The sequence below is a fragment of the Vibrio sp. GJ43-1 genome, assembly GCF_055808835.1.
Genome location: NZ_CM147884.1, coordinates 1,845,487 through 2,306,859 on the forward strand (window position 1 = coordinate 1,845,487; position 461,373 = coordinate 2,306,859).

The following is a 461,373-nucleotide window of genomic DNA, read 5'->3' on the forward strand; positions in this document are numbered from 1 at the left end:
AAAGCTCCATTTCTCGGATGTTGATGTCAAAATTGAATCTGTCGGCAATCAAGTTGCCGTTAGTGGCATTGTTCACTCAGAACAGCAACGAGATGATATTTACAGAATGGTAGCGACTTTATTGGGCCGAGAAAAAACGGATCGTTGGGAGGAGACTCAAAAGCTCGAATTTAGAAAAGACTATGTCACATTAGAAGAACCGCAAAGCATGATTTTTGCGCGAAATATGACATGGGATGGCATTCTCGAACAGCTAGAAGTCGCAACGGTTCAACAAGTCAATGTAAAAATATCTGTCGCTCAGGTAACCGAGCGTTTCGCTGAAACCGTAGGGGTCGACTGGTCTTCCTTAGGGGCTAACGTTGGGCAGTTCTTATTTCAACAATTTGAGGCAGCCGATCTCACCACGCTCATTACTGCGTTAGGTAATGAAAATGTTGCCCAGGTTCTAGCTGAGCCTAATCTCACGGTTATATCGGGCGAGTCTGCCAGCTTTCTAGTGGGTGGAGAAATCCCCGTCATTGTCTCTACTAATAATAATGTCAACATTACGTTTAAAGAATTCGGCATTAAATTGGATTTGACCGCAAAAGTTCTGTCAGAAGAAAAAATTCGCATGCAATTATTTCCTGAAGTGAGCGAAGTCGAACGATATGTTCGTGCCGCGGGCATTGAAGTGCCACAACTTGCCACACGAAGAGCGATGACGACCATTGAGCTGGGAGACGGCGATAGTTTTGTTCTTGGAGGGCTAATGAGTAGTACCGATTTGGAAGAGATTCAAAAAACACCGCTACTCGGTGATATTCCAGTGCTTGGGGCGGCTTTTAGAAAGTCGTCAACAGATAGACGAAGAACTGAATTGCTTATTGTTGCCACGGTTAACCTGGTTAAACCAATGAAGAAAAGGGACATTCAACTCCCATACATCAGTAAAACCAATACATTACGACGTTGGTTGAATATCTCTGAACCTGAAGCGACAAATAGTGGAGATAACCCAACCATAGAACTGCTATCTAAAGGAGGGTTTATCCAATGAAGCTATGGCAAGGAATGCTAATCATACTAGCGCTTAGCGGTTGTAGTGAACGTTATTACAACGGCAAAGGTGCAGAGCTACTCGTATATCCAGAACAGCATGTCTATGAATTTACAGCAAAGACCCAGCTAGAAGCAACGAATAAGTTATCGAAGATTTTTGATTCAGTCGATGAAATTGATTCGGGGGCGGCTTATAGCATTGAGTACAAAAATGCGAAGTCTAAGAAACTACTCGACGCTTCATTAGCCGATAAGAAGCTATTACCTTATCAAGCAGAAGTGTTCACGATGACACGTAATGCAAGTTTGGCCAGTGACCTTAAAGTCACGATTACATTTCACGCTCTGCTCACGAAGCCATGTCAACCGTCAAGAATTGAATCTACTGAAATAAGCCGAAATTGTTTCTCCGAAGCAGCGCGTAGTCAACAAGTTGCACACAAAGAACGTTTAGTGGAGGGAATCTAATGTTCGATCTTACTAAGAAGCTTCCTGAAGTTGAAGCGTCAAAGCCAGTGCAACCAGCAAGTTCAGGACCTACTGGTTGCGCACTCATCTATCAGACGCAAGAGTGTCGCTCTTTGGTTGAAGAGTTGTTTGAATTTGAAGGTTGGGACGCACCGAATAGTATTGATAACCGCAACGTAGATAGCCAATTTTATGCGAAGCAAGATAGCAATTTAATCATTGTGGAATTAAACGAGTCTCAAAGTGTTGTTGAAGACGCACAAGCCATTGCTGCGACATTACCCACGCATAAAGGGGTTGTCATTATTGGTCAAGAAGATGCTATTTCGACATTACGCTCGCTTAAAGGTATGGGTTTTTACTACGTATTTTGGCCGATCAATAAATACGAATTTGCTGAATTCGTCATGCATGTAAATAATGACTTAAAGTCCTATTCAGGTGTGAGTAAAGAGCGTCGTGCCAAACGGGTCGCTGTGGTGGGCAGTAAAGGAGGTATTGGCACCTCCTATATTGCTACCGAGCTGAGTAGCAAGATGGCAGATGACGGTGTGGATACCATCTTAGTGGATCACCAATATCATGACAGCAATATAGATGTTCTTTTGGGGTTAACAAATCATGCCCCACGGGCGCTAGATGAGTTCTCTGTGCCGCTTCATGAGCTCGATCTTGAAGGGGCAATGAATTACCTACATCCGGTTTCTAGAGATTTACGATTGCTTTCTCTTCAAGGGGACGCTTTGGAGGCTGATCTGCTGGCCTACAACCAAGCACTGTGTGAGCTGTTGAGCAGGAATACGAATTTTATCGTAGAGGACTTTTCTGGCAGTGTTGATTTTCAGGTCGATTGTAAGATGCTCATCGACCATTACGACGTTGTTGCCATTGTTGTGGAGCCTTCTGTTGCCGCAGTTAGGAAGGCGAAAGCGTTGATTTCTAGTTTAGATGCTTTTCGAGAATCCACGCATAAACGTACACGCATTATTACCGTTGTTAACCACCATCGCCCTGACAAGAGTTTTGTTATAGAGCGTGATGAGATAGAAAAATATTTAGGCTCCAGTGTGGACCTCGACTTTGACTATTGCAAAAATTTACCCCATCTTCATGTCGATGGAAAGCGCGCCTATAAGCATGATAGACATGTTAGCCAAGCGATCAATAAGTTGGTTCACTTGGTCAATGGACGATCGGCTAATAAGTCCAAAGGACTGCTACAAAGGTTAGGTATACGATGAGCACGAATAAAGAAATATATGTTGCTTTTCGATCTCAAATCTTTGAGGCGTTAGATCCTGAAGCTATTCAGGCGCTCTCTCAAAAGGAAATTGAGACACAGATTCGTAGTGCAGTTGATGTATTGGCAAACAGTTTTGAACGCCCCATCACGGCGATGATGAAAAGCGGATTAGTCAAAAGTATGATGGATGAACTTTTTGGTCTTGGGCCGATTCAGCCGCTTGTTGAAGACCAAACAATCACCGATATTATGATTAACGGCCCGTCTGACGTGTTCTACGAAAGAGACGGAAAAATTCAGCGGTCTGAAATTTCATTTGTTAACGAAGAACAAGTTCTAGCGATTGCAAAACAAATTGCCGCAAGGGTAGGACGACGAGTTGATGAATTATCTCCAACCGTTGACGCTCGTCTTGAAGATGGTAGTCGGGTTAATATTGTCATTCCACCGATAGCTTTAGATGGCACATCTATTTCTATTCGTAAGTTTAGAGATCAAAACATTGGCGTCGAAGACCTCGTCGATTTTGGTTCTATGAATATCGACATGGCGCGTGTGCTATCGATAGCTTCTCGGTGTCGAATGAATGTACTGATATCGGGAGGAACTGGCTCGGGTAAGACGACGTTATTGAATGCACTGTCTCAGTATATTGAGGAAGATGAGCGAATCGTAACGATAGAAGATGCAGCTGAATTGCGTCTACAACAGCCGAACCTTGTGCGGTTAGAAACTCGAGCTGCGAGCATCGAACACACAGGAGTAGTCAGTCAGCGAGATCTTGTGATTAATGCCCTTCGAATGCGTCCCGACAGAATCATTCTTGGGGAGTGTCGGGGGCCAGAAGCTTTTGAAATGCTTCAGGCAATGAATACAGGTCATGATGGCTCTATGTCCACCCTGCATGCGAATACCCCACGAGATGCGATTAGTCGTGTCGAGTCGATGATTATGATGGCGAATCTGAATCAACCCCTGGACGCCATTCGTCGATCAATAGTAAGCGCCGTCCAAATTATCGTACAAATCTCGCGTTTAAGAGACGGTACGCGAAAAATCACCAGTATTTCTGAAATCGTCGGACTTGAGGGTGAAAGTGTCGTAATGGAAGAGTTGTATCGCTTTGAATACCAAGAGTCTGGATACGGAGAATCCGTGAAAGGGAAGTTTGTCACGCAAGGGATTATGCAGCGTTCAGAATTAGTGAAGAAGGCACAGTTTTTCGGCCTATACGAAGAATTAATGAGTTCATTCCAAGGAGCGAGTTTATGATGATTTGGTTTTCTCTTGTCCTGTTTGGTGTCGTCGCGTTAATGTTGATCACGGGGAAGAAACACAAAATCAGTCACTATTTCCCTGAAACAGAGGTGGGAGAGGAATCTGCTTCTGCAATTAATGTAGGCTCATTGGTGCCCAAAAAGGGTATAAAAAGAGCCCAAGAGTCATATCGATTTTCAGCCCAAAGTCTCGGACCAAGAGCGAATCTCCTTGTCATAACGTATTTAGTTATTTGTGGTTTTATTGCTTGGTATATTGGTTTTCAATTTTTAAAGAATAACGCTCTAATTGTTTCAATATCGGTAATGATAGGTTTAGTATTTATTGGTTATCAATGGCTTCAAGGACGTCGGTACAGACAATTCCAACAAAGCTTTCCGGACGCACTCAATATATTGATGAGTGCAATAACTGCGGGTGAAAGCCTGATGCAAGCGATAGGGTTCGTTGGCCAAAACTTGGACAATGAAATAGGGCGAGAATTCAAGAATATGGGTGATCGCTTAAAGCTTGGTGAAACGCCTGAAAAAGTACTGTTACGAGCCGCTAAACGCTTTCCTTATCCTGAGTTTATTTTCTTTACTATTACCCTTCGAGCCAATATTAGTCGCGGTGGTCAACTACGAGGTGTTCTAGCGCGTTTAATTCGAGTTTTGGTGGACTCAAGAACGATGGAAACTAAGAAAATGGCCATGACGTCTGAGGCCCGCATTTCGGCAAAAGTCGTAGCAGCCATACCGTTAATCTTTGCGATTATCCTATATCAAGTGAATCCAGATAATATTGATTTCATTTTGCATGACCCTGACGGCGTGTACGTATTTTATTATGTGGTGGGAAGTGAACTACTGGGTTTGTTCTTTGTGTGGCTGCTCGTTAAGGCGGTGAAGCTATGATATTGCCGCTCAGTATATTTTTTGTGATTGTTGCTATTGCCTTTATCATAAATGAAGGGTATCGCTCCCGTGCTCGAAGTAAGCGCTTATCTACATTAATGATAAAAAATCAGCCATTAATGCCGATTAAAACGAACCGGATTATTATCGGGTTTGCAAAAGAACAGAGAAAAGATCTAGAGCAAAAATTACTGGATGCGGGATACTATAATAAAAATCTCGCTAAATACTACCTTCCGAGTAAGGTGGTTGTCGCGATATTAGCTAGCGTGTTTGTTTTCTTTATTGATATTCCTCTACTGCACCAGTTGGCTGTGCTTATGATTGTGGTTGTCTCAATAATCATTGTCCCAGATATTTTGTTGGAAGCACGTCGACGTTATATGGTAAGGAAAATATCACGAAGCCTTCCATACTTGTTAGATATGATGTCCGTCTGTGTGCAAACCGGTATGACTATTGAAGCGGCATTAGATTATTTACATGCAGAACTCAAGGCGTTTGATAGAGATTTAAGTTATCAAATAAAGAAAACGTCTGACTCAAGTAAGATACATGGGATTGAAAAAGCGTTAAATGACTTAAATTATCGGTTACCGAGCACCTGAAGTACAGAGCTTTGTGTTAACTATTGTGCAGAATTTGCATTATGGTACCTCGGTTGCAAATATATTGAGCGACTTGGCTGAAGATATGCGTCGTATTCAGTTGCTTAGGGTCGAAGAGAAGGTTGGTAAATTGGCGGCTAAAATGAGCGTGCCATTGATTCTACTGATTATGTTTCCCATCGTCATTTTGATTCTTGCACCAGGTGTGATGCAAGTGGACTTAAATTTAGGACAGTAATTATGAACATTACATGGATTGTTACTACGTTCATGGCGCTTTCAGTGGTTGGGTGCACATCAAGTAATGCTCCAACTCAGCAAGAAATGGTGTCCAGCATGGAAAGAGTGGAAAACCACGAAGGGTTGATTAAGCATTATAAAGGTCACTTACAGCAAAATCCGCAAGATCTTTTGGTGACTCAAGAGCTTGCAGAAGTGTATTTTGGGAAGGGAGATATCGAATCTGCTCGGTTTTACTCGGATCATTTACTTGATAAAGGCGTAAAAAATGCGCAGTTATACCAACTAAGCGGACAGATTCATGATAAACAAGGAGAGAGCGACGAAGCTGTAAAGCGTTATGTGCGTTCAACCGAACTAGGGAACAACACCAGTGAAATACATGTGTTACTCGGAATTTCATATAGTAAGTTGGATAGATTTGAACAAGCAGAAAAGGAATTTAACCAAGCAAGGCTGAAAGGGCACGATGATATTACGGTAAAAAATAATTTAGCTGTTGTTTATTTAGCTCAGGGCTATTATTCACGAGTGACTGAATTATTGGCACTAAGTGTTCAAAGAAAATCCAAATAATGAGGTGGTCAAGGCGAATTTAGCAATTGCTTTTTTCAAACTTGGTCAATTTGGACAGGCAAGAGAGCTATTAAACGGAGATTATACCGATGCACAAGTATCCTTGATATCCAGTCAGCTCTACAAATTTGATGGTTAATTATTATGTATGCTAATAAGTTACGTCAAACAGGGGTTACGACTATTGAGTTTTCAATTGGCGCAATAGTATTAATTTTAACAACCTTGATGATATTTGAGGCGAGTTATCATATCTATGTCAATAATCTGGTTGATTATGCTTTAAGGGAAACCGTAAGAAATACACAGTTTTTTGCTGGTGAGAGTACCCATACTAATTATCAAAGTCGAATCAATAACCTCGTGACTAACGATGGGCATCTGTGGAGCTTTATGGCACCACACGAGAATTTCACGTTAACGGGAAGATACTTTAATTCATATTCTGAATTTGTCAATAACACTGGTTTGTCTGAAACCCATGACGACTTTACTGGGCAGTATACATTAGCAGAGTTAACACTGTCTTATGAATATACACCGATTATTAATTTGTTTGGCAATGAACCGCATACTATTTCAAGAACAACTGTGTTGAACTTGGAACATGAGGGTTGGGGAGAATAATGATGAAGTATTCAACTCAGACTCAACAAGGGGCGTTTGTCATTGAATTGGTGATTGTATTGATCATTTTTGTCGGTATCTACTTATTCATGACCGATATCAGCCATAAGTTGTTAGTGCGTGCTCAACTGGATCGTACCAGTTTTGCACTTGTGAATATATTAAAAGAACGCACGCGTTTTTATGGCGGTGTAACGTCATTATCGGCGTCTGATCAAAGTGATATGACTGCACTGGCTAACCGAATGCTGAATAAGAACGCATCGAACCTTGCGATTAAAATTGAAGCGTTACATAACAAAGAAACGGTAGAAACCTTTACAAGTGCGCCTTATGACAGTTTAGGGTGTCAAGCGGTAGCAATATCTGAAAAAAGCGCGTTAGCTCCCGTTGAAGACGGTACGATTTACTCCTTGTATCAAGTAAGTTTATGCGACCAAAAGGATTCATGGTTTGCGAATTTTTGGGGAAACTCTGGAACACCTACTTTCACGATCACGTCAAGTTCAGTAGTGGCGGGGAGGTAATATGAAGTACCTAAATGCACTAAAGACAAACAGAATGAAGAGGCAGCAAGGCATCGCTGCAGTATGGATGGCATTCACACTCGTGCCTATACTCGGTGTGACCTTTTGGGCCGTAGAAGGCACACGTTATATTCAGGAAACTAACCGATTAAGGGATGCGGCAAAGGCGGCGTCGATAGCAGAAACTATTGAAGATAAACGTGATAGCTATGGCGTTGATGAACAAAGGATATCAGATGCTTATATCCATGATTATGTAAGGAATATTCAAGTATCGAATGTTGCAGTGGAGTGGGTTCACCAGCCACAAACTGATACTCAAGATGAGTACATAGAGTACTCTGTGAATGCGACGACGACTCATAACTCTTGGTTTGCCAGTAATTTAATTCCTTCTTTTGATACAACCGAAGATTTAAACGGGATTGGCGTGGCAAAAAAATACCCCATTATCTTGGGAGACAAAAATATTGATATCGTTTTTGTCTCTGATTTTTCTGGGTCAATGAGCTGGCAATGGGGGAGTAATTCTTCTTGTACGAGTTCAAACTGCAAGATTGCTGATTTAAAGGTTGCGGTTAAAGCTATTGCTGACAAGTTACTCTGTTCTGATGTTAGCGTTGATGCGGTAACGGGGGAGGACGTTTGTAACGATGATGATCAAGGTGGGTTGTCGAGTAAGTTAGATAATCGTATAGCGATTGTCCCTTTTAATATTCGGACCCGTGAGACGAATAATTCAGGCACTGAGTTTGCTGTCAGTCAGTTACGATATAGAGATGACGTTAGTACCTCTGATTCAGAACGAAGCTATGAACAAGTGAACTGGAATAAATGGAGAAAATACAGTTCAGAGGATATTTATGATTGTGCAGACGATCAGAGTGATTGTCCGAATCAGAGATCTGGAGAAAGAAAACAAGCACAGCGACTAGTGAGTATTTTTGATATCGACGATGATGATGACCGCTCCTATCATGCTGATGTCTATGACTATGTGAATTTTTCGTTAACAGTGAATGAAATGTTTGACAGTACTTTCCCATCCTTAAAAACTAAGTATCGAGTCAGTGAAAACGAGCTTTATCGAGGCTACGGGAGCTCGAGTGACGGGCAGTTTTTTAATATCGATTTGACGAGCAATCGGGACGACATCGACCAAATTGACGATATGTTTGCTAGTGGTAGTACCGCCGCGTTTCAAGGAATGCTCAGAGGATTTCAACATTTAGCTGCAGGTAAACCGGATACGACAGATGAAAATGAACTCGCCACTTATGATGAAAAAATCAAAATGGTTATCGTCTTAAGTGATGGAGTGGAAAGCCCAAATAATGGAATATTGAGTGCGTTAGTAACCGAAGGAATGTGTGATAAGGCACGAGAAGAGATACCGGGTTTGTATATAGCCGTTATAGGCATTGATTTCCAAGCATCTGAGCAAAGTGGTTTCCAAGACTGCGTGATTGATGTGGATGAAGATATTATCGATGTAACGGATACAGATGATTTTATTGAAGTACTGGAAGAGTTAATTAAAAAAGGGTCTCGTGGTACAGGCGTAACGAGACTGTATGGGTGATTAGGAATGTCAAAATTACATGCATTGATTGCAACCAGCGTATTCGTGTCTTCTTTTGCAGTTGCAGAAGACCCTAGTTCTTTCATTAGTGAGTACTGTGGAACCAAACACTATGAGTACTCACATAAGATCACCATTGGTGAGGTGACCGGAATAGGTTCTCATCGAAATGGTTTTCTTCAGGTTACGGAAACGAGTAATGACGATGAATTGAAAATGCTCTTGTTAAAACGCTCGTCTCTATTAACGGATAAGAGCGATTGCTTAACGTATATTTCCAATCTAGGCATTGCCTCGTTTGGAGAGGCGACCGATAAGGGCTACTTGGTCGCTCGAGTTCACTTTGCATTTGATAAGTACAATCTTACCCCACTGGCTAAAGACGTGTTATCAGGCGTTGCACGACAACTCGCCGAGAATAACTATCAAGTCACGGTAGAAGGCCACACGGATTGGATCGGCAGCAAATCTTACAACCAAGCCTTAGGGTTGAATCGAGCGCAAAGCACCGCAAGTGAGTTGTACGGATATGGTATTGAAAAGCAAAATACGACGCTGAAATCTTTTGGTGAGTCCGAGCCTATCGCTTCGAATAAATCTAAAGATGGGCGTTCTCAAAATCGCCGTTCAGATGTGTATATACCTGTGGAAGAGTCTGTAAGTAGCGATTCTAATTAAGCGACATAGTTAAGACTCATATAAGAGCCAGCGATGCTGACTTTTATATGAGGTAGATAGGCGGATGTACTGATACGTCTGCTTACTCAAACCACTTCAATTTATTGTGCAATTGCGTCACGCTCCCAACCACAATTAGTGCCGGGCTTTGCGCTTCGTTCGCCATTTGTGGCAGCGTGTGCAGTTCGCCTTGAAAGACTCGTTGCTCTCTACGAGTTCCGTTTTCAATAATGGCGCAAGGCGTGTTGGCATCAAGTCCATGTTCGATCAGTTGCGTCGTGATGTGTCCGCTTTGTTTAAGGCCCATATAAAAGACAAGGGTGTTGTTCGATTGTGCTAACGCGCTCCACTCAATTTCGCGCCCGTCTTTTTGCACGTGACCAGTAATAAATTGCACACTTTGTGCATGATCTCGGTGGGTTAGGGGAATACCAGCGTAGGCGGTCGCACCAGCCGCCGCAGTTATACCTGGAACCACTTCAAAGTTAATGTTGTTTTCTGCAAGTGTTTCGAGTTCTTCACCGCCGCGACCAAAGATAAATGAGTCGCCGCCTTTTAGCCGGATAACTTTTTTACCCGCTAACGCTTTATCCACTAAGATTTGATTGATTTGATCTTGAGGAACGCAGTGAAAATCGAGTTTTTTCCCGACATAGATAAGTTCAGCATTGGGTTTCGCTAGCGCGAGAATTTCGGTTGAAACGAGTCGATCATAAACCACAACATCTGCGGCTTGAATGACGCGATAGCCTTTTACGGTTAATAAGTCAGGGTCACCGGGACCTGCACCAACCAATGAAACAAAGCCGCGCGTTAATGGGTTAGGAGTGGTGGTCATTATAATGCCTATCCGTCAAATTTGATTATAAAGAGTAACACTCACAATATGGTATGAAGTCGTTACTTTTTATCGCCAAATCTATCTAAGTGCAGTCTCACATAAGCATGAAACTGCACTTAACCTGTTAATTACTAAGTATGTTAATTAGAACGTATCAATTACTTAGTGCTTAGCACAGGTTCAACGTTTGCAGCGGTGTTTGTCTCTGCATTGATTGCTGGTGCTGTTTTAGCGTGCGTTAAGTATAGAGGAATACACGTCATCACTAAACCACCAACGATGTTACCTAAAATAGTTGGGATTAAGTTGAAGTTTAGCCACGTTGCAATACCAAAGTCAGCACCTAAAATCATACCCAGTGGGAATAGGAACATGTTAACAACCGTGTGCTCAAACACTAATGCGAAGAAGATGAAGATAGGGAACCACATCATTGCTACGCGTCCTGATACAGAGCGTGCTGTCATGTTACCGATTACGCCTAGGCAAACCATAAGGTTACAAAAGATGCCACGTACAAAACAGGTAATCCAGCCGTCCATACCCATGTTTTCAAAACCTAAGCTGCGAGCCGTAGACACGGCGATGAATTTTTTTGCTACCGCGTTAAGCTCAAGAGAGAAGTTACCTGTCAGTGATACCGCAACAAGATAAGCGACGATTAAAGAACCAATTAGGTTACCTAAGCCCACAATACCCCAGCAACGGAAAATACGATTCCAAGTAATACCCGGGCGATTAGCGAATTTTGCGAGAGGTGCAAGACCAAACACACTGCGGTTACAAGGTCATAGCCCATTACACTTAAGATAACAAAGCCCACAGGGAAGACGAGTGCGCCAACAACGCCCATGCCCGTTTGAACGATAGTGGTGATAGCGACCACAACCGCAAGAGAAAGGATGATACCTGCCATCGTACTGCGGATGAGTAGATCACGCGTGCTGGTGTTTGTTTTGCTTCGCCAACGTTGATCATGGTTTGCACGAACTGTGCAGGTTTAAAATCATCAGACATAAAATTGTCCCTATAAAAGTTTAAGTTAAAAGTTAAGATTGAATAGTGATAGGGGCTGAAACGTGTTCTTAGTTGCTAGAACGGACAACCCCTATAGGCTATTTAATCTTTGAAATTAGGCTGAGATTTCTACTTTGCCTTTCGTCACTCGTGTCTTGTACGCTTTTACGCTAAAACGTTCGTCTTCCAGACATAGACCTGTGCTTAGATTAAAGCGTTGCTTCTTTAGTGGGCTTGCTACCCAAAGTTCCCCTTGGTGTTCACAAGTCAAACCACGAGAGAGCACGTTTGAGCGAGCAAATGGGTCCATATTGCTGATAGCAAAGACTTCTTCGTTATCTCTTGGACGGAAAATTGCTACTTGTTGTCCATCAATTAATGCACAAACGCCCGTTCCAGGAATGATGTCTTGGATATCGCATACTTTTTGAAATGCCATGATTATTTCTCCAGCTCTACGTGTAGGATGTCGCCCTTAGCATCAGGGTGCTTCTCTGTGTAAGTGGCTGGACGGTGTTGTTCACGCTCTTGTACGAAAACAACATTGTCATCACGTAAATCACTGTTAATGAAGTGAGCAAAACGTTTATGTTGAGATTCGTCTTCAACCGCATTGGTCCATTCACAACTGAAGTTACCGATAAGCTTCGCGACATCTGCTTCAAGCTGCTCATTAATGCCAAGCTTATTGTCGACAATCACTTCACGAAGGTAGTCAACGCCGCCTTCCATGTTATCCATCCATACAGAGGTGCGTTGTAGTGGTGCAGCGGTACGAATGTAAAACATCATGAAACGGTCGATGTATTGGATCAATGTAGCTTCGTCTAAGTCAGAAGCCAGTAGGTCGGCATGACGAGGTTTCATACCGCCATTCCCACACACGTACATGTTCCAACCTGCATCAGTTGCGATGATACCTAAATCTTTACCTTGCGCTTCCGCACACTCACGAGTACAGCCAGAGACACCAAACTTCATCTTATGAGGAGTACGAATGCCTTTGTAGCGATTCTCAATACGAGAGCCTAAGCCTACAGAATCCTGCACACCATAACGACACCATGTTGAACCGACACAAGTTTTCGCCATGCGTAACGCTTTCGCGTACGCTTGTCCTGTTTCGTAACCCGCGGCAATTAATTTTTTCCAAATAGTTGGAAGGTCATCTTTTTGCGCACCAAATAGACCAATACGCTGTGCGCCAGTCACTTTGGTATAAAGGTTATATTCAGCAGCCACTTCCGCCAAAACTTTAAGCGCTTGTGGTGTCACTTCACCACCCGCCATACGAGGAATGACCGAGTAGGTACCATCTTTCTGGATGTTACCAAGGAAGTTATCGTTGGTATCATGAAGCTTAACCAGCTCAGGCTTGAGGATATGCTCACCCCAGCAAGATGCCAAAATGGAGCCTGCTAGCGGCTTACATACTTCACAGCCGTAGCCTTTACCGTGTTTTTCTAACAGTTCTTCGAACGTTTTGATTTCTTCGATACGGATCAGGTGGAACAGTTCTTGGCGAGAATAGGCAAAGTGTTCACATACGTCGTTTTTAACTTCAATACCAGATTTTGCAAGTTCTGCATTAAGCACTGAAGTTACAAGCGGAATACAACCGCCACAACCTGTACTTCAGCACCTGTTACGGCTTTGATATCACCAATGGTGTGGTGACCGTCAGCAACCGCTTGAGCAATTTTGCCTTTTGTTACGTCGAAACAAGAACAAATAACCGCTGTTTCAGGCAGTGAATCTGCGCCTAATGATGGTTTTTCTGCACCCGCGTGAGCAGGAAGAATTAGGGTGTCTGGGTGTTCTGGAAGCTCGATGTTGTTGAGTTTCAGTTGTAATAAGTCACCATAATCCGACGTGTCACCGACCATGACTGCGCCAAGTAATTGCTTACCGTCTTCAGATACAATGATGCGCTTGTACACTTCTTGTTCTTCGTTTTGGTAAACATAGCTTTTACAGCCTGGTGTGCGACCGTTTGCATCACCAATTGAACCAACTTTTACGCCAAGAAGTTTTAACTTCGCGCTCATGTCAGCACCTTCGAACTGACTGTCGTTGCCAACGAGGTGATCGACAGCCACGGTTGCCATCTTATAACCTGGAGCAACGAGGCCGTAGAATGTACGGTTCCAAGAAGCACACTCACCAATTGCGTAGACGTCGGCATCGGTGGTTTGGCAGTGGTTATTGATTTCAATACCACCACGCGGTGCGATACCTAAGCCCATCTGACGAGCAAGTTTGTCTTGTGGACGAATACCCGCCGAAAATACGATGAAATCAACTTCGAGATCGGTGCCGTCCGCAAATACCATGGTGTTACGTGCTGTCTCACCTTCAGGTTTGATTTCTAACGTATTCTTGCTGGTATGGACTTGAACGCCCATGCGTTCAATCTTGTTGCGAAGTTGCATGCCACCTTGAAGATCAAGTTGCTCGGCCATCAGTACTGGTGCAAATTCGATAACGTGAGTGGTAACACCCAGCGCTTTCAATGCGCCAGCCGCTTCTAAGCCCAGTAAACCGCCACCGATAACGACGCCGCTTTTACTTTTCTTAGCTGTTGCTTCTATCGACTTTAGATCTTCGATAGTGCGGTAGACAAAGCAGTCTTTACTTTCATTGCCTTTGATCGGCGGTACAAACGGGTAAGAAGCCGGTTGCTAGGATGAGCTTGTCGTACTTGATTTCACGACCAGTACTGGAGTAAACGATTTTATTCTCACGGTTAATGTTGATCGCACGTTCGCCGATTAACACATTGATGCCGTGTTTTTCATAAAAGCCTTCTTTAACTAAAGAAAGTTCGTCAGCCGTATGGTGAGAGAAATAAGAGGAGAGGTGGACACGGTCGTAAGCGACGCGCGGTTCTTCGCAAAAAACGGTAATGTCTAAGTTGGTCACATCGGTCTTGTCGACTAAGTCTTCAAGATACCGATGACCTACCATGCCGTTACCGATCACGACAAGCTTCATCTTGCTCATATTAATACCTAAGGGTTATTCTTCAAGTCTACGCGCATTGTTAATTGTGAAAGAAAATTAATATATGATGTAAATCAATTACAGAATTAAACTACTCTAAAGGGGTAGATGAATTGGGTAACTAATCACCATGATGGTGGTATGTGAGGCTATGTATAGTGGTTTCGAATGGCAGACGGTTTAATTCAATGGCTTGTTAATGATGTTGCCGCTATGAGCCGTCATTTTTAGTGATGTATTTACTCATGTTGTAACTTACTTACATAAACCTTTCACTTTGTGTGGTTTATAAGGAAAAGCCATAACTATATGGAATTTTATTCTATAAACCTTGGCTCACAGTATCCTAGCTTATTGGTGACAACATTATAAACAAGGTCAGTTGGTCCGGCTCTTAATCGTGACATGAATTACAAGGAGGGAATATGAATATATTTCATATCCAAGCAGTAATCATTACCTTTATCCTCTCTTTATTGGTTGGCTGTAATGGCAGTGGAGGAGACTCAAGTTCTGACACACAGAATCAAGCGATTCCCACGTCTCAGTTAACGCTGCCTGAACAGCTGGAGGTGGTGACCAATGAAAACGACTAATCTAATTCCTATTTTATTTATGGTTTCGCCACTTTGTCTTTATGGCGCTTATGACGATACGGAGACTGACTATACGTTAGCGGAACAACGAACTCATGTTTGGAATGAAGCGCTAGAGCCGATTGAACTCGTGAACAGCATTTTATGTTTCACTGCTCAGTTTAACAGTGTTGAGTTTGCTAATCAGGGGGCTTATCTCGTGTTGGCTGATGAAGCGCTTTGTTTTGAGGAGGAAAAATCGGCAGCGACGGGCCAGTCATCGGCAGGTGGTAATCAAACCCAATTAATGAAAGCCGTCAGTACTGTTGAGCGTTTGTCAGATGAAGACCCATTGCTTGTGAGTGTTTGGCTGCCTGATATGGGCAAGGGTGACGAAGGCGAACAAGCCATTAAGTTCAAAGCACAAATACGAGATGGAGCAACGGACGCCAACCCATTTGGTGACTTTACTTTCAATTTTGATTTCTATGATAACTTTACCCAGAACAATCAAGCTGGTGGCGGTGAAGTTAAAACGATATCAGATTTAGAAGGGAAGATTGGGTTTACGTTATTTGAGCAAGGCAATCATGGCGGTAGCGAAAGCTATAAACAATGTGCGAGCGTTGTCATGTCTGAAGATAGAACGAATGGCGTGGCGCTAACAGGAAGCTCCAATGGCAGTGGTGGACAAACTTTTGCCTTAGCTTTTAATGAAAATAGGGTGTTAGTACAAAGCACCAATGGTGGGTTTGATGATTTACCCTATAAATCGGGAGATCATGCGACGGCTACCCAATGCCTCAGTCGAACTGAGTTGACAGCGTATGTCCATCGTTATGATTTGTTTGACTCGACTACGGGTGAAATGGTGGAAATCAATAGTGGTTTTCCAATTCGTTATGATTCGACAGGTGGCAGCAACCCCGATAGTTATGGGTTTGTAGGGTATTGGGGGGTTTGGACTGAGAGTGGCCATCAGTTCAGTAACGGTGATGCTGTGATCAGAGAGAGTGATAACCAGCAAGAGTCACTCTCGATTATCACAGCGCCGGGGCGCCTTATCAAAAATAGTGTCAAGTCCTTGGCGCTAACTGAGCTTACGGGCATTGAATTCCAATATTGGGATGATGAGGTATATCAAAATGGTTCATTTGATCAATGGGTCGTGAATTATAGTAATCAACAATTTGTGAAAATAGGTAAGCTATCTTGGCAAGAGAATGGTCCAAGCATTGAGCAACTTGATACACCGATTGCTATTTCGTTAAATGCCTACGACAGCCTTCATATGTATTCGGAACAACTTGGTGGAGAAGTGAAGTATTTAAGTGGTGAAGACAACATTACTTTTTATGTGCAAACGTTTATCGACGGTTCCCAAAACGGTGATGCGCAAATACCAAACAACGGCACTATCACACTCACTTGTTATGATAATTGCCCAACGGGTAACATTGATGCGCAACATATTGCCGAGTATTGGGGGGAAAGTAGCCCATTTGAAACAGGTAATGATGCGCCGTACAATTATACCTACTCAATTAGTGGCGATAATGCGTTAACACTGGTTAGTGTCGCAAGTGGCGAGCGTGTGGCATTTGACTCTGCGGTTAGCACAACAATGCTAGAGTCGACGCCTCACCATTGGGGGTAAGAACGGGTCCTATGGTGCTTTCAAGTCAATCGGTAACGGAATCTTGGAAAATGTATGACCCCCAAATCGTTCAAGAGTTTTATGTTTGGGAAACCGGAGTCAACGAGTGGAATCATTTGACGACCGTACAAGACAGTAATGGCGATATTGTTAGTTTTGATCGACCCATTCAATTTAGTTATATCCACAGTTCACTCAATGACCGTAGTGGTGATGCTGGCGATTATGCTAGTCAAACTTTTATGATTAATTACGGTGGGAATGGAGACTTATGGGGGATTCCAAGTATCAAAAGTGGTGAGAGTAGCCATTATCGTGCGGCATTCTCTATCAATGATGGTGTGTTAATGGGAGGCGCTCAGCAATATGTGATTAAAGCACGAGAAATCGAAGAATTGATGACGCCACTATCCAGTTCTGAGTGCAGTACACTAACTCTGCAAGATCCAGCTGTTGATGTGCCGACGTCAGTTACGGGTGGCGCTGATATTGGCAGTATGCCTTTGGTAGAGGGGGAGCCAGCGGTGATTGCCGGGGTGACTCAATAAAAGGGTAAGGCTCCTAATATAGGAGCCTTTATTTTAACCTAAGAAGAGCCATATCCCGACGCCACACATTAATGTGCCAGCGATACGATTCATGGTCTGTACGTTGTTTGCGTTCCCAAGTGTACGTTTTAACCCTTTGCCGCCAGTGGCATAGATCGTCATACAGACGAACTCACTTAGAAGGATGATTCCAAGCATGATAGACACTTGTCCAGCCATAGGTTGGGATTGGTCGATAAACGGTGGTAATAGCGAGATCATGAAAGCCCAGCCTTTCGGGTTAGCAATGGCAGTGACAAAACCCTGCATGACTAAGTCCCAGTCGTTGTGTGCTTTTTCATTGGTTGAATCGGTTGAAATAGCAAGCTTGCCTTTTGAGCGCCACATTTGAATGCCAAGATAAAATAGATAACTCGCACCGACGGTTTTAAATACCACAAATATATCCGGGTACCTTAGCATAACAGCAGCGACACCCAGTATGGCTGCTAGTGCGACCAGCGCGACGCCAACAAGCTCGCCAATCATCATCCATAAAGTTCGTCGGTATCCAATACTCATTCCCATCGTCAGTGCAAGCGTCATACACATCCCGGGCGTTATAGAGACAAAGAAAAAAGTCGGAATAAAAATAGTTAGCGTAGACCAAGTCATAAAGCGATATCGTTAAGAAAATAGGAATGGTTCTTTTTAACAGACCTAACGTTTAAACACTATAGCAATAATGATAAAGCCGATAATTAGTATTATATGCAAGGTTTATTGGGGGATAAATAATCATTGGCTGTGCTTTAAATATGAGTGTAGTTCAATAATAAAAGTGTTGAGTATGAGGATTGTTTGCCGTGCTTGTTTAGAGCTTATATTTACGAATAAATCAACTGAGGGTGCCCAATCCCTATGGGCGGGTGCCTAGCCAAAGGTGTATTATGTTGTCTTTTTTAGGTCTATCGTCATCGGGGTCGATAAGTAACACCTAATGTGATCTATAAATGTTATTACTGCCAGCGATAGACATAGATGACTTGGTTAGCATAGAGGTATTTCTTTTTCGCAAATATTCGTTCGATGAAGCTTCTTCGTCGTCTTTCCACAGTTGTTTACCTTGTTTGATGAATTTATCTACCTAATTTAGCGACCTTGTTGAATGGAGCGTGATAGAGGCATCAATTTTTCATATGAAGGTTGCTTAGAAACCGCCATAGGTTCAGATGAGAAAGGTAACGATAAGTGGATTTCTAGTTAATTCCTTTGGAAGTCGATATGTCTATAGGTAAATCCTCCTTCAAGGTGCAACTTTTTGGCGTTCCATAACACTTTGACATACATAGCGTTAACAAGCATGGTGGTGTAGCTATTCAATAATGATAAAGGAACATTAGAAATGGAATTCAAAAAAACCATTCGACGAATGAGTGCGCTAGTGGTGGCGGGGTGCGTATCGCTAGGTATCGCATCAGTGCAGGCCGACGACAAAGTGTACCGCTTAAAACTCGCTGAAACTTGGGGACCTAATACTCCTATCCTTGGCGACGCGAGTAAAAACATGGCGAAGCTTGCCAAAGAAATGTCAAATGGTCGCCTGATCATTCGTATTGACTCTGCGAACAAACATAAAGCGCCTCTTGGTGTCTTTGATATGGTCAAATCAGGTCAGTATGATTTAGGGCATTCCAGCTCTTATTATTGGAAAGGTAAGGTTCCCAATACACTGTACTTTTCGTCGATGCCGTTTGGTATGACAACCATGGAGCAATATTCGTGGTTCTATCATGGTGGTGGTATCGAGTTAATGCAGCAGGTGTATGCTCCTCACAATCTATTGTCTTTCCCTGGTGGTAACTCAGACATTCAAATGGGAGGCTGGTTTAAAAAGGAAATAAATTCTATTGAAGATCTGCAAGGTCTGAAAATGCGTATTCCCGGTTTTGCTGGCGAAGTGTTAGCCAAGGTTGGCGCAAAGCCTACCAATATCGCTCCCGGTGAATTATATACTTCTCTCGAGCGTGGCACTATTGATGCTCTTGAATGGGTGGGGCCTGCATTCGATCTAAGAATGGGTTTCCAAAAAATAGCCCCTTACTATTACACCGCATGGCATGAACCTGGGTCAGAAACACAGTTTTTAGTGAATAAAAAGGTGTGGGCTGAACTACCAGAAGATTTAAGAATAATCTTAGAAACGTCATTCCGTGTCGCGGCGTTTGATATGTACACTCAAGCGTTACACGAAAACGCACAAAGTTGGTCGAAGATGAGTACGGAGTATCCCAATATTAAAGTACGCAGCTTTCCACCTGAAGTCATTAATGAGCTTAAACAGGCAAATGGAACGTTGCTTAAAGAACAAGCTGATAATGATGAGCTAGCGAAAGAAATACTGGACTCGCAGGCGAATTATTTAGCCAAAATGCGTGAGTGGACCAATATGTCACTTCAAGCGTATCTAAACGATCAAAATTAGTACGTTTGTGGCGTGAAGTGCTGATTCCGTTTTGAGCCAAGCTGTGAATAGTGATGCTTCCATCGTTACGTATAAATGCGAGCAAACCTCAATAACCTAAGAACTCTGTGGCTATTGAGGTTCTTGGTGTGTTCTTGATGGACGTAGGTGGTGGTTGCGGTATCACCTTATCTTCTTTGGCATGATGTACAGCCTCGGCACGCGGAGCGGGTGTGTTTATCTAAGAGACTACGCTGGACTTTACAGTACGCATTTTTCAACGCTCGTCGTGCAGAGAACCAATCGTCAGGTTTGTCTAGTAATAAATAACCATTAAAGCGTTTGACCAGTTGGAGACGGTTTGCGTTTATAAAACGACTATCAAAGCCAATTTCAAAGTAGTCGAGAGCTTGTTCAATGGATGTGAAATTTTCGATTGTCCGCTGAATCTGTGATTTTTGCATGGTGATTGAAATACCCTCTTAACAAGCAAAAAATATAGCGTGTTTAAGTAAGCCGAGTATTGATGCAGGTGCTAATTTTGATAATTACCGTTGTTACTTTTAATTTGTGCTGAGTCAAGCCTAATGACGATACGCTGGGGTGAGTATAGTAAAAGCGCCGATTCGCTAATGTAGCCAACCGGCACGTCGTCTTCTATTGGATTAGAGGGATCTGATTGACAGCATTGGTCACGTTATCGAATTAATTTTGAGCTCGTGAGGTCGTAATCATTAATGGCTTGCTGGAGTTGAGATAACTCCGAACTACACAAATAGGATCTGAGAGCCGTAAATTTTTCTTCCGACCAGCTGTAGATATTTAGCGATAGCAATGTTGCAACGGTATCGCTATCAAAACGATACTTAACGTGTTTTGCAGGTGAGCCAGCAACAACGCTATACGGTTCAACATCTTTGGTGACCACGCTGTTGGCGGCGACTATGGCACCTTCACCAATAGTGACTCCGGGCATGATCATGCAGCGCATTCCCAACCAAACGGCATCGTGTATTGTTGTTGGCCCTTTACTTTGGTATGACTGCTCTATGTCTTCCATAAATGGGTAGAGGCAAAACCAGTCTGATCTGTGGTTATGATTCCCGCCCATAAGAATGATTGCTTCTGCTGCAATACAGACATAGTCACCGATGTAAAGCTTGTCTATCGCCCAACGCGGATCCCACTTCTTACTGACTGCATCACCGTGTAAGTATCGAATTACGGATTCTTCGAAGCCGTTATCCCAACAATCGCTGTAGTAGCTGTGTTTCCCTTTAATCTGAATGTTTTCGTTTTGCACGACATCATGCAAAAGCTGGAACTTCGACCAATGTTTATTCGTCATCATCTTTCCTATTTTTCTATCTAACTGCGTTAAACAACGAGTGAGTTGCCACGCCCCATTTGATGAGAAAGGACGTCAATGAATACGAGGTTGATTCAGTAATGGGTTAAACAACATAGTGATGGATACCGTTAGGAAATGCCGCGGACTTCATCTACACGAAGATGAGTTACGTATTTATTTAAATGCTTAACTGGCTTAACGCGATGTGTTCACGGTGACCGCACAAGTGGGAAGTATGCCATATTTTTAACCGATCGCAGTATCGTAAATTAAGCTTTTGAAAATGAAAAGGCATATGATGAAGTGACGCTGTCACTCTAGTGGTAATGCGCACCATGGCATTACAAGTGCGGAGAGGTATTCGCGTTATATTTGGAAGAGGCTGCTCGGGTTCGTCGATTACGCAGCATCGGCTCGTGTATTGCGATAAGTTCGTGTAGTTTCTGCTTATCTACCACTACACTCTGCTTGTTCGGGTCATTTTTAGCTTCGTACATCGCGAAATCGGTGTAGATGAGTAATTGTTTGATGCTTAGGCTACTGGTGTCGGGTAGAAATACACCTACAGATGTGGATAAGGGAAGTGTGGTATTCTTGCCACGCAATAAAAAGTCAAAGGACTCTAAGCTTGGTAAAATATCATCAAGTCGTTTACCAGACAGATTGCTGATGATAACAAACTCATCTCCACCAATTCGATAGATATCGCCCTTAATGATCTGATTAAGATGTTTGGTATAGCAACGTAGCACTTGATCGCCCACGTTATGCCCATAGGTGTCGTTAATGTGTTTAAACTTGTTTAGATCAATATAAATGAGATAGTTCCCTTTGCCTAAAGCTTGCTTTCGAATGCGATTTAGCGCGTGACGGTTTTTAAGTTTGGTCAAGGCATCTCGATTTGCTCGATGATGGGTAACTAACCAGAAAAAGACACACACCAATACCAACAACACAAGTAATGCAATGATCACATCTAAACGCTGTCTTTCTTGTTCTTTTTCGTGAAGTTCTCGCCAGTTAGCTGGTGGTAGGTAGCGTTTGTTGATGCTGTCGGCATCAATGAAGTCAAGTGTACGATTAAATAAACGTGCGAGTGCTTCCCCTCGTTCAGTTTTAGGGAAGCCAAAGCTAAGCTTAGAGCTATAGAAAGGATAAAAATATCGGTCTTCAATGATATTGGATATGTGCTTATCAAATAACATTTTATTTAGCGTCACTCTATTTGTAATCGCATAATTGATTTCGTTATTCGCTAATCCAGCTAACATGGTAGGCGTATCAGGGTAATAAGTGAGGCGCTTATTTGGAAGTAGGCGCTGAGTGACGATTGCAAATATATCATTGTCGACGACGCCTATCTTTTCAGCAAACAGTTCTGAGATGTGCTTGTGGACCTTTTCTTTGTAGCCAATTCGTTTAGCGATGACGCCATCGATTGAGTCAAATGGTCGGCTAAAGTAAGCGAAAGACTGTCGTTCTCTTGACGAGGCAATAGGGGTCGTTACATCTCGCTCACCGAGTTTGAGTTTTTCTATACTCGCCGACCATGGCTCATCAGGAGTATAATCAAATGTGCAGGTAAGAGTATTAAGCCCGCATATTTCTTTTGCAAAGTCTACGGCGATACCTTTCGGTTGTCCTTCCGGCCCAGAAAATACGTAAGGTTGGCGTGGGTTTAGGTATATAGTAATAGGTCTGCTTAGATCTAGGTTAGCGGCTTTAATTTTTTGTTTAAGCTGGTTAATTGCGATGTCACTGATGTAATCTTCAACATATTGCCTTAATTGCTTTTGTACGTGCTCTTGTAAAATAATGTCGCTAAATAGGCTGAGCAACGAATTATTTTCAACTTTGTTGGTGATAATGGACACTGGCGGAATGCTAACTTGATCATTAATTAGCACGGGTTTAAAGCCCGCATTTAAAAAATTTTCTAATTGTAAGAACGTACCTATATAGCCATCGATATATCCAGCATTCATTGCGTCAAACGCAACGTCGTTATCGTTGAAGTCTAAGACTCTTTTATCTGGGTAGTATTTTTGAATGATATCGGTGAATGCCGTGCCCATTGTAGTGCCAATGGTGTTCAGCGCATCAAAAGATTTGCCGTCAACGCTGAATACGTAAGTCGGCTCTATATTGGTTGGCGGAGAAAATGAAAACCGATTTACTCTACTTTGGGTATACGTAATGTTAGCGACAAAATCTAGTTCTCCGTTCTCTACAGCAGTAAGCCTTTCACTAAAGACGGGGTAGTCTAGGTATTTGAAGGTGGCGTCGCTATGTTGTTCGATTGTGGAAAAAATAAAGCGAGCTAAAAAATCGTGTTCATGGGCGGCGACCAAATAAACCTTCTTGGCTTCACTTGCCTTGACCAATGGGGTTTGAAGTATTATTCCCAAACTGAACATCAGCATCACAAGTACGGTTAATAAATGGCGACGCACAGTGTTCAATTTCAATACCCCCTTATATGCCGTTAAATGTGATAGGTAAATGATTTTAACTTTAATAATAGATAATGCAATGTTAACTTGCTGAATTGTAATCTAATTCGATATTTTGCGGAGTATCGTTATTTAATCGGCGTATAAATAAGAATAAATGACAATTTTTGCATGGTAAGCACTGATGATGTCATTGGTTGGTCTATAGCGTTAGGCAAGCTAGTGACTGATGTGGCCACTTTTTGAGAAAAATTAAGCCATTAACGTTATATATTCAATGGTTTAGACTATATTTGATGGGCTCTAACTAGAGCCTTGTCCGTTTATTTATCCTGTATTGCCAGCATTTCCTCAAGGCCGCCCGCGTTATGAAGCTGTGTAAACCCTTGTGATTGTAAATAACGATAGGCTTGCCCAGAGCGGTTACCACTACGGCAATATAAAACGATCGATGTTGACTTATCAACGTGACTAAAGTGCTTTTCAATCTCAGATAAAGGGTAGTTGACCGACTTGTCTAAATGGCTGTCGGCGAATTCTTGTGGGGTTCTGACGTCCACAAGCATCGCGCCTTGCTCTACGAGCTGCCAGCCTTGTTGGGCACGTTCAGTTGCCGCGCCATTATAACTGACGCTTGCCAAGCAAAGTGCGGTAAGCAGTATAGATAAGGTACGCTTCATAATCGGTTCCTATTGGTACTTTTCTCAATCATAGTCGATTGACTACTCGCTGTTTGTGAGATCATGATGATTGTTGATGATCTCACAAAACATAATCTAAGCCTTCGGCTGCGTGAGTGTCCGTTCGAGCTGCTTCACCGAGTGACTGTAAGTCAACCATGCGCTAAGCCCAGCTAAAATGTTACCAATAAACGCTCCGTAAAAGAGTCCTTGGATGCCGCCGAGTTGAGCGCCTACCCATAAACAAGGTAAGAAGAAGGCAAAAAGTCGCAGTGTCGAGATAGTGAGTGCGGTTTTTGCTTTACCCAGTGCGTTTGAAATTGACACCATTAGCATACAGACGCCAAGCGGACCTAGACTAAAAGGGACAAGCAGTAAGTGATAATGCAGAACTCGATATACATTATCTTCGCTTGTCATTAACTGAGCTAGAGGTTGCGCAAAAACAAAAGTCACGATAGCAACCAGAAATTGAAAGGCCAAAATATAGATAACGGCGATGTTGACAAGCTTTTTGATGTCTTGCAGGTTCTTACTGCCTAATAATTTACCAACCATTGGCGGCATCGACATGGTTAATGCAAGCACAGTGACAATAGCGAAGAACTCGTAACGCGACCCAACCGCCCATGCCGCAACGGCGGCGGTACCAAAGGTCGCCAATAATTTAGTGGCAAGCATGGATGACAGCGGTGGCAGTAGTTGGCTGACCATCGCTGGTGCCATGATGTCCCAAATAGACTTAAGACTGGTGACAATGTTGAGGTCACTCCAATCAAATGTAGCCCATTGCTTTGTCATGACTTTCGGTGCGACGACAAGAATCCCAATACCAAAAGAGACGATAGTTGCGATTGCGGCACCGTTGATGCCCATGTCAAAGGTAAAAATGAACAGTGGGTCAAGCGCCAAATTGATTAGGCTCGTGATCATCATCATCATGCCGGGTAAGACGGTATTACCGTTTGAGCGACAAACGCTGTAATAGAAATACAGTATTGCACCAACCCACGAGCTCAATAGCCAAAATGGCCAGTAGCTGTCTATTACAGGATACACAGATTCAGGGGCACTCAGCATGGCCAAAATAGGGTAGCGTAAAAGCCAGATTAGGACGCCAATAACACTGACGCCAAGGCTACCAAACAGCAAAATAAGCCCACCAAGCTGTTTAGCATAGCGTGGGTTGTTTGCTCCTAAGGCACGAGAAATAATGGCGGTGGTAGCGATGCCTAAACCGACCTGAATACCAATAATAACCATCTGCATGGGTAAGGTAAAACCTTGTGCAGCAAGCGGTAAAACACCGAGTTGACCGATAAAAGCACTATCCACAAGTTGAAAGCTCATTAAGGATAGCACGCCCAGAACCATTGGGAGCGTCATGTTGAAGAGTTGTCGAGCGAGGTTTTTGGTGTCTGTATTCACGTTATCTTCTTTTATTTATGTGAACAACTAAGCGGGCATTGCTGCCCGCTTAGTTGTGGAATCAGGTGTCTTCTGAGTCCTTAAAATCATCGGCATAACCTTTAGGAGGGGGAGTCCATCCGCGTTCTCGTGAATGCTTGTCGTTCCGATCAACCTTCATCGCCTCTTTTATTAGGTCTTCTAGCTCCATGAAAAGCTGACGATAGTTGTTGTCATAGCGTTCGCCTTCGGTGACATTTTTCCAACCCGTATATAAGGTGTCTGACTGCTTGTTTTCTATCGTTTTATAGATGGTTTTTTGTTGTTCGACGAAAAACGGGTGAAAACCAAGGCAGCGCATCGCCTTTGAACCGAGTTCAAGCGCCGAGTGGTAGGTTTCTGATTCTATATAATCCGCACCCGCTTGTCTTAACTGATAAATATGACCTCTATCGTAAGCTCGCACGAGAACCTTGACGTGAGGGTACGTATGTTTCACGTACTTTACAAGCTCAACGCTGGCCTCATAGTTATCAATGGCAATCACAAACAGTTTTGCCTCTTCAAGCTTCGCAGTATGCAACATGTCAGGTTTAGTGGCATCGCCAAAGAATGACTTGGTCTCAATTTGGCGCATTAAATCGACTTGTTCGGCGCGAATATCTAACACAACGGTGTTAACATTATTCGCAACCAGTAATCGATTAATAATTTGCCCAAAGCGGCCAATGCCGAGCGATAACGACGCTCCCTTTTTCATCTACTGTATCTTCTTCCCGATCATTGGTGTCCTTTTCAAATTTCGGCAAAATAACTTTGTCGAACAAAATAAACAGGGCAGGAGTGAGAAACATAGAAAGAGCGACGACCAGTGAGAGAATTTGAGAAATATCCGTTGGTAGGACATGATTTTGTACAGAGAAGCTTAATAATACAAATCCAAATTCCCCCGCTTGAGCAAGACTAAGAGTGAATAACCAACGGTCACTGCCTTTAATTTTAAAAATGAGTGCCAAACAGTAAAGAACGATTGCTTTGATGACCATGACACCGACGGTCAGCGCGAGTATCAGTGCGATGTCGTCAAACAAAATACCAAAGTTAATCCCAGCACCAACGGTGATAAAAAATAGCCCTAATAGAAGCCCCTTAAATGGATCAATATTGGATTCAAGCTCGTGTCTGAACTCACTGTTTGCCAATACTACGCTATAGCTAGAAAGGTGCCTAATGCTGGTGATAGACCCACTAAACTCATTAACGCTGCGATGCCAATAACTAGCATTAATGCGGTTGCAGTAAAGATTTCACGAAGCCCAGATGAGGCGACAAAGCGAAACAGTGGTCGGCTGAGGTAATGCCCACCAACGACAACAATGGCGATAGATACAGTAATGACCAACCCATACGCCCACCCGGGCAAACCCGATACGAGACTGAACTCTTCGTGGTGTTGAGCCGCGTCTGCGACCGCACTTTGCGCTTGCGCGACAAGCTCAGGTAAGGCGAGCAGCGGTATAAAGGCCAGCATAGGGATAACCGCGATATCTTGAAATAACAACACCGAAAACGCATTCTTGCCGCCTTCTGTTTTTGTCAGCCCTTTCTCGTTGAACGTTTGAAGTACGATGGCGGTGGATGAGAGGGAAAATATCAATCCGATAGTGAGTGAAATTGACCACGATAAACCTGTGAGCAGCGCAATTGCCATGACGATTGCTGTTGACCCACCAACTTGTAAGCCTCCTAACCCTATTAAACGGTGTCGCATTGCCCAAAGCATTTTGGGTTCAAGCTCTAAACCAACAAGAAACAACATCATGACTACGCCAAATTCAGCAAAGTGCTGAATAGTTGTTGTTTCTTCCCCAACCAAGCCAATAATTGGGCCGATAACTACCCCGGCGATTAGGTATCCTAGCACGGAGCCGAGCCCCAGACGTTTAGCAATTGGAACGGCAATGACGGCGGCAAACAGATAGATAAAGGCTTGTAAAAAATATCCGGTCATAAGGGCTGCTCCGAGTCGTTTAACCAATAATGGTTAAGTTTTTCCAACGGTCTTGCGGCTTGAACATCAAATTCGTCATTCACCAATGCACGTAGTAGCGATTGCCATTGTCGGCGATGCTCACCAATTCGGTCTTCTTCCTTTGCGGTTCTAGAGCCAAATAAAACCAGCGGGGGAAGGTAGATGAGACCCGTTAGATTTGCCATTTGTTCAAGGGGCTGCAATAGTTCGCGAATAGTAAAGTGGTTATAACCGTCCGTTTGATAGGCTTCTGCTTTCCCTCCAGCAGAGATGGCGCATAAAAACGGTTTTCCGACTAGTGCTGTGCCTTCCTGGCCATAAGCAAAGCCATATTCTAATACCAAGTCTTGCCATTCTTTTAAAATAGACGGGGTAGAATACCAATACAGTGGAAATTGAAAAATAATGACATCGTGTTCAAGTAGACGTTGTTGTTCAATGTCTATATCAATATGGTAGGTTGGGTATTCAGCATATAGGTCAATGATCGTTACGCCTTCAATATCACACGCATCTTGATACATTGGTGTATTGACTTCTGAACGTCGCGGTGACGGATGAGCATAGAGGACTAAGACTTTATTTTTATGATTAACCATGAATTATCGACTCATTTAGGGTGAAAGGTTAATTGTTAGTGATTTAATATTTAGTACACAATCTACGATATTTCAATTAGTTAAGCTTCCCGCTTGCTTATGATAGAGTAGCGAGATCAATCGAATAATGATTTAAGGGTGCTTGACGATGACCACGGGTATTCAGCACCAATATATGTTGCGGTTTGCATGGTTAGCTGAGACAGAGAAATAGGTGAGAGAATCCATGGGTAAAATGTATACAGAATTTGCGACTCAGTATGACGAAGCCATTCAGAATAATGCGTATAATGCTTTGTACGAGCGTCCAACCACCTTAACACTGGTTGGGGATGTGAATGGTAAAACAGTGCTAGACCTTGGCTGTGGCCCCGGAATTTATGCAAAGATATTTATTGAGCAAGGTGCAAACGTAACCGCAGTTGATGCCTCCGAAGATATGGTTAGCATTACTAAAAATAAACTGCAGGATACCGTTGATGCATATAGGCAAGATTTGTCTCACGGTTTGCCCAAAGAACGTGATGGAACGTTCGATGTCGTTGTTTGTCCGTTGATGATTCATTATCTAGAAGACCTGACGCTTTTATTTTCTGATATCTCACGCGTCTTGAAAAGCAATGGTATTTTTGTATTTTCAACGCATCACCCGATTATCGATTTTGATCCGTCAGATCTAAATAGTAATTACTTTGCTGTTGAGAATATCACTGAAGACTGGGATACAACGGGAGAACCCGTTGAAGTGAGTTTTTTTCGTCGTTCACTGACTTCTATTTTTTCGACGCTGAGTGAATGTGGTTTTACCATGGAGCGTTTTTCTGAAGGTGTTCCAGATATCAAAATGAAATCTGTTGCTCCAGAGACGTATGAAAGGCTATCACGTCGCCCTAATTTTGTGTTTATTCGCGCGAGAAAAGCACAGTAAGTGACATTGGCGATGAAGAAAGTTAACGAAATAAATCGTGATTTGCTATTGAATTAGTAAAAAACGGTCTTTTTTCGCGCAGTAACCCGTTCAAATTACAAATCAATTTGGCTTTGCTGGCGTGTTTGATTACTATGTACAGCTATCAAAAAACACCGTTATGAACACTACCAGTAGGTAGATGAGGATACGATGCAACATCTAGAAGAGATTATTGCTAACGCAACGGCTGCGATTGAAGCTGCCGAGTCGCTAGTCGCACTAGACGAAGTGCGCGTTCAGTATTTAGGTAAGAAGGGTGAACTCACTCTTCAACTACAAAGCCTAGGTAAACTTCCACCTGAAGAGCGTCGCACTGCTGGTCAAGAGATCAACAAAGCGAAAGGTGCGGTTCAACAAGCGATCGTCGCGCGTAAAGACGAACTGCAACGCGCCGAGCTTGAAGCGAAACTAGCTGAAGAAACTATCGATGTGAGCCTACCAGGTCGTCGCATTGAGAACGGTGGTCTTCACCCAGTGACTCGCACTGTTGAGCGTATCGAACAGTTCTTTGGTGAGCTTGGCTTTAGTACTGAGTCTGGCCCTGAGATCGAAGATGCATTCCACAACTTTGATGCACTAAACATCGCAGACGATCACCCAGCTCGTACTGATCACGATACTTTCTTCTTCAACCCTGATCTAATGTTACGTACGCACACTTCTGGTGTTCAAATCCGTACGATGGAAAACGGCAAACCGCCTTTCCGCTTCATTGCTCCGGGTCGTGTTTACCGTAACGACTACGATCAAACTCACACGCCAATGTTCCACCAAGTGGAAGGTATGTTAGTTGATGAGAACGTAAACTTCGCACAACTTAAAGGGATTCTTAATGATTTCCTTTGTAACTTCTTTGAAGAAGAAGTTGAAGTGCGTTTCCGTCCTTCATTCTTCCCGTTCACAGAGCCTTCAGCTGAAGTTGACGTGAAACGTAAAGATGGCAAATGGCTAGAAGTTCTAGGTTGTGGCATGGTTCACCCTAACGTACTTCGCTCTGTTGGCATCGACCCTGAGAAATACTCTGGTTTTGCATTCGGTATGGGTGTAGAGCGTCTAACGATGCTTCGTTACGGCGTAAATGACCTTCGTGCGTTCTTCGAGAACGACCTTCGTTTCCTTAAACAATTCAAGTAATCCGGGGCAGTCAAAATTATGAAATTCAGTGAATCTTGGCTACGCGAGTGGGTTAAACCTGCAATTAACAGCGAAGAGCTAGCTCACCAAATCACTATGGCTGGTTTGGAAGTTGACGATGTAGAACCTGTTGCAGGTGTTTTCACCTACGTTAAAGTAGGTAAAGTGGTTGAGTGCGGTCAGCACCCAGACGCAGACAAACTACAAGTGACAAAAATTGATATCGGCGAAGCCGATCTTGATGGAAATAAACAGCTTTTAGACATCGTTTGTGGTGCCTCTAACTGTCGTCTTGGCCTAACGGTAGCAGTAGCAACCGTTGGCGCAGTACTTCCTGGTGACTTCAAAATCAAGAAAGCAAAACTGCGTGGCGTTCCATCGCACGGCATGCTTTGTTCTTTCTCTGAGCTAGGTATCGACGTAGAGTCTGACGGCATCCTTGAGCTGCCAGAAGGCACAACGCTAGGGTTGGACGTACGTGAGCTTCTAGAGCTTAACGATGTCACTATCGACGTAGACCTAACAGCAAACCGCGCAGACTGCTTCAGCATCCGTGGCCTTGCTCGTGAAGTTGGCGTACTAAACCGCGCAGACGTGACAGAGCCAACAGTTGACGCTGTTGCAACAAGCATTGAAGACACAGTATCTGTTGAAATCAAAGCAACGGATGCTTGTCCACGTTACCTTGGCCGTGTGGTTAAGAACGTAAACGTGAAAGCGGAATCTCCAATCTGGATGCAAGAAAAACTGCGCCGTTGTGGTATCCGTTCAATCGACCCAGTGGTAGACATCACAAACTACGTGATGCTAGAGCAAGGCCAACCAATGCACGCATTTGATCTTGCTAAGATCGAAGGCGGTATCGTGGTTCGTCTAGCAGAGCAGGGCGAAAAGCTAACACTTCTAGATGGCAACGAAGCTGAACTAAACAGCAACACACTTGTTATCGCTGACCACAACAAAGCACTAGCCATCGCTGGTATCTTTGGCGGTCAAGATTCAGGTGTTACGACTGAAACGACAGACGTACTTCTTGAAGCTGCATTCTTCGCACCGGATCACATCCGTGGTCGCGCACGTGCTTACGGCCTTCACACAGATTCTTCTCTACGTTTTGAACGTGGTGTTGATTCAACACTACAGCTAGCGGCAATGGAGCGAGCAACACAGCTTCTTGTTGAAATCTGTGGTGGCGAAGTTGCGCCAGTAAACGGCAGCGAATCTGAAGCTGATCTTCCTAAAGCAAACGTCGTTGCTCTACGTCGCGCTAAGCTAGACAGCCTACTAGGTCACGAAATCCCATCGACAGACGTAGTGGAAATTCTTACTCGCCTAGGTTGTACTGTTTCTGTTGTAGAAGATACGGAGACTACAGACGCAGGTTGGACGGCAACGTCTCCATCTTGGCGTTTTGATATCGCAATCGAGCAAGACCTAATTGAAGAAGTAGGTCGTATCTACGGTTACGATAACATTCCAAACCAAGCGCCTAAAGCGGCACTTAAAATGAATGACCACAAAGAAGCTGACCAACCGCTTAAGCGCGTTCGTGACCTTCTTGTAGACCGTGGCTACCACGAAGCCATCACATACAGCTTCGTAGAACCAGAACAGCAAAAATTGGTTGTACCTGGTGTTGAGCCGCTAATCCTGCCATTCCCAATCTCTGCGGACATGTCAGCAATGCGTCTTGGCCTAATTCAAGGTCTACTAAACACAGTGGTTCACAACCAGAAGCGTCAACAGTCTCGCGTTCGTTTATTCGAATCAGGCCTACGTTTCATCCCTGAAGCAACAGCTGAAAACGGCATGCGCCAAGAAATGATGCTTGCGGGCGTTATCTCTGGTACGCGTGGCGAAGAGCACTGGGACATGGCAACGAATACGGTTGATTTCTTCGATCTTAAAGGTGACCTAGAAGCCGTTCTTGAGCTTTCAGCGAACGAAATCGCATACAGCTTTAAAGCCGCTAAGCACCCAGCCCTTCACCCAGGTCAAACGGCGGCTATCGTTGTAGACGCGGGTCTCGAAACTGAGAGAGAAGTGGGTATCATTGGTACTGTTCACCCAGAACTAGAGCGTAAGTTTGGTCTTAACGGCCGCACTATCGTATTCGAAATCGAATGGGCAGCTATCAACACTCGCGTGCTTCCAGAAGCTGTAGCAGTATCTAAGTTCCCTGCAAACCGTCGTGATATCGCCGTTGTTGTTGATGAAGCTGTGGCTTCTGGCGACATCGTTGACGCGTGTATCGCAGCGGGTGGCGAATTCTTAACAGACGCTAAACTGTTCGATGTTTACGTAGGTAAAGGCGTAGAAGAAGGCAAGAAAAGCCTAGCTATTGCACTGAGCCTACAGTCTGTAGAGCGCACACTTGAAGATGCGGATATTGCTGGTTCAGTAGATGCCATTGTCGCTTCAATCTCAGATAAATTTGGTGCTTCTTTAAGAGATTAATGAGCACTAACTGAAAATAAATCTGAAAAGACGAACCCTTTTGGGTTCGTCTTTTTTACATCAATACAAAAATCAATTTAAAATTCTAGTTGGGTTTAAGACATTTTGCGTAAAATTTAACAGGGGATTAAACGTGTTTCATATTGTGTATTTAGGCGCAACTGACTGTTTTTACTTGTAATTTATCGTAAAAGTGTGCCCTATCTTAAGGTTTTTGCAATTAGTGTTACTTTGCTATTATTCTTTTTTAATTTGCATTTTGGGGGTATGTTCTTTGATTACGGTTATATCGCTGGCATATTAGTGTTATATTCCGAAATTGTGGTAACTCATTGGTTGAAGGTGATAAAATCCTGACATTTCCATGAAATAAAAAAGTTGGCGAAAATCATAAGGTTGACTTACACTTTTCAAAGTAAGGCCGTTATGTTGTTGATTGGTCGAACTAAATATGTGGTGTTGCTATCGTAGCAGCTAAGTATGAAATAGCTTTGAGGGGAGTTTTATGGCGCTCACAAAAGCCGATTTGGCTGAGAACCTTTTTGAGAAACTCGGGTTTAGTAAACGGGATGCCAAGGAAACGGTAGAAGTATTTTTTGAAGAAGTCAGAAAATCACTCGAAAATGGCGAGCAGGTAAAGCTGTCTGGTTTCGGTAATTTTGACCTTCGAGACAAAAATGAACGTCCGGGTCGTAACCCTAAGACTGGAGAAGATATACCTATCTCTGCGCGACGTGTCGTGACGTTTCGTCCAGGCCAAAAACTGAAGGCTCGTGTTGAAAACATCAAACTAGATTAGTATTTGATTGTTACAAAAAGACCACGCAATGCGTGGTCTTTTTGTTTTATGCGAGGTGATAACTTAATAAGGTTAAGCGGCTTGAATATGCGTGGTGATATAAGGCTGCCATGCATTTTGATAGAGCTCCATCGATTGTCGTCGCAGACTAGTGATTTGAGCGGTTTCAATGTCATTGAGTGAGCGCCCATGTGATGCAGCGTTGCGCTCAATACCTTGTATAATCTGATATAAGTCGTGTTCGGGACCGCTTTTTACTTCAGCAATCGCTTTTAAGTGGAGTTGAACTTCAGCGATGATGCGAGTTTTTGGAAGCTCGACGAGGATATTCAGATCGCGATAACCTGATGGGTTAGGAGATTTGAATCGGTTCTTAACTCGTACCACTTTAGCTTCTCTACTCAGGGCTTCAAATGCACTAACCAACGATGACACATCATTGGCAACAATCGTTGCTCGAGCGAGATCGGTAATTTGGTCGACTTGACCGTTGAGTTCAGTGTTGATTTTTTTCAAGGCGCGGTCAGAGGATTTAACACCTGCGAATTGTGATTCTGTTTGAGTTAACAGCGCGGTCGTTTTGCACAGAGACTCTAGCTCATGCTGAGCTTGATGAGACTTGCTGTATAACACGTCAAAATCGTCATGCGGCTGCGCGATGTGGCTGTCGATTGGGTCTATACCGTAAAGGCCACTGAGACTATGTTTAAAGTTCGATGGGCTTACTTGGTTCTGTTCTTGGTTCCCTTTCGTTTGGTTAGAGTTGGATTCATCAAGCGGTGCCGCAAATGCTGGTGCGCGGCTGAGTACCAACAGCGTTAGTGCTGCGGCACGGAAAAACATGCTCATGCTCTCTCCTGGTTACGTTACAAAAACGGTGTAAAAAAGGGTGCTATAACGTGTGGAGCAGTGCTACCTATGATATGGGGTTTTAAATGGCATTACCAAGTCCATATTCTGTAGCGTTGAGTAAACTGTGAAGCCTGTCTCATAGAAATATTACCCTATGGAGACATGACTTTTTGTCCTCAATCTGTAAACTCTACGTTAATCATTATGCAGATCTAAAATGAATATAAAATGAACGATTATGAACTTTGGCACGATAAATGGGCAGCGAACAACATTGGTTTTCATCTTGATGATGTTAACCCCTTACTCATCGATTACTGGAGTAAGCTAACGCCAACTCGAGAGCAACGTGTATTTGTCCCTTTGTGCGGCAAATCAGAGGATTTAGTGTGGCTTGCTGCGCGACATGACAATGTGCAAGGTGTCGAGCTAAGCCAAATTGCGGTTCGTTCATTTTTTGCGGAACATTTTTATACCCCTTTAGTGACGACCTTAAATAGCCAGTTTGAGCTGTACCAGTTTGATGAACTAAGTATTTATGTAGGAGACTATTTTTCAGCTCCCGTTGAAAGTGTCGATTTGATTTATGACAGAGCAGCGCTAATAGCTATCCCCCATGAACTACGAGCGATGTATGTAGAAAAGCTTAAGCAGGTGCTGAAGCCCGGAGGCAAAATATTATTGGTAACATTGGACTATATCCAAGATCAGCTAGCAGGACCGCCTTATAGTGTCCCAGAAGCTGAAGTTGCCGCGTATTTTGATGAAGGCTATCGAATTACTCGTTTAGCGCGAGACGAAGCAGACAGTGAGCATCGTCGCATTAAGCAAGGGCTGACTCGTTTTGCTGAGGAAGTTTGGCTAATTGAGGCTCTGGTTTAGTAAGCGTGCTCGCTTCGCTACCGTTACCTTAATTGATTTTAGCCTAGTTACTTTTGGTGTTGAGTTACCTCTAGTGTTGAGTTATCTCTAGTGTTTAGTGCCCTCTGGTGTTCAGTGTCTTTTAGCGAAAATAATGCCAGCTCAACCCGTTGCAATCCGCACAAAGCCAGAACCGTACTCGCTGAAATAATGTCAGCAAATCAGTATTTCAACTAAACGGCGAGAGGGGATCACTCTTCTTTCGCCGCCATTTTGAAGCCAACAAAACACAACGCCAGCATTGTAATTGGTATTAAGGCGAGCGTTATTTCAGTCAAAGGTAAATCAATGAACATTTTGGTGCAGAGTAGGTGTGCGCCAATATTGAGTACGACCAAGGCAGCAGCAATGGTACATAAAAGTAGTTCTTTCTTAACGCTATTATTAGTTATGCTATTTTCCATCGCAGGCACTTCCTATCGGTGATTAAGTTGCGGCTAACACCATTGGATTATACGTTTACGTGTGGTGGCTATAATAGATACAGATTTCTAATAAATATGTATAACAGTTCACCTTTGAGGTAGGATTGACATTACATTTTTCGGACAGAGTAGACCTATTGGCTAAATATGTTGAGCTTGCAGATCAGATTAAAGAGCAAATTCAGAATAATGTTTGGCAAATAGGGACCAAACTTCCGTCGCTACGAAAGCAAACCGAGTTGTCTGGGCTGAGCTTAATGACGGTCATGAACGCGTACCAGTTATTAGAGAGCCAAGGCTGGGTGGTTTCTCACTCTCGATCTGGTTATGTTGTTGCTCCTCCGGTTCACGATGTTGCTGAGCTGCTTCCAAAACAGCACCTGCACGAAACGGAATCGGTTGATATTAATGATTTTGTCTTCGATATTTTGCAAGCGAGTCGAAAAAGCACAGTAACAAATTTTGGGTTTGCCTATCCTGAGGCCAATTTATATCCACACAATCAAGTGAATAAATCTCTGGTTCAAGCAGCGCGTAACATAACGACCTCTCATGCCCTCGATAATCTCCCGCCTGGAAATGAAACGTTACGGCATATCATAGCCAAGCGATATGCTGCACAAGGTGTGAATATTCATCCGGATGAAATTGTTATTACCGCAGGTGCGTTAGAGGCGCTTAATTTAAGCCTGCAGTCGGTGACGAAAGCCGGAGATTGGGTGATTGTAGAGTCGCCTTGTTTTTATGGCGCATTACAATCACTTGAACGTCTAAATTTACGCGCGCTTTCCGTTAACACACACCCAACGGAAGGGATTGATCTTGCTGATCTAGAGCATGCCCTCCAAACACATCAAGTGAAAGCGTGTTGGTTAATGACCAATTTTCAAAATCCGCTCGGTTTTAGCCTTTCAGATGAAAAGAAACGTTGTCTTGTTAAGCTACTTCAGCAATACAACGTCTATTTGATCGAAGATGACGTTTATAACGAATTGTATTATGGCGCGGCGAAGCCTTTACCTGCGAAAGCGTTTGATGATAGTGGCATCGTGTTGCATTGTGCTTCTTTTTCAAAATCTTTGGTTGCTGGGTTTCGAATTGGTTGGGTCGCCGCTGGTAGTCGAGCTTTACAGATTCAAAAGATCCAATTGATGAGCACACTGTCAACCAGTGCGTTGGTTCAATTAACGCTCGCCGACTATTTGTCGACTCGGCATTATGAACGTCATTTACGGCTATTAAGAAGAAAGCTAGAACAGCGCAAATTTCAGATTTGGCAATTGTTACGCTCACATCTACCTAAAGACGTGCAAGTAAACTACTCATCGGGGGGTATTTTATTTGGGTCGCTTTGCCTGCTCATGTCAACGCAACAGAGCTCTATAAAATGGCGATTGGCGATGATATTAGTATCGCACCTGGGGAAATGTTTGCAACGACACAACAGTTTCAGCATTGCTTTAGAATGAATGCTTCCCTGGAAGCCACAGACTCTGTCGTAAGCGCTATAGAGCGTTTGGGATTGCTAATTAGGCAATTATTGTAACGGGTCTTACTCGCAATATCTTCCTGATAATAATTAAAGGCTGTCGAGAGACTCGACAGCCTTTATGCTTAGTAAATAACGTTTACTTGTTTTGCGCTATCGATAGCATCGTCAATGGCAGACTCGATAGACTTACGACGCGTCAGGCTGACACCTAAGCGGCGTCGGCCATCGATGTCTGGCTTACCAAATAAGCGAACTTGTGTTTGTGGCGCAGACACGGCTTCACAGATGCCAGAGAAACGAATGTTTTCTGACGTACCTTGACCCAAGATAACCGCGGATGCGGACGGTCCGTACTGTGCAATAGCGTTAATCGGCATGCCAGTAAATGCACGGACATGAAGAGCAAACTCAGACATTTCTTGCGAAATTAGCGTAACAAGACCGAGTATCGTGCGGGCGAGGGGAGACTTCGTTAAAGATGACTTTGTCACCCTTAACGAACAGTTCTACACCAAATAGACCATAGCCACCTAGTGCGTTCACCACTTGCTCTGCACTGTACTCGGCTGCTTTTCTAGCATTTTCTGACATGATTTGGGGCTGCCAAGATTCTCTATAGTCGCCGTCTTCTTGGCGATGCCCAATTGGTGCACAAAAGTGGACACCATCGACAGCTCTTACAGTCAGTAACGTGATTTCATAGTCGAAATCAATAAAGCCCTCAACGATGACACGCCCTGCGCCAGTACGACCGCCTTCTTGAGCATATTTCCATGCGTTATCAATATCTTCTGTCGTTTTGATAACACTTTGCCCTTTACCTGATGAACTCATGACGGGTTTCACAACGCATGGCATGCCTACAAATTCAACGGCACTAACGAAATCGTTATAGTTATCTGCAAAACGATAGGGTGAAGTATTCAAACCTAGCTCTTCAGCGGCAAGGCGACGGATCCCCTCACGATTCATTGTCAGTTTGGTTGCATTTGCTGTTGGTACGACGTTTAGGCCTTGGGTTTCGAGCTCTACAAGCTTCTCTGTTGCAATGGCTTCAATTTCTGGTACGACGTAATCAGGTTGTTCTTTGTGAATCAGTGCCTCGAGTGCATCACCGTCAAGCATGTCTAGTACGTAGCTACGGTGAGCAACCTGCATGGCTGGCGCATCAGGGTATCGGTCACATGCGATGACTTCCAAGCCTAAGCGTTGGCATTCTATGGCGACTTCTTTGCCAAGCTCGCCAGAACCTAGTAATAACACACGGGTAGCACTTTCACGAGTTGCGGTACCAAACATATAAGATCCTTGCACATTCTTCAGGAAAATTTGGGTGAATCATACTGGATTTCACAAAGAAAGCAAACGTTTGCGCTGATGAATTATTTAGTTAATGTATGGTGGATTTTTTCGTAGGGAAAGAGGTGTGGCCGCGGCTAAGCCTATGGACACACCAAGATAAGCAGTGACAGAATTATTGAATGTTTATTTGACGATAGGTACGCACTAAATAGACGCGTATTCAACCTGAATATCAGGGTTAATCGCTTCCAATGTGGCTTGAGTGTCGGCAAGGTGGCTAATCTTTCCGGTAGCCAGCTCTACCAATGCCGCAGATTTGATGTTATCGAGCGATTGACCTGCCAATAACAGTTGTCCAAGTGCGACTTGCAGAGGCGGCAGGCTAGGGTTGAAAGCGGCATTCTCCGCATAAGCACCTTGAAAAGTACGGCCATCGTTAAGCTCTATCGAAACACCGCTGAGGTTCTTGGTATATGGGGCATGACTACGATTGAGTGCGGACACTGCTTTTTCCATTAAGGAACCGACATCATTAATGGTATTGCTGTGTGTCACTGGAGTCATCAATCCTTCGGTGATCCCAAGATCTTTAGGGCCAAACGATTCAGGTAGGTATTCCTGTAATGTCTTTGCGTCACGTTCAGGCAATTGGATAACAAGATCTTGAGCGGTGGTAAGCTCGTTCATAAATTGACGACAGTGACCGCAAGGACTGAAGTTAATGGTAATGTCTTTAACGCCAGTTTCCCCTTTCATCCATGCATGACTAATTGCAGATTGCTCCGCATGAACCGTTTGACCAAGCTGAGCGCCAAGAAATTCCATGTTTGCGCCAAAGTAGAGTTTGCCTGACAAGCCTCTCACGATTGCGCCAACATAAAAGTCGGATATTGGTGCATATGAATACGCCGCAGCGAAAGGTAATAATGCTACGCGTAATTCGTTATCGGCGAGCCCAGACACAGACAACAATTCATCAAACTGTGCTGGCGTTAATGTCGCGTCGAAGTTTTTATGAGTGACGATAGGTTTTAGGTATCGGCTAATAGCTTCTGGTGCTTCGGCTAACATTGAATCGAAACGATCCGTCATGCTTGTACCTCTAATTTGGCTAATGTGTTTTTATTCATTCTATGTAACTTAGCAGACAAATAGAGTGATGTTGATCACTCTATTTGATGTAACGTAGGTTAACATTTCACAATTAGAGTGATATCACACCATTTTAGGTTTGGGGTTTACGAACCGAGCAAGGAATGTCACGTAAATCCGAGGGTGTCACATTATTTGTCCTAGCCAAAGCGAAAATGCGAAAAATGAAGGCGCTAACACTGAGGTAATGACACCGCAAATGACCAACGCGAGCGAGCTGAATGCGGCATCTTTTGAATCTTTCTCTGCGCACGTGGCTGTTCCCAGTGCGTGAGAGACCGTGCCCATTGTTAACCCTTTAGCAATTGGGTGAGTCACACCGAGTAATTGATAGAGTGGGTAAGCTAAGATGGCACCAAACAGCCCAACGAGTAAGACGAGGATAGCGGCAATGGCAGGTTCCCCACCTAAATGGCTGGACACTTCCATTGCTATTGGGGTGGTGACAGATTTACCCAGCAGGCTTGCAACTAATGTCATGTCGGCGCCTAACCATACTGCGATTAATGAGGCGGTGAACATTGACCCGATACTACCAACGCTGCAGGCTAAAAGAATAATACGCCAATTGGCTCGAATTTGAGGTATTTGTTCATAGAGTGGATAAGCAAGCGCGACAACCGCTTACTGCAAGAGGAAACTTATCCATTCGTTGTCTTGATAATAGGTGTCAAAAGGGACGTTAAAAATGACCAGTACTGGAATCAAAATGGCGATGCTAATGAGTAGTGGGTTGAACAAAGGGTTCTTCACTCTCTGGGCGATAAAGCGAGCGAAAAAAAACACAATAATGGTCGCAAAAATCCACATTATTTATTCCCCTTCTTTAGAAAACGGTCAAGGAAGACAGAGAGTCCAATGAGGACGATCATCGTGCCACCAATCGCGCTGGCCAATATAGGCAGAGCGTTGTTAATCAACGTGTCGAAGTGGTTCATTAATCCAACACTGACGGGCACAAAAAGCAAAATCATATAGCGAATAAATGCATGGGCACCAGGCTGTACGACTTTGACTGGAATAACCCCGGCCGCCATTAATAAAAACAGTAATAGCATACCAAAGACACTACCTGGGATAGATACATCGAGCAGGGTTTGAATGGTATTTCCCGCAAACAGTGCAGCAAAAATCACAGTGAATGACACTATATAATGAAGCGCAGTTTTGATCATGGCACCCTCATTTTGGTTTGGAACTAGTGAAAGGTCAGTACTAGTTATCAGTAAAGTTAGCGATTGAATGACATTCAGTCACAGATAAAGCACGTATGGATGCCTTATGAAAAGCCATCCATACGTGACGGTCGGGGTAAATTCTACGAGACTAGCTTTTCAACATAGCGGTAGACGGATTTTAATACGGTCATTTTTTGTTCATCAGATTCGTTATTGAGTACCAGATTTTCAAGATCAAGCATGTAGTTTTCAATTTTGTTTTCAAATCGCTCTCTACAATGGTTTGCCCACTTCAACTGTTCATGTTCGTCGAGTGTCCAAGGATAGTGGCGAGCACGGTATCTGAACAGTAACGGCTCAATTCTTGAGTCACTAAAAGAAATGTCTAGCGCGGCCAAATTATTTGGTTCGGTTTCTAGAATGATATCCATTGCCGCGCGGTCAGACGGTGAGAAGAAAGCACTATAGAGTTGGGTGTCTACATCGTTGTTGTTATCAAACTCACGTTCGATGTTGTATAGCCCGATAAGTTTTTCACGAATTTCAGGGTGCTGCTTAAGAAGTGCGAGATTCGTAAGGCATTGCTGACGGTCTATCCCTATCACTTCAGCGTTTTCAGCCGTAAGTGTTTTGGCTGGCGCTAAAATAGGACACTTGTTTAAATGAATGAGCTTCAGTGGCACGGGGAGTTCATTCGGCGCTAAGTTTTCGCGCTTGGTGTAGAGTCGATCATGTAACTCTTCAACCGATAAATCCAAAATAGGTTGAGGGTCTTTCGCAAGGTCTGCAACGATGACGGCATTTTGATTGGTCGGATGCCAAGCAATCGGCACTACCCAACTGGTATATTGACATTCTCTTCCGAGCATACCCGACACATGCATAAGGGGCGTCATGTTTACGATGTCGACGAGTTCATTTAATTTACGCTTATTCCGCATCGAATAAAAGTAATCAAAGAGTTTGGGTTGTGCATTCTTAACGATTTTTGCCAATTCAATCGTGGCGATAACATCGGCCATTGCGTCATGCGCATTGCTATGTTCAATACCATTTGCAACGGATAAGTGCTCAAGCTTGAAGCTGGTAAAACCATCGTCGTTCTCTGGCCACTTAATCCCATCTGGACGTAAAGCATGGCAGGTACGCATTAAGTCCAATAAATCCCAACGAGAGTTACCATTTTTCCAACTCCAAGCATAAGGGTCGATAAAGTTTCGGTAACACGTATAGCGTGTCACTTCATCGTCAAATCGTATACTGTTGTAGCCTAAGTTAGTGGTGTTAGGTGTCGCTAATTCATGGTGTATTTTTGCAATAAATTCTGGCTCTGGCAGCCCTTTTTCTATACACAACTGCGGGGTGATGCCCGTAATTAGAGCCGCTTCCGGAGAGGGTAAGTAGTCAGAGGGCGGTTGGCAGTAGATGACGAGGGGTTCGCCAATAATATTGAAATCCATATCTGTTCTAACACCAGCAAATTGACAGGGCCGATCGTTTGCTGGGCTGATTCCCCAAGTTTCATAATCAAAAAAGAAATAACTGGGTTCTTGTTGCTGGGACATGGTCTTTCCTTAGTTCCTATCAGAGAGTGGCTGATGGAGGTCATAACTGAAGTTCACGCATCCAATCTGAGTGGTGGTTGGGTATTCTCCAATCTGTTGACGATGAGTGTCAGTGCGATGGAGTCTTACTCACGGTTTGCGCTCTCTAGCAGTTTGGTACAGAGATAATATCTATTAGACCACTGAGCTATGTTCATGGCAAACGAGATCACCGTTTATATCTAAGGCAAAAACGAAGATTCGATGGTGACGAATGTTTATTTGCTCGAATGTTGAGCAGTTTCTATTGCGTTGCCAGTTCATGGTCGTTTTGCTATACAGCATATAACTCGCGGCGATGTTTATGCTAACGCACATTTATGGTCACTAAAGGTAGGAAAGGTCATAGGGTATGCCTATGACCTTTCGTTAACCATGCCGCTATTCAACAAAGGAAAAACAAAAAATTGTCTTTAGGTGTGCGCTAAGATGTTAACTTGCTTGTCGAGTTTTTCAATTAGTACGTCACGCTTGAATGGTTTGGGCAGGTAGTCATCCATGCCACAGTCAAAGCACTTTTGTATATCGTCATCAAGAACCGAAGCGGTGAGCGCGATAATATGTTTTTTGGCAAGATTATGTGATCGCTCATAGGCTCGAATAGCTTCTGTGGCGTCAAAACCATCCATTACTAGGCATCATACAGTCCATGAGAATCAGTCCTATGTGCTGGTGCTGTTGTTGATAAATAGTCAGTGCTTCTTGTCCATCATTAGCAAGCAGGTAACTGATACCCAGTTTGTTTAAATTGATCGTCACAATTTGTTGGTTTACCTTATTGTCTTCAACAATCAGAATCTTAGAACCAGAACTAATGTTAGTTGTAGTTTTGCTTGTTATAGGCTCGGAAGTAGCTTCTTGCTCTAATACAGATTTAATTGTATTACTTAGCCTTGCCCCTAAAAGCGGATAAGTAATAAACGCCGATACCGCGAAGTCATGGTAGTGGTCGTGCGTTTGGTTGTCTTTTAAGAAGATGACACGATGCTGAGCAATTATCTTTTCGTACTGGTGGTAGGTGTCAGCATCGTCAATAATGATCACTGTCTGCTTAGAAATGGCTATGGATGACAGAGAATCAGGCGTTATTTGTTGTGATGGGAAGCCGTAACGATTCAACTCTTCAATTAAAAGTGGCTTTTCTTTCATTGATACATAGACAACCGTTGTTTCCGTTTGTTGGGTTAATTGTTGGTCATCTGTGTCAAACGATAAGATAAATGAGAATTCACTGCCTCGTCCTTTAAGTGAGTTGAGCGCAATTTCGCCACCCATCATAGTGATCATTTTAGATGAGATGGCCAAACCAAGTCCGGTTCCTCCGTATTGTTGAGATGTGGAAGTATCCTCTTGTTGAAATTCTTCAAAAATGTGCGCTTGTTTATTCGTGTCAATGCCAATCCCAGTATCTTTTACCGCTAGAAACACCGTTACGGAGTTTGCCTGTTGTTTAACAAGTGAGGCGATAAATGTGATTGTGCCAGCTTCAGTAAATTTGATGGCATTGGAGGCAAGGTTCATTAATACTTGCCTGACTTTTTGTTCATCGGCTTTAACATAATTGGGCAGAGTAGAATCAATCTCCATCGCCAACTCAATCCCTTTCTGCTGAGCTTTAGGGGCGATGAGTGCCGCTGTATCAAAGAATACTTCTTTAATAGCACAGGTATGTGGGCAAATCTCTAGATGGCCAGACTCTATTTTGGAGAGATCTAATATATCATTGATGAGCATAAGCAAGGTTTGGGAAGAGGAGCTAATGGTCGACAAATAGTCTTTTTGAAGCGCACTCAGCTTTGAGTCAGACAAAATTTCGGTCATGCCCAATATACCATTGAGTGGGGTTCTTATCTCATGGGACATGTTGGCCAAAAATGCGCTTTTTGCTCTATTCGCTTGCCTTTCATGCTCTCTGGCGGTGATGAGTTCAGTTTCCAATATTGAAGTTTGTCGAATGACATACAGCAAGGTCAGGATAATCGCGACGATTAGCGCGATAGTGGCGAACATTCTGTAATTGTCGTAAATCGAAATCTTATTGGCAATTTGATTGGGGAGTACATCGAACAAAGCATTGAGCTTAGTTTCTAATTGATGAACTGTTGCCCTAAGAGCGCCGTGGCGGCCTTCATTGTGTGTATAACCAAATTCTTCATACGCAGACTGCAGGGCATAGAAGGCAAACTTGAACTCTAAAAAGGCCCTAAATAGTGCAAAGGATTGAGGCTGTTTAGAAATGTCGCTTTCCATTTGTTTGAGAATGCGTTCAAGCCGAGGTAGGGTCTCAATGTCAAAATCAGAGAAAAACTGATACATCAGGTCCTGCATTGTCAACGCTGTGTAGTCTAATGTTGTGTTATTGGCCTTGATTAATTCATGGCCAAACTTTAACGACTGCTCTCTTAAATTATCAATGAGCCCGTTCTGGTGTTCATTCCCATGAATCATGACAACTAAGTCAGCCAGCGAGAAAAAGGACTGCACATAGTCGTCAATATACGCCAACGCATATTGATTTGAATAATCCGTCTCAATGCCAGATTGAATGATTTTGACATTGACGTCACCGAGTTGCCCAATCATCGCGTTATAGCTCGTTTGCATTTTTTCAATATATTCAGGATCAACTCGCGCGATAAAATCCTTTTCATGACGTCTCATCAATAACATGCCATTTGAAGCAGTAAGGATGTCGGACTTTAGCGTTGTTAACTGACTTTTTGCCTGCTCAACTTTGTATTCTGTATAAAAAACAGGGTAAGGAAGAATAAAACGATGGCAGACCCTGCAATCAATGTTTTACGAATGTTATGAGCGTGATAATGGTTAGCCATCCACATGAGATCCAGGTCCTTTTGGTCGTACCGAAACGGTGAGTTCATGTACCGTCTGTTAAGAGTAACAAAAATGTCACAATCATGGAAAAGAGTCTGGCGTTACGCGAACATTTTGTGAGTATTTTATAGAATATTGGGATTTGCGTAGGAAAAAGTACCAATAAAACAAGGATATTGAGAACTATGTCGATAAAGATACATTTGGCGTTAAGCAAAGCCGTAGCATGTCGATACAGTACGGATGTTAGTTTATATATTGGAGATATACACAATGTGGTTTAATAATTTAAGCCTCAGAATCAAGGTAATGATACTCGGATTATGTTGATGGCAATAATATTTGGTGGTTTGGTGATCTACAACGCGCTGCTTTTTAGCAAGCAGGCGGCGATTAATGACCGTCTCAACGATGAAATACAACCAGTGATGAATTCTCTGGAAGATGCGTACCGAGATTTCTACCAAGTATCGACAGCAGGTTATGCGTTTATTATTGCAACAGCTGATCCCCAAGAGGTAGAAAAGCAGCGTTTTGAATTTGAAGATAACGCTTATAATGCCGTACCACGTGTAAGTAAGGTGCAAGAGTTGATTGACTCTGGTGTATTAGATCGCCGTTTTTACCCGTATTTAAAACAGTTGATCTCTGATACTAAAGTGTTTGTTAATGAGTATGAAAAGCTGTTTGCTTCTCCGAGTAATGCGTATCAGACGTTTACTCAGAACGAAAAAATGATCACTGGTCTCTTTGTGGATATACGCAGTAACTTAAAGGTGATTCTTGACGAGATTGAGCGATTGCAAGAGCAAGCACGATTAGATAGTGATCAGGCAGTCAAAGAAGCTGAAATCGCCATTGAAGTGGGTACGGTTATTGCGATATTACTTGCACTGACAGTTGCAGCCTTTGTATCGAAACTGATTGTTGCTCCGGTGATCGTACTTGAAAAGTCGATGGCAGAAATCGCTTCTGGCGATGGTGATTTGACTCAGAGAGTGCAGGTTGAATCAACGGATGAAATCGGTCATTTAGCCGAATCATTCAACCAGTTTGTTGAACGGATTCAGGGCACCGTTTCTGAAGTCGTTGACTCAACGTCGGAAGTGAGAGAGCACACGTCGGTGTTGATCCAGTTAGCGGGACAAATTACTCATGCTTCCTTGTCCCAACAGCAAGAAAGCGAAATGGTTGCTACGGCCATTAATGAAATGAGAGCGACGAGCGACAACGTTAGTCAAAATGCACATGAAGCGGCTCAGGCGACGGACCGAAGTGCCGATGAAGCTCGTCACGCTAATGAGGGGATTGGTCTTACGGTATCTTCAATAGAAGGCTTGGCGCAAGAGCTGATTACCTCTGAGGAAAGTGTCCATAGATTAACCAGTGACGTGACGAATATCGCTTCTGTACTGGATGTGATACGCGGAATAGCAGAGCAAACCAACTTACTTGCCCTGAATGCCGCTATTGAGGCAGCTAGAGCCGGTGAGCAAGGACGGGGCTTTGCTGTCGTTGCGGATGAAGTTCGCTCTCTAGCGAGTAAGACTCAAGAAAGTACGGGTGATATTCAAACCATGATCGAGCGCTTACAGCAAGGGGCATCGGTTATGGTACAAGCGATGGAATCCAGTCGTGCTACCAGTAACGAAACCATCAGCTTAGTGCAAACAGCTTCAACCTCGCTGGCTGAAATTACTCATTCAATTACCATTATTAATGAAATGAATGCGCACATTGCTACTGCGGCAACGGAACAAACCGCGGTCAGTGAAGAGTTAAATGGCAGTATTCAAAAAATAGCGTCGGACAGCCATAAAATGTCCGATATTATCAAACAGGCAGAGCACGCATGCATCACTCTTGAGGCAAGATGTGAAAATCTTGATAGAGCGGTGGGTCAGTTTAAGGTCTGATCAATTCGTCCAAATTAGCGCTTACAAGACGCATTTAAAAATACGAGGTTAGAATAGAGTCGCATACCCCTTATGGGTTATGTGACTTTGATCGTATTTACGAATGCTCTATTGCACGGCAAAACATCTCCCTAAAACAGTGCAGAAAAATTAAAGAATGTAACAGAGTGCATCCTTTCGTAAACCAAATAAAATGCTTAGTCGTAATTCTCATATTATTCACATACTTACATTGTTAGATCTAATAGATGTAATAATTGAAACCGTTACTGTCAGATGTGCTATTTCTGACATGAAAATAACACTTTAAGTGCGACGTAATAACACATGGGTAAATGTTTATTCTTATCAATGGCTTAGTAGGTGTGTGATTTTGTGATTTAAATTGAAAATATGAGACTTGTCAATTTCATTCTGATGTGTGATGGCTAGCCACTAATTGTCTATCGACCACAATTAATTGCTGTATATATATTAAGTTTTTATTAACATTAATTTGATTAGAAAAACTGTAATGTTTGCAATGTAAATTAAACGATAAATATAAATGGCATCCTGAATTATAGAGGAACTTAAGTTTAGGTAGCTATTAGGTTAGGTAAATTATTAGTTGGTTGTTAGGAATGGAGTCAGGAATGAAAAAGCTTGCGTTAATTACTGGGTCAAAGGGTGGTATAGGTTCAGCAATATCCTCCCGTCTGGTAGAAAACGATTATCGGTTGATCGCTACATATTATACAGGGAATTATGAGTGTGCTAAGGAATGGTTCGAATCTAAGGGATTTACCGATGATCAAGTACGTTTATTTGAACTGGATGTAACCAATACAAATGAATGTCAAAAAAAGCTTGAAGAAATTCAAGAAGAGGAAGGCACATTTGATTTAGTGGTTAATAATGCTGGCATTACTCGAGACGGACAATTCAAAAAAATGTCTGCTGAGGCGTGGTTTGACGTGATTAACACCAATTTAAATAGCGTCTTCAATGTGACCCAGCCTCTATTTGCTGCAATGTGCGAAAAGGGTGGCGGACGTGTCATCAATATATCCTCAGTAAACGGTCAAAAAGGTCAGTTCGGTCAAGCTAACTATTCTGCCGCAAAAGCAGGCATGATTGGTTTTACCAAAGCGTTAGCAGCAGAAGGTGCTCGCTCAGGTGTGACCGTCAATGTCATTGCTCCGGGTTACACTGGAACGCCAATGGTAGAGGCGATGCGTGAAGACGTACTTGATTCCATTAAAAGTACTATCCCACTCAAACGACTCGCTAAGCCTGAAGAAATAGCGGCAGCTGTTGCGTATTTAGCAAGTGATGAAGCTGCATACATTACTGGTGAAACACTGTCAGTCAATGGCGGCTTGTACATGGCATAAGGGAGAACACCGATAATGAAAAAAGTATACATCGTCGCAGCGAAACGCACACCAATTGGCAGTTTTGGTGGTAGTTTGAAAAATTGCTCGGCAGGTGACTTAGCCGCGCAAGCCATAAAAGGGGCGCTTGCATCTTGCGCTGTTAATGAAACAGACATTGATGAAGTCATTGTTGGAAATGTGATTAGCGCCAACCAAGGAATGGGTGTAGGACGACAGGCTGCAATTTTTGCGAATATCCCTGACTATGTTCCCGCATATTCTATCAATATGGTGTGTGGCAGCGGGATGAAATCAATTATGGACTCCGTCTCGCATATTAGAGCGGGGGAAGCTGATGTCGTCGTTGCTGCGGGCGTTGAAGTCATGTCGCAGATTCCTTTTGCTTTGCCAGCCAACGTTCGTTCCGGCAATAAAATGGGAGACATGTCAGCGAAAGATCTCCTTGTTTCTGATGGTTTAACGGACGTGTTTAATGGCTATCACATGGGAGTGACGGCTGAAAATGTCGCTCGTGAAGTCAACATTTCTCGTGAAGACCAAGATGCCTATGCACTGGAAAGTCAAATGAAGGCGGTTGCCGCGATTGAAGCAGGAAGATTCAGTGATGAAATCGTACCAGTCGATATTAAGATTAAGCGCCAACCTGCTCAGTTTACTACTGATGAGTATCCTAAATCTGATGCAACGCTAGTAGGGTTGGGTAAATTAAGACCTGCGTTTGACAAAGAAGGCACGGTGACGGTCAAGCAATGCTTCAGGCATTAATGATGGAGCAAGCGCAGTCGTCATCGCTTCTGAAGATGCCGTTGAGCGCTTAGGATTAACCCCTCTTTGTGAAATAGTTTCAACGGCGCAAACAGGTCTAGATCCTAAAGTTATGGGGTTAGGACCAGTAAAGGCGGTACAAAAAGCGTTAGAGAAAGCGGAGCTTTCTGTAACAGATGTTGATACGTTTGAGTTTAATGAAGCATTTGCAGCCCAAGCGTTAGGCGTGATTAGACGTTTGGCTGATGAGTGTTCAGTATCGTCTGAATCCATTATTGAAAAATCCAACCCAAACGGTGGCGCGATTGCCCTTGGGCATCCGCTAGGTGCTTCAGGAAATCGTATTGTAGTCACATTAATTCATGAAATGATACGCGAACTTCACACTTATGGGGCAGCGACATTATGTGTGGGTGGTGGCATGGGTACAGCAGTTATTCTAAAACGCTGTTAACCTAGTTTATATATTACCAACATATAGTTTTATGACGTTATTAATTAAATGCTTAACTTATATTTTTTAGGAGAACGACTATGTACACGGATATTTTTAAATTAATCAATGAACAGTCAGAAAAAACATTGGAACCATATGCGAAATTTAGCAAGTTAATGACAAAGAATGTGGAAACACTGACTGAGTTGCAACTTAATGCCATGAAAACTTATAGTGAATTAGGTTTGTCTCAAATGAAAGCGGTCGCGGAAGTAAAAGATATTTCTTCTTTGACGGTATTTAATACTCAGCAAGTGACGTCACTTACTCGCTTGTCTCAACAAATGATGGATGACAGCAACAAACTTCAACAGGTTGCTAAAGAATTTAAAGACGATATTGAAACATTGACTACCGAGACAATGAAAACTAATACGCCAGCTTAATCTGGCAGTAAGTATATGTTAGGGGTTTCGGGGTACATCGTATCTCGTGCCCCTTTTTTAATTTTTAGAAAAGGGTTTGAATTATGTTTCAAAACTTCTTTTCGGACTACCTTGTGACATTGCAGGAAAGTAACCAGCGATGGTGGAAAGATTTCGAGCAGGGCAAGGCAGCCGTTAATAATCCGCTTTCAAAAGCGATGCAAGAACTCAATATAGAGGATTCAGCAGAATTCATGGATAAAGCATCTAAGCAGCCTGCAGCGATGCTAGATGTTCAAATGAAATGGTGGATGCAACAGTTAGAAATTTGGCAGCGTGCTGCCCTTCATAATGATAAAACAGATGTAGTATCGGTGGAGAAAGGTGACCGTCGTTTTGAAGACGCAGCATGGAAAGATGAAGCCTTCTATAGCGTAATCAAGCAGTCTTACGTACTGTTTAGCCAAACTTACCTTGAGACCATAAATGCTGTTGAAGGTGTCGATGAGAAAGCGAAAGAAAGGTTGGCTTTCTTTTCTAGACAAACCTTGAACGCGTTGTCTCCAAGTAACTTCATCGCGACTAATCCTGAGTTACTTCAGTTAACCTTGGAGCAAAACGGAGAGAATTTACTCGCGGGCATGCAGCAACTTCAAGAAGATATGGAAGCCAGTGCTGATGTGCTTAAGATCAGAATGACCAATACGAAGTCGTTTGATATTGGTAAGCACGTAGCCAATACAAAGGGTGATGTCGTTTTTAAGAACGAGCTCTTTGAGTTGATTCAGTATCGCCCGTTAACTGAAGCGGTTAATTCGACGCCGCTACTCATTGTTCCGCCTTTTATTAACAAATACTACATCCTCGATCTTCGAGAAAAAAATTCGATGGTGAAGTGGCTCTTAGAACAAGGTCATCCTGTTTTTATGATGTCGTGGCGTAACCCTGGCGCAGAGCAAGCAACAACAGAATTTGGTGACTATGTTACTGAAGGCGTTGTAAAAGCCGTGTCAGCCATTGAGGCGATCACAGGGCAAGAGCAAGTGAATGCTGCGGGTTATTGCATTGGCGGCACTGTGCTAGCGTCAACTGTTGCGTATTATGCGGCAAAACGAATGAAAAAACGCATAGCGTCGGCGTCATTTTTCACGACGCTTTTAGATTTTGAACAACCTGGTGAGGTGGGCGCGTACATCAATGACACTATCGTTAGTGCTATCGAGGCACAGAATAATGAACAGGGTTATATGGATGGTCGTTCTTTAAGTGTGACCTTTAGCTTGTTACGCGAGAACAGTTTGTATTGGAACTACTATATAGACAACTATCTAAAGGGAAACAGCCCGGTTGATTTTGATTTACTGTATTGGAACAGTGACAGCACCAACGTAGCGGCAGCAACACATAATTTCTTGCTACGGAAATTATATTTAGAAAACCAATTAGTCCAGAATAAAGGCGTCAAGGTGGGAGGCGTGTGGATTGATTTGAATAAAATCCGTATTCCAAGTTATTTCGTCTCTACTAAAGAAGATCATATTGCTTTGTGGCAGGGGACCTATCGAGGTGCATTACAGGTAGGTGGAAACAAGACCTTTGTTCTGGGCGAGTCTGGTCATATTGCTGGCATCGTTAACCACCCAGCAAAGGAGAAGTACGGTTTTTGGACTAACTCTACGCTAGAAGAATCTGCCGATGATTGGATGAACAACGCAGAGCATCAAAAAGGGTCTTGGTGGATTCATTGGGATCAATGGTTAAGCCAATTTAATGCGGATGAAAAGGTAGCCCCTTATCCTGTAGGTAATGACGCGTTTCCAGTGCTGTGTGATGCGCCGGGTCAATATGTGCTGCAAACGCTACCCGTTGAAAGCTCAATACCAAACTCGGATGACAATCATTCAAGAGTTGAAGTTTCAGAAAGCACATGAAGCGGAACTCAAGCGTTGGTACCTATTGCCTCAAAAAATGAAATGAAGAGTTTTCAAAACAAGCAAGGTAAATGAAGTGAGTGTAGAAGTCCAAATATGGCTTCTACACTGCTACTACTACTACTACTACTGCTTACAGCCAAACTTCTCTAAGCCCAAATTCATGGCTTAGGGCTTCTTACGTCTTCTATTTTTGTCTTCCTAGATTCATCTGCAATGAGTAATGTTCAATACGTAACGCCTTAGCATGTATCCGTAAAATACTTTAAATGTTTTGATAATGGCATAAAATACGGACTGTATTTTCAAGTATTGAGGTTGTCATGGATATTGAAACGTTAGAACAAAAAGTCAGCTATATTTTGGGGCGAGAAGTGGCCGCAGAGTTAGCGAAAAAATCGTTTCCTAAAATGAACATCAAAATTATCCAAGAAGCTATTATGGACACGTTTTTGCAAAAAGAATGGCCTTTTGATCCTAACGGTGCGGAATCGTTGAAAGCAGAACTTGAAGAACAAAGAAAGCAGGCGGAAACGACACTAGAACAACAAAAAGCCAATTATGAGCGTGAGTTTTTCACTAAAAATGGCCAGCGTGACACGGTATTGAGCCATAGCTCTGGGATTCAATATGAAATCCTAAATGAAGGAAGTCACCCCGCAGAAGTAACACCAAAGAGTCGTTTATCTGTGCGTCATAAAACTTGGTTATTGAATGGGCAGTTAGTGGATGGCTCTGCACATTTACCTGAACCAATGACCGTACAGCTACAGCAAGTACCATTAGCATGGATGGTGGCGTTGAAAGAAATGAATGTTGGTGCAACGTGGCGTTTGTATGTACCTAGTCATCTAGCTTACAAAGAGAATACTCATCAAACAGTTCCTGCTGATACTGCGGTCATCTTTGATTTGCACATAGAGCAAGTAACCTAATAGAGAGCAAGTTACTTAATAGAATGCGAATGGTTAAATCAAAATACCCAGTGTTTAGCACTGGGTATTTTTGTTTTTAGTAGCATGATTTTTAAAAAACAGAATGATATTAATTTTTCTAATGTCATTATCAAAAGATAGTAATATATCAAATGTGATGATATGTGAAATTTTACGCTGAATTTTTATTATTGTTCGGGTGATTGTGTTAATGGCTTGTTGGTTGCGGGTCGTTTTTGTGTGAGCACGGTCACGATGCGGATTAGCGAAACAAATTTGTCATTCTAATTTGACGGGTCTTGCTGCTAATCTGCAGGCGCTTTTGATGACGCCATCAGTAAGCACTATAAAAATAAGGAGTAATTATGACTAATGCAAAGAAACCAATGTCACTCACGACACGAGTGATTATCGGTATGGTTGCTGGTATTTTAACGGGCTTCGCAATTCGAGGCTTATTTGCTGAAAATGGATTTGTCGACGCATACATTGTAAATGGTCTTTTTGAAGTTGGCGGTCAAATCTTTATTGCCAGCCTGAAAATGCTTGTTGTGCCACTGGTCTTTGTTTCTCTTGTTTGTGGTACTAGTTCACTAAAAGATGTGACAACACTCGGTCGATTGGGCGGAAAAACAGTTTTGTTTTATGTAGCGACAACCGCGGTTGCTATCACATTAGCCTTGACCATGGGAACATTATTCCAGCCAGGACAAGGCGCTGATTTAACCGCAGCCAGTACTTTTGCTTCCGCAGAGGCTCCGTCGCTAGGTCAAGTGATCATCGACATGTTCCCAACTAACCCGATCAGCGCAATGGCTGAAGGGAAAACACTTCAAGTTATCGTGTTTGCAGTACTGTTTGGTATTGCTATCAGTGCGGCTGGTGAGCCAGGTGAACGCATTGCAGCTATGTTTAGAGATTTGAACGATGTCATAATGAAGCTTGTTGCTTTACTGATGAACATCGCACCTTTTGGTGTCTTCTTCCTAATGGCTAAGTTATTTACTCTAGTTTGGGGCTGAGTGCCATCTTTAACTTGGCTGAATATTTCCTAGTATTGACTGCTACATTATTGCTACACGGCCTTGTTACTTATAGCGTGTTGTTAAAGTCATTCACGGGCCTGAGTCCACTGACATTTTTGAAAAAAATGGAAGATGCGATTATGTTTGCATTTTCAACGGCATCATCCAACGCAACCATTCCGGTTACAATGGAAACGGCGCAAAACCGTCTAGGGGTAGACAATAGAGTGTCGTCATTTACCATTCCGTTAGGGGCAACCATCAATATGGATGGTACTGCAATCATGCAAGGTGTCGCGACAGCATTTATTGCTCAAGCGTTTAACATCGACCTGACGATGGGAGACTACTTGACAGTGATTCTAACGGCGACCATTGCCTCAATCGGTACTGCTGGCGTTCCTGGTGTAGGTTTGATTATGCTAGCGATGGTTCTTAACCAAGTTGGCTTACCTCTTGAAGGCATTGCTTTAATTATGGGTGTCGATCGTCTGCTTGATATGATCCGTACGGCGGTCAATATTACACGGTGATAGTGCAGTAACATGTATTGTAGCCAAATCTGAGGGTTCGTTAGATATTGAGAAATTTAATGACCCGGCAGCAGGACAAAAAGAAGAAACCGTCGAACTAGTTCGAACGTAAAGTAGCATAATAACAGCGTTATTTTTCATAACGTTCGAATAGAGATAAAAACCAGTGAATAGACATTCACTGGTTTTTTTGTTTACATTAAACGGTTTTTAAATAAAAGTGGGCAACTCGTTGGGAGTACCAACGTTATGGCCAGTGGCAAGACGCGAAAGGTGATTGTAGTGTCTGCCAGTGGTTCACCATCTAAATTCGTTGGCATGATACTGTCTGACTCCCACTCAATGGTTTTAACTTGGTTACGTTTTACAAACTGACCAGAAAAGTGGTCTTCTTGCATCAACTCATCGAGAACGGTTGGAATATCAGAAGGCGCAAACTCTTCTAAAGAAACAACATCTAAATATCCATCATCAATATACGCCGTAGGGGCAAGAGCTTGTCCGCCCCCGGCCATACGACCATTGCACACAGCCCCAATAACAATATGACTCTCGACAGTGTGACCGTCATATTTCACGGTGCCCTGAAAGGGTTGAAAGTTGATCGCTTGAACGAGTCCGGCTAGTGTGTAGGCGCCACCACCCAGAAAGTTCTTTAAAGGAATAGGGGTGTTTGCGGTCACTTGTGCACCAAAACCCGCCGTCGCGATATTAATAAAGTGTCGCTGATTCGCTTGAGCGGCGTCCACAGCGAACGCTTTTCCGGTGAGTGCGAGTTTTAACGCGTCATAGGGGTTGTCGGTTGGAATAGTGCAGGCGCTTGCAAAGTCATTAGCGGTTCCCAGCGGCAAAATCGCTAATTCTATGTTAGCGGCCTTGTTTCTCAGTAAAGCGTCGACCACTTCGTTGACGGTGCCGTCACCACCGCCCGCAATAATACGCTGAACCCCTTGTTCGTAAGCTTCTGTGACTAATCGGTTAATGTCACCAGCTTCCCAAGTCACGCGCACTTCAATACCATAACCTTCAGCACGAAGTTGGGTCACCGCTTGTCTAATATCATCTTGTGCGGCTTTTTTACCGTTCAGAAGTAGGCGTATCGTCATGATGGCTCCATCGTATTGTGTGATTGTGAAGTAGATGACAGTGCTGTATTGATGATAGCGTTATCCATTACAGCACTATTCTTGTTACGACAATTTAACTACCAGAATCTTTGTTACTAGAGTACAAAAGTTTCAATGGCTTTGGCGACACCGTCGTTGTCGTTACTATCGGTAATATAATCGGCTAAGGCTTTGGTTGCCTCCATAGCATTTGCCATTGCCACGCCTTTTCCAGCAAACTTAATCATATGGTGGTCGTTTTCAGCATCACCGAAACACATCACTTGATCGGCGGAAATACCCAGTTGTTTTGCGACAACACTAACGCCTTCTCCTTTATTGCTTAAAGGATTAAGAAACTCTAAGAAGAATGGCGCGCTTTGCACAATAGTATAGGTGTCTTTAAACGAACTCGGAATATGAGCAATGCCTTCAGTTAGTTGACTAGGTTCGCCTACAATCATTGCTTTGATGATGTGGTGGTCATCTTCTAATTGGTCAAAATCGTACACTGTGATATCGAGCTTGTTGATCTCGGCTTCATGATCGGTATAGGGATTTGACTCAGTTGTGATAAGGCCTAGCTTTTGGCTAAATGCATGGCAATATAAACCAAGTTGTTTGGCAAGAGAGGCGATCTCTTTTGCGCTGCGTCCATCGATGATTTGTTGGTGAAGAACCTCACCACTATGCGTTCTTTGCACAAATGCACCATTGAAGTGAATGATGTAGTCATCGGGTGAATTTAGCCCTAACTCATTGACTGAATCAAGCATCCCATTGATTGGACGACCGGATGCCAGTACGACAGTAACGCCTTTTTCTTTCGCAGATTGAATAGCGCGCTTAGTGCGCTCGGAGATTTTTTTATCAGACGTGAGGAGGGTGCCATCCATGTCAATGGCGATGAGTTTATACACAATAACTTACCTTAAAATAAAACAATGCCGCTAGAATAAAAAAACTCTAAGAGAACTACCAGACATTTAGCTGATGACTTTGTATTGAATTTCTAATACGCATACTTTAAGGTCTGCACATCGGTTATCAATAGTCATGATTAGCAGCGTTTAATGAATAATATGCAATACAAAATCAACGAAATGTTTGAAACCATTCAAGGTGAGGGTGTTTATACTGGTGTCCCTGCGGTGTTTGTTCGTTTACAGGGATGCAGTGTCGGTTGTGCTTGGTGCGATACTAAGCAGACCTGGCTGGCGGAGAAGGATGATGAGCGAACATTTGGAGAAGTCATTGTAAAGCAAGGCGATGATCCTACTTGGTACTCTGCTTCCGCGAGCGATGTGATTGCTCAGTACAAAGCATTGGGTTACAACGCTAAACATATTGTTATCACCTCTATGGCGAGCCATGTGAATTTGATCTTCTTCCGTTAACTCAGGCCTTTGAGTCGATCGGCTGTCATTGTCAGATTGAAACCAGTGGTACATCCCCAGTTAGCGTTACCGAAAATACATGGGTGACAGTGTCACCAAAGATAGCGATGAAAGGCAAGTTACCAGTCCTACCATCAGCGCTAGAAAGAGCAAATGAAATCAAGCACCCAGTGGCAACGCAGAAAAATATAGACCAGCTTGATGAACTACTCGTAGGTGTGGCATTAAAGCCTAACGTTGAGATTGCCTTACAACCCATCAGCCAAAAATTACGGGCGACTGAGCTGTGTATTGAAACGTGTATTAAGCGTAATTGGCGTCTCTCAGTTCAAACACATAAATATCTCAGTATCGCGTAATAGGATTAGGAATAACGAGAATGAAAAAAGCCGTCGTCGTATTTAGTGGGGGGCAAGACTCCACTACGTGTTTAGTGAAAGCGTTGCAGGAGTACGATGAAGTACATGCCATTACGTTTGACTATGGGCAGCGTCATAAGTTAGAAATTGAAGTCGCACAAGCATTAGCCAAAAAGCTGGGTGTTGCCGCGCATGAAGGTTATGGATGTAGGTTTGCTAAATGAACTCGCGATAAGCTCACTTACCCGCGATGATATTCCTGTGTCACATGAACTTGGTGAAAATGGCTTACCAAATTCATTTGTGCCAGGCCGTAACATTTTGTTTTTAACGCTTGCTGGAATATATGCATACCAAATTGGCGCACAGAGTGTGATTACAGGGGTCTGTGAAACGGATTTTTCTGGCTACCCTGACTGTCGTGATGAGTTTGTAAAGTCGATGAATACGGCTTTAATTCAAGGGATGGATAGAGCGTTTACTATTGAAACACCACTTATGTGGTTGGACAAAGCCGAAACGTGGGCGCTTGCTGACCAGTATCAAGCGTTAGCGTTAGTACGTGAAGAAACGCTCACTTGCTATAATGGCGTGATTGGAGATGGGTGTGGGGATTGTCCTGCGTGTGATCTTCGGAAAAATGGGCTACAGCACTACTTGGATAACAAACAAGCTGTGTCAGACTCTCTAACGAAAAAGCAAGCGGGATAAACGGTATTGTTTACAAAAGGTATTGTTTATAAACGGTATTGTTTAATAGGTATGTAATTTAGTATTGACATAAAAATAGAGGCAAAAGCCTCTATTTTTATATGTGTTATGAGTTACGCGTTCTATTTCAGGTACAGCTTAGCGAGATCAGATGGTTCTAATTCTTTACCATCTAACTGTGTGTTCCAGTTTGCACCAATTAAAACCCCATCTTCAGCAAGAGTTAGTAACCAATCTTCCACAAAGATATCTAACGGAATGTGTAACACTTCAAAATCGGCCCACTCTTCGACATTATGTAATTTTGCTTCTTCTTCTGAAGACCAAAATGGCATTACTTCAGAATTTTCGAATTCCGTTGAGTCACATGCCAGCCAACCTTCTTCGTTTCGTAAACCCCAAACTAGCTCAGTAGCTTTGGTTTCACGAATGAAAAGTTCTAGGTTTTGCGCGACATCTGAAGTCAATTTGCTCATGATTTTTATACTCTTAGTAATAACTGCGTTAAGAGTAGCACGAGTTGTAAAAGAACTAAATGAACGGCATTAAAAAGGGCAGTCGATTTGACTGCCTTTAAAGAAAATAGCGCCAAAATGGACGGCTACTTGTCAATTTTGGTGAATATGGTCCATTGTTTTTCTACTTCACCCTTGTAGCCGACGACAGATGCGACAACTTTTCGGTTCATTGCATGAGAGAACTCATTCGAACCAAGCTCTTCTGGCTTGGTGTCACCGAATCCGACAATAGTGAGCCTGTTAGGCGAGATACCATTATTGATGATCGCTTGCCTCACCGCATCGGCGCGGTTTTGAGATAACACTAAATTCTTTTCTGGATTACCAACAATGCTGGCATAGCCTTGAATTTCAATGGTGGTATCTGGGTAAGTTTTGAGGAAATCGGCCATTTGGCGAATTTGATTTTGAAAAACAGATTTGATTGTTGTCGAGTTATTGTCGAATAACACTCTAATCGCCATCGATTGGGTTGTATCTATGTGTTTCTCGCAGCCGTCGTTATCGATTACTGAACCATTAGGGGTAACGACACATAAGTCTCTGGCGTTAATCACACCATCACTATCATCGTCAATTAAATCTGCTTTTTGATCTGCTAAAGGGGTGGGGATGTAGTCGTACTCATCCTGAGCATGAGTGGTCGCGGTTGAGGTGGCAGAAAATGCCACTAGGCTACAAAGTAACAGTAAGTTTTGTAGTTTCATGATTTAGTACTCCACCTTTTCATTCCACTCTTGCGGGGTATCAATACGTAGCCCTTGTAATAAGTTACCAGTCGCATTCATGACGCGATATTTAGCCAATTGTTCGGCATACTTCGCGTCCAGATACCCTTTTCTCGCTTCGAATAGTTCATTTTCGGTATTGAGAACATCAAGAAGGGTTCGTTTACCTATTTTGTATTGTTTTTGATAGGCCACAACGGTATCGGATGCAGAATCGACGTGATCAGCTAAAAATTCCTTTTGTTGCACCGTGAATTCTAGTCCGGTCCATGACAGATTTAACCCTTCTTCAACCATACGAAACGTACGGTCACGGAAATCTTTGGCCTTGTTTAATTGATAAGCTGCGGCTTCTGTACGGTCGGAATCAGATCCTCCGTTATACAGATTGTAACGCATTCGAACCATGGCTCTGGTTTCGTTATCAGTGCCGATGTTACCGCCAGCGTCATCACGCCAGTTGTGACCCGCATCAATGTAGAAAGTCGGGTAGTTGACACCTTTGGTTTGTTGATATTGAAAGCGAGCTGAGTCGACATCGACCTGCGAAATTCGAATGACAGGGTGTTGCTCTATGGCGATTTTAAGGGCTTGATCGACGGTTGGTGGAATAGCGTTAAGGTCCGCTTGTGGATATTTCAGGCCAAGTGGGATTTGTCCAACGATGCGCTTAAATTGTGTATGGGTGTCAAATAAGTTATTTTGCGCGGCAAGCAAATTCCCGTGAGCTTTTGCAATACGTGCTTCAACTTGCGATAAATCGGCAGTAGACCCTATTCCGGAATCCACGCGTTTTTTAATGTCGGCAAAGATCTTTTTGTGTACTTCTAAGTTAGCTTCAGACAGCGAGAGTATTTCATAAGCTTTGGTTGCCTCTAGATAAATTTTAGAGACCTCTAGCGCGATATCAGACGCGTCAGCTAAAAGTTGATAGCGCACAGACTCGGCTTCCGCAGCCGTTCTGTCCATATCGTTTAACGTTTCGTTACCATCCCATAGTAACTGAGTAAGGCTAATGCCTACTTCCTTTCTGGTCAGGCTCTCATTTCTATTATTGAGCGAATCCGCACGATCAAAGTCAGTTCGCTCATAACCAATACCACCATCCAAGTCTACTTTGGGCCTGTAGGCGCCTACGGAGGCTTCGGCGTCATATCGCTTACTTACATACTCATTGTATGCGGCTTTGATCTCAGGGTTGGTCGCTAACGTGGTGGCAACGGCTTGCTCCAGCGTTTGGCTAGCCGCAGGTAAACTCGTCGCGATAAAACAAGCGATAGTCGAAATGGTTAACTTGTTCAATGTAATTCTCCTTAGCCCTTAAACAAAGTGTTTGCTTTGATAGGGTTCTTATAATGAACATGCATTAGTTAATCCCACAGTTTGATAATGTAAGTTAAGTCATTAGGTTACGGTATCTATAGATAAACTATAGTGACCAATGACATAATTTCAAATAGGAACTGCAATGTTAGTGTATCCAAATTAAGACTTTGAGTGTCTTTTTTGAATGCAGCATGAAAATACAAACATATTATTGAAAATAGTAGAGAAATTCGGTTGTTCAATGGTAAGTCTGCAAAAAAGTCTCAAAAATGAGACGGATAGGGCATAAAAAAACCACTCATGTGACAATGAGTGGTTTAATGGTTGTTCCAGAGTGTCGCGGTAGCAAGTTTTTCACTACAGTACTTTGCAGGCAAATCCTTTTAGGTAGAAGCCTTCTGGGTAAGCTGTGTCTGTAGGGTGATCCGCAGCTTGCTCAAATCGTTCAACGAATTTCACTGAACGGCTGCAGCGTCTAGTGCTGCGTCGGCGATGATTTTTTGGAATAGATTTTGATCCATTAAACCGGAGCAGGAATAAGTTAATAGCGTACCACCGGGTTTTAGAATTTGCATGGCGAGCATGTTGATATCTTTATAGCCTCGACAAGCTCCATTGAGTTGTGCTTTGGACTCTGCAAATTTAGGTGGGTCCATGATAACGACATCAAATTTGGTGCCTTGGTCACGGTACTCTCTTAGCAGTTTAAAGACATCGGCATTTAAGAATACGGCCTTTTTCTTTTCCGTGAAACCGTTGAGTTCCGCGTTGTGTTTGGCCGTGTCTAATGCGAGCTGTGACACATCCGCATTAATGACGCGAGTCGCACCACTTTTCAGCGCGTAAAGACCAAAGCCACCCGTATAGCTAAAGCAGTTTAGTACTTCTTTACCTTTAGTGTACTTCTGTGCTTGATAGCGGCTATCGCGTTGATCAAGATAAAACCCAGTTTTATGCCCTTTAATGATATCGACACTAATCTTTACCCCGTTTTCTTCGATTACGACAGGCTCCAGAGGCTCGTCTCCAAGCAAAACGCCAGTGCGCTCTTTAAGGCCTTCTTTTACGTACAGATACGTCTGAACGTTCGTAAATCGAACACTCTGGAAAGCAGATATGCAAAGCTTCAACAAGGGCGTCTTTTTGATATTCTGCGCCTGCACTGAGTAATTGACAGACGAGGTACTGGTTGTACTTATCAATGGTGATACCTGGTAAACCATCTGACTCAGCCGCGATGAGGCGATAGCCAGTTAAGCCATCACGCTCAATAATGTCTTCTCTGAGTAGCTGAGCAGTTCGGATGCGAGATACGAAAAAGTCTACATCGATCGCTTGTTTTTCAAAGCTCCAAACGCGCGCGCGAATTTGTGAATTTGGTGAAAATGCCGCTTTAGCGAGCCATTCTCCGTTGTCCGCAAAGACATCAACCGTTTCACCAAGAGAAGGTTGCCCATCGACGCGGGAGATACCGCGTGAAAAAATCCAAGGGTGTTTACGTCTTAGTGATTTGTCGCGACCTTTTACGAGATGTATTGCAGGAGCCATGAGATGCCTTACGTGTTAGTACAATAGAAAGGGTGGGCTATTTTGTGTGATGTCGCAGACAAATGCAATGATGTGGCCATAATGACTGTGTTTAAATACGGTTTAAGTTCAGATTAGGCCAATATATTCGCTATATTCTAAGAGTGGTAACATTAGGGATAATCTTATGCCGGATATTTGTAAGAAGTTTATTGTTGAGGGACACGTGCAAGGTGTGGGTTTTCGGTATCACACTTGCCATGAAGGACTGAAATTAAATACAACGGGATATGCAAAGAACCAACCTGATGGCACTGTGGAAGTGATGGTATGCGGTCGACCGACAGATGTTGATGCATTAGAGCGATGGTTGATGACAGGCCCAAGAACCGCACATGTTCAACGTGTGGTGCGAGAGCCATGCGAATATCAGCTATATCGAAGTTTCAAGATCCTCTAGCCGCATCTGAGGCTCGAGTGTGAACTCAGGAGCTGAATTTGCTGAATTTCTACCGCCTGAACGAACGTTAGTTGGGCATTATTGGTGAGTTAGATACATAGCTTAGCTAAACACATAGTCTAGCTAAATGCATAGTCTGGCTAAATACATAGTCTAGCTAGACATTCTCAGGTTAGTTGAAAATTATAGGCACTTCGCTGGCTTTGGTAGTCCGGCCAATTTCGTTGCTTGTTTTGTAGGTCCCTTTTTAAAGAGTTTAAATAAGTACTTGCTGTTACCTTTTTCCGGACCGTGCGCTTTTTCCATTGCTTTTACCAACATTCGAACCGCAGGGGAAGTATTGAACTCTTGGTAAAATTGACGAACAAACATCACGACTTCAATATGCGCGTCGGTGAGTTCAATGTTTTCTTCTTTAGCAAGAATAGCAATCATGCCTTCTTCCCACTCTTCAAAGTTCAGTAGGTAGCCTTCCGCATCTGTTTCAATGCTTTTATCTTGGTATTGGATCATAGTATTAATCAGTATGTTGGACTCGCTAGGATGTTAGCTCAAATTAAAACACAATTTCAAGCCAGTAATGAGTGTTGCCTAACGATTGAATGGGTGTTGCCGCTAGGCGGTAGGAAAAGTGAAGAGGTAAATAAAATGATAAGTAATAAAAAACCCGAGATAAACTCGGGCTTTACAATCAACGCATCGTCAACAAACTAGTCGTCGTTCATGATGCCAAGAATACTTAGCAGGCTGATGAAGATGTTGTAAATAGAGACAAAAAGCGTAACGGTTGCAGAGATGTAGTTAGTCTCGCCGCCACGGATAATGCCTTGTGTTGTCATCAAAATCGCCATCGTTGAGAACACGATAAACAAGCTACTAAGTGCTAAATGCATGATAGTGGATTGAATAAAGATGCTGGCAATCATACCTACAATTAGTACAACAAATAGTGACAACATTAAGCCGCCAAGCATTGACAGGTCGCGTTTAGTTGTCAGCGCATACGCAGATGCCGCTAAGAACGACAAGGCTGTACCACCGAGAGCGGTGACAATCACATCGCCCATGCCCGCGCCTATATACATATTTAGCAATGGACCAATGGTGTAGCCCATAAAGCCTGTAAATAGGAATGTGAACACCAACCCCATTGAGTTATCACGGTTTTTCTCAGTCAAGAAAAGTAGTCCGTAAAAGCCAACCAGAGTGATAATAATACCAGGGCGAGGTAATCCCATCGCCATAGAAACACCAGCGACTACCGCAGACCAAAGTAAAGTCATAGATAGTAGGGCATAGGTGTTGCGTAATACTTTGTTCGTTTGCAGAACGCTCGCTTCTGACGAAGTGCGAGATACCATAGGACCGTTCATAATCTTCCTCGTAGATGATTAACTTTCTTATATGACTAGTTATGGGGCCGATTGTTCAAAAAATCAAGCTTTACCATTATAAGTCACTTTACAAAATCATAATAAAAATAGTTGCTTAAGTATGTAGTAAGATGTAACACAATATGTCTGCATTGCAAATGCTTGAATCCACAAAAAAAGGCGACGTTTCCGTCGCCTTTTCGTTAATGAGGCTTTAATGGTGCAAAATTTGGCTCAAGAAGTTTTGCGTTCGGTCTGATTGCGGGTTTTCGAAGAAATCGATAGGGTTGTTCTCTTCGATAATTTCACCCGCGTCCATGAAGATAACTCTGTCGGCGACTTCTTTTGCAAACCCCATTTCGTGAGTAACACACAGCATGGTCATGCCCTCATCTGCAAGCTCCACCATGACGTCGAGTACTTCTCGAACCATTTCAGGATCGAGTGCTGAAGTGGGTTCGTCGAACAGCATAACCTGAGGACTCATGCATAGTGAGCGTGCAATGGCAACGCGCTGTTGTTGTCCGCCGGAGAGTTGACCAGGGTATTTGTCTGCTTGATCAGGGATCTTTACACGCTCTAAATACTTCATTGCTATTGACTCAGCTTCTTCTTTAGGCATTTTTTTAACCCAAATTGGCGCGAGTGTGCAGTTTTCTAACACAGTTAAGTGCGGAAAGAGGTTAAAGTGTTGGAAACACATGCCGACTTCTCGTCTTACTGCTTCGATATTTTTTAGATCTTCCGTCAATTCAGTGCCAGATACAAAAATGTTACCGGCTTGATGCTCTTCTAGGCGGTTAATGCAGCGAATCATGGTCGACTTACCAGAGCCAGAAGGGCCACAAATAACGATTTTCTCGCCTTTTTTTACTTCTAGGTTAATATTTTTCAGTACGTGAAACTCACCGTACCATTTGTTCATGTCCTTCAGTTGGATCATGTAATCTTCTTGTTGCGTCATAATACGTCCTTGAATTTCCGTTTTATCGTTTGTGATCGGTATGCAGTTTATTCTCTAGCCATATCGAATATCTCGACATGCCAAAGCAGAATACCCAGAACACTAACGCGACAAATACATAACTTTCGGTAGAAAAACCTAACCACTCAGGGTCGGTGTTTGCTGCCTGACCAATACCCAATACATCAAACATACCGATGATGAGTACCAAACTGGTGTCTTTGAAAAGACCGATAAACGTGTTCACAATTGAAGGGATAGTGATCTTCAATGCTTGGGGTAGTACGATTAACCCCATTTTTTTCCAATAGCTAAGACCTAGTGCGTCAGCGGCCTCGTATTGCCCTTTGGAAATCGCTTGTAACCCTCCTCGGACAACTTCGGCCATGTAGGCTGCACTAAATAGAACTACACCTATTAATGCACGAATCAGCTTATCTGTTTCGGTTCCTTCTGCTAAAAACAGCGGAAGCATAACGGAAGCCATAAATAGGACGGTGATGAGCGGTACACCACGCCAAACTTCGATATACACTGTACAGATACTGCGGATAATCGGCATTTCTGAGCGTCGCCCGAGAGCCAAAGCCACACCAATAGGTAGGGAGACGATAATCCCGACCAGTGCGATGATTAGCGTGACAAGTAGGCCTCCCCATTTATGGGTATCAACGACCTCTAGGCCAAATACGCCGCCATACAGTAGGGCGCCTGCGATAAACGGATAAATGTTTACAAAAAACAACCAAATCCACAAGCGCTTAGGCGTACCTTCGTAGGCAAGCAATGCGACGAAAATCGCGAGTGTTGCGTAAAAAAGCTGTGGTCTCCATAGCTCAGCTTCTGGGTAGAAACCGTACATGAACTGGTCCCAGCGTACACTGATGAATACCCAACAAGCCCCTTCTCGTGAGCATGCATCTCGAGTAGTGCCTACCCAATCGGCATTAATAAATGCCCAGTTAGCAACCTGCCAAAGCAATGTAATGCAGATGTAACTCACAATGATGGTCAGTATGGAATTGACTGGCCCATCAAACAAGTTTTTCCGGAGCCATCCGACAAGACCTACCGTATTGGCTGGTGGCGGAAGGTCGGGCTGAAATTGATGCTGCGACATATTATCTCTCCACCAAAGCGACTTTACGGTTATACAAATTCATCAACGCAGAAGTGACTAAACTTAAGGTCAGATAGACTGCCATCGTCATCGCGATAACTTCAATCGCTTGCCCCACTTGGTTCAGTGTCGTGCCAGCGAAAACAGACACCAGGTCTGGATAACCGATAGCCATCGCTAAAGATGAGTTTTTGGTTAAGTTAAGGTATTGACTCGTTAAAGGCGGAATGATGATTCTCATTGCTTGCGGGATCACGACGAGCTTCAATGTGCGAGTGCGAGGTAAACCAAGAGACATCGCAGCCTCAGTTTGACCATGATTGACAGCATTGATACCGGAACGAACGATCTCAGCGATGAAAGACGCAGTGTAGATACTAAGCGCAATGGTTAATGCCGCTAACTCTGGGATGATGCTAATTCCGCCACGGAAGTTAAACCCTTTTAATACGGGATATTCTGCAGAAATTGGCATGCCCATAATAAAGTAGGCGATGAGTGGTAATCCAACGAGTAACCCTAAGGCGATACGTAACATTGGAGTTTGTTGCCCAGTTAATCTTTGTTTGTTTTTGGCCCATATACTTACGCCAATTGTAGCGATTAGACCAATGATGAAAACACCAATGACAATACTACTTCCAGCTTCCATAACAGGGGCAGGGAAGTACAACCCACGAACGTTAAGGAAAATAGCTTCCCCTAGGCTCATACTTTGTCTTGGCGAAGGAAGCGCCTGAAGAACGGCAAAATACCAAAAGAAGATCTGCAGCAGTAGTGGGATATTTCGGAATATCTCAATGTAGACGGCGGCGAATCGGCTCACAAGCCAGTTAGAAGAAAGACGAGCAATACCAATTACAAAGCCCAATACTGTCGCGAAGAGTATACCAAGGACAGAGACAAGAGCCGTGTTCAGTAGCCCAACAAAAAAGGTGCGACCATAAGAAAACGTTTCATCGTATTCAATGAGTGTTAACCCAATACCAAAACCCGCTTCTTCAGAAAGAAAATCAAAACCAGTGGCGATGCCTCGAGCCGCAAGGTTGTCGAGAGCATTAGTGACAATAGTATAGAAAAAGGCTCCAAGCGCTACAATTGCAATAGCTTGGAAAACGACGGAACGAAAGGTAGGGTTGTACAGGAGATTTGCGCTTTTCGCAGGTTTTGCCTGCGTTGCGACTTGAGTATTAGTAGGTTTCATACAGCTATAACCTCAAATCCTTTGAGAAAGGGCGGATAAACCGCCCTTGTTTTGGAGCATTATGTATTTCAAAGCACTAATTGTAGTGCAAACAACTGACGGCGACGTTTGCTTTCAGCTATTTGATACGTTTAGCGGATTGGTGGCGCATACATGAAGCCACCAGCATTCCAAAGTGCGTTGACACCACGGTCAATTGCCAGTGGAGAGCCTGTACCGACAGTTCGCTCGAAGCTTTCACCGTAGTTACCTACTTGTTTGATAACTTGGTAACCCCAATCATCATTAATGCCTAGACCTTTACCTTTCGGCCCATCAACGCCAAGAATACGCTTGATGTTTGGATCGGTCGATTTCAGCATTTCATCCGCATTTTTCGAGGTAATACCATATTCTTCAGCATTGATCATGGCGTTTAGTGTCCATTTAGCAATGTTGAACCATTGGTCATCGCCTTGGCGAACAACAGGACCTAGAGGCTCTTTAGAAATGATTTCTGGAAGTACGACGGCTGCGCTAGGATCTTTTAGGTTAAGTCTTAGAGCATATAGACCGGATTGGTCAGTCGTCAGTACGTCACAACGTCCGGCGTCAAAGCCTTTTGATGTTTGTGCCGCAGTATCAAATACCACTGGCTTGTATGACATACCGCTGTTACGGAAGTAATCGGCTAGGTTGAGTTCAGTCGTTGTACCTGATTGAACACAAACAGAAGCGCCATCGAGATCTTTAGCACTGGTCACACCCAGATCTTTCATGACCATGAAGCCTTGACCATCATAATAGTTAACGCCGACAAAGTTTAGACCCAGAGCAGTATCACGGTGTAGAGTCCACGTAGTATTACGTGACAGTACATCAATTTCCCCAGACTGAAGGGCAGTAAAACGCTCTTTTGCGGTTAGTGGGACATATTTTACTTTAGATTTATCACCAAGTACTGCCGCTGCAACAGCTTGACAGTATTCAACATCAATACCTTCCCATTCACCTTTTGAGTTAGGGTTGGAGAAGCCGGGAAGACCCGTACTCACACCACAAGTTAAAACGCCTGCTTTCGTGACCTTTTCTAGCGTGCTGTCAGCCGCGGAAGCTGACGTGCTTACCATAGCAGCTGAAGCAGCTACCAAAGATGCAATTAGAGTGAGGTTCTTTGCCATTGTGTATCCTTCCTGTAAGTTCCGTGTAAATCAGGTCCATCCTGAATACAATGTGCTAATCATTGTTTTGTGCTGGTCATGATTTTGGTGCATCCTAAGTTCTTAATATTCGAACTAATTTTCTACCAGTTGTAACAACCGTTTAAAGCGTAGATAATGTTTTATGATTTCTCAAATTATTAATTTAAAAGATGTTTTGAGTTGTCACACGACCTTAAACCATTGTTAGAATGACGAAGTGTAATAGTTTTGTAAATAGTGCAACTAAACACCAATCTAGTGCGATAGAAGTAGATTTGTTAAAAAAACGTTAATTTAAAATACTAGCTTGTTTTTTAGGTCAAACACTGGATATTGCGCTAATTATTGCTGAAAATTCAGTGAAAAATTGTTTTGTGACGAATGTCTCGGTGACAAAGCTGCACCATTCTGGTGAGTTTGAATGAATAGTTATTTCGTTTTGAAAGGGAAATTTATGCGTTACTTTCCACTGTTTATGGATCTACTTGAAAAGCCTGTACTCGTGATAGGCGGAGGGGAGGTTGCTTGTCGTAAAATTGATATGTTGTTACGTGCGGGTGCGCAGGTAACGGTTGTGTCGCCTAAGATAGAGCCTTATCTGGCTCAATTAGTAGGTAATGATAAGTGTCATTGGATACAGCGGTTTTATGAGCCAGAATTGATGACAAGCGATTACGTACAAGTTTGGGCGACAACCGATAATCCTAGCTTGAATCATCAAGTGCATAAAGATGCAAAAAAGTTACGTATTCTTGTTAATGTTGTCGATGATACGCCTTATTGTGACTTTATTACGCCCTCGATAATAAACCGAGGACGCATTCAAATAGCGATTTCGAGTGGTGGATCTTCTCCTGTTCTCATTCGAGGAATACGTGAAAAAATAGAAACCGTTTTGCCCATGAATACTGCGCAACTCGCAGATTTTGCCGCCAGTAAGCGAGCTGACATTAAGCAGCGTTTTCCTTCAGTTGATGAGCGCCGCAAGTTCTGGGAGCTGTTTTTTAGAAAACCAGACGTGATGTGCTGTGTTAATAATCAAGATATTGAACAGGTTTATCAGCGAATGGTTGAGCAACCTAGGTGACATTTTCCGAGTCATGTACGTGGATTGAGTTTGGTGATGACCCTGAACTTCTGCCGCTAAGAGCATTACGCTTGATGCAAGAGGCAGAAATCGTATTTTATGATAGAGCCTGCCCATTTGGTTTTGTTGATTTGGTAAGACGTGATGCAGAAAGGGTGTCTTTTCACGATATTACTGAGGCGGCAGAGCATATTCGCCAATGTAAAGTCGATGGACAGAGGGTGGTGGTATTTATCGACCCGGCTTCGTCAGCTTATCGTTTGCTTAAAGAAAGTGATAATGTGATTGAGTTGGGGCGCATAAAATAAAAAAGGGCACCTGCCCTTTTTTATTTTGCCTGTTTGTCGCTCTAGAAAGGAGCAACAAACGGTGGTGGTCTACAGATTAGTCTCTGAAGTTATCGAACTGGAAAGGCTGTCCGAGCTCACCCGTTTTAACGAGTTGCATTGTCGCTTGTAAGTCATCACGTTTTTTACCCGTTACGCGAACTTTCTCGCCCTGGATCGAAACTTGTACTTTGATTTTTGCGTCTTTCACCGCTTTTACGATCTTTTTAGCAACGGCAGTTTCAATACCTTGTTTAAATTCAATGTTTTGGTGCCAAAGCTTACCAGACTGCTCTGCTGTTTTAGACTCCATTGAACCCACATCGACACCACGTTTGGTAAGATTGCCACGTAAGATGTCACGCATTTGTTTTAGTTGAAAGTCACTTTCGCAAGACAGTTTAACTACTTCACCGTTTAGTGTGAATGATGCTTCAACATTACGGAAGTCAAAGCGGGTAGTGATCTCTCTATTTGCGTTATCGACAGCATTACGCAATTCAACCGTCTCTATCTCAGAGATAATATCAAATGATGGCATGTTAAATTTCCTTACTATTACGTTGTTTTACCGCATCGGCGAGAATGTTAAGCATATCAACAGTGTCGCTCCAACTTAGACATGGGTCAGTGATTGACTTCCCATATTCGAGGTTATTGATGTCGCTCATGCTCTGATTACCTTCTTCAATGAAGCTTTCGGCCATGATACCCGCAACTTTGTGAGAGCCTGCGATGATTTGACGACCGATTTCTTCTGCAACATCAAGTTGCTTGCGGTGCTGCTTTTCACAGTTCGCGTGGCTGAAGTCAACAACTAGGCGCTGAGGTAGGTCAAATGAAGCAAGCTGTTCACAAGCTAATGCGATAGCGCCCTCATCAAAGTTTGGACCTGTATCTCCACCACGTAAAATGATATGCCCATGCGGGTTACCGCTCGTGCGGTAGACCGTCATTCGACCATTTTTATCGGGTGAATAGAAATAATGTGAAGCACGTGCCGCTCGGATCGCGTCCATAGCTATTTTGACGCTGCCATTGGTGCCATTCTTAAACCCGACTGGGCAAGATAGAGCAGAGGCCATCTCTCTATGGATTTGAGATTCTGTTGTACGAGCACCGATCGCTCCCCAAGTGATAAGGTCAGCAATGTATTGCCCTGTTATCATGTCGAGAAATTCAGTTGCCGTCGCTAAACCCAATTTGTTGATGTCAAGTAATAGGCCACGTGCTTTGTTTAAGCCAGCTTCAAGGGCGTAAGAGCCATCTAGGTTTGGATCGGTAATCAAGCCTTTCCAACCAACAACCGTACGTGGTTTTTCAAAGTAGGTACGCATCACAATGAAAAGCTCATCGCGGTATTGGTCTTGAATCGCACTTAGGCGTTTAGCGTAATCAAGCGCAGCCTCTGTATCGTGGACAGAGCATGGACCAACAATGCAAAGAAGACGGCTATCTTCTCCGGATAGAATGTTTTCAATCTGACGGCGAGAATCGGCAATTCTTGTCGCGACATCATCTGTAATGGGATGAGTCGTACTCAATTCCAACGGAGTGGGCATTGGGCCTAGTGCCTGAGTTCTTAGTTCGTCTGTTTTTAATGGCATGGGGCAGCCTACGTATTAATTTCGAAGCGGTAAAGATAGCGGAAATGCCGAGTCAAATAAACTATTAATGGTAATCTCCTTAGCTGACGAGGGATTAGCGCTAAATATGGCCACATAATTGATTAAAAATAACACAATTGTCGGAATGTATGGACTGAGGCATAAATAGTTCATGATTATTGTTAATCATGCCTTGTATTCATATGGTTGAGTCGGTATTTTGCTTTTAGTTAGAGTTAAGAAAGCACGGAGCAGTCATGAGTTACGAAAGCGAGAAAGAAAGTCAAAACATTCCCTTAGCATCACTGAGTCTTGGTCATGTTTTTCCAAGTTATTCAGACACCGCTGAGGCAGATCATTTGTATGTATCAATTGCTGAACTTATTATGGAAAAAATATTTTTCCATCCTGACTATGCTCAACTTGGTAGTGAGCTCGATAACGTCGAATTGGATGCTATCAATGCATTGCTGGGCGGACGTGAAGCACCGGACTTTTTTGTTGAAACTCTTGTCGCCGAAATTGTCTCGGCAGTTCAACCTTGCCATAAAGTCGTTCGTATAGAGTTGAATGACGCGGATAGCTATGGCATGAGCGCCTTGCTTGGTGGCAAAGTTGAGTCTGAAGAAGTTAACCCAGCGCTTGGCGTGCGTGGTGTCTCTCGTTTCGCCTCAGCAGCCTATAGCGCAACGTTCGCGTTAGAGTGCCGAGTTCTAAAAGTGTTGCGAGAGCAGGGAATTAATGTCGAGATTATCGTGCCTTGCGTCAGAGCGTTGAGTGATGCAGCCAAAATCATTGATCAACTTGCCGAGCAAGGTTTACCACGTGGGCTTAACGGCTTAAAGATTTTGTTTGCTTGTGATACGCCATCTGCCGTTTTGTTATCGGAGCGTCTATTGCAGTATTTTGACGGATTAGTGTTAAAAATAGACAACTTGACTCAGTTAACACTTGGCGTAGATCGCCACCAAGACGAGCTTGCTCACTTGTATGACCCACAGAGTGAGGCCGTATTAAAGCTGGTTAGAGATGCGGTGGTTACGGCAAAAGACGTAAAAAAACCTGCTATTGTGGTTATCGGTTCACTTAATGATTACCCCAATCTCGCCCTACAATTAGAAGAGTTAGGCCATATAGACGTCTATGTGACCGCGTAACCAATGACCGAGTCTGCTTCCCTAATATTCTTATTTCTTAGTATTAATTTGGGACTCTTGAATATAACAAGGCTAATGGCTCGTATGCCTTAGCCTTTAACTTTCTAGGCGTTTCACCTTAACTTTCTAGACGTTTCACCTTAACTTTCTAGACGTTTCACTTTAGCGTTCAGCTTTCACCTCAGTGTTTATAAAAGCGGTCATGTCACTTCTGTTATCTTCTGTTATATAGTGATATCGTATTTTAACCCCTTCATTTCCTTAACATTTCTTTGACATCTTTGGTGGTTTTTAGTTTACTGGTCGGATGAGCTTTCTCGTAAAGGACTAGGACATGTTATCACCGCTTCGTAAAGCTAACTTATATCTCACTACTTTCGGTTTATTAAAAGTGCCTTTTATTTGGTTATGCCGCCCTAAAATTATTCATTTAGACCAAAGTAAGGTAGAGATTAAAATTCCTTTAAAGCGACGGACAAAAAATCACTTGAATAGCATGTACTTTGGCGTGCTCGCCGTTGGCGCAGATGTTGCTGGTGGGTACATGGCAATGAACAAAGCACAGCAGAGAGGTGAAAGGGTGTCTCTTGCCTTTAAAGAGGTGGAAGGTAAGTTTTTTAAACGCCCAGAAGCAGACGTTCATTTCATTTGTGATGATGGGGTGTTGATTGATAGCATGCTAGACGAGACATTAGCAACTGGGGAGCGGGTGAATCAGCCAGTAAAAATTACCGCCATTTGTCCATCACTACACGGTGATGAACCTATGGCTGAATTCTCACTGGTGTTATCGTTGAAAAAAATCGTTAAGAAAACCGTCCATTAAAAGGGTAGATGAACGCTAGTTGCCTCGTGGCTAAAGTGGTATCTGTTCGATATCGACAATCTTTGAACGATTGAGAATAATCTTCCACCGATAATACAGGGGTTCCGTATCGTAATTATTCTCCTTAATGATTAAATTAAGGAGATGGCGCTTTTCTAACGACTCTTTGACCACTTGGCCTTCTTGTAAGCGGAAGAAACGGTTATTACTTTTGTCCATAAGGCGAGTTAGCGTCCGAAAATTAATGTTAATCACTTCACGGGTTTGATCATAACCACTAGTAAACTTCGACGTTGCCATGGTGGTATGAGTACGATAGTGAAGAATCTTTTCCTCTCTCTGGACCACTCGTTTTTTTCGTATTGTTTTGATGCGATCAGGCAATCGGTCAAACGACACAAAATCCAACCATTCAATTTTTCGGCCCACTTCTTTTTTGGTTGTCGGGTCTATATAGCGTCTACGCCACTTTGGCTTACCTCGCTGGATCCAACGCCACAAAATGTCTCTTAAATCGTCCTTAAACACTTCACGAAGTGCGTAGATGACCGATAGGACTAAGATAAAGGAGGCGGTAATTTCACCAAGGTAATCCCTTGCCAAAATAACAGCAGTGGTGACGAATAGCATCACGAGCCCTGTTGCTGAGCCCTTGATGAAACGCTTAGTGTTGTTACCCATTGAGGTCAGCTTTTCTTGCAATACGATAGGGTGTTCGATCAAACGCCGTAGTAGTCGCATTTTATTACTTAGGCGAGTCGAGTCTTTACGAACTTGCTCGGAGTTATAATTATTGAGGTTTCGGTGTGCTTGTTCTTTCTCAACAATGGTGATGAGGCGCTCTTTGAGTGGTGTATAAGACTTACTGTTGGGTAAGGCAACAACAAGCGACAAAAATTTTTGACCAGTATACCAAGAAAGATAGTTGTCGATATTGGCATAATAGCGCTTAAGACTCTCTTCATAAGGGACTGCCCGACGCATTTTTCGTAAAATATCGATGGCTAATTCGATGACTTCATCAATTTCGTCTGCGGTGACTTCTTCTTTTGAAGAGTTGATAAGTGTAGATACCGCATTATCTAACGCGAACACATACTGATAGGCGAACAGGCTCAAACTCACTCGGTATTGAGTGTTGGATAAACGGCCACGCTTAGCGAGTCGAGAGTGAATAAGCGGTAGCAAGGTTTCTGTACTGAAATATGTGCGCTTTTGCGTGAACGAGTTGTGATAAAAGTCTGACTCGGAAACTTGGTGAGACTCTAAATCGAGCTCTCCAGGAATAAATAGAAAAACATCTAAGTCTAGGGTTTTAGTATTCGCCATCGCATGAGCGATTTTTAGCGTGATGGCATCTTGTTTATCGACAGAAATCAAACAACTTCTCCGTTTGTATTGATACGGTTAAGCATATCAGAACACGCAGAAACTAGCATCTTAAAGCGAGTCAGGTATAATCGCCCGAATAATCCCAATAGAGATAAAATAATGATAAATGTAGGTCAAATGAACCAGCTTGAAGTGATGAAAGAAGCAGACTTCGGGTGGTTTTTAGACGGCAAAGATTATGGATCAATTTTGCTAACCAAAAAATACGCTCCTGAAGGAGTTAAAGTTGGCGATAGCATTGATGTTTTTCTCTATTTTGATTCAGATAACCAGATCGCAGCAACCACGAGTAAGCCAGTAGCACAAGTTGGTGAGTGGGGAATGATGACAATCGAAGGCGTTAACAGCATTGGTGCGTTCGCAAGTTGGGGCATCAAAGAAAAAGATCTTCTGATTCCATTCAGTGAACAGCGTGGGCGCTTAGTCGTTGGTCAAAATATTTTGGTTTATGTTTATACCGACAAAGCGTCTGGTCGTATTGTTGGTACGACTAAATTTAACAAATGGTTAGATAACGTACCTGCAGTTTACACTACGAACCAGCAAGTCGATTTAATCATCGCCGAGCGCAGTGAACTTGGCTATAAAGCCATTGTTAACGGTGAGCATTGGGGAATGATCTTCCAATCGGATGTATTTGGTAAGCTATTTGTCGGTAAACGTCTTAAAGGCTTTGTTAAACAAGTTCGTGAAGATGGAAAAATCGATCTTAGATTGCAGAAGATTGGTACGGCTAAGATGGACGATTTAAGCGAAAGCATTCTGAGTTTGCTTGAGAAGAAGGGCGGATTCTTACCTTTAAGTGATAAATCGACGCCAGAAGCGATCTTTACGGCGTTTAAAACCAGTAAAGGTACGTTCAAAAAAACCATTGGTGGTTTATTCAAACAAGGTAAAATCACGATTGATAAAGATGGCATTCGCTTGGTAAGCGAAGACGCATAAGTCATTCTCGGAGACAAAAAAGAGGCCCAAAACTGATCCTGATTTGGGCCTAGGGGAATGGCTCATGGAGAGCCTACGCTAACTGTTTCAGTCGAACTAATTAACTCGTTGTTAGTTCTTCTCGTTGCTAGTTACTGGTAGTTGGTTAGTCAGTACGTGTTACATACCATGAGTAACGCGCTACTTTACCTTTTCAGCCTATAACGTAATGTATAGTTTGAACGTTGTTCGCTTTACGGATGCCAAGTGTCCTAAGCAAGCGGTGAGTATGGTAACGATGTTGTTACGGAAAGCTAGCATACCGTTGCCAAAATATCATTGCTTAGGTCTATGTTGATAACCCCTAAAGTGTAGTACAAAACGGTAAAAAAGCGATATGCACAGCGGCTTTAACAGCATAAAACCGCTATGCCTCTGGCTTAGAACAGATTTTTATCTCTTACTAACTCTCGAGGTAAGCCATTTTTAATCCGATTCCCTACCCATTTCCCCAATCCAATGACGATATCGTTATAGCTAACAAAGACCTCGCCAGTTCCAGATAACCCTTCAGGGCGAATATCTCTGCCCATATACCATTCTCTGGCATCAGATTGACTCACCGCAACCGTATCGGCTTGGCTATTCGCGAGTGATGTCGCAACTTGATGTTGCCAGCGATACCCTTTTTTGTGCTGTTCCGCCACTTTAATACCCATGCGAGAAAAGCGAAATTCCCCAAGTAATGGCTCGAGCGCGGTCGGAAATAGCCATATGTCGTTATCACGTTTCAGAGTTGACTCTGTCCCGGGAAGTCGATGGAGAATGCGGACTTAAGTGACAACGTAGCGTCTTGAGTTTCTTTAGTCGATAGCTTCTGGAATGGAAATTTACCCAGTCGTTTCTTCACTACAGGCGGCGTTGTAGATGCTAGTTTTTTGACTTTGGCGATAAAAAAACCTTCACTATCAAATAATTGAGGGTAGACATGTAAGAAGCCTTCCGTCGTTGTCGCAAGTTTAGCATCTGGAAATAAGTGCTCAAGTGACTCAAACTCAACCGCGTGATCAAACGTATCTCGAAGGTGTTGCATGACTTGTTGGTTTTCTTCGCAGCTCAAAGCGCAGGTAGAGTAGACCAGTGTACCGCCCACTTTTAACGCGTGAAATGCACTTTCGATGAGATCTTTTTGTGTTTCTGCGATGTCATTGGTGGACTCTAGGCTCCAGTTTTTCATCGCATCGGCATCTTTGCGAATCGTGCCTTCGCCGGAACATGGCGCGTCCAACAAAATGGCATCGAAACGCTCTGGGAGCCAACCACCAAACACTCGAGCATCATAATTACTTAACGCAACATTTCTAACGCCACAGCGTTCAATATTGGCGTGTAGCACTTTGACTCGACTAGAGGCAAACTCGTTCGCCACTAAAATGCCGTTATTATCCATGAGTGCGGCAATTTGCGTTGTCTTTGACCCGGGTGCCGCCGCCATGTCGAGTACTGCATCAAAGTTGGTTTTATTATTGAAGAGGGCGCTTGGAGGCAGCATAGAGCTCGCTTCTTGAATATAAAACAAGCCTGCCATGTGTTCTGCGGTATTCCCTAGCGGTACTTGGCTTTCATCAGCATCAATCCAAAAACCTTCATCACACCAAGGGATGGCGGAAAGCGACCAGTTATTTTCCTGCGCTCTCGCTAAGAAGTCATCGACGGTCAGCTTGAGGGTATTGACACGAATACTCTTTCGTAACGGTCTTTGGCATGCGGCCACAAAGTCATCCATGTTTAGATGCTCTGGCAGTTGAGATGCGATGTGTGTGAGAAAGTCGTCAGGGATATAGACGTTAGAGTGCAAAATAGAGCCTGCTAGTTGGAAAGTATTTTTTGAATTATAACCTGAACTCTGCTCAACAGAAAATGAAAGCCCGCGTTAGCGGGCTTATCTGTGTAATTTAACAGCGTTGGGCTTTGAATGTTATTTAAGGGGCAGGGATTGCAGTTCGCCATTCCTTCCACTTAGGATCGCCGGATTGATTTAGGTAAAAGCTTTGACCCTCACTTGCTCTGGGCTGAAGTTCAGTACCTTCTGGCGTTGAAAATGTCACACCACCGCGAATTAGACTATCCATCGTACCGCTTTAATACTGGCACCAGAAAGACCGATTTGTACATCGACCCCAGATACATTCCAAAACACGCTGTTGGCACGAACTAAGTAGGCGAACTCTGGCTTAATTTGAAAGGTTGATATCACTCTATCAGCAAATGGACCGAGTTCGACGTCAGTGACGCGCCCAATTTCGATATCACGATATAAAATTGGGGTACCTTCTTTGACGGAACCTCGGTTTTCACTTTGCAGCGTAAACTCAATGCCATTCTCTACTTTAGGGAAATCAAATAGCTTAAATTGCTTTTGCGTTTTCCCATTACCAGGTTCGACGGCGATATATTGCGAAACGAGTGCATTCAAATTTTTCACACCACTCAAACCAAATTCAGGTTTAACAAGCCAAAAATAGGCGTCTGAATTGGCGATTTGCTCTACGTATTCGGGCAGAATTCGAGCCGTAATCTCAACTCGTTCATGGGTAAAGTCGGGGAGTGTTAACATGACTTCCCCCACTTTTACACCTTGATACTTGATGGGCATGCCTTTTGTTACTTGTTGGTCTGTCGTTGTGGTGACTAATTGAACCGAAGCACCAAACTTTCTTGCGTCGTTAAAGTCTTGATACAACTTCCATTTTTTACCCGTTTTATTTTCTATTCCTGGCATGGAGTCAAAAGCAATACCACCGTCTATCAGTGTTTTTAGTGGTGCGGCTTTCACGCTAACACCAGATAACGACGCTTCAACTTCCACTCCAGAGCGATTCCAAAAAACAGTTTGTGGCATAATTAAATGTTTGTAGCGATTGTCAATGGAGGTATTGATGTAGACGCCGCCATCGACTAATGAAAAATCCGTTACACTGCCGACCTGCATGTTGCGATAAAGAATGGGGCTGCCTTCTTGAATCGGAGGTAACTCGTTAGCAAACAGAACAAGCTTCATGGACCCTGACTGGTTGTGCTTGGCGAGTTCCGCCAGTGATTTAGTTTGGAATAGCGGGAACTCAACACGCTCGGTGGTTTTTCCCTCACTCACAAAGCTAATCGAACCGATAAGCAATTGCTTAGCGGGTGGAACGGTTACATTAAGCCCTGCTTTAGTTAGCTCTGCAGTGGCACTCCCTGTCACATAGAATCGATTTTGGGTTCTAATTAGGTTTCGGTACTCAATATCAATGGCAATGTCCATCGCTACGTTATCATCAACGAGCTCAACAGACGTGAGGGAGCCCACCGGAATGCCGCGATATAATACGCTACTCCCTGGCTCTAAACCGAAAGAGTTCTCAGACAGCAAGCGAATAGAAATGGATTTGGCTTTTACTCGATCAAATTCGTCTTGTTTAATCGCATCGAATTGACGGGCTTTGCCACCAGTCCCCGGGACTAATGTTAAAAAATTACCCGTGATTAAATTCGATAGATTCTCAACACCAGACAAAGACACTTTCGCTTCTTCAAGCAAGAATAGCGTGCCTTCGTTTAACATATCACTAAAGGCGGGTTCAATAGACGCAGAAGCGATGATGGAATCCCGGTCATCATTGAGTGCGAGATTGTTTATTTGCCCAATTTCTAATCCTCGGTAAACGATAGGAGAACCGTTGGCTTTCAAATTGCTATTGTCTGGCAGTGTTATGGATATAGGGATACCACGACCAGCCGTTTTTAAATCGCGGTAGAGCTTAAAGGAAGTGCCTTTCTCGACAGGAGCACCACTATCTGGTGAGTCAACGGCAATGGCGCCTGCCAGTATTGCGCTTAAGCTTTCTAAACGAATATCGACGCCTTGAAACCCTACATTGGCACCGATGCCACTGACGTTCCAGAATCGGCTCTTGTCAGTAATAATATGACTAAATTGTTGTTCAATCGAGGCTTTAATGAGTACGCTTTCTGCGTCTTCATTTAGCTTAAAGCTATACACTTCACCTATAGGTATCTTCTTATAGACGATTTTTGAACCGACGGATATGCCACCGAGATCACGAGCTTTGAGTGTGACGGTTAGGCCGTCATTGGCTGCCAGCTCAGATACGGTGCAGTATCCAATGCTTGGAACTTTGTTTTGCTATTGCTGGTCTCTGTTGCCGGATAAATGGAAACATAGTTACCCGACACGAGCGCATCTAGACCAGAAATCCCTGATAACGAGGCTGAGGGTTTCACTAACCAAAACTTAGTGTCTTCGCCGAGTAACTTGGTCGCCTCAGGATAGATGTCCGCATCAACATAGATATTACTCAGGTCTTTAGACAGGTTGATGTCACGAATCATCCCAACTTCTAAACCTTGATACCTGATGGTCGTGCGTCCTGCGATAAGACCTTGGGCGTCGGAGAAATAAATTTGAACACGCTGACCTGCATCATGCACGGCTTTTGCCAATAACCAGCCAGCCAGTATGAGTGTCAAAATTGGCAGAATCCAAAGCGGTGAAATCCGACGATCTTTCTTCACTTCAGGGTTGAACGACATAGGTTGCTTAGTCTCGTTACTCATTACCGCTAATACTCGTCTTAGTGTCTAATACAGAAGAGGATGCTGTCTTTTTATCCCACAGTAACCGAGGGTCGAGGCTCTCGGCTGCAAACATGGTGAATATAACAACAATACCAAACGCTACCGCGCCGAAGCCCGGTGTAAAATTAAGAATTTGCCCTCGGTCTACCAAGGTCAACATAATGGATATCACAAAGAGATCGGTCATTGACCATTTACCGATCCATTTTATGATCCGAAAGATGGTCATCTCAAAACGGTGATTGTTCACTTTATCAAACTGTATACAAAAAAGCAGATACCCCAGCCCTAATATCTTCGCGACAGGAACCACGATACTGGCAACAAAAATAATGATGGCAATACCGATCATGTCATTATTGATTAACGAGGCTACGCCGGAGAAGATGGTGTCTTCTAATCGTTGACCATTGGTGATGAGGATTGATATCGGAATTAAGTTTGCTTAGCAGAATCGCCACCGATGCGGCAATGAGGTAAGCCCAAGTTTTCTGCAATGAATAGGGTTTTCTATGATGAAGCTTCGCCTCACAACGTACGCAACGGTCTGCCTCTTTCTGAGAAAGGTGGCAACTGTGGCAATGAATCTCTTTCACTGAAGAACGATAAGCATTTTCCGGTTTCCATGCCTCCCAGTAGCGCCTAACACTGATGCGGCACACGAGTAACACGCTCAGCCCTTGCAGCAGCACTAAGCTATAGAGCGCATGGCCAATGTAGATGTCGGAATAGTCTTGCAGTTTGAAACATGAGATTGCAATACTAATAAGAAAGACATCTAACATCATCCAATGCTTACTGTGTGTCAGTATGCTTAAAGACCACTTGAGTGTTTTAAACCAGTGGTACCGAAGTGCGAGGTGGGTGGTAAGTACCGCAGTGCACATAGCGAGCCATGCGCTATGGTGTGACAAAAAAGAGTCAGCAACGCGAGACCCGGGTAGCCTTCTTGACTTAACGCTAACACGCCTTCAAATAGTGTGCCTTGAATCATCACGCCCACCAACCTGATGGTGATGAAATCAAAATAGTGAGAAGGAATAAAAAGCAAGAGGCAAGTAATGGCGATTGCCAAATTACCATTGATCGAGTGATGCTCACTGCGATAGAGCTGAGTCCCACAACGAGGGCAGTCGGCACTATACCCTTTATCCAATCCTACCACGGCTACTCAAGCAACTCACAGCACTGGCATAGCCGCACATTTTGGTTCTGGGGCAGGTCATTTGTTTGTGGAACTTGTGAATTAGAAACAACGCGCATCGTAAACTCCAAAATACGTGTACGACGCGTTCATTTCGTCACGATTAACTTGCGGATTGCACCGAACCATACAGGGTTTGATAAAGCCCCTGTTGTTCAACCAGTTCGATGTGAGTACTCGGTTTGGGTAACTTGTCCATCTTCCAACACATAAATTAAATCCGCCTGTTTGACCGCAGACAACCTATGCGCAACGATTAGGGTTGTCCGGTTTTCCAAAAAGCACTTAAAGCAATGTGCAAAGCTGCCTCTGTCGAGGTGTCGAGTGCCGATGTTGCTTCATCTAGGATGACAAACTGTGGATTGCTTAATATCATTCTAGCAATCGCGAGCCGTTGCCGCTGTCCTCCGGAAAGACGAATCCCATTTCGACCGATTTCGGTATCAAGGCCATCGACTAATTTGCTCGTGACATCTTGAAGTTGGGCAACGTCTAAAGCATTCCATATTTCACGGTCATCATAGTGACGTCCGAGCGTCAGATTATGCCTTATGCTGTCATTGAATAGTATAGGTTGCTGTAAAACAACAGCAATTTTATCTCGAATTATGTCAAAACCAATGTCACGGCTATCAGAACCATTATAATTGATGATGCCTCGTTGTTGTGTATAAACGCCAATCAGTAACTGTATGAGTGTGGACTTGCCACCACCACTCGCTCCAACCAGTGCCACTTTCTTTCCTGCGGGTATGTTGAGGGTTAAATTACGAAGCACGTCTTTGTCATCGTCATAACAAAAACTCACGTTTTGGATCGAGACATCCACCTGTTTTCCATCCTGGAATGGATTAATCTTACTGACGGTCTTTGCTTCTTCTTCCAGACCCAACAATGAGTTAATTCTTACCAAGGCAGCCTTGGCGCTGTACCACGAAAATTGAATGCCTAACAGTTCTTGCACAGGGCCTAGCATGAACCATAGGTAGCCAAATACCGCAAAAATCTGCCCAATGGTTAAGTCACTAAATAAGACCATTACCATAGCAACCGCGCGAAACAATTCAAATCCGATGAGAAAGAGAAGAAACGAGACACGGCTGGCCGCTTCTGATTGCCAAGCGTATTTATCGGCATTGACACGGATTTGGTCGGCTTGAATTTTTAGTTGTTGTAAAAACTCTCGCTCGCGATTCGCCGCCCTTAGCTGATAGATACCATCAAGTGTTTCAACCAAGCGATTTTGAAAACCTTCAAAGGCTTGGTTTTCTTTCTTCTTAAGGTGCTTAACCATGCCGCCTAATTTACGAGAGAAATAGATAACGACTGGGTTGACCAATAAAATGAAGAGCCCAAGTCTCCAGTCAAGCCATAGTAGGACAATCGCGGTGCCAAAGACGGTAAGAAAGCTGACGATGAATTTACTAAGCGTTGAACCGATAAACTGGTCAATGGTTTCAATGTCAGTAATTAAATGCGCATTAATGCCACCACTGCCGCGTGTTTCGTACTGACGGATACTAATTCGACCTAGTTTATCAATCATTTTGCAACGGATTTGATAAGTGATGGTTTTCGACACCAGCGTGAACTGACGACTTTGCAAAATATTGAATGCTTGGCTGATCGCACGCATTAGAACAACAAGAATGAGCGTAAGACCGATGTAACCAATTGGTGTTTCGAAAGACTGAGGGAGAAGTGCATTCATGTAACTCAGCCCCAACCCCGGTTGATTCAACAATACCTCATCTACCATAAGCGGCATCAATAGTGGAATAGGGACGCTAATTAATGTGGCAATAATGGCGATTAAATTTGCGCCAATAAGTCGAGACTTGTGAGTTTTTACTTGTGTTATCAACCAAGAGCGGCTAATAGTGTCATTCGTACTGGTCATATTTATGATAATGAGTCCTATTTAGATTGTGGCATTGTACGTGGATTAGAACAAAATCAAAGCACTATATTAATGGAAATATCATGAATTTAGACAATTACGATCGCCTAGCTAAACAAGCAGTTGCACTGACTGAATCAGAAACGGATTTTATCGCTAACCTTTCTAATATTAGTGCACTTCTTAATATGGAGTTAGACGATCTTAACTGGGTCGGCTTTTACCTTATGAAAGAGGGTGAATTAGTATTAGGTCCTTTTCAGGGCAAACCTGCTTGTGTTCGAATTCCGATAGGCAGAGGTGTGTGCGGTACAGCGATTGCTTCGAATACGGTTCAGAGAATTTCAGACGTTCACGAATTTGAAGGGCACATTGCTTGCGATGCTGCGAGTAATTCTGAGATTGTGATTCCGTTTTCTGTGAATGGCGAAGTGGTCGGGGTATTGGACATAGATAGCCCAAGTATTAATCGATTTTCCGAAATTGACGAAATTGGACTGACAAACTTCATGAGATCTGTAGAAAAGGTGCTCAATTCCCATGCAAACGTGGTCTAAAATCACATTTGCTGGTGGTTTTTCTATAGCAGGTCACTATAATACCAAGAATATTTTTCTTAATGCTTCGCGGAAAACCGCATTAACCAGGAACCCACATGGAAAACACTGAGAAGTTGAAGAACAGCAAAGAAATTATCGCGTATGTTGCTGAATGTTTCCCTAAATGCTTTACTGTAGAAGGTGAAGCGAAACCGCTTAAAATTGGTATATTTCAAGATCTTGCTGAACGCTTGAAAGATGATGAGAAAGTAAGTAAAACTCAGCTACGTGCAGCGTTAAGACAATACACTTCTTCTTGGCGTTACCTGCACGGTGTTAAACCGGGCGCAGTACGAGTAGATTTAGATGGTAATGCTTGCGGAGAACTTGAAGCTGAACATGTAGAGCATGCTCAAGCGACACTAGCTGAAAGCAAAGCAAAAGTAGCGAATCGCCGCAAAGAGCAAGCTCAAAAAGCGCGTGAAGAAGCGAAAGCGAAACAGCCTAAAGCTAAAAAGCCGCAAGCTCGTAAACCACAAAGTAGTGCAAGCAAAAACGCAAAAGTAAGCAAGCCTGTTGAAACGCGTGCTTTGAACAACGATGAATTGATCGTAGGCAAAGACGTTAACGTAAACATGGGTAAAGGAAACATGGCTGCGACCATTGTTGAAATCAATAAGGAAGATGTGCGTGTTCAGCTAGTCAATGGCCTACAAATGGTTGTTAAAGCGGAGCATTTGCGCGCTTAAAGGAGAAACTCCTACGCATGAAGTGCCGTTCAAAAGTATCTTTGATTGCTGCTAGCCTTTGGCTAGCAGCATCTTCAGCTCACGCTTTAGAAGCTAAATATCAGAAAACTGATATTCCGACATTAGCTCCAGAAGCACAACATGAAACCGCGAGTAAACGAGTAACGTCTCGTTTTACACGATCTCACTATAAGCATTTCACTCTAGATGATGAGTTTTCCAAAGCGATGTTCAATCGTTATTTGGAAATGCTCGACTACAACCGTAATATTTTTACTCAGTCGGATATTGATGGCTTTAACGCTTGGTCGACAGTGCTCGATGATCAATTGAAAGCGGGTAATAACCAGGTTGCGTTTGATGTCTATAACCTCTCAATGCAAAAGCGATATGATCGTTTTGTATACGCATTATCGTTACTCGATTCTGAGATGAAGTTTGATGTCGATGAAGGTATAGAGCTTGATCGTTCGGAAGCCAATTGGGCTAAAGACGAAGCTGAACTTAATGAGTTGTGGCGTAAACGCGTTAAATATGACGCGCTGAACCTGAAACTTGCAGGTAAAGACTGGGACGAGATAAAGGAAACGTTAGGCAAGCGTTACAACAACGCGATCAAGCGAATCACTCAATCTCATAACGAAGATGCTTTTCAGATTTACATGAACGCGTTTGCGCGTGAAGTTGATCCGCATACCAGTTATTTGTCGCCACGTTCTGCTGAGCAATTCCAGTCAGAGATGAATTTATCTCTTGAAGGGATTGGTGCGGTACTTCAAATGACCGATGATTACACCATTATTCGTTCTCTAGTTGCGGGTGGCCCTGCGTCAAAAAGTAAGCAATTAGGCGAAGGCGATAAAATCATTGGTGTTGGTCAAGACGGCAAAGAAATCGTTGATGTAATTGGATGGCGACTCGATGACGTCGTACAACTTATAAAAGGACCAAAAGGGACCAAAGTTAAGTTGCAAATTTTATCTGATAGTAAAGATGCCAAAGCGCAAGTGGTTGAAATTACAAGAGATAAAATTAGGTTAGAGGACCGGGCCGTTAAGTCTGGAAATCTTTGAGAAGGATGGTAAGAAAATTGGTGTTCTCGAAGTTCCTAGCTATTACGTAGGACTTTCTAAAGATACCGACAAACTTATTACCGAACTTAAAGAGAAAGGCGTTGACGGTATTATTGTCGATTTGCGTAATAACGGTGGTGGTGCGTTAACAGAAGCAACCGCAATGACCGGATTGTTTATTGACAGTGGTCCAGCGGTACAAGTTCGTGACAGCTATGGTCGTGTTAACGTTAATAACGATACCGACGGAAAAGTGAGTTACGAAGGTCCGTTAACCATACTGGTAAATCGATATAGCGCCTCGGCATCTGAGATCTTTGCTGCTGCATTGCAAGATTATGGTCGTGCCATAGTTTTAGGTGAGAATTCATTTGGTAAGGGCACGGTACAACAGCACCGTTCACTAAATCACATCTATGACTTATTTGATAAAGAACTGGGTTACGTGCAATACACGATTCAGAAGTTTTATCGAATTAATGGCGGTAGTACGCAAAATAAAGGGGTAGTACCTGACATTGCGTTCCCAACACCAATCGATCCTGCGGAAACCGGGGAGAGCGTAGAAGACAACGCCCTACCTTGGGATAGCATTGACCCTGCAAAATATCAAGTGTTACAGCGTAACGATGAGATGATTGCAGCATTAACCGAAGCATGAAGCACGAATTGGCTCTGACATGGAGTTTGGATTTATCGCTGAAGACATTGCTAAGTACAACGCTGAAAAAGACGACAAAACATTGTCGTTAAATGAAGCAACAAGGCAAGCTGAAAGTGATAATCATGACGTGCGACGACTTGACCGTATCAATGCTCGTCAAAAAGCGGCGGGAGAAGATCTTTTTGCTACGCTAGATGACGTACCAAAAGATTACGAAGTGCCTGATGCGTATCTCGACGAATCTGTTGCCATTATGGTCGATATGATTAAGCAGTAGAAACAAAGTTGAATTTTAAAAGCGAGCGTGAGCTCGCTTTTTTTTGTCTAAAATTTGTGTTCTCAAAGCTGATACTAATAAAGGGGAAATTTGTGATTTAGATCAAAAAATTTAGCATTCTCGTAGTGAGCGCCTAAGCTTAAGTAAACAGCAAAGGGGAAGCATATGAGATGGATTACCGTGATTTTATGTGTGGTATCGTTTGGCGTATTATCTGATACACGTAAAGACAATAATGATTTGACCCAGTTTGATCAGCCTTTTTTACTGGGTGACTGGTATTTGATAAACCCGACTCCCGAAGAATCGCCTGATGCGTTTTTGGCGATTAAACTTTCCCTCGACTCGAACTACTCGTTCAATATCGATATTCAAAAACAAGACTACAGTATTGAACATTGGGAAGGTTTGTTTACCGCTAATGAAGATACCATAATTTTGGGACTCAACAGTGACGAACCGCAGGTCTATAATTACAGCGGTAATCACCATATGTTAAATCTAAATGGAGTGGTGTTTACTAAAGCGCTTCCCAATGCGCTTGCGGGAATTTGGTCATCGACTACAGTGACAGGTGATGACAAGCATGCCAATGACATCGCCAGAATGGATTTAGTGTTGCAACCCGATTTCGTTTTTACATTTCGCGTAAGTTCAAACGAAGGAAATGAAGCGATTCATAGTGGGGTGTATTACACAGAAGACGATCACATTGTTCTGCTTTATCCAGATGGTGAGCACGATGCCACTTACACTTTGAATCAAGATGAATTGACGCTAGAAGTCGAAGATGGGGATATGTTTGCGGTACTTAACCGGATCAGGTAATGCTAACTTATGCTCACAAAAAAAACGCCAATATTAATTGGCGTTTTTTGCGTTAGAGGATCTGCAATCGGTTGATACATGGGGTTATAATTGTTTGGTATTTACAGCGACAATGCTAATTATAACAAATAAGGACTAAAGGATGACTGAGTCAGCACCTAAAGCCAAATACCGTAGCGATTATCAATCGCCTTCTCATTTTATCTCAGATGTAAACTTAACTTTCGATCTTCATGAACGTGAAACTCACGTGACGGCCATCTCTACTGTTAAGCAAAATACCGACTCAACGACTTTACTTTTAGATGGTGAAGGTATTGAACTGGTTGCCGTGCATATCGACGGTCAAGTGTGGTCTGATTATAAGCAGTTAAAATCAGGTCTTGAGTTATCAAACTTACCTGCTGAGTTTGAGCTCAAAATTGAAAACAAGATTTCGCCAATTACCAATAGCGCACTTGAAGGCTTGTACTTATCTGACGGTGCGTACTGTACACAATGTGAAGCCGAAGGTTTTAGACGCATTACTTATTTTTCTAGACCGACCTGACGTACTCGCTACCTACACGACGAAAGTCATTGCCGATAAAGTGGCGTTCCCACACCTACTTAGTAATGGTAACAAAGTTGAAGAAGGTGAGGTGGATACGCAAAGACATTATGTCATTTGGCAAGATCCCCATCCTAAACCATGTTACCTATTTGCTTTAGTCGCAGGCGACTTTGATGTGCTGCGTGACCAGTATACAACACGATCTGGTCGTAGAGTGGCATTAGAAATTTTCGTTGATAAGGGCAATCTAGACCGAGCAAATCATGCCATGGTGTCATTGATTAATTCGATGAAGTGGGATGAAGAACGTTTTGGATTAGAATACGATCTCGATATTTATATGATTGTTGCCGTCGACTTTTTCAATATGGGGGCGATGGAGAATAAAGGCTTAAATGTTTTCAACTCCAAGTTCGTTCTAGCCAATGAAAAGACGGCGACAGACACTGACTATTTAGGGATTGAGGCGGTTATCGGTCATGAGTATTTTCATAACTGGATCCCAGTAACCGAGTCACTTGTCGAGACTGGTTCCAACTCAGTTTAAAAGAAGGGCTAACGGTATTTCGTGACCAGGAGTTTTCTTCAGACCTTGGCTCTCGTGCCGTCAACCGCATTAACAATGTTCGAATCATTCGTGGCCCTCAGTTTGCGGAAGACGCAAGCCCAATGTCTCATCCTATTCGCCCAGAAAAAGTTATTGAGATGAATAACTTTTATACTTTAACGGTATATGAGAAGGGTAGTGAAGTGATCCGAATGATGCATACTTTGCTAGGTGAGGGCAAATTCCAAGCGGGAATGAAGCTTTACTTTGATCGCCATGATGGAACTGCTGCTACGTGTGAAGATTTTGTCTGTGCCATGGAAGATGCATCTGGAATTGATCTTACGCAATTCCGTCGTTGGTATAGTCAATCAGGAACGCCAACGGTCAGTGTGAAAGCGAACTATGACGAAAACACGAAAACGTACGCGTTAACGCTTACTCAACGAACTAAACCGACACAAGATCAACAGGAAAAACAAGCACTACACATTCCATTTGACGTAGAACTGTATGATAGTGAAGGAAATATTTTAGAGTTACAGTGTAACGGTGGTGCGGTCGGGAATGTCTTAAGTTTCACTCAACAAGAGCAAACATTCGTCTTTGAAAATGTTGATACCGAACCAACGCCATCAATGCTGAGAGAGTTTTCAGCACCAGTAAAACTGGAGTTTGACTACTCAGATGAACAGCTCGCATTTTTAATGATTCATGCTCGAAATGAATTTGCCAAATGGGATGCTGGGCAAATGTTGCTGGCAAAGTATGTTAAATCAAACGTTGAAGCAGTATTAAACCAACAAGCGATTACATTGCCCGAGCTTGTTATTGATGCGTTTAGAGGGGTGATCTTAAACGATCAGCTTGATCCTGCGTTTATTGCTGAAGTGCTTTCTTTGCCAAGCTTTAATGAGGTTGCAGGTTGGTATGATATTGTCTCAGTTGATGCGGTTTGTGATGTGCTTAAAGGCGTAAAACACATTATTGCCACTGAACTAAAAGATGAGTTATCAGCGACGTACCATTCTCTGGGTCAGCAAGATTATAGCGTTAACCATAGTGCGATAGCGAAACGAGCGCTACGGAACCTTTGCTTACAATACTTGGCGACAATGGAAGAATATGCATCTCTAGTGTCTAATCAGTTTGATGTTGCAAATAATATGACGGATACGATTGCCGCGATGGTTGCTGCTAACAGTAGTTCTTTGCCTATTCGACAAAACCTTATGGATCGCTATAGTGATGATTGGAGCCACGATGGCTTGGTTATGGATAAATGGTTTGCGTTACAGGGATCAAATCCAAGTGACAATGCACTTGAAAATGTTAAAGCGTGTATGTCACATACAGCGTTTAGCTTGAGTAACCCAAACCGAGTGAGAAGCTTGATAGGTTCATTTCTTAATATGAATCCGCGCCGTTTTCATGATAAGTCGGGCAGTGGTTACCAGTTTGCTGGTGAAATTCTGCGAAGTCTTAATGAATCGAACCCGCAAGTTGCATCACGATTGATCGATCCTCTACTCAAATTCAAGAAATACGATGCCAAGCGCCAAGCGCTGATCATTGTTGAGTTAGAAAAATTGAAAGCGATGGATAATCTCGCCAATGATCTGTATGAGAAAGTGACGAAGGCGTTAGACGCTTAGGTTGTAATACTTAAATCTTAATAAATAGGTCTTAAATATCTAAATCATTGAAATTTAAGACCTTGAATTATAGCCACTTGACCACAGCGGATACGCAAAAATTAGGTAAACCATCACTACTGTATATTTAAACAGTAGTGATGGTTTTTATCAGATAACAGCGTGTATTTGTCTAATGTTGGTGCATGTTTATACGGTTTACGTAGTAGAGAGTAGTGAAGGGTAGTCATTCACTTTTAATCGCGACAAATCGACGAATTAACAATGACTGTGTTTATATACAGTGTTTTTGGTAGGGCAAGTTTTCACATGACTCATTATCATTTTTCCGTGAATATTCGTTATCAGGCATTTATAGAGCATTACACTGGGCATGCTGCGAACATTTTGGTCGTTACAGAAAGTGGACTAAAGCTACAATTACCCGCGGCTCGTTTCCGGCCATATTTAACACAAATAGGTATAAAAGGTCGCTTCAGATTGACAACTGACCACAACAATAAATTTCTACGGTTAGATTCACTGTAATTTGTCGCTTTGCTAGCAAGATAAATAAGTACATTAGTCACACTATCAAACTTTTCTCTCCAACTTATTCCAAATTTCATTAACTCTTTATCAATAAAGCTTTTACAATAAAAGCAGCCTTATCCCCCAATAAAAATAGAAAGTGGAGCGTTACTATGACCACGCGCGAACCCGTTGTCCCGGTTCTTCTGGAGAAAGTTTACAAATTGATTGAGTCGAAGCTTGAGGGCTCGGCTCAGCCATTAGTAACCAAACTCGCCAAACATATCTTTAGCAATGTGTCCCCAGACGACTTGCTACAACGAAATGAATCTGATTTGTATGGTGCCGTTATCAGCCTATGGCACCATCTTAACGAAAAGAAACACGACGAAATCTCAGTCAGAGTCTTTAATCCTGCGGTGAGTAAGCATGGTTGGCAGTCGACACACACTATTGTAGAGATTGCGGTGCCAGATTCACCATTTCTTGTTGACTCCGTCAAGATGGCATTAAATCGACTAGATTTAACTTGTCATATTACGTTGCATGGTCCTACTCAGTTTGAACGAGATGAGAAAGGCCAAATCACTTCAGTTAATGAGAAGAAAGGGCATCTACAGTCTATTTTCCACATTGAAGTTGATCGCTTAAGCGATAAGCAAGAAATGACAGCATTAAAAGAAGAGTTAGTCACTATATTCGAAGATACGAGTTTAGTGGTTAACGGCTGGGAGCCAATGTCGAAGAAGCTTAAGGCGATCACTAAAGATCTTCTTAAAAATAAAGCGATGTTGCCTACAGAAGATGATCGTTTTGATGAAACTATGGCGTTTCTGCAGTGGCTTGGTGATCACAATTTCACCTTTATGGGCTATAAAGAGTTTGATTTAGTTCAGCTAGACGGTGATTCGATACTTAAACCGACCGAAGAAAAAGGTTTAGGACTGTTTTCAAGTGAACAACGTGTTCGTGCGGTTAAAATTTCTGACTTCTCAGATTCAGCCAGGTTAGAAGCGAAAAAGCCTTTCTTGTTGATTCTCACTAAAGGAAACAAAGCAAGCCGCATACACCGTCCAGCGTATACCGATTACATAGGTATTAAAAAGTTCGATAAACATGGCAAAGTCATTGGTGAGCATCGCTTCACTGGCCTATATACCTCAGCAGTCTATAACCAAAGCGTGTCAACGATTCCACTTATCCGTGAGAAGATGGAACGTATTCTGGCTTTAAGTGGCTATCGTAATGGATCGTACTCTTATAAGGCATTAAGAAATATTCTTGAAAACTACCCGCGAGACGAATTGCTTCAGGCGAAAGAAGAAGAATTGCTTGAAACAGGGATGGGTGTTGTACAAATGCAAGATCGTGATTTGATCCGTTTGTTTGTGCGTAGAGATCCATTTGGTCGCTTCTTTAGTTGCATGGTGTATGTGAGTAAAGATCGCTATAACACTCAACTTCGCAAGGATACGCAACGGATCTTAAAAAGCTACTTTGGCTGCGAGCAAGAAGTCGAATTCACCACCTATTTTTCTGAAAGTCCGTTAGCTCGAACGCACTATATAGTAAGGGTTGATAACAACAACATGGATGTCGATGTAAAAGCGATCGAACAAAACTTAATGGAAGTATCTGCCTCTTGGGATGATCGTTTATCAGAAGCGATTGTCGCTAACTTTGGTGAAAGTAAGGGACTACCGCTATCGAAAGTCTATTCACGTGCATTCCCTCGCTCGTATAAGGAAGACATGATGCCAACGTCTGCTGTTGCAGATATAGAGCGTCTAGAAGCGTTAAGTGAGAGTAATAAGTTAGGGATGTTGTTCTATCGCCCACAAGAAGCGGCGGCGGATTCTAAAGAAGTTAAATTGAAGCTTTATCATCGTGATGAGCCGATTCATCTTTCCGATGTTATGCCTATGCTAGAGAATCTTGGGCTTCGTGTTATTGGTGAATCACCTTATGAGGTGATTAAGAGCGATGGCGGCAGCTATTGGATTCTTGACTTTGCCATGCTTCATAAGAGTGAGACAGTAGTCGATCTTCGCGAAGCTCGTGACCGTTTCCAGCAAGCATTCGCTTCTATTTGGGCGGGTGACTTAGAAAGTGATGGCTTTAACCGTTTAGTCTTGGGTTCTGGACTAACAGGTCGAGAAGTTTCGATTCTGCGTGCCTATGCGCGTTATATGAGACAGGTAGGTTTTCCGTTTAGCCAACACTACATTGAAGATACGCTGAATCACTACCCAGAAATTGCAAGGGACTTAGTCGAGCTTTTCTCTCAACGATTTATGCCGTCGTTGAAAGGCAGTAAGAAAGGTCAACAGCGAATCATCGCTAAAATCGACGTGCAATTGGATAAGGTTGAAAGCCTGGATGATGACCGTATCATTCGTCGTTATGTAGAGATGATTTCTGCGACATTAAGAACCAACTATTATCAAAAAGATGAGCAAGGTCTTCATAAACCTTGGTTGTCTCTAAAACTACAGCCTTCAAAGATTCCAGATATTCCGGCACCAGTGCCCGCATTTGAAATATTCGTTTATGCCTCTGATATTGAAGGCGTGCACCTACGTGGCGGTAAAGTTGCCCGTGGTGGTTTACGCTGGTCAGACAGGCAGGAAGATTTTAGAACCGAGATCTTGGGCTTGGTTAAAGCGCAACAAGTTAAAAATACGGTGATTGTTCCAGTGGGCGCTAAAGGCGGTTTTGTTTGCAAGCGTCAACATCAACTCACATCTCGTGATGAAATCTTTGCTGAAGGGCAACGCTGTTATAAGCAGTTTATTCGCGCGTTGCTTGATGTTTCCGATAACATCATTGAAGGCGAGGTGGCTCCGCCTAAGAGTGTGGTACGTCACGATGAAGATGATCCATACTTGGTTGTTGCCGCGGATAAAGGCACGGCGACATTCTCTGATTTAGCGAATTCTGTCTCTGCCGAATATAACTTCTGGTTAGGCGATGCGTTTGCGTCGGGTGGCTCAAATGGCTACGACCACAAAGCGATGGGTATTACGGCAAAAGGTGGCTGGGAATCGGTTAAGCGTCATTTCCGTGAAATGGGCATCGATTGTCAAAGCGAAGACTTCACTGCTATCGGTGTAGGTGACATGGCTGGAGATGTATTTGGTAACGGTATGCTGTTATCGAAACATATTCGTATGCAAGCTGCGTTTAACCATATGCATATCTTCATTGATCCGAATCCAGATTCTGCAGCAAGTTGGATCGAGCGCAAGCGCCTGTTTGATCTGCCTCGTTCAAGTTGGGAAGATTACGATCCTAAATTGATCTCGGCGGGTGGTGGGATATTCCCTAGAAAAGCAAAATCGATCACGTTGACGCCAGAAATCCAAAAGATGATTGGCACCAAGAAGAGCTCTGTGACACCAAATGATCTCATTAAGATGCTGCTGTCTATGCAAGTGGATCTTTTGTGGAATGGTGGTATCGGCACGTACGTCAAGTCATCTTCAGAAACGCATACCGATGTTGGCGACCGTGCTAATGACGTATTACGTATTAATGGCAGTGATTTACGAGCAAAAGTGGTTGGCGAAGGCGGAAACCTTGGTATGACACAACTAGGTCGTGTGGAGTACGCATTAGCTGGTGGCCGTGTTAATACCGATTTTGTAGATAATGTCGGTGGAGTAGATTGTTCAGATAATGAAGTGAACATTAAAATCTTCCTGAATAGCTTAGTGTCAAGTGGCGATCTAACGATCAAACAGCGTAATGAAACACTTGAAGCGATGGAAGACGAAGTAGGTGAGATTGTTCTCGATGATGCTTATTGCCAAGCGGAATCTATCTCCGTGACAGAATACCAAGGTGTTCCATTGATGAAAGAGCAGATTCGCTTTATTCATACATTGGAGAAAGTAGGTTATCTAGATCGAGGGCTTGAATATATTCCTGCTGATGACGATTTACTGGAAAGAGAAAAGCAGGGTATCGGTATGACTCGCCCTGAACTTTCAGTATTAGTTGCGTACGGCAAGATGGTATTGAAAGAGCAGCTGGTGGTGGATGAAATTGCGAGTGATCCTTATCATAATCAACAGCTTACTCAGTATTTCCCATCACTGTTACGCCGTAACTACATCGATAGTATGCCGAATCATCCGCTCAAAGCAGAGATTATCGCTACTGGTCTAGCCAACCAAATGGTGAATGAAATGGGCTGCAATTTTGTGACTCGTTTGCAAGAAGAAACGGGAGCGACCGTTGTTGATATTGCGAATGCGTACGCCGCATCAAGAGAAATTTATGGTTTTGCGTTTACGTTTGAGCAAATACGTAAACTGGATAATGTTGCGACTTCTGAGGCGCAATACGAATTGCTCTTTATCGTGAGGCGTACGTTACGTCGCTTGGCGAGATGGATTTTACGTAATCGCCCTGGAAAACAGTCGGTTGAGCAATTAGTCGCACGTTATCGAGATAACGTCATTAAGATTGAACAGAAACTTGAATCATGTCTCGTCGATGAAGAAGTTGCAGAGCACAATGTTCAGGCTCAAGGTTGGATAGAAAGCGGAGTTGATAAAGATCTCGCGAACTATGTCTCAAGGTTATCGAGTCTATTATCTGCGGTGGATATCTCAGAGATAGCGGCAGAAGCCAACTATGATGTCGAACAAGCCTCGAAGTTGTATTTCCACCTCGGAGACCGTTTATCGTTGCATTGGTTCCTTAACCAAATTAATGGTCAGGCGGTAGACAATAACTGGCAAGCGCTCGCAAGAGCCGCATTTAGAGAAGACCTAGATTGGCAACAGCGTCAATTGACGGCGCAAGTTTTGAGATGTGGCTGTGGTGGGGAGGGTCAAGACGTGATCCTGTCACTTGATAACTGGATGGAGACAAACGAGGTTAGCTTGCAACGTTGGGACAATATTCTTAATGAGTTTAAAGTGGGTAGCGTTCATGAGTTTGCCAAGTTCTCTGTTGCGTTACGAGAGTTGAGTTTGCTTAACCTTAATTGTGCCACAAGCCTCTAGATACAAATAGACGTGCTACTTTGTGTTTAAGCGCCCAAATAGGGCGCTTTTTTTATGCCGACGTTCATTTCGTGACGTGGTCACCTAATAATTGCTTACTTATTCCGCTATACACTTGCTTTTGGTAAATAAAAGCGATTTCTCAATTGCAAGTTCAAACGTTTGCGTCAATAATACCTCCCCGTTTACACGGGTTATCTATCGGAGGCACAATGCTTTACCGTCTTGCCAGAACTGGCTTTTTTCAACTTGATGCCGAAAAGGCTCATGATCTCGCTATTCAAAATTTTAAGCGCTTTACCGGCACTCCTCTTGATTTAGCTTATCGTCAACATCTCCCAAATCGACCTGTCGAATGTATGGGCTTAACGTTTAAGAATCCAGTTGGCCTTGCTGCTGGCTTGGATAAGAACGGTGAGTGTATTGAAGCATTTGGTGCGATGGGGTTTGGTTTTGTCGAAGTAGGGACGGTAACACCTCGTCCACAATCTGGTAATGATAAACCGCGACTGTTCCGTCTTGTAGAAGCGGAAGGCATTATTAACCGAATGGGTTTCAACAATTTAGGTGTTGATAACTTAGTCGAGAACGTTAAGAAGGCAAAGTATGACGGCATTATCGGCATTAATATTGGTAAGAACAAAGACACGCCAATAGAAAAAGGTGCAGAAGACTACGTTATTTGTATGGAAAAAGTGTATGAGCACGCGGGTTACATCGCAGTGAACATCTCTTCGCCTAATACTCCAGGGCTACGTTCCCTACAATATGGCGAAGCACTTGATGATCTTCTTTGTGAATTAAAAGCGAAGCAAGCTGAGCTGGCTGAGAAGCACAGCAAGTACGTACCGCTGGCGTTAAAAATTGCCCCGGATCTTAGCGATGATGAATTGCAGCAAATCTGTGACTCATTGATTAAGAATAAGATTGATGGTGTTATTGCAACGAACACCACACTAGATCGCTCTATTGTTGAAGGTATGAAGCATGCGAATGAGGCTGGTGGCTTAAGTGGTCGTCCAGTGCAATCTCGTAGTACCGAAGTGGTTCGTTTGTTAGCTAAGTATCTTGACGGTCAATTGCCGATCATCGGTGTTGGTGGTATTGACTCTTATGTTTCCGCAAAAGAAAAGTTAATGGCTGGCGCTGAATTGGTTCAAGTATATTCTGGTTTTATTTACCATGGACCAAAGCTTGTCAAAGAGATCGTAAAAAACCTGTAGGGTAAATACTGACGATATCGTTTAGATATCCATCAATATGTTCATATATTGATAGTTCTGTCCAAGTTGCAACCATTGAGAGGGGAAATAGTTTTCCCCTTTTTTTTGTTCAATCGTTTGTAGAATTAGAGTCAACTGACCAAAAAGGTAATTAAGCGTTTTACCTAACAGTCTGATTATTCTTTAATTATAAGAGACGGAACGATGCTTAAACCCAGCGATACATGGATCTGGTATATGGATGAGAATGAAAATTCTCTGATGCTGGATTTGGGAGATGAGATGGTTTTTAAAACCAATCTTTCCCGTAAACTCTTAGTTGAGTGCGCGATGGGTCAGAATAACTTCACAGTTGATGACGCGTCCGCGTTTCAAATCTATAAAGACCAAATTGCGACCCTAGATCTCTCAGAGCCGCGACAAGCAGAGCTAGCGCTATACTGCGTTGCTGCTAAGCGCTTCCATAAGCCAGTACAGCCTAAGAGTTGGTTCTTTGACCATCAAGATGTTTCCTTTCAACCTGAAGAAGGTGAATTGGTCAGATTAACCAACCAATACTCTTCTGGTTTCTTTATTGTATTGGAAGTAGGGGAAAGCGCGAGTTTATGCGCCTTAGTTGATTTGGACCCCTTTAGTCTGACGTCAAATAAGGATGTTCAGTTCGGGCAAAGCATTAAGGTGATGCATGATAGAATGGCTTCGGCTCATTCCTACATGACGTCACTACAACCAATCGCACTGGTTGGTTAGACGGCGTAATAACGCCATAAGAGAAAGCAGTGGTGCTTGTCTCAAGAACATGACAGTGTTCAAGCGATAAAAGTCGGCCTACGGGTCGATTTTTTTTGCCTACTTTTCCTCAGTATCAGCGTAATCTACATTATTCCCACTCGCTTTCTCCTATCTCTTAGAGCGTTGCTCTTACAAGATTTTGACTATCCACAAAAATTAACCAGAAATTTACGAAAAAAAATGGGCAAATACTAACCTAAAAAACGCCACTTAGTCAGCATAAGTTCCTCGTTTTTGGCTATTTGTAAGTAACTTTCATCAATAAATTCCCGTTGGTATAGTCCAGATTGGCGGTGCATAAGTAGTCACTACCGCTGGGGCGGCGGTAATCAGGCTTGATTTGAGTTCTTCTGTATTAAGTGCTGTTAAACGTATGGTGTTGGTTTTCATTGACTAAAGCTTGCGCAAATGAGCGATTATCCTGATGAAAGCCGCGAGTTTGGTTAGTGGGACGCCGCATTATCAGGTATAATTAGCACCATTTTTCCGCAGTCAGACATACACTATGAATCAATATCTTGCCGTTACTTCAAATGGGCTAGAAAACCTACTCGCTCGTGAACTTGAACAACTTGGGATTGAAAACGTTAATCCTGTTCAAGCTGGAGTGAAATTTAAAGCGACCAATGAGCAGATCTATCGTGTTTGCCTGTGGAGCCGATATGCTTCCCGCTTCGTCAAAGTCCTTGCAGAATTTACCTGCCAAGATGACATGGATTTGTACTTGTCTGCGTCTGCTGTGAATTGGGTTAATCATTTCCATAGTTCGAAGAAATTTATTGTTGACTTCAACGGGACTAACCAAGAAATTCGTAATAGCCAATATGGTGCGATGAAGGTGAAGGATGCGGTAGTGGACTGCTTTAATAAAAGAAGCCTTCCGCGCCCTAACATCAGCAAAGAAAGTCCTGATATTCGTGTCCACGTACGTCTGCATAAAGACAAAGCTATTCTCGGCCTTGATATGGTAGGGTCTGGATTACATCAGCGTGGTTACCGTACTGAAGCGGGTCGCGCACCTTTACGTGAAACCTTGGCCTCAGCAATCGTTGCTCGAAGTGGTTGGACCCAAGGTGATAACATGCTTGACCCTATGTGTGGTTCAGGTACGTTGCTTATTGAAGCGGCGATGTTAGCGGCGAATATGGCACCGAGTGTAAAGAGAAAAAGCTGGTGCTTTGAATCGCACGAAGACTTCGAACCAGAACTGTGGGCTGAGATAAAATCAGAAGCCAGTGTACAAGGTCGACGCGGTGTCAAAAAGACTGACAGCAGGTTTTGGGGCTTCGATAATGACCCTCGAGTACTACAGACAGCAAAAGATAACGCCCGTCGAGCCGGTGTCGATAGTTTGATTACGTTTGAGCTAGGCGACGCGAGCAAATTGACCAAACCTGAGGGTTTCGGAGAAGGCGTTGTTATTTGTAACCCACCTTATGGTGAGCGTCTTGGTACTGAGCCTGGTCTTATTGCCCTTTACACTGAATTCGGTAACCAACTAAAAATCGAGTTTGGTGGAAGTAAAGCGTCTATCTTCTCTAGCTCGGATGATTTGTTAAGCTGCTTACGCATGCGTGCTGATAAGCAGTTTAAGTTAAATAACGGTGCGTTACCGTGTCACCAAAAAAACTACTCAATTTCGGGTCGTTCAGCGGAGCAGCTTGCAGAGAAGCGTACCGACCAAGTTGTCGCGCCAGACTTTACCAACCGATTGAAAAAGAACTTGGCAAAAATCGCCAAATGGGCCAAACGTGAAGAACTAGATTGTTATCGTATCTATGATGCGGATCTTCCGGAGTACAACGTAGCTATCGATGTCTATCAAGACCATCTTGTTATTCAAGAATACGCTGCGCCAAAAGATATCCCTGAAGAAAAGACTAAGCGTCGTTTGACGGACATTATTCGTGCAAGCATTAACGTGACGGGTATTGAAACCAACAACGTTGTGATTAAAGTGCGAGAGAAGAAGAAGGGTTCTTCACAATATAACAAGTTGGCGGCGAAATCTGATCGCATGGAAGTGAATGAATACGGTGTGAAATTAATCGTTAATCTTCATGACTATTTAGATACGGGTTTGTTCTTAGATCATAAAATCACTCGTCGTAAGCTTGGTCAAATAGCAGCGGGCAAGGATTTCCTAAACTTGTTTGCGTACACGGGCTCTGCTTCTGTTCACGCAGCAGTAGGTGGTGCGAAGTCCACAACGACAGTCGATATGTCTAATACCTACCTTGAGTGGGCAAAAGAGAACATGCAATTGAATAAACAGGTGGGGAATCAACATCAGTTCATCCAAGCCGATTGTCTACAGTGGCTAGAAAATGCCAATAGCGATTATGATTTAATTTTCATCGATCCACCGACATTCTCGAATTCAAAACGAATGGCGCAATCATTTGATGTACAGCGTGACCACGTTATGTTGATGGAAAACTTAAAGCGTTTGCTTAGAACGGATGGCACTATAGTCTTTTCCAACAACAAGCGTTTGTTCAAGATGGATCACGATGCATTGGCAGAAATCGGCTTAGAGGCGAAGAACATCTCAGACAAGACGTTGCCACTTGATTTCTCGCGTAACAAACACATTCATAACTGCTGGCTTATTACTCACCAGAATTAAGAGAAATAATGACAAAGGAATTGATCTTATACAGCACGTGAAGGGTGCCATCTTTGTGAGATGGCATCCGAATTACTTCATCGCGTCGGGCTTTCTCAACAATTCGATATTATTGATATAGCATTTAACGATGAGCTCTTTAGCCGTTACGGGGTCACTATCCCAGTGATCTCAACTGGTTCTTCAGAACTCAATTGGCCCTTCGATATTCATCAATTAACACAATGGTTGAACCTTAATGGCATTACTTACCATTCATAATGGACAACTAGCATTCGGGGACCACCCGTTGCTAGACAAATCAGATTTTGCACTTCAAGAAAATGAACGTGTATGTTTAGTTGGCCGTAATGGTGCTTGTAAGTCGACGTTGATGAAAGTCATCGCTGGCGAAATCGTTATGGATGACGGAAAACTTCAAATCACTCAAGATGTCGTTGTTTCGCGTTTGGAGCAAGATCCACCGCGTAACCAAGAAGGAACAGTTGAAGATTATGTGGCTGAAGGGCTCGCAGAAGTGGGTCAGCAACTGAAAGCGTACCATGCATTATTGGATCTTGTCGCTCATGATCCAAGTGAAAAGAACATTAATAAGCTCGCGAAGATTCAAGACACGCTAGATGTATTAGGGGCGTGGCGTTTTGAAGACCGCATCAAAAATATTCTCGCGGCGCTAAAGCTCGATGGTGCAACATTGCTAACAGATTTATCTGGTGGCTGGCAGCGTAAAGCTGCACTTGCGCGTGCATTGGTCTGCGATCCAGATGTATTACTTCTTGATGAACCGACCAACCACCTTGATGTTGCGACGATTGAGTGGCTTGAAACATTCTTAAAAGATTTCCGTGGTTCTATCATCTTCATTTCTCACGACCGAGCGTTTATTAGCTCTATGGCGACGCGCATTGTCGATTTAGATCGCGGTCAGTTGGTCTCTTATCCTGGACGCTATGATCAGTACTTAATTGAGAAAGAAGAAGCACTGCGTGTAGAGGAAATGCAAAATGCTGAGTTTGACAAGAAGCTCGCACAAGAAGAAGTGTGGATTCGTCAGGGGATAAAGGCGCGTCGTACACGTAATGAAGGTCGAGTCCGAGCTCTGAAGAAACTTCGCGAAGAAAGAAGCGACCGACGTGAAGTACAGGGCAAGGTTAACCTGAAAGTCGACGATGGTGTTCGTTCAGGTAAGATTGTCTTCGAAGCCGAAAATCTCAGCTATGATATCGAAGGTAAGACAATCGTTAAGGACTTCTCGTTTAATATCATGAGAGGTGACCGTATCGCGTTGATTGGCCCCAATGGCTGCGGTAAGAGTACATTAATTAAGTTGTTGCTTGATAAGCTGCAACCATCTTCAGGTAAATTGAAGTGTGGTACTAAACTGGAAGTGGCGTACTTTGACCAATACCGAGAATTGCTTGATCCAGAAAAAACAGTAATCGACAACTTAGCCGATGGTAAGCAAGAAGTAACAGTGGGTGGTCGAGAACGACATGCCCTGAGCTATTTGCAAGATTTCTTGTTTGCCCCTAAGCGTGCTCGCACTCCGGTAAAAGCCTTATCTGGTGGTGAGAAAAACCGTTTGTTATTAGCGCGTATTTTCTTAAAACCCAATAACCTGTTGATTCTGGATGAGCCAACTAACGATCTTGATATCGAAACGTTAGAGTTACTCGAAGATTTACTTGGTAACTACCAAGGTACGTTGCTTCTAGTGAGTCACGATCGTCAATTTGTTGATAATACTGTGACCACGAGCTGGATTTTTGAAGGTGAAGGGGTTATTGAAGAGTTTGTTGGCGGTTATCATGATGCACAACAGCAGCGTTTACAGGTTAAAAATGCCAGACGTGAGTTAGAACCCGTAAAGACGGTCGAAAAAGCAGCGGTTGAACCTAAAAAGAGTACGAGTGCTGTGAACTCTAAACCGAAAAAGCTGTCGTATAAACTGCAAAGAGAGCTTGAAGCGCTACCAGCGCTGCTCGAGCAGTTAGAAGAAGAGTTGGGTTCATTACAAGAAGTTGTGAATAGTGCCGAATTTTTCTCAAAACCCGTTGATGAGACTCAACCAATATTAGATAAACTCTCTGCTAAAGAGCAAGAGTTGGACGTTGCTTTCGAGCGATGGGAAGAGCTAGAAGCAATGCAACAGGAAAGTTAGCCTAAATGAGTTGTACAAAATTTAAAATTTCAATGGTGGCCGCAAGCGTATTCGCTGCGACCACTGCAAATGCTGCTTTGTATCAGATTGTCGAAATAGACCCGACAGCGAGCATTAGCAGTAGTGGTATTTATGATGCGCAGTACACAGAGTTCTATGGTTCTGCGGTTCAAAAGACATCTCGAGATCTTACTGCGATGTCAATGGGGTGCTTTACCGAAAGTGACACATGCCCAGATTACATGCTTTACGGTGACTCTAGGAATGGTTCAGAAGGCTTCTCTTATCGTGATGAAGTACCGTTCAATATGGACGTCAGTTTTTATTACACAGATTGGGGACGAAATCGCGATTACTGTCGCTCTGAATTAGGATACCAAACGTGCGACCCAGCTTGGACGGACAAAATGTGGCGTAGTTTTAGTTCTTATGGTGGGCTAAGACGTGAACGTGACGCATTCCTTACCCCATCTGAGCGCGGTTGGGATGACATACCCGGTGAAGAGCATTATTACTCCAATGCTCAAGTTTTCAAAGGAACGTCAATCGCTAACAAGATCGACGTTCAACCAAAATCCGATTATAAGCCTGGGGGCATTTCTAGCCCTGAAATAAACTCAGAAAATACGGTGGTTAATTCCACAGATGGTCAAAGAACAATCGGAACTACTAGCTCTGGATACTATAAGCTTGGATCGGGTAATTTAGCTACGGCCTATCGTCAACGTGGCTACGTTTACGATGGTACAAATACCACTATGCTAAAGCCACTTGCTGATAATGGTAGTGATCAAGAGAAGCAAATTACCACTCAGATGGGTCGCACTATGGCGTGGGACTCGTTTACTGACAATACTGGTACCTACTACGTGGGTAGCGCTGCAGTAGGTCCATTTGATTACAATGATGACAATAAAAATTGGGGTGGCGACCTAAATAATTGCTTGTCAGGCGATGATCCTGCGGCAAAGCGTGAATGTCAGAACTTTGCTTTTGCGTCAAAAGCGGCTGTTTGGTCTGCTGATGGAGCTACCGTTAGCCCTATATCTGGTTGGAATAACGGTACTTCTCGTAATGTTGATAAAAAAGCGATGCAAGGTAGTGCAAGAGCGGCCGTAATCAGTGCGAACGCAACGGCATTTACCGGAAAGCCCGTTCTTGTCGGTATGAATAGCTATCAAGACGGCAGTAATGTATTTGTCGAAGCGACAGTATTTAGCCCTAACGGAAACGCGATATCCGCCGGAAATGCGTGGTCACCATCAATAGTGAGCCGCTCGCGGATTAAAGACGGCGATGATTATGTCTACACTAACTCTGTAGCGACTGATATCAATGAACAACTTGTGTTGATTGGCGAAGCAAAGCGACGCGGCGACAAACGTGAAAATGGTGCGGCTGCGAACCGAATGTTTTTGGCACAAGTTAACGATGGTGGTGGTGCATCGGCTTCATATTTTGATGAGCTGAACGGTAACAGCGGTATTTTCTTCCGTGGTGTAGGTGGTAAGACGGGCGCAATTAACAATTTCAATGAAATTGTTGGTGCAGTTGATGCTGAGCAAGCTACCGAGTTCTATGGTAAAAAGCGTCGCCAGCGCGGGTTCATATACCCGTACACCGTTGTTGATGCTAATAACCCTGATATGGTTAAGAGAAGAGACGTTTTTCAAAATAAACCTTGGTTACTGGATGATTTAACCAATGGAGGCACATTTAGTGCCGAAAACAACAAATATCGTATTATCGATGCCGCTGATATTAACGATGATGGTGTCATCGCTGCCACCGCGATTAAGTGTCCTACGGCCCAAGGTTATGACACGACCGGACACAACTCATATTGTGGTAATGGGCAGACTACTGAAAAAGTCGTCGCAGTTAAGTTGATCCCGATCTCAAATGCAAACGAACGTTCAATTACTCCGCGTGCCATTGAAGCGCCACCTAGGTAGAACGTAAGGGCGGTAGCTTAGGTTGGATGGCTATGATTTTCTTAGGCTTCTTAGGGTTACGCCGTAACAAATAGTTCGCTATAAAGAAAAGCCCGAATTTATTAGCATGTATTCGGGCTTTTTTACGTCTTGAGTTCTGCTACAAATTGAGCAATTATTATTGAGGAGTCATAAAAACTCCATCAATCTTTAATATTAGAAGGCTGGCTAGCCGCCAGTTTTGTATAGCGAGGACCGCACTATGAAGAGACAAAAGCGTGACCGTTTAGATCGAGCTCAATCGCAAGGCTATAAAGCCGGATTGAACGGTAAATCTATGGAAACTTGCCCATACCAACAAATGGATGCTAAGTCCTATTGGCTTGGTGGTTGGCGTGATGCGAGAGATGACAGACAGTCAGGGCTTTTCAAGTAGTCGGGAGCAGTTAAGTAAGTTAAAAGAAGGATCTCACATGAGGTCCTTCTTTTAACTTACTTAACGCACTATAACTAATTAGTTTGATGAAAAATAAAACGGCAATGATGCCGTTTTAAATAAACTCTGACTTAAAAAGACGAAGTGTCTTTAAACAATCCAACTTTAAGGTCTTTTGCTACGTAAATCTCTTTACCGTCCACAAGTACGCGGCCATCTGCGATACCCATGACGAGTTTACGGTTCACAACACGTTTTAGGTGCAGTTCGTACGTAACTTTTTTGGCAGTAGGAAGTACTTGGCCCTGAAATTTAAGTTCGCCAACACCTAAAGCACGGCCTTTGCCTTCGCCGCCGATCCAACCTAGGTAAAATCCAACTAGTTGCCACATTGCGTCTAAGCCTAGACAGCCAGGCATAACAGGGTCACCGATAAAGTGACAATCGAAAAACCAAAGATCTGGTGTGATATCTAGCTCAGCGACAACAAGACCTTTACCGAAATCACCTTCTGTTTCTGACATTCTGGTAACACGATCCATCATTAACATATTTGGAGCGGGTAGCTGAGGGTAGCCTTCACCAAATAGTTCACCACGGCTCGAAGCTAAAAGATCTTCACGAGTATACGAATCACGTCTGTTTTGCATTTTTAAAATCACTCCAATATTTGATATGAGCATATTAGTGAACACGTGTACGCCAAACAACTCCGACCACGACTAAACAAACCAGTTTCTTACCTTTTCTAACAAGGTTTCTGGTAGTTCAAGTTTTTCAAAGTTTTCAATGCGTTCTGCTATCTTACTTAACACGCTTTCTTCTGATTCACTTTTAAATGGTTTACCTAGCAGTAAAGGGATCACTTCCACGACATGAGACACTGCCCAGATGTGAAATTGGCCATTTTTAATGCTATTGACAACTTCTTTGCTCAACGCCAGGTGCTGAACATTTGTTTTTGGTAGAATAACGCCTTGCTTACCTGTAAAACCTTGATGTTTACAAACATTGTAAAATCCTTCGACCTTTTCATTCAGGCCGCCGACCGCCTGAACTCGGCCAAATTGATCGACCGCACTCGGTGACGGCAATCTGTTGGTCAATTGGGTATCCAGAAAGGGCGCTGACTAAAGAACACAGCTCAGCTAATGAAGCACTGTCACCGTCTACTTCACAATATGATTGTTCAAAAACAATAGAAGCAGAATAGGGCAACGGAGCATCTAAATTGAGTTCTGTGCTGACGAACGCTTGCATGATCATCATACCTTTGGCGTGAATGTTACCCCCAAGTTCGACCTTTCGTTCGACATCAGAAATATCACCATCACCAAAGTGAACCACACAGGAGATACGCGCTGGCTCGCCATAAGAGAGTGGATGGCCTGGCATATCGATAACCGTTAAGCCGTTAACTTGTCCAATTTGCTTGCCTTGAGTTTCGATGACCACTTGGCCTTCTAAAATATCATCGACAGCTCGCAGCCAGTAAATACGCCTCTCTATAGCGTTTTGCCATTATCGCAGACTCGATATGGTCTTCGTTAATAACACCAGTATCACTATAAGAAGATGCTTCTCCTAGCAAAGCCAGGTGCCAATCTAATGATAATGGCACATACTGCTTATCTTCGGTTTCTCTCGCTCCAGCTTGTAGCAAGCGCAGGTAACCCGATGAGTCAAGTGTATGGTTTGGTAAATTATCCACCATCAGTTGCTTAACAAAGCTTAGATACGGCGCAACTGATTCAATATTTAATTTATAGTCACTTTCTAGCTCAGTGTATTGCATGAATCCTGATCTAAACTCAGCTTCTAGATAATCAAACTCTGCGAGTTGCTCTCTATCACCGATAATAATCAGTTTGAATTCTGAGCTGTAGCTAGGTTGCTCAATATTGGCATTGACCTGACTCACTGGTGTCGCTTCTAATTGAGCTCCCTGTAGTAGGGCTTTGGTATTGGTCCAGCTCACTAACGTAGACAATACGGTGTTCGTTGATGTGATCAGAACACCAGAGTCAGCCTGATGAATGAGGCCCTTTTTGGACTCCACATTACCAGTGGTGACTTGATATTGGTCAAACAATGTTTCTGAGCGAACATCTGCACTAACCACAACATGCTTTCCAAGGCGGCGCAACTCGTTAGCGACAAGCTCGCGATAGGTAAGGCTGCCACCATCTTTGATCACTAGTACTTTAGAAAAACAAGCCGGAGAGACAAAGTACTGAAGCGTTTGTCGCAAACGAGGTTGTAAATCGAACAGGGATTTCCCTTCGCTGGTTGCAACGTTATCTAGAGTAGATTGAAAATCGGTGTAGAGCGGGCAGGCATCTTGCCAAAGGACTGGATTCATTATTTGAGAGCTTAGTTTAGATTTGCATGGAGTATACAACGATTTCACGACTAAAGTTAGTCAATAGCACGTAAATCAACGAGATTTGATTCTCACTTTGAATGGACAATTGTTGAGATTGTAAAGAAGGTGGGTTACGCTGTCACTCTAACCAATGTAGAGGCAATTTTTAATGAAATACCAACAACTTGAAAATCTAGAGTGTGGTTGGAAGTGGCAATACTTGTCAAAAAAACACCGAGATGGAGAAAACATCACTCGGTATGTCGATACGAGTGAGATAGAGCAGGCTATTTCACAACTAAAAGCCATTGAATACGAGCCTACATTGGTCTTAGATTGGATCAGTGAACATATGTCATTGGAAGTCGACAATAAACTCAAGCAAGCCATCCGCGCAAAAAGAAAACGTCATTATAACGCAGAACAGGTGCACACGAAGAAAAAGTCGATTGATTTGGACTATCGAGTCTGGGAGAAACTGTCATATCGAGCAAATGAATTGGGATGCACGCTATCAGAGGCGATTGAATATCTACTGAGTGAAGCGTCACGAAGTGAAAAAGCGACTAAAACGGTCAGTAGCTTAAAACAAGATTTGAGTAAACTGCTCGGTGATGATTAACAAGGAAGGAGACGTAAATGCTATATGTAATTTTGATCGGCGCTGTATTAGTATTTTGGTTAGTCGCGATTGATCGCCCAGTACTTACCGTGCAAGTTACTGATGGTAAAATCACGAATATTAAAGGGCATATTCCACCTTCATTTAGCCATAACCTTAAAGATATCGCTGAAAGGGATAATATTTCTGGTACTTTGAAGGTATATCAAACTCGTTCTGGAATGACGCTAAAATTCTCTAAAGAGATTAATAAGAAAAGCCAGCAAAAAATACGTAATGTATTCCCGTTCCAAAGTTTTAAATCTAAAGGGCGTAAGAAGTCTAGGTAGCAGCTAGGCTGCTACCATCTTTATTTCTGCATTAGCCTTGTGCTGCAATTTCTCTTTCATCCCATATCTTCATTAGGGTGCGGCGCGCATCTGAATCAAGCATTTGTATCCTTCTGCATGTCCAGTTTTCAGCTACATAGTCCGCCATTTCAAGCGAAATAGGGTTGTTTTCAGTTAGGTAGGTATCTAGCGCTGTCTCTGCTTCTAAGAGAGAAAGCCCCTCAGTATCCCATTTTTTAATACGGGTGTAACTTGTTTCAAACCACATTAAAGGCAGTGTCATAGAATGCTCCATTTCTATTTATTTAAATAGTGTTATTTCCTGTTAGTTAGAGTAATGAATTTTTAATTTGTGTAAAGGGGTAAGGTTAAAAATAGCGAATAAAAATTTATAAATAACAATCACCATTCTCACATTTAATTTATTTCTTCTAAGGTATTTGTATAGTCTATTGAATTATCATTGGTTCGCCACTCTTACATTTATTTGATTTATATTGATCGCTTTAGCCTTATTTATCGGGCGTGTAAATAGTATTGATCTAGCTTCTTAATGGCATCTGTGTTTTAGTTGTATCTTATATTTACCTTGCAGATATAGTACGAGTGAAGCTAGAGGTCATTAATTAAATCGTTGGAATGTTGATTAGATAACGACCATCTGAGTAGATAAGTCTACCACAAAGGACAACACCCTAATGCACTATAACTATTTGTCTTTGGATAAAATAGTCCATCCGAATAAGGACTTTATATGAGAGCAATCACAACGTGGTAATCTTCAAACTCTTTCAATGAATAGCTGCTTGCCAAGATGTTGCCACACCATGTCGATTATGGACGTTGGTCGTTATTACTCAGAAAGTGATGTTCTTAAAGGGGGCCTACTGGTATGAGCAAACCTGGAACTCATTGAAACGAAAGTGAAGTTGGACAGCAAAGCAACAAAGTAGGATAGGGCGCGAGTCACTTCAAACCCTGACTGTTAACGGTTTTCACACCAAGCATGACCGTTTAAGCTAAATACATCCTTTGGCAACTTTTGCTTGCTGCCTATGGGATAAAAGCCGAACTCTTTGATAGGGTTCGGCTTTTTTGTACCCCCCATTATGAGATCAACATCAGTTAGACTGAATTATTATTGCACGCCAACTACCGAAAATTGATCTATATCAATACTTTCACTTCGCACTTCACATTTAATCATTCAATATATTGATGTGCAATTGCATGATTAGCACTATATGTGGCATCTATACTTAAAGAAGGGAGCGATATGCAAGATTACGCATGGTTGATTGGCATGATAATCGGGGCGACATCGGGTTACGTTATGGCTTACGTAAATCAAAAAGGTAAGAATCGGGCTTTACGTCAAGATATACAAGACATAGAACAACAAAAGCAAAAAATAATCTCAGAGTCGCTAAAGATTTAGAGGCACTAAAAAGGGACCACACCTTAGAGATAGAGCATCGTAGGTTTCAATATCAAGACATGCGAGATATGTACGCTAAATTTTGTAGCGAATTAGATACATATCAACTGAGAGAGAAAAAGCTACTCGACGAAAAAATTCAACCTGCAATATTTACATACTTCAAAAATGTAAGTGATGGAAACGATCTTGTGGATGCTTCAGCGTGTCTATTCAAAGAAATAATGTTGATAACTACAGACTTAACTGATGCTTTTACGCAATTAAAAAATCAGTCTAATCAATTGCGGTTAAGCTCTTCAAGTGAGACAGAGTCTCTTATAGATGAACTCTTGAACAACATGAAAACTACAAATGAACGCACGAGTTCATTAGTCCATGCTTTAACAAGTGCCAGTGGCAATTTATCGACTAAAGCAGAGAAAGACTATTCACAGCAGTTTAATCAACTGAATCATGAAAATATCACTATAAGAAATAAGCTAATAGTTCAAATGAAACGTGATTTACAAACATTTTAGGAATCAAGTATGACCATAGAAAGAATAATATTGTCATTTATTGTTGGAGCTTTGCTCTTGGTTATAAGTGCCTCATATAAAAAAGCATTACGACAACGAGAAATTGCAGTTAGGTTAAAGGCATATCTTTACTATTACTATCGACTAGTTCATGAAAATTATGAATATTGTCATATCTTCGAGAAGGGAGTTCAATGGAATAAAGAGGCTAATGACCTAGTCAGAAAAGGGTGTACAGGTGCAGAACTTATTGAACTAGAAAACCGTGTAAAAAAAGATGTAACTAGCATTAAAGACTCTATACTATCTGGTGATTCTGACATTCCCTTTGAAAAGGATAAATTTATCCGACAACTTGGACGAAGACCAGAAGAGTTAGTCGACCACATTTTAGACTCTGTTCGTCAATCTTCCCAAAATGTTATTGATGCTAAGACATATATTAGTGATGAAGATGCTAGTGTCTTAGGAAGATACAAAGCCCAAACGATTATTGAGCTAAAGTTGGAAATTGTTAGCTTGATGCAAGGGTTCGGCTACTTGGTATCATGTGCGTGTGCAAATATCGACGAGTTTGATGCTCAATCAGAGGAGAACTTAGAGAGAATAACTAAACTAATCTGGTTATGCGTCAAAATTTCAAAGAAAATTGATATGCTAAATTATCAAGCAGACGAACGTATTAATAGAAAACTAATAGTAGCAACACGAGATAATTTCTTTGGGAAAGAAACCTAGTAATGTTGGTAATAATAGAATATGCGGGGAAACCTACTTATATTTAGTAGGAACCCAAGGCGCCGCGTTCATGCGGCGCCCACCTCGAAACGGCAGCACATTCTCTTTAGCCGGATAGAACGTTACACTGTCTATGTGACAGTGTAACTCAATCAATTGCTGATACTCATCACGCCAATGCCCAAAAGACTCCAATTCCTTGGGACTGAATTCACGTCCGGTGGGCGTAATCAACACAGCCCGAGATTCATCAACCCGAAAACCACGCCAACGCATGTCATTGGGTAAATAGCCAAGTGATTTTACGATGAGCAGCTTTTCAGCCATGGGATTGATCGCAACAGTGCCATCAAGCCAGCGACGAACGGTGGCAACATTAACGTGAAAAAACTCAGCGCCTTGACGAACGGATGAAAACTCACGCCAGTAAAGCGTTTTGAATGACTCATAAAACATGAAGTGCCTCACAAATTTGAAGGGAGACGAAATTATTTTTTTCGCCCAATTTGCGGCTGTTAGAAGTGTATGTACCGAACGCTGCATAATGTGCAGCAGTGATGGAAGTAAGCCACTGGGATTGTATGAGTCGCCAAGGGTGTGAAAAGATAAATGTGGAATTTTTTCGAGAGCATATCAACAACTTATAATCAGAGGTTGATAAGAATTCACGCTAGGAATGCAGATGTTAAATTTAGATACAGTAGTGCGTATTATCCGACCTTAAGTTAAATAGTGTTGACTAAGTACATAATTAGGAAGTTTGGTGGTTTTATGCGGTTTACTTACAATAAGTTAGGTACTTACCAAAAACATAAAACTCTGCGGATTTTTGAAGATTTGACCGTGGAAAGTGTAGCAAAAATTTGTTTTAAATCTGTGACTACGGTCGAGAAATGGAAAAGCAGTGGTTGTATCCCTCCAGAGTATAAAAGACTCGTCAGATTGTACCGTAAGAGGGAACTTTCGGATGAAGAAAAGTGGGATGGATTTTACATGGTAGGAGACCGCCTGTGCTTGCCTACAGGCCAGTTGGTGCAACCTCAGCAAATCATATTAGCGATGGCGTTACTTGAGCTAGGAGCGCATCCTGACATTAAAGTTAGCAGCAAGATAGCGAGGATTGCGAGGAAGTTGAACGAACTCCGTTCCAAGCCTTAAAGACATAATCGAAAGAGTGGGTGGTGAGTGCAACTATCATTGGCGATATTGATAGTTGCATAAACTGACAGGTATCTAACGTGACAGTGTCGCGTATTAATGTGCTTTTCAATAAAGAAAGGTATAAAGATGAGATACTTAAGTATTACGGATAACTACATTTTTAGGCAAATGAAGTGTGGGGTTTCGCCTGAGATGACGGCAAAATTATGCTTCAAAACCTTAAAGGATGTTCAAGCGTGGGATAAGGGGGAACCGATACCACCTGAGTGTAGACGCTTAATCAGGATGTACGCAAATCGAGAACTTGGGATTGGTGATTCATGGGAAGGTTTTGAAATGGTCGGGGAGAAGTTGCACTTACCAACTGGCCAGATGGTAAGTGCACAGCAAATTTTAACTGGTATAGCGTTAATCGAGATAGGTTCGGAACTTGAAATTAAAACTACAAACAAGCTTCTTAAACTGTCGAGAGCGATTGCTAAAATAAAAGATTACTAATCTTGGAACGCTTGCTGCAACCTAACGATTATGTGTTGTTACCTTCAATGTTTTGTTTTCATCACTATAAAAATCTCCAACGCAGTATGAACTGTTATTTAGAGAGTTATCAATCATAGATGTAGTGAAGATCACCTGATGCGGAACAGATATGTTAGATGACACCCTAATTATTTCATGTTGAAATGTGTGACTTCTTTCTGGCTCCATCCCTTTATCTTCTATGTTATCCATTAACAAAAATCGTGGGTATAAGAATGTCTCATCAGAACAAGAAGCTTCGAATAATGCCAATCTAAACGCATTTTTCAAATAGACCATCGAACTAGCAGAAAAAAGCACTCGGTCGTCGACTGAAACGCGGTCCTCTCCAAAGTCAAATTCGATGCTTTCTGCTTCCTTAAACGCTTCTTCGTGGTTCAAATCAGCATGAATGATAGCCATCGCGTTATCGGATATCATTTGTTTCTTACGTCTCATGCCCCAAGAGAGTTTAGCCTCAAGACGCTGAACTTTGTCCTTTAGCTCATTGTATTCAGTTTGAATTGAGTCGCGTTGCTCATACAACTCATACAAATTACTAAACTTAAGCTTAGAGCTTGCTAGCTGTTGTATTTCTTTGGAGAGTTCACCTATTTGAATTAGCGTTTCCCTAGTCGCTTGATTGATCTCCCGCATAGGTTCTTCCATCACTCTCAAAAGCGACTTTTGCTGAATCAATGTCGTGTTGTGCATCTCAAGCTCACTTTCGATTTCAACCAAATCTTTTTGTCTAGATTCAATCATGAAATTGGACTCAGCGAGTTGAAACTCGATTTCCTTTCTTATTTTGAACGTTGGGTCAAATGCCTCTTCGTTTGCTAACTCATCGACTCCGCAAAGTCCGCAATGAGACGCAAGTGCAGGTTTAGTAGGGGAGAAACATGAAGGGCAATATTTGAAACCTATATTAGATAACGCGTCAATCGTACGAGATGAGTCAGCCAATGCTGTCAATCGACCCAATAACGATTTTACGAATCTTTCGGAATCAGTGAGCTCGAAACTTGTAGCCAGGCGTCTACTCTCAAGCTCTTTAATTTTGGTTCTTAAGGAAGTAATAGTACGCCGGAGGTCATTTGTTCTATTACTATCTTCAATTTCATCTTTATAGGTCGATGCCTTAAGTTGTTGCTCTAGAAGTTCAAGTTCTACGTTTTTTTGGAATATCTGACCTTCAAATTCTTGTGCTGTATGTATTTCTTGGCCGAAAAATCGGTGTAGTGTTTTTATATCATCTACAATTTTTGTAAGGTCTTTGTCCAACTTATGCAACCGAACACGAAACTCATAAAGACTGATGTCGGACAAACCGATCAAAAGCTCTCCAATTGCTTTACGCTTGTTGGCAGTATCAAAACGATCAAATTTGAAGAGTCTATCTAAAGATGTCATCTGATCAACGTACATTAGTCGGAGTAATTGATGGAGCGTTAAGCTGTTAGAAGGGTCAGACTTCGTGTAAGGAATACCGAGTTCTTTGAAAAGAATTTGGTAAAAACTGCTCTTTTTCTCAGTCGCTGAGTAAGGGTATCGTAACCAATTAATTATAGGAGCTAACTTTGAATCTTCGTAGGTGCCAGCAATGATATCCATTCCTGTTTTTGACGACTCACGTATCTCGCGTCTTAATGTAAAGACGCTTCCACTTAGGGAAACTTCAACATATGTGTGACTGCAAGAAGCTGCTTCTTCCTTCCACTTCGTTAGCTCCCCACCCAGAGAATAAAAAATAAAATCAGCGATAGTAGACTTACCAGAACTGTTCTTACCTCTAATTATATTGACGCCATGATGGAATTTTTCATCGTAGGCAACACTACTACCACTGGTGACTACCAATCTATTTATTATTATATAAGGTTTATACTGCGTCATATCGATATTCCATAAGTCCTGTTTTGTACTTTAACCCTTTGTCTCCATAAAGTTCACACTTCATAAATATACTTACTAACGCTTTATAGTAACTTTTGGATGTGAACGTATTATTGTTCATTAACTCACTTATAGCGCTATCATCTAAACCTGATGAGCCGGATATCAGACCTTCTTTGTCGATATTAACTATTTCTTTTGAACGGAGTATGTCCAGCGCTTGGGATTGAAAGTCACCCATCTCAGAAAATAGTATTCTTTTACTTGGTAACGATTCATACGGGATTTCGAAGGTTTGTGCGTCTTTCTTTAATTTTGCTATCCCCGCCATTCTGGGCATGGTTGTATTGGCCATTAAATGAGGAAATGAAAAATAAAAATCTATCATTTTCATTCTTTCAATCTCTATTGATTTACCATCAAGAATCTTAAGAATCGACAACAATCTGAACATACAATGAAAAATGTCATTTTTGTGGTGATAAGTAATCATGTTAATCCCAATCTATATGACAGTTTCCTGTCAATAGGTATAGTAGCCCATATAATTCGTCTATATCTATATATAAGCTAGAGCCCTGGACGTTGTGAAAAAATGGGTCAATGATATGCTCTGTCACAAGGTCATCGATTTCATAATTTTCGAACTTGCCAGATTTAATTCGTCCTTCTATTCGATGCTTAAAAGTGGTTCGTATATTTGCAAGAAGGTACGTATAAACATCTTGAGCTGACTTATACAGAGCAAACTGATTGATTTTTTTAGTGACTTTTTCTTTAGACGCAATGGCGGTTTTTATGAGGTATTCTCTATCACCATCGTTAAGTTTTTCTCTTAAGTCTCGCAAGTTTTCTACATGCTTAGTTCTGAAAAAATTATTCAACTCTTCGGTGAAGCAGTCGTAGTTTGGGTCAGACTTTTTTCTTCTTCATGTTCTTGAAGCAAACGCCGTAGAACAAGATCCTCACGATAAATTACAGCGCTATTGTAAAAATGATTGTGAGTACTTTTATCATCACGGCCTATGACCTTATCCGCCGTGATTTGTTTTTGTACAACTCGGTTTTTTTCAAACATTTTGATTACTTTTTATCTCTACCAATTACATCACCACCTGCAATTATGTCTTTTTGAGTCACCTTGTTTGAAGATGAAAGTTTCTTCTTGAACATCACGCCTACTACAGCTATCCCTAGACCAGAAAATAACCATTGGTAGTTAGCTTCTATAAACTGCATTACCATATCAAACATAAATTTAACCTCATCTATCGAGTTTCACAAAATGCCGTCGCAAAGTGAAAAAGCCTTTAATTCCAAGTATATAATCTGGAGCTTATGATGAACTGATTGCATAGAGACTTCAACAAATTCTATTTGGATTTAAGACAATCAGCAAAATAGTTATGTATTTTTTTTCAAAATTTGTCTTGAACGATGATAAATAGTCGAATTTACCCCCGTAATACAGGTACGGGGGTTTGACGCTTCCGCGCTCGCTTCAATCGCAATCAAAAGCCTTTTCTCTATCGTTGCTCCTTCTTTGGGTTGCTGTTGCTTAACTCGCCGTTTTCGTTTCAGCTCTCTGCAAGGCTGGCTTTGCAGGAAGGTAGGGGTTTTGCGTCTTCTTCATGGGGAGCTTTGGTTTCGGGCGGGTTGGGGCAGTCATGCCCAATTTTTTGATCGGTGGGCGCCCTTATCCCTGTCGGGCCACTCACGTTAGTTTAGGAACTTAAGCTTGTTGAGCTGGCGCTTGTTGTGAGTTTGTCATTTTTTGACGTACTGGTATGTCATCACATGACATACTCCAATTCTTCGTCTCACATCACTCGGCCTCCGCTCAGCGTCGCTCCGTTCGAGTGCTGTTCAACTCGTAATTGTGGCATTGGTTCAAATGATACGTTTTGTGTCTGATAATAGAGTTGGATGGTTTGCGAGTTTCTTCAAACGTGCGCTTTTAACATTTCACACACCAGATAGTGCAAGGTTATGCTGATTACATCCTTTGGCAACTTTTGCTTGCTGCCCTTGGAAGTGAGAAAGCCGGACTCTGTATAGAGTTCGGCTTTTTTGCGTTTGCTGACGCGCGGATTTGGTTTGGTGCTGATGGTTGGCTGTTGTTCCGCTTGTCGGCTCATTCTGGAATGCAGCAATGCTTTGCTTCAATCCAGAACGAGCTTGATTTCAGAACAAGCTCACAACGGTATTCTTGCCTTCTAGCTCTACGTTGTGGTCGATGAAGTGTTGTGGCTCTCCGTTCTTGAGTAGAATGAATAGCCGTTGCTCTAAATACGTACCGACCACAAAGTGGTCTTTGGGAATGTTGTACGTGGGCTTGTCTGCTTCGAGGTCTTCGCATAGCGCTGCTATGTTCGCGAGCTTGACCTTAGGCAATCCTATTAAGTTTCCTGCTTCAATAAAGCCGCCAAAAGGGGCGCTGTGTGTACTGCCACTTTTGAGCAAGGCGTTGATGTTGCCGTCTTCTCGTTTGCTTGAATCTAGCGCACCGTGTTCGTTGATGCGGTCAATCCGGTAGTTTGACCGTACCTGTATAGACCTAAACATACGTCACCTTAAAATACTGTATGTATATACAGTTTATTTCAATCCCCGTGTTTTTGTCCACTTTTGTCGTTACAACTTGAGATTCTCCAGTGCGTTGTTGAAGGTGGTTATCTTGGATTTTAGTTGCCTCAGCTCTGCGTAGAGTGTCTGTATTTCTTTGCTTTGGCGCTCACTCAGTTCGTTGTATTTGATTGCAGCGTATCCCGCTTTAATCAATGCGCCTGACATGGTGGTTTGCTTGGTGAGTGTCTTTATTTGGTCGAGCATGTCTTGGTGTTGCTCGGTGTCTCTTATGGTAATTGCCATCATTCTTCCTTAATACTCGATGCGTGCCAGGGACAGTTTTGATTGCAGATTTGTCTCGAGTGTTCCTGGCTAAATGGATGCTTTGCTATCTATATGGTGCTGATAGGTAATAGGCTCTGTGCTTCATCAAGTTGGTTGGGTTGCGGCTCTGGTGTCGGCTCAGCTTGAGCGGTTTCTATGTTGTGTTGGGTAGGCCGACTATCACAGGCGACGAGTTTGGTATGGGACTGATAAGTGATGTTCACTAGGCAGTAGTCGAGCACGTCGAACGTGTAGCCGATTTGTTCAAGCAGGGCATCATTCACATAGCCTTCAGTCCCATCGGGATAGACTTGTTTGAACAGCACTGTGGTGTAGACGTTGGGCGCATCCACTCGGACAACAACGGATGAGACGTAGAGGTGTTGCACTGGATACGGCCAAACATTGGCTGGCGATTCTATGTCGCCATGATTAAACCTCGGCTTATCATTCGGAGCGTTATCGATATCGCTATGAACAGGCTGATACGTATCATTAGGTATCGAATCAGACTCGTTAGCTTGGGAACTAGGCGACGCATTAACTTGAGTAGTGGTTTGAGTGGTGTCAGTAGTATCAGGCAGGGCTTGAGTAGTTTGCTCAGTCGATAAGCTATCGTTATCACCACGAGTGAGAATGTCATAAACGGATACTCCTAATCCTATGAATGAGGCAATTGTGATAAGCAAGATGCCAATGATTTTGATGGAGAGAAATGGGTTACTGGCCGCGCCGGATTTGGTGGTTTTTCCGGTGACGGTTGACTTGTAAAGCAGGTGAACGGCAATGGGTACTTTTTGGGTTGTGGTGTAGTCGTCTTTTGCAGGTTTAACGCTGGTTGATTTTGGATCATGTTCAAACAGTCTTGGCTTACGTTTAGTGAAGAATACCGAGTCTTTGCTTTTGTGGTGTATCGCCAGCTCAGCACAGCCGCGAACGTCCATTGGAATGTTCTTAATCTCAGGCGTAACAAAGGTGATGTCCCAATTGAAGTGACGATGACGAGACATACTTTCTTCAAAGGTAGGTGGTAGACGTATCAGGCCGTTGTCATCTAACAGTGTTTCGCCTAAATCATCGGTATCGATGTCGTCTTCATTGGGACGATAGCTTTCAAGGTTACGTCGGTAGAAATCGGGATACCATGCAGGAAGATGATCCAAAAAAGGATCAATACCTTGGAATTGGTTCTTGGCCATGTCAAAGCCAACGGTTTTATTGAAGATGTTCTGCATTTCATCAATGAGGATGAACGCGCCCATTGGCATCCAGTTATAGAAGTTTTGCCACATGTTGCGGCCTTTCTCGGTGAGCGAGTAAACCTTGATGATTTGTGCTGATGGGGGGAAGCGTTCACCGAGTCTGGATTCAATTTCGTTAACCGTGGCAATGCCTTGAATGTTGGTCACGACAATGCGACCAGAGCGAAGCGCAGGTAGTAAGTCATACCAGACCGCTGTTGCGGTTTTGTAGGAGCCGTTGCCACCGTGACGAATAATGATAGCCATGATTACATCCCCATAAAATCCATGACAAAGCGTGTCGTCATGGCTTCAACAATGCGCGTGATGCCTGCCCCAATCCCGTAAGCGCCAATGATGTTTCGATGCTCAGCGCTTAGGTTGGCAAAAGCATCGTTAAGTAGAGAATCAAAGCTTAAGTTCTGTAGCATGGAGACGGCGACACCATAAGAAAATTCTAAGGCTTCGAGCTTTAACTTGAGTGAAATCATGACGCAGTATTCAATGACGTAAGCAAAGAAGCTTTCTAGCATGGTGGGTGCATGGTGAAAGAACTCGCTAACGTAATCGAAGGTATCGAACACGTAAGTGAGCATGCCGTTTTCTTCTTCAGGCGTGGCGGCCAGTGAGAAAGTAGAGTAGGTGAGCACCATTAAAACAAGCGCGATTTTCATGAGTTATTTCCTCCTTAAAACAATAGAAAAGGCGATTAAGGCTGACATGGCTAAAATCGCCCCTGATATCAGTCCAGCGTTATCATTCCAATAGGTGTTTTTCACCTGAACGCTCCGGCCTGCTTGGGTTAATGAGAGTTCTGGGTTGTTGATTTGCCCTGACGATGGGAGTGACGTGGTCACGGATAACTCACTTGAGAACTGTTTAAACTTGGCTTTGATTTGATCGCGTAGGTCTTGGGAATCTGTTTTCAATTGTGTAATCGCCTCCGGTGATAGCACATCCGCTAACGGGCTTTTATCATCAATGGTTGGTAACTTTCCAAAGGGCTGTTTAGCCTGGCAATCGATGTGATTTGAGTTGAGTTCACAAAACTCTGTCCCCAATAAATCATTCGCAGTGCCAAGGCCGCTATTAATGGCATCGAGTATCAATCCAGTATTATCGGCTGTGGTTTCATTTGCACCTAAGATTCCGGTGTTGTAGTTGTCATTGCTCTCATTACCTTGGTCGATAAGATCTCCAAGGTGGTTAAGCTGTTCAAGCGTTTGCTGATTAGTTTTGTTTAAATCCCGAATGGCCTGAGTGGTTTCGTTTTGGGCTTCGACTTGTACGCCGCTGTTATCAGGGTTGGGGTTTACGCCGCCCGGTGTTTCCGGTTTGGCATCGGGTGTGTCACAGAGCCAAGGCGCTTCCGGTGGCGCTTTACATCCGTGGTCTTTGTCGTCAGGCTCCGGTGATTCGCAGAGTTCTGGTTGGCGGTCACAAAGGGATTCATTTGGCGTTCCTGAGCCACCGCCATTACCGCCAGAGCCATTGTTGTTGCCATCGCCGTTATCTGTTGGTGGTTCTGTTGGCGGAGGTAATTGGCAGTTTTCAGTTGCAGGATTACAAATAGGCGTTTCGTCGGTGTTATCACCGCAGTTTACGAAGCAACCGTTTGATGGGTAGTCGCAGTTGTTAGTGTAATCAAATCCTGTGTCGGTATTAGTGCAGGAATAAGAGAAATTGGTGTCAAAATAATTGGTGTCAGGATTACCTGTTTGGCAAGCATATTGATCAGCTTGAATCGCTTTTTGTGTCTCTTCATCGGAACATGATGGAGTGGCATTATCAGTGCAACGACCGTCAGAAGTTTCAATAGGGTGAGTAACAGGACAGCCGTACTCAATTGCATTCTCTATCCTGACTTCTTTGTTGTTATATTTATTGTTGCCGTTTTTAACAAAATAGAATCTGCACAGCAAATGTCTGTATGGGGGCGTATGATAACGGATTAGAGCGTCGTAAAACATCCATCCTGAGTCCGGTTGAAATTGGTCATCAAAGTATGAGCAGTTCTTAGCAAAAGCTGTTTGATCGGCAGATATGTCAAATGGATGACCACCGATATTATTAGATTTATCTACAACACCAGAAAAAGCAGAAAAAGCAGAAAATAAAAGGGCGAAGATTAATATCAATCTCATAGTGAAACAAAAGACGCTATTAAGCGCCTTTTCTCCTAAGTTCAGTTTGGTTTAGTGTGACTGTATCCCCGATACAAACCCGTAAATAAAGGCCATCGAGGAGGAGATTCCAAAGATGATTTCGGGCTGTATCGAGTACACGTTATCGACCGAGCCACTTCACCAATAGACCCGCACCAAAGCCAACAGCCGCAACGGAAATCACACCAAGCACCACGGCAGTAACGTTGGTTTGTGATTCGCTCACGGCTGTGCCAATTTCTGCTGTGTAATCGACGGCGAACGCGTTAACCGATACGAACGCAGAAGTAGCAAGGGCAAGTAGTTGTTTTTTCATAATCAATTTCCTTATAGAGTGTGTTTTTGAGGTTTAGACTTTTCCCATCCATCGAACGACACGGCCTGTACCGTGACCAATGAGGAATGAGAGAAGTAGGTATCCCGATACTTCGAGATAGAGTTCTTGGTCAAAAGATTGCACCGCCATCACGTCAACAGGCTCAAGTAAGACGTGACCTTTACAAGTCATGATGGTGTCTTGGGTGAGTTGTCCGTTAACTAGGCACTGCATGACTAAGCCTTAAGGGACTGTTGGAAATGCTTTTTGATTTCCTCATCCACTGGAATCAGTTCGGTCACAATGGCACCAGCCAAAGGATCAAGTGGGTTGATTTCAAGTCGCAGTTCATACTCACGACGAGGAACCAACGCGCCCGTTTTTTCGAGTTTGAGCGCGTATTGGTAGTCAACGGCTAACACTTGATCCCATTTTTCGTTGACGTCACCAGACTCACCAATGGTGCGACGCTTGTACTTGTCGGTGTTAATTTCACGCAGTGGACGCGAGATATTCAGTTGAGCGCTGTCACCGCGAAATGAGTTCCAAACGATGTCCATGCCTAATACAAAAACTGTAGCCATTGTTAATTCTCCAATATGTGTTCGACTAACTTCCCGTAGGTATCGGGAAAGGTGTATTTTTTGCCGTCTCGAATGAGCTGACCAATGGCAGTTTCAATGTCACCATCATGGAATTCGATAAAGCTGTTTAGGATTTTTCCGTACTGTCTGCGCATCCAAAAAGCAGAAGTGAGTAGGTCACATGCGGCTTTTTTCGATGGCACAGGTTTGGTATTGAACGGCTCTGATACCGCAATGGACGCTGCAAACGCATTGATAGCCGCGAACGCGCCCGATGGATTGAGTAGAACGTCAATGTTCCACTTTTTCAGTTCAACCTCTGAGCGATACCAACTTAGGCCAGTGTTCGCCAAGTTCTGCTCAAGGGCTTTGTTATAGATTCGCCAGTACACGCGAGACGTTCGCGAGCCAATGGAATATTGCTCTTTGCTGTAAACGGGGTTGCCGTTTTCATCCATTTTTTCAATGTCGTGACCGATAGAGAGCTTCGGGCCACGACCGCGAGCTGCGGTGCGAAATGCATCGTCATGCCATGCTTTACGAGCGTATTCGCAATCAAAAAGACCGTCGTAATCGTCATACGCTAAGTCAACACGCGCTAAGGTTTGAACACCAAGCACGTTAGATAACCAATCATGAATCGCCCAAGGTTGGCGACGGTCGAAAACGTGCTTACAACCAGTGCCGTTAATCTGGAAATGTACGGTATCGTTATTTCCGCCGATACCAATGAAGCCGCAGAAGTCTTCACCGTCTTTGCACGTGAGCTTCATGGAGTCGCTATAGTATTGAAAACCCAGACCACGAGGCGCAGACATTGAAAGCCCAAGCACTTGATTGGTGAAGATGACCAAACAACGCTCAAGATACTCGCGATAGATAACTTGGAATGCAGCGGTATAGCTCTCAATGTCTTGTGTGGTCTTGGCTAGCGTCGGATTGAACTCAGGTGGAGCAGGGAACTTAGGTGCTCTAGCGTGACGCTGTAACAGTGATTTTTCACGTAACTTTAGCTGTGGTAATACGGTTCCGTGCTTAGGTGCGTTGGCTAAATTGCTGTAAGCCGTGTGGCAATGACGCAAGTCTTTAACCGAGAACGTGAAGCACAGAAAGTCGATGTGAACTTGTTCTGGTTTAGCTATGTTCGAATTTCTCGATGATTTTTTTAGCCGTGTTCATTCGAATACTCCCATGTCGAAGCGTTCTTGATAGGTCGTATTGGTAATGGACACGAGTTCGTATTGACCAAACTCAGAGACAGCCCAAGCTTCAAGGTTTGAGAAAGATTTAAAGAGATCCCAATCTTCAAAACCTTTTACGAGCACAGACACCGTGTAGTCAGGCATAAGGTCGTAGTAAATAACTTGGGGTTCAGTCATGATTAATGGGTCTCAGTTGTTGTTTTGGATGAAAGCGAACAGCCAACATTCAAAACGGTTAGTACGCGAATTTGCGGAGTACACACATAGTAAATACGCGAATTTGCGTTTTGTAAATACGCAAAAATGCGGCTTGATGAGCTAAACTAGGATTTCGGAGGATTGTGAAAATGCAAATAAATGAACTATTAGATGCGTATAAACACGCAAACAAGTACACACAAGACAAGCAGATAGCGCATGATTTGCAGATAAGCACCCAAAAGTTATCTGATATCAGACAAGGAAGACGCTATCTAACTGAAAAAGAAGCGCTTTTGTTAGCTGACCATGTAGGCGCGGATAAAGAAATCGTGTTAATTCAGTTAGCTGCTGATAAATGCAAAACTGTCGAAGGACAAGCGACTTGGGCAGCAATAGCAAAAAAGTTTGAGAGCCTTGGAATCTCTAGGATTTCCATGGCTTTAGGTGGTTTAACTGTGGCGTATTCTAGCACTCAAGAACTGGTATCTCAGTGCGTATTATCTATCTTATGTTAAATTGGTCCCGAGATAGTAAGATTAACCTAGTGCTCAGTTGTTCCCTGCTACATTGGGTGCTGTGCTTTCTTTGTGTATTTAACAATAACGCTATTTACCATAAAATACCTAATAATCACATTAACTTAATCTACGTTTAAGTTAATGTGATTATTAGAAATCAAGAGATTCAAGCAATGGCTTAGTTCGAATTAAGCCATTGCTTTTGGATGACTAAACTAAATTGTCATCCACATCTGATTGTGTGCTTGTGCCTGAATTATCATCAGTGCCAAAGCTACCAGTATCATCGGTAAAGTCTACATCCACCTGTGTATTGTCACTCTGTGTCCAATCACCACCATTCGCTTGCTGTAATGATGACGTGTCTTGGTTTTGCTGACTTGAAGCTTGCATCGAATATTGTTCATCAATATCAAGGTCGAGCGTTGCTGTTGCACCTTCTACCGGAGCATCTAAATCATCAAACCCTTGGAACGAAAGATTCGCAGAGCCCTCATATTGATCGTCGAGTGCTAGTGTGACAGATTGACTTAAGTCACCTGATATTGTGTAACCACCTTCACCATCACTTAATGCGCCATTGATTTCTGCACCTTCGGGTAGATTTGTCACCGTGATGTAATCGACGCCATCGACGGATGTAACCTCGTCTGGAGCGCTAATTTCCACTTCATCACCAGGTGCTGCCGTTATATCAACAGAGCTTTCAATGCCTGAATCTACTTCGTCACTTACGCTCGCACTCTGTGTATCAACTGGCTGCACTTGCGCTTCCTCAGTCTCTACCGTCAAGCTTGTTGTATACGCTTGTTCCGCTCCAGCGCTATCTACAACTCCAGCACTAAGATCGATATTCCCTTCAAATCCGTCATCTGGCCAGAACGTCCACATATCGTTTCCATTTGAAATTAGGGCTCCTTGATCTCCAGTATAATCTAGATCAATTAATGTCGAGTCGTCTAAGCCTAAGTTAGCTAAAACGTTAGCTCCACTAATTTCAATTGATCCATCATCAGCTTGAGCAAGTGTTTGGCTCACGGCAACTTCATTATCAACACCAATATTAAAGTGACTTTGAACACTATTTTCTCCATCGCTAGCAACAAATCCAACCTGAGCTTGACCTGTGTAACCTTCTGCTGGAGTAAATTGATAATTACCCTGCCCGTTTGATTCAATCAGTCCTTCTCCCGCGAGTAAAGAAACGGATTCGATACTTAGATCGTGATTATCCTCAGAGCTAATCGTCGCAAGCATATCGTCGTCAGTAAACGTTAGGGGTTCACTTTCATTGATATCGGTATTAGCGATAGCGTCTATAGTTGGAGAGCTAGTAAGTGACTCACTAGAATCAAAGACACCGATATCACTTTGTTCATCGTATAGAATGCCCTCTTTTTCAATGACATAAGCCAAGTCAACGTTACCAGAAAAACCGGGTGCAGGGCTGAAGGTCCAAGTACCATCGTCATTGTCAATTAAGCTTCCTTGAGATGGGTCGACTAAGTGTACGAGTTGAACGTCATCACCCTGCTCTGCTTCGACATTTTGTGCAATGGCAATAAGGTCGTCATGACTAATAACCAGTTCTTCACCAGATACGACATTGAAGTCACCACCTACTGGCTGCTCAGGCTGGTCGTTAGATTCATCGCCATAATCGACGGTGGTTGCTGTCACGGTGACGAAGAAATTGCCATGAAAATCATCGGGAGGCGTCATTTGTAGATTATCAATATCCCAATTGGTAATATTGATTAATTGTCCTTCCTCAGTAATGTCAATGACGTTACTGCCGTCACTGAGCGTAAAGCCGACCGGATAACCCGTCATGACGAGGTTGCTCAGTTGCTCTGAATCATCAATAAGATTAACATCTAAGTTTAAGTAACCGGTTGTGTCTTCATCAAACACTAGTGGTCCATCATGTGCTGTTGTGATGACCGCGCCATCGGCTAACCGGTCTTACATAAACAGGCACGTCTAAGGCGGTTTCAAACTCGCCGTCTGATGCGATCACTTGTAATTCCGATAATCCCGCAAAATCACTAGTAGGAGTAAATGTCCATGTCCCGTCGCCATTGTCAGTGACGCTACCGCCATCTTCATTATCCGCTACAATGACTCGAGAAATAACCAGCTCTGTTGTGTCGATATCTCCGAAGAGATCGAGCATATCAGAGGTGTCAAAGGTAAAGGCGTCGTCTTCATTGGTCGTCAAGAAGGCATTACCCACGGTAAATGGTTCATCATTTACTGGAATAACGTCCACATTCACGGAGCCTTGTGCACTCAGTTCTCCATCTGAAACAATGTAATCTAGCTCAACGAGTCCATTAAAATCTTGACTGGTCACTAAATGGTAAAGTCCGTCAGGCTGCTGTTGCAACGTTGCATTTTCCGGAGATCGCACAGTTAAGCTTTCTAGGGAAAGCGAGTCATTATCAATATCAGAAGCTTGAGAGAGGATAAATGCAGGATCGACCACCAATACTTGGTCTTCATCTGTCGAGTATGTGACCGTTGGAGCGTCAGGTGCATCATTTACCTCTGCTAGGTTAATGTTCCCCGAGACTTGAGTACCATCAACGCCATCGTCTACTTTAAAGGTAAATGGAACATCACCATTTAAGTTTTCTGCTGGCGTGAATGTCCACGTGCCGTTTTGATTATCAATTAAATCACCAAATGAAGGATCAATTTGAAGATCATTCGCAGTCAGGTCGTCATCCTCGATATCGACAGCGTGAACAAGCAAGTCCTCTTGCGATATTAGAATACTTTCGTCTTCAGTACCTACAAGCTCAACATTTTCTGATGTTGGTGCGTCATTGACGGCATTCACACTGAGGTTGAGGGTATTCTCCGTTGAAAATTCGCCATCACTGATGCTATAGGTCAGCGCGAGATCACCGTTAAAGTTGTCACTTGGAGTGATGGTATATGTGCCGTCATTATTATCAACAACTGAGGCATTAGGGTCGTTGCTTTGTACATTGCTCGCGGTCAATATATCGCCGTTAAGATCCGTGGCATTTTCTAACAGCATTTCTTGTGTTACTACCACACTTCCATCTTCATCAACCGATGAGAAAATTGGCGTAGACTCTGGAGCGTGCTCACGGGCATCAACATGGATTGATTGTGACGTTGTTTCTGCGTCGTTATTCGATAATTCTGTTGAGGTCGCGTCTATTTGGATATCAAATTCGCCGCTATAGTCAACCTAGTAAGTCGATGGATATAGGTTCTAGCAAAGCGACAGTGGGCAGAATAATAGCTTCGGATGTATCAACCGTCACTTCACCTTGATAGATGCTACTGTTTACTTCACCCAAATCAATGGTGAACAAGAAATCATCATAATCACGATCTCCCCCGTTATACATATCCTCGATACCATAAACCAATTCATCATTTTCGTTGAAGTAGGTTCTAGTATGATCAATACCATCTTGGTTAAGGTTAGGGCTCGTACCACCGTGGAACACGGCATCACCATTTTGGCTTTGAATCACGGTTTCATCGCCATTGGCGTTAACAAACACCAATTGAGGATCAGTTGAACTGGTGGTAGCTTGATTTCCGTCTGTATCCCTGAATTCAAACTGCCCCTCACCCAGTGCGTTAAAATCATTGTGGTTAAATCCATTTGGTATCACAAAGAGATTGAAGCTTTCGCCTTGTTCCAGGTCGAAACTAAACGATGACTGGCCTGGAATCAGCTCACCACCACCTCCAAGTTGTGAGGCATTTTCATACACGACTTCTACATCTTGTATCTGCCCATTTTCATCTACTTTATAGTAGCCGACCGTATTGAGGTATCCTGCTCCCTCTCCTTCAAATGTCACAGTTATTTCACTATCTACATAACTTGTGAGACCATTACTTTGGTCGTTTAGAACCGTATCACTGTCATATCGAATCACTGATCCTTCAGGAATACCAGATGCCGATACGGATAGCATTTCAGAACCATCGAGATCAGTGACGGCCCCTGAAATATTGAGCTCTATCGTATCATCTGGGTCAATAACTATTCCGTCAGCTCCAATAGCTTGCCCATCGCCGTCGGTAATGGTCAACGTTGGTGCGTCCGCAACGGCATCAACGGTTAACGCTATATCTGAGGCTACAATAGTCTGCCCATCAGACACATTCATGTTGAACGTTATCTCACCGGAAAAATCGGCATCGGGCGTGAGCGTATATGAGCCATTTTCATTAGCGGTGACGGTAGCGTTGAGTGCAGAATCGACACTCGCAGTGAGTGCGTCTCCATCGACATCGGTGGAATTGGCTAACAATTGTGCTTGTGACAATGTGATGGCCCCATCTTCATCGACGCTGTAAGACAGCGGGCCACTTACAATTGGAGCATCATCGACCGCTGTCACGGCAATATCAATATTGCCAGTGGAGAGTTCGGTTCCATCTGTCACATCAAAGCTAAGATTGAGCGCACCATTAAAGTTTTCATTTGGCGTAAAGGTATGGGTCCCATCACCATGAGAGGTTAGCACGCCATCCGTGCCCTCATAATGAACACTTCGGCAACACTTAATATATCGCCATCGATATCGGTCGCGCCCACCAAGAGTTCGGCATCTGTAATGGTGAGCGTACCATCTTCATCCATGCTGTAACTTTGGTCATAAATTACGGCCGCATCATTAACGGCGGTGACGGTGACATCCAATTGTGCAGGCGATACCCCACCATTACCATCATCAACGGTGTAGTTAATTTCAAATTCACCATTAAAGTTTTCATCCGGTGTGATGGTATATGTGCCATCGCCATTATCGGTGATGACACCATTTGGCATATTAATATCGCCAATAGTGACGTTGTCACCACCATCAGTGCCACCGCCTCCATCTGTCCCTTCATCGACGTCAAACAGCGCCGCAATATCAACACCATTTTCAGCATTGGCCGCCTCTTCACTGGTCGGTAAGGTAAACGCGGTTTGCCCCCCAACCTCTTGACTTGGTACCACAATGCCATCTACGACGTCAAACACATGCCAGTGATCGCCACTGATGTTTTCTGGAAGCTCTGGAGCGAAGGTTTGAACCAATGTATCACCGACAAATACTTGTACTTGCACATCTTCTACACCATCCACATCCCAACTACGATTGGTGTAGTTGTGTACCGAGTAATGCATATTGGCATCTTGATAGTTCGGAATTGTGATGGTTTCAGGACCATGACCATTGGTGTCATCAACGTCTTGTTGAACCGTCCCCCCGCTCAAGTTATGGCTCATATCTTGATAGAAAATATGGTCTAGTTCGGCGCCTGTATCCGTATCATAAAGCCATAAGTGGTTGTCCATATCACGTGGCGACGCCCCCCATGTCACTACAATACGCATGTCTGTAGAATCGAGTACCTCCGACAGTGAAATCACGCCACTATCGGTGGTTTCACCTAGCAGGCACCAGGAAGCTATTGGTGATAGCGCCTTCTTGTTCAATAGTAATGCTGCCTTGTTCAAAGACAGAGCCACTGACAGTATATTGACCTTGCGCGTCGGTTTGCACGGTTTGCGAATTACCCACAGCATCGCTTAACGTCACATCCGCCCCAACAACAGGCTGACCATCTTCTGCGTTAAGCACCGTACCTGATACGGTTGTCGCTTCACCTTGCTCACCAATGATGGCGGTCATGTCGTCATCTTCAATGTCAGTGGCAAATTGCAACAACTCTTGTTGAGTGACGGTATACGAGCCATCTTCTTCAATCGTAATCGGTACATCGGCTGAAATGATTGGCGCGTCGTTCACTGGGTCGACGGTGAGCGCCAAATTGCCCGCGACAGGTGTGCTGCCATCGCTGATGTCGTAAGACACATCAATTAGGCCGTTAAAGTTAGCATCCGGGGTGATGGTAAAGGTGCCATCGCCATTATCGGCAATGGTGGCGTTCGTCGCGGATAAGTTGTCCGCGGTTAGTGCATCCCCTTCAATATCAGCCGCATTGGCGAGTAACTGTGCTTGGTTGACGATGATACTGTTGTCTTCATCGACGCTCGCAGTGACCGTGTCAGTGGTCGGTAAGTCATTAACAGGGTTAACGGTTAATCCACCCGTTGCTTGAACGGTGGCATCGCCATCAGAGATATCAAACGAGACATCAATATTGCCGTTAAAGTCGGCATCAGGGGTGATGGTAAACGAACCATCTTGGTTATCCAGTACCGTTGCATTGCTTAAGCAACCGTGACGTTGCTGGCGGTTAAATCATCCCCGTCTACATCACTGGCTTGAGACAAAAGTTGGTTTTGTGACAGGGTAATGTTGCCATCTTCATCTAAGGTGTAAGCAATGTCCCCGCTCACGGGCGCATCGTTGACGGCCAACACATTGACATCAAAAGTAGCGGCGACCTGAGCGCCATCTTCATCCTCAATAACAATGTCCAGCGTCACTGTGCCATTGAAGTTTTCATTAGGAGCAAAGCTGCATGTGCCATCGTTATTAACGGTGAAAATCCCGTCGGTACCGTCATAGCTCACGCCAACCAATGATACATCGCCTTCAACATCTGAGGCGCTCGACAACAGTTGGTCTTCATTGAAGATCAACGTGTTATCTTCGTCAACGGTATAGGACGCAGTCCCAAACACAGGCAGATCGTTGACGGATTCTACAGTTACGCCAATATTCGCTTGGCTCGATTCGGCGCCATCCGTGACAGAATAACTAAGGGTCAACTCTCCATGGAAGTTTTCATTGGGAACGAAGGTATAGTTGCCTTCCCCATTGTGAGTAAATACCCCTTCCGTACCTTCATAACCCACGCTCTCGACTGTCAGTTCATCACCATCAATATCAGATGTCGCTAACAGAATATCTGCGTTACTAAACAACAACGATCCATCTTCCTGAATAGTGAACGGTAAATCATTGGCGGTCGGTGCATCATTTACAGGTGTGACGTTAACAAAAACAGTGGCGGTATCGAATGAACCATTTCCATCAGTTACGGTATAGTCAAAAGACGTTTGCCCGTTAAAATCCGCTTCAGGAGTGAATTGAATTTGACCATTTTCATCTAAGGACACACTGCCATGAGTATCATCGCTGACCTCTACACTCACTAACGTGAGCTCGTCACCATCAATATCAGAGTCATTGACTAAAAGATCACTGGCTTGAAGTGTGAGCACGCCATCTTCTTCCACATCGATTGCTCTTGAGGTGATGGTGCCGTCAATTTCTACCAGTTGTTCAGTGACGTTTAAGGTATCGTTGGCAGTACTGTGGTTAAGATCAAGTTGCAGCGAATTTGTCACCTCACTGCCATCACCTTGGATGGTCGTCAGATGAATCTCTTCTGACATGGTTCTGGAAACCGTCATATTTTGGACCACATAGGTGCCATGACCACCAGTTGTCCCTAATTCAAACTGGTGAACCGGTACATCCGTGGTGAAGGAGTATGTGTCTTCATATTCGCCCGAATCCCGATAGCCTCCTTGTGTACTAATCAAGTTACCTTCAACGTCGAACGCGCGGATATTAACTTGGGTTGCCTGAGAGCTGCTTTCGTCAAAATACCCCCTAATCCGTCGAGCTGGAAAGTAATTTGGTTAACGTCTTCACCTTCAACCGTTACCGTTAAAGTTTCATCTTCACTCAAACCACTGCTGGATTGGTTGCCAATTCCAGCCCCAATATGACTGTTAGGACCATTCCATGCTGCGAGAGAACCTTCGCTAACAACTGTGGTAATGACAACACCGTCTTCCGTGTAGATTGCAGTGTCACCTTGAACGTCACCCCAATCGCTCGTTGCTGCCGTACCATCAAAACCAGGGCTATTTTCATCACTATCAAAGCTACCGACACGAATATCCCTAGTGTCGGCTTGAATTTCTGTCGTATTTGGTACAAATTGAACTTCAGTGTCGGCTGGGTATTCCAAGCCAATCACCATATCAGCCCACTCCCCATTGTCATCTAGATATTGAACTGCGCCGTGTTCTGGCGCCACATCGAGGCGAATCATTGGGTCGGCACTGGATAAGTTAATATCATCTCGTGCTACAACCGGATCATTAACAGGATCAACAGTAAGGTTTATGGCCGTGGCGATCGTTTCGCTACCATCAGAGACATCAAAACTTAGTGATAGCGGTCCATTAAAGTTATCAGCAGGAGTGATGGTAAACGTACCATCTTCGTTGTCAGTGACACTGCCAAATGCTTCAATATACAAATTGTCCGCGATTAACTGATCGCCATCGATATCTGAAGCATGGATTAAGAGCTGCTGCTGTGACAGAGTGATTGAATTGTCTTCGTTAACTTGGTACGAGACAGGCCCTGTTACAACTAGGTGTATCGTTAACAGCAATCACATCAATATTTGCAGTTGTCGTGGCAGTTGTACCAGATTCATCGATAACCACGACTTGCAGCTCTACCTCACCATCAAAGTTTTCATTTGGCGCAAAGTAATAAGTACCATTTTCGTGCACCGCAAAAATACCGTCACTGCCAGAATATGTGACTGATTCTAGCGATACTTGCTCGCCATCGACATCACTTGAATTGGCAAGAAGCTGCTCAGCAGTAATATCAATGATGCCTTCTTCGTTAACAGAATAGGAGGTGGACCCGGCGATCGGTGCATCATTTACTGCGGCAACGGCAATCTCAATACTTGCACTAGAGAGTTCGGTTCCATCTGTCACATCAAAGCTAAGATTGAGCGCACCATTAAAGTTTTCATTTGGCGTAAAGGTATGGGTCCCATCACCATGAGAGGTTAGCACGCCATCCGTGCCCTCATAATGAACACCTAAGCAACACTTAATATATCGCCATCGATATCAGTCGCGCCCACCAAGAGTTCGGCATCTGTAATGGTGAGCGTACCATCTTCATCCATGCTGTAACTTTGGTCATAAATTACGGCCGCATCATTAACGGCGGTGACGGTGACATCCAATTGTGCTGGCGATACCCCACCATTACCATCATCAACGGTGTAGTTAATTTCAAACTCACCATTAAAGTTTTCATCCGGTGTGATGGTATATGTGCCATCGCCATTATCGGTGATGACACCATTTGGCATATTAATATCGCCAATGGTGACGTTGTCACCACTATCAGTGCCACCGCCTCCGTCTGTCCCTTCATCGACGTCAAACAGCGCAGCAATATCAACACCATTTTCAGCATTGGCCGCCTCTTCACTGGTCGGTAAGGTAAACGCGGTTTGCCCCCCAACCTCTTGACTTGGTACCACAATGCCATCTACGACGTCAAACACATGCCAGTGATCGCCACTGATGTTTTCTGGAAGCTCTGGAGCGAAGGTTTGAACCAATGTATCACCGACAAATACTTGTACTTGCACATCTTCTACACCATCCACATCCCAACTACGATTGGTGTAGTTGTGTACCGAGTAATGCATATTGGCATCTTGATAGTTCGGAATTGTGATGGTTTCAGGACCATGACCATTGGTGTCATCAACGTCTTGTTGAACCGTCCCCCCGCTCAAGTTATGGCTCATATCTTGATAGAAAATATGGTCTAGTTCGGCGCCTGTATCCGTATCATAAAGCCATAAGTGGTTGTCCATATCACGTGGCGACGCCCCCCATGTCACTACAATACGCATGTCTGTAGAATCGAGTACCTCCGACAATGAAATCACGCCACTATCGGTAGTTTCACCTAAGCAGGCACAAGGAAGCTATTGGTGATAGCGCCTTCTTGTTCAATAGTAATGCTGCCTTGTTCAAAGACAGAGCCACTGACAGTATATTGACCTTGCGCGTCGGTTTGCACGGTTTGCGAATTACCCACAGCATCGCTTAACGTCACATCCGCCCCAACAACAGGCTGACCATCTTCTGCGTTAAGCACCGTACCAGATACGGTTGTCGCTTCACCTTGCTCACCAATGATGGCGGTCATGTCGTCATCTTCAATGTCAGTGGCAAATTGCAACAACTCTTGTTGAGTGACGGTATACGAGCCATCTTCTTCAATCGTAATCGGTACATCGGCTGAAATGATTGGCGCGTCGTTCACTGGGTCGACGGTGAGCGCCAAATTGCCCGCGACAGGTGTGCTGCCATCGCTGATGTCGTAAGACACATCAATTAGGCCGTTAAAGTTAGCCTCCGGGGTGATGGTAAAGGTGCCATCGCCATTATCGGCAATGGTGGCGTTCGTCGCGGATAAGTTGTCCGCGGTTAGTGCATCCCCTTCAATATCGGCCGCATTGGCGAGTAACTGTGCTTGGTTGACGATGATACTGTTGTCTTCATCGACGCTCGCAGTGACAGTGTCAGTGGTCGGTAAGTCATTAACAGGGTTAACGGTTAATCCACCCGTTGCTTGAACGGTGGCATCGCCATCAGAGATATCAAACGAGACATCAATATTGCCGTTAAAGTCGGCATCAGGGGTGATGGTAAACGAACCATCTTGGTTATCCAGTACCGTTGCATTGCTCGGCAACCGTGACGTTGCTGGCGGTTAAATCATCCCCGTCTATATCACTGGCTTGAGACAAAAGTTGGTTTTGTGACAGGGTAATGTTGCCATCTTCGTCTAAGGTGTAAGCAATGTCCCCGCTCACGGGCGCATCGTTGACCGCCAACACATTGACATCAAAAGTAGCGGCGACCTGAGCGCCATCTTCATCCTCAATAACAATGTCCAGCGTCACTGTGCCATTGAAGTTTTCATTAGGAGCAAAGCTACATGTGCCATCGTTATTAACGGTGAAAATCCCGTCGGTACCGTCATAGCTCACGCCAACCAATGATACATCGCCTTCAACATCTGAGGCGCTCGACAACAGTTGGTCTTCATTGAAGATCAGCGTGTTATCTTCGTCAACGGTATAGGACGCAGTCCCAAACACAGGCAGATCGTTGACGGATTCAACAACGACGTCGATGGTACTATCAGTAACAACAGTACCATCTGAGACGCCGTAGCTTAATGAAATGCTGCCGTTAAAGTTTTCATTCGGGGCAAAGGTATAGGTACCACCACCTAAGTTGGTTAAGACACCGTCTGTTCCTCCGTAGCTAACATCAGATATTGAAAGTGAATCACCATCAATATCTGAAGCGCTCGCTAATAGATCGGCGGCTGTAAAACTTAATAGCCCGTCTTCTAATACGGTGTATTCCATACCTTCGACGACCGCTGCATCATTCACGTTGTCAATTTGAACCTCGAATGTGCTTTCTGTCGTTCTTGAATCAAAAGAGTCATCTTGCTGTGACTGTGCGAGAGACTGTTGATCTAAAACATTAACTTCAAATTCTTCACTGGACGTTTGAGTACTTGGTTCTGCTTGAGTGGAAGCGGATGGTGCTGCGCCATTAGTTTGGTTAAGAGGCTCCGTTTGGCCCTGAGCACTTTGACCACCAGCGGAGCCTGATTGCGTCGTATCTCCTCCGACTGACTGTGCACCTGGCACCTACGGAATTAGACTCTGGAGCTTCTGTACCCTGGCTCGGTGTATTCGCTGCATCGCCTTCAATGACATTTGATGATTCCGGTTGTGTCGCGGTATTCGTGCTCTCACTCCCTTCACCTTGTACAGCTTGCTGCTCTGATTCTTGTTCATTACCACCAGCGGCTGACGGATTCGCATTAAGCGCTTCATTTATTTCATCGGCGGCATCAGCGGTTTCAGCTCCGGTCGCGATGGTAGTAGCGATGGTACTTTGTTGGTTTTGTTGCCCTTGTTGTTGACCGACGTTTTCATCGCTAGTGTTAACTTGTTCTACCGCATCATTGAGTGGATTATTCTCGTTGCTATCTACCATCACAGCCTCCAAAGCATCACTATCTATTGCATATCAATTACTTCACTAAGACTAGTAAATGAAATTATGATTAGTAGAAAAGTTTACGAGTCATCGACTCTACGTTTGATATTTTTTTAAACAACAGCTTGTTTTTGTGACAAATGTAGGGAACCTCCCGAAATTATCTTTGAAAATTATCCAGTTATATCCTTAGCTAGTTATTAATAGTCGATGTGAAAACGGTACGTCACTTTGCGTATTTGCATAGCCTTTAGTTTATTGCTGATTCAAGGTAGATAATGTGAGCAAAAATAGCATAGAAAAACATATCCGCAGCGCTTTGATTCAAAACGCCTCCGTATCTGATAATGCCTACGTAGACGAAATTAAGATCAAAAGTGCCATGACGTCTGTTCATAAGACACTGCTGTTAACGTTCTTAATTGCTATCGTATTGTTGCTAATTGCATCTCAAGCGCGTATCGACATTGTTGTGTCATCTCGAGGGGAGCTGCTTTTAGATTCTGATATTGAAAGAGTTCAACATCTAGAAGGAGGAATCCTTGACGAATTACTCGTTAAACCCGGGGATGTGGTTTATGAAGGTCAGCCTATCGCCAAATTGAAGTCGTTGGACAGAAACTCCCTGCTCTCAACAACCGATTCTGAAATTACTCAATTGGAAATGGATCGACTTCGCTATCAAGGTCTAATCACCAATATTCAACCTGACTTTTCAAGTTACTCCAGCTTTCCGAAGTTAGTCTCGTTAAATCAACAAGCTTGGCAGCAAGAAAGCAGTAAGAACCGCTCGAGTGAAACCTTGATCAAGCACGATATTGAGCATAAACAAAACCTAGTGCAGTCGATGAAGCGCCGTAAGCAAAGTTCTCTCAATCAACTTAAGCTCATTCGTAAGCAACTAACGATTAAACAAACGCTTTACAAAGAAGAGATGGGGTCATATGTCGACGTGCTAAATATGCAAGTGCAAGAGTCGAATATGGTCCGGGAAATAGAAAATCTCGACGAATCCATCATGACTGAAAGTTTTCAGTTAACGCGTTTAGACAAACAACTAAATGATTTAATCGTCAACCGAAATTCAGAATACCAAGCTCAGATTATTCAAGCCGAAAAAGAGCTAAGTATTAAACAGATCCAACGACCGCAACTTTCAGATAAGGTTGATCGATTGATCGTGTACGCCCCCGTTGATGGTGTGGTAGACAAAATTCACTTCAACTTTCGTTCTGCCGTGATTCCCCCAGGTGAAAGTATCGCTGATATATCGCCACTTGATAACCAATTGCACGGTGAAGCAAAAATTCCGAGAAAAGAAATGGGATTCGTCGAGGTTGGTCAGCAAGTGAAGCTAAAGTTTGATACCTACAACTTTTCTAAATATGGCTTCATTTCTGGAAAAATTGCCTCTATCAGTCGCTCTTCTTATGAAGAAGAAGATGCGGAGTATTATCTTGCCAAAATCATTATTGATGATGATTTCCTAGAAAAGTCAGGCACTAAATACAGCTTATCCCCTTACATGGAGTTCACTGCAGACATTAAAACGGGTGATCGTCGAGTCATTGAGTACGCAGCAAAACCGGTTATGTCTGCCATTGACGATGCATTTGATGAAAGATAATACGGATGATGAATAAACTATGAAGCCGAAATATCAAATTTATACTTTTCCCGTTATTAAGTTAGGGATCTTAGCTCTGATGATACTGACATCGGTCGGTGTATGGCTAGGTGCCCGCTTCTATCTTTCCGCTCCCAACAAACAAGATTTTGAAACGCCACTTATTCAACAAAGTAAAGTATTAACACAGCAGTTAGAAGCAACCGTGATTTCACTCGATGTTTGTATTCAAGGGTCAAACTGCGATGAAGCTAAAAGCAGCCTTAATGGATTAATGAGTGCGCTAAATGAGTTTAAGTCACTTGCTTCCTCTGATAAATCTCAGCTGAGTTTAGTCGGCGCAGTCGAGTACAGTCAATTAGAACTGGCAGTATTACGATTTTTGGCGAAAGAGGACCATTTGCCAAACGACTATCAACAACTACGAGAAGCATTAAGCCGAGATTACGTCGAAATTCGTAATCGTTTTGATGATTTGTTTTATGTTGAACATGAACGTGTCGTCAATGAACTTCGCTCTAGTATTGATACGATGTTTCTCTTATCCCCTTTCATCGCTTTGATCGCCATTTTCGTTGTATTAGGTGGTTGGTATAGGCTCAAGAAAACGGCACGAAATAGACGTTCAATCAATGATAGCTTTCTGTCGTTATCAAACCGTCTTGATACACTAGACTCGAATCAAGTTGACAGCATTTTAAATAACGTGTCCCTAGACCCTATTGAGCGCAACATTTACTCCAAATTGCGCACGGTATTTGAAAAGGTTGATCGACAACAGCAAGATGCAGATTTAAATCAACAACTATATGGTTTAATCGGTTATGAAATACGCGGTATCACGAGCACGATAAAAGGCGGTATTCAATATCTTGTGCAAGATTCAGAAGACAGCCGTGCCGTATTAGCAAAAGACATTACTTCCGCGGCGGATACTCTCTCTGACCTTGCAGAGAACTATAATAGATTGTTATCGCAGGGACGTGATAAAAGCAGTAGTAGCTTTTCTTTTCTTGACGTTTTATCTGAATTGACCGTTCATCTTAAAAGTAAGCTGCACCGTGAAAGCCGATTGATCGAATGTGACTTTAACTCGAACCTACCGCTCCATGTAGTGGGTCATCAAACAAGCCTATTTTGGATATTGTTTCTAAAACTATCTAGTGCGATGCAAATTCAAAACGACAAGCACGTCTTGTTTCGAGTGACATCAGAAAGCGCTGAAAATGTAGATAAAACACGTATCACCTTATCCATTACCTTTTTAACTCATCTGAATGTAGATCAGAGAAAAATTGATTCTCTACATTGGTCTGAACGCAATGAAACCACCACGTCAAATGATGAGTGGACCCTCTCGATACTCAATAACATTAGTTATTTTGATTCTCATTGGTATGAATCAGGCCAACAGCGTCGGTATGAATTAGAGCTTGATATCGAGGCTCAAGATTTCCAAACATCCAAATCCCAGCAACTTAAACAGCGACATATCGTGGTTTGTAGCCAAGGGAAGCTGGCACTTGATCTATTGAGTACGCAGCTAACGAGCCATGGTGCCCAAGTAACCCTTTGCAACGACCCCAATGAGTTGTTTCGCATCACATCTGATTCATCGGATGTCGACGCGATCATTATCTCTGATCTAATAGAAGGCATTCAAATAGAATCCTTTAGTAAAACGTTAGGCGCTAGACTCAAGGCTGCTAAAACAAAGCTCTTTTTACTGGCAACGCATGCTGAAGATGTACATGGTGCGTTTGAATACGTAGATAAAGTATTCTTCACGCTTAGCACTGCCTCATGAATTCATTCCTAACCTTACCGAAGCACTGGAAGCTGAATCTGTAGAAGAGACGCTTGAAAATAGCTCATTCTTAATTGTTGAGGACGATAAAGTTCAACAGTTCCTCTTAAAGCGAATTCTAATGAAACAAGAGTATCAAGCCGATACGGTTGGCGATGGGTCTGACGCTGTAGATTGGGTTAGAAATCAACGGGCAGACATCATTTTCATGGACTGTATTATGCCGGGTATGGGCGGTATTGAAGCAACAAAACTTATTCGTAAGCATGAAAGTGACAGTAATTTAACGACCCCTTCTACTATTATTGGCGCGACAGCTTTAACCAGTGTGGCCGAGCATAAAGCGTGTATAGAGGCGGGTATGGATTACGTCATTAGCAAACCCTATAAAAGCGATGAAATTATCAAGGTGATCAAGAAGTATGTGGCATTTCAAAAGCTTAATTAGCGTGATTTGTGGGTTGATATACTCATTCCCGGCGGCTTCTTCAACCGTGTTAGAAGCGGTGCAAGTGGGTTTGAACAATAATGTCTCGCTGATCGCCAGTCGCAAAGGGGTTGAAGAGAGCGCGTACAATATTGATGTGAGCCGCTCTAATTTTCTCCCCACAATATCAGCGGACGTCAAGACAACATGGAACTCGTCGTCCACACGCTTGAGCGGCATTAGTGATAACGAGAGCGCTTATAATGATCATGGCTATGGTATTTCCTTGAGCCAAACCCTCTTCAATCTTTCTGATATTTATGCTTATGGTACAAGTAAACTAGACCTCTCCATTGAAGAGGTAAAGAATGAAGCCAAAACCCAGGAGATAATCGAGCAAATCACGGCCCAGTACTTTGAATACTTAAAAAATGGTGCGAAAACGAGAGCAACAAAAGCAGAGCTGGAGTCTTCTATGAGCTTAGTTAACACAAATGAATCGAAATGTGTCGTTGGGTAACGTTGCAGCAAGTGAATTGTATGAAGTGGTTGCTCAAAAAGAAGGTATCGCCAACCGATTAAGAAGCTTACACAAAGACAAAGAAGTCATTTTAAACCGCCTGTCTTTACTCACACAATACCCATTAATTCCATCTCAAGACCTGAAGAGCCAAGTCCTCTTAACCGAGATACCATTCGACAAACAAACCGATTTACTTGGTCAGGCAATGAAGTTCAACAACGACATTATCTTGTCTCAAAAAACGCTGGAGCGAAGCTTTCGTACATTAAAAGAAACGGGGTCAAACTTTACCCCTAACTTGTCAGCTAACGCTAGTTATCGACATGAAGACACAAATAACTTTGACCTTTCATCGAATCCAAATGCTACGGCATCAGTGATGACCGCTCATTAGGGTTGGTGCTTACCGTGCCGATCACAACGGGCGGTTCAGACTATTACGCCTATCAAAAAAATAAGAAAACTATCGAACGTAACGATTTGCTGTTAACCGATAGCCAAAATACCGTTAAGAACGATGTTGAGACCTCCATTCTTAACATCAATGACTTTTCTCAATCTGTGTTTACCTACGAGACCATCATTAAAGCAAACTACTCTTCCTACAAAGGCATTAAGCGTGCACACAGCTTGGGAACACGGACTATCACTGACTTACTCTCCGCTGAGAGTAAGTTGTTTAACAGTATTCGCGATTATGAAAGTGCTAAGTATGACTATGTCATCGAATCCATCAAACTTGATCGGCTTGTTGGCAATCTATCACCACTTAGCGTGGAGAAAATCATGTTAATGATGGATAACGAGTCGACGATTCGTCACCAGGACATTATCCCTGAGCACCTTAAGAACTAAAGAAATCCCAGCCGGAAAATCGGCATGTTTTTAATGATGAGTAATTGAATCGTTCAAGATAGCAAAATGAACGAGGTGATTTGCTTTGGGGTATGAATGAATAGGAAAGAGCAATGAAGACAGAGTATTTTTCACAGCAAATTACATGGATAGATAAGCTTTATCTCGTGTTTTCTACGATTATGTCGACCTTGTTTGCACTTGTCCTTCCTTTTTCGATTCTTATTATTTTTGACCGAGTGCTGCCCAATCAAGCCAAGGACACATTATTTGTTTTGTTTGCGATTATCCTTATCGCTATCTATCTCGATTACTTATTAAAAAACCAAGAAGAAGTGATTACGACTTCTTTGATGAAAAACTTCGAGAGCTAGTTAACGAACAAAGTCTTTCAAGCCATTTGCCTCGCGCAGATCCCACAGTTTAACAAACTAGAACCAGGGCAATATTTGGAGCGTGTAGCGACTATTCCCGAGTTAAAAAGCTTTTTTGGCGGTGAAGTGGTTCGAGCATCGATAAATGCAATGGTCAGCGTTATTACTATCGTCATCATTAGCCTAATCAATGCGGGAGCTGGGTTAACACTTATTGCGGCGTCAATACTATTGTGGGGCGCATCATTGTCCATCTCTTCACGAAAAGTCACCGCGCTTAGAGAAAAGTCAGAAATTGAAGGGTTAACCAACTCTAAAATCATCGAAATTGTGTCTCGTCCATTAGACAATAAGAGCCGCACGATGGAGTACCGTTTAGAGAGTTTGATGACGGAGATGATTCGGACGCGTGAAAACAAAAATATTGCATACGAAAACTTAGAATCCCAATTCAACTTAACACTTACACTCATTCAGCAGTTATCTATCGCGGTTGTCGTTGTGCTCCTTGCTATTTCCGTCATTGAGCTCGAAGCAAGTCAGGGTGTGATGGCGGCGATTATTATGCTGACCAATCGATATTTTGGTCCTTATCAGCAGATGATGCGCACGCTAGGTCGCTGGAAGACCAATAAAATGCAGATTACCGACATTGCCGAAATTTTATCGCTTCAACATCATAGTAGTGATAATAGCAAGAACGTTGACGTATCCCCCCATACCGTTCAAAACAATGCACGTATGACGGATGGAGATAATCCTAATGAACTTAATAGTGAACAACACCAACCTGGTCACATTAGTCAGTCTCTTAACCTTCCCAATAACCCTGATCCTAAAAGCATTGAAGTTGAACTTGGCAGCAACCAGAGAATTATTTTCCAAAAAGGACAGCCAATCATCTTAAAAGGACGATCGGGTACTGGGAAAAGTCATCTAACGCGCTGTTTAACGCGCGATACTCAGTGCGAACATACGGTCATCCGAGTTGGGACGAAAGAGATAAACGCGTTACATTACCAATCTTGGCGAGATAGCGTACACCGAATAGATAAAAACAGCAGTTTTGTGGAAGGTTCTATTATTGACAACTTAACCTGCTTCCGTCCTATGCTAAATGGGGCAGCGTTTACCTTATGCAAAGGTCTTTCCGTCAAAAATGAAATCGATGCATTGGAGTCCGGGTTTTATACCCAGCTAAAAGGAAGTAATACCATCCCCCTATCAAGACAAGTGCAATATGCGCTACTTATCATTCGTGCCATGCTATGCCAGAAAAAAGTGTTAGTCCTTGATGATATTGATAGTGTTTACGACCAAGAGTTTGCCACTCGTGTTGTATCAATGCTCGTCCCTAAAGCAACATCACAGTTCCTCATTATTATCAGTAACAAAATCAATCATGAAGCCCATGGCGTGAAGTCCATTAAGTTGACAAAGGAGTTTGCAAGCTAATGACTATCCTTATCGATTTTAATAATGTCGGCCAACGCCTCAAAGACTTCGAATCTGAAGAGTTTGAGCATCGTTATGCAGAGTCTCCTCTGTTGCGTGGTCTTGCTTACACACTGATCTCTTTAGAGTGGGAGGGAACGCCAGAAATTTTATCCGATGCTTTTACACCTGGTGAAGTCGATCAAAACGGGTTCGAACTCACTCTTTCGAGGCTTGGGTATCAATGTCGGACAACTCATTATTCAAGTGCGTCAGATTTAGCCGATAAAGATATTCATTTTCCATGTTTTATTGAGTTAGAGAAATTCTCCGCTGTACTTATGTCTATAGACAATGGTGAAGGTGTACTCTTCGACTATCGAAACAATAATACCGTTACCGTATCACTTGTTGATGTACCGTTTGCGATCACCGTAGTATCGGAATACTCCAAGCTTTTTCGAGAGCCTCCGCCAGAGTCACAAGATAAATCCAACTGGATAAAATACGCTTTTTATCGTTATAACAATGAGTTTAAGAGCTTAGTCTTCCTGTCTCTTGTGATTAATATACTGAGCGCATTACAGCCGTTCTTCATCATGGGGGTTTATAATTTCGCCCTATCTTCTAGCTCCATCCCCACCCTATACTGGCTCACATCGTTTGCGCTGTTTTTGGCATTTTCTGAATATATCTTCCGAAGAGTGAGAATGAAGGTACTCGCAACTTCAGGTCAAGACCTCGCGGTTCATATATCACGTAATGTTATCGCTAAACTACTTTGGCTCCCTTATTCAATGACATCATCAGCCGTGTGTATCCTCACAGATGGCACGACTCAAAGATATAGATCAATTTCGCAAGCTTGTAACCGCAGAATCCACACTTAGTTATTTTGACCTTCCGTTTGTCGTGCTATTTATTGTCGCAATTACCATTTTGTCTGGCTATGCCGCGTTGACGGTTTTAGTGGGCATTCTATTGATGATTGTATTTTGTCTCTACTCTCGATATCTCTATACTCAAGCGACATCGAAAAGCTCCAGAGCCAATGCCATGGTTTCTTATCAATGGAATGAGTTATTAAGGGGCATAACAACGCTACAAGGTTTGCCGTTACTTAGAATCATCCAATCTCGATTTAAAGCCGCCCACGAACAAAGCTCTTCTGATGCCGCCTTTGTTTCTACGACAAATAGCAAAATACAAGCGATGGGGGTGGGCTCATTCAAGCTATCGGAACCGCCGCGATTGTGACAGCTGTTATCAGCGTAATGGATGGGACGACAAACGCAGGGGCGATGTTGGCGACCGTAATTCTAGTCTGGAAAGCGTTGGGGCCGATCATGGGGATCTATAACTCGTTAGCTAAATTTAAAACCATCCAATCTTCTACAGCTCAGATCAATGCACTCATGTCGCTAGACGATGATAAATCATCCATTGAGAAGAGCCCACCTATCCGGCAGTTTGATGGTCAGATATCAGTTAACGGGCTAGTACATCGCTACCCGGGTGCTGCGACTGGGTTGACTAATCTTAGTTTTAAGATAGCACCTGGGAGTAAGGTGGCTATATCTGGTCCAGCGGGAAGTGGTAAAACGACATTATTGATGTTGCTCACAGGGCTAGAACCTCGCTATCAAGGGTCCATCCTTCTTGATGGTCACAACATAAAGCAATTTAATAGCTTTAGATATCGCAAAGGGATCAACTACATCCCTTTTGATCTTCACCTTTATGAAGGGTCTATTGAATCGAACTACATTTTGCACAATGGTGTCATTTCAAGAGAGCAAATGTCTCAGTCCTTTGCACTTCTTGGTTTAGACAAGGTTTTTCCTGAAGGTTTGGGGACGATGATTAGCGCTGACTTTTTAGCCAACCTTCCCTCTGGTTTAATGCAACGGTTACGCCTTGCGATTGGGCTCGCTGATACCAGTCAAAACATCATCGTGATTGATGAGCCTTTAGTGGGCGTGGAGAGTGAACATGTGACATACATTAATCAACTATTTGCGGGAACACTGCGCCATAAGACAGTCATTTTTACAACGGTCGATCCTGCTCTTATTTCTAGCTCTACGTTCTGCTTGCTACTGGAAAAAGACGGATCACAGAAGTATTTCGGTGCGCCTGACAAAGTGATGAATGCCATGGGACAGCATTGACATTAAAAATAGAGTTCCAATTATAAGAAAAATGCAGTTGCAAGCTTAGTTAACATGAATAACACAGCGGAAGCTAGCAGCATAATTGGAGCGAATGACGTTAACTAGGGGTAAGTAAAAGTAAGATTCGGCTAGTCTAATACACCGTTATTTAGGCGATGTCGTTTGTTTTCCCGCTTGATATTGCGAGCTATTGTAGCTGTATTTTAACGGTATGTTCATCTTGGTCGGTGATAATAATATCCATTGGGATTTGTGTTTCGGCTATTTCACTTTTATCGGTTAGTAATACATCGTTTTTACCAACAATTGAGGCTTTAACTGTTAATTCTTCTGGTTTTGTGAGCATTAACGTATTTGTTGAATCTTGATACATAAAAACAACCAGTTTCTCTTGTAATTTCACCTCACATCCGGAAGAAAATTCGCAGACCTGCGTATTCGACACTTCGTACGTGACCGTTCTGTACGTAAATGCGGCAATTAACACCATCATCATGATGATAATTTGACCAAGCCTGCCTTTTGTTAATTTTTCAGCTGCCATTATGGGCGTTCTCCGTGTAACAAACTTCAAAGTTTTGAAATAAATGGACATAAACCAGACCAAGAGTAAGGTTACTGCCCTGTTCTTAAATTGTTAATTGCAGTATTATTGTCGCTTGAAAATGCTACTTTTTGTTAAAACCTACAAGGGAAGTAACGTTTTGAAAAAGCGTTAGTTCTATTGCGCGTTTGGGTAGCATTACGACATGAGTCGTGTTGGAAGTAAAGTATAGTTAATTATAAATTGGAAGCATGTTAATGAGCCAGGAAAAGCAGCTTGAACAAGTTTACAACTATACCGTAGTACGCCAGTTCACTTTAGTGACCATTCTCTGGGGTATTGTTGGTATGGCAGTAGGCGTTTTAATTGCCGCTCAATTAGTTTGGCCACAGCTCAACTTTGATACGCCGTGGTTGACGTATAGCCGTTTACGTCCGTTACATACTAATGCGGTAATTTTTGCATTTGGTACCAGTGCTCTGTTTGCAACGTCTTATTACGTTGTGCAGCGTACCTGTCAAACTAGATTATTTGGAGGACCTCTTGTCCCATTCACTTTTTGGGGATGGCAAGCAATCATTTTAGCTGCGGCTATTACTCTGCCTTTGGGTTACACCTCTGGTAAAGAATACGCAGAATTAGAGTGGCCTATCGATATCGCCATCGCTATTGTGTGGGTGTCTTACGCTATCGTCTTCTTTGGAACACTTATAAAGCGCAAAACTTCACATATTTACGTCGCTAACTGGTTCTTCGGTGCATTTATTATCACCGTTGCCGTCCTGCACATTGTGAATAGTTTGGCTGTACCCGTCTCATTAGGTAAGTCTTATTCCGCTTATTCCGGAGCCGTCGATGCCATGGTGCAATGGTGGTATGGACATAACGCAGTAGGTTTCCTTCTTACCGCTGGTTTCTTGGGAATGATGTACTACTTCGTCCCTAAGCAAGCAGAGCGTCCGGTTTACTCTTACCGTCTATCGATTGTTCACTTTTGGGCATTGGTTTCGTTGTATATCTGGGCTGGTCCTCACCACCTTCATTACACGGCGCTTCCAGACTGGACACAATCACTAGGTATGGTGATGTCATTGGTTCTATTCGCTCCATCTTGGGGTGGTATGATCAACGGTATTATGACGCTATCTGGTGCTTGGCATAAACTACGTTATGACCCAATTCTACGCTTCTTGGTTGTCTCACTATCATTTTATGGTATGTCGACATTCGAAGGCCCAATGATGGCAATCAAAACGGTTAACGCCCTATCGCATTACACAGACTGGACCATTGGTCACGTACACTCTGGCGCATTAGGTTGGGTTGCGATGGTTTCTATTGGTGCGGTATACCACTTGATTCCAAAGTTATTTGGTCAAGAACGTATGTACTCTGTAGGCCTTATTAACACTCACTTCTGGTTGGCAACAATCGGTACGGTTCTTTATATCGTTGCGATGTGGATTTCAGGTGTTATGCAAGGCCTAATGTGGCGTGCAGTTAACTCAGACGGCACATTGACGTACAGCTTCGTGGAATCTGTTCAAGCCTCTTACCCGTTCTACACAGTTCGTTTCATTGGCGGTTTGATTTTCCTTTCGGGTATGTTCTTGTTGGCTTACAACGCATACAAAACGATTACTGCAGAGAAAGGTAGCCTTAAAGCTATCCCTCAATCAGCATAAGGAGATTAGAGAATGAGCTCAAATTCGAAAAATCGCCATGAAATCGTTGAACGCAACGTAGGCTTACTGGCTATTTTGATTGTTTTCGCTATTAGTTTAGGGGCTCTCGTAGAGATTGTTCCGCTAATGTTCCAAAAGCAAACAACAGAACCTGTGAAGAACTTACGTGTTTACAGCGCATTAGAGATGGAAGGTCGCGATATTTACATCCGTGAAGGTTGTAATGTATGCCACAGTCAAATGATTCGCCCGTTCCGTTCAGAAACAGAGCGCTACGGTCACTACTCTGTTGCTGGTGAAAGCGTTTGGGAACACCCTTTCCTTTGGGGTTCAAAACGTACTGGACCTGATCTCGCTCGTGTTGGCGATCGTTATTCTGATGAATGGCATCGTGTTCACTTGATTGATCCACGTGAATTGGTTCCAGAATCCAATATGCCAGGCTTCCCTTGGTTGGCGGAAAACGAGTTGGACGGTAAATTGACACAGAAGAAACTTGAAATCTTCCGTAATCAATTTGGTGTTCCGTACACGGATGAGCAAATTGCGAGCGCTGAGAGCGATGTTAAAGGTAAGACAGAGATGGATGCCATCATTGCTTATCTTCAGTCTCTTGGCCACGCAATGAAATAAGGAGGAAATTATGGATATCGGTACTATTCACAGTATTTGGACCGTAGTTTTGTTTGGTTGTTTTATTGGTATTGTTTGGTGGGCTTACGGTAAAAATCGTAAAAGTCGGTTTGATGAAGCAGCAAACCTAGTATTTGCTGATGAACAACCAACTACCTCCGAAAAAGAAGGAGTGATTAAATAATGACTACATTTTGGAGTCTATTCATTATTGTCATCACTATCGGTACGTTGCTTGGTTGCGCCGCCCTACTCATTTGGTGTCTACGTGACAAAATGGGCGTAGAAGAAGGTGCAGACATGGGTCACGAATACGATGGTATTCGTGAGCTAAACAACCCGCTACCGAAATGGTGGACATACCTGTTCATTGGTACATTTGTTTTTTCTGCGATTTACTTGGCACTCTACCCAGGTCTAGGTAACTTCAAAGGTCTTTTAGGCTGGACAAGTTCAGACCAAACTGTGCAGTCAATTGAAGAATCGAGATCATCGGTTGCCGCATCAACAGCAAATAAGCAGTTGGATCAGTATGCGAAAGAGCTTGGTGATGCAGAAACCTACTTCGGTGAAGCATTTAACCGTTTAGCAAAAACATCTGATGGTGGTCTACGCCCTATTCCGGAGATTGCAGCAGATAGCGAAGCGATTAAGGTTGGTCAGCGTTTATACTTGCAAAACTGTTCTCAGTGTCATGGTTCTTCGGCTCGTGGTCAGAAAGGTTTCCCTAACCTAACCGACAACGCGTGGTTGTATGGCGGAGAGCCGCAGGCTATCGTTACCACCATAATGCATGGTCGTATTGGTCAGATGCCGGGCTGGAAAGACGCATTAGGCGAAGACGGTGTTCGCGAAGTAGTTAGCTATACTCTCAGCTTATCTGGGCGTAAAGTAAATGCTCGTGAAGCGGAAGCGGGTAAATCACGCTTTGTCGTCTGTGCAGCGTGTCATGGTACTGATGGTAAGGGTAACCCTGCTGTTGGTGCACCAGACTTAACCGACCAAGATTGGTTATTTGGTGACTCACGTGCAGACGTAACTGAAACTGTTATGAACGGTCGTTCAGGCGTAATGCCAGCGTGGAAAGACATTTTAGGTGAAGAAAAAGTTCAACTTGTTTCTGCCTATGTCTGGAGCCTAAGCAATTCTGAAAAATAAGTAACATTTCAATAACAGCCCCTTGTAAGGGGCTGTCTTTTCTAGATAATTTATAACCTCTTTCTTAGTCAGCTGTTGAGAACTTTTTTATGGTAAAGCCTTGGTATAAACAATTCTGGCCGTGGTTTCTAATCGCGCTGCCACTCTCTGTTGTTGTTGGTACGCTATACGTGGTACTGATTTTTCCCAAAACTCTGTAGACCTAGTCGCTGAGGATTACTATAAGAAAGGCAAAGGGATAAATGTCGATATTACTAAAGTCAATGTCGCCCGCGACCTCAAACTAAACGCTTCAATCTCTTCTGATAAAAACGTCGTTATTATCGCTTTCGAAAAGGGGGAGTTGGACCACTTTCCTGCTTTAACCACCACGTTTACACATCGCACTTTACCCGACCAAGACTTTGAAAAACTATTAACGGCAGATGCTAAAGGTATCTACCGATTAACCTTAGATCATGATATGCAGGGCCCTTGGTTTGTTGAACTACAGCCACACGATAAAGCGTGGATGATTCAAGGCCGTGTTACCTTCCCTTCCTCTGAACCAGTATTAATAGACTAACTATGTGTAAATCGTGTTATCACTGCGGTGAAGAAGTACCAGTCAACACGAATTTTTGCGTACACATTCTCGAAGAAGACCGAGACATGTGCTGCCCCGGCTGTGAGAGTGTGGCGCAAACCATCGTTGATAGTGGCTTGGTGTCGTATTACCAATACCGTACCGCACCAGCGGAAAAAGCCGACTTGGTACCTGAACAATTAAAAGCGCTCATTCATTACGACAATGAAGACATACAGGGCGAGTTTGTTCGTAGCCAAGAAAATGAAAAAGAAGTCACCCTCTCTATCGAAGGTGTTTCATGTGCCGCGTGCGCGTGGCTTATAGAAAAACGAATGGCGACTGAACCTGGCATGATGTCCATTCGTGTCAACACCACCACCAATCGTGCACTTTTGAAATGGGATAGTACCCAATCCAAACTCAGTACGCTTTTATCTGCAATCCATGAATTAGGCTACAAAGCCGCGCCATTCGAGGCGGATAAACAAGAAGCCGCGTATCACCAAACAATGAAGCAGTACCTCTATCGCCTTGGCATCGCCGGATTAGCGACCATGCAAGTCATGATGTTGGCAGTGGCACTGTATTTAGAAGTATTCGGTAGTTTAGAGCCAGAGTTTAAAAGTTACTTCCGATGGGTGAGCTTAATATTTGCGACACCTGTTTTACTGTATTCAGCGTTACCTTTTTATTTGAATGCTTGGCGAAGCATAAAAGGAAGAACGCTGGGAATGGATGTTCCCGTTTCCATTGCGCTTATTTTTGCTTATGTCGCAAGTTTAGTCGCAACAGTAACCGAACAAGGCGAAGTGTTTTTTGAATCCATTTCAATGTTCACTTTCTTTTTGCTGGTTGGTCGATACCTCGAGATGCGCGCACGACGCAAAGCCGCAGCAGCCAGTGGCAACCTTCTCAAACTCATTCCCGCTATTGCAATAAAGCTCGATGGCGAGCAAATCCCAGTTAAATCATTGCAAGTCGGTGACCAAGTCCGTGTTTTGCCAGGAGAGCATATTCCAGCCGATGGTCTTGTTTTGAAAGGTCGAATCCACGTCGATGAATCGATGCTTACAGGTGAATCTTTACCTGTTGTCAAACATCAGCACGATACGGTGTATGCAGGCACTTTAAACGGTGACGAAGCGTTTGATCTTGAAGTTCGCAGCAGCAAAGCAGATTCAATGATTTCAAGTATTGTGCGATTACAAGATGAAGCGCAGCTAAGCAAACCTAAAATTGCTGAAATAGCGGACATCGTCGCAAGATACTTTGTCGCGATTATTCTTGTTATTGCCGCGCTCACTTGGTTTTACTGGCATCAAAGTAAGCCTGACGATGCGTTCTGGATAATGTTGTCCGTCCTTGTCGCAACCTGCCCTTGTGCATTATCTCTTGCTACACCCACGGCAATTACGTGTTCAAGTTCTAGGATGGGCTCGCTAGGTATCTTGTCTCGCCGTGGCCATGTTTTTGAAACCTTGTGTAAAGTGAATCACCTGATTGTTGATAAAACAGGAACGCTTACGCATGGCGATATTGAAATTTCAAAGACCATCTTATTTGCAGACTATTCTGAAGCCGTTGTCCTTTCATTAGCGGCATCGTTGGAGAGCCATGCTAATCACCCCATTGCCCGCGCCTTTAAGGTTTATAACGACAAAGTACCTTCTTGTGGGACAGATACACAAGTAAGCCAAGTCGAAAATGTCATTGGATCAGGGCTGACGGGACAGTGGAATAACACGCAGATAAAAATCGGTAACGCTCAGTTTGTTTTAGGGCAAGCAGACGACGCCCAAAATACCGTTTACTTGTCGATAGATGGTCAACATATTGCCAGCTTTAATTACCGGGATCCGATCCGAAAAGAAGCCAAAGATTTCATTGAGAAAATGCATGTGGCGGGTATAAAAACCACGCTTCTTATCGGTGATACGTTAACTAATGCAGAGCCTGTTGCAGAAGAAATTGGTATCACTTCTATTGTGGCGAGTGCGTCCCCGAGTGACAAACTAGCGTTCTTAAATTCTGTGGATGCTAATGATGTTACCTTAATGATTGGTGATGGCATTAACGATGCCCCTACTCTTGCAGGTGCCCACCTCTCTGTTGCTATGGGTGGTGGTACCGATGTCGCTAAAGCGTCTGCTGATTTAGTGTTATTAAGCGATCGTTTAGACCGATTGTTAGCCGCGCGTAAGCTGGCGATTCAAACAAGAAAAATTATTAGAGAGAATTTGGCGTGGTCTTTGGGATATAATCTATTGATCCTTCCTCTTGCCGTAGCTGGACTGGTCGCGCCATATATTGCTGTTGTCGGTATGTCAGCAAGTTCGATTATCGTTGTCTCTAATTCGCTACGCTTACTAAAAGAAGACCAATAGTATGGAAAGTCTGTATATATTAATCCCTATCGCTATCGTACTTGTCTGTGTGGCGGTAGGCATTTTTCTTTGGGCAGTCAAAAGCGAACAGTTTGAAGACCTGGAGCGTCAAGGGCATAACATTCTGTTTGATGAAGACGTCACAACAGAAAAACAACCGAACAAAAAAGAAGAAGACCAGCGTGACACTTGATCTTTTAGGGGCTTTTACTATTGGGCTATTAGGTGCAGGCCACTGTATGGGAATGTGCGGTGGTATAGCGTCATTGTTATCTATTGGGCAACCGCATAAAACCCCTACCTTACTCATCATAAACTACAATCTTGGTCGATTGATTAGCTACGTAATGATAGGTAGTGTGGTTGGTGGAATGATTGCAGGGATTGCAACGTTATCTCAATTTAACCACGCGCTTTCATTTTTACGAATTCTCGCGGCACTATTCATGATCTTACTCGCGCTCTATGTTGGGCGTTGGTGGAATGGCTTGTTGAAAGTGGAAAAATTGGGACAACTATTATGGAAGAGTATTTCACCTCTAGCGAACAAGCTCCTTCCTCTTAAACATTCAAGCTACGCGATCCCGTTTGGTTTTCTTTGGGGATGGCTTCCATGTGGACTCGTTTATTCAACGCTTACCTGGGCTGCTGTCTCTGGAAGTGCCTTTGGGGGCGGTATGACTATGCTTGCATTTGGTTTGGGCACTCTGCCCGCCATGCTGCTAGTTGGCAGTAGCGCCGCTAAACTACAATCCCTGCAAAATTCAGTTAAATTTCGCAATATAGCCGCACTTTCTATACTGATATATGGTTTATATACAGGTTACGATGCGGTGACTATTTTTAACGCAAACTAATAGATGATTGTTTTATCATTGATTTTTTAGCTACCCTTTAGAGGTAAGGAATGATAAAATATTGATGTACATCAAATAGTGATAGGTTGTTATGATTTCTGAAAAACCTGCAGCAAAACGAATTCAGTCAGGTGGCTGTGCCATCCATTGTCAAGATTGTAGTATTAGTCAACTGTGCATCCCGTTCACTTTGAACGAAGCAGAGCTGGATCAACTTGATCAAATTATTGAACGTAAAAAACCCATCCAAAAGGGTCAAGAGCTGTTTAAAGCTGGCGATGAACTAAAGTCTCTTTACGCGATTCGCTCTGGAACCATTAAAAGTTACACCATTACAGAGCAAGGTGATGAACAGATTACTGCGTTTCATCTAGCAGGCGACCTCGTCGGATTTGATGCGATCACTGACGATGAGCATCCAAGTTTTGCTCAAGCACTAGAAACATCAATGGTATGTGAAATACCGTATGAAATCTTAGACGACCTTTCAGGCAAAATGCCGAAGTTGCGTCAACAAATCATGCGTTTGATGTCGAATGAAATTAAAGGTGACCAAGAGATGATTCTCTTGTTGTCAAAGAAAAATGCGGAAGAACGTCTAGCCGCGTTTCTTTATAATTTATCCACTCGCTTTTCTCAGCGCGGCTTCAGCCCACGAGAATTTCGCCTGACTATGACTCGTGGCGACATTGGTAATTATCTGGGATTAACAGTAGAAACGATCAGTCGTCTACTTGGTCGCTTTCAGAAATCAGAAGTCCTGAGTGTGAAAGGTAAGTACATCACCATTATCGACCATGATGCGTTGATGGAAATGGTAGAGTGTATCTAAAGAGTAGTCTTTGGCTTACTTTATTGCTTACTTAGTGGCTCTTTGATGAGCCACTTCAAATTTCTCCCCCTAACCCCTTACTTTCTCTAAAAAGATTCTCCTAAGTGCGCTAAAGTTAAGTGAACGAAGTTACCATTTTGGTAAGGAGACTCTATGAGCATATACAATAACATTCTCGTCGTTGCTAATTTAAATAGCGAAGAGCAACCTGCTCTTGTTCGTGCTGTACAGCTTGCAAAGAAAAGCCGCTCAAGAAGTCGGATATCATTTTTCTCTCCATTTATGATTTCTCTTATGACATGACATCAATGCTTTCTCATGATGAAAGAGACGCCATGCGCCGTGGTGTTATTCAACAGCGTGAAGAATGGATGAAAACACTTGCTGAACCGTTTACTGATGACAGTTTCGATTTGGAAATCAAAGTCGTTTGGCACAATCGCCCTTACGTCGCTATCATCGAAAAAGTATTTGAAGATAGCCACGACATTGTTATCAAGGCGACGCGTAAACATGACATATTAGAATCCGTCATTTTCACCCCTACCGATTGGCACCTTATTAGAAAATGCCCAGCCCCGGTGCTATTAGTGAAAAACTCAGATTGGCCAGCCAACGCTAATATTGTGGCTTCCGTTCATGTTGGTTCTGAAAATCCAACACACATTGATCTTAATGATTGCATGATTCAACAACTTGACAGCTTGACGGAGCGTTTAGGCGCAACAGGTTACCTTGTTAATTCCTATCCGGTAACACCCGCAAATATCACGATAGAATTGCCAGAGTTTGACCCTGCAACTTACACAGATGCAGTAAGAGGTCACCACCTCACTGCGATGAAAGCGCTGCGTCAGAAACATGGATATGCCGAAGAGCAAACCATTGTGGAGCAAGGGTTACCTGAAGATATCATTCCTGAAGTGGCAAAAAAACTCGACGCGGCAATGGTTATCTTGGGTACAACGGGGCGTACAGGGCTGTCTGCTGTTTTTATCGGCAATACTGCGGAACATGTCATCGATAAAATTAATAGTGACGTGCTCGCACTTAAACCTGATGGCTATATCAGTCCATTAGCACCAAATGAAGAGTAAGTAAGCTATTGGGTTAAGGACCATCAATCCAGCAGGCCGTTAGCAAAAAGCCCCACTCGTGGGGCTTTTTTAATACTTTGTAAAGGGCGGTTCGCAAGCGAATGAGTTTGAGATCACGTGTTAGATATTCGCCACGTTGATAAACATCGACTCATCAATGTTTGACGATGAAATTTCAGCTTCGTTAAATCCGTATTGAGCTCGCTCTCCTTCCCTATCAATTGGCAGGTTTTCGAAATCAAATAAATCTTTATCCGCTAATTGGCTTGGGCTGACATTCTGAATCGACTTGAAAATCTTTTCTACTCGACCCGGTGTTTTCTTATCCCAATCAATCAGCATTGCTTTAATGCTCTGGCGTTGCAAATTTTCTTGCGAGCCACAAAGATTACATGGAATAATTGGGAATTCTTTATGTTCAGCATACTGAATTAAGTCAGTCTCACGACAATAGGTCAGCGGACGAATGACCACATTGCGACCGTCATCAGAACGAAGTTTAGGCGGCATAGCCTTTAAACGTGCTCCGTGGAACATATTTAAAAACATCGTTTCCACAATATCGTCTAGGTGATGACCAAGTGCAATTTTAGTCGCGCCAATTTTTTCTGCAAACGAATACAGAGTGCCACGACGCAAGCGTGAGCATAAACCGCAGGTTGTTTTACCTTCTGGAATTTTCTCTTTCACGACGGAGTAGGTATCTTTATCAACGATGTAATAAGGAATATTTAGCGTTTCAAAGTACTCAGGCAAAATGTGCTCTGGAAAGCCAGGTTGTTTTTGGTCTAGATTCACCGCCACAACATCAAAGTGAATCGGGGCCGCTTCTTTCAATCGTAGTAAGATATCAAGCATCGCAAATGAGTCTTTACCACCACTGATACATGCCATTACCACATCATTCTCTTCAATCATGTTGTAATCTATGATGGCATTACCAACATTTCTCCTAAGACGTTTTTGGAGTTTGTTGAATTCAAGTGTGTCTTTTCTGGTATCTTTTTGATTCATTGCAATTTCTCATACTACCGACTAGTTCGACGGTCATTGGCCGCCGGATGCGTTATAGGGCGCGGATTATACTTTGTTTTACAGAGTGTGAAAACAAGCAAAGCAATAGTAAATCTATCACTCGCCTGTTTTATCGGTTAATTAGCGACATCGGTGAGTTTCTGGCTCACCAATGCGGTTAATTTGCACTAGGAATGTAGGGTAATACTCGACTGGTTTTAGAAGGAAGCTGCATGAATCCGTTTTTGCCTATTTCTTCAAGCAAGACCTGAGCTTTACCGTTAGAAATTTCAATAAAATCGCCACCGGATAGCTCAATACGTCCATTTTCCTGTTCAGCAAACTCTAACGTGAGCCCAGTGACATCAGCGGTAAACCACCCAGAAAACATGCCACCAAGGTCTGCAAGCATCGTCTGCATTTGCGGCAGAAGGTTCGCAACATCTTGATAAGACACCTTTCCGGATAGCGGTTCTTTAGTCATCACGACCATAGAAAAGTCACATTGTTTCATGGGCGGTGTGTGTATGTAGACTAACGGGTTCGCCTGCTTTAAGTTACCATCTAATGGAACCAGCAACTCGTTATATTCACTGGTTTTTAATTCTTCGTACTTTTCCTCTTTCTCCATCCAAGCTTTTTCAATATTACACAATTGTTGGCTTTGGGCGTCGACAAAGAAGAATCCGACTTTAACGTCCTCATGCCCTTCTTTGATATTGTTCTTCATTTGAGAATAGAGTTTAGAATAAGTAAAACGATATTCTTGCGCTGTTGCTGGCATGGCTAATACGCCCGCGAACAGACCAAGTAAGGCTAAATTGGCTACTTTTTTCATAGTGTTATTTTGATGTCCAGAATTCTTCATTATGGCGAATCATCGCTTGTAAGTCTTTGACGTATGCCTCACCGCGCTCAGAGTAGCGAAGCAAGCCATTTGTCATCGCCAATGCGGACACTTCCGTTAATGGTGATGCTCCGCTCTCTCGTAATTGTTTGCGTATCGCTCGCAGATCACTGTAAGCATTGTTTCTATTCACATTCATAAAGTAACCATGAATAGATTGCTGAGGAGAAGAAAACTTCGCAACCTCATGAGTTTTTCCTTCTCCGCGCTGAAGGGGCACGAGACCACACCCGTTGCTATAACACCATTGACCAAAGTAGTTGTTGGCTTCTTTTGCAAAGCGAGATGTTCCCCATGCAGATTCGTTTGCCGCTTGGGTTAACACCAGTGATTCTGGTAACACGTCGACGCGTTGTAGAATTTGCTCTACCCACTCGTAGGTCACCTCTTTCGGCTCTAAATTGTATAATCGCCCTATTCGCTTTGCGGTTTCGATTTGTTCATACGTAAGCGACTGCTCGTCAAGTGCCTGTTGCAATTGCAAAATTCGCTTACGTTCTTTGACTATCCGGGCATTTTCAATAGCTACACCCGGTCTTAAGTAATCGAAAAACGTTTGTTTCTTTTCTGTAATATCCGTAATGGCGCCGATGTCAGGTGGTGAGTCAGAGATTGGCGTGAGTGCAGTGTCTGAAACATCATTGCCGTCGTAACTTTCATTTTCTTGATTAAGATACCAAAAAGTACTACCCGACAGCAGCACAGCCGCTGCCACTAACTTATGCGACTTACGCATCGAAAACCTCTGGATTTTTGTTAGGTTTATCGTTGTCATTGCTATGATCGTTGTCGCGTGGTGGTCGCCCCTGACCGCCATCGCTATCATCGTCTTGATTCGCTGTTATTTGAAGTTTAATACCAAACATTTCTCGATATATAATACCTTTCACGTGGAAGAAAAACGGCAAAACAAAAATTAACCCTACGCCGTAGAACATGGCGCCGACGATAAACATCAACATCATTAACGTATAGATACCCGCGAGAACAAAAATTTTCTTATTTACTGCACGCAACGAGAGCAAAAGCGATTGCATTGGTGGAATGCGTTTTTCACAAATAAGTAAAATTGACTGACTAAACGCAAGTGACAAATACATAGAGATAAACGGCAACATCATCCCAACCACACCCTGCAATACAAGGCTTGCTAACGTTGCAATAATGACTGGTACGGTAAATTGCAAACCCTTTGCGATATGACGAGACTTCGTGGTTAACCCACAGGCGTGGCTCATCGCCATTAACGATACACTAGCGTAAAACGGGGCACTGACGACTTCGTAACTGAAGTTGGCAACGAAAATAGCTTGAAAAATTCGCTCATCAAGCAACGATGGATCCTGGAAGGCTTGTAAGATAAGCCCGGGGTCACCAAGCTGAAGTTTTAACGCGACATAAAAGATACCTAGCTGAACAAAAATAAGCGCAATGATCGCCGGAGAAAACGACATGAAGTGCTTCATGGTTTGCTTCCATGCCTCTTGAAATATGTCGTAAGCTTTCAGTTCATACTGACCCGATACCGCTCGCTCAATACTGCCACCTAAATTGAAGTCTCTTTCAAAATCATTTTTCATAGTTTTTCCATGTCACACTTAAGAGTGCGAACGTCTATTTTTCCGTTAAAAAGGCTGCGCCATTATAGCGGCATCACGCAATGATTATCACGCTAATAAGCTTGATTTATTATCTTTTTGGATAATAATTAACCACTTGATAAGGTGAAATTTTCATCTTGAAGCTTTCTGAAACAAGTATGGTAAATAATGTTTAGTTTTACCTGCGAAATTTTTTTTGTTTCAAGATAAAAAGTGCTTTGATTTCACCCCATTGGTGATTATGATGCGCGCCTTAATCGTGTATCGCAACAGGCCATGAAAAACCAAACGGCCAAGGTGGAGATAAGCAGACATTGAACGCTAAACAATCAGTAGGAACACCAGTCGTACAGCTATCTGGTGTAAGTAAAAGTTTCGATGGTAAGGAAATCATCGCAAATCTAGACTTAAACGTTAATCATGGTGAGTTTCTCACTATCTTAGGTCCTTCAGGTTGCGGTAAAACAACCGTACTTCGAATGATTGCAGGCTTTGAAACTGTAGATAGCGGTTCTATTAGTCTTGCAGACCAAGATGTCACCGAAGTTCCTGCTGAGCAAAGGCATGTCAATACCGTCTTCCAAAGCTACGCCCTATTCCCACACATGACGGTATTTGAGAACGTCGCGTTTGGCCTGCGGATGCAAAAAGTTCCGAGTGCAGAGATTGAACCACGAGTAACAGAAGCGCTCAAAATGGTTCGATTGGAAAAAATGGCGCAGCGTAAGCCTCATCAACTTTCAGGTGGTCAGCAACAACGTATCGCGATTGCGCGAGCTGTGGTGAACAAGCCTAAAGTATTACTACTCGACGAATCGTTATCAGCGCTTGATTACAAACTACGCAAGCAAATGCAAATTGAGCTTAAACAATTACAACGTCAGCTAGGGATTACCTTTATCTTCGTTACACACGACCAAGAAGAAGCGCTATCCATGTCTGACCGTATCATTGTTATGCGCGACGGTGTGATAGAGCAAGACGGGTCACCACGCGAAATTTACGAAGAGCCTAAAAACTTGTTCGTTGCGCGCTTTATCGGTGAGATTAATGTCTTTAATGCGACCGTCAATCAACGTATTGATGACAAACGCATTCAAGCAATAATTGAAGGCCAAGAATGCATTGTTTATCACGATCAGCCTTGTGTAGACGGTGAGAAATTACAAGTATTACTTCGCCCAGAAGACTTAAGAATTGAAGAAATTAAAGAGTCTGAAACCAAAGGTATTGTTGGCCACGTTGCTGAACGTACCTACAAAGGTATGACGCTTGATTCAGTAGTAGAACTTGAATCTGGAATGCGCGTAATGGTTAGTGAATTCTTCAATGAAGATGATCCTGATGTTGACCATTCTTTGGGTCAAAAAGTTGCCGTTACTTGGGTTGAAAGCTGGGAAGTGGTATTAAAAGATGAGCAAGAAATTTAATTTACAAAATGCCATCATCACATTAATCGTTGGCTGGTTAGTACTGTTTGTATTGATCCCAAATGTGATGATCATTGGCACAAGCTTTTTAACTCGAGACGAAGCTAATCTCATTGAGATGACGTTTACGCTTAACAACTACGCCCGTCTGTTGGACCCTTTGTACGCCAAAGTGGTACTGCATTCGTTCTATATGGCGATCGTTGCGACCTTAATTTGCCTTGTTATTGGCTATCCGTTTGCCTATATCGTTGCAAAGATGCCAGAAAAGTGGCGCCCTTTTATGCTGTTCCTCGTCATTGTACCGTTTTGGACTAACTCTCTAATTCGAACTTATGGCTTGAAAATTGTCCTAGGAACTCAGGGCATATTGAATAAAGGGCTACTGGCACTCGATATTATTGATAAGCCACTCCGTATTATGTATACGGAAACAGCCGTCATGATCGGCTTAGTCTATATTTTGCTGCCTTTTATGATTCTCCCACTCTACTCTGCACTAGAGAAGTTGGATCATACTTACATAGAAGCGGCGAAAGATTTAGGTGCGAGTAAATGGCAAACTATTACCAAAGTAATTTTGCCGCTAACGATGCCAGGTATTATTGGTGGGTGTTTGTTGGTGCTATTGCCAGCACTAGGCATGTTCTATATTGCCGATTTGCTTGGTGGAGCGAAAAACCTACTCATTGGTAACGTGATTAAGAGCCAGATTCTCAACGCAAGGGATTGGCCATTTGGTGCCGCAACCAGTATTGCTTTAACAACCGCTATGGCTGTGATGCTCTATGCCTACTATCGAGCAGGTAAATTATTAAACCGTAAAGTGGAGCTCGAATAATGGGTCGCACTGCTAAATTTGGTTTCATGACATTAGTTTATGCATTTTTGTACTTACCAATCATTGTCTTGATTGCTAACTCCTTTAATGCCAATAAATTCGGTATGAAATGGGGTGGTCTCACCACGAAGTGGTATCACGCACTATTCAATAACGACAGCCTTATGCAAGCGGCTTGGCATTCGATTAATGTCGCCGTGTTTTCCGCGACGGCAGCAACGTTAATTGGCAGTTTGACTGCAGTGGCGTTGTTTCGCTACCAATTTAAAGGTAAGCAAGCGGTTAGCGGACTATTGTTTATTGTTATGATGTCTCCTGACATTGTGATGGCTATTTCATTGCTCGCTATTTTCTTGGTAATGGGTGTTCAACTTGGTTTCTTGACCCTGCTGGTTGCGCATATTACGTTTTGTTTGCCGTTTGTTGTTGTCACCGTTTATAGCCGCTTAAAAGGCTTCGATGTCAAAATGTTAGAAGCGGCAAAAGATCTTGGTGCAAGTGAATGGACAATCCTAAAGCAGATTATTCTCCCACTGGCTAAGCCTGCAGTGGCTGGCGGTTGGTTGCTAAGTTTTACATTATCTCTTGACGATGTCATTGTGAGCTCGTTTGTTACTGGGCCGACTTACGAAATTTTACCGCTGAAGATCTACTCTATGGTTAAGGTGGGTATTTCTCCGGAGGTCAATGCCCTAGCAACTATCATGTTGATTGTGTCACTGGCTTTAGTCATGACTTCGCAGTTTCTCGCACGCGAAAAAATTAAGTAACGGTCGTCAAATTTAAAAGTGAGAGCAGAGTGACGCCGTCACTCTGCTTTTTTATCTATGCCATTATGGCAGCGTTTGTTTGGAGCTTACGTCAATGAAAAAATGGGCTACTTTATTAGCTGGTAGTGCATGTGCACTTTCTCTTGCATCAGGCATGGTTAGTGCAAAAGAGCAACAATTAGTCTTCATGAACTGGGGACCGTACATCAACAGTAACATCCTCGAGCAGTTCACTGAAGAAACCGAGTATAAAGGTCATCTATTCGACTTATGAGTCTAATGAGACACTTTATGCTAAGTTGAAGACACATAATAAAGGTTATGATCTTGTCGTTCCGTCTACTTACTTCGTCGCGAAAATGCGCGATGAAGGGATGCTACAAAAAATCGATAAGAGCAAACTTAGTAACTTCGGTAACCTTGATAGCAATTATCTAGATAAACCGTATGACCCAAATAACGATTATTCGATTCCTCATGTTGTCGCGATTACTCAGCCTTGCCGTAAATACCGATATGTATGATCCCAATGACTTTACTAGCTGGGCAGATTTATGGAAACCAGAACTAGAAGGTCAGTTAATGATGATGGATGATACCCGCGAGGTGTTCCATATCGCTTTGCGTAAACTGGGTTACTCGGGCAACACAACGGATCAAGCCCAGATTGATGAGGCATACGCTGAACTTCAAAAACTAATGCCAAATGTACTGGTATTTAACTCTGACAATCCTGGGTCACCGTATATGTCTGGCGAAGTCGGCTTGGGCATGTTATGGAACGGGTCTGCAGCCGCGGCTCAGAAAGAAGGCGTGCCTTTACAGCTTGTTTTCCCGAAAGAAGGCGGTATTGGTTGGGTTGACAACTTTGCTATCAGTTCAGGTGCAACTAACATAGAAGCGGCTCACAAGATGATTGATTTCTTACTGCGCCCTGATATTGCAGAACAAATCTCCAATGACACCGGTTACTTAACGGCAGTCAAGGCGTCAAACGACAAGTTCAAGCATGAACCAGCCCTATTCCCTTCTCAGGAAGATTTAGACCGAGTTGAGTGGCAAGATTCAGTTGGTGATAAAACGGTCGCTTACGAAGATTATTTCATGAAGCTAAAAGCTGGGCAGTAGTTTACCTACATCCTTAACTAAAGGTGGCATCAGCCACCTTTTTTATTAATAGATCCCTTATAACCTTCCAAACGTTTGTTTTTTGTAAACAGCCACATAGAGATATCTTTCAATCACTGATATAATCTTGTGACTTGCGTCAAATTATTTATGACGTCCAAAGTAATTTGATGTTGCTTGCTAAGACATCATCAAATTGTCATGCCTTCTATGGCTCTTTGTTAATAAAATACAAACGGAAAAGTAATGAAAAGCAAACTGTATGCTAGCGCCCTTTGTGCGGCGACTCTCTTCACTACCCCGGCGTTTGCTGCCAACGAAGAACTCTATTTCTACAACTGGTCTGAGTACATTCCAAGTGAAGTATTAGAGGACTTTACTAAAGAAACAGGGATTAAAGTCATCTATTCAACCTACGAGTCTAACGAAAGCATGTATGCTAAGTTAAAAACTCAAGGCTCAGGTTATGATTTAGTGGTTCCTTCAACGTATTTCGTTTCAAAGATGCGTAAAGAAGGCATGCTGCAACAAATAGATAAAGAACAGCTATCGCACTTTCAAGATCTTGATGCCAACTACTTAGACAAACCTTTTGACCCTGATAATAACTTTTCTATCCCTTACATTTGGGGCGCAACAGGCATTGGCGTCAATACTGACATGCTTGATAAGTCGGCCGTTAAAAGCTGGGACGATTTGTGGGACCAGAAATGGGAAGGTCAGTTGATGATGATGGATGACTCTCGTGAAGTCTTCCATATTGCGTTAACAAAGCTGGGTTATTCTCCAAACACGACAAATCCAGAAGAAATCAAAGCCGCTTACGAAGAACTGCGTAAGCTTGTTCCGAATGTGTTGGTATTTAACTCTGACTTCCCTGCTAACCCATATTTAGCTGGTGAGGTATCACTGGGTATGCTTTGGAATGGCTCCGCTTATATGGCTCGCCAAGAAGGGGCATCGATTGAAATCGTTTGGCCTGAAAAAGGCACGATTTTTTGGATGGATAGCCTAGCAATTCCATCAGGCGCGAAGAATATTGAAGCCGCTCATAAGATGATAGACTTCCTACTTCGCCCAGAAAATGCGGCGAAAATCGCATTAGAAATTGGTTACCCTACACTCTAGTTAAAACCGCTTACCCACTGCTACCAAAAGAGTTCGCCGAAGACAAAAATGTCTTCCCACCACAAGAGGTGATGGATTCAGGTACGTGGCAAGATGAAGTCGGTGAAGCAGGTGCGCTTTACGAAGAATACTTCCAAAAGCTTAAAGTTGATAATTAAGCTTAGATAACACGAATAAGGGAAATAAGCCTGCTTATTTCCCTTATTACTTCTAATTAAAAGCTCTCGAAAGTGAGCGCTTTTTCTATCTGTTCCCACCGCTTCAATAATGTATCGGAATCCTATTGCAGGGGTTTACGATGACGTCTCGTGATCTTGAGTTTGCAAGGCAAGAAGCTCCCTAACGAGTTTTGGTACCTCTTGACTGGCTTTACCATACCGCTTTTCTTCAAATTCACTTTGAACGGCACTTGGTTCAAGATTAATTTCAATAGTATGAGCGCCGTGCATTTTTGCATCGTGCACAAACCCGGCGGCTGGGTATACGACACCGGAAGTACCAATAGAAATGAACAGGTCAGCGGCCTCTAATGCTGAATAGATATCGCCCATTTTTAAAGGCATCTCGCCAAACCAAACAATATGTGGGCGAATCTGGCTGGGTAATTGACAGCAATGGCACAAATCTCCAGTCATCACATCGTCTTTCATGTCTATTACTTGCCCTGATTCTGAACAGCGCGCCTTCAGAAGTTCACCATGCATATGAATAACATTATCACTTCCACCACGCTCGTGAAGATTATCGATATTTTGAGTAATGACGGTAACGGAACCATGAAGATCGCGTTCAAGTTGGCCTAAAGCTATGTGAGCAGCATTGGGAAGGATGCTAGGTAACTGAAGTTTTTTACGCCTTTGGTTATAGAAGGTTTGAACTAAATCCGGGTCGCGAGCAAAGCCTTCCGGCGTAGCCACATCTTCTATTCTGTGGTTTTCCCATAGTCCATCCTGCGTCCGAAATGTTTGTATTCCCGATTCAGCTGAGATGCCTGCACCCGTTAATATCACAATATTTTTATAGGGGAAGTTCATAACCATCCTTGTTCTGACGTAATCTATACCACAAGAATAACATGGATTACTTCAGTCCCCCTAGTTTTGCCCCTTAGACCATAGTCTAATGCCATTGATTTAAAAGCATTATTTATGAGTTTTACGCAGAAAATTCTAACGCACATGTACACTGGGCGGGAGATCGCAAAAGAGGCATCTATCGACACCTCTTTTTATAGTAATTGCCTGTGTAACTCAGTTATCTAATCGTCACTGGTTGACGAAATCTTATGAATAGCCAAGTCTGCGCCGTTAAACTCATCTTCTTCAGATAGCCTTAAACCCGTAAGCTTGTCTAATACACCATAAACAATCAACGCACCGACAAGTGCAATAGCAATTCCAGCAAACGTACCAACCAATTGCGAGACAAAGCTCACGCCCCCTAGTCCACCTAGCGCACTTTGACCAAAGATACCTGCAGCAATCCCCCCCAAGCACCACATAAACCATGTAATGGCCATACACCCAATACATCGTCAATTTTTGTTTTATTCTGTAGATAGGTAAATACCCAAACAAACAGAGCACCAGCAATTGAACCGGTTGATCAGAGCACCGATTGGGTGCATAAGATCCGAGCCAGCACAAATTGCAACAAGACCCGCTAACGGACCATTATGAATAAAACCAGGATCGTTTTTACCGACGATAAGTGCAGCCAAAATTCCTCCAACCATCGCCATTAAAGAGTTCATGGCCACAAGCCCACTGATGCCTTCTAACGCTTGTGCTGACATAACATTGAAGCCAAACCACCCTACGCTGAGTATCCACGCACCTAAGGCTAAGAACGGAATATTAGAAGGAGCAAAGTTAGTGTGTTTCCCCGCTCTAATACGCCCTCTCCTCATACCTAGAAAGATAACCGCAACTAACGCTATCCAACCACCAACACCGTGCACCACAACCGAGCCAGCGAAGTCATGGAACCCAGCGCCAAATGTTGCTTCAAGCCACCCTTGAAACCCAAAATTTCCGTTCCAAATCATACCTTCAAAAAATGGGTACACTAAACCAACGGTAAAAAATGTCGCTAAAAGTATTGGATAAAATCGAGCGCGTTCCGCGATGCCTCCGGAAACTATTGCTGGTATCGCCGCTGCAAATGTTAATAAGAAGAAGAACTTAACTAACTCATAGCCATTTCCTTGCGATAGCGTTTCCGCATCAGCGAAAAATGTACCGCCATAAGCAACCCAATACCCTATAAAGAAATAAGCAATGGCTGAAACACCAAAATCAGCAAGTATTTTCACTAACGCATTAACTTGGTTCTTATTCCTCACGGTTCCTACTTCAAGAAAAGCAAAGCCTGCGTGCATTAAAAACACCATAATCGCTCCTAGTAATAAGAAGAGCGTATCAGAGCTTTGTGTGAGCGTTTGTACTGCGCCATGTACCTGTTCTACCGAAGGGGTCATGTATCTATTACTCCTTTAAACCATATTCCCATGTAAAGCATCATTACTGTGCTTCATAACATTTTCATCACACCATATTGGTGCTTAAAATTTACATGGTGTGATATCAGCAAGAACCGTTCCAAAAGTCACCCTCAAACCAATGCAATATAACCTTATGATTTAAATGATCATTAAAAGAAACTTATTTTTTAAGCCACTCATCAAATGATAATAATTTGCACCATATTAGTGATAAGCACCAAATTCGTGCGCACTACAATGTAGCAAATCAGTTAATTAATTGGTTGATTGATCGGTTAGTTGATTGGTGACGCGTTGTCTTAGAGGCATGCTAAACACATTGGCAGGTATAGGTATGGATAGAGAAAAAATCCCATGTTGCTTTCGAAACATGGGATTTGTTCTTTTCTAATCTAGAGTCGCTGCGTTTATTGCGTTGTATCGATCAGTTGAGGACCTTTATCAAACGTCATGGGAATATTACGCTTTAGCATATCCATTCCTTTAAACATTCGAACTATCCACACTAGAATAGCAATCGCGGCAAACACCATTCCAATATATGGAATCACGTTGGCTATTTGATCAAGCCACGTCGCTTTATACCAATAATGAGTCACGCCTTTCAGCAATCCATTCGAGGTGGCAACGGTGACAATTAATACGACAAAGAAGGTTAAGTTTAGAAAAAACGTTCTTATTAATCCGTAATAATGTGAGTTGACGACATCAGTGTCTTCCCCTTTATCCAACCTATACCCTGCGTAAACAATGGCAATAACGCCAGAAATAAGCAAAGTAAAAGGCGTAAAGAGGCTTAAGATGTACGCAACCCAAATGCCTTTATGTTGTTGCTGCATAATAGTCGATACTCCCTTAAGTCAGCTTACTGTCAGATTGAGTTGTCGCAGAGCTCGCATGAGAATTCGTCGCCGACTCTTCTGGGTCACTCTCTGAGTTTTTCACTTCCTCAAACCACAAATCGTGATGCTCTTTTGCCCATGTTTCATCGACTTCGCCAGTGACCATTCCTTCTAACGCGCCTTCCATGCCAAAGAGGCCAATATAGATATGGAACACAAAACCACAAATTAAAATAAGCGCAGAGAACATGTGCACTAAATTTGATAGTTCCATATCACGTCGAGTTTGCCCGAAAATTGGGAAGTCTAAGATCAATCCACTCACAGCGGCAATGGCGCCAAAACAGATAAGCAGCCAATAAATCGCCTTTTCACCACCATTAGAGAAGCCCGCAGATGGGTGCGTTCCTTTATGCTTGCCAACCATACCACCAAGCTTCATAAACCACTGTACGTCCGTCTTATTAAAGATAGACTTTCTCCACCACTTAAATAAAACAGCGAAAAGTAGAATGAAAAACAATGGACCCATATAGTTATGGTATTGCTTGGCAATATAAATCGTCCAACCCCATAGCTCTGTCGGCACATACGGTTTCATAAAGTGCTTACCGTACACCAGCATTAAGCCACTAAATGCAAGAGTGAGAAAAGTAAACGCCATGCTCCAGTGGAGCGCACGGTCCATTCTCGACCAGCGCTTGACCTTTTTCCCCGTTCGCGCCGCACTCAATTTCAGTGGCCCAACGATAAAGTACATCAGTACTACCATCGAGATACTGCCAAAGATTGCAACTGCAGCAGCAGGTGACATCCACTTTTCTTTCAAAACAAACCAGGTTTCACCTGGTGTGCTTATCAGTACGCCATGCTCAGGAGATGCCGACGTGGTGGTGCCTTCCACCCCATCTTTAACGGCACGCCAATAATCAGCACCTAGCTAACTGGACCATTTCACTTTGCACTACTTTGTCATTTTTGCTCTCTTCTGCTCTTACTCCAAACGACAACATTAGCAGCAATGCTGCCAATACTGGCAGCATTGCAAGAGCTTGGTTTCTAAGCGTACTTAGCATACGAGTCTCCATTAGCTCTTAGTTGCATCGTAAGACAGATCGTGCCCGTCGCTCCAACCCGCATTTTTTGCGCCACGCTCAACTACGCGTTGACGGAATATGTCAGAGACTTTTTCCGCATCTCCAGCCAGCAGTGCTTTGGTTGAACATAGTGAAGCACACATAGGCAGTTTGCCTTCTGCAATACGGTTGGCACCGTACTTAGCTCGTTCTTCTTCGGAATTGTCTTCCGTTTCAGGCCCGCCAGCACAGAACGTACACTTATCCATTTTGCCACGTTCACCAAATGAAGCTTGCTTGGGAAACTGTGGCGCACCAAACGGACAGGCAAACAGACAGTAACCGCAGCCAATACAGAGATCTTTATTGTGAAGCACGATGCCGTCTTCTGTATGCTCGAAGCAGTCTGCAGGGCACACCGCCATACAAGGTGCATCGGTACAGTGCATACAAGCCACCGAAATGGAGTTTTCACCCGGTTCACCATCATTTAACGTGACCACTCGACGACGTTGAATACCCCATTCGAGCGCCTCATCATTTTCATTTTTACATGCCGTGACACAGCCGTTACAGTCAATACAACGCTTGGTGTCACAAAGGAATTTCATTCTAGCCATGTTATGACTCCTTACGCTTTCTTGATATTACAGAGAGTGACTTTTGTTTCTTGCATTTGCGTCACCGGATCATAGCCATAAGTGGTGGCAGTATTCGCGGCCTCACCTATGACATAGGGATCGCTTCCCTTAGGGTATTTAGAACGAAGATCTTCACCCTGGAACTTACCGCCAAAGTGGAAAGGAAGAAACGCTAAACCCGGTTTAACACGTCGCGTCACCATGGCTTTAACCTTAATTCTCCCTTTTTCCGCGCCTTCAACCCATACCATGTCACCATCTTTGAATCCGATGTCATTGGCGTCTTTCGGGTTCACTTCAACAAACATTTCACGCTGCAGCTCAGCAAGCCACGGGTTAGAACGCGTCTCTTCACCCCCACCTTCATATTCAACCAAGCGTCCAGACGTCAACACAATCGGATACTCTCCCGATTTGTCTTGGTCTTGGATAGACTTATACAAGGTTGGTAAACGGTAGATAGACTCACTGTCATCCCACGTTGGGTAGTCAGCCACTAAATCTCGACGAGGCGTATACAGAGGTTCTCGGTGCAGAGGAACTCGATCTGGGAACGTCCACACAATCGCACGGGCTTTGGCATTACCAAATGGCATACATCCGTGAAGTACCGCAACACGCTGGATACCACCCGATAAGTCAGTTTTCCAGTTTTTACCTTCGGCAGCGGCTTGCTCTTCCGGCGTTAAATCACCCCACCAACCAAGCTGTTTAATCAGCTTATCGGTAAACTCTGGGTAACCATCTTCAATTTCACAACCCAAAGAATAACTGTCTTCAGCCAGCAAGCTATCACCTTCAAACTCCACACCAAATCGAGCACGGAAGTTACCCCCACCCAATGCGACCGGTTTTGATGTGTCGTAAAGGATATGAGTACCTGGGTGCTTCATTTCTGGCGTACCCCAACACGGCCATGGCAAGCCATAGGTTTCGCCGTTGGCGACACCGCCCTCGGCTTCCAATGTTGTTTTATTGAAAATATGCCAGTTTTGTTGGTGGGCTTTTAATCGCTCAGGGCTTTGTCCTGTGTAGCCAATCGTCCACATACCTTTATTAAACTCGCGAGTGATGTCTTCAATCATCGAGCTGGTTATTTTCAACTTTAACGTTTTTAAATAACTGATCCGCAAACCCTAATTTTTTAGTCAGCAGATACATGATTTCGTGATCAGGTTTCGAGTCAAACAGTGGCTCAATAACTTGATCGCGCCATTGAAGCGAGCGATTTGAAGCCGTAACGGAACCGTAGGTTTCAAACTGAGTGGTTGCTGGTAATAAATACACACCGTCTGTTCGGTCATTCATTACTGCAGCATGCGTTGGATATGGGTCGACAATCACCATCATGTCGAGTTTTGACATCGCTTTTCTCATTTCGACGCCACGGGTTTGCGAGTTAACCGCATGCCCCCAATAGAACATGGCGCGAATGTTATCGTTCTGTTCAATGTTTTCTTTATTTTCAAGTACGCCATCAATCCAACGCGACACAGGAATGCCCATGTTATTCATTGGCTTTTTACCGCGATACTCGTTTGGATCAAATCGTCCTTTGATCCACTCGTAATCCACATCCCAGACTTTCGCCCAGTGCTTCCATGATCCATCCGCTAAGCCATAGTAACCAGGAAGCGTATGAGAAAGGACGCCAAGGTCAGTCGCGCCTTGTACGTTGTCGTGACCACGGAAAATATTCGCCCCGCCACCAGACTTACCTATATTACCTAGTGCAAGTTCAAGTACACAGTAAGCACGCGTATTGTTGTTACCGGTAGTGTGCTGAGTACCGCCCATACACCAAATAATACTACCCGGACGATTGTCAGACAGTAGTTTGGCGGCTTTGTATACGTCGGCTTCGCTTACACCAGTCACGCGCTCAACCTCTTCTGGTGTCCACTTGGCAACCTCTTGTCGAATCTCATCCATGCCATACACACGTTGGCGAATAAATTCCTGGTCTTCCCATTTATTCGCAAAAATGTGCCATAGCAAGCCCCAGATAAACGCAACATCCGTACCGGGTCTTAATGAGCAATAATGATCTGACTTCGCTGCTGTACGCGTACGTCTTGGATCCGCAACAACAATTTTACAACCGTTTTTCTCTTTGGCTATCAGGATATGCTGCATGGCAACAGGGTGTGCTTCGGCAGGGTTTGAGCCAATGAATAGCATAGACTTACAGTTATGCATGTCATTGAAAGAATTGGTCATCGCGCCATAACCCCAAGTGTTTGCTACACCTGATACAGTGGTGGAGTGACAAATACGCGCTTGGTGATCGACGTTGTTTGTGCCCCATAGAGACGCCATTTTTCTGAACATATACGCTTGTTCATTGTTGTGCTTAGCACTGCCCAGCCAATACACAGAATCAGGGCCTGATTCTTCGCGGATTTCTAAGACTTTGCTGCCAATCTCTTCGATGGCTTCATCCCAAGTCAGCTTCTTCCATTTTCCGCCTTCAAGCTTCATCGGGTATTTTAGACGTCGCTCACCATGGCCATGCTCACGTAAAGCTGCGCCCTTAGCACAGTGCCCACCAGCATTAAATGGGTGGTCGAATGCTCGGTTCTTGACCCGTCCACACACCATTTTGAACTTCAGCGTACACACCACACCCGACCGAGCAGTGTGAACATATTGTACGTTTTATCTCGGTTTTCGCTTCAGGATCAACCGATTGAGCTTGCGCTTTTTTAATCATCCCTGGCGCGAAGACATACGCTCCGGCGACGGCACCACCTGCCGCAAGCGTAGAGCTACGCATAAACGTTCGGCGACTGATGCCAAGCTTGTTTTCATTTTTGCTCACAGTATTGGAGCGTTTTGTCAGTTTCATTGGTTCGCTCCTTAAAGTGTGTCGTAGTAATCTTTCACGTGTTGCGTTTCACGATATCCCGTTTTCTTGGTACTTTCGTCCAACGGTGTATCAGTGACGTCACTGCTTGCTGCATGGGCAGTGCCAGTAATAACGGCACCCGCAACTGCCGCCGTCGTCAATCCTTTTAATAGATTACGTCGGCTTTCATTGCACGTGCTCTGTTCATCTTGCTTGTTTTGCTTGCTCATAGTTTGCTCCCTGAGTGGATGCCTTGTACTTAATAAGTACAGATATCTCTAGTAAGCTGAATAGTTAAGTTAAGTTAAGTCTCACGCCTAACTGACTAACGATTAAACGGTCATTACTTAGTGGTAATGTTCTTTACATCAATTTTCATTTTTGCTTTGGTAGACACCGGACTGGTTGCATACCTCACCTGCTCTACGTCGAAAAACGCCGCCATCAATACCGCGACAGCCTTATAAAACTGAGCACTGGATGCTGATTCCATTTGGCGACAAAGCGCGCCATACCACGTAGCAAGGTGTTGGTTAAAAAATGCCTTTGCTTCAGGTTCACTCTGTTGTTCAATTAACGCCGCCATCACTTCACTTATCGCGGCAATATGATCTTCCGGCTCCTTGACACCTTCCTCTCGTTCTAACCCTAATTGCGTTAGTGATTGCCTTACGGCCGCGAGTGGCTTCTCCATTAACGAGCCTGTTAGATGCCAAGACGCAAACGGCACAATTTCACCCTTACCAATACCAATAAACAAATCTTGATACTCATCTTCAAGTGCGCTGACCTGTGCTACTTTGGCAGCGGCAGATAAGTCCTGCCATGCCGACGTCATTTGATTGATGCCACTTTCAATTTCAAGGTGAGCTAAAAATTCCAATAGGTCTCTATCTGGCGCTTGGCGACACAGCGTCGAAATCAAGAGATAAATGTCGCTGCGCATTTCATCATGTTGCTCTTCCATCAACATCGACTCCTAAATTTTTAATTGTTGTTCTGGGTTTTCAGCCATTGATTCAAATACATCCACGACTCGGCAGTCTTCGCACATAGCGATACGGCGCAAGGACATGTCGTCAGAAAAATGAGAGTGACCGCGTAACTTATTTTGCAGCATAGTAATCATAGATTGCGGTGCAAATGGCTTCCCACAACGTAAACATTCAGCGGCCTTTTCTTCATGCAGGGCAACAACATTTTGACGAGATTCTTGATCCCAGTTGACCTGTTGAGAGAGAGATAAAGCCGATTCAGGACAAGCCTTTTCGCACATTCCGCATTGCACACAGTCTTGCTCAATAAAATCAAGAGCAGGTCTATCGCCAGTATTATGTAGCGCTTTCGTTGGGCAAACCGCAACACACGCCATACACAATGTGCATTTATCCGTCTCACAATTCACCGTGCCAAATGGCGCAGTAGAAGGAAGCACTTGGATGGTTTCAATGACGGAACGTTGAGAGGCCAACGCGTCAAGAGAGGTGTAAAGGCGTTGTCGTTTATCACCTTGCACATCGCCAACATTCACACCAAGTGACGTGGTCACTAATGTTGGCAATCCTTCGCGCAGCGATTCTAGATATAAGACATCAATGGTTTCTCGAGCGAGCCCTAGATTCTCGAGTAATAACTGTGCCATACCCACTTCACGATTAAGCACGGTTTGAATGGTTTCGGGCATATGACGACTGGCTGCAAACAACACTTGCGTCGCGCCGTTAACCAGTGCAGCGAACCAAGTGTCAATTCCCACCGAAGGTAACTCTTCCACAACGACGGGGATAACATTGTCGGGTAACGCTCTCAGTGCCATGACGTTATAAGTCTCGTGTCTGGAACTACAAACAAGAATAATGGCGTCTTTACCACCTTTATTGTGATAATTCGCTAACGTTCGCTCTATGAACTTTTGCGTTTCTTTCGGTGTTGGGAGTGCGTAATGAATCGCTTCTGTTGGACAAGCCGTGGCACACGTTCCTACGCCTTGACACAGATACGGATTGATCTCAATTTTATGACCAATCTTATCGTTGCCTTCACTTGATAACGCACCAGCAGGACACGCATCGACACAGCGTTCACACCCTTTAACACCGCGCGAACTGTGTGCGCACAAGTCGGTATCCAAACGGAAGTACTTCGGCTTATCAAAGGTTCCCATTAGTGTTGGGATAACCTCTAAAGCCTCAGCTAGAGAAGGATAGCCTCTTCCAACCGGATAGAAACCGGGAACAGGGACTTGCTCAGACATGCAGCCGTTAAGGGTATGGTCCAACACAACATCAAAACAATCTCGCCCTACTGATACTTCCGCAAGGTTGATAGTTTGCGCATGATTTTGAACGTTAACGGTAAATGTGCCCAGGAAACCGGAAATCTCAACGCTGTCCGCAAAATATAAATTTGGGTACTTGTCACTTGTTACGCCGTCGGTCGACAGCAGCGTAAGTGAATGCATCGCCGTGAGCTGCTCTGCTGTGCTGGTTATAATCGCCGTCGGTCCGACAATCAACGTATCGCCTTGGCTTTCATAGCTAACAGTAGGAGGAATGAGATTGGCAAGTTCTACGGTATTTTCAAACGCATAAAGGCGAGCCAGCCCGTTTTCAGTTGTCGATTCTTCTAATAATTTTTTTATCATTGCATCTTCCAGTGCAGAGGTCTTTGCCTCATCGCTTTGACGTTAAATCGTCACTGTTGATACAAATTGCAATTATTGTTCCAACTAAAACTACTCACTATTTTAAAGCCGATTTGCCGGAAAATGGACAAATATGGCTAAATGACTCAGTATTTCGCTCCAGTGAGCAGGATAAATCGATTCATTTAGTACTGTTTATTGGTTCGATTTATCAGAGTGAGACAATTTGTCTTAGTTATATGATGTTATCACTAAGACAAAATGTACCTATTTTTTGTGTGGTAAATATTGTCTCAATCAAGCGGTTAGTCTTTAGCCGCGCACCCACCGTCACGAGTTTCAACCTTTATTTCACATTAACATTAGAAGCACATGAGCTCGTATCAACATCTGTTACGTTTTCTGATTTCGTTTGCTGAAGCTCATCCTCTGCGTCGTTATCGTGTTCCGCTTCAAGGGCATCCTCTCGTCTTGCCCCTTGTTCGTCACTGACATTTTCATCATCGAGCGCGACCACATTACCGTCTTTATTCTCCCCTGCGCTTTCAGGGTTAGTGGGGTCACTCTCAAGCTCTTCTACCTTATTCACCCATTCTCTCAGCGTTTCAGCAACACCCGCGGCAAGCGGCTTAACTGCAGCATAGTCATGATCATAATCATTAAGTCGATCGACAACATTAAATTCAGGGCTAAGAAACATCTTACGCAGCGCGGCTTTTTTTGCTGCTTTGTCGAGACCGGTTTTGGTCATTAATTCCGACATGGTAAGTGACTCAACCGGCATGTCCTCGACCTCCCCTTCAGATTCATCACTTGTCTGACTAGCATCTTGATTTTCAGTGTCGAGTGCGTCGGTATTTTCCACCATCGCCTGACTAGGTTTTGGGTCGTTGTCATCTTGTAGATGCGCAGGCGCTGTGTTTGCATCTATGGAACGATCATTTTCAAAACTATTACGTTCAGACCCATTACGTTCAGAGTCATCTCTGACTAATTGTTTATCAGCAAGTATTTGATCGTCATCGTTTTGTTGTTCTAAATGGGTTGGCGTAGATGTGATATCTTTATCTGCGTCTAACTTTCGTTGAGACCAACGGGAAAGGAAACTATTTTTCACTTGAACGCCCCGCACCTTTACGCTTTTTACGGCGCACTTCTAGTAATTCCCCGTGCCGACCTATAAACGCTTCCATCCAAGCTTGTATTGGTAACGGCATATCATTGGACAGGACTAAGTAATCTCCATCCATGAACGATCCTGCCACCCCTTGAGAGGCAGTAACCAGAATAGGCGTCACATCCGACTCGTCATGATTATCGAAGACAACAAACAATTTTGGTGATTGAGAACTTAGGTTAAAACGATAGTCAGTGCGTTCATCTTTATACAGCTCTAACAAGGAATAAGGTCGGCTGACATCAATATCAGAAAGACCAAATCCATTAAGTTCTCGTTGGGTGGTCATCCAGCGACCGACTTGTTTTTCTGTGGCAACAACATCAATTTGTAGTGGCCATTGATCGTCATTTTTTTTCGGTAACATCGAAATCTCTTCTTGGATTGGTATACATACAACGGTGAAGACTGGTGATTTACTATACCTTATGACCATTCAATAACTTATTATGTCATCGTGTCAGTCATTGGCATTTAATTTGCTTTTATCATTAACTGAGTTGCTAATTACTGATTACGAAGCAATAATCAAGCCAATAGGTTGAGTTGGTTGCTCTTCTTAACCGCTACTACAGTCGAACAAAAGGACATATTGCGTGGTAAAGCCAAATATTATTAGAACAAGCGAAAATCCTTTGCAAACCATGGAAGTTGAAGTCGTTGACGAATATGGTGAAAAGCTGGTCAAGCAAATCGCCTGCGAACGTCCGCTTACCGTGATGCTTAATTGGAAAGAAATCGTCACGTTAATGACTCTAGGTTCTAGACCCGACTCTTTAGTACTAGGTTACCTGAAAAATCAGGGCTTCTTGTCTGATCCTAACGCCATCGAGTCACTCATTATCGATTGGGAAACCCATTCTGCAGCAGTGATTACTAAAGAAAATACCGACTTTCTCGATGAAGCACTAAAGAAAAAAACCGTTACCTCTGGTTGTGGGCAAGGCACGATGTATGGCAACGTCATGAAGCAACTTGATGGTTATCAGGTTCCGCAAACGCCATTAAAACAATCACAAATTTATGCCACACTCGAAGCGCTCACCCACTTTAATGATACGTATAAAAAGGCGGGCGCTGTGCATGGATGTGCTATTTGTCAAAATAACCAAGTTCTGTCATTCGTCGAAGATGTGGGCCGTCACAATGCGGTTGATACGTTAGCGGGCGAAATGTGGCTTAACGAAGAAACCGAGCGATGATAAAATTTTTTACACCACAGGACGACTCACATCAGAAATGGTCATTAAAGTCGCACAAATGGGGATCTCGGTGCTTTTATCTCGCTCTGGTGTGACACAGATGGGATTAGACCTAGCCAAACAGTTTGGCATTACCACCATTGCAAGAGCCAAAGGACTGCGTTTCCAAGTATTCACTGGTAGCGACAAGATCGATTTTGATGTGAAGGGTGCAAAGTAACTGATACCTTAAAAATGATACCTTACAGCTTAGACGTTAGAACTTATGCGTCGGAACTTAGGCGTTCGATTATAAGATCTTTGCTAACGCGATCCGAATCTTCATACCGCACTAAACTGCCGAAGTAGCCCCTCTGGTTAAACCTAACGTTGTAAAAAAGGCAGCCCATATATATATGGGCTGCCTTTTTGCTTTTGATTGGTCGACGGTACTCAGTGTTTTTAAACGTCTAAGTATCGATAAACACTCTCAAGTTTACGCATCACCACGCATTTTCAAAAATTCTTCATACGTTCCTTTAAAATCATTGATCTTGTTATCTTTGATTTCAAGGATACGCGTCGCCAAAGACGATACGAACTGTCTGTCGTGCGATACGAATAACAATGTACCTTTATAGTTCTCAAGCGCCAAGTTTAGTGACTCAATCGATTCCATATCCATGTGGTTTGTTGGTTCATCCATCAACAACATGTTTGGTTTATGCATCATTAATTTGCCTAGAAGCATACGACCTTGCTCACCACCAGACAGAACTTTCACTGATTTTTTAATGTCATCTTGGCTAAATAGCATACGACCTAAGAAGCTACGAACCACTTGCTCGTCATCGCCTTCTTGACGCCATTGCCCCATCCAATCGGTTAGATTGAGATCTTCAGCAAAATCGTGGGCGTGATCTTGAGCGTAGTAACCAATGTTAGAGTTTTCCGACCATTTGTACGTGCCTGATTTTTGCTCTAATGCGCCAGCAAGCGTGTTAAGTAATGTTGTTTTACCCACACCATTCTCGCCAATAATCGCAACGCGCTCACCGACTTCAAAAATCGCATTGAAGTCAGACCAAAGCATACCGTCATCAAAGCCGTTAGACAGTTCTTCAACAATCAGCGCGTTACGGAATAGTTCTTTCTCTTGTTCAAAGCGAATGAATGGGTTTTGACGGCTAGACGCTTTCACTTCATCCAGCTGAATCTTGTCAATTTGCTTAGCACGAGACGTCGCTTGTTTTGCTTTTGAAGCGTTAGCAGAAAATCGAGAAACGAACGTTTGAAGCTCCGCAATTTGCGCTTTTTTCTTTGCGTTATCCGACAATAGACGCTCACGAGCTTGAGTCGCAGCAAACATGTACTCATCGTAATTACCAGGGTAAAGGCGTAACTCACCGTAATCTAGATCAGCCATGTGCGTACAGACACTGTTTAAGAAGTGACGGTCGTGCGAGATAATGATCATGGTACAGTTGCGCTGGTTTAGCGTTTGCTCCAACCAACGGATAGTATCCATATCCAAGTTGTTCGTTGGTTCGTCAAGTAGCATGATATGCGGGTCAGCAAATAAAACTTGAGCCAATAGTACACGAAGTTTCCAGCCTGGAGCGACTTCGCTCATTAGGCCATAGTGTTGATCCAGAGGGATACCAACAGCCAGTAATAATTCACCTGCTTTAGATTCCGCCATGTAGCCATCAAGTTCTGCAAACTCAACCTCAAGATCGGCCACTTTCATACCATCTTCTTCGCTCATCTCTGCTAAAGAGTAGATGCGGTCACGTTCTTTCTTTATTTCCCATAGCTCTTTATGACCCATGATAACGGTATCAATAACAGAGAATGCTTCATAAGCAAATTGGTCTTGGTTCAGCTTTGCCACTCGTTCGTTAGGATCGCAAGATACCGTCCCGCCAGATTGCTCAAGCTCACCGCTTAGAATTTTCATAAATGTGGATTTACCACAGCCGTTTGCACCAATTAGGCCATAACGGTTACCGTCACCAAATTTGACAGAAATATTTTCAAACAGTGGTTTAGCGCCGAACTGTTGAGTGATGTTAGCGGTTGAAAGCACAAGCAATACCTTTGAAAGTGAACAAAACTGCGCAACCGTACAGGGAGTTTGCCTAGGTTGCAAGTAACAAAGTGGCGTCGCCCTTAGCTTTTTTCGGTAAAGTTAAAGCTTTTACTGACAAAGTGGCCACGAACTATTCATTTCTAATACATATTCTCGGCATTTTCAATTTTCTACTGCCAAAATGGGCGAAGTGCGATTACGGTAACTACACTATATAACTATGACAATACCTATTTATACAGTCAGTTACAGGCAGTGTGCAGAATCATGAAAAAGCTCATCATTACACTATCGTTACTTATGTCTCTTTTTTGTTCTCACGCAATAGCTAAGTGGGAATTTCAAGATGAGACTCTCCCTGCTCTATCTCAAACCGCGGTTGATATGGAGAAGGAAGTCGCTGCATTTTCTAACCCATTATTCTTAACACCCTCTGAGCAAGCTAAAGTTCGACGGTTGTTGTCAGTAACATTAGAACTGCAAGATGATGAAATTCGTGCGTTTGAATCATCTTTGAAGGACTACCGCCACGCGTCGACAGAAAAAGACGAACGCTGGTTAAGCGTTCAGAATCACTATTTGACGCTGGGAAGTTTGAGTCTTAGTAAGCAACGCTTACTCGACTTAGCATCCTCTCGTACTAGAGAACAACTGACTGGGTTCGGTCCTGATGGCGTGACTCAATTTAAGCAAGAGCTCAAGCTCACTACGTTAAACGCAGAGTACTTTGTTTTTTTGCAATTCATCAGCATTAAAACACTCGTAAAAGAAATTTTTATATCGCCAATTCCTGTTATCTGGGCAGCACTCAAAGTCTTTTTTATCTACTCATTATTAATGTGGTGGCTAGCCAATCAGAAACGTTTGTTTGAGCAGTTTAAGCAGCACGTTGCATCCAACATGTCTAAGCCCCCTATTTGGGTTCGCATCATTTGGTACATCGGTCGAGCGAGTCGTGCAATTGCTTGGTTAATTGCGCTCACACTCTCTCTACGAGTGTTAAGTAGCATAGATGCGCTCGAGCATCTCATTTATCTGGAGATTTTTACGTGGTGGGTACTCGGTGGATCCATTGCCATTAGCTTTATTTTGGAGTTTGCTCATCGCAATAGTATGGCTTCCAGCCCGGTTATCGTTGCATTACGGCTCTCAACCATACGCCGTTATGTCTGGAGTTTTATTTTGGCTAGGCGTGGTACTGCAAATTTCTTCTGAGACACTAGGTAAAGGCACCATTTATTACTGGATATACAGCTTATTTTCATTTTGGTTTGCATTTATTACCGTGACCGTCTTGATGATGTGGAAGCCCACCGTCTTTCAATCATTAGAACGTGTTACAGAGAAACCACTCATTGTCGTTTGGGCATCAAGAAAAAAAGACACGTTCTTCTTGGGTATTATTGCCACTACTATTGCGACGATTTGGCTAACTTTTCACCACTTAAAGAATCGTTCCATTGGGTTACTATCAAGAAATACCTTTTTTAATCAAGCATTGACCTATCTATTCAAAATTGAAGTGGCCAAACAAACAGGCAGTAAAGGCGACCATAGTTTAGTTCGAGTCCGCGGTGACGACGCTTTTAAGTATATTCTTCCAGGTAATGAAGAAAGCCCGCTAGTGGATTACGCCAAGAATGAAATAAAACAACTGTCGCAATATTTGCTCACCGACAATCCAGCCATTTGTGTCATTACAGGCGAACGTGGTGTAGGTGCGACTCGCTTGCTTCAGCAATTATTAGGTAAAACCAAAAATGCTGAACCCATCTATATCAATTGTCCATTGGCAGGTTACAGCGAGTTATTGGTTGAACTGGCCATCAGTTTGGGGTTAGAGCCTGAGACTAGCGAGGTGAAGATACTCACGCTTTTGCGTAAGAGCGAGATCCCATATCTTATTGCGATTGATAATTGCCAAAGGTTAGTAAAACCCAAAGTGGGCGGCCTCAACGACCTGATTCGCTTCACTAACCTGCTCCGCCGCTCAAAGAAAAACCATCGCGCTGTCTTTGCCATCGAGAAAGCGAGCTGGCGCTTTGTAGACCGAGCGCGGGGCGAGCGATTGTTGTTTGACTGGGTCGCCTTTCTACCTCGCTGGAGCGAAACACAAATTCATCAGTTACTGGATACGCGTATAAACCAACAGATAGAGAATCCATTGAGTTTTGATGGCCTCGTGGTACCAAAACAATGGGACAACGACAGCGAAACGGAAGAGGAACGCGCGAGACAAGGCTTCTATCGCATCCTTTGGCATTATTCCGATGGTAACCCAACCGTTGCATTACGCTTTTTCAGGTTATCTTTAAGAAGAGATAAAACTAACGGTCATGTTGTTGTGCGACTTTTTCATGCTCCAGAATCAGAGGAGTTAGAAAAAATGCCCAAACCTATGCTTGCCATCCTGCGCTCGATTGTGCAATTAGAAGCCGCGTCACCCGATGACCTTTCTGACTGTACACAGCTGACAATATCGGAAGTCATTGGCACCTTACGTTATTTTCAAAGTCGAGGTTATATTGAGTGGGCTGAAGATAAAGCGCGGGTCTCCGATCACTGGTTTAGACACATTACTAATGTTCTAGACCGTCAACATTTACTCGTTAAATAACAGGGCTTTCTCTTATGAATAAATGGCTATACGTTATCGCCCTACTGCTACTTTCTAGTGCAGTTAATGCTGAGGAAGCGATCGCATCTGTCGAAAATATTACCCAGTTTACCAATTTGATTCGTTGGTCTGGCGTTATATTCAGCATTCTTATTATGATGGGCACTTGGGTACTCATTAAATTTATGAATTCGATGGTAGAGAGTATTGGCGGGCAGTTCGTTCAATATCGGATGTTGCTACAAAAACTGCAGTCATTTTTGCAGTTCTTTATCTACATGACCGCTGGCTTGGTTGTATTCATGCTGAGTTTTCGAATTAATGACCATATACTTGCCCTCATTGGTGGCACACTCGCAGTGTCTGTAGGCTTTGCATTAAAAGACCTTGCTGCTTCTTTCATCGCCGGGCTGACCGTTATGATTGACCGCCCTTTTCAGGTTGGTGACCGCGTCACATTTGAAGGTAACTACGGGGATATTACTACCATTGGATTACGTTCGGTTCGAATGCGGACATTGAACGATGACATCATTACCATCCCTAACAACAAATTTCTTAACGAAGTCACGGTCAGCGGTAACTATGGTGCATTAGATATGCAAGTCGTCATTCCGTTCTACGTTGGCATGAATGAAGACATTGTCATGGCGCGTAACTTAATTCAGGAAGCAGCGTCGTCTAGTCGCTATATTCATTTGCCTAAACCTGTTACGGTATTAGTCAAACAAACGATTACTGACAATTACTTAGCGGTACAACTCACCTGTAAAGCGTATGTTGTAGACACCGCGTATGAAAAACTCTTCGAAACGGATATTACCTTACGTGTGATTGATGAATTTCGTAAACACAATATTAATGCGCCACAAATTGCGGTGCAGAATCACAACCGCACGATAGAGTAGCGTGCGAGATGCAAAGATCGATACAAACGTTATACCCACACAATTATAAAAATATAAACGTACTTAAAGGAATAGGAATGCGTTTTTTAGGACAAACTATAGTGGTAGCAGCATTGCTCACGTCATCGCCTTTGATGGCAACGGATAAAGACGAAGAATGGGAGTTTCTTGTCGTATTTCCGATGTTATGGGCACCGAGTATAACGGGCACAACGGGTCCTGCAAACGACAAGATTGATATCGACATCCCTTTTGACAACATTGTTAGCAACTTAAACTTCGGTTTAATGGGGGATTTCTATGCTCAAAAAGACAGGTGGCTACTCGGCGTCAGAGCAAATTATCTTCATGTCAAAAACGATACGGATACTCAGCCCGGGGTTATCGTTCCCAGTTTCAATGTTGACCTGAGTGCTCACATGTCGTTGAACGATGTGTTCGCGGGTTATGAAGTCACGCATGGTTTAGTGCTACTGACTGGAGTGCGTCATGTCTACAGTAAAATTGATGTGAAAGTAGGCGCCAACAGTGACCGTCCATTTTGGAATGATAAAAACGGTACCATCACATCCAGTTCCCACCAATTCGACTGGCTGATTGGCTTAAAGTATGCCCATCACTTTGGCAACAACTGGGGGTTAAGCTTAACAGTGGATGCGGGTATTGCTGGTGACAACGATATAAACCGAGGACTCAATCTTGCCGGGACCTATAGTTTTAGTAAGCACAATAACCTCTGGTTCGGCTATCGATATCTAAACCTTCAAAAATACGACCGACAGTACAAACGGTCCGGTAGAATTAGATGTGACCCAAAAAGGCCCAATGATTGGCTGGGCATATATGTTTTAATTGCCTCTCCTCTTAGTCACGTAGTGCAATAAATGAGAGGCTTAACGATCGGCTGCCTTCAGACGCTAGTAGCGTCGAGAGTGCCTACATTTCTGTTTTAACGTTATGCCTTCTAAACAATAAACGCCAAGTATTTGGCCGCTTTGCGTATCATATTTCGACACAAGATTTTGTTATTTATCTGTTAACGGCAGGGCTAAGATTATCAGTAGATCGCAACTACCGTTCTGATCTGACCAATCATCAATCTCTTATCATTTCTTTATTGACACTCACGGCTAGTCTTCATCATCTGCCCATGGAACTTTAATAATTTCCAATCTCTCGTTTCAATGAAGTACGCGGCAATGATCATGTATATTGCCACAATGAGCAGTAACCCTAATCGGATCCACATTTTTTCATCAATAGCACCAGAACTCATCATTGTTGTGCCAATCAGCACTAACGCGGTGTTAAATGCCGTGCTGTATATTGGCGCTTTCGCAGGCTCCATATACATTTTTGTTCCGAACATGATCGCCATTAGACTAATACAAAGCGTATAGAAAAACATTGATGGAACCAGCGCAAGCACACTAAACACGCCGATGGCAATCACACCACCGATCGCATTGCTTATTAGCAAAAATACGCCGAGTTTAATGGACTTGTCACCGGTAATCATAAGAGATAACAGTGCTATAAATATCATTGACAATAGCGCTTCAGAGATTTGAAAGACAAAGAAAAATACCACGACAGGAAGGGCAATGATTGAAGCTCGTATTGCTGAAAACCAACGAAACTCCTCAGTCATCCCTGGGCTCACTTCTGTGGCTTTCATGGTTTCTTTCTCTGGAAGATAGATATGCACAAGCGCAAATACACCGACCGCCACTGCACCCGATGCACTGAGTCCGAACCCAAGAAAAACCGCAACAGCAGGGCTGTCTATTGCCATAAATGGCAACATGAGTACCGCCATTAGCAAAATCGTAGCAAATAGATTCCACTTAGGATCCAAGAATAGATAGTAGCCAAGGGTCATCAAGCCACCTACCCCAATAAGTAATGGTAGCGGGTAATGAGAAAAACCCATACTCAATGCAATACCAATGGCTACGGTAACAATCATAGCCAGTAGCAATTCGTACACCACGTCTTTAGTCATAACCTTTTTCTCAAAGAGAAACTTAGCCGTAAAGATCGGGGTAATGAATGCTAGCGGCCAATCAATCCAAGACGCTAAAAAGGTCGCGAGCCCTACACCAAGCGCAAAACGTAGAATGCGGGTTTCTAAACACCAAGCTACCGACTCAGGAGCAAGAGCTGTTGATTCAACGTTATCTGACATAAGACATCCAACTGACCACTCGAATCCATAATTTGCCAAGGCTATTGAATATCACGTTGTCGCCAGTATAAACAACAACATCCGCTTGACCGCCAATTCGCAACTGCCCTTTGGTATCTTCTGGATTAAATTCAATCATGACTGGTAGCATTTGTGTTTGACGCAGCCAGCCTAGCTTGATTATTTGCTTGCGCTAATTTCCCAGCTTGATTGCTTTGACCCCAATCTACGCCCCAATCCACACTTGAAACTGCGCCTTTAACTACTTTTCCCGGAGCAAAATCTAAGGCTATTTCTACCTCATCACCTGCTTGAATATTGCCTAAACTATTTTCTCTGAAATACGCTTCAATCCAAATTGAGTCTGTAGAAATAAACGTCATCATTGGCTGCCCAGCGGTGGCGTAAAAGCCTTCCGATAGACTGAAGTTAGACACGCCGCCATTCGTAGGAGCGCGAACGGTTGTTCGCGCTAAATCAAGTTGAGCTTTTTCTAACGCCAACAACGCTGCTTTGATTTGACTGTTTTCTTCTCCAGCACTGCCTAATTGTTTATTCGCTTTATCAAGATCGGCTTGCGCATTTTGGACATTCGCACGGGCTCTTGCCAATGCAGCACGAGACTTGTCCGCTTCAGAAACTGAAATGACTCCCTTTTCCGCCATAGCAAGTACACGCCGGGTTTGCAGTTCAACATTGTCTTTTTCAACTGAAGCACTCGTAAGTCGGGCTTGCGCCGCAGCGATTGATGCCGTTTGAGCCCCAACATTCTGACCTGCGATAGCTAAGTCCTGTTCAGCTTTTTTTACCGCAATTTCATAATCAACAGGGTTAAGAGTGGCTAAGACGTCCCCTTCTGCGACCAATTGATTAGGCCTCACCAGTATATCCGTCACCTGACCAGACACCTGTGGCTTAATTGGAACCACATAGCCTTTGACTCGCGCATTATCAGTTGTAGGAATTATCCGATCTGACGCAATACTCACGATTACTGATAGGGCGACGACTCCAAGAAGCAAATTGGTGACTTTTCTTACTCGCTGCTGGCTGTTTTGCCCTTCTTGATTCGCTTGCTCTGCGTCCTTATCCGACACCTGCTCTTCGGCATCACATTTTGGCTCAATTTCTTTACTCATTTTGTCTTCCTTGCTACAACCTTCAACAATTTTTCTACCACTATATATAGACTAAACAAACCAGTTTTCAACAGTAATACATTGAAAAAACTATGTTTTTGTGACCATTCCGACCATTGATAACACTGGTTTTCGTTATGATAAAGGATAAAATAATTGCCTGAAAAAACTTGCCATATTGCGCCAATCACCCGATGCTTATAGAAACGAATGTAGAAAATGAGTAAAAGGAACACACCGGATGACATCGACGCCCAGTGATACAAAAAATACAGAATCCGTACCCATGATTAAATCGGGCTACGCACGGATCATCATCGAACTGCTTGCAGAAAACCATTACGACGCCCACCAGCTTATTCATGAGTCAGGGTTACCACCCGACCTCCGCGATTTAGACAGCGAGTTTTTACCCGTTGAGCCCATTCGCCGATTGCTATTTTTGTCGGCGCATCAATTAGGTACAACCAATTTTGGCGAGTTACTTAAACTGGCGATTAGACAAAAGTTGGTTCCCAAATTACTTGGTGCGTTTCAAGAATGTACGACGGTTAAAGAAGCTCTGATCTCTTCAAACGCTATCTATCAATACGATGCCGTTGGCACGACAACTGGCGTTGAAGAGGTTCACGGCAGAGTCTGGTACTTTCGATATAAACCTTTTGAAGAGAATGGTCTGTACTTATGGTCGGAAGTTTTTGCGTTAATGTATTCGATTGAATTTATCAGAGCACTAACCAAGACAAATTGGACACCAAAGCAAGTGAAGACCCAATCGATAAATGCCGACGTATTCCAGTCGACAGTGGGTAAAGAGATACAATACTTTGTTGGCAACGACAAAATGGCAATTTGGATTGATGACAGTATCCTCAAGCAACCAGTCAAGATTTCCAGCCAAGATGTTCAGTTTCAAGAACCTTTAGTCACATGGCACGCGAATTTTACTGATAAAGTATTTACTTCATTACTGCCTTATGTTCGTGAACATAATCTAACACTTGAACAAGCTGCCAAATTATTAAGGATGACGCCACGTACGCTACAGCGACGCTTACACGACGAAAAAACCAACTTTCGGCATATAAAGGATAATCTTCTGTTTACCGTTGCGGTAGAAATGATGGCTGAAGAACTGTCTCTAACCCATGTTGCCAACCAACTCGGGTACTCTGATATTTCTCACTTTTCGCGAGCATTTAAGCGGATCAGTGGGCTTACTCCAAGGTTGTATCAAAAATCGATTTTGAGCCTAAGTTAGCTCCAACATCAACCTTAGACTCTCCTATGCCGACAATAAGACGGATTACCCAAATTCTGTAATAGGCTGTTATTTCATTAACGGCATAAAATGGTAATTAATCTCCTCAATGTCGCATTAACATTCCTCTTTAGTTCACCAACAGAGTAAGGAAATGCAACATTCAACATGAATAGCCATTGTATTGATATAGCTACTAACTGCTAACTGCTAACTGCTAACTGCTAACTGCTAACTGCTAACTGCTAACTAATAGATGATGATCGGTTTTATTTGGTAAGTACAAGGTAAATTGGCTTCCTTTACCTAGCTCGGATTTTACTTTTATCTCACCACCTGTTTGACTCAAAATACTTTGCGATACGGATAAACCCAATCCGGTACCGTCGCGCTTAGTGGTAAAAAATGGGTCGAAGATTCGCTTCAAATTAGCATCTGAAATGCCACAACCTTCATCGATAATATGAATTAATGCGCCAATTTTTTCGCTTCCTTCAATCCAGTCTTCACTTAATACTGTAAGACGCCCCTTACCCTGCATCGCATGTATCGCGTTCATTTGCAGGTTAACCAAAATTTGCAGCAATTGGTGACGGTTAATTTCTACTGGTGTTTTCGCATGTAAGTCCACGTAAAATTCGACATCTCGCTTCTTAGAACCCGTACGAACGAGAGTCACACTCTCATCGACAATGGGGTTAACGTGCTGCCAGGTCACTTCATCTTGCACGCCACCTTGTCGGCTATACTGCAGTAAACTTCGGGTAATGTTTCGAATGCGGTCAATCTGCACTAAGATCGCGTCCACCTCTTCTTCAACAGCGCTAACATCATCACCAAGCTCAAACTTTAAGAGTTCCACATTGCCAAGAATAACCGCGGTAGGGTTATTAATTTCATGAGCAATCCCTGCCGTTAGCTCCCCCAAAGCCGCCAGTTTTTCATTAACAATGAGCTTATCTTTGGTTTGATTCAACAAGTGAATATGCAGCTCTAGCTGCTCAGTTTTGTCCTTCAAACTCGCAGTTCTTGACGCCACTTTAGCTTCTAGCTCATGAGCGGCTTCTTGAATTTGCTCGTTGCGATATTGCAGCTGATTAAGCATGTTGTCGAATTGCCGAGCAAGCTGACTTAGCTCATGCTGACTATCTAGCCCAATATCACCAATGCGCTCTTCATCCTTACCAAGTTGTACCATTTTGACCACTCGATGTATTTGTTCAATTGGCTTAAAAAGACCCCGCGCACCACGGTAAACAATAAATCCAGACAACAACAAAATAGCAACAATGATTGCGGTAACTTCACCGACATTGGTTAAATAGGTTTTGAGTAGTGGCCAAGCACGATACCCAGTATAAGTAATACCGATAATGTTATTATCACGGTCACGCAGTGCGTCATAGCCCGCTATATACCAGGTATCATAGACGTAAGCCTTATCGATCCAACGCTGCCCTTTTTCTAGGACACGCTGCCGTACCTCTTCAGAAACGACAGTGCCTATTGCTCTTCGACCTTGATATGACGCTTCAATCGGTACATTGGTCGCCACCCGTAAATCTTCTAAAAAGATTGTGACCGTCCCTTTAACGTGACGAGCTAGGCTTGTTTCTGGATAAATCGTGTCTCGAATACCATCAACCAACTCAAAATTGTTATTGAGTAACACTCCGCCATCGAGATAGCCAACCACTTGGCTGCTATCATCAAATATAACGACCACAGAACGACTAACAAGTGAGCGAGTTTCTAACATTTGCGTAGATTGATGGCGAACCTCTGAGTGTTCCGCGATTTGGGGTTCTAAAGCAAACGCATCTTCACGTTTCAATACATCGAAAAAAGATTGATAACTGGCCATTGCTTGGTACTGACGAGTGGCAGCAGGTGCATTATCACCGTCGTTTACATCGGACAAACTTTGAATCGGAATCCAACGTAAAAAATCGAGTTGATACCGAGTATTTTGTCGCTTAACCCACTCATCAAACTCTTGAGCAGACTGAATATGCGAAAGGCGCGTTCTAAATTCATACGACTCGGAAAACGCCTGTAAGTGTTCATGCTGCTCGTGTTGCAAACTATCCAATTTATCGGTAACAATATTCAGCCGTTCTCCAACATCAACCAATGCACTCTGCCACGTATAGTGAATAGACCAGTAGGCCGTAATCGCAAACATGGCTATTAAGGTAAGAACAATAGGCGCTGACGTAAGAAACAATAATCGATAACGCACCATCGTTTGAGTGCGAAATCGCCATCGACTGACTAAATAACTGTTAATCCTCATTCGACGACCTACTTTCATCCCATTCTTTATACTTACGCTCCAAGGTTTTCCTTGCGACTCCCAAGTCACGCGACGCGGCAGATTTATTACCCGAATGGGAATCCATTACTTGTTGGATGTGAGCTTTCTCGACATCTTTTAGTGACCATGAATCAGGGTAACCAAATTGCAACTCACCAGCTCCGCTTGTCGCAGGTAGCGTAGTGATATCATTGGACGATAACGTAATTGCAGCGCTGACCGCTGGACCATTCAGCTCTCTAAAGTAATGCGCTGGTGGCTTATTGAGCAATATACAACGTTCTAGCATATTCTTAAGTTCGCGCACGTTGCCTGGCCAATCATAATCTTGCATGGCATACATATCTTCATGCGCCCAGTTTGGCTCCACAACGCCCAACTCTTTGGCTAACATTCTTGTCAGATAAGGCACTAATTCGTTTAAGTCACTGAGTCGCGTACGCAATGCTGGCACCTCGATCTTTAACACGTTTAAACGATAGAACAGGTCTTGCCTAAATTTGCCGTCTTCAACTTCTTGTTGTAGGTTTCGGTTCGTGGCCGCGACGATTCGTACATCCACACTGATTTCTCGCTCGGTACCCACGGGTCTCACAGTGCGTTGCTCAAGCACTCTTAGCAATGAGGCTTGCATAGCTAGCGGCATTTCTCCGATTTCGTCTAGAAACAAAGTGCCACCGCTCGCCACTCTAAATAACCCTTCTCGGCTCTTCTTAGCGCCAGTAAACGCACCTGCCGTATGACCAAAGAGTTCACTTTCAAGTAGCTCTGGTGCTAAAGCACCACAGTTAATCGCTACGTAAGGCCCCTTACGTTTACTGGCATCATGCAGCCCTCTTGCCACTAATTCTTTACCCGTCCCTGACTCGCCCTCAATCAGCACCGATGCCTTTGAAGGCGCAAACTGACTAATCAACTGCTTAAGTTGTGTTGTTTTGATGGAAGAACCGATAAGCTCCTTCGACACACGGCGGTTTATATCGTGACTTAGCGCGGCGGTGACACGTTCAGCGGACCGCTTGTCCATACAACGACTCACGGCTTGAAGCATTTGCTGAAGGTTAAATGGCTTCAAAATAAAATCCGATGCCCCTAACTTAAGCGCACTGATGGCGACCTCTAGGTCCGCGTATCCAGTCATGAATATAATGTCCGCCTTACGGTCAGCATCATTAAATGCTTCTTCCCACTCAATCCCTGATCGTCCCGGCAAATTTATATCAAGGATAATCAAATCATAGTGATTTTGAAGGCGTAACGCTTCCGCTTCCTCTACACTTCCTGCGGTTTCAACATGACCAAAAGCTTTGCCTAACGCCTTTTTCAGTACGGCTTGCATACCAACTTCATCGTCCACGACAAGAGCTGAGAAGGCAAGATAAGGGGAAGCTTGCGCTTGAGAGTTTTCTGAAGAGTCAAAGAATGCCATAAATACTTGTTATTATTCCTATTTGGGACAGAGTGTACCAACATGAGTCAAAACATCCTTATTAAAATTGCGACATTTTGTCCCAGCTCAAACTAATTGTAGTTTACCGTGACAAAAATTTAGCAAAATGTCGCACTTTGCCACTTTTTTCCTATAAAAATTATGGCATTGTCTTTGCTTAACATGCTACGTCACCCGGAGCATTACGCTCTCCTATAAAAATATACAAAAATGGATACTATTATGAAGCTCCCTCATTTGATGGTTTCAGCCCTTTCCTTGGCAACACTTTCTGTATCGGCTTATGCAGAAGCACCTCAGAGTGAACTACCTCACGTTAGACTAGCGACCACCACAAGCACTTATCATTCTGGTTTATTAGACTACCTACTGCCTGAATTTACGAAGGAAACAGGATACCAAGTCGATATTATTGCCGCTGGTACCGGAAAATCCCTTCGAATGGGCGAAAATGGCGATGTAGACCTAGTCATGACTCACGCCCCTAAAGCTGAGGCGGCCTTTGTAAAAGCTGGTTACGGCATCGAACCCCACAAAGTGATGTACAACGATTTTGTTATCGTCGGTCCTGAAAAAGATCCAGCAGACATACATGATCAAAAAAGCATCGACCAAGTCTTCGATAGCATCGCAAAAACTAACGCTATTTTCATCTCACGAGGCGATGACTCAGGTACACACAAAAAAGAGCTGCAAATTTGGCAACAAACAAATATTGAGCCAAACTTTGGCGGTTACCGTTCGGTTGGACAAGGCATGGGACCAACGCTCAATATGGCCTCAGAGATGCAGGGCTATACTATGACTGACCGTGGCACGTGGCTCGCCTATCAAGCTAAACTCGATTTAGCAGTGCTCTTTGAAGGAGACAAGCAGCTGTTTAACCCTTACCAAGTGATTTTGGTTAACCCATCTCGCTTTCCTACGTTAAACACAGAGGGCGCGAAGGCTTTAAGTCAGTGGTTAATTTCAGATAAAGGCCAGACAATGATTAACAGCTATCGCAAAATGGGCGAACAGTTGTTTGTGGCGAATGCAGAGACACCCAATAGTTAATGAGTATTACTGAAACCACAATGGAGGCCTTTGGCCTCCTATTTAGCCTAGACCGAGAGCTGTGGAAAATTGTCGCGGTCTCTTTTAGTGTCTCTATTTCCGCTGTCTCTTTGGTGGTCTTGCTCAGCTATCTTATTTTCTTATCTACTCGCCTATAGTAACTTCCCCGGTAAATGGATGCTGTTATCTTTAGTTAATACGCTACAAGCTATCCCTACTGTGGTCATTGGATTATTGCTTTACATGCTGCTGTCACGCTCAGGCCCATTAGGGGACTGGCAAATGCTATTTACCCAAAAAGCGATGATAGTCGGGCAAATGCTAATTTGCTTTCCAGTTCTGGTTTCTATGATGCACGGTGCTTTACAAAGCACTGACCGAAGAGCAATGGAAACATCCATTACTCTAGGGGTGTCGAGAACTCGCACGTTGATGACGCTGATTTGGGAGTCTCGTTTTCCATTACTCGCTGCGGTCGTTGCAGGGTTTTCCCGCATCGTCACAGAAGTGGGATGCTCAATGATGGTTGGGGGAAATATTATGGGACTCACTAGAAATATCCCTACCGCTATCGCAATGGAAAGTCATAAAGGCGCGTTTGCTCAAGGTGTAGCGTTAGGGATTGTCCTATTACTTCTGGCGTTAGTTTTAAACTTTATGCTGTCGTCCATGAGAGGCAAAGGCGTGCTACGAACCCACTAGCAACACCTTACCTTCTAGTCACAACTCGTTGTTTAATGAGTAACGTATTACGTAAACAGCATAATGCTGAAGCATCGGAACATTCAGGGCTCGAAGGTGGCTACGAATTATCATTCAACCACTATACTTATTCAAAGGCTCTGCTTTAGGATTACAAGAATAATGACAATACAATTAAAAGCTAAGCAGATTTCCATGCGATTCAATACTCGCGTGCTTTTCCATATTCCTGAGTTGAGTATTGGTCCCAATGACGCCGTCTATCTCAAAGGAGCAAATGGCGTGGGTAAAACGACACTACTTAAAATTTTAGCGGGACTATTAAAGCCGAGTAGCGGTGTCATTACCCCTAAGCAAGGTGGTTTTTTTAACCGTTTATGCTCTGGTGCTGGTCGGAAGGATGTCATCTATTTGCATCAGTCTGCCTACTTATTTGATGGAACAGTCTATCAAAACGTCGTTTACGGTTTAAAGCACCGACGACAAAATGCCCACGACAAACGAGCCGATGTTATCGCCGCACTGCGACTTGTCGGGCTAGAAACGCTTGCTGACGAACATGTTTCTGTTTTGTCTGGAGGTGAAAAACAGCGTGTGGCAATGGCAAGGGCTTGGGTACTCAAGCCTTCGATTTTACTCATGGATGAACCTAGTGCGTCCCTTGATCAAGAGTCGATAGAGCGTTTAGTAACCATGGCACAGGATCTTCTGGACTTGGGGTCAAGCATCGTCGTTACAAGCCATCAAGCGAATAGGCTCACCGCTCTATGTCGAAAACAGTGGTGGATAAAAGACTGTACCTTGATAGAATCGCCATTGCTGCAAGTAATTGATAAAAGCAGCGTCAATAAAAGCGCCATCAAACACGCGAATATCAATCAAGAGAGTACTTATGCTGCAACCAGCGCAGACTAGTTGGGTTATCCTCGCTGGAGGACAAGCCTCACGCATGGGCGGAAATGACAAAGGGCTCATCGAGTTCAATGGTAAACCGTTAATTGAGCATGTATTACAGCGACTATCGTCTCAAACCGATGACATTACCATTAATGCAAACCGGAACCACGACCACTACTCACAGTATGCCCCTGTAATTAGCGACACCTTCCCCGACTATCCGGGTCCTTTAGGCGGCATTCACGCAGGTCTTCTGGCAGCAAAGCATGATTGGGTTGGCTTTGTGCCTTGCGACAGCCCCTTTATCGACGCGTCACTCATCCGTCGATTTTGTGACAACGTCACAACAGATTCCGATATCCTTGTGGCACATGACGGGGAGTATCACCAGCCCGTATTTACCCTTTTCCATCGACGTGTTCTTCCCAAGTTAGAAGCATTTTTAGAGCGAGGCGACCGAAAAATCATCCTCCTTTATAAAGATTGCCACACCGATTATGTCGACTTTTCTGACTCGCCTGACTGCTTTGTTAACCTTAATACACCAGAAGAACTTGCTCGCTTGGCAGCGAACCATTGAGCAAAACCTTCTTTGATTAACTCAAAAACTGAATAAACCTACGTCGGTTCAAAAAGAAGGACTTCTGCCCAACGTAATGGCTAACGTTTCCTTCCTACAGAGCGACTTACAAAAACCATCGAAATTAGAGTTTGTTATGACCATAAAAACTATCAACAACATTCCACTTCTCGGTTTTGCTGCCTACAGCGGCACAGGTAAAACAACATTATTAGAAGCCTTATTGCCGAAATTAACCGCAACTGGGCTTAAAATTGGTGTTCTCAAACACGCACACCACAATTTTGATGTCGATAAACCCGGTAAAGATAGCTATCGCTTGCGTAAAGCTGGCGCGAGCCAAATGTTAATCTCTTCCCGTTATCGTCATGCCTTAATGACAGAGACGCCAGAGGAAGAAGCGAACTTCGAACACTTACTCTCCCGTTTTGACCATAAAGCACTCGACGTGATATTGGTGGAAGGATGTAAGAATATCGCGTTTCCGAAGATAGAGCTGAACCGGAAAGAATTGAGTAAACCTTGGCTTCATCCCAGTGACGAGAATATTATTGCCATCGCTAGTGATAGTGTGCTCGACGTGCCATTACCCACTATGGACATTAACGACTTAGATGCTATCTCTCAATTTATCATCGAATACCTAGCGCCAGCTGCAAAAACTGAAGCACCAGCAAGTTGCTGCGATACGCTGTCGCCTGCCTTACTGTCGGTCAAACAAGGACAGCAGAAAATACTAGAGGCAGTTTCATCAGCAGCAATGACTGAAAATGTCGAGCTCATGTCAGCGTATGGCCGCGTACTCGCGCAAGATATCGTTTCCCCTATTAACGTACCAGCCTACACCAACTCAGCAATGGACGGATTTGCACTGCGTGCTGAAGATTTACCAACTGAAAACAATGGTCAGCAGCAATTTGATGTGGTTGCTAGCATCATGGCAGGTCACGCGTTTGACGGTACATTGCAGCAAGGTCAGGCGGCTCAAATCATGACGGGCGCGCCAATGCCAAAAGGGGCCGATACGGTAGTCATGCGTGAGCAAGCAACGCACGCTAACAGCAAAGTTTCTTTTGGTAATGCTGCTATTACACCTGGTCAAAATGTCAGACAAGCTGGCGAAGATCTTGCCATCGGACAATCGGTGTTTGAGAAAGGTACCTTAATCGAAGCCCCAGAGCTTGGCATGATAGGATCACTTGGATTTGGCCAGGTTGAAGTAAAACGTAAACTTAACGTCGCCGTCTTTTCTACTGGCGATGAAGTACAGGCGCCTGGCAGCCCTTTAAAAGCAAATTCTATCTATGATTCGAACCGTTTTACCATTATGGCAATGCTTCAAAAACTCGGTTGCGATATTGTCGATCTCGGAATTCTTGAAGATGACAAATCGGTCATGGAAGCCGCTATCTTAAATGCCAGTGAGTCAGCGGATCTCGTGGTCACTTCTGGTGGAGTCTCTGTTGGTGATGCCGACTTTATCAAAGATGTACTTGAAAAAAGCGGTAATGTTGATTTTTGGCGCATAAACATGAGACCCGGTCGCCCCCTCGCCTTCGGCCATATTAATGGTAAACCGTTTTTCGGCTTGCCGGGGAATCCTGTCGCCGTGATGGTCTCGTTCATTAACTTTGTTGAACCCGCCATTAGAAAAATGCAGGGTATCCAGCAGTTCTTGCCCTTTAAAGCAAGTGCGGTTGCTGAAATGCCGCTTCGTTCACGCCAAGGCCGCACCGAATTTAGCCGAGGTGTGTACACCATGAATGAAGAGACCGGTCAGTTAACCGTGCGTACAACTGGCAAACAAGGTTCAGGGATTTTACGCTCAATGAGTGAAGCCAACTGTCTCATTGAGATTTCTCCAAATATCGATACAGTAAAAACCTATGGAAAGCGTGACAATCGTCCCACTTCAAGGCAGAATCTAGCGTAAAATTTTCAGCAGGTAGCAAATTATGGCTCGTACCATTCTTTACACATATAAAGACGAAGACAAAACACTAACGTTTTCTTATCAACAGCATCGCAACATCCATGAAGCGGTGGCAGAAGCTGAAGGTATTGATCTGACTGAGTTCCTAAAAATGGAGCAACAAATCGAAGCGATCTCTGATACCAAGTCAGTACGTAACTACAGAGACAATCACTTTCGTAAACTTGGTTTTACCAAATTGACACTCGCTCAAAAAGAAAACCATGGTGTAGGCAAAAAACCGCAATAACCATGTAACGCATGCCATCTAACTTAATTGTGGCGACACTCGTCGCGATTAAGTTAGATCTCCCCGTTCTTCTGTCACTTATCGCTTCTCCACATGTGCAACAACTCTATTTAAATTCAATTAAGATATTACCCGTAGAAAAAACCTTAAGTCCATGGAACTTTTGGCGTGAAATGGCAACTAACTACTCTATAGATGATTACTATATCGTTAATCAAATCATTCAATTAGGGTCGTATGTTTAAGTTACTACCAATAGCCTTCATCTTTGCACTTCTTACTGGTTGCGCTGCGCAAGATCAACTGGCAAGCGAACGTGCGTTATACCAGCATAATCTAGAAGCAAGAAATTACTGTAAAGAAATCAATGAAGAGAAGTTGTCTTATCAGTGTTTTGACGAGTATATACTTAATTCACCGTCTGTAACTCAGCGTAAACTGCTCACTATTGGCCAGTCGCTACAGCGAGTGAAACAGCAATCTTAATAAGGTTTCGTGCGCACGACAAAAACTATTGTTAAAGTTGAGGTTCTTCGAGAAGTAATTTAACCCCTAAAGCAATAAGAACCACCCCGGTGGTCCCTTCCATCCAACGCATAAATCGACCACTTTTAAGCAGCGATTTAGCCGAGTTAAGCATCCCAGATAAACTGCACTGCCAAAGCATCGCGATGACAAAATGAATCGCCGCCATCGCCATAGATTGTGCAAACGGTGAATATTCGGGGTTAATAAACTGAGGCAGAAAGGCCAAATAGAACACCGCTGTTTTAGGGTTTAATACATTGGAGAGAAAGCCTTCTCTAAGAGACTTAGACGTCCCTAGTGCTTGTGATGCTATGTCGGCAACGTCTACTCCTTTTGCTCCCTTTAGCGCTCGTATACTTGAAATCCCAAGCCATATTAAATATGCCGCCCCAACGCCCTTCACGAGCGAAAACAGCTCTGCAGATTGTGTCAATATGACAGAAATGCCCAACGCAGAGAACGTCGCGTGGACAAATAGCCCAAGGCAAATACCTAAGCTTGTGATGACACCATCGTGAAAGCCGCCTCTCGAGGTATTTCTGATAACCAACGCTGTATCAAGTCCGGGGGTCATAGTGAGGATAACAATCGCGACGAGAAAAGCTTCTACATTTAGAAAATACATAACATCCACTGTTTCGTGTTCATCAAGGTCAAACAGGATTTTGACTCAAGCGATGAAAAATAGCCACTAGCGAATCGAATAGAACAACGATTTTGTTGTAAAAACAAGCCTCCCGTTAGCTTAATCTTTTCGTAGTCCATTGTAGATGTTAACGTAGTAATATCGTTCGCTTGGAAGGTTACGTAACATGGAAAACTACAATAAACTCGTTGAACATTACAAAACAATAGCAAATTATAATCATCTCTCTGCAATTTGTGGATGGGACGCTGCCGCGATGATGCCTTCAGGAGGCAACCAAGCTCGCTCTGAAGCCATGGCGCAATTGTCCTTACACATCCACCAACTGTCTACCGCCCCACACCTTTCTGACTTAATTAACCAAGCCCAAGACGAAAATCTCTCTGCGCCTGAGCATGCCAGCTTAAGAGAAATGAAAAGGCAATGGCAGCTAAGTACCGTAGTGCCGGAAGACTTGGTCAAAGCTAAATCGTTGGCTTAGCTCAAAATGTGAACACGCTTGGCGAACGCAGCGTGGGGCGAACGATTGGTCTGGTTTTTGTAACAACTTCGAAGAAGTGGTCAACCTTTCACAGCAAGAAGCGCAAATTCGTGGTGAGGTAGCTGGCCTAACACCGTACGATGCTATGCTGGACATCTATGAACCAGGCGTCAATTCTGAGCAGCTAAATAGTATTTTTGGTGATTTGACTTCATGGTTACCAGAACTAACCCAACAAGTTCAAGACAAACAAAAACAAGAATCCGTTCATACTAGTAATGAAAGCTATTCTACCTCAGCGCAAAATGCGCTAGGCCTAGAGGTAATGTCGTTACTAAACTTTGACTTTGAACATGGCCGACTCGATATTAGTTCTCACCCATTTTGTGGCGGAGTGCCGGAAGACGTTCGTATTACCACTCGCTATGACGAACAAGATTTCGTGCAATCTCTAATGGGAATTGTCCATGAAACGGGTCACGCTCGTTATGAGCAAGGCTTGCCTCGACAATGGGCTGGTTTGCTTAGCTGGGCAAGCTCGCTCTATGGGCATTCACGAATCTCAATCGCTGTTTTTTGAAATGCAGCTGGGGCGTAGTGACCCATTTATTGCTAACCTTGCGCCACTTGCACGCCAACATTTTAAAGGCAATGACCCATCCGTCTTTGAAGCAAACAATTTGAAGAAAATCTACACCCGCGTTCAGCCCGGTTATATTCGCGTAGACGCGGATGAGTTGACCTACCCCGCTCATGTCATCCTACGTTACGAAATCGAGCGCGATTTAATGAACGGTAAAATTAGCTATAAAGATATTCCTGAACTTTGGGATAACAAAATGCAGCAATATCTAGGCTTATCGACAAAAGATAACTATAAAGATGGCTGTATGCAGGATATCCATTGGACAGACGGCGCATTTGGCTATTTCCCATCTTATACACTTGGGGCCATGTACGCGGCTCAGTTTATGGCAGCGATGAAGAAAACCGTGGATGTAGATGACGCCATTCGCTCAGGGGAACTATCGCCAATCTTTACTTGGTTGTCTGACAATATCTGGAGCAAAGCGAGCCTCTTAACCACAGACGAATTAGTTAAACAGGCAACTGGCGATACCCTTAACCCACATCATTTTGAGAATCACCTCCGAAATCGTTATTTATAAGGTGAAGATAACAGCGTAGCTATTGCTCCCCATCACAATAGCTACGTTTGTAGGGCGGTTCGTACTCAAATTACCTAACTGATGACGTTTACTAAACGCCCTATAAAGCTAATGGTTAGCGTATCTAGCGTTGCATTTAGGGAGTGCGTTTTCTGCGCTAGAACGCATATTTGTATTTGAAATAAACCTCGCCACCTGTTTCTATCGATGTACTGTAATCGTACTCTTCCGCTTGCTGCCACTGGTTTGTGGTGCCAAGTCGGAATTGGTGGCTCTTGTATTGATAGCTAACAAAAGTATCGAATTTAAAACTATCCTCTTTCTCTCCATCAACCACCGTATAGAATGGGTCTAGACCGACTGACCAGCCATTGCCCAGTTGTATACGATTATAACTTCCGACGGTGTAAATTGCTCTGTGATGGCTTCCGCCCAACTCACCTGCACTGCCAATAGTCACGATTGGGTATAATTGTAGGGTGTCGTTAAGTTTTAGAGAATAAATTGCGCCTAAAGATGCTGTATAGCCATGGTACTCCTCCTCACCTAGTACCTTGGCAGTGGTTATCGTATTGTCAAAGTACACCCCAAGATCACCAACTACTCCCATTCGAGCGTAACGAGTGTTGATGCTATCCAAACTATCTTTGGACTCGATAGATAATAGATTTTTACCCCAACCCACACCAACAGAGACGTCGCCGTTTGTCTCTTCACCGTTAGCGCCGTAATTCTGAGACAAGGTACCGCCTACGCTTGAGTACACTGCCGTTGGGTCGCTCATATCTACATCTTTAGCGAGTGCAGACAGTGACACAATAGTCACCACCAATAATGCTAATTTTCGTTTTTTCATTACTTTCACCCAGAACAAAAGTGGGTGGCTTTATTTACCACCCACTTTCAAAATCATGTCGCCTCTTGAGTCATCGAGTACTTTCTAGTCATCTAGTACTTTCAAATCATCTAACACGTTGAAGTCTCCAGATTTAACAATCTCACTAGGTTGGTAATGACGCATCATTAAGTTCCAGGCGCCTGTGTCGTTGTTAATATCAATATTGTTCTTCTTACCTTCACAACCAAAGTGGATGGTAAATGTTCCATCGGCATTAGGTTCGGCGGTATAAGAGTTCAAACTCGCGTTCTCTGAAAACATGTAGATGTCTTTGTTGTACACGGTAAGTGACCAGAATGCGCCGTTCTTAGGGTCATCGAAAGTAAGGACCTGACACTGCATATTGGTGTTTTGTTTGGCCGCTTGATAGACGTTATCTACGGTGTTAGCGCCAGCCCAGCCCATAGCGGCACCAATTGAGTGCTTATAAGCATCAACTTCATCGGACGCGCCAAACATATTAAAACTGTTAATCCCTTTCGAAGCGCTGACCAACAGTTCGTGATGAGTCGCTTCAAATGACTTAGTCTCGTAGTTCACAGGGACGAAAGGTACTGCGGAACCCGCTTTAAGCACTAGGTTGTTTTGTACCTCGCGCATTTTTTCCATGTCAGCTTCTGTCGCATCGGTACCTAAGCGAACGACTATCCATACGTACGGTGTAGACCCTTTGATCTCGACTACGTTGGGTTCAGTTCCCCCGTAAGCTAGATGACGAGTAAAGTGATTCCCATCGACTTGCTGTAATGACAGGTAACGCCCTTTCTCAACAGCAGGAAGCGTAATCTCAGCGCCCTTCGTCGTATCGACTAAAATGGTCGAGTACAGTGTGTCTTTTTGCATGCGAACCACATTCTGCTTATCAACTGGGGTAGGTTCACGGTAGTGCAGCCAATTGTTAATGCCAACGCGCTCCTGTTGGATTAAGAAGTTACGCTCAGACTCAGCTTGTGCATAGTTTCGTACCGTCACAACCTCAGATGAAGCGCTTTTGTCTTCAAAATATTTAAGGCCGTTTTCACCAGTAAAACTGTCTGTACCTCCTACTGCTGCGAACGCTGAACCAGTAAAACCAAGAGTAAGTACGGTTATTAATAGTTTTTTCATAATGCATACCTTATTTGTGTTGCAACAAGGCGACACAGACAAACCCAAAACAGCGAAACATTTTTACCGCTTTGAATTTAGCCACGATGTCTATCCTTGAGTAAGTTGAACTATTATTGAGTTGATAAAACAACGCATTTCTTAATCGTATTGTTACCTGTTTATGATATTACTGGAAATCATTAGTTCTCATGACTGATATCCACTTAGGTAATAACAAAACGCATATCATTTGCCTGCAACAACGGAACGTGATCTCACTCATTTCAAAATATGCGGATCTTTGTCGAACCTTCTATAGATATAAAAATGCCCCATCAGAAAGATGAGGCACTATGGTTCTTCACACGTTTTGGTCTAGCCGTCGTCGGGGTTTGTAAATCACGCCTCTCGCGCTAAAGAAGCATATTTAGCGACGGTATTGAATAGCTCCCTTGACCCACAGCAGGTCTTACTGGCTTTACTATCGTACTTTAGAGAGTTAATCCTGTCATGAGAACACCCGCCACGGCAAAACTGAAACCATTCACATGATTTGAGTGCGCGTAAACTTTGTTGCTCTTCTACTATCATATCGTTGTGAAACTCTGACTGCTCATAAAGCGTTGCCAAATCGTGTTTTAATATCGAGCCATAAACCGAGCCCGGAGTGCCAAGGTACTTGTCGCAAGCTGTAATATCGCCATTAGGCTCTACGGTGATGATTTCTCGAGCGCAATTCTGATCCCAATAACATTGAGAATGTTGCGAGGTTTCCTGAGTCAGGTAGGCAACAATATCTTCAAACAATGGGATGGAAAGCTCGTCTCTGAATGACTGCCACCATATTTTGAATACTGCGCTAAGAAACGAAATGTATTCTCTGTAGGTGATAAATCGTTTGTCTTGCTCGATGTCCGAAGTTTGTGTATTGCTCGGTACATAGTTTAAGAACTCGACATTATCTATTTGGGCGGCAACAAGGTTACTTAACATAGGGGTAATTTCACACGTCGTTATTTCTCTATCGACCACCATCAGCGCACCATATTGAATATGATGCTGCTTAAGTTTATTGAGCGTTCGGATTATCCTGTCACTACAGCCTCTACCATTAATATCAACACGTCGACGATCATTTATAGCTGGCGAACCATCAAAACTGACGCCTACCGGAAGCCCAATGCCTTTTATAAAGGTGACCCATTCATTTGACATACTGAGCGCGTTAGTCTGAATGCTATTAGATATCTGTTGGTTTGGGGTTTTCAGTGTCTGTTGAACCCAAATGAGTTTTCTGAAAAATTCTGGTTTTAATAAGGTGACTTCGCCACCATGCCAAATAAACTCAAAGCGCTGAATATTAGGCGTAGACAAAAGCCGTTTGACCATAGTAACCACAGTTGAGAAACTCATGGTTGCATCCGGTCGGTCTGACCACGAGACACAGTATTTACAACGTAGATTGCACTTACGTGTCACCTTAACGATTGCCACGAGTTTATTACCTGTTACCGCGCGTGACGACGTAACATCCTGATTAATTCTGTCAAACGCTATCACTTCGTCGACTGATAGCATGTTTTCCTTTGGGGTAGACCCTATGATATGGGCTGCAAGCTTTTTATAGTCCTTATTTGCCAGTGCGATAAGGTTGTCAGGGTCAATTAGCCTATTATCTATTGCCATGTGTTAACTCTTTCCTCTACGATTTCACCATCATGCATAGTCAGTTGTTTAGTACCGTAATTCGCCGCGTGGTTTGAGTGCGTCACCATGACAATGGTTGCCCCGTTGTGATAAATCTTGCGCAAAGTTTCGAGCACGACCTTACCGGATTCACTATCAAGGTTACCCGTAGGTTCGTCCGCAAGAATCAGTTTGGGCTGACTAACACAGGCCCTTGCAATGGCGACGCGTTGCTGTTGCCCGCCTGAAAGTTGGAAAGGCTTGTGGTTCAATCGGTGACCAAGTTGAATATCTTGCAAACTTTTCTTGGCCATCGATTTGGCTTGCACTGGTTTGTATCCTCGATACAACAGAGGAAGTTCAACGTTTTCAAGTGACGATAGGTGCGGGATTAGGTTGAAAGATTGAAAAACGTAACCCAATGTCGCTCTTCGAACCCTTACTATCTTGGTGTTGCTCATTCGAGACACCTGATGCTCATCCAATGTATATGAGCCCTGATCTAACGCTTCAAAAAGTCCTAAAACATTAAGCAATGTTGACTTTCCGCTACCAGACGGACCCATGATAGAGACAAACTCATGATTATTTATCGTCAAATCAATATCATTTAGAGCAGTGGTACGAACCGTATCGGTTTGGAAATGTTTCGTCGCGTTAGCCAGTTCAATCATTAGCGGCAACCTTTATAAATGCAGAGTGAGTGTAGGTGTTGTTATTGAGAGTAATCACGATCATTTCGCGGTCTACCCCCTCAAACAGCTCGACTTGCTTATTACCTAGCTGCAGCGAGCTTTTACCTTTGAGCGCACAGCGATCCGAGTCGCTGGATCGAAATGATAGAGGTATTGATGTCCACCTTCGTTGACGATGGCTTTTTCTTGGGTAATGAAAGCTTTATCTGGCGAAGTGGTTTGAATATTCACCGCGATAGATTGACCCCGAGTGAGGGTGTCAGGTTTGAGATCTTTAAATTCAAACTTGACCTTGAATTTGCCATTTTTAACGAGCTTAGAAGTCTGTTTGACTGTGAGAGCATATGGCTTGCCATCGATCGTTGCTATAACCAATGATGTGTCATGAATTTGGTGCAAATAATATTCACCAATTTGTGCTTCCAAATGATAGGTGCTTGGCTGGTCAACTAGCCCAATGGTTTGTCCCGTAGCAATATTCTGCCCTATTTTAATATCTAGCTCTGAGACCACACCATTAAAGGGAGACCGTATGACCAACTGATCTAGCCCCTGTGAAACGAGGGCTTTCAGCTCAAATAGCTCCTCGATGGAGGTATCAATTACTTGTACGTGTTGTGACGACGCTTTCATTTCCGAACCTAGGAATTCACGTAGCAGGTTGTATCTTGTCTGCCAGTGTTCCAGCTTGTCGGTTAAATTGTGGATTTGATTCTCTTCAATGTAGCCAGAGCTAGAGATGATTCGTTTTTTAGCTAACTCTCTAGACAGTATGTTCATATTGTATTTCGCCTCACTGTAATCAAGCTGGCTGTTGAGTTGCTGACTTTCTATGGCCAATTTCAGGCTACGCAGATTTGAGATCTGCTCAGCGATGAACGAAATTCGAGACGAAGTTTCCATGACAAGATTATGATTGCTGAGCTCTGCAATCACGTCTCCTTTTTGTACCGACTCTGACGCAGTCCTATTGATCTGGGTGACATTTCCACCGGACAAAGCAGTAAGAACGTGACTACTGCTAGGGATGGCGATGGCTCGGGCGTGAATCGTTTCACTGACCACTGATCTTGTGACGTGATGCATGGCCACGGCGGTATCTGGAACGCGAATAGTTTCATTATTAGGTCGAAACTTCCAAGCTAACCAAACTAACATCGCAATGAGCAAAGTAATGGAAAGAAGGACAAACCATGACTTGAGGTGAATACGTTTTTGAGGAATATAAGTGTCCATAGCTTATCTATTCTAGGTGAGCTCGATTAAATTTTCGGTGAGATATTAAGTACACGGCGACAGAAATGACGGCGGCAAACAAAGCAAGCACAGTGATGGAAAAACCAGAATAGAAAATCACAATGTTTGACTCATACGCTGGAAGCGGAATAACATTTTTAGACGCTAACGTTCCTATCCACAAAGCGGCAATCGCTGCTATCAAACTGGGCAGTGTGAGTCGTTTGAGCAAAAATAGAACATTCATTGTCTTATGCGCGCCCATCGCTTCCATAATGGCCAATATTCGACTCAACTTTTGTGTTTCTGATAAGCCTACCAGCAGAGAAGTCATCACAAGCAATGCAATACAAACTGCGATCAATCCTCGTAGAACACCGCCAATTTGGATCTGTTCGTCAAAATATTCACGCTGCAGTTGTTCAAGCAAGATCCCTTTTGAGGCGCCGGGGTAACTATGTTGAAATTTGACTAGTTTGCTCGCTAGGTCGTGCTCGGTTTTAAACGCTGCAATTACATATCGCTGGGGTTGATCTGTTATCAGAATTGCGGTCGCTAGCGGAGACTCACTCAGCTCTCCGAGTTCAAAGTTCTGGATCACTTTTGTGACAGTAAAAGCGTACGGGGTCGAATCAAACGTAAAGTTAAAACGATGGTTAATGAGTTTCTCAAATTGAGTAAACCCAAACTGCCGAGCAAAGCTCTCCGTAACAATGGCATTGTATTCAAACTCTTTTGGGTTAACTTCAACAGCAGAGCGATGCCCTGCCAGTGTTTCTACCCCCAATACATGATGAATATCAGGGCCTGCATACATTGCGTTTGTTGATATAAATTCGTCTTCATTGGTTTGCATTCCATGCTGTAGGCCCAAGGAAATTCTCGATTTATCAAATGGTCGCCAACTACTGGTTGCGACAAATTCTATGTCTTGCTGAATAGCGCTAGGTATGGATGTAACAGGTGTATTGTTCGCGCTTTGCGCTATTTCTAATACCGCATGTCGATCAGATTGGTAGCCATAGTCGGTTTTTAACAGGCGCTCATTTTCAATGTAGCTTGCCAAACCTAAGCTGACCATAATACCGGAAATGAGAATTTGAATACCCAAGAGAAGGTGGTTTGATGACCAGTGCGCCGTTTTCTCGTATCGAGTGGTCGTAATGTTGTGACTGACACTACGAATAACGCGATAACTAATGATGCTTTCATACAATAAGGTAACGGTCACAAGGCCAACAAAAACATAAGTTATCGTCGTTACGTTTTGGGCAATAAGGTATTGAACTTGTGGGGAAAGGTCGAATTGCTGCTGGATAACAATACTGAGGATTTGGGCTGAGATAAAACAAAATGATAAAAACAACAATTGATAACTAAGGACATCAAACAGCGCCTGCGATGAGCAGCACCCAACGGACAACTTTACCTTTAAACTCTGCAATTTCTTTGTCAGTGAAATAGAGCTTAAACAAAAATAGCAAGCCACAGTACAGCAAGCGACAATGAATCCAACCATATAAATGATGTTTAACGTCGCTTTGGAAATGGTGTTATGGATATCGTCTGGCAACCCCAAGTCATAGTGTATCTGTGATACTGGGTTTGCCTGCAGATCGATAAACTCTTGGGCTGTAAAAGGTGCGCCCGGAAGATTGGGGGCATTCTGGCTAACAAAGTCAGACAACATTGCTGATGATAATGCATTGGCTTCGCTAAGCTGAGCAAACAAGTAAATAGCAACGTCGTACCAGTTGTGTGACACACCGTGGTAATAATTGTCCCAGAGAGCACTATGATTGACAATCGCTCCGACTCTAAACGACGTGTCCTCCCTGATTGATAACACGTCTTTGATGGTGAACAAGCCAATGCTCTCCACATGAATCACTTTTCCCTTTGGCTCATCAAAACCCAGGTAGTCTCTATTAAACTCAGGTGTAATGATTATCTCGTTATCTTTAAGTCGAGGAGGTACCGTGGTAAATGGATTTATCAACGAAAAGAAATTATCGCTCGCTGTATATAAGTCGCGAGTAGTGGTGGTAGTGGTGTCACTTTTAAGAGTGACTCTTGGATTTCCAAGAAAGCTCGCACCTTCAACCATAGAGCTTTCTTTTATTGCGTGATACGCAGGAAAAGGAGCCATAGAGGAGCGAACGACATCACCGTTGGGCAGGTTAAAATTAGTCTGAAGTCGAACTAAGTTTTCGCTTGTCGAATAATAACTATCAATCGCTCGGTCGGTCACAAAAATTGAGACCGAGAAGCTGAGACACATAATGCCAACGACATAAGTTAGATAGGAAATAAGCATCCCGAAAGGGTCGGCCACTATGTCATAGGCCAGCTCTTTTAAGCAATTCAATCTCATACGCTACCAAGATCACTGTATATTTTAGTCATAGTTAGCCCGACCCTTTCGGTGACTTATGAAGAGCATTTAACGGAAGTCGCTCTATTCTTTATTGCCGAAGCCTCGAGACCAACTCCACGCAGAAATAGCCTGACTTCGTTCAAACAGTTCTAAGTTGAGGGATGAGGTTAGAACCTTTTCAGTTCTACCCATACCCAGACTAGTATCCAGAGCGTTAAGTTTATGATTCAGCGAATTGACAGCAGATTCGTGTTCGCGAACGTGCAGTTTTTCCAAAGCACTCATAGGTGATCTCCTTTATATCCATGATTTAATTGTGGTTAATTGTAGGGTTTGGGCTTTACGTTTCAAAAATAACTTACCTATGATTCAGGTGACCGCTCAGATAACAGAACTTTCATATCAAATAGTTACATTTATATTGTGTTGTGCCGTGCAGTTTCCGGGGAGTTTCGAAAAAATCAGACAATCAAAATATTACCAACGATTGGCTTAATTGGAGTGAATTAGAACAGAACAGGACAGGACAGAAAAAGCCAGTACAACACAAAAAAAAGCGCCTCTGTTAAACAACAGAGGCGCTAGACACATCATTTATCACTAATCTTGTAACCTAGTATGGCTTTACCCTAGGTCAACACTACCTTTACTTATCCATATGTAGAACGGTACGGATTGACTCACCTTTGTGCATCAATTCAAACGCTTCGTTTACATCTTGTAGACCCATGGTATGAGTGATGAACTCTTGAAGACCAAACTCACCTGCCATGTAGCGGTTAACGATTTCAGGTAGCTCTGAGCGGCCTTTCACGCCACCGAAAGCAGAACCACGCCATACACGACCGAGTAACCAGTTGGAATGGACGCGTGGAGATCTCTTGACCCGCGCCAGCCACACCGATAATGACAGATTCGCCCCACCCTTTGTGACAGCACTCAAGTGCTTGACGCATCACGTTAACATTACCGATACACTCAAACGAGTAGTCAACACCGCCATCCGTCATGTCAACAATCACTTCTTGGATTGGCTTATCAAACTTCATTGGGTTAATGCAGTCAGTCGCGCCAAGCTGTTTCGCTAGCTCAAACTTGCTTTCATTAATGTCTACACCGATGATTGTTTTTGCGCCCGCCATACGTGCACCGATAATGGCAGAAAGGCCAATACCACCAAGACCAAATACCGCAACCGTATCGCCTTGTTGTACTTTAGCCGTGTTTAGCACAGCACCCATCCCCGTTGTGACACCACAACCAAGCAGACAGACTTCTTCAAGTGGCGCTTCTTTAGCGACTTTCGCTAATGAAATTTCTGGAAGTACTGTGTATTCAGAGAATGTAGAACAACCCATGTAATGGAAAATTGTTTCGCCATTAATAGAGAAGCGGCTTGTGCCGTCTGGCATTAGGCCTTGACCTTGCGTTTCACGCACCGCTTGGCATAAGTTTGTTTTGCCAGAAGTACAGAACTTACACACACCACATTCTGCGGTATATAGAGGAATAACATGGTCGCCAACGGAAACGCTAGTCACACCTTCACCGATCATTTCAACAATACCGCCACCTTCGTGACCTAAAATTGATGGGAAGATCCCTTCTGGATCGTCGCCAGAAAGCGTAAACGCGTCAGTATGGCATACACCCGTTGCCACGATACGAACAAGTACCTCGCCCGCTTTAGGAAGTTGTACGTCAACTTCTTCCATTTTTAGTGGTTCGCCAGCAGCCCAAGCTACCATAGCTTTTGATTTAATTGATGTTTGACCTGGTTTAATTTCAAGTGCCATTGGGTTTTCCTTTTTGTTTACTTCGGGACAGTAAAATGAGCGATAAAAATAGACGCCGCATAACGCGAACGAAGAGTGTGCTCACTCGCTGTTTCGTTTTGATGGGCTTAGTATAGATAATTACCAATCTTTGATAATCCCACCAAATTGAAATTAATTATTACGATTATGTAATAATAATGCACCAGCGAATCCAAGGTTTCATTTCTAAAACACAATGTGCTTTAGAAATGCGATGCCTTTGTACAACATTAGGATTAATTATGGCGTTAGACAAAGTCTAATTAAACATAAACTGGGGTGTTAGGAGTACAGGGAATAGTAGCGACAGGATGGCTAACAAGGCTATATATCATTAACACGTGGTGCTGCTGCGTTCACCGAGCTGTAGACATGGTTTTCGACAACCAAGCCATGAAAGTCTAATGTGATGCGCCCTACTCGAGAAAAACCTAAATGTTGATAGAACCCATTCGAAGCGTTCTCTACCCAGGTATATAACCAAAAGCGTGAACCAAACTTTAGCGCGACTTCTTTTAACAGCTTACGGCCCAAACCTTTTCCTGAAAATATGTCATCGACATACAGTTTTTCAATTTCAAACCCATAGCTGTCGTTTTTAAAACGGGAGCCTAGGTTGACCAAAACAAAACCTTGCAGTACACCATCATGCACACTGACCAACAGTTCGTAATTTGGGTTTACCAACAGATTCAAGAAATAATCTTCACTGAATGTAGCAAGCACATGTTGAGAATATTCCTTACGAATACCGTCAGTCGCATAAGTAGTTAGCCATACTTTAATCGATAGCACCGCGAGATTAACACAATCGTCTGGTGTTGCTTCCCTAATCAAATGCTATTCCTTCTTCCATTCTACGCGCCGAATTCGCAAGTTATTAGCTTAACATCGATACGAGTTTGAAGTCAGTTCCTTAGTCTCTGAATCCTTGGCCAGTATAACGTATTGTCGATAACACAGGATATCGACCATTCGGCCACTGAAGCAGCGGATAATGGTACTGCTGTGATTCAAAAATACTGACTATGTCTGGTAAAGAGTGTTGCAGTTCTTGGCGATTCTTTAAGCGCATCTCATCGCTAGTTAAGTCCACACTCGACTCCAAATACGCCGCGGTAGCTAAATAAAAAAACTCCGTCGTTTTACACGCGTTGTCGCACGTCGGATCTTCGTAACGGTAGTAGCCGGACTTCTCCGCATACTGCCATTGTTGTCGAAGCTTGCTTTGCACGGTCGCTTTGTCACTGAAAACTGATGGCAACATAGATTGCCAACCCGCATTGGCAATCAGATGATGAATTTCTTCCTGCGACGCATCTCTGGCGCCAGTTGGATTCGTTTCACTCGCAGCAAGGTCCTGTAATACCATAGTGTCGAAGTATGGCGCTAACTGTTCGATGGCGCGATCAGTCATTCCATCATCTGACATCACCAAAGTCGCATGGTTTTGACGTAGATGCGGGAGTAGTCGTGGTTCGTCGACGTTACCATCCTGATCATTGTCTAACCACTGTGCAGTGACGTTAGCGGCATACTCTAACTTTGTAGTTGTCACATCCTTTGTTGCACAAATTGTCACAGCATCAAACACCCGTGCTTTCTTCACAAAGAAAGGTCCTGGGCATCCATCGACAGGTTCCTTTGCCGGAGAAAATTCAGCGGCAGTCGTGACGCCAGAAATGATAATGAGTAAGCTTGCTAATGATTTCATCGCCGTTCCATGTCCATTATTTAATCACATGTACTGTATCATTTAGTGCGGAGTGTCTGTGTAATGCTACGTCATACCTTGTCTACACTATGCAATGCCGTTGTGTTTTCATTAAGCTTGCGACGCTGCGGAAAAGTGATTTTCTCGTCGATTTGCAAATAGAATCAATCCCAATCCGATGACCGGAACCACAATAGCAGCAAAAGGGATCATGCCTGCACCCACTTGGCTATCGATGACGACACCGCCTAACACACCACCAAAAGCATTCGCTAAGTTAAACGCGGATATATTAGCCGTCGCCGCTAACTCTTGACCGTCGCCACCATGATTCATGACACGTAATTGCATGGTGGGTACATTGGCAAAAGAGGCAACACCGAATACGAAAGCCGCGGCCACAAATAGCCACTGATTATTAACGGCAAGCCCGACTAAAACTAACGACGCTATCATTGCTATAACCCAAAAAATCGATGCCTTTTGTAAATTATGATCAGATGAACGGCCACCTAACGTATTACCAACAATCAGACCCACCCCAACGACAACCAAGATCCATGTTACAGCGTCTTCACTAAATCCAGTCACGTGCATAGCTATCGGTGCGATATAGCCATATAACGTCATAAAACCCGACCAAGCAAACACGGTAATTGCCAAGCTCATTAACAACATTGGGTTTTTAAAGGCTTTCAATTGCATTGCGCTACTTTTAGTCTCTCCATGCCCAGTTGATTGAATGCCGGACAAAATGAACACCATTGCGACGAGTCCAAAACCCGCGACCACTAGAAACGTAACATGCCAACCAAATTCCAAACCAATCCATGTGCCTCCTGGTACCCCTAGGACGTTAGCTAACGTAAGACCTGCAAACATCTGGCCCACAGCACGGCCTGCTAATTTTTCCGACACTAAACTGGTCGCCACAACAGCACCAATGCCATAAAAAGGGCCTTGCACTAACCCTGTGATCACTCGGCTCCACATAAGAACATGGTAATTAACCGCAAACGCAGACATTAGGTTACCGAAGATAAACAGCACCATTAAACTGGCGAGAACCGCCTTTTTATTAAATCGAGCCAAATATATCGTCAGTATGGGCCCTCCAAATACAATCGCTAATGCATAAGCACTAATCAAATAGCTAAGCCTGCCCTTCAGTGATCGACAATGACTGAGCGATTTGCGGCAAAATACCAGCTATCACAAACTCTGCAGTACCAATGGCAAACGCAGCAAGCGTCAATATCCATACCTGCATGGGCATCTTGTTGTTATTCATACTTACACTCTCTTCATCGCTATGGAGCACGTGATACCACGACTCCAATTGGGTAATAATTGATGCCCTCTATTCTATATATTCCATTTAATTTGATAATTACCTTAATTTTGAATTCATTATTCGGTTAAACTAAATAATAAGCCTAATAGCGTGTTAGATTGACAGTAAGTGGGAGTCACTATGGATAAGTTTGCAGATATGACAATGTTCGTTAGCATCGTCAAACACAAAGGGTTAGCCGCTGCGGGGCGAGAACTGGGCTTGTCTCCCGCCACAGTGACCTCGCGATTGAAAGCCTTAGAGCAAAGATACGGAGTTAAGTTACTTAACCGAAGCACACGCCATCTATCATTAACCGATTCTGGAGCACTCTACTATCAGTCGAGTCTAGAGATTATTAATAATGTAAATGAAGCGGAAAGCTTGCTTCAAAGTGGTTTGAATGAGGTCAAAGGAACCCTTAAAATAGCCGCCCCTAGCGATATTGGACGGCAAGCTATTCTGCCAATACTCACATCATTTTGCCAACAGTACCCAAATGTCATCCCTCATTTATATCTCAACGATACACTCACCAATATCACGGAGTCTGGTATTGATATTGTCATTCGTTATGGCGAGCTGGCTGACAGTAACCTCATCTCGCGACGGCTTGCATCAAGTCAACGTGTTCTTTGTGCATCCCCAGAATACCTTCGCAAGCATGGCATACCCACTACCCCGTCGGAACTCACAGACCATCACTGTCTCGCCATGTTACGAAGCCATGAAGAACTCACTCGATGGCACTTTCGCCAGGGTGATGCCCATCAGTCAGTCGCAGTTCAACCCCGTCGTTTTTCTGATGATGGTGAAGTGATACGTCACTGGGCATTAGACGGTTATGGCATCGCACTAAAGTCCCTATTAGATGTTCAACAGGACATTAATAGCGATAAATTACAGGTGGTTTTAAGTGACTATCGAGTTAACTTCACCGCGTCAAATTCTGCATCCAGTAGCGATTTAAATGTCGTCTATGTCAGTCAAGCAGTATCAACCCAAGCGAATTCGCCTTTTTCTAGACTTTCTCTTAAGCGAATTTGAAACGCCTAGTTGGTAATTCGTTCTCAGTCTTATGCGCATCCATAAGACTGGAATCCTTTAGCCACCATAATAGATGGGTATTCTTAGTCTGATTCCATTTGGTTATCAGACTAATAACAACGAATCAATTCTCACAGACTGAATCATCTCGTAATATTTACCTCGTCCCAACAACACAGAGTGAGATCGAGAATGACATTAACAATCAAGCATACTAAAGCCGCTATGGTGACAGCTACCTTGATGGTGCTTGCAGGATGCTCTTCACCCGCCTTTGATTCAGACAACGAAAATGCAGCACGCAATCGCGGCGCCGCAGGTGGGGTTTTACTCGGCGCGACGATGGGAGCGCTCACACGGCGGACGCTGGCTTAGCCGCAAAGGGCGCAGTCGCAGGTGGCGTGGCAGGTGGCGTGGCGGGGTCAATGAAAGACCTTGATGATTCACGCTCATCTAGTGACACGCAAGTCCTGGCGGATGGCGTATCTCAAGATCATAGAAGTGACGCAGAAAAACGGGTCGCTGAGCTAGAAGCTGAGATTAGAATCAAAGAGCTAGAAGCACAACTTGCTGAAACTGAATCCAACAAGACTGAGTCAAAAGATCACACTGACACACAAAGCTAGTCACACGCTACCTACAACTTTTCAGTATTAAACGATAGTTAAACGTTTAATACATAATCGAACACTATCAGGGACAAATTAGAACGGACGCTACCACCACTAAGGTTCTAAGACTATGACGTTTAGCAAATTTATTCTTCCAGCAATCTTCGCTTTTTCTGCCGCAGCACAGGCTTTTGCTTCAAACAACACTGACGTATCTGGTCATCGTGTCGGGCTTGGTTATTCAAACACAGACCTCGTTATTGATAACAGCGGCCTTGATTGGGGTGACGGTATCAAGCTTGAATATGGCTATGACATTAACCGCATTGTGGGCATCAACGCTTCATACCAGAACAATAATGGAAAAACAGGTAATCTAGAAATTGACGGCAGTAATTACAAAATAGATACCGACCTTGGTTACATGTTTACGCTAGACGGCTGGGCGATCAAGCCCTATGGTGCAGTCGGTCTCATTCGTGCCAATGAAACACAAACTCGTAGTAATGGTAAAACATTTTCAAATAAAGAAACATCATTGATGGGTGGGTTTGGCGTACGAGCGAACATCGATATGGGTTTGTATACCGATTTACGCTATGACTTTTATAACGTAAATAATTTGAACACTGACCAACTGTCACTAACTGTCGGCTACAAGTTCTAACCTCTCTCATCCTTTCTTTGTTAAGGCTCACACCGTTTGAGCCTTAACGTCCCCTTATGCAATAGCCCTACCTTCTTGTTTGCACTCATTGCTAATCCCTTTAAACATCTCTAGAAAAGCAACCTGATATACCATTCATATTATCAATTTAAAGCAAGGACTTACCAAGACACGGATGGTCTCCTATAGAGAACATATGAATGAATAAATTACTGCTAGCCACCCTCTTCACCGCCTCTTTATCTGGCTGCTCTGTGTACAACATGGCGAAAGAAGTTTCTCAAATGATCAACTACGACGTCACTTCCAACGATGTCTATTTTAATTCATCAGACGGTAGCCAATATTTAGTGGCTCCAAACCGTAACAAAGAAAAGCATCAAATTCTGGTGTGTTACAACAACGAAGGTCTCTTTTCCTATACCGCCGAAGAACCACTACGAGCGGCCGCCAATGAATGGCTTGAACAGAACCGAGATGGCGCGATTGCGACCGAAGGAAATAAAAACTCTGGAGTAGTGGAGGCGCGCGTTTGTTACGAGTATCTGTACGAAGCACCACAACCAATTGGCGCATATCTTGATGAAGAAACAGGTGAGGTTGTCATTGTTGGTGAAAAAATATTAGAAAATGACAAGGATTCTGAGGTTACAACACTCGACGACGAATCGTAGATAACGTCGAGCTAAAACCTATTCACAGACATTAAAAAAGCGACCTTCGGTCGCTTTTTTAAGATTCATACGTCTATCACACTATCTTAGAAGATGTGAAGCGTTGCGTTGATAGTGAAACTATCTAGGTCTTTACTGTTTGCAATGGTTTTTACACCATTGAAACGCTGCCAGCTCGCGCCCACAGAAAGCATGTCTGTCACAAAGTACTCAGCACCAACACCGTACATAAAGTCAGTACCGTTGTCGCTGCTTTGGTTGCTTAGACCGTTTTTATAATCCGCGTTGTAATAGTGCAGACCACCTTTTGCGTACAGCTGAACCGGACCAATATCGATGCTTGGTTTAAGCGCTGCATACCAAGAGCCTAGCTCTGCATAACCATTGCCTTTGTTTTGGTCATTGATATCGAAATTACCGTGCTTCCAGTAACCCGCTTCAATACCAATAATTGGTAGAATACCTGTACCAACATGGAAACCCATTGGTGTGTCGCTGTTGTTATTGTAGTCAGCACGACCTGCAGAAACACCACCGTATAACCACGCGTCAGCAAATGCCGACGTCGATGCACCAACAAGCGCAAGCGCTAAAAGTGTCTTTTTCATTGTAAACCTTCTTGTTTATGAAATAGCGGTGAATCCAATAAAAGCCACCGCGGAGCTTTATATATCACATACCCTATCTTAAGAGGAATCCCTTCGTTTCAAATTTTGGTAAAACTTCTTGAATTCCATGGTATTGAGCTGTTATTTGTCTAACTATTCACGTTTTCTGTGACTAACATGCGTCAATGGCATTACGAACTCGCTTATCGGAGACCGGATAAGGTGTTCCAAGTTGTTGAGCAAAGAAACTGACTCTTAGTTCTTCAATCATCCAACGAACTTCTTTGACATTTTCGGGTATTTTCATGCCCTTTGGAATTTTATTCAGTAACTCTTTGTAATCTTGGGTGACCGATTCCACTTTGAGCATGTGCATTCTGTCTCGGTTTGGATCAATGGGAAGTTTCTCCATTCGACGTTCAATTGCACGTAAATACCGCAAGATATCAGGTAATCGCTTCCAACCACACTCGGTAGCAAAGCCTTTAAATATCAGCCCTTCAATCTGTGCTTTGATATCAGATAACGCAAACGCCATCGACAAATCCACACGCCCTTTTAACTTTTTGTTCAAGTTAAACGCCGTGGTTAGAATCGTCTCTACTTGCTGGGCGATATCCACCACGGTTTCATCTAACTCAGCGCGAACGTGCTCTTTCAGCGCATCAAATTTTTCTGAATCCCAAACCAGACCGCCCTGCTCTTCAATCAACTTATCAATACCACAGGATATGCAGTCATCAATCAAATCTAAGACTTTGCCATATGGATTGAAATACAAGCCCAACTTTGACTTATTAGGCAAATTGGTATGTAAGTATTTAATGGGGGAAGGGACATTAAGCAACACCAATCGACGCTGCCCTTCTTTCATCACAAGCTCTTGCTCTACTTCTGTCTCGAACAGTTTAATCTCGACACTGTCTTTCTTATCCACCAGCGCAGGATAAGCCTTCACATCAAAGCCACCACGTTTTTGCGAATACACTTTAGGTAACTCGCCAAAGCTCCATGTGTGGAGACCTTGTTGTTCAATATCGTCATCGGCCACTTTTGACAATGTTGCTTGTACTTTGTCTTTTAGGCTTTCTTTCAATTCAAACAGATCGCGATTTTCTTTAAGCTTACGATTGCGGTGATCAACGGCTCTAAAAGTGATCTTTAGATGATCCGTTAGTTGGGTCAGATTCCACTGTTCGCGAAGAATTTCAACGCCCGTCATACGGCGCAGCTCTTTTTCTAGCGAATCCAACAGCGGCGCTTCCATAACCTTGGTACGTGCTAAAAAAGCATCGGCGTAGTTAGGTGCTGGAACAAAGTTTTTTCTTACCGTTTTTGGTAATGACTTAATTAAACTTACAATCAGTTCATGTCGTAACCCAGGAATTTGCCAGTCAAACCCTTCACTATCGATTTGGTTTAATATCGGCAGTGGGATGTGTACTGTCACACCATCGTTGTCTTCACCCGGTTCAAACTGATAGCTGAGCTTGAGCTTAAAGTCACCTTGATGCCAAAAGTTCGGATAATCCAACTCCGTAACGTGACTAGCATCCCCTTTAAACAGCTGCTCTTTTTCAAAGTTCAGTAGATCTTTATTCGTCTTACTGACTTTTTTCCACCACGTGTCAAAATGCTTTCCGGATACAACATCGGTATCAACACGCTGGTCGTAAAAGTCAAACAATTCATCATCATCAACCAAGATATCGCGACGACGAGATTTGTGTTCGAGCTCTTCTACTTCTTGCAGCAGCTTACGGTTTTGTTTAAAGAAAGCGTGTTTTGTCTCCCACTCTCCTTCTACTAAAGCACTGCGAATGAAAATTTCTCGGCTGACCACAGGGTCAATCTGGCTATAGTTAACCAAGCGTTTTGGTACGATAGGAATGCCATATAACATCACTTTCTCATGCGCCATGACCGCAGCTTGTTTCTTCGACCAATGGGGTTCGCTATAGCTGGTTTTCACCAAGTGCTTGGCTAACGGTTCAATCCACTCTGGCTGGATTTTGGCGATAATTCGCCCCCACAGCTTAGACGTTTCAACCAATTCCGCCGACATGATCCATTTCGGCTGCTTCTTAAACAAACCAGAGCCCGGGAAAATATGAAAACGAGCATTACGGGCGCCTTGATACTCGTTTTTCTCTTGGTCTTTTACACCGATGTGAGACAGCAATCCCACAAGCAAAGCCATATGAACGGACTGCTCGTTTGCTTGAGCTCCTGGTTTAACTTAGCGTCCATTTCGCGCATGGCTTGATGGATTTGGAAATAGACATCTTGCCATTCACGAACACGCAAATAATTAAGAAAGTCAGTCTTACAATGACGTCTAAATTGGTTGCCCGATAGCTCTTTCTGTTTGGTTTGAATGTAATCCCACAGATTCACAAACGCCATAAAGTCGGATTCTTTATCAAAGAATCGGCGATGCTTATCATCCGATGACTGCTGCTTATCACTCGGTCTTTCGCGGGGATCTTGAATCGACAAAGCCGATGCAATCACCATAATTTCTTTTAAACAACCGAGTCTTGGTGCTTCAAGCACCATCCGCCCTAGTCGAGGATCGATAGGTAGCTTGGCGAGTTTACGTCCAATTGACGTAAGTCGCTTACGAGGATCTTTCGCTTTGTCGTTAATTGCCCCTAACTCTTCGAGCAAGCGTATACCGTCTTGAACATTACGTTTGTCAGGTACCTCAACGAACGGGAAAGCATCGATATCGCCAAGCCCTAATGCGGTCATTTGCAAAATAACAGACGCTAGATTCGTTCGTAATATCTCTGGATCGGTAAACTCAGCGCGAGATTCAAAATCTTCTTCTGAATAAAGGCGAATACAAATACCTTCAGCCACACGTCCACAACGACCTTTTCGCTGATTAGCGCTCGCTTGAGAAATGTCCTCGATTGGCAGTCGCTGTACTTTAGTACGGTAACTATAGCGGCTAATTCTCGCGGTTCCCGGATCGATAACATAACGAATTCCAGGAACGGTAAGCGACGTTTCAGCTACGTTAGTCGCAAGTACAATACGGCGACCAGTATGAGACTGGAAAATCTTGTTTTGCTCACCCGAAGATAATCGCGCGTACAAAGGCACAATTTCAGTATCTCGTAGGTTTCTTTTGTTCAGCGCATCCGCAGTATCTCGGATTTCGCGTTCGCCATTCATAAAGATAAGAATGTCGCCTAACCCTTCATCACACAATTCATCAACCGCTTCAAAGATGCCTTCTAGCTGGTCGCGGTCAGCATCATCTTCTCCACGTAATGGACGATAACGGGTATCCACCGGATAGGTTCTACCCGACACTTCAATAATAGGCGCGTCGTTAAAGTGTTTTGAAAAACGCTCTGGGTCGATCGTGGCTGAGGTAATGATGATTTTTAAATCTGGGCGCTTTGGCAATAACTCTCGCAAGTAGCCCAAAATAAAGTCGATGTTAAGGCTACGTTCGTGCGCTTCATCGATGATGATAGTGTCATACTGATTTAAATAACGGTCATGTTGGATCTCAGCCAGTAAGATACCGTCCGTCATTAATTTAATTTGGGTACTATCCGAGATTTGGTCGTTAAATCGAACTTTATAGCCGACAAACTCACCAAGTGGCGATTCCATTTCTTCCGCAATACGGTTGGCAACCGAACGTGCAGCAAGTCGACGTGGTTGAGTGTGGCCAATAAGTCCAAACTTGCCTCGACCTAATTCGGAACAGATTTTTGGTAGCTGCGTGGTTTTACCTGAGCCCGTTTCACCTGCAACAATCACCACTTGATTCTCTAGGATTGCTTTAGCGATATCGTCTTTCTTTTGGCTGACTGGCAACAACTCAGGGTAATTAATGGTCGCTTTATGGGTACCGCGCTGTTGCGCCTGCATCATAGACTTAGCAATATCCATCGCTATTTCGTCGAAAACCGCCGCTTTTGATTGTTCATTTTTAATGCGACTCGCGCCAGAAATGCGCTTATGGAGACGAAAACGGTCGCGAATCATGCACTCATTCAGTGCTTTTTTTAGTGAATGCGCGTTATTTGCTTTGGCCGTCGGGTTGTTGTTATTGTTTTCAGAGAGAGAGGAAGTCAAAACATTTCCTAGTTCAATTTTCGATTTACAAACTGGCGGGATTGTAGCACAGCTCGGTGTTTGCGTTAACTCAGACATAATAAAAAGCCCCGCTTTCGCGAGGCTTATAAGCTTAGAGGCCACATGTTTTAACACAAACTCGCGGCTTCAACAGCAAAAGGTTAGAAATCGTACTGAAGATAAACGGTACTATAGTTGCTGCCGCCTTTGATTCGGCCGAACTGCGATGATGCTTCAAAGATCGCACTGCGGTGATGCAACGAGTAACCTAGCCACAAGCTTTCCCATTCGGGTTTTCTAAAGATAGAGCCTATGTTGACGTCATAAGAGATGTCAATGTAATTCATCACGTGGCTTGCCGTCTTTTCTTTCTTGTCCATTTCTTGCTGTTCAATATAGGTAATATTGTCGATATATGACACACCATTACCCACACCAAGTCGCATTTTTACAGGCCAGTTGAATGTATAGTAAGCCTTAATTAATGCCACAAATTCGTTACCCGTATCTTGTACTTCCGAGCTCCAATGATGGGCATAACCCGGGCTAAAATAGATATCAAGAGGTAAACCAAACAACTCATCTGTCAGCGGATGACCGTAAAAAACCGACGTCACTTGGTTGTTATACGGGTCACGTTTCCCATTAAATGTCAGAATATCCCCCATGTCCGATGGCGACGCATAACCATGAGCGACACGTACATACGGTTTAGTACTGATATCACGACTGTGCTGTTTAGCTTTAGAAGTCGATTTTTTCTTCTCGTTAAAGAAACCGAATCCTAAATACACCTCGCCTTCAAAGCGCTCTTTAATCACATCGGAATGATAAGCCGAGTTATCCAGCATACGAATATTCGTTGCACCAAGCATATAAAGGTTTGAAACCAAGTGATACTTAGCATCAACACCCATTGCATAATCGAAAGCGCCGTTGATATCTTGGCTTTGACCATTGTATGAACCGTAGTACTCAGTATTAAAGCCAGAGTCTTTATAACGCAGTGTCACATTCGGCTTAAGTTCAAGATCACCATAATCAAGCGTACCTTGCAATCTTAGATTCGCATGTTTGTTATAGTCATAATCGGTCATAAGTTCGGTATCAAGGTGCCACGTGTCATCGATGTTATAACGTAGTTGCAAACCATAATCGAGAGTATCGCCACGAGCCGCATTTTGCTCACCTGCAGGGATATCTATAAAGCGTAATCGTGAGATCGCGTTCACTTCGAATTGGTTGTCGTCTGCTTTATAAAGATGCGCTCCCGCTGTCATACCATCGAGAAAGACATAATCATTCTTAAAGTACATCATTGGAATGAACGTGCTGACTGTTGAGTCTTGGCTTTGTGTCGCAAACGGAATGTTGGCTGTACGCCAAACTGCTGCGATGCCCCACTCTGCCTCTTGCGCTGCGTTTGCTACTGTGGTGCTACCTAAAATAGTAACAAGTCCCAACGCGAGATTTTTCTTTATCATGTCTTACTGTGTCTCCAACCGGATTATCAATTTTGTGCAATATTTAGTGCTATAGAGTAGGTTACGCTTGAACAAACTGCATTCACGTCACCAAGCTTGGCAAACGAAATGTCAAATATACTAACAACCGCTACCGCATAGAAGAAGAGTTGTTATATTATTAGTTTTATTGAATTTATATGTCACGAAATTGTGAGTAGCTTAACGGCTAATTAATCACCACAGGTTATCGGAGGCATAGTTTCCACTATTTAGACTAATCGTGAAAGTATCAAATTTAAAAAAGTTCTCGATTCTTTGCCTGATGATAAAGAATGCCATGTTGTTACTGGTGAAAAGTGGCTCCCTGAACGACTTATTCACACTGAACTCGACAACGACCTTTTATTCCTTGAATTCGATAACGCGCCCGATGAAGGCGAAGAGGGAATCGAAGGTCGCGGATTTGTTGATCATGAAATTGACTTATTGCGCTCACGAATCACAGATATCCTTGGCCAAAATGACTCTTCCACAGCCACCGCCGATGCGCTATTGGGCTTTTTCCTAGTGGGGCATGAGCTTTCCAGCAGTGACTTCGTGGAATTGTTAGAGTCAATGGAGGTAGAGAGCCAAAGTACGCCATTTGAAGGGTCGAGCGCGACAGATTTATCGTCGAGCGAGGTCTGTGCATGACGATAAATCAAACTCAAGCACAGCCAATTGCACCGCTCGTTGCGGGTCCTATTTTACGACGAGTTAACCCACATGAGTTTTCATTATGGATGGCATCGTCGGTTAACCCAAAACGATTAGTGATTTGCTTAAAGCAAAAAAATCCTCGCTACTTCCCTGTTTCCTACGAACAGAGCTATCAAGTCAGTTCAAAGTTATGGATTATCCAGTGTCATATCCCTATCAAACTCGAACCCAATGTAAGTCTTAGTTACGACGTTTACTTAGACGATATCGGTAACAGTGTTATTGATAACAATTTGCGCTACGCCGCACACGATAACATTGAGTTCATGGTCTCGACTAAAGCAGACCACGTTCTTCACGGATCATGCCGAAACCCGCACCACTCAAGTAACGACAGCCTTCTAGCCATAGATGAGCAACTCAATCGACAAGTTGAAGAACAACCCGATATGCTATTGCTCAATGGGGACCAAATCTACGCAGACCACGTCGCTGGTCCTATGCTTGATGCCATTCATCAAGTCATCACATTGCTCGATTTGCCGGGAGAAGCGTTCTCAGGCTCAGGTGACATTGCCGATAGCCAACAGCTTTACCAGCACCCCAAGCAGCTTTATGGTAGAGAGGGTTTACTGCCTCATACCCCATCGTCATCTTTTTGGTCCAAGTCTAGTTCTAAAGCCATTTTTAGCTCCAAAGACTGTTATAACCACCTTATAACCTTCTCTGAGTTTATTGCTATGTACTTATTAGTTTGGTCACCAGAGCTTTGGAAACACATCAATATTAATCGGTTAGAAGAAGCCAATTTCGAGGTCAACGGGCAACCATTGTCACGACGCTTTCAGCGTCAATGGGAAAAAGAAAAGCACCATCTCTTGAAGTTCGTTGACGGTTTATCACGAGTCAGGCGTGTATTAGCACATATTCCTACCTACATGATTTTTGATGACCATGATATTACCGATGACTGGAATCTAACGGTAGGATGGGAAAAAGCCGCTTACGAGCACCCATTTTCTAGGCAAATTATCGGCAATGGCATGCTAGCCTACTTGCTTTGCCAGGCTTGGGGTAACGATCCTAAAATTTATCATGCAGACTGGCACGACACATTGGCGACACTGTTTGTCCCAGATCCAACACAATCTAGCCTTAATCAATCTAGCCTTAATACAGACACCTCTAACCCTGCAGTATTTAACTGCGAAGCCCTTGAAAAAGTGAGTTATCAGCTTTTTAGATATGAGCGCTGGCATTTTACCACCGATAGCCACCCCAAAGTCGTCGTACTCGATACTCGAACCCGACGATGGCGCTCAGAATCCAATCTAAATAAACCGTCAGGTCTTATGGACTGGGAAGCGTTAGTTGAATTCCAACATGAATTACTCAATCAGGAATCAGTGATCGTCGTGTCTGCCGCCCCTATGTTTGGCGTGAAGTTTATTGAAACCATGCAACGACTCGCCACCATCGCGGGTCACCCCTTAGTCATCGATGCGGAAAACTGGATGGCGCATCCCGGTAGCGCCAACACCTTGCTATCTATTTTCACGCATTCAAAAACACCAAAAAACTTCGTCATTTTATCGGGTGATGTTCACTATTCTTTCGTGTATGACATCGCACTTCGCTACAGAGAAACAGATTCTCACATCTATCAGATCACGTGTAGTGGCATCAAAAACGAGTTTCCTGAACCGCTACTCAGTCTCTTTGCTACTCTTGATGCTTGGTTGTACACGCCTCGTTCACCGCTTAACTGGTTCACTAAGCGAAAGCGACTAAAAGTGTTTAAGCGACACCCTAGCCCTTCAGCCTGCCATCACCTTGTTAATCGCAGCGGTATCGGGCGGTTAAAACTGAATAAAGACGGAAAACCAAAAGAAATATCCGTCGTACATGGTGACGGAAGCGAAACTCATTTCCCTGAAACGGCCTCTAACGCGCAAGCTTTCTCTGAAACAAAAATCGTCTCTAAAACGAAATAACATCCATTCTCTGGCGCTTTACACTTGAGTTCTTTTGTAAGCGCCACTATGTATTAGTGATTAGAGTATTTATGATTAGGCATCAAAAGAGGAACCGCTATGTTTACGTCCATCACCTCTATATTCAAGCAGCTCATTGAAGGCAGTGACTTATCCCAAAATCAAACGGTCAGCCCCAACCTTGCGATCGCATCATTGCTATGTGAAGTATCCAGTGCCGATCACCAAGTTGATGAACAAGAAGAGCAAGCGAAGCGTTCTTTGATCTCTCGCCTACTGGCGCTATCTGATGAAGAAACCAACTTGCTTATCGAACAAGCGAAACTGAAAGTGAAAGAGTCGGTCTCTTTATACGACTTTACTTCAGGGTTACGTGAATTATCTCAAGAGAAACGCTTTGAACTGATTAAAGCAATGTGGGAAGTGGCGAATGCCGATGGTGTGATCGACCCTCAAGAGGATGCGGTGATTCGTAAAGTCGCCGAACTGCTCTACGTCGATCATAGTGAGTTTATTCGTGCGAAAATTCAAGTCATCGATAAATAATTAGTTGAAAAGACCATTAGTTGAAAAGACCAATAAACAGCTTCAGGTAAGCCGTCTCTGTTTACCTGAAGCTTTTTGTAATCTAACCGCTCTCTACATAAAACCGAAGGAAGGCCTTACAGCATAGTCAGCGCAAGTTTTGCTAGATTATAGGCATCAACGTAACCCGAGTGCTGACGCCCCTCCCACTCAATTCCTTTTGCTTCTTGCGCCGCTTTGTGTCCGATGCGCTTTTCTTTTAAGCGATTTTGCATGCGATAAAGTGTGGCAAGGTTAACAAACTCTTTGAATGGCGGCGTAATGCCTTTTTCTCGACATTCATTGAACAAAATATGGTCATCTCGTCCCCATGCCGCATAAATCTTATTTGGGCCGCCAAAGTTCTTTACCATTGATTGTACAACAGCAGCAAGGGGGCGGCCTTGTTTCTCGACTTTACGCGGTGTGATACTCGGTCAGTTCCGCACAAAACAAAGACACTTCGTCCTTCTCTGGTTTAACGTAGTATTGCGCTCGCTTCACCACTTGCTGAGTAACAAGATCGATCTCAGCCAACCCTACTTCAATAATTTCACCCGTCGTACCTACACCGTCCACATTCCAGCAGCACATTTCAAGGTCAAAACAAACGACTCGGTTATAATTCATAATGATATAGGCTTTATAATAAACAACGGCTCGAAGTGTAGCGCAAAATCGCCTAAAGCTCGATAGCCCCTGGTTTAACTGCTTTAGAATCAAACAATATTGGCTTTATCTCGCCCTTGTTCTTTACTGATATAAAGTTGTTCATCGGCACGGTTTAGTAACTTCTCCAAAGACTCGCCTCGATAAACCGCTGCACCAATACTTAATGTGCAGTTAAATGTTTTATCGATACCAGGCCATTCTAATAGTCGAACACTCTCACATATACCGTCTAGGTAACGTTGCAACGGCGCGTAGTCAATACAACGACTAATCACGGCAAACTCATCCCCGCCAAGACGGAATAACATATCGTCTGGATACGTGTTCTCTTTAATGTGAACCGCCACTTGTATGAGTATTTCATCACCCACCACGTGACCGTATTGATCGTTAATTTGTTTAAATGAATCGACATCAATGATTGCGAGAGAAAAAGGCTTATGACACGCAATGTGGTACTCGGCCAAACGGTTAAACGCCCGTCGATTATAGACCTCTGTCAGGGGATCCCGCTCAACTAAATATTGTAAATCCTTTGTCCGCCGTTTGACCAACTTGGTCAAACGACGTTGTTCACGCAGCATCAATTGTACGACATAACCAAGCAACATCGAAATAATGAAGCCACCAGAAGCAACACACAACAGGATAAATGAATCATTCGCGGAAATACCACTGCCACGCTTAAACTCAATACTCCATTGTCGGTCATATAAATCGATGACGACAGCATCCACGTCGCCATTGATGCTGTCCCATGATTGGTTACGATACATAATAGGGTCATCTTCAGCATCAAACCCCATGTCGACGACTTGAATGCCCACCGCTTGACCAATTGCGGTCCTTGCAACAATTTGTTGAAAATAAGCCGTGGTGCGAATCACGCCAATGACTACACCCCGTAACTCTTTCCGTCCAGGCTCAAACACAGGGTGGTAAACCAACATTCCCTGCTTTGGAAGCGAACGGTCAAAACCATCCTGCAATAACCGAATTTTATCAGATAAGCTTGGTTGACCTGTTTTAATGGTGTTGGTAATAACACGACGAACTCGCTCTCTCGAAGAGTAATACCCTAACGCCCGAAGATTTGCGGTATTAACTGGGTAGATATCACTGGCAACATAAATCGGCTCATCATTGTCTAGAATGTAGCCCATCGTCACTGGTTGATCTTTCGGCACCGTATAAATTTCGTAATTGGGAAAGTGCTCCTTTACCCTAGCAACATGTGAATCAATCTGTTCTGGGTAAACCTTTTTCATCCATTGCATAGCGATCAAGCTACTTGAGCCCGCTATAATGGGTCGAGCAAACGATGAAAAGCTGTTCCACGAATCTGGCGAAGTCGCATGATAAAAGCCCGCACCGGAGCCGATTAAACTCACGTCTAACATAACGAGTTCTTTTATATTCTCCGCCTGATTCTGCACCAAAAAGTCGAAGTTAGATTTGGATAATTGCTGCTGTCCTTTATATACAAGATGCGTAATAAAAATTGTAATCGCAATCCCTATAGAAAACACGACCACTGAATACCGTTTTACACCACGGTCTTCCCTGTTTAATCCTTTGCCCATTCTGACGTACTGCATTACTGACTCTTTTATTGTTTTCAGATTTAGGATCTGTTTTTTCTGATGTCAGTGTCGTTATTTTCATAACAATACCACTCAAAACTAAAAATATGCGCCATTTTCCCGACGTAGACTTCTAGTCTATGCATCGGATTTTACATCAGTTTTTTGTCGCCCCTAATATTTGCGTGCAAAAAAACAGCAAAGATCACTTAAAATTAATAAAACACAACTATCTGCTGTAATCTTCACCAACAAACTCACTTTCAAATGACATTATTGCGAAACCATCGCGCTAAGAGCCTTGATTATGCTAGACTTCGCCCCAAAGTTAGCAACTAATGACAGACACATAGAGAATCCCCTATGACCTTCGATCTAAATGTTATTCCTACCACCTTCGACATGCTGCATGCAGGCCTCGCCGCATCGAGCGTTTTGTTACTCGCTATTGCCGTTTCACGCAAAAGCAAAGTTGTTGAAAAAGTGGTAGAGAAACCTATCGAAAAGATTATTGAGGTTGAAAAACCTGTAGAGAAAATCGTTGAAGTTGAGAAAATTGTAGAAGTCGAAAAAGTGGTTGAGAAAGTAGTAGAAGTTGAATCCAAGCTTGCTACTGCATCAACAGATTCTGCTATGCAGTTACTTTCTCTCATGCAGCAAGAAGCGCGCATTATCGACTTCTTACAAGAAGACCTTACGTCCTTCTCTGATGAAGAAGTGGGTGCAGCAGCACGTGTTGTTCACTCTGGCGGTAAAAAAGTGATTGGTGATTACTTTGTCCTTTCTCCTATTCGCAGTGAAGACGAAGAATCTCGCTTAACAATTGAAGAAGGCTTTAATCCGCAAGCGATTCGTCTAACTGGCAACGTGACGGGCTCAGCACCATTCTCTGGTATCCTCGTTCATAAAGGTTGGAAAGCAGATAACGTTAACCTACCGAAACTTTCAGAAAACTACGATGCGTCGATTATCGCACCTATGCTGAGGTAGAACTATAATGGATCACAACGCTAAGTACAGTGTTGGTATCGACCTTGGTACCACACATTGCGTCATGTCATTTGTTGACGCACAAGATGAAAATGCCTCCGTTGAAGTGATGGCGATTCCTCAATTAACCTCTCCGGGTACCGTTGAGAATTTAAACCAATTAGGTTCATTCTTGTATCAACCGCATGAGCATGAGCTCGGTCATGGTTCAAGAACGCTTCCTTGGACAGAGCACCCAAGCGCGCTTGTCGGCGCCATTGCCCGTAACCTTGGATCAAAAACACCGATCCGTTTGGTCGCCAGTGCAAAATCTTGGCTTTGCCACGGTGGTGTGAATCGCCGCGAAGACTTTTTGCCACAAGGTAGCCCAGAAGAAGTGACAAAAGTGTCACCTTTACGTGTCACCGAACTGTACCTTGAGCACCTTAAAAATACTTGGAACCATGCCCACCCTGAGGCTTTGCTAGAAGAGCAGGACGTGACGATCACGGTGCCTGCATCATTCGACCCAGCCGCTCGCGATCTTACCGCTGAAGCGGCTCGTAATGTTGGCCTAATGCATTTAACGCTTCTTGAAGAGCCACAAGCGGCACTTTATAGCTGGATTGATAATAGCAATGACGCATGGCGTGATGAAGTTGAAGTCGGCGACATTGTATTAGTGGTTGATGTGGGTGGTGGTACTACCGATTTATCATTGGTTGCCGTAACAGAAAACGACGGTAACTTGAACTTAGAGCGTGTCGCGGTCGGTGAGCATATCTTGCTTGGCGGTGACAATATGGATCTCGCTTTAGCTTATCGCCTTAAGATGAAGCTTGCGCAAGATGGCAAAGAGTTACAGCCTTGGCAAGTTCAAGCGATGACGCACGCTTGTCGTGATGCCAAAGAAGCCCTACTTAACGATGCAGAGCTTCAATCGGTACCGATTGTTGTTCCTAGCCGTGGCTCTAAACTGCTTGGCGCAACATTAAAAACCGAACTGACTCAACAAGAAGTGCAGCAAACTCTCGTGGATGGCTTCTTCCCACAGGTGGGTATTCAAGAGCACCCTGTGCAACGCTCTCGTGGCGCATTGACGCAAATGGGCTTGCCCTACGCGCAAGATGCCGCCGTTACTCGCCACATTGCTGCATTTTTAAGTCGTCAGAGCAACGCTGCGGATCAAGCGTTTGCCGAGTATGCCTGGCATGCCAGCAGAACCTGAGTTTATCAAGCCTACTGCCGTGTTATTCAATGGTGGCGTACTTAAGTCGTCTCTGTTGTCAGACCGTCTCTTTAGTACGATTAATAGTTGGTTGACCTCTGCTAATGCAAGTTCGGCTAAAATGTTAACTGGGCTCGACTTAGACCTAGCTGTTGCAAGTGGCGCAGCTTACTATGGCAGTGTTCGTCGTGGACAAGGCGTTCGTATTCGTGGTGGTATCGCATCCAGCTACTACATTGGTATTGAGAGCGCGATGCCTGCTATTCCTGGCATGGCTCCACCAATGGAAGCGCTTTGTGTTGCTCCATTTGGTATGGAAGAAGGCAGCAGTGTCGACGTACCAAGCCAAGAGTTTGGTTTAGTGATCGGACAACCCGTTCACTTCCAATTCTTTGGTTCGACAATACGTCGTGAGGACGATGCTGGCTTGCATCTTGATTACTGGAAACCAGAAGAGTTAGAAGAGCTACCTGAAATTCAAGTCACTCTGCCAGTATCAGAAGGGAGAAGCAGTGGCGAAGTCGTACCTGTTACCCTATCTTCTCGAGTTACCGAGTTAGGAACGTTATATCTCGAAGCAATCGCATCAGATAACGGTCAGAAATGGCATGTCGAGTTTGACGTGCGCGAAGATGTTTAGTGTTAGGCTGAACAGATTTGTATTCTGATAAACCTCTATTTCAAACGGCACTTTTTAGTGCCGTTTGTCTCTTCTCCTTACCTGATTGGAGCGTATCATGGCCTCTTCTCAATATTTAGTCGGTATCGATTTAGGTACAACCAATACCGTTGTCGCGTTTTGTGAAATTCAAGATGACCTATCGAACGCCCCTGTAGAACTGTTTGAAATCGACCAGCTGGTGGGGCCAGGAGAGGTCGTGAGAAAGCCACTCCTGCCGTCTTTTCGCTATCATCCTGCATTACAACAAATATCTGATGCCGACTTAACTCTGCCTTGGGAACACTCAACCGTCTCTGGCGATCTTGCTAGAGTCATCATTGGTGAATGGGCACGTGAACTTGGTGCTAAAGTCGAGGGACGCCAAGTCTCCAGCGCTAAGAGCTGGCTGTCACATCAAGGCGTTGACCGCGAAGACGATATTTTACCTTGGGCAGGCGCTCCAGATGTGGAAAAAGTCTCAGCTGGTTATTGCCAGCGCCAGTTACCTCAACCACATTCGTCAAGCATGGAACCATCGTCATCACTACAATAAATTAGAAGATCAAGATGTCGTCATCACCGTCCCTGCTTCATTCGATGAAACTGCGCGAAAACTCACGTTAGATGCGGCAAAACGTGCGGGTCTACCACGCGTTCACTTGCTCGAAGAGCCTCAAGCCGTGTGTTACGACTGGTATTCGAGACATAAAGAAACGGCTTCCCAAGAACTCGCGCAAATACCCCTTATGCTGGTGTGCGATGTCGGCGGTGGTACCACCGATTTAAGTCTCATTGAAGCTAAACATGATGAGGATGACAATCTACAACTGAACAGGATTGGCGTTGGCGAACACCTAATGCTGGGGGGAGACAATCTTGACCTCGCCCTCGCCCATATGGCAGAGCAACGATTCAATCAAAGTAAAAAACTCAATGCGGCCAGTTTGACCAAGCTCATTCAACAAACCCGGAAGGCCAAAGAAACCTTACTGTCTGACTCCGCGCCTGAAGAAATGAAAATCACCATGCTCGGCAGCGGATCACGTCTGATTGGTGGCACAAAAAGCGTCGCTATTAACAAGGAAGAGGTCCATCGTATTGCTTTAGATGGATTTTTCCCTACCACGTCATTTGGTGAGCTTCCTGATAAAAAACGCAGTGCCGTGGTCGAGTTTGGCTTACCTTATGTCGCCGACCCAGCCGTGAGTAAACACGTTTCTGAATTCTTGCACCTTCACCAAGAAGTGGCTAAAGAAGCATTGCGCGACGGTCGTGACCCGGCAATTCCAGTTGGGATCTTATTAAATGGGGGCGTATTTAACAGCCCACTGATCACCAGAAGAATGGTTGATCTTATTGAGGGCTGGAAAGGCGCTCCAATCACGTTGCTCAATAACCCCCACCCCGATTGGTCTGTTGCTCTTGGTGCGGTGGCATTTGCGAAAGCTCGACGCGGTGCACAGCTCAAGATCGGCGGCGGCAGCGCTCGCTCTTACTTTCTACACTTACAAGAAAAAAACAAATCCGGGCAAGCTCTGTGTTTGCTCGCTAAAGGCACCGATGAAGGACAAGAAATCCGTCTTTCTGGCCGCCGATTCTCGCTGACTTTGGGAGAGCCAGTAAGGTTTAACCTGCTAACCTCAACCCATGATTTCTTTGGGCAGCATCAAAAAGTCCAAAATGGTATTTTGGTCAACATTGACCCTGACCAGTTTTCACCGCTTCCGCCCTACATTAATACGTTACAGGGTGACAATATCACTCTTGCAGAAAACCAAAAGCAGCGGGTTGAAGTTCAGCTTGCCTGCCAACTCACAGAAGTGGGGACGCTTAAAGTTGAGTGTGTTAGCGTCAGCGATGAACAACAGCGATGGGAGCTTGAGTTTGAAGTACGCAATAAGCAAGCCGATCAGGAGCAAGTCAATGCTCACCCGGGGTTAGAAGCTTCTCAAGCGCTGGTTTCTCGACTCTACAGTGGCAATAAAAATAGTGCCGACACCAAAGAAATAAAAACGCTAGGCAAAGAACTAGAAAAGAAACTGGGTAAGAAAGAAGCGTGGGACTTCCACTCTCTTCGTTCACTAGTCGATACCTTTACTCTTGGTCGTAAGCGTCGCCGCCGCTCTGAACAACATGAGAAAAACTGGTTACGTCTGACGGGTTTTTGCATGCGCCCTGGCTTTGGGGACGCGACAGACTCTTGGCGCATGGAGCAACTATGGGGCGTTTATCAACAAGGGATCCAGTTCCAAAATAACCAAGGTTGGAGTGATTGGTGGGTCTTCTGGCGCCGTGTTTCTGGAGGACTGAATGAAGAACAACAAGAAGTTATCCTGAGTGATATAGCAAAATATCTCCACCCTGGAGCCATGAAAAATGCTAAGTCGTTCCAAACCGCTAAGGATAAGGGCTATGAAGCCATGGTTCGTTTATCCGCAAGTTTAGAAAACCTCTATGTGGATGACAAAGTGCTACTGGCCAGTTGGTATTTAAGTAAGATCATTAACCAACCACAGTTCTTGCAAGCTCACTGTTGGGCATTGGGTCGCTTGGGTTCACGCACACCGCTCTATGGCAGCCAACACAATGTTATTGCCAGAGAACAAGTTGAGCAATGGTTACCAAAATTGCTTGCGCTCGATTGGTCAAAAGAGTCAATGATTGGTTTTGCTTGTGTTTTAATGTGCCGTAAAACTGGCGATCGCTCGCTCGACATCGCAGACGACTATCGCGAACAAGTGTTAACCAAGCTTCGCCAAAGTAAAGCACCAGATAGCTGGCTATCGTTAGTTTCTGAGATTCAAACCTTATCTGAATCCGATTCCAAACGGGTATTCGGTGACGCACTGCCAGTTGGACTGCAACTTATTAAGCAATAACGTCAATAAACAATAACGTCAATAAGCAATAACGACAATAAGCAATAACGACAATAAGCACTAAACTCAGTAAGACTAAGTTCAATAAGCAAACAAAGGAACGGCGGCGTTTATTAATCATCATAAACCGCCGTTCCTTTTAAACGACTAAAATTCGTAACTTACCGACCCTGCCAGCTTATTATTAGTGCCATAATCGTCTTCGGCTAACACGCCAAAGAAGTTAAACGAGGTATGACGGCTAAGCTTATAACTGAGTCCCAATCCACCCCAGTAACTGCGATAGTTGTTCGAACCCATCGAACCACCAGCAAAGCTCAGCACACTCCAATCTGAGTCCTCAATAGGACGAACACCAAACATCCCTAAGTACGCGCCATGTGTTTGGCTACGCATGAGCACAAATTCATTTTCAACCTCTTCTGACGGTACTGCCATTTCCCCATCGTTATAACTATAGCCAGCCATAGGAAAAAGCATCCATCCCGCAGGAGCAATATCAAAATAACTCAGCGGTATGTATGTCCCTATACTGTAATTGTTTCTATAGCTCTCGTGCTCATAGTCGGTACGGCTGAAATTAAAATTGACGATTCCTAACTCAAATAACCACGATCCACCCAATCTCCACTCATACGGTTTCGTTATAGCGAGCATTAAGCATTCTCGCGTCATCTAAACCAATGGAACCTGAAACAAACGAAGAGTCTGAATACCCCGCCCCCACTTTGGTGACAATTTTGGTCGGATCTTCGTGGTGTTTTTCATCCGCAGATACACCAGTTGCAACCAGCAAGGCGAACACCACGCCAAACCCAACAGTTTTAAGCATATAGCGGAACACAAACGTCACATTATGGAGCGCTGATTTTTCTCTCATTACAGATTTCTTTCTCATATACCTTGGTACAAAAACAAAAACGCCCCTCACTCAGTGAAGGGCTTTACCGTTAACAGATTCTCTCTTGAATCCTGTCTACAGTGCTTTATCGACTAGTACGCGTAACTGACGCTAATAACGTGAATTCGATTGGTATCTACACTGCCTGTAAAATATTCAGTCCCTGCGACACTATAATTAACATCTTGCGTACCCAAATGGCGGTATTGATAGGCAATACCAATACGGTCACCGTTGGAACGAGTTTTCTCAGCCCCAAGACCTAATGACCAATTAGGGCCTATCGGCAAAGCAGGCGTCATATTTTCAACGTCATACATTTTCGAGTCGTAACGTAAACCCGCTTGGTAGGTCCAGTCACTTTGAGAATACGCTAACGCAGTACCGACGCTGTACACATCATTGGCTTTATCATCGAAATCAGACCACAGCTCTACACCAGTCATGGCTTTAAACGTCAGTTGTTCAGAAATTTTGTGCTGTACACCTAAGTCAAATCGCGAGGGCCACGTTGCTGAATCTAAATATGCGTCTAAGCTGGGTACGCCAATATCACTCAAATCATGCTTAACACGGTGCTTATAGTTGGCCGACAAGAAAGTCGACTCAGAAAGATCGTACATGGCAGACAACATAAAGCTTGCCGCGGTTGAATTACCTTCATTGTCAATGTGAGCATTGGCAGTAGAGTCGATAGAGGTCATCAAATGCTGAACCACCACAGCCCCACCTAGCGACAAATTATCGCTAGCTTGATAGCCTGCGGAAAGGTGTAGATTTAACGCCTCTTGTGAGATGGAATTAATCTGTTCATAGCCAATTAGTCCGCCAGTGTAATCCATACCTAGACCGCCATCGCCATGTAGCGAGGCACCCAGCACCCAACTGTCATTGACACGCTGAGCGTACGCTAGGCTCGGGACCAATGAGCGAGTTTTACCATTGCTAGAAAGGGAGTCACCACCCTCATTTTTACCATTGTGCTCAGTGTAGGCATCTAGGTATTGAGCCCCTACAGACAAACTAGACTCGGTTATCGCCGTTAACCCCGCAGGGCTCGTAATGGCGGCGCTAGCATCAATACGGTTAGAAACGTTCCCCACACCAGCAGAAGAGACACTATCAAACGTCGCCACTTCATGAAGCAAGATGCCCCCTGCAAATGAAGAAGAGGAAAATACAGCGAGTAACGCGATGGTTAAATTGTTTTTTTCATCGATGGGGACTCAATTATTAAAATTGCGCCCATCCTAGCCAAAAACCCCCTACCACTTTGCACTCTCAGTGCAACATAACTAAATAACCATAAAATCCGTAAGCATTTCGTTTTCGTGTGATCAACGTCAATCAAGCTCCACAATACATAAGTTGTGGTTATATTTCATATAACCACAACTCGATACATCTCACTGTATCAACGAATTATAATCACAGCACACCCGCCCTATAGGGCTATCAGCCTTTCCTAAGATATAGGCTATAGGCAATGACCAGATCAAAGGCCGTTAATGAACGTTCAACATGCCCTTCAAAGCCACTATCACGCAACAAGAGCATTAGCAGACAAGCTAATAGAGAAAGGTCTAGTGGTGACGATTCCAAAAGGTAAGTTTCTATGCTTTCAGGATCAGCCAACCAATGAAATTATTGTTCCCTTACGAGGCGTGCTTGGGTTCTGTCCCACCATCGATGAAGGAACCACACTGAGTTATAACCTGATTACGCCGGGTATTGTGATTAATGATGTCCCACTGATATTGGGGCAAAGTACTCAATCTGACATTCAAGCGATGACGGACTGTAAAGTCTTAACACTGCCTTTTCCTGTGGTCGAAACACTATTAGACACGTGCTGTGCGTTTTCAAAAATGCTCAATCTATCATTAGCAAAAAAACAACGATTTTGTTTAACGCTGTTTCGGCTTCGTGGAGAAAAGAACACGCAATTAAAAATACAACTCGCGATGCAAGCCATTACCGATGTGACCAGTGATGGCTCAATCCCATTGAACATCAGCACGCTGGCATCATTACTGAATATGTCTCGCAACACCGTAGGGCGTTATATTAGTCAAGCCATCGTGGCAAAAGAAGTGATCAAAGTTGATATTGGCTATCGCCTAATTACTCCGGTTACGACCTACAACCAACAGCGGGTTGCTTGACACCCTGCCTTACCCTTCACATGCTGGGGAGGATTTGAACCACGACTCAGCCGTTAACGGTCATGCAGACGCCATTTACAACAAAGGCCTAGCGAAGTCGCTAGGCCTTTGTATTCACAACAGATAGGCTTGAGCGCACCTTTTTAACCATTGTGTATAATTATAGTGTCATTCTAACCGTATTATTTGGCGACAAAAGACAAAGGGATCTCGACCAATTGAGGCCCTTGGTTCATTGGATACACCAAGTATTCGCCATGGTATTTAACCTTGGATTTGTAATCGGTACGTTTGTGCAGCATAAAGCCCGCTTCATACGCTTTAGTAATAAACTCAGCATGATTGCCACGAACAAACCAACTCATCGGTTTAACTAATTTCTCACCATCAAAGCAGTCATCACACTGATTTGCGCACAAGGCAAATGAGTTTTGACCGTCGGTAAAGAATTGCACCTTACTTCCATCCGTTAGGATTTCTGATGTAGTGACGCCCCAATCCGCCTGCTCCATTTGCTCTAGGAACGCTTCGATCATCGCGTCAGTGACGACTTTAGTTTCGCTGCCAAAAAATTCACTGTAGTAAGCGGCTATACGACGAAAAGTAGACTCTAACATGGCATCATTGCCTTTAGAGCGCCCCATTTTTTGCCAACGAATGATATCTGGCGCAACCACTTTATGAAAACGCTGCGATTTAATACTTTTCGTGACCCAACGTAGTAAAAACAGGTTGTTTGACGTTGGTGAATCAATGACCTTTCCACTTTGATGCCCTTGAGTGAGTTCTTCAAGTGCACTGTTTACTACGTTTTGAATTTCTGAATAATACTCAGACATTATGCTTTTTTTCCTAGTGTCCAATATAAGCTTAGCGGATAATACCGAACAAATGGTCATTAATACAATCATTGGCCAAACTGTTCCTGCTGGGAGCGTCGCAACAATTGCGCCTACCACCGAACCAGTACCAAATCTCAACGTTCCTGCGAGGGAAGAAGCGGTGCCTGCCATCGTTGGGTAGCCACTAAGCAACAGCCCCATAGAGTTACTACCAATCGTAGACAACGTCCCAATAAATAGCATCACAAATGGCACAATTCCCCAGATACCCAAATCCAAAAAGCCACTTGCTAATAATCCTAGTCCGGCAAACAGTTGCACGCTTAGACCAAACTTTAGCATGCCATGAAGCCCCACTTTTTTAACCAAACGACCATTAATACTAGTCATAATGATCATCGTCACGATGTTCAAACCGAACAAATAGCCAAATTGATCTGGCGTGACTCCGTAAATATCGATGTAAACGAAGGAACCTGCGGTCAAAAAGGCAAACATACCAGCAAATGAAAAGGCGCCGGAAAACATTAACCCCATAGCCACTGGGTTTTTACACAAGCGGGCATAATTTTTAAGGGTAGTTCTAAATCGTAAAGGTTGACGATTTTCCGGTGCTAGCGTTTCTGGGATTTTCCATAGTACCGCAGCAATAACGACGACCGAGAATGCCGTTAGCAACCAAAAGATCGAGCGCCAGCCAAACCAAATCGCCAAATGACCGCCTATCATTGGCGCGACTAACGGCGCTAAGGTAATCACCAATGTGACAAACGACATAGTGCGAGCAAAGTCTTCTTTGTCGAACATGTCTCTCACAATGGCTTGAATAATAACGGCAGCAGCGGCTCCAGCAAATCCTTGCGCCGTTCGCACTAACGTCAGCGACTCGATACTCGTTGTTGTCGCGCTCACCGCAGAAGCAATACCAAAAAAGAACACCCCAAACAGCAAAATCGGTCTACGACCAAAACTGTCGGCCAGTGGACCATGTAAAAGCTGACCAAGGGCAAAGCCAGGCAGTGTAGACCGTTAGCGTGATTTGTACTGCACCAGCATTAACGCCAAAATCTTTGGCAATAGCAGGCATCGCAGGTAAGTACATATCGATGGCGAGTGGTGTCAACGCCCCTATTGCGCCTAATACTAAAAATAATAGTAAGCCCAATTGAGGTGTTTCGGGGGACGATCGCGATTCAGAACTCATATAGCTCCTAGGTTATGGCGTTATTTTTCAGCACTCCTTGCTGTCAAATACACTCAACAACTCAATCACTCCGAATTGAGTTAACCATTTGTTGTTATCTGTTATTTGTTGTTATCTGTTATAGAGGTTTACTCTAGTGCTATGGGTTACCCGTGGGTAGCAGCAAGTCATTACATGCAGATACTAACAATATAATAAGTGCCATACTCATGAAAAGGCATAACACTTATTACGAACGCTACAATGATAGGAAGGACGAATTCATTGCAGCAACAACACATTCTCGTTTGTTACTTTTTCCAGATTGAGTCCACTTCTTCTTGAGTCAGGTAACGATACTCACCAAGCTCTAACTCTTCATCCAACTCAATTTCACCAATTCGTTCACGGTGCAGGGCTTCTACTTTATTGCCAAGCGCAGCAAACATACGCTTCACCTGATGATATTTACCTTCATGAATCGTTAGCAGCACTTCTTTTTCTGCTCTCACTTCTAAGTGAGCAGGTAACGTTAGTCCTTTTTCACTGCGAAGCTGAATGCCTTCTTTAAACTTCTCGACATAATCCTCTTCAACTGGCTCATCAAGCCACACGCGATAGGTTTTTTCGCATTTGTGTTTTGGTGAAGTAATTCTATGTGACCATTGACCGTCATCTGTAATCAGAACAAGGCCGGTGGTATCCACATCTAAACGCCCAGCAAAATGTAGCGCGTCCATTTTAATTTCATCAAGCAGCTCAAAGGCCGTTTGATTTGATCCATCTTCATGAGAACACACAAACCCTTCAGGCTTGTAGAGCATAATGTAACGAGGGCCTGTAACCGTAATTTCACGCTCTTGCCACTCGACGCAGCACTGCTCAGTAACCTTAACGGAACCACTCTTTTTTTCTCGCCGTTAACGGTCACTTCCCCTTTGCGTAAAAGGATGGTTGCCTCTCTACGGGTGACACCTAGCGAATCACACAAAAATTTATCTAAACGCATGAATACCTCAATCTGGTTAAGTTCGCTATTATATGGGCTTTTCATTCAGATGTAGAGTCAAACTCACTCATATGTACACACTTCGTCCATATCAAGCCGACTCCGTAAAAGCGGTCGTGCATTATTTTCGCAAAAACGACACGCCAGCGGTCATTGTCTTACCCACTGGAGCCGGAAAAAGCCTCGTTATCGCTGACTTGGCTCGATTAGCTCGTGGGCGTGTGTTGGTGCTGGCGCACGTCAAAGAGTTAGTCGAACAAAATCACGCCAAATATGAAGGCTATGGACTCACCGGATCCATTTTTTCTGCCGGATTAGGACGAAAAGAAACCTCAGAGCAAGTGGTCTTTGCTTCCGTTCAATCTGTTGTTCGAAACCTTGAACACTTTGCCAACCAATTTTCACTATTGGTGATTGATGAATGTCACCGTGTCCCTGAAGTAAAAACCTCTAGCTACCAAAAAGTCATTACGCATTTAAGTGAAATTAATCCCGGCATCAAAATTCTCGGTCTTACTGCTACCCCCTATCGGCTTGGCGTGGGTTGGATTTATCAATACCATACCAAGGGCTTAGTACGTAGCGACGAACCTCGCTTCTTTAAAGATTGTATATTCGAGCTTCCTATTCAGTACTTGCTTGATGAAGGGTTTTTAACGCCCGCCAAACTCATTGATGCGCCCGTGCTAAGCTACGACTTCTCACAACTCAAGCCTACGAGCATGGGGAAATACAAAGAATCGGAACTTGACTTAGTTATCGAACAATCTAAACGCGCGACGCCACAGATTATCGAGCAAATTATTCGTTACAGTGAAGATAAGCAAGGCATCATGATCTTTGCCGCCACGGTTCGTCACGCGCAAGAAATCCTATCGCTTCTACCTAAGCAAGGCAGCCAAATTGTGATTGGTGATACACCAACTCCCGAGCGAGACAGCATCATCAATGACTTCAAAGAAAAACGGCTTAAATATTTGGTGAATGTTTCTGTGTTAACCACGGGCTTCGATGCTCCCCATGTTGACCTCATTGCGATTCTTAGACCAACCGAATCTGTCGGTTTATATCAACAAATTGTTGGTCGCGGGCTAAGGCTCTCTGAAGGAAAAACCGAGTGTTTAGTTCTAGATTATGCTGAGTAATACCTACGATTTATATCAACCGGAAATTGGCAACCCTAAACCCGATAGCGACTCTGAAATAATTACCATCCCTTGCCCTGCCTGTGGGTTTAACAATAACTTTTGGGGGAAATTGGATGCTAACGGCTTCTTGCTTGAGCATTTTGGCCGTAAATGCCAAGGCTACTTCACCGACGAAGAAACCAAAGAACGCGAACACTGCAACTATCGCTTTAGGGCTAAGTATTGCAATGAATGTGGCGCTGACAACGACATTGCCGCGCGAATTTGTCATGAATGCGATGCCACACTGGTTGATCCAGACAAAAAACTAAAAGAGGCACTTAGCCTTAAAGATGCCTTAGTATTTGAATGTGTCGACATGCAGCTTTCTGTTCATAAAGATGACAAAGGAAAAAATAGCCTACGCATTGCCTACATTGGTGAGAACGACGCTCAAGTGAGCGAATTCTGGTCCCTCAATACCAAAAAACAAAAAGCGTTATTTTTGGCGAAGTTTGTACGACCGCATCTCGCCGATAAACACCGCGAATTTGACGCCACATCACCAACTAAAATCGTCAATAATCAGCATCGTTTCCGTCTTCCTACGTTTATCATTGCGAGAAAAAGTGGCCGATTTTGGAAGTTACGCGATAAGATTTTTTCGGACGAATTGAAGTAACGGTATTCAGCTTCTATTCATATTGAAAACTCTATACTTTGCGGTAGAGTAACCATTAACCCCAATCATAGGTGAGAGTCATGCACGTTCAACGAAACCGACGATTTTCGACATCTTTATTGCCTGTATTCGCGCTTTCTTTATTTTGGATGGCTCCAATTACTGCTCACGCTGCATTTTTGTCAGACTCACCCAATGGTCATGAGCTCGTGCAAGACGTTGAAACAGGCGGCGCACATGTCGAGTTTGATGAAGACCAAGAAGAGGTATATGACGCCGTTCAAAGAGGCTTAATCAAACCTTTTTCTGAGCTGTTCGCGACTGTAGAAAACGACCTGAATGGCCGAGTCATTAAAGTAGAGTTAGAAGAAGACGACGATGCATGGGTTTATGAGCTAAAATTGATGCATAATCAAGATATTATCAAAGTCGAATATAACGCGACGACACTTGAGTTAATGGAAATAAAAGGCCATAACCTTCAACAAGTCATCAAAAAATAATACCAAGCTTATATAAATTATAAGAGACGATATTCATGAAAATTCTCGTAGTCGAAGACGACCCAAAGTTGGGTGAACAAATTTTAAACACATTAGAAAATGCGGGCTGGGTACCGGAACTCTCACAAGATGGTATTGATGCTCTCTATCGTGCAACATCAGAAGAGTGGGATGTCATTGTTCTTGATCTTGGTCTACCCAAAATTGACGGACTCACCGTTCTTAAAGGGATCCGAGATGAAAACATCAATACGCCTGTCGTTATCCTTAGTGCCCGAGATACATTAAGCCAACGTGTTGAAGGTCTAAATGCTGGCGCCGATGACTATTTAACCAAGCCATTCGAAATGGTGGAGCTGATTGCCCGTATTCGAGCGCAATTGCGTCGTGCTTCTGGAAACGCCTCTCCCGTTATGCAAATTGGTGATCTTAGCCTCGACACTCGCTCGTCTAAAGTCATGTGGCAAGGCCAAGCGGTAAGCTTAACGGCGCTAGAATATAAAGTCGTTGCGTATTTCATGCACAACGCAGAGAAAGTCATCTCACGAACAGAGCTTGTCGAGCACATTTATAAGCAAGATTTTGATCGTGATTCCAATACTGTTGAAGTGTTTATCGGTCGGATTCGTAAAAAAATATCACCGAAAATCATTAAAACGGTTAGAGGACTAGGGTATCAACTGAATGCCTAACACAGATGCATCAACGACCCGAACTTCGGCAATAAAAGCTGAGTTTAAAAAACTCAGCTTAAAAACTCGCTTACTACTGGCCGCAACATTGTGGCTATCTGTCATGACGATTGCAGCGGGTATTATGATTCCCGGCTTGGTACGAGAATACTTGGTTCAAGATTTAGAAACTCAGTTAGGTCGTTCCATGGACGAAATAGCCGCCAACCTTGAAACCAACAAACAAGGTAATCTCGTGCTAACGGCTCGCCTCTCCGACCCGCGTTTTAATCAACCCTACAGCGGGCTGTACTGGCGTATTAACACCGATTCCGACACACTGCGTTCTCGTTCACTTTGGGATAAAAACATCTCAGAAGAAGAACGCGCTCACACCACGTCATACTACGGCGCCAAAGACGAAAAGCTCGTCACCATTAAACGGACCATTTTTCTTCCCGACATTAGTGACGGCGTCACTATACTAATTGCCCAAGATGAAGCGCCCATCGATAAAGCGCTGCATGTTCTCACCAATCAAGTTTGGGTGTTATTGGGCATTATGGTCGTCGGCATCCTTAGCCTTGTTGTTGCCCAAGTTAGCTGGTCTCTACGACCGCTAACTAAAATGCAAAAAGAACTTAAGATGTTAAGAAATGGCGAACGCCAGTCGTTAGATGAACAGTACCCGAAAGAAATAGCCCCACTCGTCAACGACCTCAATGCGCTCATTTTTCACTATCAAGAGCTACTTGCCAGAGCCCGTAATCATGCTGGTAATCTCTCCCACGCACTAAAAACACCGCTTTCTATCCTTAAAAATGAACAAGCCAATCTAAGCGAAGAAGACCGTGATAGGCTCGCCCCTGCATTACTGCAAATTCAATCACAGATAGATTATCATTTAGGACGTGCTCGCATGGCTTGAGTGCAATGAACATCTTATCGGTAAAATCAAATCCCAGTGAACGCGTGGATGCCATTTCTCTGGCATTCGATAAAGTCTATGCTGAGCGTGAGATCATACTCATCAATGAACTTGATACTGAGCTATTCGTTTCTGTTGAGAAAACCGACTTAGACGAAATGCTCGGTAACTTAATAGAAAATGCTTATAAGTGGGGAAAGAGCCTGGTTCGAGTACATTCAGCCACATTAAGCGACAACATGATTCAGATCATCATCGAAGATGACGGCATCGGCATCCCAGAAGAACAATGTCGCAGTGTGATAAAACGCGGTGTTCGCTTGGATGAAACGACACCAGGCACCGGCTTTGGGGCTTAACATTGTCAGCGAGATGGCACATGGTTACCGAGGAGAATTAGTCCTTTCTGCAAGCAAATTGGGTGGTTTACAAGCAACCCTTACCCTACAAGCCGTAAAGGACTAAAAAATCAGTCAATCTTGGCTTCAAACTATTGCTCAGATGACTATTGGATGTTAGTATCCGCGCTCGTTTTGAGAGTATCTTAAGATACTTCAAAGCGTTCTATGTTCTAACTAGGTCGCTAAGATTAGAACGATATTTATTAATTTTACTATTTGAGAGTAAATACTATGAAATTCGAAGCAGTAGTACGTACTGAACTAGGTAAGGGTGCGAGCCGCCGCCTACGTCACGCTGGCAAATTCCCAGCAATCATCTACGGTGGTGAAGCAGCACCGATCTCTATCGCGCTTACGCACGATGAAGTGATCAACCAAATGGACAAGCCTGAGTTCTACGAAGCAATCACTCTATTGATTGACGGCGCAGAAGTTAAGGTTAAGCCGCAAGACGTTCAACGTCACGCGTTCAAGCCAAAAGTTGAGCACATGGACTTCATCCGCATCTAATTCCCTACCAAGGAATTAGTTGGATTAAATCCAGCCTTTTGCATAAAAAGATTCTCAGTCTTACCAACTAAGTAATCTAAAGAAATTCGAAACCCCGATGCTACCAACATCGGGGCTTCACCGTTTCTGGGGCTTAGAAAATCGAGTAACATTTCGATTGGTCATAGCCTTAGGAGCTAAACAGGTAAAAGTGAGAACACGAAAGATCACTATCGTGACAATATACCGTACTCACATGACTTGTATTCACTCCTATGCGCCCTCCCCCAATCTTGCCCTTTAAGTAACCCAATACTTTGTCACTGTGGTCCAAATAGCGTTTGTTCTATTCCGGTCATCATCCTCTTGAAAACGAGGGGCTTCCCAGACACATGACTCGCTTTAAATGGAAATGAATTCCCGATAATACGCTTAGCAAGATTCCAGTCTTTCAAAAGAATGACGGTTACTTTTTGTGGTGGTAAGTAACTGCCTTTATCTTGTGTTTAGGTACTTGGACAGAACCATCTTGCCGATCTATTCATTCAACTCACTTATGAACATAATTGTATCCAGCTTAAATTTATTAATACAAAGCTGTGTTAACACCCAATCATAAATTTTAATTATCATTTTTATAACCAATGATAATTTTTTAAATTCACTTTTCTCTCCTATACTTCTCCACATCAAAGCGAAACACGAAACAAATAATCAAATTACTTTTTGGAGAAAGTTATGAAAATGAATCACGTAGGTATCATGGTTGGCGACATGGACAAAGCGGTAGAGTTCTATACTAAAGCACTAGGCCTTCGCGTTGTAATGAATAACACTAAGGTAATCGAAGAGCGCGAATCTGCAATCGGTCGTATGTGTATCGCGGTATTCGGTGAAGGCTTCAAAGGTTTCAACATCGCTCACCTAGTCACAACAGATGGTATTGGTGTTGAAATGTTCGAAATGGTTGACCGTGAAGAGCGTCACAACGTTGACTTCTCTCGCCTAGGTATCTTCCACTTCTGTCTGCAACTACCAAAAGAACAATTTGAATCAGCAATCAAGCGTGTAGAAGAGTTTGGCGGTAAAGTACGCATGGATATCCACCGTTATCACCCAGAAGATGATTCTAAGCAAGCACAAATGGTGTACCTAGAAGACCCGTTTGGTAACCTATTTGAGTTCTACTCTCACTCTTACGAAGACACTTACGCTTCTGATTACGAGTAATTCTCTCACTCACTAAATAGACATTATCAATGCCCACTGGATATCTGATCTCGTGGGTATTGTCGTTTTACTATCAACATGATTTTGGAGCACAATTATTTTTGAGCTGAGGACTCACGCGCTGGTGTCCCTAAAGGAGTATTGATTCCGTGCACATAACACCTCTGGACAAAAATGTGTTACCGGCTTTTGCTATTTCTACTTTGATTGCATGAATTAAATTATCATACTTATAAAATCAGCTTCCGGATAATCAACTAATGAACTTCTAGAAGCTGACTTTGAAAATGATATTCAGAAAAGATTCAGACCAAAAATGTCCTTAACATTGAACAGCACTTCCGATGTTTTTGCTCTAGATACTTGGCTTCCCTTGACTAAAATATCAACCAGTTGAGCTTTATCATTCAAAAACTGTCTTCTTCTATCTCTTATTGGTCGAAGCGTTTCCTGCAGGCACTCTTCCAGTACCTTTTTCGTTGTGCCGTCGCCAAGCCCCCCACGTCTATAGTGTTCTTTTAACTGCTTGACGTATTCCTGATCAGAATGAAAAGCATCAAGATAGGTAAACACAACATTTCCCTCAATCTTGCCGGGGTCTTCGACCTTTAGGTGGTTGGGATCGGTATACATCAATTTTACAGCTGCGGATATTTCTTTTTCAGTAGCCCCGAGATTAATAGCATTGCCCATCGACTTAGACATCTTATTTTTTCCATCTGTACTAGGAAGCCGTGATGCATTACTTAATAAAGGTCGACACTCACTTAAAACATTGCGCCCCGCTAGTGAATTAACCTTTCTCACAATCTCATTAGTTTGTTCAAGCATTGGTAACTGGTCATCTCCTACTGGAACTAAAGATGCATTAAACCCAGTTATATCAGCCGCTTGAGATATAGGGTATGTTAGAAAACCTGCTGGTATAGAGCGTTCGAACCCTTTGTTTTGTATTTCACTTTTAACGGTCGGATTTCGTTCTAGCCGACTGATAGTTACGAGGTTACTGTAATACATAGTCAACTCAGCGAGGGCTGGGAGTTGTGATTGAAGGCAAATAGTGGTTTTAGAGGGGTCGATACCAACAGCCAGATAATCAGCAACGACATTTAGAATATTAGATGATACTTTTTTTGGATTGTGAGCATTATCAGTAAGACCTTGCATGTCAGCAACGAGGATCGTTTGCTCATGATCTGCCTGTAAAGCTATGCGCTGCTTTAATGAACCGACGTAATGACCGAGATGCAAAGAACCTGTAGCTCTATCACCAGTCAAGATGATTTCTGGTTTATCATTATGTTGCTTTGTATTCATGTTATATCTCCTAGTTAAAATAGATCGCTACTGGAGATACAAAAGAAATTACAGTCTTAGCTACCTCCCAGCAGCTTAAGAATGTAAGAATTCCGTGCCGCTCTAATTAGAGCGCCACCAGAAGAAGAATGATGTGGTACTTGATATGTATTTCATACAAATAACCTAACAGTTACCGTTTTGAAGTTCAACTATTGAAATAGTTTACCCATAGAAAAAATAATGATGAAACACTATTAACGAGGAAGATAATTAACGTGCTCTAAAACACTTTGGGGCAAAAGTGAGTCAAGTCAAAGCAACGATCGCGGATACGGAAACGCCCAAAGTTATTAGCTTTAGGCGTTTCTTCTAACAAACTTGGTTACGACAAACCGAGCTTAAAGTGTCATATGCAGAATTGGAAAGGGTTTTCCCATATCATCAAGTGGCGAGCGCGAAACGACTTTGAACCCCATATGATCGTAGAAACCTACTGCCTGTGGGTTTTGTTCATTTACATCGACTTTGGTTGCACCTAACTGCTCAATTGCGTATTGCAGTAGTCTCTTACCTATGCCTTGCCCTCTTACCTCGTTTGAGATGAAAAGCATTTCAATCTTTGAGTCGTGGTTACCCACGAAACCTTGAATTGAACCACTTTCATTTTTCACACATCTTAAAGTGACAGCGGGAAAAGCCTGCTTAATGATAATTGGTTTAAAAAACTCAATATCTTCTTCTGTTATGAAGTCATGAGTCGCTCGGACTGAATTTTCCCAAACATTAAGCATTTCTGCGTAATTTTCAGGAAGCACATTTTCTACAATCATTGGGTTTTCTCTAAAGTTGACTGAAATTTATGTGCAGCCGCGAGAGTGCACTCTACCAACAAAATATATGTCCGTCTATCTAGCGATCTAACGTCGACATTATTTTCATTTGGGAAAAGATCAATAATCAACACTCGTATAAGTAGCGAGGCTAACACCGATTGTTACATAAACGAGTTAGTTTCCATCACCTCCTAAATATGGCTTTCGTGATACCTACCACCCTTTCAAAACGCGGGCATTTTTACTTAGTAATACACACAAAAATGCCCAGTCAATTGACTGGGCATAGCAACTATATTTACTGATAGGAGACGTTAGATAGCCCAACCACCTGCATAGAAAACAACTAACACTAGGGTAATAAGCACAATACCCAGATTCAGTTTCTTCCATTCGCCAGAGAAAAGACGGCCAACAACGAGGCACAAGAAACCCAGCATGATGCCTGTTACGATGTTACCGATTAGAACAATGAATACTGCACACACCAAACCTGATAATGCATCAACTGAATCATCAAAATTCAGTTTACGTACGTTACCTAGCATCAGTAATCCCACGTACATTAACGCAGGTGCTGTTGCGTATGCTGGCACTAAATAACTAATTGGCGCTAAGAATAATAGAAACAGGAACAGCACACCTACCACGACGGCGGTAAGACCGGCTTTACCACCAGCCGCCGTACCCGCGGCTGATTCAATATAAACGGCTGCAGGCGCACCACCCACCGCACCAGAAACGATACTCGACACCGAATCTGAGGTTAGCGCTTTACCGCCATCAATAATATTGCCGTCTTTATCAAGCAGATTGGCTTGACCCGCTACTGCTCGAATTGTGCCAGTGGCGTCAAAAATAGCGGTCATGACCAAGGCCAACACACTCGGTAGAACGATTGGATTGAGTGCCCCCATGATGTCCATCGTCCCCATCAGAGAGCCCTCACCTCCAATGCTAGGTAACGCGAAAAATCCCTGATATTGCACAGCAGGATCAAAAATCAGGCCGAACACAGAAATCGCAACAATAACAAAAAGAATGCCACCAGGAACCTGACGCTTTTCAAGTCCAAAAATAGCGGCAAGACCCAGCATAGACATGATCACAGGAAACGAAGTGAACTCACCTAACGTGACTGGCAATCCCTCTACTGGGTTTTTGATTACTAGGCCAACACCACTTGCCGCGATTAATAGCAGGAATAAGCCAATGCCAATACCCGTACCGTGAGCAATCCCTTCAGGAAGGTTAGTTAGAATCCACTGGCGCACGCCTGTAACGGTAATGGCGGTAAAAATAACCCCCATTAAGAATACCGCACCCAATGCAACCGCATTGAAACGCCCTGCCCCAACACTAAGCTAAAAGCGGTAAACGCCGTTAATGAGATGGCACAACCAATGGCCATGGGTAGGTTGGCCCAAAACCCCATCAACATTGAACCAAACGCCGCCACCAAACACGTGGCGATAAAAACAGAACCTTGGTCGAAACCCGCCACACCCAGCATGCTAGGGACAACAATAACCGAATATACCATCGCCAAAAATGTCGTAAGACCTGCAACAACCTCTTGACGAACGTTACTTCCACGTTGTGAAATCAAAAAGAAATTATTGAGCCAACTACCCGTTGCAGTTGATGTAATCTCGGTCATGCCTATTCCTCGTTTCTATTGGGTCTCAGCCGTTCAATAGCGACCCAACAAAATGTTAGTAAAAATTTAAGTGGCGAGAAAATACACGTAAACGTTTGCTTGCGCAATAGGTAGAATCGAAGGTTTCATCTTTGATAGGAAAAAGCAGGATAACATGGCCCATAAGTGCCAAAAATTAACCAGCTAACACATTGTTTCATAAGCACTGCTGAGTTGTCACAGACATATCATTCACCCCTACACCTTCGCAGACAGTACGGCGAACTTAACTCGCCGCCATATTCACAGCAATGACCAACAACAATGCAGCAAAGATCTTTTTAATTGTCGACACGGGCAAGTGCTGGGTTGCTTTGGCACCTAATGGGGCTGTAAACCAAGATGTCGATACAATGCCTAATAGCGCCGCAGTAAATAGACAAACCCCACAAATCCATCGGCTAGAGCTAAGTCTCGGCTACCAGCAGTGATATACCCGATAGAACCAAATAGTGCGATGACAATTCCACATGCAGACGCACAACCTATGGCCTTTTTCATATTGACCGAAAAAAACGTCAATAACGGCACTAACAGTGCCCCACCCCCAATCCCAATCATGGCAGACAGACCACCCGTTATTGTAGTAAGGGCCGTTAGCACAGTTTTGTTGGGAATAGTTCGTTGTTTCGTTGTGTCACTTTTACTGCTCAACAACATCTTTAACGCGATGAGCACCACGCTTACCGCAAAGACTAAGCGAACGACTTGTTCTGGCAAAAGCGTGGCCAAAAAGCCGCTAATTAATGCACCAATTGCCACCCCTATCATGACCCAAGGAGCTAGGTCCCACGGTACATTACCGTTTTTATGATGAGCAAGTGCGGAAGAGGTAGAGGTAAATAAGATTGACGTTAAGGAAGTAGCAATTGCCGCGACGACCACTTGGTCTGAAGGCAAAACATTAAAGTGCAATAAAATACTACTCAGTACTGGCACGATAATCAGTCCTCCTCCTATGCCTAGCAGCCCAGCTAAAAAGCCAACACCACTTCCTAGAAGTAAGCAGTACATTACTAACAACAGCGTTTCACTCATCCGTTTATCTCTTTAATTAATGTGATAATAAGTATGCAAAAATAAACCGCACAAAAATGAGGTTTATTTTATTTAAGAAAACATATAGCCGACGAACAATACTAATTTCAAAACAAAATAGTTTCAAACAGTATTCATCATGAAAATTATTCATATTGAATGTGAAGTAAAAGCATTTTTCATCATCCATTAATATCCGTATAAATTCCTTAAGCAACAATTTCTATACAGCATCACATTAATGTTATTCCGGTCATAGCACGCTTTCATTAAAACTATTCGAGACGAAACAGCATTAATTTTAGACACTCATTTGGGACAATAAGTCATTATGAACACAGAAAATACACAGTTTTATTTTACGATTAAGAGTACTTGTCTCGATGAAAATTATCAGCCTTCTGACAACACTCGTATCACAACCAACTTTGCTAATCTAGCGAGGGGACGCAACCGACAAGAAAACTTACGTAATGCGTTAAAGATGATTAACAATAGTTTCAATGCCTTAGCTAGCTGGGACAACCCTAGTGCGGAGCGTTACTCTATTGAACTAGAGATCATTTCGGTTGATTTAGATATTGAAGGTACGGGTCAGGCATTTCCTTCAATTGAAGTTTTAAAAACAAATATTATCGACCATAAAACGAATGAGCGCAGCGAAGGAATAGTAGGAAACAACTTCTCCTCCTATGTGCGAGATTATGACTTTAGCGTCTTACTCCTTAACCATAATAAAGATCAACCACAATTTAGTGTTCCTGATAACTTTGGTGAGTTACACGGGAAATTATTTAAGCATTTCGTCAATTCCCCGACTTATCAAGAAAACTTTAATAAGCCACCAGTAATATGTCTGAGTGTTTCTGACAACAAGACCTATTACCGCACGGAAAATCAACATCCCGTGCTTGGGTTTGAATATGAGCCAAATGATACGTCGTTGACGGAGCAATATTTCAAAAAAATGGGACTCCAGGTTCGCTATTTTATGCCAGCAAACAGTGTTGCTCCGTTCGCTTTCTATTTCTTTGGTGATCTACTCAATGATTATACCAATCTTGAACTCATTAGCACGATTAGCACGATGGGCACGTTCCAAAAAATCTACCGTCCTGAAATCTATAATGCCAATGCTGCTGCGGGACAATGCTATCAACCAAACTTAAAAAACCAAGACCACTCATTAACTCAAATCGTGTATGACAGAGGTGAGCGAAGTCAGCTGGCGATTGATCAAGGGAGGTTTGCTGAAGAACACTTTATTAAGCCCTATAACATTGTACTTGAGCAGTGGTCTGCTCAAAATTTTCTTTAATGAACGAAATCTAAGCGGCATTGATTATGAAAAAACTATTACCCACTTCAACAGCTGGCAGTTTGCCTAAACCGTCTTGGCTCGCTCAACCAAAGACGCTTTGGTCACCATGGAAGTTGCAAGGAAGCGAATTAACTGACGGTAAACACGACGCCTTACGTGTGTCCTTACAAGAGCAGCAATACGCTGGGATTGATATCGTCAGCGATGGTGAACAAACACGTCAACACTTCGTCACGACATTTATCGAGCACCTCAACGGTGTTGACTTTGAAAAGCGTAAAACCGTTAAAATACGTGATCGCTATGACGCGAGTGTCCCTACCGTCGTTGGCGAGGTTTCTCGTCAAAAGCCCGTATTTGTCGACGATGCTAAACTATTACGTCAACAAACCAAGCAACCAATAAAGTGGGCGCTGCCAGGTCCAATGACCATGATAGACACGCTATTTGATGACCACTACAAAAGCCGCGAGAAGCTTGCTTGGGAATTTGCGAAAATTCTTAATCAAGAAGCCAAAGAACTCGAAGCCGCTGGTGTCGATATTATTCAATTTGATGAGCCCGCCTTTAATGTCTTTTTTGACGAGGTTAATGATTGGGGTATTGCGACTCTAGAGCGAGCCATCGAAGGATTGAAATGTGAAACCGCAGTACACATTTGTTATGGCTATGGCATAAAAGCCAATACCGATTGGAAAAAAACGTTGGGTTCTGAGTGGCGACAATACGAAGCCGTGTTTCCTAAGTTACAACAATCAAACATCGATATTATCTCGCTAGAATGCCATAACTCTCATGTCCCAATGGAGTTACTTGAACTGATCCGAGGTAAAAAGGTCATGGTCGGTGCTATTGATGTCGCCACCGAGTCAATTGAAACTCCAGAAGAAGTCGCAGATACTTTACGGCACGCGCTTAAGTTTGTGGATGCTGAAAACCTCTACCCTTGCACTAACTGTGGTATGGCACCTTTATCCCGCTCTATTGCAACAGCCAAGCTAAGAGCACTAAAAGCGGGCGCAGATATTGTTCGAAACGAACTCTTGAGCTAGCTCTCATAACTGACAAGCTAACTTCAGTCCAGTATGTCACCAGCTAGCGTTACGAAGCCGCTGGTGACATGCTTCATTGATAACATTAATTTACTACACATTGAATTAACTGAGTTTCTAGCGCTGAATCCACGTGGTCAGAAATAACCTCTATTCGGCTCTCAGTACTTTCATTTAATTCCACTTCGGTGAGTCCATCTACCGTCATGTTATAACCAAAGATGCCGTCTTTCGTAATAAATACCGCTTTCATTCTTTCGACATCCAGCCCAATCAAAAGGTTAATTAATCGCTTACGGTCAAAGTGTTTGTTGGGTGAAAATTTCCAGCCAACACTTTCAAACCCCTCCCCTTGGTTGGTCGCTTTAATAAGGCCACTTTCAGGCATCGGTAATTCAGAGGCAAGTGGTTTACTGTGCCCGTGGTGGTGAGCATGGGGTGGGTGCTCATGAATGCTGGTATCGCCCTCAAAGTCTGCAAATGGAATAGCGCCATGTTGCGTAAATATCACCTTTGTCATCGGGCGACCGACGTCTGCAACGTACGCTTGCAGTTTTTCCGCGTCGCCTGGTTGATAGAGATCGATTTTATTACCAACGACCGTATCGGCAATGGCAATCTGCTGATTGAACGTTTCATTACTGGTATAGCGGCTATCGGATAATTGACGCGCATCCACAAGAGTAACATTCTTTTGCAATGACAGGACGTTTCGATAGTGCTCTGTCGATAGCACTTGTAACACTTCTTTAGGGTGCCCAAGTCCCGTAGGTTCGATTAATAATCGGTCAGGTCGAGCTTCTGACAGTAATTGACTCAGTGCAATTTGCATCGGTAAGCCTGCCGTGCAGCACATGCACCCACCGGGAACTTCACGAATAAATACGCGCTGCTCTGCGTTTTTCTGGCCCTGCAGTAAACTGCCATCAACACCGATTTCGCCGAACTCATTAACCAAAATCGCCCAGCGTTCATCCTTTGGTTTGTGTTCCATTAATTCTACAATGGCCGATGTTTTACCTACACCCAGAAAACCAGTAATGATATTGGTTGGAACCGCTGAAATAGCTTGTTTATCAGAGCTCATTGGCGATTCTCCTATAGCCTTGCACTAGGGTATGGTTCGCGGAAACCACAGACTCAGAAAAGGCGGAATACTCAGGTGGTACTTTAGAAATGCTGTTTAAATCGAAGCCTGTACCAATATTGGTCATAGGGGGGACATGAAAACGCGCTGGCAGGTCTAACCCGTCCACCACACAGTTATGACGAATCACGCAGCCACTACCAATGACCGCATTAAACACCACGGAATTAAAACCAATAAACACATCATCACACACTTCGCAGGGGCCATGGATAATAGAGCGATGAGCAATGGATGAACGTTCGCCAATGATGACCGCCGCCCCCGATTTTGAGTGAATCACGACGCCATCTTGAATATTGGTATCTTGCTTTATCACAATCGCGTCCATTTCCCCCTTGTCGTTAACCTCGTCAGCGCGAATCACAGCATAAGGTCCAATGAAAACATTCGCTTCAATGATCACTTTGCCGCAAATAATCGCAGTGGGATCGATAAAGGCGGATTCTGACACCTCAGGTAAGTGTCCGGTTGGATTTCTTCTTATCATAGTCATTTTTTCGTAATTGGAGGATAAATGAAAAGCATACTGGCAACTGGCAACTGGCAACTGGCAACTGGCAACTGGCAAACAATAGATACTTATATTACAGCTCTGCAAGCACTCTTTATTTTGCGCAGTCATCACACACGCAGTTAATCTCAATTTGAGGGCTGACAACGGTAAACCCTTCCTGCCTTGCTTGAGATTGGAGACCGTTTATCGTTGCTGAATCAATAGCTTGCTCGCTAATTTTTTCACACTTTGAGCAAATTAAAAACTGAGCGATACCATGCTCGTGGTCACAAAGGATGCGTGAGCAAACGATATATTTATTGGACACACTCAGTTTATGAACTAACTGTTCACTCTCTAAAAAATCCAAAATACGATAGACCGACATCGCCTGAATATTCTGAGCCAAATGCTCTTTACAATAGTCCACCAATTGGTAAGCAGATAAGGCTTTATTGGCATTAACTAAAGCGTGCAGTACTAATTTACGTTTAGACGTTAACTGCTTTCCTCTCGACTTACAGGTTCGCTCTACGTGTGCAATGATGCCGTCGATATTTCGCATTTTCGCTACCTCAAGTCTAACGTGAGTAGCAATCGACGTTGGTCTGGCGTCGCTTCTGGCGATCGATGCACTAGCCCTGTGTCTTCATTTCCTTGCCAACCACTGCCTTTTAGTAAGGCAACGTCACCGCGTTCTATTTGGTTGATAGCATTTGTATTTTGATACAAACCTGATTGGTGATCGGGTAAACCAACACTGCCCGCCCCTAATTTGCTGCGATCAACATCCTCGTTACGTAACCACTGGGTTGCCGCACCCGCATAGGTTGTGACTAAGCGGCATGGTAAATGATCTACATGAAATTTTGGACACATTGGGCTATCAAGTGTGGTGAGTCGCAGCCCTGCTTCGTTTACGTCGAACAGACAACAAAACATATCAACAATTAACGCAATATCCTGACTCAGTTCATCTGCGCATGAATGGTCAGACAATTTGTTTCGAAGCCAAGCAGCGGTAGTATCTGGTGTCACCGTTTGCACCACAGATAACGCAACGCCATTTTTAAGCATTTCATCAATAGATTGAGTTAACGTTGCCTAGTAATGAACGTTGCCATACCGCGAGATTATGGTCTTGTTTATAAATATCGGAAAGAACGGTTGGCTGTGTCGCTTTGGCTAGTAAAGACGTTGCACTAACGATATTGGCTGGCTCTAAAGTATTTATCTCTGTAGCACTTATGTTCAAGCGGCTTATACTCATGCCTCTGCCTCCCAGCTAGGAAACGGGTCCGATAGCGTCAACCAATGGGATTCTCCGGCCGACATTTCTTGTTCATTTAATAAGCATTCATCGAGAGCTTGAGTCATTGCGACTTGATCAAGACCCTGACCAATAAACACTAATTCCTGTCGCATATCACCAAAGGGTTCTACCCAACTTTGTTGAATGTCTTTAAGAATTTCGGGATCTGTGGGCCATTGATTTGTCGGCGTAGCCTTCCAAAACAACCCAGCAAAACCATGGTTGCCAATGCCTCCAGCTTGGCTCCACTGCCCGGCGAACTCTGGGCGGGAAGCTAACCAAAAGTAACCCTTTGAGCGAATTAGCTTACCAAATCGTTCGGTATCATGAAGAAAATCATGAAATTTTTCTGGATGAAATGGACGGCGAGCTCGGTAACTAAAACTACCAATACCGTACTCTTCCGTTTCAGGTATATGCTCACCCCTTAGCTCTTTTAGCCAACCCGGTGCGGATTGTGCCTGCTCAAAATTAAACCGACCAGTATTCAATACCTCGCCAATATCTACCTTGCCATTACAAATTGGAATGATACGGGCTCTGGTATTCAACATGGTTAGGATTGCGGTGAGTCTTGCGACATCGTCCTGAGAAACAAGATCTACTTTACTGATTAAAAGTACGTCAGCAAATTCAACCTGTTCAATAAGTAAATCCGTGACACTGCGTTCATCGTCTTCACCAAGATGCTGTTCAGTCTCTTGCAGATCCTGTGCGGCTTCATAGTCATGTAAGAAGTTAACCGCATCCACAACCGTTACCATGGTGTCTAATGTCGCGATATCAGAAAGAGACTCTCCTTCGCCATCGGTAAAAGTAAACGTTTCTGCCACAGGAAGCGGCTCTGCAATCCCAGTAGACTCAATAACAAGATTGTCGAACCGTCCCTCTTTTGCAAGGCGACTCACCTCAAGCAGTAAATCTTCGCGCAACGTGCAACAGATACATCCGTTGCTCATTTCCACCAGTTTCTCTTGTTGGTAATCCAGTGAAACTTCATTCTTAACCATTGCAGAGTCGATATTGATTTCACTCATATCATTAACAATCACGGCGACTCGCTTTCCTTGACGATTATTAAGGATATGACTAAGAACCGTTGTTTTGCCTGCTCCAAGAAAACCAGACAGCACGGTGACAAATATTTTTTCCTGATTCATATTTCTCTCATAATCATACAGATGTTAAAACTCGACGGACAGCCAAGCGCGCAAACATCAACCAAACCAAGTGTTATGTTATAACATAACACTTGGTTTGCCAATTTAGATTTTTGAAGAGAGTTGTGACGAGAACGTGAAAAGCTGAGGGCGCATTCAAAATAGAAACAGGTGGGATAAAGGCGAGTCAACTGGCAAACCACATCAATCACGACAATAAAAAAGGGACTCAACCGAGCCCCTCTAGGTAACTAACATCGCGCAATAACTCGCTATTTACCGCCAATACTTAAGCGAGCAAAACGAATATCAGGCGCAAAAAAAGTACGGCTATCGTTGATAAGCTGAATCTCCCCTACCGCTTCTACTTCTTTCAACATTTTATAGAAATTCCCTGCAACCGTGATGCCGCGTACGGGCTGAACACGTTCGCCATCTCTACATAAGAAGCCACTCGCACCAAATGAGAAATCACCACTGACCGCGTCCGCCCCGGAATGCACGCCTTGTAATTCAACAAGCTCCAAATATTCGCCAGCTTTTACCTCTGAGACGCTGCTGTTACCTGATGCTATAAGTTTATGATTAGCGGATACATCTAAGCTCGACTTGGCTCCACGAGACGCACTTGCCGTTGACGTTGCGCCTAAGTAACTTGCGGTTTGGCTGTTATGCAGTAACGTATTCAACCGACCATCGGCGATAAGAATATTATCTTGAGTGGCAAACCCTTCACTATCAAAAGCGGCAATGGCCATACCGTTCGGCATATACGCAGCGTCCGTTAATGTAATCAACTCACTCGCCACAGATTGTCCAAGCTTGTCAGCGAGTGGCGTGATACCTTTCATTGCGCTGACACCGGAAAACGCACTGCCAAAGGCAGCAAATAGGCTGCTTAACGCATTAACGTTAAAAATTGCAGAGTAATTACCCGTAGCAACGGGAGCGCCTTCAATTAAATCCCGAGCAAGGTTATAACCCTCATCAATGCAGAATGCTGCGTCTAACTCGTCAAAACGACGACCTACCGACACCTTACCTGCCATAGATTGTTTGCCGTCTTTTTCAAACAGCGTATACGCATAGCAACTAAATGAACGCTCAAAGTGCTGACACATTGTCCCTTGAGTATTGGCAATGATCAGTTGCGCTTCACCGTCACTGTAGCCGTTGTAAGGGGAACTGGTCGCATAAGGACGCGAAACAACACCTTGCTCCAGTGCTAAGGACAGCGCGATTTTTTCATCTACTGACGTGGTGTCTTGTTGAGCAATTTCCGCGATATCCGTTGTAATTACGCTCTCTACGCAGCGAATACTTTGATGCCCATCTTGCTTAGAGAAACGCGCACTTTGTAAGGCATTCGTTAGCATTAAATCTAGGCTTGGCTGCTCTAGTGACTCTGAGTAACTGGTTGCTACCCGAGCGTCTTTTACCACTCGCACCCCCAGTACTTGACTTGAGCTCACCTTATACTCATCTAGCTGACCTTGGTTCGCTTTAAGAGAAAAGCTGCTATTGCGATTAACAATGACATCAGCTTCAGCCCCTTGACGTTTCGCTTCAGACAGCACGTGATCAATCGAATTAATAAGTGTTTGTTGCTGGCTCATTTGTTCTTGACTCATCCGTTCTTGACTCATTAGTTACCGCCTCCAACTAAGATATTGTCCACTTTCAGCGAAGGCTGACCGACCGTTGTTGGCACCGCGCCACTCACCGAGCCACACATACCAGGGGCAAGTGCCATGTCTTTGCCGACCATGCTAATTTCTTGCAGTACTTTTGGTCCGGTACTAATCAGTGTTGCCGTTTTTAAAGGCTTGGTAATTTTGCCATTTTCGATCAAATAGGCTTCGCGAACAGCAAAGTTAAATTCGCCCGTTCCCGGTTGCACAGAGCCACCACCCATTTTTTTCGCGTAAATACCGCGCTCTATTCCCGCCAGCATCTCATCGAGCGAATGTTTTCCTTCTTCAATGAAAGTATTACGCATCCGTGATGTCGGGGCGAATTTGTAGTTTTGGCGACGTCCAGATCCGGTCGGCTCATAGCCCGTCTTCAGGCCTCCCATTTTATCGACCATAAAACTGGAGAGCTTACCGTCTTTAATGAGTTGGGTACGCTGCGTTGGCATGCCTTCATCGTCAACATGAATGGATCCCCACTCGTTGGTCATCGTGCCATCATCCACCGCATTAACCGCGCTGTTCGCAATCATTTCACCCATTTTGTCATGAAATACCGAGGCCTTTTTCGCAACCGACGTGGTTTCAAGCAAGTGACCACATGCTTCATGGAAGATAACACCACCAAAACCATTGCCTATCACTACTGGCATTTCGCCTGATGGACACGCATCCGCTCCCAACTTCACCAATGCTTGCTGGGCGATGGTTTGACCAAGCTCCCTCGCATCCAGTTGCTCACTAAATTCCCAACCAGCTAGCGCACCAGGGCCTTCCGAACCTGAAGATTGCTCGTTATCTTTCTGCGCAACCGTATTTCCCGCGACACGAATGTAGTGACGAGTATCATCCACATGCAGACCGTCAGAATTAAAGATAGAAACCTGTTGTTCACGCTGCAGTACGCTGCCAATAAATTGGCTGATGTATTCACTTTCAGAACGCGTTGCCTGATCAACGTTAAGTAGAAATTCAATCTTTGAATCTAGGTTCGCGTCTTTTCCCAAAGGTAGGCGGCAACGATGTTGAAGTGGATAGCGATTTAGGTTCAAGGTACCCGCAGAGGCGATTTGATCGCGTTTATCTTTTGCAGCCAGCAGCGACGTAACGCGTTTTAATTCCGCTTCATTTGTGCTGTTGGTGTAACCGTAAAGTACTTTGTAACCGAAAAAAAGACGGATACCAATACCAAAATCGATACCTGAATTGACTTTGTCCACTTCGCTTGACGCAATCTGGACAGTGCTAGTTTGATGATGTTCAACGAATAATTCGGCGAAATCAGCCCCCAAAAAAAGTGCATGATCGATCACCGCTTTCGCTGTTTCAGAATTAAGCATTAACTCTCCTTGCTCGTTGATTGTCGCCTTCCTTAACCACTAAGATCTTAAAGTATGAAGAAGACGACGGCGCGATTTAATAGAAGTTATTGGTTCAATTAAATGGATAAAAGCCTATAGCGACAATTAGGACTCTATCATTTTTAGCGGCAGAGTTCCCTTCTCAAACACAACTAAAATGCTCGGAATTATTTGAAAGACAAGCATTCCTTACCATACTGCTTCCTAACAGGCTCTACTCACTTTTTTATCAGTATTTCAGATTATAAACGCTAGTAAACGCGGAACTTACCATGACATCAAGCATCAAGAACAATTCAGGCAACAATATAAAAGCGGTAGCCAACGAATACCTCACGTTCTGGCTAGGTCAAGAGTACTACGGCATTGATATTCTCACTGTCCAAGAGATCAGAACTTATGGCCAAGTCACCGCTATCGCCAATATGCCCGCTTATATTAAGGGCGTAATGAATTTACGTGGTGTGGTTATACCCATTGTAGATATGCGTATTAAGTTTAAATTGTCTGATATTACGTACCATGACATGACCGTTGTTATTATCTTAAATATTGATGAACGCATTGTCGGTATTGTCGTAGATAGTGTCGCAGATGTGCTATTGCTCGACACGGTCGATGTGCAGCCTCCCCCTGATTTTGCCAGTGCATTAGACACAAAATACATTAAAGGGCTTGCGTCACAAAATGAGTTGATGCTCATCTTGATTCACATAAATAAATTAATGAGCAGCCAAGATATGGCGCTATTTAACCAAATTGAAACTGACAGCTCGCCAGCTCATGAAACTAAGAAAGGTCATGATCATGAACAATGAAGATAGAGAATACCTCATTCAGGAAAATGAAATACTCGTCTCGACGACTGACATGTCAGGGAACATTACCTATGCTGACGATAATTTCGTTCGAGTCAGTGGGTATTCACGAGACGAGCTATTAGGTAGCCCGCATAACATCGTCCGCCATCCAGATATGCCTAAAGAGGTATTCGAAGATTTTTGGCGAGAAATTAACTTAGGGAATTGCTGGTCAGGTATTATCAAGAACCGACAAAAAAGCGGTGGATATTATTGGGTAAAATCCGATGTGACCCCTTTATACAAAGATGGGGTTCAACTTGGTTTTATGTCCGTTCGCTCAATACCTAATAAGGTTGATCTAGAAAAAATAAAGATTCAATACTCACTATTCAAAGAAGGTGAACAGGGTGATCTCGTCATCAAACGTGGGAAAGTGGTTAAAAAACAAAACGCACACTCACTTAATGCGCTTACCATCAAACAACGTCTATTCGGTTTAGTATTGATCGCTACGATATCTCTTTTCACCGTGCTCGGCATCGGTATACACAGTTCATACACTGAAAAAGAAGCAGTTGAACACCTTTATAACAGCCACATTGAATCTTATTCCCATCTACTCGCCATCGATAAACTGTGGGCTGAAAATCGACTATTGTTGCAACCCCTAACCGTAACTAATGACTTGGAACAATACACTAATATCAGCCAAACGCTTAAAGACAATGCCTTAACACTAAAGCAAATTACTGCTAGCCTGATCGATAAATTTGACTTAGAACATAACTCTAAAATCGAGAAATACCACATCATCGCCGAACAAAGCGATCGGTTAGCTGCCACATCACTAGTAGAGGTTTATTCAACGTTATCTTCTAGTGACGAAAGTCAGCGCAGTAATGCTGACTTTCGCTCACTCATCCTCGCGTTCATATCTGAGATTTCAACTTACGAACAGTCCATTGGCGAGCTTATTTTAGAAAACCGACAGCAATCTCATGAGATTTATGAAGAAAGCAAGTACGTTTTTTGGCTTGAAGTCGCGCTATCGTCAGTTATTACGCTATTTTTCATTGTCGCGTATCTAATCTTTGCCTTTATCTTCAACCGAGATATTAACTCTAGATTAAGTGATATTCGACGTTACTTTACTCGCCTTGTTAAAAAAGACTATCTCTTTGAGATTAACGTTGAAAAAAATGATGAAATTGGACAAGTATTACAATCACTAAAAATAATGAAAGTACAGTTAGCGTATAATATGGAAAGCGTTCGTCAAAAGGCCATCGCAGCGACGCGTATTAAAATTGCCCTTGATAACGTGAGTACTAACATGATGATTGTAGATAACGACAACACCATCATCTATGTTAACCCGTCGATTATTGGTATGTTCACACAAGCCGAAAAAGAATTAAAAAGTTATTCAGCCGATTTTGATGCCAAAGGATTATTGGGCTTAAATATCAACGACCTTAATTTAGTCACTATACATCAGAAAAATCGACATTCAAATAATTACCAACAAAGTGGGCATGATATCCCGCATACTGCTGGGGTTGAACAAACTCAAGAAATCGACATTAATGGCAGAATATTTAACATCGTCAGTAACCCTGTCATTGATGAGTCCGGGAAACAAATTGGCTATGTGACTGAATGGGTAGATCGAACCGCGGAAATAGGCGTCGAAAAGGAAATTGAACATGTCATTCAATCAGCGGTCGAAGGTGACTTTTCTCAGCGCATGGCTCTGGACGGAAAAAATACTTTTTTCACGATGCTTTGCGGCAATATGAATCGCCTATTAGAAATCAGTGAAGTGAGCTTAACCGATATCGTTGCCGTCCTCTCCTCTTTAGCGAAAGGCGATCTTACCTCGCAAATTACTGCAGATTATTCAGGCGCATTTGGTGAACTCAAAACAAGCTCCAATTTAACGGTCACCAAATTGAAAGAAATGATTCTGCATATAAAAATTTCTGCCGACACCATCAACACTGCCACTAAAGAAATAGCGATTGGTAATATAGATCTAGCACAGAGAACTGAAAAACAAGCGCGCAGCCTTGAGGTCACTTCATCCAGTATGGAAGAACTCACTATCACCGTTAAACAAAATTCTGAACACTCCAAGCAAGCGAATCACTTGGCAAAAGAGACATCGGTGAATGCGCTTAAAGGTGGCGAAGTCGTGACGCAAGTGGTGGAAAACATGGCTGACATTCATACCAGCTCACAAGAAGTCATGAACATTATTTCAGTTATCGACAGCATTGCCTTTCAAACCAATATTCTGGCTCTTAATGCCGCCGTTGAGGCGGCACGTGCAGGTGAACAAGGTCGGGGGTTTGCTGTTGTGGCGACCGAAGTTCGTAACTTGGCTCAGCGTTCCGCTGCCGCAGCAAAAGAAGTAGAAAGTCTGATCAACTCCTCTGTACGCAAAATTGAAATAGGTTCTAAACTCGCGACCCAGGCAGGCGAATCAATCTCTAGCGTAGTCGTTTCAATTCAAGAAGTCGCGCAATTGATTGAGGAAATCACCCAAGCCTCAGTTGAACAAAGTGTTGGGATTGATCAAGTTACCCGAGCCATTTTAGAAGTCGATGACGTCACACAGCAGAATTCAGCCTTGGTTGAAGAAGGTTCCGCAGCCGCTAGCTCCCTAGAAGAGCAAGTCGCCAATCTTGCTATTTATGTTGCCGCATTTGATACGGGTGAGCAGAGGCTCTCCAGCCAAAATAGTGGCAGTGAATCAAACCTTGGAGAAAAGAATGCCTATGTAACAACAGCGTCGCATAACCATGATGATGACAACGATTGGTCTGAATTCTGACGTTGATGAATACTCAATTTTATTCTATCAAAGTTGGCGTTAACGCGAGTGTATAAGCGCGCAATTATTGTATTAATAGACCCTCGCATACCATCGTTTAATTAATCGTTGGAGGACGAATATTGGCAATATTCTCTATACGTGAGTGTGATTACGCCATGTAAAAGGCATGCCGACTAACTCGAATTATGCCTTTGCTCACCCGTGAGCTGGGCGCTTACATGTGGAGGTTCATTATATCAAATATAACCTGCTTAAATAGTTGAAAGCCCATCATTCCTTCCCATACTGCTTTCTAACACGCTCTATTTATTATTTTGTCAGTGTCACAAAATAGGTATTTAGAACGCTACCCATTATACGGTTATTGATAGAGAGACACTATGTCCGGTTCTGCCCAACAGTTTGAGAAAATCTTTTTTGAAGAGATGACCGAACATCTTGAAGAGATGGAGTCGCTGCTGCTAGAAATGAATGAAAGTGGCAACGAGTCCGTCTCATCAGAGGTATTAGACGCCATTTTTAGAGCCGTACATTCAATTAAAGGCGGTGCCGGGATTTTTGGTTTTGATGACATATCCCACGTAACGCACATTCTCGAAAACCTATTGGACCAACTTCGAACGGGGCAGATATCATTACAACGAACAATGGTTGATGTATTCTTGCAAGCCAGAGACGTACTTGAGTCGTTGAAAGCTGCCCATCAATTTGATGATGAAGAGGAGGTTTCAAATGAACACATAAAGCAAGTCTGTGAAGCATTAAACCACTTCAGTTCACTCCCTTCTTCCCCGACGTCCAAAGAAGACTGTTCGGCCAAACCGCCGATAGCCGCCGACCCAGCGTATACACCTCCTTCTTCGAACCTGCATGATCTTTCTGATTCAGAAAAATCCGCTCTGAAGATCCTACTGGTCGAAGACAGTAAAGTGATTCAAAAAGTCGCCAGTTTCACTTTGAGTAAACTGGGATATTCCTTTGTGGATATCGCAGAAAATGGCCAACAAGCGTTAGACAGTCTAAATGCCGCACTCAATGAGCCTTATCAATTCATTTTACTTGATTGTCAAATGCCCATAATGGATGGTTACCAAGCAACCCGAGCCATAAGAGAAGGTCTCGCTTAGTGACGTGCACCAAGGTATTACAATCATCGCAATGACCGCTATGGTCGGTGAAGAAGAAAAACAAAAATGCCTACAAACAGGAATGAACGATTATTTAGTTAAACCCATCAAAGCCAATCTTGTCGATGACATCATTAAACGATGGCATCACCGCGCACAAGATTCAAGTAGCGAAACATTGAGCAATAATCCACCAAACAACACGTCATCGCAAGATTCAATACCAAGCCATCAACCAGTGCCGAAAGAACCGAATAACGCTGCTCAACGAAAGAGAAGTTCGAACCCTCGACTTCGAAGCAAGCAACACGAGGCTTCTTCGATTCGAGTCAGTACACAAAAAGTGGATCAGCTTATCAATCAAGTTGGTGAGCTCATCATCACGCAATCTATGTTACAAAAACTGACCTTTGATCTTGGGTTGGACGCTAACGAGTTATTAGCCGCACGACTTAACCAATTAGAAAGCAATACTCGTGACCTGCAAGCTTCCGTCATGTCTGTGCGAATGATGCCGATAGGCACCGTTTTCGGTCGTTTTCCTCGGATCGTGCGCGACTTATCTAATTCGTTAAATAAAGATATCAGGTTGATTATAGAAGGCGAACAAACCCAGCTCGATAAAGGCTTATTGGAAAAACTGGTGGACCCTCTGACCCATTTAATACGAAATAGTATCGATCATGGTATTGAATCCCCCGAAGAAAGAACCAAAGCAAATAAATCCTGTGCAAGGCACAATAAAACTCTCAGCGGTCTACCGCGGTGGTGATGTCATTGTGCATGTTGAAGATGACGGGTTGGGCATTGACCCCAAAAAAATCGTAGAAAAAGCTCAGAAAAATGGTATGCACTTGCCTCAAAACATGAATGTTCAAGACATCTTTCAGCTGATCTTTTCTAGCCGGTTTCTCAACCGCTGAGCAAGTTACTACCGTATCAGGTCGTGGCGTAGGTATGGATGTGGTGAAACGCAATATCTCCAGTATGGGTGGCACTGTCGAAATTAGTTCAACACTGGGGGTTGGGACAAAAATGTCCATTCAACTCCCCCTAACCTTAGCAATATTAGAAGGGATGTCTATCTGTGTGGGAGAACATGTCTATATTATTCCCCTAACCTATATTGTTGAGTCAATTCAACCCAATATCGATGATCTTAAAAAACTCAACAGCGGCGAAACCATGATCAGAGTTCATGACGAATACGTGCCCATCCTTCGACTGCATAAGTTTTTCAATCTGGATACGGACGTAACAGAACTGCATGAAGGTATTGTCGTACTGTTAGAGCATGGCAACAAAATAATTGCATTGTTTGTCGACAGCTTAATTGGGCAACAGCAAGTCGTTCTTAAAAATTTAGAAAACAACTTTCGTAAGATCCCTTGTATTTCCGGTGCCACCATTATGGGCGACGGGCGTGTTTCGCTCATTTTAGATGTTGCCGATTTAGTCAGGCAGCGCTAATTTTTTCACACTCTAACAAGAACTCACGTCTCCATTTCCTAGTATGTTATTAATGCTTATTTTTGAACAACCAATGTAGCGCTTGGTATACACAGTTTTAAATGGATAGATGACAATCGACACGGAACATATCATGACATCGAGCATCGAAAACAATTCAGGCAACAGTATCAAGACGGTCGCTAAAGAGTACCTCACTTTTTGGCTCGGTCAAGAGTACTACGGCATTGATATTCTCACTGTCCAAGAGATCAGAACCTATGGCCAAGTCACCGCTATCGCCAATATGCCACCTTATATTAAGGGTGTAATGAATTTACGTGGTGTGGTTATACCCATAGTAGATATGCGTATTAAGTTTAAATTGTCTGATATTACGTACCATGACATGACCGTTGTTATTATCTTAAATATTGATGAACGCATTGTCGGTATTGTCGTGGATAGTGTCGCGGATGTGCTATTACTCGACACGGTCGATGTGCAGCCTCCCCCGATTTTGCCAGTGCATTAGACACAAAATACATTAAAGGGCTTGCCTCGCAAAATGAGTTAATGCTCATCTTGATTCACATAAAAAAATTAATGAGCAGCCAAGATATGGCGCTATTTAACCAGATTGAAACTGACAGCTCGCCAGCTCATGAAACTAAGAAAGGTCATGATCATGAATAATGAAGATAGAGAATACCTCATTCAGGAAAATGAAATACTCGTCTCGACGACTGACATGTCAGGGAAAATTACCTATGCTGACGATAATTTTGTTCGAGTCAGTGGGTATTCGCGAGACGAGCTATTAGGTAGCCCGCATAACATCGTCCGCCATCCAGATATGCCTAAAGAAGTATTCAAAGACTTTTGGCGAGAAATCAATTTAGGGAATTGCTGGTCAGGTATTATCAAGAACCGCCAAAAAAACGGTGGATATTATTGGGTGAAATCCGATGTAACCCCATTATACAAAGATGGGGTTCAACTCGGTTTTATGTCCGTTCGCTCAATGCCTAATAAAGTCGACCTAGAAAAAGTAAAGATTCAATATTCACAATTCAACGAAGGAGAACAGGGTGATCTCGTCATCAAGCGTGGAAAAGTGGTTAAAAAGCAGCATGTTAACTCAATTAACGCACTCAGCATCAAACAACGTCTATTCGGTTTAGTATTAATCGCAACGATATCTCTTTTCACCGTGCTCGGCATCGGTATACACAGTTCATACACTGAAAAAGAAGCGGTTGAACACCTTTATAACAACCACATTGAATCGTACAGCCGTTTACTCACCATCGATAAACTGTGGATAGAAAATCGACTATTGCTGCAATCCTTGCTGCTAACCGATGACTTCGAAAAACATCTCAATATCAGTAAAACGCTTAAAGACAATGCCTTAACACTTAAGCAAATTACCACTAACCTGATCGATAAATTTGACTTAGAACATACCTCGGAAATCGAGAGATACCGAATCATCGCCGAACAAAGCGATCAGTTAGCTGCCACATCACTATTAGACATTTATTCGACTTTATCTTCTAGTGACGAAAGCAGGCGTAGTAATGCTGACTTCCGCTCTCTCATCCTCGCCTCCGTAACGGAGATTTTGGCTTACGAACAGTCTATTGGTGACCTTATTTTAGAAAACCGACAACAATCCATTGATATTTATGAAGAAAGCAAGTACGTTTTTTGGTTTGAAGTCGCGCTCTCATCCATTATTACCCTACTTTGCATTATCGCGTATCTAATCTTCGCCTTTATCTTCAACCGAGATATTAACTCTAGATTAAGTGATATTCGACGTTACTTTACTCGCCTTGTTAAAAAAGACTATCTCTTTGAGATTAACATTGAAAAAAATGATGAAATTGGACAAGTACTACAATCGCTAAAAATAATGAAAGTACAGTTAGCGTATAATATGGAAAGCGTCCGTCAAAAGGCCATCGCAGCGACGCGTATTAAAATTGCCCTTGATAACGTGAGTACTAACATGATGATTGTAGATAACGACAACACCATCATCTACGTTAACCCATCGATCATCGATATGTTCACGCAAGCTGAAAAAGAACTAAAAGCCTATTCACCTGATTTTGATGTCAATAGATTATTAGGTGTGAATATCAACGACCTTAATTTAGTCACCATCCATCAGCAAAACCGACTCTCAAACAATTATCAACAAGGTGGACATGACACTCCGCAAACCATTGAAGTTGAACAAACTCAAGAAATCGACATTAATGGCAGAATATTTAACATCGTCAGTAACCCTGTTATTGATGAGTCCGGAAAACAAATTGGCTATGTTACCGAATGGGCCGATCGAACCATCGAAATAGGAAGCGTTCGTCAAAAAGCAAGGGCGGCAATGCGTATCAAGATTGCCCTTGATAACGTAAGTACTAACATGATGATTGTAGATAGTGACAATATCATCATCTATGTTAACCCATCAATCATCAATATGTTCAAACACGCAGAAGCGGAGTTGAAAGCCTACTCACCGGATTTTGATACTAATGAATTATTAGGTGTCAACATCAACGACCTTAATCTAATCAAAATTAACCAACAAGATAAGCACGACACTCAGCAAACGGTTGAGGTGGAAAAAAATCAAGAAATCGATATTAATGGCAGAATATTTAACATCATCAGTAACCCTGTTATCGATGAAGCTGGGAAGCAAATTGGCTATGTGACTGAATGGGTCGATCGAACTGCCGAAATAGGCGTCGAAAAAGAAATTGAACATGTCATTCAATCCGCGGTTGAAGGGGACTTTTCTCAGCGCATGGCTCTAGACGGGAAAAACACCTTTTTCACTATGCTTTGCGGCAATATGAACCGCCTATTAGAAATCAGTGAAGTCAGTCTAACCGATATCGTTACCGTCCTCTCTTCCTTGGCAAAGGGCGATCTGACGTCAAAAATTACAGCCGACTATTCAGGCGCCTTTGGAGAACTCAAAACAAGCTCCAATTTAACGGTCACCAAATTGAAAGAGATGATTCTGCATATAAAGATTTCTGCCGACACCATCAACACTGCCACTAAAGAAATAGCGATTGGTAATATAGATCTAGCACAGAGAACTGAAAAACAAGCGCGTAGCCTTGAGGTCACCTCATCCAGCATGGAAGAGCTCACTATTACCGTTAAGCAAAATTCTGAACACTCCAAACAAGCGAACCGCTTAGCAAAAGACACGTCGGCAAATGCGCTCAAAGGTGGCGAGGTCGTGAAGCAAGTGGTTGAAAATATGTCCGATATTCATACCAGTTCACAAGAAGTCATGAACATTATTTCAGTTATCGACAGCATTGCCTTCCAAACCAATATTCTGGCTCTAAATGCCGCGGTTGAGGCCGCACGTGCAGGTGAACAAGGTCGGGGTTTTGCCGTTGTGGCGACCGAAGTTCGTAACTTGGCTCAGCGTTCTGCCGCTGCGGCAAAAGAAGTAAAAAGTCTGATCAATTCGTCAGTACGCAAGATTGAGGTAGGCTCAAAACTGGCGACCCAGGCTGGTGACTCAATCTCTAGCGTGGTCATTTCAATTCAAGAAGTCGCGCAATTGATTGAGGAAATTACCCAAGCCTCTGTTGAACAAAGTGTTGGGATTGATCAAGTTACCCGATCAATTTTGGAAGTCGATGATGTCACACAACAAAACTCAGCCCTAGTCGAAGAAGGCTCGGCCGCGGCTAGTTCACTAGAAGAACAAGTCGCTAATCTTGCCGTTTACGTGGCAGCATTTGATACGGGTGAACAGCAACTCCCCCTCAGCATGTAGCCAGTGAATCCCATTTTGGTGAGAGAAGTATGCACGTAGCACTAGGCTCTCATAACCATGCTGATGACAGCGATTGGTCTGAGTTTTGATGTTAATTAACGCTCAACTTGACTATACAGAAGCGGACTTTAACGCTATTGCCTCGTTAGTGTATAACCGGGTGGGCATTTCATTACACAAGAATAAAAAGAATCTTGTATACAATCGCTTAATTGGTCGTGTAAGGGCAAATAAACTCTCAAATTTCGCCCAGTATATTAAGATGTTGGGTGACAATAGCCATACTGAATGGGAATATTTCGTCAATGCTCTTACCACTAACTTGACCTACTTTTTAGGGAACACTATCACTTTGAGTTATTGAAAGCCTATGTTAATGAGCACTTTGTGCACACAACGATAACGGAACCTGTGAGGATTTGGTGCTCAGCCTGTTCCACCTAGTGAAGAGGCCTACAGTATCGCTATGACAATGGTTGAAGTATTTGGGACAAGTAAACCTCCAGTAAAAATATTGGCCACCGATCTCAACACGCATGTTCTATCCATCGCCAGAAAAGGGCATTACACACCAGACCAACTTGAGCGTGTCACGGAAAAGCAAATGCATCAGTTTTTTATTGCTCATAAACACAATAATACGTACGAAATCAAGCCGGAAATTAAAGCACTTGTCCACTTTAAGCGTTTGAATTTGATGGATAGACAATGGCCAATGAATAGTCAATTTCAGGCGATTTTTTGCCGAAATGTAATGATTTATTTTGACAAAAATACTCAACGTTCTCTTTTGAATAAATTTGCTCACTATTTACTCGGCAGGCTCTCTGCTGTTTCTGGGTCACTCGGAGAATTTTCCTGATCATCAGAACCAGTTTGTATTGCTACGGCAAACGACGTATACGCGAGTGTGATTATGCCATTAAAAGTAATCATCACCGACTCTTGTCATGAAACGTGCGAAGTTCTAAATAGAATCATAAGCAGCCAAGCCAATATGACGGTCGCAGCTATCGCCCATGATGCAAAGCAAGCAAGAGCCCTGATAAAACGTATTGAACCAGATGTTGTTACTCTCGCCATTGAACTTGACGGTATGAATGGACTGGATTTTTTAGATAAAATAATGACACTTCGCCCAATGCCTGTTGTGATTATCTCAAAGCTCATTGACAGAAACCCTTCAATCGCACAACAAGCACTAAAACTTGGCGCCATGTCCTGTCTTGCCAAACCCCACGTGCATCAATCACAAGACCCCAACTTTGAGGCATTCGCAATATCAGTGATTAAACAGCTCAAACACGCCGCGGTACACTTTAAATATGAGCAACAGAAATCCTCTCCATTGACTAACACCATTAAATCAGTTGCTAAATCAGCCGTTAGCCCTCCAAACAATAAACCATCTCTCGGGGATGTCACTCATCACCTGATAGCAATCGGCGCATCAACAGGAGGGACGGAAGCAATTACTCTGCTCTTAAAAGGTCTACCCACTGACTGTCCCGGTATCGTCATTGCTCAACATATGCCCCCGGGGTTTACTCATTCATTTGCTGCCCGTCTACAAGGTTTATGCGCCATTAAGGTTCAAGAAGCGCAACACGACCAAATAATTCGGTCGGGTCATGCGTATATTGCTCCAGGAAATACTCATCTTCTTGTCCAAAAACGTGCAGGAGTGTATTACACCATTTTAAGTGAAGGGCAACCTGTCAACCTGCATAAGCCCTCCATTGATGTATTGTTTGAATCCATTGCTGAAAACATCAAGACGTTAGGTGTCGGAGTGATTCTAACTGGCATGGGCAAAGATGGGGCGGCAGGTTTATTGAAAATGAAACAAGCTGGCGCAAAAACCTTCGCTCAAGATGAAAAAAGTAGTGTTGTCTACGGCATGCCACGTGAGGCAAAAAAAATAGGAGCGGTATTGCAAGAACTCCCCATAGACGAAATGGCACAGGCAATTCTGAGCGTCATTAAGCAAACCTCAAAACGGTCCAAATAGACCTATCGAGAGTATTTATCGTTAATCGTTTATTCCTTACGCCCTAATGACTGGATGGCTTATTACGCAACAACCATGACTCAAATACCCTCAACATCCGACGTTACCACCCACAAAAAAGGAGACACACTTGCCTCCTTTTGACTTAACTTTCGCGTTATGAATTACGCACCGATGACACCCCCATCTTTACGCGTAATCATCATAACCGATGAGCGTGGTACGGTGTTTCCTCCATCTGGGAAATGTGACGGTGCTAAGTCTTCTCCGGGGTGTTGAACTCCGACAAACATAGTTTTGTGATCCGGTGAAAAAGTGAGCCCGGTGATTTCACACGCGATTGGACCCGTTAAGAAACGGCGAATCTCACCCGTTTGTGGATCACTACACAGCATCTGGTTATTTCCCATCCCTGCAAAGTCTCCTTTATTGGAGTATTTACCATCGGTCTGAATCCATAAGCGCCCTGCCATATCAAAGCCAATGCCATCTGGGCTATTAAACATATTGTCTTTGTTTATATTACTGCTACCCGCCATTAACCCCGATTGATGAACGTCTGGATTGCCTGCCAAGACATAAATATCCCATTCAAATCGCTCTGATGCATGATCACCATTCATTGGGTTCCAACGAACAATGTGTCCGTAAGGGTTTTTCTCACGTGGATTCACCGCATTAATCGGTTGCGACGCTTTAACACCACGATGCTTGTTGTTCGTCAACGTACAGAAGACCGATTTATTACTTGGATGAACCGCGACCCACTCCGGGCGATCCATCGTTGTCGCGCCTACTTGTGTTGCAGCCATGCGCGCAAAAATCATCACTGATGCGGCATCAGGAAATCCATTCTCAGGCGTGAGTCCGTTTTTACCCCACGTCAGCGCTAACCACTGACCTTTACCATTGAGCTCACCTTCTGTGCCTTCAAATTTAGCCACGTATAGCGTCCCCTCTTCAAGGAGATCTCGATTGGAATCTGCGCCAGGCACATACTTATTCTTTGAGACAAATTTATAAAGGTGCTCGCCACGCTCATCATCGCCAAGATAAACCACAGCGTGTCCATCATCATTAATCGTAAGTGCGGCATTTTCGTGTTTAAAGCGTCCAAGTGCACTGCGCTTCTTAGGGGTTGAATTAGGATTCATTGGATCAATTTCAACCACCCAACCATGGCGATGCGGTTCATTGGGCTCTTGTGCCATATCAAAGCGAGTATCGTACTTATACCAATCGTAGCCTCGGTCTTTCTTACCTAGGCCATAACGCTGATTGCTTTCTGACAATGGATTATCGGAGGTATCTGCAAAATAGCCGTTAAAATTCTCTTCACACGTAAGGTACGTGCCCCACGGTGTTTGTCCATTCGCACAGTTGTTGAAGGTACCGAGTATTGCCTTACCTGACTTATCGACATTGGTTTTTAACAGATCGTGTCCTGCGGCTATACCTGGTCATTTCCATTTCAGTAAACGCCGTAACTCGTCGGTTTAAGCGCCCTTCAAGATTGACTTGCCACTGGCCATTTGTCTTCTTCAGTTCAACAACAGAGACGCCGTGAGCCGCCTGCCCCTTGCGTACGTCGTCTGCAGAAATGTTCTTACCTTGATGTTGATACAAGTACTCGTTATTGGTGTACTCGTTGTTTACAGCAAGCACTGCGCGATCATCTGAAATCAGAAAAAAAGTCATGCCGTCATTATTGTCACCAAATTGCATCTCCTGCGCTTTGGCGTCATTGGACTGGCTAAAGGCTGGCGCCCCCTTCTTAATCGCATCACCCCATGAAATCAATACATCCGCTTGGTAGCCCTCTGGCACCTCTATCGTATCCGCGGTAGAAATAGCGATCGCGTCAAAACCCAATAGCGATGACTGGCTGGGTTTCGTATTTGCAATAGCTTGACTAACGGGACTGGCTGCAAAAAAACCAACTGTGCCAGCCGCCCCCGTTGCCTTTAAAAAACGTCGACGAGACATTGCCGCATCAACAAATTTATTGAATTCAGGTTCACAATCTAACGGACGCTGGTCATGGTTTTGGTTAAATAGCTTCACAGTGACTTCCTTTCTATTGAAGAAAAGGCCATTCAAATGGCCATATTGATATTATGGCCGCTATCATGCCCGGCATTTATGACACGATAGTTACAAATAATTAACACTTATATTAATTACTATTCAACCGTTATGGCCCCTTTCGTATTCCCTGTAAACCATGTCATAAGGACGACGCACGTCATCGACGATCCCTTATGAAAATTATTTACTGTTACTGTTTGAAATATCGTGTTTTTTGTCCGAGTCTTAATCTAAATGGATAAGAAATGAGTTAAGTATGGATACGACATTCTCAGCAGGCGTTCATGGCATAAAAAAAGTGTTAGTTCCTTCTGTGCTGATCAATATACTCTCACTTGCCGTCCCTCTTACGGTTTTGCAGATTTACGACCGGATCATACCGAACCAAAGTTACGGCACCGCAACTTTATTGCTCGCAGGCGCAACGCTTGCCGTCTTGCTAGATGCATTGTTGCGATATGTGCGCTCTCGTGTTCTCGCGGCAGAATCCTCAATGATGGAGCAACAACGCTATTCAGACACCGTTCGTGCGCTCGCTACCTCGCCTGTCAATGAGATAAAACAGCTCAAAGTGGGCGGCGTCCAAAATGGCCTCGATTCCATCGCCAAAATCAAAGACCTATATTCAGGGGGGTTATTGTCAGGACTCATAGATATTCCTTTTGCGCTACTATTTTTGTTTTTGGTTTACTACGTGGGGGGGCATTGGTTGCCGTTCCCATTGTTGTTTGGTCGGTCACTTTTGGGTTTGTGTGGTTATCTGGGGCAAGAGCAAAACAACGAAGCCTGCAACATGCCAAATCAGAAGATGCGCGCGCAGGATTCTTACTCAACCTATACAGAAATATTTTAGGCATTAAACGACAAGCCAATGAATACAAAGCGTTTAGCGCGTACAAAGGAATTAACCAAGCACATCGACTGACAATTGCAGAAGACGAGAGAAAAAACGCGTTGGCACAAGAATGCATCTACCTCGCTTCCTTAGGCACCTCTGTTATTCTCGTTATTGCTGGGGCTTCTCATGTACTTTCAGGAGACTTGACCACCGGGGGATTAGCGGCCTGTTCCATATTAGCAGGCCGAGCAGTAGCACCGCTCAGCGCTCTAACCAATCTGAATATCCGCTATGCGAATATGCAAACATCGATTCAAAGCGTCAAAGCCCTTTTATCCCTCTCTCCCTCAAGAGCTGAAGAGTCCACCGCATCAGAGAAACTGGCATCCCTGCACTTCAAAGCTTTAGTCATCTCTCGTTTTTCAAAACACTACCAAGTCGATGCACATTTACCTGCTGGTACAGTCTGCCAAGCGATCTGCGTCGATAAAGAAGCGGCCAGTCAATTTCTGACTATTGCTGCTGGAGTCAGCCCGGGACATTCGGGCAACATCGCGTTTAACGACACAAACGTCGAAGAGTTTTCTCGCTTAAAAAGAACGTCATACATCGGATCACGATCATCTATCTTGCACGGATCGATATTAGACAATTTATGTGGCTTCAAACCCGAATTATCAGAGCAGGCCTTAAGTTATTGTCAATCCCTTGGGCTGTACGACGTGCTGACTCAACTCCCAGACGGACTAGAAACCAAGCTTGGGGAACTACCGACCATTCCACTTAGTCATAGCAGTATTCGCCTTATCAATATTTGTTTTCAACTTGCCCGCCCAACTTCGGTTATATGTATCGACACACCTGAACTTGATTTAGACATCGACACATGGCCGAAACTCGCCAACGTCCTGCAGCAAGAAGCAAACAACGGCAGGCTGGTCTTGTTAGTCAGCTTCAATCCTATATTTACCAACCTATGCACTGAAAGTTTACGACTAGAACGTCCACTGGCAGCACAAGAAGGAGTGACGAATGAATGAGTTAGAAAGTGCATCATTGAAGTCACTAAGGGTGTTAGAGGTCAGCAGTAATATTGATGTTTTCGCCCATCAATGGGTGAAAGAAAATGGGCTCAATAACCTCGAAGACTATTTGAGTATGCTTGATCGCCTTAATGTCCCCTATCGTATCATCAGCACTCAAGAGCAACTCAACGCCAATGCATTTAAAGTGGCGGTATTGGTCAACGATGATGAATTCGTTGTTGCTCAACTCAATAATCAAACCTTAGAATGTATAAATACTCGACAGCCGTTTGATTCAAAAACGCTTAAGCGCTTCAAGTTAGCTATCTTATTGGAAGACACACCACCAGATAAACCCGATGCCAACTGGATGGGGTCTCGTTTAGACAGTTACAAAGCCGTGATCCCCAAGGTCGCTCTCGCCAGTTTGTTCGCGAATTTATTTGCACTAGCGATTCCGTTCATTACCATGTCAATCTATGATCACGTCATTGGAGGTGACGCTGCCCACGAACTGCAAGGCATCGCAATTGGGGCGGGGATTTTATTTTTCATGCTATGGCTACTCAGAGTACTACGTAGCCAAACTCTTGCCACTGTAGCAAACCGAATAAGCCGTGAAATATCCGATGCGCTAATTAAAAAACTACTCACGGGTAGTTACGATGTCTGTAAATTAACGCCCCAACAAAGCCAAGTCAGTCAGATGGGGTTTGCCGAAAGAATATCCGGAGTCTTAGCCGGACCGCTCGGTAATGCGCTATTCGACATCCCATTTGTGTTAATTTTTTTAATCGCTATTGCGGCGCTCGGTGGATGGCTTGTTATCGTCCCTATTGTATCGCTTATTCTTTACTACCTCGTGGCAACAAGCAGCATTAAAAACTCGGCGCTTAAAGCCAATCAATCCACTATTTCAGGGACAAATAGGCAAACCTTAATTGCAGAATTATCGAGCCAACTTGGTTACATGAGAAGTAGTCATTTAGTCGACGGCTGGCTCACTCGATTTGATCGAGCGAATCATCTCGCCACTAAGAACGGCTTCAAACAAACCGTACATCAAGCGAAATATACCTCGATTTATTATGCCATTGGGGTGATTTCAACCATCGCAGTGGTAGGGTTAGGTATCGAGTTAATTTTCAATCAAGTCATGTCTGCGGGTGGGCTGATTGCGACGATGATGCTTATTTCTCGCGTCACCGGTCCTGCGCAAACACTCGCGAATAGCGCGCTTCGCCTTCAGCAAATCCAACAAACACAATTAACAATCAACCGAACACTGACACTAAACTCTGAGGAAGCTTACCGATATCAGCATCATGATCTTCCTGAATCGGCGCCGCAAATTGAGCTAGACCAAATAACACTCCGCTACGCTAATCAAGCCAAACCCGCCCTAAGTGGCATCAGTGCGATAATTGAACCTGGAGAAATTGTTGCCATTACGGGTCCATCAAACAGCGGTAAAACGAGCCTTATTGATACTATTGCCAGCTTTCAACCCATTCAAAATGGCATTGTTAACATCAATGGCATTAATTTAAGCCAGTACGCACCGCTGCTCTATCGACACTGGATGTTTTATAAAGCATCACACCCAGAAGTACTGCTTACTAACATTCGAGATTGGTTTTCCGACAAGCAACTTATCAAAGATTCCGAGATAGTGAACGCCATAAAACAGGCTTAGTGGCAAAGATTGGTTTGAATCCTTACCCGCTGGGCTTGATACACAACTGACGGAGTTCTGGCCAGCGACAATGTACGATTTACTCTCACGCTTTGAGGCGCGAATGCTCATTGCCGCAAAGGCACTTGCCATACACTACCCTTTATACCTACTCGATAATCCATTGCATGATTTATCGCCAAAATCTGTTGAATTATTTAAGCTTTTTTTAGACATAAAACGCGGCAAATCAACCATTCTTTATAGTTCACAAGATCCTGAGTTAATTAAACTTGCTGATAAAGTTCTGGTTCTTAACCAAGGCAGCGTCGCCTATTTCGGACCTCTTGCTGAAGAACAAACGGCAGAAGCCACACCACATGACAACACTATGGAGGGCGTTGCTAATGAGTAATCCTCAATACGCTGAAGCAATAGAATCACAGCAAACTAAAAGACTTCTCTCTATTACTACCTATGCCATCGCATTGTGTGTCATTGCTTTCGTTGCTTGGTCAGCGCTAACGCAAGTGGATGAAATAGCAAAAGCACAAGGTACCGTAATTCCAGAAGGTGAACGCCAGATTATTCAAAGTGATATTGGCGGGAAATTAAAGACCATTTCAGTCCAAGAAGGCGATTTAGTGGAAGCTGGACAAGTCCTCGTAGAGTTCGACGCCACTTTTCAAACCACCGCACTAGAAGAACTCAAAGCCCAATCAGCATCGTTAAACCTAACAATCGAGAGATTGTCGTCGCTTATCGATGAGCGCGAGCCTGATTTCGCACAATATCAAGCACGCTACCCTGAATTAGTGGCAGAACAACGTGCCCAACGCAGCGCTCAAATCGCACTCTATTATCAAAAACGCATTGTCTTAGAAAAAGAAGCGGAGCAAATCGCAGAGCAGCTTCGTACCACCGACAACGCCATTCCAGCCTATGAACGTCAATTAAGCGCGTCTAAGCAAGAATTGGTGATCCTTCAGAAAGGTCTTAAAAGTGGTAACATTTCTCGTTTGAGAGTATTGGAGATGCAACAAAAGGTGGCGTCTATAGAGCAGCAAATTGAAGAGGCGCGCGGTAAAAATGCCTTACTTCTTAAGCAAGCCGATTCTAATGATGAAAAAATCACTCAACTACTTGCAGAAGCGAAAGTTGAAGTAGCTGACCAACGCTCCAAAGCGGCCTCCCAACTATCAGCTTTGAAAGCAAGGGTCCGCTCAGGTGAAGCAAAACTCACTAACACCGTACTTACCTCCCCTCTTCAAGGGCTCGTACAGAGCATACCAAGTACAAGAGTTGGTACCGTTATTCAGCCCGGGGGCACAGTTGTTGAGATTGTGCCTATCGGTGGTGTCGCAGACTTTAGAGCCAAGCTTTCCCCCAGAGATATCGGCTTTGTCAGTGAAGGGCAACATGCTCGCGTTAAAATAGATGCCTACGATTACAGTCGATTTGGTGCCCTACAAGGCGTTGTAGAATCGATTTCCCCTACCACCAGAAAAGATGAAAAAGGCAATATTTTCTATGAGGTGACGATTGCCGTTGAAAAGCCGTTCTTTCGAGATAACCCTGAGAAATTCGCGATTTTACCGGGCATGACGGGCGAAGTCGACATTACCACCTATGAAAAAACCGTGTTCCAATATTTATGGAAGCCCATATTCACCAATGTGAGTCGCGCATTTGGTGAGCGCTAGCCATCATGCTCGAGGGAGAAAACTAGTTCTATAAAAACGACGTGCTATCTTAATCAAACCAGACCAATAACCTTGATTAAGACAAACAAAAATGCCCTTATTCATTAAGGGCATTTTTATTATGGCTAATTATTGAAATTCGCGATTTGTTGATATTAGCTATTGAGATCATCCGGTAATGTCGGGTCATCGTGCAGATGATCCGTATCTGCATCATGAAGGTGCTCCACACCAGAGTGGACATCGTGATGAGAATCAGCATGACCAGTGTCGACCTTATTCTGTTCATCATCATTAAGAACCACATCTATATCATCAGGCAACGCCGTCTGAACGCCGGGAGAGGTATTTTGATGATGCTCATTGCTAATACCCAACTTATCCATGTAGTGATGAACAGAATCAGGCTGATGATGTGAGTCATCCTCAACCATGCCCTTATGAATACCCAACTCCGACATGATCGTCATACTATCGAACACCGTGTTCTCTGAATCTTGCATAGGTTCATCCGCCAATACATGGGGAGCGGGTGGTGGCGGTGGCGGATTATGAGAGATGACGGGCGTTACTGTCATGTCTAACACCTCCGATCCTAACGTTAACTTACCACTATGACCGGGTCCATGACTTAAAATACTCACTTGGACATGCAGTAATACGTCATCTTGATGAGAGCCCTGAAGGGCGATTTCAAAATGATCAGCATGCACGCCAACATTCTGGGCTGAACCATGGGGGCCAGTGTGAACATTAGCATGTTCCTGATAACTCAAATCCCCTGTTTTCGGGTCTATCGACAAGGTTCCCCATTGACTGGTATAAGTCGTGTGATAATGCCCGTTTACGAGGATCTTCCATCCTTGTTGCGCGGTTGGCACGGGTTGGGAAGTCGGCATTAATACAGGCGCCCCGAGAGAGGCACTAATGTGATGGCTTCCTGATGGGGCTGTCACCACTATCGGCTCTGGTTTCGCTCCAGCGGCAACATTAATCGCTGAGTTTACGTTCCCATGTTCATCGGTCATCACGGCTTTAACGACGCTATTCGGTGCCACTTCTACATTGACACCATGCTGAATAGATTGCGCATCTAATACATGATCCACACCATTAACGTTAAGGTGTTCACCCACTTTTGCATCTGATGCCGCGTGGATAGTGGCGGTAATCGTACCAGCAGCGCCATGCGCGATTTCCGCTTTACTATACAGGTTATCGGCCCCCGGATTTTCAAAGCTGATGGTTGGACTGCCTACACTTGTATCAACATCATAGTGATGTTCCAACGACGTCGTCGCCGTATTACCCGCCGCATCCGTTGTTGAAATGCTCACGTTAAGTTTCGAAACCTTTTCCAACTCCGCGCCAGGTACATCAATACTATAATGTCCCGTTGCATCTATTTGGCCAGTGTAGCTATGCCTTCCAACCGACAAGGTGACAATGTCACCTTGATGAGCGTCACCAGACGATAAGCCAGTGATGGCAATAACAGACTGTGACTCGGAAGCGCTAATAACGTTGTCACGGGTCACCGTATCCACCGAAATCGTTGGGGCAGGTGCATGAGTATCGATAGTGATGGCAAACCGCGAAGACATCACGGGGACGACACTGCCCGGCGCCAACGCTATCGCACTGATGTTATGCACTCCGTTACTCAGTAAAGAGCTATCAACCTGATAGTGACCATGGGCATCCGAATAACCACTCCCCACCACTTTGGAACCGTCATAAATATTGACTTTGGAGAAAGGAATATCGGTATGGCCGCTGATGGTAGGCGTCTCGTCGTTGGTTAAATTATCACTATGCGAACGGCCGCTATCGCTGGTGGAGGCAAGATCAACCGTGACATGATTCGTGACTTGATGCGCGGCAAGCAACATGTTTGGCATGCTATGCGTGACGGTTGGTTGTGAATTGATATGCGTTGCAACGCTAGGCGCTTGACCCGACACCACTGGGGCCGTTACCGTTCCATCCACATTAAAGGTAACGAATAAAGAAGCGCTCTCCCCAGCCTTATCCGTCACTGTAACTTCAAAGGTATCTTGGCCAGTATAGTGACCCGTCCCTTGGTCATAGCGCATACCCGTAATCTGCCCATTCGGCACATATTGATAGACACCGCTATCTGGATCAACGGTTAGCGTACCAAAATTGCCCGCCGAAAGGCCGACACTAAACTGGTGCGTGTCGCCCACATCCACATCCGTTTGAGTGACCACGCCGAGTAAGTGGTGTGACGGGTGCTAAGTGAATAGCCGGAGCATCATTTACGGAAGTAATGGTTAATTGAGCATGCTGTTCTGATGAATCCGAATGACCGTCATTCGCAGTATAACTAAAAGTGGCTGAGCCATTATAGTTAGCCACTGGCCTAAAAATCAGTCTAGCCACATCAGCGGCCAAAATAGCGCTACCATCGGTTATTACGTGACCATCCAAAATGAGATGACCATGCGAAGCGTCCGGTGTATGAGTAATAGTAATAGAATGAAGCGCATCTGAGTCACGGTCCGTATAGCCAAAGTCTGAAGCAGAAATGATAAGATCGGTATCTTCATTAAAGCTTGCCGACAGTGCGGTTACCGTCGGCTGATGATTCGCATCAATCGAAATATGAAGGGTGCGTTGTGTTTGTATATTTTGGCTATCGGTCGTATCGACCACGCGATACCACATAGCCGGAACGCTGCCCGTAAATGTCGGTTCCGGCGTAAATGTGTAATCGCCATTGGCTTCAATACTCAATGTGCCAACATTAACAATGGTATGTGACTGACCAGGAAGAAGTTCATGGTAACGTCCCCCTTCCTTATACTGAATATCATGAAGCGTTAAATGGGCACCATCATCCGCGTCCGTCGCACCCGACAACACATTGCCATTAATTGGCCCAGAGAACTGGTTGGCACGTGGAGAAAAGTTATGAATGATAGGGGCATCGCTCGTACCGATCACTTCCACTAATCCATGTTGATGAGAAACAGGCGCACCGCTACCCGCGCCTTCCACTAGATCATAGTTAATATAGATCGATTGTTTCACCCCTGTCGCTAGGTGGTCATAGTGGCTACCCGATACATCAACTTGGAGTGTGTGGCCATCAGCTGCGAGCGAGAAGCCCGCTGGCGGTGTATGAGTGAAATGAACCCCATCTGCTGAGTATTGGATGCCTTGTATTGCCTGAGCTTTAATCCCTGCAAATAAATCTAAACTATGTTGACCGTCGCCTTCATTTACCGTGAGTGTTGGTAAATCATCATGACCATGTACGTTAACGGTAATGGTCTTTGATGCCGTACCGTCAGGGGATTGCACAGTGAAATGGTCAGTAACGGTCTGCCCTACATGCAACGCATTGGTCGCTGTTAGTTGGTTGTCCAGTGTGTAAGACCAGTCGCCGTTGCCATCCAGCGTTAAGTGACCATAGGTCCCAGCCAACTGGTGGAGCGGTAAAAACTGATCTTCACCACTATCGACATCCACTAACTGTAAATGCCCCATTAACGTAGACGTTACCGAGTCTTCGGTTAAATCATAACTAAGAGACGACGTCGCATGTCCATCTATGGAGGCACCATCATTGCTGCCATGAACGTCAACAGTGACGATTTGTTGTACCGCAATACCGGAACGATCGGTCGCAGTAACAACAAACGCGTCCTGAACGGTAATGCCATGAGCCAATTGTTGAACGCTTGGACTAGCATCATTAAGTTGATAGTGCCACTGACCATGTTGATCAATCGTTAAGCTGCCATAGGCACTGGTCTGTGAGGCCGTACTCCAAACGATAGTGTCACCCGTATCTGGATCGGTCGATGTTAAAATACCCTGTACCGATGCCGTTCCAATACCAACACCTTGAGCATCTATACCTTGCTCAACTACCGAACCTGAGATGTCCCCTTGAATCACTGGCAAGTCATTCACCGCTTGCAGAAAGACGGAAGCATGGGCGGGCGTACTGCCACCGTGACGCTCCACCACATCATAATCAAAGTTAACAACGCCGTTATAATCCGTCTCTGGGGTGAAGGTGAAAGACCCATCAGGATTGGTTGTGATCTTACCGTGGTCAGTGATTAAATTAGCGACACGTAGCCATCCACGGTCATTAATATCAACATTAGCAGCATGGGCAAGTAGATCCGCAGGCGATAGATGAATTGTTTTATCTTCTGTTCCCGGACTCAAGATGACATCCGTGGTGACCGTTGGGTTATCGTTATGCCCATGCACCACCACAGCCACTTTCTTACTCACATGACTACCATCACTTGATACCGCTTCGACATTAAAATACTCCCACCTCTCATCACCCGCACCGAGTGTTGTCGCTAAGCCTTGATCGACCGAATAGTGCCAATGACCGGAAGCATCAACATGGAACGTCCCATAGCTTCCCGATGTCCCGGCAGCTGGCGTTGCCGTCCAATGTACTTGGTCGTGTATGTCCGCATCATGCGCATTGAGCTGACCACTGACGGACGCGCCCGTTTGAGCATTCTCCGTCACATGCCCCAGCTCACTGGTCGAGTCGATCACCACTCCATCTTCGGTGCCTTTAACTTCAACCTGAATGGGGAATTCTGTGCCGTCTTTTGCAATCAACTTAATGGATTCGTGAATGGACTCACCACCTTTTAGGCCTTGAACATCACTATTGTTGTTGTCACCAATATAACTCCATGCATGCTCACCCTTGTGGGGACCACTTGTGATGGTATGAAACTGGAACGTACCATAAGGCGTCGTCACATCGAGATCGTGGCCAAGATCCCATATGTATTGCTTGCCTGAAAATTCCACCGTCACCTGGTTATTCGTACTATCAACATCGGTTATCTGTAGCGCCTGCCAATCAACCGCATCAAGTATGTTGACATGGGTACTCATTGAGGTCGCGACATCTTCTGTTGCTACACCATGATGTATACCCGTGAATTCGGTTCTATCATCGACAGGCGTTAATGTTAATGAGGCATCGGTGTGAGTCGACGCACCATGGTTATCAGTAACGTCATAAGTAAACTTCACCGCTCCGTTGTAGTTTTTCTTGGGAACAAAGGTAAACGTCCCATCATGATTGTCGGTGACCACACCGTGATCCACCTGTAAACCTGTCACGCTAAGTCTATCGTAATCATCCACATCGGTAGCGTGAGCTAATAAGGCGGCACTGCGTAACACGATTACTTGGTCCTCATGACCAGACGTAAGGGAAATTGAACTGGTGACGGTAGGCGCGTCGTTTTGTGGAATAATGCTTAATCGCAAATTTTGGATAGTGAACAACCCTTCACTATCGGTGACTTTAACGGCAACAATCACGTGTTCATCACGCCCGGATGACAACGAATTGTGTTGATAAGCTTTATCGGATGGGTCGAATGTATAACGCCCATCAGAATGTAACGTAAAGCCAGCCGTCGCCCCCATTGCACTATACGTTAACGTTTGTTGGTCGCCGAGATCTGGGTCGATGCCATACAGCGTACCATGCAGCACTTTTGCATCTTCAAACATATAATGATGCAAACTTGCTTGAGCAATGGTTGGTTTGTCGCTTGTTCCCTGAATCGTAAACTCAACTTGCTTCGTTGTGCCATCAGCACTTTTAATGGTAAATAAGTCTTTAATAACCTCACCATCTCTTAAGTGGTCAACGTTGTAGTTACTCACATTATAGAAATAGTGACCGCCTTTATTGACCTGAAGCGTTCCCCCTAACGTCCCTTTATAAAAAGCATTCATACCAAGATAAGTCGTCGCGAAAAAGGACTCTGACACACCATCCGGATCGGTCACATGAAAATTCCCTTCTGAATGAAGGTTGGTGGAACCAAGCTGGACATGATCTTCTTTGAGTGTATCTCCTACTGCCGTAATCTGAGCGGCATCCGAAACCGCTGCGATTTGGACAGATGCACCCGTTGAAGTCACTCCGCCATGCGCATCTATTACGTCGTAACTAAAATGAACCTGTCCGTTGTAATCTTTGCCGGGTGTAAACGTAAATGTCCCATCGTGATTATCTTGAAGTGAGCCATTATCGGCATGTAAATGAGTAATAGATAATTTACCCGCATCATTTTCATCAACATCAATGCTATGACTTAGCAAATCCGCGACACTAATAATTTGCGACGTATCTTCAATACCAGGGGTTAACGTCACTTCTGACGTGCAATATGGTCTATCGTTATCACCATGTATCGTCACAACAATTGTATGCGTCGTTCCATCTAGCGCTTTAACGACAATCGAATCAGTAAACTGCTGCCCTTCACCAAGGTGGTCAATTTTTCGACCTACCGCATCTTGCCCTGCTGAAATAAAGTACGACCAACTTCCGTCTTTTTGCAGGATAAGCTGACCATACTGACCGCTATATTGACCAAGATTACGTGTATCGAATTCACTTTGTCCTTGGTCAGCATCCGTAATCGTAAGCTTACCATCAATGTGAATGTCGTCATTCCAGAGCTTCGCAATGTTGCCATGAGCATAGTCAGGCGAGCGATCAGTGTAATCAAACCCTGCATTTTTATAGCCATGATTTTCGTGTAAATCACCCGTATCAGAGCCAGAAATAACAGCCGCGTCATTGCTGCCAGTAATCTTGATAACTAAATTCTCTGTCGCGGTAGCGCCGTGCTCATCGGTGAGTGTGACGGGAATAGTAAGGGTATCGAGTTCACCTGACTTTAGGTGTTGGTATGCTTGATTCGATGGGTCAAACGTATACGACCCATCTTTATTAAACGTAAGCCCGGCGACAGAGTTCGCAATGGAATAACGGAGTGTCGCATCATGGTCAATATCTGTCCCTTGCATTTGTCCACTTAAAGCCAACCCATCCTCGGTGACAGTCTGAGTTTGGGCTCTCAGAACTGGTGCATCATTGGTACCGTGGATATTGACTTCAATCGTAAAGGTCGTGCCATCTTTCGCTCGAACCACGCACTCATCCGTAATCACTTCACCTTCTTTAAGTGCTTGAACCAAAGGCTGATGATCGCGAATTGTATATGTATATTCGCCATTTCGCAGAAGAAGAACATGCCCACCTAGCTTGGTGTCGTAACCAATCCCTTGATAGGTTTGACTGCCAAGGTTGATGTCAAAATAGCCTTCCCCTGCATCAGGATCAGTGATAGTTAAGCGCCCGTCGAAATGCAAATTATCGTGTGTATCAATATAACTGCGATCCTCTGTCACGCCACTTTGACGGTGATCAATTGCAGCATATCCAATTTGGGCATTATCTGCGACTGGTGCCAATGCCACATTCGCACTCGCCGCCGTGCTTCCACCATGCACGTCTTGCACATCGTACTTAAACTCAACGTGTCCGTTATAATCTTTTTCTGGCGTAAACGTAAACGTACCATTGCGATTATCAACCACGGTTCCGGCGGATGTCCCATCAGCTTTCAATGCTTGTACATGCGCAGGATGAAGTTGCCCTATGTCGTTGGCATCCGTATCGCTTGCATTGGCAATCAGGCTCGATGCGTGAATAACATAAGGGTTATCTTCATGGCCTTGCGGTAAGGTCACTGCCGATGAAACATCAGGGTTATCATTAGTGCCATGCACGGTAACCGAAATGACCTTATGCGCAGAGCCATCTTTAGATTCAACCGTGATCTGCTCAGTAAAGCTCTCTCCGGCGCCTAATGTTTGAACAGCAGCAAGGCTATTGTCTATGTGGTATTGCCACATCCCTCCTTCAGTGATGAGGAATGTACCACCCTTTGATGTTGTAATGGTTTGAGGTTTGAGGGCGTTATCGTCATGATCAGGGTCAATAACGCTAAGGTGACCAGTTTGGAATAACTCGGTTGGATACGCTGGAGATGTGAGATGGTCTTCATCAATTGCGTTATTTAAAGTCCCCATGTCGACAATAATACGAGCACTGTCTTCTTCACCATGAATCGTCACCGTGACCGGTTTCGTTTGTCCATCTGCCGTCTTGATTTGGAATGTCTCAGTTATTGATTCGCCCGCTTTAAGGGCCGCGACCGTTTTTTGCGCATTCGTCCCTTTAACGTAGTTACCCTGAAGAAAGTAATCGTAGGTGCCATCCGATTGCAACGCGAACACACCTAGTCTTGAACTGGCTTGATAGCCACCATCGATAAACGCAGGATGATCACTCGTATCCACATCAGTGAGTTGTAATTTTCCTGATACATGACTCACAGACCTGAAGGTTTGCTCTGCTGTATGTTCTTGGATATTAATGGCACTAGACGCTAAGTTCGCTTTATCGTCAGTGCCTACTATATCAACAATCGTACTTTGTGGTGTACTTGCCCCGTGACTGTCGGAGACGTGATATAGCAGTTCAAAAGTGGATGTTTCACCCTGCGCTAAATGTTGAAATCGTTGACTGGATGGATCAATTTTCAGATGCCCGTTCACAATGCTAAACCCGGAAGGCAACCCCGAAATCTGACCATCAATTTTAACTTGAAATTGATTCCCTACACTCAACGTATCGCCTTCTATATCTTGCGATCCGGTCAGTAAGTTAATATCTAGGTGTGTTAATTGATCTTCGGTAAATTGACGGTGTATCTGTTGGACAGTTGGCGCATCGTTGGTACCAGAAACCGTGATGACAAGCTCTTGTTGATCGGTTCCACCTGCCGTATCTGTGACGGTTACCATCGTTCTAACGACTTGGCTGCTCCCTTCTCCAAGATGCTGATACGAGGCGTGGCTTGGATCAAAGGTGTAACTACCATCGGTATTAAACGTTAACCCATCAATTGGATGAGAAGTGGTGAACGTGAGTAAGTCGTGGTCAACATCCGTCGCAACCATTTGGCCGTTAAATACCGCTCCGTCTTCTTTGAGGGTTTGTGACTGGCCAATCATGGTTGGCAAATCGTTCGTACCTTCAATGGTGAATTTCAATTCTTCTCGATGAGAGCCGCCCGCGCTATCAGTGACCGTCACCGTGGTGGTCACGACTTGCGTATCCCCTTTCGCAAGGTGCTGATAGGACGTATGGCTTGGATCGAACGTGTAGCTGCCATCGGCATTAAACGTTAGCCCGTCAATTGGGTGGGAAGTTTTAAAGGTCAGTAAATCATGGTCAACATCCGTCGCAACCATCTGGCCGTTAAACACCGCTCCGTCTTCTTTGAGGGTTTGAGATTGGCCACTCATGGTCGGCAAATCGTTCGTACCTTCAATGGTGAATTTCAATTCTTCTCGATGAGAGCCACCCGCGCTGTCGGTAACCGTCACCGTGGTGGTCACCACTTGCGTATCCCCTTTCGCAAGGTGCTGATAGGACGAATGGCTTGGATCAAAGGTGTAACTACCATCGGTATTAAAGGTTAGCCCGTCAATTGGATGGGAAGTTCTAAAGGTCAGTAAGTCGTGGTCAATATCCGTCGCGACCATCTGGCCGTTAAACACCACTCCGTCTTCTTTGAGGGTTTGAGATTGACCAGTCATGGTCGGCAAATCATTCGTACCTTCAATGGTGAATTTCAATTCTTCATCGTGAATACCGCCCGCGCTGTCAGTGACTGTGACAGTCGTCGTTACGACTTGTGTATCCCCCTTCGATAAGTGCTGATACGAGGCATGGCTTGGGTCGAACGTGTAACTGCCATCGGTATTAAAGGTTAGCCCATCAATGGGATGAGAAGCTTTGAAGGTCAGTAAGTCATGGTCAACATCCGTTGCAACCATTTGGCCGTTAAACACCGCCCCGTCTTCTTTGAGGGTTTGAGACTGACCAGTCATGGTCGGCAAATCGTTACTGCCTTGAATGATGAACTTCAATTCTTCTCGATGAGTACCACCCGCGCTGTCGGTGACCGTCACCGTGGTGGTCACCACTTGCGTATCCCCTTTCGCGAGGTGCTGATAGGACGTATGACTTGGATCAAAGGTGTAACTACCATCGGTATTAAACGTTAACCCGTCAATGGGATGAGAAGTGTTGAACCTGAGTAAGTCGTGGTCAACATCCGTCGCAACCATTTGGCCGTTAAATACCGCCCCGTCTTCTTTGACGGTTTGTGATTGGCCACTCATGGTCGGCAAATCGTTCGTACCTTCAATGGTGAATTTCAATTCTTCATCGTGAATACCGCCCGCGCTGTCAGTGACTGTGACAGTCGTCGTTACGACTTGTGTATCCCCCTTCGATAAGTGCTGATACGAGGCATGGCTTGGGTCGAACGTGTAACTGCCATCGGTATTAAAGGTTAGCCCATCAATGGGATGAGAAGCTTTGAAGGTCAGTAAGTCATGGTCAACATCCGTTGCAACCATTTGGCCGTTAAACACCGCCCCGTCTTCTTTGAGGGTTTGAGACTGACCAGTCATGGTCGGCAAATCGTTACTGCCTTGAATGATGAACTTCAATTCTTCTCGATGAGTACCACCCGCGCTGTCGGTGACCGTCACCGTGGTGGTCACCACTTGCGTATCCCCTTTCGCAAGGTGCTGATAGGACGTATGGCTTGGATCGAACGTGTAGCTGCCATCGGTATTAAACGTTAACCCGTCAATAGGATGGGAAGTGGTGAAGGTCAGTAAATCATGGTCAACATCCGTCGCAACCATTTGGCCGTTAAATACCGCCCCGTCTTCTTTGAGGGTTTGTGATTGGCCACTCATGGTCGGCAAATCATTCGTACCTTGAATGGTGAATTTCAATTCTTCATCGTGAGTACCGCCCGCGCTGTCAGTGACTGTGACAGTCGTCGTTACGACTTGTGTATCCCCCTTCGATAAGTGCTGATACGAGGCGTGGCTTGGATCGAACGTGTAACTACCATCGGTATTAAACGTTAACCCATCAATTGGATGAGAAGTGGTGAACGTGAGTAAGTCGTGGTCAACATCCGTCGCAACCATTTGGCCGTTAAACACCGCCCCGTCTTCTTTGAGGGTTTGAGATTGACCAGTCATGGTCGGCAAATCATTCGTACCTTGAATGGTGAATTTCAATTCTTCATCGTGAGTACCGCCCGCGCTGTCAGTGACTGTGACAGTCGTCGTTACGACTTGTGTATCCCCCTTCGATAAGTGCTGATACGAGGCGTGGCTTGGATCAAAGGTGTAACTACCATCGGTATTAAACGTTAACCCATCAATTGGATGAGAAGTGGTGAACGTGAGTAAGTCGTGGTCAACATCCGTCGCAACCATTTGGCCGTTAAATACCGCCCCGTCTTCTTTGAGGGTTTGAGATTGGCCACTCATGGTCGGCAAATCGTTCATACCTTCAATGGTGAATTTCAATTCTTCTCGATGAGAGCCGCCCGCGCTATCAGTGACCGTCACCGTGGTGGTCACGACTTGCGTATCCCCTTTCGCAAGGTGCTGATAGGACGTATGGCTTGGATCGAACGTGTAGCTGCCATCGGCATTAAACGTTAGCCCGTCAATTGGGTGGGAAGTTTTAAAGGTCAGTAAATCATGGTCAATATCCGTCGCAACCATCTGGCCGTTAAATACCGCCCCGTCTTCTTTGAGTGTTTGTGATTGGCCACTCATGGTCGGCAAATCGTTCGTACCTTCAATGGTGAATTTCAATTCTTCTCGATGAGAGCCGCCCGCGCTATCAGTGACCGTCACCGTGGTGGTCACGACTTGCGTATCTCCCTTTGATAAGTACTGATACGAAGCGTGGCTCGGATCAAAGGTGTAACTGCCATCGGTATTAAACGTTAACCCGTCAATAGGATGAGAAGTGGTGAACGTCAGTAAGTCATGGTCAACATCCGTTGCAACCATTTGGCCGTTAAACACCGCCCCGTCTTCTTTGAGGGTTTGAGACTGACCGGTCATGGTCGGCAAATCGTTACTGCCTTGAATGGTGAACTTCAATTCTTCTCGATGAGTACCACCCGCGCTGTCGGTGACCGTCACCGTGGTGGTCACCACTTGCGTATCCCCTTTCGCAAGGTGCTGATAGGACGAATGGCTTGGATCAAAGGTGTAACTACCATCGGTATTAAAGGTTAGCCCGTCAATTGGATGGGAAGTTCTAAAGGTCAGTAAGTCGTGGTCAATATCCGTCGCGACCATCTGGCCGTTAAACACCACTCCGTCTTCTTTGAGGGTTTGAGATTGGCCACTCATGGTCGGCAGGTCGTTCGTACCTTCAATGGTGAATTTCAATTCTTCATCGTGAGTCCCACCTGCGCTGTCGGTGACCGTCACCGTGGTGGTCACCACTTGCGTATCCCCTTTCGCGAGGTGCTGATAGGACGTATGACTTGGATCAAAGGTGTAGCTGCCATCGGCATTAAACGTTAGCCCGTCAATGGGATGAGAAGTGGTGAACGTGAGTAAGTCGTGGTCAACATCGGTGGCAACCATTTGGCCGTTAAACACCGCCCCGTCTTCTTTGACGGTTTGTGACTGGCCAATCATATGAGGCAGGTCGTTGACACCATCGATCTCGACATGTATTTGATGTGTCGTTCCATCTACCGACGAAACCGTAAACGCCTCTCTAAGCTCATCTCCCTTACCCATTTGCTGGATAATCGATTGCTGATTGCTTGCCTCAAAGTACCAATGTCCATTGCTATCTATCGTCAAATTACCATATTGACCGACCAGTAACTGCGGCAAAAAATGAGCCTCTCCTTTATCGGCATCGACAACATGTAGATCGCCAGTCGTCTTCAAACTGCCATTAATAACGTTGAGATCTTCAACCACATTCCCAGAATCGATACCAGAAATAACGGCATTATCATCACGACCACCAATGACGATTTGGATTTGCTGGCTTGTGTGGTCTGCGGTGTGAATCGTGATAACTTCGGTTAACTGTTGTTTCGAGTTTAACTGCTGAACAGCGCCCAAACTATTATCAACTTGATAGCGCCAATGGCCATGCTCATCAATGGTGAGCGCCCCAAATTGTCCATTAACTACTTCTGCAATAGTATGGGACTCCCCATGATCGGCATCCTGCACGAACACTTGGCCATTAACCGTTAGCAAACCCGCAGCATTAACGTTAACGTCTTCCTTTAATTGGCCTGTAATTTGCCCCGTAACCTGAGCAACATCATTGGTGCTTGGTGATTTTAATTACAAAATTCGCATGCGATTGAAGACCGGACGAATCCGTGACAGTCACAGGGACCGTTAAATGATCGACTTCCCCCTCTTTTAAGCTTTGATAGGCGTTGTTACTTGGGTCAAACGTAAAAGAACCATCCGGATTGAGAGTAAAACCATCTACCATTACTGCGCTGGTAAAACGGATCGTCTCTCCTACGTTTTTGTCTGTCGCTGATAACTGTCCATGCAGTAAGTGGTCATCTTCTTTTATCGAGATGTTTTGGTTTTGAATGTCTGGTTTAACAAACACAGGTTGATAAGTGGAATTCGAATGTTGTGCATGTGTATTATCGGATGGCGTCATCACCAGAGGTGTGACTTGCGAGTTCGATAATGAAGTAGACGTCGTTCCGGTGCGAGTGAGCAAACTGGCGTGCGTCGACACATGCATTGGATAATGGTGGAGTTCGAGTCTCCGGCTTGGCAGAGCTACGCCCTCCTTGTCCACTGACGCTTGCGTTTCAGAGGTGGCGACTTCTGATGACGATAAGTCAACACTTCGTTCCGTCTGGCTCAACGAAACCTTGTCAGCGTTGTTATCCACTTTTGCATTTGAACGTTCACTGTCTGACTCCAGGTCAACGTTCGCGCTCGCGTGATGACTCGCTAAAGACGGTAAAATAAGGCTCAGTGCTGGAGGAAGACTAACCTGATAACGTAACGTACTAAAAAGGCGACGTTTTTTCTTCCGTTGCGGTAGCTTATCATGGCGAGGGGACGCAGACGAACGTGAGCCCGTTAATTCCGTTTTATCTTGACTATTGGCGAGTTCGTTTCTCTTATCCGTCATTCTTCCAATCCTAACTTCAAAACCTTCCATTAAGTTAAGGATATAGAAAGCAATTTTGCTAATTATTCTCGCTGTTTTATCTTAAACTCCAACATCAATGCTAACGAACGATTAGGCACTCAGATTCTTGGGGGACCACAATCGATTCATTCAATAAACCTGCGTAGATGCCATTAAGAGCCACCAACTCACGATGATTACCTTGCTCAGCAATCTGCCCCTGCTCTAACACCAGAATCTTGTCCGAATGTCTGATAGTACTTAAACGGTGCGCGATGGCGATAACCGTCTTTTCTTTAAACAAACGTTGCATCGCTTTTTGGATGAGATCTTCCGTAATCGAGTCTACCGAGCTGGTCGCTTCATCTAACATCATCACCTGCCCGCCTTGCGCAATCGCGCGTGCGAACGAGACCAACTGAGTTTGTCCTACCGACAGATTTGAACCGTTTTTGTCGAGCATAAAATCATAGCTATTGGGAAGTTGTGCGATAAACTTGTCGGCATAGACATATTGTGCGGCCTGCTCTACTTGCTCACGACAAATACTCGGTTTTGCCCAACGCAATGTTAAACTGAATACTCTCTTCAAATAAATGGACATCTTGCATCATCATTGAAAAAAGATGCGCAGTGTCATCTGCAGAAATCTTCGATAATTCAATACCATTTAATAAGATGCTGCCTTCATAATCTTGATAGGTTTTCGATATCAAGCGCATGATCGTTGATTTACCCGAACCCGTTGCCCCCACTAGCGCAATCTGGTGTCCTTTTTCCAACACAAACGATACATTTTTCAACACGTACGGCGAGTCTGGTTTATAGCGAAAACTGACGTTGTTAAATTCTAAACGACGGAACGTTTTCAACGGCTTCTCAACCTTATGACCGGGAAGTAAATTCCGCCCCTCCTCTTCCGTTCGCTCCGTAAAAAGCTCTTCAATATGATCAAATGCCGCGAACGAGCTTTGAATCGACGCAATTTGAGAAGTGAAATCGCGAATTGGCACAAACACTTTCTCTAACGTGTTAATAAACGCAATCAGCACGCCTAATGTCAGCGTACCTTGCAATACTTGCTCAGAACCGTACCAAATCATCAACGCAATGGTAATGGACGTTACTCCAGAGATAAAAGAAAACAAGATGGCGTCATACTTGTTGATTTTCTTTTGAGCCACTAAGAATTCATCAATATGGCCATGATATTTTTTTCCACCTGCTTTTCCGCACGATACATCTGAACCGTATCCATGCCGAACAGCACTTCTTGCAAAAACCCAATCCCTCTCGCCAGCGCTGAGCGCGTGATTTTATGCATCGCACGTAACTTGTTTCTCACTCGCACCGTCAGATACATCACAGGTGGCATCACCACCAATACAATTAACGTCAGCCTCCAATCAATGAAAAGCATCATCACGAGCAATGCGATGGTATTGATCGAGTCTTTTACCAGCCCGACAACAGACTGAACGAATGTTTCTCCGATGGTCTCTAAGTCACTAGTGAGACGGGAGAGAGTGACACCCGCAGGCGTGGTATCGAAATAGCGGCGTGGAAGCTTAAGTACTCGTTCAAATAATACCGAGCGCATGTCGGTAATCGTATGCTGGCCCGTTTTCCGAAGGTTATACGAATACGTCGTATCCACGACGTAACTCGCAATTAGCACAATGACGAGATAAGCCACATATTGCAATAAGCCACTAAGATCATTTTGACTCAGCTGTACATCAATCACTTGAATAATAAGCCATGGGAACAACAAACTCGTCATGACCGAGAGCGGAAGCATTGCGATTCCAATCATCGCGGTCTTTTTGTATTTCTTAGCAAACTTAAAAAAGTGCTTTAAATACTTTATGTCCACCCCTTTTAACATACTGAGGTCTCCGCTTCATGTTGCTGCAATAGCCAGGTTTCCTTGTAATAGGGACAGGTCGCCAACAGCGTTATGTGGTCACCTTTAGCGATAATTTTTCCTTCATTGAGTACAATAATTTCGTCCATGTATTCCAACGCATTCACTCGATGAGAGACCACTAATACAGATTGATGCGCTAAGCGTTGAAACAATGCGTCCAAAATTTTTCTCTCGGTTTCATAATCCACCGCTGAAAGCACGTTATCCATAATAATAAGATCGGCAGGTTCAAGCAGCGCGCGAGCAATGCTCAGCCTCTGCTTTTGACCACCGGAAAGCATAATTCCCTTCTCACCTACTAACGTTTGATCGCCGTTTTCAAGGCGCGCAACATCTGACGCTAGCTGACTCAACTCCAAAACTTCATCTACTTGCTGCTTTGCCACATCGGCGTGCGGACTGCCAAAACGAATGTTTTCTTCAACAGTTGCTGAAAATAAGTACGGGTCTTGAGTGACCGTTTTAACATAACGCCTTAAATCGCTGCGGGAGATGCCAGTCACATCTTTGTCGCCGAGAAAAACCGTACTTTTGGGTACATCGAGATGGTGATTCAAGCAATTCACTAATGTTGTTTTCCCTGCGCCAATACCGCCCAAAATCCCCACTTTTTTACCTGCTGGAATATCAAAACTGATGTCATCAAGCACCCTGCGGGTTTCTCCTTGATACTGAAAGCTAAGATTTCGAACAGAAAAGGTTTGTCCTTTCAGTGATTCAACGTCCGTAGCGGAAAGCTCGGATTGATCATTAGCTGGCACTTCCGCATTCAGAATAGTTTGTGCACTTTGAATCCCCACAATCCCCCGCTGATACACTGTTGCGATTCGTCCGAGTTGCATTAATGGCATCGCTAGTAGCACGGAGTAGGTCAAAAATGCGGTTATCTCACCCAGCGTCAATGCTTGATTCATCAGCATGTAGCCACCTAAACCAAGAATGAGGATCTTCATCAAGTCATTCGCGTAATCCAACACTGGCATGAAGAAAACTTGAATACGCGTAATGCGCAAGCGGCAACGCAGTAATTGTTGGTTGAGCTTCTCCATTTCTGCCGATACCCAACCAGACATCTGCTGGCTTTTAATTAAATCAACGCCCGATAAATAGCTCATCAGTTGCGCCGACAAGTTTTGTAGCCGATTCATATGCTCCATATGGAGTGCCTTCATACGGATGAAACCGACACGGAAAATCACAAACGCGATGGAAATAGGAAGAATGGAATACAATGTTAACTCTGGCGAGATCCGCCACATGTAGACAGGAGTGAGTGACAACGCGAACATGGTATTAAAAAATTGCAAGAAACCGATGCCAAATAAGAGTCGAATACCCATCACGTCATTGTTAATGATCGAAATGAGCCGTCCTGACGCAAACTTTTCGTGATAGCTATTCGGTAGGCGATTCAACTTCTCCAACAACGTATTTTTAAGCGCCGCTTCCGTCACCCTCCCTGGGTTTAACGCATACATTCTGGATAAAATACGAACCAACACCATCGCCACCGACATGCCAACCACGACGCCAACATAAGTCTGAAGTTGCTGGTGCCCAACATTACTCGCATCATCAATAAGGTCGATCGCCAACTGAATGTAGCGCGGGATTTCAACTTGAAGCCAATTAACGAGAAAAATGAAAATAATCGCGAGCGTGTACGACTTGCGATTCATACGCACATAGTGCGCGATAAACTGTCTTTTAGTCATGTAAGCTTATTTAATCATGTGCGCTGTTATGAAGAGAAATTGCCTGAGCTTGCTAACCAACACCTAGAGTCATGATGAATCGTTTGGAAAACGAAAACGGCACTTAAGCATCTCGTGTATTATTGACATATTCCATAAAAATAGCGAACCCTATCGACGTATTTTATTAATCAACCATCACTATACAAACAATATTTAGGTTCTATTTATCCACTACACTGTCGTATCCAACCCATTGTAAGAGCTGCTTGATCGCTTTGGACAAAATTTGATTTTGCCGAACAATATACCCCAGACTGGTTGTGGGAAAGTCTGGTAAAGGTGTCACTGTGGTTTGCGTATTACGCTTCGTTGATAAAGCAAATTCTGGGACAATCGCCACACCAAACCCCGCTTCAGCCCAATCAATTTGTGCGTCTACGCTCCCCACCTCCATCACTCGATAGTTTGACAAATTTAATTTTGGCAGCGCTTCATCAATCAGATCTCGCGTTCGTGTATCATGCCCAAGAAGAATAAGCGTGAGCTCGCTCTGGTCTTTAATGTGTTGTTCAAAACCATGACCAAAAGCGACCCATTTTACTTGTTGAAGCTCGACAAAATGTAAGGGTTGAGTTTGCTTCTGAGAGATAACAAATCCTAAGTCTGCCTCCGCGCTTTTAACGCGCGCTGAAGCCTGTGAAGACGTCGTATTAAGGAGAACCAGATCCATTCCAGGATAGGCCTCTTTAAACAGCTTAAACGCTTCTATCAGTAGCATCCTAGAAATAATATCACTCGCTGCAATCGTAATGGTGCCGCGATTTAAGTCATTAAGCGCTGTGAGATCGGCTTGGCAGACCTGCAATTCCTGAAGTGTCTTTTTGCTACTTTCCAACAATCGCTGGCCTGCCTGTGTTAAATGAAAAGGGTTTCTATCCAACAATTTTACGCCCGTCGTCTGTTCAAGCTGCTTCAGGTGCAAGCTTACATTGGGCTGGGTCATGTGCAATGCATTCGCAGCTTTACCGAAATGCTGGTATTCAGCGAGTACCACAAACGTTTTGAGCCAATGAATATCTAACATGTTCCGCTTCCATTGCGTGCCGTTTGGACACAGATTTAGTTTGAGGAAACGAACTCTCCCCATATGAGTTTCTTATCAAGCTAATAATTATAATTAATTTTTCTTATTCACTCTACAAGATTAAGCTGATTCCCTAATCAATTAGGAGAAGTATTATGTCGTCTATTGTTGTTGTGGGTGCTAACTGGGGTGATGAAGGTAAAGGCCGTATCGTTGACTTTTTAGCAGCAAATGCGTCTGCAAGTATTCGCTTTCAAGGCGGTAACAATGCAGGTCATACCGTCGTCAATGATTTTGGTACGTTCAAATTACACCAACTTCCAAGCGGCATTTTTAATCCTAATTGTACCGCTGTACTCGGCCCTGGCATGGTGATCAGCCCAGCCGCGCTTAGCGAAGAAATCGCCGAAGTAGAATCGGCAGGTGTGAACGTTAATCTGTGCATTTCAGATCGCGCGACACTTTGTCTTCCTCTTCACGCGCTTGAAGATACGCTAGAGGAACAACGCTTAGGTGATGCGGCTTACGGATCCACTCGGCAAGGTATTGCGCCAGCCTATGGTGACCGAGTTATGAAAAAAGGCATTCTTGTTGGTTGGCTGAAGCAACCAGACGTCCTTGAGCAGCGCCTACAATTTATGCTCGACTGGAAAATGCCTCAACTTAAAGCGCTTTACCCTAACTGTGACTACTCTCAAAGCGCAAAAGAAATCACGGAATGGTTGCTAGAAGTGACGAAATCTTGGCGTCCATTTATCTGCAACGTAACAGAGCCACTAAAAGCGCTGCAAGCCAAAGACGCAAACTTACTTTTTGAAGCTCAATTAGGGGCTGGTCGCGATTTGGTTTATGGTGAGTACCCTTGGACGACGTCCTCCAATGTGACTGCCGCTTATGCTGGTATTGGCAGTGGATTACCTGCACTACGACCAGAGCGAGTTATTGCGGTAGCCAAAGCCTTTAGCTCTTCAGTCGGCACGGGTACGCTGGTGACTGCAATGGAAGAGCAAGACAACTTCCGCGAAAGCGCGAATGAATACGGTGCTACTACTGGTCGCCCTCGCGACATGGGATTCTTTGACGCTGTCGCCACCAAAAATGGCGTGGAACTCCAAGCGGCAACGGAAATTGCACTAACCAAAATCGACTGCTTGACTGGCCTTAAGGATTTAAAAATTTGTGTCGCGTATGACGGTGAACATACGGAGAACCCAATTTGGCCTCAAACTGCTGCGCTTAAACCTGTCTATGAAAATATGCAGGGTTGGGAACAGGACATTACAGGCTGCCGTACTTTCGAGAGCTTACCTAAAGGTGCTCAAGACTATGTCACTCGTATTGAAGAACTGATGGGTGTACCCGTTCGTATGGTATCTGTTGGTCCTGAGCGTGAGCAGATGATCATTCGAGATTAGACTCCACCCGTATAGAAACGAATAAACCCGGCGATATCGCCGGGTTTATTCGTTCAATAAGCATGATTTAAGCGAAATGACGTTTACTCGCCAGTCACCTATTTACCAAACTAGCTACGCTTGTTCTTTTTCTTGCCAGTGCCAGCAGGCTTGGCCATTGGTTTGTTTAACTGAAGGTATTCTTCTTTAAACTCCTCTTCAACTTCAAAGCCAGCGACTTCTTCCCGTTCTAGACGAATTTTGTTCTTTTTCTCAATAATTTTGAAGTGATGGTAATCTTCGTAATCAATCAGTGACAATGCTAGACCCACTTCTCCAGCTCGACCGCTTCGACCAATACGGTGCATGTAGTCTGCCGGGCTTCTTGGCAAATCAAAGTTGATCACTACGGGTAATTTTTCAATATCTAAACCACGCGCGGCGATATCGGTGGCAATGAGTACTTCAATCTCACCTGCTTTAAAGGCTTCAAGTACTCGGCTACGAGCGCCCTGACCTTTGTCACCATGAAATACCTCTGCGGTAATGCCGCGTTTCGATAGCTTTTCAGCAAGGTGATTACAGGCGTTTTTAGCATTGACAAATATGAGGGCTTGTCGCCACTGGTTCTGTTGAATCAAGTGCGCAAGAACCGCTGTTTTCTCACCTCTGTTCACAGAGAATACGCGTTGTACTAAAGTGCTGGCATCGGCACTTTGCAATTGGATTTCAACTGGGTTGTTCAACAAGCCTTGAGTTAAAGTCTGAACTTGTTCAGGGAACGTTGCTGAGAACAATAAGGTTTGCTTACTCTGTGGTACGAGCGCCAACAATTTTGTGAGTTCATCGGTAAAACCAAGGCTTAGCATTCGGTCAGCTTCATCAAGCACTAGCGTTTTGACCTTATCGAGTTTAATCGCGTTGCTTGAAATGAGATCCAGTAGTCGACCTGGGGTTGCGACAAGAATATCTGTGCCACCGCGCAGCGAAAGCATTTGCGTGTTGGCCGACACCCCACCAAACACGGCAACGGTTTTGATCGCGCCATTAAAGTACACGGCATAAGAGCGAATCGTGTCCGCAACTTGTTTAGCCAGTTCACGAGTTGGGACGAGTATAAGGCCCGAGACATAATTGCCTTTCGCAGTTTTGCTCATCGACGGCTTTTCTTCATGCAATTGCTGCAATAGCGGTAAAGCAAAGGTCGCCGTTTTACCTGAGCCGGTATTGGCCCCAGCAATGAGATCACGTCCAGCTAAAACACTTGGTATCGCTTGCGCCTGAATGGGTGTTGGCTGTTGGTATTCCAGCTCAGTTAGTCGGGCTAATAGCGGTGGAATAAGGCCAAGTTCAGTAAAGTTGGCTGGGGTTGTGATAGTGCTCATTGATGTAAAGGGCTCAGGCTAAAATAATAGCCGGGTATATTAGTCTATTTCCGCCCGTAGCCGTTAATAAAATCAGAAAAAATCCCTATTTTGTCGACATACCGTCGCTATATAGCGACGACTTCTATCGTCATTCTCACTGTGATGCTTTAACAACGACTTCGCTTAAGCGATACCATCCATCCGGTTGCTGTCCCACGTTGGCGAGATTCAAAGGCTGACTATCACGGCTTTCGCTCACAGCCATTTCGACAAAATAATGACCTACCTTTATCCCTTTAGGCAACACCATGTTCACTGTGGATTGATATAACCCTGGAAGCCAAGTCTCAGTGCTTGTCGTGTCTTCTACAACAGACACCACCTCATCACTGCTATTAACTAATCGATAATACGCATAATAAGGTTGATAGGTTGGTGCCACACCATCGTTAAAAATATGAGTTTCCAGTGCGAACTCTTGCCCCGCCGACACGGAACTAGAATGACGAATCGTATCAACTCGAAAGCGATAGCCAATTTTTAGCAGTGCCTTATCTAATAAATCGCGGTACTGCTCAGGAATGGGTGTCGATTTCAAATTTAGGCTACTCGCATGCTGGCTAATTGCCCAATCGAGTGACGCTGTCACTTGATTTCGGGTGTATTGTTGCGTAGCCCACCAGCCATGCATGTCCCCACACACTTCAAAACTAACAGGCTTACGCTGCCAAGCGGTATCAAATAACGGCGTCTGCTGTTTTACTTGCTGAATACGATACGGGTAGTCATCGTTCATATGACTCCAAGTCGGGGAAAAATTATGCCAATCGCCCCAACAATCGGCACGCCACCCTGAACCTTTTTCAATCGCGTATGCGAGAGAGGAACCTCCGCTTATCAGCATTAATTTTGCAGTAGTTGGAAACGCTGAAAAATGCAGATCGACGTACTTATTTAACTGCTGATATGAATACTTACTATGCAGTGGCTCCAGTTCAGGAAAGTTGCTGTTATGCCACTCGCCCCAGGAGCCCACGATGCCAATATCAACCTGAGCAAGCCGTGAGTCATTATCGTAACGCTCTCCAAAAGCGCTGAGTAACTTTTCGACGTAGGCGATATATATTGGATCGTCAAGATTAGCCACAAAGGTTTTGCCATTTTCAACCCACTGCCCTGCAACACCTTTTTTGATAAGCCATTGTGGGATTTTTGTACCTGAAAACGGTTCATCTAGAGCCATAAAGCGCAACGCGACTCGCCGTGATTGCTTCGTGTTATTTTCCAGCAAGTCATCAATGAGAGTAAAATTGTATTCACCTTCGCGTGGCTCGAGTTCACTCCAATAATACCGGTAGTATCCCATTCCTGACACAGGGTATTGCTCTAGCGTTAAGACGGTGCCCCACCCATCGTGGAAAGTTTCAACCCCCATACCCGGATTGGTGACGGGCGTGTTAAGTCCCACGATCGATGTGACTTTCTCGAGCTCATCGACAGCGTAAGCTTGGAAAGTAACGGGGTACAATAATGATAATAAACCTAACCACCGCTTAGCGGACCATTGACCTTGTTTATTTCCTGTCATTTAACGCTCCCACTCAATCCTTACAATGATTGAAACCAATCCCAGATTCCTAGTGAAAAGTTCTCGAACAAGTCAATACCCAGCGCAGACTTTAATAAATACAATGCCAGCAACACGAGCACCCCACCCGCAAGAACAAACGTGGTGATCAATGCTGTCGTTGCGTAGACTATCCATTTCGACTCGCCTTGACGGGCCGCCGCACGGCGATCTCGCCCACTCAGCACCACCACATAGTAGCGCTTACCGAACCAAGGAAAGCTTTTGCGAATATCAACCGAATGCTTTGCGACCAAACCAACTTGATTCACCGCTTTTTCAATGGCTTGCTTTTGCTCTTCGCTTAAGCTTTGTTGCGTTTCTTGCTGTAAAACTCGGTAAAATTGAGTCACTGCCCGGCTCTTATCAGGCTCATCCGAGTCACTACTTTTATTAAGATGATTAGTCACGCTCAATTCCCAACGTTTTGTTGTAAACACCCACCGTTTGATGAGCGATTTTATGCCAGTCATATCGCGCTAAAAAGTGTTGGTAATCTTGTCGCGGCATCACACACCTTTGCTGAATTGCCTGCGATAATTCATCGATATTTTTGACGGAAAAGTAGCAATCAGATCCAAGTTCAACCGCACAATTTGGTGCAATATCACTCACCACCACAGGTAAGGAATACGACATCGCCTCCAGCAGTGCAATAGGCAAACCTTCATGATAAGAAGGCATGACGAATAACTTAGCTTGAGAAAAGACCACTTGTAGCGCCTCTCCCTTTAGAAAGCCTGTCAGGATCACACCAGGTATCTCCTTCGCGGCCTGTTTTAATGCGCGACTGTAATCACTTTCATGATCAGTATCCCCTATCAATACGAGAGGCATATCAAGCTTGGATTTTTTGTATGCCTGTATAAGATCATGAAAGCCTTTTTCTTCTACAAAACGACCTACTGCGACCATATAGCCTCGAGCAGATAACTGATAGCGCTCTAATGTAGATTGTACGACATCCGATGGCAGAGCTTTGGCAGAGTTAACGCCATTATAAATGAGTTTTGCATCATCTCGTTGATAAGATTGCTTAATAAGATCATTAATCACTTCTGATATAACAATGACTTCGTTGGCATATTTAACAGCTAAACGTTCACCAAGCTTCAAAACAATCTTTGCTAACCTCCCCCATTTTTCACGCTGATAATCAGGGCCATGGTGGGTGAATACCACTTTCTTCCCCATTAGACGTAGCAATGGCACGACTAACCCTGGACCTATCGCATGAACATGTACCACATTCGAGCCATCAGTTAAGGTAGAAGCTGCCGCAATAGTGGAATGAACAATAGCCTCCAATGAGGTTTTTTTAGGTGCCCACAATGCTTTGGTCTTAACCCCCTTATAACTCGCGGCTTTGTAAGAGACATAAGGCGAGCGTGCGATAACCTCTACCTCAAATCCTTGTTCAACAATAAGAGGATAAAGGTGCTGGCAATGTGTTTCGACGCCCCCTAATACATCCGGAATGCCACGTGTCCCTAATACGGTTACTTTCATGATTGTTCACCCAATAAACGTTGGTACAAATCGACCAACTGTCGATGATGAGAGCTCAATGAATAATGCGTCTCTAACCGTTGCCTTGCTTGTTCACCGTAGTACTTTGTCAGCTCCGGACGTATCGCAAATTCATCCATCACACAGGCAAGAGCATGGACATTACCTGCTTCAAATAAACGCCCTTCCTTTCCATCTCGAACTTGCTCAGGGATGCCACCGATATTGGCGCCAATAATAGGCTTACCATACGCCATTGCTTCAAGAACCGACATCGAGCAGTTTTCATAACATTCAGAAGGAACAATGACAGCACTGGCTTGTTTAATGAGCAAATGCAACGCCTCACCCGTTTTAAAGCCAAGCCACTCAACCTTGTTCTTCCTACCAGACAAGGCGTCAGCAAGCGGCCCGGTTCCCGCGATTTTTAATGGGATCGATTGGTTAGACTGCTCGTAAGCTGCAACCATTGTTGCGACGCCTTTTTCCTGACTTAATCGCCCTAAATACAAGAAATATCGATGATCAGCGACATCTTGCTGATTAACATTCTCATCAATGCCATTCACAATGACCTCAATTCTACTATTGGGGAGCTTACGGCAAATAATATTGGCTAAAAACTGGCTAGGTGACACGATTACATCTAGGCATTGATAGTTTTTAGCGAGCGATTGATACAAGGCTTCTGCAACAAGTAAACCACTTTTAAACCATGACCCTTGCTGGCATCGATACTTTAACGCGTTAAACACACTGCCTTGTAAACACGCTTCACAGGTATGTCCATCTCTATACATGGTATAGCTAGGACAAGCGATTTTAGTATCATGAGCCGTGAGTACCGTTTTACACCCAGCTTGTTTAGCGATCTTAATGATTGAAGGCGTCAGTTGATGATAAATGTTGTGAAAATGGACGATATCGGGCTGTTCAGTGGCAATCAATTCCGAAAGCTTTTCACACGCTTCGGTGTTATGCACAAACCGCACTGCGGTTTTCAACGCGCCGAATAAACTCGCGTTGGCGTGATAATCCACATTATCGACAAAACTAGCGCTGTAGTCAGACGCTAAATTGTCATTGTGAATCATTGAAAAATCGATAACCGAAAACCCTCGCTCTATCAACATGTCTCTTTCTTGAAAAAAGACCGTTTCCGCGCCTCCTTTTAAGAAAAAAAACTTATTCACCACTAACACTTTCATGACGCTTCTCGCTCTAGCACTTTATGTTGCGGCGCTTGGTTCGGATCTTTGATAGGGGATAACAAGCCATTGACCAATCCCGCTGAGAAGACGGTCAAATTAACAACACTCAGCACCCCATCCTTTATCGAACGGTTTTTAAATACTTTCATTGCAAAGAACAACATCAGTGGCAAAAGGCTAATAACCAACACTGAACCGTTGCCCACCAATAAAACCAAAATTAACCAAGCAAGATAACAAGCAAAGATCAGCTCATTGCGAACCACACTCACAGCTTGTCGAAAATACGCTTTTCCAAACGCACTCTTTAGTAATTCGCCTGAGGCAAACAAATAACCACGCTTCCATCGGTAGCGCAATAGCATTAGCGTCGGCATATCATAAGAGGTATGGTGAAAAAACGGCGTATCCAAACGGCGCAATTTATAACCCGCACACTGGAGCCTCATGCCAAGCTCTGCCTCTTCATAGGCATGCAATGTACGATGCGTAAGATAACCGATATCATTCACGGCGCTCGCTCGATACACCCCACCGCCAGCTAGATGACTGCAATCACCAATAGGATAGATTTTGTGGTGCCTTTGCTGACGAGATTTAAATTCGTAACTCGTCGCTTCATCCATTTCAACCGTTCCCGCGACCCCAGCGTAACTCGGCTCTGTTTCCAGAAATGCTATCGCCGCATCGATGAACCCGTCCTGCAAACGCATATCGCCATCCAATAACAGTAAGTAGTCGCCCTCGCTATATAAATAACCGAGTTGATGCCCTACACCGCAACAACGATCATTCGCGTTGACTAACGTCACAACTTTAGCACCGTTTTCCAACGCGATTTTTTGCGTGTCATCATTGGATAAGCTATCAGCAACAATGACGTGGTATTGATAATTCTCAAGTTGGCGTTGAACGCTTTTAATCGTTGCGGCAATGCCATCTTGTTCATTGAGTGTTTTGATAATCACGGTAATACTAGGCAAAGAGCTCATAATCTTGCTCCCGATTGAATAACAGACTTGCGGATAACTAGGCTCGCGCCAAGTGAAAAATAGAAGAGGAACTGCAACATAGGCACTAACATTAAAATTTGGCTGTAAGGCAAGCTTAATAAACTGGCAAAACCAAAGGCAATAAACAGCAGGTTGCCAGGAAAGTAGCTGGATATCTTGCGTCGATAACTGCTCTCGAATCAGTGTTTCCTTGGGTATCGACACCTTTATTGCTAATAAAATGGGGCATAAAAATAGCACTAGCCCTACGATACCGAACTCCCACAGCATCATACTTAACGATGTAGAATCCAGAAGCACATTAAATATTTGATTTAAGAAACCGGGAGCGACTGAGCTGCCGTGATTGGTAGCATTTAATCCATAGCCAAACCACACGTTGGACCATCCATACAGCTGACTATTTTCCAACCAAAAAAATAGCGTGGTCATCCGCCCTAGTTCTCCCGTTGGTAACACATAATTCGAGTCATATATGTATTCTAACGAGTCCCAAAACACTTTTAGTGCGCTGTGGTCAGGGTCGGTATCAAAAGCTGTCGCATACGAAGCGGCAAGGACAACTATCGCCAACACAACCAACAACCCCATAGCCCCAACCATAAGAAGCACTTTCTTAATATCCTTTTGCTTAACACCATAAACATAACTGGGGCATAGCCAAACAAAGATTAAAAGTATAGGAGCGAGTAAAATGACGAACTTTACTTCGCCAAGGACACACAAAATAAACGCGGCGACAATATGCAGGATCATGTTAAGTCGGCTGATTACACCGTGTCTAAATTCAGATAACTTCAGGAGCATGACAAGTAAGCAGAACAGCCCTAACGCAGCCGTGTTTCCGCCCCCCATAGGATCGCCGCCGAACGTCCCGACGACAGAGTCCCATTTTTCGAATTCACCTTTAACAGCCACACGCTGCGGAACGACAACTAAAATCTGATACAAGATAACCGGAAACTGTAGATAGAAAATCCCATACAACACTTGAACGGCGCGGTAGAGCTGAGATTCACGGATAAATCCCAACAGTAAACACAGAAAAATAAGCGACAGTGCGAGTTCATTTTTCCAACCGACAATGGTCACCGTTAGCCCATTTTGTAGTACTGTCGACGCTAAGATTAACGTATAAGCACCAACCAGCAATACGGCGAGTACCGTTTCTGTATTATCTAACTTAGCCGCCTCATAGTTAGTTTGCATCAATAGCAGCAACAGCATTGCAAAGGCAGCAACGAACGGCAGCCAAAGTACGGCCCCTACCCCTGTTAAATACTGCACAAGCCCACAAACGACTAATGTAACGAAGGTGTAACCCTGTAAGAACCGCCCATTATTGACCTTCAAGTAACCTCCATCGTGTGACGAAGTTTCACTGCCGTTTTATTTACTTTGAAATAAATAAACAGGTATCGCATCGAAGATAGCACTGCAAAAGCAATAACCGAATACGCATAATCACTAACAAAATAAGGAAGCGCACCAAAAGCCAATAACACCACTGCAAGTTGTTCACATTGAATACGAAGGAAATACGTTGGCGACCCATAGACCAATTCAAGTACCGTCAATGGGCATACTGCTAGCGCCATAAACAAGTACGGTAACATATAGCGAGACGTTGGCACTGACGCGACCCACTCAGCACTAAAGCCAAGTTGCATAACCACAGGGTAGAAAATGGAGACACCGAGCACTGCTATCGTCCCCAATGCAAAGAGTAATCGGCGCACCTTGGCAAATTCAGCGTAATTAAATTGATTATGACGAAAGTCGACGGACCAACTGGAAAAAATAGAATTTCTAACTGCATTACCCACAATCACAATAGGTGCCAAGCAAAATCGGCTAACGACAGCGTAATAGTAAGCTACAACAGGGCTAAACCACACGTTAATGAGAATTACTGGTAAATTGTTATTCACCATTGCCAAAACTTCAGCACTCCCAACTTTGGCGATATGATGTTGGTGCTTACGTATAAACAATGACAACGACGACAACGAGAACTGCTTCCTATTGATCGCATTCTTTGGCAGCAAATAAGCAATACATAGCAGCATGTAGACTAACAATGATGCCCCCCAAGCCCAGTAGAATGTCGTTAAGTCTTCGCTGACAAAAATGAGTAGCAACACTAACATCGAGATCGACGTTCTTTGTAAGGCGAGTGACTTCATTTTCTCTTCTCTAAGCAGTAGGTTCTCAGAGATCAAAACCCATGCGTGCGCCAACGTTAACATCAGTATTTGAAGAATTGGACGGTCGAAAAACCATGCAATGCCAAGGGAGTACACGAACGAAGTACAAACACTAAACAGCAAGCAAAATGATACATTCTGCCCTAGCGCATGAGGTTGTTGTTTTGGTAAGAGTAGCTGCGATGCTAATGTACAAACTTGCGCGCCTATTAAGGCAATACTGTACGTTAGCGCGTATGAGCCCACTTCCGACATCCCATACCAGTGCGATATCAACCATATCGAACCTGCCCCAATTAACTGAGATAGGATCGATGATGTCGCAATAGTTGAAATGCTTTTAAGCAAACTCACTAAGACGCCTCATGCTTAAGTATATCCACACTACCCTGAGCAATAAAACGCAGAGACTCTTCACCAACAACCAAGTCGTCACTCACTTGATTAAGTACACCGAAAGCAGGTTTGTTTAACAACGGCGACAGCTTATTCAGTTGTTGTCTTATATCATTGGCGGTATGTTGCTCAGATTTAACCACGACCACTAGGCTGTCTAAGAAACGTAAGAGAAGCTGTGCATCCTTGCTATCATTCAACGCAGGGAGTTTGATTACGACAGTCTCGAATCGCTGACAAAGTGACAACAATACTGACTCACACTCTAAACGAGCAAAAAAGTTAATGGCGATTCATCCAGATCACCCGGAGCAAGGTAAGACAGCCCCGGCGATATTGGCATAACAATCTGATCGATATCGAGTGATGAAGAGCGGTTTTTTGCATCTCTTTGCATCGAGTTCGAGTGACTCAACACTAATTGACTAAATCCGGCCACTGGTTCTTTGTCGTTAAACTTAACGGGCGCGTTATGACTGTCCGCTATAAGATCCCTAGCGAACTCTCTTTCTCGACGATAATCCAAATCAAGCAATAAGGTTGGCTTCACTTCACTCACCGCAGAAGCTAACAACAATGCCGTCGTCGTGACCCCTTCTTGACGATACGACGATACGACGCCAATGCATTGACTATTTGGATGAGCTAAAGACAAGGCCGTATACGCACCATTTCCAATCTCCTTCGCATATTGATTAGCACGAATTTGCTTACTTAGCGCCCATGCCGACATCGGCTCACTCGTAAATGTGGGCATATCTGTTAGTGGAACCAAGCCTAGCTTTGCTTTCAATTCTGCCAGTGTTGTTATTGTTTGCTTGGTCGCAGCTCGAATGATGACAATCAGAGCACCAATTATCATTGTCATAATGCTTATCATCACGACCAATAACGGTTTATTGGGCTTGGCTGGACGCTCGCTGATCACCGCTGGGTCATAAATTTGTGCGTCTTGCTCCCTATACGTCGTATTAAGCTCATGCTCAGTCGTACGTAAATACAATTGCTCATACAACGATTGCTTTTGATTAAGATCGGCCATCAAACCATCATATCGCTCACGCTTGTCAGCAAGTGCAAAAAAGTCCTTTTTATGCAGCGCCAGTAAGGCTTTATAGTGATTTTCTTTTATGAGATCAGCTTGATATTTTTGTTGAAGCCCTAGCTTTAACTCATCAAGCAACTGTACGGTTTGTTTCTGAATCACCTCAATTTCAGCGTTAGCTTCAAGAACCTTGATGTATTTCGGTCCGTATCGTCGATTGAGATCAGACAATTTTCTTTTTGCTTGTATCAGTGCAATTCTCAGATCTTGTAGCTGAGGGTGAGAAGAAAAATCCGGCAGCGACGTGAGATCAGCCGTGTTACCTTTCATATATTTATTCACTAACTCGTAATTGGCTTGCGCAGCTAAACGCCTCTCTTTGGCATCTGCCAATTTATTGGTAATAATACCGAGTTCTTCTGTTTCAAAGCCATCGACACCACGGAAAGTTAGTAGGCCTTCGCTTTGTAAGAATGCATCTATTTCTTGCTTTTGCTGACGAATTTGCTGTTTCAATACATTAAGCTGTTGCTGATTCCAAAGCTTAGCTTGCTGGGTCTTTGCTATTTTTTGTTCTACCGTATAGTCAATAAACGCTTGTGCCACCCCATTCGCGAGCATTGAAGCTTGTTGTGCATCCGCCGATTCATAAGACACATAAACCAATTGAGTTAAACGCACTGAAGTAAACGTCAAATGACGCTGCAGCTCTTTCACCGCATGACTAATGCGCTGCTCTCTAGGCAATGTCCAATCGCCGTTATTCGCTAATGTTGACCCATTAAACTGTTCATTTTGTTGTAACTCTAGCGCTTCGACCGCTTTGACCAACACGACTCTGGATTGCATAAGGTTAAACTGCGTTTCATAGTACTGAGAGCGAGCAGAGTCGTAATTTTCGATAGGCTCGATCGGTGAGGCATTATCTACCTGCGCTTTGATCAACACCGTCGCTGTTGATACGTATTTAGCCGTCATCGACCAAATCACTGGCAGACTTAACCCTGTGACTACTGCTGTAATCAGTATTAACTTAAGCCCATGAGTTTTCAGCGCGGTTAGAAACGGCGCAAAGTTAACGTTGCTTTCTAGGGGTTGACCACGTTCTACCATTAATTTACTCACCTTAGAAAAAGCTTTGCTCGACAATAACAACATCACCGGGGTACACCGGATGGGTCATGTCGACTTTCTTAATCATTTCTTTTTGCCCCGACGGGCGAATATTGATATCACCTCTGTCTGCCCTGTCGGTGAAGCCACCAGCCATCGCGATCGCTTGTTCAACCGTGAGTTGCGGCTCATATTCATAGCCATTCGGATTTTCAACTTCCCCAAGAAGGAAAAATTTGCGGAACGCTTCCATGGTGACCGTCACCATTGGCGATCGGACAAACCCTGCTTTCAAACGGGTTTCAATGTCATGCTCAACCACATCTGTCGTTCTTCCAGAAAGCTGTACTAAACCAATGTAAGGGAAATTAATAGCGCCACGCTTACCTATTTTCAAAGACATAGACATTTCTTTCTCCCCATAGACCCAGATACGTATCATGTCTCCAGGCCCTAAAAGATACTCTCGAGTCTCGCTCTGTGTTGACGCTGCATGAGTCTGATGACTGTTATCTTGTGCCATCGGTGCAGCAATTGGCACGCCTTTCTCAGACACTGTAGTAGCCTCAGTTGCAGTTGCAGTTGCAGTGAAACAAATACTACTAATAAACACGCAGCAACCTACAAGCAGTAGTTTTATCTTCTTCATCTCTAAATCTGTACCTTTAGTGTCAATCCAATTGTATTTTTGTCATAACCAAGCTGGCGTATCACGGGGCGCTGAGAACTATCGCCAATAAAAAACAACACTTCGTCGTAATTCGAACGTTTGCGGGCAAATTGGTAGTTCAACTCAAGCCGAATCGATGGCCGAAAATCATACCCTAAGGTGAACGACGCAATATCCAAATCATCCTTTCTATCGTTCTGTTGTATCCGATAATTATCCGCTTCTCGCCCATAATCAAACGTAGTACTTAACCGCTTAACCCACCAATGATGTTTCCACGACACACCGACTTTAGTATGAAGAATATAACCACCTTCTTCCGTTGGATCTTTGACTCTTCGCCAACCATAAAGCGACCATTCTGAATGTTTGACTGGTTGCCAGTTAATATTGGCGTCCCAATTTAAACCGCTGAAGGATTGTGCTTCGCTGTTATTCGGAAAGCGTTTATACAACCACGCCACATCGGCCTCGACTATCAGCTTTCCAGTTCTATGAGACTTCAAACCGACAAGAGCATAATGCTCGGTAGAGTTTTTACCCGGATTTGTCTCGTATTTGCGTAAATTGCTAATGAGACTATATCGAAACCGTGTACGCGATGAGTACTGATCAAATAGCTCAGCCGTGATGGTATTTTCTTGCCACTCTTGCTCTTTGACATAATGATAAAAGTCACTATCCGCACCTTGTACATCATCCAGATTATCAAACGTTATGTCTTTAATTTGCCAAGCAACGTCTAATTTCCCTCGCCCCTCAGGCGCCCCATAGCTATATCGTAATTCGCTGTTTAGGAACTGATTTTGTAACGGTGTTGTCACCCCGAAAGCATTAAATTGAGTAGGAGTGAAACCTTCCGTTAGCTCCGTGCCTCTTTCTTCATGGGCCCAGTCTTGTTGGATAAACCAATCAACACCATGCTTAAGGCCAAACCTCAACGAAGATTGAAACATTAAAAAGTGATCGCTGTAATCATCATCGCTTGCAGTGTCATAGCGAGAATAATCACCAGAGTACACCAACATATACCGGTCCTCTCCACGCTCACCTACCGCACGCAAATAAGGCATTACCCTTGTATAAGCGGAGTCAACCTCGTTCATAGGGTTAATTTGGTATGTCACGTTTGAATCTTGACCATACTCAACGCCGACCTGTGACTGCACATCAATACCCGCTACCGTAATATGCGACTTGGGAGTAAGCTCAGCGTGACAAAGGTGACTCACCAAACCGAGTGAAATCACAGTACTGATACTTAATAGGCTAGTACGCCTTTTCACTAACAAACCCTTTAAATACCGTCAGAAATACGATTTTTATGTCTAACCAAAGCGACCAATTCTGCAAATAAACGATGTCATACTGAACCCGCTTACTCATTTTATCGACGGTTTCTGTCTCCCCACGATAGCCATTAATTTGTGCCCAACCTGTTATCCCTGGCTTTATTTTATGCCTAATCATGTAGTTAGAGACGATCTTTCGGTACTGCTCATTATGTGCAACAGCATGAGGTCTCGGTCCGACGATAGACATTGAACCTTGTAACACATTGAAAAACTGCGGAAGCTCATCTAATGATGTGCGACGAATAAACGCACCAAACTTAGTCACTCGTGGGTCCGATTGCGTTGCCTGTTTGAAATCCTCTCCGTTCTCCATCACATTCATAGAACGAAATTTCCATACCTTTATTTTTTTACCGCCCAGACCATAGCGATCTTGTTTAAACAAAATAGGACCTTTAGAACTTAATTTCACGCCGACCGCGACGGACGCAAGCACTGGAGTAATAACGAGTAAAATGAGACTTGCCAAAGCAATATCTTCAACACGCTTAATCACACCACCGATTCCATCAAATGGTGTGCCGAAAATACTTAGCGTTTGAACATTACCAACAGACTTAAATTGCGAGGCAGAGAGGTTATAGCTGTATAAATCAGGCACCATAAAAGTATCAACGGTGGTATCAGAAAGAAGCGTTAGGCAGTTGATTATTCGTGCTTTGGCGACCATAGGTAATGCGATATACACTTCATCGATTTGGTTGTGTTGCGCCTTTTCAACCAGCACATCGACTTTGCCTACGTAGCGAGACTTAATCATGTAGCCAAATCGTTCTTCTCTTCGGTCATCATACAGTTCAATTTCAATGTCCTGACGCCGATAGAAAGTCAGCAGTTGTTTTTCCAAGGCTATCGCTGCTGGCGACAAGCCGACAATCGCGATTCGCTTTACCTTCTTGTATTTTTTAAAACACTGTCGGTAGATCGTAAAGGCAATCACTCGAATTAAAATGGTGGATAATATCGCGCTGGAAAACCAGATATAATACAAACCATCACGAAAATGACTTATTCGACTTCCCGCTAAATCCTCTACGTTATATTTAACAATTTCCATCGCAATCAAAGTGAGAAAAGCCGTCGCGATAAGGCGAATAATTGAAGAATCAAGGCGTCGACGAATGTGAGTACGGTATAAGTGGCAATACTCACCAAACAACAAAAAGAACGTCGCGACAAAAAAAGTAGCCGCTACGTCAATGGCTGTCTCACCAACAAACGTCATATTAATAATCATTGCTAAAGATAAGTTTATGAGCAAAAAGTCCGTGGCTTTAAATAATGGTGCATAGCCGTCTTCTGCAATTTTTAGGGCTCGTTTTGTGTTCATAAGCGAAAAAAGCTCTCGTTGCATAGGATGTTAGGCAAAGTATAAGGGTTTCAATCCTCATACCGTAAGGGGATTCGTAACTGAATGATTCTATAGAATAAAGGGCGAACTTTGCTCGTCCCATTGGGTTTCATTGATGTATTTCTAACGGTGAGCCTAACGTATTACTCGCCCGCCCTAAAACCCAGCCTCTATAAAATCACATTCACTGCACACTAGTTATCTAAATTAGTATAAACCACATTTTCAGAAGGTATTGATTTTGTGAATGAATTTTTCACTTACATCTAAAAAGCTCACAAAATGAATACCTGTACGCAATCTTTGGTTACTTAAATGAAACACGCCTTGTGTCAGCTATACCCTACAAATCGCCGTTTTCTCAGACCGACACAGCACAAAAGATGCAGATGCAACCATTGCGTACGCAGCAATTCTTGTGTATGATTAGAGAATATTGAGTAAATCTAGACCAGTTCATCTATTCAGCTGTACACCACAACGACAAGGCGACGTTATGACATTCCCTCTACCTATAATCCATCGTATCGCAGCCATTACTGGCTTTAGCATTATTCTGACGTTTTTCCTTAGCACTTTATTCGTCGAATTATTTGCTTCAACTGACAGTATTTTAGCTGTCAAAACCTTTATTTTATACGCGGTTTGGCTACTCATCCCTACTATGGCTATCACCGGAATAACAGGTAATAAGATGGCGCCCAAAGTGGTCTCTAGTCCAATTGGTAATAAGAAAAAGCGCATGCCATTTATCGCTATAAATGGGCTATTTGTGCTGCTACCTTGCGCCGTCTATTTGCATCACCTTGCGCAACTTGGACAATTTGATACCACCTTTTATATTGTGCAAATCACCGAATTGGTTGCGGGGTTTACCAACTTAACTCTAATGACACTCAACATTCGTGATGGACGGAAACTAAAACGCAGATAAACAAGATCTAACGTCTCGCATTGATATCATCACCAAAATATAGGTCGAGTCGGTTTTCTAACCACAACTCATGTTTTGCCATTACTTTAGAAAACATACGACTTTGCAAGTAGCTGTCCAGCCAACGACGTAAATTCGGGTAAGGGCTTTGCAAATACCACTGCCGTTCAATACGAGCAAATTTTCGAACGAAAGGCATAATGGCGATATCGAGTATACTTTCAGACTCTGAAAATAAAAACGAATGCATTGACAGCCTTTGTTCTAGTGTGGATAGCACAATTTCACAGCGCTGACGGCAAGCTTCTAAATTGTCATCATGATATCGCTTTGCGCAGCTGTAGGCCTCTAACGCTGGGACAAATTCTGCTTCAAATTGGCTAATCAGACCGAGCATCTCTCGTAATGATGGAGGTTGTATCACGTTAAGTAAATCATCGGGATCGCCTTGGGCTAACGCCCACAACATGATCTCCAAACTTTCTTCAAGCACGGTTTGCCCTACCACCAAAACAGGGACACTGCCCTTTGGTGATGCTAACAACATCTCTTCAGGTTTATTGTTAAGCTTAATCGCTCTAATTAGCACCCTCTGCTGCGATCTAAATATCGCGATTCGTGCTCGCATTGCATAGGGGCAGTGCTGCAATGAATACAGTATGGGCATCGCATACGGTTTTACATCCTGCAAGGGCATATCTCATATCCACTTTTATATTAAAGCCACCCATAGTAAGGCCGTTCTGAGCCTCATTCACCCGAAAGAAGTTCATCGCTATAAACATGAGAGTCGTTCATGACGGTTCCTCTTGTTGACACTAGTGTTGCACAATAAGCGTTGGGGTTCAAAATCAACGTTGTATTAGTAACCGTTAATTAGAACTTGCTATTTAAGGCTTTCACCCCAATAACTTATCTAACAAAGACAGTATAAAAGGCGCGCTATGCAATCTTCTGATGCATCTACCAACACCGTTAATGTTGCCAAAACTCCCGCTCAGCCAAAGAGCAAAAATCTGGGAATTTTGTTTGAATTGATGGCATTTATCCGCCCCTATAAATGGAAAGTCATCGCAGCATTAGTAGCGCTGGTCTTTACTGCCTCGTTAACGCTGTCTGTCGGTCATGGTGTCCGAATCTTGATTGACGAAGGGTTTTCTCAACAGTCAATACAAGATCTTGGGTACGCGATCCAGTTCATTCTTATCGTGACTTTACTCATTTCTATCGGCACATTTTTCCGATTTTATTTGGTCTCTTCAGTTGGAGAGCGCGTCAGCGCCGATATCCGTTTGGCGGTGTTTAACCATGTTATCACCCTGCACCCCAGTTACTTCGAGACCAATAGTAGTGGGGATATCATGTCCCGTATCACAACGGATACGACCTTACTGCAAAGTATCATTGGTTCATCATTTTCAATGGCTATGCGCAGTGCGCTCATGTGTATCGGTGCGATTGTCATGTTGTTTGCCACCAACATTAAATTAACACTGATTGTTTTAGCTTCCGTTCCTTTTATACTAATCCCGATTTTATTATATGGTCGACGAGTGCGTGCATTATCTCGTCAAAGCCAAGACTCCATGGCCGATGTTGGTAGCTATGCAGGAGAAGCCATCGAGCATATTAAGACTGTGCAAAGCTATAGTCATGAAGCACAAGAACGGTCGGCGTTCGCCAAAGAGGTTGAAAAGGCCTACGAAATTGGCCGTCAACGAGTGAAACAGCGGGCAATTTTGATCTCTGGTGTCATCGTCATTGTGTTTAGTGCGATTGCTGGCATGCTTTGGGTCGGCGGAAGTGACGTGATTAATGGCACAATGTCGGCAGGCGATCTTGGCGCGTTTGTTTTCTACGCCATCATGGTGGCCTCTTCACTTGCGACCATCTCCGAAGTATTAGGAGAACTGCAGCGCGCCGCAGGTGCCACTGAAAGGCTAATTGAGATTTTACAAGTGGAAAGCCACATCATAGCGCCAATAAACCACGCTCTAACGAGTCAGGTTCTGTCTTCTGATGTCCATTTTGATGACGTTACGTTCCACTACCCTTCTAGACCCGACGAACCGAGCCACGCGCCATTTAACGTTGCATGCCGAAGAAGGCAAGGTATTGGCGTTAGTCGGTCCTTCTGGCGCTGGGAAAACTACCTTGTTTGAACTATTGCAACGCTTTTACGATCCTCAACAAGGTTCCATCACATTAGGAGGCTTGGACGTTCGTGACTTTGACCCCATCGAACTACGCAAACAAATGGCGCTAGTCCCTCAGCAACCTGCCCTATTTAGTCATGATGTCTTCCATAATATACGTTATGGCAACCCAAATGCCACTGACGAACAAGTGATTGAAGCTGCAAAAAAAGCCCATGCGCACGAGTTTATTATCAACCTGCCCGAGGGGTATCATAGTTTTCTGGGAGAACGAGGAGTTAGGCTGTCTGGAGGACAACGACAACGCATTGCCATCGCGCGCGCAATTTTAAAAGATCCAAATATACTGCTACTCGACGAAGCGACCAGCGCATTAGATAGTGAAAGTGAGCACCATGTACAACAAGCTCTTGAAGCCTTAATGCGGGGAAGAACGACCATTATCATAGCCCATCGATTATCAACGATCCAACATGCAGATAATATTGCGGTACTCGAGCACGGACAGTTAGTTGATGTGGGGAATCATCAATCACTGTTTAAAAGTTGCGAGCTATATCAACGACTGGTCGAGTTGCAATTCAAACCGTTAGAGCGTTAATAACAGCTTAACTCACCACAAAAAAGCCCCCAAACAGACAACTCTGATTAGGGGCTCTATAAGACTTCGTCGTTATCGCCATCACTCACGCTAGGAACTAGGACATAAGACAATACCGACAACCCGTCCGTTTTGCTTCTCGAGCCCTTTCTTATAGCCCTTGCACATACTGAGCGTTAGTGCGAACTTCAACTAAACGGTCTAACTGTTGTTGAGAGCCCTCAACACCCGCCAGTAAACCTTCGAAGTGTTTGATCAACTCAACTTTATCTTGTCGCTCTTTTGAACCCGCACCGATATTAGTCAGATCGATAAAGAACTCGTCAAACAATCCAGACAAGTCATTCACAATATCGTAGTTTAAGAATTGTTCATGATTATAGATACTTGGATAGCCGCCCTTCTGCTTATCAACGGCAAACGAGATACCTTTCACATTAGTAATGGTTGTCGCTTTTTCACACTTAAGCATACAGCCATCTTCTATCGCGGCCTTGTTACAACCCACTGTGCGTTGGAAGAAACACTGACGGCTCGTCATCATCAGAATTGGATGATAAATACTGTAGAAAAGCTTAAAGTTTTCAGGACGAGAAATATGACGAATCTGGCCATGATTAATTTCGTTAGAGATAAACGCACCCGCACAGTTCAACTCTTCTTTTAATGTAATAAGCGCGTGGGAGTTTGTGGTGTTCATAAATGGACCTGCCACCCATTCAATACCCATCTCGTAGGCCTTATACGCGATACCCGTGTTATTAGTCACAATACGTGCTGGTTTTACTTCTTCTAACACACGTACCGCTTCATCGTAATCTTTACCAATCAATACAGCAGGGAACCAAGGAATCAATCGTGGGTTAGCGGCAAGAATATCAATATATTTATTGTTACGCTTTTTGAAGCTTTCAGGCAATTTGAAGTAAATATCAGCATCTGTCACATCGCATAAATGCAGATCTTTTTCATCGGCAATCAACATTGACAACGTCGGCTTGTCGTTCACTTTTGCAAACTTCTCCAACGCTGGCACATCGACATGTTTAACGACGGCTACCGAGCCATTCAAAATAAAGTCAATCTCATCTTTAACTACCGATACTTCTCTAAACGGAATGGAAAGGTTCGCATCAACAGCTGAGAAATCATAAGATTCAATAGTATGAACAGCACTTTTAAGAGATTTAAAACGTTTCTGTAAGAACTCTTGAGTAATCGACTTCTCATCGGCAGCGGATAAAATCGATGTCGATGTCACAGCAAAGCTTTCTGCATCAGAGTTCACCGTCACTGTTAACGGTTGACCCACTTTAGCGCTAAAGACTAACGTAACAGGTGTTTTACGAATGTCTAAGAACTCGATTTTTTCTCGCATTTCTTGGCCGAGCACGTTCTTATCCGCATGAAGTTCACTGTTCACTTCTTGGATCTGAACAACCGATATCGCCCCTTGCTTTTCAGCTGCATAGTTAGCGCTGTTATCACGAGGGTTGTCGATAAACATGTCTTTCGTTAAATTGCCTTTTAAGAAAGAGTTAGTAAAGTCACGGTTAAATACCTTGTGCAAGTTAGAGTCGTCTTCAATCAATAGCCCCTTTTCGACAAAGCTATCAATCTGTTTACGCCATGTATCAGTCACAGTGTAAACGTAGTGCGCGCCTTTAATGCGGCCTTCAACTTTCAATGAATCAACTTTTGCATCAACCAATTCTGGTAAATCGTAATAGGCCGAGTTGTCTTTTAAGTTAAGTGGGAATTTGTTGCCCGCATTGGTAATTTCATACTCATCACGACACGCTTGGCTACAACGACCACGGTTTCCTGAGTTACCCACACTCACTGAACTTGAATAACATTGTCCAGAGAACGCGATACACAGCGCACCATGCACAAACACTTCGGTCAAAACATCATGGTCATGAGCCACTTGCGTCAGCATTTTTATTTCAGGTAAATTTAACTCGCGAGACAGGTTTACGCGGGTTGCACCAATTTTAGAAAGGAACTTAATTTGACCTTCATTGTGCGTTGTTAGCTGCGTAGAAGCATGAACGTCTAACGTTGGGAAATGCTTCTTGACCAAATCAAACAAGCCTAAATCTTGAACAATAATGCCATCAACTTTCGTGTTCACTAATTGATTAAGCAGCTTAACAATGCTCTTAATCTCATACTCAAGAAGAACGACATTCAGAGTAAGGAACACCTCACAGCCATATTCATGAGCGAGGCGAATGACACCATTTAACTCATCAAGCGATAAGTTCGACGCTCGGTTACGAGCATTAAAAGTGTCCAACCCACAATAGACGGCATTCGCGCCTGCAACGATTGCTGCTTTGATGGCTTCTACATCGCCGCCCGGTGCCAATAACTCAATTTTTCTGCTCATTCGAAAGTGCTCACTTGCTAGACTTGTCATTTTTTGAGGGCGTATTCTACCTAGATCACACTATTATTACCACTCACGATACTCGCTATGTAACAACTAATTTAAAACCATGTTAATAGCCTTAATATAAACATGGATTAATGGCACAAACCTATGTGATCATGCGCAATGATTCGCGTGTAATTTGGCGAGAAATACTGGTGATTCCACCTGTTGATTACAACAAATGAAATCACCATCAAGACAAAGTAATTACGGCTCTAAGATTGAAAAGGCCATGTTAAGGCCCTTTGTCTGAAGGAAAGAAAGTTAGCTCTGTAGGATCAATAGAGGGAGCCCCAGCATGTCGTCGCCCGAGCCCGCCAAGTACCAAATAATACCGACTAAGCTCGCTACGGTAGTCGCATACCAAACCGCAGAGACAATCTGTCCAGAGCGATCAAGCGGCAATAAATGACTGTAATGTCGAGCTCGCCACTCAAAGCCTATTTCGACACTCCCTATCAGCAGCATCAACCCTAAAAGAGTCAGGTTCAGCGTGTAACTTAGATAGATACCAAAAGCCGCTCCAGCAATACACATGACAAGCCCAATTAGAGAATTCATGGAAAAACTGATGCTTTTTAAAATATGTCCGCCATCAAGCGGCAGAATGGGCAGCAAATTGAACAGATTGAGTAGCGCATTAAACGCAGCAAGTCCGGCAAAGATATCCGCTCCTGTGATCCAGTACGCCACTAAAGACAGTAACGACATAAACAAACCAAACGTTGGGCCCATAATGGAGATCACCACATCTTGCCACCGGGTATTAATCCTTTCATCGCTGAGCGCGAGTCCGCCCATGAATGGAATTAAATATATTCCTTTAGTTTTCATCCCGAAGTACTTCATGGCGCGAATATGCCCATACTCATGGAAAACCAAACACGCAATCAGCGCTAATGCAAACTGCAGAGAAAACAACCAAGAGTAAGCCGCAACGCTCGCTCCCATCAGAACAACTTTGATCACTTTAGCGCTTTTCAGCAACTTAAATCCCAACGATGCCAAACCGATGACGCTCAGCTTGTTCTGTTTTTCAAGCGGTGTGACCGGGACCTGTTGTTCAATATCTTTTGTGTTTCTATCGCCTTCTGTCACTTGTTCGTCATTAACAAACAGTTGGTAACGAATAGTAAAGGGCTGCCAAGTTAAGTCAGTAACTAACTTCACGGTAATAGATTGCGCGACCGAGGTGTCCATATTCGCGTCCAAAGAGGCGACTGGTTGAGCGGGTTGCACTGAGAGTTGAAACTGGTGTTCTTTTATCCCCTGATAATCTGTCGAAGCTGGAATAACCGAGACCACCTCTCCCCCCAAAAAAGTTGCTGCCAACCTGCCATAGATCCTTCTAAACGAAGAGACTTACCCAAACAATCGATGTTTAATAGTTCCAATGTACACTCTTTATATTTTTATAGTCGAAGACAAACTACGCTTCGTACGCCGATATGCGCAATATACAGTTCAAAGTCGGCATTCTCTACTTTTGTAGAGAGACTTTTGCTTCTTGATGTTGATTAAGGTTTACTCATTCAAATAATTCCACGCTACAGCCACTCCGTCGCCATCACCAAAATGACTTCTCCTTATCGAGAGCAGGACCCGTTACTACAGCGCGATTTTCCTGTGAGCCAAAGTGAAATCTGATAACGATTCCTAGCAAAGTAGTAATAAAGCTTGTCTGCAGTAGGCTTGATCAAACGCCAACGTGACGGCGCATACATCCACCCTTTGCCAACTAAATTCCACGCATGGTAAACTGCATCAAGTCCCAACCAAAGGCGCCCACTTTCATCGATAGCATGTAAAATGGTATTCGCTTTTTTTGGATCAATCTGTGGATAGTCATGAAAATCTTCACTGAAAATGTCCACCGTATCAATTCTTTTATAAATATCGTGTTTTCTAAGTGCAGCCATTTCTTTTTTACATAATGGGCATGTTCCATCATAAAATAAGGTAAGTGTTTGCATGTAGCCTCCATCGAATGCTCGCTAAAGTATATACGTGACTTGCCGATGTTCGATCGCTGAGATTAGCACCTAGACCACTTCATGATGAAGCGGTGTAACGAGTGTGGAGTGTAGAGTGTAGAGTGTAGAGTGTAGAATTTGACACACAGGCTTTCATGAACACAGCCAGATAGTTGAAAGGAATATAGGTTGGAGACATAGCAGCATGGAAGTTCACTCCTCCCTTATATTCCTTAAAGGCGTCAGCACATCAATATATCTAGTCACATAAAAGCCTTCGTAACAGCATAGTTACGCGTTATCTATCTCATATAGCAATAGATTTCCATCGTTGCTTACATGATAAAAACGCCAACGAGTTAACGACAATGACAATGACAATGACAATGTTACAGATACACCGTACGGTCGACACACAGTAATACTAGAGAGTATTACCTCCCTAATGCGCGACCAAATTAAAGTGTTAACTCTGGCACCATTCTTGAAATTTCTTTACTTTTTCTAAACTCACTAGGACTAAACCCATAGTATTTTTTAAATACCCTACTATAATAATTTGGACAATCAAAACCACTGTTATACGCACTGGTTTTGATTGAGTTACCACCATAAAGCAATTTGAGAGAGTGCTTCAACCTAATAATATTTAGCAGTTGACTAAAAGTAATACCTTCTTTATATAACACTCTGTTTAACTGCGTAAAGCTCATATCAGCTGATTGACTTAATTCATCTGCAGACCACTTTCTAGTAATGTCCATCCTCATGGCATTGGCTATACGATCTATCTCGTGAGGAAAAGAGATAATATTAACCAGCTCATTATTAGAAGCACGCCGAATATATTGAATCATCGTCATTGAAAATAACGAATACAAGGCATAACTATCATTCATATTAGATGATATGAATAGAGCCGATCTAAAGCCATCTATAATTTCCAATTCATTACTAGATTTATTGCTTCTTATCCCAACAATATCAAAACTATTAATGAGTGGTCGAAAATCATTCTCTTCAATAGAAAACCGATGCATATTAATCGTTAGGTCGGTATCGACAGCACTAAGTGAAATACCAACATTAGAGTACGCTGGAATAAATATAACTGTGGAGCCCATACTCTCATGCATTTTTCCATTGATACAAATGAAACCTTTCGCATTCTCGACCATAACCAAATTATGTTTTGTCACTAGATTAGATGAGGTTAACGTTGCACTCCGAAATCGAATTGAACGAAACAACCCCTCTACGCTATTCAATGGCTAAACCTACTGCGAGTGACATGGATGGACGATTCTTTTTTTGTCGAATATCAGAGTTAGGACTACGATTGTTTTTTTCTTCCAGCAGGGGAATTAAGTTATCAATACTAGTTGGGTAGTAATAGTAATAACCTTGCATGTAGACATGTTCCATTAAGTGCATTTTCCTTTGAATCGCGGTTTCCACACCTTCAATAATAAGCCTAGGTGCATATAAGCTTAACAATTCAGCAAGCATATTAATAATTTCGTCATTATCATGATAGAGCAAATAGGATTTATCGAGTTTAATCACGTCCCATGTAAAATACTGTAATGCATGTGTCTTACTTCTGTCTTTGTGGCAATAATCATCTAACCAAAACTCGACACCATGATGCCTTAATTTTTTGATGTTTTTTGCCAACGCTTGATGGCTCAACGATAACTGTGTACAAGTAATTTCAATCGCGATTGGAAAGTCCAAGACAGCGAGCAAATTGTTGACAAAATGGTCGTTATTCAAACAGGAAAGGGGAGATTAAATGACATCAACGTATCGTATTTCTTTATATAATCCCTATAGTAATCAAGCTGAGCAAACATGAGTCGTTGAAGAAACTGATCATTGATCTGGGAAAAAAATCTTCACCACTGATTTGCTCGCCACTACAATCGCTGACTTGAGTAAGCACCTCATAAGCGTACACCGTTGCACTCATAGGGTGGACTATCGGCTGAACTTTAAACTCAAACTCTGCAAATACTGCACAATCAATCGTTGAATATGCCAAAAATCGACTACTTGAATCTGCTTGTTGAATGGCGACTGACATATCATTATTTCCTTAAATTTCCATTGATATTGGAGAAGTAACTCCTAACGAATTGGGATGATAACGAGAAGTAGCTCATAACTTAATGAAAAAAAATCGTTGAACATAAAATAGTGCTTTATTGAAAGAAGAACTCTATTACGTCAAATTTGTGACGCAAATAGTACGACCGCCTATTAATCTATAAATGAAAAGTAATTTTCCATCAAGATCGTAGCTTAATCGTTTAAAACCGTAACGAGCAGGAAATGCAAAAGCGTCAGATTAACCAACACAAATTAGAGTTATTACTTTATTGATAAGGTTAATTTTAATAGAACAGTAAAGAGGTTTTAGAAATAAGTAAAGCGGCACATTTTATTTTCAAAGCGTTGTCTTTAAAGAGTCGTAGAGGCATCGATTAACTCAACGCTGCTACGCTCTTATTCAATATCTCAACACTTAAACCATTACTATTGTTGATTCAATTGAGCTTTTGCCGCTTCCACTTTAGCAAAGTCTAACCCCAACTCTTCAACCGCTTCTTTAATCAAAGCGGGGTTTTGCATGACTTGTGTCATCAGCTGTTGCAGTTGCTCTTGAGGAAGTCCCAATTGACCGATCGTTGCCATTGCGGCAAGTGGATTTTGAGTTAAGGTTTGAAACAGTTCACTGACCTGCTTATCACTGATATTATTTTCTTTTAAAATTGCTAGAATCGGGTTCATAGTACCACCTCATAGGTTCTATTAAATCAAGTAGACGTGCATTCTACCATCACCCCATGTTCTGTGAAGCGCTTTGCTCACCAATGGAGACAAAACACCATCACTGGCTATGCCTTGCCGCAAATTCAGCACTCTGTCAGAAAGCCCACCGCCACCACCATAACCGAGACGGTGAGTTTACTTTATGCACTCACTGAAGCAGTGAAGTGTTTACCCAATAAAGCATGGTAGAAATCGTTATCCGCCAATACGCCAACCAGTGTTCCATTATCCGCTAGCAGTACTGGCTGCCCAGTCCGATAGCGAATCTCTAGGCCTTCACGCATTGAAATATCTGGGCTCGTGATCACTTGGTCATCCTGTTGTAATGTTTCAAGGCAATTACCATCTTCCCAAACCTGCAATGGTAACGATTTTCCCCGGCGTGTCACGGAGGTCACTTGTCCCTGCTCGTTGGTGCCGACAAATGTTTGCTCATGGTGACTGAGTACCAATTCACCATCTTGCACGTCCATTGTCTCCGCTTGAGTCATTAGTGAGCGTCCACAAAGTACATTGAGTGGATTCGTATGAGCCACAAACTCCGCTACATAGTCCGTATTGGGGTTAAGTACAATCTCTTCCGGTTTACCGTGTTGAATCAGCCGACCTGATTCCATTATGGCAATATTGTTGCCGAGTTTGAGTGCTTCATCTAAATCATGACTAACAAAAACAATCGTTTTGTTTAGCTTCCTCTGCAGTTCCAATAGTTCATCTTGGAGCTGGCTACGAATAAGCGGGTCAAGCGCAGAAAAAGGCTCATCCATTAAAAGAATATCGCTGTCCATCGTAAATGCTCGCGCTAAACCAACCCGCTGCTGCATTCCGCCAGACAGTTCATGTGGAAAGCTGTCTTGCCACTCGGCCAAGCCGACCATGTCTAAACATTCTTGCGCGCGGCGACGGCGCTCAGCTTTATCTACACCTTGCATTTTCAAGCCAAAGGCCGCGTTATCAATGACCGACAACCACGGCATGAGCGCAAATTTCTGAAATACCATTGAAATGCAGTTGGTTCGTAAATGCTTCAGCTCTGCGCTATCACAGTTCGCCAAATCGATCTTCTGCTCCCCGTCATCCACCACTAGAGCGCCTCGACTCACCGTATTCAAACCATTAATGGCACGCAGTAAGCTCGATTTTCCCGAACCTGATAATCCCATTAATACGCAGATCTCGCCTTTTTCTATGTTCAAGCTGACATCATGCACCCCAACAATATCGCCGGTTGCATCAATAATCTCCTGACGGCTTTTACCCCTATCCAACATATCAAAAGAGACTGCGGATTGAGCCCCAAACACCACATCTAAATTTCTAATACTAATGACACTCATCGTTATCCTTCCCGATTATGACTTTTTGGTGTTTTACACAAGCGATCCAAAATTATCGCGACCAAGACAATCGCAAGACCTGCTTCAAAACCTTGTGCGACATTGACGGTGTTAAGTGCTCGTACGACTGGCTTACCAAGGCCATCAGCCCCAACTAACGCCGAAATGACGACCATTGATAGTGACAGCATGATGCATTGGGTGATTCCTGCCATGATGTTTGGCATTGCTGCGGGAAGCTCGACGTTGAATAACAGCTTCATTCGGCTCGCTCCGAACGCTTTACCCGCTTCAACGAGCTCTTCCGGAACTCGGCTGATCCCTAAATAGGTCAAACGGATTGGCGCTGCAATGGCAAAGATGATGGTAGAAATAAGTCCAGGGACTACGCCGAGCCCAAAAAGCACCAACGTTGGAATGAGATAAACGAAAGTGGGTATGGTTTGCATTAAATCTAGGATTGGTCTTAGAACGGTATATAACCATGGTTTATGCGCGGCAATGATCCCAATAGGCACCCCAACGAGCACCGAGATTGCCGTAGCAGTCAGCACAAGAACGAACGTTTCTAGCATTTCTTGCCAATAACCTAAGTTCATGATGAGCAGTAATGCCGCGACCACGAATATGACCAGTGATAAACTACGGTGAAGGAACCACGCGATCAACGCCGTCATGACAATGGGTACGGACGGTGGAAACCACTTAAATAAATCCACCAACATCATGATCATTGATTCCAAACCATAGGATAACGAGTCAAAAAATCCGGCCGCGTTATAAGTTAGCCAATCAACAAAGGTTGCCATCCAATCGCCAAGCGGGATCTTATGCTCTGTAATAAAGTCCACTGTTACTCCTTAATGGTCTTTTATTTAAATAACTAGGCAGAATCAGTCTCCCTAGTTTTGGGCGACTGCGATTATTCATAACCGCAGTCGCGAACGTGATCCGTTCGATTAAATGTCTAAATACGCTTTTACTGCTTGGGTTGCATCAGCACCATCACGCGTCGTGACCTTTTTTAACCATTGATTAAGCACTTCTGGGTTGGCTTTTAACCACGCTTTTGCCGCGGCATCTGGCTTCGCATTGTCGTTAAGTATGCTGCCCATCAGCTCATTTTCCATTTCAAGGCTAAAGCTTAAGTTTTGTAATAGTTGACCCACGTTGCTGCACTCTTGTAAATAGTTTTGGCGGACATTGGTGTACACGCTGGCACCACCATAATTAGGGCCAAAGTAGTCATCGCCACCGTCCAAATACACCATGTCAAAGTTACTGTTCATCGGGTGCGGTGCCCAGCCTAGAAAGGCGATCCACTGCTCGCGCTTCACCGCACGTTTTACTTGTGACATCATGCCTGCTTCGCTGGATTCAACTAGACGAAACGCCTTTAAATCAAAAGCATTCTTATCGATCATGTCCTGAATAAGACGATTGCCGTCATTCCCAGGTTCTATACCGTAAATACGTCCACGAAGCTCGTCTTCAAACTTACTTAAATCGGCAAAACTGCGAACAGCCAAGCTTCGTAGACATATTTAGGTACGGCAAGGGTGTATTTCGCTCCTTCCAAATTAGCTCTCACCGTTTCAACTGACCCGTCTTGATGGTATTTCGCAATGTCGGCTTCCATCGTTGGCATCCAGTTGCCCAAAAACACATCAATGTCTTGGTTCGCCATGGAAGAATACGTCACTGGTACCGACAGCAATTGGGTAGACGTTTGATACCCCAGGCCTTTAAGCACCTGAGTCGTGACGGCGGTCGTCGCCGTAATGTCTGTCCAGCCCACATCCGAGAAACGCACGGTCTCACATTGATTGGCGTACACAGAAGAAGCCGCGAGCGTCAGTAACAATGTACTGCTTCGTAGTGCGCTATTTTTAACGCATGTCTTTTTTCTTACGTTTGACTTGTGATTGTTCGTCTTCATGACTTTTATTTTCCCTTTTTATTTGCGACGGTTTCAGTATTAAGCATGGCTGTTATTGAGCATTTACATGCGTTCGGCCGTAATAAACGACCATTTTTTAGGTTGTCGCAACCCTTAGGACACGCACAAACGCGCCCTATTACATGATTTAGAGTGATAATATTGGTGTTAACTCAGTAGAGGTGGTTCGCTGGATTATGTCAGGGGAACATTGGACGTTTAGCAACGCCAAGACGCTGCGTCGTTTGCCAATTGGGCGCAATCCATGTCGGTGCTTGAGACTTATTGAGCGGCGTTTGATTTAAGATTACGTCCGCAATTTTTTCTGCCACCATGATCGTTGGCGCATTCAAATTTCCGTTCGGAATGGTGGGAAACACCGATGAGTCGACCACGCGTAAGGCCCCAACGTGGCGAACTTGGCACTCGGGATTAAGTACCGCCATCGCGTCGTTATCTGCGCCCATTTTACATGAGCATGACGGATGATAGGCGCTTTCAACATTTTGACGAACCCAAGCATCAATCGCGTCATCACTCGTCACATCACTACCAGGTTGAATTTCTTCGCCACGGTACGCGTCCATCGCTGGTTGAGCTAAAATTTCTCGAGTGAGACGAATGCAGTCTCGCCAATCCTGTTTATCTTGTTCTGTACTGATATAGTTAAATTCAATGTGTGGTTTTTGATGAGGATCATTTGATGTGACAAAAATCCGACCACGACTTTGCGGCTTATTCGGCCCTACATGTACTTGAAAACCATGCCCAGAGAACGCCGCTTGGCCATCGTATCGCATTGCTGCAGGTAGAAAGTGATATTGCAGATTTGGCCACTTTAGCCCTGCGCGTGAACGAATAAACGCGCACGACTCGAAGTGGTTCGTCGCGCCTAATCCATCCCTTCGCAATACCCAGCGAGTGCCAATCAAGCCTTTGCTAATTAAACCAAGTTTACTGTTTAAGGTAATTGGTTGATGGCACGCGTATTGAAAGTAGATTTCTAAATGATCTTGTAGGTTTTCGCCCACGCCAGGTAAATCAACCTCAACGTCAATACCAGCATGCTCTAGCACCTGTTTGGGTCCAATTCCCGATAATTGTAACAGCTGTACTGAACCAACAGAGCCTGCGCAAAGCAACACTTCCTTATTAACAAATAGTGATTCAACACGACCGTTTTTCTCTATCTCAACACCAACAGCTTGCTTATCTTGCAATAGGACTCGTCGAGTGACGACACCTGTTTTGAGCGTCACATTAGGACGTTTCATTGCCCGGCGTAAGTAAGCGTTGGATGTGGATGCTCGCACACCTTTGTCTACCGTCATGTGCATTGGGCCAAAACCTTCTTGCTGATAACCATTGTAGTCGTCGGTCTTTGGATACCCCGCTTGCTGCCCCGCATCAATAAATGCGTCATACAGCGGATTCAGTGTCATATTATTACCATTGCAGGTTCCAACAGGGCCATCCACGCCACGGTAGGCATCTTCTCCACCCATCCATGATTCAGCACGACGAAAATAGGGCAAACACTCTTGATAACTCCAACCTGTTGCGCCTTGCTCATGCCACTCATCAAAGTCACAAGCATGACCTCTTACATACACCATGCCGTTGATGGATGAACTGCCACCCAACACTCGTCCACGAGGGCAATGTAAACGGCGAGCCTCTAAGCCAGCTTCTGGCTGCGTTTCAAATTGCCATGCGTATTTGTCACTGTTCATTGGATAGGACAGTGCCGTAGGCATTTGAATAAAAATACTCTTATCACTGCCTCCTGCCTCAAGCAACAGCACGCGATGCTCACCCGACGCACTAAGCCTATCGGCTAACACACAGCCAGCCGAGCCTGCTCCGACAATGATGTAGTCATACTTGGTATTCATTTCCCTTCCCTTTGAATTCAATTGTAAGAATGCGCATTACGACTCAGCGGACCTTCTTAGTGAAGATGCAGATTTTCTATTCATAAGGACATTCCAGATCGCCGAGTTCGATCATAACGCTCTTATTCTGGGTATAGTGATTAAGCGTTTCGATACCATTTTCACGGCCAATTCCAGACTGCTTGTATCCACCCACAGGCATTTCGGCCGGAGAACCTCCCCACGTATTCACCCAGCAAATCCCGGCTTCTATTTGCGCAATCACGCGATGTGCTCGCGACAGGTTTTGCGTAAACAGACCCGCGGCTAACCCATACTGAGTATCATTGGCACGGCGAATCACTTCATCTTCATCTGAAAAACGCAGCACAGACATCACAGGACCAAATATTTCCTCTTGGACTTGGGGCATGTCATCGGTGCAATCAGCAAAGATTGTCGGTTGAACAAAATAGCCTTTATCTAAGCCATGGCTTGTTTCACGCGCCCCCCGCAAACCAATCTCGCTCCCGACACTTTACCCGCTTCAATAAATCCCAATACTTTTTCCAAATGCTCAGCGGAAATTAACGCACCTATTTGAGTCGTCATATCCGCTGGATTCCCAATGACCAGCTTCCGCGTTCTTTGAGTCAGCTGCTCAAGAAACTCATCGTAGAGTGAATCATGAACAAACACGCGTGTGCCATTGGTACAAACTTCACCTTGGGTATAAAAATTGGCTAGCATGGCGGCGGACACTGCGTTATCTAACTTGGCATCACCAAACACAATTAGTGGTGATTTACCGCCTAATTCCATGGTCACATCTTTCAACGTCCCCGCTGCGTCTGCCATGACTTTTTTCCCAGTACCTGACTCCCCAGTAAAGGAAACTTTCGCGATATCAGGATGACGAGAAAGACACTGCCCAACGCGATAGTCCCCTTGAACCACATTAAATACGCCATCAGGCACGCCCGCTTCGGTATAAATTTCGGCCAATTTCAGCACCGATAAAGGCGTTTCTTCTGAAGGCTTGAAGACCATTGCATTACCCGCAGCAAGAGCGGGTGCGGATTTCCACATGGCGATTTGAATAGGATAATTCCATGCGCCGATACCCGCACACACACCCAGAGGCTCTCGGCGAGTGTAGAAAAACTGACCATGACCTAGATCTTGTTGTTGGCCCTGAATACTCGATGCCAGCCCAGCGTAATATTCAATAACGTCTGCGCCCGTCGCGATATCTACTTCCATCGCTTCTTGAATAGGCTTACCTGTATCTTGTACTTCCAGTGCGGCAAGTTCATCGTTGCGTTCGCGGAGTAACATGACAGCGCGCATCAAAATTCGCCCTCGCTCCATGCCACTCATTGACGACCATATTTTTGAAACCTTGTTTCGCTGAATCTACTGCGCGATCAACGTCTTGGACACTCGCTTGTTCTAATTCCGCTAATGGTTCGCCCGTTGCTGGGTTACGCGTTAGAAAGGTTTCGTTTGATGAGGCTTGTGCGTTCTTACCGTGAATATAGAGAGACTTCATTGATGTCCATGTTCCTTGATAATTCATCTAATGTGACGTAAACCGTCCAATTACACTTGATGCAGTGGCGTTGGGGGTAGCTGCTTTTCGAGATAATCTGAAATAATCAGCTGTGCGTTTTGGGCACAAATACCTTGTGGATTAAGTGCGCCGCGTAGCCAAATACCGTCGATCAATGCCGCAATACCTTGCGCGACAAACTTTGCCTGTTGATCAGGCAACGCATGCTTTAACTCTCGACGCAGGTGTGACAATAAGCGACGTTCATTGACACGTTGAAGTCGATAAAGATCCTTGTCATGCATTGACTGCGCCCAAAAAGCGAGCCAGGTTTTTGTCACCTTACTTTCGACTTGGTAGCCATCGAAGTTAGCCGCCACAATGGCTTTCACTCTGGCACTCACATCTTGGCCATCAACCGCGCTTAAATGTTTGATTGACGTAGCAGAGAGCTGACGCAATACCGAGCGCATGGTTTCTTCTAATAAACCATGTTTACCACCAAAATAATGATTGATAATACCGGCTGACACGCCTGCTTTTCGGCTGATTAATGCGACACTCGCACCGGACAACCCTACCTCATCAATCACGGCCATTGTTGCCTCTACAAGTTGTGGGCGACGGATCTCTGGCATTCCTATTTTTGGCATAAATGTTACCTGAATGTTTTTTAATTGAACGTTCAATTAAAAATAAAATTACATTTAACACATAAGAAGTCAAAGGAACATTGAAGCAACCAATCGATCGCACATCAACAAACAGCCGCTAATGACTTATAACATCATGAAAATAATTACATTTATTTTATTTTATCGTTTTTGTAAAAATTTAACTCATTCGCAACGCTAGCACGCGATTTTCGTGTCAAGTAAAAACGCTGCATTCATAATTAATGTGAACATTTAGCCTATGGCGGGGAGTCAATGCATATTATTTAGTCCATAAAAAAGAGCAGACCAATCGCGATCTACTCCCTCTTTTTATGCCGTCGATAATTATCGCACCATGGCTAGTGCTCGTCAGGGGCGCTTATACGATAAGAGGCATTATTACTGAGCAAAGCTATACTCCATAACTGCGCCATAAACAGTCACGTCATTAAGGCGAATAAAATATCGAGTCGCCTGAACACCGACCGAAAACTGGCTCGTTACCTTGCCGTTAAATGAAACGCCTAGATAAGGGTCAATGCCTGTCTCACTCGATGTGATGGTCTTATTCTGATACTCACTGGTAAAATCGGTTTTCCACGCATAAGCACCAGCAGCAGCATTGACACTCACCCATTCATTAGACCAAAACGCATAATCCACACCGAGGCTTACTCCATTCCCCAGTGCAGGTGTCGCTTGAGACACTTTCGAATGATACTCTTCAGGCGTTGTATTCGCATCCGCGCTTAATGTCGCACTGGATTGCCCCAAATTAACGTAACTCATTTGCAACGCCCAGTCAGAATCAAATCGATACCCAACCCCAAATGACCAAGCAACATCCGTATCCTCTAGGCTTACCACTTGAATATCTTCCGATAATCGGTCTTCAGCTCTGCTTTGTCCTAATTCACCTTTTACATACCAATCCGCTACCGCATGCGGTGAACACACGATGTAAAACGAGAGCACTAACAACCCTGCTTGCTTCCTTCGTAGCAGAGCCACAAACGAAACAAGACCCAGCAATAATCCCCCAAATGAACCACCACTAGCGGAGTTATAAGCGTTTCCGGTTGCTTCGCAGATTTACGCTCACGGCAACTTTCGCATACGCGGTACCGCCGTTACCATCACTCACGCTATATTCAATTTCATCCTCACCATAAAAGGTTGTAGGCGCTTGGTACGATATTGCATCATTTATAATCGACACCTCGCCGAAATTAGCGCTCACCCCAGTGAGTGTTAAGTTGTCTTGATCAACATCGCTGTCATTTCCAAGAACATCCACTCGTACAGTACCGCCCATGACAACACTCGCAGCATCATTGCTAGCGACAGGTAAATGATTTTGTGACAGTGTCGCAACGCCTCCCGGATCAACAATAGTTCCGTTGGCGGTGGCGTCATCATCATTTGGTCCGCCGTCTTGAATAGTAAGCTGAACACACCAATGACCTTCCGTTAATCCTACCTGCCAAGCATCATCTCCAGGTGGCGGACAATAACCTTCATAGCCATGTGTAGAAGCGACAACATTGTTGTCATCAAGATAAAAATCCTTCCAGCCATCCACGTCATTGTATTTCCGATAAACGGCATCACTAGGCACAGGTAAGCGCTGAGGGATCACTATTTGATAGCTCTGACCCGCTTCTGGTAATCCATAAGCGATGTAATCAAACACACCGCCAACGTTATTCGCACTACTATCTTCCGGTAGCTCCGAGCCCATCAGCAATGCGCCTCCTGATTGACTTTCTGCAATGGTTGATCCTTTGCGCAAGCACACTCCGGAATCGCCTTCCACTAAGTAGTTTTCAGACTCTAAAGCGTATTGTTGGATAACGTTACACTCACCGATGGCATCTTGAAAATCTGGAATACCGTCATTGTCTAAATCTGAATATCCTTCCTGCACGTCGGGAATTAAATCACCATCACTATCCTCCATACCTAGTGATGTCAGCACTTCAACCACTTCAACATAAGCAGGAACCTTTACACTACCATTGGCACTATCCGTCACTTGTAAGCTAATTTGGTATACCCCTACCGCCATTTCGCTCGGGTCAAATTCGAACTGGCTGTCTAGCACGCTAACATTCGCAATCTCTGCTCTATCATTAATCCAGTGATAGCTATGAGTGTCTTCCGAATTGGGATCTGAGACTGTCGCGGCAATAATAATATTGCCACCAGACTTAGACTGTACTGAACGAATTTGATTATCTTGTTTGATAGATAACGTCACTTCTGGTGGGACATTCGACTCATACACGGTCAATGTATAGGTCGACTTACTGCCCAAGTTAAATGAATCATCCAACATTACTGTCACCGTCTCATCACCTTCCGTTTGTCCATCATCAAAGATATTGAACGTTACCTCGCCTTCGGTCCCTTCATAAATGATAAATTCACTCGCCACCAGATCATGGTCTTCTTGATTTGCCGAGCCTCCAACCGTAAACGGAACGGTGACGGGATAATGTGCGGCGATTCCGTTCAAGTATATTTTGATCGTTTGACGGCTACCTTCAGCGACCCCATCATCTTTTCCTATCGATACCAATGGATGAACAGTGACGATCTGATGATCCTGCGCTTGTTCGCCATATGCATCGGTGGCTTTCCAGAACACTTTATGCACGCCTGGCTCAAAAAACGTATCGCTATTAACAAGTGTAACGGCAAGTTGCTCACCGCTCGCATTCTCGGCCATCGCCACCCCTAAGTCGACCTTAGTAAAGAGGCCAGTCGCATTAACCTCCACATCATTCGGCGCCGTGATTTCAGGCCCTCCGTTGGCGATGATTTCAAGCTGAACCTGACCAATAACTTGCGCCCCATTCCCATCGGTCACACCATATTTGATCGCCACCAATCCATTATGATCGAGCTCTAATACAATTTGATTATTATTGATGCTGACTAACCCTTCATCCGATATTACCCAAGCGATAGACAAGCTATCCGCATCTGGATCTACATCGTTATCAAGAACACTGAACTGATAAATACCTTCAGAGGTTTGCCCCATACTCAGCACTTCATTTTCAACGATAGGCTCGTCATTTACCGTATTGACGGTCACTTCAACGATATGGTCATACTGATAACCACTATCGTCAGTCAATGTGATCGTAAAGCTATCGTTGCCGTTGTAATTATTGGTCGGTGTATAGACAATACTTGTCCCGTTAATAGATATCGAACCATATTCCGGCGCTCGCTTCTCACTAGCACTCACAACATCGCCATCAATATCGTCAAAGGTATAAGTTAACGTTCCATCGATATCTTCATTTGTCACCAGCGTAGAACTAATGGTAATCGTCGGCTCATCATTGATGCTATCGACCGTCACATTCACCGTTTTATCAGTGGTGAATCCATTACCATCGGTCAGGGTGATGGTGAAACTGTCACTGCCGTTAAAGTTAGCCTCTGGCGTATAGACAATGTCTTCACCTGTGATGGCTATCGCGCCGTGACTTGGCGCGGTTTTCTCGCTCGCCGTCACCGTGTCGCCATCCACATCGCTAAAGCTAAAGCTTAAGGTTTGGTTATTGTCTTCGTCAGTGGTGAGCGTAGAGCTAATGGTGATGGTTGGCTCATCATTGACGCTATCAACGGTAACATTAACGGTTTTGTCGGTGGTGAACCCATTACCATCGGTCAGCGTGATGGTGAAACTGTCACTGCCGTTAAAGTTAGCCTCTGGCGTATAGACAATGTCTTCACCTGTGATGGCTATCGCGCCATGACTCGGCGCGGTTTTCTCACTCGCCGTCACCGTGTCGCCATCCACATCACTGAAGCTAAAGCTCAAGGTTTGGTTGTTATCTTCGTCGGTGGTGAGCGTAGAGCTAATGGTGATCGTCGGCTCATCATTGACGCTATCGACGGTGACATTCACCGTTTTATCCGTGGTGAATCCATTACCATCGGTCAGGGTGATGGTGAAACTGTCACTGCCGTTAAAGTTAGCCTCTGGCGTATAGACAATGTCTTCACCTGTGATGGCTATCGCGCCATGACTCGGCGCGGTTTTCTCACTCGCCGTCACCGTGTCGCCATCCACATCACTGAAGCTAAAGCTCAAGGTTTGGTTGTTGTCTTCGTCAGTGGTGAGCGTTGAGCTAATGGTGATCGTCGGCTCATCATTGATGCTATCAACGGTAACGTTAACGGTTTTGTCGGTGGTGAACCCATTACCATCGGTCAGCGTAATAGTGAAACTGTCACTGCCGTTGAAGTTAGCCTCTGGCGTATAAACAATGTCTTCACCTGTGATGGCTATCGCCCCGTGGCTTGGCGCGGTTTTCTCTCTCGCCGTCACCGTGTCGCCATCTACATCACTGAAGCTAAAGCTCAAGGTTTGGTTGTTGTCTTCGTCGGTGGTGAGCGTTGAGCTAATGGTGATCGTCGGCTCATCATTGATGCTATCGACCGTCACATTCACCGTTTTATCCGTGGTGAATCCATTACCATCGGTCAGGGTGATGGTGAAACTGTCACTGCCGTTAAAGTTAGCCTCTGGCGTATAGACAATGTCCTCGCCTGTGATCGCTATCGCCCCGTGACTTGGCGCGGTTTTCTCGCTCGCTGTCACCGTGTCGCCATCCACATCGCTAAAGCTAAAGCTCAAGGTTTGGTTGTTGTCTTCGTCGGTGGTGAGCGTGGAGCTAATGGTGATCGTCGGCTCATCATTGACGCTATCGACCGTCACATTCACCGTTTTATCCGTGGTGAATCCATTACCATCGGTCAGCGTAATAGTGAAACTGTCACTGCCGTTGAAGTTAGCCTCTGGCGTATAAACAATGTCTTCACCTGTGATGGCTATCGCCCCGTGGCTTGGCGCGGTTTTCTCTCTCGCCGTCACCGTGTCGCCATCTACATCACTGAAGCTAAAGCTCAAGGTTTGGTTGTTGTCTTCGTCGGTAGTGAGCGTGGAGCTAATGGTGATCGTCGGCTCATCATTGATGCTATCGACCGTCACATTCACCGTTTTATCCGTGGTGAATCCATTACCATCGGTCAGGGTGATGGTGAAACTGTCACTGCCGTTAAAGTTAGCCTCTGGCGTATAGACAATGTCCTCGCCTGTGATCGCTATCGCGCCGTGACTTGGGCTCGGTTTTCTCGCTCGCTGTCACCGTGTCGCCATCCACATCGCTAAAGCTAAAGCTCAAGGTTTGGTTGTTGTCTTCGTCGGTGGTGAGCGTTGAGCTAATGGTGATCGTCGGCTCATCATTGATGCTATCGACCGTCACATTCACCGTTTTATCCGTGGTGAATCCATTACCATCGGTCAGGGTGATGGTGAAACTGTCACTGCCGTTAAAGTTAGCCTCTGGCGTATAGACAATGTCTTCACCTGTGATGGCTATCGCGCCGTGACTTGGCGCGGTTTTCTCACTCGCGGTCACCGTGTCGCCATCCACATCGCTAAAGCTAAAGCTTAAGGTTTGGTTATTGTCTTCGTCAGTGGTGAGCGTGGAACTAATGGTAATGGTTGGCTCATCATTGACGCTATCGACCGTCACATTCACCGTTTTATCCGTGGTGAATCCATTACCATCGGTCAGCGTAATCGTGAAACTGTCACTGCCGTTGAAGTTAGCCTCTGGCGTGTAGACAATGTCCTCGCCAGTGATCGCTATCGCGCCGTGACTTGGTGGTTTTCTCACTCGCCGTCACCGTGTCGCCATCCACATCGCTGAAGCTAAAGCTCAAGGTTTGGTTGTTGTCTTCGTCAGTGGTGAGCGTGGAACTAATGGTAATGGTTGGCTCATCATTGACGCTATCGACCGTCACATTCACCGTTTTATCAGTGGTGAATCCATTACCATCGGTCAGGGTGATGGTGAAACTGTCACTGCCGTTAAAGTTAGCCTCTGGCGTATAGACAATGTCTTCACCTGTGATGGCTATCGCGCCGTGACTTGGCGCGGTTTTCTCACTCGCGGTCACCGTGTCGCCATCCACATCGCTAAAGCTAAAGCTCAAGGTTTGGTTGTTGTCTTCGTCGGTGGTGAGCGTGGAACTAATGGTGATGGTTGGCTCATCATTGACGCTATCAACGGTGACATTCACCGTTTTATCAGTGGTGAAACCATTACCATCAGTGAGCGTAATAGTGAAGCTGTCACTGCCATTGAAGTTAGCCTCTGGCGTATAGACAATGTCCTCGCCTGTGATGGCTATCGCGCCGTGACTTGGCGCGGTTTTCTCACTCGCGGTCACCGTGTCGCCATCCACATCGCTAAAGCTAAAGCTCAAGGTTTGATTGTTGTCTTCGTCAGTGGTGAGCGTGGAGCTAATAGTAATAGTTGGATCATCATTCACGCCAACCACTGTCACTGTTGCAGATAAATTCAGCTGCGTATTGCTATCGTCTCCTCCATTCTGTTTTTGCCCGTTATCCGTTAATCCGTATACCGCAACCGTTCGAGAGCCCGATGTAATGTCCTCTGCCTCGTATTTATATTGCACAGAATCAAGAAGGGTTTGATAGGCGGCCTCAGAGTCTTCTTTTTGAACGGTTACAAGCAGTAACTCTCCCACTTGCAGCACTAGATATTGGAAGCTATTGCTTTGAGTAATGCCTACCGTACCATCTACCAGTGCGATATCCTCACCATCAACAATTAGGTATTCACGGCTTCCGTTCACTACATTCGCAACACTCAATGCCAACGCTTTAACTGATTGCCCTGTTTCTACAGTGCTCAACGTAGAAGATGCGTACAGTGAAACCGATGTGCTATTTTCTGTGAACGTTGGATTTTGTGGTGTTAACACTAATGTTGGCTCGTCATTAACCGCTTTCACTGCTGCTGTTGAAGCCAACGTCAAGGTGTCGTTCACATTATCATTATCACTCGGTTAGAGAGCCGCTATCCGTAATCTGAGTAAGTGTAATAACGCGGTCACCTTCCGTTGGATCATCCGACGTATTGATGTATGCCAAATTATCAAGTAATAACTGCGCTTGCGTCACGGTTCCATTAACGTTCGATAGAATAACGGTTGCTACACTTCCCGATAATGACACGGTATAATTGACGCTGTTGTACGCCGTTGTCCCTGTTTGTCCATCACTTAATAACACCTCCGTAGCATCGACAACCATCGCTTCACTACCAATATCAACGACCCCTGACACTGTAAACGTTGCTCCGGTCAGTGACTGATCACTCTCGATCGTATCAATGACTGACGAAGAATAGAGTAAACTCGCAGATGCCCCTTCGTTATAGGTAGGATTTTGCGCGTTAGCGGTAATTGTCGGCTCATCATCAACGGCGGTTATCGTTACCGCTGAAGCAATAGCTAAGTTAGACTTAGTGTTCTCACTCCCTGATTCCGAAATATTAGTGAGGGATACAGTACGATTACTACTTGTATTCGGATCATGACTGTCATTTTGATAAGTAATTGAATCGACGAGCGATTGAGATTCAGCTTCGGTCAGTGACCCACCAGTTAACGTTAACGTCGCAATTTGCGACTCAACCGATACCGTATAGCTTAAGCCACTTGATGTCGTGCCAGACTGTCCCGAATCAAGAATGATACTGACCCCATCGACCGACAATTTTTCTGCGCCACTATCGGACACATTGCTGACGGTCATCGTCAATCCATTAATGTTTTGATTCGCCTCAACGGTGCTGACACTACTGCCACTAAATACTTGCGCGGCACTGCCTCCCTCTATAAATTCGGGATTAAGACCAAGCGCAGTAAGTGTGGGAGCATCGTTGATTTCAGTGATCGACGCAACAACGAGATTCGATCCCGAAGTGGTTTCTAACCCATCATTAAATACAAATTTCAGAGAAACAGAACTGGCAGGTTCGTTCGCGTTGTTCTCATAAGTAATACTTTGCAGCACGCCATCAACAATGGCCGAGCTAGCACTGCTATTAAAGGTCAACGTTAGCGAGCCATTACTATTGACCGTCACCGTACCCACAACGACACCATTGTAGGTGAGATTTCCTCCCTCGGTTAATGCCCCCACTAGACCCGAATGACCAAACACATCGTTACTGCTAGCACCACTACTGCGTGAAATAGTAAGAGAAGCGCCATCATAATTGCCGCTTCCCGAGTTAAGTGCATCTAATTCCGCGTCCGAGATAGTTACGTCATTGTCAATCACTACCGCCGAACCATTTTCGGTATACGCAGGTGTCGAATCGAGCCCTGCAAATACAGGTACCGAGTTTTGATTAATCGTGACCGTGGCACTACTACCACTGCCTATGTTTGCAACGCCTGACGATACTGAATCAAGGCTTGCAATAATCGTTTCTCCATTATCATCCACCGCATCGTCATACACAGCGGTAACGCTGAAGGTGGCCGATGAATTACCTTGATCAACCGTAATTTGGTTAGAGCCATTCAAGCCAGTAACGGTATAATCGTCCACCAGCGTCGCGACACCGGTAAACTGAATATCAATGATCAACGCTTCAGTGGCAGTAAATGGATTACCTTTGCCATCCAGCAATGCAACCGTATAGGTCGTTACGCCCGCGTTTTCAATAATATTACTTTGAGCAACGCTAATGGAAAGCTCTGGAAGCGTCACAAAATTGTAGACGGCATAATCCGAGATCCCAGCAAAAGCATTACCGACACCATCAATAATAGCCTCTGAATCCACCACCAGCGCATACTCAGTACCAACCAAAAAATCACTGCTAGGGTTGATGGTCAACGTGTCACCGGAGCGTGTTAGCGTCCCCCCTAATGATCCTGTCGCAGAAGCGGTATCATCAACGGTGTAGGTTTCGAAAATCGCGGAATTGGTCACGTCATAAAGTTGGATGGTTTTAGTCGCAACAAGCGCCACCGCTTCACTAAAGTCTAGCTCGAGATTATTGGCAACCGCGATCCCGTTTGCATTATCTAACGGAGTAGAGCCCGAAGCATTAAAAGTTGGGGCTGTCTTATCTAGCCATAAGGATAAAGAACTGTCCGTCGATTGATTGCCTAGCGCGTCACTTGCGGTAATGGTCACCGTGATACCGCTGCCTTCTTGCATATTACTTTGAAGGTTTAGCGCTGGCGTGGTGACCGAGTACGTATTATTGCCAAGGTTACTAAGCGCGACATCAGTAGCAAAGTCACTATCAAGGACTGATAAATTAGCGGTGACCGTTAAGCCTGCTTCGCCCAACCCAGCACTAATAGTGACAGCGTCACCTGCTTTGTATTTCCCGTTGCTGCTATCAGATACAGGACTGAAACTCGGCGCAGAATTATCCAGACTGTAACTTTCATTAACGCCTGTTGGAGTGCGCACGGAGATAGCGTTTCCACCAGCATCAATAACATCATTACTGTCAGAAAGTGCTAGCGCAACGGTTCCATCCACAGTGGATAAATTGCCACCCGACACGGTCACATCCACACTGGCACCAGAGCTTACTGACACGTTATTAATGGTTGCAGTGGTACCGGAAACAACGAAGTCACTGGTATCAATGTTACTCACCGCTTCAGAAAAACTGATGGTCCACAGTAAGCTATCGACGTTCGTGGACTCAGTGTTTGGCGTTTTACGGGCAATAGAGGTTACCGTAGGAACTGTAGCATCGGTTGTATGAGTCGCTCCTGCGCTATAAGCCGCAGGAGTATTGCTGCTCTCATCAGCTATGTTGGTATTGCCGTTTAAATCAAGTCGGACGTCTCCTGCAACATTATTCACTGCCACCGTCACTTTCACCGTATTACCGGAACTTGCAGACACAGAAGAGACCGACAGCCCTGCACTGACTGCACCGCCTAGTTTCGCTGTGAAATCATCTGTCGAAATATTCTCCACGGAGTCGGAAAAATTGACGATAAAGTCTATGCTCGTCGCGTTTGATGCAGGCGACCCTGAAACCGTAATGGAGGAAACATTAGGAGCAGTATCGAGTGTTGCCAGATCAAGTGTAGTCGGTGATGTTTGTAGGTTATTCGCATTATCTTGGGCAACAACGTACACATCGTACTTGTCACCATCATTTAAGCCATTAATCGTCGCCAAGCCGACGGTACTCGTTGTGATCATTGAGCCAGACGTGAGTGCGCTGTTTCCCGATGCATCCTGCCCCGCTTTTACTTGACTGCTTGTAGGCGCAGTGGAAGCATCAGCGACGACAACGTAGTACGCGGTACCATCTTCATCAAGATCGATGGATAGCGAAGCACCTGAATTTGAGACTGAACTTAAGCTGGGAGTCACATTTTCGAATAAAGGAGGCGTAATGTCTGCCGCCACAGCGATGCTAAATTCTATATTGTTGATACCAACACGATGGTTATCAATAGTATCGACACTCATAATAATAGAACTTACCGATGTCCAATCGTCCACGATTAAAATCGCAAGACCGTCATTTAAGTCCTCATGATTACTACTAATACTGACCGCACTTCCGTTATCAGGAGTAAAAATATAACTCCCATTGCTATCTGCTGCCGCGAATTGACCTATCTGAAACTGGCTAATACTCAATGGTGAGTCAAACGCTATTGTCCACGTATCACTTACTTGTAATGAAACCATTGGGTGTAAAAAACCCATGTTAACATTGATGTCGTTTCCATTTGACTGCGTCGCTGTAAATGTCACACCATCAACCGTCTTAGTGAGGGTTGGTGTCCCCTGGCCACTGCTCTCGTCAAATGTAAACGTGCTAGATAACGCACTGCTTGAGCAAGTCATACCCAATAAAAACAGCACTAAAAGTAGTGCTACCCTACGCGGGTATTCTGCTTGCTTTCGAATCATCCTTAACTCCATTGTCTTCCTGTCCATACTCCAATAGATACATCTTTTCATTCGAGTGCTTCAACGTTCACTTTGACCTCTTGCCATCAGAACGTTTCAACACTCTCTACATTCAACATCAATTCCGAGTAGGAAATACACCATTTATGGCCATAAGCCAATTCACTGCCAATTGAGGGTTTAGAACATTAATTCTGGCTGTGGCTGCCCCTGTATGCGCAACGTCAACTGTCCCACCATTGCTACCTCCACCAGATACTTCAAGCCCCTTAATTTCAGTTAATGTCGGGTCACCAAAGCTTGGCGTATAATACATAGAGGCTCCACTATTCGCGCCAAGGTAGCTATCACTTGTGGGTTCATTGGTGCCACTTCCGCTCGCAACAACACTAAAACTCGCGGTTACTGGTACACTGCCACTTGGACTAAATGTTGCGTCGTGGGTATGCCGAGGTAAATCACGCTCCGCTAACGTTATTTCTTCTCTTCCTTGAGCAGTACCCAGTAAGTAGCGATACCCTCCTGGGCGGACACCAAAACCAACTGGGCTACGACCTTGCAAATCTGGCAGCCCCATATTGACTCGACCATCTCCGCCGTAGTACGTTCCGAGTACGGCATAAAGTGCTTGGTTTTGATTTATATCCAGTAATGCGCCTCTACACATCGCCCAACCACGAATGGTAAAGTCGCCGCCAAAAGGCATCATTGTTCCTAAAAATGGTTCCGTTGCCATCGTTATATCCTTATCACTGTGTTTGAATCACTCATCGCGAATTCAATCCGCAAGACCATTACATTTTTCTGCTCATCTCATTATCGGCAAGCCGAAGCACCCAGCTCACTACCCGCATTAATCTGCCAAAGCTGCGCAAAGCGATATCCACTCATTACTCCCTGAGGCGTAGACACAATATCTATCCGTACTTGCCCATCAATAGTCTGTACAACCAGCCCTGCCGTTAAACTCACCTCAACCACCGTTCCGGCTTTAATCCCAACAAAAACACCGTCAACTGCGGTTGCCTGCAGTAATTGAAATTGCCCATAAGCAGACTCAGTCAACGCTCCCCCATAAAGAGGGTTGCCCGCCCGTGCCATATCTACCACCACCTTGCTGCTATGCTGGAGCCAATCAATAACCAAGTCGTCACTCTCTACCCGTTTAGCCTGCCATGAACTCGATACCTCTTGTTGGGTTTGAGCACACCACTCAATCCTCCCCTCTCGCCAAGCATCAATAAAATCACACAGTAAATAAGGGGCAGATTGCGCGACTTTTTGGCTCACGCTAAGTAGGGTGTCAAAGGGATGAATATTGACAATTAATTGCGCACCAATATCGCCAGGTATCGTAGTCGTGATCTATTCGATGTAGGGTAAGAAAGAGTTCTTGTTCACCATTTCGTATTTGCCAATAGATCGGTGATGGGCCTCTGTAGCTGGGTAAGTTGCCTGGGTGTAAGTTGAAAAACTTGTCGCCAAGATAGTGAATAGCAGTATCAGTAAATTTATGCCTGAAAAAGAAAGCCAGCCCAGCGTTGGCGCGCACACCGTCGAGCTGCGCAACCAAGTCGGCTTCATTACCGTTTTGATATTGAATTACTTGTATACCACTCTGAGCAAGCACTTGAGTGAGTTGCGATAAATCTGGGTTGTTCTCACCGTCAGGCAACACCACACAAGCGAGTTGCTGTCTTTGTTGCAAAGCTGAAATCATCGGTATCGCCATGCTACTGCCAGTAAATATTGCAAATTTGGGTTCCATAACCACGCCTCCTAATCCGCTTGTAATGCAACAAAACCGGGCAAACCAGTCAGTTGATAATAAAACTGAACGTCATCGCCACTAAACGTCAAAAAATGTTCAGGTTGCGGTGTTCTAGGGGGGTATCTACGTAGAACGTCATATCGGGTTTGGGGTGAGTAATTCCTGAATCATACTCGCGAATGAATTCGTTTGAATAAACATTCAACGTGGCATAAATAGCCAAAATCCTGTCTTTCATATCTTCAATACCCGTTGGCAACGAGATACGATTTGCTTTAACCATTTTGACTTGCGAAGGAAGTGTCACCTCTTCTAACGCCAACAAATTCGATTTGTTAATTCGGAAAATTTCACCCAGCTCGACACGATCTCGAACCGCTTCATTATCAAGATTTGTCGAATGAGAAAATGCGGAACCCTGCCACTGCTGGTTAAATTCATTCTCTCCATGCACCATCATGGCTTGCACGGATATTTGCTGAGGGATCAACACACCATCAACACTCAGAAATTGAATTAAGTGCTTGGCTATGCTCAACTGCCCCTCTTTGGTAAAGCCATGCTGCATCGCTTCCAAAATTAAAAGGTCAAACGTTTGTTCAGGCTTATAAACTGTGGCATCAGCTTCAACAATAGTTTCAATAAAACCTTGAATAGAAAGATCAGAAACCAGTTGGGTCACCGCTTGAATGGCACCGGGCTGGACGTCGACAAGAGTGATTTGGATCTGCTGTTCGGTGGCTAGGTTATGGCTTCGATAATACTGAATTAATGGTAAGAGCAACGGAGCAAACGGGCCACACGCCGGATAAAGAATACGGATAACAGTATCGTTTTTTAGTCGAGCCGTAATCGCCTTATCTATTCCTCTGATAAAACGATGCAGGCGATAAATATCTTTGATTGTTGTGCGACCGTTTAAAGGCGACATTACATACCCTGTAGGACTCAGGTATTCATGGGTTAGGTTCTGCTGCGAGATGTCCGCCTTAGCCATGGATTGCAACGCGTGTTCATACAGTTCTTGGAAAATTTTCGTGAGAACTTCGTGCTTCGCTGTCTCTTGCTGTAGCAATGCAGCAACAACTAAGTTCATGCTTTCGCATAGGTTGGCTCGTCGCTGACAATCCGTCAATTTTTCAGTCGTCAACGCTTTTAGCTGCTCGCGAATGGAGTGCTGCAATAACGGATCCACTTTGGGCTCAGCAAAGCCCAATAATGATTGGCGTTGATCTGTGAGTGTCAATTTCTGAGATAATATGCCTACTTCCTTCACTTACCCTATCCTTATCTTTCTATTCCACTTCCAATAATGTGATGGCTAAATGCCTTTAAAGAACACTTGGGCTCGTGTGTATTCCTTTAAACATTTGTCAGCCTGATCAGCTGATATAGCGATACCACCAATTGACCCGAAACTCCCCGCTAAAGTATCGACTTGCGGCTGGCTAGACACCACACTCACTGACATAATGTCATCTGGCTCATTTCATGGCTTTCGGCTATCTGTTTTCTCAACCACGGTGAGACTTTACAGTCGATCACGAGATTAATTCTTGGATGCTCACTTTGATTCACGACTTGGTGCTCTTGGTCTGCATTGATATACCAAACCTCTCCTTTCGCCATCGGCACTCTTTGATCACTAACGAAGAAATCCACCCCTTCATCACCTGTAATGGGAATATGCAAACGTACCTCTCCATGCTCTAACGACAGGCTCTTATCACGGTGAGGCAAAACATGAGAACGGGGATGAAGGCGCATTAAGCGAACCGATTGAATAGGCGCGTGAATTCGCGCGAGCAAAGCAGAAATGTTCGGACAGCGTTCCATGACACTACCATTTTCCCACCGACCATCCCCCTCAATGGAAAAGCTCTGTAGAATGGGATGCGCTGACGCATATTTCTGCAATACGCGCATAGGTAACACATCCCAACCACCCAAATAAGCAGCTTGATTGACATGACTGACCCAATCATCATTACTTAATTGGCGACACTCAGCGACTAGCCCTGGTACGTTAAATTTAATTGGGAGTTTTGCAAATATGACGATAACGGCACACCCTCACTATTGACAGTAAAAACAATAATCAAATAGTTTAATTGCGCTCGCATGCATATAAACCATTTGCTTATATTGTTATAGATCAAGTATTGATAACTTCAAGTGATGAATGGCGTTTAAAAAGAACTACTGTGGTTCATTTTTTGATTTTGGTGTCGCGCTACTCGCAGAAATACAGGATTAATAGAAAAGTTAAAATTCATTAAAATCAATGCGTTGTTAAAACTAGCTTTACGAACGCCAAGTATTGGGGACCAGCAGTGCTCGCTTTATCGACATAAATAGCACTGCCTTGGTGTTTCGATTTAATACTAAAAATCGGCGGTGACTTCGAACTCCATCGTATTTCCAGTACTTGGGTGTTGAAATTTCAAATACCCAGCGTGGAGATGCAAACGCGAATCCTTAAACCCATACAAGTCATCGCCAACAATTGGCGTATTTAGACCGAAGCTTGATGAGCACAATGCACCCGTAATTGATGGGTTCGCCCTGTCTTTGGAAATAAGTGAATTTTGGTTCGGTTGTCGATGACATCGATCACCCGATACGTGGTTTCCGCCACTCGACCTTGTTCATGACACACCATTTGTCTTGGCCTATCCGACAAGTCACCCCGAAGTGGTAACGTGATCACCCCCGTATCCTGTTGGATCTTGCCTTCAAGTAATGCGGTATAACGCTTTTCTACTCGGCGTTCAATAAATTGCTTCTGTACATGCTTATTGGCTTCAGCGGAAAGAGTGAGCACCAGCAAGCCAGACGTCGACATATCTAAACGATGAACAATCAAAGGCCCTGTGGCATGTGGGTATCTTGCTTGCATTCGAGCTTGTACCGAATCACTAATATACTTGCCAGAAACGGATAAAAATTCGGCGGGCTTATTGACGACCACCAGCACATCATCTTCATAGACAATCTCTAATGATTTATCGTATGACGGGGTCTGCTCGAGCGGGCTAGGATCTATCACTAGACCTTCCAACATGTGCTGCAACACTTCAAAACACTTACTTTGACAAACCGGGTATACGTTTTTGTGTTGCCGAATCTGCTCATAAGGCGCTGCGCCCCACCAGAACTCACCTAACGCGAGCGGTGTAAGGTTTTGCAAAAAGGCCGCTTGCAGTAATTTAGGCAAATTTTGTTCAGACGAATGTGAAAGAGGCTGTTGAGCATCACTTTGATTCGGTTGTTCAAACAGCTCGTACAGGCTTTTTTTGACCCCTGCTCGATTTAAAAACTGGCAAGATTTCTGCTGTTGAATATTAAACGATCTCTGCAACCTTGCATATTCGGTTTCCATTCTTACTATCTTGCATTGCTCTTGCTCTAATTGTTCATCAAGAGCGGCAATTTGACTCTGCCATTGTTGCTTTAGCGCCTTAAACGCTCTTTTCTCTCGGCTACTTTGCGCACCTAGCTCATGAATAAAGCTCTGCAAACTGGCTTCATCGATAGATTGCCCAAGGTGACTTTCCATGTCCCGCCTTTGCTGCTTCCGCTCTGCTTTCGCCTCGATGTTACGCTGCTGTTGTTCTGCGATCTGCCGCTCGGACTCTAGTCGTTGTTCCTGTAAAGATTGCTTTAGTTGTATGTAATTCTTCGAATTTTTTAGCTTACGAATATCGAGTTTAAGTGACATAAGCTGACGCTCAAAGCGTTGTATTTTTGACATATCGACATTAGCAATCGCATCAACAAAAAACTCTGGGGAAAAATGATTACCGTTCGACTCCGTGACTTCGTCACAAAATGATGACAAGTAACCGATGTCACCCACATCATTTTTCACCACTAACACACCAAACATCATTCCCCGTTGCGTAAAGTCATGTGACCACTCGGTTTGTGTTTCAAGGTAGTCTTGCAGCTCAGTCATTGCAATGTCAGCTAAAGGGTGTGGCGTATAATAATATGGAAAAGTAAAGGCGATCGGCAGCGTGTAGTCACTGATATCCGTTATGAATGGGAGAAGATGTTTGACGTTAGAATTATTGGGCTTCATCTAAATTAGTATCGTCTGCGACTATCGCTCGCCATAGACTAAAAATGCCTATCACTTACGTGTCTCATGGAGTGGAAGTAACGGCGATGATAGCATAAAGCCGGAACCAAAAGCGTCAGCAACTTTATTTCCACACTCATTGCCTCATATAGTCAGATACTGCGTAGAAATCATGTCGTCGGGATTCGACATAGATAAACTAGGAGGCAAAAATGAACATACTCATTGTTGGAGGCTCCGGCGGAATAGGATTGGCTTTAGTAAAGCACTTTCTTTCTGCAAGTCACACAACCATGGTTTACGCGACTTTCTGTCAACACTTACCCAAGTTTGTATCGACCAAACTCATCTGGCATCAAGTCGATGTGACTTCGGAACGGCACATCCAGGCTTTAGCGAAAGCCGTTTCAAACATCGATGTGGTGATCAATGCGGTGGGTTTTTGCACCAACGTGATCCACAGCATCAGCATCAGCATCAGCATCAGCATCAAAAATACCTACCAGAAAAATCCGTGTGCCAATTTGACCCTAGTTTCTTCAATAAGAATATACAACTCAACACCACGTCTACCCTGCTTCTGGCAAAACACTTTGCTCAATCTCTGCGTTCAAAAAAGTCAACTTACTTTATCGCGCTTTCAGCGCGCATTGGCAGTATTGAGGATAATCAACTTGGCGGATGGATCAGCTATCGTTGCTCTAAGGCTGCGTTAAATATGGCGATTAAAACGATTAGCATTGAGTGGCAGTACAAAAACCCGAGCTGTTGTGTGTTCTCTTTTCATCCTGGGACCGCGGATACCGCTCTGTCCATGCCATTCCAAAATAAGGTTCCGAGACACAAACTCTTTGCTCCAAGCTTTGTGGCCAAGAAGTTGGTGGCGTTAATCAATACGGTCACACCAAGTGATACCGGAAAATTCTTTAGCTTTGATGGCAGTGAAATCCCTTGGTAACCACATTCGATGGTTTTATAAACGCATCAAACCCTGTTGGCGTTCTAAATATTTAGCCCGGGTAATTTGGTATAAGCAGTGAGGAGCAAGAAGATGTGTCTTTGCAAGACTAGGATGAAGGAAGGGAGTAAGATCGGAGCAAGGCGCTAGACGCACTACACAACGAATTAATTCACTCGCATTAGGTTACCAGAATCGTAATCAGGTGCTTTCCCTGCTACCTGAAACGTTTTGGCTTTCACCGAATCGACCGATTAACGACCCCGATGGCGACCACCTGACGTACGTGCTTTATACGTTGATGCCGCTTTAGCTTGTGACGCATGAATAGATTCAACCGTCAACTGCATTGGCTCCTTGGGCTCAATACCAATCGCAAAGGTACGCTTACGAGGTGGGATGTCATATTCATCCTCTCTTGGTTTAGGCATACGCTTGAAACGAGAAAGATAGAAGATTTCCACCTTTTCTCGTGCCCATTCTGTTTTTTTCAAGTACTTCACGCTACTAGCGATAGACGGGTTGGTGTGAAAACAGTTCATACGCATCGCTGCGTCCAAAATGTCCCACCCATAATAATCAACAAGTTCAGTCACCATCTCCTCAAGTTTTAGACCATGGAGAGGGTTATTTTGTTGTTCTTCTAATGACATGGGAGTCCTACAGTACAGTGGTAATATCAAGCGTAGTATACGATGTTAATTCGCTCCTTGATAAAAAAACTTCAATCCCTATTCAAAAATCTTTTTTTCGGACGCATAAACGACAAAACCGCACGGTAGCCGTGCGGTTTTCATTCACTGCATTATGCAATGCTCATTATCTGAAGTTACTTTCCATACTCTGGGTAATCATTCAGACCTTCTTCATTGCCACCAAACAACGTATTGTGGTCATGCTCTGCTAGCGGATATTGATGCTGAATTCGCGCGGGTAAATCCGGGTTCGCAACAAAAGGACGACCAAAACCAACCAGATCGGTCATGCCTTCCTCTATCGCTTGCTCCGCGCTTTCTGCGTTATAACGCCCTGCATAAATGAGAACACCTTTAAACGTATCACGTACCGCTTGCTTAAAAGCAACTGGCGTGCCCGGTGCATCGTCCCAATCCACTTCAGCAATGTGTAAGTACACAACATTCAGCTCATTCAACAACGCTGCTGCCGCGGTATACGTTTCCACTGGATTCGCATCCACCGTACCATTTAGCGATGTAAATGGTGCAAGGCGAACACCTACTCGCTCAGCCCCAATCGCATCAATCATGGCTTCGACGACTTCACGCATAAAGCGCAAACGATTTTCTACAGAACCACCATACTCATCCGTACGGTTATTGGCTTCTGAGTCAATGAATTGATTAATTAAGTATCCGTTAGCAGCGTGAAGTTCAATACCATCAAACCCCGCTTCTAATGCATTGACGGCAGCTTGACGATACTGGCCAATGACATTCAAAATATCAGATTTGGTCATGGCTCGCGGTTCGACAACGTCCACAAACCCCGGCGCTTGCGTTCCATTGTCAATAAATACTTTTACGTTCTCAGCTTTAATCGCTGAAGAAGAAATAGGTTGTTCACCACCGATATTATCTGGGTGAGTCACACGGCCGACATGCCAGAGTTGAGCAAAAATAACGCCGCCGTTGTCATGTACCGCACTCGTTACCTTTTTCCAGCCTGCAATTTGTTCAGGCGAGTAAATCCCCGGAGTCCAAGCATAGCCTTGACCTTGAGGGTGAATTTGAGTGCCTTCTGCAACTATCAACCCTGCACTGGCGCGCTGTGCATAATATGTCGCCATCATATCATTGGCGACGTTGCCTGGTTGTGTGGCACGTGAACGCGTCATCGGAGGCATGACGATACGATTCTTTAGTGTAAGAGAACCAAGTTGTAACGGTTGAAATAACGTGTCTTTCATTATGATTTCCTTTAGTTAACTTGGATCAATTCAATTTGGTAGCCGTCTGGGTCAACGACAAAAGCGATGTGGGTACTGCCACCTTTTACCGGACCGGGCTCACGAGTAACTTGACCGCCTTGCTGCTTAATCGCGTCGCACATGGCATAGATATCATCCGTTCCAAGCGCGATGTGACCAAAGGCATTGCCCATTTCGTATTGGTTAGTATCCCAATTAAACGTCAATTCAATCGTCGAACTGCTTGGTTGTCCTGGATACCCGACAAATACCAATGTGTAGCGGTAATCTTTATTGTCGGTTCTATCTAATACCGACATCCCCAACACTTGGGTATAAAACTCGATGGACTTTTCAAGGTTGGCTACTCGTAACATAGTGTGCAGGATTTTCATTTTCGTCATTCTCTATCAAGACGTTTAAGTGGTGAAAGCACCAACCGTAAAACGTTACCAAATTCATACACTCTATTTTAACGGCACTACGACAAGTGTATAATTATCATTAATTTTGAAAATCATAATCTTTTGTTATCTAACTGTTGAAGCTTGAAAAGCTAACCGCTAGTGAGGGAGCATTGTTAACAACGCCTCGTACAGCATGGAAAGCCATCATTTAAAACCCAGACACTAACTCGCTAAATAATAATGTTATTTAGCACCCTGCTCTTAACTCTGCTGATATGACGAAAATAAACCATTGACCTCTCTTATTATTCCGCCTACCATTAATCGTCTTTTAACGATTAGAGATACCTGATGACCTCGACTTGCCAACCCACTCTGCAAACCGACTTTACTCCAACGGCGGAAAGAGAGCAGGATGAACACCAGTTTGCTGCGATGTGCAAAGCACTCTCACACCCGGCAAGAATTCGAATCATCAGTATTCTGTCCATATTGGATAAATCCGGTGGTTGCTTAAACAGCGATTTGGTATCTCAGCTTGGTCTTGCCCAATCAACGGTTTCCGAGCATCTGCGCATATTGCGACTCGCGGGTTTTATTAGTGCAGAATCCATTCCACCTAAAATGTGTTACCGCATAAATAGAGATGCCTTTGCAAGCTATGATGCAATGAGCAAGAACATCCTAAATTAATCCTCAAGCATGCTGGCTCTAAGCCATAAACGCGACGTCATGACACTTACACCGACATGTCGCCTACTGTATAACTTAACCATTTAAAATCGTTATTCGACGATAAACGATAACGGAGAGAACCATGAAACCAACCATGAGCTTTTTAGACAGATACCTAACCGTGTGGATTTTTTCTGCTATGGCGATCGGTGTTTTTCTAGGGATTCAGTTCCCACAAATTGAACAATGGAACGAAGCTGTCACCGTCGGAAGCACGAACATCCCCCTAGCGATTGGGCTTATTGTCATGATGTATCCTCCTCTGGCTAAAGTCGATTACCGCTTGCTCGGGGCGACCATGAAAGACAAGCGAGCCATTACACTGTCACTGATCATGAACTGGATTGTCGGTCCTATATTAATGTTTGTACTGGCTTTAGTGTTCTTGGGGGATCATCCTGGCTATATGGTTGGTATTATTTTAATCGGTCTGGCTCGTTGCGTTGCCATGGTATTAGTTTGGAATGATATTGGCGGTGGTAACAAAGAATACGGGGCTGCGCTCGTTGCATTAAACAGTGCATTCCAAATTCTCAGCTACAGCTTTATGGCATGGCTTTTTATCAGTGTCCTTCCTCCTGTCTTTGGCTATGAAGGCATGGTCGTCGATATTTCCATGATTGACATCGCGCACAGTGTACTAATTTACCTTGGCATTCCGTTTATCGCTGGGTTCTTAAGCCGTAAAATCCTTGTATCTATGAAAGGTGAGCACTGGTACAACACCGTATTCATCCCGAAAATTTCGCCCTTAACACTCATCGCGTTACTGGCAACCATTGTCTTGATGTTCAGTCTTAAAGGAGAAATGATTGTTGAATTGCCGATGGATGTGGTGCGAATTGCCATCCCACTGACCATCTATTTTATCTCGATGTTTTTCATTAGTTTCTTCATCGGTAAAAGATTGGGCATCCCTTACGACAAAAATGCCTCCATTGCGTTTACGGCGACAGGCAACAATTTTGAGTTAGCGATTGCTGTATCAATCGCAGTCTTCGGGATTAGCTCAGATCAAGCCTTTGCGGGCGTCATTGGTCCACTGATTGAAGTTCCAGTGCTAATCTACTTGGTGAATGTTGCACTAAAAATGAAGACTCGCTACGATCAAAAGAAATCTGCCGTTCTCGACCATAAGTAGACGGTTTATCCATTCAAAAAAGGGCAGCCTCCTTAGTTAGCTGCCCTTTTCACACTCTCTTGCTGCGCTATGCAGCCGACGTTTTAATAATGGATTAGGTGAAATCGTTATTGGGTCACTTGCTGATACGCCCAGTCAAGCCAAGGCAGTAATGCTTCTAGATCTCGGCTCTCAACCGTTGCACCCGCCCAAATTCGCAATCCTGATGGCGCATCTTTGTATGCACCAATATCGTACCCCGCCATTTCCTTATCTAATAAAGCGACCATCGCTTTGATTTGGGCTTCACTCGCATCTAATGTAAAACAAACACTAGTGTTTGAACGCTGAGTTTCTTCCTTAGCCAAAAAGTGAATCCAAGGCCGAGAGGCGACATAGTTGGTCAATACCGCTAAATTTGCGTGCGACTTTTCAATAGCAGCACTCACACCACCAATATCGGATACCCAGCTTAGTGCATCAAGATAATCTGCGACACACAACATGGACGGTGTATTAATCGTCGCCCCACTAAATAAACCTTCTATGACTTTGCCAGATTGCGTCATTCTAAAGATTTTAGGTAACGGCCAAGGTGGCTGATAAGACTCGAGTCGCTTAATCGCCTTTGGACTCAGTACAACCACACCATGAGCCCCTTCACCACCGAGCACCTTCTGCCAACTAAACGTGGTGACGTCCAGTTTTTCCCATGGCATCTCCATCGCAAAAACGGCCGACGTCGCATCACAAATCGTCAACCCTGTTCTTGATTCACTAATCCAATCTCCATTAGGAACCTTTACGCCCGACGTTGTACCATTCCACGTAAACAGTACGTCATTTTCAGGGTTAGCTTGCGATAAATCAGGCAGTTGACCATACTCCGCCGAATACGCATTCACATCGCTAAGTTTAAGCTGTTTTACAATATCATTGAGCCAACCTGCGCCAAATGACTCCCAATAGAAGACATCAATCGCACGTTGCCCCAACATCGACCACATCACCATTTCCATCGCCTGTAGGTATCAGAAGCTGGGACGATACCCACTCGATAATCATCCGGAATGCCGAGGATCAATTTGGTTTGTTGAATTGCTTCTGAAAGCGCAGCCTTACCGACAGAAGATCGGTGAGAACGACCTAATGTTGCAAGATTAAGACGGTTAATATCGTAACCAGGGCGTTTCGCGCATGGTCCAGAAGAAAAATTGGGATTGTGGGGTAACACTTGAGGTTTCATAAGCCTCCCTGCTTGTGAACGCATAAATTAGGCTAGCATTCTCTCTCAATTGAATAATTAATCAACCTTGAAACAGCGACTCAGACAAAAAAGGGTAACACCAAACGGTATTACCCTTAATCAATCTTAGCTTGCTCCGACTCTAACCGATATTAGAGAACGGGGAAATCTAACCAACAACGCTCACCGCTGCCTGCATAATAATGCCGCAGATATACGCACCATATGTACCCAGTGCATAACCGAGTACCGCCATCAAAATGCCTACTGGCGCTAGTGCAGGATGGAACGCAGCAGCAACGACTGGCGCAGACGCCGCACCACCAACGTTGGCTTGGCTGCCCACTGCCATAAAGAACAACGGAGCACGAATTAGCTTAGCAACACCAATCATCAACACAGCATGAATAGTTAACCAAGTAATACCAATAAAGAAGTAACCTGGGTTATCCAGTATGGCAGTGACATCCATTTGCATACCAATAGTAGCGACTAGGATATAAATAAATGCAGAACCAATTTTTGATGCACCTAAGCGTGCTCTAAGGTGCGCGCGCTTTTAAAGGTTGAGGCGATAAGTGCAAACGTAGTCACCAACACAATTAACCAAAAGAAACCAGACGTTAAGCTGTATTTCGCTAGCTCCGGAGCATTAGTCTCAATCCACGGCGCAATTAAGTCGGCGAAGAAGTGTGCTAGACCAGTTAGACCAAAGGCAATCGCCACGACTTTCATCATGTCGGTAGTCGTAATGGGTCTTGCGTTCTCTTTTTCATAATGTGCGACGGTTTCTTTAAGCTCATCAATAGAAGACGTGTCCGCTTTTAACCAAGCGTCAACTTTCTTTTGACGACCCGCCATTATCAGTAAAATTGCCATCCAAATATTAGCGCAGATAACGTCAACGGTAATCATCGCAGAAAACAGCTTGTCATCGACCTCAAAGACCTCTTTCATCGCTGCTTGGTTTGCACCGCCGCCAATCCAAGATCCCGCAACGGTCGTTAGACCACGCCATACATCACCCGCGACTAAGTCTGGATTCACCGCATTGATAATCAGCAATGCAATAGGACCGCCGATGATGATACCGAGTGTCCCGGTTAAAAACATAATGATTGCTTTTGATCCCAAACCAAAGATCTTTCTTAAGTCCGCAGAGACAATCAATAATACGAGCGCGCCTGGAAGAAGGTAGCGACTCGCGACAAAATATAAATTTGAACTTGAACCGTCAATGACACTAGGTCGTGTTCAACAATGATGGGACGAAGTAGCAAAGCAATAAGCCAGGAACAAAAGTATAGAATTTTTTCCAAAACGGATTCTGGCTGCTTTCCGTAATGAATACCCCACCCAAGATTAAGGCAAGCATACCCATTATTACTGCATCATTTGTGACCATTGTTATAGATCTCCATCTGTTCTGTTCTTACGAACATCGTTTATCAACTGGCCGGAGACTATACATGCAAGGTGAATGTGCTACAAATTGTAACAAATAGCTTGAAAAAAAATGCTTGCCAGATACCACATAACACCCGCAAATGGGATCAAACCGTGTTTCTCGTTACCTAATCAACCATTCGATAGTGAGTAAAGCCCAAATAAAACAGCAGAGAATCAGTATGTTAACTGAATAGAACAACAAACATATTTGCATTAATATTCGTGAGTACGGGCTATGATACGATTGTCAGCTTTGCTGACTAATTGGTATGAAACCGCCCACAACGGTTATTTGTTAATCATCTTTTGGATGACATTAATTTGATGTTCATCACATAAAAATAAGTGTTTACGTACAAAAATTGACAGACATGTCTAAAAAGCAGCGATTCCACCAACAATTCAACACAAATTGAGCACCTTTTTGACGATGAAATGACGGACTTGGAAACGGCGTTCTTACATTAGTGACTGTTTTTTCTGATTCTGACAAATCGCTACTGAGTAAACCCGCCAATAACCGCACCCATACGCTATGCATAATAATGAGCGTAGTCTTCAGCGCTTACTCTGCTGCCCATTCCCTATCATCCGTTTTTGCTCTGTCATCTTTATCATTTCGGTATACAACGCTAATCAACGAGCCTTTCTCGAAACGTAGTCTCACTAAATTCACCGAGTACTGGATATTTATACAGCCATGAAATATACTGATTGTACATACAGTATTTAGCGAGGTGTTGTTATGTTGCAAGAAAGACTAGATCGAATCAATGAGCTGCGTAAACAAGCAATGGCTGATCCGAGTTTTGTTCAGTCGGCTGAAGCGCATAGACAGGCTATCCTCTCAGAATATCAAGGTCATCACAGCCAATCATCGCGCAAGCCCAAAACGCTATCAGAACTGTACAGCCGTTATAGCGATAACATTTAATCCGCTAAGATTGACTTGCTCTAATTAGAAACGTTGCATGGATATAGAGGTCATCGGGTATTTAGAGGTAATCGGGTATATGAACACATTTGGTATGATGGAAAGAACCGTATGTTGCAAAAGCTTAGATAGAACAGCGTATGGGAATAGACAGGGTGTGCAGCACTAAGTACCACTTGATCATAGAATCGGGTGTCGAATGGCGAGATTATCATCGTATACGACCAACCCACTTACCTGGCATCGCTTGTGTAAGTGGGATCATTAAGCCTGTAATTTGAATGATGCTGGAATGGGTTCAGACGGGGTCTTAACCAACATATGTTAGGGCATCTGTTCTTTACGCTCCACCTTGCATTCATATGAACCCATTTCAAACTCACGACATATCCAAGGTCGATTTTCATAGATCGTGCACATGTAAGTCTCACGATCAAGCGCCGAACACCAACCGTCATCCAACCGTAACATCGTTTCCGCTCCCCATTGATCATAAGCAATATGTTCTTCGGGAACATAGGTATCAGTAATGATCATCACTTCCAAGCGGCAACAGCAAGCGTGACAGTTTGAACAAGTCACTTCCGATTCTTCTGTGATGTTCTGTATTTGAATGGTCATAAAATTCTGCGATCAATAATTCTGCAATCTATAGTGATGCGCATAATACCTTAAACTTTGTCTTATCGGTATTACTCAATAATTTGGTAGTGCCTTATCACATTAACGGTCACCTTACCCCATTCAGAGGCTTTAACACGAGCTTGATGACGTTCAAATGCAAAGCGATCACGGAACTCTTCATAAACATGAAAGCGAGCTTGGTCGTGCTCATCTGGCTCTACCTCAAAAACTAAACACCCTTCTTCTTTAAGTGTCAGTTTTTTATGAATCACTAACGCCTCTACCACCTCTTTTCTCGTTTCAATTGGCACGACAATGTGGCCTTTCAATATTACTTTTGACACGTCTATCCTCATTATTGTCTTAATTAAATTACAGATGCGGTCATCCTAATCCAATCGGCAATGACGCTTATACATTTCTTATAATACCAACGCTTTCATGATCGATAACATCGCTTCACTCGCATTGTTACTTTATCAATGGCTAGATATCGGTATAATCGCCGCCCTAGTGATATCACTCCCCCATTTGTAAGCGAGTCTCCAATGTCAAAGTTGTTTTTTAAAGGTCGAATCGATACCAGACACAATCATGTTATGTCTGGCTACAACGTAAATCGTGACGTAAAAGCAGGCACGGACGAAGCGCCAATCTCAATCGTGGTGAATACTGCAGAACGCCAAACGGAAGTGGAACTGCAGTTGGCAGAAGCTGAGATTGTCGCCAACATTACCCTTGATGCATCAGCTGAAGAAAATATCGTTGAGCTTGAAACGCTACTTAATAAGCCAAAAACCACGACATTTGAGAAAACACCGAACCGTAACGATCCATGTTTGTGCGGCAGTGGCAAAAAATATAAAAAGTGTTGTGCGTAACACCCTGAACATTCCCATCATAGAATAGAGTCTATTGATGATTTGTCTTTCGCTTAAATATACTAGAATCATGGTTATCTAAGCGAAAGTACCTTCATGTATCACGCTAAGTACCCCCATAACAACACGGTTAACTCGTAATCCGTCTTTATGATCATTAGTTAAGCTCAATGAGCAAGCTGTAATAAGTCCCACTTATTTCCGTATAAGTCTTCAAAAACCACAACAATACCATACTCTTCTTCACGAGGAGCTTCATGAAACACCACGCCGTTATGCTTCATTAATTCATAATCTCGCCAAAAATCATTCGTTTGTAAAAATAGAAACACACGGCCACCACTTTGATTGCCTACAGCCTGGCGCTGATGCTCACCACTTGCTTGCGCAAGTAACAGATTGGTTCCGTCTGAATTAGGTGGCGAAATTTGCACCCAACGCTTGCCCCCTCCTAAATCGGTGTCTTCAACAACTGTGAATTGCAGTTTTTTTGTATAGAACTCGATAGCATCGTCGTAACTCTCAACAACTAATGCCACATTACCAATCTGCTGTTTAATAGATGCTGTCATTTTCGTTCCCATATTAAAGTTATCTTATTTTACCCATCAACTAATTATGAGTTAACACTTCTGTCACTCTCTGTCGAAGCCGTGGAATCACCGTATCTTTAAACCACGGGTTGCGCTTTAACCATCGATTATTTCTAGGGCTTGGATGAGGTAATGGCAGCACATCAGGCCAATAGTCTTGCCAGTGACTGACGACTTCTGTCAAAGTCTTACGCGACGAAGGGAGGTGATAAGCCATCGCATACTGACCAATCACAAGGGTTAGCTCGACATTAGGTAATGACGCCAACACTAACGCTCGCCACGTCGCGGCGCAAATTGGTTTAGGCGGTAAATCCCCTGTTTTTCCTGTCCCTGGGTAGCAAAACCCCATGGGTACAATGGCAAAGCAGTCAGGGTTATAAAACGTCTCCTTAGAGACACCCAGCCACTCCCTTAATCGTTCACCACTTGGGTCATTAAATGGCAATCCGGTTTCATGCACGCGCTTTCCTGGCGCTTGACCAGCAATAAGAATTCGCGACGTCTCACTCATTTGAATAATAGGGTTAGGGCCTAAAGGCAACGAATCAATGCAAACTGAACATTGCTGGATATCTCGAATCAGTATTTCGTTTGACTTCATGATGTCGCCTCCCCCTACAAATCATCAAATTATCCCGCTACAACTGCAGGCGACATGGGCTCAATGTCTATGTAAAGCCCATGCTGTTCGGCTTAGACCATAAACCGCATGATCAATAATTCTACCGTTCAAGTTCTCACTACGGGTAATAGTTCCTTCATGTACGAAACCTAAACGTTCAGCGACACCTCGACTAGCCTCATTCTCTATCGCAGCCGATATTTCCACTTTTTCCATCGCTAACTCTAAAAAAGCGATCTCTATCAGTTTAGCCACTGATTTTGTGACAATACCGTTGCCTTGATACTCCGCACTAAGCCAATACCCAATCTCAACCTTTTTTAAACTCCGATTAATGGTGTTAAAGCTAGTATTGCCAACCACTTTACCTTGCCAAATCATCGCGCAAGTCATAGATTTCCCTTCAGCATAATCGTGCAACGAACGTTGAATAAAACCTAAGAAAAAAGCCTCATCATGGGCGAGTATCGGCCAAGCTAACCACTGAGATAAGTAATCACGTTCACAAACGACAATATCCAAATACAACTGAGCAAACTTGGGCTCCACTAACGCCAGATCTAAGTTGTCATCCACTTCCATCACAAACATACTTTTTCCCTCGATGGTTTTTCTTTTCCGTTCATTCTAATGAAACCTGCCACCGCTAACAACGCAACCAAAATCACCCCATACCACGTAAACTCATACCCAAACTCATCAATGGAATAACCGACTAGAATGAAGCTTGGCATCAGTAACACACTGCGCATTGTCATTAGTACGCCTTGAATCCGTCCCCTATGGCTAACAGGGGATTGATTCGCCAAATACACCCCTTCCTTTGTCAATAACAGCACTTCACCAGCCGACAAGAAAAACCAAGCGACAAAAATTACGGGGATGTTCGAGGCTCCCATAATTAACGCGTAGCCCAACGCAAACATAAACCCTGCATAGACTAAACTCATCGTTTCTGTTTTCGACGACGTTAGTGTGATCAACCAAGGTGTCAAAATCACAACCACGACACAAGCGAATGTCATAAGCTGGCCAAATATAACCGGGCCATCAGCACCGTAAAGAGCGCTGAGGTAGAGCGGACTCGCCATCGTCATTTGATTTAACGCAAACCACAACAATCCACATAACAACGTAAAAACAATCAATCTTGGGCGCTCTCTGAGCACAGACCAAACCGTCCCTTCAACGGGTTTTTCAAGATCACTATTCCCAATTGCATGCTCTATTTGAGGGACTTTAACCAACATAGCTACAACGGCTATACCGACCAAGGTCGCTATCCCATTACCCCAATAAATCCAGCGAGTATGTGCCCAAAAAAGATACCCGGCGATGATCGGCCCAACTGCAGAGCCTAAATTGTAAGTCAGGTAACTCAATGATATGACAGCGTCTCGATTAGTAGGCGAAGAGAGATCGGCCACTAGCGCATTACTCGCGGGAAGGGCTATACCAAGACAGAAATACGCCATCAATAACAAGGTGGGCACTAAAGTGACAGATTCAGGATAGAAACCACATATCATCAGAAATAGTGACCCAACACCTTCACCGACAACCATAACCCTCTTATGACCAAAATGATCAGAGAGCTTTCCACCAATAAATCCGCCCATTAAGAATGCGGCGGTCACCAGCATAGCCAAAGAGACCGGCGACGGTTGCGCTATAACCCAGCTTTTCGGTAAGCAATAGCACCAAAAATGGGATAATAAAATTGCCCATTCCTAAAATAGCTCGCGCTATTGCAATATAATAAACAGAGTGAGGAAGCCCTGCATACATTGAAATGGATTTTGTTAATTTACGATACATCCTAATTGTCTCTAATCATCTATATTACTTCTAATAGTCACATTCTCCCAAACCTACTCAACCGTCACGGGGCCGAACAAAGCCATTCGTACTTTACCATTAGGATTTACGGCAAAACGAAACAGCGATTTAGCACAGAAAAGCTAATATAAAACACAAAATACCAACGGAAATACATAAACAAGGAAAAATTTTGTACTTAGCGTTGTACGTACTAATTTGGTGACAATATAAGACTTAGGATCTGTATTTTCTATTAATTGACTAGCCGCGACGCCAACAACATTATTGGGGTCACTGTAACCAACTTTATGACCAGAAAAAGAAAAAAACGCGCCAAGCCCAAACAAAATTAACATAGTATAGAAAGCATAATCACTAGCAAAGTTGAGCCTAACCAATCCCGTTGTCAGCTGAAATAGAAACACCAATAGTAATGAAGCAGCATTGGAGAGCGTTATAAAAATGAAAATCTTGGACATCGTCATCTCACTGTGATTCATCGGTATGTACGTCGTTACTCGCCTCACGCCAAACAGGACAGGCACGAAGAAATCTACAAATATATAAACCTATAACGCCGCGAGCACCGTTTCCTTTATCTGGCCGATTACAACACTGGCATTACGAAAATTTATCGATATCAATATGGTATTTTTCCAAGACTTCTTGCATCTGTAGCTTCTTCTGACCAGCAGCAACCGCCATCACTTTTGCCGTCACATCTGATATTTCGCCTTTCGTTATTCCCGCCTTTTTGGCTTCAAGTAAATAATAACGAGTACAAGGCAAGCAATTCATTGCCATTGCGGCAGATAAACCCACTAATAACTCGGTTTTGGTATCTAAATGATCGTTATTATGAGTCGAACGATAAAATGCGCCATAAGCGTCTTGGTGCTTTCCTAGCATATAATCTCCATATTCAATCCTGAAAATCAGGACCATTAATTACTATCATACTGAATGCTTCACTCGCACTCTGTGAGAAAACGAAGGTTTTGACAAACTGTTACCAAAGCCTTGTTAATTGGGCTCATCACTTAGTTATCTCATGCATAGTGAATAGTGAATAGTGAATAGTGAATAGTGAATAGTGAATAGTGAATAGTGAATGCTATTATCTGCCTCCAGCAATATCAATAAATGTACCCGTGCCATAAAGCGCTTGTCTGAGTAATGATACGCGCCGTGACCACCTTACTTTGTCCGCACCTTACATTTGGTTAAACTTATGTTTCATATTTAACAGATGCGCAACTATCACAAACCCACTACTGTTAGTAGCACGTTAATCACATGAAGTGGAAAAAATGAAAGTACTTATTCAATATACTCAAGCTGGCAAATATAGAGATCAGGCTTGGGAAGCGTTAACTCTAAGAACTGAAGGAAAAATCCAAGCTGTTACACCTTCATATGCCGCGCAATTAATTGAGCAGAATAAAGCCAGCTTAGTCATTTCTGAAGACGAACAACTCGTCGTTCACGTGTAGTGTCTATTCAAAAGAGCTCAATAATTAGAGCTCTTTCCCCTTCCAAACCGTGCATCCACCACACCTAATCCCTTAAGCTATGTGTTGAGAGTTTTAATGAATTTTGCTGGTGTACCACCAAATAAAGAGTCTGGCTCAACGTCTTTAGTGACGACTGAACCTGCGGCGATAACCGAACGGGCTCCAATCGTCACACCTTGGCAGATCACAACATTGCCACCAATCCAGACATCATCTTCAACAGTAATCGGCAGACATTGCACCTCCCATTTTCGACGATCACGATAATCAAGAGAATGCGTTGGCGTGTAAAACTGAGTACTTGGACCGACGAGTACGTTATTACCAATACTTATGGGAGCGTTATCCAACATCGTCACACCCATATTGATATAGGTATTTTCACCAATTGAAATAGTTTTGCCGTATTCACATAAAAATGGTGGGCAAACAACACTATTCTCACCCAATTGTTTCAACAACTGTTCGACATATGGCCTTGCAGGCTCAAACTGTCGTTGATTGATACTTTGCAATAGGTCGAATGCTCGTTTTCTTAAAATATCGAACTCTGGGCTGTAGGCGTCATACTCAATACCAAGGCACATCTTTTCAAATTCATTCATATCGTTACTACCAGGTCGGTTATTACAACGTCAATATAACGAATTGGTCATTATGTACATTGCGATGGGTCACTCATCACCACTAATTGACGTAAGAGTGACACTTACTTAAGGCACTCTGCGTGTTGAGCCATTAAGTTATCACATTAGAACACCATGACATGATCGACCAAAAACCGACCATCTTGATAGACTAAAACCATCTCTGCGACATACTCACCTTCAGCCTTCGAGCATGCTCAGCCCATTTTATCTTGCTCTGAAAATCGACTAAATCTGGCTCTAATGCAACAGTCTTGTCGTAACCATCATTTAAACTGAGCTCGAAGTTTAAATCTCGGATGTCAATTTGTTGCACTTCATGCTTGCCTGTTGCAGCAGCAACATATTCTTCAGCCAATGATTTACATAGACTTGCACGCTTTGGATTCGCGTTGATCACTAGTACCTTTTTCATACACTTTACTATCCATACTGATTAAGAAAGTTCAGTGTAAACTCTAACCTATAGGTCAGAGTCAAGGCCGTAAATACATCTCTCAATGGAATTCCGATAATTCTTAATACGCGCTTTTTTTAATTTTTAACTCGTCGATTTCTCTCTCAATCATTGCGTGTTTTTTTGTTGGCAGACTTTATATCCCTTAAATTCAAAGCCAGCTTTATCGTTCAACACTTGGGGAAAAATACATATATTTTCTTATAAAGCTCAATGTGACGACATAAGCGTGGCAAAGTGGTTTGAAAATATCTGAAAATTGGTCACATAGTATCCATCGCCATTTGGAATAGTCGATACCTTTACTACCCCTTTTCCATTTTCAAAAGTAGCTTGAACTTCATAGTTAGAGAGCTCATACTGACCTTTAGCCGTCGAAGCGGCTGATTTCGAAGATACCCACTTTGATTCTTCGATCGTTTTAAGCGACCCCATGTTACTTAGTAACGATATTGCTTGAGCCCCTTCTTTAGTCTCCAAATATTCGACAAGCTCCGGGTGAAGGTGCTGTTTAAATTCGCTTAGGTCCTCTGTATTAAAGCTCCAAACCACATCTTTAATATAAGTTTGAGCAATAGCATCTTGCTCGGCCCCTTTAAACCGCACATAAACTTGCAAAAACGCCATTCCAATGGCACCAATCACTGCAATTACAAACAGCACCACCATTACTCTAGCCATAATTTTTATCATAAATTTCCCTTTACGCGCCCATTCCCGACTTAATACCTAGCGCTGACGACTGATACTAACAATCTCACGCAGATTCCAACCAAATCCGCCAAGCTTTACGGTTCCACTTAAATAATTGGTTATGTCTTAACTATTAACGCTGTACCACACGCTGCCAATACACTGCCTGAAATCCTATTTAACCATACCTTTGAGTGGTTACCCTTCAGTAGCCCTCCCGCTTTAGACGCCACGATGGCATAACCGCTTAATACGCCACCAACGGATAATGTCGATATTATAATGATTGAGAGCACGTCAATCACACTAATGGATTGCAAATCTACGAATGCAGGGAAAAAGCCCATATAAAATAGAATGGCCTTAGGATTAGAAAGAGTCATCAATAAACCAGCGACGACACTTGAACCATTGTTATTGGTTTCTCTAAAATTTGAATCGCCGCTGTCAGACCAAGTTTTATAAGCAAGCCAAAAAAGATACGCAGCACCAATGTATTTCAACACGTTCGCAAACTCACCGAGCAAAGTTGAAACTACGGATAGCCCCATAAGCGCAAGAAAAATAAACACATAATCTGCGAAAAGCACGCCAAGTACCACGAGAAGCCCCTGCTTCCAGCCATAAGATACCGAACGAGATGCCACGGCGAGTACACTAGGCCCCGGTATTGCAGCTGATAGGATCATTGCAATAGATAAAGTCATTATTGCTGTAATAGTCACAGGGCCCTCCATAGACCTAACACTAAAATATTGCGCTTTAAACACAAATCCAATATGGAACTGAAAATACCCGCTCGTCTCGGATCAACTACAGAGTCGCCGTTAACTTACTTGTTATACACACTTTCACCCAACAATATATTGGTAATATACGGCCCATGGATTTTGACATATTGAATGTCTGCTCGGTAAGCCAAGTGATGCCCATCTTCGATATTTTCAATAAAAGCTTGGTTACCATTACTCGCTTCATTGTGCATATGGTCTACCAAAGCTTGAATTCTGTCAGTCATTGCTTTCACTAAAACCCGACGATCGACGTCAAGCAAACCATAAGCATCGCAAAACTGTTTGGCTCGTATAGACTGAGACTCTATGTTCCCCATCGCATCATATTCATGCGTTTTGAATGGAGCCCAGCAATACACAGCATAAGCAATATCCCAAACTCTCGGCGCGGGATGCGCAGTATCAAAGTCGATAATACCCACCGTTTCTGAGCCGGACAGTGAAACATTATATGGCGCATAGTCTCCGTGACAGACCACTTCCATTGGCTCTCTACTAGGGAGCGGCCACGCTAATGTTTCATTCGAATACTTTGATAAAAACGAGCTAGATGCATCATGGTATAAACGAAGAAGTTTAGCCGCAGAAGTCAGTGCTTGAGTCGTAGCAATGCGACCTTTCAGCGGATAATTGAAAACATCACCGTCGATATAAGACAGCATTTCATTGCCTTTACCATCGAAACCATAAGGCTGAGGCGCTGCATGAAAGCCACGTTTAGCGATATGCGATAATAAGCAATGTATGGTTTCAGACCACTTGCCACGTGGTCGATAAATCATAGTATTTGAACGAAAGATCTGACCTTTGCGTCCGCCTTGAAGCTCTTCCATCGGTATCCTTGTGTCATGTATCTTGCACTTACAAATACTAAGCGCCTTATTATGCCTGTGTAATCGCTATATTAAGCAAACACTATTTATTGTTTTCCTTGCCCTGTAAATACGCTTCATACTTTCTAGAAACCCATTGATGAATATGAAACCCCGTTTTACGAACAAGATACCAATCTACAACAGCTAAAATTACGAAACCAATTATAGTCCCCATCAGAAACCCTCCATAAACATCAATGCGTAACTCTATAAAATAGTTAACAAAAGCTGTGAACCTAAACAGACTATTTATGTTAGTTCTGGCTCCTTTCCCTAACTACGCAAAGTACTGAGGTCTAGCGAATGATATGACTCCCTCTACCCGACACTCTGCGTGCCATATTTACTCAATACACGCAAAAGAACTGTAGGCTACTATGTCCAGCATTCAAACTATTGGCATTGACTTCGCCAAGAATGTGTTCAGTATTCACGGCGCTGATGCATATGGCAAGTACGTCCTACGCAAAACTCTTAAAAAGAACAAACTCTTAGACACATTCACCAATTTACATCTCTACCTTATCGGTATGGGGACTTGCTCTAGTGCTCACCATTGGGCAAGCGAGTAGTACAGAGTGGATAGGCTCAAGTTCGGACCGTCATGTACATGGCAAGATGTCAGCGAGACAATGCAGCCCTATTTACAAAGCAGCTTCTGGACGATTACTTGCCGTCGGTAAACCTAGAAAAGGAGCAATAGTTGCTTGTATGAGAAAGATGGTTGTGACTCTCAATTCTATGCTGAGAGATGGGTTATGTGAGACGAGAGCAGCACCAATAATTAACGATTGACGCCATAGTCTCTTGTTATATTTTCATGCCGTATTGCATAATGGGTAGTCCTCATTCTTTTGATAAAACTCCCAAATAATCAAACGTTCAACAAGCTTAATATAAGCTCGACTTTCTTTTTCAGGCTTATTTACAGGCAGCACTGCAACATATAAATTATCAGGAGGATACTTTTGAACTTCAGAATCCAAACACAACTCTGAATATGTCCAACCTCCGCTGTGACCTCGTTTTCTAAAAAAAGCTGAGCGGCTAAATTGATACAAGCGCTTTGCAAGCGTCTGCCTAGTAGTCTCTCCTACATAAACTACGTTCTTCGAATTAATATCATGAAACCTAACAGGCACGCTCGAAAAATGAGCTAATACATAAACACCAGGTAAATTTAAAGATCCCAAACTTTTATAGTCTTTAAAGCTTACCCAGCCATCGAACTTTGGAGTTTCCATAACTTTCCTAAAATATAACGCCCTGCTTAAGTGGTGAGTGACGCACCACTGAACTTAACTTGGACTCCGTAATCACTTAAGCCAAAATTAACGCCAAAAGTGCCGAGCGTTACGAATCAACTTGAAGCGTTTGTTATGTGCATTCTTGCCAGTTGTAATCCATTTGTCTTGCCACCCTTTCAGCAAATTGCTTGCCAAAATGTTTTGATACCAAATATAAACTCATATCGATACCAGCAGATATGCCACCAGAAGTGGTTAACTTTCCAGATGCTACCCAGCGTTGGTTGCTAACAACATTTAAATCTGGAAACTGGGTAGCTAAATCAGGAATATCTTCCCAGTGAGTCGTCACCGTTGAACCTTTTATCACACCTGCTTGAGCTAAAAGAAATACACCAGTACAAACTGACGCGACTTCAGATGCGAGAGGAACTACCGAAGCCAACCAAGCTAGGATATCTAACTTACACATTTCATCAGTGTGCACACCACCTACAACAACGAGTAAATCTATGTGAGGGTGATCCTGTAACGAGTAATCAGGCAACACATTGAAGCCGCCACGAGCTACAACTGATTTGGAACTCTCTGAAACTAAGAAAACGTTTAGACTATCAGCACCAAGCCGCTTAGCTGTACTGAAAACTTCAAATGGACCTGCGAAATCAAGAACTTCTGCCTGATCATAAATGTAGATACCTATGTTCACTATGCCTCCATGCACATAACGCCCGCTTAAGTTGTGAGTTACGCACCACTGAAGCCAAATTTTAAACCGTAATCACCCAAAACAAAATTAACGCCAAAACCACCAAGCGTTACGAATCAACTTGAAGCGTTTGTTAGCAGTGTTCTAACGTCTTACCGCCGTTACTGTGACTTCAATAAGTATGTCACCTTCTAACGCAACACCTAGGCACGCTCGCTGAGGCCAGTGTTCTGGGTTTTCACCCAACCACTCACACCAGACTTTATCCATTTTAGGTTTATCAGGCATATTCGCGATAAACACCTGTGCACTTACTATTTGAGTTTTATCAGAACCTAGCTCTTCAAGGTTTTGTTCTATCGTCTCTAGCGTCAGTTTAGTTTGACCTACTATGTCAAAAGAGGTGTCTGATGATGTTGCTACCGTCCATACCAAATCTTTATATGCTGAGGACTTATTTCTGCCTTGATAGACACCACACTTCCTTTCAATCATTGTGTTCTCCTTGAACTGCTAACGCTTGCTTAAGTGGTGAGTAACGCACCACCAAACTTAAATTGACCACCGTAAACGCATAAGCCAACAGTTACACCAAAATTGCCAAGCGTTACGAATCCGCTTGAAGCGTTTGTTAGCTATGTTCCTATTTAGACGCATATTTTTTCGCAAAGTTACGAAGAACTTGCGCGTTATTAGCCGTAAGCTCATTACCGCAAACATTACCATCAACACTTATATCTGGGCTAGAATATGCAGGAATTATGTCTTTTTCATAAGACATAACTGTGCCTCGACCAGAGCATGTAGCCCCAAAGCTATACGTCTCATTTTTATACGGAAATGTATACTTAGCAAAAGCATCCATATCAAACTTTGGATTCGACTCAAGTGTTGTTTTCATATCATGATTGGCACCACTTAAATGACCTATTTCATGCTCCATAACGCTATCATGACAATTTAGACCAATCACAAAATAGTTGGCGCTCCTCGATGCAACCCCACACCATTGAGATTTAAAACTGTCAGCCGCATTAGAAAACAAAATCGCCTTAAAGATTGGAACACCAGAACTGTTATTTTCTGGAATTTCATACACAGAATAGTAATTTAGGAGGTTCTTCGCGGCATCTACATCTTGAAACCAAGAGCTGTCTATGTTTGAAACGTACTCTACTTTTGTAACTTTTCTTTTTATAGGGACACATGAGTTATTTAACGTAAGATTTGAGTAGCTAATCCAAGTGTTTATTTTTGAATCCACAAATTTCTTTGAATACTCATTAAGCACACTTTCATCAACATAAAAGTAAACTTCCGTTTCCAATTTAGGGAGACTAGGACAGGCCGGAAGCTTCAACTCTTCTGCGAAAACATTGAAACATTGCACCAACAAGATAAAGCTTAATATTTCTACTACTTTCATCACTACCTCAAAAATAGCTAACGCCCTGCTAAGTGGCGCTAACGATTAACTTACCAAGCGCACTTAACTTCAAGCCAAAACCGCCAAGCTTATGGCGTCCACTTAAGCAGTTTGTTAGCTTTTTCGTGCGATAAAGCCTGCGTTGCTCACCGAGATGTTGAAGTAACGCTCTCCCCTCAAAACCAACGACCAACATGACGGGACAGAGTTGAACTGTCCAAAAATTCGTAGCCTGAGTTGACGAAACTCAGAGGCAACTCAAAGTTTGCCACTAAGCCAACAACCACATACGCCAATTTTCAATTAAACGTAAATAACTCAGTAGCAAAGAAAAAGCACACAAGAGATGTGAGGTTTCCATTAAAGAACAGGTGTAAAGCTAGAACGATGAACCCGTACACCAATAAACTAAACCGTGAAAGCTAACGCCCGCTTAAGGCGTGAGTGAACGTGTGCCATGTTTGAGCGATAGCGAGTTCGGCACACGTTTACGAATCGCACTTAAAGCGTTTGTTATACGCGTGTTTCGTTTTACCACGTTCTATCTAAATCTTCTGCGTATAAAGAAATAGCTCGCTGATACTCTTTAATTGCATCACTGTTCGTGGTTGATACTAAAAGATCGAGTAATAATGATGTTGCTTCTTTATGGCGCCCCAAGTTGTAAAGACACATGGCATAGAAAGGCTGAACTTCAATAGAACTAGGGTACTCTCTTAGAGTTTGCTCAAAATAGCTTAACGCCTCAGAATACATGCCCAGACTTCGATAGGTACTCGCTAGCCCGAACAAAGCATCAAACCTTTCTACCGACGATAAGAGACCTGAAAGAGATGACTGATAATGAGTAATTGCTTCTTGCTCTTTACCTTCGTTGTCGTATGACCAAGCAATTTGCAAGTGAGCTTTAGCAGAATAAGTTTCATCGTTTAGCAGCGTTTTTAGCAAAGCTCTCGACTCTTGATACTTATCCTGTTTCCGCAATTCAATTGCTTGTTTGATGATACTTTCCATAATTTTCCTCGAAGCTTATAACGCTTTACTAAACGGCGCTTACGACTAACTTACCAAACGCACATAACTTCTAACCAAAAGCGCCAAGCGTATGGCGTCCGTTTGAGTAACTTGTTATGAGGCGACCCGCCACACCAAAGAAACAAAATTTTCATCGGTGTCCACTACTTCGTATCCGAGACTCTCATAGAAAGATATTGCCCTCAGGTTACGCTTAAAGCTTGAGAGTGTTACTTGCTGCTTAATCTCTGTGATTGCTTGATCATGAACCATTGTCATGACAGTAGCGCCAATTTGCCTACCTTGATAAGAAGCCTCAATGACAAGAAAGTGCACATGGAGCGCGTCGTTATAAGATTTAAAACACAACAAACCAGCACGTTTATTATCAACGTAGAGCCAGTGAAACCAATCAGTCTCATATTCTGTTTTTAGTCGGTGACGTTGAAATTGGTCATCCCAACCAAAGACTGCGTCAACGTGATCAAACAAACCTCTCTTTACCGTAGCAAAAACCTCTTCGAAATCACTCAGCAATACAGGTTCTATTTTTATTTCCATAAGCCTCATAACGCCTGCAATAAGGTGCGCCCCACTGAACTAGCAAAGCACACCGAATTCCGTACTAAAACCGCCGAGTGTAACGCATCACCTTGATTGCTTTGTTATATGCCTAGCGTAGTTGAGCTTTAAGTGATTATAAAATCGTTTATTTTTTGAAATAAGGGCATAAAGTTCGCAAGAGTCGATTGTTCTTTCAAAGACTCAACATCCATAGCGCTTATATGTTTACTCATACACTCCTTTCCTTTAGTTGTGAATGAGTAATTTATGAGTAATTGATCAAATTCAGATTGCTGGAAAATCAGATCCTGAGGATTGCTGTGCGAGTTAAACAGCTCAGTCATCTTTTGTTCTGAGAACTTTTTAGCCAATGGCAGTCTTTCTTCTAGCCAGTTATTCTCCAGAGCATGACGCCATATATGTTCAGGCAAACATGATTCTAGATCAGCAACTACAGCAAACCCCTTTTTCAGCAAATTGAAAACCTGCGGAGGCTTTGGTATTAAAGTAACCTTAATATTACTTGATTTACTATCTTTAAGGAACATATCAATTATTGATTTACACTCAATGCCAGCAGGATCGTTATCTAAGATCAGAGCACCTTTTAGTTTGTATTCTTCCTTGTTATGCTTTTGTACTAAATGAAAAGCCTTCGCTTTATCTGTGGCTGAATTAGCGCAATTATTACCTTTTAAATCGAAGTGAACTTTATCTTTTAAATCAGGGAAATACACTTCAATTACCTTTGAAAATATCGCCTTATCTGACTTACCCTCTACAAACAATCTATGCTTTTTCTCTGATTGCAATTCACGTTCCAGAGATGAAATTATATCTTCTTGTTTTGCTTTCTCTTCAAACCATTTTCGCTCTTGCTCTGCAATAATAGGGGCAATCAACGGCATAAAACCTAACTTTTGGTGCAAGTTTTCATCATCAATAATATTTAACTCTGTCGTACCTGTATTTTCGCATTTACTAACGTGAAAACGAGTTGATTTCAAGTTAGAGATACCTTCTATACCTTGGCCTATATTATAAATAGCGGGAGAGTGCGTTGTTAGGATAACCTGTATATTATTTTTCGCTGCTTCTATAAATTGTTTATTAAGTGCAAAGCAAGATGAAAACTCTACATTATTTTCAGGTTCTTCAAACCCCCAAATTTGTGGAGTAATTAGAGTTTTATGTCGATTCCCACTTTTATCACCAATAAATCTAAGCATTGAAGGTATATGTCGAATTTTAACACCATCACCTCTTCGTGAGAGAGGAATATTATTTGCGTTAAATTCTAGCGTTTCAAAGATACTCCTAAGATTTTGCGGTAACGAGATAGAATTATTATTATTAAATGTTCCATCAATAGCCTGTAACAGCTCTGTAAACTCTTTCTTGATTTTTTTCTCAAAACTATTCGCTGATGAGTGGAGTCCACTTTCTGCAGTTTGAGCAAGTACATCATATATTTTGCCTTGAAGGTCGGTAAAAAAACTCTTGTCCTTTATTGCAGGTACGTATATGAAATTTATATTTTCCAATAGTGACTTTATTTTACTTCTCGGTGGAAAGTCTTGTTTCTTTGTAAATCTATTATTATTTATCACACAGTATTTAATTTCTTCTCCATCTGTGTGCTCTCCACTTTCTCGCCACACTTTTTTCCAATAAACAGTATCTGGGAAACCATCTCTTCGGTAAGTTTTCGGCAACTTCAAACCTAATTCAATAACAACTTCTTTAGCTCGCTGTTTATACGTCTTTGCGTTAATGTTAAAATCAGACTTGAAGTTGTATGTTGTTTTGTGGTCAGTTTCGCCATTAAAAAATAAATTTAACGCACGAAGAATGTTCGACTTCCCAGCATCATTTTGCCCAACAAAAGTAGTAATTTCCTCGATTGGAGCTACCTGAGTTTGAATGAGATCGGAAATTTTTTATACTGACTAAACGAATCATAAGTTCTTTACTTACTATTACAGTTACTAACTTTAATTAATACGCTGATTCTATGATGAAATCACCTTGCCGACATCAACTTTATGCACTTTTGCGCAATAAAACTAGATGACCAATAAGAATGCAGCATACACTTAGCACATTGCGGTCACGGGAATGGGCATGTAACGCCTGCTTAAGTGGTGAGTAACGTACCACTCAAGCTAAGTTTTACGCCGTAATCACTCAAGCCTAAATTAACGCTAAAAGTACCAAGCGTTACGAATCTGCTTGAAGCACTTGTTAGGCCCTGGCCTCAAGCTTCCACGGTGGGTTTAACCGATTTTCGCCAGCCCAATACAGTTTGATTTTATTGCCGGACGGGTCAGTTAATGCAGCTTCTTTCCAAAGATAACTTTGCATTGTTGGCTCATGAGTGAATTCGATACCTTCAGACTTAAGATGCATAACGAGTTCATCCAGTTTTTCATGCTCGAAGTAAACTACACCGCGACAATCTAAGCCTTGTTTTTCCGTGTCTAGATAGACTGACAAAGTTGCATCACCATCAGGAAAGGAAAACCGAGCATAATACTCGTCACCAACAATTTGATTCAAGCCAAGCTTTGTATAAAACTTGACCGCCAATTCCATATCATGAACCGCCAAGGTTACTTGATTTAAATTCATACACTTTCCTTGTTGTACGTTTGCGCCTAACGCCCTGCTAAGTGGCGCTAATGATTAACTTACCAAGCGCACTTAACTTCAAACCAAAACCGCCAAGCTTATGGCGTCCACTTGAGTAGTTTGTTAGTTGCCTACGCCCCTATTCTTTTATTTGCACCAAGATGCTCATTGGTTGCTGTAAACCAAATTACTATCACCAAACCGTACTTGATAGCTGACAGAACTGACATATTTCGAGTAATGCGAGTTGGCGCGAAAAAGACACCACCGAAGTCACCAAAAAACGGGTTGAGGAAGATGTGACTTTCGTTGCTCACGGACGGACACAAAAAGCAGTTTCGCTAAACCTCGAGGGCTAAAGCGAATGACTCTTTCGCGCTGCCACCGGAAAGAAAGTTAAGCAGTGGGGCTTGTCGCTGCATAGTTAAAGGGACAATGATTTGACCACTAAATTTCTAAGTGCAACTAACGCCTTGTTAAGGTGTGAGGCACGCATACCGAAGCTCCCGTATAACACCTTAAACACTAAAACCAACGCATAGTAAAAATGCCACGCGTGCCGAATCACTCTTGAACAATTTGTTATATTTTCCTAAAAGTTAACGACATCACTTGCCTTTAATTTAGTACCATCTCCTTGGATCACTTCTCGGACATTAATTAAAAACTGTTTAGTTGAAGGCGACTTTTTATTGTGAGACAACAATTTATGTAACTCTTGAACTTCATCTTCGGGTAGCCATAATGTCGCCTCCCAGGTTAACCTGTTTAATCTCGACTTATCTACTGGCTTTTTTACCCATTCAGATAGAAGCTCTGCAACCAATGCAGCTTGTTCTCTTTTTTTACTATTAAAAGCGAGTTTTGATTTATAGTCCTCGATTGATTTATTAACACAATAATCAATGACTTTTTTTATCACATAACCTATAGCAGATAGAACAATTGTCGCACTGCTCATCAATTTTAAAATTTCTAAATAGTCCATAAATACCAATTACTAATGTGAAAAATATAACGCCCTGCTAAGTGGCGCTAACGATTAACTTGCCACGCACACGTAACTTCAAACCAAACCCGCCAAGCTTATGGCGTCCACTTAAGCTGTTTGTTATAACGAAGCATCCTCGTGTGCTTGTGGCTTAGCTATCCTGTTTACTGAGCCTTTCTATGTTTGACGAAGGTGACAACCAAAGCCACCAACGCCAGTAGCTGAAAAAACCAAAATAAAGGAATGAACCCAAATGGCTCTACTAAAAAACCGTTCTCATCTATGGATGAACCGATGATGTTATAAGCAATTTTACACAAAATACCGCTGATACAGAAAAGGACGCTTATTTTATACTTACGGAGAAAATTCATCGCAGCCTCAATATTTGAACATAAAAAATGTTAGACAATTGGGAAGAGTATATAATTCCCCTCAATAAGTGTAATTGGACAGACAAGTTATAACGCCCGGTTAAGTGGTGAGTGACCCACCACCGAACCAAATTTAAGCACCGTAATCACACAAGCCAAAATTGACGCCAAAAGTGCCGAGCGTTACGAATCCACTTGAACCGTTTGTTAAGTAGCATTGTACGCCACAGCCTTGATCCAACCGTCTAAGTTCTTGCTGTATCTATTAATGAATTTGAGGTGTTCTGAGAACAAATCGTAACGCTCCTTTTCATACCCTCCTGCAACGTACAATTGTCTAGTTGAGGGTTTGATTTTCGAGTGCAGTAGCAAGAATGATGAGTGGCTATAACCATTGTAAAAGCTCTTTGCACCAACAAGGAACTCGACACCACCTTGATTCAAACCAAGTAGCTCCTTGTTCTTTACGACCAAATCAATGACCTTGTGTGCTTTAGTATGTGCAGATTGATTTAGGTAGTCCTTATAAAAATCAAATTTGTGCTTACCATTAGGTACTGATAACTCAACTTCTTTTTTCAAAAGTGCAGAATAGCAAAGGGACTCGTAGGATATACGCATACTATTGCCAGCAGGAGCAACACGCCCTAAAACGAGAAGTTGAGTCGCTGTAACAGCTGACTCAATAGCTAAAGACAAATACCCTGAGACCGTAGATGCTCTTGTAGAGCTATCATTGTGACATGGTGATGCCTCTAGCAATTTGAATGCACCTGAAAACACTTCAGATAGCTCAGATATCTCACTTTCAAAATCACACATAAAGTCATTTCTAGACTCTACGTCATCTGAAGATATGGATTTGTAGATTTCTTTATATTCCACGGAACTACCTTTGATACTTAACGCTTTGTTAAGTAGCAGCTAACTTCCACTACACTCAAACAAAACCACCTTAATCACTAAACTCAACCAAACCTAAATCGCCAAACGTTAGCTGTCTGCTTGAACAATTTGTTAGCTCTCTTTATATCGCATAAGCTATTGAAATTCTTGACCATGATTTTCTATGGTTGCTTTGCCACAAATAGTACAAACAACATACCTGTCAGTTAACTCTAAAGAAGCACCTCCAGGTAAAGAAGCTGCGGAACCACTAAAGAAGCCATCTAAAAATGCTTTGAACTGTTCTTTTTGGACTTGCCGTATTTCGATGGCTTTTGCTTCATAGCCTCTTTGTGTTCAGTGTCCTTCCCACATTTTCGCAAAACCTCGTGTTCATAATACCCTCTGAATCAATTGCTACCGAGAACGTCAAATCCACCACAACTTTTGACTTTGTGATGAAATTCATAAGAGAGCTAACGCCCTGCTAAGTGGCGCTAACGATTAACTTACCAAGCGCACTTAACTTCAAACCAAAACCGCCAAGCTTATGGCGTCCACTTGAGTAGTTTGTTAGTTGCCTACGCCCTATTCTCTTATTTGCACCAAGGTGCTCATTGCTTGCCGCAAACTAAATTACTACCACCACGCCGTGCTTGATAGCTGACAGAACTGACATATTTCGATAAATGCGAGTTGGCGCGAAAAAGACCCCACCGAAGTCACTGAAAAACGGGTTGAGGAAGATGTGACTTTCGTTGCCCACGGACGGACACCAAAAGCAGTTCCGCGAAACCTCGAGGACTAAAGCGAATGACGCTTTCACGCTGCCACCGGAAAGAAAGTTAAGCAGTGGGGCTTGTCACTGCATAGCTGAAGGGACAATGATTTGACCACTAAATTTCTAAGTGCAACTAACGCCCTGCTAAGTGGCGCTAACGATTAACTTACCAAGCGCACTTAACTTCAAACCAAAACCGCCAAGCTTATGGCGTCCACTTGAGTAGTTTGTTAGTTGCCTACGCCCTATTCTCTTATTTGCACCAAGGTGCTCATTGCTTGCCGCAACCACCACGCCGTGCTTGATAGCTGACAGAACTGACATATTTCGATAAATGCGAGTTGGCGCGAAAAAGACCCCACCGAAGTCACTGAAAAACGGGTTGAGGAAGATGTGACTTTCGTTGCCCACGGACGGACAAAAAAAGCAGTGCCGCGAAACCTCGATGGCTAAAGCGAACGACTAATTGGTGCTGCCACCGGAAAGAAAGTTAAGCGGTGGGGCTTGTCGCTGCATAGCTAAAGAGACAATGATTTGACCACTAAATTTCTGAGTGCAACTAACGCTAAGCTAAGTTGCAGCTAACGCAACACTGCACTCAACCTAACCACAGTAATCACAAAACTCAACCAAACTGAAAATGCCACGCGTTAGCTGTCAAATTGAGCGCCTTGTTATGTTTTGAAGCGCCCACTGTACTAAACGTGATAGTACACAATACAACACATTCCTCTACGGACTCTGAACTCGTAACCAATTTGCCTTCATTATTCCATACAGCGTTGTTGCCACAAACCGACCAGCCACCCGTTGGTGAAATATGATTACTTAGCAGTACAGGCATGCCATTAGTAGCGGCAATGTCGGAGAGCAACTTAGCATCAGTAGAATAGCCCGCTGTCGAAATCAGAGCACTCACTAAATAAACGTCAGCACCCAACCGTTTGGCTCTTTCAGCGTGTTCAGGGCATGAGAAATCAGCACAAATTGCCAACGCAACTTTATAACCTTTGATAGTTAGAAAATAATCTTCAGAGCCCGATGAACAATACTCATGCTCACCGTCATGCAGGTGCTGTTTATCGTAAAATTCGACGTTACCATCAGGATGGCAAACCACAGCGCCAATAGATGGTTTTAGGGAGTCGCCAGAAACAAGCGGACAACCAACGATAACCGAAATATTGTGCTTACTCGCAGCTTGAGATAGGTGCGAAAAATTAGAAGGTAATTTGCCTAGAGCTAACTTTGCTAAGGATTTTAACTCGTAGCCCGTCAATGACAATTCAGGAAACACCACCAAGTCGGCACCAAGCGATACTGACGCTTCTATCGCAACAAGGTGTTGCTCAATATTTGCGACAATATCCTCTTTGAACACTGGAACTTGAGCCAAGCTAATATTAATTGAAGATGCCAAGTTTTCTCCTTAAAACATAACGCCTTGCTAAGTTGCAGCTAACCGCCACGACACTCAAGCAAAGCCACCATAATCACTAAACTCAATTCAAACCAAAATCGACGAACGTTAGCTGTCTGCTTGAGCAATTTGTTAGCTTTTTGCGTGCGATGTAGCCGACGTTTGGCACCAAGATTTTAAAGAAACGCTCCAAAACCGACGCCGCCAACGCACCCAATGCAGAAGCATTGAACTTTCCACCAACTTGCTGCCAAAGATGGCGTTACTTAAAGGCAACTCACGGCTCTAGCGCTGAAGCTGACAACCAAGTGCACCGTGCACAAATTTGATTGAAGCCCTTTCCAAGTAAAAGAAACAGCACGCGCGGTTTTGCGATTTGGCACTGACGAGCAGATGTAAAGCTAGAACGATGAACCCGTACACCAATAAACTAAACCGTGAAAGCTAACGCCGCGTTAAGTAGTGAGCGACGCCACCACCCAACCTAAACCATTGCACCGTAAACACAAAATTCGACTTAAACTGAAAATGCCGAGCGTTGCGAATCTGCCTTAAACGCCTTGTTATATTTCTATACGCCACTCTGAAATCTTGTCACCTTCTTCCGTTGTAGCTTCATATGGCTGTACATTTTTGTGAGGTTGACTAACATTAAACGGCACATCTAAGTCATCTAAAAATATGATATGTTCTTGAAACACTAATTCATGCCCTAGAGGGTAGCAAACCCATGAACGAATAAAATTACTATTCTCGGGATCGGTTATTGATACTATAAATGATACAGCACTTCCTCTCTTTAATACGTCCTCCGCTGTTCTCCAGTGTTCAAAGTAATCATCAATGCTCCAGAAACTTAATTCAGCTATAAAACTCTCTTGATAAGAGCCGATTACAACCTTCCCCTTCCCATCAGCATTAAGTAAAAAACTAAAATTGCTCATATCAGCCTCGAAAATATAACGCCTTACTAAGCGGCGCTTGCGACTAACTAACCAAGCGCACGCAACTCCAAACCAAAACCGCCAAGCGTATGGCGTCCGTTTGAGTAACTTGTTAGAAACTCACTCGCCGTGAACGAACGTCTTACAACACTGACAAAGCAACTACTGCCGTTAAACTCAAAGCAACTGGGTTGCTGCACGTTGCTCTTAACTAGAGCATACTTTCAACATTGTTTACACTTGAGGTTTGCTAGAACAAGCTACCCGTATAACTCTCGGTGAAGGTAATTGCCACTAGAACAACGAGTTGGATGTGACCAAATACAATGGCATATTACCCTTGCGCCAAAACTAAATGGCGACAACACCAAAGAAACTGCGATGACCAACACGAATTTGATGCTTAGATTGTGCTCTCCGCATCAGCGAACGACGAACCAATTACTACCATTTGCTTTATGTTCCAGCAACCTTTCTAACGCCTTGCTAAGTTGCAGCTAACGAACGCAACGCCCGAGCAAAGCCACGTAATCACTGAACTCAACCAAACCAAAATCGCCGAGCGTTAGCTGTCTACTTGAGCAATTTGTTATACGCTACCTTCGCTCTCTACTACTAGCACCCTTGCAACACCAACTGGATGAGCCACATGCTCGGTGCCAACAGACGCATAGAAAATGTCACCTACATATAGCAGAGTCGACTTTTCTGAACCGTTCTCTTTGTAAAACATTTCTACTGAACCATCTAAGACAACAAAAACCTCTTCACCATCATTTGTATGCCACTTATATGGTTGATCTGTCCAATGCAATCGAGTGGTAATGCCATTCATACATGCTATGTCTTTAGCACCCCACGCTCGCTCAGCGACAAACGCTTTGCCTCGAATTATCTCCACAACCAATCCCTTTTATCGATGAACTCAAAAAGCGTATAACGCCCGCTTAAGTTGTGAGTTACGCACCACTGAAGCCAAATTTTAAACCGTAATCACCCAAACCAAAATTAACGCCAAAACCGCCAAGCGTTACGAATCAACTTGAAGCGTTTGTTAGCAGTGTTCTAACGTCTTACCGCCGTTACTGTGACTTCAATAAGTATGTCACCTTCTAACGCAACACCTAGGCACGCTCGCTGAGGCCAGTGTTCTGGGTTTTCACTCAACCACTCACACCAGACTTTATCCATTTTAGGTTTATCAGGCATATTCGCGATAAACACCTGTGCACTTACTATTTGAGTTTTATCAGAACCTAGCTCTTCAAGGTTTTGTTCTATCGTCTCTAGCGTCAGTTTAGTTTGACCTACTATGTCAAAAGAAGTGTCTGATGATGTTGCTACCGTCCATACCAAATCTTTATATGCTGAGGACTTATTTCTGCCTTGATAGACACCACACTTCCTTTCAATCATTGTGTTCTCCTTGAACTGCTAACGCCCTGCTAAGTGGCGCTAACAATTAACTTACCAAGCGCACTTAACTTCAAACCAAAACCGCCAAGCTTATGGCGTCCACTTGAGTAGTTTGTTAGTTGCCTACGCCCCTATTCTCTTGTTTGCACCAAGGCGCTAACTGCTTGCTGTAAAACAAATTACTATCACCACGCCGTATTTGATAGCTGACAGAACTGACATCTTTCGATTAATGCGAGTTGGCGCGAAAAAGACCCCACCGAAGTCACTGAAAAACGGATTAAGGAAGATGTTACTTCCGTTGCACACGGACGGACACAAAAAGCAGTTCCGCGAAACCTCGAGGGCTAAAGCGAACGGCTAACTGGCGCTGCCACCGGAGAGAAAGTAAAGCAGTGGGGCTTGTCGCTACATAGCTAAAGGGACAATGATTTGACCACCAAATTTCTAAGTGCAACTAACGCCCTGCTAAGTGGCGCTAATGATTAACTTACCAAGCGCACTTAACTTCAAACCAAAACCGCCAAGCTTATGGCGTCCACTTGAGTAGTTTGTTAGTTGCCTACGCCCCTATTCTTTTATTTGCACCAAGATGCTCATTGCTTGCTGTAAACCAAATTAATATCACCACGCCGTACTTGATAGCTGACAGAACTGACATCTTTCGGTTAATGCGAGTTGGCGCGAAAAAGACCGCACCGAAGTCACTGAAAAACGGATTGAGGAAGATGTGACTTTCGTTGCCCACGGACGGACACAAAAAGCAGTGCCGCGAAACCTCGAGGGCTAAAGCGAACGACTAATTGGTACTGCCACCGGAAAGAACGTTAAGCAGTGGGGCTTGTAGCTACATAGCTAAAGGGACAATGATTTGACCACTAAATTTCTAAGTGCAACTAACGCCTGCTTAAGTGGTGAGTAACGCACCATAAAACTTAAACGACCACCGTAAACACATAAGCCGACAGTTACACCAAAATTGCCAAGCGTTACGAATCCACTTGAAGCACTTGTTATGCCCTTTTCACCCACGGACTCTACTTGAGTATTTAGAATTTGATGCATCATGATTAAACAGAACTTCACACCGTCTTTTTCTGTGACCATATCCTTTAGGTAGATTCTATTTTCACCATACTCTAGAGGGAATTTTATGCTCATGTAGGTCATTCGTTTTTTATCTGACTCCCAGAATCGATATTTAACCTCTTTAGAGCCAGCGTATTTTTTGAGGAACTTGTCGATTGTTAGCCCCTCTCGTTGCCAGTTTACAAGCTCTCTACTAACCCAAACATCATCCCATGTGTCGAAAAAGGGGAAGTGAGCCAATATATTGCGAACGAACTTAAACATAGGACCACCAATCTCCGACTCCATTGGAGGGCGTTTTAGTTTCAAAGCTTCAAGAACATATCGGAATGGTTCATATGACAAGATTTCAGCGTAAACAGCAAAAACACTCGATAGTCTGCTAAACCTATAGCGAGAGCCTTTATCCCAAAATTCATCAGCCATGACCTCATCGAAAAGATCATAGAATCGGTTGTATCCCAAGCTAAGAAATTGTTCTTCGGATCTGGTGGGTCTTAATTCCATTGTCTATTTTCCCTGAGACTCCCGGAGGCATAACGCCTGCTTAAGTGGTGAGTGACGCACCACCAAACTTAAATTGACCACCGTAAACACATAAGCCGACAGTTACACCAAAATTGCCAAGCGTTACGAATCCACTTGAAGCATTTGTTATATGCCTTACGACTTACTACATTGAAACCGCTTCTATCTTGTTACCATCAAGGTCTCGGACGAAAGCAGCGTAGTAGCTTTCTCCATACTCCGGACGTAAACCGGGCTTCCCTTCGCATATTGCACCTAACTTAACGGCTATTGCGTAAAAGTTATCAACTGCCTCTTGATTGCAAGCATTAAAGGCTATGTGAGTTCCATTACAATTTGACGCATAACCTTCCGACGGTAGACCAACCCAAAACTCGAAGTTGGTACCGTAAGCTGCCGCGACACCTTCAATTAGGTGCGTTCGATTAATAGATAGAGTTTCAAACACAGCGTCGTAGAAATTCACTGCTGATTCGATATTTTTAACTCCAACGGAGACATGATTTAAAATCATTGAAATTCCTTTTATTCATCAAAACTCAAGAGGCATATAACGCCCGCTTAAGTTGTGAGTTACGCACCACTGAAGCCGAATTTTAAACCGTAATCACCCAAACCAAAATTAACACCAAAACCGCCAAGCGTTACGAATCAACTTGAAGCGATTGTTAGGTGCGTACTATCAGTTAAACACTGGTCTAAAGAAACTACGTTCTACACTTAAAACACAGCGTGTATCGTCTGCAAACTTAAATGCTTTAATACACTCACTATCAGCTAGTGACTTATTACGGTACGCCTCGTAGTCCGCTAGACTTGGAAAAGTAAATAGCGCTAGAGCTACGTTATTTGCACCCTCTGAAGGTAGAAAATACCCGTTATGCTGCCCACCTAATCGGGTAACCAACGGTATCCACATTTTTGCATACTCTTCAAACTCAGATACTTTGAAAGGGTCGATAATATACCGAACGTAACATGTAACCATTGTGTTCAATTCCTTTTGATTGATGAGCACCTAACGCCCTGCTAAGTGGCGCTGACGACTAACTTTACCAAACACTCATAATTTCAAACCAAAACCGCGATACGTTACGCGTCCACTTGAGCAGTTTGTTAGCACTCGACTGCCAGCGAGGTTTGTAGGAAGTCATCACTAACTTCAAGTTTATAAACAGTATTTGATTTAACTAGACACTCACGCATTTCCTTACGTGAGATCTCGAAGAGTTTATTTGTGAATTGATGGTCTTTTTCCCATTGATCACGACTTGGCCATTGGGCATAACCTACCATTACATTTAGCTTGTCTGAACGATGAAGACGAGAACCAAAGCTGCCACAATGCTGGTAGATTGACTTTGTTACTTCAAGCCATGCTTCGCGAAACCTTGATTCCGTTCCATCACGAATTTCAAACTCATAGACTGCGATAAACATCCTGTTTCTCCTCTGAGTGCTAACGCCCTGCTAAGTGGCGCTAACAATTAACTTACCAAGCGCACTTAACTTCAAACCAAAACCGCCAAGCTTATGGCGTCCACTTGAGTAGTTTGTTAGTTGCCTACGCCCCTATTCTTTTATTTGCACCAAGATGCTCATTGCTTGCTGTAAACCAAATTACTATCACCACGCCGTACTTGATAGCTGACAGAACTGACATCTTTCGGTTAATGCGAGTTGGCGCGAAAAAGAAACCACTGAAGTCACTGAAAAACGGGTTGAGGAAGATGTTACTTTCGTTGCTCACGGACGGGCACAAAAAGCAGTTCCGCGAAACCTCGAGGGCTAAAGCGAATGACTCTTTCGCGCTGCCACCGGAAAGAACGTTAAGCAGTGGGGCTTGTCGCTGCATAGCTAAAAAGACAATGATTTGACCACTAAATTTCTAAGTGCAACTAACGCCCTGTTAAGGTGTGAGCAACGCAATGCCGATGCTGCCGTAAACCACCTTAATCACTTAAACCAACGCATAGTAAAAATGCCACGCGTTGCGAATCACTCTTAAACAGATTGTTAACTGCGTACCTCAAAGAGTTCCATAAAACACTTAAAATTTGGAGAAATACGTCGCCAATAGACGTCGTCCCACAAAATTATGGGTGGTTCACAACCGTCGCGAAAATCTAAACAAAAAGGTGCGCCATCAGATGAATAGCCAAAACAGACTATCTTAGAAAAGTCTGTAATGTCGCAAATCTCACCAGGATAACCACTTAACTCAGAGCTGCCATAATAACCATCAGGCACAAAATCACTTTTGAGAGCTTCAGTACAACGCAGAACCTCATCTTTAGATGAACATAATTGACCTAACTCTGTCTCTAGATGATTGCCGTAAGAGTCAGACTTCTGTTTGAGCGAAAAGCTACCAACTTCAATTTGGTACAAACGAGAGCCCATCACTTCAATTAAAAAATCCGGAAGCTCTAATCTCATGATTCCTCCAAGCAGTTAACGCCCTGCTAAGTGGCGCTAACGATTAACTTTCCAAGCGCACTTAACTTCAAACCAAAACCGCCAAGCTTATGGCGTCCACTTAAGCAGTTTGTTATGTACTTGCTATCGCAGATATTTCTGCCAATGCTGTAAGCCCTTTTGTTCAACTTGGTAGTCTTTAAAGTCACAGGAGCGATAAAGCCTTTTCGCAACTGTATTTTCGTCATCGACTTCCAGAGTTATTTTAAGAACACCACACTCTTGGCAATACCGCTCTATACCATGAAGTAGAACTTTACCTACACCCTGACCTCGAAAGTTATCAGACACCATGAAATCGTGAATATTGATAACTTTCTTTGCTCGATATGTGGAGTAAGATTCAAAACAGACAGCAAATCCCGCTGGCTGATTTTCAAAGAAACAGAGAAAACCATGAAAATATGGCAGCTCAAATAAATTCTTTACAGTATTAGGATCTATTTCTGCTGATAGTTTTGACGAATACTCATCAAATAAGGTCTTAAATAGTATGTAGTGTACGCCTTGTCTTATATCTACATGTACAACTGAAGTGTTCAAATCCATTTCTCCGTGAAAGTACATAACGCCCGGTTAAGTGGTGAGTAACGCACCACCGAACCAAATTTAAACCACCGTAATCACACAACCCCAAATTGACGCAAAAAATGCCGAGCGTTACGAATCCACTTGAACCGTTTGTTAGTTGCATTTTTCACATAGGTATAATTTATAGGAGCTTACCCGCTTGTTTAGAAACTTTACTTAGCCATTTCTGCCTTGTCTCAGAACTTGATCCTACAACTGGGCCAAAGTAGGTAGCCGAGTGATTTTTTATACCAGAGAAATCAAGGATTGACTTTTTTAATTGTTTATAAATTGCATTGCCTTTGAAATACTTATACCAAAATGGTGGTGTATCCAATGTAATATAGAGCTCTGAACTTCGCCCTAAAAGCAACTTCTCAGGGAACGCCTTACCATCGACATATTTAAAGGCAAAGTTTGGCAGAAATACTCTATCAATTAGTCCTTTAAATTTTGCTGGCAAAGTTCCCCACCAAACAGGTGTTACGATTACAATGTGCTCTGACCACAAAATTAGTTCTTGAAAGTACAATAGATCTTTCTCTAACACGGGTGATGTGTCGTACCCTCTGTCTAAGCTGATTTCGAAATCCATCTCACTAACATGAAGCAGTTTGACGTCATGTGTCAAAGCGGCTTCAAGAGCGTATTTGTTCGCTAGAGACTTACAGAAACTTTGGTTCTTTGGGTTAGCATTTATAACCAGTACTTTTTTCATAAGATAAACATCCATAGTGAAGAAAAGTACAGTTTAAGGTCTTACCTAAAGGTCAGAGTCAACCCCTTTACGCACACATCAATCGACTGCCGATATTTCAAGATTTTTTCTCTTTGCACTTCAAGCTGTCGGATCTGACACTCAACATCTTGTTGCTTCCCAGTTAAAAAATCTCTTACTACAGCCCAATCGAAGTCATCGTTTCCATCTTTCAAGTTCACTATTTCAGAAAGCTTAATTCCAAGAGTTTGTGCTTCCTTGATCATCTTTATAAGGTTGATATTAGTATCCGAGTACACTCTATACTTTCCTGAACGTGAAACACTCAGTAAACCTAGCGATTCATATAGCCTAATTGCTCTTTGTGTTGCACCAGACAATTGAGATGCTTCCTTGATATACACTTTAATCTCCAACAATGGTGACTCATGCAACTAACGCCCTGCTAAGTGGCGCTGACGATTAACTTACCAAGCGCACTAAACTTCATACCAAAACCGCCAAGCTTATGGCGTCCACTTGAGTAGTTTGTTAGTTGCCTACGCCCCTATTCTTTTATTTGCACCAAGGTGCTGACTGCTTGCCGTTAGCTAAATTACTATCACCACGCCGTGCTTGATAGCTGACAGAACTGACATCTTTCGATTAATGCGAGTTGGCGCGAAAAAGACCGCACCGAAGTCACTGAAAAACGGATTGAGGAAGATGTTACTTTCGTTGCTCACGGACGGACACAAAAAGCAGTTCCGCGAAACCTCGAGGGCTAAAGCGAATGACGCTTTCGCGCTGCCACCGGAAAGAAAGTTAAGCAGTGGGGCTTGTCGCTGCATAGCTAAAGGGACAATGATTTGACCACTAAATTTCTAAGTGCAACTAACGCCGGGCATAAGGTGCACCAACACCGAGCAGGCCAAGCGCACTGAACTCCATACCAAAACCGCCGAGTGTAACGTGTCACCTTGATGCCTTTGTTAGGTGATTTTTTCAGTGCTCATTTTGAGGAAGACCATCGGTGATTTCATAGTAATCCCCCTTCTCAGCAACAAAGATATGTTGCCCAAGACTTGTCCCTGTTGGCGTATCAAATGCTCCCAGAGATATGCCTGTCCAATGGTGTTTGCCTGTATCAAGGGGATCAAAGAACAAAGATGAACCACACTTCGAACAAAATCCTCGTCTAACTTTTTCAGATGAGTGGTGCCAAGATAGGTTTTCAGACCCATAAATTGATAATGAATCACGCGGCACCTCAGCACTAGCCAAAAAGTGTCCTGTCCATTTTCGACACTGATTACAATGGCAAGCATCCGTTGTTTCAAGAGCACCTGAAACTTCAAATTTTACAGCACCACAAAGACAAGATCCTTTATACATTTGATACTCCATTTAGAGAGTGTTTTCGGATTTCTCTATCACCTAACGCCCGCTTCAGCGGACAGAAATTGTTGGCTAAAATTTGTGAGGAACGAACAATAGCCAACTGTTGACGTTCCGTTTAAAGCGCTTGTTATGTGTTTGAATACACGGCGAACTTTTTCTTAAATGTTTCTGGCCACTGACTTTCATCAGCTCCCCAAAGGTCTATAAACTCAAAGTACTCTTTATTGAGTTCTGATTTTTCACCGTTAGCTAAGTTAGTTTCATAAACTTGGTAATGCAGACTCTCTTTGGCTTTAAACTCAATAACATCAGAGTTTAGTTTTTCACGCTTTGCACACAAAGCTAGTTTATTGTAGATTTTATATATACTCAGATTTATAAATGCTAGTTGAATTTCCTTACACTTGTGACTGAATGTTTTCTTATTAATATTGACAACTTTGGGGATCAAAGTAACTTCACAATGCTCCCTCAGCTCATTATATCGCCCAGCTTTTTGATAATAAGGAATTACCTTAATTACTTCCGCATCTGATACATCATCGGAATCAAAGAGCTGATTCAAAAGAAGTATTGCATCATCAAATTTCTTAGACTTAGCTAAGGAGGTCGCTTTTTTTACAAGCTCATAAGTTTCCATAATACCCCTCGATAAAACACATAACGCCCGCTTAAGTTGTGAGTTACGCACCACTGAAGCCGAATTTTAAACCGTAATCACCCAAACCAAAATTAACACCAAAACCGCCAAGCGTTACGAATCAACTTGAAGCGATTGTTAGGTGCGTACTATCAGTTAAACACTGGTCTAAAGAAACTACGTTCTACACTTAAAACACAGCGTGTATCGTCTGCAAACTTAAATGCTTTAATACACTCACTATCAGCTAGTGACTTATTACGGTACGCCTCGTAGTCCGCTAGACTTGGAAAAGTAAATAGCGCTAGAGCTACGTTATTTTCACCCTCTGAAGGTAGAAAATACCCGTTATGCTGCCCACCTAATCGGGTAACCAACGGTATCCACATTTTTGCATACTCTTCAAACTCAGATACTTTGAAAGGGTCGATAATATACCGAACGTAACATGTAACCATTGTGTTCAATTCCTTTTGATTGATGAGCACCTAACGCCTACTTAAGTGGTGAGTGACGCACCACCAAACTTAAATTGACCACCGTAAACACATAAGCCGACAGTTACACCAAAATTGCCAAGCGTTACGAATCCACTTGAAGCATTTGTTATATGCCTTACGACTTACTACATTGAAACCGCTTCTATCTTGTTACCATCAAGGTCTCGGACAAAAGCAGCGTAGTAGCTTTCTCCATACTCAGGGCGTAAACCTGGCTTCCCTTCGCATATTGCACCTAACTTAATGGCTATTGCGTAAAAGTTATCAACTGCCTCTTGATTGCAAGCATTAAAGGCTATGTGAGTTCCATTACCATTTGACACATTACCTTCCGACGGTAGACCAACCCAAAACTCGAAGTTGGTGCCGTAAGCTGCCGCGACACCTTCAATTAGGTGCGTTCGATTAATAGATAGAGCTTCAAACACAGCGTCGTAGAAATTCACTGCTGATTCGATATTTTTAACTCCAACGGAGACATGATTTAAAATCATTGAAATTCCTTTTATTCATCAAAACTCAAGAGGCATATAACGCCTTGTTAAGTAGCAGCTAACTGCCACCACACCCAAACAAAGCCACCGTAATCACTAAACTCAACCAAACCAAAATCGCCGACTGTTAGCTGTCTGCTTGAACAATTTGTTATGTTTCTTTGCTCTTGTGGGCGAGTTTGTGGGCATGTTGCTCCCACTCTCTCCCGTCAAACTCCGATACCACAACCTTTGAAATTGGAGTGTCGATACAATTGATATTCACGTCCACTCCATCGGGGTTTGAGCGCGGAATGTAGAAGAGGCTTACAACCACATGTGGTACAGAAAAAGTGCTTAGCGACATTCGTATTAAACGTGTAAGTACTTAAACAATCCTGTCCCTTCAACAAGAAAATTTCGAGTTAGGTACTATCAAATGAAGAAAGCCTGACTTTTTACATATTGAGCAATTGCATAAGTCAGCCTCAATAACTTCGGGAGCTTCAACTGAAAACTGAACTTCTCCACAATGACAACTTCCTTGATATTCCATCATTTCCTCGTTGAAACATAACGCACGCTTAAGTTGTGAGTTACGCACCACTGAAGCCAAATTTTAAACCGTAATCACACAAACCAAAATTCCCACCAAAACCGCCAAGCGTTACGAATCAACTTGAAGCGCTTGTTAGGCATCTAGGGCTAGTTGCCAGTACCCAACGGAAACTTCTTGCCCAAACTTAACTCCGATTCGGTCAAACTCGCCAACCTTTTTTAAAGCCCACACTCTCATGTAATGCAATACTGCTTGGGTTTGGTAGGGCGATTACACCTATAGCATTTTTAATGCCTTTACTTTTTAAGGAAGCGAGTAAATAGGTGTACAGAGCTTTACCAATCCCTTTACCAATGTTGTTAACGGCAATATATATAGAGGGTTCAACGGTATATTTATATGCGGAACGTTTGTTCCATTGGCCAGCATAAGCATAACCTTCAATTTGTCCGTTGGTTTCGGCGACAAGCCAAGGTAAACCTGCCGAGGTAACAATTTCAATTCGCTCTTTTAATGTCGCAGCGTTGATCGGTGTTTCTTCAAACGACACAGATGTAGTTTCGACGTAGTGGTTATAAATAGCCACCATTTGCTGAATATCGGACTCAACTATTTCTCTAATTATCATGCATCCTCCATGATGCCTAACGCCTTGCTAAGTTGCAGCTAACGAACACAACACCCGAGCAAAGCCACGTAATCACTGAACTCAACCAAACCAAAATCGCCGAGCGTTAGCTGTCGACTTGAGCAATTTGTTATACGTTGACCCGATATTTGAGATCCTGCGCCTCATCCCCTGTCATGCCACGAAAACCCCAACAATGTGCTGGTTGCTCTTTGATTGTGATTTCAATGTCCACTGGCGAAATACCTAGCTCAGTTTCAATTCGATTGAAAAGTTCTTTAATTAATGCTTTCTTAGTATCCGGTTTCCTACCTTCCATCATGTTAATCTCGATTACTGTATATGAGTCACTTCTATCGGCAGGAAAATAGAAGTCTTCTTTATCGAGCGGAACAATTCGATGAGCACGCTTACTAGCTGGAAGCGTCAATATATCAGTCATACAAGACTGAATAACATCAGATAACTTTGCCTTAATTGGATTTAGTCTATCTCTAATTCCGTAGATGATTATCATCGTTTCTCCTTAAACGTATAACGCCTTGTTAAGTAGCAGCTAACTACCACTACACCCAAACAAAGCCACCGTAATCACTAAATTCAACCAAACCAAAATCGCCAAACGTTAGCTGTCTGCTTGAACAATTTGTTAGCACTTTTCCGCCAAAGAAGTTTGCAAAAAGTCATCGCTGACTTCGAGTTTATAAACGGTACTTGATTTCACTAAACACTCACGCATTTCCTTGCGTGAGATTTCAAGAGCTCATCTGTGAATTGATGGTCTTTTTCCCATTGCTCCCGACTTGGCCATTGGGCATAACCTACCATTACATTTGGCTTATCTGAACGATGAAGACGAGAACCAAAACTGCCACAATGCTGGTAGATTGACTTTGTTACTTCGAGCCATGCTTCGCGGAACCTTGATTCCGTTCCATCACGAATTTCAAACTCATAGACTGCGATAAACATCCTGTTTCTCCTCTGAGTGCTAACGCACGCTTAAGTTGTGAGTTACGCCCCATTGAACTTCACGTGGACACCATAATCACATAAACCCAAAATTGACACCAAAAGCACCGAGCGTTACGAATCAACTTAAAGCGTTTGTTAGAATTTTATCTGGAGAACTCTGTTACCCACAATGGGGAGTACTCTTCATTTTCATTGGCATGAACTTCATCACCAAGAACTGCATGCACATTTACCAAAGGAGCATCATCCATTTTCAAAACAATCGAGTAAGGTTGTCTTGTTAAAGCTTCTGATATTTTAGTTGATAAAGTTTCAGGCAAAATAGAGAGCAACTGATGAAACCTATCTGTGTCAAAATCAAAGGATGTAGCCAAGTAGTCATCTCCCCAACCGACATTGACGCACGCAGTGTATAAACCATCTTCAACCTTAGTTATCATCGGCAAACCAATTGGAATAAAAGAATGGAATATCCCACTCTTTGCACCAAGCTTTTTCATATAAAGCCCAAAATCAGGTTTGAAGTTAAATAAATGAGGTTTTGTGAAAGCTGTCGGGCTAAGGACTTTTTCTATCTCTAACCAATTCTTTTCCCAATTGGATATATTTAGATGCAGTATTGGCTCCATTTTATTTACATCAAAAACAGCAATTTCTTTACCATTACACAATGCATATTTTTCCGCTCGCACATTAGGGTGAATTGCATAACTAAAGGCTTGTTCAACATTTTTACCTTTGAGTATGTCTTGTTGAGGAGCTTTTGCATCTAAAACCCAGCGATACTCATTACTATTTACTTCCAGTAAGTAATCCGGAATTATAGAAACTTTATGCTTTTTCGTTCCGATATAAACGTAAGGATGCGTTAATGAGCGACTTCGTATCATCTTATGCTCGCCTCTGACTTTGTAACCAAGTCGACGTAACAACGGAGCTACAATATCTTCTCTAACTGCATCTTCTTTATATTCGGGATCTTCAAGTACCCCAACATCAAACTCTTCAAACATAATACTTACCTAAAATTCTAACGCCCGCTTAAGTTGTGAGTTACGCACCACTGAAGCCGAATTTTAAACCGTAATCACCCAAACCAAAATTAACACCAAAACCGCCAAGCGTTACGAATCAACTTGAAGCGATTGTTAGGTGCGTACTATCAGTTAAACACTGGTCTAAAGAAACTACGTTCTACACTTAAAACACAGCGTGTATCGTCTGCAAACTTAAATGCTTTAATACACTCACTATCAGCTAGTGACTTATTACGGTACGCCTCGTAGTCCGCTAGACTTGGAAAAGTAAATAGCGCTAGAGCTACGTTATTTTCACCCTCTGAAGGTAGAAAATACCCGTTATGCTGCCCACCTAATCGGGTAACCAACGGTATCCACATTTTTGCATACTCTTCAAACTCAGATACTTTGAAAGGGTCGATAATATACCGAACGTAACATGTAACCATTGTGTTCAATTCCTTTTGATTGATGAGCACCTAACGCCTTGTTAAGTAGCAGCTAACTGCCACTACACTCGAACAAAGCCACCGTAATCACTTAACTCAACCAAACCAAAATCACCAAACGTTAGCTGTCTGCTTGAACAACTTGTTATGCATACGTCTCCACGAAACGTACCCCGTTGGTCGCTCACAGCGGCATCTTCTCGAATTTAGGGATATTGTCACTTAAGAAACCCTCATCCCAATCAGCTCTTGAGCTAACAAAAACATGTGCCGATACACTTGTATTAGTAGCACCTGTTATTAAGCCTGCTGGTACCCAATATGAGTCACTACTGGTAGTTAAATTAGGAACTGGACTACCACATTGAGTACAGAACTCCGACTTGAAGCCTGATTTGGTGGAATAGGATTTAATTAAATGCTCACCCGAGCACCATCTGAAATTAGACGCTTTTACTATCAGTGCGGAATTAGACGAAGAACCTGAAACTTTTCGACATAGGGAACAATGGCATTGATAGATGGACGGTAGTTCGCTCAACAGTTCAAACGAAACATCACCGCACAAACAGCTTCCTTTCAATTTGGTTCTCCAAAACTAAATAGTATGCATAACGCCCGCTTAAGGGGTGAGTGAACGTGTGCCATGTTTGAGCAAAGCGAGTCGGCACGCGTTTACGAATCCCTCTTGAAGCGTTTGTTAGGTGACTTTTCACCGTCTGTATTCACCAACAAAATGGATAAGCCAGCATTAAAGTCATCAAACTCGATTATGTCTGACACATCATTGTTTAGAAACTCTTCAATATGTTCTATATGGTTTTCGAAGGGTAGCTTTTCTTGTGATTTCAATTTCCCACGAACACGTTCTAATAACCAGCGATGAGTACTCTCGGTGCTATTAAGTTTTGCTCCTATTTTAAAGTCAAACAAACCATCGAGAAAACCTTTTAAAGTCAATGTATTGATCATTTCTTGCTCGTACATCGAGTATTTTGAAAGATAACCATTAATGGCCAGAGTCGGGCTTTTAGTGGCTGGAGATGGGCAAGATATGAATTCAGCTATTGAGTGAGCAAGTTCTATACAACCACCTTTCTCATAGAAAACACCGTATGTACCAATAGAAGGAGAACTAAAGCCACTAAGAATATCTTTTGGTGGATGAAAACCTTTAACGCCAGTCACTTCAGGTCTACGACTAAGTAAATCCCATTGATTAAATTGACCTTTAAAATCAAGTTGAGAACCGTCTTGTGCAACATTTATCCATTTTGATACACCTTGTTTTTTGGCTTGCCAAAACGTTGCTCTCCACTCGTTTCGCAACTGGGAATGTGAAATAATCAACAAGTCAGAAATTTCACAAGTCTCATTTTTATTTGTAGGGCTTATGAAACTTACATTACATACACCACCACCATGAGTCTCATCAATAAACGTCGCACTAGATTCAGCTTGAATAGCTAACGCGAATTTTCTGAATAACGCTACTTCGTTATCAGAACTGAACTTCGTATTACTATAAAAATTGGAAATTATCTTATTTATCATTTTGCTTTGATTTTCCTATTTTCTTTCACCTAACGCCCTGCTAAGTGGCGCTAACGATTAACTTACCAAGCACACTTAACTTCAAACCAAAACCGCCAAGCTTATGGCGTCCACTTGAGTAGTTTGTTAGTTGCCTACGCCCCTATTCTTTTATTTGCACCAAGATGCTCATTGCTTGCTGTAAACCAAATTACTATCACCACGCCGTACTTGATAGCTGACAGAACTGACATCTTTCGGTTAATGCGAGTTGGCGCGAAAAAGAAACCACTGAAGTCACTGAAAAACGGGTTGAGGAAGATGTTACTTTCGTTGCTCACGGACGGGCACAAAAAGCAGTTCCGCGAAACCTCGAGGGCTAAAGCGAATGACGCTTTCGCGCTGCCACCGGAAAGAAAGTTAAGCAGTGGGGCTTGTCACTGCATAGCTAAAGGGACAACGATTTGACCACTAAATTTCTAAGTGCAACTAACGCCCTGCTAAGTGGCGCTGACGATTAACTTATCAAGCGCACTAAACTTCAAACCAAAACCGCCAAGCTTATGGCGTCCACTTGAGTAGTTTGTTAGTTGCCTACGCCCCTATTTTCTTATTTGCACCAAGATGCTCATTGCTTGCCGCAAACTAAATTACTATCGCCACGCCGTGCTTGATAGCTGACAGAACTGACATATTTCGATAAATGCGAGTTGGCGCGAAAAAGAACCCACCGAAGTCACTGAAAAACGGGTTGAGGAAGATGTGACTTTCGTTGCCCACGGACGGACAAAAAAAGCAGTGCCGCGAAACCTCGAGGGCTAAAGCGAATGACGCTTTCGCGCTGCCACCGGAAAGAAAGTTAAGCAGTGGGGCTTGTCGCTGCATAGCTAAAAAGACAATGATTTGACCACTAAATTTCTAAGTGCAACTAACGCCCTGTTAAGGTGTGAGCAACGCAATACCGATGCTTCCGCATACCACCTTAAACACCAAATGCAATGCATAGTAAAAATGCCACGCGTTGCGAATCACTCTTAAACAGATTGTTAACTGCGTACCTCAAAGAGTTCCATAAAACACTTAAAATTTGGAGAAATACGTCGCCAATAGACGTCGTCCCACCAAATTATGGATGGTTCACAACCGTCGCGAAAATCTAAACAAAAAGGTGCGCCATCAGATGAATAGCCAAAACAGACTATCTTAGAAAAGTCTGTAATGTCGCAAATCTCACCAGGATAACCACTTAACTCAGAGCTGCCATAATAACCATCAGGCACAAAATCACTTTTGAGAGCTTCAGTACAACGCAGAACCTCATCTTTAGATGAACATAATTGACCTAACTCTGTCTCTAGATGATTGCCGTAAGAGTCAGACTTCTGTTTGAGCGAAAAGCTACCAACTTCAATTTGGTACAAACGAGAGCCCATCACTTCAATTAAAAAATCCGGGAGCTCTAATCTCATGATTCCTCCAAGCAGTTAACGCCTTGTTAAGTAGCAGCTAACTGCCACTGCACTCAAGCAAAGCCACCGTAATCACTAAACCCAATTCAAACCAAAATCGCCGACTGTTAGCTGTCTGCTTGAACAATTTGTTATGGCTTGGACTGTCAGCAAAGGCTTTACTGCCCTGCCTCAACCATTGTCTTTATCTTCTTGGCTTTCTCGAAATGATCAAGTTTGTGCTCTTGTATCCACCACGTCGCCGCTTCCATTAGCAACTCAGGGTCATCATTTTTGTTGGCGAAAAATGCGTAAAACGATACGCCTACGTTCTCACCCTTTTGATCTAGTTTCTTTTGGCAAACTTCAATGACTTTGCGTCTTAATGAGTCACGCATATTTGAAAACCTGTAAATAATAAATGGGATACTCGACAAATAACTCATTGCTGAATGTGAGTTTATTGATATTAAATCTCGAGAGCCATAACGCCCTGCTAAGTGGCGCTGACGACCAACTTACCAAGCACACTTAACCTCAAACCAAAACCGCCAAGCTTATGGCGTCCACTTGAGTAGTTTGTTAGTTGCCTACGCCCCTACTCTCTTATTTGCACCAAAGATGCTCATTGCTTGCCGCAAGCTAAATTACTATCACCAAGCCATACTTGATAGCTGACAGAACTGATATATTTCGATTAATGCGAGTTGGCGCGAAAAAGAAACCACAGAAGTCACTGAAAAATGGATTGAGGACGATGTTACTTCCGTTGCTCACGGACGGACAAAAAAAGCCGTTCCGCGAAACCTCGATTGCGAAAGCGAATGACTCTTTCGCGCTGCCACCGGAAAGAAAGTTAAGCATTGGGGCTTGTAGCTACATAGCTAAAGGGACAATGATTTGACCACTAAATTTCTAAGTGCAACTAACGCCTTGTTAAGTAGCAGCTAACTACCACCACACTCAAACAAGACCACCGTAATCACTAAACTCAAGTCAAACCAAAATCGCCGACAGTTAGCTGTCTGCTTGAACAATTTGTTATGCCCGCTCTAAACCTTTCAGGGAACTAGGTACTATTATTTTATGAAATGGAGTGACGAAGAACATATAGACCTTACCAAACACGTTATTCACATGAACCACGGTATTGGCGTGAACAATTGCGGTTTTCCCTTCAGGTTCAACAAGAAAAGAAACTCGAACATCAAGATGTTTATCACAGTCTTCTAATACAACTTCGTTCGCAGTTGAACTGACCAGTGTAAAAATACCGACTCGTTCACCTACTACATATTCTGAAGCTAATTTATCTCGGGGGAGATCTTGTAGACCACCCAAGTCTTTTAAACCGAGTTTTGATACAACTGAGTTTCTCATAGACATCAGAAAGGCAATCCAAGTAGGAGTTTGAGCTGCTATTTCTAGAAACACTTCAATAGCAGATTGGTTGTTATATGCTATTTTTTTCGAAAAGCTATCACAGAAATATGAGTTTTTTGAATACTCGCTCAATATTGATTTCTTAGGTATAGACATAAACTCCCCTCCAAAGGGCATAACGCCCTGCTAAGTGGCGCTGACGATTAACTTACCAAGCGCACTTAACTTCAAACCAAAACCGCCAAGCTTATGGCGTCCACTTGAGTAGTTTGTTATGTGGCTAACGACTTGCCCAAACAAACAGACTTGCTTGCATGGACGTATTTTCCATAAGCGCTAACTTTTGAGTAACCATGTCGCTCGTAGAAACACACTGCATTGTCATTGACCTTGCGTGTTGAAAGTACTGAGCGCTTGTAACCTTTGATCACCGCACAACTCTCAAGCTGGGTGATTAGATAACTACCCGCTCCTCGGTACTTTGAGTACATTCGCTTCAACTCACAGGTATCACTGTCATGCTTACGAAATGAACCGCATGCGACAGCTTTTTCACTTTGATAGATGACTAAACAAATGTCAGTATCCAAACTAAAAGAATCCGCATGGAATGAATTCTCGCCAGAGTCTGATGTAAGAGCTCTAAGCTCTGAACTCAACTCTGCTACTAGATTTGAAAAATCCTTATCGCTTGGTGTTGTTTCCCTATATGTGAACTGCACGTAGCCTCCTGCCACATAACGCCGCAATAAGCGGTGAATGAACGTGTGCCATGCTTGAGCGTAAGCGAGTTGGCACGCGTTCATGAATGATCTTCACCCGATAAAATGGACACCCTATTATCTTTAACCCGTCGCTACTTCATATTCATGTGGGGTTCGATATCCAAGACTTGAGTGCAGTCTATAACGGTTATAAAAATGCTGGATATAATAAGCAAGTTTATCTCTAAGCTGCTTCTCACTTTTAAAGCTATTTTTCCTAATTATGTCGCCTTTGAGTGTATGGAAGAACGACTCTACCTCCGCATTATCAGTGCAATAACCTGGACGATTCATACTTGGGACAATTCCATTTTTTGATAATAAAGCTTGAACTTCATGGGCTCGATATTCAGAGCCTCTGTCGGTATGAAACAATAAGCGCTCTTGTGGCTTTCGATTTCTAATTGCCATTCTCAACGAACTCATCGTTAGCTGTGTACTCTTCTTACTACCAAGCGACCAACCGACGATTTTACGCGAGTAAAGGTCGATAACGACCGCTAGATACATCCAACGTTTACCTTGCTTTATATACGTTAGATCTCCAGACCATTGTTGATTAACTGCCGTTGGTTTTGGTGTGTCTTTTTTAATATTCTTAATCGATTGATAGAACCGATGTAGCTTGGCCATTTTTATGTAAATACGATAACTTCGCGCTCTCAGCCCTTGCTCTCTCATGATCCGAGCCACACGCTTGCGGCTAACCAAAACTCCTTGGCGCCTCAGCTCTGCATGAACTCGTGGACTACCGTAAGTCTCTCGACTCTGAGTAAACACTTTAATTATGCGCTTCTTCAAAGCCTGCTCTTCTTGATCGTAGCGGCTTGGCTCTCTATCAAGCCATGCGTAGTAACCCGACTTGGAAACAGATAGAAAACGACACATCAATACAATGGAATAACGCGTTTTGTAATGGGCTATGAATCGGAATTTTGTCGATTTTCTTGGGCAACGAATCGTTGCCACTTTTTTAGCAAGTCATTCTCGAGCTTAAGTTGTTCGTTCTGACGTTCAAGCTCTGCAATCCGACTAGACTCAGTTTTCTGACTCGGGATCTTAGTCCTTTTCTTACGTTTATCTTCCAAAATAACCCCTTCTCTATAGTCCTTTCGCCATTTAGAAAGCATATAAGGGTGGATATCCAATGATAGCGCCACGCTTTTAACTGTAGCTCCTTCTCGAAGCGAAAGTCGGACGGCAGTTACCTTAAATTCCGTGAGATATTGTTGAGTTTTTTTACCTGATTTATAAGCTGGCATAAACACCTCCAATTACAATTGAAGGTGTCCACTAGATCGGGTCAACTACAGAATCCGACTTAATTGCTTTGTTAGGCTTACTTCATTGCCTTAAGCAACTCTATTGGAAGCTTTTTATCTAATTCGTCAATGGTGTCATATGTAACAATCCGCTTTGACTTAATGTCGACAGGGAGATCATCTGTAAGTTCGGAAACCATAATCGTTGTCTTGTCCAGTGCATGTGCAATACCAAGCTCATATAGGACGTTAGGGTTGCGTCCCCCTAAGTTAGCCACAATTACTTTTGCTTTTACTATATTCGTTAGAACATGAGAGAATATGTCACCCTTGAAATTTTGCTCATCTCCCCGAATACAGCGAATATCTGAACTATCACAAACCGATTTAATGCTTTCATAGACAGAGTCATATTTACTATGAAATGGTGTTAGTACGAATACAAAATCATCTTCGACTAAATCAGATTCTTTTATACCAGCGGACTTAAGAAAGCCATTTAACTGAAGTTGCTTTCCTGTTTGAGGGTTATTATTGCCGTCAATTTGAAGGTGGAAAGTGTCTTTCCATTTATCCGCATTCTTCTGAGTACGCTCATTAAGTTCGTACACTTGAAGTTCCAAGTTGTGCCTCAAAAGATCTAACTCAACTTTCTTTTTCTCTTCGTCGTAACGAGAATGCCTTTTTGATTGTAAAAGAAAAAGTAAGCTCCCATTGCCAACGACAATAACGCAATAAGCAAACCAAACATTACTAAAAACTGAATCGATGTTAATTCACCCATTACTTAATTACCCCCAAGGTAATAAAACTATAAACACCAAAGGTTATTAGTATATTTATGAACCATAACCCAAACGCTTTTCCGTTTTCTCCACTATCACGGTAGCCTTTACATGGAGTAAACAAAAAGCCCAACTGAATGACTGCTGTTGTAAACAAAATCAAAATCAAACCAGGTTGATTACCTACCCATGTATCATTCAATAAGCTTGCTGAAAGAATGATAGAAAGTGCTGCAAATGTTAAGTCCACAGGCAAGCCAATGCCTATATCTCCAGCAATGTACATTGTCCCCTTTTTGTTTACTATCAGCCCTCTCAGAGCAGCGCTTAGAATTACTAAAAGCGCTGGAATCATTATCGTGCTCACTCAAAACCCCATCATTTTACGATTTGACGTCATTATATAGAAATAGTTGTTTGAAAAATAAGGTTTTCTAGCCGAAATGTACGAGTGTTCGTCATGGAAGCCTAACGCCCTGCTAAGTGGCGCTTACGACCGACTTTCCAAGTGCACTTAACTTCAAACCAAAACCGCCAAGCTTATGGCGTCCACTTGAGTAGTTTGTTAGGTGCGTTGCCTATTCTTCCACAACCTTTACCCACTGGCTTCGCCATTCTTGCGCTTCCATTGGGTCTGGCCAAAACTCTTTTTGCTTACTGATTAGTCCATCTTCAACGGTATGGAAAGTGATAGCACGCGCTTTTTGGACGCTATCTGTAATTGAAACATCAGTCACAACTGTTGCACCATCGCAAACCACCGAGTGTACTTCAAACTCCCAAATACCGTTTGCAGGGTAGAAAGAGTTGATAGAAGTAAAGTTACATCTACCAGTGATGAGCTCACCTGATTGAGGCCAGAAACCTTCAAAATTGGGGCTTAGCCATTCACTTGCTTTGGCAAAATCATTAGTTTTCATTGCATCCCAAAAAGCTAGGACAACTTCCTTTGAATTCATTATTTCCTCTGAGCACCTAACGCCTTGCTAAGTTGCAGCTAACGAACACAACACCCGAGCAAAGCCACGTAATCACTGAACTCAACCAAACCAAAATCGCCGAGCGTTAGCTGTCGACTTGAGCAATTTGTTATACGTTGACCCGATATTTGAGATCCTGCGCCTCATCCCCTGTCATGCCACGAAAACCCCAACAATGTGCTGGTTGCTCTTTGATTGTGATTTCAATGTCCACTGGCGAAATACCTAGCTCAGTTTCAATTCGATTGAAAAGTTCTTTAATTAATGCTTTCTTAGTATCCGGTTTCCTACCTTCCATCATGTTAATCTCGATTACTGTATATGAGTCACTTCTATCGGCAGGAAAATAGAAGTCTTCTTTATCGAGCGGAACAATTCGATGAGCACGCTTACTAGCTGGAAGCGTCAATATATCAGTCATACAAGACTGAATAACATCAGATAACTTTGCCTTAATTGGATTTAGTCTATCTCTAATTCCGTAGATGATTATCATCGTTTCTCCTTAAACGTATAACGCCTTGTTAAGTAGCAGCTAACTACCACCACACTCAAACAAGACCACCGTAATCACTAAACTCAAGTCAAACCAAAATCGCCGACAGTTAGCTGTCTGCTTGAACAATTTGTTATGCCCGCTCTAAACCTTTCAGGGAACTAGGTACTATTATTTTATGAAATGGAGTGACGAAGAACATATAGACCTTACCAAACACGTTATTCACATGAACCACGGTATTGGCGTGAACAATTGCGGTTTTCCCTTCAGGTTCAACAAGAAAAGAAACTCGAACATCAAGATGTTTATCACAGTCTTCTAATACAACTTCGTTCGCAGTTGAACTGACCAGTGTAAAAATACCGACTCGTTCACCTACTACATATTCTGAAGCTAATTTATCTCGGGGGAGATCTTGTAGACCACCCAAGTCTTTTAAACCGAGTTTTGATACAACTGAGTTTCTCATAGACATCAGAAAGGCAATCCAAGTAGGAGTTTGAGCTGCTATTTCTAGAAACACTTCAATAGCAGATTGGTTGTTATATGCTATTTTTTTCGAAAAGCTATCACAGAAATATGAGTTTTTTGAATACTCGCTCAATATTGATTTCTTAGGTATAGACATAAACTCCCCTCCAAAGGGCATAACGCCTTGTTAAGTAGCAGCTAACTACCACTACACCCAAACAAAGCCACCGTAATCACTAAACTCAACCAAACCAAAATCGCCAAACGTTAGCTGTCTGCTTGAACAATTTGTTATGTTTCGTTGCTCAATAACTCAGGCTTTAGCCTCTCTACCTCAGCACTCACTTCTCTATACTTTTGTTGATACTCTGCAGCAGCAACCGCGCAAGCCTCTGTATATCCATCACTGACTTTTGTACTTTTTCCGTCGAGCCAAGCCTTAGACTTCTCATGTTCACGCAGTTCTAGATCTGAGTAATGTTGTTTCAGAGTAAGGAGTGAATTAAGCCGAGATATTTCGTTTGCTTTTTTAGCTTCCGACCAAGTCCAACGTGTATACAAAACCGATATCAAAGCCAACATTAAAGCTAGGATTGAAATGTAATCTGAAATTTCCACGATAGGACTCCTCAATTGACACTAGTGAGAGAAACATAACGCCCGGTTAAGTGGTGAGTGACGCAACACCGAACTAAATTTAAAATCCGTAATCACATGAGCCAAAATTGACACCAAAAGTGCCAAGCGTTACGAATCCACTTGAACCGTTTGTTAGGAGTTTTCAATCTCCGCATCCCACATGTCAGTATCGCCATTAAACCTTTTGTACCAACTCCGTAGTGACATATTAGATACGCTATTGCTTTGTGCGCCCCACATTAGTGCTTCTGATATTTCAGCAAGTTCTGTATGCCTTTCAGTCGCATATGGCAATAATTTTTCAATTAAAAATAGAAGCCTAAAAATGTTTCTATGTTCTTGAGCTTCAAGTTTCTCTTGGGTGAGCAAATACAAAACTTGAGCAGTGAGAACAGGTAAAATTATACTCAAATTCTTCTTTCGCTTAAGCCAAACTCCCTCGACTAAACTAATGCCTATTGCTCTGGCTTGAGCACTTTGATTAAAATAATTGAGAGTCTTTTCTAGCAACTCAGCTTCATTTTTATCTTTAGCTTCCCTGAAGGTAAATACAAATTGAAGAATGGCTAAGAGCCAACCAGCAATTGCAATTAAAATTGTCCAGTTCATATAAGTTACCCGAAACTCCTAACGCTTTATAGACGGACCTATTCCGCACTTTCTCGCACGCTACCGCCTTCTATAATCATAGAATTGGTCTATGTTAGAGTATTATTACTGAAAAATCAGTTAGCTAAGTAGTATTAAACTTGTTGCTCATCACAAAAGCTTGAATTTTTCCGTCTAAGTTCGGATCTTACGCCTAAACTGATAAACTGTATGTATAAACAGTACTTAAGGTAGTGCCGATGAAATCTCCTTTTATGAATTACATTCGTGAATTTATGCGTGCTAGGCATTATTCAGAGCGAACCATTGATGCTTACCTTACCTGGATAGTTCAATACATTGTCTACCATAACAAGAAGCATCCTCGCGATCTTAATAGCAAAGATGTCGAGGACTTTCTTTCATATCTAGTGACGAGTCGAAACCTAGCGGCTCGTAGCCAAGCTGTCGCTCTCAATGCTTTAGTATTCTTATATAAACACATAATTGGAAACCCGATTGAGTTAGATATTCAATTCAAAAAATCACATAAAGGAAAAAAACTGCCTACGGTTCTAACAACGAAGGAAGTCACAAAGCTATTAGAAAACATTCCCGCTAACTATTTGCTACCGACACAACTGATGTATGGCTCTGGACTGCGTTTAATGGAGTGTTTAAGGCTTAGATATCAAGATATTGATTTTGAATATGGTGCACTTAGGATATGGCGAGCTAAAGGTAATAAAAACCGTATTGTTACATTGGCTAAAAGAGCTATTGCAAGCAATCGAACTACAGCAAAAAAATGTCATGAAGCTTTGGCAGCAAGATCTTAAGCAAAAAGAATACTCAGGTGTGTTTTTACCTAATGCATTAGCAACGAAATACCCCAACTCTAACAAAGAACTTAACTGGCAGTATTTATTCCCTTCGCTACGATTGGCCGTTGATCCTGCATCAAAGCGGCTCTATCGTCATCATATTAATGAGACGAGCCTTCAAAAAGTCGTCAAACAAGCGGTAAAAAAGGCGGGTATCAGTAAGTCGGTAAGCTGTCACACTTTGCGACATTCCTTTGCAACTCACCTTCTCGAAAGTGGTGCAGATATTCGCACAGTTCAAGAACAACTTGGCCATACGGATATTAAAACCACCCAGATATATACTCATGTAGTGAATCGTGGCGCTAGTGGAGTAAAAAGCCCACTATCCAACTTACTGTAGGCAATAAAATTTAGGCAATAAAAAAGGAGAGCAAATGCTCTCCTTTATCAAAGATCTAAACTGCTAATTAAAGAGCAGCTTTCGCTTTTTCAACTAGAACTGCAAATGCAGCTTTGTCGAATACAGCGATATCAGCAAGGATCTTACGATCGATCTCGATAGATGCTTTCTTAAGACCGTTGATGAAACGGCTGTAAGATAGACCATTTTGACGAGAAGCCGCGTTGATACGTGCAATCCACAGTTGACGGAATTGACGTTTCTTGTTGCGACGGTCACGGTAAGCGTATTGACCTGCTTTAGTAACAGCTTGGAAAGCTACGCGGTAAACACGTGAACGTGCTCCGTAGTAACCTTTAGCTTGTTTTAGAACTTTCTTATGACGTGCACGAGCTTGTACACCACGTTTTACGCGAGGCATTATGTCTCTCCTAAACTAAACGATTGATAAACTAAAAAGAATTAAGCGTATGGCAACATACGTAGAACTGCAGCAACTTCACATTTAGGAAGAATTGCATTCGGACGTAGTTGACGCTTGTTCTTAGTAGTACGCTTAGTCAGGATGTGACGTTTACCAGCGTGCTTAAATTTGATACCACCAGCTGTTTTCTTAAAACGCTTAGCTGCACCTTTGTTGGATTTCATCTTAGGCATGATGAAGAACTCCGCATTGTTGAGTTAATTAAACAATAGTAATTAGGCGAATAAAACCCTACCGTTTCCTTCTTTAGAAAGGGACGGCAAGGTTATATTACTTGCAAGCCGTAAATTACTTCTTCTTAGGGGCCAACACCATGATCATCTGGCGACCTTCAATTCTCGTTGGGAAAGATTCGACTACTGCAAATTCTTCAGTATCCGCTTTCAAACGATGTAGAACGTCAACACCGATGTCTTGGTGAGCCATTTCGCGGCCACGGAAGCGAATTGTTACCTTCACTTTGTTGCCGTCTTCAAGGAAACCAGTCAGGTTGCGTAGTTTTACCTGATAGTCTCCAATATCAGTTCCAGGACGGAATTTTATTTCCTTAATCTGAACCTGTTTTTGCTTTTTCTTCTGCTCTTTAGCAGCTTTGCTCTTTTCAAAGAGGAACTTACCATAGTCCATCACACGACAAACTGGTGGCTCGGCGTTAGGGCTGATCTCTACGAGATCCATACCAGCTTCTACAGCTGCATCTAGCGCTTCTTGAATCAGAACGACACCAACAGGTTCACCATCTGCACCTGTTAGACGAACTTCACGAATGCCACGAATCTCACCGTTTAAACGGTGCTGGTTTTGTTTGGCTCGGTTGTTGGCCACGTCTTCCGCCTTTAATAGGTTATTCCTCCAGATTGAGCTTACGGCTTGCGATTTCGGCTTGGATGTATGCGATAAAGTCATCCACTTTAAATTTACCTAAATCGTTGCCCTTACGAGTACGTACTGCAATTTCTCCAGCTTCCATTTCTTGGTCGCCACAAACAAGCATATACGGTACACGTTTCAAAGTATGTTCGCGGATTTTAAAGCCAATCTTCTCATTTCTCAAGTCCGCTTTGGCTCTAATTCCACTTTTTTGCAGTTTTTTCGTAATTTCTTGAACATATTCAGACTGTTTGTCAGTAATTCCCATAACAACAGCTTGCTCTGGAGCTAACCATGTTGGGAAGAAGCCTGCATATTCTTCAATTAGAATACCAATAAAGCGCTCTAGTGAACCTAAAATCGCGCGGTGAATCATAACTGGCGTGTGACGCTCGTTATCTTCGCCTACGTAAGTTGCCCCTAAACGCTCTGGTAGTGCAAAATCGAGCTGCACTGTACCACATTGCCAAGCTCGGTCCAAACAATCATGCAAAGTAAATTCAATTTTAGGTCCATAAAATGCACCCTCGCCTTCTTGAATCTCGTATGCGATGTCCATAGATTTAAGCGCAAGCTCTAAATCCGACTCTGCACGGTCCCACATTTCATCAGAACCAACACGTTTTTCAGGACGCGTAGATAGCTTAACAACGATATTGTCAAAACCAAACGTCTGGTATGTATCGTAGACCATTTCAATACAAGATTTCACTTCTTGCTGAACTTGCTGCTCGGTACAGAATACGTGTGCATCATCTTGTGTAAAGCCACGAACACGCATAATGCCGTGCAAGGCACCAGACGGCTCATTACGGTGACAAGAGCCAAACTCAGCCATACGCAACGGTAAATCACGGTACGACTTAAGACCTTGGTTAAAGATCTGGACGTGACCAGGACAGTTCATTGGTTTGATAGCGTATTCACGGTTCTCTGAAGAGGTCGTAAACATCGCTTCTGCATATTTGTCCCAGTGGCCAGAACGCTCCCAAAGTACGCGGTCCATCATCAATGGGCCTTTTACTTCTTGGTAATCGTATTCTGTTAGCTTCTCACGAACAAAGACTTCAAGATCACGGAAGATAGACCAACCATTGTGGTGCCAGAACACCATACCCGGTGCTTCTTGCTGCATGTGGAACAAGTCCAGATGTTTACCAATTTTACGGTGGTCACGCTTCGCTGCTTCTTCTAGGCGTGTTAGATGCGCCTTCAGTGCTTTCTTGTCGTGGAATGCCGTACCATAGATACGTTGCAACATCTTGTTGTCGCTGTTACCACGCCAGTATGCGCCTGCTACGTTCAGCAGTTTAAAGTGCTGGCAGAAGCTCATGTTTGGCACATGTGGACCACGACACATGTCGATGTATTCTTCGTGATGGTATAAACCTGGACGATCATCTTTAGAGACGTTTTCATCCAAGATTTCAATTTTGTAAGTTTCGCCGCGGCTTTCAAATGCGTCGCGCGCTTCTTGCCAGCTTACTTTTTTCTTAACCACTTGATATTTGGTTTTAGCAAGCTCTTTCATGCGCTTTTCGATCTTCTCTATATCATCTTGTGTTAGAGATTCTTCTAGATCGATATCGTAATAAAAGCCATTGTCGATCGTAGGACCAATCGCCATTTTTACGTCTGGGTACAATTGCTTAATCGCATGTCCCAATAAGTGAGCACAAGAGTGACGAACGATCTCTAGACCGTCTTCATCTTTTGCCGTGATGATTTCTAGGCTTGCATCATTTTCGATGAGATCACAAGCATCTACACGTTCGCCATCTACACGGCCAGCAATGGTTGCTTTCGCTAAACCAGGACCGATAGAAAGGGCAACATCTAGAGTAGAAACAGGGGCATCAAATGAACGCTGACTGCCGTCAGGAAGAGTAATTACAGGCATGTATAATCCTATTACAGTGGTCTTGCACACCAAGCAAGACTTGCATTAATGATTAACAACCTTACGCAGGGTAAGACTGTCACTATTTATAGAGAGAGTTGCGGTATTGAGTGCAAATACAGATGCACGCTTTAGCGCAGTGCGACATTGTAACTAATGAGTGTTAAATAACAATCGAATTCTATCTCTCGTCACATTTTTACTGTCCGGCGTCTTCATATGACGAGTCAATGACATAATAATGAAGATTGAATTACCAACCAGTTTTCCTATTATTAGTAGTGTAAGCGTTTTAATAGTGTGAGCGTTAAACGTCTTTGGCAACGCCTTACCCATTCAAGTAAACGGCATTTAGGTGAACAGTATGGATACTTTAGATTATTACGTCAGACTCAATAAAAACGGCCACGCCAATGTCTATCGCGATGGACACCTTCTACTAGGAAGTGAAGTGATTGAAATTGATAACATGCACGATGAAAACAACCATTTCAACTCAGAAGCAACGGCGATTATTCAACTGGCGAACGGACAGCGACTCGATGATATTAAGGTGCACGGCGAATAAGGTGAATGCTGAATAAGGTACATAGCGAATAAGGTACATAGTGAATAAGGTACATAGTGAATAAAAAAAGAAGGAAGCACTAGGCTTCCTTCTTCGGTTTTATACTCGCCAATTCACTATTTATAGGTCGATAACGTCAAACTCTACAAGTGGAGAGATATCCGCTTCATAGTCTACGCCTTCCACACCAAAGCCAAATAGCTTCAAGAACTCTTCTTTGTACTCAACGTAATCCGTTAGCTCTTTCAAGTTTTCAGAAGTAATCTGTGGCCATAGTGCCTCACAGTGCTTCTGAATGTCTTCGCGCAGTTCCCAGTCATCAAGGCGCAGACGGTTTTTGTCGTCTACTTCAGGTGCTGTGCCGTCTTCTTTATATAGACGCTGTGAGAACATACGGTGGATCTGTTCCATACAACCTTCATGAATACCTTCTTCGCGCATCTTCTTAAAGACCATCGCGATATATAATGGCATAACAGGGATTGCTGAACTTGCTTGAGTCACAACAGATTTAAGCACAGCAACGTTTGCACTGCCGCCCTTTTCTGCAAGCTTAGCGTTTAGCTCAGACGCAGCACGGTCTAAGTCCATTTTCGCTTTACCCAATGCGCCTTCCCAGTAGATTGGCCACGTTAGCTCTGTACCAATGTATGAGTAAGCGACAGTCTTACAGCCATCGAGCCAAGACACCAGCATCAGACAGTGCGTTAACCCACAATTCCCAATCCTCGCCACCCATAACGGTAACGGTATCTTTGATCTCTTCTTCTGTTGCAGGCTCAACGCTTGCTTCAATAATCGTGTCAGAGTTAGTGTCAACCGCGGTAGACGTGTACGTCTCGCCAATTGGTTTTAGCGATGAACGAATTAGCTCACCGCGTATCCGGTAACTTACGCACTGGCGATGCTAGTGAGTAAACCACCATATCAATTTGACCAAGGTCTTCTTTAATCAGATCGATAACTTTTTGTTTTGCTTCGTGAGAGAAGGCATCACCGTTAATGCTTTTTGCATACAGGCCTTCTTCTTTCGCCAACTTTTCAAATGCTGCCGAGTTGTAGTAACCCGCAGTACTCTGGCTTGCGCTCAGTCGCTGGCTTTTCGAAAAATACGCCGATTGTTGACGCACCACCACCAAATGCCGCAGCGATACGAGAAGAAAGGCCGTAACCACTAGAAGAACCAACGACAAGTACACGCTTTGGTGCATTAGCGATTGGGCCTTGCGCTTTGGTATAAGCAATTTGTTCTTTTACGTTAGCTTCACAACCTACTGGGTGAGTAGTAGTACAGATAAATCCACGAATTCGGGGTTTGATGATCATATTCAGTTCCTCAAAAAATCCTTGTTAGGATAAAAGGTTCAAAGACAAATCGCATCTTATTTCTGTCAAAACCCCTTAATTTCTAAGTGGTTGGAGCACTTTCAGAGCAAAAGACTCTTTTATTGAGATCAAAAGAAGAGCGCATAAGCGCCCTTCTTTGATTTACTGGTTACGTTTCTCGCACCGAGCGGAGTTATCCTCGGCAGGATTCAGTGATTAGGCCACACTATTTAACTTAGGCTTATTTTCACTGTGTGTTCTAACCTCTCTCAAATCATGGCTAAAGTGATCCACCTGAATCGCTTTATAACGCAATGCGTCCGCTGCGTTGATTTTGTCGACTTCTTCTTGTGTCAACACACCCGCTTCCAGAGCTTGAGCCAAGCGCTCGTTGAGCAAACCTTTTTTCGCTACCTTGCCCTCTTTTACACCTTTGAATAGTTTCTTCTCCAGATCTTGAATGTCGAACATCGCAATGAAAGCGCTCTCCATTAAGCCGATTTTGTCATCTTCTTTAGGTCCGATGTAACAAAGCTGAGTTAATCGATCACGCTGCGCACCCGGAATCATCATCGCTTTGGCGATATTCAGACCAATATCATCCGACGGTTTTTCAAAGTGATTACCAATTGGGAATAACAATCCTTTTAAAGTACGTCCTGCCCAACGTGCCGGGAAGTTGCGATACGCTTCATTCAAAGACGTCGCGGCATGATGCATACAGTGCTGAACCGCATAGTGGACAAAGTCTAGATCCGCACGCTGACGACCATCATCTTCATACTTTTTCAACGCCGCAGAAGCCATGAACAAATACGCCAATCCATCACCTAAACGCGCTGAGATCGTCTCTTTTCGTTTTAGGTCACCACCAAGCGTTAGCATGGCAAAATCCGCACTTACCGCTAAGGCTTTGCTAAGCCTTGTCAGATCTTTATAGTAGCGCTTCGTTGGGCCACTCATGTACGCCCCAACAAAAGCGGAGCCTGTTAACGCCGCACCAAATGCGCCAAAGGTATTTTTCGTCGCGTGGCCAATGTGCTTGAATAGTAACTTATCAAAGTCCGCCGACCCCTGCTTTTCATCTGGGTTTGCTGCCGCTTCCATCTCTTTTAACACGTAAGGATGACAACGTGTGGCACCTTGACCAAAGATCATTAAGTTACGGGTTAAAATGTTCGCCCCTTCCACCGTAATGGCTACTGGGATCCCAAGATAACTGGAGGCTAAATAGTTCATAGGGCCATCTTGAATCGCTCGCCCTGCATGAATATCCATGGAGTCATTTAGAATGGTACGCGCCATCTCCGTCATGTGGTATTTCGCAATCGCAGTGACAATGCCTGGCTTTTCACCCATATCAAGCGAAGTTGTGGTCATGGTACGCGTGGCTTCAAGCAGGTACGTCAAACCGCCAATACGGCCCATGGCCTCTGCCACCCCTTCAAACTTACCAATCGACATGCCAAATTGCTTACGCACATAGGCATACGCCCCGGTCGTTCGTGTTGTGAGGTGACCAATTGCCGTGCCCAATGCTGGCAATGAAATACCACGCCCTGCTGACAAACATTCCACCAGCATACGCCATCCACGACCTGCGTAATCAGCGCCGCCAATCAGCCAATCCATAGGAATAAATACATCGTTACCACGTGTTGGACCATTCATAAAGGCAAGATGAATAGGATCATGGCGCTCACCAATTTCCACCCCTTTATGGTTTGCTGGAATCAATGCACAGGTAATACCTAAATCTTCTTTCTCACCCATCAGTTGGTCAGGATCATGAAGTTTAAAGGCTAAGCCTAATACCGTCGCAACAGGGGCAAGGGTGATGTAGCGCTTGTTCCAGTTAAGGCGGATACCAAGTACTTCTTTACCTTCATGCTCGCCATAACACACAATACCTTTATCTGGGATACCACCCGCATCGGAGCCAGCTTCTGGGCCCGTCAATGCGAAACACGGAATATCCGTTCCGTCTGCAAGACGTGGTAGCCAGTAGTCTTTTTGCTCTTGTGTTCCGTAATGGGACAATAGCTCACCGGGGCCCAACGAGTTAGGAACCATTACCGACACAGCCGCACTAATGCTTCGCGTTGCAATTTTGGTCACTATCGTTGAGTTCGCTAATGAAGAAAATTCACGACCGCCATATTCTTTGGAAATAATCAGTGAGAAGAAACGTTCTTTGCGTAAAAAGTCCCACACGTCTTTCGGAAGATCACGATCTTCCGTGACAATTTTATAGTCATCAAGCATCGCCAGTAGCGTTTCAAGCTCGTTGTCCATAAACGACTGCTCTTCCGCCGTTAGAGAAGGCTTGGGGTATTGATGTAGTGTTTTAAAGTTAGGCGTTCCAGAGAACAGCTCACCATCCCACCAAACACTGCCCGCTTCCATGGCCTCACGCTCTGTTGCGGATAGTGGTGGCAGTACTTTTTAAACATTTTAAACGCTGGGTCACTTACCCATTTTCTTCTTAGAGAGCTCATGTTACCTATCCTTTTGTTCACAATTTGTCTTGTTTTTAAAATAATTATTTAGGGTACAAACTTTGAGGTACAGCCCTTTCAACCATGGTTGAAAAGGGAAACACGTAAACAATTGTCGAGTTCAAAATAAAAAACTCAAGTTAACCATCTTGGCTATTCAGCAGCGACACCTGCAGCCAAGTACGGAATAATTTGATCGATGATCACTTCGGCATCGACATTTCTTTCAAATGAACTGTATGCTATTTCTGAAAGGGCTTGACTTGAAGCCATAGTAAAAACACACGTTCCTAGGGTGAAATGCAACCGCCAAAACAGCGTTTCGGGGGTTAACTGAGTATTCGCCTTTAACACCGATTGAGTAAACATTGCCAAGGTTTCGGTGTAACGCGTGGTAATAAACCAGCGTAAATGCCCTTGAACATCGGTATAGCCACGACCCACTAACAACATGAAGCGACTGGCGCCATTCGGCTTTACTTGATTCAAACTCAACAACGGCTGCTTCAGTGCAACAAACACTTCTTCCATCGTGTACGTGTCGCGATCATTAAGCTCATACAACGCTTTTTCTACTGCTGGCATAAAGGCTTCTAGATAACGATTCAATACCGCTCTTACTAACGTTTTTTTATCACCGAAATGATAGTTGACCGATGCCAAGTTCACATTCGCTTTGCTGGTAATCGTACGCAGGGATGTGTCGTTAAAGCCCTGTTCGGCAAACAATACCTCGGCTACATCTAAGATTTTGTCTTTGGTGGTTATCTTTGCCATTTCAATCATCCGTATAAAACATATGTTTGAATATACCCCTGCAACAGCAATATAACAAGTGATTAACATCAAAGAATTCAAAACTGGTTAGACCAGCGGTAAAAAAGGTCACGGAACATCAAACGGTTACAAAAAGAAATTTGTTTGATTTTTTTGAAAGGAAAAGGGAACTAACGCAAAAGAGGGGGTCTATTATTATGCAGTCAGTAATGAACCGATGAACACATTTCCACTGATTTTTCATTACTGGCGGCAATGCTGCTTTTTTCTTATAAACTCCTATATTTGTATGTGCCCAAACCACACTTGGTTTGGGCTTTTTTTTGGTTCCAGATTTTTATTTTACGGTGAAATTGTTAGCCCTCCCACAATGATTTAGTATCTGAAAACAACGACTTAAACCAAAGCACCACCGTATCAATGAGACGTGTAAAAAACGAACCTTGCTCAATACTCGACTTCGCTACGAGCGGCTCCGTCATGATCTCTTCAACGCCCACTCGCCACGTCACACTGCCAACAATATCGCCTTGTTTTACTGGTGCGATAAGCGGCGCATAGATCTCCACTTCTTTCGACAGCTCTCTGCCTTTCCCTCGCACATACGTGGCGTAGACATCTTGTTCAAAGCCGACCGAGAGATTCTTGCCCTCGCCTTTCCAGATTCGGACCGAGCGCTCATCACTATCGGCTACCGCCAACTGGTCGGTTTCATAGAAGCGGAAACCGTAATTAAGCAACTGTCTGGACGCCTCTACTCGCGTTTGTTTACTTGGCGTCCCCATCACAACAGAAATCAATCGCATCTGCCCTTCTGTCGCAGAGCTAACCAAACTGTAACCAGCCTCTGATGTATACCCCGTTTTCCCGCCGTCCACATTGAGTGAGTTGTCCCACAATAAACGGTTTCGGTTATATTGCTTAATATCCGCCCAAACAAAGCGTTTTTCCGAGTACAGCTCGTAAACCTCTGGTACGTCTTCAATGATACGTTGCATCAAGATGGCCATATTTTGTGGCGTAGTATGAATCCCTTCACCATCAAGTCCGTGGGCGTTGATAAACTCTGTACTGCTCATTCCCAGCGACAGTGCCCATTGATTCATTAATGCGACAAAACCACTCTCTGTGCCCGCTACGTGTTCAGCTAACGCAACAGCGGCGTCGTTACCAGATTGTATGATCAGTCCTCGCATCAAATCTGCTACTGTGACGTTGTCACCAGGCTTAATGAACATTTTGGACGAATCTGGGAATTTTACCGACCACGCATTTTCACTCACGGCGACTTTACTGTCCCAAGATGTTCGCCCTGATTCAATTTCTTTGCCCACGACGTAAGCCGTCATCAGTTTTGTCAGGCTTGCAGGTGCTAACGCTCCATCTTGATTCTTACCCACTAAAATTGCGCCAGATTGGTAGTCCATCAGCACATAGCCTTTCGCATTTAATGTTGGTGGGTTTGGTGTCACCAACGCATAAGCGGTAGCAGACGAACACAAAGTCATAGATGCTAATAGCAGTGACAATGATTTATTCATCTCACTTACTCCTTAAATTATGGTTGCTCCACTGGTTTTCGATAGAGGAAATGCGGCATCGCTTGATGTTATAAAGTCATCGAGTTCTGAATGGAGCAGATAAATGAGTCCCCTCTCATCAAATTAGTTGAAAATCAGTTATTTCACATGGTTTTTTTGTAAGATTTATTACGACGTCAAGTGTTGGAAAAATGCGAAGAGACAAAGTAGCAGGGTTTAGGTCGGCGCTAGAGAAAATGGCGTGCTTTCGTGGAATGAAATCACCCAAAGGAAACATTTTAAGCTAGGTGCAACGATCTTATTGGCAATCTAAGTACGCAATCGCCGAGCCAGCCTGCTTTTTAGCTAAATACATGGCTCTGTCCGCTATCGCAATCGCATCTGTTGTGCACCACTGCGACTCTTTACACAGCGTCACACCAATACTTAAGCTCACATCAATCTCTTTACCGTCACTGGTCTTAAAGCGGTGAGAAAAAACTTGTAACAAATGTTCAGCGATACTTCGAGCATGGGGCTGGTTTTTAATTCCTTTCATCACAACAAGAAATTCATCGCCTCCTAGCCTCGCGATAATGTCTGACTGACGAGTAAAATCATTAATTCGTCGCGCCAATTCTATTAGGATTTCGTCGCCCGTCGTATGACCATATTGATCATTGATAAATTTGAAATTATCGACATCCAAATAAAGAAAGGCTATCGATTGAGTAAAGCTTTCGCTATCGTTGATGAGGGTTTGCAAACGGCGATCAAGTAATCGACGGTTAGGTAAGTTAGTTAATGGATCTAGGTTCTGCTCTTCGATAACTTTCATCTCTCGGGCTTTGCGCTCCGAGATATCCCTAACCACCGCCAATAAGTAACAAGACCCATTATGCTCTACCATATTGACACTTGCTTCTACAGGTAGCTCGGTACCATCTTTTCTTCTATGCGTCGCTTCAATATATTTGTTGCGCTCTACCTTCATGCTAGATACATGATCTTTCCATGACAAAGAGGGAGTAAACAACGGATTAATGTCTGGCACGCTTAAACGCAGCATTTCAGCCTTAGAGTAACCTAAGCGCTGATAGGCGAGCTCATTACAGTTGAGAATTTGTCCTGAGGCGGGGTCCACCACATAAATGGCATCGTTTGACTTGAGTACCAGTTGCTCCAATAGCAGCTCGCCAGCCTGAGACTGACGTTCGATTGATAGATCACGAATTTGAGCGATAAACTGCGTCACCAAACCATCCTCATCGCGCTGGGCTACAATACAAAGCAACGCATAAATAATATGCCCTTGCTTATGTTGGTAACGTTTTTTAATCTCTACCGCTTCATTAGGATGCTGGTCGAGTTTTCTACGAATAACCTTATTAAGCTCTCTATCATCTGGATGAGTAATCACGACGTGATCAGACATAATTTCAGTTCGGGTATAACCCAATAGACTCAGCAGCGCTTGATTAACATAGTCAAGCTTACCTGACGAGTCGGTGATGATCGTCGGTACTGACGTTACATCAAATAGTTTCAATATTGCACTATTCAAATTGAGTGTACTCTTATCAATCACTTCCTTATCACCTCTTACGGCATCCGTTCCGCATCTATCGGCTTAAACTTACATGGCTCAAACTGACTGACATTTAATGCTCTCGTGCTCATCACATTTTAATGTTTGACTAACTGTCCTGTTGGTTAACTGCCGACGTAAAAGATATCGACATAAATAAACCGTAATCTTCTATATTGAAGCGTGTATTTCATAAAATTCGAATCATTGGCTTGCCATTATTTACAAATTACTCAAAATTGAGACAGATCAAACTCCTGTTTGATTACTCATTTCGAGGCATATATTCCACGTTCCTTATGCAATAGCATCGCGCCTCTCCTATTCTTGGGCTCGCTATGCACACTCAAACAGACCACAAAATCAATATTGTTAATCAGCAACTTAACAATAAAGCCAATCATAACGCGGCCACCAGTACGCTTATTTCTTGCAAGCCCAGCATTTGTCGTAAGCCCAACTTAACCGAGGCGACTAAAACGCTCATTACTCAAGTAAAAGCTGAACTGCCGCTATACGATGAGTCCACATTCAAATGTGGCCCTGATAACTCATGCATAGGCTGTCCCAAAAAACTATTGGAATTGGTTGAAACGGAAGTGAGTTATTGGGAGTCAGCACTAGATCGCGGCATCACACCTAATTTTGAAGAACTGCGTCGTTTTGGAAAACTGTGCCACAGCGTCAGACGCGGTCTCATGCGTAATGGACTGGTTAAAAATAACAATTAGCCTAACCATTAAAATGCCGTGAAATGATCACGGCATTATAGTCTACCCAATCTCATCTCCCACCGTACAAACGTGCTTTCACTCATCTCTGCTATAAATAAACAATATCATTGAAATTTATTCCAATTTTGTCCGGTCGAGTGTCATAAGCTTCATGATTTTTAAGAATTTTGCGTGTGTGTTGATCTGAAAGCAAACTCACTATTGATTCTGACACACTAACCTTTAGTATCTTTTAGTAACAATTCGGCATGGTTTGCCACCCTATTCACAATGGATGATAAAATGAATAAAAAGACATTCAGCAGTTTTGCATTGAGCACTATCCTCGGTCTTGCGCCTTTTCAACTCTACGCACAAGATACCAATACATCGCAAAGCAATTCCTCCGATATCAGCTGGAGCGCGGTAGTAAAAGAAGCGAAGGGACAGACAGTCTACTTCCATGCATGGGGGGAGCCAAGAAATCAACCGCTATTTGCAATGGGCTGGGCAACAAATCCAACAGCAATATGGTGTCACATTTAATCATGTTAAAGTCACGGATATCGCTGAAACCAGTGCGCGATTATTAGCCGAGAAAGCCGCAGGGAAGAATAAAAACGGCAGTGTTGATATGGTGTGGATCAATGGCGAGAACTTTAAGTCCATGAAAGAAAATGCACTTCTTCATGGTCCATTTGTCACATCACTACCAAGTTGGCAATATGTCGATAAATCATTACCTATCGATATTGATTTTTCAGTACCAACCGACGGACTTGAAGCACCTTGGGGAGTGGGTCAACTGGTTTATATCCATGATACAGCGACGCTCAACAATCCACCAACTTCATACTCAGAAATGCTCAACTACGCACAAGCGTATCCCGGCAAACTCAGCTACCCTAAACCACCAGAGTTCCATGGCACCAGCTTCTTAAAATCATTACTGATTGAGTTAACTGAAAATGATCCGTCTTTAGCAAAACCTGTTGCGGAGGCGGACTTTGCTCGGCGTCACTCAACCACTATGGGCGTATCTCGACGCATTTCATAAGGTCGCTTGGCGTGGCGGCAAACAATTCCCGGCAGGTACCGCTGAAACGCTACAGTTGCTTGATGATGGGCAGCTTGATTTAGCGATTACGTTTAACCCCAATGCGGTTTTTTCTGCTCAAGAAAGCGGCACATTAAGCGAAACCACCGCCGTCTACGCTTTCGATAATGGTGCACTATCTAACATTCACTTTCTTGCAATTCCATGGAATGCAAAGGCACAAGCAGGCGCACAGGTTGCCATCAACTTCCTACTCAGCCCAGAAGCACAGTCTCGCAAGGGTGACATTACCGTATGGGGCGACCCTTCAGTGCTAGAAACGCAGTATTTACAAGGCTCCGCTGCCAAAAGTCAGCAATTCAAGTCGGTAGCAGAACCGCATCCAAGTTGGCAAGCCGCTCTCGAACAAGAGTGGCTAAAGCGTTATGGTAGCTAGTTCACGATGCTAAGACTGTTGTACGGCCTATTAGTCGTTGTCTGCATACTACCAACCATACCCGGATTGCTGGGTGTGGTGGTGGCATCACTTGGCTACATTCCACCATTGAACCTGCATGCATTTTCTTTGGATGGATTTAGCCAAGTATTCGTCTGGCAAGGCGTTGAAACGTCGCTATTGCTGACCTTATTCACGACACTCGTCAGCAGCTACCTTGCCTGCGCGTTGACCTTTTTTATCTTAGAGTCCTGCTGGAATCGTCCAATCTGGAACAAAATCGAACTGGCACTGTCTCCGCTGCTTGCTATGCCGCATGTGGCTTTCGCCATCGGGTTCGCGTTTTTATTTGCGCCAACTGGATTTGGTATTCGCATGCTCATCGAGTTTTTCGACATCAACCTACATTCCGACGCCGAGGCTCGCGCTTGGCTTATTAAAGACCCATATGGTGCGGGTCTAACGCTCATGCTGGCCTTAAAAGAAGTGCCTTTTCTACTCCTAATGAGTATCCCTATTGTTAAACAGCTTAAAGTTCAGGAAACGATAAAAGTCGCGTCGGCGTTAGGCTATCGTCATCATGCGACATGGTGGAAGGTCATCATGCCTCAATGGTTTAACAAAATGCGTTTCCCCATACTTGCCGTCATCGCATACAGCTTATCCGTCGTTGATGCGGCGTTAGTACTTGGTCCAACTAACCCACCGACCTTTGCCGTACTGGTTTGGCAGTGGTTCAATGACCCCGATCTACAGCTGTTGCCTCGCGCTTCAGCAGGCGCCGTCATGTTATTTATGATGGCGTCACTTTTCATCCTGCTAGCCAGACTAATCGAACACGCAATCTGCAGCTATGCAAAGCAATGGCAATATTCTGGGCGCAAGGCGCCTCGCCTCCCCGGCAGAGCGATTATTCTAGCCATCATCACGCTTTCGCTTACCATTGTTCCGCTTATAATCACTTGGAGCTTTGCCCTGCGGTGGCGCTTTCCTGATATTTTACCAAGCCGTTTTACCTTACGATTTTGGCAATATGAATGGCACGGTGTACTCGACGTTTTGTCGCAAAGTTTATCCATCGCTTTGGTCTCTGCCACTCTTGCCCTTTTCTTTGCAGTGATTGGCCATGAATATCGACTCCGTTATCGATGGCAAATCCCGGGATATGTCATTGCCATCCCTATGCTGATTCCACAGTTAAGCATTTTGTTCGGATTACAAATTATGACGCTGGTTGTCAGCGATGGCAGTTACGCATTCTGGGTCTGTTGGTCTCATGTGTTTTTTGCTTTTCCCTTTGTGTATCTTTCATTAGATGGCCCCTGGCGCAGTTACAATGAAAAATTAACTCAAGTGTCACTAAGCCTTGGCAAGGGCCCTGTTTACACCTGGATGCACGTAAAACTGCCACAGTTACTGCCTGCCATCATCTTTGCTTGGGCAGTTGGAATGAGTGTCAGTTTAGCTCAATACCTGCCAACACTGGTTCTCGGGGCGGGGCGCATTTCTACCGTCACCACCGAAGCGGTTGCGCTGTCGAGCGGTTTTGACCGCCGTGTCACCGCCATTTATGCGCTTTTCCAAGCCCTGCTTCCACTACTCTTTTTTACTCTGGCCATACTGGTCAGTCGGTTAAATACTCGTTATCGAAAGGTTCGAGTAAAAGGATTACGACTCAATGACGCTTTCTCTAGAAAACCTCACCATCTGTAAGAGTGATGGCGAGGTGCTGTTTTCTAATTGCAACATCTCGATTCAACCGGGAGAAATTGTGACCTTAATGGGCCCGAGTGGTTGTGGGAAATCAACGCTGCTCGATGCTGTCGCTGGGCACCTAAGTGCTGAATTCACATACACTGGACGCGTTATTCTAAACGATCAGGCTATGGATGCTCTCGCTCCCCATGAAAGGCGTGTCGGCATATTATTTCAAGATGATCTGCTATTCCCTCACCTTAATGTTTGGGAAAACTTGGCATTTGCACTTCCCAATGCAATAAAAGGCAAAGACCGCAAAAAAGAGGCATTAAGCGCGCTTAATGCCATAACGCTGACACAACTTGCCCACCATTACCCTGAACAGTTATCAGGCGGACAACGTGCACGAATCAGCTTAACAAGAATGTTGCTTGCAAAGCCAAAAGTCGCGCTACTTGACGAGCCTTTTAGTAAACTTGATAAGGCGTTACGCAGCCAATTTCGAGACTGGGTGGTCACGCAATTACATGACGCCAATATTCCCGCGTTAATGGTTACTCACGACAAGGACGACATTCCATTAAATAGCCGAGTCTATACTTGGCCATGGGAGGCTCACACACATGCTTGATAGACTCAGTATTAAGGTTATACGCTGGCCGTTGTCAAAATGCGCCGACGCACTCAATCATTTCGATATCACGGCAAATCAGATCACCCTGTTCGGCTTTGCTCTCGGCTGTCTAGCCTTCCCCGCCTTGGCATTGGAACAGTATACTGTCGCACTGATGTTCATCTTACTCAATCGGATCTGTGACGGGTTGGACGGCGCACTCGCACGTATTCAAGGTATCTCGGATGCGGGTGGTTTTCTCGATATTAGCCTCGATTTTTTGTTTTATTCTCTCATCCCTTTCGGATTTGTTGTTGCCAACCCTGAAAGCAATGCCATCGCTGGCGCGTTTCTTATTTTCTCTTTTATCGGTACTGGTTCAAGCTTTTTGGCGTTTGCTGTAATGGCAGGAAAACAGGGCATAGAAAACCCAGTTTATCAGCACAAATCCTTATACTATATGAGTGGACTAACCGAAGGCACTGAAACCATTGCTTGCTTCGTGCTGTTTTGTTTATTCCCGCAACATTTTGCCATTATTGCTTATGTTTTCGGCTGCGCTTGCTGGTTTACCACATTCACTCGTATTTACTCCGGATTTCACACGCTTAAAGACCCAAAGAGCCAAGTCCCTGAGAATAAAAAAACTAAGAATAATCAGCAATAATGAGATGGGGCTAACGGTGACATCGCCTCAACCCTGCATTAATATGATAAAATTAACGTTAGTATTTACATTGAAAAAACGAAGGATTTACTATGTCTTCTGATTACACGGGTTCTAGCTCGGCGTATGCACGCCAAGAAAGCGGCTACCGCGAAAAAGCATTAAAGCTCTACCCATGGGTATGTGGTAACTGCGCTCGTGAGTTTGTTTATTCAAACCTTCGTGAACTTACGGTTCACCATAAAGATCACGACCATACGAACAATCCCAACGACGGCAGCAACTGGGAACTCTTGTGTCTGTATTGCCACGATCATGAGCACTCAAAGTACACCGACCACGATCGTTACGGCAGTGAAGTCAAACCGGGTCAAGATGAGCATGAAGGTGCCACTCATAACCCGTTCGCTGATTTAGCGAAAATGATGAAAAAGTAAGGTAGATACCATACTAAAAAACGAATAGTAGATAATAAAAAAGGATACCAGTCGGTATCCTTTTTTTACTTAGAGAGGCTTGTTAAACGTCGTATGTCGTTGACGCTGTATCGCCACCAGTACTCGATCCAGTTTGTGTGGAAGAACTCACCACGTGGACGGTCTGTGCGCTCGTAAGTGTGAGCACCGAAGTAGTCACGTTGAGCTTGCAGAAGGTTCGCTGGAAGACGAGCGGTTGTGTAACCGTCTAGGAACGAAAGTGCAGAGATAGTACATGGCATTGGGATACCAGACTCTAGTGACTTCGCAGAAACCTTACGCCACGCTGCTAGGCTGCTTTGTAGGATGTTCTTGAAGTACTCATCAGAACCTAGGAAGGCGATGTCTGGGTTTGCTTCGTACGCATCACGGATGTTGCCTAGGAAAGCAGAACGGATGATACAACCGCCACGCCACATTAGCGCAACGTTACCGTAGTTTAGATCCCAACCATTTTCGTTCGACGCTTCACGCATTAGCATGAAACCTTGAGCGTAAGAAATAATTTTAGAAGCCAGTAGTGCTTGGCGTAGTGCATCAACCCACTCTTGCTTGTCGCCTTCAACTGGAGTGATTGTCTTCTCAAACAATGCTTCAGCTTCAACACGTTGGTCTTTCAGTGCAGATAGACAACGAGAGAATACAGACTCAGAGATTAGTGTTAGAGGAATACCTAGATCTAGTGCGTTAATACCCGTCCACTTACCAGTACCTTTTTGGCCAGCCGTGTCGAGGATCTTCTCAACTAAAGCTTCGCCGTCTTCATCTTTGTAGCCAAGGATGTCAGCTGTGATTTCAACTAGGTAGCTGTCTAGCTCAGTCTTGTTCCAGTCAGCGAATACTGCTTGCATCTCGTCAGAAGACATACCTAGGCCATCTTTCATGAACTGGTACGCTTCCGTGATAAGCTGCATGTCACCGTATTCGATGCCGTTGTGTACCATCTTAACGAAGTGGCCTGCACCGTCGTTACCAACCCAGTCACAACAAGGCTCACCAGCGTCAGTTTTTGCAGAGATACCTTGGAAGATTGGCTTAACCGCTTCCCAAGCTTCAGCCGCACCACCTGGCATGATTGAAGGACCAAAACGTGCACCTTCTTCACCACCAGATACACCAGTACCGATAAAGTGAATACCTTTCTCACGACAATGCGCGACACGGCGGTTGGTATCTGGGTAGTTAGTGTTACCACCATCAATGATGATGTCACCCTTGTCTAGAAGCGGGATTAGGTTTTCGATAAACGTATCTACAACGTCACCAGCACGGACCATAAGCATCACTTTACGTGGCGCTTCTAGCTTCTCAACTAGCTCTTCTAGAGAGTAAGCACCAACAATGTTCGTCCCTTTCGCAGGACCTTGTAAAAATTCATCAACTTTGGCAGCAGTACGGTTATGCGCCACAACTTTAAAGCCGTGATCGTTCATGTTTAGGATAAGGTTCTGACCCATTACGGCCAAACCAATAACACCAATATCACCTTTCATCATTCTCTCCATCAATTCGGCAACTTAACTTGCTGCGATTAAGTTTTATTTAACTTCATACAACCAAAGCAAACGGCTCTGATCGTTAATTTTATTTAAGTTTACAGCTCACAATAGTCTGTGTCTGTGAGGTTTTTACATGGGAAGCGCCAAGCTCGGCCGTCGTCATGCAATAACTTGTCGCACTCTTTTGGTCCCCAAGTGCCACATGCATAGCCATACAACGCTTGCGGTCCCTGCTTATAATCTAAGATTGGCTGAACAAACTCCCAGCATGCTTCTACGGCATCGCTGCGGGCAAATAGCGTGGCATCACCATTCAGCGCATCCAACAATAAGCGTTCGTATGCGGTTAGCATCTGAGTCTCTTGCAATGAAGCGTAGTGGAAATTCATCTTCACTTCTTTGGCGTTAAACCCAGCACCGGGCTCTTTCAAGCCAAAACTCATTTGAATGCCTTCATCTGGCTGAATACGAATAATGAGCTTGTTCTCAGGTGCATTTTTGCCAAAAACAGGATGTGGTGTTTGTTTGAAGTGAATCACGACTTCAGTCACACGTGTAGGCAAACGCTTACCAGACCGAACGTAAAATGGCACACCATTCCAACGCCAGTTGTCGATAAACATTTTAAGGCCCACGTACGTTTCCGTTCTTGAATCGTCCGCGACGCCATGTTCGTCTCGGTAACTCGGTAGAAACTGTCCGCGTACATTGGACTCGGTATACTGCCCTAGTACGAGGTTGTCGCGTAAGTCATCATCAGATAACGGACGAAGACACTGCAGCACTTTTACTACTTCATTACGAATAGCATCGGCATTGATTTGCGCTGGCGACTCCATGCCCACCATTGCTAAAACTTGCAACAAGTGGTTTTGGAACATGTCACGAACTGCGCCAGAACCGTCGTAGTAACCACCACGTTCTTCTACACCAAGGAACTCAGCGCCAGTGATTTCGACATAATCCACATACTGATGGTTCCAAAGTGGTTCAAACATCGCATTCGAGAAACGCAAAACCAGCAGGTTTTGAACCGTTTCTTTACCTAAGTAGTGGTCGATACGGTAGATTTGATGCTCTTGGAAATGCTCATGAATCTCTTTATCTAATTTACGAGCAGAAGCAAGATCGTAGCCAAATGGTTTTTCGATAATAAGACGCTTCCAGCCATCCGCTTCACTGTTAAGACCGTGAGCCGCTAGACTTGCAGGAATAATGCTGTAAAGGCTTGGCGGTGTCGCCAAATAGAAAAGCGTATTACGTTGTTCAAAACCATACTGGTTGGCAACGTCATCAAGACGGGTTGCCAGTTTTGCGTAATCTTGAGTATCCGATGTATCAATCGCTTGATAATGAAGGTGGTTGCAGAATGCTTCTAGCGTTTCCGGTTCCGTTTTCTCCATTTCTTGCAATGACTTTTTAAGCTTTTCTCTATAAGACTCGTCACTGTATTTTGTGCGGCTTACACCAAGAATAGCGAATGATTTTGGCAGCTGTTTGCTGGCAAACAAATGGTAAAGTGCAGGGATCAACTTACGGTAAGTCAGATCACCTGAAGCACCAAAAATAACGATGCTGCTGTTTTCAGGGATTACCATCTTTTTTCCTTAGACAATGGGGGCAATTGTTTAGCGGACGCAATGTTAACAGCGTGCTAGACAAAAAGAAAATAACTTTTACCTATCCAAATAATAGGCAAATTCACTCAATTTATGACATCTGACCACTAGACCGCAAACGTTTCACTCACCATATAAAACTGAACTCATTAGAAACAGCACATTCCATGCGACTTAAGGGCTCTGGCTAGAGGAAAATCAAACCGTTGCCAAAATTTACAAACAAATAATAATAAAATCCAAATTTTAACAATATAATAGAAAGGTCAATCGACGAATAGCTATAAGAAACAGTGAGACAGTCAATATGCTTTCAATTTTCGAAATCTACAAAATCGGCGTCGGCCCCTCAAGTTCCCATACCAATGGGCCTATGATCGCCGGATATGAATTTACTCAACTACTTACGTCTGCGCTAGACAGCGTCGATCGAATTCAAGTCGATTTATATGGTTCGCTTTCGCTCACTGGCATTGGTCATCATACCGACCGCGCAACTATCCTCGGATTATTGGGTAACAAACCTGACACTATTAAAATCACCAGTGCCAATGAAGCGATGCGCGCCGCGATTAAAGAAGGTAAGCTGGCGCTGTCTGGTGAACATAATATCAATTTCAACTTCAAGAAAGACATTATCTTCCACGAAGAGAACCTGCCATTACATGAAAATGGCATGACTATTTCAGCTTTTGATGCCGACGGAAACCGCCTGGCTTTCGAAACCTACTATTCCATTGGTGGCGGATTTATCGCGACCGAGGACGAACTAAAATTCGGCAAAAAAACCCAAACAACAGAGGTTGAGTTTCCGTTTTCTAGTGCGGATGAGATGCTTGAGAAAGCAGAGAAAAGTGGCATGAGCTTAGGCGGCTTCATTCTTCGTAATGAGGTGTCATTCACGAGTATGGAAGACATCGACGCCAAGGCAGAACAAATCTGGCGCGTCATGATGCGTTGCATGGAGCGTGGCTTTGAAACCGAAGGAATCTTAGACGGTGGCCTTAATGTCACTCGTCGTGCGCCGAATCTACTGAAAAAATTAGAAGCCAATGCGGCCATAGAAAATGACCCAATGGAAATCCTAGACTGGATTAACCTGTTTGCGTTTGCGGTAAGCGAAGAAAACGCGGCGGGTGGACAAGTGGTCACCTCCCCGACCAATGGTGCCGCGGGTGTAATTCCGGCGGTATTGATGTATTACCATCGCTTTATTAAAGAGCTCGACACAAAACAGTTGAAAGACTTTCTTGCCGTCTCTGGTGCTATCGGTATTTTGTACAAGACCAATGCCTCAATCTCTGGTGCTGAAGTGGGTTGTCAAGGCGAAGTCGGTGTTTCATCGTCCATGGCTGCTGCAGGCTTAACCGCGCTTCGTGGTGGCAGTAACGAGCAAATCTGTATTGCGGCGGAAATTGCCATGGAGCACTCACTTGGCATGACCTGTGACCCAATTGGCGGTTTGGTTCAAGTGCCATGTATCGAACGAAATGCGATGGGTGCAATGAAGGCAATTAACGCCTCTCGCATGGCACTAAAGCGCACCAGCAAATGCCTTATCTCGCTAGATAAAGTGATCGAGACGATGTACCAAACGGGAAAAGACATGCATAAGAAATATCGTGAAACGTCACAAGGGGGACTTGCGCTTATTCACCTTGCACCGCCGTGCGAGTAGTGTTTTGTTGACATAGGTAAAAATAAGAAAGGCGGCCCACAGCCTGGCCGCCTTTTTCAGAACATATTGTGAGTCATACTACTTAGCAATCAGATCTTGATACGCAATCGTCTTACCTTGTGGCTTCTCATTGGCCAATTTAGCTTTAGGAGATCCCGGTTGGGCTAACCAATATTCTCTGCCTTTTTTCTCATTGAGTTTAGGACCACACTCTCCCTGTACGCCGCTACGCTCTAAACGTTTGAGCACTTTATCTTGCGCTGCTGCGAGTCCATCTAACGCTTGCTGAGGCGTTTTCTCGCCACTTGCCGCTTCAGAAACATATTGCCACCAAAGTTGCGCCAGTTTCGGATAATCAGGAACGTTAGTTCCAGTAGGCGTCCATTGCTTGCGCGCATCGCTGCGATAGAACTCAACGAGACCACCTAGCTTCGGTGCAGCATCTGTCATGGCTTGTGAGTTAATATCCGACTCACGAATTGGCGTTAACCCCACTAATGTTTTCTTTAAGCTCACTGACTTCGACACCACAAACTGAGCATACAACCACGCCGCTTGACGGCGATCAAGTGGTGTACTGTTCAAGAACGTCCAAGAACCCGCATCTTGGTAGCCCAATTTCATCCCTTCTTCCCAGTATGGTCCTTTGGGAGAAGGTGCCATGCGCCATTTCGGTGTCCCATCTTCATTGACAACTGGTAGCCCTGGTTTGGTCATATCAGCCGTAAATGCAGTATACCAAAATATTTGCTGCGCGATGGACCCCTGAGCAGGTACTGGGCCAGCTTCACCGAAGGTCATACCTTGAGCTTCTGGTGGCGCGTACTGCTTCAGCCAATCTACGTATTTTGTCGTAGCATAAACGGCAGCAGGGCCATTGGTTGCGCCACCTCGAGCCACATCCGACCCAACAGGGCTACACCCTTCCAATCGAATACCCCACTCATCCACTGGTAAGCCATTAGGTAGCCCTTTGTCACCTGCCCCTGCCATTGAGAACCACGAGTCGGTAAAGCGCCAGCCTAATGATGGATCTTTTTTTCCATAATCCATGTGTCCGTATACGCGCTCCCCATCGATCATTTTAACTTTTTCACTGAAGAACTCAGCGATGTCTTCATAAGCAGACCAATTCAACGGCACTCCTAACTCATAGCCATATATCTCTTTGAATTTGGCTTTAAGATCATCGCGTTCAAACCAATCGGCACGGAACCAATAAAGGTTAGCAAATTGTTGATCCGGCAATTGATAGATTTTGCCATCGGGGCTCGGTAGTAAAGTCGATGCCAATAAAGTCAGGGAGATCGAGGTACGGGTTAGTCACACTTTTGCCTTCACCCGCAATAAAGTCCGAAATAGGAACCACTTTGCCATAGCGAACATGAGTACCAATCAAATCCGAATCATTAATATAACCATCATAGATATTTCGATCCGTTTGCATCTGGGTCTGCAATTTTTCGACCACATCCCCTTCCTGAATCAAGTCGTGATTAACCTTAATTCCGGTAATTTCATAGAAAGCCTTCGCCAGCACTTTCGCTTCATATTCATGGGTGGTGATCGTTTCTGAAGCAACATTAATTTCCATTCCTTGAAACGGTTTTGCAGCATCAATAAACCATTGCATTTCTTTAGTTTGCTCATCAGTACTTAGCGTTGATGGCGTAAACTCTTCATCCATCCACTTCTTCGCTGCCGCCATATCTGCATAAGCCTTTGGTGACAACGCCGCAAACATTAATGACAATGAGATGCACGTGGCGAGATAAGGTTTATTTATATCCTTTTTCATTATTATTTTACTCCGTTTTTGAGTGTTTACGTTACAACTTACTACGCAATTAATGGACACAGTTCCAATCACCTTTCTATAAACGTTGTGCCTGTGTCGGTTATTACAGCATTAGCAGCACCGTCAGTTGGCGATGCAGATAATTTCAGTTAAACTTATTTGTTAAAATATTCATTCCTATTGGTCATTAGCCATCTCATTTTTATCTAGACAATAACGAATGACTAATTTCATGAAATGAATTTATTCACCCCCATTTCAATACCGTGCTCAGCCACAAAATCGAAATTGAAAATGGAACCCAAATAGACAGTTCGGTTGCGCCGATAAATCCTAAATGAATATAAGCGGCGCTGAGTAGTCCAATAAAAAGCCTGTCTCCTCGAGTGGTACTGATCGGCAAAAATCCTTTTCTTTCAATACAGGGTGATTTCACTTCCAGTATTGTCATCGTTAATAGAATCGACGCTATCCCTAAAAAAAACATCGCTGATGGTGTTGTCCATGCCATCCAATTCATCATACTTCTCCTGTTAAACTCGACCCAATGCAAACCCTTTCGCCACATGGTTTCGTACAAACCAAATTACAAGTATTCCGGGTAAAATCGTTAGTACGCCAGCGGCAGCCAACACTCCCCAGTCAATGCCCGAAGCACTGACCGTTCTCGTCATAACAGCAGAGATTGGCTTTGCATCCACCGACGTTAATGTCCGAGCCAACAGCAGTTCGACCCAGCTAAACATAAAGCAGAAAAATGCCGTCACACCAATCCCAGAGCGAATCATTGGTAAGAATATTTTCGCGAAAAATTTGGGGAAACTATAGCCATCAATATAGGCGGTCTCATCAATTTCTCTTGGGACCCCAGACATGAAGCCTTCCAATATCCACACAGCAAGAGGGACATTAAATAAACAATGAGCTAGCGCTACTGCAATATGCGTGTCAAACAACCCTACCGAAGAATACAGCTGAAAGAAGGGCAACAAAAACACGGCAGGTGGTGCCATCCTGTTAGTTAAAAGCCAAAAGAATAAGTGCTTATCACCAATGAATTTATAACGTGAGAATGCATAGGCTGCAGGTAACGCGACGAGCAGTGTAATACACATATTCATCACTACGTAGATAACGGAATTCACATAACCCATATACCAAGTAGGGTCAGAAAATATCGTCGCGTAGTTGTTAAACGTCCACGCCTCTGGCCAAAAACTCAAACCACCCAATATTTCTTGATTTTCTTTGAATGACATATTAAGCAACCAATAGATCGGCAGCATTAAGCACACAATATAAAATGATAGCCCCACTATTTGTGTATATCGCGTATATTTAGATTTAGTCATTGTACCTTCCTTTATTTGTTTTCACCGTGCGTCATTGCGGTATAAAACAACCAACTGACCAGCAATATAATTAAGAAGTAAATAATAGAGAATGCCGCGGCGGGCCCAATATCAAATTGACCAATGGCCATCTGTGTGAGCGTTTGGCTTAGAAACGTCGTCGAGTTACCCGGCCCCCATCAAGTAAGAACAAACGGCTCGGTATAGATCATAAAACTGTCCATAAAGCGAATTAGGACACCGATAAGCAAGACGCTCTTCAGCTTAGGCAGTTGAATATAACGTATGATTGACCATGTTGACGCTCTATCGATATTGGCCGCTTGATAGTAAGCATCTGGAATGGCTCTTAGCCCCGAGTAACACAACAGCGCAATCAATGAAGTCCAGTGCCAAACGTCCATTAAGATAACCGTCAGCCATGCGTCAATAGGGTTACCCGCATAGTTGTAGTTAATCCCTAGGTTGTTGAGCGACCAACCTAACAGCCCAATATCAGCCCGTCCAAAGATCTGCCAAATGGTGCCCACCACATTGAGCGGAATCAACAACGGCACGGCGAGAATTATCAAACAAAATGCCGACCACTTCCCTTTTGTTGGCATCGTCAATGCCACAATAATTCCGAGCGGAACTTCAATCAATAACACCGTAAAGGTAAACCCGAACTGCCTCAATAGCGCCCCATGTAAGCGTTCATCATTGAGCATTTCACGGTACCACTCTGTACCAACAAAATACGCCGTATTAGCATCAAAAATATCCTGTAGTGAGTAGTTCACCACGGTCATTAAAGGAACAATGGCGCTAAAGGCCACCAAAACAAATACTGGGAGTACCAGAAACCAAGCCTTATTGTTCGTTACTTTATTCATTGGTTTTCTCCTACCTTCACCAAATATTCGTTCACGTACAACATGGTCCATTGCTCTGGAAAACTGATGTAAGCAATGTCTTTCGGGACCAACTGATCTTCTTGAAGACGTGCTTTTATTTGCTGCGTTCCAAGCTTAAGTGTCAGAATTTTATACGTACCTAAATCTTCAACATGCTCCACACGAGAGACCAGCGCACTCGGTGTTTCCTTTTCCCATACGTGTACAAATTCGGGCCGAATGCCGATCTTAATGTTGTCGCTGGCCGTTTCGGCAATAACCTCTCGGAATCCTTTTGATAGCGGTATCTCAACATTGTCAAATGACACGCCATGCTGTGTTGGCTCTACCGACATCAAGTTCATGCCTGGGCTACCAATAAAATAGCCAACAAACGTGTGGTTAGGTCGCTCAAACAAGTCCCTTGGCGTCCCAAATTGCACGATTTTTCCGTCGTACATCACTGCGATTTCATCAGCGAATGTCGAAGCTTCTAATTGATCGTGTGTTACATAGACCATGGTGATGTTGAACTGTTGATGGATCTGCTTGAGCTTACGACGCAGCTTCCATTTTAATTGCGGGTCGATCACGGTGAGAGGTTCGTCGAACAAAATCGCGGACACATCATCACGTACCAGGCCTCGTCCCATTGATACTTTTTGCTTTTCATCCGCCGTTAAGTGCTGCGCTTTTTTTGACAACACATTTGTTAGCTCAAGAATGTCTGCAATTTCCGTAACCTTAGAGTGAATTTTGGCCTTGTGAACCTTCATATTCTTCAGCGGAAAGGCCAAATTTTCATAGACGGTCATGGTGTCGTAGATAACTGGGAACTGAAAAACCTGAGCAATATTTCTATCTTGTGGGCGCAATTCATTGACTTTTAGGTCATCAAACAAGACTTCCCCCTGTGAAGGGCTCATCAATCCGGAGATGATGTTTAGAAGCGTGGATTTACCGCAACCAGACGGCCCCAGTAGCGCATAAGCTCCCCCTTTCTTCCAAACATGATTCATTTCTTGAATGGCATAGGTCGAATTAGCATCTGGCGATTTATCGTAGGTATGAGCGAGTGATTTGAGCGTAATTTGCACCATGGTTATCGTCCTCGCACATCATTGATAGGCGCATGAATGAGCTTCTCATCCATGCCGAATACGTAGAATTTGTGAATGGGAATATAGATCTTGATCGTTTCATCCACTTCATAGCTGTGCACCCCAGCCAAATGAAGCACTAAATCAAAATGCATGTTACGCACGTGTAAAAAAGTTTCAGAGCCACTAATCTCAGCCACTTCAACTTGAACCGTCAGCTCAACATCATCATCATTTTTCGGCAATAAACTGAGATGACTCGGTCTGATACCAAAGTTGTAGCGATCTTTAGGTAACTGGCTAAGCGACTGGTTAAGCGCAAAATGGGCGCTCTGATCAAACGTAACTTCACTGTCCGTCACATCTCCAGGCAATAAGTTTATGGGAGGCTCACTAAACAACGTGGCGGAGACGATGTTATCTGGTTGATGGTAGACCTGCGGTGTGATGCCGGTTTGTACGACACTTCCTTCATGCAATATTGTGGTCGTCCCGCCTAATGCAAGCGCTTCATTAGGTTCTGTTGTGGCATAAATGGCAATGGTGTGGCGCGTCTTGAATAACTCTCTCATTTCCTGTCGCAACTCTTCACGCAACTTATAGTCCAAGTTGACAAGCGGCTCATCAAACAAAATGATTTCTGCGTCTTTAACCAACGCCCGCGCCATCGCAGTACGTTGCTGCTGGCCACCCGATAGTGCTAAGGGATGTTTGTTTAAGTGCTCAGTAATACGCAGCATCTCAGCGGTCGCATAAACGCGCTCTTGAATATCTTTCTTTGGCGTTCCGGCTAATCGTAGCGGTGAGGCGATATTTTCGAATACCGTTAAATTGGGGTAGTTAATAAATTGCTGATAGACCATAGAGATGTTTCTGTCGCGAACTGACACCCCAGTGACATCCACACCGTTCACCTCAATTCTTCCCGACGTGGGTTGATCCAAACCCGCAATAAGACGCATTAGCGAAGTTTTTCCTGCTAACGTACGTCCCAACAGAACATTAAACGACCCGGGTTCAAACGTAAGGTTGATATTGGAGATATGAGTTTCTCCATCAACAATTTTGCTTACCTGCTCAAGTGTTAGCGACACGAGTAACTCCTACATTCCCAAACAATAACTTTCGATATTGCTCAATAATGCGAGAGTTGTGCCAACAAATTAAATTAGTAACATAAATATTACATTTGTAGATACAAGCCATTGAAGAGTAATAGAATAAATTACTAAGACACTGTTGTTACTCAAATTTACCCACTGTTTATTTTCTTGATCCAAGTAACAATTGTTAACATTTTGTGTTCAGAGTGTTCACTGGAATGATATGTTGTTTGAGCAATTAGTGAACATTTTTGTTCGCATACGAACCTTTAGTGTTTCCACTCTAAAAATGGCGTAAGTAATGGCATGGACAATATTCACAAAACAATCATAGAGAAATCATGGCGACGATGCCGCGAAGCGGGGCTTTCCCATTCCAGTACGCCCATCATTGAAATGACAACCGGGCAGCCTTTTTCGCACATTGAAGAACAAAGTGCCAGTTTGATTCATACCACTCAGCAAAAAGTGCTGCCGTTTTATGACAGTCTGCTCGCCAACAGCAATTGCTTGATCTCGCTCGCCAACCCTCAAGGTCAAGTACTCAACAGCTGGGGGGAACAACATTTTTTTAGTCGTCAGCAACCGAATGTCTTTAAAAATGGCGTACACTGGAAAGAAAGTCTAATAGGAACAAATGCAATAGGAACGGCGTTACAAACAGGCTCTGTTGTGCAAGTTTTTAGAGATGAGCATTTTCTCGCGTCCAATCGCTTTATGGCAGGATCGGCCGCGCCGTTATTTGATGCCGATCGTCGGCTCACCGGGGTATTGTCCATTTCAAGTGATGCGTATATGCCGACAGCCCATACATTAGGTATGGTCAAACTGATGTCTCAAGCCATCGAAAACCAGCTCATTGCCAGCCGCTTCCAACATGAGCACTACTTATTTTGGTTCAATTCATCCCCCGACAATATTGATAGTCAATGGTCTTCATTACTTGTGTTCAACGAGGATGGCATTATCGTTTCAGCGAATCGCAGAGCCGAAGTCGTATTAGGTAAAAACCTTGCCCTGCAGCGATTTGAGCAAATTTTTGATGCTAAACTGAATCATGTCATGTCACATCCTGCTTTTACGCCGTTTCCGGTCTCATCGCTGAGTCAATCTCGGGTGTTCGCCATTGTGCTTCCTCCTACGCAGCCAAAAGCTCGACGACTTGATTACCGAACCAGCACTCCTACACCACCACAAACGACCACCGATGCGCCTCTTGATCTCGCTGGAATCAATATGGGCGATCCCCGATTGGCTAAAGCAATCAGTCAGGCAAGCCGAATTCTGCATACTGACATTCCGATATTGATTCATGGGGAGACAGGCGTTGGTAAAGAGGTGTTTGTGAATGCCCTCCATCAGTCCAGCGCACGAAAAAATGCACCTTTGATTGCGGTTAACTGCGCAGCGATACCCTCTGAACTGGTGGAGTCTGAATTATTTGGGTACGAAAAAGGGGCATTTACTGGCGCGCATACGCAAGGCTATATTGGTCTTATTAGAAAAGCCGACAAAGGCACATTGTTTCTAGATGAGCTCGGTGATATGCCGATGAATGTCCAAGCGAGGTTATTACGGGTCTTGCAAGAAAGACAGGTCACACCTTTAGGTTCCACGTCTTCTTACCCAGTTGATTTTAAACTTGTTTCGGCAACCAACCGTCATCTTAAACTGGATGTGGACCAAGGTACTTTTCGACAAGATTTATACTATCGAGTCACCGGGTTAAATATCACCATCCCACCATTGAGAGAACGCACTGACAAAGAAGCCGTGATCGCCTTCCTACTGCGCAGGTACTCGCTCTCTGAGTCCTTACCCCGCTTAAGTTTTGATGTATTGGCACTATTTAAAGCACATCCATGGCCCGGCAATATACGACAAATGGTGAGTGTGATTCAGATTGCAGTGGCGATGTCAGATACTGATACCATTACGATAGAGCACCTTCCCGATGATTTTTTAAGTGATTTGGAGCCGTCTCTCATCTCTTCTCCTGAACGTATTATTCCGCAAACACTAGACAGCCCGCCTGATGATTGGCTATCAGTGTATGAGGCGCAAGGGCGGAACATTTCCGCGACGGCAAAGGTTTTAAACGTCAGTAGGAATACTATGTATAAGCGGTTACGCGAACACGGTATTCGTTAACGATCCCCCAAATTGGGCTCAGGGGATCCATTAGATTTGTGGCAGTGTTACTACCAAAGAGATAGGTTCACTATGATGTGAGTTTTTCTTTTAGACGAGATATCACAGAGGTTTTAATAGTACTCAACCTTGGTTTGTCTTGTTCTGGAAACGGTATTGGCCGCATTAACGCCATCGTTTTAAGCCCTAATCGAGCCGTGATCAACCCCACACCAATGCCTTGTCCCGCCCTAGCTGAGAGCTTCTCTGCGATATTTAACGACAAAAGATCAGCACTCGATTCAATCGCAAGCTCACTCGCACCAGCCAGTGCAATATTCACTAGCACCAATTTAAACAGCTTTAAACGAGACCAATAACCCAACTCGACGCCATAAACCGCAGATAACTGATCAATCATTCTAAAGTTTCGCCATGCTATCAATAACATGTCGGCAATGGCCAATGGGCTTAACGCCACCAATAATGCCGCTTCTCCCGATAACTTAGAGACGGTTGTCAGCGCTTGTTTGTCCTGTTCCTTTATCACCATAGATTGATACATGTTGAGTATTTCAGCATCGCTATGTGCACTATGAACACTGTTTTTCCAACGGTCAAACGCTGGGTGCTCTGGTTGAATACCCGCTTCTTGAGCCAGTTGCTGGCAGAAGGCTTGTCCTTGTCCCACACCATCATTGTCAATAATTGCTTCTGCTTGTTCTTGAGCAGAGAAATGATCTTTCAGTTTTCTAAGTTTGTACAACTCTTTGCCGAAAGCTCCAATTCCTAAAGCGGCGATGGCTGTCACTAACCCAGACCAGCCCAGCGATAGCCAGTCACCGGTATTGATTGCAGTTACGACATTATCAACTGCTTGCCAACCAACGAGCCCAGTAAATACGATCAGCAATGAGCTTGCCAACCATCCTTTCTTACCGCTCCCTTTGACGACTTGTTCTAATTCTTTATCTTCCAAGTCATCGGATAGTTCCGGAACCGAAGGAACAAAGGTGTCTTGTGCCTCAAATAACGCCTGACTATTCACCTCTAAAGACTTATCAAGTGTCGGTTCATCTTCGGCGAAAACTTTCCGCCCTTTTATGTCATTCATCGAAGTTTATCTCCAATTAAATACTGCAATGCTTTATCTATTCGTATATGGCGACAAGGGGTATCCGGGTCGTGCTCAAGAGGCCTAAATGCCGTAAATTCAAATCGATTATTTTGCCAATACTCTGGTTTTGGCAGCTTTGCTGGTACATCCCCCGGATAAAGCGTCATCGGGTCGCCTGCCAATGTTGTCCCTCGCAGTGCTGGCATATTTTCGGTACTTTTCCCGACAAACCCCGCCTCTGTCGCGAGGATGGACGCCACACTCATACAACTCATGTCGATGTTTTCAAAGGCCGTTTCTTGCCAAGCGGGATGAACCATCTGCTGCAACAAACTGACTAAGTTATTATGCTGCTCGGGTGTGACATGATCAGCTTTCGTGGCAGCAAACAAGATTTTGTCAATTCGAGACGAAAACACACGACGAAGCAAATTGCTCTGTCCATAGCGAAAGCTCTTCATAATTTGTTGCAACGCACCTTTCATATCGTGAAAGGCTTCTGAACTTGCCATGAGAGGCTGCAGGCAATCCACCAGCACAATCTGACGATCAAAGGTAGAAAAGTGGTTCTTATAGAACTGTTTCACTACTTTGGTTTGATACTCTTCATAACGACGTTTGAGCATGGCATAACCACTTGTCTTTACCACTTTCTCTGACGGCGCATGACAAGGAAAAAACTGCAATACTGGTGCACCTTTTAACTCACCCGGCAGAACAAAACGTCCTGGTTGTACCCAATGAAGTCCGCGTGCTTTGCACGTGTATAAGTATTGAGTAAAGCTATCAGCAATGTCAGCGATGACCTTTTCGTTCTCTTCGCCATTCGCGTCAAACTGATCAAGCGTTGTCAGCCAATCTTGCGCACATTCACGACGAATCCCAGTAAGATTGTCAAACTGTAGCTCACTCCACTGCTCAAACGTAAGATCGAGTAACGGTAGGTCTAGTAACCACTCGCCAGGATAATCAATAACATCAATATAAAGTGTCGATGTTTTGCTCACTAGCCGTTTTGCCCCTTTAGCGGGCTTGTACTTAACCGCTAAACGTATCTCACTCACATCACGTGTTGGCTCCGGCCAACTAGGCGGCGTCGAGAGCAATTGACTCACAGCCTCGTCATAAGCGAAGCGAGGAACCATTAAGTTAGATTGAGGGACACGCTTTGCGCCGATCAATCGTCCGTCTCGCGCGCAATCAAGTAACGGCAAATTGTCATGAGTCGACGTGTGAAGTAATTGGTTAACTAACGAAGTAATGAACGCGGTTTTCCCCGCGCGAGACAAACCGAGTAACCGCAACTCTTACATGAGAGTCCATACTGCGGTGTAAAAGATCGGATACTTCTTGACCTATTCGGCTCATTCAACGAACTCCAAATAAATAACGAGGTGACAGTATGTACTATACGAGATTAACGAAACATGAACAAAAAACCCCTGAAATTATTCAGAGGTTTTCGTCATAGTCAGAGGTTTTAATAAAAAAAGCGTAGGATTTCGCTTAATCGTCTTCGATCAATTTGTAGATAACGAAGAGTGCAATTTCAAGAAGCGCAGTCAATACACAGACCATCGTTACATACTTCTCATTGAAGATGCTGACACCATGAAAGATCAGATCGTAGCCAACAAAAAAACCGACGATGAGCAGTACTGCAATTTGTAATATTTGTATAAATCGAGGCATTCGCGCGCTCTCCTTCGTTATTTTTTCAGTATACTGCTGAATTATAGATAAAAAAGAGAATATGTCTGCACATACCCTCTTATTATTTTCCGTCTATGATGCGCTTTCAGCCTCAGCAATTTTCACTTTCCAAGTATTTGGTCCAATTTGGTGAGCATTCGCCCCTGTTGAGTCAACCGCAACCGTGACCTAAGCATATCTTCAACTTCAAACTCATAAATCGCTTCCATACCGAGATCTTCAAACGCCACAACACGAGCTTTCTTAATCGCTTTAGCGACGAGATATGCAGCACCACCCACCGCCATTAGATACACCGCTTTGTGCTCTTTAATGGATTGAACGGTCGCTCGGTCCACGTTCTGCTTTACCAATCATTCCCATGATGCCAGTGTCATTGAGCATCATATCGGTAAACTTATCCATACGCGTCGAAGTCGTCGGTCCTGCCGGACCAACAGCTTCATCACCCACGGCATCAACAGGACCAACGTAGTAAATGAATTTGCCTTTAAAGTCCACGCCTGCAGGTAAACCTTCACCACTTTCTAACATCCCTTGAATGCGCTTATGCGCCGCGTCGCGACCCGTCAGAATTTTGCCAGAAAGCAGAACCGTTTCGCCGGTTTTCCATTCTTGAACGTCTTCTTTTGTTACGTCATCGAGGTTCACACGACGCGTATTCGCGCCCGCTTCCCAAGTAATATCCGGCCACTCTTCCAATTTAGGTGGCGTAAGTTCAGCAGGACCACTTCCATCAAGAGTAAAATGGACATGACGCGTTGCGGCACAATTGGGGATAAGACAGACGGGCTTGGAAGCGGCATGCGTCGGCGCGGTTTTGATTTTCACATCAACAACCGTCGTCAATCCGCCTAAGCCTTGAGCACCAATACCAAGTTTATTCACACGGTTAAAAATATCGAGTCGAAGTTCTTCTTCTGCGTTTTCGGCACCTTTATCAATAAGCTCTTGAATATCGATATGCTCCATCAGCGATTCTTTGGCTAGTACCGCCGCTTTTTCTGCGGTACCACCAATCCCTATTCCAAGCATACCCGGAGGACACCAACCTGCGCCCATTGTCGGCAAGGTTTTTTCTACCCACTCCGCAACGTCATCTGATGGGTTTAGCATCACCATTTTCGTTTTGTTCTCTGAACCGCCGCCTTTCGCCGCAATCTGAATTTCTACTTTATCACCTGGTACCATATTAATGTGTACTACTGCGGGTGTGTTGTCTTTGGTATTAATTCGCTTACCTAGGCAGGATCGGCGAGCACTGAAGCGCGCAACGGGTTATCTGGATTCGTATAAGCTTGTCGCACCCCTTCATCGACCATCTGTTGGACGGTAAGATCTGACTCCCATTGGACATTCATACCAATGTTAACAAAACACGTCACAATACCCGTATCTTGGCAAATTGGTCGATGACCTTCCGCAGACATTCGAGAGTTGATCAAAATCTGTGCAATCGCATCTTTTGCCGCTTGGCTCTCTTCTTTTTGATACGCTTTGTCCAACGCCTGAACAAAATCGAGAGGGTGATAGTACGAGATGTACTGCAATGCATCAGCGACACTACTGATTACGTCTTCTTTACGAATAATCGCCATTGAATACCTCTTTATTCTAATTGCTTCCTGTAAGACGGACTTCTAATAAACTATTTCCTTGTTTATAACAGGCTAAACCCCATTAAATTCAAGGATAAATGTCCAACTTTTTATTGTGAAAATATGATACTCTTGCTTTCCTCTATGCGCCACGTGTGCGACAACGTTTCTGTCACAATTTACACAAATGAATACAAAAGAACTGCAACCTATTCAATTCCTTGACGTTCCTTATCAAGAAGATCTTGCCAAACACTACTTTGCCGCGATTGAAGCTCAGCCTTGGTCGATGTTGCTTAAATCTTCATCTTTGAATCATGAAAATGGCCGATTTGATATTCTCGTCAGTAATCCAATAGCCACATTAGTCACTCACGATTCAACAACCACATTGACGCATGATGCAGTGATAGACCCTAGCCACTCAAGACAAGAAACCATTGTTAGCCACAGTCAGCAAGACCCCTTTCTCTTAGTTGAAAGCGCCATTCAAGACCATATTGGTCCGATAAATTACGATTCAAAATGGCCGTTTCTAGGGGGGCACTAGGCTACTTTGCCTATGACCTAGGACGACGAGTTGAAGACCTTCCTGAATTGTCACGTCATGATATTCATGCGCCAGATATGGCGGTAGGCATTTACGACTGGGCTCTGATTGTCGATCATCAAGACAAAGAAGCGGTCGTCATTGGTCGTCACGCCAATGAGAAACTTAAGTGGCTGCAAGCTCAGAAAACAGCACCAATTGCGCCGTTTACGCGAACATCGGACTGGCTGACCAACATGTGCCACACTGATTACGCAACTAAATTTTCAGCGGTTCAGCAATACCTGCAAGCGGGAGATTGCTACCAAATTAACCTCGCTCAACGCTGGCAAGCCGATTATCAAGGTAGTGAGTGGCAAGCTTTCCTGAAACTTGACCAACAAAACCAAGCCCCTTTTAGCGCTTTTATTCGTCTAGACGACATTGCTGTATTGAGCGTATCGCCAGAGCGTTTCTTACAGGTTAACGACAAACAAATTGAGACGAAACCAATCAAAGGAACACGTCCACGCAGCCTTGATTCAAAGCAAGACCAAGCGAATGCGGTTGAGTTAGTAAATGCAGAAAAGGACCAAGCCGAGAACTTGATGATCGTCGATTTACTTCGCAATGATATTGGTCGCGTTGCCAAACCAGGTAGCGTCAAAGTACCCAAGCTGTTTGCTATTGAGAGCTTTCCCGCCGTTCACCACTTAGTCAGTACGATTACCGCGACGCTAGATGACAGGTTCAACGCCATTGACCTATTAAGAGCGAGCTTTCCCGGGGGTCAATTACCGGTGCGCCTAAAATTCGGGCCATGGAAATAATTGAAGAATTGGAACCTCACCGTCGGCATATATACTGCGGCAGTATTGGCTATATCAGCGCTCATGGCGTCATGGATACGAGTATTACGATTAGAACGTTAGCAGCCTATGAAGGTAAACTTCACGCTTGGGCGGGGGGCGGAATTGTTGCCGATAGTCAATGCGAAGCAGAGTATCAAGAGACCTTTGATAAGCTAGCTAAAATCCTACCTATCCTGTAACCCCACTTTATTCGGCCACTGTCTTCTATATTCAATTAAGCTAAGTTAGGGTTCCATTTCGTCAGCGTTTTTACGAGATCTTTTGCGGTATAGGGTTTGGACAAAATATCGTCCATCCCTACATCAAAGCATGTTTGCCTTTCTTCCCTTGTCGTGCCAGCAGTCAATGCCACGATAGGGTTTTGATACTGCTCGGCACGCAATATTCGGGTAGCCTCAAATCCATCCATGACTGGCATACGGCAGTCCATAAAAATAAGGTCATACTGACGCTTTCTTGCACAGTCAACCGCTTCAACACCATTCACGGCCACATCATGGGAAATCGCCAATTTACTTAGCATCTTCGTAATAATGACTTGATTAAGCTTAATATCATCAACAACCAGCACTTTCATTGTTGATAAATCAAAGGATGCTGACGCTCCGTTCTCTACTCTTTGCGAATGGATTTCAGCCGTTTCAACGTTAAGCGGCAAAACCACTTTAAAGACCGTACCAACCCCTAATTCACTGCTCAGGGAGATGCTGCCACCCATTAATTCGACTAAACGTTTACAAATCGCCAGACCCAAGCCCGTTCCTTCATAGTTTCTTGAGCTCGAACGATCGGCTTGAGTAAACGGCTGAAACAATTTTTCTTGAGCAGAGTCACTAATCCCAATACCAGTATCAGAAATACGGAACACGTAGTTCCCATTTTCTTCTTCAATGTTCAAGTGGACATGCCCACGATCGGTGAACTTAACCGCATTTCCTAGCAGATTAACCAGAACCTGAGTCAAGCGCTCCTGATCGGCACATATGATTTTGTCATCTAAGCATTGTGCGTCGATACTAAAGTTCAGTTGTTTCTCTGTTGTTTTGTGATCAAAAATACTTTTCAGCATACTGTCGATATTGTACCAACGAAATTCAGAATCAATCAGCTCTAACATCCCGGCATTAATCTTACTGAAATCGAGAAGGTCATTAATAATGGTGCGCAGCATCAAGCCTGATTGGCTTAGGTTTTGGTGCAGGTCTTTTTGCGAGTCAGTAAGCTTGGTATCGGCTAATAGCTCAACACTGCCTAACAAGCCATTAAGTGGCGTTCTAAGCTCATGGTTTATCATCGCCAAAAACTCTCGAGTCGCTCGCTCAGACGCTTCTGCTCGCTCTTTCGATTCAACTAAGCGAAGGGTGATCAGATTACGATAAATTGAACTTGATAGTAACTCACCAACCAAGGACATTTGGCTATGAACAAAGCCCATATCGACTGAGGATTGAGGCACGATCAAATTAATTGAACCAATTTGTTTTTGCTCCACCTCGATTGGGATACTCGTGTTGATATGCGCATCCCCTTCCAGTATGACTCTAGGAAGACCTGAGACATAAGAAGGTAACTTTAATGAAGGTAAAGTATCAGGGGCTAACGTAATAGAACATTCTATACTTTCAGAGATTTCATCCAGTTGCTTGACCACATCGAGCAGTAATACATCATCAATATTCGTTCGCAAAAACAACCGACCAAAGTAAATCAATATTTTTTCAACGCGCTGCTGTAACTCTATACGTTTAAAGCTCGCTTCTGAGCGCTGCTCGACTTGCTTAAGTGCCACTTCAAGTTTCTGATTGGCATAGAACAACTCAAGGCTTTTTTCTTCCAATAACTTCTCAGCGGCCTGACGGGCAGCCTTTTCACGCTTTAGTTTTCTTTCGATTGCTGCTTGACTAGGCATAGGGTTCTCAAGATAGCGTCAAATGAAAGCGAACCACACTATTGTCGTCTGTTTGTGGGACCATATTAACCTCTATTGTTTCACCAAAATGATTCGCACATCCTTCGATCAAACCCAAGCAAACGTGCGACATGCATCGTGCGCTCTCATAATCCATCACCATTTCGGATTCATTTTCACTAATAAAATGAAACTTCGGCGGCTGTGCGTCGGCATACAACTTTTTCACTTCCACATGAATATAGTTTTCTACATGGCGAATAAATTGAAACGTAGAGTCACTGTTATTGATCCCTGCATTATTAGGTAATGACCGTAACAACGCATTAAAGACGGTTTGACCGAAAACCTGTTGCAATGTTGCGGGATCAATATTGGTTTTTTTACTTAGATTCACAATGAGTTTCACCAAATCTCTATGGTCATAACTGCCCACCGAGGTATATATCCCCTCATCCCCTGACATTTCGAGGACATCATCCAAAACATCCAAACCAAACTTTTCTTCAACCAACTCCATGAACTCAGTAAAGATAATTCCTTTCATCTACGTTCTCCTTGCTTGCCGTTTGAATGTGTCACTATTATTCTTCCACAGTAAAAGTATTAGAAGAATATCACGATAAATCAATACTATTGACGTAAGTAATAACGTTGTTCACTGGTACGAGTTAGATTGTTATGGAAGAAAAACCAATCGAGCCATCATCAAAGCTCACAGTCAAATTTAAACTAATTTGGTCAGCCGATTCACTCGTCCACACTGAACAAAAGTTGGTACTATTTGCGGTAATAAGAGCCTGGTGACAACTCAAATCAACGTCTCGAATTTTCTTGGATGTGCGTTGACTCACTAATTGTTCAATTTCACGTCGACAGACTTGCCAATGATTTTCTTCCTGCCTTTTTACACAGTTTTGGTAAACGAGATTAGGCATAAAAATCAGTTCAAAGGACAATAAGGCGTCCGACTCACAAGAGTAAGATGGCCTGACCGAGATTTTTTCACGTCCTGTTCCATTATTAGGAATGGTGAGTCTAAAAATATCAGTACACGATTTCTGTACTGCAAGCCTGTCGGAATAATCTAAATTAACCGTATCGCCATCAACATTTGGTGTTGCAATTGCACTCCGTAGATCAGACTTATTAATTTCAATTGCACACCACTTTTTCATTGTATGACTCAGTCTGGCAATATTGCTGTCATTCTCACCCGGTATAGCAACGCCAACCCCAACCATATCTACCGCATCTGAAATATTATATAAAAGCAGATCGGGAACCTTTCCAACCAAGTTAGCGTAATTTATTTCAAATGCGCCGCTTGGTTGTGGTTCGAATATCGCCCCCTGAACCAAAGAATACAACGCCTCAACAAACAAAATGGGACTCGCCAACTGGTCGGTATTTTCTAACAATTGCCGTTGCTCAAACGTACAGCGACTGGCCGATGATGGAAATAGCAATCGCTGCGGGATAACGGTTGAAAACAAGGTAACGTCAACCACGAGCCTTTGCTGAATTAGTGTTTTCTGGGTTACGTTAAACAAGGACACATCGAGTATGCAACGTCGAGGCGTTATACCTCGGTCCGCATAATCTTGCATTACAACACAATACTGCGCGGTTTGTTTAACCGTATAACCCAAAGACGGGCTCGATACCGTCATAATACGCAAATGGTCACTGACTGATACTGAGTACTCCTAACGCATCAGCAAACTGCCGCTTAGATATAAATACCGAATGATCACTTAATATTGAATAAGAAAATGTCGGTTTTTGGGAGTTTATACGACTAAATTGCTCGGGAACGTGTCTATGAACACGATGAATAAGGTGGCAGTCGACACCGATAACAACGCCCTCTACCATACAACGTAAGTGAATCTCGCCAGTAAACCCATCGGTAGGAATGAAGCCATATATCCCATGGCCAAAGTCTTTTAATACTCCACCTGAGTGCTCACATACAACAAGCTCCGGAGATAGCTGGTTTAATGCAATGCTCTCAGAAAATAAATACTGCTCGGTAAACACAAACATGCCGCAGGGAAGTTGCACTATCGTCCTGGTATCTGCCGCATTCTCAAAGGGGGCGATATCGATTCAAAGTATGTCATATCAGCACATGACCCTCTCTGTAGAGTTAGAGAGTAATCCCTTCACCTGATGCGGCGTCATCGGACGATAAAACAAATAGCCCTGAATGTAGTCAATACCAATATTTGTTAGTACTTCTAACTCAGCTTCGGTTTCAACACCTTCCGCCACCACTTTAATATTCAAATCATGTGATAACTGCGCTAACATTTTTACCGCGAAGTATTTCTGCTTACTATCCTGAATGTTTGAAATGAATTTTTTATCAATTTTCAATTCATCAAAGTCGAAATCACTAAAGTAAGAAAATGATGCATTTCCCGTACCAAAATCGTCCACCGCTATTTTGACACCCGATGACCGAATGGTTTCTATTAATGTTTCGTTTTTACTGTTATTGGTAAAATAGGACGTTTCGGTTATTTCAATTGTGACGAGACCATTATCAATCAACGACGAATTGATCAGCTCAAAAATATCATAGAGATGTTCAGAATACTCTCCTGACTCTGCAAGTGAACAGTTTAGAGAGATCGACACGGCTTCAGCTCTTGTTGCTTGAATCTTTAGCAATTCCTCTATCGCTCGCTCAGCAACTATAAGGTCAAGCTCTGAAATGAGCTTTAGCTCTTCCGCTAAGTAAATCACCTCCTGAACGGTATAATTTATACCTTCAAACCTAAACCGACATAACGCTTCCAATTTGGCCACTTTTCCTGTCGACAAATCTACAATAGGCTGAAAGTTAACATCAATGTCCTTATCTCTAATCGCGTCAATTAACAAGCGCTCTAAGTGCCGCCTTCTAATATTCGCTTTGATCAACGTTTCATCATAAAAGTTAATATTGCTCGTTCCTACTTCATGGGCATACATTGCTTGCAATGACTGTGAGATCACTTCATCGACACTATCTTTATTCCCTCCATGAAGGGCTACCCCGATTTTCCCTTCAGAGATATCTTTAATTAAGTGGTCCTCTAAATACGCCCTAAGACCAGCAAAAAACTGCCCAACGCTGGTGTTTATCGTAAGTAAGTTCTGCCCATCGGTATTTCTAGTCCTAATTAGGACTAGAAATGTATTATTGCCTAAATAACCAAAGCTCTCTTTATTATGAAAATCACTCAGTGCGAGTAACACTTTGTCACGTGATGCCTGTTCAAGACCAGAATAAAAACTGGGTTGAAAAGCCAATACTACAAACTTATCGGTACGGTGAGATAAATCCTGCGCTTTTTTACGAAAAGACATTTCATCAAGTACACGTTTGGAGATGTCCATACCATCGCTGGACATCGAGCTGCGACCTCGAAGATCAAAGTCAGTACGAAACGTATAGATGTACAAACTCTGAGAATTGACTAATTGAATTTGTCGCACATTCACCATTTCGAGCATCGTTTTATTGTCTTTAGACCGTGTCGCCATTGCACCTTGCCATTTATCAGAGCAAGTAATGGCTTGTTTGAATGCTTCAATATGCGCACGATTTTGATGGAATAAACTAATGTCGGTGATGTTGTGTCCCAGCATCGTAATGGCGGAGACTGAATGTTGCTGACACAGCGTTTCATTCACAAAGATAACGTCATGGTTATGGTTTGCGATCATCACTCCCCCATTCGTTCATCGAGTAGCTGCTCAATAAGAGTGAGTACACTAATGGAGTCGATTGCCTTTGAAAGTACGGTGGCACAACCCTTAATCTTGCCATCAAGTACCAGATAAACTTCAAACTTGACGATCATTACATCCGCTTCCGCAGTTCGTAGCGCTACCGATGTGGCTTCCGGTTTGCCACTGAACTCTACATTTCGGATTAGGCTCTGCAATTGATTGATTGTCTCTAATGAGGGGGCTTGTACGTGGTCACGAATGCCATCGAGCGACAGTAGCTTCTGCCAAAATGCCGCCGTCGATATGACATACGCCATATCGGACAGTGCTTCGGTCCAGAATATTTTTCCTTTACTCTTTGTGCTTGCTACCATGACGTCTCTCTTATAAAACGTTATATATTATAATGTTGTGTCAAACGCACTGTATAAAATCTGATAGATAAAAACTATTGTATGAGAACAGTGTTGCATCAAGTCGAATAAGCCTACTTTCAAACTAGGAAAAATGCGTAAAAAATCAAGCCAAGCCCACTCAACTTCCTATTTGAGTTCCCTAATGACCGAGAGGGGTAAGAGCTCTTGATGTCAGAGATTCAACCGACTGTGTGACGTTCATCTCGTTCCTTTAACAAAATTCTACTTTATCAATAACTCACTTGAATCAATCAAAAACACTCCTAGTTTAGTGATATCCCAAGCTTAACGAGAACGTGTGATGAACTATATTTATGTGTCTGATATATATGACGATCATTATATTTCTTCCCCTCCTTTGAGGCGCTTAAGTGAAAAAGAGGTGCCGGAAGAAGAGATTGAGATTAGGGATATCTTGTTATGTTGGTACGAAACAGGGTTTTTACCACTTCAGCATTCAAGACAATTGCCATCAGAGTTTCTTGATAGCAAAATGACATTTGAACGACTAACCCGTACACTAAATAGACTAATGAAATGCAAAGCGTATTTTTTTGCCGTAAAACGCGTTATTTCAATGTGGAATAGTGATTCACTTGAGTGTCGATATCTTACCTACTTGCTCCACAAGCACTCACAAGATTCACAGCTCGTTGGTGATTGCTTTCTTCCATAAATTGACGTGGCGCTTTTGTGAGACAACTCATTAATGACTAGGATATCAACAGAGATATTGTGCTGAGCGTGTTAATATCGTGTTAAAAGGTCAACCATATGATTTTTATGTATAAGTTCGTTACCGACAAACTGGACACTCAATATATCCAATTCCCTCCAACTGACCGTGAATTGGATCACGCAGACATCCCTCTTGAAGAAATAGAGATGAGAGAAATGCTGTCCGCGTGGTATGACACGGCCTATCTACCTTTAGTCACCGCAAACAGCCTGGGAGACAGTAACCAACAAGAAAGTGCTCGCTTAAAGAAAGTAGAGACCACATTGTTGTTTGTACTGAAAAATAGAGTTTATCGAGCAGCATTCGAGCGTATCTTAACGACGATGACAGCATCAACAAGTCGAGAGCGCCTGTTAAGATTACTAGCCGATTCAAAAGGACGTTACTCAGTACAGTAATAACGACGAAGAACGAGGTGACGGGTGTTAGCTAACATGTTTATTGACTGGGGTGCAGGCACTTAAAGACGATTCCTACGGGCGTGCAGCTGCCATAAATAAACGGGTTTTTCTGCAAAGTATGCATTTTTAGTGAAGCGTTTGGGGGACGGCTCGGTCTACGCCAACGTTCATACCACCCTCGCCGTATCACGACTCCCCGCTGAAACTATAGGCTCATTACCTTTAGTTAATCCAACCATCAAACTTGAGTTTAGTTTGAAGCTTTGCCACCCCTTCTTGCTGCAGTTGTCGTACTCGCTCTTTCGACAACCCATATTTTTCACCGAGTGCTTCTAAAGTAAGGATTTCTTTGCCAAACAAGCCAAAACGATGAATGACAATATCCTTATATTTGTCTGGTAGTGTCATGATGACTTGCTCTAGGTTATTCAGTAATTTTTCATCATAACAGACCTCATAAGGCTCAGGTATTGCCTCTGATCGACAGTTATCCAGTGACAAATACGCTTTATCGATAGTATCTACTGAAGAGCTAGACTCGATAAAACCACTCATATGAATCAATTCACTAATGTGATTTTGCGACTTGTCTGCTTTGGCCGCAATTTCTTTCACTGAAGGTGCGCGCTTTAAATCGGCGCTCATTTTATTGGTCTGTTTAGATAAACGATTTATTTCTTTAATGACATGAACAGGTAATCGAACCGTTCTCCCGGTATTCATCAAAGAAGACTCGATACTTTCACGTATCCACCACACGGCGTACGTACTAAAACGAAACCCTTTATCAGGGTCAAATTTGTCTACCGCCTTCATCAGCCCTAGATTCCCTTCTTCAATCAGATCTAAGATTGTATGATTACTCAGCCCTCGCTTGGTGTAACCCCTGGCTATTTTTACGACAAGTCTTAAATTAGATTCAATCAGCACATCCCTTGCGGACTTTTCACCACTTCGAGCCAATGTTGCATAATGAAATTCTTGCTCGGGTGTAAGTAAGTCAATCCCCACAACATCACTGATGTACTTCGAGTAAAAGTCGGTACTTTTTTCGGTATAGTCCTTGTTTGTATCTCTTAGACTTGAGCCTTCTATCCGTGTACCCATCACATGCTCCTTATTGCATTCTCCGACATCAAAGCAACGATCACGTTTGTTAATTATTTGTAAGAATCGCCGCACAAATAAGCATAGGCAGGTTTATTCCATGCATCAAAGTTTAATACCAAAGAATAAGCAAATTAGCGATAAAACTAGTAGTAAAGTATTAGATTCTCGCCCTGGAAAACTAACGAGTTTAGATGAGGGTTGATTTTAAGAAACCAATGCAGTTTCTATTTTCATTTTCTTGTGAGCTGTACTATTTTGTAACTGTATGAAGTTGAAAAGTAAACGTTAACCAGAGTAAAACTACCCATAGAATCGTAGAAGGATCTTAGAATGATTGATTTCGAAGTATTACGCAGCTACATGGATAATGACGAAGACATCATCGCTGCAGTGTTTATGGCATTTATGGAAGAACATGAAAATGGCGCAGAAACGGTCCAACACCTTTACCAAACACAAAATTGGGGGGAACTCTTTATCACCGCTCATTCTTTAAAAGGTATCTTAGCGAGCTTTGGTGAGACCAAAGCTGTTGATAAACTAGAGGCGATTGAAGGAACAACTCGTAACAACCAGTCCCCTAATGTTGAAGACATAAACTTTGTTATTGAAGAAATGCAGGTGATAAAAAACCAAATTAATGAATATTTAGCGTCAGTATCGTAAGTCACAATGACTAGGCTTGAATTCCTACAACGCTTTCAACTTCATCAACTGTCCGACTACCACCCGGAATCAAAGCAGCGTTCAGCCCACTTGCAACATGTATCACTGCGGTCTGCTAGTGTGCTCATCGGCCTCGTTGAGCGACAAGGGCGATTACAGGTCATTTTGACTAAAAGAGCCGCTCACCTTAAGCACCATCCGGGTCAAATTAGCTTTCCCGGTGGAAAAGTAGAGCCTAGCGATCCCAATGCACATTTTACAGCTCTTAGAGAAGCAGAAGAAGAAATAGGCCTTCGCTATGATGAAGTAAACATCATCGGTCATTTGCCCGATCTTCTCACTATCAGCCGCTTCCAAGTGACACCCGTTATTGCCTTTGTCGATCCGAACTATCAACCTAAACTGGATAAAAATGAGGTCGACTACCTTTTTGAAGTGCCATTAGAATTTCTTGCTCATACCGCTAACATGGCAACACATCGTTTTAACATCGATGGAAAGAATCATCGTGTTCTCGCGATCCCTTATCAATCCCACTTCATATGGGGAGTGACCGCGCAAATTATTCAAAGTTTACAAACTCAACTCTCGCAACAATAGCGTTACCCCATGCAACAATAGCCGCACAATCCCGCAATAAAAAGCAATCGTTTACGCAATATCGGATTAGATTAACTAATGCCATAGATAGGTAATCTAATCTGTAGCACAGAAAAAACGTGAGCCAACTAACGAATTCATCAGTACAATCAATAGACCCACCCAAACCATGACCTAGATCTAATTTTTACAAGTAAAAACATTGCAAACTCCTCCCGACTTATTTCCTGTTCCCAAAATGAGTAAAACTTAATGACTACTTCAACTTCTACGGCTACAAGCCGCACTTCATCTAAGTGGAATTATAAAGATTTCACTTGGGCTTTATCACTTTTCGGTACTGCAGTTAGTGTAGGTGTACTTTTTCTACCAATTAAAGCGGGTGCTGGTGGTTTTTGGCCATTAGTTATCTTAGCGCTAATTGCTGCGCCAATGACTTGGTTCGCACACAAAAGTTTAGCGCGTTTTGTTCTTTCAGCTAAAAACCCAGATGCAGATATTACCGATACGGTAGAAGAGCATTTCGGTAAAACTGGCGCAAACCTTATTACCTTTGCTTACTTTTTCGCCATTTACCCTATCGTTCTAATTTACGGTGTAGGTATTACCAATACCGTTGATTCATTCCTAGTAAACCAAATGGGTATGGAATCTATCCCTCGCTGGTTACTGTCAGGTTGTTTAATCGCAGCGATGACGTGTGGTGTGGTGTTTGGTAAAGAGCTTATGCTAAAAGCAACCTCAGTGATGGTATACCCACTGGTTGCGATCTTACTCGCGCTTTCACTTTACCTAATCCCTGATTGGAATACTTCAATGGTTAGCGTTAGCCCAGACTGGGGCACAATGCCAGCAGTTATCTGGCTTGCAATCCCTATCATTGTATTCTCATTCAACCACAGCCCAATTATCAGCCAGTTCTCTAAAGAACAGCGTCGTGTCTACGGTGACGATGCCGTTAAGAAAACAGACATGATCACTGGCGGTGCTGCAACAATGCTTATGGGCTTTGTTATGTTCTTCGTATTCTCTGTTGTGTTGTCTCTGTCACCAGAGCAGCTTGCGACAGCACAAGAACAAAACATCAGCGTACTATCTTACTTAGCAAACGTTCATGAATCTCCACTGATTTCTTACCTTGGCCCAATCGTTGCCTTTGCTGCAATTACATCAAGCTACTTTGGTCACTTCCTAGGTGCTCATGAAGGTTTGGTTGGTCTGGGCAAATCACGCTCTGCAATGCCAGTTAAGAAACTTGAAAAAGCGTCTTTGTTATTCATTGTTATCACTACTTGGATTGTTTCTATCATCAACCCAAGCATCCTTGGCATGATTGAAACAATGGGCGCACCAATGATTGCGGCTATCCTGTTCCTAATGCCTGTGTTTGCAATGCGTAAAGTACCAGCAATGGCTAAGTTGAAAACCTCTGCTCCTGTACAAATTTTTACAGCAGTTTGTGGTATTGCGGCAATTACTTCTGTAATCTACGGCGCTTTTTAATTGACTCCATCAATTAAAAAAATAAACAACCTATAACAATAATATAAGCCTCCTCATTAGAGGGGGCTTTGCTAGAGGTAAATCAGTATGATCAGTGTTTTCGATATCTATAAAATTGGTGTTGGTCCTTCAAGCTCGCACACAGTGGGTCCAATGAAGGCAGGTAAAGAGTTTATTGATGACTTACGTTCAATGGGCAAATTACGTGACATCACCAAAATTACCGTAGATGTTTATGGATCACTATCACTGACAGGGAAAGGTCACCACACAGATATTGCAATTATTATGGGCTTGGCTGGTAACTCACCTGAAAAGGTAGATATCGACTCCATTCCTAACTTTATTGCGCGCGTAGAAGAAACTGAGCGTCTTCCCGTTGGCATGCATTGCCATACGGTGTCATTTCCACGCGATGGCGGAATGAACTTTCACTCTTCAAATTTATCGCTCCACGAAAACGGCATGCAAATTCATGCTTGGATAGATGAAGAAGTGGCTTACTCAAAAACGTACTACTCGATCGGCGGTGGTTTCATTGTCGACGAAGAGCATTTCGGTAAAGAAGAAACATCAGCAATCAAAGCACCGTACGAATTTAACACCGCTGAAGAGTTGATCAACCAATGTAAAGAACACGGCTTGTCTATTAGTACCCTTGTCATGGCCAATGAACATGCAATGTACTCTGATGACGAAGTTCGCAGCTACTTTGCCAACATCTGGAAAACCATGCGTGAATGTATGGAACGCGGTATGAATACAGAAGGTATTTTGCCAGGTCCATTGCGAGTGCCTCGTCGTGCATCGGCATTACGCCAACAGTTAATCACTTCAGAAAAAACAACAACCGATCCGATGGCTGTTGTAGACTGGGTGAACATGTATGCGTTTGCAGTTAATGAAGAAAATGCTGCTGGTGGCCGTGTAGTGACCGCGCCAACCAATGGTGCGTGTGGCATCATTCCAGCGGTACTCGCGTATTACGATAAGTTTATCCAAACCGTGACTGAAAAAGATTATATTCGCTACTTTGCGGCTTCAGGTGCAGTCGGTGGTTTATATAAACAGAACGCTTCTATTTCTGGCGCTGAGGTTGGCTGTCAGGGTGAAGTGGGCGTTGCTTGCTCCATGGCGGCAGCGGGTCTTGCCGAGCTTATGGGGGAAGCCCTGAGCAAGTATGTATGGCGGCCGAAATCGCGATGGAACACAACCTAGGGCTCACTTGTGACCCTGTGGCGGGCCAAGTACAAGTACCGTGTATTGAGCGTAACGGCATCGCTGCGGTTAAAGCCATTAATTCAACTCGCATGGCACTTCGCCGCGCCTCAGCACCACGTGTCTCTTTAGACAAAGTGATTGAGACGATGCTTGAAACAGGTAAAGACATGAATGCTAAGTACCGTGAAACCTCGCAAGGTGGTCTAGCGATTAAAGTTGTGTGCTAAACCCAACAATTTACCAGTGAAAACAAAAAACCGAAGCATCAGCTTCGGTTTTTTATTTGCTTAATAGCATATCAATACATTTATCGACCTACTCACCGATATAAATACAACCTGCCGTGCACGTCTCTTTAATTTCTACTTTACTTAGCAATGGCAAGCTTGGCTTGAGCTGTTCCCAAATCCACTTTGCTAGCACTTCACTTGTTGGATTCTCTAACCCTTCAATATCGTTCAAATAGTAGTGATCAAGGCGGTTATAGATTGGCTTGAATGCCGCTTTTATTTCAGAAAAATCAATCACCCAACCAGTGTGTGGATCTACTTCACCTTCAACATAGAGACGCACCAAAAAAGAGTGCCCATGTAAACGTCCGCATTTATGCCCTTCTGGCACATGGGGAAGATGGTGAGCAGCTTCAAACATGAACTCTTTATACAACTCAGTTTTCATAGGGTATCTCTGGTAAAAAATGACACGCAATCCTACTGAAAAGCGAGCAGTATCTCAAGTTATACAGTAAAGAATACGTTAGAGAAAAAACCAATAGTGATAAAGGTCGAAACAGCCGAACTGACCAGCAGTGTTGGCATCCTTGCTGTCGGAAACCGTTCGAGTAGCATACATATCGCCAAGTAAGTTGGATAAAGACCAAACAAATACCTTGGCATGGCATTCACACCCGATGAAAGAGGAATAAGCAAATTGATAAGCATAAACACGGCTTCTGCATAACGTTTTTTAAAGAATAAATAACCGTTAAGTGTGAGTCCTATTAGAGACACGATAACCAAGTAAAGTTTGGCCCCGCCAGTCTCCACACCATAAATAAGCCAATCCACAGGGTTACTAAAGACTCTCCCCAAGCAACTTGAATATGACCAAACGCTAAGGCATCCCCCATATGAAAGTGAAGGAAAGCCATATACGCAAAGAATCCCAGTGGAATTAACCAAATAGCGACGATAACTGACAACGCATTGCTTTTTAACCGCACAAAACTTGATGCACCATACGCCTGCACACCAACAATCAGAACAGAGAAAACCAACATAACACCTAAATTACGCGTTACTGCCGCGATTAACCCAAGCAGTCCAACAAGCCACCAGTTTTTCCGATAGCACGCAATAAAAACACCGCTAACAAGCGCAATATACAAAGGCTCTGAGTAACCCGATAACGAATAGACGGTATAAGGTGAAAAACACATCAACCAAATAGCCGTATCTTGAGTATCTTTACTAAATAACCGTTGCTTGAGTGCCATCACAAACACAACAATACTGGCGATAAAGGTAAGATTCGACATCACTATCAAGCCAAGATTCGTATCACCGACAAGTATCGACATCCACTTGCCCAAATACGGTGATACTGGCATGAACGCCCAATTCGCCGCATTACCCCCTTTCATATAACTTGGGATGATCGCATACCCGTCATCGGCGATTCTTTGGAACCACATGCAGTCGAAACGACAAATCTGCTGCCAAACATCCATATTTGTCATTGATTCTGGGTTATACGCGTGGGCACCTATCAACCCCAAACTATAGAACACTGTTCGGCTCACGATAATAGCAAGAAGTATCGTCAACCATTGCTGCTTTGATAGGGTCAGAGAAGGCTGTTCATGTTGCATTAGATTAACTCGCCTTTTTAACTTGATGGTTAGATTGGTCTAGATTCATGCCCTGCGAGCCTTGTTCGTTCCCATACCGCCCATAGACCCCTTCGACAAGGTATATAGGACGTTGCTTCAACTCTCGATACATTCGGCTAATGTAACCACCGATAATACCCAACGAAATAAGTTGAATACCGCCAAGAAACAGTACAACGCTAATCGTGGACGCATAGCCTGGCGTTTTGACATCAAAAAACGTCGCACCAATGATAATCTTCAACATAAACACGAAGGCCAAACAAGAAATGGCACAGCCAATAAACCCCCAAATTCTTAACGGCCACGCCGTAAAACTAAAAATGCCGTCAACAGCAAAATTCCACAATTTCCAGTAGTTAAATTTCGTTTCACCGCAATGGCGTTTTGGCCGTTGAAATTGCACGCCTGTTGAGCGAAATGCTGACCACGCCATCAGCCCTTTCATAAAACGATTGCGCTCTGGGAGTTGGCGTAATGCATCAATCACGACACGGTCGATCAAACGGAAATCCCCAGCATTTTCTGGGATCTTTGTTTCTGATGTAACCCAGTTAAAAAAGCGATAAAAGCCACCAGCAGTCAGTCGCTTAAACCAGGTATCTTTTGAGCGATCGACTCTAACGCCATAGATGGTATCCCACTGTTTGGTTTGCCATAACTCGACAAACTCTAAAATCACGTCAGGTGGGTCTTGCAAATCCACGTCCATAATGACGCAAGCATCGCCTTTTACGTAATCTAGCCCTGCCGTCATTGCGGCTTCTTTACCAAAATTACGGGCTAAGTTGACTAAGCTCACTTGACTATCCGAAGCCATTACCGCCTCTATCGCGAGCCTTGTGTTATCGCTGCTACCATCATTGACAAAAACAACATCAAGGTTTGCTTTAATTGAATCTAGCGACGAATATAAGGTTTGTATAAAGGGTGCAATGGACCTTTCTTCGTTATAGACAGGAACCAATATTGATAAGGTAAAATCGTTATTTTGCTTCATGATGTTAATTCCTGTATTGAAATCTGTTTAATGGTTAAGCTCGCTCGCGTTTCAATTTGCCAATGTTGAAGCGGCGCGCTGCCATCAATCACGCCTACGGGGATAATGGCTTCTAATGTTTCAATACCTAGCGGTAGCAATTTAATTTTATTACCCTGCCCCAACGACAGGTAAACCTAGCTTCTGTAATCGATTTTGACAAGGACAGTTGAACTCGCACTGGTCCCACTGGTAACTGGGGGAAATTAAAAAACAGCCCCCCAGAATGAAGCATGTCCCTACCATCCCCAGTCGCTTTGTTTGCCCAACCCGCGCGACTCAAATAGGGCGACTTTTCACTGGCTGCCACAACACCAGATCTCGGCCACAACATTGTTGAATTTGCTTTCGCCCAATAAAGGGTTTTCTTGTCGATATAATAAGTTTGGTAAGCAACCGTCACATTAGGATGGGCGGCAAGATATAGCGTCCATAAGTAGAACGACGAGAGACTCAGTAACAATGCAAACGTCAGTGGTCTAAAAAAACGTTTATTCAAGGTAATGTTGTCATCGACCGTTTTCGATTCAAGAGAGTGAGAAGGCATGAGTAAATACATTTAGTTACATATACTCTCGTTTTACGCTTATGGCCGTTCCCTCCTGTCAGTAAACCGTCAGAAGCTGATTAAGATTACATGAACACCTAATGCCAGCCGTCAACCCATCAAGCTCGCCTATCTATCCTTTTAGTTGTTTATTCAGTCACTAACGAGTGCTTGACCATAGATTGCTCCAATTCTCAGAAATAGTACGAGTTGCAATAAAAACCATGAGCTTTGCGAGGTTTTACGAAGATTCAACTTTTCTCACCTATTGAAATTAACTTACCATTCACGCTGTCAGCCCAACTTTTTAACAAACATAATTATGCGACTTACAATAACTAATAAACTACTTATCGCGCTTATCTTAGTATTTGGCACCGTTGTGATCACCTCCACTACGTACCAATATAATCAACAACGTGAGCTCATTTATTCCGTACTCGGTGAACAACTCCATGACAAGGCTGGTAACTACTTTGACAGCTTAAATATGATGATGCTTACTGGCACCATGGCGCAAAAAGAAACACTAAGAAATAAGGCGTTAGCACAGGAGAATATAGAAACGGTAAGAGTGCTGCGTGGTGATGCTGTCAGTAAGCTCTATGGCGCAGGATTAGCAAACCAAGTCCCTATTGATGATATCGATAAACGCGCGTTACTTGGTGAGACCGTATTGGAGCCCTTTAAAGCAGAATGGGGGAATGGCTTAGTGGTCGCCCTACCAATGAAAGCCAGTGCTGACTATCGCGGCACTAACTGTATTACCTGCCACATGACACAGGAAGGGGAAGTGCTTGGCGCCATCCGGATTGAGTACAACTTAAATCAAGTGAACGGCTTAATTAATAAGCGCACCGCAATTGCTGTCGGCATCATGGCTGCCATCGCTTTTATCGGTTACTTGTGCACCATTTTCATTGCTCGCCGATTTATTGTGGCACCTGGTTCAAACGACATCTCGATTTATGAACCGAGTCAGCGGCAGTAAAGATCTCTCTATACGCCTATCTCAACACCAAAATGACGAAGTTGGCGATCTAACTAACGATATAAACGCGTTTCTAGATACGGTTTCCGAGAGTTTAAATAAAGTACAGTCAACGGCGAAGACCGTCAGCGGCAATGCTGACAAGCTAACAGATATTGCCCAAAACAATGAGAAAACCGCTAAGAGGCAGCTCGACGAAACGGCGGCTGTTGAAAACAGCATGCAACTATTAGAGCAACAACAAAGTACCGTAAGTGAAGCCACAGAGCGAGCTTCTGAACTTATGCAACAAACTTGCGAACTCACCAAAGTCAGTAGCGCAGAAGCACAAAACGCCAGCGCGGATATCGAATCTTTGGTTCAAGACATCGGTCAAGTATCCACACATATCTCAGAGCTTAACGAGCAAACCGAACAAGTTTCCGCAATTCTATCGACGATTAAAGGCATTGCAGACCAAACAAACCTACTTGCTTTAAACGCAGCTATCGAAGCGGCAAGAGCGGGTGAACAAGGCCGAGGGTTTGCCGTTGTCGCCGATGAAGTCCGCTCACTAGCAAGCCGAACCACCGAAGCTACCAGCGATATAGAAACGATAATTGCCAAATTCCAACAAGGCAGTAGTTTTTCGGTACAAGCCGTTAACAAGGTTTCAAACACTGCCCATCAACGTGCTGATGAGGTCCAAGCCTTAGCCAGTAAGATGCAGACCGTTGTCGAGCAAATCGAATCTACGACGCACATCGCCAATCAGGTGCAAACTCAGATACAAGCTAACCGTCAAACTAGCGCGAGTGTCGGGCAGAAAACCGTTGTAATCACTGAACACGCAAACGAAACTTCTGGAGCCGCGACACAAACTCATCAAATTAGCATGGATTTGCAACAGCTTTCTCATCAATTGGAGACATTACTTAATCAATTTGTATTGAATAGCCACAATAAAGGCTCATTAACCACAATAAAGGTTGAACCAAGAAAATTGACAGGTAATATATCCGTTTGAAAAGAAATTTATACTCCACTCAATGTCGCGCTTATATTTTAAGCAACACACACTTATTTTAAGTAATAAGCATTGAGTGGTTTTTTACCTCCATGGAGAAGATGAATAACATGACTTACGCGCCTGTAACAGACGTACTCGGCGGCAAGCTTGCGGTAGACAGTGAAGTAACTGTTCGCGGCTGGATCCGTTCACGTCGTGATTCCAAAGCTGGAATCTCTTTCCTTGCCATTTACGACGGCTCTTGTTTCGACCCGATTCAGGCCGTGGTCCCTAATAATCTTAATAATTACGACGACGAAGTGCTTAAGCTAACCACTGGCTGTTCTGTTGAAGTAACGGGTAAGATTGTTGAATCTCCTGCAAAAGGTCAAGACTTCGAACTCGCAGCCACTGACGTTAAAGTCGTTGGCTGGGTTGAAGACGCAGACACGTACCCAATGGCTAAGACTCGTCATTCTATTGAGTACCTTCGTGAAGTGGCGCACCTTCGTCCACGCACTAACGTGATCGGCGCAGTCGCTCGAGTACGTAACTGTCTATCTCAAGCGATTCACCGCTTCTACCACGAACAGGGTTTCTTCTGGACTTCAGCGCCACTTATCACGGCTTCTGATGCGGAAGGTGCCGGTGAGATGTTCCGCGTATCAACGCTAGACATGGAAAACCTACCTCGCACTGAAGCAGGCAAAGTGGACTTCAACGAAGATTTCTTCGGCAAAGAGACGTTCCTAACGGTATCTGGTCAACTTAATGCTGAAGCTTACGCTTGTGCACTAAGCAAAGTGTACACATTTGGTCCTACTTTCCGTGCTGAAAACTCAAATACAAGCCGCCACCTAGCTGAATTCTGGATGGTAGAGCCTGAGATTGCCTTTGCTGATCTAGACGACGCTGCAAAACTGGCAGAAGACATGCTTAAGTACGTCTTTGCAGCCGTTCTTGAAGAACGTCGCGATGACCTTGAGTTCTTTGCATCTCGTATCGACAAACAAGCCATCACTCGTCTAGAGCAATTCGTTGACGCTGATTTCGCACAAGTTGACTACACTGACGCCATCCAAATCCTACTAGATTCTGGTAAGAAATTTGAGTTCGACGTTGAGTGGGGCATCGACATGTCTTCTGAACATGAGCGCTACCTAGCTGAAGAGCACTTCAAAGCGCCCGTTATCGTTAAGAACTACCCGAAAGATATCAAAGCTTTCTACATGCGCTTAAACGACGACGGCAAAACGGTTGCGGCCATGGATGTACTTGCACCAGGTATTGGTGAAATCATCGGTGGTGCACAACGTGAAGAGCGTCTAGATATTCTAGATGAGCGCATGATTGCTATGGGCATCGACCCTGAGCACATGAGCTGGTACCGCGATCTCCGTAAATACGGCACAGTGCCTCACGCAGGTTTCGGACTTGGCTTTGAGCGTCTAGTGTCTTACGTAACAGGTATGGGCAACGTTCGTGACGTGATTCCATTCCCACGTACGCCGCGCTCAGCTAACTTCTAAGCCGGGTTTACACATAATAATCAGGTCACCTCAGGGTGACCTTTTTTACACCCGCTCACTCAAAGCTCATACAGCCCCTTCCCTTATGTACCGCTATTTCACCTTACATTTCTGCACCCTTACGTTTCATTTTCAATCCATCATTCGACTTGGTTTCTTTCTTCGCCAGCACTATATTTAAAACAACAAGACAGTAATTCAAACTCAGCAGCGCAGCTGACAGAATAGAAGGTGTTAACGATGAGCAAATTTACCGAATCTGATATTCAATATCGAGGTGAGTCCAACGGTGTGCATAAATGGGAAGCCACGAACGGTCAACCATACTACTGGCACCCTGACTGGCTTCACGTGGCAGAAGATGAAATGGGGCTTCACAGAAAAGTTGAGCTTAACGTTGAAGAAACTGAAACCCCATCAAAAGCTCACGCAATTTCGGCTGTACTTCAACATTTGAATGCCTGGGTTGAATCAAAACTTACTCAACATCCAGACATTGAAACTCAAGCGCACGAATCAGAAATCAATCTAAAAAAATAACCACCTCCTTGATCCCAAAAGCCAAATTGGCGTTTGGGATCCCATTATTACTCGCGACATTAGCAATCGTTTCCGCTTCAAAATTACAAAAAGAACGAATTAGCGCCCTTTTCTGCTTCAAATCAAACTAATTTTCTGTTTTCTTCTTTAATCTGGTTGTCACGTATGGCCTACAGAGGTATAAATAGGCTGTTATCGTCACAAAATATGTTCACATTTGCCCCTTCAATTAACATGGATGAAGATTATGTTTGAAAAAGTTGTAGCTGCACCCGCTGACCCTATACTTGGCCTCACTGAAGAGTTTAAAAAAGACACTCGTGCAGAAAAAATTAACCTCGGCGTTGGTATCTACAAAAATGAGCAAGGCCAAACCCCTGTTCTTGCGACAGTAAAAAAAGCTGAAGCAGCATTGCTAGAAAATGAAAAAACAAAATCTTACCTGACGATTGAAGGCACCGCTGAGTATGGTTTAGCTGTACAAAAACTGCTATTCGGTGCTGATTCAGCGATAGTTAGCGAAAAATTGGCAAAAACCGCACAAGCTCCGGGTGGCACTGGCGCACTTCGTGTGGCTGGCGAGTTTATTAAACGCCAACTTAGCAGCGCTAAGATCTGGATCAGCAATCCAACATGGGCGAACCACAACGGCGTATTCGCTGCTGCAGGTATTGAAACGGCTCAATACCGCTACTACAACTCAGAAACAAAAGACAAAGACTTCGCTGGCATGGTGGCTGATTTAGAGCAAGCCGCTGCAGGCGACATTGTTTTGCTGCATGGCTGCTGCCACAACCCAACTGGCATCGACCCTACTCCAGCTGAGTGGGAGCAATTAGCAAAACTGGTAGCGGACAAAGGTCTGATCCCATTATTCGACTTTGCATACCAAGGCTTTGCAAAAGGCGTTGAAGAGGATGCACAAGGCCTGCGCACCTTTGCTAAATACAATAAAGAAATTCTCGTCGCGAGTTCATTTTCAAAGAACTTCGGTCTGTACAATGAGCGTGTAGGCGCCTTCACTCTTGTTGCCGCGTCTGAAGAAATCGCAACGACAGCCTTCTCACAAGTAAA

General features: G+C 43.6%; 342 protein-coding genes and 82 pseudogenes (2 of these 424 cut by a window edge). 159 read left to right on the plus strand and 265 right to left on the minus strand.

Going from position 1 to position 461,373, the window contains the following annotated elements:
- From AC0L66_RS08965 to AC0L66_RS09015, 11 genes and pseudogenes are all read left to right on the plus strand, one after another.
- A protein-coding gene (locus AC0L66_RS08965) for a type II and III secretion system protein family protein (protein ID WP_265672939.1) crosses the window boundary here: on the plus strand, positions 1-1,042 show its 3' portion. 320 nt of this gene lie to the left of the window's left edge; only the last 1,042 of its 1,362 coding nucleotides appear in the window; the start codon falls outside the window, past its left edge; its stop codon occupies positions 1,040-1,042.
- Positions 1,039-1,512: a hypothetical protein gene (locus tag AC0L66_RS08970; protein ID WP_265672938.1), complete on the plus strand. Its 474-nt coding sequence runs from the start codon at positions 1,039-1,041 to the stop codon at positions 1,510-1,512. Before AC0L66_RS08965 ends, AC0L66_RS08970 begins: the two co-directional genes overlap by 4 nt.
- Complete coding sequence (locus AC0L66_RS08975; protein WP_473566994.1) at positions 1,512-2,753, plus strand: CpaE/TadZ family protein; 1,242 nt, start codon at positions 1,512-1,514, stop codon at positions 2,751-2,753. Before AC0L66_RS08970 ends, AC0L66_RS08975 begins: the two co-directional genes overlap by 1 nt.
- Positions 2,750-4,027, plus strand: a complete 1,278-nt coding sequence (locus AC0L66_RS08980) for a CpaF family protein (RefSeq protein ID WP_265672936.1) — start codon at positions 2,750-2,752, stop codon at positions 4,025-4,027. Before AC0L66_RS08975 ends, AC0L66_RS08980 begins: the two co-directional genes overlap by 4 nt.
- Entirely contained in the window at positions 4,027-4,929 is a 903-nt protein-coding gene (locus AC0L66_RS08985; protein WP_265673241.1) for a type II secretion system F family protein, read from the plus strand. Before AC0L66_RS08980 ends, AC0L66_RS08985 begins: the two co-directional genes overlap by 1 nt.
- Positions 4,926-5,775 (plus strand): annotated as a pseudogene (locus tag AC0L66_RS08990) (type II secretion system F family protein). The gene AC0L66_RS08985 and the pseudogene AC0L66_RS08990 overlap by 4 nt, the downstream one beginning before the upstream one ends.
- A gap of 2 nt (positions 5,776-5,777) precedes the next feature.
- Positions 5,778-6,353: a tetratricopeptide repeat protein gene (locus tag AC0L66_RS08995; RefSeq protein WP_473566997.1), complete on the plus strand. Its 576-nt coding sequence runs from the start codon at positions 5,778-5,780 to the stop codon at positions 6,351-6,353.
- 144 nt (positions 6,354-6,497) lie between these two features.
- Positions 6,498-6,980: a TadE family protein gene (locus tag AC0L66_RS09000; protein ID WP_265672933.1), complete on the plus strand. Its 483-nt coding sequence runs from the start codon at positions 6,498-6,500 to the stop codon at positions 6,978-6,980.
- Positions 6,980-7,507 (plus strand): tight adherence pilus pseudopilin TadF, encoded by a 528-nt coding sequence (gene tadF, locus AC0L66_RS09005; protein ID WP_265672932.1) that lies wholly within the window; start codon positions 6,980-6,982, stop codon positions 7,505-7,507. The genes AC0L66_RS09000 and tadF overlap by 1 nt, the downstream gene beginning before the upstream one ends.
- A gap of 1 nt (position 7,508) precedes the next feature.
- Entirely contained in the window at positions 7,509-9,089 is a 1,581-nt protein-coding gene (locus tag AC0L66_RS09010; RefSeq protein WP_265672931.1) for a TadE/TadG family type IV pilus assembly protein, read from the plus strand.
- Between the two features lie 6 nt (positions 9,090-9,095).
- Positions 9,096-9,767, plus strand: coding sequence for an OmpA family protein (locus AC0L66_RS09015; protein ID WP_265672930.1), 672 nt, complete (start codon positions 9,096-9,098; stop codon positions 9,765-9,767).
- 82 nt (positions 9,768-9,849) lie between these two features.
- On the opposite strand, the gene cobA is transcribed toward AC0L66_RS09015, so the two are convergent.
- From cobA to nirB, 4 genes and pseudogenes are all read right to left on the minus strand, one after another.
- Complete coding sequence (gene cobA, locus AC0L66_RS09020; RefSeq protein ID WP_265672929.1) at positions 9,850-10,605, minus strand: uroporphyrinogen-III C-methyltransferase; 756 nt, start codon at positions 10,603-10,605, stop codon at positions 9,850-9,852.
- A gap of 161 nt (positions 10,606-10,766) precedes the next feature.
- Positions 10,767-11,625 (minus strand): annotated as a pseudogene (locus AC0L66_RS09025) (formate/nitrite transporter family protein).
- A gap of 115 nt (positions 11,626-11,740) precedes the next feature.
- On the minus strand, positions 11,741-12,064 hold the full coding sequence (nirD, locus tag AC0L66_RS09030; RefSeq protein ID WP_265672927.1) for a nitrite reductase small subunit NirD: 324 nt from the start codon (positions 12,062-12,064) through the stop codon (positions 11,741-11,743).
- Between the two features lie 2 nt (positions 12,065-12,066).
- Positions 12,067-14,628, minus strand: a pseudogene (gene nirB / locus AC0L66_RS09035) (nitrite reductase large subunit NirB).
- A gap of 425 nt (positions 14,629-15,053) precedes the next feature.
- On the opposite strand from nirB, the gene AC0L66_RS09040 reads away from it, so the two are divergent.
- From AC0L66_RS09040 to AC0L66_RS09050, 3 genes are read left to right on the plus strand one after another with little or no spacing between them, the layout of a single operon-like run.
- Positions 15,054-15,224 carry a hypothetical protein gene (locus AC0L66_RS09040; RefSeq protein WP_473567001.1) on the plus strand — a complete coding sequence of 57 codons (171 nt, stop codon included), beginning with the start codon at positions 15,054-15,056 and terminating at the stop codon, positions 15,222-15,224.
- Positions 15,211-16,860 carry a hypothetical protein gene (locus AC0L66_RS09045; protein WP_473567002.1) on the plus strand — a complete coding sequence of 550 codons (1,650 nt, stop codon included), beginning with the start codon at positions 15,211-15,213 and terminating at the stop codon, positions 16,858-16,860. Before AC0L66_RS09040 ends, AC0L66_RS09045 begins: the two co-directional genes overlap by 14 nt.
- 11 nt (positions 16,861-16,871) lie before the next feature.
- Positions 16,872-17,408: a hypothetical protein gene (locus AC0L66_RS09050; protein WP_473567003.1), complete on the plus strand. Its 537-nt coding sequence runs from the start codon at positions 16,872-16,874 to the stop codon at positions 17,406-17,408.
- Between the two features lie 33 nt (positions 17,409-17,441).
- Here AC0L66_RS09050 and AC0L66_RS09055 read toward each other — a convergent pair whose 3' ends face one another.
- Positions 17,442-18,062, minus strand: a complete 621-nt coding sequence (locus AC0L66_RS09055) for a LysE family translocator (protein WP_265672924.1) — start codon at positions 18,060-18,062, stop codon at positions 17,442-17,444.
- A gap of 757 nt (positions 18,063-18,819) precedes the next feature.
- Between AC0L66_RS09055 and AC0L66_RS09060 the strand changes: the two genes are divergently transcribed.
- Positions 18,820-19,872 (plus strand): TRAP transporter substrate-binding protein, encoded by a 1,053-nt coding sequence (locus AC0L66_RS09060; RefSeq protein ID WP_265673239.1) that lies wholly within the window; start codon positions 18,820-18,822, stop codon positions 19,870-19,872.
- 167 nt (positions 19,873-20,039) lie between these two features.
- Here AC0L66_RS09060 and AC0L66_RS09065 read toward each other — a convergent pair whose 3' ends face one another.
- The 7 genes and pseudogenes from AC0L66_RS09065 to AC0L66_RS09095 all read right to left on the minus strand — a co-directional run bounded on the left by AC0L66_RS09065 (position 20,040) and on the right by AC0L66_RS09095 (position 28,373).
- Complete coding sequence (locus AC0L66_RS09065; RefSeq protein ID WP_265672923.1) at positions 20,040-20,315, minus strand: nitrogenase-stabilizing/protective protein NifW; 276 nt, start codon at positions 20,313-20,315, stop codon at positions 20,040-20,042.
- 233 nt (positions 20,316-20,548) lie between these two features.
- Entirely contained in the window at positions 20,549-21,199 is a 651-nt protein-coding gene (locus tag AC0L66_RS09070; protein WP_265673238.1) for a CatB-related O-acetyltransferase, read from the minus strand.
- A gap of 344 nt (positions 21,200-21,543) precedes the next feature.
- Positions 21,544-23,655, minus strand: coding sequence for a transporter substrate-binding domain-containing diguanylate cyclase (locus AC0L66_RS09075; RefSeq protein ID WP_473569210.1), 2,112 nt, complete (start codon positions 23,653-23,655; stop codon positions 21,544-21,546).
- Positions 23,656-23,978: 323 nt separating this feature from the next.
- The gene (locus tag AC0L66_RS09080; RefSeq protein ID WP_473567005.1) at positions 23,979-24,335 is read right to left on the minus strand and encodes a rhodanese-like domain-containing protein; all 357 of its coding nucleotides are present in this window, start codon (positions 24,333-24,335) and stop codon (positions 23,979-23,981) included.
- A 96-nt stretch (positions 24,336-24,431) separates the two neighbouring features.
- The gene (locus AC0L66_RS09085; protein WP_265673236.1) at positions 24,432-25,721 is read right to left on the minus strand and encodes an MATE family efflux transporter; all 1,290 of its coding nucleotides are present in this window, start codon (positions 25,719-25,721) and stop codon (positions 24,432-24,434) included.
- 103 nt (positions 25,722-25,824) lie between these two features.
- Positions 25,825-27,753: pseudogene (locus AC0L66_RS09090) on the minus strand (monovalent cation:proton antiporter-2 (CPA2) family protein).
- Positions 27,750-28,373, minus strand: a complete 624-nt coding sequence (locus AC0L66_RS09095; protein ID WP_473567007.1) for an NAD(P)H-dependent oxidoreductase — start codon at positions 28,371-28,373, stop codon at positions 27,750-27,752. Before AC0L66_RS09095 ends, AC0L66_RS09090 begins: the two are co-directional and overlap by 4 nt.
- 226 nt (positions 28,374-28,599) lie before the next feature.
- Here AC0L66_RS09095 and AC0L66_RS09100 point away from each other — a divergent pair, with 226 nt between their 5' ends.
- From AC0L66_RS09100 to ihfA, 4 genes are all read left to right on the plus strand, one after another.
- Positions 28,600-29,301, plus strand: a complete 702-nt coding sequence (locus AC0L66_RS09100; protein ID WP_265672918.1) for a class I SAM-dependent DNA methyltransferase — start codon at positions 28,600-28,602, stop codon at positions 29,299-29,301.
- 192 nt (positions 29,302-29,493) lie between these two features.
- A complete protein-coding gene (gene pheS / locus AC0L66_RS09105; RefSeq protein ID WP_473567009.1) occupies positions 29,494-30,477 on the plus strand; it encodes a phenylalanine--tRNA ligase subunit alpha in 984 nt (327 codons plus the stop codon).
- A gap of 18 nt (positions 30,478-30,495) precedes the next feature.
- On the plus strand, positions 30,496-32,934 hold the full coding sequence (gene pheT, locus AC0L66_RS09110) for a phenylalanine--tRNA ligase subunit beta (RefSeq protein WP_473567010.1): 2,439 nt from the start codon (positions 30,496-30,498) through the stop codon (positions 32,932-32,934).
- 505 nt (positions 32,935-33,439) lie between these two features.
- Positions 33,440-33,733, plus strand: a complete 294-nt coding sequence (ihfA, locus tag AC0L66_RS09115) for an integration host factor subunit alpha (RefSeq protein ID WP_102467832.1) — start codon at positions 33,440-33,442, stop codon at positions 33,731-33,733.
- Between the two features lie 72 nt (positions 33,734-33,805).
- Here ihfA and AC0L66_RS09120 read toward each other — a convergent pair whose 3' ends face one another.
- A complete protein-coding gene (locus tag AC0L66_RS09120) occupies positions 33,806-34,582 on the minus strand; it encodes a RelA/SpoT domain-containing protein (RefSeq protein ID WP_473567012.1) in 777 nt (258 codons plus the stop codon).
- Between the two features lie 231 nt (positions 34,583-34,813).
- On the opposite strand from AC0L66_RS09120, the gene AC0L66_RS09125 reads away from it, so the two are divergent.
- Positions 34,814-35,467 (plus strand): thiopurine S-methyltransferase, encoded by a 654-nt coding sequence (locus tag AC0L66_RS09125; RefSeq protein ID WP_473567013.1) that lies wholly within the window; start codon positions 34,814-34,816, stop codon positions 35,465-35,467.
- A gap of 230 nt (positions 35,468-35,697) precedes the next feature.
- Here the strand turns inward: AC0L66_RS09125 and AC0L66_RS09130 are convergent, their stop codons facing one another.
- A complete protein-coding gene (locus AC0L66_RS09130) occupies positions 35,698-35,910 on the minus strand; it encodes a hypothetical protein (RefSeq protein ID WP_473567014.1) in 213 nt (70 codons plus the stop codon).
- 158 nt (positions 35,911-36,068) lie between these two features.
- Here AC0L66_RS09130 and AC0L66_RS09135 point away from each other — a divergent pair, with 158 nt between their 5' ends.
- The gene (locus tag AC0L66_RS09135; RefSeq protein WP_473567015.1) at positions 36,069-37,400 is read left to right on the plus strand and encodes an aminotransferase-like domain-containing protein; all 1,332 of its coding nucleotides are present in this window, start codon (positions 36,069-36,071) and stop codon (positions 37,398-37,400) included.
- A gap of 145 nt (positions 37,401-37,545) precedes the next feature.
- On the opposite strand, the pseudogene purT reads toward AC0L66_RS09135, so the two are convergent.
- From purT to AC0L66_RS09170, 7 genes and pseudogenes are all read right to left on the minus strand, one after another.
- Positions 37,546-38,722: pseudogene (gene purT / locus AC0L66_RS09140) on the minus strand (formate-dependent phosphoribosylglycinamide formyltransferase).
- A gap of 207 nt (positions 38,723-38,929) precedes the next feature.
- Positions 38,930-39,817 (minus strand): cytidine deaminase, encoded by an 888-nt coding sequence (gene cdd, locus AC0L66_RS09145; RefSeq protein ID WP_473567016.1) that lies wholly within the window; start codon positions 39,815-39,817, stop codon positions 38,930-38,932.
- 186 nt (positions 39,818-40,003) lie between these two features.
- A pseudogene (locus tag AC0L66_RS09150) lies at positions 40,004-40,687 on the minus strand (CidB/LrgB family autolysis modulator).
- Positions 40,687-41,052 (minus strand): CidA/LrgA family protein, encoded by a 366-nt coding sequence (locus AC0L66_RS09155; RefSeq protein WP_428750758.1) that lies wholly within the window; start codon positions 41,050-41,052, stop codon positions 40,687-40,689. Before AC0L66_RS09155 ends, AC0L66_RS09150 begins: the two are co-directional and overlap by 1 nt.
- A gap of 143 nt (positions 41,053-41,195) precedes the next feature.
- Positions 41,196-42,620 carry an exodeoxyribonuclease I gene (gene sbcB / locus AC0L66_RS09160; RefSeq protein ID WP_473567017.1) on the minus strand — a complete coding sequence of 475 codons (1,425 nt, stop codon included), beginning with the start codon at positions 42,618-42,620 and terminating at the stop codon, positions 41,196-41,198.
- A 452-nt stretch (positions 42,621-43,072) separates the two neighbouring features.
- Positions 43,073-43,288 carry a response regulator gene (locus AC0L66_RS09165; protein WP_473567018.1) on the minus strand — a complete coding sequence of 72 codons (216 nt, stop codon included), beginning with the start codon at positions 43,286-43,288 and terminating at the stop codon, positions 43,073-43,075.
- Positions 43,275-45,320, minus strand: a complete 2,046-nt coding sequence (locus AC0L66_RS09170) for a hybrid sensor histidine kinase/response regulator (RefSeq protein ID WP_473567020.1) — start codon at positions 45,318-45,320, stop codon at positions 43,275-43,277. Before AC0L66_RS09170 ends, AC0L66_RS09165 begins: the two co-directional genes overlap by 14 nt.
- 503 nt (positions 45,321-45,823) lie before the next feature.
- On the opposite strand from AC0L66_RS09170, the gene AC0L66_RS09175 reads away from it, so the two are divergent.
- From AC0L66_RS09175 to AC0L66_RS09205, 7 genes and pseudogenes are all read left to right on the plus strand, one after another.
- The gene (locus AC0L66_RS09175) at positions 45,824-47,410 is read left to right on the plus strand and encodes a methyl-accepting chemotaxis protein (RefSeq protein WP_473567021.1); all 1,587 of its coding nucleotides are present in this window, start codon (positions 45,824-45,826) and stop codon (positions 47,408-47,410) included.
- 635 nt (positions 47,411-48,045) lie between these two features.
- A complete protein-coding gene (locus AC0L66_RS09180; protein WP_265672904.1) occupies positions 48,046-48,786 on the plus strand; it encodes an SDR family oxidoreductase in 741 nt (246 codons plus the stop codon).
- Between the two features lie 15 nt (positions 48,787-48,801).
- Positions 48,802-50,008, plus strand: a pseudogene (locus AC0L66_RS09185) (acetyl-CoA C-acetyltransferase).
- Positions 50,009-50,088: 80 nt separating this feature from the next.
- On the plus strand, positions 50,089-50,436 hold the full coding sequence (locus AC0L66_RS09190) for a phasin family protein (RefSeq protein WP_473567022.1): 348 nt from the start codon (positions 50,089-50,091) through the stop codon (positions 50,434-50,436).
- Positions 50,437-50,519: 83 nt separating this feature from the next.
- Positions 50,520-52,346, plus strand: a complete 1,827-nt coding sequence (phaC, locus tag AC0L66_RS09195; RefSeq protein ID WP_473567023.1) for a class I poly(R)-hydroxyalkanoic acid synthase — start codon at positions 50,520-50,522, stop codon at positions 52,344-52,346.
- 323 nt (positions 52,347-52,669) lie between these two features.
- Positions 52,670-53,281, plus strand: a complete 612-nt coding sequence (locus tag AC0L66_RS09200; protein WP_473567024.1) for an FKBP-type peptidyl-prolyl cis-trans isomerase — start codon at positions 52,670-52,672, stop codon at positions 53,279-53,281.
- 365 nt (positions 53,282-53,646) lie between these two features.
- Positions 53,647-54,951: pseudogene (locus AC0L66_RS09205) on the plus strand (dicarboxylate/amino acid:cation symporter).
- A gap of 82 nt (positions 54,952-55,033) precedes the next feature.
- Here the strand turns inward: AC0L66_RS09205 and yegS are convergent.
- Positions 55,034-55,945 carry a lipid kinase YegS gene (gene yegS, locus AC0L66_RS09210; RefSeq protein WP_473567025.1) on the minus strand — a complete coding sequence of 304 codons (912 nt, stop codon included), beginning with the start codon at positions 55,943-55,945 and terminating at the stop codon, positions 55,034-55,036.
- A gap of 116 nt (positions 55,946-56,061) precedes the next feature.
- A complete protein-coding gene (locus AC0L66_RS09215; RefSeq protein WP_265672897.1) occupies positions 56,062-56,865 on the minus strand; it encodes a Cof-type HAD-IIB family hydrolase in 804 nt (267 codons plus the stop codon).
- A 153-nt stretch (positions 56,866-57,018) separates the two neighbouring features.
- Between AC0L66_RS09215 and queE the strand changes: the two are divergent.
- Positions 57,019-57,701 (plus strand): annotated as a pseudogene (gene queE, locus AC0L66_RS09220) (7-carboxy-7-deazaguanine synthase QueE).
- A gap of 20 nt (positions 57,702-57,721) precedes the next feature.
- Positions 57,722-58,412 (plus strand): annotated as a pseudogene (gene queC / locus AC0L66_RS09225) (7-cyano-7-deazaguanine synthase QueC).
- Positions 58,413-58,534: 122 nt separating this feature from the next.
- On the opposite strand, the gene AC0L66_RS09230 reads toward queC, so the two are convergent.
- From AC0L66_RS09230 to AC0L66_RS09245, 4 genes and pseudogenes are all read right to left on the minus strand, one after another.
- Entirely contained in the window at positions 58,535-58,888 is a 354-nt protein-coding gene (locus AC0L66_RS09230) for a DUF2750 domain-containing protein (RefSeq protein WP_265672894.1), read from the minus strand.
- Positions 58,889-59,013: 125 nt separating this feature from the next.
- The gene (locus AC0L66_RS09235; RefSeq protein ID WP_473567027.1) at positions 59,014-59,637 is read right to left on the minus strand and encodes an OmpA family protein; all 624 of its coding nucleotides are present in this window, start codon (positions 59,635-59,637) and stop codon (positions 59,014-59,016) included.
- Positions 59,638-59,640: 3 nt separating this feature from the next.
- Positions 59,641-60,960: a TolC family outer membrane protein gene (locus AC0L66_RS09240; RefSeq protein ID WP_473567029.1), complete on the minus strand. Its 1,320-nt coding sequence runs from the start codon at positions 60,958-60,960 to the stop codon at positions 59,641-59,643.
- A 381-nt stretch (positions 60,961-61,341) separates the two neighbouring features.
- A pseudogene (locus tag AC0L66_RS09245) lies at positions 61,342-62,532 on the minus strand (class I SAM-dependent methyltransferase).
- A gap of 166 nt (positions 62,533-62,698) precedes the next feature.
- On the opposite strand from AC0L66_RS09245, the gene yccX reads away from it, so the two are divergent.
- Positions 62,699-62,971: an acylphosphatase gene (gene yccX / locus AC0L66_RS09250; RefSeq protein WP_265672890.1), complete on the plus strand. Its 273-nt coding sequence runs from the start codon at positions 62,699-62,701 to the stop codon at positions 62,969-62,971.
- Positions 62,972-63,154: 183 nt separating this feature from the next.
- Here the strand turns inward: yccX and AC0L66_RS09255 are convergent, their stop codons facing one another.
- From AC0L66_RS09255 to AC0L66_RS09280, 6 genes are all read right to left on the minus strand, one after another.
- Entirely contained in the window at positions 63,155-63,484 is a 330-nt protein-coding gene (locus AC0L66_RS09255; protein WP_473567031.1) for a TusE/DsrC/DsvC family sulfur relay protein, read from the minus strand.
- Positions 63,485-63,681: 197 nt separating this feature from the next.
- Positions 63,682-64,344 (minus strand): Bax inhibitor-1/YccA family protein, encoded by a 663-nt coding sequence (locus AC0L66_RS09260; protein ID WP_265672888.1) that lies wholly within the window; start codon positions 64,342-64,344, stop codon positions 63,682-63,684.
- Positions 64,345-64,558: 214 nt separating this feature from the next.
- Positions 64,559-65,308 (minus strand): amino acid ABC transporter ATP-binding protein, encoded by a 750-nt coding sequence (locus AC0L66_RS09265; protein WP_265672887.1) that lies wholly within the window; start codon positions 65,306-65,308, stop codon positions 64,559-64,561.
- A 22-nt stretch (positions 65,309-65,330) separates the two neighbouring features.
- On the minus strand, positions 65,331-66,428 hold the full coding sequence (locus tag AC0L66_RS09270; RefSeq protein ID WP_473567033.1) for an amino acid ABC transporter permease: 1,098 nt from the start codon (positions 66,426-66,428) through the stop codon (positions 65,331-65,333).
- Between the two features lies 1 nt (position 66,429).
- Entirely contained in the window at positions 66,430-67,632 is a 1,203-nt protein-coding gene (locus tag AC0L66_RS09275; protein ID WP_265672885.1) for an amino acid ABC transporter permease, read from the minus strand.
- A 131-nt stretch (positions 67,633-67,763) separates the two neighbouring features.
- Positions 67,764-68,792, minus strand: a complete 1,029-nt coding sequence (locus AC0L66_RS09280; RefSeq protein WP_428750735.1) for an amino acid ABC transporter substrate-binding protein — start codon at positions 68,790-68,792, stop codon at positions 67,764-67,766.
- Positions 68,793-69,267: 475 nt separating this feature from the next.
- Here AC0L66_RS09280 and AC0L66_RS09285 point away from each other — a divergent pair.
- Positions 69,268-70,208 (plus strand): annotated as a pseudogene (locus tag AC0L66_RS09285) (precorrin-2 dehydrogenase/sirohydrochlorin ferrochelatase family protein).
- A gap of 76 nt (positions 70,209-70,284) precedes the next feature.
- On the opposite strand, the gene AC0L66_RS09290 reads toward AC0L66_RS09285, so the two are convergent.
- Positions 70,285-70,767, minus strand: coding sequence for a YajQ family cyclic di-GMP-binding protein (locus AC0L66_RS09290; RefSeq protein ID WP_250619013.1), 483 nt, complete (start codon positions 70,765-70,767; stop codon positions 70,285-70,287).
- Between the two features lies 1 nt (position 70,768).
- Entirely contained in the window at positions 70,769-71,833 is a 1,065-nt protein-coding gene (locus tag AC0L66_RS09295) for a 3-deoxy-7-phosphoheptulonate synthase (protein ID WP_265672883.1), read from the minus strand.
- A 257-nt stretch (positions 71,834-72,090) separates the two neighbouring features.
- Here AC0L66_RS09295 and AC0L66_RS09300 point away from each other — a divergent pair, with 257 nt between their 5' ends.
- Both AC0L66_RS09300 and AC0L66_RS09305 read left to right on the plus strand, forming a co-directional pair.
- Complete coding sequence (locus AC0L66_RS09300; RefSeq protein WP_473567036.1) at positions 72,091-72,990, plus strand: putative PEP-binding protein; 900 nt, start codon at positions 72,091-72,093, stop codon at positions 72,988-72,990.
- A gap of 334 nt (positions 72,991-73,324) precedes the next feature.
- Positions 73,325-73,816, plus strand: coding sequence for a PaaI family thioesterase (locus AC0L66_RS09305; RefSeq protein WP_265672881.1), 492 nt, complete (start codon positions 73,325-73,327; stop codon positions 73,814-73,816).
- Between the two features lie 30 nt (positions 73,817-73,846).
- On the opposite strand, the gene AC0L66_RS09310 is transcribed toward AC0L66_RS09305, so the two are convergent.
- Positions 73,847-75,196 carry a hypothetical protein gene (locus tag AC0L66_RS09310; protein WP_265672880.1) on the minus strand — a complete coding sequence of 450 codons (1,350 nt, stop codon included), beginning with the start codon at positions 75,194-75,196 and terminating at the stop codon, positions 73,847-73,849.
- Between the two features lie 111 nt (positions 75,197-75,307).
- Here AC0L66_RS09310 and AC0L66_RS09315 point away from each other — a divergent pair, with 111 nt between their 5' ends.
- Positions 75,308-76,153 (plus strand): CvfB family protein, encoded by an 846-nt coding sequence (locus AC0L66_RS09315; RefSeq protein ID WP_265672879.1) that lies wholly within the window; start codon positions 75,308-75,310, stop codon positions 76,151-76,153.
- A gap of 419 nt (positions 76,154-76,572) precedes the next feature.
- On the opposite strand, the pseudogene AC0L66_RS09320 reads toward AC0L66_RS09315, so the two are convergent.
- The 5 genes and pseudogenes from AC0L66_RS09320 to AC0L66_RS09340 all read right to left on the minus strand — a co-directional run.
- Positions 76,573-76,923, minus strand: a pseudogene (locus AC0L66_RS09320) (methyltransferase RsmF C-terminal domain-like protein); the annotation flags it as partial.
- Positions 76,923-77,990, minus strand: coding sequence for a 16S rRNA (cytosine(1407)-C(5))-methyltransferase RsmF (gene rsmF, locus AC0L66_RS09325; RefSeq protein WP_473567039.1), 1,068 nt, complete (start codon positions 77,988-77,990; stop codon positions 76,923-76,925). The pseudogene AC0L66_RS09320 and the gene rsmF, both read right to left, overlap by 1 nt.
- A 124-nt stretch (positions 77,991-78,114) precedes the next feature.
- Positions 78,115-80,752 (minus strand): annotated as a pseudogene (locus tag AC0L66_RS09330) (PqiB family protein).
- Positions 80,745-82,036 (minus strand): annotated as a pseudogene (locus AC0L66_RS09335) (PqiA/YebS family transporter subunit). Before AC0L66_RS09335 ends, AC0L66_RS09330 begins: the two co-directional pseudogenes overlap by 8 nt.
- A gap of 44 nt (positions 82,037-82,080) precedes the next feature.
- Positions 82,081-83,877 (minus strand): annotated as a pseudogene (locus AC0L66_RS09340) (ABC transporter ATP-binding protein).
- 83 nt (positions 83,878-83,960) lie between these two features.
- On the opposite strand from AC0L66_RS09340, the gene AC0L66_RS09345 reads away from it, so the two are divergent.
- The 15 genes and pseudogenes from AC0L66_RS09345 to rmf all read left to right on the plus strand — a co-directional run bounded on the left by AC0L66_RS09345 (position 83,961) and on the right by rmf (position 105,462).
- Positions 83,961-84,434 (plus strand): GAF domain-containing protein, encoded by a 474-nt coding sequence (locus tag AC0L66_RS09345; RefSeq protein ID WP_265672874.1) that lies wholly within the window; start codon positions 83,961-83,963, stop codon positions 84,432-84,434.
- Between the two features lie 98 nt (positions 84,435-84,532).
- Positions 84,533-85,165, plus strand: coding sequence for an RNA chaperone ProQ (proQ, locus tag AC0L66_RS09350; RefSeq protein ID WP_250619024.1), 633 nt, complete (start codon positions 84,533-84,535; stop codon positions 85,163-85,165).
- A 17-nt stretch (positions 85,166-85,182) separates the two neighbouring features.
- Positions 85,183-87,179, plus strand: a pseudogene (prc, locus tag AC0L66_RS09355) (carboxy terminal-processing peptidase).
- Positions 87,180-87,344: 165 nt separating this feature from the next.
- Complete coding sequence (locus AC0L66_RS09360) at positions 87,345-88,007, plus strand: hypothetical protein (RefSeq protein ID WP_265672872.1); 663 nt, start codon at positions 87,345-87,347, stop codon at positions 88,005-88,007.
- Between the two features lie 142 nt (positions 88,008-88,149).
- A pseudogene (gene pepN / locus AC0L66_RS09365) lies at positions 88,150-90,762 on the plus strand (aminopeptidase N).
- Positions 90,763-91,071: 309 nt separating this feature from the next.
- Positions 91,072-91,290: a DUF2835 domain-containing protein gene (locus tag AC0L66_RS09370; protein WP_265672870.1), complete on the plus strand. Its 219-nt coding sequence runs from the start codon at positions 91,072-91,074 to the stop codon at positions 91,288-91,290.
- A 155-nt stretch (positions 91,291-91,445) separates the two neighbouring features.
- A complete protein-coding gene (locus AC0L66_RS09375) occupies positions 91,446-96,287 on the plus strand; it encodes an NAD-glutamate dehydrogenase (RefSeq protein ID WP_473567042.1) in 4,842 nt (1,613 codons plus the stop codon).
- Between the two features lie 212 nt (positions 96,288-96,499).
- Complete coding sequence (pyrD, locus tag AC0L66_RS09380; protein ID WP_265672868.1) at positions 96,500-97,510, plus strand: quinone-dependent dihydroorotate dehydrogenase; 1,011 nt, start codon at positions 96,500-96,502, stop codon at positions 97,508-97,510.
- A gap of 204 nt (positions 97,511-97,714) precedes the next feature.
- Positions 97,715-98,260, plus strand: coding sequence for a cell division protein ZapC (locus AC0L66_RS09385; RefSeq protein ID WP_473567044.1), 546 nt, complete (start codon positions 97,715-97,717; stop codon positions 98,258-98,260).
- 547 nt (positions 98,261-98,807) lie between these two features.
- The gene (gene rlmKL / locus AC0L66_RS09390) at positions 98,808-100,931 is read left to right on the plus strand and encodes a bifunctional 23S rRNA (guanine(2069)-N(7))-methyltransferase RlmK/23S rRNA (guanine(2445)-N(2))-methyltransferase RlmL (protein WP_473567045.1); all 2,124 of its coding nucleotides are present in this window, start codon (positions 98,808-98,810) and stop codon (positions 100,929-100,931) included.
- Positions 100,932-100,939: 8 nt separating this feature from the next.
- Positions 100,940-101,192, plus strand: a pseudogene (locus AC0L66_RS09395) (glutaredoxin family protein).
- Complete coding sequence (locus AC0L66_RS09400; protein ID WP_473567047.1) at positions 101,170-103,092, plus strand: ABC transporter ATP-binding protein; 1,923 nt, start codon at positions 101,170-101,172, stop codon at positions 103,090-103,092. The pseudogene AC0L66_RS09395 and the gene AC0L66_RS09400 overlap by 23 nt, the downstream one beginning before the upstream one ends.
- A 5-nt stretch (positions 103,093-103,097) precedes the next feature.
- Entirely contained in the window at positions 103,098-105,047 is a 1,950-nt protein-coding gene (locus tag AC0L66_RS09405) for a DUF3466 family protein (protein WP_473567048.1), read from the plus strand.
- Positions 105,048-105,058: 11 nt separating this feature from the next.
- Positions 105,059-105,121 (plus strand): annotated as a pseudogene (locus AC0L66_RS09410) (GlyGly-CTERM sorting domain-containing protein); the annotation flags it as partial.
- A 167-nt stretch (positions 105,122-105,288) separates the two neighbouring features.
- Positions 105,289-105,462 (plus strand): ribosome modulation factor, encoded by a 174-nt coding sequence (gene rmf, locus AC0L66_RS09415; protein WP_250619036.1) that lies wholly within the window; start codon positions 105,289-105,291, stop codon positions 105,460-105,462.
- Between the two features lie 131 nt (positions 105,463-105,593).
- Here rmf and fabA read toward each other — a convergent pair whose 3' ends face one another.
- On the minus strand, positions 105,594-106,112 hold the full coding sequence (gene fabA / locus AC0L66_RS09420; protein ID WP_265672862.1) for a bifunctional 3-hydroxydecanoyl-ACP dehydratase/trans-2-decenoyl-ACP isomerase: 519 nt from the start codon (positions 106,110-106,112) through the stop codon (positions 105,594-105,596).
- A 72-nt stretch (positions 106,113-106,184) separates the two neighbouring features.
- A pseudogene (locus AC0L66_RS09425) lies at positions 106,185-107,824 on the minus strand (S16 family serine protease).
- Between the two features lie 172 nt (positions 107,825-107,996).
- Between AC0L66_RS09425 and matP the strand changes: the two are divergent.
- Both matP and AC0L66_RS09435 read left to right on the plus strand, forming a co-directional pair.
- Positions 107,997-108,449: a macrodomain Ter protein MatP gene (gene matP, locus AC0L66_RS09430; RefSeq protein ID WP_265672860.1), complete on the plus strand. Its 453-nt coding sequence runs from the start codon at positions 107,997-107,999 to the stop codon at positions 108,447-108,449.
- A 17-nt stretch (positions 108,450-108,466) separates the two neighbouring features.
- Positions 108,467-108,778: a DUF3634 family protein gene (locus AC0L66_RS09435; protein WP_265672859.1), complete on the plus strand. Its 312-nt coding sequence runs from the start codon at positions 108,467-108,469 to the stop codon at positions 108,776-108,778.
- 31 nt (positions 108,779-108,809) lie between these two features.
- On the opposite strand, the gene AC0L66_RS09440 is transcribed toward AC0L66_RS09435, so the two are convergent.
- The gene (locus tag AC0L66_RS09440) at positions 108,810-109,061 is read right to left on the minus strand and encodes a hypothetical protein (protein ID WP_265672858.1); all 252 of its coding nucleotides are present in this window, start codon (positions 109,059-109,061) and stop codon (positions 108,810-108,812) included.
- A 963-nt stretch (positions 109,062-110,024) separates the two neighbouring features.
- Here AC0L66_RS09440 and AC0L66_RS09445 point away from each other — a divergent pair.
- The 3 genes from AC0L66_RS09445 to AC0L66_RS09455 all read left to right on the plus strand — a co-directional run bounded on the left by AC0L66_RS09445 (position 110,025) and on the right by AC0L66_RS09455 (position 111,475).
- Positions 110,025-110,216 carry a hypothetical protein gene (locus AC0L66_RS09445; protein WP_473567049.1) on the plus strand — a complete coding sequence of 64 codons (192 nt, stop codon included), beginning with the start codon at positions 110,025-110,027 and terminating at the stop codon, positions 110,214-110,216.
- Positions 110,217-110,284: 68 nt separating this feature from the next.
- Positions 110,285-110,737: a hypothetical protein gene (locus AC0L66_RS09450; protein ID WP_473567051.1), complete on the plus strand. Its 453-nt coding sequence runs from the start codon at positions 110,285-110,287 to the stop codon at positions 110,735-110,737.
- 9 nt (positions 110,738-110,746) lie between these two features.
- Positions 110,747-111,475, plus strand: coding sequence for a hypothetical protein (locus AC0L66_RS09455; protein ID WP_473567053.1), 729 nt, complete (start codon positions 110,747-110,749; stop codon positions 111,473-111,475).
- A 33-nt stretch (positions 111,476-111,508) separates the two neighbouring features.
- Here AC0L66_RS09455 and AC0L66_RS09460 read toward each other — a convergent pair whose 3' ends face one another.
- Complete coding sequence (locus AC0L66_RS09460) at positions 111,509-111,931, minus strand: phage protein (RefSeq protein WP_473567055.1); 423 nt, start codon at positions 111,929-111,931, stop codon at positions 111,509-111,511.
- Between the two features lie 831 nt (positions 111,932-112,762).
- Between AC0L66_RS09460 and AC0L66_RS09465 the strand changes: the two genes are divergently transcribed.
- Positions 112,763-113,134, plus strand: coding sequence for a regulator (locus tag AC0L66_RS09465; RefSeq protein WP_473567057.1), 372 nt, complete (start codon positions 112,763-112,765; stop codon positions 113,132-113,134).
- A gap of 21 nt (positions 113,135-113,155) precedes the next feature.
- On the opposite strand, the gene AC0L66_RS09470 is transcribed toward AC0L66_RS09465, so the two are convergent.
- The 16 genes from AC0L66_RS09470 to AC0L66_RS09545 form a co-directional block, all read right to left on the minus strand.
- A complete protein-coding gene (locus tag AC0L66_RS09470; protein WP_473567059.1) occupies positions 113,156-115,051 on the minus strand; it encodes an AAA family ATPase in 1,896 nt (631 codons plus the stop codon).
- A complete protein-coding gene (locus AC0L66_RS09475) occupies positions 115,038-115,544 on the minus strand; it encodes an ABC-three component system middle component 5 (RefSeq protein WP_473567060.1) in 507 nt (168 codons plus the stop codon). Before AC0L66_RS09475 ends, AC0L66_RS09470 begins: the two co-directional genes overlap by 14 nt.
- Position 115,545: 1 nt before the next feature.
- Positions 115,546-115,899, minus strand: coding sequence for an ABC-three component system protein (locus AC0L66_RS09480; protein WP_473567061.1), 354 nt, complete (start codon positions 115,897-115,899; stop codon positions 115,546-115,548).
- A gap of 32 nt (positions 115,900-115,931) precedes the next feature.
- A complete protein-coding gene (locus AC0L66_RS09485; RefSeq protein ID WP_473567063.1) occupies positions 115,932-116,129 on the minus strand; it encodes a hypothetical protein in 198 nt (65 codons plus the stop codon).
- Between the two features lie 5 nt (positions 116,130-116,134).
- A complete protein-coding gene (locus tag AC0L66_RS09490) occupies positions 116,135-116,305 on the minus strand; it encodes a hypothetical protein (RefSeq protein ID WP_473567065.1) in 171 nt (56 codons plus the stop codon).
- A gap of 711 nt (positions 116,306-117,016) precedes the next feature.
- Positions 117,017-117,217: a hypothetical protein gene (locus AC0L66_RS09495; RefSeq protein ID WP_473567067.1), complete on the minus strand. Its 201-nt coding sequence runs from the start codon at positions 117,215-117,217 to the stop codon at positions 117,017-117,019.
- A gap of 18 nt (positions 117,218-117,235) precedes the next feature.
- The gene (locus tag AC0L66_RS09500; RefSeq protein ID WP_473567069.1) at positions 117,236-117,616 is read right to left on the minus strand and encodes a hypothetical protein; all 381 of its coding nucleotides are present in this window, start codon (positions 117,614-117,616) and stop codon (positions 117,236-117,238) included.
- 69 nt (positions 117,617-117,685) lie between these two features.
- Positions 117,686-117,925, minus strand: a complete 240-nt coding sequence (locus AC0L66_RS09505; protein WP_473567071.1) for a hypothetical protein — start codon at positions 117,923-117,925, stop codon at positions 117,686-117,688.
- Between the two features lie 86 nt (positions 117,926-118,011).
- Complete coding sequence (locus tag AC0L66_RS09510; RefSeq protein ID WP_473567073.1) at positions 118,012-119,451, minus strand: zonular occludens toxin domain-containing protein; 1,440 nt, start codon at positions 119,449-119,451, stop codon at positions 118,012-118,014.
- Between the two features lie 2 nt (positions 119,452-119,453).
- Positions 119,454-119,858: a DUF2523 family protein gene (locus AC0L66_RS09515; protein WP_473567075.1), complete on the minus strand. Its 405-nt coding sequence runs from the start codon at positions 119,856-119,858 to the stop codon at positions 119,454-119,456.
- Positions 119,859-119,861: 3 nt separating this feature from the next.
- Positions 119,862-121,328, minus strand: coding sequence for a hypothetical protein (locus AC0L66_RS09520; protein ID WP_473567076.1), 1,467 nt, complete (start codon positions 121,326-121,328; stop codon positions 119,862-119,864).
- Between the two features lie 142 nt (positions 121,329-121,470).
- Entirely contained in the window at positions 121,471-121,665 is a 195-nt protein-coding gene (locus tag AC0L66_RS09525) for a hypothetical protein (RefSeq protein ID WP_265674381.1), read from the minus strand.
- Positions 121,666-121,698: 33 nt separating this feature from the next.
- Positions 121,699-121,899, minus strand: coding sequence for a hypothetical protein (locus AC0L66_RS09530; RefSeq protein ID WP_265674380.1), 201 nt, complete (start codon positions 121,897-121,899; stop codon positions 121,699-121,701).
- 2 nt (positions 121,900-121,901) lie between these two features.
- Positions 121,902-122,249 (minus strand): DUF1293 family protein, encoded by a 348-nt coding sequence (locus AC0L66_RS09535; RefSeq protein WP_428751186.1) that lies wholly within the window; start codon positions 122,247-122,249, stop codon positions 121,902-121,904.
- A 2-nt stretch (positions 122,250-122,251) separates the two neighbouring features.
- Entirely contained in the window at positions 122,252-123,331 is a 1,080-nt protein-coding gene (locus tag AC0L66_RS09540) for a replication initiation factor domain-containing protein (RefSeq protein ID WP_473567078.1), read from the minus strand.
- 93 nt (positions 123,332-123,424) lie between these two features.
- Complete coding sequence (locus AC0L66_RS09545; protein ID WP_473567079.1) at positions 123,425-123,628, minus strand: hypothetical protein; 204 nt, start codon at positions 123,626-123,628, stop codon at positions 123,425-123,427.
- Positions 123,629-123,798: 170 nt separating this feature from the next.
- Between AC0L66_RS09545 and AC0L66_RS09550 the strand changes: the two genes are divergently transcribed.
- The gene (locus AC0L66_RS09550) at positions 123,799-124,167 is read left to right on the plus strand and encodes a DUF3693 domain-containing protein (RefSeq protein ID WP_428755020.1); all 369 of its coding nucleotides are present in this window, start codon (positions 123,799-123,801) and stop codon (positions 124,165-124,167) included.
- A 213-nt stretch (positions 124,168-124,380) separates the two neighbouring features.
- On the opposite strand, the pseudogene AC0L66_RS09555 reads toward AC0L66_RS09550, so the two are convergent.
- The 3 genes and pseudogenes from AC0L66_RS09555 to AC0L66_RS09565 form a co-directional block, all read right to left on the minus strand.
- A pseudogene (locus tag AC0L66_RS09555) lies at positions 124,381-127,324 on the minus strand (tandem-95 repeat protein); the annotation flags it as partial.
- A gap of 967 nt (positions 127,325-128,291) precedes the next feature.
- Positions 128,292-135,432: pseudogene (locus AC0L66_RS09560) on the minus strand (tandem-95 repeat protein); the annotation flags it as partial.
- A 130-nt stretch (positions 135,433-135,562) separates the two neighbouring features.
- Complete coding sequence (locus tag AC0L66_RS09565; RefSeq protein WP_473567081.1) at positions 135,563-136,003, minus strand: hypothetical protein; 441 nt, start codon at positions 136,001-136,003, stop codon at positions 135,563-135,565.
- A 283-nt stretch (positions 136,004-136,286) separates the two neighbouring features.
- On the opposite strand from AC0L66_RS09565, the gene AC0L66_RS09570 reads away from it, so the two are divergent.
- From AC0L66_RS09570 to AC0L66_RS09595, 6 genes and pseudogenes are all read left to right on the plus strand, one after another.
- Positions 136,287-137,633: an HlyD family type I secretion periplasmic adaptor subunit gene (locus tag AC0L66_RS09570; RefSeq protein WP_265672854.1), complete on the plus strand. Its 1,347-nt coding sequence runs from the start codon at positions 136,287-136,289 to the stop codon at positions 137,631-137,633.
- A 19-nt stretch (positions 137,634-137,652) separates the two neighbouring features.
- Complete coding sequence (locus AC0L66_RS09575) at positions 137,653-139,440, plus strand: hypothetical protein (RefSeq protein ID WP_473567082.1); 1,788 nt, start codon at positions 137,653-137,655, stop codon at positions 139,438-139,440.
- Between the two features lie 73 nt (positions 139,441-139,513).
- Positions 139,514-139,888, plus strand: coding sequence for a response regulator (locus tag AC0L66_RS09580; protein WP_473569213.1), 375 nt, complete (start codon positions 139,514-139,516; stop codon positions 139,886-139,888).
- A pseudogene (locus AC0L66_RS09585) lies at positions 139,863-141,245 on the plus strand (TolC family protein). Before AC0L66_RS09580 ends, AC0L66_RS09585 begins: the two are co-directional and overlap by 26 nt.
- A gap of 113 nt (positions 141,246-141,358) precedes the next feature.
- Positions 141,359-143,074: pseudogene (locus AC0L66_RS09590) on the plus strand (ATP-binding cassette domain-containing protein).
- Positions 143,074-145,224, plus strand: a pseudogene (locus tag AC0L66_RS09595) (ATP-binding cassette domain-containing protein). Before AC0L66_RS09590 ends, AC0L66_RS09595 begins: the two co-directional pseudogenes overlap by 1 nt.
- 190 nt (positions 145,225-145,414) lie before the next feature.
- Here the strand turns inward: AC0L66_RS09595 and AC0L66_RS09600 are convergent.
- On the minus strand, positions 145,415-145,771 hold the full coding sequence (locus tag AC0L66_RS09600; RefSeq protein WP_265673258.1) for a hypothetical protein: 357 nt from the start codon (positions 145,769-145,771) through the stop codon (positions 145,415-145,417).
- 257 nt (positions 145,772-146,028) lie between these two features.
- Here AC0L66_RS09600 and ccoN point away from each other — a divergent pair, with 257 nt between their 5' ends.
- The 10 genes and pseudogenes from ccoN to uspE all read left to right on the plus strand — a co-directional run bounded on the left by ccoN (position 146,029) and on the right by uspE (position 154,985).
- A complete protein-coding gene (ccoN, locus tag AC0L66_RS09605; protein WP_250619107.1) occupies positions 146,029-147,456 on the plus strand; it encodes a cytochrome-c oxidase, cbb3-type subunit I in 1,428 nt (475 codons plus the stop codon).
- Positions 147,457-147,468: 12 nt separating this feature from the next.
- Positions 147,469-148,089, plus strand: coding sequence for a cytochrome-c oxidase, cbb3-type subunit II (gene ccoO, locus AC0L66_RS09610; RefSeq protein WP_250619106.1), 621 nt, complete (start codon positions 147,469-147,471; stop codon positions 148,087-148,089).
- A 10-nt stretch (positions 148,090-148,099) separates the two neighbouring features.
- A complete protein-coding gene (locus tag AC0L66_RS09615) occupies positions 148,100-148,273 on the plus strand; it encodes a cbb3-type cytochrome oxidase subunit 3 (protein WP_265672851.1) in 174 nt (57 codons plus the stop codon).
- Positions 148,273-149,247 carry a cytochrome-c oxidase, cbb3-type subunit III gene (ccoP, locus tag AC0L66_RS09620; protein WP_265672850.1) on the plus strand — a complete coding sequence of 325 codons (975 nt, stop codon included), beginning with the start codon at positions 148,273-148,275 and terminating at the stop codon, positions 149,245-149,247. The genes AC0L66_RS09615 and ccoP overlap by 1 nt, the downstream gene beginning before the upstream one ends.
- 89 nt (positions 149,248-149,336) lie before the next feature.
- Positions 149,337-149,812 (plus strand): annotated as a pseudogene (locus AC0L66_RS09625) (FixH family protein).
- 2 nt (positions 149,813-149,814) lie between these two features.
- Entirely contained in the window at positions 149,815-152,199 is a 2,385-nt protein-coding gene (locus AC0L66_RS09630) for a heavy metal translocating P-type ATPase (protein WP_473567085.1), read from the plus strand.
- A 1-nt stretch (position 152,200) separates the two neighbouring features.
- Entirely contained in the window at positions 152,201-152,392 is a 192-nt protein-coding gene (gene ccoS / locus AC0L66_RS09635) for a cbb3-type cytochrome oxidase assembly protein CcoS (RefSeq protein WP_265672847.1), read from the plus strand.
- Complete coding sequence (locus AC0L66_RS09640) at positions 152,382-153,056, plus strand: sulfite exporter TauE/SafE family protein (protein WP_265672846.1); 675 nt, start codon at positions 152,382-152,384, stop codon at positions 153,054-153,056. The genes ccoS and AC0L66_RS09640 overlap by 11 nt, the downstream gene beginning before the upstream one ends.
- Positions 153,057-153,147: 91 nt before the next feature.
- Positions 153,148-153,888, plus strand: a complete 741-nt coding sequence (locus tag AC0L66_RS09645) for an FNR family transcription factor (RefSeq protein ID WP_473567087.1) — start codon at positions 153,148-153,150, stop codon at positions 153,886-153,888.
- A 153-nt stretch (positions 153,889-154,041) separates the two neighbouring features.
- Positions 154,042-154,985, plus strand: a pseudogene (uspE, locus tag AC0L66_RS09650) (universal stress protein UspE).
- 120 nt (positions 154,986-155,105) lie between these two features.
- On the opposite strand, the gene ttcA reads toward uspE, so the two are convergent.
- The 4 genes from ttcA to AC0L66_RS09670 form a co-directional block, all read right to left on the minus strand.
- Positions 155,106-155,999, minus strand: a complete 894-nt coding sequence (gene ttcA / locus AC0L66_RS09655) for a tRNA 2-thiocytidine(32) synthetase TtcA (protein ID WP_265677074.1) — start codon at positions 155,997-155,999, stop codon at positions 155,106-155,108.
- Positions 156,000-156,177: 178 nt separating this feature from the next.
- A complete protein-coding gene (locus tag AC0L66_RS09660; protein ID WP_265677073.1) occupies positions 156,178-156,837 on the minus strand; it encodes a DUF2987 domain-containing protein in 660 nt (219 codons plus the stop codon).
- Positions 156,838-156,841: 4 nt separating this feature from the next.
- The gene (locus AC0L66_RS09665) at positions 156,842-157,642 is read right to left on the minus strand and encodes a glucosaminidase domain-containing protein (protein WP_265677072.1); all 801 of its coding nucleotides are present in this window, start codon (positions 157,640-157,642) and stop codon (positions 156,842-156,844) included.
- Complete coding sequence (locus AC0L66_RS09670; protein WP_473567089.1) at positions 157,635-158,486, minus strand: DUF2189 domain-containing protein; 852 nt, start codon at positions 158,484-158,486, stop codon at positions 157,635-157,637. Before AC0L66_RS09670 ends, AC0L66_RS09665 begins: the two co-directional genes overlap by 8 nt.
- Positions 158,487-158,821: 335 nt before the next feature.
- On the opposite strand from AC0L66_RS09670, the gene potA reads away from it, so the two are divergent.
- The 5 genes and pseudogenes from potA (at position 158,822) to AC0L66_RS09695 (ending at position 163,962) form a co-directional block, all read left to right on the plus strand.
- Positions 158,822-159,937: a spermidine/putrescine ABC transporter ATP-binding protein PotA gene (potA, locus tag AC0L66_RS09675; RefSeq protein ID WP_473567091.1), complete on the plus strand. Its 1,116-nt coding sequence runs from the start codon at positions 158,822-158,824 to the stop codon at positions 159,935-159,937.
- Positions 159,921-160,778 (plus strand): spermidine/putrescine ABC transporter permease PotB, encoded by an 858-nt coding sequence (potB, locus tag AC0L66_RS09680; protein ID WP_265677069.1) that lies wholly within the window; start codon positions 159,921-159,923, stop codon positions 160,776-160,778. The genes potA and potB overlap by 17 nt, the downstream gene beginning before the upstream one ends.
- A complete protein-coding gene (gene potC, locus AC0L66_RS09685) occupies positions 160,778-161,548 on the plus strand; it encodes a spermidine/putrescine ABC transporter permease PotC (RefSeq protein WP_265677068.1) in 771 nt (256 codons plus the stop codon). Before potB ends, potC begins: the two co-directional genes overlap by 1 nt.
- Before the next feature lie 94 nt (positions 161,549-161,642).
- Positions 161,643-162,676 (plus strand): annotated as a pseudogene (locus AC0L66_RS09690) (extracellular solute-binding protein).
- A 246-nt stretch (positions 162,677-162,922) separates the two neighbouring features.
- Positions 162,923-163,962 (plus strand): annotated as a pseudogene (locus AC0L66_RS09695) (extracellular solute-binding protein).
- A 135-nt stretch (positions 163,963-164,097) separates the two neighbouring features.
- Here AC0L66_RS09695 and cobB read toward each other — a convergent pair.
- The 11 genes and pseudogenes from cobB to AC0L66_RS09750 all read right to left on the minus strand — a co-directional run bounded on the left by cobB (position 164,098) and on the right by AC0L66_RS09750 (position 175,902).
- Positions 164,098-164,838: a Sir2 family NAD+-dependent deacetylase gene (gene cobB / locus AC0L66_RS09700; protein WP_265677065.1), complete on the minus strand. Its 741-nt coding sequence runs from the start codon at positions 164,836-164,838 to the stop codon at positions 164,098-164,100.
- 224 nt (positions 164,839-165,062) lie between these two features.
- Positions 165,063-166,283, minus strand: a pseudogene (locus AC0L66_RS09705) (ammonium transporter).
- A gap of 431 nt (positions 166,284-166,714) precedes the next feature.
- A complete protein-coding gene (locus tag AC0L66_RS09710; protein ID WP_265677063.1) occupies positions 166,715-167,146 on the minus strand; it encodes a hypothetical protein in 432 nt (143 codons plus the stop codon).
- 96 nt (positions 167,147-167,242) lie between these two features.
- Positions 167,243-168,225: pseudogene (locus tag AC0L66_RS09715) on the minus strand (formate dehydrogenase subunit gamma); the annotation flags it as partial.
- Positions 168,226-168,236: 11 nt separating this feature from the next.
- Positions 168,237-168,845 carry a formate dehydrogenase FDH3 subunit beta gene (fdh3B, locus tag AC0L66_RS09720; protein WP_265677060.1) on the minus strand — a complete coding sequence of 203 codons (609 nt, stop codon included), beginning with the start codon at positions 168,843-168,845 and terminating at the stop codon, positions 168,237-168,239.
- 11 nt (positions 168,846-168,856) lie between these two features.
- Positions 168,857-171,714: pseudogene (locus AC0L66_RS09725) on the minus strand (formate dehydrogenase subunit alpha).
- An 11-nt stretch (positions 171,715-171,725) separates the two neighbouring features.
- Positions 171,726-171,944: a twin-arginine translocation signal domain-containing protein gene (locus AC0L66_RS09730; protein ID WP_473567093.1), complete on the minus strand. Its 219-nt coding sequence runs from the start codon at positions 171,942-171,944 to the stop codon at positions 171,726-171,728.
- A 113-nt stretch (positions 171,945-172,057) separates the two neighbouring features.
- Positions 172,058-172,687, minus strand: a complete 630-nt coding sequence (locus AC0L66_RS09735) for a TorD/DmsD family molecular chaperone (RefSeq protein WP_473567094.1) — start codon at positions 172,685-172,687, stop codon at positions 172,058-172,060.
- Between the two features lie 6 nt (positions 172,688-172,693).
- Positions 172,694-174,358, minus strand: a complete 1,665-nt coding sequence (locus tag AC0L66_RS09740) for a 4Fe-4S dicluster domain-containing protein (RefSeq protein ID WP_265677056.1) — start codon at positions 174,356-174,358, stop codon at positions 172,694-172,696.
- 346 nt (positions 174,359-174,704) lie between these two features.
- Positions 174,705-175,475 (minus strand): DUF3306 domain-containing protein, encoded by a 771-nt coding sequence (locus AC0L66_RS09745; protein ID WP_473567096.1) that lies wholly within the window; start codon positions 175,473-175,475, stop codon positions 174,705-174,707.
- Positions 175,465-175,902: a DUF3305 domain-containing protein gene (locus AC0L66_RS09750; RefSeq protein WP_265677054.1), complete on the minus strand. Its 438-nt coding sequence runs from the start codon at positions 175,900-175,902 to the stop codon at positions 175,465-175,467. The genes AC0L66_RS09745 and AC0L66_RS09750 overlap by 11 nt, the downstream gene beginning before the upstream one ends.
- Before the next feature lie 229 nt (positions 175,903-176,131).
- Here AC0L66_RS09750 and AC0L66_RS09755 point away from each other — a divergent pair.
- Positions 176,132-176,957: pseudogene (locus AC0L66_RS09755) on the plus strand (formate dehydrogenase accessory sulfurtransferase FdhD).
- Positions 176,958-177,212: 255 nt separating this feature from the next.
- Here AC0L66_RS09755 and AC0L66_RS09760 read toward each other — a convergent pair.
- Complete coding sequence (locus AC0L66_RS09760; protein ID WP_265677052.1) at positions 177,213-178,805, minus strand: ABC-F family ATPase; 1,593 nt, start codon at positions 178,803-178,805, stop codon at positions 177,213-177,215.
- Between the two features lie 270 nt (positions 178,806-179,075).
- Between AC0L66_RS09760 and AC0L66_RS09765 the strand changes: the two are divergent.
- The 3 genes and pseudogenes from AC0L66_RS09765 to AC0L66_RS09775 all read left to right on the plus strand — a co-directional run bounded on the left by AC0L66_RS09765 (position 179,076) and on the right by AC0L66_RS09775 (position 183,217).
- Positions 179,076-181,425: pseudogene (locus AC0L66_RS09765) on the plus strand (ATP-binding protein).
- Positions 181,426-181,439: 14 nt separating this feature from the next.
- Complete coding sequence (locus AC0L66_RS09770; protein ID WP_265677049.1) at positions 181,440-182,333, plus strand: mechanosensitive ion channel family protein; 894 nt, start codon at positions 181,440-181,442, stop codon at positions 182,331-182,333.
- Positions 182,334-182,410: 77 nt separating this feature from the next.
- Positions 182,411-183,217 (plus strand): hypothetical protein, encoded by an 807-nt coding sequence (locus tag AC0L66_RS09775; protein WP_473567097.1) that lies wholly within the window; start codon positions 182,411-182,413, stop codon positions 183,215-183,217.
- A 230-nt stretch (positions 183,218-183,447) separates the two neighbouring features.
- Here the strand turns inward: AC0L66_RS09775 and AC0L66_RS09780 are convergent, their stop codons facing one another.
- Complete coding sequence (locus AC0L66_RS09780; protein ID WP_473567099.1) at positions 183,448-184,521, minus strand: DUF2955 domain-containing protein; 1,074 nt, start codon at positions 184,519-184,521, stop codon at positions 183,448-183,450.
- Positions 184,511-185,660 (minus strand): annotated as a pseudogene (locus tag AC0L66_RS09785) (HlyD family secretion protein). Before AC0L66_RS09785 ends, AC0L66_RS09780 begins: the two are co-directional and overlap by 11 nt.
- A 241-nt stretch (positions 185,661-185,901) precedes the next feature.
- On the opposite strand from AC0L66_RS09785, the gene AC0L66_RS09790 reads away from it, so the two are divergent.
- Entirely contained in the window at positions 185,902-186,921 is a 1,020-nt protein-coding gene (locus AC0L66_RS09790; RefSeq protein ID WP_473567101.1) for an AraC family transcriptional regulator, read from the plus strand.
- 238 nt (positions 186,922-187,159) lie between these two features.
- Here the strand turns inward: AC0L66_RS09790 and AC0L66_RS09795 are convergent, their stop codons facing one another.
- Positions 187,160-189,217 (minus strand): sensor histidine kinase, encoded by a 2,058-nt coding sequence (locus tag AC0L66_RS09795; RefSeq protein ID WP_473569215.1) that lies wholly within the window; start codon positions 189,215-189,217, stop codon positions 187,160-187,162.
- On the minus strand, positions 189,207-190,667 hold the full coding sequence (locus AC0L66_RS09800; RefSeq protein WP_265677035.1) for a sigma-54-dependent transcriptional regulator: 1,461 nt from the start codon (positions 190,665-190,667) through the stop codon (positions 189,207-189,209). The genes AC0L66_RS09795 and AC0L66_RS09800 overlap by 11 nt, the downstream gene beginning before the upstream one ends.
- Positions 190,668-190,910: 243 nt before the next feature.
- Here AC0L66_RS09800 and AC0L66_RS09805 point away from each other — a divergent pair, with 243 nt between their 5' ends.
- The 8 genes and pseudogenes from AC0L66_RS09805 to AC0L66_RS09840 all read left to right on the plus strand — a co-directional run bounded on the left by AC0L66_RS09805 (position 190,911) and on the right by AC0L66_RS09840 (position 196,631).
- A complete protein-coding gene (locus AC0L66_RS09805; RefSeq protein WP_265677034.1) occupies positions 190,911-191,744 on the plus strand; it encodes an ABC transporter substrate-binding protein in 834 nt (277 codons plus the stop codon).
- Positions 191,744-192,446 (plus strand): annotated as a pseudogene (locus tag AC0L66_RS09810) (ABC transporter permease). The gene AC0L66_RS09805 and the pseudogene AC0L66_RS09810 overlap by 1 nt, the downstream one beginning before the upstream one ends.
- Before the next feature lie 162 nt (positions 192,447-192,608).
- Positions 192,609-193,361, plus strand: coding sequence for an energy-coupling factor ABC transporter ATP-binding protein (locus AC0L66_RS09815; RefSeq protein ID WP_265677032.1), 753 nt, complete (start codon positions 192,609-192,611; stop codon positions 193,359-193,361).
- The gene (gene mobA, locus AC0L66_RS09820; RefSeq protein ID WP_473567104.1) at positions 193,339-193,923 is read left to right on the plus strand and encodes a molybdenum cofactor guanylyltransferase MobA; all 585 of its coding nucleotides are present in this window, start codon (positions 193,339-193,341) and stop codon (positions 193,921-193,923) included. Before AC0L66_RS09815 ends, mobA begins: the two co-directional genes overlap by 23 nt.
- 142 nt (positions 193,924-194,065) lie before the next feature.
- Positions 194,066-195,851 (plus strand): annotated as a pseudogene (locus AC0L66_RS09825) (bifunctional molybdopterin-guanine dinucleotide biosynthesis adaptor protein MobB/molybdopterin molybdotransferase MoeA).
- Between the two features lie 27 nt (positions 195,852-195,878).
- A complete protein-coding gene (locus tag AC0L66_RS09830) occupies positions 195,879-196,145 on the plus strand; it encodes a DUF2960 domain-containing protein (RefSeq protein ID WP_250619056.1) in 267 nt (88 codons plus the stop codon).
- Positions 196,146-196,156: 11 nt separating this feature from the next.
- Entirely contained in the window at positions 196,157-196,390 is a 234-nt protein-coding gene (locus AC0L66_RS09835) for a hypothetical protein (protein WP_473567106.1), read from the plus strand.
- On the plus strand, positions 196,383-196,631 hold the full coding sequence (locus AC0L66_RS09840) for a hypothetical protein (protein ID WP_473567108.1): 249 nt from the start codon (positions 196,383-196,385) through the stop codon (positions 196,629-196,631). The genes AC0L66_RS09835 and AC0L66_RS09840 overlap by 8 nt, the downstream gene beginning before the upstream one ends.
- A gap of 31 nt (positions 196,632-196,662) precedes the next feature.
- Here the strand turns inward: AC0L66_RS09840 and AC0L66_RS09845 are convergent, their stop codons facing one another.
- A complete protein-coding gene (locus tag AC0L66_RS09845; protein WP_265677028.1) occupies positions 196,663-197,298 on the minus strand; it encodes a LysE family translocator in 636 nt (211 codons plus the stop codon).
- 187 nt (positions 197,299-197,485) lie between these two features.
- Between AC0L66_RS09845 and AC0L66_RS09850 the strand changes: the two are divergent.
- A pseudogene (locus AC0L66_RS09850) lies at positions 197,486-198,969 on the plus strand (carboxypeptidase M32).
- A gap of 157 nt (positions 198,970-199,126) precedes the next feature.
- Here AC0L66_RS09850 and AC0L66_RS09855 read toward each other — a convergent pair.
- The 10 genes and pseudogenes from AC0L66_RS09855 to AC0L66_RS09900 all read right to left on the minus strand — a co-directional run bounded on the left by AC0L66_RS09855 (position 199,127) and on the right by AC0L66_RS09900 (position 211,772).
- Positions 199,127-199,825, minus strand: a complete 699-nt coding sequence (locus AC0L66_RS09855; RefSeq protein WP_265677639.1) for a hypothetical protein — start codon at positions 199,823-199,825, stop codon at positions 199,127-199,129.
- Positions 199,826-199,909: 84 nt separating this feature from the next.
- The gene (locus AC0L66_RS09860; protein ID WP_473567110.1) at positions 199,910-200,974 is read right to left on the minus strand and encodes a DUF1254 domain-containing protein; all 1,065 of its coding nucleotides are present in this window, start codon (positions 200,972-200,974) and stop codon (positions 199,910-199,912) included.
- A gap of 381 nt (positions 200,975-201,355) precedes the next feature.
- A complete protein-coding gene (locus AC0L66_RS09865) occupies positions 201,356-202,642 on the minus strand; it encodes a radical SAM protein (RefSeq protein ID WP_473567112.1) in 1,287 nt (428 codons plus the stop codon).
- Positions 202,633-203,316, minus strand: a complete 684-nt coding sequence (locus AC0L66_RS09870) for an ABC transporter ATP-binding protein (protein WP_265677636.1) — start codon at positions 203,314-203,316, stop codon at positions 202,633-202,635. The genes AC0L66_RS09865 and AC0L66_RS09870 overlap by 10 nt, the downstream gene beginning before the upstream one ends.
- A gap of 105 nt (positions 203,317-203,421) precedes the next feature.
- Positions 203,422-204,573, minus strand: coding sequence for an efflux RND transporter periplasmic adaptor subunit (locus AC0L66_RS09875; protein ID WP_473567114.1), 1,152 nt, complete (start codon positions 204,571-204,573; stop codon positions 203,422-203,424).
- 7 nt (positions 204,574-204,580) lie between these two features.
- A complete protein-coding gene (locus AC0L66_RS09880) occupies positions 204,581-206,947 on the minus strand; it encodes a hypothetical protein (protein ID WP_265677634.1) in 2,367 nt (788 codons plus the stop codon).
- 649 nt (positions 206,948-207,596) lie between these two features.
- Positions 207,597-208,746 (minus strand): annotated as a pseudogene (locus tag AC0L66_RS09885) (S-(hydroxymethyl)glutathione dehydrogenase/class III alcohol dehydrogenase).
- Between the two features lie 345 nt (positions 208,747-209,091).
- On the minus strand, positions 209,092-209,604 hold the full coding sequence (locus AC0L66_RS09890; protein WP_473567115.1) for a GNAT family N-acetyltransferase: 513 nt from the start codon (positions 209,602-209,604) through the stop codon (positions 209,092-209,094).
- 79 nt (positions 209,605-209,683) lie between these two features.
- Entirely contained in the window at positions 209,684-210,481 is a 798-nt protein-coding gene (locus tag AC0L66_RS09895; RefSeq protein ID WP_473567117.1) for a hypothetical protein, read from the minus strand.
- 111 nt (positions 210,482-210,592) lie between these two features.
- Positions 210,593-211,772, minus strand: a pseudogene (locus AC0L66_RS09900) (MFS transporter).
- Positions 211,773-211,955: 183 nt separating this feature from the next.
- Between AC0L66_RS09900 and AC0L66_RS09905 the strand changes: the two are divergent.
- From AC0L66_RS09905 to AC0L66_RS09920, 4 genes and pseudogenes are all read left to right on the plus strand, one after another.
- Positions 211,956-212,877: pseudogene (locus AC0L66_RS09905) on the plus strand (LysR family transcriptional regulator).
- A 176-nt stretch (positions 212,878-213,053) separates the two neighbouring features.
- Positions 213,054-213,487, plus strand: a pseudogene (locus AC0L66_RS09910) (glycine zipper family protein).
- 115 nt (positions 213,488-213,602) lie between these two features.
- On the plus strand, positions 213,603-214,139 hold the full coding sequence (locus AC0L66_RS09915; protein ID WP_473567118.1) for a porin family protein: 537 nt from the start codon (positions 213,603-213,605) through the stop codon (positions 214,137-214,139).
- A gap of 200 nt (positions 214,140-214,339) precedes the next feature.
- Entirely contained in the window at positions 214,340-214,813 is a 474-nt protein-coding gene (locus tag AC0L66_RS09920) for a hypothetical protein (RefSeq protein ID WP_428752494.1), read from the plus strand.
- Between the two features lie 86 nt (positions 214,814-214,899).
- Here AC0L66_RS09920 and AC0L66_RS09925 read toward each other — a convergent pair whose 3' ends face one another.
- From AC0L66_RS09925 to AC0L66_RS09935, 3 genes and pseudogenes are all read right to left on the minus strand, one after another.
- Complete coding sequence (locus AC0L66_RS09925; RefSeq protein ID WP_265677110.1) at positions 214,900-215,421, minus strand: porin family protein; 522 nt, start codon at positions 215,419-215,421, stop codon at positions 214,900-214,902.
- Between the two features lie 172 nt (positions 215,422-215,593).
- A pseudogene (gene hrpA / locus AC0L66_RS09930) lies at positions 215,594-219,432 on the minus strand (ATP-dependent RNA helicase HrpA).
- Between the two features lie 251 nt (positions 219,433-219,683).
- A complete protein-coding gene (locus AC0L66_RS09935; RefSeq protein WP_265677108.1) occupies positions 219,684-221,006 on the minus strand; it encodes a MipA/OmpV family protein in 1,323 nt (440 codons plus the stop codon).
- Positions 221,007-221,276: 270 nt separating this feature from the next.
- Between AC0L66_RS09935 and AC0L66_RS09940 the strand changes: the two genes are divergently transcribed.
- From AC0L66_RS09940 to AC0L66_RS09950, 3 genes are all read left to right on the plus strand, one after another.
- A complete protein-coding gene (locus AC0L66_RS09940; RefSeq protein WP_473569216.1) occupies positions 221,277-221,681 on the plus strand; it encodes a VC1380 family protein in 405 nt (134 codons plus the stop codon).
- The gene (locus AC0L66_RS09945) at positions 221,678-223,681 is read left to right on the plus strand and encodes a metallophosphoesterase family protein (protein WP_473567120.1); all 2,004 of its coding nucleotides are present in this window, start codon (positions 221,678-221,680) and stop codon (positions 223,679-223,681) included. Before AC0L66_RS09940 ends, AC0L66_RS09945 begins: the two co-directional genes overlap by 4 nt.
- A gap of 99 nt (positions 223,682-223,780) precedes the next feature.
- Positions 223,781-224,227, plus strand: coding sequence for a tellurite resistance TerB family protein (locus tag AC0L66_RS09950; RefSeq protein ID WP_473567121.1), 447 nt, complete (start codon positions 223,781-223,783; stop codon positions 224,225-224,227).
- Between the two features lie 116 nt (positions 224,228-224,343).
- Here the strand turns inward: AC0L66_RS09950 and AC0L66_RS09955 are convergent.
- Both AC0L66_RS09955 and AC0L66_RS09960 read right to left on the minus strand, forming a co-directional pair.
- Positions 224,344-224,875: pseudogene (locus AC0L66_RS09955) on the minus strand (3'-5' exonuclease).
- Between the two features lie 89 nt (positions 224,876-224,964).
- Positions 224,965-226,515 (minus strand): sensor domain-containing diguanylate cyclase, encoded by a 1,551-nt coding sequence (locus AC0L66_RS09960; RefSeq protein WP_473567123.1) that lies wholly within the window; start codon positions 226,513-226,515, stop codon positions 224,965-224,967.
- Positions 226,516-226,863: 348 nt separating this feature from the next.
- Here AC0L66_RS09960 and AC0L66_RS09965 point away from each other — a divergent pair.
- The 3 pseudogenes from AC0L66_RS09965 to AC0L66_RS09975 all read left to right on the plus strand — a co-directional run bounded on the left by AC0L66_RS09965 (position 226,864) and on the right by AC0L66_RS09975 (position 232,237).
- Positions 226,864-227,498, plus strand: a pseudogene (locus tag AC0L66_RS09965) (DUF2760 domain-containing protein).
- A pseudogene (locus tag AC0L66_RS09970) lies at positions 227,498-229,337 on the plus strand (Hsp70 family protein). The pseudogenes AC0L66_RS09965 and AC0L66_RS09970 overlap by 1 nt, the downstream one beginning before the upstream one ends.
- A gap of 97 nt (positions 229,338-229,434) precedes the next feature.
- Positions 229,435-232,237 (plus strand): annotated as a pseudogene (locus AC0L66_RS09975) (Hsp70 family protein).
- Here the strand turns inward: AC0L66_RS09975 and AC0L66_RS09980 are convergent.
- From AC0L66_RS09980 to AC0L66_RS09990, 3 genes and pseudogenes are all read right to left on the minus strand, one after another.
- Positions 232,227-232,361 (minus strand): hypothetical protein, encoded by a 135-nt coding sequence (locus AC0L66_RS09980; RefSeq protein WP_473567125.1) that lies wholly within the window; start codon positions 232,359-232,361, stop codon positions 232,227-232,229. The pseudogene AC0L66_RS09975 and the gene AC0L66_RS09980 overlap by 11 nt on opposite strands.
- A gap of 23 nt (positions 232,362-232,384) precedes the next feature.
- Positions 232,385-233,069: pseudogene (locus AC0L66_RS09985) on the minus strand (hypothetical protein).
- Between the two features lie 161 nt (positions 233,070-233,230).
- Positions 233,231-234,358, minus strand: a complete 1,128-nt coding sequence (locus AC0L66_RS09990; protein ID WP_473569217.1) for an OmpP1/FadL family transporter — start codon at positions 234,356-234,358, stop codon at positions 233,231-233,233.
- 288 nt (positions 234,359-234,646) lie between these two features.
- On the opposite strand from AC0L66_RS09990, the gene AC0L66_RS09995 reads away from it, so the two are divergent.
- A complete protein-coding gene (locus AC0L66_RS09995) occupies positions 234,647-235,303 on the plus strand; it encodes a Crp/Fnr family transcriptional regulator (RefSeq protein WP_265677097.1) in 657 nt (218 codons plus the stop codon).
- 182 nt (positions 235,304-235,485) lie between these two features.
- Here the strand turns inward: AC0L66_RS09995 and AC0L66_RS10000 are convergent, their stop codons facing one another.
- The 3 genes and pseudogenes from AC0L66_RS10000 to rsuA all read right to left on the minus strand — a co-directional run bounded on the left by AC0L66_RS10000 (position 235,486) and on the right by rsuA (position 238,337).
- Positions 235,486-236,142: a DUF2913 family protein gene (locus AC0L66_RS10000; protein WP_265677096.1), complete on the minus strand. Its 657-nt coding sequence runs from the start codon at positions 236,140-236,142 to the stop codon at positions 235,486-235,488.
- Positions 236,142-237,349 (minus strand): annotated as a pseudogene (locus AC0L66_RS10005) (Bcr/CflA family multidrug efflux MFS transporter). Before AC0L66_RS10005 ends, AC0L66_RS10000 begins: the two are co-directional and overlap by 1 nt.
- A 290-nt stretch (positions 237,350-237,639) precedes the next feature.
- A pseudogene (gene rsuA / locus AC0L66_RS10010) lies at positions 237,640-238,337 on the minus strand (16S rRNA pseudouridine(516) synthase RsuA).
- Between the two features lie 71 nt (positions 238,338-238,408).
- Here rsuA and radD point away from each other — a divergent pair.
- The 6 genes and pseudogenes from radD (at position 238,409) to AC0L66_RS10040 (ending at position 244,368) form a co-directional block, all read left to right on the plus strand.
- Positions 238,409-240,146 (plus strand): annotated as a pseudogene (gene radD / locus AC0L66_RS10015) (DNA repair helicase RadD).
- Between the two features lie 149 nt (positions 240,147-240,295).
- Positions 240,296-240,649, plus strand: a complete 354-nt coding sequence (locus AC0L66_RS10020) for a PepSY domain-containing protein (protein WP_265677119.1) — start codon at positions 240,296-240,298, stop codon at positions 240,647-240,649.
- 35 nt (positions 240,650-240,684) lie between these two features.
- The gene (locus tag AC0L66_RS10025; protein WP_265677092.1) at positions 240,685-241,341 is read left to right on the plus strand and encodes a response regulator transcription factor; all 657 of its coding nucleotides are present in this window, start codon (positions 240,685-240,687) and stop codon (positions 241,339-241,341) included.
- Positions 241,334-242,713: pseudogene (locus tag AC0L66_RS10030) on the plus strand (ATP-binding protein). Before AC0L66_RS10025 ends, AC0L66_RS10030 begins: the two are co-directional and overlap by 8 nt.
- 167 nt (positions 242,714-242,880) lie before the next feature.
- Positions 242,881-243,159 carry a 50S ribosomal protein L25 gene (rplY, locus tag AC0L66_RS10035; RefSeq protein WP_265677090.1) on the plus strand — a complete coding sequence of 93 codons (279 nt, stop codon included), beginning with the start codon at positions 242,881-242,883 and terminating at the stop codon, positions 243,157-243,159.
- 717 nt (positions 243,160-243,876) lie between these two features.
- Positions 243,877-244,368, plus strand: a complete 492-nt coding sequence (locus AC0L66_RS10040) for a VOC family protein (RefSeq protein WP_265677088.1) — start codon at positions 243,877-243,879, stop codon at positions 244,366-244,368.
- A gap of 294 nt (positions 244,369-244,662) precedes the next feature.
- Here AC0L66_RS10040 and trpS read toward each other — a convergent pair whose 3' ends face one another.
- From trpS to AC0L66_RS10060, 4 genes and pseudogenes are all read right to left on the minus strand, one after another.
- On the minus strand, positions 244,663-245,685 hold the full coding sequence (gene trpS, locus AC0L66_RS10045; protein ID WP_265677087.1) for a tryptophan--tRNA ligase: 1,023 nt from the start codon (positions 245,683-245,685) through the stop codon (positions 244,663-244,665).
- Positions 245,686-246,065: 380 nt separating this feature from the next.
- Positions 246,066-246,497 (minus strand): GNAT family N-acetyltransferase, encoded by a 432-nt coding sequence (locus AC0L66_RS10050; protein ID WP_473567128.1) that lies wholly within the window; start codon positions 246,495-246,497, stop codon positions 246,066-246,068.
- Between the two features lie 317 nt (positions 246,498-246,814).
- A pseudogene (locus AC0L66_RS10055) lies at positions 246,815-248,160 on the minus strand (NCS2 family permease).
- Between the two features lie 265 nt (positions 248,161-248,425).
- Positions 248,426-249,237: pseudogene (locus AC0L66_RS10060) on the minus strand (sulfite exporter TauE/SafE family protein).
- A gap of 331 nt (positions 249,238-249,568) precedes the next feature.
- On the opposite strand from AC0L66_RS10060, the gene AC0L66_RS10065 reads away from it, so the two are divergent.
- Positions 249,569-250,555, plus strand: a complete 987-nt coding sequence (locus AC0L66_RS10065) for a DUF1852 domain-containing protein (protein WP_473567129.1) — start codon at positions 249,569-249,571, stop codon at positions 250,553-250,555.
- A gap of 26 nt (positions 250,556-250,581) precedes the next feature.
- Positions 250,582-251,610, plus strand: coding sequence for a methionine synthase (locus AC0L66_RS10070; RefSeq protein WP_473567130.1), 1,029 nt, complete (start codon positions 250,582-250,584; stop codon positions 251,608-251,610).
- Between the two features lie 85 nt (positions 251,611-251,695).
- Here the strand turns inward: AC0L66_RS10070 and AC0L66_RS10075 are convergent, their stop codons facing one another.
- From AC0L66_RS10075 to AC0L66_RS10105, 7 genes and pseudogenes are all read right to left on the minus strand, one after another.
- Positions 251,696-252,697: a CobW family GTP-binding protein gene (locus tag AC0L66_RS10075; RefSeq protein ID WP_473567132.1), complete on the minus strand. Its 1,002-nt coding sequence runs from the start codon at positions 252,695-252,697 to the stop codon at positions 251,696-251,698.
- Entirely contained in the window at positions 252,687-253,247 is a 561-nt protein-coding gene (locus AC0L66_RS10080) for an LbetaH domain-containing protein (protein WP_265677080.1), read from the minus strand. Before AC0L66_RS10080 ends, AC0L66_RS10075 begins: the two co-directional genes overlap by 11 nt.
- A 118-nt stretch (positions 253,248-253,365) precedes the next feature.
- A complete protein-coding gene (locus AC0L66_RS10085) occupies positions 253,366-253,818 on the minus strand; it encodes a Fur family transcriptional regulator (RefSeq protein ID WP_265677079.1) in 453 nt (150 codons plus the stop codon).
- 5 nt (positions 253,819-253,823) lie between these two features.
- A pseudogene (locus AC0L66_RS10090) lies at positions 253,824-254,523 on the minus strand (DUF1826 domain-containing protein).
- Positions 254,520-255,725 carry a zinc metallochaperone GTPase ZigA gene (zigA, locus tag AC0L66_RS10095; protein WP_473567134.1) on the minus strand — a complete coding sequence of 402 codons (1,206 nt, stop codon included), beginning with the start codon at positions 255,723-255,725 and terminating at the stop codon, positions 254,520-254,522. Before zigA ends, AC0L66_RS10090 begins: the two are co-directional and overlap by 4 nt.
- Before the next feature lie 272 nt (positions 255,726-255,997).
- Positions 255,998-257,341, minus strand: a complete 1,344-nt coding sequence (locus AC0L66_RS10100) for a TldD/PmbA family protein (RefSeq protein WP_473569219.1) — start codon at positions 257,339-257,341, stop codon at positions 255,998-256,000.
- Between the two features lie 29 nt (positions 257,342-257,370).
- Entirely contained in the window at positions 257,371-258,756 is a 1,386-nt protein-coding gene (locus AC0L66_RS10105) for a TldD/PmbA family protein (protein ID WP_473567135.1), read from the minus strand.
- Between the two features lie 293 nt (positions 258,757-259,049).
- On the opposite strand from AC0L66_RS10105, the gene AC0L66_RS10110 reads away from it, so the two are divergent.
- The 11 genes and pseudogenes from AC0L66_RS10110 to AC0L66_RS10160 all read left to right on the plus strand — a co-directional run bounded on the left by AC0L66_RS10110 (position 259,050) and on the right by AC0L66_RS10160 (position 270,829).
- Positions 259,050-259,595, plus strand: coding sequence for a chemotaxis protein CheW (locus AC0L66_RS10110; RefSeq protein WP_265675678.1), 546 nt, complete (start codon positions 259,050-259,052; stop codon positions 259,593-259,595).
- The gene (locus AC0L66_RS10115; protein WP_265675677.1) at positions 259,585-262,416 is read left to right on the plus strand and encodes a methyl-accepting chemotaxis protein; all 2,832 of its coding nucleotides are present in this window, start codon (positions 259,585-259,587) and stop codon (positions 262,414-262,416) included. The genes AC0L66_RS10110 and AC0L66_RS10115 overlap by 11 nt, the downstream gene beginning before the upstream one ends.
- Positions 262,417-262,799: 383 nt before the next feature.
- The gene (locus tag AC0L66_RS10120) at positions 262,800-263,546 is read left to right on the plus strand and encodes a response regulator (protein WP_473567136.1); all 747 of its coding nucleotides are present in this window, start codon (positions 262,800-262,802) and stop codon (positions 263,544-263,546) included.
- A 4-nt stretch (positions 263,547-263,550) separates the two neighbouring features.
- Positions 263,551-264,318, plus strand: coding sequence for a hypothetical protein (locus AC0L66_RS10125; protein WP_473567137.1), 768 nt, complete (start codon positions 263,551-263,553; stop codon positions 264,316-264,318).
- Positions 264,319-264,464: 146 nt separating this feature from the next.
- A pseudogene (locus AC0L66_RS10130) lies at positions 264,465-264,593 on the plus strand (ATP-binding protein); the annotation flags it as partial.
- 30 nt (positions 264,594-264,623) lie between these two features.
- Positions 264,624-265,016 carry a chemotaxis protein CheW gene (locus AC0L66_RS10135; RefSeq protein ID WP_473569220.1) on the plus strand — a complete coding sequence of 131 codons (393 nt, stop codon included), beginning with the start codon at positions 264,624-264,626 and terminating at the stop codon, positions 265,014-265,016.
- A 133-nt stretch (positions 265,017-265,149) separates the two neighbouring features.
- Positions 265,150-265,530 (plus strand): chemotaxis protein CheW, encoded by a 381-nt coding sequence (locus AC0L66_RS10140; RefSeq protein ID WP_473567138.1) that lies wholly within the window; start codon positions 265,150-265,152, stop codon positions 265,528-265,530.
- Positions 265,531-265,683: 153 nt separating this feature from the next.
- Positions 265,684-268,818 carry a methyl-accepting chemotaxis protein gene (locus AC0L66_RS10145; RefSeq protein WP_473567139.1) on the plus strand — a complete coding sequence of 1,045 codons (3,135 nt, stop codon included), beginning with the start codon at positions 265,684-265,686 and terminating at the stop codon, positions 268,816-268,818.
- Positions 268,819-268,906: 88 nt separating this feature from the next.
- The gene (locus tag AC0L66_RS10150; RefSeq protein ID WP_473569222.1) at positions 268,907-269,182 is read left to right on the plus strand and encodes a hypothetical protein; all 276 of its coding nucleotides are present in this window, start codon (positions 268,907-268,909) and stop codon (positions 269,180-269,182) included.
- A gap of 93 nt (positions 269,183-269,275) precedes the next feature.
- Positions 269,276-269,680, plus strand: a pseudogene (locus tag AC0L66_RS10155) (CheR family methyltransferase); the annotation flags it as partial.
- A gap of 54 nt (positions 269,681-269,734) precedes the next feature.
- A complete protein-coding gene (locus tag AC0L66_RS10160) occupies positions 269,735-270,829 on the plus strand; it encodes a protein-glutamate methylesterase/protein-glutamine glutaminase (RefSeq protein WP_265675672.1) in 1,095 nt (364 codons plus the stop codon).
- 164 nt (positions 270,830-270,993) lie between these two features.
- Here AC0L66_RS10160 and AC0L66_RS10165 read toward each other — a convergent pair.
- A pseudogene (locus AC0L66_RS10165) lies at positions 270,994-272,815 on the minus strand (PhoX family protein).
- 358 nt (positions 272,816-273,173) lie between these two features.
- Here AC0L66_RS10165 and AC0L66_RS10170 point away from each other — a divergent pair.
- From AC0L66_RS10170 to AC0L66_RS10190, 5 genes are all read left to right on the plus strand, one after another.
- Complete coding sequence (locus AC0L66_RS10170) at positions 273,174-273,770, plus strand: 6TM ABC transporter family protein (RefSeq protein WP_473567141.1); 597 nt, start codon at positions 273,174-273,176, stop codon at positions 273,768-273,770.
- Positions 273,668-274,795, plus strand: coding sequence for an ATP-binding cassette domain-containing protein (locus AC0L66_RS10175; protein WP_473567142.1), 1,128 nt, complete (start codon positions 273,668-273,670; stop codon positions 274,793-274,795). Before AC0L66_RS10170 ends, AC0L66_RS10175 begins: the two co-directional genes overlap by 103 nt.
- On the plus strand, positions 274,788-276,476 hold the full coding sequence (locus AC0L66_RS10180) for an ABC transporter transmembrane domain-containing protein (protein WP_473567145.1): 1,689 nt from the start codon (positions 274,788-274,790) through the stop codon (positions 276,474-276,476). The genes AC0L66_RS10175 and AC0L66_RS10180 overlap by 8 nt, the downstream gene beginning before the upstream one ends.
- A 70-nt stretch (positions 276,477-276,546) precedes the next feature.
- Positions 276,547-276,870 carry an ATP-binding cassette domain-containing protein gene (locus tag AC0L66_RS10185; protein ID WP_473567147.1) on the plus strand — a complete coding sequence of 108 codons (324 nt, stop codon included), beginning with the start codon at positions 276,547-276,549 and terminating at the stop codon, positions 276,868-276,870.
- Positions 276,863-278,158 (plus strand): HlyD family type I secretion periplasmic adaptor subunit, encoded by a 1,296-nt coding sequence (locus tag AC0L66_RS10190; RefSeq protein WP_473567149.1) that lies wholly within the window; start codon positions 276,863-276,865, stop codon positions 278,156-278,158. Before AC0L66_RS10185 ends, AC0L66_RS10190 begins: the two co-directional genes overlap by 8 nt.
- A 155-nt stretch (positions 278,159-278,313) precedes the next feature.
- Here the strand turns inward: AC0L66_RS10190 and AC0L66_RS10195 are convergent, their stop codons facing one another.
- From AC0L66_RS10195 to AC0L66_RS10230, 8 genes and pseudogenes are all read right to left on the minus strand, one after another.
- Positions 278,314-280,368 carry an Ig-like domain-containing protein gene (locus tag AC0L66_RS10195; protein ID WP_473567151.1) on the minus strand — a complete coding sequence of 685 codons (2,055 nt, stop codon included), beginning with the start codon at positions 280,366-280,368 and terminating at the stop codon, positions 278,314-278,316.
- The gene (locus AC0L66_RS10200; RefSeq protein ID WP_473567153.1) at positions 280,346-291,175 is read right to left on the minus strand and encodes a VCBS domain-containing protein; all 10,830 of its coding nucleotides are present in this window, start codon (positions 291,173-291,175) and stop codon (positions 280,346-280,348) included. The genes AC0L66_RS10195 and AC0L66_RS10200 overlap by 23 nt, the downstream gene beginning before the upstream one ends.
- Positions 291,176-291,242: 67 nt before the next feature.
- Positions 291,243-292,088, minus strand: coding sequence for a VCBS domain-containing protein (locus AC0L66_RS10205; protein ID WP_473567154.1), 846 nt, complete (start codon positions 292,086-292,088; stop codon positions 291,243-291,245).
- Between the two features lie 100 nt (positions 292,089-292,188).
- Positions 292,189-292,656 carry an ATP-binding cassette domain-containing protein gene (locus tag AC0L66_RS10210; protein WP_473567156.1) on the minus strand — a complete coding sequence of 156 codons (468 nt, stop codon included), beginning with the start codon at positions 292,654-292,656 and terminating at the stop codon, positions 292,189-292,191.
- Complete coding sequence (locus AC0L66_RS10215) at positions 292,625-293,191, minus strand: ATP-binding cassette domain-containing protein (protein ID WP_473569224.1); 567 nt, start codon at positions 293,189-293,191, stop codon at positions 292,625-292,627. The genes AC0L66_RS10210 and AC0L66_RS10215 overlap by 32 nt, the downstream gene beginning before the upstream one ends.
- Positions 293,174-293,976, minus strand: a pseudogene (locus AC0L66_RS10220) (ABC transporter transmembrane domain-containing protein); the annotation flags it as partial. The gene AC0L66_RS10215 and the pseudogene AC0L66_RS10220, both read right to left, overlap by 18 nt.
- The gene (locus AC0L66_RS10225; RefSeq protein ID WP_265675665.1) at positions 293,970-295,733 is read right to left on the minus strand and encodes an ABC transporter ATP-binding protein; all 1,764 of its coding nucleotides are present in this window, start codon (positions 295,731-295,733) and stop codon (positions 293,970-293,972) included. The pseudogene AC0L66_RS10220 and the gene AC0L66_RS10225, both read right to left, overlap by 7 nt.
- A 202-nt stretch (positions 295,734-295,935) precedes the next feature.
- Entirely contained in the window at positions 295,936-296,799 is an 864-nt protein-coding gene (locus tag AC0L66_RS10230; RefSeq protein WP_265675664.1) for a LysR family transcriptional regulator, read from the minus strand.
- Between the two features lie 155 nt (positions 296,800-296,954).
- On the opposite strand from AC0L66_RS10230, the gene AC0L66_RS10235 reads away from it, so the two are divergent.
- Positions 296,955-298,214, plus strand: a complete 1,260-nt coding sequence (locus AC0L66_RS10235) for an adenylosuccinate synthase (protein ID WP_473567158.1) — start codon at positions 296,955-296,957, stop codon at positions 298,212-298,214.
- A gap of 110 nt (positions 298,215-298,324) precedes the next feature.
- On the opposite strand, the gene AC0L66_RS10240 is transcribed toward AC0L66_RS10235, so the two are convergent.
- The 13 genes and pseudogenes from AC0L66_RS10240 to AC0L66_RS10300 form a co-directional block, all read right to left on the minus strand.
- Positions 298,325-299,578 carry a DEAD/DEAH box helicase gene (locus tag AC0L66_RS10240; RefSeq protein ID WP_265675662.1) on the minus strand — a complete coding sequence of 418 codons (1,254 nt, stop codon included), beginning with the start codon at positions 299,576-299,578 and terminating at the stop codon, positions 298,325-298,327.
- A 136-nt stretch (positions 299,579-299,714) separates the two neighbouring features.
- On the minus strand, positions 299,715-301,148 hold the full coding sequence (locus AC0L66_RS10245) for a DUF4832 domain-containing protein (protein WP_473567160.1): 1,434 nt from the start codon (positions 301,146-301,148) through the stop codon (positions 299,715-299,717).
- 20 nt (positions 301,149-301,168) lie between these two features.
- Positions 301,169-301,597: a hypothetical protein gene (locus tag AC0L66_RS10250; RefSeq protein WP_265675660.1), complete on the minus strand. Its 429-nt coding sequence runs from the start codon at positions 301,595-301,597 to the stop codon at positions 301,169-301,171.
- Positions 301,590-302,696, minus strand: coding sequence for a glycosyltransferase family 4 protein (locus tag AC0L66_RS10255; protein WP_473567162.1), 1,107 nt, complete (start codon positions 302,694-302,696; stop codon positions 301,590-301,592). Before AC0L66_RS10255 ends, AC0L66_RS10250 begins: the two co-directional genes overlap by 8 nt.
- A complete protein-coding gene (locus AC0L66_RS10260) occupies positions 302,693-303,904 on the minus strand; it encodes a glycosyltransferase family 4 protein (protein ID WP_473567164.1) in 1,212 nt (403 codons plus the stop codon). Before AC0L66_RS10260 ends, AC0L66_RS10255 begins: the two co-directional genes overlap by 4 nt.
- The gene (locus AC0L66_RS10265; RefSeq protein ID WP_473567166.1) at positions 303,901-304,899 is read right to left on the minus strand and encodes a glycosyltransferase family 2 protein; all 999 of its coding nucleotides are present in this window, start codon (positions 304,897-304,899) and stop codon (positions 303,901-303,903) included. The genes AC0L66_RS10260 and AC0L66_RS10265 overlap by 4 nt, the downstream gene beginning before the upstream one ends.
- A pseudogene (locus AC0L66_RS10270) lies at positions 304,896-306,273 on the minus strand (capsular biosynthesis protein). The gene AC0L66_RS10265 and the pseudogene AC0L66_RS10270 overlap by 4 nt, the downstream one beginning before the upstream one ends.
- On the minus strand, positions 306,270-307,481 hold the full coding sequence (locus tag AC0L66_RS10275; protein ID WP_473567168.1) for a lipopolysaccharide biosynthesis protein: 1,212 nt from the start codon (positions 307,479-307,481) through the stop codon (positions 306,270-306,272). The pseudogene AC0L66_RS10270 and the gene AC0L66_RS10275 overlap by 4 nt, the downstream one beginning before the upstream one ends.
- On the minus strand, positions 307,481-307,723 hold the full coding sequence (locus AC0L66_RS10280) for a hypothetical protein (RefSeq protein ID WP_473567170.1): 243 nt from the start codon (positions 307,721-307,723) through the stop codon (positions 307,481-307,483). Before AC0L66_RS10280 ends, AC0L66_RS10275 begins: the two co-directional genes overlap by 1 nt.
- Positions 307,724-307,788: 65 nt before the next feature.
- A complete protein-coding gene (locus AC0L66_RS10285) occupies positions 307,789-309,681 on the minus strand; it encodes a GumC family protein (RefSeq protein ID WP_473567172.1) in 1,893 nt (630 codons plus the stop codon).
- A gap of 13 nt (positions 309,682-309,694) precedes the next feature.
- On the minus strand, positions 309,695-310,321 hold the full coding sequence (locus AC0L66_RS10290; RefSeq protein WP_473569226.1) for a polysaccharide biosynthesis/export family protein: 627 nt from the start codon (positions 310,319-310,321) through the stop codon (positions 309,695-309,697).
- 11 nt (positions 310,322-310,332) lie between these two features.
- On the minus strand, positions 310,333-311,637 hold the full coding sequence (locus AC0L66_RS10295; protein ID WP_473567173.1) for an outer membrane beta-barrel protein: 1,305 nt from the start codon (positions 311,635-311,637) through the stop codon (positions 310,333-310,335).
- Positions 311,621-313,036, minus strand: a complete 1,416-nt coding sequence (locus tag AC0L66_RS10300; RefSeq protein ID WP_473567175.1) for an undecaprenyl-phosphate glucose phosphotransferase — start codon at positions 313,034-313,036, stop codon at positions 311,621-311,623. The genes AC0L66_RS10295 and AC0L66_RS10300 overlap by 17 nt, the downstream gene beginning before the upstream one ends.
- Positions 313,037-313,553: 517 nt before the next feature.
- Between AC0L66_RS10300 and AC0L66_RS10305 the strand changes: the two genes are divergently transcribed.
- A complete protein-coding gene (locus tag AC0L66_RS10305) occupies positions 313,554-313,991 on the plus strand; it encodes a hypothetical protein (RefSeq protein WP_473567177.1) in 438 nt (145 codons plus the stop codon).
- A gap of 7 nt (positions 313,992-313,998) precedes the next feature.
- Here AC0L66_RS10305 and AC0L66_RS10310 read toward each other — a convergent pair whose 3' ends face one another.
- Positions 313,999-314,658: a glutathione S-transferase gene (locus tag AC0L66_RS10310; protein ID WP_473569227.1), complete on the minus strand. Its 660-nt coding sequence runs from the start codon at positions 314,656-314,658 to the stop codon at positions 313,999-314,001.
- A 277-nt stretch (positions 314,659-314,935) separates the two neighbouring features.
- Between AC0L66_RS10310 and AC0L66_RS10315 the strand changes: the two are divergent.
- Positions 314,936-316,748 (plus strand): annotated as a pseudogene (locus AC0L66_RS10315) (ABC transporter ATP-binding protein/permease).
- Between the two features lie 151 nt (positions 316,749-316,899).
- Here AC0L66_RS10315 and AC0L66_RS10320 read toward each other — a convergent pair.
- The 25 genes and pseudogenes from AC0L66_RS10320 to AC0L66_RS10440 all read right to left on the minus strand — a co-directional run bounded on the left by AC0L66_RS10320 (position 316,900) and on the right by AC0L66_RS10440 (position 348,022).
- Positions 316,900-319,143, minus strand: a complete 2,244-nt coding sequence (locus tag AC0L66_RS10320; RefSeq protein WP_473567179.1) for a peptidase U32 family protein — start codon at positions 319,141-319,143, stop codon at positions 316,900-316,902.
- Between the two features lie 309 nt (positions 319,144-319,452).
- Positions 319,453-320,520 (minus strand): site-2 protease family protein, encoded by a 1,068-nt coding sequence (locus tag AC0L66_RS10325; RefSeq protein WP_473567181.1) that lies wholly within the window; start codon positions 320,518-320,520, stop codon positions 319,453-319,455.
- Between the two features lie 254 nt (positions 320,521-320,774).
- Positions 320,775-321,161: a thiol-disulfide oxidoreductase DCC family protein gene (locus AC0L66_RS10330; RefSeq protein WP_265675647.1), complete on the minus strand. Its 387-nt coding sequence runs from the start codon at positions 321,159-321,161 to the stop codon at positions 320,775-320,777.
- A gap of 458 nt (positions 321,162-321,619) precedes the next feature.
- Positions 321,620-322,285 (minus strand): helix-turn-helix domain-containing protein, encoded by a 666-nt coding sequence (locus AC0L66_RS10335; RefSeq protein ID WP_265675646.1) that lies wholly within the window; start codon positions 322,283-322,285, stop codon positions 321,620-321,622.
- A gap of 136 nt (positions 322,286-322,421) precedes the next feature.
- A complete protein-coding gene (locus tag AC0L66_RS10340) occupies positions 322,422-322,937 on the minus strand; it encodes an EAL domain-containing protein (protein WP_473567184.1) in 516 nt (171 codons plus the stop codon).
- A gap of 43 nt (positions 322,938-322,980) precedes the next feature.
- Positions 322,981-323,247 carry a hypothetical protein gene (locus tag AC0L66_RS10345; RefSeq protein WP_473567185.1) on the minus strand — a complete coding sequence of 89 codons (267 nt, stop codon included), beginning with the start codon at positions 323,245-323,247 and terminating at the stop codon, positions 322,981-322,983.
- Positions 323,248-323,699: 452 nt separating this feature from the next.
- Positions 323,700-323,954, minus strand: coding sequence for a DUF2999 family protein (locus tag AC0L66_RS10350; protein WP_265675644.1), 255 nt, complete (start codon positions 323,952-323,954; stop codon positions 323,700-323,702).
- A 182-nt stretch (positions 323,955-324,136) separates the two neighbouring features.
- Positions 324,137-325,333 carry a choline ABC transporter ATP-binding protein gene (choV, locus tag AC0L66_RS10355; RefSeq protein ID WP_473567187.1) on the minus strand — a complete coding sequence of 399 codons (1,197 nt, stop codon included), beginning with the start codon at positions 325,331-325,333 and terminating at the stop codon, positions 324,137-324,139.
- Positions 325,334-325,335: 2 nt separating this feature from the next.
- Positions 325,336-326,184, minus strand: coding sequence for a choline ABC transporter permease subunit (gene choW / locus AC0L66_RS10360; RefSeq protein WP_265675642.1), 849 nt, complete (start codon positions 326,182-326,184; stop codon positions 325,336-325,338).
- A gap of 108 nt (positions 326,185-326,292) precedes the next feature.
- Positions 326,293-327,272: pseudogene (locus AC0L66_RS10365) on the minus strand (choline ABC transporter substrate-binding protein).
- Between the two features lie 200 nt (positions 327,273-327,472).
- On the minus strand, positions 327,473-329,167 hold the full coding sequence (gene betA / locus AC0L66_RS10370) for a choline dehydrogenase (protein ID WP_265675640.1): 1,695 nt from the start codon (positions 329,165-329,167) through the stop codon (positions 327,473-327,475).
- Positions 329,168-329,243: 76 nt separating this feature from the next.
- Positions 329,244-330,698 (minus strand): annotated as a pseudogene (betB, locus tag AC0L66_RS10375) (betaine-aldehyde dehydrogenase).
- 50 nt (positions 330,699-330,748) lie between these two features.
- Entirely contained in the window at positions 330,749-331,351 is a 603-nt protein-coding gene (betI, locus tag AC0L66_RS10380) for a transcriptional regulator BetI (RefSeq protein ID WP_265675638.1), read from the minus strand.
- Positions 331,352-331,753: 402 nt separating this feature from the next.
- Positions 331,754-332,386, minus strand: coding sequence for an outer membrane beta-barrel protein (locus AC0L66_RS10385; protein WP_473567190.1), 633 nt, complete (start codon positions 332,384-332,386; stop codon positions 331,754-331,756).
- A 31-nt stretch (positions 332,387-332,417) separates the two neighbouring features.
- The gene (locus AC0L66_RS10390) at positions 332,418-336,374 is read right to left on the minus strand and encodes a tandem-95 repeat protein (protein WP_473567192.1); all 3,957 of its coding nucleotides are present in this window, start codon (positions 336,372-336,374) and stop codon (positions 332,418-332,420) included.
- A 15-nt stretch (positions 336,375-336,389) separates the two neighbouring features.
- Positions 336,390-336,485 (minus strand): annotated as a pseudogene (locus AC0L66_RS10395) (Ig-like domain-containing protein); the annotation flags it as partial.
- A complete protein-coding gene (locus AC0L66_RS10400) occupies positions 336,442-337,059 on the minus strand; it encodes a tandem-95 repeat protein (RefSeq protein WP_473567194.1) in 618 nt (205 codons plus the stop codon). The gene AC0L66_RS10400 and the pseudogene AC0L66_RS10395, both read right to left, overlap by 44 nt.
- Positions 336,989-338,239, minus strand: a complete 1,251-nt coding sequence (locus AC0L66_RS10405) for a tandem-95 repeat protein (RefSeq protein ID WP_473567196.1) — start codon at positions 338,237-338,239, stop codon at positions 336,989-336,991. Before AC0L66_RS10405 ends, AC0L66_RS10400 begins: the two co-directional genes overlap by 71 nt.
- A 10-nt stretch (positions 338,240-338,249) precedes the next feature.
- Entirely contained in the window at positions 338,250-342,167 is a 3,918-nt protein-coding gene (locus AC0L66_RS10410; protein ID WP_473567198.1) for a beta strand repeat-containing protein, read from the minus strand.
- Between the two features lie 118 nt (positions 342,168-342,285).
- Complete coding sequence (locus tag AC0L66_RS10415; protein WP_473567200.1) at positions 342,286-342,903, minus strand: phage tail protein; 618 nt, start codon at positions 342,901-342,903, stop codon at positions 342,286-342,288.
- A gap of 80 nt (positions 342,904-342,983) precedes the next feature.
- The gene (locus AC0L66_RS10420) at positions 342,984-343,457 is read right to left on the minus strand and encodes a hypothetical protein (RefSeq protein WP_473567202.1); all 474 of its coding nucleotides are present in this window, start codon (positions 343,455-343,457) and stop codon (positions 342,984-342,986) included.
- Between the two features lie 13 nt (positions 343,458-343,470).
- A complete protein-coding gene (locus AC0L66_RS10425; protein ID WP_473567203.1) occupies positions 343,471-343,935 on the minus strand; it encodes a formyltransferase family protein in 465 nt (154 codons plus the stop codon).
- 88 nt (positions 343,936-344,023) lie between these two features.
- A complete protein-coding gene (locus AC0L66_RS10430; RefSeq protein WP_473567205.1) occupies positions 344,024-345,214 on the minus strand; it encodes an SAM-dependent methyltransferase in 1,191 nt (396 codons plus the stop codon).
- A 185-nt stretch (positions 345,215-345,399) separates the two neighbouring features.
- Positions 345,400-345,864 (minus strand): aspartyl/asparaginyl beta-hydroxylase domain-containing protein, encoded by a 465-nt coding sequence (locus AC0L66_RS10435; RefSeq protein WP_473567206.1) that lies wholly within the window; start codon positions 345,862-345,864, stop codon positions 345,400-345,402.
- Positions 345,865-346,453: 589 nt separating this feature from the next.
- Positions 346,454-348,022: an RluA family pseudouridine synthase gene (locus AC0L66_RS10440; RefSeq protein WP_473567208.1), complete on the minus strand. Its 1,569-nt coding sequence runs from the start codon at positions 348,020-348,022 to the stop codon at positions 346,454-346,456.
- A 212-nt stretch (positions 348,023-348,234) separates the two neighbouring features.
- On the opposite strand from AC0L66_RS10440, the pseudogene AC0L66_RS10445 reads away from it, so the two are divergent.
- Both AC0L66_RS10445 and AC0L66_RS10450 read left to right on the plus strand, forming a co-directional pair.
- A pseudogene (locus tag AC0L66_RS10445) lies at positions 348,235-348,567 on the plus strand (SDR family NAD(P)-dependent oxidoreductase); the annotation flags it as partial.
- The gene (locus AC0L66_RS10450; protein WP_473569228.1) at positions 348,537-348,980 is read left to right on the plus strand and encodes an SDR family NAD(P)-dependent oxidoreductase; all 444 of its coding nucleotides are present in this window, start codon (positions 348,537-348,539) and stop codon (positions 348,978-348,980) included. The pseudogene AC0L66_RS10445 and the gene AC0L66_RS10450, both read left to right, overlap by 31 nt.
- A gap of 254 nt (positions 348,981-349,234) precedes the next feature.
- Here the strand turns inward: AC0L66_RS10450 and AC0L66_RS10455 are convergent, their stop codons facing one another.
- The 3 genes from AC0L66_RS10455 to gloA all read right to left on the minus strand — a co-directional run bounded on the left by AC0L66_RS10455 (position 349,235) and on the right by gloA (position 351,302).
- Positions 349,235-349,633 (minus strand): VF530 family protein, encoded by a 399-nt coding sequence (locus tag AC0L66_RS10455; protein WP_265675630.1) that lies wholly within the window; start codon positions 349,631-349,633, stop codon positions 349,235-349,237.
- Positions 349,634-349,809: 176 nt separating this feature from the next.
- Entirely contained in the window at positions 349,810-350,907 is a 1,098-nt protein-coding gene (locus AC0L66_RS10460; RefSeq protein ID WP_473567210.1) for an alkene reductase, read from the minus strand.
- Positions 350,908-350,918: 11 nt separating this feature from the next.
- Positions 350,919-351,302 (minus strand): lactoylglutathione lyase, encoded by a 384-nt coding sequence (gene gloA, locus AC0L66_RS10465; protein ID WP_265675628.1) that lies wholly within the window; start codon positions 351,300-351,302, stop codon positions 350,919-350,921.
- A 363-nt stretch (positions 351,303-351,665) separates the two neighbouring features.
- On the opposite strand from gloA, the gene AC0L66_RS10470 reads away from it, so the two are divergent.
- Both AC0L66_RS10470 and arsB read left to right on the plus strand, forming a co-directional pair.
- On the plus strand, positions 351,666-352,007 hold the full coding sequence (locus AC0L66_RS10470) for an ArsR/SmtB family transcription factor (RefSeq protein ID WP_265675627.1): 342 nt from the start codon (positions 351,666-351,668) through the stop codon (positions 352,005-352,007).
- A 124-nt stretch (positions 352,008-352,131) separates the two neighbouring features.
- The gene (arsB, locus tag AC0L66_RS10475; RefSeq protein WP_473567213.1) at positions 352,132-353,190 is read left to right on the plus strand and encodes an ACR3 family arsenite efflux transporter; all 1,059 of its coding nucleotides are present in this window, start codon (positions 352,132-352,134) and stop codon (positions 353,188-353,190) included.
- Positions 353,191-353,297: 107 nt separating this feature from the next.
- On the opposite strand, the gene AC0L66_RS10480 is transcribed toward arsB, so the two are convergent.
- From AC0L66_RS10480 to AC0L66_RS10490, 3 genes and pseudogenes are all read right to left on the minus strand, one after another.
- Positions 353,298-354,176 carry a phosphoserine transaminase gene (locus AC0L66_RS10480; RefSeq protein ID WP_473567216.1) on the minus strand — a complete coding sequence of 293 codons (879 nt, stop codon included), beginning with the start codon at positions 354,174-354,176 and terminating at the stop codon, positions 353,298-353,300.
- Positions 354,176-354,415 (minus strand): hypothetical protein, encoded by a 240-nt coding sequence (locus AC0L66_RS10485; RefSeq protein ID WP_473567218.1) that lies wholly within the window; start codon positions 354,413-354,415, stop codon positions 354,176-354,178. The genes AC0L66_RS10480 and AC0L66_RS10485 overlap by 1 nt, the downstream gene beginning before the upstream one ends.
- 169 nt (positions 354,416-354,584) lie before the next feature.
- Positions 354,585-355,820 (minus strand): annotated as a pseudogene (locus AC0L66_RS10490) (DUF819 family protein).
- 789 nt (positions 355,821-356,609) lie between these two features.
- Between AC0L66_RS10490 and AC0L66_RS10495 the strand changes: the two are divergent.
- Positions 356,610-356,798, plus strand: a complete 189-nt coding sequence (locus AC0L66_RS10495; RefSeq protein ID WP_265675623.1) for a hypothetical protein — start codon at positions 356,610-356,612, stop codon at positions 356,796-356,798.
- A 324-nt stretch (positions 356,799-357,122) separates the two neighbouring features.
- Here AC0L66_RS10495 and AC0L66_RS10500 read toward each other — a convergent pair whose 3' ends face one another.
- Both AC0L66_RS10500 and AC0L66_RS10505 read right to left on the minus strand, forming a co-directional pair.
- On the minus strand, positions 357,123-357,419 hold the full coding sequence (locus AC0L66_RS10500; protein ID WP_473567220.1) for a YkgJ family cysteine cluster protein: 297 nt from the start codon (positions 357,417-357,419) through the stop codon (positions 357,123-357,125).
- Positions 357,420-357,490: 71 nt separating this feature from the next.
- The gene (locus AC0L66_RS10505; RefSeq protein WP_265675622.1) at positions 357,491-357,766 is read right to left on the minus strand and encodes a putative quinol monooxygenase; all 276 of its coding nucleotides are present in this window, start codon (positions 357,764-357,766) and stop codon (positions 357,491-357,493) included.
- Positions 357,767-357,970: 204 nt separating this feature from the next.
- On the opposite strand from AC0L66_RS10505, the gene AC0L66_RS10510 reads away from it, so the two are divergent.
- Positions 357,971-358,303 (plus strand): PBPRA1643 family SWIM/SEC-C metal-binding motif protein, encoded by a 333-nt coding sequence (locus AC0L66_RS10510; protein WP_265675621.1) that lies wholly within the window; start codon positions 357,971-357,973, stop codon positions 358,301-358,303.
- Positions 358,304-358,470: 167 nt separating this feature from the next.
- On the opposite strand, the gene AC0L66_RS10515 is transcribed toward AC0L66_RS10510, so the two are convergent.
- The 5 genes from AC0L66_RS10515 to AC0L66_RS10535 form a co-directional block, all read right to left on the minus strand.
- The gene (locus tag AC0L66_RS10515) at positions 358,471-358,875 is read right to left on the minus strand and encodes a VOC family protein (RefSeq protein WP_473567223.1); all 405 of its coding nucleotides are present in this window, start codon (positions 358,873-358,875) and stop codon (positions 358,471-358,473) included.
- A gap of 40 nt (positions 358,876-358,915) precedes the next feature.
- Entirely contained in the window at positions 358,916-359,500 is a 585-nt protein-coding gene (locus AC0L66_RS10520; RefSeq protein ID WP_265675619.1) for a uracil-DNA glycosylase family protein, read from the minus strand.
- Between the two features lie 60 nt (positions 359,501-359,560).
- A complete protein-coding gene (locus AC0L66_RS10525) occupies positions 359,561-360,112 on the minus strand; it encodes a GNAT family N-acetyltransferase (protein WP_265675618.1) in 552 nt (183 codons plus the stop codon).
- The gene (locus tag AC0L66_RS10530) at positions 360,103-361,158 is read right to left on the minus strand and encodes an MFS transporter (protein WP_473567225.1); all 1,056 of its coding nucleotides are present in this window, start codon (positions 361,156-361,158) and stop codon (positions 360,103-360,105) included. The genes AC0L66_RS10525 and AC0L66_RS10530 overlap by 10 nt, the downstream gene beginning before the upstream one ends.
- Positions 361,159-361,963: 805 nt before the next feature.
- Positions 361,964-362,251 carry a carboxymuconolactone decarboxylase family protein gene (locus tag AC0L66_RS10535; RefSeq protein ID WP_473567226.1) on the minus strand — a complete coding sequence of 96 codons (288 nt, stop codon included), beginning with the start codon at positions 362,249-362,251 and terminating at the stop codon, positions 361,964-361,966.
- Between the two features lie 401 nt (positions 362,252-362,652).
- On the opposite strand from AC0L66_RS10535, the gene AC0L66_RS10540 reads away from it, so the two are divergent.
- Complete coding sequence (locus AC0L66_RS10540) at positions 362,653-362,835, plus strand: hypothetical protein (protein ID WP_265675614.1); 183 nt, start codon at positions 362,653-362,655, stop codon at positions 362,833-362,835.
- Between the two features lie 77 nt (positions 362,836-362,912).
- Here AC0L66_RS10540 and AC0L66_RS10545 read toward each other — a convergent pair whose 3' ends face one another.
- The 5 genes from AC0L66_RS10545 to AC0L66_RS10565 all read right to left on the minus strand — a co-directional run bounded on the left by AC0L66_RS10545 (position 362,913) and on the right by AC0L66_RS10565 (position 366,280).
- Positions 362,913-363,461: a sugar O-acetyltransferase gene (locus AC0L66_RS10545; RefSeq protein WP_473567227.1), complete on the minus strand. Its 549-nt coding sequence runs from the start codon at positions 363,459-363,461 to the stop codon at positions 362,913-362,915.
- 193 nt (positions 363,462-363,654) lie between these two features.
- The gene (locus AC0L66_RS10550; protein WP_390902934.1) at positions 363,655-363,918 is read right to left on the minus strand and encodes an NAD(P)H-dependent oxidoreductase; all 264 of its coding nucleotides are present in this window, start codon (positions 363,916-363,918) and stop codon (positions 363,655-363,657) included.
- Positions 363,919-364,170: 252 nt separating this feature from the next.
- Positions 364,171-364,653 (minus strand): hypothetical protein, encoded by a 483-nt coding sequence (locus AC0L66_RS10555; protein WP_473567228.1) that lies wholly within the window; start codon positions 364,651-364,653, stop codon positions 364,171-364,173.
- Positions 364,654-364,772: 119 nt separating this feature from the next.
- Positions 364,773-365,378: a LysE family translocator gene (locus tag AC0L66_RS10560; protein WP_473567230.1), complete on the minus strand. Its 606-nt coding sequence runs from the start codon at positions 365,376-365,378 to the stop codon at positions 364,773-364,775.
- 107 nt (positions 365,379-365,485) lie between these two features.
- Positions 365,486-366,280 (minus strand): phosphotransferase, encoded by a 795-nt coding sequence (locus AC0L66_RS10565; RefSeq protein WP_473567231.1) that lies wholly within the window; start codon positions 366,278-366,280, stop codon positions 365,486-365,488.
- Positions 366,281-366,911: 631 nt separating this feature from the next.
- On the opposite strand from AC0L66_RS10565, the pseudogene AC0L66_RS10570 reads away from it, so the two are divergent.
- A pseudogene (locus tag AC0L66_RS10570) lies at positions 366,912-367,117 on the plus strand (hypothetical protein); the annotation flags it as partial.
- A 23-nt stretch (positions 367,118-367,140) separates the two neighbouring features.
- Here the strand turns inward: AC0L66_RS10570 and AC0L66_RS10575 are convergent.
- The 48 genes and pseudogenes from AC0L66_RS10575 to AC0L66_RS10810 all read right to left on the minus strand — a co-directional run bounded on the left by AC0L66_RS10575 (position 367,141) and on the right by AC0L66_RS10810 (position 403,103).
- Entirely contained in the window at positions 367,141-367,566 is a 426-nt protein-coding gene (locus tag AC0L66_RS10575; RefSeq protein WP_473567232.1) for a hypothetical protein, read from the minus strand.
- A 133-nt stretch (positions 367,567-367,699) separates the two neighbouring features.
- Complete coding sequence (locus tag AC0L66_RS10580) at positions 367,700-368,278, minus strand: DJ-1/PfpI family protein (RefSeq protein ID WP_473567234.1); 579 nt, start codon at positions 368,276-368,278, stop codon at positions 367,700-367,702.
- 144 nt (positions 368,279-368,422) lie between these two features.
- The gene (locus AC0L66_RS10585; protein ID WP_428755033.1) at positions 368,423-368,773 is read right to left on the minus strand and encodes a RidA family protein; all 351 of its coding nucleotides are present in this window, start codon (positions 368,771-368,773) and stop codon (positions 368,423-368,425) included.
- 148 nt (positions 368,774-368,921) lie between these two features.
- Positions 368,922-369,704 (minus strand): M12 family metallo-peptidase, encoded by a 783-nt coding sequence (locus tag AC0L66_RS10590; RefSeq protein ID WP_473567236.1) that lies wholly within the window; start codon positions 369,702-369,704, stop codon positions 368,922-368,924.
- A 531-nt stretch (positions 369,705-370,235) separates the two neighbouring features.
- Complete coding sequence (locus AC0L66_RS10595; RefSeq protein WP_265677990.1) at positions 370,236-370,718, minus strand: tetratricopeptide repeat protein; 483 nt, start codon at positions 370,716-370,718, stop codon at positions 370,236-370,238.
- A gap of 114 nt (positions 370,719-370,832) precedes the next feature.
- Positions 370,833-371,279 (minus strand): GNAT family N-acetyltransferase, encoded by a 447-nt coding sequence (locus AC0L66_RS10600; protein ID WP_473567238.1) that lies wholly within the window; start codon positions 371,277-371,279, stop codon positions 370,833-370,835.
- A gap of 128 nt (positions 371,280-371,407) precedes the next feature.
- The gene (locus tag AC0L66_RS10605; protein ID WP_473569230.1) at positions 371,408-373,219 is read right to left on the minus strand and encodes an ATP-dependent nuclease; all 1,812 of its coding nucleotides are present in this window, start codon (positions 373,217-373,219) and stop codon (positions 371,408-371,410) included.
- A gap of 307 nt (positions 373,220-373,526) precedes the next feature.
- Positions 373,527-373,913, minus strand: a complete 387-nt coding sequence (locus AC0L66_RS10610; RefSeq protein ID WP_473567240.1) for a VOC family protein — start codon at positions 373,911-373,913, stop codon at positions 373,527-373,529.
- Positions 373,914-374,505: 592 nt separating this feature from the next.
- Positions 374,506-374,901 carry a hypothetical protein gene (locus AC0L66_RS10615; protein WP_130249714.1) on the minus strand — a complete coding sequence of 132 codons (396 nt, stop codon included), beginning with the start codon at positions 374,899-374,901 and terminating at the stop codon, positions 374,506-374,508.
- Between the two features lie 167 nt (positions 374,902-375,068).
- Positions 375,069-375,278 carry a DUF3955 domain-containing protein gene (locus tag AC0L66_RS10620; RefSeq protein ID WP_473567242.1) on the minus strand — a complete coding sequence of 70 codons (210 nt, stop codon included), beginning with the start codon at positions 375,276-375,278 and terminating at the stop codon, positions 375,069-375,071.
- Between the two features lie 207 nt (positions 375,279-375,485).
- On the minus strand, positions 375,486-376,163 hold the full coding sequence (locus AC0L66_RS10625) for a hypothetical protein (protein WP_473567244.1): 678 nt from the start codon (positions 376,161-376,163) through the stop codon (positions 375,486-375,488).
- A gap of 156 nt (positions 376,164-376,319) precedes the next feature.
- A pseudogene (locus AC0L66_RS10630) lies at positions 376,320-376,560 on the minus strand (hypothetical protein).
- Positions 376,561-377,569: 1,009 nt separating this feature from the next.
- Positions 377,570-378,364 (minus strand): carbon-nitrogen hydrolase family protein, encoded by a 795-nt coding sequence (locus AC0L66_RS10635; protein WP_265678031.1) that lies wholly within the window; start codon positions 378,362-378,364, stop codon positions 377,570-377,572.
- A 563-nt stretch (positions 378,365-378,927) separates the two neighbouring features.
- Positions 378,928-379,308: a hypothetical protein gene (locus AC0L66_RS10640; RefSeq protein WP_473567246.1), complete on the minus strand. Its 381-nt coding sequence runs from the start codon at positions 379,306-379,308 to the stop codon at positions 378,928-378,930.
- A gap of 589 nt (positions 379,309-379,897) precedes the next feature.
- Complete coding sequence (locus AC0L66_RS10645; RefSeq protein WP_473567248.1) at positions 379,898-380,209, minus strand: cupin; 312 nt, start codon at positions 380,207-380,209, stop codon at positions 379,898-379,900.
- A gap of 164 nt (positions 380,210-380,373) precedes the next feature.
- Positions 380,374-380,724 carry a RidA family protein gene (locus tag AC0L66_RS10650; protein ID WP_473567249.1) on the minus strand — a complete coding sequence of 117 codons (351 nt, stop codon included), beginning with the start codon at positions 380,722-380,724 and terminating at the stop codon, positions 380,374-380,376.
- Positions 380,725-381,579: 855 nt separating this feature from the next.
- Positions 381,580-382,320, minus strand: a complete 741-nt coding sequence (locus AC0L66_RS10655) for a hypothetical protein (protein WP_473567251.1) — start codon at positions 382,318-382,320, stop codon at positions 381,580-381,582.
- Between the two features lie 166 nt (positions 382,321-382,486).
- On the minus strand, positions 382,487-382,855 hold the full coding sequence (locus tag AC0L66_RS10660; RefSeq protein WP_473567252.1) for a VOC family protein: 369 nt from the start codon (positions 382,853-382,855) through the stop codon (positions 382,487-382,489).
- Positions 382,856-383,023: 168 nt separating this feature from the next.
- Complete coding sequence (locus AC0L66_RS10665; protein ID WP_428750263.1) at positions 383,024-383,329, minus strand: NIPSNAP family protein; 306 nt, start codon at positions 383,327-383,329, stop codon at positions 383,024-383,026.
- A 128-nt stretch (positions 383,330-383,457) separates the two neighbouring features.
- Entirely contained in the window at positions 383,458-383,781 is a 324-nt protein-coding gene (locus AC0L66_RS10670) for an antibiotic biosynthesis monooxygenase (RefSeq protein ID WP_265678088.1), read from the minus strand.
- Between the two features lie 576 nt (positions 383,782-384,357).
- On the minus strand, positions 384,358-384,780 hold the full coding sequence (locus AC0L66_RS10675) for an SMI1/KNR4 family protein (RefSeq protein ID WP_473567253.1): 423 nt from the start codon (positions 384,778-384,780) through the stop codon (positions 384,358-384,360).
- Between the two features lie 123 nt (positions 384,781-384,903).
- The gene (locus tag AC0L66_RS10680) at positions 384,904-385,368 is read right to left on the minus strand and encodes a GNAT family N-acetyltransferase (RefSeq protein WP_428755031.1); all 465 of its coding nucleotides are present in this window, start codon (positions 385,366-385,368) and stop codon (positions 384,904-384,906) included.
- 163 nt (positions 385,369-385,531) lie between these two features.
- Positions 385,532-386,107 carry an NAD(P)H-dependent oxidoreductase gene (locus AC0L66_RS10685; protein ID WP_265678028.1) on the minus strand — a complete coding sequence of 192 codons (576 nt, stop codon included), beginning with the start codon at positions 386,105-386,107 and terminating at the stop codon, positions 385,532-385,534.
- A gap of 41 nt (positions 386,108-386,148) precedes the next feature.
- A complete protein-coding gene (locus tag AC0L66_RS10690) occupies positions 386,149-386,511 on the minus strand; it encodes a MerR family transcriptional regulator (protein ID WP_473567255.1) in 363 nt (120 codons plus the stop codon).
- Positions 386,512-387,091: 580 nt separating this feature from the next.
- On the minus strand, positions 387,092-387,481 hold the full coding sequence (locus AC0L66_RS10695; protein ID WP_473567256.1) for a GFA family protein: 390 nt from the start codon (positions 387,479-387,481) through the stop codon (positions 387,092-387,094).
- A 133-nt stretch (positions 387,482-387,614) separates the two neighbouring features.
- Positions 387,615-388,127, minus strand: a complete 513-nt coding sequence (locus AC0L66_RS10700; protein ID WP_473567258.1) for a hypothetical protein — start codon at positions 388,125-388,127, stop codon at positions 387,615-387,617.
- Positions 388,128-388,279: 152 nt separating this feature from the next.
- Positions 388,280-388,585, minus strand: a complete 306-nt coding sequence (locus AC0L66_RS10705; RefSeq protein ID WP_473567260.1) for an NIPSNAP family protein — start codon at positions 388,583-388,585, stop codon at positions 388,280-388,282.
- Between the two features lie 167 nt (positions 388,586-388,752).
- A complete protein-coding gene (locus tag AC0L66_RS10710) occupies positions 388,753-389,121 on the minus strand; it encodes a VOC family protein (RefSeq protein ID WP_473567261.1) in 369 nt (122 codons plus the stop codon).
- 385 nt (positions 389,122-389,506) lie between these two features.
- Positions 389,507-389,659 (minus strand): GFA family protein, encoded by a 153-nt coding sequence (locus tag AC0L66_RS10715; protein ID WP_473569232.1) that lies wholly within the window; start codon positions 389,657-389,659, stop codon positions 389,507-389,509.
- A gap of 199 nt (positions 389,660-389,858) precedes the next feature.
- Complete coding sequence (locus tag AC0L66_RS10720; protein ID WP_473567263.1) at positions 389,859-390,287, minus strand: GNAT family N-acetyltransferase; 429 nt, start codon at positions 390,285-390,287, stop codon at positions 389,859-389,861.
- Between the two features lie 130 nt (positions 390,288-390,417).
- Positions 390,418-390,804, minus strand: a complete 387-nt coding sequence (locus AC0L66_RS10725; protein ID WP_112417450.1) for a tautomerase family protein — start codon at positions 390,802-390,804, stop codon at positions 390,418-390,420.
- A gap of 206 nt (positions 390,805-391,010) precedes the next feature.
- Positions 391,011-391,259: an antibiotic biosynthesis monooxygenase family protein gene (locus tag AC0L66_RS10730; RefSeq protein WP_473567264.1), complete on the minus strand. Its 249-nt coding sequence runs from the start codon at positions 391,257-391,259 to the stop codon at positions 391,011-391,013.
- Positions 391,260-391,405: 146 nt separating this feature from the next.
- The gene (locus tag AC0L66_RS10735) at positions 391,406-392,275 is read right to left on the minus strand and encodes a hypothetical protein (RefSeq protein ID WP_473567266.1); all 870 of its coding nucleotides are present in this window, start codon (positions 392,273-392,275) and stop codon (positions 391,406-391,408) included.
- A 149-nt stretch (positions 392,276-392,424) separates the two neighbouring features.
- Positions 392,425-392,730 carry an NIPSNAP family protein gene (locus AC0L66_RS10740; RefSeq protein ID WP_473567260.1) on the minus strand — a complete coding sequence of 102 codons (306 nt, stop codon included), beginning with the start codon at positions 392,728-392,730 and terminating at the stop codon, positions 392,425-392,427.
- Positions 392,731-392,914: 184 nt separating this feature from the next.
- A complete protein-coding gene (locus AC0L66_RS10745; RefSeq protein ID WP_473567267.1) occupies positions 392,915-393,313 on the minus strand; it encodes a GFA family protein in 399 nt (132 codons plus the stop codon).
- 92 nt (positions 393,314-393,405) lie between these two features.
- Positions 393,406-394,284, minus strand: coding sequence for a hypothetical protein (locus tag AC0L66_RS10750; protein ID WP_473567269.1), 879 nt, complete (start codon positions 394,282-394,284; stop codon positions 393,406-393,408).
- Positions 394,285-395,309: 1,025 nt separating this feature from the next.
- Complete coding sequence (locus tag AC0L66_RS10755) at positions 395,310-395,732, minus strand: SMI1/KNR4 family protein (protein WP_473567271.1); 423 nt, start codon at positions 395,730-395,732, stop codon at positions 395,310-395,312.
- 158 nt (positions 395,733-395,890) lie between these two features.
- A complete protein-coding gene (locus AC0L66_RS10760) occupies positions 395,891-396,109 on the minus strand; it encodes a DUF6500 family protein (RefSeq protein ID WP_265676643.1) in 219 nt (72 codons plus the stop codon).
- A 643-nt stretch (positions 396,110-396,752) separates the two neighbouring features.
- Complete coding sequence (locus tag AC0L66_RS10765) at positions 396,753-397,250, minus strand: DUF2867 domain-containing protein (RefSeq protein ID WP_473567273.1); 498 nt, start codon at positions 397,248-397,250, stop codon at positions 396,753-396,755.
- 116 nt (positions 397,251-397,366) lie between these two features.
- A complete protein-coding gene (locus tag AC0L66_RS10770; protein WP_473567274.1) occupies positions 397,367-397,900 on the minus strand; it encodes a GNAT family N-acetyltransferase in 534 nt (177 codons plus the stop codon).
- A 39-nt stretch (positions 397,901-397,939) separates the two neighbouring features.
- Positions 397,940-399,120, minus strand: a protein-coding gene (locus AC0L66_RS10775; protein ID WP_473567276.1) for an IS3-like element ISVisp1 family transposase whose coding sequence is annotated in 2 segments (ribosomal slippage) — positions 397,940-398,835 and positions 398,835-399,120 — 1,182 coding nt in all. Because the reading frame shifts where the segments join, the coding sequence is not laid out codon by codon here.
- Between the two features lie 77 nt (positions 399,121-399,197).
- Positions 399,198-399,731, minus strand: a complete 534-nt coding sequence (locus AC0L66_RS10780; RefSeq protein ID WP_473567278.1) for a hypothetical protein — start codon at positions 399,729-399,731, stop codon at positions 399,198-399,200.
- Between the two features lie 172 nt (positions 399,732-399,903).
- A complete protein-coding gene (locus tag AC0L66_RS10785; protein WP_473567279.1) occupies positions 399,904-400,272 on the minus strand; it encodes a hypothetical protein in 369 nt (122 codons plus the stop codon).
- 211 nt (positions 400,273-400,483) lie between these two features.
- Positions 400,484-400,864 carry a nuclear transport factor 2 family protein gene (locus AC0L66_RS10790; RefSeq protein WP_428755120.1) on the minus strand — a complete coding sequence of 127 codons (381 nt, stop codon included), beginning with the start codon at positions 400,862-400,864 and terminating at the stop codon, positions 400,484-400,486.
- A 130-nt stretch (positions 400,865-400,994) separates the two neighbouring features.
- Positions 400,995-401,381 carry a tautomerase family protein gene (locus AC0L66_RS10795; RefSeq protein WP_112417450.1) on the minus strand — a complete coding sequence of 129 codons (387 nt, stop codon included), beginning with the start codon at positions 401,379-401,381 and terminating at the stop codon, positions 400,995-400,997.
- 133 nt (positions 401,382-401,514) lie between these two features.
- Complete coding sequence (locus AC0L66_RS10800) at positions 401,515-402,012, minus strand: DUF2867 domain-containing protein (protein ID WP_473567273.1); 498 nt, start codon at positions 402,010-402,012, stop codon at positions 401,515-401,517.
- Positions 402,013-402,146: 134 nt separating this feature from the next.
- Complete coding sequence (locus tag AC0L66_RS10805; RefSeq protein WP_473567281.1) at positions 402,147-402,473, minus strand: hypothetical protein; 327 nt, start codon at positions 402,471-402,473, stop codon at positions 402,147-402,149.
- A 153-nt stretch (positions 402,474-402,626) separates the two neighbouring features.
- Positions 402,627-403,103 (minus strand): hypothetical protein, encoded by a 477-nt coding sequence (locus AC0L66_RS10810; protein WP_473567283.1) that lies wholly within the window; start codon positions 403,101-403,103, stop codon positions 402,627-402,629.
- 239 nt (positions 403,104-403,342) lie between these two features.
- Here AC0L66_RS10810 and AC0L66_RS10815 point away from each other — a divergent pair.
- Positions 403,343-404,309 (plus strand): annotated as a pseudogene (locus tag AC0L66_RS10815) (integron integrase).
- A gap of 67 nt (positions 404,310-404,376) precedes the next feature.
- Here AC0L66_RS10815 and rplT read toward each other — a convergent pair.
- From rplT to thrS, 4 genes are all read right to left on the minus strand, one after another.
- Entirely contained in the window at positions 404,377-404,730 is a 354-nt protein-coding gene (gene rplT, locus AC0L66_RS10820) for a 50S ribosomal protein L20 (protein WP_004401084.1), read from the minus strand.
- 41 nt (positions 404,731-404,771) lie between these two features.
- On the minus strand, positions 404,772-404,966 hold the full coding sequence (gene rpmI, locus AC0L66_RS10825; RefSeq protein WP_250618111.1) for a 50S ribosomal protein L35: 195 nt from the start codon (positions 404,964-404,966) through the stop codon (positions 404,772-404,774).
- Between the two features lie 115 nt (positions 404,967-405,081).
- Positions 405,082-405,618, minus strand: a complete 537-nt coding sequence (gene infC, locus AC0L66_RS10830) for a translation initiation factor IF-3 (RefSeq protein WP_473567288.1) — start codon at positions 405,616-405,618, stop codon at positions 405,082-405,084.
- 19 nt (positions 405,619-405,637) lie between these two features.
- Positions 405,638-407,563 (minus strand): threonine--tRNA ligase, encoded by a 1,926-nt coding sequence (gene thrS / locus AC0L66_RS10835; protein ID WP_265676645.1) that lies wholly within the window; start codon positions 407,561-407,563, stop codon positions 405,638-405,640.
- Positions 407,564-407,927: 364 nt separating this feature from the next.
- On the opposite strand from thrS, the gene AC0L66_RS10840 reads away from it, so the two are divergent.
- Positions 407,928-408,131, plus strand: coding sequence for a hypothetical protein (locus AC0L66_RS10840; protein ID WP_265676646.1), 204 nt, complete (start codon positions 407,928-407,930; stop codon positions 408,129-408,131).
- Between the two features lie 120 nt (positions 408,132-408,251).
- On the opposite strand, the pseudogene fabV reads toward AC0L66_RS10840, so the two are convergent.
- The 5 genes and pseudogenes from fabV to AC0L66_RS10865 all read right to left on the minus strand — a co-directional run bounded on the left by fabV (position 408,252) and on the right by AC0L66_RS10865 (position 415,840).
- Positions 408,252-409,457 (minus strand): annotated as a pseudogene (gene fabV, locus AC0L66_RS10845) (enoyl-ACP reductase FabV).
- A 216-nt stretch (positions 409,458-409,673) separates the two neighbouring features.
- Positions 409,674-411,955, minus strand: a pseudogene (locus AC0L66_RS10850) (acyl-CoA dehydrogenase).
- 153 nt (positions 411,956-412,108) lie between these two features.
- Positions 412,109-412,741, minus strand: a complete 633-nt coding sequence (gene psrA, locus AC0L66_RS10855) for a TetR family transcriptional repressor PsrA (RefSeq protein WP_265676649.1) — start codon at positions 412,739-412,741, stop codon at positions 412,109-412,111.
- 347 nt (positions 412,742-413,088) lie between these two features.
- Positions 413,089-414,273 (minus strand): D-alanyl-D-alanine carboxypeptidase family protein, encoded by a 1,185-nt coding sequence (locus AC0L66_RS10860; RefSeq protein WP_265676650.1) that lies wholly within the window; start codon positions 414,271-414,273, stop codon positions 413,089-413,091.
- Positions 414,274-414,571: 298 nt separating this feature from the next.
- Complete coding sequence (locus AC0L66_RS10865) at positions 414,572-415,840, minus strand: sensor domain-containing diguanylate cyclase (RefSeq protein ID WP_265676651.1); 1,269 nt, start codon at positions 415,838-415,840, stop codon at positions 414,572-414,574.
- Positions 415,841-416,178: 338 nt separating this feature from the next.
- Between AC0L66_RS10865 and AC0L66_RS10870 the strand changes: the two genes are divergently transcribed.
- From AC0L66_RS10870 to AC0L66_RS10895, 6 genes and pseudogenes are all read left to right on the plus strand, one after another.
- Positions 416,179-416,571, plus strand: a complete 393-nt coding sequence (locus AC0L66_RS10870; protein ID WP_473567292.1) for a hypothetical protein — start codon at positions 416,179-416,181, stop codon at positions 416,569-416,571.
- Positions 416,572-416,991: 420 nt separating this feature from the next.
- Positions 416,992-418,046: pseudogene (locus tag AC0L66_RS10875) on the plus strand (ABC transporter substrate-binding protein); the annotation flags it as partial.
- A 6-nt stretch (positions 418,047-418,052) separates the two neighbouring features.
- Entirely contained in the window at positions 418,053-419,759 is a 1,707-nt protein-coding gene (locus AC0L66_RS10880) for an ABC transporter permease (protein WP_473567294.1), read from the plus strand.
- Entirely contained in the window at positions 419,725-420,375 is a 651-nt protein-coding gene (locus tag AC0L66_RS10885) for an ATP-binding cassette domain-containing protein (protein ID WP_265676654.1), read from the plus strand. The genes AC0L66_RS10880 and AC0L66_RS10885 overlap by 35 nt, the downstream gene beginning before the upstream one ends.
- Complete coding sequence (locus tag AC0L66_RS10890; RefSeq protein ID WP_473567297.1) at positions 420,368-421,024, plus strand: CDP-alcohol phosphatidyltransferase family protein; 657 nt, start codon at positions 420,368-420,370, stop codon at positions 421,022-421,024. Before AC0L66_RS10885 ends, AC0L66_RS10890 begins: the two co-directional genes overlap by 8 nt.
- Before the next feature lie 92 nt (positions 421,025-421,116).
- The gene (locus tag AC0L66_RS10895) at positions 421,117-421,461 is read left to right on the plus strand and encodes a YajD family HNH nuclease (RefSeq protein ID WP_265676656.1); all 345 of its coding nucleotides are present in this window, start codon (positions 421,117-421,119) and stop codon (positions 421,459-421,461) included.
- Positions 421,462-421,543: 82 nt separating this feature from the next.
- Here the strand turns inward: AC0L66_RS10895 and gnd are convergent.
- Positions 421,544-422,993, minus strand: a pseudogene (gene gnd, locus AC0L66_RS10900) (decarboxylating NADP(+)-dependent phosphogluconate dehydrogenase).
- A 101-nt stretch (positions 422,994-423,094) separates the two neighbouring features.
- A complete protein-coding gene (gene zwf, locus AC0L66_RS10905) occupies positions 423,095-424,597 on the minus strand; it encodes a glucose-6-phosphate dehydrogenase (protein WP_265676657.1) in 1,503 nt (500 codons plus the stop codon).
- Between the two features lie 328 nt (positions 424,598-424,925).
- Between zwf and AC0L66_RS10910 the strand changes: the two genes are divergently transcribed.
- Complete coding sequence (locus AC0L66_RS10910) at positions 424,926-426,296, plus strand: L-serine ammonia-lyase (protein WP_265676658.1); 1,371 nt, start codon at positions 424,926-424,928, stop codon at positions 426,294-426,296.
- A gap of 78 nt (positions 426,297-426,374) precedes the next feature.
- Here the strand turns inward: AC0L66_RS10910 and AC0L66_RS10915 are convergent.
- From AC0L66_RS10915 to AC0L66_RS10940, 6 genes and pseudogenes are all read right to left on the minus strand, one after another.
- Positions 426,375-428,094, minus strand: a pseudogene (locus AC0L66_RS10915) (ABC transporter substrate-binding protein).
- Positions 428,095-428,341: 247 nt separating this feature from the next.
- A complete protein-coding gene (locus AC0L66_RS10920; protein WP_265676691.1) occupies positions 428,342-428,614 on the minus strand; it encodes a DUF2160 domain-containing protein in 273 nt (90 codons plus the stop codon).
- Positions 428,615-428,627: 13 nt separating this feature from the next.
- A complete protein-coding gene (locus AC0L66_RS10925; protein ID WP_473567299.1) occupies positions 428,628-429,446 on the minus strand; it encodes a carbohydrate ABC transporter permease in 819 nt (272 codons plus the stop codon).
- A gap of 11 nt (positions 429,447-429,457) precedes the next feature.
- A pseudogene (locus tag AC0L66_RS10930) lies at positions 429,458-430,321 on the minus strand (carbohydrate ABC transporter permease).
- Positions 430,318-431,421 carry an ABC transporter ATP-binding protein gene (locus AC0L66_RS10935; protein WP_265676662.1) on the minus strand — a complete coding sequence of 368 codons (1,104 nt, stop codon included), beginning with the start codon at positions 431,419-431,421 and terminating at the stop codon, positions 430,318-430,320. The pseudogene AC0L66_RS10930 and the gene AC0L66_RS10935 overlap by 4 nt, the downstream one beginning before the upstream one ends.
- Before the next feature lie 2 nt (positions 431,422-431,423).
- Complete coding sequence (locus AC0L66_RS10940; protein ID WP_473567302.1) at positions 431,424-432,515, minus strand: ABC transporter ATP-binding protein; 1,092 nt, start codon at positions 432,513-432,515, stop codon at positions 431,424-431,426.
- A 315-nt stretch (positions 432,516-432,830) separates the two neighbouring features.
- On the opposite strand from AC0L66_RS10940, the gene AC0L66_RS10945 reads away from it, so the two are divergent.
- Positions 432,831-434,675, plus strand: coding sequence for a sigma-54-dependent Fis family transcriptional regulator (locus AC0L66_RS10945; RefSeq protein ID WP_473567304.1), 1,845 nt, complete (start codon positions 432,831-432,833; stop codon positions 434,673-434,675).
- 70 nt (positions 434,676-434,745) lie between these two features.
- Here AC0L66_RS10945 and AC0L66_RS10950 read toward each other — a convergent pair whose 3' ends face one another.
- From AC0L66_RS10950 to AC0L66_RS10965, 4 genes and pseudogenes are all read right to left on the minus strand, one after another.
- Positions 434,746-435,768, minus strand: coding sequence for a YcjF family protein (locus tag AC0L66_RS10950; RefSeq protein WP_473567306.1), 1,023 nt, complete (start codon positions 435,766-435,768; stop codon positions 434,746-434,748).
- Positions 435,765-437,139 (minus strand): annotated as a pseudogene (locus tag AC0L66_RS10955) (YcjX family GTP-binding protein). The gene AC0L66_RS10950 and the pseudogene AC0L66_RS10955 overlap by 4 nt, the downstream one beginning before the upstream one ends.
- A gap of 138 nt (positions 437,140-437,277) precedes the next feature.
- Positions 437,278-437,463 carry a hypothetical protein gene (locus tag AC0L66_RS10960; RefSeq protein ID WP_250618127.1) on the minus strand — a complete coding sequence of 62 codons (186 nt, stop codon included), beginning with the start codon at positions 437,461-437,463 and terminating at the stop codon, positions 437,278-437,280.
- Positions 437,464-437,556: 93 nt separating this feature from the next.
- Positions 437,557-439,082, minus strand: a pseudogene (locus tag AC0L66_RS10965) (fumarate hydratase).
- Between the two features lie 289 nt (positions 439,083-439,371).
- Between AC0L66_RS10965 and pabB the strand changes: the two are divergent.
- Positions 439,372-440,662: pseudogene (gene pabB / locus AC0L66_RS10970) on the plus strand (aminodeoxychorismate synthase component I).
- Positions 440,663-440,697: 35 nt separating this feature from the next.
- On the opposite strand, the gene AC0L66_RS10975 reads toward pabB, so the two are convergent.
- From AC0L66_RS10975 to AC0L66_RS11000, 6 genes are all read right to left on the minus strand, one after another.
- Positions 440,698-442,392, minus strand: coding sequence for an ATP-binding protein (locus AC0L66_RS10975; protein ID WP_473567308.1), 1,695 nt, complete (start codon positions 442,390-442,392; stop codon positions 440,698-440,700).
- 7 nt (positions 442,393-442,399) lie between these two features.
- Positions 442,400-442,939 (minus strand): heme NO-binding domain-containing protein, encoded by a 540-nt coding sequence (locus tag AC0L66_RS10980; protein ID WP_265676670.1) that lies wholly within the window; start codon positions 442,937-442,939, stop codon positions 442,400-442,402.
- Positions 442,940-443,063: 124 nt separating this feature from the next.
- Positions 443,064-444,044, minus strand: a complete 981-nt coding sequence (locus AC0L66_RS10985) for a hypothetical protein (protein ID WP_473567310.1) — start codon at positions 444,042-444,044, stop codon at positions 443,064-443,066.
- A gap of 34 nt (positions 444,045-444,078) precedes the next feature.
- The gene (locus AC0L66_RS10990) at positions 444,079-444,459 is read right to left on the minus strand and encodes a hypothetical protein (RefSeq protein ID WP_473567312.1); all 381 of its coding nucleotides are present in this window, start codon (positions 444,457-444,459) and stop codon (positions 444,079-444,081) included.
- A gap of 60 nt (positions 444,460-444,519) precedes the next feature.
- Complete coding sequence (locus AC0L66_RS10995; RefSeq protein WP_473567314.1) at positions 444,520-446,112, minus strand: EAL domain-containing protein; 1,593 nt, start codon at positions 446,110-446,112, stop codon at positions 444,520-444,522.
- A complete protein-coding gene (locus tag AC0L66_RS11000; protein ID WP_473567316.1) occupies positions 446,112-446,492 on the minus strand; it encodes a hypothetical protein in 381 nt (126 codons plus the stop codon). The genes AC0L66_RS10995 and AC0L66_RS11000 overlap by 1 nt, the downstream gene beginning before the upstream one ends.
- Before the next feature lie 340 nt (positions 446,493-446,832).
- On the opposite strand from AC0L66_RS11000, the gene AC0L66_RS11005 reads away from it, so the two are divergent.
- Entirely contained in the window at positions 446,833-447,210 is a 378-nt protein-coding gene (locus AC0L66_RS11005; protein WP_473567318.1) for a hypothetical protein, read from the plus strand.
- Positions 447,211-447,308: 98 nt separating this feature from the next.
- The gene (locus tag AC0L66_RS11010) at positions 447,309-447,671 is read left to right on the plus strand and encodes a hypothetical protein (protein WP_473567320.1); all 363 of its coding nucleotides are present in this window, start codon (positions 447,309-447,311) and stop codon (positions 447,669-447,671) included.
- A 225-nt stretch (positions 447,672-447,896) separates the two neighbouring features.
- Here the strand turns inward: AC0L66_RS11010 and AC0L66_RS11015 are convergent, their stop codons facing one another.
- Entirely contained in the window at positions 447,897-448,781 is an 885-nt protein-coding gene (locus tag AC0L66_RS11015; RefSeq protein WP_473567322.1) for a sigma-70 family RNA polymerase sigma factor, read from the minus strand.
- A gap of 333 nt (positions 448,782-449,114) precedes the next feature.
- Here AC0L66_RS11015 and AC0L66_RS11020 point away from each other — a divergent pair, with 333 nt between their 5' ends.
- The 4 genes and pseudogenes from AC0L66_RS11020 to AC0L66_RS11035 all read left to right on the plus strand — a co-directional run bounded on the left by AC0L66_RS11020 (position 449,115) and on the right by AC0L66_RS11035 (position 453,001).
- The gene (locus AC0L66_RS11020) at positions 449,115-449,450 is read left to right on the plus strand and encodes an Hpt domain-containing protein (protein ID WP_265676676.1); all 336 of its coding nucleotides are present in this window, start codon (positions 449,115-449,117) and stop codon (positions 449,448-449,450) included.
- Between the two features lie 6 nt (positions 449,451-449,456).
- Positions 449,457-450,050 (plus strand): CoA pyrophosphatase, encoded by a 594-nt coding sequence (locus AC0L66_RS11025; RefSeq protein ID WP_265676677.1) that lies wholly within the window; start codon positions 449,457-449,459, stop codon positions 450,048-450,050.
- 252 nt (positions 450,051-450,302) lie between these two features.
- A complete protein-coding gene (locus tag AC0L66_RS11030; RefSeq protein WP_473567325.1) occupies positions 450,303-451,553 on the plus strand; it encodes an SLC5/6 family protein in 1,251 nt (416 codons plus the stop codon).
- Between the two features lie 87 nt (positions 451,554-451,640).
- A pseudogene (locus AC0L66_RS11035) lies at positions 451,641-453,001 on the plus strand (L-serine ammonia-lyase).
- Between the two features lie 88 nt (positions 453,002-453,089).
- Here the strand turns inward: AC0L66_RS11035 and queD are convergent.
- From queD to AC0L66_RS11060, 5 genes are all read right to left on the minus strand, one after another.
- Complete coding sequence (gene queD, locus AC0L66_RS11040) at positions 453,090-453,452, minus strand: 6-carboxytetrahydropterin synthase QueD (RefSeq protein WP_265676680.1); 363 nt, start codon at positions 453,450-453,452, stop codon at positions 453,090-453,092.
- A gap of 59 nt (positions 453,453-453,511) precedes the next feature.
- The gene (locus AC0L66_RS11045) at positions 453,512-453,784 is read right to left on the minus strand and encodes a hypothetical protein (RefSeq protein WP_473567327.1); all 273 of its coding nucleotides are present in this window, start codon (positions 453,782-453,784) and stop codon (positions 453,512-453,514) included.
- On the minus strand, positions 453,775-454,644 hold the full coding sequence (locus AC0L66_RS11050) for a hypothetical protein (protein WP_473567329.1): 870 nt from the start codon (positions 454,642-454,644) through the stop codon (positions 453,775-453,777). The genes AC0L66_RS11045 and AC0L66_RS11050 overlap by 10 nt, the downstream gene beginning before the upstream one ends.
- 4 nt (positions 454,645-454,648) lie before the next feature.
- Positions 454,649-455,665: a glycosyltransferase family 2 protein gene (locus tag AC0L66_RS11055; RefSeq protein ID WP_265676682.1), complete on the minus strand. Its 1,017-nt coding sequence runs from the start codon at positions 455,663-455,665 to the stop codon at positions 454,649-454,651.
- Between the two features lie 127 nt (positions 455,666-455,792).
- Positions 455,793-456,251: a hypothetical protein gene (locus tag AC0L66_RS11060; protein WP_473567331.1), complete on the minus strand. Its 459-nt coding sequence runs from the start codon at positions 456,249-456,251 to the stop codon at positions 455,793-455,795.
- 322 nt (positions 456,252-456,573) lie between these two features.
- Here AC0L66_RS11060 and AC0L66_RS11065 point away from each other — a divergent pair.
- The 4 genes and pseudogenes from AC0L66_RS11065 to AC0L66_RS11080 form a co-directional block, all read left to right on the plus strand.
- Positions 456,574-458,248: pseudogene (locus AC0L66_RS11065) on the plus strand (methyl-accepting chemotaxis protein).
- Between the two features lie 110 nt (positions 458,249-458,358).
- Positions 458,359-459,759 carry an asparagine--tRNA ligase gene (gene asnS, locus AC0L66_RS11070; protein ID WP_265676692.1) on the plus strand — a complete coding sequence of 467 codons (1,401 nt, stop codon included), beginning with the start codon at positions 458,359-458,361 and terminating at the stop codon, positions 459,757-459,759.
- A gap of 240 nt (positions 459,760-459,999) precedes the next feature.
- Positions 460,000-460,299 carry a hypothetical protein gene (locus AC0L66_RS11075; protein ID WP_265676685.1) on the plus strand — a complete coding sequence of 100 codons (300 nt, stop codon included), beginning with the start codon at positions 460,000-460,002 and terminating at the stop codon, positions 460,297-460,299.
- Positions 460,300-460,546: 247 nt separating this feature from the next.
- Positions 460,547-461,373, plus strand: a pseudogene (locus AC0L66_RS11080) (amino acid aminotransferase) (it continues 366 nt past the right edge of the window).

What these genes read in the sequence shown, in the direction of transcription:
- AC0L66_RS08970 (WP_265672938.1), top strand. Translation starts at nt 1,039, where the DNA reads ATGAAGCTATGGCAAGGAATGCTAATCATACTAGCGCTTAGCGGTTGT.
- AC0L66_RS08975 (WP_473566994.1), top strand. Translation starts at nt 1,512, where the DNA reads ATGTTCGATCTTACTAAGAAGCTTCCTGAAGTTGAAGCGTCAAAGCCA.
- AC0L66_RS08980 (WP_265672936.1), top strand. Translation starts at nt 2,750, where the DNA reads ATGAGCACGAATAAAGAAATATATGTTGCTTTTCGATCTCAAATCTTT.
- AC0L66_RS08985 (WP_265673241.1), top strand. Translation starts at nt 4,027, where the DNA reads ATGATTTGGTTTTCTCTTGTCCTGTTTGGTGTCGTCGCGTTAATGTTG.
- AC0L66_RS08995 (WP_473566997.1), top strand. Translation starts at nt 5,778, where the DNA reads ATGAACATTACATGGATTGTTACTACGTTCATGGCGCTTTCAGTGGTT.
- AC0L66_RS09000 (WP_265672933.1), top strand. Translation starts at nt 6,498, where the DNA reads ATGTATGCTAATAAGTTACGTCAAACAGGGGTTACGACTATTGAGTTT.
- tadF (WP_265672932.1), top strand. Translation starts at nt 6,980, where the DNA reads ATGATGAAGTATTCAACTCAGACTCAACAAGGGGCGTTTGTCATTGAA.
- AC0L66_RS09010 (WP_265672931.1), top strand. Translation starts at nt 7,509, where the DNA reads ATGAAGTACCTAAATGCACTAAAGACAAACAGAATGAAGAGGCAGCAA.
- AC0L66_RS09015 (WP_265672930.1), top strand. Translation starts at nt 9,096, where the DNA reads ATGTCAAAATTACATGCATTGATTGCAACCAGCGTATTCGTGTCTTCT.
- cobA (WP_265672929.1), bottom strand. Translation starts at nt 10,605, where the DNA reads ATGACCACCACTCCTAACCCATTAACGCGCGGCTTTGTTTCATTGGTT.
- nirD (WP_265672927.1), bottom strand. Translation starts at nt 12,064, where the DNA reads ATGGCATTTCAAAAAGTATGCGATATCCAAGACATCATTCCTGGAACG.
- AC0L66_RS09040 (WP_473567001.1), top strand. Translation starts at nt 15,054, where the DNA reads ATGAATATATTTCATATCCAAGCAGTAATCATTACCTTTATCCTCTCT.
- AC0L66_RS09045 (WP_473567002.1), top strand. Translation starts at nt 15,211, where the DNA reads ATGAAAACGACTAATCTAATTCCTATTTTATTTATGGTTTCGCCACTT.
- AC0L66_RS09050 (WP_473567003.1), top strand. Translation starts at nt 16,872, where the DNA reads ATGGTGCTTTCAAGTCAATCGGTAACGGAATCTTGGAAAATGTATGAC.
- AC0L66_RS09055 (WP_265672924.1), bottom strand. Translation starts at nt 18,062, where the DNA reads ATGACTTGGTCTACGCTAACTATTTTTATTCCGACTTTTTTCTTTGTC.
- AC0L66_RS09060 (WP_265673239.1), top strand. Translation starts at nt 18,820, where the DNA reads ATGAGTGCGCTAGTGGTGGCGGGGTGCGTATCGCTAGGTATCGCATCA.
- AC0L66_RS09065 (WP_265672923.1), bottom strand. Translation starts at nt 20,315, where the DNA reads ATGCAAAAATCACAGATTCAGCGGACAATCGAAAATTTCACATCCATT.
- AC0L66_RS09070 (WP_265673238.1), bottom strand. Translation starts at nt 21,199, where the DNA reads ATGACGAATAAACATTGGTCGAAGTTCCAGCTTTTGCATGATGTCGTG.
- AC0L66_RS09080 (WP_473567005.1), bottom strand. Translation starts at nt 24,335, where the DNA reads ATGAAGCGTACCTTATCTATACTGCTTACCGCACTTTGCTTGGCAAGC.
- AC0L66_RS09085 (WP_265673236.1), bottom strand. Translation starts at nt 25,721, where the DNA reads ATGACGCTCCCAATGGTTCTGGGCGTGCTATCCTTAATGAGCTTTCAA.
- AC0L66_RS09095 (WP_473567007.1), bottom strand. Translation starts at nt 28,373, where the DNA reads ATGGTTAATCATAAAAATAAAGTCTTAGTCCTCTATGCTCATCCGTCA.
- AC0L66_RS09100 (WP_265672918.1), top strand. Translation starts at nt 28,600, where the DNA reads ATGGGTAAAATGTATACAGAATTTGCGACTCAGTATGACGAAGCCATT.
- pheS (WP_473567009.1), top strand. Translation starts at nt 29,494, where the DNA reads ATGCAACATCTAGAAGAGATTATTGCTAACGCAACGGCTGCGATTGAA.
- pheT (WP_473567010.1), top strand. Translation starts at nt 30,496, where the DNA reads ATGAAATTCAGTGAATCTTGGCTACGCGAGTGGGTTAAACCTGCAATT.
- ihfA (WP_102467832.1), top strand. Translation starts at nt 33,440, where the DNA reads ATGGCGCTCACAAAAGCCGATTTGGCTGAGAACCTTTTTGAGAAACTC.
- AC0L66_RS09120 (WP_473567012.1), bottom strand. Translation starts at nt 34,582, where the DNA reads ATGAGCATGTTTTTCCGTGCCGCAGCACTAACGCTGTTGGTACTCAGC.
- AC0L66_RS09125 (WP_473567013.1), top strand. Translation starts at nt 34,814, where the DNA reads ATGAACGATTATGAACTTTGGCACGATAAATGGGCAGCGAACAACATT.
- AC0L66_RS09130 (WP_473567014.1), bottom strand. Translation starts at nt 35,910, where the DNA reads ATGGAAAATAGCATAACTAATAATAGCGTTAAGAAAGAACTACTTTTA.
- cdd (WP_473567016.1), bottom strand. Translation starts at nt 39,817, where the DNA reads ATGACGGATCGTTTCGATTCAATGTTAGCCGAAGCACCAGAAGCTATT.
- AC0L66_RS09155 (WP_428750758.1), bottom strand. Translation starts at nt 41,052, where the DNA reads ATGATCAAAACTGCGCTTCATTATATAGTGTCATTCACTGTGATTTTT.
- sbcB (WP_473567017.1), bottom strand. Translation starts at nt 42,620, where the DNA reads ATGTCCCAGCAACAAGAACCCAGTTATTTCTTTTTTGATTATGAAACT.
- AC0L66_RS09165 (WP_473567018.1), bottom strand. Translation starts at nt 43,288, where the DNA reads ATGGATGGTTTTGACGCCACAGAAGCTATTCGAGCCTATGAGCGATCA.
- AC0L66_RS09170 (WP_473567020.1), bottom strand. Translation starts at nt 45,320, where the DNA reads ATGAGACGTCATGAAAAGGATTTTATCGCGCGAGTTGATCCTGAATAT.
- AC0L66_RS09175 (WP_473567021.1), top strand. Translation starts at nt 45,824, where the DNA reads ATGGCAATAATATTTGGTGGTTTGGTGATCTACAACGCGCTGCTTTTT.
- AC0L66_RS09180 (WP_265672904.1), top strand. Translation starts at nt 48,046, where the DNA reads ATGAAAAAGCTTGCGTTAATTACTGGGTCAAAGGGTGGTATAGGTTCA.
- AC0L66_RS09190 (WP_473567022.1), top strand. Translation starts at nt 50,089, where the DNA reads ATGTACACGGATATTTTTAAATTAATCAATGAACAGTCAGAAAAAACA.
- phaC (WP_473567023.1), top strand. Translation starts at nt 50,520, where the DNA reads ATGTTTCAAAACTTCTTTTCGGACTACCTTGTGACATTGCAGGAAAGT.
- AC0L66_RS09200 (WP_473567024.1), top strand. Translation starts at nt 52,670, where the DNA reads ATGGATATTGAAACGTTAGAACAAAAAGTCAGCTATATTTTGGGGCGA.
- yegS (WP_473567025.1), bottom strand. Translation starts at nt 55,945, where the DNA reads ATGACGATACGCCTACTTCTGAACGGTAAAAAAGCCGCACAAGATGAT.
- AC0L66_RS09230 (WP_265672894.1), bottom strand. Translation starts at nt 58,888, where the DNA reads ATGAGCAAATTGACTTCAGATGTCGCGCAAAACCTAGAACTTTTCATT.
- AC0L66_RS09235 (WP_473567027.1), bottom strand. Translation starts at nt 59,637, where the DNA reads ATGAAACTACAAAACTTACTGTTACTTTGTAGCCTAGTGGCATTTTCT.
- yccX (WP_265672890.1), top strand. Translation starts at nt 62,699, where the DNA reads ATGCCGGATATTTGTAAGAAGTTTATTGTTGAGGGACACGTGCAAGGT.
- AC0L66_RS09255 (WP_473567031.1), bottom strand. Translation starts at nt 63,484, where the DNA reads ATGATCCAATACCAAGATAAAAGCATTGAAACAGATGCGGAAGGCTAC.
- AC0L66_RS09260 (WP_265672888.1), bottom strand. Translation starts at nt 64,344, where the DNA reads ATGAACGGTCCTATGGTATCTCGCACTTCGTCAGAAGCGAGCGTTCTG.
- AC0L66_RS09265 (WP_265672887.1), bottom strand. Translation starts at nt 65,308, where the DNA reads ATGACGCAACAAGAAGATTACATGATCCAACTGAAGGACATGAACAAA.
- AC0L66_RS09270 (WP_473567033.1), bottom strand. Translation starts at nt 66,428, where the DNA reads ATGTCGCAGCATCAATTTCAGCCCGACCTTCCGCCACCAGCCAATACG.
- AC0L66_RS09275 (WP_265672885.1), bottom strand. Translation starts at nt 67,632, where the DNA reads ATGAAACCTACTAATACTCAAGTCGCAACGCAGGCAAAACCTGCGAAA.
- AC0L66_RS09280 (WP_428750735.1), bottom strand. Translation starts at nt 68,792, where the DNA reads ATGGCAAAGAACCTCACTCTAATTGCATCTTTGGTAGCTGCTTCAGCT.
- AC0L66_RS09290 (WP_250619013.1), bottom strand. Translation starts at nt 70,767, where the DNA reads ATGCCATCATTTGATATTATCTCTGAGATAGAGACGGTTGAATTGCGT.
- AC0L66_RS09295 (WP_265672883.1), bottom strand. Translation starts at nt 71,833, where the DNA reads ATGCCATTAAAAACAGACGAACTAAGAACTCAGGCACTAGGCCCAATG.
- AC0L66_RS09300 (WP_473567036.1), top strand. Translation starts at nt 72,091, where the DNA reads ATGAGTTACGAAAGCGAGAAAGAAAGTCAAAACATTCCCTTAGCATCA.
- AC0L66_RS09305 (WP_265672881.1), top strand. Translation starts at nt 73,325, where the DNA reads ATGTTATCACCGCTTCGTAAAGCTAACTTATATCTCACTACTTTCGGT.
- AC0L66_RS09315 (WP_265672879.1), top strand. Translation starts at nt 75,308, where the DNA reads ATGATAAATGTAGGTCAAATGAACCAGCTTGAAGTGATGAAAGAAGCA.
- AC0L66_RS09345 (WP_265672874.1), top strand. Translation starts at nt 83,961, where the DNA reads ATGAATTTAGACAATTACGATCGCCTAGCTAAACAAGCAGTTGCACTG.
- proQ (WP_250619024.1), top strand. Translation starts at nt 84,533, where the DNA reads ATGGAAAACACTGAGAAGTTGAAGAACAGCAAAGAAATTATCGCGTAT.
- AC0L66_RS09360 (WP_265672872.1), top strand. Translation starts at nt 87,345, where the DNA reads ATGAGATGGATTACCGTGATTTTATGTGTGGTATCGTTTGGCGTATTA.
- AC0L66_RS09370 (WP_265672870.1), top strand. Translation starts at nt 91,072, where the DNA reads ATGACTCATTATCATTTTTCCGTGAATATTCGTTATCAGGCATTTATA.
- AC0L66_RS09375 (WP_473567042.1), top strand. Translation starts at nt 91,446, where the DNA reads ATGACCACGCGCGAACCCGTTGTCCCGGTTCTTCTGGAGAAAGTTTAC.
- pyrD (WP_265672868.1), top strand. Translation starts at nt 96,500, where the DNA reads ATGCTTTACCGTCTTGCCAGAACTGGCTTTTTTCAACTTGATGCCGAA.
- AC0L66_RS09385 (WP_473567044.1), top strand. Translation starts at nt 97,715, where the DNA reads ATGCTTAAACCCAGCGATACATGGATCTGGTATATGGATGAGAATGAA.
- rlmKL (WP_473567045.1), top strand. Translation starts at nt 98,808, where the DNA reads ATGAATCAATATCTTGCCGTTACTTCAAATGGGCTAGAAAACCTACTC.
- AC0L66_RS09400 (WP_473567047.1), top strand. Translation starts at nt 101,170, where the DNA reads ATGGCATTACTTACCATTCATAATGGACAACTAGCATTCGGGGACCAC.
- AC0L66_RS09405 (WP_473567048.1), top strand. Translation starts at nt 103,098, where the DNA reads ATGAGTTGTACAAAATTTAAAATTTCAATGGTGGCCGCAAGCGTATTC.
- rmf (WP_250619036.1), top strand. Translation starts at nt 105,289, where the DNA reads ATGAAGAGACAAAAGCGTGACCGTTTAGATCGAGCTCAATCGCAAGGC.
- fabA (WP_265672862.1), bottom strand. Translation starts at nt 106,112, where the DNA reads ATGCAAAACAGACGTGATTCGTATACTCGTGAAGATCTTTTAGCTTCG.
- matP (WP_265672860.1), top strand. Translation starts at nt 107,997, where the DNA reads ATGAAATACCAACAACTTGAAAATCTAGAGTGTGGTTGGAAGTGGCAA.
- AC0L66_RS09435 (WP_265672859.1), top strand. Translation starts at nt 108,467, where the DNA reads ATGCTATATGTAATTTTGATCGGCGCTGTATTAGTATTTTGGTTAGTC.
- AC0L66_RS09440 (WP_265672858.1), bottom strand. Translation starts at nt 109,061, where the DNA reads ATGACACTGCCTTTAATGTGGTTTGAAACAAGTTACACCCGTATTAAA.
- AC0L66_RS09450 (WP_473567051.1), top strand. Translation starts at nt 110,285, where the DNA reads ATGTACGCTAAATTTTGTAGCGAATTAGATACATATCAACTGAGAGAG.
- AC0L66_RS09455 (WP_473567053.1), top strand. Translation starts at nt 110,747, where the DNA reads ATGACCATAGAAAGAATAATATTGTCATTTATTGTTGGAGCTTTGCTC.
- AC0L66_RS09460 (WP_473567055.1), bottom strand. Translation starts at nt 111,931, where the DNA reads ATGTTTTATGAGTCATTCAAAACGCTTTACTGGCGTGAGTTTTCATCC.
- AC0L66_RS09465 (WP_473567057.1), top strand. Translation starts at nt 112,763, where the DNA reads ATGAGATACTTAAGTATTACGGATAACTACATTTTTAGGCAAATGAAG.
- AC0L66_RS09470 (WP_473567059.1), bottom strand. Translation starts at nt 115,051, where the DNA reads ATGACGCAGTATAAACCTTATATAATAATAAATAGATTGGTAGTCACC.
- AC0L66_RS09475 (WP_473567060.1), bottom strand. Translation starts at nt 115,544, where the DNA reads ATGATTACTTATCACCACAAAAATGACATTTTTCATTGTATGTTCAGA.
- AC0L66_RS09485 (WP_473567063.1), bottom strand. Translation starts at nt 116,129, where the DNA reads ATGTTTGAAAAAAACCGAGTTGTACAAAAACAAATCACGGCGGATAAG.
- AC0L66_RS09490 (WP_473567065.1), bottom strand. Translation starts at nt 116,305, where the DNA reads ATGTTTGATATGGTAATGCAGTTTATAGAAGCTAACTACCAATGGTTA.
- AC0L66_RS09500 (WP_473567069.1), bottom strand. Translation starts at nt 117,616, where the DNA reads ATGTTTAGGTCTATACAGGTACGGTCAAACTACCGGATTGACCGCATC.
- AC0L66_RS09505 (WP_473567071.1), bottom strand. Translation starts at nt 117,925, where the DNA reads ATGATGGCAATTACCATAAGAGACACCGAGCAACACCAAGACATGCTC.
- AC0L66_RS09510 (WP_473567073.1), bottom strand. Translation starts at nt 119,451, where the DNA reads ATGGCTATCATTATTCGTCACGGTGGCAACGGCTCCTACAAAACCGCA.
- AC0L66_RS09515 (WP_473567075.1), bottom strand. Translation starts at nt 119,858, where the DNA reads ATGAAAATCGCGCTTGTTTTAATGGTGCTCACCTACTCTACTTTCTCA.
- AC0L66_RS09520 (WP_473567076.1), bottom strand. Translation starts at nt 121,328, where the DNA reads ATGAGATTGATATTAATCTTCGCCCTTTTATTTTCTGCTTTTTCTGCT.
- AC0L66_RS09525 (WP_265674381.1), bottom strand. Translation starts at nt 121,665, where the DNA reads ATGAAAAAACAACTACTTGCCCTTGCTACTTCTGCGTTCGTATCGGTT.
- AC0L66_RS09530 (WP_265674380.1), bottom strand. Translation starts at nt 121,899, where the DNA reads ATGCAGTGCCTAGTTAACGGACAACTCACCCAAGACACCATCATGACT.
- AC0L66_RS09535 (WP_428751186.1), bottom strand. Translation starts at nt 122,249, where the DNA reads ATGGCTACAGTTTTTGTATTAGGCATGGACATCGTTTGGAACTCATTT.
- AC0L66_RS09545 (WP_473567079.1), bottom strand. Translation starts at nt 123,628, where the DNA reads ATGACTGAACCCCAAGTTATTTACTACGACCTTATGCCTGACTACACG.
- AC0L66_RS09550 (WP_428755020.1), top strand. Translation starts at nt 123,799, where the DNA reads ATGCAAATAAATGAACTATTAGATGCGTATAAACACGCAAACAAGTAC.
- AC0L66_RS09565 (WP_473567081.1), bottom strand. Translation starts at nt 136,003, where the DNA reads ATGGTAGATAGCAACGAGAATAATCCACTCAATGATGCGGTAGAACAA.
- AC0L66_RS09575 (WP_473567082.1), top strand. Translation starts at nt 137,653, where the DNA reads ATGAAGCCGAAATATCAAATTTATACTTTTCCCGTTATTAAGTTAGGG.
- AC0L66_RS09600 (WP_265673258.1), bottom strand. Translation starts at nt 145,771, where the DNA reads ATGGCAGCTGAAAAATTAACAAAAGGCAGGCTTGGTCAAATTATCATC.
- ccoN (WP_250619107.1), top strand. Translation starts at nt 146,029, where the DNA reads ATGAGCCAGGAAAAGCAGCTTGAACAAGTTTACAACTATACCGTAGTA.
- ccoO (WP_250619106.1), top strand. Translation starts at nt 147,469, where the DNA reads ATGAGCTCAAATTCGAAAAATCGCCATGAAATCGTTGAACGCAACGTA.
- AC0L66_RS09615 (WP_265672851.1), top strand. Translation starts at nt 148,100, where the DNA reads ATGGATATCGGTACTATTCACAGTATTTGGACCGTAGTTTTGTTTGGT.
- ccoP (WP_265672850.1), top strand. Translation starts at nt 148,273, where the DNA reads ATGACTACATTTTGGAGTCTATTCATTATTGTCATCACTATCGGTACG.
- AC0L66_RS09630 (WP_473567085.1), top strand. Translation starts at nt 149,815, where the DNA reads ATGTGTAAATCGTGTTATCACTGCGGTGAAGAAGTACCAGTCAACACG.
- ccoS (WP_265672847.1), top strand. Translation starts at nt 152,201, where the DNA reads ATGGAAAGTCTGTATATATTAATCCCTATCGCTATCGTACTTGTCTGT.
- AC0L66_RS09645 (WP_473567087.1), top strand. Translation starts at nt 153,148, where the DNA reads ATGATTTCTGAAAAACCTGCAGCAAAACGAATTCAGTCAGGTGGCTGT.
- ttcA (WP_265677074.1), bottom strand. Translation starts at nt 155,999, where the DNA reads ATGAATCAAAAAGATACCAGAAAAGACACACTTGAATTCAACAAACTC.
- AC0L66_RS09660 (WP_265677073.1), bottom strand. Translation starts at nt 156,837, where the DNA reads ATGAAAAAAGTAGCCAATTTAGCCTTACTTGGTCTGTTCGCGGGCGTA.
- AC0L66_RS09665 (WP_265677072.1), bottom strand. Translation starts at nt 157,642, where the DNA reads ATGCGTAAGTCGCATAAGTTAGTGGCAGCGGCTGTGCTGCTGTCGGGT.
- AC0L66_RS09670 (WP_473567089.1), bottom strand. Translation starts at nt 158,486, where the DNA reads ATGAAAAATGATTTTGAAAGAGACTTCAATTTAGGTGGCAGTATTGAG.
- potB (WP_265677069.1), top strand. Translation starts at nt 159,921, where the DNA reads ATGAGCAAGAAATTTAATTTACAAAATGCCATCATCACATTAATCGTT.
- potC (WP_265677068.1), top strand. Translation starts at nt 160,778, where the DNA reads ATGGGTCGCACTGCTAAATTTGGTTTCATGACATTAGTTTATGCATTT.
- cobB (WP_265677065.1), bottom strand. Translation starts at nt 164,838, where the DNA reads ATGAACTTCCCCTATAAAAATATTGTGATATTAACGGGTGCAGGCATC.
- AC0L66_RS09710 (WP_265677063.1), bottom strand. Translation starts at nt 167,146, where the DNA reads ATGCAGCAACAACATAAAGGCATTTGGGTTGCGTACATCTTAAGCCTC.
- fdh3B (WP_265677060.1), bottom strand. Translation starts at nt 168,845, where the DNA reads ATGGCTAGAATGAAATTCCTTTGTGACACCAAGCGTTGTATTGACTGT.
- AC0L66_RS09730 (WP_473567093.1), bottom strand. Translation starts at nt 171,944, where the DNA reads ATGAGCAAGCAAAACAAGCAAGATGAACAGAGCACGTGCAATGAAAGC.
- AC0L66_RS09735 (WP_473567094.1), bottom strand. Translation starts at nt 172,687, where the DNA reads ATGTTGATGGAAGAGCAACATGATGAAATGCGCAGCGACATTTATCTC.
- AC0L66_RS09740 (WP_265677056.1), bottom strand. Translation starts at nt 174,358, where the DNA reads ATGATAAAAAAATTATTAGAAGAATCGACAACTGAAAACGGGCTGGCT.
- AC0L66_RS09750 (WP_265677054.1), bottom strand. Translation starts at nt 175,902, where the DNA reads ATGTTACCGAAAAAAAATGACGATCAATGGCCACTACAAATTGATGTT.
- AC0L66_RS09770 (WP_265677049.1), top strand. Translation starts at nt 181,440, where the DNA reads ATGAATAAATGGCTATACGTTATCGCCCTACTGCTACTTTCTAGTGCA.
- AC0L66_RS09775 (WP_473567097.1), top strand. Translation starts at nt 182,411, where the DNA reads ATGCGTTTTTTAGGACAAACTATAGTGGTAGCAGCATTGCTCACGTCA.
- AC0L66_RS09780 (WP_473567099.1), bottom strand. Translation starts at nt 184,521, where the DNA reads ATGTCAGATAACGTTGAATCAACAGCTCTTGCTCCTGAGTCGGTAGCT.
- AC0L66_RS09790 (WP_473567101.1), top strand. Translation starts at nt 185,902, where the DNA reads ATGACATCGACGCCCAGTGATACAAAAAATACAGAATCCGTACCCATG.
- AC0L66_RS09795 (WP_473569215.1), bottom strand. Translation starts at nt 189,217, where the DNA reads ATGAGGATTAACAGTTATTTAGTCAGTCGATGGCGATTTCGCACTCAA.
- AC0L66_RS09800 (WP_265677035.1), bottom strand. Translation starts at nt 190,667, where the DNA reads ATGGCATTCTTTGACTCTTCAGAAAACTCTCAAGCGCAAGCTTCCCCT.
- AC0L66_RS09805 (WP_265677034.1), top strand. Translation starts at nt 190,911, where the DNA reads ATGAAGCTCCCTCATTTGATGGTTTCAGCCCTTTCCTTGGCAACACTT.
- AC0L66_RS09815 (WP_265677032.1), top strand. Translation starts at nt 192,609, where the DNA reads ATGACAATACAATTAAAAGCTAAGCAGATTTCCATGCGATTCAATACT.
- mobA (WP_473567104.1), top strand. Translation starts at nt 193,339, where the DNA reads ATGCTGCAACCAGCGCAGACTAGTTGGGTTATCCTCGCTGGAGGACAA.
- AC0L66_RS09830 (WP_250619056.1), top strand. Translation starts at nt 195,879, where the DNA reads ATGGCTCGTACCATTCTTTACACATATAAAGACGAAGACAAAACACTA.
- AC0L66_RS09835 (WP_473567106.1), top strand. Translation starts at nt 196,157, where the DNA reads ATGCCATCTAACTTAATTGTGGCGACACTCGTCGCGATTAAGTTAGAT.
- AC0L66_RS09840 (WP_473567108.1), top strand. Translation starts at nt 196,383, where the DNA reads ATGTTTAAGTTACTACCAATAGCCTTCATCTTTGCACTTCTTACTGGT.
- AC0L66_RS09845 (WP_265677028.1), bottom strand. Translation starts at nt 197,298, where the DNA reads ATGTATTTTCTAAATGTAGAAGCTTTTCTCGTCGCGATTGTTATCCTC.
- AC0L66_RS09855 (WP_265677639.1), bottom strand. Translation starts at nt 199,825, where the DNA reads ATGAAAAAACGAAAATTAGCATTATTGGTGGTGACTATTGTGTCACTG.
- AC0L66_RS09860 (WP_473567110.1), bottom strand. Translation starts at nt 200,974, where the DNA reads ATGAAAAAACTATTAATAACCGTACTTACTCTTGGTTTTACTGGTTCA.
- AC0L66_RS09865 (WP_473567112.1), bottom strand. Translation starts at nt 202,642, where the DNA reads ATGGCAATAGATAATAGGCTAATTGACCCTGACAACCTTATCGCACTG.
- AC0L66_RS09870 (WP_265677636.1), bottom strand. Translation starts at nt 203,316, where the DNA reads ATGATTGAACTGGCTAACGCGACGAAACATTTCCAAACCGATACGGTT.
- AC0L66_RS09875 (WP_473567114.1), bottom strand. Translation starts at nt 204,573, where the DNA reads ATGGACACTTATATTCCTCAAAAACGTATTCACCTCAAGTCATGGTTT.
- AC0L66_RS09880 (WP_265677634.1), bottom strand. Translation starts at nt 206,947, where the DNA reads ATGAGATTGAATTGCTTAAAAGAGCTGGCCTATGACATAGTGGCCGAC.
- AC0L66_RS09895 (WP_473567117.1), bottom strand. Translation starts at nt 210,481, where the DNA reads ATGAAATCATTAGCAAGCTTACTCATTATCATTTCTGGCGTCACGACT.
- AC0L66_RS09915 (WP_473567118.1), top strand. Translation starts at nt 213,603, where the DNA reads ATGACGTTTAGCAAATTTATTCTTCCAGCAATCTTCGCTTTTTCTGCC.
- AC0L66_RS09920 (WP_428752494.1), top strand. Translation starts at nt 214,340, where the DNA reads ATGAATAAATTACTGCTAGCCACCCTCTTCACCGCCTCTTTATCTGGC.
- AC0L66_RS09925 (WP_265677110.1), bottom strand. Translation starts at nt 215,421, where the DNA reads ATGAAAAAGACACTTTTAGCGCTTGCGCTTGTTGGTGCATCGACGTCG.
- AC0L66_RS09935 (WP_265677108.1), bottom strand. Translation starts at nt 221,006, where the DNA reads ATGATAAAGAAAAATCTCGCGTTGGGACTTGTTACTATTTTAGGTAGC.
- AC0L66_RS09945 (WP_473567120.1), top strand. Translation starts at nt 221,678, where the DNA reads ATGACGATAAATCAAACTCAAGCACAGCCAATTGCACCGCTCGTTGCG.
- AC0L66_RS09950 (WP_473567121.1), top strand. Translation starts at nt 223,781, where the DNA reads ATGTTTACGTCCATCACCTCTATATTCAAGCAGCTCATTGAAGGCAGT.
- AC0L66_RS09960 (WP_473567123.1), bottom strand. Translation starts at nt 226,515, where the DNA reads ATGCAGTACGTCAGAATGGGCAAAGGATTAAACAGGGAAGACCGTGGT.
- AC0L66_RS09980 (WP_473567125.1), bottom strand. Translation starts at nt 232,361, where the DNA reads ATGATGATTAATAAACGCCGCCGTTCCTTTGTTTGCTTATTGAACTTA.
- AC0L66_RS09995 (WP_265677097.1), top strand. Translation starts at nt 234,647, where the DNA reads ATGAACGTTCAACATGCCCTTCAAAGCCACTATCACGCAACAAGAGCA.
- AC0L66_RS10000 (WP_265677096.1), bottom strand. Translation starts at nt 236,142, where the DNA reads ATGTCTGAGTATTATTCAGAAATTCAAAACGTAGTAAACAGTGCACTT.
- AC0L66_RS10020 (WP_265677119.1), top strand. Translation starts at nt 240,296, where the DNA reads ATGGCTCCAATTACTGCTCACGCTGCATTTTTGTCAGACTCACCCAAT.
- AC0L66_RS10025 (WP_265677092.1), top strand. Translation starts at nt 240,685, where the DNA reads ATGAAAATTCTCGTAGTCGAAGACGACCCAAAGTTGGGTGAACAAATT.
- rplY (WP_265677090.1), top strand. Translation starts at nt 242,881, where the DNA reads ATGAAATTCGAAGCAGTAGTACGTACTGAACTAGGTAAGGGTGCGAGC.
- AC0L66_RS10040 (WP_265677088.1), top strand. Translation starts at nt 243,877, where the DNA reads ATGAAAATGAATCACGTAGGTATCATGGTTGGCGACATGGACAAAGCG.
- trpS (WP_265677087.1), bottom strand. Translation starts at nt 245,685, where the DNA reads ATGAATACAAAGCAACATAATGATAAACCAGAAATCATCTTGACTGGT.
- AC0L66_RS10050 (WP_473567128.1), bottom strand. Translation starts at nt 246,497, where the DNA reads ATGATTGTAGAAAATGTGCTTCCTGAAAATTACGCAGAAATGCTTAAT.
- AC0L66_RS10065 (WP_473567129.1), top strand. Translation starts at nt 249,569, where the DNA reads ATGAACACAGAAAATACACAGTTTTATTTTACGATTAAGAGTACTTGT.
- AC0L66_RS10070 (WP_473567130.1), top strand. Translation starts at nt 250,582, where the DNA reads ATGAAAAAACTATTACCCACTTCAACAGCTGGCAGTTTGCCTAAACCG.
- AC0L66_RS10075 (WP_473567132.1), bottom strand. Translation starts at nt 252,697, where the DNA reads ATGAGCTCTGATAAACAAGCTATTTCAGCGGTTCCAACCAATATCATT.
- AC0L66_RS10080 (WP_265677080.1), bottom strand. Translation starts at nt 253,247, where the DNA reads ATGATAAGAAGAAATCCAACCGGACACTTACCTGAGGTGTCAGAATCC.
- AC0L66_RS10085 (WP_265677079.1), bottom strand. Translation starts at nt 253,818, where the DNA reads ATGCGAAATATCGACGGCATCATTGCACACGTAGAGCGAACCTGTAAG.
- zigA (WP_473567134.1), bottom strand. Translation starts at nt 255,725, where the DNA reads ATGAATCAGGAAAAAATATTTGTCACCGTGCTGTCTGGTTTTCTTGGA.
- AC0L66_RS10100 (WP_473569219.1), bottom strand. Translation starts at nt 257,341, where the DNA reads ATGAGCCAGCAACAAACACTTATTAATTCGATTGATCACGTGCTGTCT.
- AC0L66_RS10105 (WP_473567135.1), bottom strand. Translation starts at nt 258,756, where the DNA reads ATGCTTAATTCTGAAACAGCGAAAGCGGTGATCGATCATGCACTTTTT.
- AC0L66_RS10110 (WP_265675678.1), top strand. Translation starts at nt 259,050, where the DNA reads ATGACATCAAGCATCAAGAACAATTCAGGCAACAATATAAAAGCGGTA.
- AC0L66_RS10115 (WP_265675677.1), top strand. Translation starts at nt 259,585, where the DNA reads ATGAACAATGAAGATAGAGAATACCTCATTCAGGAAAATGAAATACTC.
- AC0L66_RS10120 (WP_473567136.1), top strand. Translation starts at nt 262,800, where the DNA reads ATGTCCGGTTCTGCCCAACAGTTTGAGAAAATCTTTTTTGAAGAGATG.
- AC0L66_RS10135 (WP_473569220.1), top strand. Translation starts at nt 264,624, where the DNA reads ATGTCTATCTGTGTGGGAGAACATGTCTATATTATTCCCCTAACCTAT.
- AC0L66_RS10140 (WP_473567138.1), top strand. Translation starts at nt 265,150, where the DNA reads ATGACATCGAGCATCGAAAACAATTCAGGCAACAGTATCAAGACGGTC.
- AC0L66_RS10145 (WP_473567139.1), top strand. Translation starts at nt 265,684, where the DNA reads ATGAATAATGAAGATAGAGAATACCTCATTCAGGAAAATGAAATACTC.
- AC0L66_RS10150 (WP_473569222.1), top strand. Translation starts at nt 268,907, where the DNA reads ATGTTAATTAACGCTCAACTTGACTATACAGAAGCGGACTTTAACGCT.
- AC0L66_RS10160 (WP_265675672.1), top strand. Translation starts at nt 269,735, where the DNA reads ATGCCATTAAAAGTAATCATCACCGACTCTTGTCATGAAACGTGCGAA.
- AC0L66_RS10170 (WP_473567141.1), top strand. Translation starts at nt 273,174, where the DNA reads ATGGATACGACATTCTCAGCAGGCGTTCATGGCATAAAAAAAGTGTTA.
- AC0L66_RS10180 (WP_473567145.1), top strand. Translation starts at nt 274,788, where the DNA reads ATGAATGAGTTAGAAAGTGCATCATTGAAGTCACTAAGGGTGTTAGAG.
- AC0L66_RS10185 (WP_473567147.1), top strand. Translation starts at nt 276,547, where the DNA reads ATGTACGATTTACTCTCACGCTTTGAGGCGCGAATGCTCATTGCCGCA.
- AC0L66_RS10190 (WP_473567149.1), top strand. Translation starts at nt 276,863, where the DNA reads ATGAGTAATCCTCAATACGCTGAAGCAATAGAATCACAGCAAACTAAA.
- AC0L66_RS10205 (WP_473567154.1), bottom strand. Translation starts at nt 292,088, where the DNA reads ATGACGGATAAGAGAAACGAACTCGCCAATAGTCAAGATAAAACGGAA.
- AC0L66_RS10215 (WP_473569224.1), bottom strand. Translation starts at nt 293,191, where the DNA reads ATGATTTGGTACGGTTCTGAGCAAGTATTGCAAGGTACGCTGACATTA.
- AC0L66_RS10225 (WP_265675665.1), bottom strand. Translation starts at nt 295,733, where the DNA reads ATGACTAAAAGACAGTTTATCGCGCACTATGTGCGTATGAATCGCAAG.
- AC0L66_RS10230 (WP_265675664.1), bottom strand. Translation starts at nt 296,799, where the DNA reads ATGTTAGATATTCATTGGCTCAAAACGTTTGTGGTACTCGCTGAATAC.
- AC0L66_RS10235 (WP_473567158.1), top strand. Translation starts at nt 296,955, where the DNA reads ATGTCGTCTATTGTTGTTGTGGGTGCTAACTGGGGTGATGAAGGTAAA.
- AC0L66_RS10240 (WP_265675662.1), bottom strand. Translation starts at nt 299,578, where the DNA reads ATGAGCACTATCACAACCCCAGCCAACTTTACTGAACTTGGCCTTATT.
- AC0L66_RS10245 (WP_473567160.1), bottom strand. Translation starts at nt 301,148, where the DNA reads ATGACAGGAAATAAACAAGGTCAATGGTCCGCTAAGCGGTGGTTAGGT.
- AC0L66_RS10255 (WP_473567162.1), bottom strand. Translation starts at nt 302,696, where the DNA reads ATGAAAGTAACCGTATTAGGGACACGTGGCATTCCGGATGTATTAGGG.
- AC0L66_RS10260 (WP_473567164.1), bottom strand. Translation starts at nt 303,904, where the DNA reads ATGAAAGTGTTAGTGGTGAATAAGTTTTTTTTCTTAAAAGGAGGCGCG.
- AC0L66_RS10265 (WP_473567166.1), bottom strand. Translation starts at nt 304,899, where the DNA reads ATGAGCTCTTTGCCTAGTATTACCGTGATTATCAAAACACTCAATGAA.
- AC0L66_RS10285 (WP_473567172.1), bottom strand. Translation starts at nt 309,681, where the DNA reads ATGGTAGAACGTGGTCAACCCCTAGAAAGCAACGTTAACTTTGCGCCG.
- AC0L66_RS10300 (WP_473567175.1), bottom strand. Translation starts at nt 313,036, where the DNA reads ATGAACACAAAACGAGCCCTAAAAATTGCAGAAGACGGCTATGCACCA.
- AC0L66_RS10305 (WP_473567177.1), top strand. Translation starts at nt 313,554, where the DNA reads ATGACATTCCCTCTACCTATAATCCATCGTATCGCAGCCATTACTGGC.
- AC0L66_RS10310 (WP_473569227.1), bottom strand. Translation starts at nt 314,658, where the DNA reads ATGCCCATACTGTATTCATTGCAGCACTGCCCCTATGCAATGCGAGCA.
- AC0L66_RS10320 (WP_473567179.1), bottom strand. Translation starts at nt 319,143, where the DNA reads ATGAGCAGAAAAATTGAGTTATTGGCACCGGGCGGCGATGTAGAAGCC.
- AC0L66_RS10330 (WP_265675647.1), bottom strand. Translation starts at nt 321,161, where the DNA reads ATGCAAACACTTACCTTATTTTATGATGGAACATGCCCATTATGTAAA.
- AC0L66_RS10335 (WP_265675646.1), bottom strand. Translation starts at nt 322,285, where the DNA reads ATGGGCTCCACAGTTATATTTATTCCAGCGTACTCTAATGTTGGTATT.
- AC0L66_RS10345 (WP_473567185.1), bottom strand. Translation starts at nt 323,247, where the DNA reads ATGTCAGTCGCCATTCAACAAGCAGATTCAAGTAGTCGATTTTTGGCA.
- AC0L66_RS10350 (WP_265675644.1), bottom strand. Translation starts at nt 323,954, where the DNA reads ATGAACCCGATTCTAGCAATTTTAAAAGAAAATAATATCAGTGATAAG.
- choV (WP_473567187.1), bottom strand. Translation starts at nt 325,333, where the DNA reads ATGAGTGTCATTAGTATTAGAAATTTAGATGTGGTGTTTGGGGCTCAA.
- betA (WP_265675640.1), bottom strand. Translation starts at nt 329,167, where the DNA reads ATGAATACCAAGTATGACTACATCATTGTCGGAGCAGGCTCGGCTGGC.
- betI (WP_265675638.1), bottom strand. Translation starts at nt 331,351, where the DNA reads ATGCCAAAAATAGGAATGCCAGAGATCCGTCGCCCACAACTTGTAGAG.
- AC0L66_RS10410 (WP_473567198.1), bottom strand. Translation starts at nt 342,167, where the DNA reads ATGATTCGAAAGCAAGCAGAATACCCGCGTAGGGTAGCACTACTTTTA.
- AC0L66_RS10415 (WP_473567200.1), bottom strand. Translation starts at nt 342,903, where the DNA reads ATGGCAACGGAACCATTTTTAGGAACAATGATGCCTTTTGGCGGCGAC.
- AC0L66_RS10425 (WP_473567203.1), bottom strand. Translation starts at nt 343,935, where the DNA reads ATGGAACCCAAATTTGCAATATTTACTGGCAGTAGCATGGCGATACCG.
- AC0L66_RS10435 (WP_473567206.1), bottom strand. Translation starts at nt 345,864, where the DNA reads ATGCGCGTATTGCAGAAATATGCGTCAGCGCATCCCATTCTACAGAGC.
- AC0L66_RS10440 (WP_473567208.1), bottom strand. Translation starts at nt 348,022, where the DNA reads ATGAAGCCCAATAATTCTAACGTCAAACATCTTCTCCCATTCATAACG.
- AC0L66_RS10455 (WP_265675630.1), bottom strand. Translation starts at nt 349,633, where the DNA reads ATGTCATTAGAAGAACAACAAAATAACCCTCTCCATGGTCTAAAACTT.
- AC0L66_RS10460 (WP_473567210.1), bottom strand. Translation starts at nt 350,907, where the DNA reads ATGAAAGACACGTTATTTCAACCGTTACAACTTGGTTCTCTTACACTA.
- gloA (WP_265675628.1), bottom strand. Translation starts at nt 351,302, where the DNA reads ATGAAAATCCTGCACACTATGTTACGAGTAGCCAACCTTGAAAAGTCC.
- AC0L66_RS10470 (WP_265675627.1), top strand. Translation starts at nt 351,666, where the DNA reads ATGACCTCGACTTGCCAACCCACTCTGCAAACCGACTTTACTCCAACG.
- arsB (WP_473567213.1), top strand. Translation starts at nt 352,132, where the DNA reads ATGAAACCAACCATGAGCTTTTTAGACAGATACCTAACCGTGTGGATT.
- AC0L66_RS10480 (WP_473567216.1), bottom strand. Translation starts at nt 354,176, where the DNA reads ATGTGGTCGATGTTGGGGCAACGTGCGATTGATGTCTTCTATTGGGAG.
- AC0L66_RS10485 (WP_473567218.1), bottom strand. Translation starts at nt 354,415, where the DNA reads ATGAAACCTCAAGTGTTACCCCACAATCCCAATTTTTCTTCTGGACCA.
- AC0L66_RS10495 (WP_265675623.1), top strand. Translation starts at nt 356,610, where the DNA reads ATGTTGCAAGAAAGACTAGATCGAATCAATGAGCTGCGTAAACAAGCA.
- AC0L66_RS10500 (WP_473567220.1), bottom strand. Translation starts at nt 357,419, where the DNA reads ATGACCATTCAAATACAGAACATCACAGAAGAATCGGAAGTGACTTGT.
- AC0L66_RS10510 (WP_265675621.1), top strand. Translation starts at nt 357,971, where the DNA reads ATGTCAAAGTTGTTTTTTAAAGGTCGAATCGATACCAGACACAATCAT.
- AC0L66_RS10515 (WP_473567223.1), bottom strand. Translation starts at nt 358,875, where the DNA reads ATGACAGCATCTATTAAACAGCAGATTGGTAATGTGGCATTAGTTGTT.
- AC0L66_RS10520 (WP_265675619.1), bottom strand. Translation starts at nt 359,500, where the DNA reads ATGAAGTCAAACGAAATACTGATTCGAGATATCCAGCAATGTTCAGTT.
- AC0L66_RS10525 (WP_265675618.1), bottom strand. Translation starts at nt 360,112, where the DNA reads ATGTTTGTGATGGAAGTGGATGACAACTTAGATCTGGCGTTAGTGGAG.
- AC0L66_RS10535 (WP_473567226.1), bottom strand. Translation starts at nt 362,251, where the DNA reads ATGCTAGGAAAGCACCAAGACGCTTATGGCGCATTTTATCGTTCGACT.
- AC0L66_RS10540 (WP_265675614.1), top strand. Translation starts at nt 362,653, where the DNA reads ATGAAAGTACTTATTCAATATACTCAAGCTGGCAAATATAGAGATCAG.
- AC0L66_RS10545 (WP_473567227.1), bottom strand. Translation starts at nt 363,461, where the DNA reads ATGAATGAATTTGAAAAGATGTGCCTTGGTATTGAGTATGACGCCTAC.
- AC0L66_RS10550 (WP_390902934.1), bottom strand. Translation starts at nt 363,918, where the DNA reads ATGAAAAAGGTACTAGTGATCAACGCGAATCCAAAGCGTGCAAGTCTA.
- AC0L66_RS10555 (WP_473567228.1), bottom strand. Translation starts at nt 364,653, where the DNA reads ATGATAAAAATTATGGCTAGAGTAATGGTGGTGCTGTTTGTAATTGCA.
- AC0L66_RS10565 (WP_473567231.1), bottom strand. Translation starts at nt 366,280, where the DNA reads ATGGAAGAGCTTCAAGGCGGACGCAAAGGTCAGATCTTTCGTTCAAAT.
- AC0L66_RS10575 (WP_473567232.1), bottom strand. Translation starts at nt 367,566, where the DNA reads ATGGAAACTCCAAAGTTCGATGGCTGGGTAAGCTTTAAAGACTATAAA.
- AC0L66_RS10585 (WP_428755033.1), bottom strand. Translation starts at nt 368,773, where the DNA reads ATGATTGAAAGGAAGTGTGGTGTCTATCAAGGCAGAAATAAGTCCTCA.
- AC0L66_RS10590 (WP_473567236.1), bottom strand. Translation starts at nt 369,704, where the DNA reads ATGAAAGTAGTAGAAATATTAAGCTTTATCTTGTTGGTGCAATGTTTC.
- AC0L66_RS10595 (WP_265677990.1), bottom strand. Translation starts at nt 370,718, where the DNA reads ATGGAAAGTATCATCAAACAAGCAATTGAATTGCGGAAACAGGATAAG.
- AC0L66_RS10600 (WP_473567238.1), bottom strand. Translation starts at nt 371,279, where the DNA reads ATGGAAATAAAAATAGAACCTGTATTGCTGAGTGATTTCGAAGAGGTT.
- AC0L66_RS10610 (WP_473567240.1), bottom strand. Translation starts at nt 373,913, where the DNA reads ATGAATTTAAATCAAGTAACCTTGGCGGTTCATGATATGGAATTGGCG.
- AC0L66_RS10615 (WP_130249714.1), bottom strand. Translation starts at nt 374,901, where the DNA reads ATGGACTATTTAGAAATTTTAAAATTGATGAGCAGTGCGACAATTGTT.
- AC0L66_RS10620 (WP_473567242.1), bottom strand. Translation starts at nt 375,278, where the DNA reads ATGAATTTTCTCCGTAAGTATAAAATAAGCGTCCTTTTCTGTATCAGC.
- AC0L66_RS10640 (WP_473567246.1), bottom strand. Translation starts at nt 379,308, where the DNA reads ATGAGCAATTTTAGTTTTTTACTTAATGCTGATGGGAAGGGGAAGGTT.
- AC0L66_RS10650 (WP_473567249.1), bottom strand. Translation starts at nt 380,724, where the DNA reads ATGATTGAAAGGAAGTGTGGTGTCTATCAAGGCAGAAATAAGTCCTCA.
- AC0L66_RS10655 (WP_473567251.1), bottom strand. Translation starts at nt 382,320, where the DNA reads ATGGAATTAAGACCCACCAGATCCGAAGAACAATTTCTTAGCTTGGGA.
- AC0L66_RS10660 (WP_473567252.1), bottom strand. Translation starts at nt 382,855, where the DNA reads ATGATTTTAAATCATGTCTCCGTTGGAGTTAAAAATATCGAATCAGCA.
- AC0L66_RS10665 (WP_428750263.1), bottom strand. Translation starts at nt 383,329, where the DNA reads ATGGTTACATGTTACGTTCGGTATATTATCGACCCTTTCAAAGTATCT.
- AC0L66_RS10670 (WP_265678088.1), bottom strand. Translation starts at nt 383,781, where the DNA reads ATGTTTATCGCAGTCTATGAGTTTGAAATTCGTGATGGAACGGAATCA.
- AC0L66_RS10675 (WP_473567253.1), bottom strand. Translation starts at nt 384,780, where the DNA reads ATGAGATTAGAGCTTCCGGATTTTTTAATTGAAGTGATGGGCTCTCGT.
- AC0L66_RS10680 (WP_428755031.1), bottom strand. Translation starts at nt 385,368, where the DNA reads ATGGATTTGAACACTTCAGTTGTACATGTAGATATAAGACAAGGCGTA.
- AC0L66_RS10685 (WP_265678028.1), bottom strand. Translation starts at nt 386,107, where the DNA reads ATGAAAAAAGTACTGGTTATAAATGCTAACCCAAAGAACCAAAGTTTC.
- AC0L66_RS10695 (WP_473567256.1), bottom strand. Translation starts at nt 387,481, where the DNA reads ATGTATAAAGGATCTTGTCTTTGTGGTGCTGTAAAATTTGAAGTTTCA.
- AC0L66_RS10700 (WP_473567258.1), bottom strand. Translation starts at nt 388,127, where the DNA reads ATGGAAACTTATGAGCTTGTAAAAAAAGCGACCTCCTTAGCTAAGTCT.
- AC0L66_RS10705 (WP_473567260.1), bottom strand. Translation starts at nt 388,585, where the DNA reads ATGGTTACATGTTACGTTCGGTATATTATCGACCCTTTCAAAGTATCT.
- AC0L66_RS10710 (WP_473567261.1), bottom strand. Translation starts at nt 389,121, where the DNA reads ATGATTTTAAATCATGTCTCCGTTGGAGTTAAAAATATCGAATCAGCA.
- AC0L66_RS10715 (WP_473569232.1), bottom strand. Translation starts at nt 389,659, where the DNA reads ATGATGGAATATCAAGGAAGTTGTCATTGTGGAGAAGTTCAGTTTTCA.
- AC0L66_RS10720 (WP_473567263.1), bottom strand. Translation starts at nt 390,287, where the DNA reads ATGATAATTAGAGAAATAGTTGAGTCCGATATTCAGCAAATGGTGGCT.
- AC0L66_RS10725 (WP_112417450.1), bottom strand. Translation starts at nt 390,804, where the DNA reads ATGATAATCATCTACGGAATTAGAGATAGACTAAATCCAATTAAGGCA.
- AC0L66_RS10730 (WP_473567264.1), bottom strand. Translation starts at nt 391,259, where the DNA reads ATGTTTATCGCAGTCTATGAGTTTGAAATTCGTGATGGAACGGAATCA.
- AC0L66_RS10735 (WP_473567266.1), bottom strand. Translation starts at nt 392,275, where the DNA reads ATGTTTGAAGAGTTTGATGTTGGGGTACTTGAAGATCCCGAATATAAA.
- AC0L66_RS10740 (WP_473567260.1), bottom strand. Translation starts at nt 392,730, where the DNA reads ATGGTTACATGTTACGTTCGGTATATTATCGACCCTTTCAAAGTATCT.
- AC0L66_RS10750 (WP_473567269.1), bottom strand. Translation starts at nt 394,284, where the DNA reads ATGATAAATAAGATAATTTCCAATTTTTATAGTAATACGAAGTTCAGT.
- AC0L66_RS10755 (WP_473567271.1), bottom strand. Translation starts at nt 395,732, where the DNA reads ATGAGATTAGAGCTCCCGGATTTTTTAATTGAAGTGATGGGCTCTCGT.
- AC0L66_RS10760 (WP_265676643.1), bottom strand. Translation starts at nt 396,109, where the DNA reads ATGCGTGACTCATTAAGACGCAAAGTCATTGAAGTTTGCCAAAAGAAA.
- AC0L66_RS10765 (WP_473567273.1), bottom strand. Translation starts at nt 397,250, where the DNA reads ATGTCTATACCTAAGAAATCAATATTGAGCGAGTATTCAAAAAACTCA.
- AC0L66_RS10770 (WP_473567274.1), bottom strand. Translation starts at nt 397,900, where the DNA reads ATGAACGCGTGCCAACTCGCTTACGCTCAAGCATGGCACACGTTCATT.
- AC0L66_RS10790 (WP_428755120.1), bottom strand. Translation starts at nt 400,864, where the DNA reads ATGAATTCAAAGGAAGTTGTCCTAGCTTTTTGGGATGCAATGAAAACT.
- AC0L66_RS10795 (WP_112417450.1), bottom strand. Translation starts at nt 401,381, where the DNA reads ATGATAATCATCTACGGAATTAGAGATAGACTAAATCCAATTAAGGCA.
- AC0L66_RS10800 (WP_473567273.1), bottom strand. Translation starts at nt 402,012, where the DNA reads ATGTCTATACCTAAGAAATCAATATTGAGCGAGTATTCAAAAAACTCA.
- AC0L66_RS10810 (WP_473567283.1), bottom strand. Translation starts at nt 403,103, where the DNA reads ATGAACTGGACAATTTTAATTGCAATTGCTGGTTGGCTCTTAGCCATT.
- rplT (WP_004401084.1), bottom strand. Translation starts at nt 404,730, where the DNA reads ATGCCTCGCGTAAAACGTGGTGTACAAGCTCGTGCACGTCATAAGAAA.
- rpmI (WP_250618111.1), bottom strand. Translation starts at nt 404,966, where the DNA reads ATGCCTAAGATGAAATCCAACAAAGGTGCAGCTAAGCGTTTTAAGAAA.
- thrS (WP_265676645.1), bottom strand. Translation starts at nt 407,563, where the DNA reads ATGCCTGTAATTACTCTTCCTGACGGCAGTCAGCGTTCATTTGATGCC.
- AC0L66_RS10840 (WP_265676646.1), top strand. Translation starts at nt 407,928, where the DNA reads ATGGATACTTTAGATTATTACGTCAGACTCAATAAAAACGGCCACGCC.
- psrA (WP_265676649.1), bottom strand. Translation starts at nt 412,741, where the DNA reads ATGATTGAAATGGCAAAGATAACCACCAAAGACAAAATCTTAGATGTA.
- AC0L66_RS10860 (WP_265676650.1), bottom strand. Translation starts at nt 414,273, where the DNA reads ATGAATAAATCATTGTCACTGCTATTAGCATCTATGACTTTGTGTTCG.
- AC0L66_RS10870 (WP_473567292.1), top strand. Translation starts at nt 416,179, where the DNA reads ATGCACACTCAAACAGACCACAAAATCAATATTGTTAATCAGCAACTT.
- AC0L66_RS10880 (WP_473567294.1), top strand. Translation starts at nt 418,053, where the DNA reads ATGCTAAGACTGTTGTACGGCCTATTAGTCGTTGTCTGCATACTACCA.
- AC0L66_RS10885 (WP_265676654.1), top strand. Translation starts at nt 419,725, where the DNA reads ATGACGCTTTCTCTAGAAAACCTCACCATCTGTAAGAGTGATGGCGAG.
- AC0L66_RS10890 (WP_473567297.1), top strand. Translation starts at nt 420,368, where the DNA reads ATGCTTGATAGACTCAGTATTAAGGTTATACGCTGGCCGTTGTCAAAA.
- AC0L66_RS10895 (WP_265676656.1), top strand. Translation starts at nt 421,117, where the DNA reads ATGTCTTCTGATTACACGGGTTCTAGCTCGGCGTATGCACGCCAAGAA.
- zwf (WP_265676657.1), bottom strand. Translation starts at nt 424,597, where the DNA reads ATGGTAATCCCTGAAAACAGCAGCATCGTTATTTTTGGTGCTTCAGGT.
- AC0L66_RS10910 (WP_265676658.1), top strand. Translation starts at nt 424,926, where the DNA reads ATGCTTTCAATTTTCGAAATCTACAAAATCGGCGTCGGCCCCTCAAGT.
- AC0L66_RS10920 (WP_265676691.1), bottom strand. Translation starts at nt 428,614, where the DNA reads ATGAATTGGATGGCATGGACAACACCATCAGCGATGTTTTTTTTAGGG.
- AC0L66_RS10925 (WP_473567299.1), bottom strand. Translation starts at nt 429,446, where the DNA reads ATGACTAAATCTAAATATACGCGATATACACAAATAGTGGGGCTATCA.
- AC0L66_RS10935 (WP_265676662.1), bottom strand. Translation starts at nt 431,421, where the DNA reads ATGGTGCAAATTACGCTCAAATCACTCGCTCATACCTACGATAAATCG.
- AC0L66_RS10945 (WP_473567304.1), top strand. Translation starts at nt 432,831, where the DNA reads ATGGACAATATTCACAAAACAATCATAGAGAAATCATGGCGACGATGC.
- AC0L66_RS10950 (WP_473567306.1), bottom strand. Translation starts at nt 435,768, where the DNA reads ATGAATGACATAAAAGGGCGGAAAGTTTTCGCCGAAGATGAACCGACA.
- AC0L66_RS10960 (WP_250618127.1), bottom strand. Translation starts at nt 437,463, where the DNA reads ATGCCTCGATTTATACAAATATTACAAATTGCAGTACTGCTCATCGTC.
- AC0L66_RS10975 (WP_473567308.1), bottom strand. Translation starts at nt 442,392, where the DNA reads ATGCCTAGTCAAGCAGCAATCGAAAGAAAACTAAAGCGTGAAAAGGCT.
- AC0L66_RS10980 (WP_265676670.1), bottom strand. Translation starts at nt 442,939, where the DNA reads ATGAAAGGAATTATCTTTACTGAGTTCATGGAGTTGGTTGAAGAAAAG.
- AC0L66_RS10995 (WP_473567314.1), bottom strand. Translation starts at nt 446,112, where the DNA reads ATGATCGCAAACCATAACCATGACGTTATCTTTGTGAATGAAACGCTG.
- AC0L66_RS11000 (WP_473567316.1), bottom strand. Translation starts at nt 446,492, where the DNA reads ATGGTAGCAAGCACAAAGAGTAAAGGAAAAATATTCTGGACCGAAGCA.
- AC0L66_RS11010 (WP_473567320.1), top strand. Translation starts at nt 447,309, where the DNA reads ATGATTTTTATGTATAAGTTCGTTACCGACAAACTGGACACTCAATAT.
- AC0L66_RS11015 (WP_473567322.1), bottom strand. Translation starts at nt 448,781, where the DNA reads ATGGGTACACGGATAGAAGGCTCAAGTCTAAGAGATACAAACAAGGAC.
- AC0L66_RS11020 (WP_265676676.1), top strand. Translation starts at nt 449,115, where the DNA reads ATGATTGATTTCGAAGTATTACGCAGCTACATGGATAATGACGAAGAC.
- AC0L66_RS11025 (WP_265676677.1), top strand. Translation starts at nt 449,457, where the DNA reads ATGACTAGGCTTGAATTCCTACAACGCTTTCAACTTCATCAACTGTCC.
- AC0L66_RS11030 (WP_473567325.1), top strand. Translation starts at nt 450,303, where the DNA reads ATGACTACTTCAACTTCTACGGCTACAAGCCGCACTTCATCTAAGTGG.
- queD (WP_265676680.1), bottom strand. Translation starts at nt 453,452, where the DNA reads ATGAAAACTGAGTTGTATAAAGAGTTCATGTTTGAAGCTGCTCACCAT.
- AC0L66_RS11050 (WP_473567329.1), bottom strand. Translation starts at nt 454,644, where the DNA reads ATGCAACATGAACAGCCTTCTCTGACCCTATCAAAGCAGCAATGGTTG.
- AC0L66_RS11055 (WP_265676682.1), bottom strand. Translation starts at nt 455,665, where the DNA reads ATGAAGCAAAATAACGATTTTACCTTATCAATATTGGTTCCTGTCTAT.
- AC0L66_RS11060 (WP_473567331.1), bottom strand. Translation starts at nt 456,251, where the DNA reads ATGCCTTCTCACTCTCTTGAATCGAAAACGGTCGATGACAACATTACC.
- asnS (WP_265676692.1), top strand. Translation starts at nt 458,359, where the DNA reads ATGACTTACGCGCCTGTAACAGACGTACTCGGCGGCAAGCTTGCGGTA.
- AC0L66_RS11075 (WP_265676685.1), top strand. Translation starts at nt 460,000, where the DNA reads ATGAGCAAATTTACCGAATCTGATATTCAATATCGAGGTGAGTCCAAC.